Origin of the sequence: Couchioplanes caeruleus (assembly GCF_003751945.1) — a bacterium.
In the GTDB taxonomy this organism is placed as follows: Bacteria; Actinomycetota; Actinomycetes; order Mycobacteriales; family Micromonosporaceae; genus Actinoplanes; species Actinoplanes caeruleus.
The window spans coordinates 7,307,713-7,769,085 of record NZ_RJKL01000001.1 but is presented as its reverse complement, the minus strand read 5'-3'; the positions used below and the strand labels follow the sequence as shown (position 1 = coordinate 7,769,085).

Annotated in this window: 391 protein-coding genes, 10 tRNA genes, 13 pseudogenes and 1 riboswitch (2 of these 415 cut by a window edge); of the genes and pseudogenes, 159 read left to right on the top strand and 255 right to left on the bottom strand. The window is 71.1% G+C overall.

Going from position 1 to position 461,373, the window contains the following annotated elements; translation table 11 throughout:
• The 5 genes from EDD30_RS34995 to EDD30_RS34975 all read right to left on the bottom strand — a co-directional run.
• On the bottom strand, positions 1-914 hold the 5' portion of the coding sequence (locus EDD30_RS34995; protein ID WP_071802703.1) for a beta-ketoacyl-[acyl-carrier-protein] synthase family protein. It extends 340 nt beyond the left edge of the window; the window shows 914 of its 1,254 coding nt (coding positions 1-914); it begins with the start codon at positions 912-914; the stop codon falls past the left edge of the window.
• Positions 911-1,339, bottom strand: coding sequence for a cupin domain-containing protein (locus EDD30_RS34990; RefSeq protein ID WP_071802702.1), 429 nt, complete (start codon positions 1,337-1,339; stop codon positions 911-913). The genes EDD30_RS34995 and EDD30_RS34990 overlap by 4 nt, the downstream gene beginning before the upstream one ends.
• A complete protein-coding gene (locus EDD30_RS34985; protein ID WP_071802701.1) occupies positions 1,336-1,671 on the bottom strand; it encodes a TcmI family type II polyketide cyclase in 336 nt (111 codons plus the stop codon). Before EDD30_RS34985 ends, EDD30_RS34990 begins: the two co-directional genes overlap by 4 nt.
• Positions 1,672-1,699: 28 nt before the next feature.
• The gene (locus EDD30_RS34980; RefSeq protein WP_071802700.1) at positions 1,700-2,437 is read right to left on the bottom strand and encodes an SDR family NAD(P)-dependent oxidoreductase; all 738 of its coding nucleotides are present in this window, start codon (positions 2,435-2,437) and stop codon (positions 1,700-1,702) included.
• A 171-nt stretch (positions 2,438-2,608) separates the two neighbouring features.
• A complete protein-coding gene (locus EDD30_RS34975) occupies positions 2,609-4,498 on the bottom strand; it encodes an AfsR/SARP family transcriptional regulator (protein WP_170047053.1) in 1,890 nt (629 codons plus the stop codon).
• A gap of 764 nt (positions 4,499-5,262) precedes the next feature.
• Here EDD30_RS34975 and asnB point away from each other — a divergent pair.
• The 5 genes from asnB to EDD30_RS34950 all read left to right on the top strand — a co-directional run bounded on the left by asnB (position 5,263) and on the right by EDD30_RS34950 (position 14,191).
• Positions 5,263-7,131, top strand: a complete 1,869-nt coding sequence (gene asnB, locus EDD30_RS34970; protein WP_071802698.1) for an asparagine synthase (glutamine-hydrolyzing) — start codon at positions 5,263-5,265, stop codon at positions 7,129-7,131.
• Positions 7,132-7,179: 48 nt separating this feature from the next.
• Positions 7,180-9,252, top strand: coding sequence for a multicopper oxidase family protein (locus tag EDD30_RS34965; RefSeq protein WP_084556019.1), 2,073 nt, complete (start codon positions 7,180-7,182; stop codon positions 9,250-9,252).
• A 2-nt stretch (positions 9,253-9,254) separates the two neighbouring features.
• The gene (locus tag EDD30_RS34960) at positions 9,255-10,727 is read left to right on the top strand and encodes an MFS transporter (protein ID WP_071802697.1); all 1,473 of its coding nucleotides are present in this window, start codon (positions 9,255-9,257) and stop codon (positions 10,725-10,727) included.
• Between the two features lie 36 nt (positions 10,728-10,763).
• Positions 10,764-12,353 (top strand): multicopper oxidase family protein, encoded by a 1,590-nt coding sequence (locus tag EDD30_RS34955; RefSeq protein WP_071802696.1) that lies wholly within the window; start codon positions 10,764-10,766, stop codon positions 12,351-12,353.
• A gap of 356 nt (positions 12,354-12,709) precedes the next feature.
• The gene (locus tag EDD30_RS34950) at positions 12,710-14,191 is read left to right on the top strand and encodes a multicopper oxidase family protein (protein WP_071802695.1); all 1,482 of its coding nucleotides are present in this window, start codon (positions 12,710-12,712) and stop codon (positions 14,189-14,191) included.
• 90 nt (positions 14,192-14,281) lie between these two features.
• On the opposite strand, the gene EDD30_RS34945 is transcribed toward EDD30_RS34950, so the two are convergent.
• Both EDD30_RS34945 and EDD30_RS34940 read right to left on the bottom strand, forming a co-directional pair.
• On the bottom strand, positions 14,282-14,740 hold the full coding sequence (locus EDD30_RS34945; protein WP_084556016.1) for an anthrone oxygenase family protein: 459 nt from the start codon (positions 14,738-14,740) through the stop codon (positions 14,282-14,284).
• A gap of 3 nt (positions 14,741-14,743) precedes the next feature.
• Positions 14,744-15,124: a SchA/CurD-like domain-containing protein gene (locus tag EDD30_RS34940; protein ID WP_071802694.1), complete on the bottom strand. Its 381-nt coding sequence runs from the start codon at positions 15,122-15,124 to the stop codon at positions 14,744-14,746.
• Between the two features lie 193 nt (positions 15,125-15,317).
• Between EDD30_RS34940 and EDD30_RS34935 the strand changes: the two genes are divergently transcribed.
• From EDD30_RS34935 to EDD30_RS34925, 3 genes are all read left to right on the top strand, one after another.
• The gene (locus tag EDD30_RS34935) at positions 15,318-16,196 is read left to right on the top strand and encodes a DUF6410 domain-containing protein (protein ID WP_143162515.1); all 879 of its coding nucleotides are present in this window, start codon (positions 15,318-15,320) and stop codon (positions 16,194-16,196) included.
• Positions 16,197-16,345: 149 nt separating this feature from the next.
• On the top strand, positions 16,346-16,876 hold the full coding sequence (locus EDD30_RS34930) for a SigE family RNA polymerase sigma factor (RefSeq protein ID WP_071802692.1): 531 nt from the start codon (positions 16,346-16,348) through the stop codon (positions 16,874-16,876).
• The gene (locus EDD30_RS34925) at positions 16,873-17,655 is read left to right on the top strand and encodes a hypothetical protein (RefSeq protein ID WP_123678682.1); all 783 of its coding nucleotides are present in this window, start codon (positions 16,873-16,875) and stop codon (positions 17,653-17,655) included. Before EDD30_RS34930 ends, EDD30_RS34925 begins: the two co-directional genes overlap by 4 nt.
• A gap of 7 nt (positions 17,656-17,662) precedes the next feature.
• Here EDD30_RS34925 and EDD30_RS39605 read toward each other — a convergent pair whose 3' ends face one another.
• Entirely contained in the window at positions 17,663-17,827 is a 165-nt protein-coding gene (locus tag EDD30_RS39605) for a hypothetical protein (protein ID WP_170047327.1), read from the bottom strand.
• A 103-nt stretch (positions 17,828-17,930) separates the two neighbouring features.
• Between EDD30_RS39605 and EDD30_RS34920 the strand changes: the two genes are divergently transcribed.
• The 4 genes from EDD30_RS34920 to ptsP all read left to right on the top strand — a co-directional run bounded on the left by EDD30_RS34920 (position 17,931) and on the right by ptsP (position 22,884).
• Positions 17,931-18,644, top strand: coding sequence for a DedA family protein (locus EDD30_RS34920; protein ID WP_071806187.1), 714 nt, complete (start codon positions 17,931-17,933; stop codon positions 18,642-18,644).
• Between the two features lie 101 nt (positions 18,645-18,745).
• On the top strand, positions 18,746-19,747 hold the full coding sequence (dhaK, locus tag EDD30_RS34915; protein ID WP_071806186.1) for a dihydroxyacetone kinase subunit DhaK: 1,002 nt from the start codon (positions 18,746-18,748) through the stop codon (positions 19,745-19,747).
• The gene (gene dhaL / locus EDD30_RS34910) at positions 19,702-20,397 is read left to right on the top strand and encodes a dihydroxyacetone kinase subunit DhaL (RefSeq protein WP_244945513.1); all 696 of its coding nucleotides are present in this window, start codon (positions 19,702-19,704) and stop codon (positions 20,395-20,397) included. The genes dhaK and dhaL overlap by 46 nt, the downstream gene beginning before the upstream one ends.
• On the top strand, positions 20,398-22,884 hold the full coding sequence (gene ptsP, locus EDD30_RS34905) for a phosphoenolpyruvate--protein phosphotransferase (RefSeq protein ID WP_071806185.1): 2,487 nt from the start codon (positions 20,398-20,400) through the stop codon (positions 22,882-22,884).
• On the opposite strand, the gene EDD30_RS34900 is transcribed toward ptsP, so the two are convergent.
• The 12 genes and pseudogenes from EDD30_RS34900 to EDD30_RS34855 all read right to left on the bottom strand — a co-directional run bounded on the left by EDD30_RS34900 (position 22,858) and on the right by EDD30_RS34855 (position 36,362).
• Entirely contained in the window at positions 22,858-24,135 is a 1,278-nt protein-coding gene (locus tag EDD30_RS34900; protein ID WP_170047325.1) for an MFS transporter, read from the bottom strand. The two genes, ptsP and EDD30_RS34900, sit on opposite strands and share 27 nt — an antisense overlap.
• Positions 24,132-24,956: a formyltransferase family protein gene (locus tag EDD30_RS39600; protein WP_071806184.1), complete on the bottom strand. Its 825-nt coding sequence runs from the start codon at positions 24,954-24,956 to the stop codon at positions 24,132-24,134. Before EDD30_RS39600 ends, EDD30_RS34900 begins: the two co-directional genes overlap by 4 nt.
• Positions 24,953-25,954, bottom strand: coding sequence for an acetyl-CoA carboxylase biotin carboxylase subunit family protein (locus EDD30_RS39595; RefSeq protein ID WP_170208302.1), 1,002 nt, complete (start codon positions 25,952-25,954; stop codon positions 24,953-24,955). The genes EDD30_RS39600 and EDD30_RS39595 overlap by 4 nt, the downstream gene beginning before the upstream one ends.
• A gap of 167 nt (positions 25,955-26,121) precedes the next feature.
• A pseudogene (sbnB, locus tag EDD30_RS34890) lies at positions 26,122-27,117 on the bottom strand (2,3-diaminopropionate biosynthesis protein SbnB); the annotation flags it as partial.
• Between the two features lie 125 nt (positions 27,118-27,242).
• On the bottom strand, positions 27,243-27,794 hold the full coding sequence (locus EDD30_RS34885; RefSeq protein WP_071807575.1) for a GNAT family N-acetyltransferase: 552 nt from the start codon (positions 27,792-27,794) through the stop codon (positions 27,243-27,245).
• A gap of 122 nt (positions 27,795-27,916) precedes the next feature.
• Positions 27,917-29,854, bottom strand: coding sequence for a RiPP maturation radical SAM C-methyltransferase (locus EDD30_RS34880; protein WP_244945512.1), 1,938 nt, complete (start codon positions 29,852-29,854; stop codon positions 27,917-27,919).
• Positions 29,841-30,137, bottom strand: a complete 297-nt coding sequence (locus EDD30_RS39590; RefSeq protein WP_071804718.1) for a hypothetical protein — start codon at positions 30,135-30,137, stop codon at positions 29,841-29,843. Before EDD30_RS39590 ends, EDD30_RS34880 begins: the two co-directional genes overlap by 14 nt.
• A gap of 88 nt (positions 30,138-30,225) precedes the next feature.
• The gene (locus tag EDD30_RS34875; RefSeq protein WP_211277742.1) at positions 30,226-33,150 is read right to left on the bottom strand and encodes an AfsR/SARP family transcriptional regulator; all 2,925 of its coding nucleotides are present in this window, start codon (positions 33,148-33,150) and stop codon (positions 30,226-30,228) included.
• A gap of 228 nt (positions 33,151-33,378) precedes the next feature.
• Positions 33,379-34,572: an MAB_1171c family putative transporter gene (locus EDD30_RS34870; RefSeq protein WP_244945511.1), complete on the bottom strand. Its 1,194-nt coding sequence runs from the start codon at positions 34,570-34,572 to the stop codon at positions 33,379-33,381.
• On the bottom strand, positions 34,565-35,053 hold the full coding sequence (locus tag EDD30_RS34865) for a hypothetical protein (RefSeq protein ID WP_071804720.1): 489 nt from the start codon (positions 35,051-35,053) through the stop codon (positions 34,565-34,567). Before EDD30_RS34865 ends, EDD30_RS34870 begins: the two co-directional genes overlap by 8 nt.
• Before the next feature lie 38 nt (positions 35,054-35,091).
• Positions 35,092-35,502 (bottom strand): hypothetical protein, encoded by a 411-nt coding sequence (locus tag EDD30_RS34860; protein ID WP_071804745.1) that lies wholly within the window; start codon positions 35,500-35,502, stop codon positions 35,092-35,094.
• A 29-nt stretch (positions 35,503-35,531) separates the two neighbouring features.
• Positions 35,532-36,362, bottom strand: a complete 831-nt coding sequence (locus EDD30_RS34855) for a PIG-L deacetylase family protein (protein WP_071804722.1) — start codon at positions 36,360-36,362, stop codon at positions 35,532-35,534.
• A gap of 367 nt (positions 36,363-36,729) precedes the next feature.
• On the opposite strand from EDD30_RS34855, the gene EDD30_RS34850 reads away from it, so the two are divergent.
• Positions 36,730-37,101 carry a histone-like nucleoid-structuring protein Lsr2 gene (locus EDD30_RS34850; protein WP_071804724.1) on the top strand — a complete coding sequence of 124 codons (372 nt, stop codon included), beginning with the start codon at positions 36,730-36,732 and terminating at the stop codon, positions 37,099-37,101.
• Between the two features lie 231 nt (positions 37,102-37,332).
• Here the strand turns inward: EDD30_RS34850 and EDD30_RS34845 are convergent, their stop codons facing one another.
• The gene (locus EDD30_RS34845; RefSeq protein WP_071804726.1) at positions 37,333-37,890 is read right to left on the bottom strand and encodes a hypothetical protein; all 558 of its coding nucleotides are present in this window, start codon (positions 37,888-37,890) and stop codon (positions 37,333-37,335) included.
• Positions 37,891-37,936: 46 nt separating this feature from the next.
• Here EDD30_RS34845 and EDD30_RS34840 point away from each other — a divergent pair, with 46 nt between their 5' ends.
• Positions 37,937-38,611: a response regulator transcription factor gene (locus EDD30_RS34840; RefSeq protein ID WP_071804746.1), complete on the top strand. Its 675-nt coding sequence runs from the start codon at positions 37,937-37,939 to the stop codon at positions 38,609-38,611.
• A 77-nt stretch (positions 38,612-38,688) separates the two neighbouring features.
• Here EDD30_RS34840 and EDD30_RS34835 read toward each other — a convergent pair whose 3' ends face one another.
• Both EDD30_RS34835 and EDD30_RS34830 read right to left on the bottom strand, forming a co-directional pair.
• Complete coding sequence (locus EDD30_RS34835; protein ID WP_071804727.1) at positions 38,689-40,062, bottom strand: sensor histidine kinase; 1,374 nt, start codon at positions 40,060-40,062, stop codon at positions 38,689-38,691.
• Positions 40,063-40,159: 97 nt separating this feature from the next.
• On the bottom strand, positions 40,160-42,949 hold the full coding sequence (locus EDD30_RS34830) for a M28 family peptidase (RefSeq protein ID WP_394328234.1): 2,790 nt from the start codon (positions 42,947-42,949) through the stop codon (positions 40,160-40,162).
• 259 nt (positions 42,950-43,208) lie between these two features.
• Between EDD30_RS34830 and EDD30_RS34825 the strand changes: the two genes are divergently transcribed.
• The gene (locus EDD30_RS34825; protein ID WP_071804728.1) at positions 43,209-44,054 is read left to right on the top strand and encodes an SDR family oxidoreductase; all 846 of its coding nucleotides are present in this window, start codon (positions 43,209-43,211) and stop codon (positions 44,052-44,054) included.
• Positions 44,055-44,078: 24 nt separating this feature from the next.
• Here the strand turns inward: EDD30_RS34825 and EDD30_RS41215 are convergent.
• The 4 genes and pseudogenes from EDD30_RS41215 to EDD30_RS34805 form a co-directional block, all read right to left on the bottom strand.
• Positions 44,079-44,334, bottom strand: a pseudogene (locus EDD30_RS41215) (VOC family protein); the annotation flags it as partial.
• Entirely contained in the window at positions 44,331-45,200 is an 870-nt protein-coding gene (locus EDD30_RS34815; protein WP_071804729.1) for an alpha/beta fold hydrolase, read from the bottom strand. The pseudogene EDD30_RS41215 and the gene EDD30_RS34815, both read right to left, overlap by 4 nt.
• On the bottom strand, positions 45,197-45,484 hold the full coding sequence (locus tag EDD30_RS34810; RefSeq protein ID WP_244945510.1) for a hypothetical protein: 288 nt from the start codon (positions 45,482-45,484) through the stop codon (positions 45,197-45,199). Before EDD30_RS34810 ends, EDD30_RS34815 begins: the two co-directional genes overlap by 4 nt.
• Before the next feature lie 29 nt (positions 45,485-45,513).
• Positions 45,514-45,930, bottom strand: a complete 417-nt coding sequence (locus EDD30_RS34805) for a condensation domain-containing protein (RefSeq protein WP_211353765.1) — start codon at positions 45,928-45,930, stop codon at positions 45,514-45,516.
• 251 nt (positions 45,931-46,181) lie between these two features.
• On the opposite strand from EDD30_RS34805, the gene lepB reads away from it, so the two are divergent.
• The gene (lepB, locus tag EDD30_RS34800) at positions 46,182-46,808 is read left to right on the top strand and encodes a signal peptidase I (protein ID WP_244945509.1); all 627 of its coding nucleotides are present in this window, start codon (positions 46,182-46,184) and stop codon (positions 46,806-46,808) included.
• 243 nt (positions 46,809-47,051) lie between these two features.
• Here the strand turns inward: lepB and fahA are convergent, their stop codons facing one another.
• The 7 genes from fahA to EDD30_RS34765 all read right to left on the bottom strand — a co-directional run bounded on the left by fahA (position 47,052) and on the right by EDD30_RS34765 (position 52,967).
• Positions 47,052-48,281, bottom strand: a complete 1,230-nt coding sequence (gene fahA, locus EDD30_RS34795) for a fumarylacetoacetase (protein WP_244945508.1) — start codon at positions 48,279-48,281, stop codon at positions 47,052-47,054.
• Entirely contained in the window at positions 48,278-49,126 is an 849-nt protein-coding gene (locus EDD30_RS39585; RefSeq protein ID WP_071804730.1) for a hypothetical protein, read from the bottom strand. Before EDD30_RS39585 ends, fahA begins: the two co-directional genes overlap by 4 nt.
• Positions 49,123-50,328 carry a homogentisate 1,2-dioxygenase gene (locus EDD30_RS34785; RefSeq protein WP_071804731.1) on the bottom strand — a complete coding sequence of 402 codons (1,206 nt, stop codon included), beginning with the start codon at positions 50,326-50,328 and terminating at the stop codon, positions 49,123-49,125. The genes EDD30_RS39585 and EDD30_RS34785 overlap by 4 nt, the downstream gene beginning before the upstream one ends.
• Before the next feature lie 69 nt (positions 50,329-50,397).
• The gene (gene hppD / locus EDD30_RS34780) at positions 50,398-51,603 is read right to left on the bottom strand and encodes a 4-hydroxyphenylpyruvate dioxygenase (protein ID WP_071804732.1); all 1,206 of its coding nucleotides are present in this window, start codon (positions 51,601-51,603) and stop codon (positions 50,398-50,400) included.
• Between the two features lie 150 nt (positions 51,604-51,753).
• Positions 51,754-51,903, bottom strand: a complete 150-nt coding sequence (locus EDD30_RS39580; protein WP_170047224.1) for a hypothetical protein — start codon at positions 51,901-51,903, stop codon at positions 51,754-51,756.
• A gap of 370 nt (positions 51,904-52,273) precedes the next feature.
• Positions 52,274-52,645, bottom strand: a complete 372-nt coding sequence (locus EDD30_RS34770) for a PadR family transcriptional regulator (RefSeq protein ID WP_244945507.1) — start codon at positions 52,643-52,645, stop codon at positions 52,274-52,276.
• Positions 52,646-52,778: 133 nt separating this feature from the next.
• Positions 52,779-52,967 (bottom strand): hypothetical protein, encoded by a 189-nt coding sequence (locus tag EDD30_RS34765; protein ID WP_071804734.1) that lies wholly within the window; start codon positions 52,965-52,967, stop codon positions 52,779-52,781.
• Positions 52,968-53,455: 488 nt separating this feature from the next.
• Here EDD30_RS34765 and EDD30_RS34755 point away from each other — a divergent pair, with 488 nt between their 5' ends.
• Positions 53,456-53,668, top strand: coding sequence for a hypothetical protein (locus tag EDD30_RS34755; protein WP_071804736.1), 213 nt, complete (start codon positions 53,456-53,458; stop codon positions 53,666-53,668).
• Positions 53,669-53,687: 19 nt separating this feature from the next.
• Here the strand turns inward: EDD30_RS34755 and EDD30_RS34750 are convergent, their stop codons facing one another.
• The 4 genes from EDD30_RS34750 to EDD30_RS34735 all read right to left on the bottom strand — a co-directional run bounded on the left by EDD30_RS34750 (position 53,688) and on the right by EDD30_RS34735 (position 60,235).
• Positions 53,688-55,610, bottom strand: coding sequence for an ABC transporter ATP-binding protein (locus EDD30_RS34750; protein WP_071804737.1), 1,923 nt, complete (start codon positions 55,608-55,610; stop codon positions 53,688-53,690).
• A gap of 85 nt (positions 55,611-55,695) precedes the next feature.
• Positions 55,696-56,931, bottom strand: a complete 1,236-nt coding sequence (locus EDD30_RS34745; protein ID WP_071804738.1) for an ATP-grasp domain-containing protein — start codon at positions 56,929-56,931, stop codon at positions 55,696-55,698.
• Between the two features lie 14 nt (positions 56,932-56,945).
• Positions 56,946-58,223: an MFS transporter gene (locus tag EDD30_RS34740; RefSeq protein ID WP_071804739.1), complete on the bottom strand. Its 1,278-nt coding sequence runs from the start codon at positions 58,221-58,223 to the stop codon at positions 56,946-56,948.
• Positions 58,224-58,237: 14 nt separating this feature from the next.
• Positions 58,238-60,235 carry a PEP/pyruvate-binding domain-containing protein gene (locus EDD30_RS34735; RefSeq protein WP_211277743.1) on the bottom strand — a complete coding sequence of 666 codons (1,998 nt, stop codon included), beginning with the start codon at positions 60,233-60,235 and terminating at the stop codon, positions 58,238-58,240.
• A gap of 470 nt (positions 60,236-60,705) precedes the next feature.
• Between EDD30_RS34735 and EDD30_RS34730 the strand changes: the two genes are divergently transcribed.
• The 3 genes from EDD30_RS34730 (at position 60,706) to EDD30_RS34720 (ending at position 64,333) form a co-directional block, all read left to right on the top strand.
• Entirely contained in the window at positions 60,706-61,413 is a 708-nt protein-coding gene (locus tag EDD30_RS34730) for a 2-phosphosulfolactate phosphatase (RefSeq protein ID WP_071804740.1), read from the top strand.
• 70 nt (positions 61,414-61,483) lie between these two features.
• Positions 61,484-62,068: a hypothetical protein gene (locus tag EDD30_RS34725; protein ID WP_143162633.1), complete on the top strand. Its 585-nt coding sequence runs from the start codon at positions 61,484-61,486 to the stop codon at positions 62,066-62,068.
• Positions 62,069-62,644: 576 nt separating this feature from the next.
• Entirely contained in the window at positions 62,645-64,333 is a 1,689-nt protein-coding gene (locus EDD30_RS34720; RefSeq protein WP_143162634.1) for a CAP domain-containing protein, read from the top strand.
• Positions 64,334-64,437: 104 nt separating this feature from the next.
• On the opposite strand, the gene EDD30_RS34715 is transcribed toward EDD30_RS34720, so the two are convergent.
• The 4 genes from EDD30_RS34715 to EDD30_RS34700 form a co-directional block, all read right to left on the bottom strand.
• Positions 64,438-65,514, bottom strand: coding sequence for a M15 family metallopeptidase (locus tag EDD30_RS34715; protein ID WP_084556286.1), 1,077 nt, complete (start codon positions 65,512-65,514; stop codon positions 64,438-64,440).
• Between the two features lie 227 nt (positions 65,515-65,741).
• The gene (locus EDD30_RS34710; RefSeq protein WP_084556557.1) at positions 65,742-66,560 is read right to left on the bottom strand and encodes an alpha/beta hydrolase; all 819 of its coding nucleotides are present in this window, start codon (positions 66,558-66,560) and stop codon (positions 65,742-65,744) included.
• Positions 66,561-66,856: 296 nt separating this feature from the next.
• Positions 66,857-68,362 (bottom strand): serine hydrolase domain-containing protein, encoded by a 1,506-nt coding sequence (locus EDD30_RS34705; RefSeq protein ID WP_123678680.1) that lies wholly within the window; start codon positions 68,360-68,362, stop codon positions 66,857-66,859.
• Positions 68,363-68,481: 119 nt separating this feature from the next.
• Positions 68,482-69,912, bottom strand: a complete 1,431-nt coding sequence (locus tag EDD30_RS34700; RefSeq protein ID WP_071806612.1) for an MFS transporter — start codon at positions 69,910-69,912, stop codon at positions 68,482-68,484.
• Positions 69,913-69,992: 80 nt separating this feature from the next.
• On the opposite strand from EDD30_RS34700, the gene EDD30_RS34695 reads away from it, so the two are divergent.
• Positions 69,993-70,400 (top strand): winged helix-turn-helix transcriptional regulator, encoded by a 408-nt coding sequence (locus EDD30_RS34695; RefSeq protein ID WP_071806613.1) that lies wholly within the window; start codon positions 69,993-69,995, stop codon positions 70,398-70,400.
• A gap of 127 nt (positions 70,401-70,527) precedes the next feature.
• Here EDD30_RS34695 and EDD30_RS34690 read toward each other — a convergent pair whose 3' ends face one another.
• Together EDD30_RS34690 and EDD30_RS34685 are read right to left on the bottom strand one after the other, a co-directional pair.
• Positions 70,528-71,250, bottom strand: a complete 723-nt coding sequence (locus EDD30_RS34690) for an inositol monophosphatase family protein (protein WP_425321284.1) — start codon at positions 71,248-71,250, stop codon at positions 70,528-70,530.
• Positions 71,251-71,309: 59 nt separating this feature from the next.
• On the bottom strand, positions 71,310-72,215 hold the full coding sequence (locus EDD30_RS34685) for a DUF5919 domain-containing protein (protein ID WP_071806615.1): 906 nt from the start codon (positions 72,213-72,215) through the stop codon (positions 71,310-71,312).
• Between the two features lie 470 nt (positions 72,216-72,685).
• On the opposite strand from EDD30_RS34685, the gene EDD30_RS39575 reads away from it, so the two are divergent.
• Entirely contained in the window at positions 72,686-72,847 is a 162-nt protein-coding gene (locus EDD30_RS39575) for a hypothetical protein (protein WP_170047389.1), read from the top strand.
• Between the two features lie 479 nt (positions 72,848-73,326).
• Here EDD30_RS39575 and EDD30_RS34675 read toward each other — a convergent pair whose 3' ends face one another.
• The gene (locus EDD30_RS34675; protein WP_071806617.1) at positions 73,327-74,253 is read right to left on the bottom strand and encodes a 2-dehydropantoate 2-reductase; all 927 of its coding nucleotides are present in this window, start codon (positions 74,251-74,253) and stop codon (positions 73,327-73,329) included.
• 102 nt (positions 74,254-74,355) lie between these two features.
• Here EDD30_RS34675 and EDD30_RS34670 point away from each other — a divergent pair, with 102 nt between their 5' ends.
• Complete coding sequence (locus tag EDD30_RS34670) at positions 74,356-74,907, top strand: CGNR zinc finger domain-containing protein (RefSeq protein ID WP_071806618.1); 552 nt, start codon at positions 74,356-74,358, stop codon at positions 74,905-74,907.
• A gap of 19 nt (positions 74,908-74,926) precedes the next feature.
• On the opposite strand, the gene EDD30_RS34665 is transcribed toward EDD30_RS34670, so the two are convergent.
• The 7 genes from EDD30_RS34665 to EDD30_RS34635 form a co-directional block, all read right to left on the bottom strand.
• Entirely contained in the window at positions 74,927-76,126 is a 1,200-nt protein-coding gene (locus EDD30_RS34665; protein WP_071806619.1) for an alpha/beta hydrolase family protein, read from the bottom strand.
• Between the two features lie 58 nt (positions 76,127-76,184).
• Positions 76,185-77,777 (bottom strand): ABC transporter permease, encoded by a 1,593-nt coding sequence (locus EDD30_RS34660; protein ID WP_244945505.1) that lies wholly within the window; start codon positions 77,775-77,777, stop codon positions 76,185-76,187.
• A 339-nt stretch (positions 77,778-78,116) separates the two neighbouring features.
• The gene (locus EDD30_RS34655) at positions 78,117-78,770 is read right to left on the bottom strand and encodes an ABC transporter ATP-binding protein (protein WP_244945504.1); all 654 of its coding nucleotides are present in this window, start codon (positions 78,768-78,770) and stop codon (positions 78,117-78,119) included.
• A 58-nt stretch (positions 78,771-78,828) separates the two neighbouring features.
• Positions 78,829-79,353: a PadR family transcriptional regulator gene (locus EDD30_RS34650; protein WP_071806627.1), complete on the bottom strand. Its 525-nt coding sequence runs from the start codon at positions 79,351-79,353 to the stop codon at positions 78,829-78,831.
• Between the two features lie 94 nt (positions 79,354-79,447).
• On the bottom strand, positions 79,448-80,017 hold the full coding sequence (locus EDD30_RS34645; RefSeq protein ID WP_071806621.1) for a hemerythrin domain-containing protein: 570 nt from the start codon (positions 80,015-80,017) through the stop codon (positions 79,448-79,450).
• A gap of 82 nt (positions 80,018-80,099) precedes the next feature.
• Positions 80,100-81,467: a sensor histidine kinase gene (locus EDD30_RS34640; RefSeq protein WP_071806622.1), complete on the bottom strand. Its 1,368-nt coding sequence runs from the start codon at positions 81,465-81,467 to the stop codon at positions 80,100-80,102.
• A complete protein-coding gene (locus EDD30_RS34635; RefSeq protein WP_071806623.1) occupies positions 81,464-82,135 on the bottom strand; it encodes a response regulator transcription factor in 672 nt (223 codons plus the stop codon). Before EDD30_RS34635 ends, EDD30_RS34640 begins: the two co-directional genes overlap by 4 nt.
• Before the next feature lie 203 nt (positions 82,136-82,338).
• Between EDD30_RS34635 and EDD30_RS34630 the strand changes: the two genes are divergently transcribed.
• Positions 82,339-82,695, top strand: a complete 357-nt coding sequence (locus EDD30_RS34630) for a PepSY domain-containing protein (RefSeq protein ID WP_071806624.1) — start codon at positions 82,339-82,341, stop codon at positions 82,693-82,695.
• Here EDD30_RS34630 and EDD30_RS34625 read toward each other — a convergent pair.
• The 14 genes from EDD30_RS34625 to EDD30_RS34560 form a co-directional block, all read right to left on the bottom strand.
• On the bottom strand, positions 82,678-85,395 hold the full coding sequence (locus EDD30_RS34625) for a fumarate reductase/succinate dehydrogenase flavoprotein subunit (RefSeq protein WP_244945503.1): 2,718 nt from the start codon (positions 85,393-85,395) through the stop codon (positions 82,678-82,680). The two genes, EDD30_RS34630 and EDD30_RS34625, sit on opposite strands and share 18 nt — an antisense overlap.
• Positions 85,392-86,219, bottom strand: coding sequence for an ABC transporter ATP-binding protein (locus EDD30_RS34620; protein ID WP_123678679.1), 828 nt, complete (start codon positions 86,217-86,219; stop codon positions 85,392-85,394). The genes EDD30_RS34625 and EDD30_RS34620 overlap by 4 nt, the downstream gene beginning before the upstream one ends.
• A complete protein-coding gene (locus EDD30_RS34615) occupies positions 86,216-87,079 on the bottom strand; it encodes an ABC transporter permease (RefSeq protein WP_084556192.1) in 864 nt (287 codons plus the stop codon). The genes EDD30_RS34620 and EDD30_RS34615 overlap by 4 nt, the downstream gene beginning before the upstream one ends.
• Positions 87,076-88,482: an ABC transporter substrate-binding protein gene (locus EDD30_RS34610; RefSeq protein WP_071803825.1), complete on the bottom strand. Its 1,407-nt coding sequence runs from the start codon at positions 88,480-88,482 to the stop codon at positions 87,076-87,078. The genes EDD30_RS34615 and EDD30_RS34610 overlap by 4 nt, the downstream gene beginning before the upstream one ends.
• Positions 88,483-88,490: 8 nt before the next feature.
• Complete coding sequence (locus tag EDD30_RS34605) at positions 88,491-88,718, bottom strand: 4Fe-4S dicluster domain-containing protein (protein WP_071803824.1); 228 nt, start codon at positions 88,716-88,718, stop codon at positions 88,491-88,493.
• Positions 88,719-88,788: 70 nt separating this feature from the next.
• Positions 88,789-89,571 (bottom strand): GntR family transcriptional regulator, encoded by a 783-nt coding sequence (locus tag EDD30_RS34600; RefSeq protein WP_211277707.1) that lies wholly within the window; start codon positions 89,569-89,571, stop codon positions 88,789-88,791.
• Positions 89,572-89,839: 268 nt separating this feature from the next.
• Complete coding sequence (locus EDD30_RS34595; RefSeq protein WP_071803822.1) at positions 89,840-91,810, bottom strand: amino acid adenylation domain-containing protein; 1,971 nt, start codon at positions 91,808-91,810, stop codon at positions 89,840-89,842.
• On the bottom strand, positions 91,807-94,719 hold the full coding sequence (locus EDD30_RS34590; RefSeq protein WP_071803821.1) for a type I polyketide synthase: 2,913 nt from the start codon (positions 94,717-94,719) through the stop codon (positions 91,807-91,809). The genes EDD30_RS34595 and EDD30_RS34590 overlap by 4 nt, the downstream gene beginning before the upstream one ends.
• Positions 94,716-98,117, bottom strand: coding sequence for a non-ribosomal peptide synthetase (locus EDD30_RS34585; protein ID WP_071803820.1), 3,402 nt, complete (start codon positions 98,115-98,117; stop codon positions 94,716-94,718). The genes EDD30_RS34590 and EDD30_RS34585 overlap by 4 nt, the downstream gene beginning before the upstream one ends.
• Positions 98,114-98,380, bottom strand: coding sequence for a phosphopantetheine-binding protein (locus EDD30_RS34580; RefSeq protein WP_071803819.1), 267 nt, complete (start codon positions 98,378-98,380; stop codon positions 98,114-98,116). Before EDD30_RS34580 ends, EDD30_RS34585 begins: the two co-directional genes overlap by 4 nt.
• Entirely contained in the window at positions 98,380-100,650 is a 2,271-nt protein-coding gene (locus EDD30_RS34575) for a beta-ketoacyl synthase N-terminal-like domain-containing protein (protein ID WP_071803818.1), read from the bottom strand. The genes EDD30_RS34580 and EDD30_RS34575 overlap by 1 nt, the downstream gene beginning before the upstream one ends.
• A complete protein-coding gene (locus EDD30_RS34570) occupies positions 100,643-103,855 on the bottom strand; it encodes a non-ribosomal peptide synthetase (RefSeq protein ID WP_071803817.1) in 3,213 nt (1,070 codons plus the stop codon). The genes EDD30_RS34575 and EDD30_RS34570 overlap by 8 nt, the downstream gene beginning before the upstream one ends.
• A 163-nt stretch (positions 103,856-104,018) precedes the next feature.
• Positions 104,019-104,858, bottom strand: a complete 840-nt coding sequence (locus EDD30_RS34565) for an aminoglycoside phosphotransferase family protein (protein WP_071803816.1) — start codon at positions 104,856-104,858, stop codon at positions 104,019-104,021.
• Positions 104,855-105,595 carry a response regulator gene (locus EDD30_RS34560; RefSeq protein ID WP_084556191.1) on the bottom strand — a complete coding sequence of 247 codons (741 nt, stop codon included), beginning with the start codon at positions 105,593-105,595 and terminating at the stop codon, positions 104,855-104,857. The genes EDD30_RS34565 and EDD30_RS34560 overlap by 4 nt, the downstream gene beginning before the upstream one ends.
• A gap of 537 nt (positions 105,596-106,132) precedes the next feature.
• Here EDD30_RS34560 and EDD30_RS34555 point away from each other — a divergent pair.
• Positions 106,133-107,311: an MFS transporter gene (locus EDD30_RS34555; RefSeq protein WP_071803814.1), complete on the top strand. Its 1,179-nt coding sequence runs from the start codon at positions 106,133-106,135 to the stop codon at positions 107,309-107,311.
• Here the strand turns inward: EDD30_RS34555 and EDD30_RS34550 are convergent.
• Genes EDD30_RS34550 through EDD30_RS34530 form a run of 5 tightly spaced genes read right to left on the bottom strand, consistent with a single transcriptional unit; the run spans position 107,308 to position 112,706 of the window.
• Complete coding sequence (locus tag EDD30_RS34550; RefSeq protein ID WP_084556189.1) at positions 107,308-108,330, bottom strand: N-acetylglucosamine kinase; 1,023 nt, start codon at positions 108,328-108,330, stop codon at positions 107,308-107,310. The genes EDD30_RS34555 and EDD30_RS34550 overlap by 4 nt on opposite strands.
• Positions 108,327-109,583, bottom strand: coding sequence for a family 4 glycosyl hydrolase (locus tag EDD30_RS34545; protein ID WP_071803812.1), 1,257 nt, complete (start codon positions 109,581-109,583; stop codon positions 108,327-108,329). The genes EDD30_RS34550 and EDD30_RS34545 overlap by 4 nt, the downstream gene beginning before the upstream one ends.
• The gene (locus tag EDD30_RS34540; protein WP_071803811.1) at positions 109,580-110,470 is read right to left on the bottom strand and encodes a carbohydrate ABC transporter permease; all 891 of its coding nucleotides are present in this window, start codon (positions 110,468-110,470) and stop codon (positions 109,580-109,582) included. The genes EDD30_RS34545 and EDD30_RS34540 overlap by 4 nt, the downstream gene beginning before the upstream one ends.
• Positions 110,467-111,384, bottom strand: a complete 918-nt coding sequence (locus EDD30_RS34535; RefSeq protein WP_071803810.1) for a carbohydrate ABC transporter permease — start codon at positions 111,382-111,384, stop codon at positions 110,467-110,469. Before EDD30_RS34535 ends, EDD30_RS34540 begins: the two co-directional genes overlap by 4 nt.
• A gap of 2 nt (positions 111,385-111,386) precedes the next feature.
• Positions 111,387-112,706: an ABC transporter substrate-binding protein gene (locus tag EDD30_RS34530; RefSeq protein WP_071803809.1), complete on the bottom strand. Its 1,320-nt coding sequence runs from the start codon at positions 112,704-112,706 to the stop codon at positions 111,387-111,389.
• A 322-nt stretch (positions 112,707-113,028) separates the two neighbouring features.
• Between EDD30_RS34530 and EDD30_RS34525 the strand changes: the two genes are divergently transcribed.
• Positions 113,029-113,913, top strand: a complete 885-nt coding sequence (locus EDD30_RS34525) for a chitosanase (protein WP_084556188.1) — start codon at positions 113,029-113,031, stop codon at positions 113,911-113,913.
• Here the strand turns inward: EDD30_RS34525 and EDD30_RS34520 are convergent.
• Positions 113,898-114,620 (bottom strand): TioE family transcriptional regulator, encoded by a 723-nt coding sequence (locus EDD30_RS34520; protein ID WP_211277705.1) that lies wholly within the window; start codon positions 114,618-114,620, stop codon positions 113,898-113,900. The two genes, EDD30_RS34525 and EDD30_RS34520, sit on opposite strands and share 16 nt — an antisense overlap.
• 60 nt (positions 114,621-114,680) lie before the next feature.
• On the opposite strand from EDD30_RS34520, the gene EDD30_RS34515 reads away from it, so the two are divergent.
• Positions 114,681-115,880: an erythromycin esterase family protein gene (locus EDD30_RS34515; RefSeq protein ID WP_071803807.1), complete on the top strand. Its 1,200-nt coding sequence runs from the start codon at positions 114,681-114,683 to the stop codon at positions 115,878-115,880.
• A gap of 41 nt (positions 115,881-115,921) precedes the next feature.
• On the top strand, positions 115,922-117,397 hold the full coding sequence (locus EDD30_RS34510; protein WP_170047171.1) for a lactonase family protein: 1,476 nt from the start codon (positions 115,922-115,924) through the stop codon (positions 117,395-117,397).
• Positions 117,398-117,992: 595 nt separating this feature from the next.
• On the opposite strand, the gene EDD30_RS34505 is transcribed toward EDD30_RS34510, so the two are convergent.
• The 3 genes and pseudogenes from EDD30_RS34505 to EDD30_RS42210 form a co-directional block, all read right to left on the bottom strand.
• Positions 117,993-119,522 carry a glycosyltransferase family 39 protein gene (locus EDD30_RS34505; RefSeq protein WP_071803805.1) on the bottom strand — a complete coding sequence of 510 codons (1,530 nt, stop codon included), beginning with the start codon at positions 119,520-119,522 and terminating at the stop codon, positions 117,993-117,995.
• 391 nt (positions 119,523-119,913) lie between these two features.
• Complete coding sequence (locus EDD30_RS34500; protein WP_071803804.1) at positions 119,914-120,483, bottom strand: nitroreductase family protein; 570 nt, start codon at positions 120,481-120,483, stop codon at positions 119,914-119,916.
• Positions 120,484-120,706: 223 nt separating this feature from the next.
• Positions 120,707-120,865: pseudogene (locus tag EDD30_RS42210) on the bottom strand (helix-turn-helix domain-containing protein); the annotation flags it as partial.
• On the opposite strand from EDD30_RS42210, the gene EDD30_RS34490 reads away from it, so the two are divergent.
• Positions 120,835-121,410 carry a M23 family metallopeptidase gene (locus EDD30_RS34490; protein WP_071803803.1) on the top strand — a complete coding sequence of 192 codons (576 nt, stop codon included), beginning with the start codon at positions 120,835-120,837 and terminating at the stop codon, positions 121,408-121,410. The pseudogene EDD30_RS42210 and the gene EDD30_RS34490 sit on opposite strands and share 31 nt — an antisense overlap.
• Before the next feature lie 37 nt (positions 121,411-121,447).
• On the top strand, positions 121,448-121,600 hold the full coding sequence (locus tag EDD30_RS39570; RefSeq protein ID WP_170047169.1) for a hypothetical protein: 153 nt from the start codon (positions 121,448-121,450) through the stop codon (positions 121,598-121,600).
• Between the two features lie 42 nt (positions 121,601-121,642).
• Here EDD30_RS39570 and EDD30_RS34485 read toward each other — a convergent pair whose 3' ends face one another.
• Together EDD30_RS34485 and EDD30_RS34480 are read right to left on the bottom strand one after the other, a co-directional pair.
• Complete coding sequence (locus EDD30_RS34485; protein WP_071803802.1) at positions 121,643-121,984, bottom strand: VOC family protein; 342 nt, start codon at positions 121,982-121,984, stop codon at positions 121,643-121,645.
• A gap of 34 nt (positions 121,985-122,018) precedes the next feature.
• Entirely contained in the window at positions 122,019-122,672 is a 654-nt protein-coding gene (locus EDD30_RS34480; protein WP_211277704.1) for a hypothetical protein, read from the bottom strand.
• 112 nt (positions 122,673-122,784) lie between these two features.
• Between EDD30_RS34480 and EDD30_RS34475 the strand changes: the two genes are divergently transcribed.
• From EDD30_RS34475 to EDD30_RS34460, 4 genes are all read left to right on the top strand, one after another.
• Positions 122,785-123,339: a GNAT family N-acetyltransferase gene (locus EDD30_RS34475; protein WP_071803801.1), complete on the top strand. Its 555-nt coding sequence runs from the start codon at positions 122,785-122,787 to the stop codon at positions 123,337-123,339.
• 65 nt (positions 123,340-123,404) lie between these two features.
• A complete protein-coding gene (locus EDD30_RS34470; RefSeq protein WP_071803800.1) occupies positions 123,405-123,638 on the top strand; it encodes a hypothetical protein in 234 nt (77 codons plus the stop codon).
• Complete coding sequence (locus tag EDD30_RS34465; RefSeq protein ID WP_071803799.1) at positions 123,599-124,372, top strand: helix-turn-helix transcriptional regulator; 774 nt, start codon at positions 123,599-123,601, stop codon at positions 124,370-124,372. The genes EDD30_RS34470 and EDD30_RS34465 overlap by 40 nt, the downstream gene beginning before the upstream one ends.
• Before the next feature lie 85 nt (positions 124,373-124,457).
• The gene (locus EDD30_RS34460; protein ID WP_143162587.1) at positions 124,458-126,083 is read left to right on the top strand and encodes a GGDEF domain-containing protein; all 1,626 of its coding nucleotides are present in this window, start codon (positions 124,458-124,460) and stop codon (positions 126,081-126,083) included.
• Positions 126,084-126,086: 3 nt separating this feature from the next.
• Here the strand turns inward: EDD30_RS34460 and EDD30_RS34455 are convergent, their stop codons facing one another.
• Positions 126,087-128,090 carry a GGDEF domain-containing protein gene (locus EDD30_RS34455; protein WP_123678678.1) on the bottom strand — a complete coding sequence of 668 codons (2,004 nt, stop codon included), beginning with the start codon at positions 128,088-128,090 and terminating at the stop codon, positions 126,087-126,089.
• A gap of 105 nt (positions 128,091-128,195) precedes the next feature.
• A complete protein-coding gene (locus EDD30_RS34450; RefSeq protein ID WP_084556186.1) occupies positions 128,196-129,923 on the bottom strand; it encodes a serine/threonine-protein kinase in 1,728 nt (575 codons plus the stop codon).
• A gap of 378 nt (positions 129,924-130,301) precedes the next feature.
• On the opposite strand from EDD30_RS34450, the gene EDD30_RS34445 reads away from it, so the two are divergent.
• Positions 130,302-131,399, top strand: coding sequence for a helix-turn-helix domain-containing protein (locus EDD30_RS34445; protein WP_211277703.1), 1,098 nt, complete (start codon positions 130,302-130,304; stop codon positions 131,397-131,399).
• Positions 131,400-131,460: 61 nt separating this feature from the next.
• Here the strand turns inward: EDD30_RS34445 and EDD30_RS41210 are convergent, their stop codons facing one another.
• The 5 genes from EDD30_RS41210 to EDD30_RS34415 form a co-directional block, all read right to left on the bottom strand.
• Complete coding sequence (locus tag EDD30_RS41210) at positions 131,461-132,447, bottom strand: peptidoglycan-binding domain-containing protein (RefSeq protein WP_071803795.1); 987 nt, start codon at positions 132,445-132,447, stop codon at positions 131,461-131,463.
• A gap of 99 nt (positions 132,448-132,546) precedes the next feature.
• Positions 132,547-133,554: a peptidoglycan-binding domain-containing protein gene (locus EDD30_RS40130; RefSeq protein ID WP_071803794.1), complete on the bottom strand. Its 1,008-nt coding sequence runs from the start codon at positions 133,552-133,554 to the stop codon at positions 132,547-132,549.
• 35 nt (positions 133,555-133,589) lie between these two features.
• Positions 133,590-134,615: a penicillin-insensitive murein endopeptidase gene (locus tag EDD30_RS34425; protein WP_084556185.1), complete on the bottom strand. Its 1,026-nt coding sequence runs from the start codon at positions 134,613-134,615 to the stop codon at positions 133,590-133,592.
• 55 nt (positions 134,616-134,670) lie between these two features.
• Positions 134,671-135,063 carry a hypothetical protein gene (locus EDD30_RS34420; RefSeq protein ID WP_071803793.1) on the bottom strand — a complete coding sequence of 131 codons (393 nt, stop codon included), beginning with the start codon at positions 135,061-135,063 and terminating at the stop codon, positions 134,671-134,673.
• A 280-nt stretch (positions 135,064-135,343) separates the two neighbouring features.
• Positions 135,344-135,751, bottom strand: a complete 408-nt coding sequence (locus EDD30_RS34415; RefSeq protein WP_071803792.1) for a hypothetical protein — start codon at positions 135,749-135,751, stop codon at positions 135,344-135,346.
• A 209-nt stretch (positions 135,752-135,960) separates the two neighbouring features.
• Between EDD30_RS34415 and EDD30_RS34410 the strand changes: the two genes are divergently transcribed.
• Positions 135,961-136,701: a CPBP family intramembrane glutamic endopeptidase gene (locus EDD30_RS34410; protein WP_244945501.1), complete on the top strand. Its 741-nt coding sequence runs from the start codon at positions 135,961-135,963 to the stop codon at positions 136,699-136,701.
• On the top strand, positions 136,698-138,407 hold the full coding sequence (locus tag EDD30_RS34405) for an alpha/beta hydrolase (protein ID WP_071803791.1): 1,710 nt from the start codon (positions 136,698-136,700) through the stop codon (positions 138,405-138,407). The genes EDD30_RS34410 and EDD30_RS34405 overlap by 4 nt, the downstream gene beginning before the upstream one ends.
• 7 nt (positions 138,408-138,414) lie before the next feature.
• Here the strand turns inward: EDD30_RS34405 and EDD30_RS34400 are convergent, their stop codons facing one another.
• The 3 genes from EDD30_RS34400 to EDD30_RS34390 are packed head-to-tail and all read right to left on the bottom strand — an operon-like array spanning position 138,415 to position 142,047.
• Positions 138,415-140,163 carry an ABC transporter substrate-binding protein gene (locus tag EDD30_RS34400; RefSeq protein ID WP_071803790.1) on the bottom strand — a complete coding sequence of 583 codons (1,749 nt, stop codon included), beginning with the start codon at positions 140,161-140,163 and terminating at the stop codon, positions 138,415-138,417.
• Between the two features lie 16 nt (positions 140,164-140,179).
• Positions 140,180-141,166, bottom strand: coding sequence for an ABC transporter permease (locus EDD30_RS34395; protein ID WP_071803789.1), 987 nt, complete (start codon positions 141,164-141,166; stop codon positions 140,180-140,182).
• Complete coding sequence (locus EDD30_RS34390) at positions 141,166-142,047, bottom strand: ABC transporter permease (RefSeq protein ID WP_244945500.1); 882 nt, start codon at positions 142,045-142,047, stop codon at positions 141,166-141,168. The genes EDD30_RS34395 and EDD30_RS34390 overlap by 1 nt, the downstream gene beginning before the upstream one ends.
• A 228-nt stretch (positions 142,048-142,275) precedes the next feature.
• Here EDD30_RS34390 and EDD30_RS34385 point away from each other — a divergent pair, with 228 nt between their 5' ends.
• From EDD30_RS34385 to EDD30_RS34360, 6 genes are all read left to right on the top strand, one after another.
• Positions 142,276-142,860, top strand: coding sequence for a peptidoglycan-binding domain-containing protein (locus EDD30_RS34385; protein ID WP_170208301.1), 585 nt, complete (start codon positions 142,276-142,278; stop codon positions 142,858-142,860).
• Positions 142,861-142,984: 124 nt separating this feature from the next.
• Positions 142,985-143,974, top strand: a complete 990-nt coding sequence (locus EDD30_RS34380) for an ArsR/SmtB family transcription factor (RefSeq protein WP_071807921.1) — start codon at positions 142,985-142,987, stop codon at positions 143,972-143,974.
• A 101-nt stretch (positions 143,975-144,075) separates the two neighbouring features.
• Positions 144,076-144,525, top strand: coding sequence for a DUF2690 domain-containing protein (locus tag EDD30_RS34375; protein WP_170047510.1), 450 nt, complete (start codon positions 144,076-144,078; stop codon positions 144,523-144,525).
• 76 nt (positions 144,526-144,601) lie between these two features.
• A complete protein-coding gene (locus EDD30_RS34370) occupies positions 144,602-145,606 on the top strand; it encodes an ArsR/SmtB family transcription factor (RefSeq protein WP_244945499.1) in 1,005 nt (334 codons plus the stop codon).
• Between the two features lie 77 nt (positions 145,607-145,683).
• Positions 145,684-147,867 (top strand): glycoside hydrolase domain-containing protein, encoded by a 2,184-nt coding sequence (locus tag EDD30_RS34365; RefSeq protein WP_123678676.1) that lies wholly within the window; start codon positions 145,684-145,686, stop codon positions 147,865-147,867.
• Positions 147,868-147,875: 8 nt separating this feature from the next.
• The gene (locus EDD30_RS34360) at positions 147,876-148,538 is read left to right on the top strand and encodes a hypothetical protein (RefSeq protein WP_071807923.1); all 663 of its coding nucleotides are present in this window, start codon (positions 147,876-147,878) and stop codon (positions 148,536-148,538) included.
• Between the two features lie 452 nt (positions 148,539-148,990).
• Here EDD30_RS34360 and EDD30_RS41205 read toward each other — a convergent pair.
• A pseudogene (locus EDD30_RS41205) lies at positions 148,991-149,241 on the bottom strand (IS630 family transposase); the annotation flags it as partial.
• 88 nt (positions 149,242-149,329) lie between these two features.
• Here EDD30_RS41205 and EDD30_RS34350 point away from each other — a divergent pair.
• A pseudogene (locus tag EDD30_RS34350) lies at positions 149,330-150,106 on the top strand (IS630 family transposase); the annotation flags it as partial.
• A 582-nt stretch (positions 150,107-150,688) separates the two neighbouring features.
• On the opposite strand, the gene EDD30_RS34345 reads toward EDD30_RS34350, so the two are convergent.
• From EDD30_RS34345 to EDD30_RS34335, 3 genes are all read right to left on the bottom strand, one after another.
• Complete coding sequence (locus EDD30_RS34345) at positions 150,689-151,240, bottom strand: hypothetical protein (protein ID WP_123678675.1); 552 nt, start codon at positions 151,238-151,240, stop codon at positions 150,689-150,691.
• A gap of 869 nt (positions 151,241-152,109) precedes the next feature.
• A complete protein-coding gene (locus EDD30_RS34340) occupies positions 152,110-152,403 on the bottom strand; it encodes a hypothetical protein (RefSeq protein WP_071807653.1) in 294 nt (97 codons plus the stop codon).
• Between the two features lie 67 nt (positions 152,404-152,470).
• A complete protein-coding gene (locus EDD30_RS34335; RefSeq protein ID WP_143162857.1) occupies positions 152,471-152,806 on the bottom strand; it encodes a hypothetical protein in 336 nt (111 codons plus the stop codon).
• 182 nt (positions 152,807-152,988) lie between these two features.
• Here EDD30_RS34335 and EDD30_RS34330 point away from each other — a divergent pair, with 182 nt between their 5' ends.
• On the top strand, positions 152,989-155,097 hold the full coding sequence (locus tag EDD30_RS34330) for an ATP-binding protein (RefSeq protein ID WP_170208300.1): 2,109 nt from the start codon (positions 152,989-152,991) through the stop codon (positions 155,095-155,097).
• A 123-nt stretch (positions 155,098-155,220) separates the two neighbouring features.
• Here EDD30_RS34330 and EDD30_RS39565 read toward each other — a convergent pair whose 3' ends face one another.
• Positions 155,221-155,382, bottom strand: a complete 162-nt coding sequence (locus EDD30_RS39565) for a hypothetical protein (RefSeq protein WP_170047618.1) — start codon at positions 155,380-155,382, stop codon at positions 155,221-155,223.
• Between the two features lie 344 nt (positions 155,383-155,726).
• Between EDD30_RS39565 and EDD30_RS34320 the strand changes: the two genes are divergently transcribed.
• Positions 155,727-156,815, top strand: coding sequence for a hypothetical protein (locus EDD30_RS34320; protein ID WP_143162967.1), 1,089 nt, complete (start codon positions 155,727-155,729; stop codon positions 156,813-156,815).
• On the opposite strand, the pseudogene EDD30_RS39560 reads toward EDD30_RS34320, so the two are convergent.
• Positions 156,812-157,018: pseudogene (locus EDD30_RS39560) on the bottom strand (nitronate monooxygenase); the annotation flags it as partial. The gene EDD30_RS34320 and the pseudogene EDD30_RS39560 sit on opposite strands and share 4 nt — an antisense overlap.
• Between EDD30_RS39560 and EDD30_RS40125 the strand changes: the two are divergent.
• A complete protein-coding gene (locus EDD30_RS40125) occupies positions 156,968-157,612 on the top strand; it encodes a hypothetical protein (protein ID WP_211353785.1) in 645 nt (214 codons plus the stop codon). The pseudogene EDD30_RS39560 and the gene EDD30_RS40125 sit on opposite strands and share 51 nt — an antisense overlap.
• On the opposite strand, the pseudogene EDD30_RS40120 reads toward EDD30_RS40125, so the two are convergent.
• A pseudogene (locus EDD30_RS40120) lies at positions 157,582-157,816 on the bottom strand (nitronate monooxygenase); the annotation flags it as partial. The gene EDD30_RS40125 and the pseudogene EDD30_RS40120 overlap by 31 nt on opposite strands.
• A 27-nt stretch (positions 157,817-157,843) precedes the next feature.
• Here EDD30_RS40120 and EDD30_RS38560 point away from each other — a divergent pair.
• Both EDD30_RS38560 and EDD30_RS42205 read left to right on the top strand, forming a co-directional pair.
• Entirely contained in the window at positions 157,844-158,110 is a 267-nt protein-coding gene (locus tag EDD30_RS38560; RefSeq protein WP_143162908.1) for a hypothetical protein, read from the top strand.
• A 284-nt stretch (positions 158,111-158,394) separates the two neighbouring features.
• Positions 158,395-158,439: pseudogene (locus tag EDD30_RS42205) on the top strand (hypothetical protein); the annotation flags it as partial.
• A gap of 163 nt (positions 158,440-158,602) precedes the next feature.
• Here EDD30_RS42205 and EDD30_RS34300 read toward each other — a convergent pair.
• From EDD30_RS34300 to EDD30_RS34290, 3 genes are all read right to left on the bottom strand, one after another.
• Positions 158,603-158,947, bottom strand: a complete 345-nt coding sequence (locus EDD30_RS34300; protein ID WP_071808211.1) for a cupin domain-containing protein — start codon at positions 158,945-158,947, stop codon at positions 158,603-158,605.
• A gap of 247 nt (positions 158,948-159,194) precedes the next feature.
• Positions 159,195-159,950: a response regulator gene (locus EDD30_RS34295; protein ID WP_084557076.1), complete on the bottom strand. Its 756-nt coding sequence runs from the start codon at positions 159,948-159,950 to the stop codon at positions 159,195-159,197.
• Positions 159,947-161,101: a sensor histidine kinase gene (locus tag EDD30_RS34290; protein ID WP_071808209.1), complete on the bottom strand. Its 1,155-nt coding sequence runs from the start codon at positions 161,099-161,101 to the stop codon at positions 159,947-159,949. The genes EDD30_RS34295 and EDD30_RS34290 overlap by 4 nt, the downstream gene beginning before the upstream one ends.
• 110 nt (positions 161,102-161,211) lie before the next feature.
• Here EDD30_RS34290 and EDD30_RS34285 point away from each other — a divergent pair, with 110 nt between their 5' ends.
• Positions 161,212-162,567: an alpha/beta fold hydrolase gene (locus EDD30_RS34285; protein ID WP_071808213.1), complete on the top strand. Its 1,356-nt coding sequence runs from the start codon at positions 161,212-161,214 to the stop codon at positions 162,565-162,567.
• Between the two features lie 39 nt (positions 162,568-162,606).
• On the opposite strand, the pseudogene EDD30_RS34280 reads toward EDD30_RS34285, so the two are convergent.
• A pseudogene (locus EDD30_RS34280) lies at positions 162,607-163,488 on the bottom strand (IS5 family transposase).
• 541 nt (positions 163,489-164,029) lie between these two features.
• Between EDD30_RS34280 and EDD30_RS34275 the strand changes: the two are divergent.
• Positions 164,030-166,294 carry an Orn/Lys/Arg family decarboxylase gene (locus EDD30_RS34275; RefSeq protein WP_211277891.1) on the top strand — a complete coding sequence of 755 codons (2,265 nt, stop codon included), beginning with the start codon at positions 164,030-164,032 and terminating at the stop codon, positions 166,292-166,294.
• Here the strand turns inward: EDD30_RS34275 and EDD30_RS39555 are convergent.
• From EDD30_RS39555 to EDD30_RS34220, 11 genes are all read right to left on the bottom strand, one after another.
• Complete coding sequence (locus EDD30_RS39555; protein WP_170047475.1) at positions 166,261-166,413, bottom strand: hypothetical protein; 153 nt, start codon at positions 166,411-166,413, stop codon at positions 166,261-166,263. The two genes, EDD30_RS34275 and EDD30_RS39555, sit on opposite strands and share 34 nt — an antisense overlap.
• Positions 166,414-166,608: 195 nt before the next feature.
• Positions 166,609-167,430, bottom strand: coding sequence for a hypothetical protein (locus tag EDD30_RS34270; RefSeq protein ID WP_071807463.1), 822 nt, complete (start codon positions 167,428-167,430; stop codon positions 166,609-166,611).
• Between the two features lie 338 nt (positions 167,431-167,768).
• Positions 167,769-168,194 (bottom strand): response regulator transcription factor, encoded by a 426-nt coding sequence (locus EDD30_RS34265; RefSeq protein ID WP_071807462.1) that lies wholly within the window; start codon positions 168,192-168,194, stop codon positions 167,769-167,771.
• 39 nt (positions 168,195-168,233) lie between these two features.
• Entirely contained in the window at positions 168,234-169,157 is a 924-nt protein-coding gene (locus EDD30_RS34260; protein ID WP_071807461.1) for a type II secretion system F family protein, read from the bottom strand.
• 1 nt (position 169,158) lies between these two features.
• The gene (locus tag EDD30_RS34255; protein WP_084556758.1) at positions 169,159-171,099 is read right to left on the bottom strand and encodes a type II secretion system F family protein; all 1,941 of its coding nucleotides are present in this window, start codon (positions 171,097-171,099) and stop codon (positions 169,159-169,161) included.
• Positions 171,096-172,352: a TadA family conjugal transfer-associated ATPase gene (locus EDD30_RS34250; protein ID WP_244945497.1), complete on the bottom strand. Its 1,257-nt coding sequence runs from the start codon at positions 172,350-172,352 to the stop codon at positions 171,096-171,098. Before EDD30_RS34250 ends, EDD30_RS34255 begins: the two co-directional genes overlap by 4 nt.
• 142 nt (positions 172,353-172,494) lie before the next feature.
• Positions 172,495-173,637 carry a CpaE/TadZ family protein gene (locus EDD30_RS34245; protein WP_071807464.1) on the bottom strand — a complete coding sequence of 381 codons (1,143 nt, stop codon included), beginning with the start codon at positions 173,635-173,637 and terminating at the stop codon, positions 172,495-172,497.
• 46 nt (positions 173,638-173,683) lie between these two features.
• Positions 173,684-174,496, bottom strand: coding sequence for a Flp pilus assembly protein CpaB (gene cpaB / locus EDD30_RS34240; protein ID WP_123678672.1), 813 nt, complete (start codon positions 174,494-174,496; stop codon positions 173,684-173,686).
• An 18-nt stretch (positions 174,497-174,514) separates the two neighbouring features.
• Positions 174,515-175,612: a pilus assembly protein TadG-related protein gene (locus tag EDD30_RS39550; protein ID WP_071808136.1), complete on the bottom strand. Its 1,098-nt coding sequence runs from the start codon at positions 175,610-175,612 to the stop codon at positions 174,515-174,517.
• Positions 175,609-175,962 carry a TadE/TadG family type IV pilus assembly protein gene (locus tag EDD30_RS34225; protein WP_211353764.1) on the bottom strand — a complete coding sequence of 118 codons (354 nt, stop codon included), beginning with the start codon at positions 175,960-175,962 and terminating at the stop codon, positions 175,609-175,611. Before EDD30_RS34225 ends, EDD30_RS39550 begins: the two co-directional genes overlap by 4 nt.
• A gap of 71 nt (positions 175,963-176,033) precedes the next feature.
• Complete coding sequence (locus tag EDD30_RS34220; RefSeq protein WP_071810346.1) at positions 176,034-176,225, bottom strand: Flp family type IVb pilin; 192 nt, start codon at positions 176,223-176,225, stop codon at positions 176,034-176,036.
• 168 nt (positions 176,226-176,393) lie between these two features.
• Between EDD30_RS34220 and EDD30_RS34215 the strand changes: the two genes are divergently transcribed.
• Together EDD30_RS34215 and EDD30_RS34210 are read left to right on the top strand one after the other, a co-directional pair.
• Positions 176,394-177,047 carry a response regulator gene (locus tag EDD30_RS34215; protein WP_084558075.1) on the top strand — a complete coding sequence of 218 codons (654 nt, stop codon included), beginning with the start codon at positions 176,394-176,396 and terminating at the stop codon, positions 177,045-177,047.
• Positions 177,047-178,207 (top strand): GAF domain-containing sensor histidine kinase, encoded by a 1,161-nt coding sequence (locus tag EDD30_RS34210; protein WP_123678671.1) that lies wholly within the window; start codon positions 177,047-177,049, stop codon positions 178,205-178,207. Before EDD30_RS34215 ends, EDD30_RS34210 begins: the two co-directional genes overlap by 1 nt.
• Here EDD30_RS34210 and EDD30_RS34205 read toward each other — a convergent pair.
• The 3 genes from EDD30_RS34205 to EDD30_RS34195 form a co-directional block, all read right to left on the bottom strand.
• Positions 178,204-179,076, bottom strand: a complete 873-nt coding sequence (locus EDD30_RS34205) for a phosphoribulokinase (RefSeq protein WP_071809469.1) — start codon at positions 179,074-179,076, stop codon at positions 178,204-178,206. The genes EDD30_RS34210 and EDD30_RS34205 overlap by 4 nt on opposite strands.
• 17 nt (positions 179,077-179,093) lie before the next feature.
• On the bottom strand, positions 179,094-180,119 hold the full coding sequence (locus EDD30_RS34200; protein WP_071809470.1) for a class 1 fructose-bisphosphatase: 1,026 nt from the start codon (positions 180,117-180,119) through the stop codon (positions 179,094-179,096).
• A gap of 98 nt (positions 180,120-180,217) precedes the next feature.
• Entirely contained in the window at positions 180,218-181,105 is an 888-nt protein-coding gene (locus EDD30_RS34195) for a LysR family transcriptional regulator (protein ID WP_071809471.1), read from the bottom strand.
• A gap of 123 nt (positions 181,106-181,228) precedes the next feature.
• Here EDD30_RS34195 and EDD30_RS34190 point away from each other — a divergent pair, with 123 nt between their 5' ends.
• Genes EDD30_RS34190 through EDD30_RS34180 form a run of 3 tightly spaced genes read left to right on the top strand, consistent with a single transcriptional unit; the run spans position 181,229 to position 184,088 of the window.
• Positions 181,229-182,662, top strand: a complete 1,434-nt coding sequence (locus EDD30_RS34190; RefSeq protein WP_071809472.1) for a ribulose-bisphosphate carboxylase large subunit — start codon at positions 181,229-181,231, stop codon at positions 182,660-182,662.
• An 8-nt stretch (positions 182,663-182,670) separates the two neighbouring features.
• A complete protein-coding gene (locus EDD30_RS34185) occupies positions 182,671-183,111 on the top strand; it encodes a ribulose bisphosphate carboxylase small subunit (RefSeq protein ID WP_071809473.1) in 441 nt (146 codons plus the stop codon).
• Positions 183,108-184,088: an AAA family ATPase gene (locus EDD30_RS34180; protein ID WP_211278047.1), complete on the top strand. Its 981-nt coding sequence runs from the start codon at positions 183,108-183,110 to the stop codon at positions 184,086-184,088. Before EDD30_RS34185 ends, EDD30_RS34180 begins: the two co-directional genes overlap by 4 nt.
• A 9-nt stretch (positions 184,089-184,097) precedes the next feature.
• On the opposite strand, the gene EDD30_RS34175 is transcribed toward EDD30_RS34180, so the two are convergent.
• Positions 184,098-184,685: a dihydrofolate reductase family protein gene (locus EDD30_RS34175; RefSeq protein WP_071809474.1), complete on the bottom strand. Its 588-nt coding sequence runs from the start codon at positions 184,683-184,685 to the stop codon at positions 184,098-184,100.
• 78 nt (positions 184,686-184,763) lie between these two features.
• Between EDD30_RS34175 and EDD30_RS34170 the strand changes: the two genes are divergently transcribed.
• On the top strand, positions 184,764-185,330 hold the full coding sequence (locus tag EDD30_RS34170) for a TetR/AcrR family transcriptional regulator (RefSeq protein WP_071809475.1): 567 nt from the start codon (positions 184,764-184,766) through the stop codon (positions 185,328-185,330).
• Between the two features lie 22 nt (positions 185,331-185,352).
• Here EDD30_RS34170 and EDD30_RS34165 read toward each other — a convergent pair whose 3' ends face one another.
• Entirely contained in the window at positions 185,353-186,402 is a 1,050-nt protein-coding gene (locus EDD30_RS34165) for a hypothetical protein (protein ID WP_123678670.1), read from the bottom strand.
• Between the two features lie 219 nt (positions 186,403-186,621).
• Here EDD30_RS34165 and EDD30_RS34160 point away from each other — a divergent pair, with 219 nt between their 5' ends.
• The 3 genes from EDD30_RS34160 to EDD30_RS41675 all read left to right on the top strand — a co-directional run bounded on the left by EDD30_RS34160 (position 186,622) and on the right by EDD30_RS41675 (position 189,839).
• Positions 186,622-187,017, top strand: a complete 396-nt coding sequence (locus tag EDD30_RS34160; RefSeq protein WP_143163038.1) for a hypothetical protein — start codon at positions 186,622-186,624, stop codon at positions 187,015-187,017.
• Positions 187,018-187,090: 73 nt separating this feature from the next.
• Positions 187,091-187,510, top strand: a complete 420-nt coding sequence (locus EDD30_RS34155; RefSeq protein ID WP_143163039.1) for a hypothetical protein — start codon at positions 187,091-187,093, stop codon at positions 187,508-187,510.
• A 274-nt stretch (positions 187,511-187,784) separates the two neighbouring features.
• Entirely contained in the window at positions 187,785-189,839 is a 2,055-nt protein-coding gene (locus EDD30_RS41675; protein ID WP_280526191.1) for a M6 family metalloprotease domain-containing protein, read from the top strand.
• Here EDD30_RS41675 and EDD30_RS34145 read toward each other — a convergent pair.
• Positions 189,784-190,926 (bottom strand): DUF7802 domain-containing protein, encoded by a 1,143-nt coding sequence (locus tag EDD30_RS34145; RefSeq protein WP_071809480.1) that lies wholly within the window; start codon positions 190,924-190,926, stop codon positions 189,784-189,786. The genes EDD30_RS41675 and EDD30_RS34145 overlap by 56 nt on opposite strands.
• A complete protein-coding gene (locus EDD30_RS34140; protein WP_071809481.1) occupies positions 190,923-191,864 on the bottom strand; it encodes a metal-dependent hydrolase in 942 nt (313 codons plus the stop codon). Before EDD30_RS34140 ends, EDD30_RS34145 begins: the two co-directional genes overlap by 4 nt.
• Before the next feature lie 98 nt (positions 191,865-191,962).
• On the opposite strand from EDD30_RS34140, the gene EDD30_RS34135 reads away from it, so the two are divergent.
• Complete coding sequence (locus EDD30_RS34135) at positions 191,963-192,658, top strand: TetR/AcrR family transcriptional regulator (protein WP_084557718.1); 696 nt, start codon at positions 191,963-191,965, stop codon at positions 192,656-192,658.
• 93 nt (positions 192,659-192,751) lie between these two features.
• Positions 192,752-193,117, top strand: coding sequence for a PLD nuclease N-terminal domain-containing protein (locus tag EDD30_RS34130; protein ID WP_071809483.1), 366 nt, complete (start codon positions 192,752-192,754; stop codon positions 193,115-193,117).
• An 89-nt stretch (positions 193,118-193,206) separates the two neighbouring features.
• On the opposite strand, the gene EDD30_RS34125 is transcribed toward EDD30_RS34130, so the two are convergent.
• Positions 193,207-193,650, bottom strand: coding sequence for a hypothetical protein (locus EDD30_RS34125; RefSeq protein ID WP_123678669.1), 444 nt, complete (start codon positions 193,648-193,650; stop codon positions 193,207-193,209).
• A 326-nt stretch (positions 193,651-193,976) separates the two neighbouring features.
• On the opposite strand from EDD30_RS34125, the gene EDD30_RS34120 reads away from it, so the two are divergent.
• Positions 193,977-194,810: a PIG-L family deacetylase gene (locus EDD30_RS34120; protein ID WP_071809485.1), complete on the top strand. Its 834-nt coding sequence runs from the start codon at positions 193,977-193,979 to the stop codon at positions 194,808-194,810.
• 90 nt (positions 194,811-194,900) lie between these two features.
• Positions 194,901-196,475 carry a serine/threonine-protein kinase gene (locus tag EDD30_RS34115; protein WP_170047694.1) on the top strand — a complete coding sequence of 525 codons (1,575 nt, stop codon included), beginning with the start codon at positions 194,901-194,903 and terminating at the stop codon, positions 196,473-196,475.
• Positions 196,476-196,480: 5 nt separating this feature from the next.
• On the opposite strand, the gene EDD30_RS34110 is transcribed toward EDD30_RS34115, so the two are convergent.
• Entirely contained in the window at positions 196,481-197,239 is a 759-nt protein-coding gene (locus tag EDD30_RS34110; protein ID WP_244945496.1) for an alpha/beta fold hydrolase, read from the bottom strand.
• Positions 197,240-197,534: 295 nt separating this feature from the next.
• On the opposite strand from EDD30_RS34110, the gene EDD30_RS34105 reads away from it, so the two are divergent.
• The 6 genes from EDD30_RS34105 to EDD30_RS41670 all read left to right on the top strand — a co-directional run bounded on the left by EDD30_RS34105 (position 197,535) and on the right by EDD30_RS41670 (position 202,735).
• Positions 197,535-198,194 carry an aldehyde dehydrogenase family protein gene (locus tag EDD30_RS34105; protein ID WP_071809487.1) on the top strand — a complete coding sequence of 220 codons (660 nt, stop codon included), beginning with the start codon at positions 197,535-197,537 and terminating at the stop codon, positions 198,192-198,194.
• 51 nt (positions 198,195-198,245) lie between these two features.
• Positions 198,246-198,692, top strand: a complete 447-nt coding sequence (locus EDD30_RS38555; RefSeq protein WP_084557724.1) for a hypothetical protein — start codon at positions 198,246-198,248, stop codon at positions 198,690-198,692.
• A gap of 160 nt (positions 198,693-198,852) precedes the next feature.
• A complete protein-coding gene (locus tag EDD30_RS40110; RefSeq protein WP_211278048.1) occupies positions 198,853-200,382 on the top strand; it encodes a 3-hydroxyacyl-CoA dehydrogenase NAD-binding domain-containing protein in 1,530 nt (509 codons plus the stop codon).
• A 95-nt stretch (positions 200,383-200,477) separates the two neighbouring features.
• Positions 200,478-201,890: an alpha/beta hydrolase family protein gene (locus tag EDD30_RS34085; protein WP_071809492.1), complete on the top strand. Its 1,413-nt coding sequence runs from the start codon at positions 200,478-200,480 to the stop codon at positions 201,888-201,890.
• A gap of 66 nt (positions 201,891-201,956) precedes the next feature.
• Positions 201,957-202,583, top strand: a complete 627-nt coding sequence (locus tag EDD30_RS34080) for a hypothetical protein (RefSeq protein WP_148088180.1) — start codon at positions 201,957-201,959, stop codon at positions 202,581-202,583.
• Between the two features lie 29 nt (positions 202,584-202,612).
• Positions 202,613-202,735 (top strand): hypothetical protein, encoded by a 123-nt coding sequence (locus EDD30_RS41670; RefSeq protein WP_280526190.1) that lies wholly within the window; start codon positions 202,613-202,615, stop codon positions 202,733-202,735.
• A gap of 158 nt (positions 202,736-202,893) precedes the next feature.
• On the opposite strand, the gene EDD30_RS34075 is transcribed toward EDD30_RS41670, so the two are convergent.
• Positions 202,894-205,509: a helix-turn-helix domain-containing protein gene (locus EDD30_RS34075; RefSeq protein WP_071806504.1), complete on the bottom strand. Its 2,616-nt coding sequence runs from the start codon at positions 205,507-205,509 to the stop codon at positions 202,894-202,896.
• Positions 205,510-206,024: 515 nt separating this feature from the next.
• Here EDD30_RS34075 and EDD30_RS34070 point away from each other — a divergent pair.
• Positions 206,025-206,648 (top strand): DUF6518 family protein, encoded by a 624-nt coding sequence (locus EDD30_RS34070; protein WP_071806506.1) that lies wholly within the window; start codon positions 206,025-206,027, stop codon positions 206,646-206,648.
• Between the two features lie 165 nt (positions 206,649-206,813).
• Here the strand turns inward: EDD30_RS34070 and tuf are convergent, their stop codons facing one another.
• A complete protein-coding gene (gene tuf / locus EDD30_RS34065) occupies positions 206,814-208,001 on the bottom strand; it encodes an elongation factor Tu (protein ID WP_071806507.1) in 1,188 nt (395 codons plus the stop codon).
• Positions 208,002-208,304: 303 nt separating this feature from the next.
• Here tuf and EDD30_RS38550 point away from each other — a divergent pair, with 303 nt between their 5' ends.
• Together EDD30_RS38550 and EDD30_RS34060 are read left to right on the top strand one after the other, a co-directional pair.
• A complete protein-coding gene (locus EDD30_RS38550; protein ID WP_143162757.1) occupies positions 208,305-208,784 on the top strand; it encodes a hypothetical protein in 480 nt (159 codons plus the stop codon).
• Complete coding sequence (locus EDD30_RS34060; RefSeq protein ID WP_143162758.1) at positions 208,781-209,005, top strand: hypothetical protein; 225 nt, start codon at positions 208,781-208,783, stop codon at positions 209,003-209,005. Before EDD30_RS38550 ends, EDD30_RS34060 begins: the two co-directional genes overlap by 4 nt.
• Positions 209,006-209,022: 17 nt before the next feature.
• Here EDD30_RS34060 and EDD30_RS34055 read toward each other — a convergent pair whose 3' ends face one another.
• From EDD30_RS34055 to EDD30_RS34030, 6 genes are all read right to left on the bottom strand, one after another.
• Positions 209,023-210,084 (bottom strand): ABC transporter ATP-binding protein, encoded by a 1,062-nt coding sequence (locus EDD30_RS34055; protein WP_071806509.1) that lies wholly within the window; start codon positions 210,082-210,084, stop codon positions 209,023-209,025.
• Complete coding sequence (locus tag EDD30_RS34050; protein ID WP_071806510.1) at positions 210,081-211,589, bottom strand: ABC transporter permease; 1,509 nt, start codon at positions 211,587-211,589, stop codon at positions 210,081-210,083. The genes EDD30_RS34055 and EDD30_RS34050 overlap by 4 nt, the downstream gene beginning before the upstream one ends.
• Positions 211,590-211,681: 92 nt before the next feature.
• Positions 211,682-212,725 carry an iron ABC transporter substrate-binding protein gene (locus EDD30_RS34045; protein ID WP_123678666.1) on the bottom strand — a complete coding sequence of 348 codons (1,044 nt, stop codon included), beginning with the start codon at positions 212,723-212,725 and terminating at the stop codon, positions 211,682-211,684.
• 28 nt (positions 212,726-212,753) lie between these two features.
• Positions 212,754-215,330 (bottom strand): AMP-binding protein, encoded by a 2,577-nt coding sequence (locus EDD30_RS34040; protein ID WP_071807108.1) that lies wholly within the window; start codon positions 215,328-215,330, stop codon positions 212,754-212,756.
• 230 nt (positions 215,331-215,560) lie between these two features.
• Entirely contained in the window at positions 215,561-217,984 is a 2,424-nt protein-coding gene (locus EDD30_RS34035; protein ID WP_084556621.1) for a putative bifunctional diguanylate cyclase/phosphodiesterase, read from the bottom strand.
• Positions 217,985-218,125: 141 nt separating this feature from the next.
• On the bottom strand, positions 218,126-218,383 hold the full coding sequence (locus tag EDD30_RS34030; protein WP_071807109.1) for a response regulator transcription factor: 258 nt from the start codon (positions 218,381-218,383) through the stop codon (positions 218,126-218,128).
• Positions 218,384-218,654: 271 nt separating this feature from the next.
• On the opposite strand from EDD30_RS34030, the gene EDD30_RS34025 reads away from it, so the two are divergent.
• Complete coding sequence (locus EDD30_RS34025) at positions 218,655-223,883, top strand: diguanylate cyclase (RefSeq protein ID WP_071807110.1); 5,229 nt, start codon at positions 218,655-218,657, stop codon at positions 223,881-223,883.
• A gap of 203 nt (positions 223,884-224,086) precedes the next feature.
• Here the strand turns inward: EDD30_RS34025 and EDD30_RS34020 are convergent.
• The 12 genes from EDD30_RS34020 to EDD30_RS33965 all read right to left on the bottom strand — a co-directional run bounded on the left by EDD30_RS34020 (position 224,087) and on the right by EDD30_RS33965 (position 227,372).
• Positions 224,087-224,159: transfer RNA gene (locus EDD30_RS34020), tRNA-Arg, on the bottom strand.
• 1 nt (position 224,160) lies between these two features.
• Positions 224,161-224,237, bottom strand: a tRNA-Ile gene (locus tag EDD30_RS34015).
• Between the two features lie 6 nt (positions 224,238-224,243).
• A tRNA-Ser gene (locus EDD30_RS34010) sits at positions 224,244-224,330 on the bottom strand.
• Positions 224,331-224,335: 5 nt separating this feature from the next.
• Positions 224,336-224,407: transfer RNA gene (locus EDD30_RS34005), tRNA-Asp, on the bottom strand.
• Positions 224,408-224,494: 87 nt separating this feature from the next.
• Entirely contained in the window at positions 224,495-224,950 is a 456-nt protein-coding gene (locus tag EDD30_RS34000) for a GNAT family N-acetyltransferase (RefSeq protein ID WP_071807112.1), read from the bottom strand.
• 34 nt (positions 224,951-224,984) lie between these two features.
• Positions 224,985-225,057 (bottom strand) — tRNA-Ala (locus EDD30_RS33995).
• A gap of 17 nt (positions 225,058-225,074) precedes the next feature.
• Positions 225,075-225,149, bottom strand: a tRNA-Leu gene (locus EDD30_RS33990).
• 16 nt (positions 225,150-225,165) lie between these two features.
• Positions 225,166-225,238 (bottom strand) — tRNA-Leu (locus EDD30_RS33985).
• A gap of 7 nt (positions 225,239-225,245) precedes the next feature.
• Positions 225,246-225,318: transfer RNA gene (locus EDD30_RS33980), tRNA-Gln, on the bottom strand.
• 161 nt (positions 225,319-225,479) lie between these two features.
• Positions 225,480-225,551, bottom strand: a tRNA-Ala gene (locus EDD30_RS33975).
• Positions 225,552-225,771: 220 nt separating this feature from the next.
• Positions 225,772-225,845: transfer RNA gene (locus EDD30_RS33970), tRNA-Trp, on the bottom strand.
• A gap of 423 nt (positions 225,846-226,268) precedes the next feature.
• Positions 226,269-227,372 carry an acyltransferase gene (locus EDD30_RS33965; RefSeq protein WP_071807113.1) on the bottom strand — a complete coding sequence of 368 codons (1,104 nt, stop codon included), beginning with the start codon at positions 227,370-227,372 and terminating at the stop codon, positions 226,269-226,271.
• A gap of 228 nt (positions 227,373-227,600) precedes the next feature.
• Here EDD30_RS33965 and EDD30_RS33960 point away from each other — a divergent pair, with 228 nt between their 5' ends.
• Positions 227,601-230,024: a putative bifunctional diguanylate cyclase/phosphodiesterase gene (locus tag EDD30_RS33960; protein ID WP_143162805.1), complete on the top strand. Its 2,424-nt coding sequence runs from the start codon at positions 227,601-227,603 to the stop codon at positions 230,022-230,024.
• A 127-nt stretch (positions 230,025-230,151) separates the two neighbouring features.
• On the opposite strand, the gene EDD30_RS33955 is transcribed toward EDD30_RS33960, so the two are convergent.
• From EDD30_RS33955 to rfbB, 8 genes are all read right to left on the bottom strand, one after another.
• Complete coding sequence (locus EDD30_RS33955; RefSeq protein WP_071807844.1) at positions 230,152-230,529, bottom strand: hypothetical protein; 378 nt, start codon at positions 230,527-230,529, stop codon at positions 230,152-230,154.
• Positions 230,530-230,614: 85 nt separating this feature from the next.
• Positions 230,615-231,403: a type I methionyl aminopeptidase gene (gene map, locus EDD30_RS33950; RefSeq protein WP_071807843.1), complete on the bottom strand. Its 789-nt coding sequence runs from the start codon at positions 231,401-231,403 to the stop codon at positions 230,615-230,617.
• Positions 231,404-231,445: 42 nt separating this feature from the next.
• Complete coding sequence (locus EDD30_RS33945; protein ID WP_071807842.1) at positions 231,446-231,901, bottom strand: GNAT family N-acetyltransferase; 456 nt, start codon at positions 231,899-231,901, stop codon at positions 231,446-231,448.
• A gap of 203 nt (positions 231,902-232,104) precedes the next feature.
• Positions 232,105-232,719, bottom strand: coding sequence for a hypothetical protein (locus EDD30_RS33940; RefSeq protein ID WP_071807841.1), 615 nt, complete (start codon positions 232,717-232,719; stop codon positions 232,105-232,107).
• An 82-nt stretch (positions 232,720-232,801) separates the two neighbouring features.
• A complete protein-coding gene (locus EDD30_RS33935; protein WP_071807840.1) occupies positions 232,802-233,401 on the bottom strand; it encodes a riboflavin biosynthesis intermediates N-glycosidase in 600 nt (199 codons plus the stop codon).
• Between the two features lie 52 nt (positions 233,402-233,453).
• Positions 233,454-234,641 carry a methionine adenosyltransferase gene (metK, locus tag EDD30_RS33930; protein WP_123678665.1) on the bottom strand — a complete coding sequence of 396 codons (1,188 nt, stop codon included), beginning with the start codon at positions 234,639-234,641 and terminating at the stop codon, positions 233,454-233,456.
• Between the two features lie 38 nt (positions 234,642-234,679).
• Positions 234,680-236,242, bottom strand: a complete 1,563-nt coding sequence (locus tag EDD30_RS33925; RefSeq protein WP_071803262.1) for an MFS transporter — start codon at positions 236,240-236,242, stop codon at positions 234,680-234,682.
• A 29-nt stretch (positions 236,243-236,271) separates the two neighbouring features.
• Positions 236,272-237,216: a dTDP-glucose 4,6-dehydratase gene (rfbB, locus tag EDD30_RS33920; protein ID WP_211277665.1), complete on the bottom strand. Its 945-nt coding sequence runs from the start codon at positions 237,214-237,216 to the stop codon at positions 236,272-236,274.
• A 159-nt stretch (positions 237,217-237,375) separates the two neighbouring features.
• Here rfbB and EDD30_RS33915 point away from each other — a divergent pair, with 159 nt between their 5' ends.
• On the top strand, positions 237,376-238,347 hold the full coding sequence (locus EDD30_RS33915; RefSeq protein ID WP_084556119.1) for a response regulator transcription factor: 972 nt from the start codon (positions 237,376-237,378) through the stop codon (positions 238,345-238,347).
• On the opposite strand, the gene EDD30_RS33910 is transcribed toward EDD30_RS33915, so the two are convergent.
• From EDD30_RS33910 to EDD30_RS33830, 16 genes are all read right to left on the bottom strand, one after another.
• Positions 238,316-238,828 (bottom strand): pyridoxamine 5'-phosphate oxidase family protein, encoded by a 513-nt coding sequence (locus tag EDD30_RS33910; RefSeq protein ID WP_071803253.1) that lies wholly within the window; start codon positions 238,826-238,828, stop codon positions 238,316-238,318. The two genes, EDD30_RS33915 and EDD30_RS33910, sit on opposite strands and share 32 nt — an antisense overlap.
• Positions 238,828-240,261, bottom strand: a complete 1,434-nt coding sequence (locus tag EDD30_RS33905) for an FAD-dependent oxidoreductase (RefSeq protein WP_071803252.1) — start codon at positions 240,259-240,261, stop codon at positions 238,828-238,830. Before EDD30_RS33905 ends, EDD30_RS33910 begins: the two co-directional genes overlap by 1 nt.
• A gap of 21 nt (positions 240,262-240,282) precedes the next feature.
• Positions 240,283-244,791, bottom strand: a complete 4,509-nt coding sequence (locus tag EDD30_RS33900) for a non-ribosomal peptide synthetase (protein WP_084556118.1) — start codon at positions 244,789-244,791, stop codon at positions 240,283-240,285.
• Positions 244,788-246,581 (bottom strand): non-ribosomal peptide synthetase, encoded by a 1,794-nt coding sequence (locus tag EDD30_RS38545; RefSeq protein ID WP_071803251.1) that lies wholly within the window; start codon positions 246,579-246,581, stop codon positions 244,788-244,790. The genes EDD30_RS33900 and EDD30_RS38545 overlap by 4 nt, the downstream gene beginning before the upstream one ends.
• A 77-nt stretch (positions 246,582-246,658) precedes the next feature.
• Entirely contained in the window at positions 246,659-248,971 is a 2,313-nt protein-coding gene (locus EDD30_RS33885) for an ATP-binding cassette domain-containing protein (protein WP_071803250.1), read from the bottom strand.
• Between the two features lie 49 nt (positions 248,972-249,020).
• A complete protein-coding gene (locus tag EDD30_RS33880) occupies positions 249,021-250,073 on the bottom strand; it encodes an FAD-dependent monooxygenase (RefSeq protein ID WP_071803249.1) in 1,053 nt (350 codons plus the stop codon).
• Entirely contained in the window at positions 250,070-251,248 is a 1,179-nt protein-coding gene (locus tag EDD30_RS33875; RefSeq protein WP_071803248.1) for a glycosyltransferase, read from the bottom strand. Before EDD30_RS33875 ends, EDD30_RS33880 begins: the two co-directional genes overlap by 4 nt.
• A 10-nt stretch (positions 251,249-251,258) precedes the next feature.
• The gene (rfbA, locus tag EDD30_RS33870; RefSeq protein WP_123678664.1) at positions 251,259-252,245 is read right to left on the bottom strand and encodes a glucose-1-phosphate thymidylyltransferase RfbA; all 987 of its coding nucleotides are present in this window, start codon (positions 252,243-252,245) and stop codon (positions 251,259-251,261) included.
• A complete protein-coding gene (locus tag EDD30_RS33865) occupies positions 252,242-252,823 on the bottom strand; it encodes a dTDP-4-dehydrorhamnose 3,5-epimerase family protein (protein WP_071803247.1) in 582 nt (193 codons plus the stop codon). Before EDD30_RS33865 ends, rfbA begins: the two co-directional genes overlap by 4 nt.
• Positions 252,820-253,641, bottom strand: coding sequence for an alpha/beta hydrolase (locus tag EDD30_RS33860; protein ID WP_071803260.1), 822 nt, complete (start codon positions 253,639-253,641; stop codon positions 252,820-252,822). The genes EDD30_RS33865 and EDD30_RS33860 overlap by 4 nt, the downstream gene beginning before the upstream one ends.
• Positions 253,638-254,672 (bottom strand): methyltransferase, encoded by a 1,035-nt coding sequence (locus tag EDD30_RS33855; protein ID WP_071803246.1) that lies wholly within the window; start codon positions 254,670-254,672, stop codon positions 253,638-253,640. The genes EDD30_RS33860 and EDD30_RS33855 overlap by 4 nt, the downstream gene beginning before the upstream one ends.
• The gene (locus tag EDD30_RS33850) at positions 254,669-255,919 is read right to left on the bottom strand and encodes a class I SAM-dependent methyltransferase (protein ID WP_244945495.1); all 1,251 of its coding nucleotides are present in this window, start codon (positions 255,917-255,919) and stop codon (positions 254,669-254,671) included. Before EDD30_RS33850 ends, EDD30_RS33855 begins: the two co-directional genes overlap by 4 nt.
• Positions 255,916-257,085, bottom strand: coding sequence for a dTDP-4-amino-4,6-dideoxygalactose transaminase (gene rffA / locus EDD30_RS33845; RefSeq protein WP_071803245.1), 1,170 nt, complete (start codon positions 257,083-257,085; stop codon positions 255,916-255,918). Before rffA ends, EDD30_RS33850 begins: the two co-directional genes overlap by 4 nt.
• Positions 257,082-257,816, bottom strand: a complete 735-nt coding sequence (locus tag EDD30_RS33840; RefSeq protein ID WP_071803244.1) for a methyltransferase — start codon at positions 257,814-257,816, stop codon at positions 257,082-257,084. The genes rffA and EDD30_RS33840 overlap by 4 nt, the downstream gene beginning before the upstream one ends.
• A 27-nt stretch (positions 257,817-257,843) precedes the next feature.
• A complete protein-coding gene (locus EDD30_RS33835) occupies positions 257,844-258,629 on the bottom strand; it encodes a tryptophan 2,3-dioxygenase (RefSeq protein ID WP_211277663.1) in 786 nt (261 codons plus the stop codon).
• Complete coding sequence (locus EDD30_RS33830; RefSeq protein ID WP_084556116.1) at positions 258,626-259,810, bottom strand: aminotransferase class V-fold PLP-dependent enzyme; 1,185 nt, start codon at positions 259,808-259,810, stop codon at positions 258,626-258,628. Before EDD30_RS33830 ends, EDD30_RS33835 begins: the two co-directional genes overlap by 4 nt.
• A gap of 192 nt (positions 259,811-260,002) precedes the next feature.
• Here EDD30_RS33830 and EDD30_RS41190 point away from each other — a divergent pair, with 192 nt between their 5' ends.
• Complete coding sequence (locus EDD30_RS41190) at positions 260,003-260,770, top strand: hypothetical protein (RefSeq protein WP_071803242.1); 768 nt, start codon at positions 260,003-260,005, stop codon at positions 260,768-260,770.
• Here EDD30_RS41190 and EDD30_RS33820 read toward each other — a convergent pair.
• From EDD30_RS33820 to EDD30_RS33805, 4 genes are read right to left on the bottom strand one after another with little or no spacing between them, the layout of a single operon-like run.
• Positions 260,734-261,627, bottom strand: a complete 894-nt coding sequence (locus tag EDD30_RS33820) for a PhzF family phenazine biosynthesis protein (protein ID WP_084556115.1) — start codon at positions 261,625-261,627, stop codon at positions 260,734-260,736. The genes EDD30_RS41190 and EDD30_RS33820 overlap by 37 nt on opposite strands.
• The gene (locus EDD30_RS33815) at positions 261,627-262,511 is read right to left on the bottom strand and encodes an LLM class flavin-dependent oxidoreductase (protein ID WP_071803240.1); all 885 of its coding nucleotides are present in this window, start codon (positions 262,509-262,511) and stop codon (positions 261,627-261,629) included. Before EDD30_RS33815 ends, EDD30_RS33820 begins: the two co-directional genes overlap by 1 nt.
• Positions 262,511-263,461: a hypothetical protein gene (locus tag EDD30_RS33810; RefSeq protein WP_071803239.1), complete on the bottom strand. Its 951-nt coding sequence runs from the start codon at positions 263,459-263,461 to the stop codon at positions 262,511-262,513. The genes EDD30_RS33815 and EDD30_RS33810 overlap by 1 nt, the downstream gene beginning before the upstream one ends.
• The gene (locus tag EDD30_RS33805; RefSeq protein ID WP_071803238.1) at positions 263,458-263,928 is read right to left on the bottom strand and encodes a VOC family protein; all 471 of its coding nucleotides are present in this window, start codon (positions 263,926-263,928) and stop codon (positions 263,458-263,460) included. Before EDD30_RS33805 ends, EDD30_RS33810 begins: the two co-directional genes overlap by 4 nt.
• 256 nt (positions 263,929-264,184) lie before the next feature.
• Here EDD30_RS33805 and EDD30_RS33800 point away from each other — a divergent pair, with 256 nt between their 5' ends.
• The 3 genes from EDD30_RS33800 to EDD30_RS33790 all read left to right on the top strand — a co-directional run bounded on the left by EDD30_RS33800 (position 264,185) and on the right by EDD30_RS33790 (position 267,793).
• Entirely contained in the window at positions 264,185-265,000 is an 816-nt protein-coding gene (locus tag EDD30_RS33800; protein WP_071803237.1) for a Rossmann-fold NAD(P)-binding domain-containing protein, read from the top strand.
• Between the two features lie 123 nt (positions 265,001-265,123).
• Positions 265,124-266,608: an FAD-binding protein gene (locus EDD30_RS33795; protein ID WP_071803236.1), complete on the top strand. Its 1,485-nt coding sequence runs from the start codon at positions 265,124-265,126 to the stop codon at positions 266,606-266,608.
• A 6-nt stretch (positions 266,609-266,614) separates the two neighbouring features.
• Positions 266,615-267,793: a PucR family transcriptional regulator gene (locus EDD30_RS33790; protein ID WP_071803235.1), complete on the top strand. Its 1,179-nt coding sequence runs from the start codon at positions 266,615-266,617 to the stop codon at positions 267,791-267,793.
• A 5-nt stretch (positions 267,794-267,798) separates the two neighbouring features.
• Here EDD30_RS33790 and EDD30_RS33785 read toward each other — a convergent pair whose 3' ends face one another.
• Positions 267,799-269,592 (bottom strand): gamma-glutamyltransferase family protein, encoded by a 1,794-nt coding sequence (locus EDD30_RS33785; RefSeq protein ID WP_071803234.1) that lies wholly within the window; start codon positions 269,590-269,592, stop codon positions 267,799-267,801.
• 209 nt (positions 269,593-269,801) lie between these two features.
• Here EDD30_RS33785 and EDD30_RS33780 point away from each other — a divergent pair, with 209 nt between their 5' ends.
• Positions 269,802-270,863 carry an SAM-dependent methyltransferase gene (locus EDD30_RS33780; protein ID WP_071803233.1) on the top strand — a complete coding sequence of 354 codons (1,062 nt, stop codon included), beginning with the start codon at positions 269,802-269,804 and terminating at the stop codon, positions 270,861-270,863.
• Here EDD30_RS33780 and EDD30_RS33775 read toward each other — a convergent pair.
• Positions 270,830-272,068 (bottom strand): MFS transporter, encoded by a 1,239-nt coding sequence (locus EDD30_RS33775; protein ID WP_211277662.1) that lies wholly within the window; start codon positions 272,066-272,068, stop codon positions 270,830-270,832. The genes EDD30_RS33780 and EDD30_RS33775 overlap by 34 nt on opposite strands.
• 309 nt (positions 272,069-272,377) lie before the next feature.
• Here EDD30_RS33775 and EDD30_RS33770 point away from each other — a divergent pair, with 309 nt between their 5' ends.
• The 5 genes from EDD30_RS33770 to EDD30_RS33750 all read left to right on the top strand — a co-directional run bounded on the left by EDD30_RS33770 (position 272,378) and on the right by EDD30_RS33750 (position 276,741).
• Positions 272,378-273,520: an alkane 1-monooxygenase gene (locus tag EDD30_RS33770; protein WP_084556120.1), complete on the top strand. Its 1,143-nt coding sequence runs from the start codon at positions 272,378-272,380 to the stop codon at positions 273,518-273,520.
• A 12-nt stretch (positions 273,521-273,532) separates the two neighbouring features.
• A complete protein-coding gene (locus EDD30_RS33765) occupies positions 273,533-274,123 on the top strand; it encodes a TetR/AcrR family transcriptional regulator (protein WP_071803231.1) in 591 nt (196 codons plus the stop codon).
• 125 nt (positions 274,124-274,248) lie between these two features.
• Entirely contained in the window at positions 274,249-274,926 is a 678-nt protein-coding gene (locus EDD30_RS33760) for a flavin reductase family protein (protein ID WP_071803230.1), read from the top strand.
• A 195-nt stretch (positions 274,927-275,121) separates the two neighbouring features.
• On the top strand, positions 275,122-275,298 hold the full coding sequence (locus EDD30_RS39545) for a hypothetical protein (protein WP_170047110.1): 177 nt from the start codon (positions 275,122-275,124) through the stop codon (positions 275,296-275,298).
• 432 nt (positions 275,299-275,730) lie between these two features.
• Complete coding sequence (locus EDD30_RS33750; protein WP_071803229.1) at positions 275,731-276,741, top strand: hypothetical protein; 1,011 nt, start codon at positions 275,731-275,733, stop codon at positions 276,739-276,741.
• Positions 276,742-276,746: 5 nt separating this feature from the next.
• Here the strand turns inward: EDD30_RS33750 and EDD30_RS33745 are convergent, their stop codons facing one another.
• The 5 genes from EDD30_RS33745 to EDD30_RS33725 all read right to left on the bottom strand — a co-directional run bounded on the left by EDD30_RS33745 (position 276,747) and on the right by EDD30_RS33725 (position 280,288).
• Positions 276,747-276,998, bottom strand: a complete 252-nt coding sequence (locus EDD30_RS33745) for a hypothetical protein (protein WP_071803228.1) — start codon at positions 276,996-276,998, stop codon at positions 276,747-276,749.
• 11 nt (positions 276,999-277,009) lie between these two features.
• Positions 277,010-277,684: an RNA polymerase sigma factor gene (locus EDD30_RS33740; protein ID WP_071803227.1), complete on the bottom strand. Its 675-nt coding sequence runs from the start codon at positions 277,682-277,684 to the stop codon at positions 277,010-277,012.
• 196 nt (positions 277,685-277,880) lie between these two features.
• Positions 277,881-278,750 (bottom strand): universal stress protein, encoded by an 870-nt coding sequence (locus EDD30_RS33735; RefSeq protein WP_071803226.1) that lies wholly within the window; start codon positions 278,748-278,750, stop codon positions 277,881-277,883.
• A gap of 264 nt (positions 278,751-279,014) precedes the next feature.
• Positions 279,015-279,272 (bottom strand): hypothetical protein, encoded by a 258-nt coding sequence (locus tag EDD30_RS33730; RefSeq protein WP_071803225.1) that lies wholly within the window; start codon positions 279,270-279,272, stop codon positions 279,015-279,017.
• Between the two features lie 236 nt (positions 279,273-279,508).
• Positions 279,509-280,288 carry a lipase family alpha/beta hydrolase gene (locus tag EDD30_RS33725; RefSeq protein WP_211277661.1) on the bottom strand — a complete coding sequence of 260 codons (780 nt, stop codon included), beginning with the start codon at positions 280,286-280,288 and terminating at the stop codon, positions 279,509-279,511.
• A 140-nt stretch (positions 280,289-280,428) separates the two neighbouring features.
• Here EDD30_RS33725 and EDD30_RS33720 point away from each other — a divergent pair, with 140 nt between their 5' ends.
• From EDD30_RS33720 to EDD30_RS33700, 5 genes are all read left to right on the top strand, one after another.
• Complete coding sequence (locus tag EDD30_RS33720) at positions 280,429-281,640, top strand: hypothetical protein (protein WP_148088179.1); 1,212 nt, start codon at positions 280,429-280,431, stop codon at positions 281,638-281,640.
• A 491-nt stretch (positions 281,641-282,131) separates the two neighbouring features.
• Positions 282,132-283,889 (top strand): glycosyltransferase family 2 protein, encoded by a 1,758-nt coding sequence (locus tag EDD30_RS33715; RefSeq protein WP_123678661.1) that lies wholly within the window; start codon positions 282,132-282,134, stop codon positions 283,887-283,889.
• Positions 283,886-285,838 (top strand): radical copper oxidase GlxA, encoded by a 1,953-nt coding sequence (gene glxA / locus EDD30_RS33710; protein ID WP_071803051.1) that lies wholly within the window; start codon positions 283,886-283,888, stop codon positions 285,836-285,838. The genes EDD30_RS33715 and glxA overlap by 4 nt, the downstream gene beginning before the upstream one ends.
• Before the next feature lie 4 nt (positions 285,839-285,842).
• On the top strand, positions 285,843-287,015 hold the full coding sequence (locus EDD30_RS33705; RefSeq protein ID WP_084556086.1) for a glycoside hydrolase family 6 protein: 1,173 nt from the start codon (positions 285,843-285,845) through the stop codon (positions 287,013-287,015).
• A 118-nt stretch (positions 287,016-287,133) separates the two neighbouring features.
• Entirely contained in the window at positions 287,134-287,577 is a 444-nt protein-coding gene (locus tag EDD30_RS33700) for a hypothetical protein (RefSeq protein WP_071803050.1), read from the top strand.
• 36 nt (positions 287,578-287,613) lie between these two features.
• Here EDD30_RS33700 and EDD30_RS33695 read toward each other — a convergent pair whose 3' ends face one another.
• The 4 genes from EDD30_RS33695 to EDD30_RS33680 all read right to left on the bottom strand — a co-directional run bounded on the left by EDD30_RS33695 (position 287,614) and on the right by EDD30_RS33680 (position 291,532).
• Complete coding sequence (locus EDD30_RS33695; RefSeq protein WP_170047091.1) at positions 287,614-288,492, bottom strand: (2Fe-2S)-binding protein; 879 nt, start codon at positions 288,490-288,492, stop codon at positions 287,614-287,616.
• Positions 288,470-289,318, bottom strand: coding sequence for an ABC transporter ATP-binding protein (locus EDD30_RS33690; RefSeq protein ID WP_071803048.1), 849 nt, complete (start codon positions 289,316-289,318; stop codon positions 288,470-288,472). The genes EDD30_RS33695 and EDD30_RS33690 overlap by 23 nt, the downstream gene beginning before the upstream one ends.
• A 61-nt stretch (positions 289,319-289,379) precedes the next feature.
• Positions 289,380-290,375, bottom strand: coding sequence for a FecCD family ABC transporter permease (locus EDD30_RS33685; RefSeq protein WP_084556089.1), 996 nt, complete (start codon positions 290,373-290,375; stop codon positions 289,380-289,382).
• A gap of 95 nt (positions 290,376-290,470) precedes the next feature.
• Positions 290,471-291,532, bottom strand: a complete 1,062-nt coding sequence (locus EDD30_RS33680) for a FecCD family ABC transporter permease (protein ID WP_084556085.1) — start codon at positions 291,530-291,532, stop codon at positions 290,471-290,473.
• A 110-nt stretch (positions 291,533-291,642) separates the two neighbouring features.
• Between EDD30_RS33680 and EDD30_RS33675 the strand changes: the two genes are divergently transcribed.
• Both EDD30_RS33675 and EDD30_RS33670 read left to right on the top strand, forming a co-directional pair.
• A complete protein-coding gene (locus EDD30_RS33675; RefSeq protein ID WP_244945493.1) occupies positions 291,643-293,400 on the top strand; it encodes an ABC transporter ATP-binding protein in 1,758 nt (585 codons plus the stop codon).
• 34 nt (positions 293,401-293,434) lie between these two features.
• On the top strand, positions 293,435-295,219 hold the full coding sequence (locus EDD30_RS33670) for an ABC transporter ATP-binding protein (protein ID WP_071803046.1): 1,785 nt from the start codon (positions 293,435-293,437) through the stop codon (positions 295,217-295,219).
• 99 nt (positions 295,220-295,318) lie between these two features.
• On the opposite strand, the gene EDD30_RS33665 is transcribed toward EDD30_RS33670, so the two are convergent.
• The 4 genes from EDD30_RS33665 to EDD30_RS33650 are packed head-to-tail and all read right to left on the bottom strand — an operon-like array spanning position 295,319 to position 313,418.
• Entirely contained in the window at positions 295,319-295,540 is a 222-nt protein-coding gene (locus EDD30_RS33665) for an MbtH family protein (protein ID WP_071803045.1), read from the bottom strand.
• Positions 295,537-310,911 (bottom strand): non-ribosomal peptide synthetase, encoded by a 15,375-nt coding sequence (locus tag EDD30_RS33660; RefSeq protein ID WP_071803044.1) that lies wholly within the window; start codon positions 310,909-310,911, stop codon positions 295,537-295,539. Before EDD30_RS33660 ends, EDD30_RS33665 begins: the two co-directional genes overlap by 4 nt.
• 55 nt (positions 310,912-310,966) lie before the next feature.
• Positions 310,967-312,004 carry an iron-siderophore ABC transporter substrate-binding protein gene (locus EDD30_RS33655; protein WP_084556084.1) on the bottom strand — a complete coding sequence of 346 codons (1,038 nt, stop codon included), beginning with the start codon at positions 312,002-312,004 and terminating at the stop codon, positions 310,967-310,969.
• A 52-nt stretch (positions 312,005-312,056) separates the two neighbouring features.
• Positions 312,057-313,418, bottom strand: coding sequence for a lysine N(6)-hydroxylase/L-ornithine N(5)-oxygenase family protein (locus EDD30_RS33650; protein ID WP_071803057.1), 1,362 nt, complete (start codon positions 313,416-313,418; stop codon positions 312,057-312,059).
• Positions 313,419-313,697: 279 nt separating this feature from the next.
• Here EDD30_RS33650 and EDD30_RS33645 point away from each other — a divergent pair, with 279 nt between their 5' ends.
• The gene (locus EDD30_RS33645) at positions 313,698-314,645 is read left to right on the top strand and encodes a methionyl-tRNA formyltransferase (protein ID WP_071803043.1); all 948 of its coding nucleotides are present in this window, start codon (positions 313,698-313,700) and stop codon (positions 314,643-314,645) included.
• A 58-nt stretch (positions 314,646-314,703) separates the two neighbouring features.
• Here the strand turns inward: EDD30_RS33645 and EDD30_RS33640 are convergent, their stop codons facing one another.
• The 5 genes from EDD30_RS33640 to EDD30_RS33620 form a co-directional block, all read right to left on the bottom strand.
• Positions 314,704-316,431, bottom strand: a complete 1,728-nt coding sequence (locus tag EDD30_RS33640; protein WP_084556083.1) for a putative bifunctional diguanylate cyclase/phosphodiesterase — start codon at positions 316,429-316,431, stop codon at positions 314,704-314,706.
• On the bottom strand, positions 316,428-318,008 hold the full coding sequence (locus tag EDD30_RS33635; protein WP_280526189.1) for a PAS domain S-box protein: 1,581 nt from the start codon (positions 318,006-318,008) through the stop codon (positions 316,428-316,430). The genes EDD30_RS33640 and EDD30_RS33635 overlap by 4 nt, the downstream gene beginning before the upstream one ends.
• 145 nt (positions 318,009-318,153) lie before the next feature.
• Positions 318,154-319,086, bottom strand: coding sequence for a 1-phosphofructokinase family hexose kinase (locus EDD30_RS33630; protein ID WP_211277653.1), 933 nt, complete (start codon positions 319,084-319,086; stop codon positions 318,154-318,156).
• Between the two features lie 169 nt (positions 319,087-319,255).
• A complete protein-coding gene (locus EDD30_RS33625) occupies positions 319,256-320,704 on the bottom strand; it encodes an alkaline phosphatase PhoX (protein WP_071803054.1) in 1,449 nt (482 codons plus the stop codon).
• Between the two features lie 554 nt (positions 320,705-321,258).
• Complete coding sequence (locus tag EDD30_RS33620) at positions 321,259-322,419, bottom strand: alkaline phosphatase PhoX (protein WP_071803041.1); 1,161 nt, start codon at positions 322,417-322,419, stop codon at positions 321,259-321,261.
• A 262-nt stretch (positions 322,420-322,681) separates the two neighbouring features.
• Here EDD30_RS33620 and EDD30_RS33615 point away from each other — a divergent pair, with 262 nt between their 5' ends.
• Positions 322,682-323,059, top strand: coding sequence for a winged helix-turn-helix transcriptional regulator (locus EDD30_RS33615; protein WP_071803040.1), 378 nt, complete (start codon positions 322,682-322,684; stop codon positions 323,057-323,059).
• Here the strand turns inward: EDD30_RS33615 and EDD30_RS33610 are convergent.
• Both EDD30_RS33610 and EDD30_RS33605 read right to left on the bottom strand, forming a co-directional pair.
• Positions 323,056-323,463, bottom strand: coding sequence for a RidA family protein (locus EDD30_RS33610; protein ID WP_071803039.1), 408 nt, complete (start codon positions 323,461-323,463; stop codon positions 323,056-323,058). The genes EDD30_RS33615 and EDD30_RS33610 overlap by 4 nt on opposite strands.
• A 71-nt stretch (positions 323,464-323,534) precedes the next feature.
• A complete protein-coding gene (locus EDD30_RS33605; RefSeq protein ID WP_071803038.1) occupies positions 323,535-323,759 on the bottom strand; it encodes a hypothetical protein in 225 nt (74 codons plus the stop codon).
• Between the two features lie 848 nt (positions 323,760-324,607).
• On the opposite strand from EDD30_RS33605, the pseudogene EDD30_RS33600 reads away from it, so the two are divergent.
• A pseudogene (locus tag EDD30_RS33600) lies at positions 324,608-325,063 on the top strand (MFS transporter); the annotation flags it as partial.
• A 55-nt stretch (positions 325,064-325,118) separates the two neighbouring features.
• Here EDD30_RS33600 and EDD30_RS33595 read toward each other — a convergent pair.
• Positions 325,119-325,682, bottom strand: coding sequence for a TetR/AcrR family transcriptional regulator (locus EDD30_RS33595; protein WP_071803037.1), 564 nt, complete (start codon positions 325,680-325,682; stop codon positions 325,119-325,121).
• An 80-nt stretch (positions 325,683-325,762) separates the two neighbouring features.
• On the opposite strand from EDD30_RS33595, the gene EDD30_RS33590 reads away from it, so the two are divergent.
• The gene (locus EDD30_RS33590) at positions 325,763-326,149 is read left to right on the top strand and encodes a DUF1304 domain-containing protein (protein ID WP_071803036.1); all 387 of its coding nucleotides are present in this window, start codon (positions 325,763-325,765) and stop codon (positions 326,147-326,149) included.
• A 472-nt stretch (positions 326,150-326,621) separates the two neighbouring features.
• Positions 326,622-327,185, top strand: coding sequence for a superoxide dismutase family protein (locus EDD30_RS33580; protein WP_071803035.1), 564 nt, complete (start codon positions 326,622-326,624; stop codon positions 327,183-327,185).
• A 556-nt stretch (positions 327,186-327,741) separates the two neighbouring features.
• Here EDD30_RS33580 and EDD30_RS41665 read toward each other — a convergent pair.
• Complete coding sequence (locus tag EDD30_RS41665) at positions 327,742-331,899, bottom strand: HAD-IC family P-type ATPase (RefSeq protein ID WP_148088177.1); 4,158 nt, start codon at positions 331,897-331,899, stop codon at positions 327,742-327,744.
• Positions 331,900-332,060: 161 nt separating this feature from the next.
• Entirely contained in the window at positions 332,061-332,507 is a 447-nt protein-coding gene (locus EDD30_RS33570) for a hypothetical protein (RefSeq protein ID WP_143163075.1), read from the bottom strand.
• 376 nt (positions 332,508-332,883) lie between these two features.
• On the opposite strand from EDD30_RS33570, the gene EDD30_RS33565 reads away from it, so the two are divergent.
• A complete protein-coding gene (locus EDD30_RS33565) occupies positions 332,884-333,372 on the top strand; it encodes an SRPBCC family protein (protein WP_071810161.1) in 489 nt (162 codons plus the stop codon).
• Positions 333,373-333,597: 225 nt separating this feature from the next.
• On the opposite strand, the gene EDD30_RS41660 is transcribed toward EDD30_RS33565, so the two are convergent.
• From EDD30_RS41660 to EDD30_RS33550, 3 genes are all read right to left on the bottom strand, one after another.
• On the bottom strand, positions 333,598-333,726 hold the full coding sequence (locus EDD30_RS41660; protein ID WP_280526188.1) for a hypothetical protein: 129 nt from the start codon (positions 333,724-333,726) through the stop codon (positions 333,598-333,600).
• Between the two features lie 18 nt (positions 333,727-333,744).
• Positions 333,745-333,924: a hypothetical protein gene (locus EDD30_RS33555; RefSeq protein ID WP_143163076.1), complete on the bottom strand. Its 180-nt coding sequence runs from the start codon at positions 333,922-333,924 to the stop codon at positions 333,745-333,747.
• Positions 333,925-334,052: 128 nt separating this feature from the next.
• Positions 334,053-335,663, bottom strand: a complete 1,611-nt coding sequence (locus EDD30_RS33550) for a glycosyltransferase family 4 protein (RefSeq protein ID WP_071810163.1) — start codon at positions 335,661-335,663, stop codon at positions 334,053-334,055.
• Positions 335,664-335,780: 117 nt separating this feature from the next.
• On the opposite strand from EDD30_RS33550, the gene EDD30_RS33545 reads away from it, so the two are divergent.
• Positions 335,781-337,019 carry a glycosyltransferase family 4 protein gene (locus EDD30_RS33545; RefSeq protein WP_071810164.1) on the top strand — a complete coding sequence of 413 codons (1,239 nt, stop codon included), beginning with the start codon at positions 335,781-335,783 and terminating at the stop codon, positions 337,017-337,019.
• Positions 337,016-338,566 (top strand): glycosyltransferase family 2 protein, encoded by a 1,551-nt coding sequence (locus EDD30_RS33540; RefSeq protein WP_071810165.1) that lies wholly within the window; start codon positions 337,016-337,018, stop codon positions 338,564-338,566. Before EDD30_RS33545 ends, EDD30_RS33540 begins: the two co-directional genes overlap by 4 nt.
• Here EDD30_RS33540 and EDD30_RS33535 read toward each other — a convergent pair.
• Together EDD30_RS33535 and EDD30_RS33530 are read right to left on the bottom strand one after the other, a co-directional pair.
• On the bottom strand, positions 338,496-339,602 hold the full coding sequence (locus EDD30_RS33535; protein WP_071810166.1) for a glycosyltransferase: 1,107 nt from the start codon (positions 339,600-339,602) through the stop codon (positions 338,496-338,498). The genes EDD30_RS33540 and EDD30_RS33535 overlap by 71 nt on opposite strands.
• Entirely contained in the window at positions 339,592-340,551 is a 960-nt protein-coding gene (locus tag EDD30_RS33530) for a glycosyltransferase family 2 protein (protein WP_071810167.1), read from the bottom strand. The genes EDD30_RS33535 and EDD30_RS33530 overlap by 11 nt, the downstream gene beginning before the upstream one ends.
• A gap of 195 nt (positions 340,552-340,746) precedes the next feature.
• Here EDD30_RS33530 and EDD30_RS33525 point away from each other — a divergent pair, with 195 nt between their 5' ends.
• Complete coding sequence (locus tag EDD30_RS33525; RefSeq protein WP_211278080.1) at positions 340,747-341,271, top strand: GNAT family N-acetyltransferase; 525 nt, start codon at positions 340,747-340,749, stop codon at positions 341,269-341,271.
• Positions 341,272-341,452: 181 nt separating this feature from the next.
• Here EDD30_RS33525 and EDD30_RS33520 read toward each other — a convergent pair whose 3' ends face one another.
• The 7 genes from EDD30_RS33520 to EDD30_RS41175 all read right to left on the bottom strand — a co-directional run bounded on the left by EDD30_RS33520 (position 341,453) and on the right by EDD30_RS41175 (position 353,220).
• Positions 341,453-342,013: an alpha/beta hydrolase gene (locus EDD30_RS33520; RefSeq protein WP_071810169.1), complete on the bottom strand. Its 561-nt coding sequence runs from the start codon at positions 342,011-342,013 to the stop codon at positions 341,453-341,455.
• 66 nt (positions 342,014-342,079) lie between these two features.
• Complete coding sequence (locus EDD30_RS33515; RefSeq protein ID WP_071810170.1) at positions 342,080-342,496, bottom strand: cupin domain-containing protein; 417 nt, start codon at positions 342,494-342,496, stop codon at positions 342,080-342,082.
• A gap of 361 nt (positions 342,497-342,857) precedes the next feature.
• The gene (locus tag EDD30_RS33510) at positions 342,858-348,170 is read right to left on the bottom strand and encodes a diguanylate cyclase (protein WP_170047734.1); all 5,313 of its coding nucleotides are present in this window, start codon (positions 348,168-348,170) and stop codon (positions 342,858-342,860) included.
• A 142-nt stretch (positions 348,171-348,312) separates the two neighbouring features.
• Complete coding sequence (locus EDD30_RS33505) at positions 348,313-348,987, bottom strand: response regulator (RefSeq protein ID WP_071810172.1); 675 nt, start codon at positions 348,985-348,987, stop codon at positions 348,313-348,315.
• Positions 348,984-350,702: a sensor histidine kinase gene (locus EDD30_RS33500; protein ID WP_170047736.1), complete on the bottom strand. Its 1,719-nt coding sequence runs from the start codon at positions 350,700-350,702 to the stop codon at positions 348,984-348,986. The genes EDD30_RS33505 and EDD30_RS33500 overlap by 4 nt, the downstream gene beginning before the upstream one ends.
• A 209-nt stretch (positions 350,703-350,911) precedes the next feature.
• The gene (locus EDD30_RS39540; protein WP_170208240.1) at positions 350,912-352,033 is read right to left on the bottom strand and encodes a hypothetical protein; all 1,122 of its coding nucleotides are present in this window, start codon (positions 352,031-352,033) and stop codon (positions 350,912-350,914) included.
• Positions 352,034-352,473: 440 nt separating this feature from the next.
• Positions 352,474-353,220, bottom strand: a complete 747-nt coding sequence (locus EDD30_RS41175; protein ID WP_244945492.1) for a hypothetical protein — start codon at positions 353,218-353,220, stop codon at positions 352,474-352,476.
• A 257-nt stretch (positions 353,221-353,477) separates the two neighbouring features.
• Between EDD30_RS41175 and EDD30_RS33480 the strand changes: the two genes are divergently transcribed.
• The 3 genes from EDD30_RS33480 to EDD30_RS33470 all read left to right on the top strand — a co-directional run bounded on the left by EDD30_RS33480 (position 353,478) and on the right by EDD30_RS33470 (position 355,070).
• Positions 353,478-353,867 (top strand): serine hydrolase, encoded by a 390-nt coding sequence (locus EDD30_RS33480; protein ID WP_071808441.1) that lies wholly within the window; start codon positions 353,478-353,480, stop codon positions 353,865-353,867.
• Complete coding sequence (locus EDD30_RS39535; RefSeq protein WP_170047584.1) at positions 353,749-354,108, top strand: hypothetical protein; 360 nt, start codon at positions 353,749-353,751, stop codon at positions 354,106-354,108. The genes EDD30_RS33480 and EDD30_RS39535 overlap by 119 nt, the downstream gene beginning before the upstream one ends.
• Positions 354,109-354,641: 533 nt before the next feature.
• Positions 354,642-355,070, top strand: a complete 429-nt coding sequence (locus EDD30_RS33470; RefSeq protein WP_211277967.1) for a peptidoglycan-binding domain-containing protein — start codon at positions 354,642-354,644, stop codon at positions 355,068-355,070.
• A 125-nt stretch (positions 355,071-355,195) separates the two neighbouring features.
• Here EDD30_RS33470 and EDD30_RS33465 read toward each other — a convergent pair whose 3' ends face one another.
• From EDD30_RS33465 to EDD30_RS41170, 6 genes are all read right to left on the bottom strand, one after another.
• Positions 355,196-357,391 carry a 3-hydroxyacyl-CoA dehydrogenase NAD-binding domain-containing protein gene (locus EDD30_RS33465; RefSeq protein WP_071808438.1) on the bottom strand — a complete coding sequence of 732 codons (2,196 nt, stop codon included), beginning with the start codon at positions 357,389-357,391 and terminating at the stop codon, positions 355,196-355,198.
• Positions 357,392-357,424: 33 nt separating this feature from the next.
• On the bottom strand, positions 357,425-358,639 hold the full coding sequence (locus EDD30_RS33460; RefSeq protein WP_071808437.1) for an acetyl-CoA C-acetyltransferase: 1,215 nt from the start codon (positions 358,637-358,639) through the stop codon (positions 357,425-357,427).
• A 38-nt stretch (positions 358,640-358,677) separates the two neighbouring features.
• A complete protein-coding gene (locus EDD30_RS33455; RefSeq protein WP_071808436.1) occupies positions 358,678-359,820 on the bottom strand; it encodes an acyl-CoA dehydrogenase family protein in 1,143 nt (380 codons plus the stop codon).
• A complete protein-coding gene (locus EDD30_RS33450; RefSeq protein ID WP_071808435.1) occupies positions 359,817-360,968 on the bottom strand; it encodes a CaiB/BaiF CoA transferase family protein in 1,152 nt (383 codons plus the stop codon). Before EDD30_RS33450 ends, EDD30_RS33455 begins: the two co-directional genes overlap by 4 nt.
• Positions 360,969-361,044: 76 nt before the next feature.
• Positions 361,045-361,971 carry an AraC family transcriptional regulator gene (locus tag EDD30_RS33445; RefSeq protein WP_211277966.1) on the bottom strand — a complete coding sequence of 309 codons (927 nt, stop codon included), beginning with the start codon at positions 361,969-361,971 and terminating at the stop codon, positions 361,045-361,047.
• A 59-nt stretch (positions 361,972-362,030) separates the two neighbouring features.
• Positions 362,031-362,246 (bottom strand): hypothetical protein, encoded by a 216-nt coding sequence (locus tag EDD30_RS41170; protein ID WP_244945491.1) that lies wholly within the window; start codon positions 362,244-362,246, stop codon positions 362,031-362,033.
• 50 nt (positions 362,247-362,296) lie between these two features.
• Between EDD30_RS41170 and EDD30_RS33435 the strand changes: the two genes are divergently transcribed.
• Complete coding sequence (locus tag EDD30_RS33435) at positions 362,297-363,187, top strand: alpha/beta fold hydrolase (protein ID WP_071808432.1); 891 nt, start codon at positions 362,297-362,299, stop codon at positions 363,185-363,187.
• A gap of 30 nt (positions 363,188-363,217) precedes the next feature.
• Here the strand turns inward: EDD30_RS33435 and EDD30_RS33430 are convergent.
• The 3 genes and pseudogenes from EDD30_RS33430 to EDD30_RS33420 form a co-directional block, all read right to left on the bottom strand.
• Positions 363,218-363,364 (bottom strand): annotated as a pseudogene (locus EDD30_RS33430) (IS701 family transposase); the annotation flags it as partial.
• An 860-nt stretch (positions 363,365-364,224) separates the two neighbouring features.
• Positions 364,225-364,557, bottom strand: coding sequence for an STAS domain-containing protein (locus tag EDD30_RS39530; RefSeq protein WP_071808431.1), 333 nt, complete (start codon positions 364,555-364,557; stop codon positions 364,225-364,227).
• Positions 364,554-365,063: an ATP-binding protein gene (locus EDD30_RS33420; RefSeq protein WP_143162946.1), complete on the bottom strand. Its 510-nt coding sequence runs from the start codon at positions 365,061-365,063 to the stop codon at positions 364,554-364,556. The genes EDD30_RS39530 and EDD30_RS33420 overlap by 4 nt, the downstream gene beginning before the upstream one ends.
• Before the next feature lie 198 nt (positions 365,064-365,261).
• On the opposite strand from EDD30_RS33420, the gene EDD30_RS33415 reads away from it, so the two are divergent.
• Positions 365,262-365,402 carry a hypothetical protein gene (locus EDD30_RS33415; RefSeq protein WP_211277965.1) on the top strand — a complete coding sequence of 47 codons (141 nt, stop codon included), beginning with the start codon at positions 365,262-365,264 and terminating at the stop codon, positions 365,400-365,402.
• Between the two features lie 43 nt (positions 365,403-365,445).
• Positions 365,446-366,090 (top strand): M23 family metallopeptidase, encoded by a 645-nt coding sequence (locus tag EDD30_RS33410; RefSeq protein WP_071808429.1) that lies wholly within the window; start codon positions 365,446-365,448, stop codon positions 366,088-366,090.
• A 45-nt stretch (positions 366,091-366,135) separates the two neighbouring features.
• Here EDD30_RS33410 and EDD30_RS39525 read toward each other — a convergent pair whose 3' ends face one another.
• A complete protein-coding gene (locus tag EDD30_RS39525) occupies positions 366,136-366,927 on the bottom strand; it encodes a hypothetical protein (protein ID WP_071808428.1) in 792 nt (263 codons plus the stop codon).
• 546 nt (positions 366,928-367,473) lie between these two features.
• Between EDD30_RS39525 and EDD30_RS39520 the strand changes: the two genes are divergently transcribed.
• Together EDD30_RS39520 and EDD30_RS33400 are read left to right on the top strand one after the other, a co-directional pair.
• A complete protein-coding gene (locus tag EDD30_RS39520; protein ID WP_170047598.1) occupies positions 367,474-369,570 on the top strand; it encodes a sensor histidine kinase in 2,097 nt (698 codons plus the stop codon).
• The gene (locus tag EDD30_RS33400; protein WP_071808426.1) at positions 369,557-370,216 is read left to right on the top strand and encodes a response regulator; all 660 of its coding nucleotides are present in this window, start codon (positions 369,557-369,559) and stop codon (positions 370,214-370,216) included. The genes EDD30_RS39520 and EDD30_RS33400 overlap by 14 nt, the downstream gene beginning before the upstream one ends.
• A 101-nt stretch (positions 370,217-370,317) precedes the next feature.
• Here EDD30_RS33400 and EDD30_RS33395 read toward each other — a convergent pair whose 3' ends face one another.
• Complete coding sequence (locus EDD30_RS33395) at positions 370,318-372,774, bottom strand: glycosyl hydrolase (protein ID WP_143162945.1); 2,457 nt, start codon at positions 372,772-372,774, stop codon at positions 370,318-370,320.
• A 294-nt stretch (positions 372,775-373,068) separates the two neighbouring features.
• Between EDD30_RS33395 and EDD30_RS33390 the strand changes: the two genes are divergently transcribed.
• Positions 373,069-373,551 carry a hypothetical protein gene (locus tag EDD30_RS33390; RefSeq protein ID WP_071808424.1) on the top strand — a complete coding sequence of 161 codons (483 nt, stop codon included), beginning with the start codon at positions 373,069-373,071 and terminating at the stop codon, positions 373,549-373,551.
• Between the two features lie 40 nt (positions 373,552-373,591).
• Positions 373,592-373,658, top strand: a riboswitch (guanidine-III (ykkC-III) riboswitch).
• An 11-nt stretch (positions 373,659-373,669) separates the two neighbouring features.
• Positions 373,670-374,548 carry an MBL fold metallo-hydrolase gene (locus EDD30_RS33385; protein ID WP_084557204.1) on the top strand — a complete coding sequence of 293 codons (879 nt, stop codon included), beginning with the start codon at positions 373,670-373,672 and terminating at the stop codon, positions 374,546-374,548.
• Positions 374,549-374,767: 219 nt separating this feature from the next.
• Here the strand turns inward: EDD30_RS33385 and EDD30_RS33380 are convergent, their stop codons facing one another.
• Positions 374,768-375,388 (bottom strand): helix-turn-helix domain-containing protein, encoded by a 621-nt coding sequence (locus tag EDD30_RS33380; RefSeq protein WP_071808422.1) that lies wholly within the window; start codon positions 375,386-375,388, stop codon positions 374,768-374,770.
• A 167-nt stretch (positions 375,389-375,555) separates the two neighbouring features.
• Between EDD30_RS33380 and EDD30_RS33375 the strand changes: the two genes are divergently transcribed.
• Both EDD30_RS33375 and EDD30_RS33370 read left to right on the top strand, forming a co-directional pair.
• Complete coding sequence (locus tag EDD30_RS33375; protein WP_211277964.1) at positions 375,556-376,545, top strand: NADH-quinone oxidoreductase subunit B family protein; 990 nt, start codon at positions 375,556-375,558, stop codon at positions 376,543-376,545.
• A gap of 3 nt (positions 376,546-376,548) precedes the next feature.
• Positions 376,549-377,061: a NifU family protein gene (locus EDD30_RS33370; RefSeq protein ID WP_071808421.1), complete on the top strand. Its 513-nt coding sequence runs from the start codon at positions 376,549-376,551 to the stop codon at positions 377,059-377,061.
• 669 nt (positions 377,062-377,730) lie between these two features.
• Here the strand turns inward: EDD30_RS33370 and hypB are convergent.
• Together hypB and EDD30_RS33360 are read right to left on the bottom strand one after the other, a co-directional pair.
• Positions 377,731-378,540, bottom strand: coding sequence for a hydrogenase nickel incorporation protein HypB (gene hypB / locus EDD30_RS33365; protein ID WP_084557185.1), 810 nt, complete (start codon positions 378,538-378,540; stop codon positions 377,731-377,733).
• A gap of 3 nt (positions 378,541-378,543) precedes the next feature.
• Positions 378,544-378,873 carry a hydrogenase maturation nickel metallochaperone HypA/HybF gene (locus EDD30_RS33360; RefSeq protein WP_071808420.1) on the bottom strand — a complete coding sequence of 110 codons (330 nt, stop codon included), beginning with the start codon at positions 378,871-378,873 and terminating at the stop codon, positions 378,544-378,546.
• A gap of 333 nt (positions 378,874-379,206) precedes the next feature.
• On the opposite strand from EDD30_RS33360, the gene EDD30_RS33355 reads away from it, so the two are divergent.
• From EDD30_RS33355 to EDD30_RS33310, 11 genes are all read left to right on the top strand, one after another.
• Positions 379,207-380,973, top strand: a complete 1,767-nt coding sequence (locus EDD30_RS33355) for a nickel-dependent hydrogenase large subunit (protein ID WP_071808419.1) — start codon at positions 379,207-379,209, stop codon at positions 380,971-380,973.
• A 95-nt stretch (positions 380,974-381,068) separates the two neighbouring features.
• Positions 381,069-381,722 carry a DUF5947 family protein gene (locus EDD30_RS33350; RefSeq protein ID WP_071808418.1) on the top strand — a complete coding sequence of 218 codons (654 nt, stop codon included), beginning with the start codon at positions 381,069-381,071 and terminating at the stop codon, positions 381,720-381,722.
• Positions 381,719-382,360, top strand: coding sequence for a DUF6084 family protein (locus EDD30_RS33345; RefSeq protein ID WP_071808417.1), 642 nt, complete (start codon positions 381,719-381,721; stop codon positions 382,358-382,360). Before EDD30_RS33350 ends, EDD30_RS33345 begins: the two co-directional genes overlap by 4 nt.
• 2 nt (positions 382,361-382,362) lie before the next feature.
• Complete coding sequence (locus EDD30_RS33340; protein ID WP_071808416.1) at positions 382,363-383,706, top strand: hypothetical protein; 1,344 nt, start codon at positions 382,363-382,365, stop codon at positions 383,704-383,706.
• Between the two features lie 2 nt (positions 383,707-383,708).
• Positions 383,709-383,828 carry a DUF6893 family small protein gene (locus EDD30_RS42200; protein ID WP_394328306.1) on the top strand — a complete coding sequence of 40 codons (120 nt, stop codon included), beginning with the start codon at positions 383,709-383,711 and terminating at the stop codon, positions 383,826-383,828.
• 14 nt (positions 383,829-383,842) lie between these two features.
• A complete protein-coding gene (locus EDD30_RS33335; RefSeq protein WP_071808451.1) occupies positions 383,843-384,334 on the top strand; it encodes a hydrogenase maturation protease in 492 nt (163 codons plus the stop codon).
• Between the two features lie 2 nt (positions 384,335-384,336).
• Positions 384,337-386,859, top strand: coding sequence for a carbamoyltransferase HypF (hypF, locus tag EDD30_RS33330; RefSeq protein ID WP_071808415.1), 2,523 nt, complete (start codon positions 384,337-384,339; stop codon positions 386,857-386,859).
• A gap of 25 nt (positions 386,860-386,884) precedes the next feature.
• Complete coding sequence (locus tag EDD30_RS33325; protein ID WP_071808414.1) at positions 386,885-387,169, top strand: HypC/HybG/HupF family hydrogenase formation chaperone; 285 nt, start codon at positions 386,885-386,887, stop codon at positions 387,167-387,169.
• Positions 387,166-388,266, top strand: coding sequence for a hydrogenase formation protein HypD (hypD, locus tag EDD30_RS33320; RefSeq protein ID WP_071808413.1), 1,101 nt, complete (start codon positions 387,166-387,168; stop codon positions 388,264-388,266). The genes EDD30_RS33325 and hypD overlap by 4 nt, the downstream gene beginning before the upstream one ends.
• Positions 388,266-389,327, top strand: coding sequence for a hydrogenase expression/formation protein HypE (gene hypE, locus EDD30_RS33315; RefSeq protein WP_084557183.1), 1,062 nt, complete (start codon positions 388,266-388,268; stop codon positions 389,325-389,327). Before hypD ends, hypE begins: the two co-directional genes overlap by 1 nt.
• Before the next feature lies 1 nt (position 389,328).
• Positions 389,329-390,042 carry a DUF6390 family protein gene (locus tag EDD30_RS33310; RefSeq protein WP_071808411.1) on the top strand — a complete coding sequence of 238 codons (714 nt, stop codon included), beginning with the start codon at positions 389,329-389,331 and terminating at the stop codon, positions 390,040-390,042.
• A 53-nt stretch (positions 390,043-390,095) separates the two neighbouring features.
• Here the strand turns inward: EDD30_RS33310 and EDD30_RS33305 are convergent, their stop codons facing one another.
• Positions 390,096-390,482, bottom strand: a complete 387-nt coding sequence (locus tag EDD30_RS33305) for a VOC family protein (protein ID WP_071808410.1) — start codon at positions 390,480-390,482, stop codon at positions 390,096-390,098.
• A gap of 63 nt (positions 390,483-390,545) precedes the next feature.
• On the opposite strand from EDD30_RS33305, the gene EDD30_RS33300 reads away from it, so the two are divergent.
• A complete protein-coding gene (locus EDD30_RS33300; protein WP_071808409.1) occupies positions 390,546-391,511 on the top strand; it encodes a helix-turn-helix transcriptional regulator in 966 nt (321 codons plus the stop codon).
• A 92-nt stretch (positions 391,512-391,603) separates the two neighbouring features.
• On the opposite strand, the gene EDD30_RS33295 is transcribed toward EDD30_RS33300, so the two are convergent.
• The gene (locus EDD30_RS33295; RefSeq protein WP_071808408.1) at positions 391,604-392,062 is read right to left on the bottom strand and encodes a peptidase inhibitor family I36 protein; all 459 of its coding nucleotides are present in this window, start codon (positions 392,060-392,062) and stop codon (positions 391,604-391,606) included.
• A 156-nt stretch (positions 392,063-392,218) separates the two neighbouring features.
• Between EDD30_RS33295 and EDD30_RS33290 the strand changes: the two genes are divergently transcribed.
• The gene (locus EDD30_RS33290) at positions 392,219-395,275 is read left to right on the top strand and encodes an AfsR/SARP family transcriptional regulator (protein ID WP_071808407.1); all 3,057 of its coding nucleotides are present in this window, start codon (positions 392,219-392,221) and stop codon (positions 395,273-395,275) included.
• Positions 395,276-395,343: 68 nt separating this feature from the next.
• Here the strand turns inward: EDD30_RS33290 and EDD30_RS33285 are convergent, their stop codons facing one another.
• Genes EDD30_RS33285 through EDD30_RS33270 form a run of 4 tightly spaced genes read right to left on the bottom strand, consistent with a single transcriptional unit; the run spans position 395,344 to position 397,559 of the window.
• On the bottom strand, positions 395,344-396,141 hold the full coding sequence (locus EDD30_RS33285; RefSeq protein ID WP_071808406.1) for a hypothetical protein: 798 nt from the start codon (positions 396,139-396,141) through the stop codon (positions 395,344-395,346).
• A gap of 13 nt (positions 396,142-396,154) precedes the next feature.
• Positions 396,155-396,472, bottom strand: a complete 318-nt coding sequence (locus tag EDD30_RS41165) for a hypothetical protein (protein WP_244945490.1) — start codon at positions 396,470-396,472, stop codon at positions 396,155-396,157.
• On the bottom strand, positions 396,469-397,191 hold the full coding sequence (locus EDD30_RS33275; protein ID WP_143162944.1) for a hypothetical protein: 723 nt from the start codon (positions 397,189-397,191) through the stop codon (positions 396,469-396,471). The genes EDD30_RS41165 and EDD30_RS33275 overlap by 4 nt, the downstream gene beginning before the upstream one ends.
• A 5-nt stretch (positions 397,192-397,196) precedes the next feature.
• Complete coding sequence (locus tag EDD30_RS33270) at positions 397,197-397,559, bottom strand: hypothetical protein (RefSeq protein WP_143162943.1); 363 nt, start codon at positions 397,557-397,559, stop codon at positions 397,197-397,199.
• 953 nt (positions 397,560-398,512) lie between these two features.
• On the opposite strand from EDD30_RS33270, the gene EDD30_RS38540 reads away from it, so the two are divergent.
• From EDD30_RS38540 to EDD30_RS33250, 4 genes are all read left to right on the top strand, one after another.
• Positions 398,513-398,965: a DUF6232 family protein gene (locus tag EDD30_RS38540; protein ID WP_143162942.1), complete on the top strand. Its 453-nt coding sequence runs from the start codon at positions 398,513-398,515 to the stop codon at positions 398,963-398,965.
• Between the two features lie 101 nt (positions 398,966-399,066).
• Complete coding sequence (locus EDD30_RS42195; protein WP_071808403.1) at positions 399,067-399,381, top strand: STAS domain-containing protein; 315 nt, start codon at positions 399,067-399,069, stop codon at positions 399,379-399,381.
• Positions 399,382-399,699: 318 nt separating this feature from the next.
• The gene (locus EDD30_RS33255; RefSeq protein ID WP_071808402.1) at positions 399,700-400,851 is read left to right on the top strand and encodes a serine hydrolase domain-containing protein; all 1,152 of its coding nucleotides are present in this window, start codon (positions 399,700-399,702) and stop codon (positions 400,849-400,851) included.
• Positions 400,852-401,858: 1,007 nt separating this feature from the next.
• Positions 401,859-402,275: an aromatic ring-opening dioxygenase LigA gene (locus EDD30_RS33250; protein WP_211277962.1), complete on the top strand. Its 417-nt coding sequence runs from the start codon at positions 401,859-401,861 to the stop codon at positions 402,273-402,275.
• 468 nt (positions 402,276-402,743) lie between these two features.
• Here EDD30_RS33250 and EDD30_RS33245 read toward each other — a convergent pair whose 3' ends face one another.
• A complete protein-coding gene (locus EDD30_RS33245; protein ID WP_143162941.1) occupies positions 402,744-403,148 on the bottom strand; it encodes a hypothetical protein in 405 nt (134 codons plus the stop codon).
• A gap of 382 nt (positions 403,149-403,530) precedes the next feature.
• Between EDD30_RS33245 and EDD30_RS33240 the strand changes: the two genes are divergently transcribed.
• On the top strand, positions 403,531-404,151 hold the full coding sequence (locus EDD30_RS33240) for a vitamin K epoxide reductase family protein (RefSeq protein WP_071808398.1): 621 nt from the start codon (positions 403,531-403,533) through the stop codon (positions 404,149-404,151).
• A gap of 216 nt (positions 404,152-404,367) precedes the next feature.
• On the opposite strand, the gene ctaD is transcribed toward EDD30_RS33240, so the two are convergent.
• From ctaD to EDD30_RS39515, 4 genes are all read right to left on the bottom strand, one after another.
• A complete protein-coding gene (ctaD, locus tag EDD30_RS33235; RefSeq protein WP_071808397.1) occupies positions 404,368-406,125 on the bottom strand; it encodes an aa3-type cytochrome oxidase subunit I in 1,758 nt (585 codons plus the stop codon).
• A 230-nt stretch (positions 406,126-406,355) separates the two neighbouring features.
• Positions 406,356-407,048 carry a CBS domain-containing protein gene (locus EDD30_RS33230; protein WP_244945489.1) on the bottom strand — a complete coding sequence of 231 codons (693 nt, stop codon included), beginning with the start codon at positions 407,046-407,048 and terminating at the stop codon, positions 406,356-406,358.
• Positions 407,049-407,675: 627 nt separating this feature from the next.
• On the bottom strand, positions 407,676-408,569 hold the full coding sequence (locus tag EDD30_RS33225) for a PhzF family phenazine biosynthesis protein (protein ID WP_071808396.1): 894 nt from the start codon (positions 408,567-408,569) through the stop codon (positions 407,676-407,678).
• The gene (locus tag EDD30_RS39515; protein ID WP_170047596.1) at positions 408,566-408,706 is read right to left on the bottom strand and encodes a hypothetical protein; all 141 of its coding nucleotides are present in this window, start codon (positions 408,704-408,706) and stop codon (positions 408,566-408,568) included. Before EDD30_RS39515 ends, EDD30_RS33225 begins: the two co-directional genes overlap by 4 nt.
• A gap of 107 nt (positions 408,707-408,813) precedes the next feature.
• On the opposite strand from EDD30_RS39515, the gene EDD30_RS33220 reads away from it, so the two are divergent.
• Entirely contained in the window at positions 408,814-409,119 is a 306-nt protein-coding gene (locus EDD30_RS33220) for a winged helix-turn-helix transcriptional regulator (RefSeq protein WP_244945488.1), read from the top strand.
• A 203-nt stretch (positions 409,120-409,322) separates the two neighbouring features.
• Here the strand turns inward: EDD30_RS33220 and EDD30_RS33215 are convergent, their stop codons facing one another.
• The gene (locus tag EDD30_RS33215) at positions 409,323-409,805 is read right to left on the bottom strand and encodes an SRPBCC family protein (protein ID WP_071808395.1); all 483 of its coding nucleotides are present in this window, start codon (positions 409,803-409,805) and stop codon (positions 409,323-409,325) included.
• Between the two features lie 332 nt (positions 409,806-410,137).
• Here EDD30_RS33215 and EDD30_RS33210 point away from each other — a divergent pair, with 332 nt between their 5' ends.
• The 3 genes from EDD30_RS33210 (at position 410,138) to EDD30_RS33200 (ending at position 413,386) form a co-directional block, all read left to right on the top strand.
• Positions 410,138-411,151 (top strand): nitronate monooxygenase, encoded by a 1,014-nt coding sequence (locus tag EDD30_RS33210; RefSeq protein ID WP_071808394.1) that lies wholly within the window; start codon positions 410,138-410,140, stop codon positions 411,149-411,151.
• A gap of 537 nt (positions 411,152-411,688) precedes the next feature.
• Positions 411,689-412,762, top strand: a complete 1,074-nt coding sequence (locus tag EDD30_RS33205; protein WP_084557177.1) for a methyl-accepting chemotaxis protein — start codon at positions 411,689-411,691, stop codon at positions 412,760-412,762.
• A gap of 363 nt (positions 412,763-413,125) precedes the next feature.
• The gene (locus EDD30_RS33200; RefSeq protein WP_071808392.1) at positions 413,126-413,386 is read left to right on the top strand and encodes a hypothetical protein; all 261 of its coding nucleotides are present in this window, start codon (positions 413,126-413,128) and stop codon (positions 413,384-413,386) included.
• 709 nt (positions 413,387-414,095) lie between these two features.
• Here EDD30_RS33200 and EDD30_RS40105 read toward each other — a convergent pair.
• Positions 414,096-415,115: a type II toxin-antitoxin system Phd/YefM family antitoxin gene (locus EDD30_RS40105; protein ID WP_071808391.1), complete on the bottom strand. Its 1,020-nt coding sequence runs from the start codon at positions 415,113-415,115 to the stop codon at positions 414,096-414,098.
• Between the two features lie 404 nt (positions 415,116-415,519).
• Here EDD30_RS40105 and EDD30_RS33190 point away from each other — a divergent pair, with 404 nt between their 5' ends.
• A complete protein-coding gene (locus EDD30_RS33190) occupies positions 415,520-416,248 on the top strand; it encodes a helix-turn-helix transcriptional regulator (protein WP_071808390.1) in 729 nt (242 codons plus the stop codon).
• Here the strand turns inward: EDD30_RS33190 and EDD30_RS33185 are convergent.
• The 3 genes from EDD30_RS33185 to EDD30_RS33175 form a co-directional block, all read right to left on the bottom strand.
• A complete protein-coding gene (locus tag EDD30_RS33185; RefSeq protein WP_071808389.1) occupies positions 416,229-416,612 on the bottom strand; it encodes a VOC family protein in 384 nt (127 codons plus the stop codon). The genes EDD30_RS33190 and EDD30_RS33185 overlap by 20 nt on opposite strands.
• A 205-nt stretch (positions 416,613-416,817) precedes the next feature.
• Positions 416,818-418,416: a GGDEF domain-containing protein gene (locus EDD30_RS33180; protein ID WP_244945487.1), complete on the bottom strand. Its 1,599-nt coding sequence runs from the start codon at positions 418,414-418,416 to the stop codon at positions 416,818-416,820.
• A 634-nt stretch (positions 418,417-419,050) separates the two neighbouring features.
• Entirely contained in the window at positions 419,051-419,683 is a 633-nt protein-coding gene (locus EDD30_RS33175) for a CG0192-related protein (RefSeq protein WP_071808388.1), read from the bottom strand.
• 543 nt (positions 419,684-420,226) lie between these two features.
• Between EDD30_RS33175 and EDD30_RS33170 the strand changes: the two genes are divergently transcribed.
• The 5 genes from EDD30_RS33170 to EDD30_RS40100 all read left to right on the top strand — a co-directional run bounded on the left by EDD30_RS33170 (position 420,227) and on the right by EDD30_RS40100 (position 423,259).
• Positions 420,227-420,904, top strand: a complete 678-nt coding sequence (locus EDD30_RS33170; RefSeq protein ID WP_071808387.1) for an IS110 family transposase — start codon at positions 420,227-420,229, stop codon at positions 420,902-420,904.
• Between the two features lie 72 nt (positions 420,905-420,976).
• Entirely contained in the window at positions 420,977-421,345 is a 369-nt protein-coding gene (locus tag EDD30_RS33165) for an STAS domain-containing protein (protein WP_071808386.1), read from the top strand.
• A 44-nt stretch (positions 421,346-421,389) separates the two neighbouring features.
• Positions 421,390-422,052, top strand: a complete 663-nt coding sequence (locus EDD30_RS33160; RefSeq protein WP_071808385.1) for an MEDS domain-containing protein — start codon at positions 421,390-421,392, stop codon at positions 422,050-422,052.
• 143 nt (positions 422,053-422,195) lie between these two features.
• Positions 422,196-422,591, top strand: a complete 396-nt coding sequence (locus EDD30_RS33155; protein ID WP_071808384.1) for an FG-GAP repeat domain-containing protein — start codon at positions 422,196-422,198, stop codon at positions 422,589-422,591.
• Positions 422,592-422,716: 125 nt separating this feature from the next.
• Positions 422,717-423,259 (top strand): ANTAR domain-containing protein, encoded by a 543-nt coding sequence (locus tag EDD30_RS40100; protein ID WP_211277961.1) that lies wholly within the window; start codon positions 422,717-422,719, stop codon positions 423,257-423,259.
• Between the two features lie 36 nt (positions 423,260-423,295).
• On the opposite strand, the gene EDD30_RS33145 is transcribed toward EDD30_RS40100, so the two are convergent.
• The 3 genes from EDD30_RS33145 to EDD30_RS33135 form a co-directional block, all read right to left on the bottom strand.
• Positions 423,296-423,484, bottom strand: coding sequence for a hypothetical protein (locus EDD30_RS33145; RefSeq protein WP_143162940.1), 189 nt, complete (start codon positions 423,482-423,484; stop codon positions 423,296-423,298).
• A gap of 888 nt (positions 423,485-424,372) precedes the next feature.
• Positions 424,373-424,585 carry a hypothetical protein gene (locus EDD30_RS33140; protein ID WP_071808381.1) on the bottom strand — a complete coding sequence of 71 codons (213 nt, stop codon included), beginning with the start codon at positions 424,583-424,585 and terminating at the stop codon, positions 424,373-424,375.
• A gap of 369 nt (positions 424,586-424,954) precedes the next feature.
• Positions 424,955-425,941, bottom strand: a complete 987-nt coding sequence (locus tag EDD30_RS33135; RefSeq protein ID WP_071808380.1) for a TIGR03885 family FMN-dependent LLM class oxidoreductase — start codon at positions 425,939-425,941, stop codon at positions 424,955-424,957.
• Positions 425,942-426,655: 714 nt separating this feature from the next.
• On the opposite strand from EDD30_RS33135, the gene EDD30_RS33130 reads away from it, so the two are divergent.
• The 4 genes from EDD30_RS33130 (at position 426,656) to EDD30_RS42190 (ending at position 427,887) form a co-directional block, all read left to right on the top strand.
• Positions 426,656-426,889 carry a phosphatidylethanolamine-binding protein gene (locus tag EDD30_RS33130; protein WP_071808446.1) on the top strand — a complete coding sequence of 78 codons (234 nt, stop codon included), beginning with the start codon at positions 426,656-426,658 and terminating at the stop codon, positions 426,887-426,889.
• Positions 426,890-426,955: 66 nt separating this feature from the next.
• A complete protein-coding gene (locus EDD30_RS33125) occupies positions 426,956-427,234 on the top strand; it encodes a hypothetical protein (RefSeq protein ID WP_123678897.1) in 279 nt (92 codons plus the stop codon).
• Positions 427,235-427,244: 10 nt separating this feature from the next.
• The gene (locus EDD30_RS33120; RefSeq protein WP_123678651.1) at positions 427,245-427,487 is read left to right on the top strand and encodes a hypothetical protein; all 243 of its coding nucleotides are present in this window, start codon (positions 427,245-427,247) and stop codon (positions 427,485-427,487) included.
• Positions 427,474-427,887: a hypothetical protein gene (locus EDD30_RS42190; RefSeq protein ID WP_143162939.1), complete on the top strand. Its 414-nt coding sequence runs from the start codon at positions 427,474-427,476 to the stop codon at positions 427,885-427,887. Before EDD30_RS33120 ends, EDD30_RS42190 begins: the two co-directional genes overlap by 14 nt.
• 560 nt (positions 427,888-428,447) lie before the next feature.
• Here EDD30_RS42190 and EDD30_RS33110 read toward each other — a convergent pair.
• Positions 428,448-428,831, bottom strand: coding sequence for an STAS domain-containing protein (locus tag EDD30_RS33110; RefSeq protein WP_071808378.1), 384 nt, complete (start codon positions 428,829-428,831; stop codon positions 428,448-428,450).
• Between the two features lie 362 nt (positions 428,832-429,193).
• On the opposite strand from EDD30_RS33110, the gene EDD30_RS33100 reads away from it, so the two are divergent.
• Entirely contained in the window at positions 429,194-429,574 is a 381-nt protein-coding gene (locus EDD30_RS33100) for a CPCC family cysteine-rich protein (RefSeq protein ID WP_071808444.1), read from the top strand.
• Between the two features lie 6 nt (positions 429,575-429,580).
• On the opposite strand, the gene EDD30_RS33095 is transcribed toward EDD30_RS33100, so the two are convergent.
• The 3 genes from EDD30_RS33095 to EDD30_RS33085 form a co-directional block, all read right to left on the bottom strand.
• Positions 429,581-430,318, bottom strand: coding sequence for a tyrosine-type recombinase/integrase (locus tag EDD30_RS33095; RefSeq protein WP_280526230.1), 738 nt, complete (start codon positions 430,316-430,318; stop codon positions 429,581-429,583).
• Positions 430,319-430,422: 104 nt separating this feature from the next.
• Complete coding sequence (locus tag EDD30_RS33090; protein WP_071808377.1) at positions 430,423-431,076, bottom strand: class I SAM-dependent methyltransferase; 654 nt, start codon at positions 431,074-431,076, stop codon at positions 430,423-430,425.
• On the bottom strand, positions 431,073-432,044 hold the full coding sequence (locus EDD30_RS33085) for an NAD(P)/FAD-dependent oxidoreductase (RefSeq protein ID WP_071808376.1): 972 nt from the start codon (positions 432,042-432,044) through the stop codon (positions 431,073-431,075). The genes EDD30_RS33090 and EDD30_RS33085 overlap by 4 nt, the downstream gene beginning before the upstream one ends.
• Positions 432,045-432,153: 109 nt before the next feature.
• Between EDD30_RS33085 and EDD30_RS33080 the strand changes: the two genes are divergently transcribed.
• The 3 genes from EDD30_RS33080 to EDD30_RS33070 all read left to right on the top strand — a co-directional run bounded on the left by EDD30_RS33080 (position 432,154) and on the right by EDD30_RS33070 (position 437,227).
• Entirely contained in the window at positions 432,154-432,750 is a 597-nt protein-coding gene (locus tag EDD30_RS33080) for a helix-turn-helix domain-containing protein (RefSeq protein WP_071808375.1), read from the top strand.
• A 525-nt stretch (positions 432,751-433,275) separates the two neighbouring features.
• Positions 433,276-435,354 (top strand): GGDEF domain-containing protein, encoded by a 2,079-nt coding sequence (locus tag EDD30_RS41655; RefSeq protein ID WP_071808374.1) that lies wholly within the window; start codon positions 433,276-433,278, stop codon positions 435,352-435,354.
• 601 nt (positions 435,355-435,955) lie between these two features.
• Positions 435,956-437,227 carry an EAL and HDOD domain-containing protein gene (locus EDD30_RS33070; RefSeq protein ID WP_071808373.1) on the top strand — a complete coding sequence of 424 codons (1,272 nt, stop codon included), beginning with the start codon at positions 435,956-435,958 and terminating at the stop codon, positions 437,225-437,227.
• 44 nt (positions 437,228-437,271) lie between these two features.
• On the opposite strand, the pseudogene EDD30_RS33065 reads toward EDD30_RS33070, so the two are convergent.
• The 3 genes and pseudogenes from EDD30_RS33065 to EDD30_RS33055 form a co-directional block, all read right to left on the bottom strand.
• Positions 437,272-437,537, bottom strand: a pseudogene (locus tag EDD30_RS33065) (transposase); the annotation flags it as partial.
• 30 nt (positions 437,538-437,567) lie between these two features.
• Positions 437,568-439,226, bottom strand: coding sequence for a SulP family inorganic anion transporter (locus tag EDD30_RS33060; RefSeq protein ID WP_084557155.1), 1,659 nt, complete (start codon positions 439,224-439,226; stop codon positions 437,568-437,570).
• Between the two features lie 11 nt (positions 439,227-439,237).
• Complete coding sequence (locus EDD30_RS33055) at positions 439,238-439,834, bottom strand: carbonic anhydrase (RefSeq protein WP_071808372.1); 597 nt, start codon at positions 439,832-439,834, stop codon at positions 439,238-439,240.
• A 377-nt stretch (positions 439,835-440,211) separates the two neighbouring features.
• Here EDD30_RS33055 and EDD30_RS33050 point away from each other — a divergent pair, with 377 nt between their 5' ends.
• The 3 genes from EDD30_RS33050 to EDD30_RS39510 all read left to right on the top strand — a co-directional run bounded on the left by EDD30_RS33050 (position 440,212) and on the right by EDD30_RS39510 (position 443,287).
• Complete coding sequence (locus EDD30_RS33050) at positions 440,212-440,451, top strand: hypothetical protein (RefSeq protein ID WP_071808371.1); 240 nt, start codon at positions 440,212-440,214, stop codon at positions 440,449-440,451.
• Positions 440,451-440,792 carry an SDR family oxidoreductase gene (locus EDD30_RS33045; protein WP_071808370.1) on the top strand — a complete coding sequence of 114 codons (342 nt, stop codon included), beginning with the start codon at positions 440,451-440,453 and terminating at the stop codon, positions 440,790-440,792. Before EDD30_RS33050 ends, EDD30_RS33045 begins: the two co-directional genes overlap by 1 nt.
• A 923-nt stretch (positions 440,793-441,715) precedes the next feature.
• On the top strand, positions 441,716-443,287 hold the full coding sequence (locus EDD30_RS39510) for a serine-rich family protein (protein WP_170208298.1): 1,572 nt from the start codon (positions 441,716-441,718) through the stop codon (positions 443,285-443,287).
• Between the two features lie 543 nt (positions 443,288-443,830).
• On the opposite strand, the gene EDD30_RS33040 is transcribed toward EDD30_RS39510, so the two are convergent.
• Together EDD30_RS33040 and EDD30_RS33030 are read right to left on the bottom strand one after the other, a co-directional pair.
• Positions 443,831-445,330, bottom strand: coding sequence for a hypothetical protein (locus EDD30_RS33040; protein ID WP_148088175.1), 1,500 nt, complete (start codon positions 445,328-445,330; stop codon positions 443,831-443,833).
• A 123-nt stretch (positions 445,331-445,453) separates the two neighbouring features.
• Positions 445,454-446,038 carry a TetR/AcrR family transcriptional regulator gene (locus EDD30_RS33030; protein WP_071808366.1) on the bottom strand — a complete coding sequence of 195 codons (585 nt, stop codon included), beginning with the start codon at positions 446,036-446,038 and terminating at the stop codon, positions 445,454-445,456.
• 65 nt (positions 446,039-446,103) lie between these two features.
• On the opposite strand from EDD30_RS33030, the gene EDD30_RS33025 reads away from it, so the two are divergent.
• Positions 446,104-446,577 carry an LIC_13387 family protein gene (locus EDD30_RS33025; protein WP_071808365.1) on the top strand — a complete coding sequence of 158 codons (474 nt, stop codon included), beginning with the start codon at positions 446,104-446,106 and terminating at the stop codon, positions 446,575-446,577.
• Positions 446,578-446,779: 202 nt separating this feature from the next.
• Here EDD30_RS33025 and EDD30_RS33020 read toward each other — a convergent pair whose 3' ends face one another.
• Together EDD30_RS33020 and EDD30_RS33015 are read right to left on the bottom strand one after the other, a co-directional pair.
• Positions 446,780-448,000 carry an RNA polymerase sigma factor gene (locus tag EDD30_RS33020; protein WP_071808364.1) on the bottom strand — a complete coding sequence of 407 codons (1,221 nt, stop codon included), beginning with the start codon at positions 447,998-448,000 and terminating at the stop codon, positions 446,780-446,782.
• A gap of 26 nt (positions 448,001-448,026) precedes the next feature.
• Complete coding sequence (locus EDD30_RS33015; protein ID WP_071808363.1) at positions 448,027-448,398, bottom strand: YciI family protein; 372 nt, start codon at positions 448,396-448,398, stop codon at positions 448,027-448,029.
• A 340-nt stretch (positions 448,399-448,738) separates the two neighbouring features.
• Between EDD30_RS33015 and EDD30_RS33010 the strand changes: the two genes are divergently transcribed.
• Both EDD30_RS33010 and EDD30_RS33005 read left to right on the top strand, forming a co-directional pair.
• A complete protein-coding gene (locus EDD30_RS33010) occupies positions 448,739-449,083 on the top strand; it encodes a PucC family protein (protein ID WP_071808362.1) in 345 nt (114 codons plus the stop codon).
• Positions 449,084-449,207: 124 nt separating this feature from the next.
• On the top strand, positions 449,208-449,771 hold the full coding sequence (locus tag EDD30_RS33005; protein WP_071808361.1) for a dihydrofolate reductase family protein: 564 nt from the start codon (positions 449,208-449,210) through the stop codon (positions 449,769-449,771).
• Here EDD30_RS33005 and EDD30_RS40095 read toward each other — a convergent pair.
• Both EDD30_RS40095 and EDD30_RS32995 read right to left on the bottom strand, forming a co-directional pair.
• Positions 449,680-450,513: a TetR/AcrR family transcriptional regulator gene (locus EDD30_RS40095; protein WP_071808360.1), complete on the bottom strand. Its 834-nt coding sequence runs from the start codon at positions 450,511-450,513 to the stop codon at positions 449,680-449,682. The two genes, EDD30_RS33005 and EDD30_RS40095, sit on opposite strands and share 92 nt — an antisense overlap.
• Complete coding sequence (locus EDD30_RS32995; RefSeq protein WP_071808359.1) at positions 450,510-451,838, bottom strand: FAD-dependent monooxygenase; 1,329 nt, start codon at positions 451,836-451,838, stop codon at positions 450,510-450,512. Before EDD30_RS32995 ends, EDD30_RS40095 begins: the two co-directional genes overlap by 4 nt.
• A gap of 215 nt (positions 451,839-452,053) precedes the next feature.
• Here EDD30_RS32995 and EDD30_RS32990 point away from each other — a divergent pair, with 215 nt between their 5' ends.
• On the top strand, positions 452,054-452,212 hold the full coding sequence (locus EDD30_RS32990) for a helix-turn-helix domain-containing protein (RefSeq protein ID WP_211277958.1): 159 nt from the start codon (positions 452,054-452,056) through the stop codon (positions 452,210-452,212).
• A gap of 11 nt (positions 452,213-452,223) precedes the next feature.
• On the opposite strand, the gene EDD30_RS32985 is transcribed toward EDD30_RS32990, so the two are convergent.
• Complete coding sequence (locus tag EDD30_RS32985) at positions 452,224-453,336, bottom strand: hypothetical protein (protein ID WP_071808358.1); 1,113 nt, start codon at positions 453,334-453,336, stop codon at positions 452,224-452,226.
• A gap of 60 nt (positions 453,337-453,396) precedes the next feature.
• Between EDD30_RS32985 and EDD30_RS39505 the strand changes: the two genes are divergently transcribed.
• Positions 453,397-453,561, top strand: a complete 165-nt coding sequence (locus EDD30_RS39505; protein ID WP_170047590.1) for a hypothetical protein — start codon at positions 453,397-453,399, stop codon at positions 453,559-453,561.
• A gap of 435 nt (positions 453,562-453,996) precedes the next feature.
• On the opposite strand, the gene EDD30_RS38535 is transcribed toward EDD30_RS39505, so the two are convergent.
• The 5 genes from EDD30_RS38535 to EDD30_RS32965 all read right to left on the bottom strand — a co-directional run bounded on the left by EDD30_RS38535 (position 453,997) and on the right by EDD30_RS32965 (position 460,640).
• Positions 453,997-454,524, bottom strand: a complete 528-nt coding sequence (locus tag EDD30_RS38535) for a hypothetical protein (RefSeq protein ID WP_143162937.1) — start codon at positions 454,522-454,524, stop codon at positions 453,997-453,999.
• A 144-nt stretch (positions 454,525-454,668) separates the two neighbouring features.
• Positions 454,669-454,896: a hypothetical protein gene (locus EDD30_RS32980; protein ID WP_071808357.1), complete on the bottom strand. Its 228-nt coding sequence runs from the start codon at positions 454,894-454,896 to the stop codon at positions 454,669-454,671.
• A gap of 569 nt (positions 454,897-455,465) precedes the next feature.
• Positions 455,466-456,575 carry a catalase family protein gene (locus EDD30_RS32975; protein WP_071808356.1) on the bottom strand — a complete coding sequence of 370 codons (1,110 nt, stop codon included), beginning with the start codon at positions 456,573-456,575 and terminating at the stop codon, positions 455,466-455,468.
• 347 nt (positions 456,576-456,922) lie between these two features.
• Positions 456,923-459,370: a fibronectin type III domain-containing protein gene (locus EDD30_RS32970; protein ID WP_071808355.1), complete on the bottom strand. Its 2,448-nt coding sequence runs from the start codon at positions 459,368-459,370 to the stop codon at positions 456,923-456,925.
• Positions 459,303-460,640, bottom strand: a complete 1,338-nt coding sequence (locus EDD30_RS32965) for a hypothetical protein (protein WP_071808354.1) — start codon at positions 460,638-460,640, stop codon at positions 459,303-459,305. Before EDD30_RS32965 ends, EDD30_RS32970 begins: the two co-directional genes overlap by 68 nt.
• Before the next feature lie 48 nt (positions 460,641-460,688).
• Here EDD30_RS32965 and EDD30_RS39500 point away from each other — a divergent pair.
• Positions 460,689-461,373: pseudogene (locus EDD30_RS39500) on the top strand (MmpA family trehalose lipid delivery protein); its annotated part runs 866 nt beyond the window's last position; the annotation flags it as partial.

The window sequence follows — 461,373 nt, the reverse complement described above, 5'->3', positions numbered from 1 at the left end:
TAGTCCACATCGGACGCGTTGAGCTCGGCGCCGTCGAGGGCGACCCGGATCGCCTCGGCCATCTCCCGGCCGTCGGGCTTGAGGCCGGTCATGTGGAAGGCGTTACTACGGGCGCCGAACCCGGACAGCCGGGCGTAGATGTGCGCCCCGCGCCGCCGTGCCGCCTCCTCGTCCTCGAGGACGAGCACGGCGCAGCCCTCGCCCAGCACGAAGCCGTCGCGCCGGGCGTCGAAGGGCCGGGAGGCGTGCGCGGCGTCGTCGTTGTTGGGCGAGGTCGCGGTGATCGCGTCGAAGCAGGCCGAGGTGATCGGCGACAGCGGCGCGTCGGTGGCGCCGGCCAGCACCACGTCGGCGGAACCCTCCTCGATGAGCTGCATGCCGTGCCCGACCGCGTCGAGCCCGGACGTGCAGCCGGTCGAGATGAGCGCCACCGTGCCCTCGGCGGCCACCTCGTACGCCACCTCCGCGGCCAGCGTGCTCGGCACCATGTAGCCGTAGAGGTGCGGTACGCCGTACGAGTGGTCGACGAGCCACTTGCGCCCGCCGTCCGAGAGCACCTCGTATTCCTGCTCGAGTCCCATCGTGCAGCCGACCGCGCTGCCGATGCTGACGCCGACCCGGCCGGGGTCGACGCCCGCGAGCTCGACGCCGCTGTCGGCGAGCGCCTCGCGGGTGCTCACCACGGCGAACTGGGCGGCGCGGTCCATCCGACGGACGTCCTGAGCGGAGAGTCCGGCCGCGCGCGGGTCGAAGTCCACCTCGGCGGCGATCTGCGACCGGAAGGCCGACGGGTTGAACATGCTGATCCTGCGGGTGGCGGTGCGGCCGGCGCTCAGCAGGTCCCAGAACGCCTCCCGCCCGACGCCGCCCGGCGCTACCGCACCGATCCCCGTGACGACGGCGCGACGCTTCACTGCCCGCCTCCGACCTGCGGATTGGGCTCGTGCGGCGCGGTCGGCTGCTCGGTGTCGACGTGGCCGAGCTCGGGCCGCGGCGCCAACGGGGACAGATGGAAGACGACGTGCGCCTCCTGCTCGCCGACGTTCACCAGGCGGTGCCGGGCATTGATCGGCACAAGCAGCGAGTCGCCGGGCGAGAGCCGGATCGGCCGGTCGTCCACGGTCATCTCCAGCTCGCCGGCGACGACGTGCAGGAACTCCTCCGAGTACGGGTGGTAGTGCTCGGTGACGTGCTCCCCCGCCGCGAGGTGCAGGGTGCCGCCGAAGCCGGAGGTGCACCCCACGGTCTTGGGGCTGAGGGTCACCCGGATGTCCCCGCCGCGGCGGGTGTTCGGGGCGGCCTCGGAGACGTTGACTTTGAGCTGCTGGGTGGTGGTCACTGCACTCGTCCTTCCTCGGCCGTCCACACGTAGAACGGCGAAGCCATGGCGTCCTTGGGTTCTTTCCAGTTCGGGTCGTACGGCCACACGAACTCCGTCAACCGCTGGTTGATGTCGGAGTAGAGGGGGTGGCTGCGCGCCCGGTAGAGGTTCTTGGTGATGTCCTCGTCCGCCTCGACGAGGTGGAAGTACAGGTCGTGGAAGGAGAACAGGGTCCGCCGGGACACCCCGACCATGTGCGGCAGGTCGGTGGCGTCGGACTCGGCGAACGTCTCGGCGATGCCCGAGGTGTCGCCGGACTTGAGTCTCGCGACGATGAGGGTGCGGTGCACGGTGCCTCTCCTTAGGTTGGCGATGTGGTCAGATGCCGCCGTCGACGGGCAGTTCCACGCCGGTCACCAGGCGCGAGGCGTCTCCGGCGAGGAAGAGGATCGCCCCCGCGACGTCCTCCGGCGCGGCGAGCCGGCCGAGGGCGGTGGCGGCGAGCAGGTGCTGCAGCACCGGCGGCGGCAGCTCCTTCTCGGGCGCCACGGCGGTGACTCCGGGCGCCACTGTGTTGACCCGGATGCCGCGCGGACCGAGTTCCTTGGCAAGGCTGCGGCTCAGGCCGAGCAGCGCCGCCTTGGCGGCGGTGTAGTGCGCGCTCATCGGCCGTCCCCGCAGCGCGACGGAGGCGCCGACGTTCACCACCGAGGCCCCGTCCACCAGGACGTCCAGGGACGCCTGGATGACCCGGTACGCGGCGGTCACGTTGTGGTCGAACACCCGGTCCCATTCGGCGTCGTCCAGCTTGGCGAAGGGCATCCGCCCGTCCACCCCGACGTTGTTGACGAGCACGTCGAGGCCGCCGAGGTGGTCGCGGCAGATCCGCACGAGCCGCGCCACGTCCGCGCGGTCCGTCACGTCCGCCGTGACGACGAGATTGCCGCCGCCGAGCGTCTTGAGCTCGTGGGCGAGGCTGTCGGCGTCCTCGCCGACCCGGTGATGGCAGGCGACCACCCGGGCACCGGCCCGGGCGAACGCCAGCGCCGTCGCACGCCCGATCCCCCGGCTCCCGCCGGTGATCAGTACCCGCTTGCCGGCCAGACCCTGGTCCACGTCTTACCTCCTTAGTGACGGCCGGCGGCGTCGCCGCGGCCACACGACGATGGTGGCGACGGCCGATCACGGCCCACTCGAACTGGGGTTGAGTCGCATCCGCCGGGCCCGCGCACGGACCGGGCCGCCCACCATCGGTGGGCGGCCCGGGCGGGTGGTGCTGCCGCCGGCTCAGCCGGTGGCCAGCACCGCCGTGGCCACGGCACCACCGACGGGCGGCTCGACGGTCGTGCGGGGCCCGGGGAAGAACCTGCGGAAAGGCCGCTGCACCCGGTAGTGGAAGTCGCCGCGGTCGCCGGCGGCCACCTCGACCAGGCCGAACTCCACGAGTTCCTCGACCACGGTCTCGGTGCGGTACTCGTCGGCCTCCAGCAGCGTCGCCACGTCGCTGAGCGCCAGCGCCCGTTCGGAGCCCACCAGCGTCTTGAACGCCGCCTGCAGGTCCGTGGTGAGCAGCCGGTACGTGAGCCGCACGCTGCGCGACGTGCCCGGGCCGGAGTCGCCCGGGTGCTGCTCGGCGACGGCCGACTGGACTCGTTCCACCTGCCGCTGCACGGGCCAGTGCGGCTTGAGCTCGAGCTGCGTGACGGCCTCCCGCAGCGCCGCCGGCAGGCCCTCGCACAGGTCGATGAGCTCGTGGACGGCGGCCAGTTGCGGGCGGATCCGCTGCTCGCCGAGGACGGAGGTGAGCATGTGCAACGCCTCACCGCGGTCGAACGGCCGCAGGTTGACGGTCGACGAGACGGACGGGTGGGAGAACCGGCGCCGGGCCGCGATCAGCGTCGCGCACCGCGGTCCGGTGGGCAGCAGGTGCTGGAGTTGCTCGGCCCCGACCACGTCGTCGAGGACGACCAGCACCCGCCGCCCGGCGGACCAGCTACGGAAGAGGCTGGACCGTTCGGCCAGCGACTCCGGCAGCCGGGAACCGGTGTACCCCGCGGCCCGCAGGAACCCGCCGAGCGCCTCGGCCGGATCGACGGGCCGGCCCGTGTCGTCGGTGAGCCGGGCGTAGAGCCGGCCGTCGGGGTAGTCCTCGCGGAGCCGGTGGGCGAGATGCACGCACAGGGTGGATTTGCCCACGCCGGGAGCGCCCACCACCACGACCGCCGGCGGCGCGCTGCGCTCCGGCCGGGAGACCACCTGGGTGATCTGGGCCGTCTCCGCCCGGCGGCCGACGAGCTCGCCGACGTCCGGCGGAAGCAGGTCGGGCTGCTCAGCCGTGGCGGGGCGCGTGCCGCCGCCGATCACCGAGTCCATCCCGTCGCCGAGCACCGGCGGCTCGATGGTGGGATCGGCGAGCAGCACCGCCTGGTGCACCCGCTGCAGCTCCTGCATCGGTTCCAGGCCGAGCTCCTCGGCTAGGGTGGAGCGGGCCTTCTGATAGACCCGCAGTGCGTCGAAGCGCCGGCCGGCCCGGTAGAGCGAGAGCATGAGGCGCGCCTGCAGGCTCTCGTCGGTCGGGCGCTGCGCCACCATCCCGGTCAGCTCGCCGATGATGTCGTGGTGCCGGCACAGCCGCAGGTCGGCGTCGATGCGCTGCAGGGTGAGGCCGCGGCGCTGCTCCTCCAGCCAGACCGTCATGGCGCGCAGCAGGGAGCCGGTGGTCACGTCGACCAGCGCCGGTCCGCGCCAGAGCTGCAGCGCCGCCCGGATGGTGTCGGCCGCGATCTCGACCGAGCCCGCGTCGAGCTGGGTACGGGCCCGCTCGGCCAGGCGCAGGAACTCGGCGGAGTCGACCGCGCCGTCGTCGAGGCTGAGGATGTAGCCGTTCGACGACCGGTGCAGGGTGGGCGGCGCGGCGTCGAAGTGGTCCGCCGGCCCCCGGGTGCCGAGGCCGAGCTGGTACAGCTTGCGAAGGTGGTAGACGTACGTCTGCAGAGTGGTGGTGGCGCTGGACGGCGGCCGCTCCTCCCACAGCTCTTCGATGATCTGGTCGGTGCTCACCACCGTGTTGGCGTTCATCGCCAGCAGGGCGAGGACCTGACGCAGCTTGGGCGCCGACGGCACCAGCGACTGGGTGCCGCGCACGACCTGGAAGGCCCCGAGGACGTTCACCTGCACGACGGCCACCCCCCTCGGCGGTGCGCGGCGGTGCGGGTCGTCTGCGGCTGCGGGACTGCATGCTGAGGAGCTCGGTGCAATTCCACGTGGATTGTTCCCCCATCTCTCCAACCCATGGTGGCTAATGTCAAGCACCATGCCGTGAATTACGGGGAAGACCGTGGATCGTGCCGATCCATTTTCCCTCGAATCACTCTGGAGTGAGGATCGCGGCGCCACAAGGCGGTCGCGCCAATCCGACAGCGGCGCTCGCGCAACCGCTTTACGAGCAGGCAGGACAACGCCGCACGGCCCTGGGGAGCAACGGCCGGGGGCCGTGATACTGCCTATTTCCCGACCCTACGGGATCCCGCAGTAGCTCCCGTCACCGTAGCGGGTTGTCCACTAGGGGTCAAAGGTGCATATGCGCCCATCCGTCGCGGCTTCGCCCCAGGCAGAGCGTCCACGTCGGACATTTGGACCGGCTTGCGCACGCCTATGACGGCGGTCACATACATCGGAAGGTGTATGCGACGGCTCCCCTGCCGCATTCTCCGGACCCAAGATACGTCGGGCGAACGATGTGCCGCCACGGCGACGTATTGCACAATCATGCGCGTCCCTTATTTTGTGCACCGCTGCGGATGGAATTGCCGCCAGCCAAACGACGGCAATCTCGAGGCGCCGCCGAGTGAGATTCGACCGCCGCCCTTGACGATTAGGGCCATCAATTCGGTCGTCCGCAAGCCGGACGTGCCGTATCCGCCACCGAGAGGGTGTAGTCGATGTCAGGTTTGGTTGGCTGGGTGGACTTCTCCCCCCGTGACCTCGAGCGGGAACCGGCGGTGCTGTCCGCGATGGCGGACGCGCTGGCCACCCGCGGGCCGGACGGCCAGCACGTGTGGACCCGGCGCGACGTCGGGCTCGGTTTCCGGGCACTGGCCATCGGCGCCAGGCCCGCGCCGCGGCAGCCCCACGTGCGGTCCACGCCGGACGGCCCGATCACCGTGTGCGTCACCGGCACGCCGGTCGGCCTCGGCGCACTGGCCGCCTGGCTGCGCGGCCGCGGCCGGGGCGTGAGCGACGACGCCGGCGCCGCCGAGCTCGTCGCCGCGGCGTACCAGGAGGACGGCACCGCGGCCGTCGTCCGTCTGACCGGGGCCTTCGCCGTCGCGATCTGGGACGGTCGCCGCGACGAGCTCGTGCTCGTCCGCGACCGGTTCGGCAATCAGCCGCTCTACTACTGGGTCACCGACACCGGCCTGGTCTTCGGCTCCGAGCGCAAGGCGCTGTTCGCGCACCCGGAGACGGAGGCCGCCGTCAACCTCGACGGGATGCGCGAGCTCTTCTCCTACGCCGGCACGGCGGGGCACGGCATCTTCGCCGGCATCCGGCAGGTCGAGGCCGCCGAGATCCTGCGCTTCAGCCGGGCCGGGCTGCGCCGGGAGAAGTACTGGCGGCTCACCACCGCCGAGCACACCGACGATCTCGACACCACCATCGGCACCGTCCGGGAGCTGCTGTCGGCCAGCGTGGCCGACCAGCTCGGCGACGCCGACGGGGTCGGCATCATGCTCTCCGGCGGCGTCGACTCCTCCGCCGTCACCGCGCTCGCCGGCGACGCCCTCAAGCGCCGCGGCGGCGGAAAGCTGCGGACCTTCACCGTCACCTTCGCCGAGCACGCCGACAATTTCACCCCCGACGAGGTGTGGGCGACGCCGGACGCCCCGTTCGTGCGGGACATGGTGGCCCACGTCGGCGCGGAGCACACCGACGTCGTGCTCGACACCGCCGACATCCTCGACCCGGCGGTGCGCGAGGCGACGCTGGTGGCCAAGGACGTGCCGAGCCCGCTCGGCAACATGAACACCTCCCTGCACCTGCTCGACCGGGAGGTCAGCAAGCACGTACAGGCGGCGCTGCTGGGCGAGATCGCGGACGCGGTGTTCGGCGGCTTCTCCTGGGTGCACAACCCGCAGTTGGCGGCCGCGCAGACGATGCCGTGGATCGCGATGGCGCACTACGGCGGCGGCAAGCACGGCATGGGCGGCGACCTGCTGCACCCCGACTTGCTCGACAAGCTTCAGCTCAACGACTACTGCGCCGCGGCGTGGGAGAGCTCCGTCGCCCAGGTCCAGCATCTCGACGGCGAGAGCGACATCGACCGGAAGATGCGGCGGATCAATTACCTGCATCTCACCCGCTGGCTGGAGACGCTGCTGTCGCACGACGAGTCCATCGGCATGTCGACGGGCCTGGAGGTCCGCATGCCGTTCTGCGACGACCGGCTCGTCCAGTACGTCTACAACGTGCCGTGGGCGCAGAAGTCCTTCGACGGCCAGGAGAAGAGCCTGCTCCGCGCCGCGGTCGCCGATCTGCTGCCGGAGTCGGTGCGCTCGCGGCCGAAGAGCCCCTACCCGGTGACGCAGGACCCCGCCTACGGCAAGTGGCTGATGGACCAGCTCGGCACGCTCGTCGCGGATCCGCTCTCGCCGGCCGCGGCGCTCGTGGACAAGAAGGCCATCGCCGCACTCCGCGCCGACCACGCGGTGCTCGACAGCGGGCCGCGGGCGTGGGTCGCCCGGGCCAACGTCGAGATGGTCCTGGGCCTGGACGCCTGGCTGCGCCGCTACGGCGTACGCGTCGAGGTCTGAGGCCAGCCGGCCGCTTTCCATCATCACCAACCGAAAGGACAGTTTCCGATGTTCGAGGCCTGGCTGGGCGCCGACACCTCGGTCGGCGTCGCCCTCATCGTCCTCTGGGCGTGGGCTTCATGGTGGCTCGGGCGCCTGACGCACCGGACCGAGCGGAAGAAGACCGCGTCTCGCGGTATCGGGACGGCGGTGCTCCTGCTCGTCGCGGGCGTCCCGGCGCTGGCAAAGGCCGGGCTCATCGCGCTGTTCCTCTCGTACGGCTGGGAGTTCGGGGCGAACTACGTGGTGTTCGCCCTGCCGATGGTGATCGTCCCGGCCGTCCTCACGTACGTGTGGACGCTGCCCGCTCTGCTGCGCTGGCGCCGCGTGACCCGCCAGGGGAACGAGGCGGAGCTGTCGCGGACGGAGCGGGCCGCGCTGACGGATCTGAAGGTGGCCCTGCCACCGCGGCTGACCGCCATCGGCGGCGCGTTCGCGTTGTGGCTGGGCTTCTTCAAGCAACCGGTACCCGGGCTCGGTGACGACATCGCGCTCTACTACGGCCTGTTCCTGCTCGCGGCGGCGTGGCAGGTGGTCAAGCTGCGCCGCACCGCGGTGCGGATCGCCACCGGCACCCAGCCCGCCCTCGGCATCCGCGCCGCGCGGGCCGGCGCCGTGGTGGCCGCGTTCGCCGCGGTCACCGTGCTCGGGATCGTCTGGTCGGCCACCTCCAGCAAGCTGCCGGGCAGCTACAACATGACCGACCACGGGCACACCACGGCGGCCGGCGCGGGGCAGGGAAGCGGCGGCGTCACCCACGTGGCGCACGACACGCCGACCGGGCGCTCCATCACGGCGCTCACCGGGCCGCGCGACGGCAAGCCCGACAAGAAGTTCACGCTCACCGCGCGCAAGGCGCAGCTCACCCTGCCGGGTGGGGCGAAGATCGACGGCTGGACCTACAACGGCACGGTGCCGGGCCCGCTGCTGCGGGTCACCCAGAACGAGCTCGTCGAGGTCGAGCTCGTCAACCAGGACGTCGAGGCCGGTGTGTCGCTGCACTGGCACGGCGTCGACGTGCCCAACGCCGAGGACGGCGTCCCCGGGCTCACCCAGGACGCCGTCCCGCCCGGCGGCCGGCACGTCTACCGCTTCCGGTCGCCGGACGTCGGCTCATACTGGTACCACTCCCACCAGGTGTCCTCGGAGCAGGTCCGCGCCGGGCTCTACGGGGCCTTCATCGTCGACCCGCCCCAGGGCCCGGAGCCGGGGGTCACCGACATCCCCGTGGTGCTGCACACCTTCAAGGGCCAGGTCCAGACCATCAACGGGGTCGACCGGCTCGAGCGCACGACGATCGCGCCGGGCACCAAGGTGCGGCTACGGCTGATCAACACCGACAGCCTCTCGCGGACGTTCGCGCTGACCGGCACGCCGTTCCGGGTGGTGGGCATCGACGGCACGCCCGTCAACGGGCCCGGCGAGATCACCGGGAAGCTCCTCGAACTGGGCGGTGGCGCGCGCAACGACGTGGAGTTCACCATGCCGGCCACCCCGGTCCGGCTGGCCGCCACGAACTTCCCGGACAAGGGTGTGCTGTTCACTCCGGACGGTTCCGGCGACCTCGAGGCCGTCGTCACGGGCGACAAGCTCGACACCAACAGCTACGGTACGCCCGCGCCGACGCCGTTCGGACGCGACACCAAGCCCTCGCAGACCGTCGAGTGGGTCATGGACAACCACTTCGGCTTCTTCGACGGCGGCTTCCACATGGTGTTCACCGTCAACGGCAAGCTCTTCCCGGACGTCCCGGCGACCGTGGTGCGCGAGGGCGACATCGTGAAGGTGCGGTTCGTCAACCGCAGCTTCCTCGACCACCCCATGCACCTGCACGGCCACCACGTCCTGGTGCTCTCCCGCAACGACAAGCCCGCGTCGGGAAGCCCGCAGTGGCTCGACACGGTCCTCGTCCGTCCCGGGGAGACGGCCGAGGTCATGTTCCGGGCGGACAACCCCGGCCTCTGGATGGACCACTGCCACAACCTGGACCACGCCGCGATCGGCATGGTGATGCATCTCAGCTACGAGGGCTGGACCACGCCCTTCCAGGCCGGCACCGACACCCCGAACCAGCCGGAGTAGCCGTGACCACCGCACCGGCGCGGTCCCGGCACGACGAGGGCGGCGCGGCCGTGGAGCCGGGCGGCGCGGCCCGCCCCTGGCTGGTCCTGTCCGCCGTGCTCGCCGGCAGTTTCCTGCACACCTTCGACATGATGGTGATCAGCGTCGCCGTGCCGTCCATCCAGGAGGGTCTGGGGGCCGGCACCGCGGCGACGCAGTGGATGCTCGCCGGGTACACGCTGCCGTTCGCCCTGTTGCTGATCACCTTCGGCCGGCTCGGCGACGCGGTCGGCCGGCGCCGCATGATCCTGCTCGGCTCTCTCAGCTTCTCGGCCGCCTCGGCGCTGTGCGCCGTGGCGGCCGACCCGGCCGTACTCATCGCCGGCCGGGTCTGGCAGGGCGCCTCGGCGGCGGCGCTGACCCCCCAGGTCCTGCCCGTCATCGTGCTGCTGTTCGGCGGCAAGCGGCGCGGCGCCGCCCTCGGGGCCCAGGCGGGCGTGATCGCCCTCGCCACGGTCTCCGGCCCGCTGCTGGGCGGGCTGCTGCTCGCCGCCGACCTCGGCGGGCTGGGCTGGCGCACGATCTTCCTGCTCAACCTGCCCGTCGGCCTCTTCACCATCGTGGCGGTCCTGCGCTGGTATCCCCGCGCCGACACCGTGACGCCGGGGCGGCCGCGGCTCGACATGGGCAGCGTGGTCATGGCCAGCCTCGGCCTGCTGCTGCTGATCTTCCCGCTCGTGCAGGGCCCCGAGCTGGGCTGGTCCGCCGGGGTCTTCGCGCTGATGGCCCTCGCGGTCCCGGTGCTCCTCGCGACCGTACGGCGCCAGCTCCGCCGCTCCCGCGGCGGCCGCTATCCGCTGATCGCGATGAGCCTGTTCCGCCGGCGCAGCTTCGTCGCGGGCGGCATGGCCAACTTCCTGCTGATCGGCGGCGTGTCGTCGTTCTTCCTGGTCTTCGTCGTCTACCTGCAGAGCGGGCTCGACTATGCCCCCGAGCGGATCGGCATCGTCAGTGCCGCGTGGGCCATCGCCGCCGCCGTCGCGTCCGGTGCGACGGTGCCGCTCGCCCGCCGGGTGGGCCGGCCGATGCTGGTGGCGGGGGCGGCGTTGATGGCGGTGGCGATGGCGGCGCTCGGCCTGACCCTCGGCCTGCGCGGCGAAGAGACCTCCACCTGGATCATCTCCGGCCTCCTCGCCCTGGGCGGCCTGGGCCAGGGAATGCTGAGCCCGCCGCTCTACAACCTGACCGTCACCGACGTCCCGAAGGCGGACGTCGGCTCCGCGTCGGGCGTGTTCGGGATGCTCACGCAGGTCGGCGCCGCGCTCGGGGTGGCGATCGTCGGCGCGGTCTTCTACGGCCTGCTCGGCGGCGCGGACTCCGCGGCGCACTACACCCGGGCGATGGCGTTGACCCTCGTCTGCCACGTGGCCTGCTTCCTGGCCGTGGCGGTGATCCTGCAGCGCTTCCTGCCCCGGCCCGCGCGCCGGTCCACCTGACTTTCCCTACGACAAGTCCATACACGGGAGGATGAGATGTCACCCAGCAGAAGAACGGTGATCGGCGGTGTGATCGGCGGCGCGGCCGCCGCCGCGCTGCCGTTCGTCGCGTTCCGCGACCAACCCGGCAGCACCGAGGCCCGTGCCACGCCGGATCCCGGTTTCACCCGGATAGCGAACCAGGCGGCGCTGCCCGCCCAGTTCTCGCTGCCGTTGAAGTTCCCGCCCGTGCTGCGCCCGACCCGCACGGACGGCACCACCGACTACTACACCGTGACGGCCCGGGAGGCGAACCTCACCATCCTGCCCGGGATGAGCACCCGCGTCTTCAGTTACGAGGGCAGCTTCCCGGGGCCGACGATCGAGGCGCGCAGCGGCCGACGGGTCGTCGTCACCACCACCAACCAGCTCCCCGTCCCGACCGTCACGCACCTGCACGGCGGCCACACCCCGGCCGAGAGCGACGGCTACGCGACCGACCTGATCCTGCCGGTGGGCGGCTGGCCGGTGGCGCCCGCCCATCGCGGGCACTCCGGGCACGGCGCCGTCATGGCCGGGGCCGTGACCCAGGGCACGCGGGACTACGTCTATCCGAACCAGCAGCGCGCGGCCACCCTCTGGTACCACGACCACCGCATGGACTTCACCGGCCCGCAGGTGTGGCGCGGGCTGGCGGGCTTCTACATCGTGCGCGACGGCGTCGACGACGCGCTGCCGCTGCCGGACGGCGACCGCGAGCTCCCGCTGATGATCATGGACCGGTCGTTCGACGCGAACGGGCAGTTCACCTATCCGTCCGCGGACCCGACGCTGCACCAGCCCGGCCTGACCGTCAACCCGAACGGCGTGCAGGGCGACGTCATCCTGGTCAACGGCGTGCCGTGGCCGTTCCACGAGGTCAAGCAGGCGAAGTATCGGCTGCGCCTGCTCAACGCCTCCAACGCGCGCCGCTACCGGGTCTCGCTCAGCCCGGACCCCTCGGGCGGCGGCGAGCCGTTCACGCAGATCGGCAGCGACGGCGGCCTGCTCGCCGCGCCTCAGCCGATGTCGTCGATCTACATGGTCCCGGGCGAGCGCTTCGACGTCATCGTCGACTTCAGCAAGTACGCCGCGGGCACCAAGGTGGTCATGACGAACTCGTTGGGCGACGGCTCCACCAAGCAGGTGATGCAGTTCCGGGTGACGGGCCCCGCGTCGGACAGCTCGCAGATCCCCGCCCAGCTCTCCACCGTGGAACGGCTGGACCCGGCCCGGGCCGTACGGACGCGGACCTTCAACCTGCTCAGCACCCGCCGTGACGGCAAAGAGGTCCACGTCATCAACGACCGGATGTTCTCGACCGACCACATCATGGCGGACCCCCGGCTCGGCACGATCGAGATCTGGGAGTTCCGCTCCTCGACCCACCATCCCGTACACGTCCACCTGAACCCGTTCCAGGTGATCGGGCGCGGTGGCGGCCTGGAGCCGGAGGACGCCGGCTGGAAGGACACCGTACGGCTGACGCCCAACAACACCGTGCGCGTCGTCATGCGCTTCGACGACTATGCCGGCAAGTACATGCTGCACTGCCACAACCTCGAGCACGAGGACATGGCGATGATGGCCAACTTCCAGGTCTCCTGACCTCCTCCCACACAGAAGCGTGCGGTGCCGGGCTACCGGCACCGCACGCTTCTGTTTCCGGGGGTTTCAGTAAAGACTTCCATCATCATGCCCGCCAATATCATCCGGCGCATCGGGCGGCGGATTCACATCCCGGTACATCCGCGGTAGCAACCATTGAGAGAAAAGTACATCCCGAGATGTACGCCCGATTGCCTCAACGGCGCCGAAGCGACTCTGACCTGCGGGTTTGCAATCACCCCACCGCCTGCGGCATACATCGGAGGCATGATTTCGCGCCGCCCGGCGGAAGGTCGGGAAACCTAGGGGAAATCACCGGATGGGCCGTCCCGCACACCCGTGCCACAATCGTCCTCGTGAAGCGTAGAAGTGTCCTTTCCCTGGCCGCCCTCTCCGGCGTGAGCGCCGTTCTGGGCGCCTGTTCGTCGACATCCGAGCAGAACGGCGGCGGTGGTGGCTCCGCCTTCACCAACCGGCTGCGGGTCCCGCCCCTGGCCAAGCCCGAGACCGGTACGGACGGCGTGAAGACGTTCGCCCTGACCCTGCAGGCCGGCGGCCGTTCGGAGTTCCTGGCGGGCAAGACCACCGACACCTGGGGCATCAACGGCGCCTACCTCGGGCCGACGGTGCGCGCGTCGCGAGGCGACAAGGTGCGGATGAAGGTCACCAACCGCCTCGCCGAGACCAGCACGCTGCACTGGCACGGGATGCGCCTGCCCGCCAAGATGGACGGCGGTCCACACCAGATGATCGAGCCGGGCGCCACCTGGACGCCCGAATGGACCATCGACCAGCCGGGCATGACCTCGTGGTTCCACCCCCACCTGCACGAGAAGACCGCCATGCACGTCTACCGCGGGCTGGCCGGCCTCTTCCTCATCGACGACCCCGACGGTCCGGAACTACCCCACGAGTACGGCGTGGACGACGTGCCGCTCATCATCCAGGACAAGAAGTTCTCCGGCGACGGCCAGCTCGACACCTTCCGCGTCGACGGAGGCACCTTCGGCATGCTGGGCGACACCATCCTGGTCAACGGCACCTACGACCCGTTCCTCGACGTGAAGACCGAACTCGTGCGCTTCCGTCTGCTCAACGCGTCCAACGCCCGCGTCTACCGGGTGGGCTTCGCCGACAACCGCCAGTTCCACGTGGTCGGCAACGACGCCGGCCCCCTGGAGAAGCCGGCCGCCGTCGACCGGGTCAAGATCAGCCCGGGTGAGCGGTACGAGATCGTGGTCCGCTTCGCCCCCGGCGAGACCGTCGTCATGGACAGCAAGGGCGAGGACCGGCAGAAGGCCAACGACATCGAGGAGGACGACTTCCGGCTCCTCAAGATCGTCGCGGCGGCGAAGCCGGCCCCCTCCCGCGCGCTGCCGGCGACACTCGGCGGCACTGCCACCGTGGCGCCGCCGGCCGGCGTGCGGGTCCGCACGTTCTCCCTGTCCGGCTCCGAGATCAACGACAAGGACATGGACATGAACCGCATCGACGAGGTCGTTCCCGCCGGTGCCCTGGAGATCTGGGAGCTCGACAACACCACGTACGCGCACAACTTCCACATCCACGAGGTGGCATTCCGCGTCCTCGATGTCAACGGCGCGCCGCCGCCGGCGTACCAGGCCGGCCCGAAGGACACGGTGTTCGTGCCGAAGAAGGCCAAGGTGCGGCTGGCGGTCCAGTTCGGCGGCTTCACCGATCCGGTCTCGCCGTACATGTTCCACTGCCACATCCTGCGCCACGAGGACAAAGGCATGATGGGCCAGTTCGTCGTCGTCGAGCCCGGCACCGAGGCGAAGGTGCCCCTGGTGCTCGCCGGCGGCCACCACCACGGCTGAACGCACGACGGTGGGCCCGGCGCTGCCGGGCCCACCGTCGTATCGCGGTCGGTTCAGATCGCGGTCGGTTCAGGTCGAGGCCGGCTCCGATCAGCCGGCGGCGATCGCCGCGGCATTGGCGACCAGCGCGCCGATCGCGCAGGAGGTCCGCAACAGATGCCACCGGCGCCACAGCGGACGAGGGTCGTCCCAGTCGACCGGCATGTGGTCCGGGTCGAGGGCCCGCATCTGCCTGTTGATGGGGACGTTCGCGAAGTGCGAGACCACCGAGACCGCCACGAGCAGGGCCGCGGCGGTGGCGTACAGCGGGCCCGCGCCCCGCGGTTGCGGCGCCATCACCGCCAGCACGATGTCGACGAGCATCGTGCTGAGCACGAGGATCGGCATCGTCGGGTCCCAGTTGCGCCCGAGCAGCTTCTGGGCGTAGATGTAGCGCCCCGGCGGCATCGCGATCAGCGCGGGCAGCGTGCTCAGTGCGACGGCGAAGAGCACGCCCGCCACGATCCCGCTGCCCACCAGGGCGGCGACCTGCAGTGCCTGCGCCAGCACGGCTCAGCCGGCCGTGCTCAGGCGGGTCTGACCGAGGTGGCTGACGCACCGCATGACGCTGGCGGTGAACGTCCGCACGAAACCCTCCACCGTGGCCGTGTCGCGCGGCTTGGCGAGATAGGGAACGATCTTGCGTTCGAACTCGCGGACCCCCGGCTGCTCGGCCATGAACCGGGCCACGCTCTCGATGTCGCCCTCGAACTCGATGAAGCGCACCATCGTGTCCTCCTTGAGGAACACCGCGGTCCCCACGATGCGCGCCACCTCGGCGCCGCCGTCGTCGCGCACGGACGGGGAGGCCGGACGCCGGTAGTCCGTGAAGATCGCGGCGATCTCGTCCTCGAAGCCCGCCTTGATGTCGTACCTGATCGCGGCAATAGGCATGCCTGCTACTCCTCGGTGATGGTGACGGATCTCCCGGGCACGCTGTCAACCTCGCGTCGACGAGGGCTGGAAATCGGCTCGAGCACCGTGGCGCGATCCGCCGTCGAGCCCGCCTCGACGGCTGTTCCAGCCGGCCGGAGGAGCCTGCGGGCGAGAAGGTAGGCAGCGAATCGCTTGGGGAAGGGTGGAAGCCGTGCGTGAAACCATGTTCACCGCGCAGCCGGAACGCGTCATCGGACGCGACGCGGGACCGGGCGGACGGGCGTTCCGCGTCCTGGCCGGCGCCACCGGGCTCGTGCCGATCATCGTCAAGCTGGACAGCGTCGGAGCCGTCCTCGCCGGGCTCGCCTGGCTGGTGGTGGTCGCGACGATCTTCGTCGGCATCGTCGCCCTGCTGCGGCCGTGGCTCGACGGCAGCCGGGAGCGCGTGCTGAGCCCGTGGACGGGCAGTGCGATCCTGCTGCTGCCGCTGATGGCGTACCCGTTCGGCCTGATCCCGGAGGGTCCGGCGGTCGGCGTCCGGCTGTTCACCGACGGCTCGGTGATGCTGGCCGGCCTGATCGGCTACGGCGGCCTGGAGATGGCGGTGCTGGCCACCCTGGTGCTGCGCGTGCGGCCGCGGCTCTACAGCCAGTACAACGTCGTCGACCTCGTCGAGAACGCGCCGGAGCGCGCCCAGCGCCGGCCGCTCGCGCGGGCCGCCTCGACCCTCGGCATCCTCGCCTTCTCCTGGTACTGGATCGTGCCCAACCTCGTGGTCAAGGGCAGCCCGCTGCACGGTGCGAAGGAGCCGACCGAGCAACTCGACGGCATGGTGGCGCTCGTGCTCGTCGCGGTCGCGCTGCTGCTGCTGGCGGCCCGCGTCAGCACCACCACGGGACGCACGGCCTGGGCGCTCACCGCCCTGCTGGTCCTCTTCGCCGCCGGCGCGGCGGTCGGCGCGATGCCCGACGCGCTGTACGCGGTCATCATCCTGGCCGGCATCGTCGTCGCGGTGGCCGCCGTGGTGCGGCCCGGGACCCCCCGGCCGAGCCGGCCGCAACCCGGCCTCGGCACCCGCGAACGCGTCTGACCCCGCCCCGGGTGATTGCTCCCCTATCCCACCGGATCGGCGACCGGCCCGGTCGTGGCCGGGTTGCCCGGTCCGGCGGGGGCCCTCTACCGTCATCGCGGCCGGCCGGCACATCCGTCGCCCGGCCGCGAGGGCCGGAGGTGGTGGGGATGTCCGACGACGCGTCGGCCTTCCACGCGTTCTTCGAGCGCCACCACGCCGAGCTGGCCCGCCTCGCCTACCTGATGACAGGCGAGGCCTCCGCCGCCGACGACCTGGCCGCCGACGCGCTGACCGAGGTGTGGCGGCACTGGTCGCGGGTGGCGGCGGCCGACGATCCGGCCGCGTACGCCCGCGGGATCGTGGCCAACCTGACCCGCCACTGGGTGCGCCGCCGGGTCCGCGAGCGACACGGGCTGCTCGGGCTCACCCTGCTCGGCGCGACCCGCCGTGACCCGGAGCCGGACGTACCCGCGGTGCTGGACGTGCGCCGCGCGCTGAGCCGGCTCCCCCACCGCCGCCGCGCCTGCGTGGTGCTGCGATATTCGTTCGACCTGTCGGAGAGTGAGGTCGCGAAGACGCTGGGCATTTCGGTCGGCGCGGTGAAGAGCCAGACCTCGCGCGGCGCACGGCAGCTCGCGGAACTGCTCGGCGGCTCGGCCGCGGCGGCACACCACGGCGGTTGGGAGGCGGCACGGTGAACGACCAACTGTCGGAGGACGAGCTGCGTACCCTGCTGGGCCGCGCGGCCCAGCAGCACCGGCCGGACCGGACCGCGATGCTCAACCGGATCGCGCAGCGGCGGGCCGGCCTGCCGGTCGCCGGCCGCCGTCCCCGCCAGGCCGTGCGGATGGCGGGCGCCGCGCTGGCCGTGGCGGCCGTGCTCGGCGTCGGCGGGGTCGCCCGGTGGGCGCTGTCCGGCGACGGCGACCGTGACACCGCACCCGCCGCCACGCCCGCGACCTCGCCCGCCGTCACCCCATCCGCCGCTCCCACCATCGCGTCACCGGCACCCCGGCCGAGCACCGCGGCGCCGAGGCCCTCGTCGGCCGCGACGACGAAGCCCCCGGCCAGCACGCCACCCGGCCACACCCAGGTGGAGCAGGGACCGCTGTGGTCCGACGGGTCCGTCCGGGCCGGCGGCGACAATGCCGCGCGCAGCGAGATCACCCTCAAGCTGGGCGAACCGGTCACCGCTCTCACGATCACCGTACGGGTGAAGCGGACGCGCGGCTTCAGCGACCAGGGCGCGGTCCACGACGTCACCACGGCGAGGATCGACAGCCAGGTGATCCAGGAGCCGGACGTCCTGACCTACCGCTTCACCCTGGCCGCGGGCGCCACCCTGGGCACGGGCACGCACGTCTTCGCCGCCAAGTACGGGCACGGCGGTGGCCGCAGCGCCGGCGACGACACGTACCGGGCGACCGCGACCACCGCCGACGGCGAGAAGCTGACCGTGCACGGCGACTTCCACTGAGCAAACCTCACCTCAGGGTGATCCCGGAGGCGACGCAGGAGACACCGTCGGGCTTCGCGCCGACCCGCTTCGGTTCGCCGCGGATCACGCCCTTGAAGCTGGCGCAGATCACCGTGGGGTCGCCGCCGCGGCTTGCGGACGCGAACCGCGGGTCATTGGTTGTCTCATCCATCTGTTCCTTCCGTGGCCCGAGTCACGTAGGGGGCGCCGTCTCAGGGGCGTATGGGTGGATGGCCCGATGGTGCCGGGACGGCGTGCTGACCAGGCTGAGGGGTGTGATCGCCGACTTGCAGAGCGCCGCGTCCGCCTTCGTCGACTGGCTCAGTACCCTCGACCTCGGGGCGGTTCTGCTCGTCACCGCCTTGTCGAGTGCCGTCGAGACCACCTTTCTGCTCGGACTCTTCGTTCCCGGGGAGTCCGTGGTGACGCTGGCCGGGTCGCTGCCGCGCGGGCCCGGCGGGTTCGTGCTGGCCGTCGCCGCTGGTACGGCCGGGGCGATGGCGGGTCAGATCGCCGGTTACGCGGTCGGCCGGCTTCTCGGGCCCCGGCTGCGCGAGACGCGCCTGGGCCGGCGGATCGGTGCCGAGCGGTGGGATCGGGCGGAGGCCTTCCTGCGGGACCGGGGCGCGGCGGCGCTGGTGGCCGTGCGCTTCGTCGCCGTGATCCACGCGGTCGTGCCGATCGTCGCGGGGACCGCACGGATGCCGTTCGGGCGGTTCGTCGGCTGGTCGGCGCTGGGTACGACCGTCTGGGTGAGCGCCTTCGCGGCGGTGGGGGCGCTCAGTGCCGGGGGTTCCTCGGGCGGTACGAGCGTGGTGCTCACCGCCGTCGGTGCCACCTGCCTGGGCGTCGTGCCGTTCGCCGGCCGGCTGGTGCGGCGGACCGCTGTGGCGCGCCGGACCACGCCGGCGCGGCGCAAGCAGGACCGTACCGGCTTGGCCGAGGCGGGGACGCCCTGGCTCGAGGGAAGCGGGACCGCCCTGGCGTGACGGAAGGGGCCGCGCTTCGCAGATGGCGACGGGGAGCGGGGACCGGCGTAACTTGTGGGAAGCAGGTCGTCCCTCCAGCCTTTGCGGTGAGGAGTCCCACGATGAACAAACTCATCAACGACCCGGCGAATGTCGTCTCCGACGCCCTCCGCGGCATCGCCGCCGCCCATCCGGAACTGCACGTCGATCACGAGAACCAGATCGTCCGCCGTGGCGATGCGCCGGTGCGCGGCAAGGTCGGGCTGGTCTCCGGGGGCGGTTCGGGTCACGAGCCGCTGCATGCCGGCTTCGTCGGTCCCGGCATGCTCGACGCCGCCTGTGCGGGTGAGGTCTTCACCTCGCCCGTACCCGATCAGATCGTGGCCGCCACCACCGCGGTGGATGGCGGCGCGGGTGTGTTGCACGTGGTCAAGAACTACACCGGCGACGTCATGAACTTCGAGATGGCGGCCGAGCTCGCCGAGGCCGAGACCGGCGTCGCGGTGGTCGCGGTGGTCACCGACGACGACGTGGCCGTGCAGGACAGTCTCTACACGGCCGGGCGCCGCGGGGTCGGCGTGACCGTCCTGCTGGAGAAGATCGCCGGTGCCGCCGCCGACCAGGGCAGGCCGCTGGCCGAGGTCGCCGACGTGGCGCGCCGGGTGAACGCGAACGGCCGCAGCATGGGCGTCGCGCTGACCTCCTGCACGGTCCCGGCCGCCGGCAAGCCCACGTTCGACCTGCCCGACGGCCAGATGGAGCTGGGCATCGGCATCCACGGGGAGCCGGGCCGCCGCCGCGTGCCGGCCGCACCGGCCGCGGAGATCGCCGAGATGCTGCTCACCCCGATCCTGGCCGACCTGGACTTCACCGGCGGCTCCGGCGTGATCGCCTTCGTCAACGGCATGGGCGCCACCCCGCAGCTCGAGCTGTACCTGATGTACCACGAGGTGGCGGAGATCCTGGGCAAGGCCGGGATCACCGTCGCGCGCTCGCTCGTCGGCTCGTACATCACCAGCCTGGACATGGCCGGTTGCTCGGTGACGCTGCTCCGGGCCGATGACGACATCCTGCGGCTGTGGGACGCGCCGGTGCGTACGCCGGCGCTGCGGTGGGGGGCCTGACCGCCATGACCGCCACGGTGGACACCGCGGCGCTCACCGCGTGGCTGCAGGAGTTCGCCCGGGAGATCTCGGCCGGCAAGGACCTCCTGACCCGGCTCGACTCGGCGATCGGCGACGCCGACCACGGGGTCAACATGGACCGTGGCATGACCGCGGTGCTCGCGGCGACCCGCGACGAGACGCCCGCCACCCCGGCGGAGCTGCTCAAGCGCACCGGGATGACGCTGGTCAGCCGGGTCGGCGGCGCCAGCGGGCCGCTGTACGGCACGGCGTTCCTGCGCATGGCGACGGCGGCCGGCGACGCCGGGAGCCTGGACGCGCGCGGTTTCGCCAAGGTCTTGCGGGCGGGCCTCGACGGTGTCGTCGCGCGCGGTAAGGCCGAGGCCGGCGACAAGACGATGTATGACGCGCTCGCCCCGGCGGTGGACGCGCTCGACGCGGCGCTGGACGCCGGACAGGGGCTGGACGAGGCCCTGCGCGCCGCGGTCCGGGCCGCCGAGGAGGGCCGCGACGCCACCACGGCGATGATCGCCCGCAAGGGTCGCGCCAGCTATCTCGGCGAGCGCAGCGCCGGTCACCAGGACCCGGGAGCCACCTCGGTGACGATGCTGATGACGGCCGCGGCGACGGCGCTGCCCGGCGAGGCCTGAGTGGTCGGGCTGGTGGTGGTCTGCCACAGCCGCGCCCTGGCCCGGGCCGCCGTGGATCTGGCGGCGGAGATGGTGCGGGACAGCCCGGTGCCGATCGAGATCGCCGCCGGGCTGGACGAGACGACCTTCGGCACCGACGCCGTCGCCGTCACGGAGGCCGTCGCCGCCGCGGACCACGGCGACGGCGTGGTCGTGCTCATGGATCTGGGCAGCGCCGTGCTCTCCGCCGAGCTCGCCCTGGACCTGCTCGACGACGACCGGCGCTCGCGCATCGTGCTCTGCGCCGCCCCGCTCGTCGAGGGTCTCGTCGCCGCGGCGGTCGCCGCGGCCGGCGGGGCCGGCCGCCCGGAGGTCGCCGCCGAAGCCACGAACGCGCTGGCGGGCAAGCTTTCCCACCTCGCCCCGGCGGACGCGCCCGGAGAGGCGTCCCTGGGTGATGGCCCGTCGAGCACCGTCACGGTGACCAACCGCCACGGTCTGCACGCGCGGCCCGCCGCGCGGCTCGTCGCGACGGCACGGGCCTTCGAGGCCCGGGTGGAGGTCCGTAACCGCAGCACCGGATCGCCGTGGGTCCCCGCGACGAGTCTCACCCGGATCGCGACGCTCGCCGTCGGTGAAGGACAGGATCTGGACATCCGCGCGTCGGGCCCGCAGGCCCGCGAGGCCGTCGCTCACGTGGTGGCGCTCGCCGGACGCTCCTTCGACGACACTCCCGGCGACGCCTCGACCGCGCCGCCGCGGACGGACACCGCGCCGCCGCGGACGAAGACCGCGCTGCCGCGGCCGCCCGGCCATGCGGCCGCCGGGGTGACGGCGGGGCGGCCTGCCTCCGCCGGGGTGGGGATCGGGCCCGCGCGGCACGCCGATGACGCCGTACCGGATATGCCCGAGGTCGCTTCCCGGGGGCCGGACGAGGAGTGGCACCGGATCGAGGACGCGATGGCCGCGGTCCGACGCGACCTGCACCGGCTGCGGGCGAGCACGGCCCGCGATGCCGGCGAGCACCACGCGGCGATCTTCGACGCCCACCTCCTGCTGCTCGACGACGCGGATCTGCTGGCCGACGTCCGGTCACGGATCGCGGACGGCTCCCCCGCACCGCAGGCGTGGCACGCCGCCACGGAGCGGGTCGCCACCGGCATCGAGGCAGTGCCCGACCCGTACCTGCGGGCACGTGCCATCGACGTCCGCGCGGTCGGCCGCCAGATGATCCGCATGCTGGTGGGCGTCCCGGGAGCGACGAAAGTGGAGGACGGCGTGCTGATCGCCGCCGATCTCGCACCGGGCGACGCGGCCGAGCTCGACCCCCGGGTCGCCGGTGTGCTGCTCGCCTTCGGCAGTCCCGCGGCGCACGGGGCGATCCTCGCGCGGACCCGTGGCATCCCGATGGTCACCGGTGTGGGCCCGGCCGTGCTCGACGTCGCGCCGGGCACTCAGGTGGCGCTGGACGGTGCGACCGGTGAGGTGGTGGTCGCCCCGGACGACGCGGTGCTGGCCTCGTTCCGGCGGCGGGCCGGTGAACAGGCGAGCCGCCGGGCGCGTGCCGCCGCTTGCGCGACCGCCCCGGCGGTGACCCGGGACGGCACGACCGTCGCCGTGGGTGCGAACGTGGGATCGGTCGCGGACGCCCGCGCCGCTGTAGCGCGCGGGGCCGACCTGGTCGGGCTCATCCGCACCGAGTTCCTGTTCCTCGGTCGCGACACCGCACCGGACACCGGCGAGCAGGAGGCCGCCTACCGGGAGATCGCCGAGGCGTTCGGCGGGCGCCGGATCACCGTACGCACGCTGGACGTCGGCGGGGACAAGCCGCTGCCGTACGTTGCGGCGGCCGGGGAGGACAACCCGTTCCTGGGCGTCCGTGGCATCCGGCACTCGCTGGCGCATCCGGCGCTGCTCGCGGATCAGCTCCTCGCGATCGCCCTGGTCGCCCGCGCCGCGCCGGTGAGCGTCATGTTCCCCATGGTCAGCACGGTCGCCGAGCTGGTCCACGCCCGCCGGATGCTCACCGAGGCGATCGCCCGGGCCGGTGGTGACGAAGGCGGGCTCCGGGTCGGGCTGATGATGGAGGTTCCGGCCGCCGCGCTCAAGGCTGCGGCGTTCGCACCGTACGCCGACTTCTTCAGCGTCGGCACCAACGACCTCACCCAGTACGCACTGGCCGCCGAGCGGGGCAACGCCGCCGTGGCGGCGCTTGCGGACGGCCTGGACCCGGGCGTGCTGCGGCTGATCGACGCGGTGTGCCGCGGTGCCGGCGGCCGCGTCGCCGTGTCGGTGTGCGGGGAACTGGCCGGCGACGAGGCGGCGGTCCCGCTGCTGCTGGGCTACGGCGTCCGGGAGCTGAGCGTGGCGCCGCGGGCGGTTCCCGTGGTCAAAGAGGCCGTCCGCGCCGCGGGCCTGGACCACGCGACCAAGCTCGCCGCCCGGGCGCTGCAGCTCGAGGACGCCGCGGCCGTGCGCGACCTAGCCGCGAACGCTCCGCACCGGTGAGAGCGCCAGCAGCAGCGGCGTGAGCAGCAGGCCCATCCCGGCGATCACCATGGCCTCGCGCAGCCCGACCCACTGGCCGAGCGCGCCGCCGAGGAGCGCGCCGGCCGGCATGGCGATCCAGGCCAGCAGGCGCATCGGGGCGGCGGCCCGGGCGAGCAGATGGTCCGGCGCGAGGGCCCGGCGCAGGCTGATCAGGGCCACGGTGAACGCCGGGCAGCCGAACGCGAAGATCGGATAGGCGAGGCTGAGCCAGGCCAACCGTACCTGCGGCGAGCCGCTCGCCAGCCCCAGCAGCAGGGCACCGCCGCCGGTGACACCGGCGCTGATCACGAGGGCCGGGCCGAGCCCGAAGCGCCGGGCGAGGCCGGGGCCGGACGCCACGCCGAGCAGCGCGCCGATGCCGGCGATGCCGAGCAGGATCCCGATCATCGCCGCGCTCAGGTGCAGCGTACGGACCAGATACAGCAGCACGACGGCCAGCAGCGCATGGGTGAACAGGTGGGATACGGCCGACGCGATCGCGGTCCACCGCAGCAACGGGTGGCGCCGGACGACGGCCAGCCCGGCACCCAGGTGCGGCCACACCCGCGGTCGTCCGGCCGCCGGTGCCGGCTCCGGTTCGCGGATCCGGACGCCGGCCATCAGCGCCGCGGCGACGACGGAGCAGACCGCGTCGGCCAGCAGCGCCAGCGGGGCGGTGACGGCCTGGATCAGGGCGCCGCCCGCCGACGGGCCGGCCATGCCGGTGGCGGTCCGGCTCACCTCGAGCCGGCCGTTCGCCTCGACCAGCCGCGGGCCGGCCAGCACGGGCAGGATCTCCCGCGCCGCGACGGCGGAGAACAGCGCCAGGGTACCGGCCGCGAACGCCACCGCGTACAACTGCTCGACGGTGAGCAGGCCCAGCGCCGCCGCCGCCGGCACCCAGACCAGCACCACGGCGCGGGCCAGGGCGGTGAGGACCAGCACCGGCCGGCGGGAGCAGCGGACCACCCAGCCGTCGGCGAGCGGTCCGAACGCCAGGAAGGGCAGCCGGCCCGCGGCCGCGAGAATCCCGGCCTGCCACGCCTGGACGTCCAGGACCAGGATGCCGGCGAGCGGGATCGCCAGGCAGCTCACCTGGCCGCCCGCCATCGACAGGGTCTGGCCGGTCCAGAACGCCAGGAAGTTCCGGTCATGCCGCAGCCGCCGCGGTGGCCATCCCAACGCCGGCGCCGTGTCCGTCCCGGAGGTTGCCTCGGGGACGGACGTCATCGCATCGCTCCCTCGAGGGACGACGCCCGCCGCTCGCCGATGCAGTCCCGCGACGGTCCCGCGGTGCGCAGGCATCGGCGAAGGAAATAGCGCAGGTCGTGGGCCGGCCCGCGGTCACGGATCCGGTACGTGCGCCCGACCGGCGGCTGGGCGTACGACGGGAGCTCGCCCCCGCGTTCGAGGATCTCGAGCCAGCCGGCGAGGCGGTGGATGGCGAGCAGGTCGGCGCGGCAGTTGAGCTGCTCCGGCAGTTCGTCGCCGCGCACCTGCGGGCGTACCACCTCGATCAGCTCGCCGGTGTCGACGTCCGGGTCGGCCCGGTGGATGGTCGCGCCGATCCGGTCGAAGCGCCGGTCGTACACCGCGAAGAAGAAGCCGTGGTCACCACGGTAATAGGGCAGGAATCCATCATGCACATTGATCACGAGCGGGCCCGCGGCGGCGAGCGTCGCCCTCGACAGCGCGGAACACCCGATGATCACCACGACGTCGACGAAGACCGCCCGCAGCGCGTCGACGACGGCGTCCTCGTTGACCGAGCGCACCCGCAGGCGCCGGGGGCCGGGATCCGCCCACAGCTCGGGAGTGTGCGCGAAGTACTGGCGGCGGTACGCGTCCTTGCCGGTGAGCGCCCGGCGGCAGCGGTGGTAGAGATGATAGAACCAGTCCCGGTAGCGACCGTGCCGGCGCAGCGCGGCGGCCCGGGCGGCCTCCGGCTCGACGACCACCAGCGCGAGGTCGAAGCGGCCGGCGAGCAGCGACTCGAGATACCGGTGGTGGTGGTCGTCGGCGCGGATGAGCGCGAGGCGCAGCGGCGTCACAGCGCACCGCCCGGCACCGCCGAGGGCCTCGAGGGCCAGCCGGCCAGCCGCTCCACGGCCGAGCGCGCCCCCCACGACGCGCTCGCACGGTCGTCCGCGACGGTGACGACCGCACCGTCCATCCCCGGGCGCACCGAGACCAGGCCGGGCAGGTCGACCCAGGCGGCGTCCGCCCGGGCCGGGGCGCCCCGCAGGTCCGCCCGGCGCAGGCAGGCATGCCGGCGTGCGTGGTGGGGAGCAGGGCGGTGCGGCGGCGGGAGCGCGGCCGAGACGGCGGCCCGCACCGCGCCGAGGATCACGTCGTGCCCGGTCGCCAGCTCGATCACCGAGGCGATGCAGCCGTCGATCCGTCCGGGCGCCAGACTCTCGACGGACACCCGGCGGCCGGCGGCGTGCAGGATCACCTCGGCGGGGCCGCGGGTCAGCCCCGCCGCGTCGAGCGCGGCGCGGGCATGGGCCCGGAGCCTGCGGGCGTGCCAGCCCTGCGCGCTGCCGGGACAGTCGTAGTCGCGGCCGCGCCCGTCGGCGGTGACGTCCTCGGCGATGCCGATGACCTGACCGTCCTGCGCCTGGGCCACGTAGCGGGACACCGCCCGGCCGGGCTCCGGCGTGACCGCGGTCCGCCGGCCGGCGACGAAGCCGGCGGACCGGGCCACCGCACCCGGATCGGGATTCCGGGCGCCGAGCAGCGCCGCCACCCGGGCCGTCGTGTCCGACAGGCCGGGGCCGTCGCCCACCAGGAGTGCCGGGGCGATCGCCCGGCTACCCGCGGGGGCGAACGCGGTGGCGATGCTGGCGGGGTCCAGGCCGGACGCGGGCCGCAGCGACCAGCCGTCGGCGGCCAGGCGGGCCAGGCAGCGTTCGTCGGTGCTGACCGCGAGGGTACGCAGGCCCAGCGCCCGGCCGGCCCGCACCGTACGCCGCGCGCAGGAACTCGCGTCCCCGGCGATCGTCCACTCCCCCGCGATGAGGCCGAGCCAGCCGATCGGGGCGCTCATGCCGGCACCGCCCCGGTGAGCCGCTCGCCGACGCCGGCCTCGCCGGGCGCGGCGAAGTCCGCGTCCCGGTCCTCACCGGTCCGGCCGCCGACCCCGTCCACGCCGGCAGGACCGGGAGGAACGTCGGCACGACCGGATAAAAAATCGGCGCGGCCGGGAAGGAACTCGTCACGGGCCGGGAGGAAGTCGTCGATCCGGATGCCCCGGTTCGCCCGCAGCGCGCGGTCCCGGGCGAACCGGGCCACGGCGAGGTCGAGGATGCCCAGCCCGGAGGGTGAGAAGATGGTGGTGCGCCGGGGATCGCGGATGCCCGTCGTCCCCGCCAGCAGCAGGTCGCCCAGGTTCGCCGTGATGAAGGACCGGTTTCCGGACAGCCGTTCGGCCCGCTCCAGCGAGGTGTCCGCCCGGCAGACGTGGTCGGCGTCGTCGACCACGTTCACCGCGGCGAGCACGCCCTCCGGCGTCACGTCCCGCAACGAGGTGTGCAGGACCAGCGCGCCCGGCCGCAGCGTCCGCGAGTCGAGGTACGGCGTCGCCGCGGTGGTGGCGATCGCCACCAGGCTGGCGGCGGCCAGCGCCCGGCCGCGGTCCGGCTCGAACCGGACGCGCATCGACGGCAGCTCCCGTGCGACCCGCGCCGCGAACGCCCCTGCCCGCTCGCGCCGCAGGTCGTGCACGGTGACCTCATGGAGATCCGGATGCACCACATGCAGGAATCGCAGTGTCTCGAAGGTCACGACGCCGCAGCCCACCAGCGTGACTCCGGCCGCGTCCTGCCCCGTGCCCAGCGCCGACGCGGCGAGCGCGGCGCTCGCCGCCGTACGCCGGGCCGAGATGAGCGACCCCTCCAGCAGCGCCTCCGGGCGTCCGGTGGAGGTCGAGTTCAGGATGATCGCGGCCGACGCCCGCTCCCCGCCCCGCTCGATGTTGTCCGGAAAGGACGCGATCCAGGTGACGCCGGCCGTGGGGCCGGCGCCGCCGAGGTAGGCGGGCAGCGCCATCGCGCCGTCCCGGGGCTGGTCCGGCAGACGCAGGAAGGCCGAGTGCGGCACGGCCGTGACGCCCTGCGAATGCAGGATGTACGCCCGTCGGACGGCGTCGAGGATGCTGACCTCGTGGCCGTCGAGGACGGATCTCACGTCCTGGTGGGTCAGTACGAGCACGGTGTCCCCCGTTGCCGCTGCCGGCACGCCCTGCGGCGTGAACTGCGGGATTCATCCTGTGCGACGGGGGTGGAACGAGCGCTGGAACGCCGGCTGGAAGCCCCGCTGACCGGGGCCCTTCCCGCTCAGTCGCCGGCGTCGGTGCGCAGGTCGGGGCGGAGCAATCCGTACATCAGCATGTCCCGCCACTCGCCCTCGCGGAAGCGGGCGCCACGCAGGAGGCCCTCGCGGCGGAAGCCGATCTTCTCCAGCGCCAGTTGCTCGGCGACGTTGTCCGCGTCGGTCTGCGCCTCCAGCCGGAAGGCGAGGGTGCAGTCGAACAGATGGCGCACCATCTCCCGCTGCGCCGCGGTGCCCAGGCCGCGTCCCCGGTATTCCGGCAGCAGCGCGAGGCCGATCTCGTAGCAGCCGCCGGGCGGACCGCCGCGGTCCTTCGCCTCCCAGCTCGCGATGCCCAGGACCGTGTCGGGGCCCAGTTCGGGGTCGTCGCCGACCACGGCGAGCGCCGACGAGTCGGCGCCGACGTACCCGTCCTTCTCCCACCGGCGGCGCCGCGCCCGGGGGTCGCGGAAGCCGGCCCAGACGTAGCGCCCGGTGACGCTCGGATCGGAACCCAGCCGTTCGAGAAAGGGCAGGTCCTGTTCGGAGAAGGGCCGCAGGGCCACGTGATCGTCCATTGCCACCTCGGGGATTCGGTCGCGGGTCACAGCATCATCGGCCATCGCACGGGCGCGGGGGAACCGCAGAACGGTGCGATGCGCCGTCCGTCCCGCCGATCAGGGCCGCGGGGGCGGGTGCGTCACCGGGTCGCCCCCGCCGGGAGCGCCAGGGCGAGGGCGGCCGTGCCGTCGAGGAACATCAGGCCACGCTCGGCGAAGCCGGCGAACGCCTCCCGGACGGCGTCGAGCGGCAGGCGCCCGCCGAGGCGCTCGCGCACGGCGGCGGCCGAGATCGGGCGGTCGACACAAGTGAGGTATATCTCGGCAAGATCTCCCTCGAACGTGTACGTGCCCTCGCTTCCGGGGTGCCGGCCGTCGTAGATCTGCAGGAAGCCGGGCGCCGAGAAGTAGATGAGGGCGGGCGGCTCGGGACGCTCCCACGCCGCCTGCCACTCCTCGACGGCCGCGCGCAAGCCGGCGTACGCCTCCGCGGGCAGCGGGTCGGCGAGCTCGTACTCGAAGAAGTACGCGAGCCGGAGAAGGTCGTAGGCCTGCGGATAGACGTAGCGGTACCCACGCTCGGGCCGGCGCGTCCGCACGCCGGAGCCGGGCTCGGTGAACAGCGGGCTGAACCGTTCCAGCCAGACCCGCCCGGCGCCCACCGGGGGCCGCAGGTGCACCAGATGCGGCACGATCGCGGCCTGCTCCCGATAGTCCTCGGCGGACTCGCCCGGGAAGCCCCACAGGACGTTCCAGGAGATCGTGATGCCGTAGTGCTGGCCCCAGCGCAGCACGTTGACGTTCTGCCCGGCGCGGACGCCCTTGCGCATCAGGGCGAGCACCCGGGTACTGAGCGACTCGATGCCGGGCTGCAGATGGGTCACGCCGCCCTGGCGCAGCAGTTTGAGCTGCTCCCGGCTCAGGTTGGCCTTGACCTCGTAGAAGATGTCGTACGTCGTGCCGGAGGCGGCCAGCTCGGGGAAGAGCCCGGTCAGGTACGAGGTGTCCACGATGTTGTCCACCGCCTCGAAGCGGAAGCTGCGGTAGCGTCGCGCCTGGGCGGCCAGCTCGGCGGACACGCGCGGCGCCGACTTGGCGCGGAAGCTCATGGTCGAGCCGTTGAGCCCGCAGAACGTGCAGTGGTGCTTCGCGCCCCACCAGCACCCGCGTGCCGACTCGAAGGGGATGCGGATGGTGCGGAGCCCGGCGCGCGGCTGCAGCCCCAGCGCCTCCGCCCGGGCGAAGTACTCGTCGTAGTCGGGCAGCGGAGACTCGTCGAGGCGGCCGTACGGCGCTCGCCCGGGGGCCGCCGACACCCCGCCGGCGGTGCGGCGGGCGACGCCGGGGACCGTGCCCGGGTCGGCGCCGGTGGCGAGGGCGGCCAGCAGCTCGGGCAGGGCCACGTCGCCCTCGCCGATCACGGCGTAGTCGATGCACGGGGTGCGGCGCACGTACTCGAGTCCCATCTCGTCCTCGAAGTTGGCGCCGCCGAAGACCGTGACGAGCCGGGGGAACCGCTGCTTCAGCCGCCGGGCCAGCGCGAAGGAGGCCGCGTTCTGCTGGAACGTGCAGGTGAATCCGACGACGCCGGCCTCGTCCCAGTCGAAGCCGCTCACCAGGGCGTCGAGGTAGGCCGGGACGTCGTGGTCGCGGATGTGCAGCAGCAGCTTGCGGGCGTCGTCGGCGCTGAGGCCCGGCAGGCCGACCTCGTCCGCGAAGTCGTCGAGCAGGGCGCCGTCCGGATCCGGTGCCGCGTCGCCGAAGGCCGCGCGGGAGAAGAGCCAGTCGCCGATCATCAGCCCCCGGTCCTCGCACAGCGCGTGGTAGGTGTCGGCACCGATCCGGGCGGCGAAGTCGAGGTTGGCGTGCAGCGTACGGGCGTCGTAGCCGTGGCCGGCCGCGACGGCCTTGAGCAGGCCGAGCTGGATGGAGGGCCGGTCGGCCATCATGAACGGCATCGAGACCAGCACCACAGGCCGGGCGGCGCGCTGCGCCGCGCTCGGACCGTCGGCCGCCGGTCCGAGCGGGCGCAGCGCGATCGGCTCGCGCCTCGCAGGCTTCTGGTTAGTGGGGATCACAGATGATCGGAGCCAGGTCTGTCCGCACCGGTGTCACGGCGCCGGCGGTGAACGACAACTGGAACTGTTCGCGGATCGTGGTCACCGACTCGTCGGCCGCGATCCGTGGCGCCTGACAGGCGCGGACGGTCGTGCCGACCTCGGTGACGATGGCCGGCGGCTCCGCGGCGGTCGCCGCGGAGGCGGCCACCGGAGTGCCCAGCAGGGCACCGACGGCGAGTCCTCCGATGATGGCACCCGACCCCCCGCGGGTCGATCTCGGTGCACCGGTCTTGTCGGACATCTCTTTCCTTTCGCTGGTCGCCTCGTCCCGGTCCCGGACGACGGCACCCGACCCGGACCGTCGGCACCAGCCTAGCCTCCAATTATTTTCATCGATGTCCCTTGTCGGTTCGCGGGCCATGGGTCAGCAGGTCGAGCTTGGACCGCACGGTGGCGGCCTCCGGATGGCCGAAACCGTCGAAGATCCGCATCGCCCGCAGCCAGGCGTCACGCGCCGCGAGCAGGTCACCCGCGGCCCGGTGGGTGTCGCCGAGCCGCAGCAGCGTCATCGCCACCTGGTATCGGTCGCCGAGATCGTGCCAGAGCGCGAGCGCCTGTTCATAACAAGAAATCGCCTCGTCGTGATGGCCGAGATGGTGGTGCGCGTAGCCCAGGCTGTCCCAGGTGTCGGCGCGGCCCGGCCAGTCGCCCGAGCCCTGGTGCACGACCAACGACTGGTGGCAGTACTCCAGCGCCTGCTCGTGGTAGCCGAGCTGGCTGTGATACCACCCCACCCAGTTCAGCGCGTCGGCCTCCCCGGGTGGATCCCCGGCGAGCCGGAAGAGCTCCAGCGCCTTGCGGGCCTGGTCGAGCGCCTGCTGGAAGTGGCACTGTCGCTCCAGCACCCGCCCGAAGTTGAGGTGGATCCGCGCCTGCCCGGGCAGGTCGCCCAGCTCGGCGAAGACCCGCAGCGCCTGCCGGGCATGGTCGCCGGCCTCGTCCAGCCGGCCGAGCTGCAGATAGGCGAGGTTGAGCAGGCGGTGCGCCTGGGCCTGGCCGCCGAGGTCGCCGAGGCGCCGGGCGGCCCGCAGGGCGGCTTCCATCGTCGCGGCCCAGTCGTGCCAGTGGCCCTGGTAGTTGAGGAAGGCGGTCATCGTCCACGCGAGGCCGTAGACATAGGAGTGCTGGCCGGCGGCGGAGGCCAGGGTGATGGCGGCGAGCAGATTCGGGTGCTCCGCGACGAACCAGGCCATGGCCCGCTTCGTGTCCGCAAGCTCCGCCGTGGTCACCCCGTCGGCGGGCTCACCCACCTCGAGCGGCGCCCGGTACGGGTAGAGCAACCGGTCGGCGGCGTACGCGGTGTGCAGATAGTGGTCGAACATCCCCACCAGGGCCTGCTCCCGCTCGGCGGCCGCACCGGGCGCGCGGGCCTGCTCGGCGGCATAGGCTCGCAGCAGGTCGTGGAAGCCGAACCGGCCGGGCGTGACCTCGTCGAGCAGGTGGGCGCCGCAGAGGGCGGCGAGCAGCCGGCGCGCCTCCGATGGCGCGACGCCGGCCAGGCTGGCGGCCGCGGCCACCGAGATATCCGGCCCTGGGTGCAACCCCAGCAGGCGGAACAACCGGGCCGCCGGGGCGCCGAGCAGGTGGTACGACCAGGACAGCACGGCTCGGGCGTCGGTGGCCTCGTTCTCGCCGACGAACGCGTCGAGTCCGCCCCGGGCCTGGCCGAGATCACCGGCGAGCGCGGCGAGGGAGAACCGGGGATGGGCCGCCGCCCGAGCGGCCACGATGGCCAGCGCCAGCGGCAACCGGGCCGAGACCGCGATGATGTCGTCGACGGCGCCGGGCTCCGCCTCGACCCGGGACGGGCCGAGGCGGCCGCGCAGCATCTGCCGCCCCTCGTCGGCGGTCAGCAGATCCACCGGCACCGCGACGGCACCGGCCGCGACCAGGCCGGACAGCCGGTTGCGGCTGGTCACCAGCACGAGGCAGCCGGCCGAGCCGGGCAGCAGTGGCATCACCTGCTCCGTGTCGCGGGCGTTGTCCAGCACCACCATCACCCGCCGGCCGGCGAGCAGGCTGCGGTAGAGCGCCGCCTGCTGTTCCAGCGTGGCGGGCACCCGGCGCGCCGGCACGCCCAGGGCGTCGAGGAACCCGCGCAGCGCCTCGCCGGGCTCCACCGCGGACAGGTTGGGGTCGAAGCCGCGCAGGTCCACGTAGAGCTGTCCGTCCGGGAAGCCGCCGCTGATCCGGTGCGCCCAGTGCACCGCCAGCGAGGTCTTACCGACCCCGGCGGTCCCGGTGATCGCCGCGATCACCATGCCGTCGCCGCCGTCCGGACCGATCAGCTCGTCGAGATGCCGCAGCTCGGCGTCGCGGCCCACGAAATGCGGGATCGCGTACGGAAGCTGCGCCGGGACGGGCAGCACCGGGCCGGGATCCGCCCCGGCGGGCTCGGCGACCGCCCGCACCGGCGGCGCGGTGCCGGCCAGAGCGGGATCGTTGGTGAGGATGCGCTGGTAGAGGTCCTGCAGCTCGGCGGACGGGTCGACGCCGAGCTCCTCCTTGAGATAGCGGGCCACCGCGTGGAACGCGGTCAGCGCCTCTCCCTGGCGCCCGCTGCGGTACAGCGCCGTCATCAGGGAGCCGCGCAGGCGCTCGCGCATCGGATGCTCGGCGACCAGGCGTTGCAGCTCGGCGACGAGGTCCTGGTCGTTGCCCATGGCCAGGTCGATCTCGATGCGTTCCTCCAGCACGCTGATCCGGCGCTGGGCGAGCCGCTCGCGTTCGGCGTCCAGCAGCGGGCTGGTCAGCCCGTCGAAGGCCGGACCGCGCCACAACTGCAGCGCGGCGTGGACGGCCTGCGCGGCCTCGGGCAGCTCGCCCGCGGCCCGGGCCGCCCGGGCCCGGCCGATCTCGCGGTCGAAGACCTCCAGGTCGAGGCAGCCGGGCGGCAGGGACAGCCGGTAGCCGATGTCCGTCCAGGCGAGCAGCCGCGACGGGGAGCCGGCGGAGCGCACCGGATCGAACGCGCGGCGTAGCCCGGAGATGTACTTGTGGACGAGGTTCACCGCGTAGGCGGGTGCGGCCTCGCCCCAGACGGCCTCGATGAGCTGCTCGCGACGCAGCGGCCGGTTGGCGTGCAACGCCAGCACGGACAGCACGACCCGCTGCTGCACCGGACCCAGCGTCAGGCAGGTGTCACCCTGCCAGGCCTGCAACGGGCCGAGCACCTCGAGGCGCAGCGCCGGTCCCGGGGTGTCGTCCCCCGCGGCGGACGACGCACCCGGGTCGGTCCCGCCCGGCGTGTCCAATGCAGCCTCCCGTCGCAGAGACAGAACCCACAGTCTACGAGTGCACGGTCACCCATTCATCGACATCGGCGAATTCTGTCAGAAGCGCATGTATCGGGTCTCCTCCGCCCGCGCTCGCGCTTCGCGGATCTCCGCGCCGCGCAAGGTCGTACCGGATAGGAGGATCCTCGCCACGCCGAGATACGTGGATCACGAAACATCACTCGCCCACGGACGTGGACGGCCCGCTCAGGACACCGGGCTCGCCGGGCTGCTCGCCTGCCGGCCGGCGAAGTCCTGGACCGCCCGCGAGGTGAGATGGCGGTGCAGCCGCACGAGCTGGCTCACCTCCCGGCGCATGGTGGACGCGGTAGCCCGGACGTCCGGGAGCAGCTCCTGCCCGGGCTCCTGAGCGGTTCTCGGCACGCCGGCCAGCGCCTGGCGCCGGGTCGCCTCCACCCAGCACGCGATGGCCACGAGGCGCTGCGGACCCGCTCCGGTCTTCCCGGCGTGGTCCACGGCCGCCCGCAGCAGGGCGGGCGTCGCCCAGCCGTCGTGCAGGAAGGTGATGCTGTCGCGAATCTCGACGACCCGCTGATGCAGCAGCTCCCAGGTGTTGCCGAAGCCGACCAGGTCGGCGGTGCGCGACACCGGCTCGTGCAGGACGAGCTCGGGCGTGGACTCTCTCAGCAGCGACCAGAGGCGGTGCAGCCGCTGCCGGCGCCCCCAGTACACGACGGCCTTGCGCATCGGTTCGAGGGCGGCGATGGAGCAGGCGAGGGCGACCACGACGAACCGGGCGAAGGAGCACCAGAAACCGGCCACCGCCAGCTCCGCCGGAGTGCCCGGGACGAACCACCGGATGGCCCGGATCACCAGGTACGGCAGTTCGGCGCCGACCCCGATCGTCAGCGCGATCATGCTGTAGCGCAGCAGTGGACTGCGCATCGACCGGGCCGTACGCCAGAAGATGGCCGCGGCCGCGACCGCCGTCGTCGCCCCGTACCCGATCCAGGCGATGGCGTAGACGATCCACCAGCCGTGCGCCTGCTTGCCGAACCTGTCGGCTTCCGGGGTGAGGATGAACAGCACGATGGCGGCCGTGGCCATCGCCGCGGCGGCCGACAGCGGCGCCCGGCGGGCCGGGCCCGGCTCCTCGTCGCGGCGTAGGTGCTGGGCGAACCACCACACGGCGGCGAAGTCGGTGAGCGCGACCATGGTCACGACCAGGTCGCTCAGGTGCGTCACCCCGGTGGCGTCGTCGATGCGCCGGGCGACGCCGGCCTGGATCGCCACCGATCCGACCGCCAGGCACAGCAGAACGACCCAGGCCGGACGCTGCCGGCGCCGGCGGACGGCCGGGATGCGCAGGATCAGCACGGCCCACACGACGACGAAGATGACTCCGCGAAGGTTCTCGACCCAGCTCGGCACGTCACGCACGGCTGGCTCCGAACAGTTCCTCCGCTCGCCGCTCCGCCACGCTCAGGTCGCGTGGGGGCCGCTGTCCCGCCGCCCGCAGCACCATCGTGGCGAAGGTCTCGGCGACCTCCTCCTCGATGCTGTCGCAGAGCCGCGCCCGGGTCTGCTCCGCGCGTCCGGCGGGACCGGTCCGCGTCATCTCGGCCACCACCTTCGGCCGGGGAACGCCGTGGCCGGCGAGGATGTGACACAGCTCGTGCAAAATGATGTGGTCCCGGTAGTAGCCGGTCGCCGAGGCGCGGTGGATGATCCGGTCGCTGACGCCGTCGTCGTACCACAGGCCCGAGGGCAGTCCCCGCAGGCTGACCCCGTGCACGGTCAGCGGTCGGCCGCGCAGCCGCGCCACGTCCCGGCAGAGCACCTCGATGTGCCACGGCTCGGGAAGCTCCGGCAGGCGGGCGACGAGCCTGCCGGCGATGGCGCGCGTGTACTTGGACGTCAAGACCCTCTCCGTTCTCCGCCCCGGGGGGCATCGCCGGCTCACCCTCGATCGATGGAGTCGCGCGCATCCCTCACCATGTGGATGGCCTTCTCGATCGCCTCGAGCTCCTCCGGCCGCAGGGAGGAGAAGCGCATCGCGAGGGTCTCGGGGGAGGGCGGGCCGGCCGGTCCGGGCACCGGCTCCGCCGAGGGCATGAGCGCGGTGGGGGGCACCCCGAGGAACCGGGCGAGCACGGCCCGCGTCCGGTCGGTGATGTTGACCGCGCCGCCGCTGAGGATGTTGTGCATGTGACCGTGCGAGATGGTGTCACCCTCGTTGGCGTCGCGGATGTGCCGCGACAGGACCCGCACGGACGGGACGCGGCCCCGGCCGTACCTCTCCTCCAGCAGCCGGAGAACCGTGCCGGCCAGCCAGAAACCGGACGTGTCGCCGGCGGGGGTGCTGCTCATGTCGTCACCTCGTGTCGTGCGGCCGAACGTCACACCCGATCGGTGATACCGGCGAAGAGATCCTGGTCGGGAAGCGGCGACCCGCTGCGGTCCCAGGTGCGGATGTAGCTCTCCCGGCCGAGCACCGCCGGCATCTCCCGCGAGAAGAGCCGCTCGATCCAGGTGCCCCGGATCTGGCTGGCGTGGGCGAGGATGGCGGCCTGCTTGCGCGCCAGCACCGTCGCGACGTCGACGGTCGTGGTGATGCGCCCGTCCACCCACTGCGTCTCGGCGCTGAGCCGGGGCTTGTCGCCGGCCTCGCGCAGGCCCTCCCGGACGGCAGCGTCGTGGATCTCGTTCCAGTACGCCGCGCCGAGGGCCACCGAGTACACCTTGGCGGGGATGCCGGTCTCCCGCGCCGCCCGCAGCGTCGCCAGGGCGGCGTGAGTGTGGTCGGGGTGATAGTGCACCTCGGGGTCGTAGGTCACTACCACCTGCGGGTGATACCGCTCGATGAGGGCGCCGATCCGCTCGGCGACGCTCTCCTCGGGAACGTCGCGGAAGGCCTCCGGCCGGCGCGGACCGCCGTCGGTCATCCCCGAGTCGAGGTAGCCGAGCCGTTCGAGATGGTGCACGCCGAGGTGCCCGCACGCCTCGCGCAGCTCCGCGAGACGGGTCTCGGCCACCGCCGAGGGATCGTGGCCCTGCTGTCCGGGCCCGGCGCCGTCCGGGCCGGCGCCGAGCTCCCCATCGGTGCAGGTCACCAGCACGACACGCACACCCTGCCGGGCATAGTGCGCGAGAATGCCGCCGGTATTGGTGGACTCGGGACCGGGGTGGGCATGCACCGCCATCAGCACCAGTTCTTGCGGGGAAGCCATCGGGTCAGTGTACGGTCCCGGCGATCCAATTCGGAGATCGACCACCGCCTACTCCACAACGGACGGAATGATTGAGCTGGTGGCGCTCGTGAGCAAGGTCGTCCACTGTATTGTCTGATGCACTTGACACCGCCGTGGCGGGCTACCTAGGCTCGATCGGGTCAGGAGAACCGCCGCCGCGGCCACCATTCGGAAATGACATTCCCGCCATATTCCTGTGACAATTCGCGAGCGACACCGGTCACATCTCGACACGGGCGAGCCGTCGCCCTGGGCGCCACGGCGAGTCATCGGGGGCGTCGCGCTCAGGAACCGCACGCACGTGCGCCGGTCGGGCCGCACCGTCCCTGCCTCAGGAGATCTCCCCATGGCCAGACAAGTCATCACGGTGCTGACCGACGACCTCGACGGTGGCAGCGCCGACCGTACGGTCGAGTTCGGCCTCGATGGCAGGACCTACACCATCGATCTGTCCGAGACGAACGCCGGGATACTACGGACGGCGCTGCGGCCGTTCCTGTCCGCCGCGACCCCGGTCGGCCGCGGGGACATCACCGGCCGCGCCGATCGCGGCACCGCCGGTCGCCGCGCCGATTCCCGCAGCCCGGCCCGGCCGCGCCGGTCCGGCCGCGACCTGAACCAGATGATCCGCGACTGGGCCTGCGAGCACGGCTACGCCATGTCCGGGCGCGGCCGGGTGCCCCTGTCCGTGGTCGAGGCCTTCCACCGGGCCCACTAGGACAGGGCGAACCCTCCAGCCACGTCAGTGCCGGTGGTGATGGTGGTGGTGCCGCAGGTGCAGGTGCGACGGCGGAGTCAGCACCATCATCGTGACGACCATGCAGATGATCAGCAGAGTGCCGAGCAGGAAATCGATCACCGCGGGGACCCCCTCCCCAAGTGTGATGAGCCCAAGAATCCAGCGTCGCGCGCCGGAGGCGGCCCGTCAACCGGTTCGGCGAAGCCCGCCCTAGCTGTACTCCTCGACGATCTGCGCCTCCGGCCCCTCGTCCCAGTACGCCGTGATGACCGAGGCGTGCGCCGGGCCGTCGAGCCGCACGACGACCACCGTGTCGCTGCTGCGGGTCGTGCTCGCCACGTACCCCAGCCGGGGCTCGGTGTCGATCACGTCGACCCGGGTCGACGAGTAGGCGACGATCACATCGCCGCCGTCGGCGGGGACCCGGTAGCGCGGACGGCGGTCGGGCTCCGGCTCCGACGGGCTGGGCGACGGTGAGGCCGTCGGCGGGCGCGTCGACGGCGCCCGGGTCGGGGTGGGTGCGACCGTCGGCGTCCGGGTGGGCCGCGCCGACGAGCGGCTGGGCTTGGGCCGGGGCGACGTCGGTGTGACCGTCGGATCGGCCGGCCCGAACCGGACCTCCGTGTACCGTCGGTTGACATCGATGGCCACCGGCGCCTCGGCGGTGATCGCGGGGGCGATGCCGACCCGGACCCCGAGCCAGGACACCGTGACCGCCGCGCTCGCCGCGGTCAGCCACGCGACGACGAATCTCCAGCTCCGGCCCATGATTACATTCTGCCTCAGCGATCGATAGATTGTGAGCATGGCTCAGGTGCTGGTGATCGAGGACGATCGGGACATCCGTGAAGCCATCGAGCGCTTACTCTCGGTGACCGGACACGTCGTACGGCTCTGTGCGGCCGCCCTCGACGGGCTGCGGGAGCTGGCCAGTTGGCGTCCCGACGTCGTGGTGCTCGACCTCAACCTGCCGGATCTCGACGGCGCGACGGTGCTGCGCCGCATCCGCGCCACCTCCGCGGTGCCGGTCGTCGTCGCGACCGCCCGTGGCGCGGAGAGCGAGATGATCAGCCTGTTGCGCGCCGGGGCGGACGACTACGTGGTCAAGCCGTACTCCGCCGAGCAGTTGGAGGCGCGGATCGCGGCGGTGCTGCGCCGCGGGGCCGCGCCCGAGGTGAGCACCCTCACCCTGGGCGGCATCAAGCTCGATCCGGAGGCGCGGACCGCCTCGCTCGACGGCGCGCCGCTGCAACTCTCCCGGCTCGAGTTCGACCTGCTCGCCTATCTCATGCAGCGGGCCGGCAAGGTGGTCACCCGGCGCCAGTTGCTCGACGACGTCTGGTGCTCGGAGAGCCGCTCACTCGAGACGGTCGACGTCCACGTCACCTGGCTGCGGCGCAAGCTGGGCGAGCGGGCCGCCGCGCCGCGCTATCTGCACACCGTCCGCGGAGTGGGCATCCGGCTGTCCGCGCCGGACGACGCGGGCTGAGCCGACCCGTGGCGCCGGACGACGCGGGGCTGAGCCAACCCCGTAGCGCCGGACGACGCGGGCCGAGCCGGATCTAGCTAGCGCCGGGCGTGCGCGCCGCTGCCGCCCGATCGCGCGCCGGTGAGGCGCGACCACAGGCCTCGGCGGGGCGCCGGCGCCGGCACGTCCTCGGCCGCCAGGCCCAGCGTCAGCACGACCCGGGCGCCGCCGAGCTCGCCACGGCCGACGGCGAACCGGCCACCGGTGTCGGCGGCGAGGCGCCGGGCGATGTCCAGGCCCAGCCCCGTGGAGTCGGCGTCGCTGGCGCCCCGTGACACCGCCGCCTCCGGGTCGCGGAAGCCCGGCCCGGCGTCCTCCACCGTGACCGACGCCCCGTCGGGACCGCGCTGCACGGACACCCGGCAGGCCGCCGTCTCCGGCGTGTGGTGGAAGACGTTGCCCAGCAGCACGTCCAGCGCCTCGGCGACGACCGAGAAGGCCGCCGGCACGGTGATGCCCTCGGGCGGCGGGTCGGCCTGCCACGGCCGGCCCTGGTCCTCGGCCAGGGCGCCCCAGAACTCCGTACGGTCGGCCACGACGGCGCCCAGGTCGCACCGCAGCCGCGGCCGCGCCGCCAGCGGACGGGCCGCCTCCACGATCACCGCGTTGATCTCGTTCTCCAGCCGATCGACCACCCGAAGCTGGCGGTCCCGGTCCGCGCCGGCCGGCAGCGCCTCGGTGTTCAGCCGCAGCGCCGTCAGCGGTACCCGCAGCCGGTGCGACAGGTTCGCGGCCAGCGCACGCTCGGTGGCGAGCAGCTCGACGAACCGCTCGGCGAGGACGTTGAGCGCGCCGCCGACCTCCTCGATCTCGCGGGGGCCGCTCGGCTGGACCCGGGCGTGCAGGCTGCCGCCGCCGAGGCTGGCGGCGGTCCGGGCGAGATCGCCGGTCGCGCGCACCACCCGGGCGGCGAGCCGGTCCGCGAGGAACGTCGAGACCCCCACCAGCACGATCGCCTCGGCGATGAGCACCAGCCAGGCCAGGGCGACCCCGGAGCGCAGCGAGGCCGTCGGCACGTACACCTCGATCACCGCGATGAGCCCCTCGGGCAGGGCCACCGGGCGCAGGTACGCCCGGCCGCCGTCCACCTCGACGGTGCCCGCGCTCTGCTGCTGCCGGACCTGAAGGACGATGCCGGCGTCGACGCGGGAAGTGCCGATCGTACCCATCGCCGGCAGATGTGCGGCGAGCCGTCCCTCGTGACCGGCTTGCGTACTCTCGATGGAATTGCGCACGAGATCGCGGTCCTTGGCGACCACCACCACGGCCGACAGGCCGAGGGCCTGCCGTTCCGCCTCGCGCATCGCGCGGTCCTGCGCGGCCGTCTGCACGAGCAGGGCGAGCGGGATGACGAACGCCAGGGCCACCAGCGTCGTCACCGCGAGGGCGACGCGAACGTAACTGCGTCTCATTCCAGGAGCACCGCCGGTCGAAAGATCGAGTGCCGACCATAGCGGTCGGGGGCGGTCCGTGCCCACCACGGAACCGCCCCCGACCAGTGCCCCTGACCTAGAAGGTCAGGCCCCAGGAACGCAATGTGCCGGTGTCACCCGAGTAGAGGTCGCGCACCCGCAGCTTCCAGGTGCCGCTCGCCCGCTCCGCCGAGGCGTCGACGGTGTGGCTGAGCTTGACGTCGTCGGCCCGGTCGAAACGGCTCGCCTTCTTGATCAGGTACGCGGTGCCGTCCGGCGCCAGCAGGTGGATCTCCAGGTCACCGCGGAACGGGTGGGTGATGTCGAGGTCCACCTTCAGCGTGGCCGGCGCCTGGCCCTGCTGCTGCACGGTGATCGGGGACTCGACGGCCGCCCGGTCGCGGATCGGGAACTCCGAGTCGTTCGACACCCGCGTGCCGGCCGGCTCCACCGGCGCCTTCACCCCGGTCAGCTTCCAGGCGGCGTACGCGGCCACATCGGTGTGCGTGTCCAGTGCGGCGGCGCTGATGTTGTCGAGCGTGTCGCAGTCCTTGTGGTAGCAGGGGTCGAACGGCTGCCCGGCCTCGCCGCCCCACCGCTGCGCCTGGGCCTGGCTCATCGTCGCCGCGAGGCTCAGCGTCGCCGTGCCGCCACTGGGGATCCCGGCCGCCATGAACGAGGCGTGGTCCGAGCGGCCGCGCAGGCCGACGCCCTCCGACTCGATGCGCTCGGCGGCGAAGCCCTCCTGGAAGGCCTGGGTGATGAAACCGCCCTTGGCGTCGTCGTTGTAGACGAAGTACCCCGGGTTGGGTGAACCGATCATGTCGAAGTTGAGGTAGGCGGTCACCTTGGCCTTCTCGGCGGCGGACAGCGAGTTCACGTACGCCTTGGAGCCGACCAGGCCGTCCTCCTCCGCACCCCACCAGCCGAAGCGGATGGCCTTGTCGCCCTTGGCGCCGGAGGCGGCGTAGGCCAGGGCGACCTCCAGGACACCGGCGGAGCCGCTGGCGTTGTCGTTGATGCCGGGGCCTTCGTCGACGCTGTCCAGATGCGCACCGAGCATCACGACCTGGTTCGGGTCGCCGCGGCCGGGCAGGTCGGCGATCAGGTTGAAGCCGGTCCTACCGCCGGAGGTGAACTGGTGGATCCGCGTCGTGTATCCCGCGGCGTCCAGCTTCGCCTTGACGTAGTCGAGCGACGCCTTGTACCCGGCGGTGCCGTGGGCCCGGTTGCCGCCGTTGTCCTCGGCGATGCGGGCGAACTCCTCCAGGTGCGCCTCGATCTTGGCCCCGTCGACATCCGGTGCGCCGACGCTCTGGCCGCCGGGAGTCGTGGGCGTGCTGGCCGACGGCTTCGGCGCGGGAGTGGACGCGGACGGCGTGGGCTTCGGCGCGGGGCCGGGCTGCGCCGTACACGTGGGGTCGTTCTGCGCCGGCACACTCACCGCGTCCCAGGCGGCCTTGACCGCGTCGAACTCGGCGCAACCGTTCGGATACAGCTCGCGGGTGGCGTCCAGGGTCGCCTTGCGCACCTGCGAGTAGGTCCAGCCGGACGTCTTGCGCAGCAGGGCGTGGTAGTAGATCTCCCCCGCCTCCCACAGCCCGATGCCGGTGACGGACTTGCCGTTGCACGAGGGGCTGGCCGGCTTGCCCTGGGGCTTCGAACCCTCCGCGGCCAGGTAGAACCAGTGGTTGAGCGGGCCGGCCGCCGAGTGCACCTCGGTGCGCGGGATCGCGGTGGACCAGCAGTTCGGGTCGCCGCTCTTGGACGGGTCGAACATGGTGCGGATCGGACCCTCGCCGACCAGGTCGACCTCCTCGCCGACGAGGTAGTCGGCCGGGTCGTTCGGGTTCGCGGCGAAGTGCTCGGCGAGCGTGCCGAAGATGTCGCCGGTGCCCTCGTTGAGGCCGCCGGTCTCGTTCGACGTGCCCCGGCTGCCGCCCGGGGTGTGGCAGAACAGGCCGTGACCCAGCTCGTGCGCGACCACGTCCACCGAGTTGACCTGCCGGGCGTTGTCCTCGGTGTGCCCGTACTTGGTCTCGTCGCGGCTCGCGTCTCCGGTGCCGGCGCAGCTGTAGAACGCGTTGACGTCGTCCAGGCCGACGAACATGGCGGCGGTGCGCCCCTTGCCGTCGATGCCGTCGCGCTGGAACTTGCTCTTCAGCATGTCCCACATCGTGGCGGCGGCGTACTGGGTGTCGACCGCGCCGGTCACCAGGTCGGTGCCGCGGCCGTTGCCCCACTTGTCGTCGGCGTCGGTGAAGGCCCGGCCGCCGGCGTCGTTCACCGTGCGCATGTTGCCCCGCGCCGGGTCCCGCATCTCGAACTGGCCGCCGCTGCCGGTCGTTCCGATCTGCACCGTGCCGTTGTAGTGGCCGTTGCCCGTGCCCCCGGCGATCTCGTCCCAGGAGCCGACGTAGGTACCGGTGCGCGCGTCGACGTAGGCGTGCGCCCGGCTCGGACCGTGGTCGCCCCGGCCCTCGACGACGACCTCCCACACCAGCCGGCCGTCGTCCTCCGCGATCACGCCGAGCTTCGGCGTACCACTGACGGCACCGGGGTGCTTACGCAGCGCGGTGGCGCTCGCCTGCTTCGCGGTCACCGTGGCCTTGGTCGAGACCTTGAGCGGCCCGGCCCCGGCGGCGCTCCCCCGAACGATGCCGTCGCGGTCGGTCACCACGACGGCGTCACCACCGACGAAAACCGGAAGATCCTTATAAGAACGGGCGTAGCTGACGTAGGTCAGGCCGCGCTGGGTCGAGGTCACCTGCTGGCGGCTGTACTTCTCCTCCGAGCCCTTCGTGAAGCCGGTCGAGGCACCCGTGACGTACTGGTCCGCCGCGGCCGTGCTGAGCGCCAGCCGGTCGGCCGCATCCGGCGGCGTCACCCCGGCGCTGCCCGAGTACCCGGCCGTGACGACCGCCCCGGCACCGAGGACGACCAGCGTAACCCCGCCGAACACCGTCGCACGGAGCGCGGCTCTGCTCTTCCTCGCATGCTTCACGAGTGGTCCTCCCCAGGCCCGAATCGATCATCGTGACGCTGGGAGTGTGAGCGGCGTCGCCTTAAGAGCACCGGAAGGTTCGCTATCGGAGCGGTAACGGGACACCGTCGGCCGTGACCCGCGGGCCGCCTAACCTGTTCACATGGATCTTCTCGTGGTGGGCGGCAGCGGCTTCCTCGGCCGGAAGGTGACCCGGCGGGCCCGCGACGCCGGAGCCCGGGTCGCGGCCACCTTCCACAGCCGACCCTCGCCCGTCACCGGCGTCGACTGGCAGGCGCTCGACATCCGGCGCCGCGATCACGTGACCGCGCTGGTGAGCCGGATCCGACCGGCCGTGGTCGTCAACGCCGCGTACCGGCAGTCGGACTGGGCGACCACGGCGGACGGTGCCACGCACGTCACGGCGGCGGCAGCGGCGGCCGGAGCCCGGCTCGTGCACGTGTCCAGCGACGCGATCTTCTCCGGCCGGGCGGTCCACTACGACGAGACGGCCCTTCCCGATCCCATCACCCCGTACGGCGCCGCCAAGGCCGCGGCCGAGACGGCGGTCAAGGGCCTCGACCCCACCGCCGTCATCGCCCGGACCTCCCTCATCATCGGCGACGGCGACTCGGTGCACGAGACCTTCGTGCACGCGCTCGCCACGGGCGCCGAGACGGGCGCCCTGTTCACCGACGACATCCGGTGCCCGATCCACGTCGGCGACCTCGCCGCGGCGCTGCTGGAGCTGGCCGCCTCCCCGCACGCCGGAATCCACCACCTTGCCGGCCCCGACCCCGTCAGCCGCCACCACCTCGGCACCCTCATCGCCCGCCGCGACGGTCTCGACGAGACAGCCCTGCCCACCGGCCTGCGCGCCACGTCCGGCCCACCCGGGCCCCTCGACGTCCGCCTGGACTGCACCACGACCCAGTCCCGCCTCACCACCCGTCTCCGAGGCGCCCACGAACTCCTGGCACCTCAACGCGGTCGCAAGTCACCCGCGTAGCGAGGCGATGCGGCATGGTCCTCAGCCCGCCGTGCGCAGCCGCGCCGCCCACTCGTCGAGGTCGTCGACCAGCAGGCCGGGGGTGCGCCTTGCGGGCCGGCCGGAAGTCCTGCTCCACGCCGAGGTGCAGTTCGATGCCGTGACCGCGCAACCAGCATCCGCCGCGGGTCGCCAGGACGGGAGGCTTGGGGATCTCCTGCAGTCCCGGGACGCCGCCTTAGAAGGTGCGCAGGGCTTCCTCGCTGCCGGGCGGGCAGGCGAGCTGGACGTGGTGGATCATCGTTGTGCCGCCAGGACCTCGCGGAGCCGGGCCGCGAACTCCTCGGGCTTGCCGGCGTAGCCGAACTCGCCGCCGAGGAAGCCGCCGTGGTGGCTCGGAAAGACCGTCGCCTCCTGGCCGAGCAGCGCCGCCGTGCCGTGGGCCGTACGCGCGGTGTACGTGCCCTCCGACTCCTCGCCGACCGCGATGACGATCCGGGTCGACGCCGCCCGGAGGGCGGCCGGGTCGGGGCGGTAGTCGGTGATCGCCCACGACTTGCGCGACAGCAGCGGGTCGTCGCGGGTGCCGTCGTCGCCGGCCGGCATGCCGAGTGCGGCCGGGTCGCCGGCGGGCTGGGCGAAGTAGGCGTCGGTGAACTCGCCCCGCCAGGAGGTCATCGCGACGAAGGCGGCCATACCCGCTCCGAAGCCTTTCGCCTGGTACGCCTCGTGGAAGCCGGCCCGGGCGCGGGCGGCGGCCTCGGCGTCGGGGAGCACGGCGTTGATCGGCGGCTCGTGGGCGACCAGCGTGGCGACGTCGCCGGGGTGGGTCGCGACCAGCTCGAGCGCGGTCACCGCGCCGCCGCTGCTGGCGAACACGTCCACCGGGCCGCCCAGTTCCTCGATCAGCAGGTGCAGGTCGGCCGCCTGATCCTGGGGCGTGTGGTCGGACCGGCCGTCCTTGCGGACGCTGCGGCCCAGGCCGCGGGGGTCGTAGGTGACCACCGTCCGGTCGGTGAAGTGGGCGGCGAGCGCGGCGAAGCCCTCCGCGGTCATCGGCTGGCCGATCATCAGCAGCGCGCGGCCGCCGGCCGGGGGAAGCGGACCGCGGACGTCGTAGACCAGGTCCACATCGGGCGTGACGAGGGTGTGTGTCTGCTGCGTCATGCCGCAGACCCTACGACAGCCGGGACGGGTTCGCGGCGCCGCACGGCCAGCAGGGCCAGGGCTACGGGGACGAAGCCGGCCGCCTGGATCAGGCACAGTGTCTGCGGCGACAGGACGTCACCCAGGAACCCGAAGGTGAGGGACGCGACCGAGAACGTCGCCGTCAACAGGGCCTGCATCGCGGCGAAGAAACCCGGCTTGTCGCCCGCCGGGACGGTGTGCTGAAACAGGGTCACGAGCTTCACCCGGTCCACCACCTCGACGGGCACCGCCTCGCCGGCCACCGCCAGCACCTCCAGGCCCGCCAGGAGCACTAGTCGGCGTACTGCACGGGCAGGGCCGTCCACGCCGGGGCGGTGCCGCCGTGCCGGGCGGCGTACGCGGCCGACAGGTCCCGCAGCAGCGGGCCGACCGACCAGCCGTCCGCGGCGATGTGGTGCAGCACGAGCAGCAGAAGGTGCCCGTCCGGGCCGGTCTGAAGGTGGGTGCGCAGCGGCAGGTCCCGGGACAGGTCGAACGGGCGGTGCGCCGCCTCCGCCGTCCACGCCGCCGGGTCGCCCGCCGGCCGCTCGATCGCCACCGTGGCCCGGTCGAGGACGACCTGGTGCGGGACGCCGTCGCGCTCGGCGAACACGGTACGCAGGCTCTCGTGGCGCTCCAGCAGGTCGGCCGGCGCGGCCCGCAGCGCCGGCACGTCGAGCGGGCCGGTCAGCCGCAGCGCGTACGGCATGTTGTTAGGTCGCGCTCGGTCCCTGGAGCTGCTTTCCCGGAATTCCGGGGCCGCGCGGTGGCAATATCCAGGTAGGGACCGCAACCGGCGCTCGCCCGTTACGATCCGGAACCCGGAAAGGTGGCCCCACAACAATTCAAGCGAGTGAATAGTCATCCCGCTGCGCTCGACGGACATCACTCATGGTGATCAGAAGGCCTCCCGCGCATCGGACACTGATCATGATGTGCGCGGGAAGGTACGCTGCGTCCGTGCCGACACAGACCGACAGCGACAAGGACCGCAAGCAGCGGTCAGCATGGTCGCGCCTGAGAGAACTGCTCATCCTCGCCGTCGTCGGCGTCCTGGTCGCGGTCGGCGTCCGCGCGTACGTGCTGCAGACGTTCTACATCCCGTCCGGCTCGATGGAGCAGACCCTGCTCATCGACGACAAGGTCCTGGTCGACAAGATCAGTTATCGGATGGGAAGCCCCGAGCGCGGGGAGATCGTGGTGTTCAGGCCGCCGTCCGGGTGGACGGTCGGCGCCAACCAGGAGTTCATCAAGCGCGTCGTCGGCGTGGCGGGCGACCGCGTGGTCTGCTGCGACGGCACCAACCGGATCACCGTCAACGGCCGCGCCCTCGACGAGGACTACCTGTTCCGCGGCGATGGCCCGTCGGACCGGACGTTCGACGTCACCGTGCCGGCCGGATCGGTGTTCCTGCTCGGCGACCACCGCAGCGCGTCCGCCGACTCCCGCGCCCACCTCGACGTGAACGGCGGAACGGTGCCCGTGGACAACATCGTGGGCCGCGCCTTCGCCACCTACTGGCCGCCGTCGAGTGCCCGCATGCTGTCCGTGCCCGAGACCTTCGCCGACGTGCCCGCGCCGCACTGACGGACCGACGACTCCCCGCCCACCAGGAGTAGGACTCCTGCCCCATTCCGGGGTGGGCGCCGAAGCGTCGTCCACACTGGTATCACCTCCGCTTCGGCGGTGAGCCCGTCACACCACTGACCCCGCGTCTGGTCATCCGCTGGCAGGCTTCACCGAGGCCGAATGCCCCGAACGTGACCTGCATCGCGTCACCCGGCACTTCCCGCCATGGCACCGGGAGAACGTCGACTACGAGCGCGGCGGCTATCCCGAGGGGAGGATGCGGCCGCGGACCTCGCCGAGGCCGATGACCGTGCCGCCGGGGCCGGGGGCCGTCGCGGTGATGACGACCTCGTCGCCGTCGGAGAGGAAGGTGCGGGTCGTCCCGTCCGGCAGCGAGAGCGGCTCCGCCCCGCCCCAGGACAGCTCGATGAGCGAGCCCCGTTGGTCGGCACGCTCGCCGCTGATCGTGCCGGAGGCGTAGAGGTCGCCGGTACGCAGCGATGCGCCGTTGGCCGTCATGTGGGCCAGCATCTGCGCGCCGGTCCAGTACATCCCCTCGAACCTCGGGCGGGAGACGACGTGGCCGTTGAGCCGCACCTCGAGCCGTACATCCAACCCCCACGGCGGCGTGGCGGCGTCGTCGAGGTACGGCAGCAGCGGCACGGTCCGCTCCGGCGGCGCCACCCGGGCCGCGTCGAGCGCGGCCAGCGGCAGGATCCACGGCGAGACCGAGGTGGCGAAGGACTTGCCGAGGAACGGACCCAGCGGCACGTACTCCCAGGCCTGGATGTCGCGGGCGGACCAGTCGTTGACCAGGCAGACCCCGAAGACGTGCTCGTCGAAATCGGTCAGGCCGACAGACCGGCCGAGTGGGGAACCGGTACCCACGACGAAGCCCAGCTCGGCCTCGATGTCGAGGCGCTGCGACGGGCCGAAGGTGATCTCACCGTCGGCGCCGCGGCGCTGGCCGCGCGGGCGGACGATGCCGGTGCCCGAGGAGACGACGGTGCCGGCCCGCCCGTGGTAGCCGATCGGCAGGTGCTTCCAGTTCGGCGTCAGCGGATCCTGACCGGGTCGGAACATCCGCCCGAGGTTGGTCGCATGCTGCTCGGAGGCGTAGAAGTCGACGTAGTCGGCGACCGTGAACGGAAGCTGCATGACCGCGTCCCGCGCCGGCACCAGGTGCGCACCGACCTGGTCGCGATGGGTGTCGTCGGTGAGCCAGGCGGTCACCGAGGAACGGACCTGCGACCACACCCGCGGCCCGGCAGCCAGGAGCGCGTCCAGCGACGGCCCGGCGACGGCGGGGGCCAGCGACGGGGCCAGCAGCTCCGCGACGGCCGCCAGGTCCAGGATCATCTCGCCGATCGCGACCCCCAGCCGGGCGCCCGGGTGGGCGGCCGTGCTGAACACCCCGTAGGGCAGGGCGGCGATGCCGAACGGGTGGTCCGCCGGGATGTCGAGCCAGGTGGCGGGAATGGCGGTGGTCAACGCATGTCCTCCGGGAGAAGTCCGTGGTGCCGCAGGCCGTCGATGGGTTCGCTGACGCTGCACGTGCCGAAGCTGATGAAGTGCCGGCGGATCGGGCCCGCCGCGGAGTCGTCGATCGCGGCGACCGCGGCCGCCACCCGTGCGCCGTCCTGGTCGGCCAGGGCCTCGGCGACGGCGTCCGCGCCGGAGCCCTCCACCGCGCGGGCCGTCGCCAGGATCACGTTCAGGAACCCGTGGTGCTCGAAGCCGGTGACGGGATCCCGGTGACGGACCGGGTCGTGCAGCCCCGCGGTGAGCTTGAAGGCGGCGCCGCTCCGCACGGCCGCCAGCAGGGCCCCCGCCAGCTCGCGCTCGCCGGGGTACGCCGCCGCGACGACGCCGCCGGTGCGGATCTTGAGGCGCAGGCCGGCGCCGACGAGGGTGCCGATGTGCGGCGCGGTGACGTCAGCGAGGGGCAGCTCGACGTAGACGGAGACCCCCGGCGGCACGTGCCGGTGGAGCGTGGCGACCAGCCCGGGCAACGTCTCGGCCGACCCCGCCACTTCCAGCGCCACCAGACGCACGGCGGGCTCGGCGCCCACCTCCGCGACCGCGGCGGCGACCTGCTCGGCACCGCCCGGCAGGGTGAGGGACAACGGCAGCGGCGGTGCACCGCTCAGCACCGCCGTCAGCTCTCCCCACCGGGGCAGGGAGCAGATGAACGGGCCGAGCAGTGGTGCTTGCGGCGACTGCCAGCGGCCGACATGCGCCCGTACGGCGTCGGCCATCGGCGCGTCGCCGGGCGGGAAGATGGCCGCGTCGTCCAGCAGGCCGTGGAAGAGCCGGCCCGGCGTGGTCGTGGTCACGAAGCCGGGCCTCGTCCCGCCCAGGTCCAGGCGTACTTTCCGTCGTCGCTGGCCCGTCCGCCCTCGCCGAGGCCGAGCGGCCGGAAGGTGTCGACCATGACCGCGAGCTCGTCGAAGCGCTCCGCGCCGAGGCTGCCCTCGATGGCGCTCGGCTGCGGGCCGTGGGAGTGACCGCCGGGGTGCAGCGAGATGGAGCCGACGTTGATGCCGGAACCCTTGCGGGCCTCGTAGTCGCCGCCCACGTAGAACATGACCTCGTCACTGTCCACGTTCGAGTGGTAGTACGGCACCGGCACGGCCAGCGGGTGATAGTCGACCTTGCGCGGGACGAAGTTGCAGATGACGAAGTTGTGCCCCTCGAAGACCTGGTGCACCGGCGGCGGCTGGTGGACCCGCCCGGTGATCGGCTCGAAGTCGGCGATGTTGAACGCGTACGGGTACAGGCAGCCGTCCCAGCCCACCACGTCGAAGGGGTGGTGGGGCGCCACGTGCACGGTCCCGGCGAGCCCGGCGGGGCCGTCGCCGCGATGCTTGATGTAGATCTCGACGTCCTGCTCGTCCACCACCCGGGGGGCGCCGGGCATCCGCAGGTCGCGTTCGCAGTACGGCGAGTGCTCCAGGAACTGCCCGTAGCGCGACAGATACCGCTTGGGCGGGCCGATGTGGCTGTTCGCCTCGATGACGTACAGGCGCAGCGGCTCGTTGCCCGCCGGCACCCAGCGGTGGGTGGTCGCCCGCGGGAGGATCACGTAGTCGCCGGACCCGACGTCCAGGTCACCGAAGATCGTCTCCACGGTGCCGGCGCCTGCCTCGACGTAGACACACTCGTCGCCGGTGGCGTTGCGGTACAGCGGCGACGCCTCGCCGGCCACGACGTAGGCGATCCGGACGTCGGCGTTGCCGAGGACGAGCCGGCGGTCGCGCACCGCGTCGCGGGACTTCCACTCCTGCTCGCCGAAGAGCCCGTGCAGCTTCAGGTGCCGCGGCAGCAACGGCTGGTTCGGCACGGTCGCCTGGTCGGGAAGATCCCAGGCGCGCGCGTCGACGATCGCCGACGGAACGTGCCGGTGGTAGAGCAGCGACGAGTCCGAGGAGAAGCCCTCCTCGCCCATCAGCTCCTCGTAGTAGAGGGCGCCGTGGGGATCACGGTGCTGCGTATGCCGTTTGGCCGGAATGCTGCCGGCCCGCTGGTAGTGCGCCATGGCCTGACTCCGTTCGCCCGATCCGGAGATAGTCGAGTGCCGGGGCGGCCGAGGCCGCCCCGGCGCCGATCAGAAGTTACCGCGCCGCTCCTGCTCGCGCTCGATCGCCTCGAAGAGCGCCTTGAAGTTGCCCTTGCCGAAGCCGAGCGAGCCGTGCCGCTCGATCAGCTCGAAGAACACCGTCGGGCGGTCGCCGATCGGCTTGGTGAAGATCTGCAGCAGGTAGCCGTCCTCGTCGCGGTCGACCAGGATGCCGCGCTTCTGCAGCTCCTCGATCGGCACCCGGACCTCGCCGATGCGCGCCCGCAGCTCCGGGTCCTCGTAGTACGAGTCCGGCGTGTTGAGGAACTCGACGCCCTCGGCCCGCAGCACGTCCACGCTGCGCAGGATGTCGTTGGTGGCCAGCGCAAGATGCTGGGCGCCCGGCCCGCCGTAGAACTCCAGGTACTCGTCGATCTGCGACTTCTTCTTGCCGATGGCGGGCTCGTTCAGCGGGAACTTCACCCGGTGGTTGCCGGAGGCGACCACCTTGGACATCAGCGCGGAGTAGTCGGTGGCGATGTCGTCGCCGACGAACTCGGCCATGTTGGTGAAGCCCATGACCCGGTTGTAGAACTCGACCCACTCGTCCATGGCGCCCAGCTCGACGTTGCCGACGACGTGGTCGAGGGCCTGGAAGATCCGCTTCGGGGCGCCCTCCCGCTTCTGGAACGACGAGGTGCGGGCGACATAGCCCGGCAGGTAGGGGCCGGAGTAGTTCGCGCGGTTGACCAGGGTGTGCCGGGTGTCGCCGTACGCGGCGATCGCGGCCATCCGGACGGTGCCGTGCTCGTCGGAGACGTCGTGCGGCTCCTCGAGGATCGTGGCGCCCTGGGCCCGGGCGTGCGCGACGCACCGGTCGACGTCGGGCACCTCGAGGGCGATGTCGGTGATGCCGTCGCCGTGCCGGGCGTGGTGGGCGATGATCGGGCTGTCCGGCTGCACGCCGCCCTGGATCACGAACCGGACCGCGCCGCTCTTGAGCACGAACGACATGTGGTCCCGGTTGCCGGTCTCGGGACCGGAGTACGCCACCAGCTCCATGCCGAACGCCGACTGGAAGAAGTGCGCGGTCTGCGTGGCGTTGCCGACCGCCCACACGACCGCGTCCCAGCCCGTGACGGGGAACGGATCGCCGGCGGAGTCGTACTCGACAAGCCCGACGAGCTGCTTGAGGGTGTCGAGGTCGAGCTCCGCGAGCCGCTCCTCGTTGGTGAGCGTGTCGTGCACGGACATGGCGCTGATCTCCTTGAGCTGAGGTCGGCTGACAGCCACCAGCTTGGTGAAAGCGCCCGGGCTGCACAACACGCACAGTTTGCGGCGAGCAGATTGTTCAGACTGGCCGATCTGCCCGGCTCGACGCTGAACAATCTGCTCACCATCGTCTCACTCCCCCGGCGTTCCCGACCGGCGTTCCCGCAGGTACCGCCCGATCAGGCGGGCCACAGTCCAGGCGAAGAGCACGGTCAGCGGGGCGGCCACCCCGAAGGCGGCCCACTCGTGCCCGTCCGAGCGCCACCCGAGAAACGCATCCACGCCGAAGGCGATGCCGATCGCCGGAACGAGCAACTCGGCGGGCCCGGAGCGCCACCACGGCTCACGCCGTCGCGGCTCGTGCTCGGCCAGCCGCCGGGCATAGTCGTCGACCGCACCGAACTCCTGCTCCGGATCGGCCGCCGAGGCAACCAGGTGCGCCCGCGCCTCCCGGACGAGATCGGCGGCGCCTGCTCGGCCGCGGCCACGGCGGCGAAGTCCTCCGGCTCACCGAACGCCTCGGCAGGGCTCTCCCCCGAGTACGCACAGTGCGCCCTCACGTCGGCGATGATCGGGCTCGCCAGATGGTGTCCGACGCCCTGGTCCCCGAGTGCGACCCGGGCACGCAGCTCCCACTGCTCGAACGGCTCTGTCATGGCTGTACCTCCCCGAATCGGGCGTCCGGTGCGTGGACCACATCGAGAAGGCGCGCGAAGGCCGTGGCGAACTCCTGCCACCGGGCGCGTTCGGCGAGCAGCCGGTCGCGCCCGTCCGCCGTGATGGCGTAGACCTTGCGGCCCGGCCCGCCGTCGCCGGGCTGCCAGGTGGCGCGCACGGCCCCGGAGGCCTCGAGCTTGCCGAGCACCGGGTAGAGCGCACCGCCGCGCACCGTGCCCAGCCCCTGCTCCGCCAGGCGATGTGCCAGCGCGTAACCGTGCCGGTCCTCCTCGGCGAGCACCGCGAGCACTGCCAGCTCCAGGGCGCCGCGCAACCATCCGCTCATCGGATCCGCCTGAGCCGCCACCGCACTCTCCTCGATTCGAACTAGTCTCGTTTCAGACTAGCTGGAGCGCGCAAGCCCCGGATCGAGGAGATTCCAGAAACGGCCGAGTCGCCCGAGTCTCGGTGACCCGGGCGACCCGCCGTACTCATCGACCTCAGGAGTGGTCGTCGGCCGTCTTGCCGTCCGGTCCGTACGGCGACGCCTGCCCGGCGGGCGTCGCCCGATTCCCGGTCTTGTCATGGCCGCCGTGCGGCCCGGCGACCGGATGGGCATCCTCGGTGCGCTGCTTGGTGGTCGGCGACTCACCGCTGCGCCTGAGCTCCGGCTGCTGAACATTGGTCATCACGATCCCCCTTCTTCTCGACCGGCGGATACCCCGGCTCGCGCCGGATATGCCCCTATTGGGGGCGTAACCGCGCGCGGAAAGGGAAGGCGAGGCGTCATGGCGAAAGTACGGACCGCGGCCGTGGCGGCATCGGACGAGCACATCGGCGGCGATGGCATCCGCCGGCCGGGCGGCGAGGTGCATGCGTGGACGGCCGGCACCAATCAGACGCTGTGCGGGCTGGCACTGAGCCGCTCGAGGCTTCGACGGTTCCCGCACGTGCCATTCGACTTCCGGGCGACAGACGTGATCACGGCCGAGGACCAGGTGCGTCACATCTGTCCCCGATGCGTCGCGGCGACCACGCGACGCGGGGAACGCTCATGGACACGCACGGCGCCCCGGCCGTGACCACCTGACCCGCCTCCGCCGGCCCGGGTGATTCCTTCGGCGCCGACCGGGTATCCGGCACGGACGAGCCGAACCGACGGTGAGGGGACTCCACCATGACCACCCACGACCGGGCAGACAACGACACGGCCGATGCCGGGAACGATGCCGGAAGCAGCACCGACCAGCACGTGACGGGATATCCGGAGACCGGCACCCCGATCACCGACCAGGCGCCGGCCGCGACCACGCCGTCGCACGGCAGCAGCAACGCCGGCATCAACGACACCGGCGCCAACCGTGCCGGCGGGGACGGCGCGGAGGGCTGAAACCTGCTCACGGCCGCTTCTAGGCGGCCGGTCCGCTCCGGTAACCCTTGGACTGCAGGGTGAACAGCTCGGCATAGCGGCCGTTCGCCCTCATCAACTCGTCGTGGCTGCCGGCTTCGGTCAGCGCGCCGTCGTGCATGACGAGGATCCGGTCGGCGTGGGTGACGTTGGCGAGCCGGTGGGTGATGAGGATGGTGGTCCGGGTGCCCTGCCGGGTGCGGATGGCCTGGAAGAGCTGGTCCTCGGCGCGGGGATCGAGCGCCGAGGACGGCTCGTCCATGATCAACAGGTCGCCGTCGCGCAGGAAACCCCGGGCGGCGGTGACCCGTTGCCACTGCCCGCCCGACAGATCCTGACCGTCTTTGAACGTACGGTCGAGAAGGGTGTCGTAGCCGTGCGGCAGGTCCAGAATCATCTCGTGCGCGGCGGCGAGCGCCGCGGCGCGCTCGATGCGGCCGCGGTCGGCGGGCGCGGCGAGGTCGCCCATGGCGATGTTCGTGGCCGCGCTGAAGGGCCACTTGTGGTGCTCCTGAAGAACCACACCGATCCGGGCGCGCAACGCGTCGGTATCCCACTCCCGCAGCGCGCGGCCGTTCCAGGCGACGACACCGCTGGTCGGCTCCCGCAGGCCGGCGATCATCGCGGCGAGACTGGACTTGCCGGACCCGTTCTCGCCGACGAGCGCGATCGTCTCCCCGGCCCGGATGGTGATCGTGAGATCGTCGACGGCCGGTTGATCACGGTCGGGATAGGTCAGGCTCACCCCGCGTACGGAGATCTCCCGCAGTTCCTCCGGTGTGGACGCTGCGCCGGCCCGGCCCGGCAGATAGGTGACGGCGCGCTCCAGAAAGCCCACGTACTCGTTGAAGAACTGACCGTCGGCGAACACCCGGTCGATCTGGAACGTCGTCTGCGTCAACGCGCGCTGGGCCGCCTGCACGGCGACCACGCAGGTCGCGGCGGCCGCCAGCGGGATCTGGCCGTCGACCAGCAGCACGCCCAGCAGGGTGTAGACGCCGCCGAGAGCCAGTCCGCCGGTGGCCGAGCCGAGCGCGGTGGTCGTGGTGACCCGGCGGGCCAGCGCGAGGTCGACCGCGGTCTGCGCGCCCATCACCCGGTCGTGCTGCTGGAGAAGAAAGTGGCGAAGCCCGTACGAGCGCAGCTCCGGCGCGGACACCCGCTCCGCCATGAGCTGCTGCAACACCCACATCCGGCGCCGCCGGGTGGATCCGGACAGGTAGCTCTTGAACCGCTCGTGCCCGGCACGCAATGCCGCGTACGCGGTCGGGACAGTGGCCACCAGCAGAGCGAGCAGCAACAGCGGATGGATCACCATGACGGCGACGGTGACCGCGAGCAGACTGACCACGCCCGCGAACAGGTTCATCGTGTCCTCGACCAGCTCGATCGCCGCCTCGGAGCCGCGCGTGGCCCGTTCCATCCCCTCGGAGAAGGCATCGTCGTCGAACGCCTCCAGGCGTACGGCCGTGGTGTGCTCGAACAGCCGCCGCTCGACCTCCTGATTGACCCGCGGAGTGAGGCCGTTGAGCGCATACCCGGTGGCGATGCCCATCGCGCCACGGATCGCGGTCGCCGCGCCCAGCAGCAGCAACGCCGGCAGGGCGGCGCGTACCCGATCCGGGGTCGGGCCGCCGGCGAACAACTCCACCAGGACGCGCTGGGTCGCGAGCAGGCCGAAGGTGGCCATCACCCCGGCGGCGACGGTCACGGCGGCGACGGTCGCGGTCCGGATCCGGTCGGTGCGCCAGGCGATCGCGATTGCCTTGACGATCAGGCCGGGCAGCTCGGCGAACACGCCGAGGATGCCGGCCTCGGCGCGGGCCCGGACGCCGGTCTCCCACCAGATCGGCCGCAACTCGGGAAGCACGAAGTCATCCGGAACGTCGGCGTTCTCCGGGGCGCGGTCCCTGGAGGTGCTCACCCGATCCCTCCTTCAGCACAGCGGTGGGCGTCAATGTGAGGCTAGTGGCGCGTCCGTGCTGCGTCGGGTGTCGCGTTTCAGACCATCAGGGCGAGGTCAGCTCGATGCGGACGTCGCGGGCGGCGGCGAGCGCCGCGTTGTACGCCAGACTCGCGCTGCCCGCCCGGGTGCGGATCTGGCAGACCGCGCCCCGGTAGTCCCGCGGCGGGTACACCTCGTCGCCGGGTACGGCCGTCCACACCACGTCGCTGACGAAGGGGCCGCGGGCCGCTGCCTCCCGGTCGGGCAGCGCCGCCACGACGCCCGGTTCGGCCGGGTAGACCGTGGCGGTGCTGGCGTACCGGCCGTTGTGCGCCACGTCGGGCAGCCGTTCGCCGAGCGCACTGCGGCACAGCAGCTCCCAGCACGACACGGTGAGGCAGTCGTTCATCATCAGGGCCAGCAAGCCTCCGCCCAGGCGGGGGTTGACCTCGACCAGCACCGGTCCATCGGCGGTGAGCACGAACTCGGAGTGCAGGAAGCCGTGCGTGAGCCCGAAATGCTTGGCGCAGGCCTCGACCGCGCCGGCCATCTCGTCGGCGGCGGCGGCCGGCAGGGCCGCCGGGAAGGTGTACGACACCTCGCAGAAGTGCGGGCGCGGGCCGAGCTGCCGGTCGGTGATGCCCAGGGTCACGGCCCGGCCGTGGTCGATCACCGTCTCGATGCTGTACAGCGGCCCGGTGACGAACTGCTCGGCCATCAGGTCGCCGCCGAGGTAGCGCCGCCGGTCGGCCAGCGTCGCGTGATGCGCACGTACTTCCGCGGCGGTGCGGCACAGGAGGACGTCGAGGCTGCCGGAGCCCTTCACGTTCTTGAGCACGATCGGGCCGTCGACGGCGTCGTGCAGCGCGAGCGCGTCGCGCACGTCGTCCGCCGCGGACCAGCGCGGCGAGCGGATGTCGAGCGCCGCGTAGTGTTCCCGGGCGACGCGCTTGTCGCGCAGCGCGGCGATCGCGTGCACCGGGTGGAACGGGACGCCGAGCTGCTCGGCCAGCGCCGCCGCGTACGGGAGGTGGCGGTCGCCGATACAGACGACGCCGTGCCGCGTGCCGCTGGCGCGGACCCAGTCGGCCAGGCCGGCGTCCGGGGTCGCCGCATCGGTGTCGGCGCTGCGGAACACCCGGCCCCGCGCGCTGAGGACGGGCAGCAGGCCGCCGTTGGGCACCTGGGCGTACTGCTCGGGCGCGGCGCTGACCAGTCCGGCGTCCAGGCCGTGGTCGACGGCCCAGGCGAGGGCGGACAGGCCCGTGCCGGCGATGCCGGCCTCGACGAAGACGAGCATGGTGGACCTTCCTTCTAGGATGCGGTGCCGGCGGTGGCGCGCTGTCGCCGGGACACGAGCGCGGACAGAGGCGCGACGAGCAGGACGAGCAGGACCGCGGCGCCCGCCGACAGCAGCAGGAACGTCTGCAGACGCCCGGTCGCCAGGAAGCTGCCGAGCAGCAGCGCCACCACGGCGCAGACGGCACGGTCGATCAGGGACTCGATGGACAGCAGCGTGGCGCGGTAGCGGGAGTCGGTGATCGCCTCGTTGAGCAGCTTGCGCTGCACCGGGTAGACCAGGCCGGCCACCAGCGAGAAGGCGCACAGGCAGACCACGGTGAAGACGCCCGGCGCGGGCACCACCAGCGCGAGGCTCGCCGCCATGACGACCGTCAGGACCGATACGGCGGCCAGGTCACCGGTGAACCGGCGTACCCGATGGCTGACCGCCGCCCCGGCCACCTCGAAGACGGTCATGGCGGCGAGGACGGTGCCGTGCCAGACGACCGGCGTGTCCTTGACGGTCAGGATCGGCTGGAACAGGTTGACCTGCAGGATGCGCGACAGGGTGAAGACCGCGATGCCCTGCACCATGATCAGCATGAGCAGCGGGGACCGCCGCAGGAAGCGGGCCGCCCCGCCGATCGTCCGCCAGGTCGACGCGGGCTTCGCCGTTGCGTGCGGGTGCTCGGGATCCGCGCCGAGCAGCGCCGGCAGGCGCAACGCCAGGATCAGGGCGACGGCGGCGTTGAGGGCCGTCAGCCAGTAGACGCTGGCCGGCAGCCACGCCATCAGCGCGCCGGCCGCCGGCCAGCACACGATCTTGCCGACGAGACTGTACGCCCGCGCGTTGCCTTCGGCGCGCTGGTAGAACCAGGCCGCGTCGTGGCGCTGCAGGTACTCGTAGAGGTACGCGCTCGCGGCGCCCGACACCAGCGACCGGGCCAGCGCGATGAGCAGCCAGTGCACCAGGAAGCCGGCGTAGCCGGGCGCGGCCACGGGCACCAGGTTGGCCAGCAGCAGCACCCCAGCGCCGCCGATCATGCTGCGCCGCAGGCCCAGCCGGTCGGCGAGCAGCCCGGTGGGGATCTCGAACAGGCAGAACGCGACGTAGTAGATGCTCTGGATGCCGAAGATCTCCCGGTCGTCGAGGCCGACCACGCGTTGGTACGTGTAGAACACCGGCACCCACACCAGGAGGCCGAAGAAGAACTGGAAGCCGTAGTGGATCCAGACCACCCGGCGTACGGGCGCGGGTGCCCGGCGGGACGTGACCGCCGGGGGCGGGGTGACGGTGCTGGCGGCGGACATGGTGACTCCCGCGCTCAGGCCGAGTACGGACGCAACTGGACGATCGCGATGCGGTCGTCGTCGGCGACCCACTCGATGTCGACCGGCGCCGAGAACGTGTAGTCGGGCGAGAAGTGCGCCTGCAGCAGCCGTCCGGCCACCGCGAGCCGTTGCAGCCGCGCCCGGCCGGCCTCGGGCAGATCCCGCTCGGCGTCGCCCAGCGACACCGTGCGGCCGCCGCCCTCGACCGTGTTGAACAGGTACTGCATCGGCGCGTGCGAGCCGGCCACCACGTCGGTCACCGAGCGCGTGGACACGTTGAGGTAGACGTTGCGGAAGTCGGCGGGCGTCAGCGGGTTCGTCGTCACCATGACGCCGCCCATGGTCGAGGCGACCTCCTCCTGGATCACCACGCCCATGTACGAGTCGTCCAGCGAGATGCCGGCCTGTTGGCGCAGCCGTACGCTGCGCGGCGACAGCAGCGACGCCCACACCGTCTTGAGGCTGTCCATGACGTGGTCGGCGGTGGTGACGTGGTTGACCGACTCGTAGATGCCGGCGGCCGAGAAGCCGGCCAGGTCCTCGGCGTTCGACGAGCTGCGCACCACGAAGCTCGCCACGCCGCCCAGATGGGTTACCAGCGCGTCGTCCACGCGGGAGCGGATCGAGTCGGGGACCCGGGTCCGGCGGACCAGGCGCTGCAGCTCGAGGCAGAGCGACTCCACCTCGCGCGCGTCGAGCTCGAGCGCCATCTTCAGCTTGCCGATGGTCTGCTGGATCGCCGGCGACGACTCGAGGAACTCGCGCTGCAGGGAGAACGGCAGGGCGATGCCGCGCGGGACCCAGACCAACTCGCGCAGCAGCCGGTTCGCCGCCTGCGCCAGGCCCGCCGGCCCGGGCACGTCCAGGAGCTTCTGCAGGTAGCCGAGCAGGTCTCTGCGCGGCGGCCGCGGCGTGCGGTAGAAGCCGAGCAGGCGCTCGGAACCGTGGGAGAGCACGTGGTGCAGCTCGCCGAGGTTGGCCGCCTTGGTGCCGTACCGGTAGCGGTCGCCGGCCCGGATCTCGTCGAGGCCGGCGATCGGGCTCAGGTGGACCTCGGGCTCCTCGACGGTGACCTGCTGCGCCACCCAGGCCGGACGCCGGTCGAGGTCGTCCGGCCGCTCTATCGGCGTCAGCGCGATGGCGTCGGCGCTCGCGACGACCTCGTAGCGCACCCACGTGCCGTCGAGCCCTGCGGAGTCGATGCGGCCGAAGGCGTCGAGCTGGATCGCGTTGGGGATCGCCCATCCGGCGGCCAGCACGTTGGTGTGTGACAGCGGCGTCGTGTGCTGCGCGTTGATGATGCCGGCCAGGCGCGGGATGTCGTCGGGGACGCGGTCCATCGCGATGATGTCGTACCACTGCAGCGGCGGGTCGGCCCGTCGGTACGCGTCCTCGTCGCGGAAGGCCCGCAGCCGGCCCTGCGCGACGCCGGGCTGTAGCGCCACGAACGGCGCCGCGGAGAAGATCTCGTGCGCCGAGATGCGCGGCATCTCGGTGGCCGGAACGTCGCTGAGCTGCAGCTCCTGTCGGTGGGTCGCGGGCTTGAACAGCAGCGGCAGACCGGGGTCGATGCGGTCGGCCACGAACGCGTAGAAGTACCGCAGCATCTCGGTGGACATCGTGTCGACCTCGACGGTCTCCAGGCAGAGGAACCGCCGGGTGCCGGTGTCGTCCTCCCGCGCGTGCATCGACAGCAGGCCCAGATAGAGCCGCCGATCCGGGTCGGCGTAGAAGGCGTGGTTGTACTGGTCGACGTTCGCCTCGAGCTCCTCGCGCGGGATGTGCAGGATGTGCTCGGCGATGTAGTAGGCGTGGAACGCGTACCGGTTGTTGTCGATGAAATGGATGACTCCCGCCGGGCGGTCGACCACGACCTTGACGAACCGGTGTCCCGACAGCGTCCCGGCGAGCTGCTCGAACGCCTCGACGGTCAGCCGCTCTCCGACGAGCGCGGGCGGTGCCTGGTAGTCCTGGGAGGTCAGAGTGTCCACTGTCATCATTCCTTCGCGCATCACTGAGCGTGCGGGCTCGCCGGCCGTAGCCGCACGGGAGTGGAACGGTTCACCGACGCCCATCGGGCGGGCGATGACGCGGGGTGCCTACGGGCACGCCTCGCGATGAGGGCGGATGCGGCGGTGCGGCATCCGCGGACGCGTCACATGCCGCGTGAGGACACGGGCGCGGCTCCGGGGCGCGGCGCGCGGGCGCAGCGGTGGACAGTCGGACGTCCGAGAGTCGGCAGATCGACAGCGGTCACGGCAGTGACCGCTGTGGGCCCGGACAGTGCGATGCGCTTGGTGAAGTGCAACGTCTCTCCTTGAAGCGATGACGGCGGACAGGTCATGTCGCCGATGCGATGACTCTAGAGATCGACATAGTCGCTCTCCGCAAGCTCCCCCCGGACGATCGACGTATCTATCTTTGTTAAGGGTCACCGGCGCGACGGCGCTACGCTGCGCGAATGGTCAGAGACGCCCGGTTCACCGGAATCCCTACCCTCGGCGCCGACCCGGAAACCGTGGTCGTCATCGACGTCATGCGCGCCTTCACGGTGGCGGCGTGGGCCTTCGCCGGGGGAGCCGAGCGCATCCTGCTGGCCTCCGGCGTCGAACACGCCCTGGCCCTCAAGGCGGCCCACCCCACGGCGGTCACGTGCAAGGACGGTCCGCCCGCGGCGGGCTTCGACACGGTGAACTCCCCCGCCCTGGTGTCCAAGCTGGACCTGAGGGGTCGCACGCTGGTGCAGACGACCACCTCGGGCACGCGCGGCGCGCTCGCCGCCCGGCACGCCCGCCGGGTCCTGTGCGCCGGCTTCGCGGTCGCGGCCGCCACGGCCTGTACGCTGCGAGCCGACGGATCGGCGAGCGTGACGTACCTCATCACCGGCGACGACGGCACGGCCGAGGAGGACCGCGCCTGCGCCGAATACATCGCCGCGCTGCTCGAGAATCCGCAGACATCCGCGGGCCCCTTCCTGCAGCGCGCGAGGACGTCGGCCGCGGCGGACACCCTGACCGCGGGCGTACGGCGGGGCTACCGCGGCATCCACCCCGACGACGTGGCACTGTGTCTGCAGGCCGACCGGTTCGCCTTCGCCATGGAGGTCGACTACCGGGACGGTACGGCGGTTCTCCGGCCCGTCGTACCACGGCTCACGCACCCCGAATGATCTTCGTACCGGATATTTACGTTCTTCCCCTTGACTATGCGACGCCGCACGAGTGGAGGGCTGGAACATCGTGGGTCACCGAGATTGGGCGCTCGTCAATCTGAAGCGGGACACGGGGCCGCGCCCGGACGAGCCGGTCGCCGCGCCGCGATCGGTTCCCCTGTTCCTGCTGGCCCTCATGCTCGTCGAGTTCAGCGTGCTCGCCGCGTTCGACCTGTTCTACCGGTCCGACACCACCCGGCCGGCGGGCCAGGTCCTCGGATACGTCCTCATGTTCTTCGGCCCGACGGCGGCGTTCGCCGTCGTCGCCCAGGCGATGGAGACCCGCCGCGGGCGCTTCGGCATCGGCACGGTCCTCACTGTCCTCGGCGCCGTGGTGTCCCTGCCGGCCGCGGCGCTGATCACGTACGCAAGCTCGGTGGACACCTGCGAGGTCCTGCCGCCCGACCTCGCCTGGTACCGCACGCCGGTACTGCTGACCTGCATCGGCCTGGCCCTCGGCCTCGCCGCCGGCCGTGCGACGGCGATGGCCGCTCGACGGGCCGGTCCGCTGCTCCGGGACGCCCTGAGTGTGGGCGCCACCGCGATCGTCGTCTTCGGCGTCCTCGCCCCACTCCTGGCGACCACGGCCACCTGCTCCGGAATGGGTTACTGACCCGATGATCGGCGACACGGGCCTGGGCGAGGCGGGACATACCGAGAATCAGGTAGTACGAAGGAACGGACCGCTCTCATGTGGAGCGCCATTCCTCGGTCGCACCCGCTGCCACCGAGGAGCACGCCTGCTTACAGTGATCTCCTTCAACACCATTCACCCTGGTCAGGGCGCAGGAGGACATCACATGTACCGCAGAATCATGCAGCGCACCCGCCAGCTCCTCAGGTGGTGACAGCATCCCTCGCCACCCTCGATCATGGATGGTGATGAGCGGTCGGCCCCGCACGATGACCGTGACGATGGGTCATCCGGAGATCGGCACCGCCCGGGCCGGCTCCCGCAGTGACGCACGTCTCTGCAAGGCACCCGTCCGCCGCGCTCGTGATCACGTCTTCTGAACGTTGCCTAAGCCGTTTCTTAGATCTTCCTGTGCCCGCATCCGGAGCCCGCCGGGCGACGTAAGAGTACCGGGGTCCGCGTCGGCGGGACATCCGGTGATCCATACCGGAGCGTCACGCACGGTGACGGCCCACCGGCATCCGTCGGTGGTGTGCGGGTGACGGAAGGGTGAAGATGCAGGCGAGGCGAATCGTCGCGACGGTGGCAATGGTGTCCGCGGCGGGGGTGGCGGTCGTGCTGACCGTCCCGGCTCTGGCGGGAACCGAGGCGCGGCCGCAACGGTCGTCCGGGGCCGCGCAGGCGCCGGGAGCGGGTACGGCGCCGGCCGACCCCGGCCCCGCGGACGCGTTGCTGGCCCCCATGGAGCGCGACCTCAAGCTGACGCGGGGCGACGCGGCGCAGCGGCTGGGGGCGGAGGCGGTCACGTCGGAGCTCGAGTCGCGGCTGCGGACGGTCACCGGCGGCGCGTTCGGCGGCGCGTGGATCAGTTCCTCGACCGGGCGGCTGACGGTCGCCGTCACCGACTCGGAGCTGGCCGACGACGTCCGTGCGACGGGGGCGGAACCGAAGCTGGTCGAGCAGAACCGCGGCGAGCTCGAGGCGGCGCAGAGCCGGTTGGACCGCCGCGCCGCCAAGGCCCCGGCGCAGGTGTCCGGCTGGTACGTCGACCCCAGCACCAACAGTGTCACGCTGCTGGCCCACGAAGGCGCGGAGCAGAAGGCCCGCACCTGGGCGCGCAAGGCCGGGCTCGGCGGCGACGCGGTGCGGGTGCAGACCGTCCCGGCCGACTTCACGGCCATGTTCGACCTCCGCGGCGGCGACGCCTTCGTCATCAACCGTTCCTCGCGCTGCTCGGTGGGCTTCCCGGTGACCACCGGTTTCGTCACCGCCGGACACTGTGGTGCGCGCGGCGCCACCACGGTCGCCTCCAACAACGCCCAGGGGACGTTCCGGGTGTCGAAGTTCGGCAACAGCGGCGGCAACGACTACGCCGTCGTCGACGTCAACCGCAACTGGACGCCGAAGCCGGTGGTGGCGACCACCGGCGGCGAGGTGCCGATCGCCGGGTCGAAGGAGGCTCCGGTGGGCGCGTCGGTGTGCCGTACCGGCTCGACCACCGGCACCCGATGCGGCGTCATCACCGCCCGCAACGCCAGCCTGACCGTCAGCGGACGCGCCGTCAAAGGCTTCGTGATCACCAGCGCCTGTGCCCAGCCGGGCGACTCGGGAGGCTCGCTGCTCGCCGGCAACCAGGCGCAGGGCGTACTCTCCGGCGGATCCGGCAACTGCTCCGGGGGCCGGGCGACGTCGGTCTACCAGCCGATCAACCCGGTCCTGCAGACCGAGGGACTGAAGCTGGTCACCACCGGCGGCGCCGTTCCGGCACCGAAGCCCACCCCGACCCAGGGCAGCACCTCTCCCAAGCCCTCCTCCAAGCCGACGGCCGGTGGTTCCGCCGTCCAGAAGGCCGAGGCGGAGGTTGTGCGCCTGGTCAACCAGGAGCGGGCCCGGGCCGGGTGCTCCCCGGTGACCGTCGACAGCCGGCTCGCCTCGGTGGCGCGGTCCCACTCGCAGGACATGGCGGCCAACCGGTTCTTCTCGCACACCAACCGGCAGGGCAAGAGCCCGTCGCAGCGGGTCACCGCGGCCGGCTACAAGTTCCGGCTGACCGGTGAGAACATCGCGTTCGGCCAGGCCACCCCGGCCGCGGTCATGCAGGCGTGGATGAAGAGCGCCGGCCACCGGGCCAACATCCTCAAGTGCGGTTACCGCAACATCGGAGTCGGGCTGGCCTTCCGCAACGACTCCGGGCGCCAGGTGCCGATGTGGACCCAGGAGTTCGGGGCCACCTTCGACCGCTGAACCGCGTGCCTGACCGAACCGCCCGCCCCGCTGTCAGGGACGGGCGGTTCGGCCGTTTCCCGGGCATGCTCGCCGGCCTTCCCGCCGCCTGAACGCCCGAGCGCTCATCCGCCGGTGATCGACCAGTGCCACGGCTCCGACGGCAGATTCACGAACCCGTACTTCTTGGCGTACATGGACATCCAGCGGAAGCCGGCGCTGTTCGCGGTGAGCGACTTCCCACCGGCGGTGACGTCGACGGCGAGGCCGAGCTCGTGCAGCGAGCGGCCGGGAATCGCCGTCGGCACCCGGCACGAGGAAGCCGGCGCGGTCCACACGTCGGGACAACCGTTGATCTTCCGCAGCTCGATCTGCCGCTTCTTGCTCCGGAACCCGCCGCCGGAGAGCACGACCCCGTCGGCCTTCGCGTCGGCGAGCATCCGCCGGAACGCGAACGAGACGCTCTTGTGCACGGTGACACCGTTCACGGAGGCGGTGTCGGCCATCGTGAACCCGGCCCGTACCTCGGTCACGACGTCACGGCTGAGCGCGGCGGCCTGCCCGGCGAACTCGGCGGACTTGTCGAGGCTGATCAGCTTCTGTTGGTTCTTGCGTACCGTCTCCGAGGTGGCCTGCCACGCGGCGGTCGCCCGGTCCAGGCCGGTGGTCGCGGACCGGGCGGTGGCCTGCGCCGTCCGCAGCGCCGCGGCGGCCTCGCCCGCCTGGCCCCGGCGGATGGCCGCCGACTTCGCCGTGGCGGTGACCCTGTTCTGCGCCGCGGTCACCGCGGCGCCGTTGCGCGGCCGCTGCTGCGACACCACGGTCAGCCTGTTCCTGGCGCTGGTCAGTGCCTCCCGCGCGAGCGCATACCGGGTACGGGCACCCGCGTCGGCGGAGATGGCCCCCGCCAGCGCGGTCTGGGCGGCGGCATGCGAGGTCCGGCGCTGGTTGACCAGTTCGCTCCGGGTCCTGAGCGTGGCCCGCTGACCGGCGAGGGTCTTGCGAAGCGCCACGTACTGCGGGCTCGGCGTCAGGCTGTGGTACATCAGCGACGCCCACCGCTGCGCGACCCGCGGCACGGCAGCGGACGCCGGGTCGGCGACGGCGGGAACCGCGGCGACCACCGCGACCACCGCCGTACTGAGAAATCGCCAGGTCCGAAAACGCCAGGTCCGCTGGCCGAGTTCCTGTCGTGTCGTCATCTGTAGCGTACGCTCCTCGGCCTGGGGTCGGGGCGGGACAGAAGGAAGACCACGGCAAGGCCCGAGGCATGGGCCTGGAAAGTGGTGTTCCCTCGAGTCTCACGACCGCCGGGTGCAGTCCCGGCCCGGAAATGGAGCGGAGAGGTTGCACGAACGGCGACCTCCGCCGAGAGCGGTGGCGGCCGGCCGGCTCGGTTCGCGAGCCGGCCGGCCCCTCGGGGCCCGCGTCAGCCGGCCTTGACGTCCTCCAGGAATCCCTCCGCGCCGAGCCAGGCCTCGCATGCCTCCGCCCAGCGGGCCGTGTGCGGGATGTGGTTGTCACCGTGCTCGCCGTAGGCGACGCCGTTCGCCAGGCCGAGCCCGTGCCGTCCGCGTGGATAGATGTGCAGCTCCACCGGAATGCCGGCGTCGAACAGTGCGGTCGCGTACGCGAGGGCGTTCGGGAACCCGGGCGGGTCCTCGGCGGTGGCCCACAGGAACGTCGCGCAGGTGTCGGCGTCGATGTTGCGCACCGGCGACAGTGCCCCGCGCAGGTCCATCCGACCGTCGAGGATCCACTCCACCGGCTCGTCCGGCAACAGGTACAGGTCCGCCGGCGCGTAGGCGAGGACGGCGAAGTCCGGCCGCGGCGGTGGCCCGGCGAGTTGTTCCGTCGGCAGGACCGTACCCGTCGCCAGCAGGCCGGCGAGGTGGCCGCCGGCGCTCGAGCCGATGACGCCGACGTGCGTGCCGACATCCAGCCCGTGCTCGCTCCGGCGGATCCATTCCAGGGCGGCACGGCAGGACTCGAGTGGTGCGGGGAAGCGGTGCTCGGTCATCAGCGGATACCGCAGGACGAACGCGTGCAACCCGATGCCGCTCAACCAGCGGGCGTAGCCCTCGCCCTCGTGCTCGCTGTGGAACCGGTACGCGCCGCCCGGCAGCACCAGCACCGCGGGCCGCGGGCCGCGGAAACGCTCGTGCGCGGGGTAGGCGGTGATGTCGAGTTCGCCGGAGGCGTGGTCGCGCCGGGCGTTGGGCGTTGCGGTGGTCGTGTCAGTGGTCATATGTCCCTCTCGTCGTCGGTGATGACGAAGGAGGCGACACCAGAACGCCGGAGATCGTCCGGGCCACGAGCCGGGGCAGCACGCACCCACCCGGCGCAGACTGCGGCGGCGGGACGAGAAGGAGAATCCGGATAGGCCCGACCGGTGAGCGACGCACATCGCGCGTCACAGCTCAGCGGCGGCTGAAGTCGCTGCCTCCATCGTGTCGGCCCATCCGGGGCACGCCGCAATGCTAGCGGTCGGCACCGGGGCCGTCCACAGTCACCCCTGTGACGAAACCTTCACTGCCGCACCACTCAGTACGGCAGTGTGTTCAGGTGCAAGGGTCTCCGCGATCCGGCCGACGCCGGTCCGTGGCGGAGCAGCCGGCCACCGAAGCGCAGCCAGGCGATCTTGCCGCCGTCGCGCAGGAAGTTGACCCGGGTGTGCGCGGGCGCGCCGGTCGGGTCGAGCACCAGCGCGTAGTCCCTGCGGTAGAACGCCAGCCGCCCGGCCTCGACGCCGTCGAACCGGATGCTGAGCCGGCCCGCATCGGGGACGAGGTCGAGCGCGAGGACGGCGGTGGTGCCGTCCGGGCCGATCTGCTCGCCGGTGTACGTACCCGCATAGGGCGCGAGTGCCGACGCGCTCAGCGGACGCGGCACCGCTCGGAGGTTGTGCACACCGGCGAAGCGGGAGAGCGCCCAGTCATCGGCGAACAATTCGGCCAGAAGGGCCGGGCCGGTCTCCGCGTTGGTCAGCACGGTCAGCGCGAACTCCCGCTCCGGCACCATCAGGAACCCGGAGTGCTGCCCGGTCCAGTCGCCACCGTGCTGCACCACCAGCGGTCCCTCGGCGGTCGGCCGCAGCATCCAGGTGACGCCGAAGCCGTCGACCTCCACGAACAGCGTTCCGCCCGGCCCGGGCCGCGACTGCATCCGGCGCATCGACTCCCGGGTGAGCAGCCGGCCGCCGTCGCCCAGGTGGAAGTTCGCCCAGCGGAGCTGGTCGCGGGCGCTGGAGATCAGGCCGCCGGCCGGGTTCAAACTCCGCCAGATCCGGAAACCCTCCGGGTACGCGACGGGCTCGCCGTTCCCGTCGTACACGTGCGACGTGGCCACCGGCACGCCGGGCAGCTCGTCCAGGGTGAACGCGCTGTGCCGCAGGTGCAGCGGGTCGAGCACGAGAGACCGCACGGCCCGCTCGTACGTCTCCCCGGTGGCGACCTCGATCAGCCGCCCGGCCAGCCCCAGCGCGGCGTTGTTGTACGCCATCGCCCGTCCCGGCGGGGTCAACTGCGGCAGGCGGGACATCCCGGCCACGTACCGGGCGAGCGCGTCCTCGCCCTCGCCGGTGTCCAGGAAGAAGTCGCCCAGCCAGCCGGCGCTGTGGTCGAGCGCCTCGCGCACGGTCACCCGGGCGGACGCGGCCGGGTCGGCGGTGCGGAAGTCCGGCAGATAACTGCGGACCGTACGGTGCAGGTCCAGCCCGCCCCGCTCGACCAGGCGCATGACGGCGGTGCCGACGAAGGTCTTGCTGGTCGAGCCGACCCGGAAGACGGTGTCCGCGTCGACGGGTGCGGGATCGTCGAGGTTGGTCACCCCGAAGCCGCCGACATAGTCGGCGCCGCGGAACCGCAGGCCGTACGCCACGCCCGGAATCCGGTACGCGGCCATGCCGGCCTGGATCTTCTCCTCCAGGTCACGCACGGCCCGCGGCTTGGCGGCGGCGCTCGCCGGGCGGCCCCCGACGAGCGCCGCCGCGCCGCCGGCCGCCGCGGCACCCAGGAGCGTCCGGCGAGACAGCATCAGATCATTCGACATCCCACCACTCTATGCACCGCTGTCTATCCGCTCCGAGGTATCGCGGCTCCCGAATTCGTGCGGCTCGGATGTCGAGAACCTCCGACCACCCCACCCGGGAGGCAGCGCGGGTGAGGCAGCTACCGCGCTCGTGAATGCGGGATGTCGCGCGGGAGCAGCACCACTCCCAGAATCGCCGCGGTGAGGACGATGCCGGTCGCCGCGGCGAAGCCGGCGTCATACCCGCCGTCCAGCGCCGTGAGGCGATCCGCGCCCCGACCGATCAGGTCGGCGCTGCGGGTCGCGGCGATCGTCGCGAGCACCGCCAGGCCGAGCACGCCACCGACCTGCTGCACGGTGTTGTTGACGCCCGAAGCCAGGCCCGAGTCCTCCGGTTCCGCTCCCGACATCGCGATCGTGATGAGTGCGGGAAACGCGAGGCCGCCGCCGATGCCCAGGCAGAGCAGCGCGGGCAGGACATCGGTCAGGTAGTCGCCGCCGACGCCGGCGCGGCCCAGCAGCGTCAGCCCGGCGGCGATGAGCACGAGAGCGGCCACGGCGACCCGCCGCGGTCCGAAGCGGGCGTTGAGCGGTGCGGAAGCGCCCACCGAGAGCAGGCCGATGGCCACCGGGACCGGCAGGTACGACAGTCCGATTCGCACCGGGGTGTAACCGAGCACCAGTTGCAGGTAGAGCGCGCCCAGGAACATCTGCGCGAACATGCCCGCCAGCATCAGGCCGAGCACGAGGTTGCCGCCGGAGAGGCTGCGGGACCGGAACAGGCGCAAGGGCAGCAGCGGCGTCCGCGCGGTCGCCTGCCGGACGAGGAACGCACCGAGAAGCGCGAGCGCCAGGGCTCCGAAGCCCAGCGTGTGCCCGGACCCGAGGCCGTGGTCGGTCGCCTTGACGATCGCGTACGAGCCGATCATGAGTGCCGCCGTCACGAGCAGCGCGCCGGTCGCGTCGGCGCCGTGGCGCAGCCCGGGACCCCGGTCGTCCTCCAGCAGCCGGAGGCCGGCTCCGGCGACGAGGATGCCGAGCGGCACGTTGACGAAGAAGATCCAGTGCCAGCTCAGCGCCTCGGTGAGGACGCCGCCGAGCAGCAGTCCTCCGGACGCCCCGCCGGCGCCGACGAAGCTGTAGACGCCGATCGCCCGGCCGAGCTCGCGGGGGTCGGGAAAGAGCGTGACGATCATGCCCAGGATGACGGCAGAGGTGACCGCACCGCCGGCGCCCTGCACGAAGCGGGCGATGATCAGCATGGTCTGGTCCGTCGCCAGGCCGCACCACAGCGAGGCGAGCACGAACACCGCGATGCCGCTCAGGAAGACGCGCCGGCGCCCGACGAGATCGCCGAGCCGGCCGGCCAGCAGCAGCAGGCCGCCGAAGGCGATCAGGTAGGCGTTGACCACCCAGGTCAGATCCGCCGGCGCGAAGGCGAGGTCCGCCTGGATCGACGGCAGCGCCACGGTGACGATGGTCTGATCCAGAATGATCATGAGGAATCCGGCGCAGAGCACGACGAGCGCCGCCCATCGCGAACGCCGGACCGCGGGTGCGGTGATGGCCATGAAGGAGCCTCCAAAAGGATACGACTTGTTACAGCAGTCATGATGTGTGACCATTGGGCCGCGCGTAAGGAGGCACATTCATGTCACAGCGGAACACCTGTGTGTCCGACCAGGCCATGCATGCCAAGGCCTGCACGGTTCGCGAGGTCCTCGACCGCGTCGGTGGCAAGTGGAGCATCGGCGTGATCATCGAGGCGAGCCGGGCACCGGTGCGCTTCACGGAGCTGGAACGCGCGATCACCGGGATCAGCCGGCGCATGCTGACGCTGACCCTGCGCAACCTCGAACGGGACGGCCTGCTGACCCGCACGGTGTATCCGACCGTTCCCCCCAAGGTCGAATACACCGCCACGGACATGGCGCGCGAGCTCTACGACTCCCTGGTCACGCTGACCGACTGGGCGGACCGGCACCGGGCGGCCATCGCCGCGTCGCGCGAGGCATACGACCACAGGACGGCCGCGGCGGGAACGCCAGGCGACCGCTGAGATCCAGAGGTTCAGGTCCGGGAACGCAGGGCCCCGATGCCGTCGCCGGCCACATCGTCGAAGGCATCCATCGACGTCCGCACGGCCATGAGTGACCACGGGCACGCAGCGCCAAGAGTGACCCGCGTCAAGCGCCGGCGACGAGGCTGAGAACGGCGGGCAGCAGAGCGGGGTGCGCGGCAACGGTCGACTGGACGCACGTGTCATGGGGCAGGCCGTCGCGGTCGACTACCTGAGCTCCAGCTTCCCGGGCGATGATCACTCCGGCTGCGGTGTCCCAGGGTTTGTTGGCCAGCATGGCGATGGCATCTACCCGGCCGGCGGCCAGCCAGGCCAGGTCAATGGCAGCGGATCCGTGCATGCGGATCCGCTGGACCTTCGCAGTGAGCCGTTCAGTCATCGCGAAGCGCTCGCTGTTCTTCTGTGCGGCTCTGTCGCCCACGGCGTAGTCCCCGACGGCCACTACAGCCTCGGAGACCTTCGACACCGAGCTGACAGTGATCCGCCGGCCATCTGCCTCGGCTCCGGCGCCCTCCACGGCGGAGTAACGCTCACCGAGGAAGGGCAGATCGATGACACCAAGTACGGGTCGGCTGCCGACGATCAGGCCCAGCGATATGGCGCACAGTGGCGAGCCATGGACGAAGTTGACCGTGCCGTCCACCGGATCAAGCGCCCACATCAGGTCGTTCGTCGATCCGCTCGTGCCGTTCTCCTCACCGAGGAAACCGACGTCGGGCGTCTTATGGCTGAGGAAGGCCCGGACCTGCTCCTCGATGGCGTAGTCGACCTCGGAGGCCATGTCTCGGTCGCCCTTGGCGGTGAGGACTCCGGGTTGCATCGTGGTCATGATGCCGTGGGCGAGACCGACGGCGTGGTGGGCGATGGGGAGAAGGTCGGCGTAGTGGGTCATCTAGGCTGTCCACCGTCCCATAGCTCGTCGAAGGCGCGCTCGAAGACGGGGTAGAGACCGCCGGTGGACAACCGCTTCTTGATCACCATTGTGGGAGACTCGACGCCTCGGACGTGAGGTAGGTATGGCTGGGCGACGCAGAGTCTCTGGTCGATGATCGTGATGTTGAAGCGGATGGTCTGGTCGTACGTGGCGACCTCGATCCGCTCGCGCAAGTCGACGGGAAGTCGGTCGCGGACCCTCAGTACGCCTTGCAGGTTGAGGGTCGTAAGCGCGCCGAGGTGCCCGGCGATGTGGCCTTCTTCTTCCTCGCGTTGGCGGATTCCCCTGCCCGCGGGGTTTAGGAAGAGCAACCGAAGCCGAGCGCCGTCGCGGACGAGTTGGGTCAGCTGCGTGTCCGCGTACTGCTGACAGATGAGATTGAGGGACAGCCCGGCGGCGCGGATGTCCGTGGCGCAGTCGAAGAGGGCGTGAGGCGGCATCCGGGACGTGAACTCCGACCGGCTCGGGTAGACCGCGTCGACGTCGGAGTACTGCTCAGCCAAGATCTGGTCGGTCTGCTCGCGTGTCTGTGCGGATGCGTGGCTGTTTTCGCGGGAGGCGGTCTGGGTCCGTTCACCCAACAGCAGCGTGACCCGCGCGTCGGTGGGCATGCAGAGGCCGGCGGCGATGCGAGTGAGTACGTCGACGCTGCTGACCTTGCGGCCGCCGCCGATGATCTCGCTGACCTGGGCCTGGCTGAGGCCAGTGGCCACGCCGAGGTGGGTTTGGCTGACTCGGGTCTCGCGTTGGATGAGCCGGAAAAGTTGGGCGACGTCGCGGGCCGCCAGGGCGTCGAGTACGGCGTCGGTTTCCCAGAGCAGGGCGGGGACGCTGAACGCGGTCGCGGTCCGAGGGCTCACGTGGGCTCCCTACCTGCCGGAGCGGTCACCTATCCGCGTGCCGGATAGCAACGCAAGGGATGCGTATCCGGCCGACGGATACAATCTACTCCTCGATGGACTACAGCTCGTGATGGGTTGACGGCGCTCCGCGGACCATCATCAGGACATGCCCATGTCATCGGGAAATACCGGTCCTGCGAGGGCCGCGGCCGGCGGCTTGCGTCGCAACGCCGCACGACGCGCGCTGGTGAGGGCGTCACGGCCAGCATCTAGGCCGCGCCCTTGGGTGGGCCGGTTCCTCGCGGTCCGCGGCTTCCTGGCCTCGTGCGGCTTGCCGGACCTGCTGGCTCGGGAGCAGATGTGACGCGGCATTCGGCGCCCAGTAATAGCTACCCGGCGCACAGTCGGGGTCGATTGACTCCCGACGCCATTCTGGGCGTCCGGTTCCGAGCGGCCGGCGGTCTCCGGCGCGGAGTGATCCAAACGACATGCGGAGCTTCATCACGCGTGTCGCGGATGACATGGCGTCGCTGTACCGCGAACTGGCCGACGTGTACGCCGAGAATCATCGCGTCAAAGCTGCCTTGGCCGCCTGGCAGAGCGAACAGACCCCCGCTCCGGACCACGGCGCGCATCGGCGTTTGCGATGAGCGGTACGCACGGTCCGGAAACCGGCAAGGCTCACGGCATCTCGTGACTCGGCAGACTACCGGTCCCCGGGAGTTGGCCGAACCGCGCGAGCCCAGACCGGGTGATCTGGTGGTCCTGACTGCGCAGGCAAGTGTGCAGTTCGCGGGCGGCCGGTCGGTGCGTTTCCGCATCATCAGTGTCGACCCGAGGGTCACGTACGCCGGCTGGGTCTGGCTGGTCGGCTACGTTGTGGGCGCCGGCGGTGAGGCTGACGAACGGCGTGAGGTGTTCGTCCAGCGGGCCGGTCTGCTGCGTCGATCAGTGGGTGAGCTTCTCGCCCGCCGACGCGTGAGCGTTCCGGTCGGATGGCCGTCAATCCGGCGCGTTTCCCTGGCGGGGCTCATGCTCATGGTGTCGACAACTCGGTGTTCGGCGTTCGAGTAGGCGGAGCGTCAGATGGCCTTCAACGTGCCGCCGCCGAAGCTGTCGATCGGGGCGCTTACGCCGAGGCACTCCCGCTTTCGCGCAGGCTGAGCACTTCGTGGATGACGTCGTGCACCGGCGTCGGGGTGCCGGTGCGGGCACCCAGCCGCACGACGGCGCCGGTCCAGGCGTCGAGCTCGGATCGGCGGCCGGCCTTGATGTCGCGGTGCAGCGACGTCGTCCCCTCGGCCGGCTGCTGGTCGACGAAGGCCATGGTTCTCGCCACGATGTCGGCCGGCAGCGCCACGCCGTGGGCACGGGCGAGTCCCTCGATCTCCGCCATCGCGGCTTGCAGGATCCGGCGCGTGCCCGGCCGTTGCCGAAGGACCCCGAAGGTCGCGTCGGTGACCGCTCCGAGCCCGCCGGAGGGCACCACGAACAGGAACTTCGCCCACAGGTCGGCCCAGATGTCGGCCGGAGGCGTCGTCGTGATGCCGGCGCCGACGAGCGCTTCGCGGATTCGCTCGGCCCGCCCGGTCGGCCGGTTGTCCCATTCGGCGAGGTCGAGCGCGCCCGGGCCGCCGGCGTGGCGCACCGTGCCGGGCCCGGCGAGCATGGCGATCACCTTGGCCACGCCGGGCATGACCGCGTGCCGGCCGACCGCCTGCGCGACCCGGTGCGGAGCCTCGACGCCGTTCTGCACGGTGATGACGGCGGTGTCCGGGCCGGCGAGCGGCGGCAGCGCGGCGAGCGCCTCGTCGAGCTGCCAGGTCTTCACCGCCAGCAGGACGGCGTCGACGGCGCCGATGCCGGTCGGGTCGTCCGTGGCCCGGACGGGCGTGACCGTGGCCGCGCCGTCGACGCCGATCACCGTGAGCCCCGCGGCGCGCAGGGCCGCGAGATGGGAACCCCGGGCGATCAGCGTGACGTCGTGGCCGGCGCCGGCGAGCCGGCCGCCGAGATACCCGCCTAGACCACCCGCTCCGATGACGGCGAACCTCATGACACCTCCAGGGACGAATGAGCGCCGCCCTCACGCTACCGGTTGAACAGGTAACACGAAGCTGTGATCTGTGTTACCCCATAGAGTGGTAACGTAGTCGCCGTGAAATTTCGTTTCCACGGCGGCCGGCCGTCGGTGAACTTCACCGCCACCGTGGACGAGCGCTGGCGGGACGGCGGGTTCGAGCGCCTCGCCGCACCGGCCGCGCTGGGCCGGTGGTTCACCGAGGCCGGGCTCACCGGGAACGACCCGCGCTGCTCCCGGGCCGACCTCCGCCACGCCCGCGAGCTCCGCGAGGCCGTCTACCGGCTGATGCTGGCACGGATGGGCCGGTGCCGGCCGGCGCCGGACGATGTCGCCACCGTGAATGCCTGGGCGGCGAAGCCGCCGCCGGCGGTCGAGCTGTGCGCGGAGGCGAGTGGACTCTGCGCCCGGCCGGCCCGGGTGACCGCGCCGGCCCTGCTCGCTCTGCTGGCCCGCGACGCCGTGGACGTCATCGGCGGGGCCGCCGGGCCACGACTGCGCGAATGCGACAACGCCGAGTGTTCGCTGCTCTTCGTCGACACGTCGCGGGCGGGCACGCGGCGCTGGTGCTCCATGAGCGCCTGCGGTGCCCGCGACAAGATGACCCGATACCGCTCCGGCGGCACGTGATCCGTGGGAGCACGCCGTGTCAGGCGATGAAGACCACCTCGGGGAAGGCCGGGTTCGGGCCGTCGAGCAGGCACCCCCGGCCTCGCAGGTGAAGGTCGAAGAACGCCAGCGGGTACGCCTGCTGAATCCGCACCGCCCTGCCCGGGTCGAGGGCACCGATCCATTCGGTGAGCTTCTCGTCGGGTAGTCCGATGACCTTCGCCAGTTGCGGGAGAAGCCACTGCTGGTCGCAGTACGACGAGTGGATCGCGCCGCCGGCCTGGACGTTGAGTCGCCATCCGCGCAGCTTCGACCAGAACTGGGAGACGCTCGGTTCCGCCGCCCGGGTGTACTCCGCAGTCATCAGCATGAACGGCCGATCCAGCTCGGCACCTATCGGTGGTTGCGACTGCATGGGGCCGTCGAGGCTCACCCCCGCCTTGACCCGCTCGTCCCCCGCCATCACGAGAGCGGTCGCCGTGGCGCCTTTCGACCAGCCGAACATGCCGATGCGGTGCGCGTCGAGGGCGGCGTTCAGGCCGGCCGGCAGCGGCCGGCCCGCCGTGTCGGGATTGCGGCCGGCCGCAAGGTCCTCGATGCGGTCGAGCACGAAGGTGAGGTCCCGGGCGAAGTCCCACGGTGTCAGCGCCGGGTCGTCCAGCGGGACGCCGAGCCGGCCGTCGGGAAACTCGGTGAACGCGTCGTAGGTGTGGTCCACAGTGACCACCACGTACCCGTGGCTGGCGAGTTCCTGCACCACGATCGTGGTATCGGAACGGTGATCGTGGGCGCCGTGCGAGAACACGACCACCGGCAGGCGCCCGCCCGTCCGCCGGACCGGGGCACGCTCGTGTCCGGTCGTGAGTGGCGCCGCCGCGGCATCGGGGTCGAGACCGGCCGACGTGAGCAGTTCGCGCAGCAGAGCGGCGGACATCCACGGCGTCAGCGGATGGCGGCCGACGTCACGGGCGGGATACCAGAGGCTCACCATCAGCTCGCGGTAACGGCCCGGTCCGGCCACGGGGTCCGGACGCGCCGTGTCGACGAGGTGCAGCGGCACCGTACCGACCGGGTAGGGGCCGGTGGGCGGGGGCAGCGTCAATCGTGCCGGACGCGAGGCGGGTGCCGCCCACGCGGTGCGGGCCGCGCCGATCGGCAAGGCGGCCCCGGCTGCCAGCGCGGCGGCGAGCATGCCGCGGCGTGTCATTCCTCGTCCGCCGATGAACGTGGTGTTCGTCATGGAAGCTCCTGGGAGTTGTCGGGAAGCCGCCCGGCAGGCCCGCCCGGCGGCAGTCCGGCTATGCGGTGCGGGCCGTCTCGGGGCCGGTGATGCGCTCCAGCAACGGCATGGTGCCGGCGGTGATGGCGAGGCAGGACGCGATCCCGGCGGCGACGATCGCGTAGAACCCCACGCCAGGGGCGACGAGGGTGTAGTCCATCTGCGCCTCGAGGAAGAGCTGTGCGGCGAGCAGACCCGTCGCTATGGACACGACGGCCACGACGAGCATCGGCGCGGCGCTCTCCAGTGCGACCACCCGGCGCAGCGTCCGCACGGACACGCCGCTGAGCCGCAGCAGGCTGAACGGCCGTTTGCGTTCGGTGAGACCTCCGACGACGCTGACCGCAAGACTGCAACCGGCGAGCACGAGGCTGGCGATGATGATGACGTTGGCCAGTTGCTGCCAGCCCCGCATCTGACTGGCGAACTGGGACTCGAAGTCGCCGGGGACGTTCGGAGCGGCCCAGAATGCCGTCGGGTAGGCCACCTCGAGAGTGGTGCGCGAGCGCTCGATCGCGGCGGCCGAGCCGTCCGTGCCGACGACCATCGACCCCATCGGCAGCTCGGCAAGATCATCGAGTGGCACCGCCGCCTCGGGCCAGATCGTCGTGGACGACGCTGATCCGCGGACGGGGGTGAGGTCCATGGACGTCTCGGCGACGTTCGCGCCGTGGGCGCACCGGCCAAAGCGCTGCGGGATATCCGCACACGCGACCACCGCGACATCGTGGCCCGGCCCGGTCAACGGGTTCGCGCGGAGCACCGTCGTGCTCTGCACGCCGGGGATCGCGCGCAGTTCGTTCAGCACCGGCCCGGCCTCCGACGGCGGGTTCTCGGCAAAGACTGCGGACAGAGTGCCGGCATCGGTCGAGCCGATCGGGGCAGGCCCCCGATGGGCCACGATCGTGGTGACGACACCGACCGCCACGCTCGTCACGAAGAGGGCGAGCATGATTCCACTGATGGCTCGGAAGCCGGCCTTCGGATTGTCGGCGAGGCGCCGCGCGGCGAGGAGCGCGGCGGGCCGGCTGGCGTGGCGCGCCATCGCCCGTGCGACCACCATCGTCAGCCACGGGCCGGCGAGGACCAGGCCGACCATGATCAGGAGGATGCCCGGCAGGAACACGGCAGTCTGGCCGCCGGACGTCGCGGGCCGGTGCGCGATGCCGAAGATCAGCACGCCGACGCCGAGCGCCACGGGGATCAGCCGGTACGGGCGCGGGGCGGTCCGGGCGACCCGCCGGGCGACCCCGAGCGCGGAGATCCGGACCCGACGCAGCGAGATCTGGGCGGCCACCGCGGCACCGGCCGGGACGCCGGCGGCGACGAGCAGGACGTGCGGCACGCTCAGCGACATGTCGCCGGGAAAGAACGGCATACCGGTGAACGGAATCGCCGCAAGTGAGTCTCGTAAGGCGAAGAACAGGACGAACCCCAGGGCGGTGCCGACGGCGGCCGCGACGCTCGCCTCGATCGCGGCGAACAGCGCGATCTGCTTCGGCGTCGCGCCCAGCAGGCGCATCGCGGCGAACCGTTGCTCTCTGCGGGCGGCGCCCAGCCTGGTGGCCGTGCCGATGAAGACCAGTACCGGGAACAGCAGTCCGCCGGCCACGGTTCGCCGGGGAGGCGTAGTACTCCCCCGGTCCGGGCGTCTTCGGCACGCCGGGCGGTATCGGCGCGCCGGGTCCGGTCGCGGCGACATCGACGCGCAGGATCTGCGCACCCTGGAAGTAGTCCTCCCGGGTCGACCACCACAGCGCATCCGCGTCACCGGCGGTCGAACCGGCGGGGAACAGCATCGCGTATCGCGTGAGCTGCGCGTTGACCGCGTTGACCCCGGCGAGCGTGGCCAGCAGTAGCCCGGCGCCCACCGCGACCGCGGCGGCGATGACCACGAGGCGGGTGAGGGCCTCGCGGCCGCCGGCCACGGCCAGGCGCAGGCCGAAGCCGATCACGACGGGATCCTCTGCGGCGCGGTGACTCGCCCGTCGCGCACCATGGCCTCGCGGTCGGCGTACGCGGCGACCCGTGGCTCGTGGGTGACCAGCACGACCGTGGTGCCTTGCTCGCGGGCCGTGGAGACGAGCAGCTCCATGACGTGTTCACCGGTGAGCGAGTCCAGCGCCCCGGTCGGTTCGTCGGCGAACAGGATCTCCGGCTCTGCCACCAGGCCGCGAGCGAGAGCGACGCGCTGCGCCTGGCCGCCGGAGAGTTCTCCGGACCGGCGCGACTGCAGGCCCTCGAGCCCCAGCCGCTCGAACCATCCGTGTGCCGAGCGCAGCGCCTGCGCCCGGCGGACCCCGTTGAGCAGCAACGGCAGGGCGACGTTCTCCACCGCGGTGAGCTCCGGGACGAGCTGGCCGAATTGGAACACGAACCCGAACCGTTCCCGGCGCAGGAGGCTGCGCTGCGTCTCGGACATCGAGTCGATCCGGGCCCCACCGAAGCGGATCTCGCCGGAGCCGGGCACGAGGATGCCGGCCAGGCAGTGCAGCAGCGTCGACTTGCCGGAGCCGCTCGGGCCCATGATGGCGAAGATCTCCCCCGCCTCCACGGCGAGGTTCGCGCCGCGCAGTGCCGGGGTCCGGCCGAACGAGAACTCCACGTACACCCATGCTGAAGTGTCACTGTCGACCAGCAGTCGCGCGCTTCCAGGAGGTCGGTCACGGCCGCACCGCCTTCTTCAGGGCGTCCAGCCGGGCACCGGTCATCTCGATCCACCGCAGGTCCGCTTCCAGGTGGTACAGGCCGTGATCGGCGAGCAGCGCGTCGATGAGTCCACCGGCGCGCTTGACGGTGGTCAGCTCGCGCATGCGCTGGACGTGGGCGCGGCGCTGGGTGTCGAGGTACTCGTCGGCGGGACGGTCCAGCATCAGCGCCAGCACCACCTTGGTGAACAGCACGCTCTGCAGGTGGGGCTCCGGCTCGACCGGCTGGGTCAGCCACTGCTCGACCTCCGTGGCGCCCAGGTCGGTGATGACATAGCGCTTCCGGTCGGGGCCGTCGCCGGGCTCGACGTCGCTGATCACCACCTTTCCGTCGCGGGACAGGCGGCTGAGGGTCGAGTAGACCTGCCCGAAGGGCAATGGCTTGCCGCGTGCGAAGAAGGCGTCGTAGTCGCGCTTGAGGTCGTAGCCATGGCTGGGATGCCGCTCCAGCAGCCCCAGAAAGGTGAGGGGAACGCTCATACCGGCGAGCATACACTGAGGATATACACTCAGTGTATACCGGTGCCGACGAATGACCGGCCACCCCCGGCGCGGGATGGCCGGCCGTGTCCGGTCAGCGGGTGGCGCGTCCGGTGAGCTTGTCACGGAGCCGGTCGACCAGGCCCACGCCCGGTCCCACCAGCTTGTGGAACAGCTCGTTGTTCGGTGCGCCGGGGTGCGGCCGGGTGGGCGCCAGCTTCTTGGCGGTCTCCACCTTCCCGGCCAGTTCGGTGAGCTCCTCCCGGGGGATGCGGCGCCGCATCTCGGGGAACTGGTCGGACTCCTCGTCCTGCACGTGGTCGGTCAGGATCTCTTCGAGCCGGCGCAGCGCCTCCTCGAACTCCACGCCGGAGACGTCGAGATCCTCCAGCTTCTTCATCGCCTCCTCGAGCTCCTTGTGCTCCTCCACGTCGTGCTCGACGGCCTTGTCGCCCTCGGGCAGGTGCTTGCGCATCGCCGGGTAGACGTACATCTCCTCGGCGACGGCGTGCCGCACCAGCTCGCTGATGGCGGTGTCGGTCAGGTCTCGGCGGATCATCGGATCCTGGACCGTCCAGATCTCCGCGATCAGGGCGGTGACGTCGCGGTGGTCGGCGGTGAGGACGTCGATGACGTCCCGCTCGCCGGCGGGGGTGCTGGTCATGAATCCTCCATGGGTCGCAGCCGTACGGAAACAAGAGCGGTCTACCCCGTCCGGCAGCGCCTACACCCTCCCCGCAGGACAGTCAGGAGGAAGCCGGGAAGGTGACCACGGCGTCGATTCCGGTACGGCCGGCCGGGCACAGCACCGCGGTTCCGCCGCCGGCGGTCGCGAGCTTGCGCACCAGTGACAGGCCGAGCCCGGTGCCGTCCTTGGGCGCGTCCGGGGCCCGCCAGAACGGGTCGAGGGCCCGCTCGCGCTGCTCCGGGGGCAGTCCGGGCCCGGCGTCGACCACATGCAGCTCCACCGTGTCGTCCGATCCCGGCCGCCAGGTGATCGCGATGGTGCTGTCCGGCGGCGCCACCCGCAGCGCGTTGGACACCAGGTTGTCGATGATCTGCTCGACCGCGCCGGTGATCGCCTGCACGCGCGCCTCCTGCGGCCCGGCGGACGTGAGCCGGACCTGCCGCTCGGCCGCGAGCGGCGACCACAGGGAGATCCGGTCCGCCACCGCGCCGGCGAGCACGACCGGCTCGCGCGACAACGAGCTCTGCTCCGAGCGGGCCATCGCCAGCAGCGTCTCCACCATGTGCGCGAGCCGGTCGGTCTCGGTGATCGCCGCCTGGAGGTCCCGGGTGCCGCCGTCCGCGATGTCCGGCTCCAGGTTCTCCAGACGCAGCCGCAGCGCCGCCAGCGGCGTCTTGAGCTGGTGCGACGCGTGCCCCACGAAGGACCGCTGCGACTCGAGCAGGTTGTGCATCCGTTCGGCGGTGGCCCGGAAGGTGGCGGCGAGCCGCCGCAGCTCGGGCGGCCCGGTCGTCGCCGGCACGGGCAGCACGCCGTCGGGCAGGCGCCGGGTCGCCCGCTCGAGGGCGCGCACCGGCTTGCTGATCCAGCGCGCCAGCGCCAGCGCGATCAGCGCCACCGCCGCCAGCACGACCACCCCGACGCCGGCCAGCAGCAGCCAGAACTGCTCGATCCGGGAGGTAAGCGGTCCTTTCGGTACGGTGACCCGCACCGCGCCCTGCGCGGCCATCCCGGGATTGACGGCCGCGGCCACGGACATGATGGCGGCTCCCCCCGCCTCGGCGTCGCGGGTGCTGATCCGCCCCTGACCCTCCAGCACCGTACGGATGTCCGGCGCCGAGGCCAGGCTGCCGGGCGGATGCCGGTCCGGATGCGTGCTCGCCAGCAACCACCCGCGGGCGTCGACCACGTCGACGTCGCCGCCGAGGCGCTGGGCGGACTCGTGCGCCAGCAGGTCGATCTGCTCCCGCTGCCCGTTACGCATCGCGGTGTCCACGAACGCGGCGAGCACCTCGGCGTCGTGCTCCAACTGCGCGAACGCGTGCTGGGTCTCGCTGCGGTGGTAGACGTACCCCAGCGGCACCTCCAGGGCAATCAAGATCAAGAGCGCGAAGGTGAGGTACGTGAGCAGCAGCCGCCGCGTCATGGCTGGACGACGAGGCGGAACCCGACACCCCGGCGGGTCTCGATCCAGGCCGGGTCGCCGAGCTTGCGCCGCAGGCTCGCCACGTGGAAGTCGAGGGTCTTGCCGCGGCCGAAGAAGTTCGGCTCCCACACCGCCTCGAGGATGTCCCGGCGGGCCACGACCGCGCCCGGGTCGGCCGCCAGCAGGACGAGCAGGTCGTACTCCTTCGGCGCGAGACCGATCACCGTGTCGCGCAGCCGCACCTCACGAGTGCGCCGGTCGATGACCAGGGCACCCAGCCGGGGCACGTGCCCCTCGGGCCGGGACACGGCCGCGACAGGCCGGGCCCGGCGGCCGACCGCGTGCATGCGCGCCACCAGTTCCCGGAGACTGAAGGGCTTGGCCAGATAGTCGTCGGCACCCAGCTCCAGACCGATGACCCGGTCGGCCTCGTCCCCGCGCGCCGTGAGCATGATCAGCGGGATGTCGTCGGTGCTGCGCAGCCGCCGGCACACCTCGATGCCGTCGATGTCCGGCAACCCGAGGTCGAGCAGGACCATCTCCGGGCGCGGCGCCGCCAGTGCGTCCGCCCCGGTGGCCACCCGCCTGACCGCCATGCCGTACCGGCTCAGCCCGGCGACCAGGGGCTCGGCGATCGAATCGTCGTCCTCGACCAGCAGAACCCGCATCCCACCATCTCCCGCTCCGTGCCGGGCGTCCCGGACGGTGATGGATACGCACCGGCCGCCCCATCGGTTGAAGGCGGCCGCGGCGCCTATGCCAGGAGACGGCCAGGAATCGGCCAGCACGCGGTCAGAACACTCCCAGGCTCCCGTCCGCCGGTGACCGGGAGGCGTACCGCAGGGCACACGGAGCAGCAAAGGAGCAACCCATGCGTAAGGCCGTCATCACCACCGTCGCCGGGATCGCCCTCGTTCTCACGGCCGGGACAGCCGTCGCCAGCGCCAAGGACCGCGACGAGCGGCGCGTCACCGCTCCGGCTCCGGGCCGGCCGCCCTTCGACCTGGAGATCGACCCGGACCTCGACGCCCGGTTCGGGCCCCGCCGCGTCAACGCCACCCAGGCCGCCGCCATCGTCGAGGACGCCTTCCCCGGCGCCCGCGTCACGGAGGCCGAACTCGACGAGGAGGGCGGCGCACCCGTCTGGGAGGTGAAGTTCGAGCGCTCCGGCCGGGAGGGCGAGGTCGACGTCGACGCCACGACCGGAGCGCTACTGACCGACGACTGACCGATCGGCGGCGGTGCCGGCCGCCAGGGCACGGCGGGCATAGGCGCGGACGTCGGCGTCCGGGTCGGTCGACGCGGACCGCAGGACGGTGGCCACCTCGGGGCGGTACGCCCACCCGGCCAGAGATCGGACGGCTGAGCGCCGCACGTCGAGGTTCGGGTCGCGGGCAGCCCCGGTCAGCGCCGGTACGGCGACGTCCGGGTCGGCACCGCCGAGCGCCGTCGCCGCTCCCACCCGCACCTGCCACGACGGGTCCGCCATCGCGTCCAGCGCCACGGCGAGCAGGTCACCGTGGCAACCGATCTGCCTGGCGGCCTGCAGTGCGGCGGCCCGGACCAGCGGATCGGCGTCGGTGCAGAGCCGCCGCAGCACCGGAGCCCCGTGCGGGTCCGCGACCGTGCCGACGCCGTGCGCCACCGCGACGCGTACCTCCCGTGCCGGGTCGGCCGCCGCGGCCGCGAGTCCTGAGACGTCGTCGCGCCGCACCAGGCCGCGGACGGCCTGCAGGCGTACGCCGGCGTCGGCGTCGGCGACCGCGCCGCGGAAGTCGTCGGCGCGGCCGACCCCGGTCGTCCGCTGCAGTTCCACGACCACCTGGCGCACGAGCGGGTCCGCGCTCGCCCCGGCGGCACGCAGGCGCATCGCCAGGGCCACCGACCCGGGCAGGACGTCCGCCAGCTCGCGCAGGCCGGCCGCCGCGGCGGCGCGGACGTCCGCATGCGAGTCATGCAGCCCGTCGACGAGGGCGTCGCCGACGCCCTCGGGTGCCGCCTCGGTCAGGATCGCGACCGCGGTACGGCGCACATCCGGCTCGGGATCGCCGAGGAAGGGCCGGAACGCCGCGAGCGTCGACTCGCGGTCGGCCAGGGCGAGCACCGCCACGATCCGGTCGGCGGCGGGCCCGCTCGCCCGCTCGGCCGGACGGGTCTCGGCGCGGCCGGGCGCCGCCGTGCCGAACCGGTGGACCTCCGCGACGACGCTCTCCCCCGGCGCCTGCGGGGGCCGGAGGTCGTCGACCGGGACGAGGTACTCGGGCACCGGCCGCTTCACGAACTCCATGCCGCCGTCCGCGCGGCGCCGCAGGTCGAGGTGGTAGAACCACTCGCCGTCGTCGCGTCCGGGATGGTCGGTGCGGTCGTGGTACAGACCCCAGCGGCTCTCGGTGCGCACGAGGGACGCCCGTGCCGCCATCTCGGCGCAGTCGCGGATGAACGTCACCTCCGCGCACCGCATCAACTCGTGCGGCGTACGAGCGCCCATGCCGGCGATCTCCGCGGTCATGCGCTGGAACGTCTCGACCGCGATCTCCAGGTTGGCCGCGGACTTCGGTGGGGCCACGTAGTCGTTGACGAACCGGCGCAGCTTGTACTCCACCTGCGGCTGCGGCGGGCCGTCCGGGTTGCCCAGCGGACGGTAGACCAGCTCGTGCGCGTCCGCGATCTGGTCGGCGGGCAGTTCCCCGGTGGCGCGGTGGTGGGTGGCGGCGTGGGTGCCGGCCAGATCGCCGAAGACGAAGGCGCCGATCATGTAGTTGTGTGGCACGCATGCCAGGTCTCCGGCGGCGTAGAGTCCGGGAACCGTCGTGGCGCCGTTCTCGTCCACCCGGACGCCGGACGCGGAGTGTCCGCCGCAGAGGCCGATCTCGGAGATGTGCATCTCCACGTCGTGGGTCCGGTAATCGTGGCCGCGGCCGGCGTGGAAGGTGCCGCGGGTCGGCCGCTCGGTGGTGTGCAGGATTCCTTCGAGCTGCCCGATCGACTCCTCCGGCAGGTGGCTCAGCTTGAGGTAGATCGGGCCGCGGTCGGATTCCAGCTCGCGCGCCACCTCGGCCATCATCTGCCCGGACCAGTAGTCGCAGTCGACGAAGCGTTCACCGCGGTTGTTGACCTGGTAGCCGCCGAAGGGGTTCGCCACGTACGCGCAGGCGGGACCGTTGTAGTCCTTGATCAGCGGGTTGATCTGGAAGCACTCGATGCCGGAGAGCTCGGCTCCGGCGTGGTAGGCCATCGCGTACCCGTCGCCGGCGTTGGTCGGGTTCTCGTACGTGCCGTAGAGGTAGCCGCTGGCCGGCAGCCCCAGCCGGCCGCAGGCGCCGGTCGCCAGGATCACCGCGCCGGCGGCCACGGTGACGAACTCGCCGCTGCGGGTGTCGAAGCCGGCCGCGCCGACGGCCCGTCCGCCGCTGGTCAGCACCCGTACGGGCATCACCCGGTTCTCGATCTGGATCTTCTCGCGGTATTCGCGGGTGCGCAGGATCCGGTAGAGCACCTTCTTCACGTCGCGCCCCTCCGGCATGGGCAGCACGTACCGGCCGGAGCGGTGCACCTGCCGTACGGCGTACCCGCCGTACTCGTCCTTCTCGAACTTCACGCCGTAGCGCTCCAGGCGCTGGACCATGGCGAAGCCGCGCGTGGCGGTCTGCATGACCGTGCGCTGGTCGACGATGCCGTCGTTCGCGCGGGTGATCTCGCGGACGTAGTCCTCGGGGGTGGCCTTGCCGGGGATGACGGCGTTGTTGACGCCGTCCATGCCCATGGCCAGCGCCCCGGAATGCCGCACGTGCGCCTTCTCCAGCAGCAGGACGCGGGCGCCGCGTTCGGCCGCCGACAGCGCGGCCATGGTTCCCGCGGTGCCGCCGCCGATGACGAGGACGTCGCAGGCGAGTTCGCGGCGGTCGGTGGGGGCGGGAGCGTGCATCATCCGGTCCTGTCCTCGGGGATTCTCTCGGGTTCTCCGCCGCGGGGATACTCGGCGCCGAGCGCGGCGAGGATCGTGGAGCGGGCGGTCCGCGTCACCGGCGTGCCGCGGGTGGCGAGGTCGCGCGGTTGCGGAACGTCGACGACGGTCCGTACGCCCTCGGGACCGAGCACGGCGACCCGGTCCCCGATGACCAGCGCCTCATCGACGTCGTGGGTGACGAACACGACGGTGGCCTCGGTGGCGCGCAGGACGTCGACGAGCAGCCGCTGCATCGCGGCGCGGGTCTGCGCGTCGAGCGCGCCGAACGGTTCGTCCATGAGGATCGCCCGAGGCCCGCCCGCGAGCGTACGGGCGAGCTGGACCCGCTGCCGCATGCCGCCGGAGAGCTGGGCCGGCAGCCGGTGTTCCTGCCCGGCGAGGCCGACCCGGGCCAGCCAGTGGCGGGCCTGCTCCCGCCGCTCGGCCCGGGGCACCCTGCGGATGGACAGCGGCAGCTCGACGTTGCGGTGCGCACTGCGCCAGGGCAGCAGCGCATCGTCCTGGAAGACCAGCGCGCGGTCGGGCGACGGCCCCCGGATGGCGGTTCCGTCGGCGGTGAGGCTGCCGCCGGTGACCGGTTGCAGCCCCGCGAACGTGCGCAGCAGAGTGGACTTGCCGCAGCCGGACGCGCCGGCCACCACCAGGATCTCCCCCGGGGCCACGGCGAGCGTGAGGTCCCGCAGGACGGGCTCGGCGCCGTACCCGAGGCTGACGCCCTCGGCCCGCAACCGCAGGCCGGTGCGCCGGGCCGGGCCGGTGAGCGTGGTGTCGCCGGTGAGCGTCATCGTCCGGCCTGCGCCTGGCGGGCGGGCAGCCATCGGGTCACGCGCCGGCCGAGCAGTTCCACCGCCGCGGCGGTGGTCCAGCCGAGCACGCCGATGGTGACCATGCCGACGAGAACGGCCGGATAGTCCACGATGGTGTAGGCATGCCAGGTCCGGTAACCGACGCCGAAGTCTCCGGAGATCATCTCGGCGGAGATCACGCAGATCCAGGACACCCCGATGCCGACCGACAGCCCGCCGAGGACGCCCGGCAGCGCGCCGGGCAGCACGACGCTCGCCAGGACGCGCCAGCGGCCGCCGCCCATCGTCCGGACGGCGTCCTCCCACACCGTCGGAAGGGCGCGCACGGCGTGCCGGGTGCTGACGAGGATGGGGAAGAACGCGGCGGTGAAGGTGATGAACACGATGCCCTGCTCGTTGCGGGGAAAGAGCAGGATCGCGATCGGCACGAGGGCGATCGCGGGTATCGGGCGCACCACCTCGAACAGCGGCTCGAGCACGTCGGACAGCAGCCACGAGCGGGCGACCGCGACGCCGGCGGCCACGCCCGCGACGGCGGCGAGGGCAAACCCGGTCAGGATGCGGACCAGGCTCTGCGCGATGTCCTGGTAGTACACCGGATCGCCGGCGACGTGGGCGAAGTGCTCGCCCACGGCCAACGGCGTGGGCAGCCGGTCGAAGCGGACGCCCACGGTGACGTCGGCCGTGGTGAGCCACTGCCACGCCACCAGTGCGGCGACGAGCGACCCGATCCGGATGGCCCAGCGCAGCGGGGACGGCCGTCGCACGACGCGCCGCGGCGACGGGGTCACGGGTTCGTCCGTACGGGCGGCGGGGGCCGCCGTGGAGAGGGCGGTCACGAGGCCTGCACCGCCTCGGCGTACGGCACCACGGTCGCCCCGGCGTGTGCCGCGACGTACCGCTGGGCCGCGGCCCTGCCGGCGAACGGGCGGAACGCGGCGCCGTCGCGGACCCACGTGCTCTTGTCGGCGAACCACCGGGTGCCCGTGCCGGCGTCCGGCACGTAGGCGGCCCTGACCTGCTGCCCCGCGGCCCGGGCCGCCTTCACGGCGCGCAGCAGGCAGGTCGGATCGGCCGCGGCCCGGGTACGGTCACCCACCCACAGCTCACCGGCCAGCGCCGGGTCGGCGACGGGGCGACGGCGCACCGGGTCGGTGCCGGTGAGGGCAGCCTTGTTGGCGGTGCCCGCGGCGTCGGCGTCGTACCCGGTGCCGTAGACCTCGCGGATGAGGCTGTCGTCGACGAAAGCGCCGAGGTCGATCTGCTGCAGGACCCCGATGGACTTGAGGAACGGCACGTCCTGCTCGAGCGCGGCGCGCAGGGGCGCCTTGATGGTCGGGTCGAAGGTGGCGATGCCGTTGGCGCCGTTGTAGAGGTAGACCACCTCGGGCGGCAGCCCGGTCTGCTGCGCGACGATGCTCGCGGCATCCAGCGGCCGGCTCCAGAGGAACCGGTTGGCGTCGATCTGGGCCCGCAGGAAGGCTTTCACGACGTCGCGGTGGTCGGCGGCGTACTGCTCCCGGACGACGGTGCCGTGCAGCGTCGGCACCCCGAGCTCGCCGCCGTCGTAGAGCACCTCGGCGTTGCCCTGGTGCACGAGGAGTCCGGGCCAGGCGACGAACTGCGACAGCGCGGCGACGTTGCCGGACTGCAGCGCGGACGCGCCGACCGGCGGCTGCTGGTTCTCGACCCTGACGTCTTTCTCCGGGTCCAGCCCGCTCCTGCGCAGCGCCTGGACGAGCAGCCCGTGGCCGGCCGAGCCGGAACTGGCCGAGACGACCTTGCCCTTGAGGTCGGCGAGCGTACGGACCGGCGAGTCCGGCGCCACCACGACCGTGTTCAGCGCGCCCCGCAGGTTGTAGCCGGTGGTGGCGACCAGCTTGGTGCGCGTGCCGGCCGATTGTTGGCCGCGGGCACCGTTGATCAGCAGCGGGTAGTCGCCCATCGAGCCGATGTCGATCTTTCCGGCCATCATCTGCGCCGTGATCGGTGCGCCGGTGTCGTAGTCCTGCCACGTCACGGCGTACTTCTTGCCCGTGTGCCGGCCCAGCTCCTCCAGCCGGGTCTCGAAGTAGCCCTGGGCCCGCAGCAGCGTCCCCGCGGTCACCGTGTTGATGGTCTTCGACTGGTAGCCGACCACGACAGGTTCCGCGTCGCTCTCGTGGGCCTGGCCGGCGACGGTGCAACCGGCCAGTCCGGTGACCAGGGCGATCAGCAGGGAAGCGGAACGTGGTCTCTTCATGGGTGACCTCACCGGATCAGGAACGGCATATTGACCGTCACGGCATTGCTGGGGCAGCGGGCGGCGCAGGGGCCGCAGTACCAGCACTCGTCGACGTGCATGTACGCCTTGCCGCTCTGCGGGTCGATCGCGAGCGAGTCGAGCGGGCACATGTCGACGCACAGGGTGCAGCCGTCGATGCAAAGGCTCTCGTCGATCGTCACGGGGACGTCGACGCGCTGGTTGACCAAGGGCATGGAGGTCTCCTCGTCGGGCAGCGTCGGACGGACGCCGGGAGACCGGCGCCGTGAGGGGAGGCGGGCGACTTCAGCCGGCGATCACGCGGGGCAGCGGCGAGCCGCGCTGCAACTGGCCGTGCATGGTGAGCCGGTCACCGCGGAACCGGATCCACTCCAGGTCGACCGGGCGGCCGTCGGCGAGGCGGGTCAGCCGCTCCACCATGAGCAGCGCCGCGCCCGCCGGGGAGTCCAGCAGCGCCGCGGAGTGCGGGTCGGCGTTGACCGCCTCGAAGGAGACGTCCGCGGTGCCGAGCGGCTGTCGCGCCAGCCGCTCGATCAGGACGAAGATGTCCTGCCCGGCGAGGTCCGCGGCGAGCAGCGGCTCACCGATGTCCCGCGGCAGGTAGGTGAGGTCCAGCGACAGGGGTACGCCGTCGAGCCGGCGCAGCCGTTCCAGATACACCCCGGGCTCGTCGCCGGGAACCGCGAGGCGCTGCGCCACGGGAGCGGGCGGCCGGACGAGCGCGGCGGTCCGGACCTCGTTGGTGATCTGTCCCTGGGCGTGCATCGTCTCGCCAAGGCCCATGAGGCGGTGCAGGCCGTGCGCGTACTTCTCGGTGAGCACCGTCGTGCCGATGCCCGGGCACCGCTCGACCAGACCTTCGGCGGCGAGCAGCGCCAGCGCCTCCCGGACCGTGTTGCGCGACACGTCGAAGTCCCGGCAGAGCTGAGGCTCCCGCGGCAGATGACCTCCGGGAAAGGCGCCGGCCAGCACCTCGTGCCGCAGCACGTCGGCGACCTGACGGGCCCGGTCGGCACGTCGCCGCCGGGCCCGGTCCAGGCTGCCGGCGGCTCCCGGGTCCAGTCTCATCGTCGTCTCCCTTGCCTTCTCAGCGCTGCGGGAAACCATATGAGACTTATGGGAGATGGGGAAGATGACGTCGCCTGCGCCGCCACACCACTCGCAGACAGGCACCGCTAGCTGGGAAAACGCCGGCGTTCACGGACATTGCGCCACCTCGGCGGTCCGCATGCTGGTACGCCGCCGCCTGCGGGTCACCCTTTGCGCACTCATCCGCCGGAACGGGAAGGGAGCCGCTCCGCACACCTAGCTCGGCACGAGGTGGGCGGAGCGGCGATCACCGCGCGACGCGCCGTCGGACTCGGGCCGGTGGGGCCGGCAGGGCGCGCCGGTCGACCTTGCCGTTAGGCGTGGCGGGCAGCGCGGGCAGGGCCACGTACCGCAGCGGCACCATGTAGTCGGGCAACTGCCCGGACACGAAGGCGCGCCACGCGGGTTCGGTCATCGCCTGCGGATCCGCGTCGCGCTCGGCCACGACGTACGCCACCAGGGTCGCCGCGGCGCCCAGATCGTCGCGCAGCAGCACGACGCTGTTGGCGACGTGCGGATGGGTGTTGAGCACCGACTCGATCTCGCCGAGCTCCACCCGCTGCCCGCGGATCTTCACCTGCGTGTCGATGCGCCCGACGTAGTTCAGGTGCCCCTCCGGCGACCACCAGGCCAGGTCGCCGGTGCGGTACACCCGCTGCGGCCGGCCCGCGACGTCCACCTCGACGAACCGCTCCGCGCTCAGGTCGGGGCGCCCGGCGTACCCGCGGGCCAGGCAGTCTCCGCCCAGGACCAGTTCGCCGCGCAGGCCGAGCGGAGCGAGCCCGCCGCGCTCGTCCAGGACGTACGCGGCCACGTTCGTGATCGGCCGGCCGATGGGAACGGTGTCGTCCGGCTCGGGCCGGCGGCAGGGCCAGGCGGTGACGTCGATGGCGGCCTCGGTGGGCCCGTACAGGTTGTGGACCTCGACCTGCGGCAGCGTGGCAGTCAGCTTGTTGACCAGCTTCGGCGGCAGGGCCTCCCCGCTGCAGATCACCCGACGCAGGCCGGTGCACCGCTGCAGGCCGGGCTCCTCGACGAACAGCGCGAGCATCGACGGCACGAAGTGCAGCGTGGTCACCGCCTCGCGTTCGACGACGCCGACCAGTTCCTGCGGGTCGCGGTGCGCCCGGACCTCGGCCGTGACCAGCGTCGCGCCGGTCATGAACGGCCACAGCAGCTCCCACACCGACACGTCGAACGTGTACGGCGTCTTCTGCAGCACCACGTCGCCGGGGCCGATGCGGAACTCGTCCTGCATCCACACCAGCCTGTTGGCCAGCGACAGATGCGTCATCTGCACGCCCTTGGGCGCCCCGGTCGAACCGGAGGTGAAGATGACGTACGACAGCCCCTCCGCCACCTCCTCCGGCGCCCGGTAGCCGCGCCAGTCGACCGGCGAGGCGCGCGGCTCACCGCCCGACAGCGGCCGCACGGGCAGGCTCGATTCGCCGCCGGAGCCCAGCGCCTCATATCCCGCGTCGTCGGCCAGCACGAGCACGGCCTGCGCCGTGCGGAGCATGAGATCCAGCCGGGGACGCGGATGAGACGGGTCGAGCGGCAGGTACGCCGCGCCGGCCAGCAGGATGCCGAGCACCGCGACCACCATCTCGGGGCTGCGCTCGGTGCACAGGCCGACCACCGACCCGGGTCCCACGCCCTCGGCGCGCAGCCGCCCGGCCAGCGCCGCCGCCTCGTCCAGAAACTCGCGGTAGGTGCGATCCCGCCCGCCGCCGCGCAGCGCGACGGCGTCCGGGGTGAGGTGAGCCTGGCGGCAGATCGTCTCGTGTACGGGCGTGCGCGGCACGGGGACCGGCGCGGGGTTGAAGCCGAGCAGCGTCTTGCGCTCCACCGGGCCGACCAGTTCGGCCTCGCGTACCGGCCGGTCCGGATGGGCGGCGAGCCAGGCCTGCAGGGTGTCCAGGCGCTCCTGAAGATGCACGGGATCGCCGTGATGCCGGACGAACCAGAGCGGGACCCCACCCACGGCCGCCGACGTCGCGTCGCCCGCGGGCCCGGCCAGCACCACGTCCGCCCCGGCGGTGCCCGGCGGGAGGTCACGTGCCTGCTCGCGTACCCGGGCAAGGGTGTCGTCCGGGCCGATGCGCAGCAACAGGTCGCCCTGCGGGCCCTGCACCGCGACCGAGGTCGCGTCCGAGAGGCGGTGGCAGAGCACCGCCGCCACCGCCGCCGCCCGCGCCAGATCGTCACGGCCGGTCATGGCGTCACCAGAGCGGCCAGCGTGCGCGGCGTGGGGTCGTTGGCGAGCTCGTCCACCGGGATCTGCACCCCGAACCTGCGCCGCACCTGGGTGATCATGCGGATGAACTGCAGCGACTCGCCGCCGAGCGCGAAGAAGTTCGCCTCCGGCCCGATCTCGGGGGTGCCGAGCATCCTGCTCCACAGGTCGATGATTTCTCTCACCTTCTCGTCCTCGCCGGTGGCCGCGGGTGGCGGCGCGGGGTCCGCCGCGGCTTCCGCGGGCGCAGCGTCGAGCCAGTGCCGGGTCCGGGTGAACGGGTACGTGGGCAGCGCGATCCGCCGCGCCCCGTTCTCGCCGCGCACGGCCGCCCAGTCCACGGCCGCGCCGGCGGTCCACAGCCCGCCGAGCCCGTTGAGCACGTCACCCGCGCCGGAGCGGGCCGACGGCCGGGGCTGCAGGGCGAGTCCCGGCACCGACCGGCCCTCCGGCGCCTGCCGGGCCAGGCCGGTGAGCGAGGCGCCGGGCCCGACCTCGACCAGGACCGGGTCGGGCAGGCCCAGCGCGGTCAGCAGCGCGTCGTGGTAGCGCACCGGGCTGCGCAGTTGCGCGGACCAGTAGCCCTCGGACCGGGTGCTTCCCCGGCCGAGCAACTCGCCGTCGAGGCTGCTGACCACGGGAATGCTCCGGGGCTGCTGCGCGATGCGCTCCGCCTCGGCGGCGAGCAGCCGGGCCGCGTCGGCCATCATGCGCGAATGGAAAGCGCGCTGTGCGGGCAGCGCGCGGCTGCGCACCTCGGCCGCGTCCAGCCGCTCCCGGAAGACGGCGAGCTGTGCCACCGGCCCGGCCACCACGGTGGACTCGGGGGCGTTGTGCGCGGCCAGGTCGAGATCGTCCAGGCCGGTGAGATGCGCCGCGACGGTGGACAGCGGCGCGAGCACGGCCAGCATGCCGCCCTCGGGGGCGTCCTGCATCAGCGCGCCGCGGGTCGCCACCAGGCGCAGCATGTCGTCGGCGGCCATCTCGCCGGCCAGCGCCGCGGCCGCGAACTCGCCGACCGAGTGGCCGATCAGCGCCGCCGGGCGTACACCCCAGGACATCAGCAGCCGGCCGAGCGCGAGCTCGTGCAGCGCCAGCGCGGGCTGGGTGACGTCGGTGCGGTGCACGATCCCCTCGGGGTCCGTACCGACCAGCACGTCGCGCAGGTCCCACCGCAGGACCGGCTCCAGCAGCCGCGCCCCGTGGTCGAGGTCGTCGCGGAAGGACGGATAGCGGTCGTAGAGATCCCGCGACATCGCGGGAACCTCCGCGCCCTGGCCCGGGAACAGGAACACCACGCTCGGCCGGCGTGCCGCCTCGCGGACCGGCGCCCTGCGCAGCCGGGCCAGCACCGTGGGCAGGTCCGTCGCGGCGACCGCGAGCCGGTGCGGGAAGTGCCGCCGGTAGGCCTGCGACGTCAGCGCGACGTCACCGACGGCCAGGTCGGGGCGCTGCCGTAGATGGTCGCTCCACCGCTCGGCGGCCTCGCGGACCACCTCCGGGCTGCGCCCGGACAGCACGATCAGCTCGGCGCGACCGCCGGCCGCGGGCGGGCCGGGCACGGCCACCGCGTCGGCCTCCTCCAGCACCACGTGGGCGTTCGTGCCGCCCAGCCCGAACGAGCTCACGCCGGCCCGCCGTGGCCCGCCGGTGCTGTCCCACCGCCGCGCCACACTGTCCACGGTGAACGGGGTCGATCCGTCGAGCAGCTCGGGGCGGGCCTGCTTGAGGCCGGCCAGCGGCGGGATCTGCCGCAAGTGCAGGGCCAGCGCGGCCTTGATCAGGGCGGTGACGCCGGCGGCGGCGTCGAGATGGCCGACGTTGGCCTTGACCGACCCGATCGAGCAGAGCCCACCGGCGGCGGAGAACTCCTGCAAGTCCGTTACATGAGCGCCGCGGCGGAACACCTCGGTCAGCGCCGAGAGCTCGATCGCGTCGCCGACCTCGGTGGCGGTGCCGTGCGCCTCGAGGTAGCCGACCGTCGCCGGATCGACGCCCGCGGCGGCGTACGCGCGCTCCAGCACGTCGACCTGTCCGGCGATGCCGGGCGCGGTGTAGCCGACCTTCATGCCCCCGTCGTTGTTCACCGCCGACCCCTTGATCAGGGCGTACACGGTGTCCCCGTCCCGGCGGGCGTCCTCGGCCCGCTTGAGCGCCACCATGGCGACACCGTTGCCGGGGACCGTCCCGTTGGCCGAGGCGTCGAAGGGCCGGCAGGCGCCGTCGGGCGACATGATGCCCTTCGTCTCGTAGAGGTATCCCTCCTGCTGTGGCACGGCCACGCAGGCCCCGCCGGCGAGCGCGACATCCGCGTCGCCGGTGCGCAGGCTCTGGCAGGCTAGATGCACCGCCACCAGCGATGTCGAGCAGGCGGTCTGCACGGTGACCGCGGGACCGCCGAGGTTCAGCCGGTACGCGATCTTCGTGGCCAGATGGTCCTTCTCATTGCCCAGCACCACCGACAGCAGCCCCTGGGTGTCCACCAGGTCGGGCCGGGTGAACACGTGGTGCAGCGCGTAGTAGTTGAACCCGGCCCCGGCGAACACGCCGACCCGGCCGAAGGGCCGGTCGGTGGCCAGCCCGGCGGATTCGAGCGCGGCCCACGCCGTCTGCATCAGCAGCCGGTGCTGCGGATCCATGATCTCGGCGTCGCGGGGGGTGATGCCGAAGAAGGCGGCGTCGAACAGCTCCAGGTCGGCCAGCACGCCGCGTGCCGGCACGTACGCCGGGTCGTCGAGCCGGTCCGCGCGCACACCCGCGGCCAGCAGTTCGCCGCGGGTCAGCTCGCTGACGGTGATGCGCCCGGCGACCACGTGGGACCAGAACTCCCCGACGTCGGCGGCGCCGGGGAACCGGCCCGCCATGCCTACGATCGCGATGTCGCCGTTCATGACGCGCCCACTCCTGTGATCTGTGCGTGAAGATGCCCGGCCAGCGTCTGCACGGTCGGGAACCGGTAGAGGTCGGTCAGCGGGATGGTCCGCTCCAGCCGTTTCTGCAGCAGCCGGCGCACGATCGCCAGCCGCAGCGAGTCCCCGCCGACCTCGAAGAACGTCTCGTCGACGTCGAAGTCGTCGGTGCCGAGCGCCTGGATCCAGGCTTCGGTCACGACCGCCTCGAGCCCGGCCGGCGACGCCGCACCCCGAGCGGGAACCGGCGCCGACCGCGTCGCCTGCGGCGCCTCGATCAGCGAGCTCAGGGCCCGCAGGTCCACCTTGCCGTTGCGGTCCAGCGGGAACTCGACCACGGTCACCCAGTGCTGCGGACGCGCGTACGGGCTCAGCTCGGCCTCCACCGCCCGGCGTACCTCGGCCACGGCCACGCCGCCGGGCGCGGGTTTGAGCGCGGCGCACAGGCGCAGGCCCGTCGCCGGGTCCCCGGTGGTGAACACCACCGCGTCCCGCACCCCGGGCTGCGCCCGCAGCCGGCGCTCCACGTCGACCGGCTCCACCCGGTGCCCGGCGATCTTCACCTGGCGGTCGTTGCGGCCGAGGAAGCGCAACTGTCCGTCCGCACCCCAGCGCACCAGGTCCCCGGTACGGTACCGGCGCTCGCCCAGGCCCGGGTGCCGGACGAACGACATGTCCGTGCGCGCGGGATCGTCGAGGTAGCCGTCGGCGAGCCCGGTACCCGACGTCTGCAGCTCACCGATCGCGCCGGGCGGGACGAGACGCCCGGCCGGGTCGACGACGTGCAGGCCGGTGCCGTGCACCGCCGTACCGATCGGCAGCGGGTCCGGGGTCGCCTCGGCGTGGTCGACCGAGTACGTCGTGGTGAAGGTGGTGTTCTCGGTGGGGCCGTAGCCGTTGGTGACCCGCAGACCCGGGCAGGCCCGCAGCACCCGGCGCACGTGCGCCGAAGAGACCACGCCGCCGCCGGTGAAGAGTTGCCGCAGCCCGGCGAACGCATCCGGACGGTGGTCGGCGACCACGTGGAAGACGCCCGAGGTGAGCCAGGCGTGGGTGATCCCGCCGGTGCACAGGAACTCGGCCAGGGCGCTCGGCGCCGGCTCCGCGGGCGGGAACACCGCGACCGAGTCGCCGTTCGCCAGCGGCACCAGCAGCTCCAGCGTGGATGCGTCGAAGGCCAGTGGGGACAGCCGCATCATCCGCAGGCCCGCCCGCTCCGCGAACATCTGCGGGTCGTCGGCCAGCCGGAGTACCGCGCGGTGCGGCACCACCACGCCCTTGGGCACCCCGGTCGAGCCCGAGGTGAAGGAGACGTACGCGGCTCGCGCCGGGTCGGCCTGGGCCGGCTTGACCGAGCCGTCCTCCACCCGCGGCGGCGCGTGCAGGTCGGCCAGGGCGCAGTCGGCCGCGCCCGCGAACTCGGCAGCGGGCGCGCCGGCGCCGAGCCGGGCCCGCGGCGCGACGGCCGCGGCCACCTGCGAGCGCCACTCGCCGGTGGCGTGCTGGTCGACCGCGACGTAGTGCGCGCCCAGCCGCAGCACGCCCAGAACCGCGACGGCCTCGGCGGCCGAGCGCGGCATCTGGAGGATGACCGCGTCGCCGGCGCGGACGCCGTGCTCGTGCAGCAACCGCGACTGCTCGACGGCGTAGTCGTACAGCTCCCGGTAGGTCAGGGTCTGCCCGGCGTGCGCGTCGACCAGCGCGATCCGCTCGCCGGCCGACTCCGCGTGCGCCGCGAACCGGCTCCACAGGTCGTCGGCGGTGTCGTGCTCCCCACCCGCGCCCAGTTCTCGCAGCCGGGCGCGCTGGTTCGCCGAGCACGTGGTGACCCCGCGCAGGGCCGCTTCCGGGCGGGCGGCCAGCTCCAGCACCGCCGCCTGAAACGACTCGGCCAGCTCCCCCGCGTCGCCCGCGGTCAGCGCCGAAGTCGCGTATTCGAGGGCGAACCGGGGCCGCTCCGACCAGGACTGCAGGTACAGCAGCGCGTCGAACACGGCGCCGTGGCAGTGGCCCTCGTGCACCCTCCAGGCCCGGCCACCCGCGACCAACTCGTCGGGCACCAGCTCGTGGTGCGCGGCGAAGCCGAGCTGCGCCAGCGGGTTGCGGGCCGGGTCGGCGGCGACGCCGAGCCCGGAGACGATTCGTTCGAACGGCAGGTCGGCGTCGGCGACCGCCTCGGCCAGCGCCGCGGCGATGCCGCGGACGTAGTCGCGCCCGCTGAGCTCGTCGCCCGCGGCGCAGCGCACCGGCACCACCCGCGTGCACAGACCCACGATGGCGTCCATGCCCGCCTCGAAGCGGCCCGCCGCAGGCACCCCGAGCACCAGGTCGGTCAGGCCGGCGCGGCGGCCGGCGGCCAGCGCCCACGCCGCCATGGCCACCGACGTCACCGTCACCCGGCAGCGCCGGGCCAGCTCGGTGGCGGCCCGTGCCGCCGCCGGGTCCAGGTGGAAGTGCAGACGCGCGCCGCGGCCGTCGGCCTCGACGACCGGGGGCAGGTCGGTGGGCAGCGTCACCGTCCGCGGCGCGCCGTCCAGCCGGGCCGCGACCCGGGCCAGCGCGGCGTCCAGCGCTCCGGATGCCTCGACCGCGGCGAGCCGGGTGCCGCCCCAGTCGGGCGACGGCGCGGCGGCGGTCGCCGGCCCACCGGCATAGCGCGCCGCGAACTCGCGAGCGAGCACGCCGACGCTCCAGCCGTCGCTGAGCGTGTGGTGCACCAGCATGGTGAGCAGATCGCGCGCGCCGCAACGGGTCAGCACGAACACGACCGGCGGCTGCTCGAACGGGCGCAGCAGGTCGGCGGCGGTGCGACCGTACAGCTCGTGCACGGTACGCACCGCGTCGTCGCCGCCCGGCAGGCTCTGGTGCAGCAGCCGCGGCTCGTACGGCGCGGGCAGCACGATCCGAGCCTGCCGCGGCTCGCGGACGAACATGGTGCGCAGCGACTCGTGCCGGGTCGCCAGCTCCCGCAGCACCGACCGGACCCGGGCGGCGTCGAGCGGACCCTCCGCCTCCAGCGTGAACATCAGGTGGTACGGCGCATCCTGGCCGAGCACGTGCGCGGCCAGCATCGAGCGCTGGCCGGGCAGCAGCTCCAGCTCCGCGGGCCGCGGCGCGTCGATCGGCGGTGCCGTGTCGGCATAGTCGACGGCGGTGGCCAGCGCCTGCGCCAGAGGCAGCGCCGACAACAGCCGGGCGCTGTCCACATGGGCGCGCAGCTCGCGCTGGCCCAGCGACACCAGGGTGATGGCCTGCAGCGAGGTGCCGCCCAGCCCGACGAAGGACTCGGTGCCCGCCGCCTGCCTCAACTGTTCGCGCGCGAGACCGAGCACCCGCGCGACCAGCGGTGTCCAGGTGTCGAGGTCGGGGGCGGCGCTCACACGGTCTCCTCGATCGGCTTGTCCGCCGGCAACTGGCTCGCGATCTCGCGCAGGTCGGCGAAGCGGGGGTTCTCCAGCACGTGGCCGAACATCACCGCCAGATTGAGCTCCTGGCGGATCAGGGTGCTCAGCCGCAGGGCGCTGAGCGAGTGCCCGCCGAGGTCGAAGAAGTCGTCCTCGTCGTCGACCTCGTCGACGCCGAGAACCTCCATCCAGAGCTCCTCGAGCTGGGTCACCCAGGTCCGGTCTTGTACGTCGCTCATCAGTGGTGCCTCTCTGTGTCCAGGTGGGCCGCGGGGGCGTCCAGGTAGTGCCGGGTCGCCGCGAAGGGGTAGGTGGGGGCGGGCAGCCGGCGCCGGCCGCTGTCGTGCACGGGGTCCCAGGCGCCGGCGACGCCCCACTGCCACAGCGCGCCGACGGTCGCCAGCAGGCGGGCGTGCCGGTCGGTGGGCAACGTGGGCTGGTCCGCGCCGAGATGCGGGGTGACCTGTGTGCCGATCTCGATCCAGAGCACCTGAAGGCCGGGAGGCGCCGCCGGCGCGGGCGGGTCGGCCGCCTGTGCCTGCCAGAACCCGAGGTCGCCGTACTCGGCGGCGGTCAGCGGCTCCCCGCTGCCGATGTGGACGGGCAGCTCGACAGGGCCGAGGCGGATCCCGTCCACGCCGGCGCCGCAGATCAGGTCCAGTGCGTCCCCGAGGGACATGACTCCGGCCACGACTGCGACGGCCAGCGCGCCGGCGCCGGTGCCGGCCACGGCACGCGGGCTGACGCCCCGGCTGCGCAGCGACTGCGCCAGGCCGGCGCAGGCCAGCAGCCGGGTACAGCGCTCCCGGACGGCCTCGTCGAGGTCACGGCCGCGCAATCGCGCCATGCCCTCGTCGACGATCGTGCGGTAGACCGGGTCGGCGTCGTAGTTCGGCCGGTTGCCGGTCAACTCGCCCGCCCCGCTGAGGTGGAACGCCACACCGCGCGAACGCGCCTTGGCGTCGGCCTGCCGGACCGTCGCGGGCGAGCCGTGCGGTCCGGTCAGGAACGCGGCCCGCCAGGGCAGCTCGGCCCGGCCGGTGCGCAGGGTGTACGCGACGTCGGCCAGCTCGCCGGGAGCCGTCCCGGCCACGAAGGCCGCGGTCCGCTCCAGGCTCTCCTGCGCCGCCGCGGTGGTCTTGGCGGAGACCAGGACCAGCTCGGTGACGTGGCGGCGGGGCCGCGGCCGGGCGGCCGGGGCCTCCTCCAGCACGACGTGGGCGTTGGTCCCGCCGATGCCGAAGGCGCTCACCCCGGCCCGGCGTACGCCGTCGATCGGCGTCCAGGGCCGGGGCCGCGTCGGCAGCTCGAACACCGACCCCTCCCGCCTGACGGCCGGATTGGGCGTGCTCAGGTGGGCGATCGGCGGGATGGTGCGGTGCCGCAGCGCGAGCACCGTCTTGATCAGGCCGACGACCCCGGCGGCGGTGTCGAGATGCCCGACGACCGACTTGACCGCGCCCAGCGCGCACGGCGCCCGGCCGTCCCGGCCGGTGTCGAACACCTGCCGCAGCGCGGCGACCTCGATCGGGTCGCCGAGCGCGGTACCGGTGCCGTGCGTCTCGATCAGGCCGATGGTGTCCGGGTCGACGTCGGCCACACCCAGCGCCGCCGAGATCACCGCCGCCTGGCCGGTCGGGCCGGGTGCGGTGAAGCCGGCCTTGCGGGAGCCGTCGTTGTTGACGGCGGAACCGCGGATCACCGCGTGCACGGTGTCGCCGTCGCGCAGCGCGTCCTCGAGCCGCTTGAGCACCACCATGCCCGCGCCGTCGCCGGGCACGGTGCCGTCGGCGGCCGCGTCGAAGGCCCGGCACCGGCCGTCGGCGGAGAAGATCCCGCCGGGCTCGTGCACGTGCCCGCGCCGCGTCGGCGGGGCCACGGTGGCGGCCCCGGCCAGCGCGACGTCCGCGTCGTAGGTCAGCAGCGCCTGCGTCGCCGCGTGCACCGCCACCAGCGAGGTCGAGCACGCGGTTTGCACGGTCAGAGCCGGACCCTGCAGATTGAGCTTGTACGCGATCCGCGTGCCCGCGAAGTCCTTGTCGCTGCCGATGATCAGTTGCAGGCCTCCCGCCGCCTCGACCACGCGCGTGTTGGGCCACACGTTGTCGAGCAGGTAGACGTTCAGGCCGGTGCCGACGTACACCCCGATGCGGTTGCCGTCGACGGCGACCGGCGGGTAGCCGGCATGTTCCAGCGCGGCCCAGGCGCACTCCAGCAGGATCCGCTGCTGCGGGTCCATCAGCGCGCTGTCCGACGGCGAGTAGCCGAAGAGCCGGTGGTCGAAGCAGCCGGCGTCGCGCAGCACCGCGCGGGCGGGCACGAAGTGCGGATGCTCCACCAGGTCCTTGGGCACACCCCAGCCGCTGAGCTGCTGCGGGGTGAAGAAGCTGACCGCGTCCGTGCCGGTCACGACGTGCTGCCAGAACAGGTCCAGGTCGCGCTCGGCGCCGGGGACGCGGATCGCCATCCCGACCACCGCCACGGCGGCGCTGTCGTCGAGCTCAGCCACGGCCGCCCCCGATCCTGCGGCGCCGGTCGGCGAGCCGGGCGCTACCCCGGCGGCGCTGCGCCGTCCGCGGGTCGGCGACCGCCGGGGCCGTCTGCTGCAGGTACGCGGCACAGCCGGCGACCGTCCCGACGCGGAACAGGTCCGTCACGCTCACCTCCAGGCCCTCCTCGGCCAGCCGCTGCTGGAGCACGATCAGGGCGAAGCTGTGGCCGCCGAGGTCGAAGAAGTTGTCGTGCAGTCCGATGTCGGCGCGCGCGAGCACCTCGCTCCAGCAGGCGCGGATGCGCTCCTCGAGGCCGGTGCCGGAGGTGACCTGCCGGTCGGCCGCGGGCGCGGCGGCGGTCCGCGCGGCGCGGCTGTCGGCCAGCAGCCGGGCGGTGTCCACCTTGCCGTGCGCGGTGAGCGGGATCGTGGCGACGGTCAGGATCTTCGACGGCACCATGTACGCCGGCAACGTCGCCCGCACGTACGCCCGCAGCTCGCGTTCGGCGTCCGGCCCGAGCGCACCGGCGACGAAGGCGGCCAGCTCGTCGTCCTCGGCGGTGACGGCGCAGGAGTGCACCGACGGATGGGCCAGGAACGCGCCCTCGACCTCGGCGCACTCCACGCGATAGCCGCGCAACTGCACCTGGGTGTCGTTGCGGCCGAGGTAGACCAGGTCGCCGTCGGTGCCCCACTTGACCACGTCGCCGGTCTTGTACATGTGGCCCCGCCCGTACGGGTCGGGCAGGAAGCGCGCGCTGGTCAGCTCCGGGTTGCCGACGTAGCCGTGCGCGACGAGCACTCCGCCGCAGTACAACTCGCCCGGTACGTTGAACCCGACCGGCTGCAGGTCCTCGTCGAGGACGTAGCAGCGTCCCGATGGCAGGGGCACGCCGACGTTGCCCTCCTTGACCCGGACGAGGTCCGCGGCGGGTGCCTGGTGGATCGTGACGTGGATGGTGCCCTCGGTGATGCCGTACATGTTGACGAACACCGCGCGCAGGCCCGGCGCGCCGGAAACCAACGCGGCGACCCGCGACCAGCTCAGCGCCTCGCCGCCGAGGACGAAGTAGCGGATGCTGGAGACCTCGTCCGGGTCCAGCAGCCGCAGGTACGGCGGCAGCAGCCGGTAGAGCGCACCCGGCGTCTGGAACACCACCGTGACGGCCTCCCGGTGCACGAGGGCGGCCAGCCGCTGCCGGTCCACCAGGTCGGTCTGGTCGGCGATGACCAGCCGGCCGCCGGTGGTCAGCGCGCCCCACATCTCCCACACCGAGGCGTCGAACGAGAACGAGCTCGCGGCGAGCCACACGTCCTCGTCGGTGAGGTCCAGGCCGGCCGGGGTGGGGGTGTTCAAGGCGTTCAGACCACCGTGCCCGACGATGACTCCCTTGGGCACGCCGGTGGAGCCGGAGGTGTAGATGATGTACGCCTGGTCCCGCGGCCCGGGATACCTCTCGGCGACCACGGACCCGCCGTCGAGGGAGTGCGCGTCGGCGAGGCGGACGTCCCGGCCCTCGGCGAGCCTCCCGGCCAGGTCGGCCGTTCCGCACTCCACCAGCATGATCGGCATACGGGCGCTCGCGGTGATCAGCTCCAGCCGTTGCTGCGGATACTCCGGGTCCAACGGCACGTAGACGCCCCCGAGCTTCCACACGCCCAGGATCGCCGCGACGATCGCGGGCGAGCGGTGCAGCAGCAGCCCGACCCGGTCCCCCGGGCGCACCCCGCGGTCGGCGAGGCCCGCCGCGATGCGCCCGGACCACCGGTCGAGCTCGGCGTAGGTCACGTCCACGTCCCGGTGGCGCACCGCCACCGCGTCCGGGGTACGCGCCACGTGCGCGGCGAACCGGCGCAGCACCGATGGGTGGTCGACCGGTTCCTCCGCGACCGGCGGGTTCACCCCGAAGGTCAGCCGCAGCCGCTCCGCCTCGTCCACCATGGATGGCTCCGCACCGGGCGCGTCCGCCACCGACCGCAGAAAGGTGAGGAAGTGCCGGAGCAAGGTCGCCACGGTGTCGGCGGTGAACAGCTCCGTGCTGTACTCGGCGCGCACGAACGGCACGCCGGTGGATACGTCGAGGGTGAGTCCGAGGTCGAACTTCGTCACGTCGATCTCGACGTCGACCTCGGTCAGCTTCAGCCCGTCGAGCTCCGGGAACTCGAACGGGAAGTTCTGCACCGTGAGCGAGGTCTGGAACAGCGGCGCGTGGCTGAGCTGCCGCTCCCCCACGGTGGCCTGCACGATCTGCTCGAACGGCACGTCCTGGTGGGCGAACGCCGCCATGCTGGTCCGGCGGGCCCGCTCGACCGACTCGGCGAAGCCCGGCCTGCCGGACAGGTCGAGCCGGATCGGCAGGGTGTTGACCAGGCAGCCGACGATGCGTTCCTCCGCCTCGTCCATCCGGTTGGCCACCGGCACGCCGATCACCACCTCGTCCTGGCGCGCGTACCGCGACAACACCGAGGCGTACGCCGCCAGCGTCACCGCGAACAGCGTCGCGCCGCGGGACCTGGCCCAGGCGGTGAGCCGCTCGACCAGCTCGGGGTCGATCGCGTGCCGCAGCACCGCGCCGCGGGCACTCAGCACGCTGGGCCGCGGGAAGTCGGTGGGCAACGCGAGCTGGGGCGCGTCGCGCAGGGTGGCGCGCCAGAACTCCAGCCCGGAGCCGTCCCGCTCCCAGTCCTCGCGCTGCAGCCGGGCGTAGGCCAGATAGGACTCGGCGGTCTCGGCGGATCCGTCCGAGGCGTTGTACTCGGCCGCCAGGTCCCGCAGCAGCAGGCCCACCGACCAGCCGTCGCAGGCGATGTGGTGCACCAGTACGGCCAGCGTGTGCTCGTCCGGACCCCAGGAACGCAGGAAGGCGCGCAGCACCGGGCCGTCATCGAGCGAGAACGGCCGGCGGGCCTGCTCGGCGACCAGGGTGCGCAGGAAGGCCTCCTGGGTGTCCCGGTCTGCCCAGTCGCCCTGCCGGACGTCGATGTCCGCGAGCGGGGTCGGCGAGACGCGCTGGGTGAGGACGCCGTCGACCAGGGTGAACGTGGTGCGCAGCGCGTCGTGCCGGGCGACGACGCGGGTCAGCGCCCGGCTCAGCGCGTCGGGCCGCAGCGCGCCGTGAAGATGCACCGCGAACGCCACCACGTACGCGGGGTTGCCGGGCTGGAGCTGGTTGAGGAAGTAGAAGCGTTCTTGAGCGAACGACGCACGACCGGTACGAACCATGTCTGGATCCTGGCCGCCGCGACGTCCCGCCCGGCAGAGAGCTCGCACCCACTCGACCAGGGAAATCCTCCCGGTCGCGGGGCCGACACCGCGGTATCTGGCCGGACACGACGGTGCCCCGGCCCGACAGATGAACCGTCGGACCGGGGCCGGTCGGGTGTGCCTAGTACTCGCCGCGCCCGAAAGCCGCCAGCTCCGCGGAGTGCCCCGGGTTGCTGACGTAGGTCGCCCCGATCGGGGCGGTCACGCGGCACCACTTGTCGAGCCGCTCGACGTCGATGCCGGCCGCGGCGGCCAGCTCGTCGCGCCGGCGCAGCATCTCCGCACGGTCCAGACCCTCGAGCACGTAGTCGACCGCGTCGAAGCACGGATCGCCGGCGCAGGCCATCGGGTCGATGGCCACCAGGCCCTTGGCGCCGCCGCTGAGCACGTTGCCCAGGTGCAGGTCGCCGTGGAGCAGGACGGTGTCGGTGGGCCCCGCGAACAGCTCGTCGCGCAACCGCGTCGACCCGGTCAGCTCGGCGCCGCGCCGGCCTGCCGAGTGGAACAGCACGTCGATCCAGTCCGACAACTTCCTCGGCGCGGCGGCCGGGTCACCCGCCGCATGCAGGTCGGTGAGGAAGCCGGCGTACTCGGCCGGCGACGGCGGCACGGGCATCTTCTCGACCAGCGTGCCGGGGTGGATCGCCTCCAGCAGCACCGCGCCCTTGACGGCCGCCAGCACCGCCGGCACCCGGGCACTGGGGGCGAACTGCCGCAGCATGTCCACCTCCTCACGCACGGCGTACCTGTCCGGGGAGAGCTTGAGCACCGCGTCGCCCAAGGGGCCGCGGCAGCCGAACACCACCGACGAGTTCCCGGACTTGAGCTGCTCCTTCAGGTCCAGCTCCCATTGTTCGACGAGTTCGTCGAGCCGTTGCGGCAGCGTGGCCACCCACCGGTGCACCGCCTTGCCGAACCGCGGCTCCAGCCGGCTCGCGGTCGCTTCCAGGTCGAGGGTCATCCGACGACCACCCGTTGCCGGGTCACGGAGCCGTGGTACCCGAGTGCCGGGCCGCCCCCGGGCCGCCCCATCCTGGCCCTGCGGACGACCTCGATCGCCTCGAACCGGTCGGACACGTGCAGCTTGCTGAAGATGGTCGAGATGTGGTTGCTGACCGTCTTCGGCGAGAGGTTCAACCGCGTCGCGATCGCGGCATTGCGCAGGCCCGAGGCGATCAGCTCCAGCACCTCCCGCTCCCGTGCCGTCAGCTCCGGATAGAGCTGCTGGTTGCGCGGCTCCCGGCAGAGCTGCCCGATCAACTGGTCGGCGACCGTGGGCCCGAGGATGACCTCGCCGGTGGCGACGCCCCGGATCGTCCGGACGATGCCGTCGCCCGGGCAGCTCTTCAGCACGTAACCCCGCGCCCCGGCCCGCATGGCCGCGAAGACCGTCCCCTCGTCCTCGACCGCGGTGAAGATCAGCACCGCGGTCGACGGTGACATGCGGGCTATCTCCTGGAGGGTCACTCCCATCTGGACCCCCGGCATGTCGACGTCGAGCACGAGCACGTCCGGACGCAGCTCCGCCGCCGCCTTCATCGCCTCGCGCGCGGTCGCCACCTCGGCGACCACGGTGACCTCGGCCGAGGACAGCATGGCGCACAATCCCCTGCGTACCACCGGCTGAGCGTCAGCCAGCACGACCGTCACGGCGCCCGGTTTTGCCCCGTCCGTGACACTCCCCGGGTCCCTCCTCATCGTATGAGCCAGTCCCGAGGCCGGGCTAAAGCTGACCATTAAAGAACCTCACCCCCGTCCTCACGGCCGCGGTCCCCGCTCTGCGGGCGCACCGCGGACCTGCCGATCTCCATCGGCGTGAACTTCGAAATTATGGTCGCCAGAACAGCACACGAACGCCGGCGAACAAACGGCGCGTCAACCTTCCGACGCATTCCAGATGATCAATAGAAGTACGGGCGGAACGCCCTCGCTCGGCAGGTTAGACGAGAAGTCCACAGCGGATCAAGAGCGTGAATGCCCGCTTACATGCAAGTGGACGACGGGCATACGCACTGGTCATTACCACAGGCTTTCCCGGATGTCCACGGTGCCTGGCCCCGGCCGACCGGGAAGTCGTCCTGACCGGGGTTCCGCCGGAAGCCCTGTCCCACCCGGTGCGACCGACGCGAGAATTGACTTCGACCACCCATCACACCAGGACGTGTAAATATGCCCTTGTCGCGATTGATTGAACTTTCGACCCGTTTAGCGCCGGCCGATCCGCTGCGCAGGAAATTGATCGCGATTCGGCTCGCCGAGTCGATCGGCAAGGGGGTCTTCCTCAGCGGCAGCGTCGTCTACTTCACGCTCCGCGTCGGGCTCGACGCCACGCAGGTCGGCCTCGGGCTGTCCGCGGCGGGCCTCTCCGCCTTCATCTCCTCCGTCGTGTTCGGCGTGATCGCCGACCGAGTGGGCCCGCGCCGGCTGCTCATCATGCTGTTCGCGGCGCTGACGGTGGGTTTCGGGCTCTACGCGGTGGTGGGCACCGCGATCCAGTTCTTCGCCCTGGTGGTCGCCGTCGGCTTCCTCGAGTACGGCACCGGCCCGGCCAACGGGGCCCTCGTCGGCAACCTCGTGCCCGCCGAGGAGCGGGTCAAGCTCAAGGCCATGATGCGGTCGGTGTTCAACATCGGCTTCAGCATCGGCATCGGCGTGGCCGCCGTCGCCGCGCTCAGCCAGCGGCTGCTCGTGCTGATCCCGCTCACCACCGCCGCGCTGATGGCCTGCGCCGCACTGCTGGTGACCCGGCTGCCCGACGTACCGTCCCGTCCGGTCCCGGTGGGCTTCAAGCGCTTCGCCGCCGTCCGCGACCCGCGGTTCCTCGCCGTCATCGGGATCTCCTCGGTGCTGGCGTCCCACGTCACCGTCATCCTGGTCACGATGCCGTTGTGGGCGCTCAACCACACCTCGCTGCCGCACTTCCTGATCCCGCTGCTGCTCATCTTCAACACCGCGTTCGTCATCCTGTTCCAGGTGCGGGCCAGCCGCGGCGCGGACACGGTGGAGGGCGCCGGCCGGCTCGCCCGGCGCTCGGGCTACTGGCTGGCCGGCGGCTGCGCCGTGATCGCGGTGACCGCCCTCGGCGACAACGACATGCTGGCCTCCGTCGCGATCGTCGCCGCCGTCCTGATCCTGTCCACGGCGGAGGTGATGCAGGCCGCGTCGGGCTGGGGCCTCGCGTTCGGACTCGCGCCCGAGCACGCGCAGGGAGAATATCTGGGCGCTTTCGACCTGCACGTGATCACCCAGAACGTCGTCGGCCCGGCCCTGCTGTCCGGCCTGGTCATCACGTTCGGCTTCTGGGGCTGGCTCGGCATCGCGGCCGCCGCGCTGGTCGCGTCGGCGCTGATCATCCCGGCCGCGCACCGCAGCCGGGTCACCCTGGCACCCGAGCCCGCCACCGCCACCGGCTAGCCGGCCTTCTCGATCGCCATCGCGGGGACAGCCCTGGTGGGCGACGCGCTCGTCATCTCGGCGCGGAGGCGCTCCTTCGCGGCCGGGGAGGAGCCGAGCGCGTCCAGGGCCAGCAGGCCCGCGCCCAGCGCCGGGGGTGATTCCGGCACGCTGATCTCCACCCGGGGAGCCTGTCGCCGCACGCCCGCCACGACGAGCCGGTGCAGCACCGGATGCCGCGCCCGCAGGACGCCGCCGCCCAGGACCAGGGTGTGCGGGGCTTCCCGCAGACCCAGCCTGGTCGCGGCCACCCGGTGCTGCACCACGACCTCGTGTGCCTGGCGGCGGATCAGCCCCACCGCCACCGCGTCGCCGGCGGTCGCGACCTCGAACAACAGCGGTGTCAGCTCGCGGATCCGGGTCATCGACAACTCCCCCAGGTGCAGCGCGATGCTCACCTCCTCGACCGTGGCGCGGCCGAAGTGCCCGGCGACCGCCGCGGACAGCCCGGTCGGGGTGCCGCGGCCGTCCTCGCCCCGGGCGGCCAGGCGCAGCGTGTGGGCGGCCAGGTCGTGGCCGCCACCCCAGTCCCCCGAGATCGGGCCCAGCGCCACGAACCGGGCCGCGCGGCCGTCCGCGGCGCGGCCCACGCAGTTGCTCCCCGCCCCGCAGACCACGGCGACGGCGTCCGCCCGCGACGTGCCCGCGCGCAGCAACGCGAAGCAGTCGTTGTCCACGATGGTTTCGCGGGTCCACCGCCGGGCCGAGATCGCCTGCTGGAGCCGGGTCACCTCGACGGGTAGGTCGGCCCCCGCCAGGTAGACGGCGGCCAGCTCGATCGAGGCCGCCGGAACCACGCCCGCCTCGGCACGTACGGTACGGACGAGCTCCGCGAGCAGTTCCACCGTGCCGTTCAGGCCGAGGGTGTGCGGCGAGGTGGCGGGGCCGCGGACGAAGCCCAGGACGTCGCCGTGCACGGTCCCGAGGAGCACGTCGGTCTTGGAGTTGCCGCCGTCCACGGCCAGGTAGTACGCCGTCATCGGGCCCAGGCCAGATGCCGGGCGCCCGCCGCGAGCAGCCGGTCGGTGAGCGCCTCGGCCCGCTCGTGCTGGGCGACCAGGGGATGGGCCAGCAGCGCCCGGTACACCCGGGACCGGCCGCCGCGCAGGGCCGCGTCGAGGGCCAGTTCCTCATATCCCGAGACGTGGCCGACCAGGCCGGCCAGCTCCGGCGCCAGCGCGGCGACCGGCAACGGCACGGGCCCGGCGGCCCCGGCCCGGGCCGAGACCTCGATGACCGCATGGTCGGGCAGGAACGGCAGGGTGCCCTCGTTGCGCACGTTGACCGAGTGGACGCCATCCGGGTCGAGGCCCTGCAGTGCCGCGATCAGGCCCACCGCCGCCTCGGAGTAGAACGCGCCGCCGCGCTCGCCCAGCAGGGCGGGCTTCTCCCGCAGCGCCGGATCCCGGTACGCCTCGAGCAGGGTCGCCTCGATCTCGGCGACCCGGTGCCCGCGGGTCTGCGCGCCGCGGGCCTGCCGAACGTGCCGATCATGGGCGTAGAAGTAGCTGAGGTAGTACGACGGTACGTTGCCGAGCGCGGTCAGCACCTCGGCCGGCAGGTCGACCTCGGCGGCCAGCTCGTCGACGTGCGCGGCCAGCAGGCCGGGCAGCCGGTCCACGCCGTCGACGTACGCGGCCCGTTCCCATGTCAGGTGGTTGAGGCCGACGTGGTCGAGGACCACGGCGGCCGGGTCGGCGCCGAGCATCCGGGCGAACCGGCGCTGGAAGCCGATCGCCACGTTGCACAGCCCGACCGCCCGGTGTCCCTCGTCCAGCAGCGCCCGCGTCACGATGCCGACCGGGTTGGTGAAGTCGACGATCCAGGCCCCCGGCCGGGCCCGGGCCCGGATCCGCGCGGCCACGTCGAGCACCACGGGCACCGTACGCAGGGCCTTGGCGAGCCCGCCCGCCCCGGTGGTCTCCTGACCCACGCAGCCGCACTCCCCCGGGAAGGTCTCGTCGCTGATCCGCGCCGCCTGCCCGCCCACCCGCAGTTGGACGACGACCGCGTCGGCGTCGGTCGCGCCGGCCTCCAGGTCGGTGGTCCAGGTGACCTTCCCCGGATGGCCGTGGTTCTCGAAGATCCGTGCGGAGAACCGCCCGACGATCTCCAGCCGGTCGGCCGCCGGGTCGATGAGGACCAGTTCGGACACCGTCGTGCCGAGCCGGGCGAACCCGTCCACCAGCTCCGGCGTGTACGTCGAGCCGCCGCCGACGACAGCGATCTTCACCCCTTGACCCCCGTGAGTGTGACGCCCTGGACGAATGCCTTCTGGGCGAGGAAGAACACGACGACGATCGGCAGCATGGCCAGGACCGTGGCGGCCGTGACCAGGTTCCAGTCGACGTGATGGACACCGTGGAACGAGGCGAGGCCCAGGGACAGCGTCCAGGAGCCCTCGTTCTCGCTCGTGTAGAGCAACGGACCGTAGTAGTCGTTCCAGGCGTAGAAGAACTGGAACAGGCCGGCCGCCGCGATCCCCGGCCGGGCCATCGGGAGCACGACCCGCAGCAGGGTGCGCCACTCGCCGCACCCGTCCACCCGGGCCGCGTCCAGGTACTCGGACGGGATGGTGAGCAGGAACTGCCGCATGAGGAAGATGCAGAACGCGTCGCCGAAGAGCATCGGGATGATCAGCGGCGTGAGCGAGCCGGTGAGGCCGTAGCGGGCCCACATGAGATAGAGCGGGACCGTGACCACCTGCGGCGGCAGCATCATCACGCAGATCACGGTGAGGAACACCGCGTTGCGGCCGCGGAACCGCAGCTTCGCCAGGGCGTACGCCGCCGGCACACTGGACAGCAGCATCAGTGCGGTGGCCGACGCCGCGTAGATCACCGTGTTGAGCAGGTAGCGCGGCAGCGGCGTGATCTCGAAGACCCGGACGTAGTTCTCGAAGTGCCAGGTGTTCGGCCAGTAGTCACTGGTCAATGCCTGGTCGCTGGTCATCACGGAGAGCAGTACCAGATATCCCACCGGGGTCAGGAACATGATCGCCAGCGCGATCGCGATGCTGTGCCGGGCGATCCAGGCGAGCCGGCGCTGCCGCCTGACCCGGCGGTCGGCCACCGTGACCGGCGCCGACGGTGCCACCGGCGGGGCCGCGAGGGCTGTCATTGTTCCTCCCCGGAGAAGGCCCTGGAGCGACGCAGCAGGATCACCGTGACGGCGAACGCCACCAGGAACAGGGCGATGGCCATCGCGTTGGCGTAGCCGAGCGCGTGGTAGCGGAATCCGACGGTGTAGAGCCAGAGCGGATAGGTGAAGGTCGAGCCCTCGGGGAAGCCGAAGGACGAGGAGATGCCGCCGCCCGTGACGGCCTGCCCGCTGGCGATCGACCCGGCGACCGCGGCCTGGTCGAAGTACTGCAACGTGTAGATCACGCCGGTCACGGCGGCGAAGAGGATCACCGGGCGGATGGTCGGCAGCGTCACGTACCGGAACCGGTGCCAGGCGTTCGCGCCGTCCAGCGCGGCCGCCTCGTAGAGGCTGGCCGGGACGCCGAGCACGGCGGCCAGGAAGATGATCATCAGGTCGCCGATGCCCCAGAGGCCGAGCAGCACCAGCGACGGCTTCGACCAGTCCGGCGAGTTGAACCAGAGCGGGCCCTCGATGCCCAGCCGGGCCAGGAACGCGTTGACCGGGCCCGTACCCGGCTTCAGCAGGTAGACGAAGGCGATGGTGGCCGCGACCGGCGGAGCCAACGCCGGCAGGTAGAAGATGGTCCGGAAGAAGCCGGCGCCGCGCCGGAGCCGGCTGAGCAGCATCGACAGGCCGATCGCACTGACGATCCGTACGGGGACGAAGACGACGACCATCCACAGCGTGTTCCGGATGGACTGCCACAGGTACGGGTCCTCGGCCATCCGCCGGTAGTTCGCCAATCCCACCCACTGCGGCGCGGTGAGCAGGTCGAACCTGGTGAAGGAGAACCAGGCGGCGCTGAGCAGGGGGTACAGGAAGAACACCACGATGCCGGCCAGCGCGGGCGCCAGGAAGGACAGGGCGGTGAGGTTCCGCCGGAGCCGCACGGTCAGCCGCCCAGCGTCATCACGCTGTTGATCTGCTTGTCCGCCTCGGCGAGGCCGGCATCCAGGTCGGCGACCTTGCCGGACTGCCAGCTCATGAGGAAGGTGGCGAACGTCTCCTGGTACGCCGGTCCGGATGCCGCGGGCGGCGAGGTGGACGAGTGTGGATGGGCGAAGATGTCCATGAAGGTCTTGAACTCCGGTTCCACCTGCAGCTCCGGGTCGCGGGTCGACCCGACGGTGGTAGGGATGTTCTTCAGCGCGTTGGACAGCTTCACGATGGTCTTGTCGTCGGTGGTCAGGAACTTGATCAGTTCCCAGGCCGCCTCCGGGTTCCTGGCGTTCTTCGAGATCCCGACGATGTTGCCGGTGACGTAGCCGGCGCCGTACCGCGCCGGGTCGGTGGTGGGGATCGGCGCGACGCCGTATTTGAGGCCGGGCGCCTGGTCCTTGACGAACGCGAGCCGGTACTCGGCGTCGATGTTGATCGCCACCTGGCCCTTGTGGAACGCGTTGTCCGCGCTGAACTCGTCGCCCAGGCCGGCCCGGAACTTCTGCAGGTTGTCGTAGCCGTACCAGTCGACCAGGCTCTTCTGCCAGGTGAGCAGCGTCTTCCAGGCCGGGTCGCCGCCGACCGCGGACTTGCCGCCTGTGGTCAGCCACGTGGCGGCGACGGCCGGGGCGAGATGCGAGGCCGCATTCTCGTAGAAGTCGAAGAGCGGAAGGAAGCCGACCCGCTTGAGCGAGCCGTCCGGATTCTTCACCGTCAGCTTCTTGGCGGCATCGGTGAGCTCGTCGAGGGTCTTCGGCGGCCCCGCGATGCCGACCTCGGCGAACAGGTCCTTGTTGTAGAACATCCCGTACGCGTCGGCCAGGAACGGCATCGCGCACCGCTTGCCGGCGAACTCCGTGTACTGGCGGGTGGTGGCGTTGAGCTGGTTCAGATCGACGTTGTCCCGCTTGGCGTACGGCGCCAGGTCGACCCACGCCCCGGACGAGCAGAACTTGCCGACGATGTCGGTGGAGTAGGAGAGCCCGATGTCGGGGCCGTTGCCGGCGCCGATCGCCTGGGTCATCTTCGAGTCGTCCTGGCCCGCCTTCACGGTGACCTTGATCTTCGGGTGGGCGGCCGCGAAGTCCTTGATCACGGCATCGATCGCGGCGGCCTCGCGCTCGGTGAAGAAGTGCCACAGCTCGACGGTCCCGGCCACCTCCCCGCCGGCGTCGGCGATCTTCTGTTCCTTGGCGACCGGGGTGCAGGCGGTGAGCAACAGGGCGGCGGCCGCGGCGACGACCGATCTTTGCGCAGGTATCCGTTTGTGCATGTCGGGCGTCCTCTCACGGTGGCGCCGGGGAGTTCTCGCAGATAATTGTTAGATGATTTTCCTATTGCGCCGACCGTAAGACCTTCATCGATCCGCTGTCAAGACCCTCGTCACGGCACGTGAAGTGCCCTCGGCGCTGGCGCCTCGTCGGCGCGCCCAAACCGCTAGGCATGCCTGCATATCGGACTTATCGAAGGGTATTGATAAATCACTTTAACTGACCTAGCGTGACCACTCATCGCCACGGCGACGGCCGCTCGACAGACCGTTGTCGATGGATACCCCTGTGCGCAGATCCCTCCATCCCCCACCGAGGAGCGCCATGACCGTCCCCACCACCCCCCGAAACCGTCGCCGGAGGACCCTCGCGTACGCCGTCGGCGGCCTGCTGCTGCCGGCCGCGGGCCTCGCGTACGGCCTCCTTCCGGCCGGCGCCGCAACCACCGAGCCGGTCACCGCCGGCGGCATCGCCGCCGCCGCGCCGGCGGTCATCGCGCCGGCCGTCGCCGCGGTGAACCTCGACGACCCGGCGAAGAAGGAGATCGCCATGCAGATCGTGTCCGCCGCCGAGAACTCGTCGCTCGACTGGCGGGCCCAGTTCTCCTACATCGAGGACATCGGCGACGGGCGCGGCTACACGGCCGGGATCATCGGCTTCTGCTCCGGCACCGGCGACATGCTCGAGCTCGTCGAGGCGTACACCGACGCCGTGCCGGGCAACGTGCTGGCGAAATACCTGCCCGCGCTGCGCCGCGTCAACGGCACCGACTCGCACGCCGGCCTCGACCCGCACTACCCCCGGGACTGGCGCAGCGCCGCGGGCGATCCGGCCTTCCGCGACGCCCAGGAGTCCGAACGGGACCGGGTCTACTTCGACCCCTCCGTCCGCGACGGCAAATCGGACAAGGTCCGGGCGCTGGGCCAGTTCGCGTACTACGACGCGGCCGTCATGCACGGTTACGAGGGCATGCGCGCGATCCGCGGCCGGGCACTGCACAAGGCCAGGCCCCCGTCCCAGGGCGGCAACGAGACCACCTGGCTCCACGCCTTCCTGGACGAGCGCGTGATCGAGATGAGGAAGGAGGAGGCCCACTCGGACACGTCCCGGGTCGACACCGCCCAGCGGGTGTTCCTGCGCAACGGGAACCTCGATCTGAACACCCCCCTGGAATTCGCCGTCTACGGCGACCACTACCGCATCGACTGACCCCGCTCCGCCCGGTGCTCACTGCCGAGGTACGCCTCCAGTGCGGCGGCGCCGGCGAGCATGGCGCGGCCGCGGGCCGAAAGGCGCGCATGCCAGTCGCGCAGCATCGATTCCAGGGGCGCGACGCCTCCGGCGGAGCGGACCTGGGCGATCAGCGGGGCGATCTGCTCCAGCAGGTAGCCACCTCGCCTGAGCTGGTGGACAAGCAGAGCGTCGCGGATGTCGGCCGCGCCGTAGACCCGGTAGCCCGTCTGCGGGTCTCGGCGCGGCCGGACCAACCCGGCGCGTTCCCACTTGCGCAGGGTGGCGGGGCGGACGCCCAGCCTTCCCGCCAGTGGGCCGACGAACGTGTCGCCGCGTTCCTGCGGGACGGGACCGAGGTCGCGGAGCGCGGCCTCGACGGCCCGCAGGGTGTGGCGGTCTTCGAGGAGCTGCGCATGGCTCTCGTCGATGAGCCGCAGCGCCTCCTCCGTGGCGTCGCGGTTGACCGCCTGCATGATCGACGCTGCCGTCCGGTGGCCGTGCCCTGGCACGAGGGCGAGGAACGCGCGCAGGGCCTCGGCATGCAGCGGCGTGTAAGTGCGGTAGCCACTCGCGGTGCGTACGGCGTACGGAAGGATGCCGGCCGCCTCGTAGTTCCTGACCGCCTGCGTGGACAGGCCGTGCCGGCGTGCCAGGTCAACCGGCCTTTGAAGGTTTCTCCGCACGTTCCTGCCCAGATCGCGGTATAACTTTGCACCGTCGGTTCAACGATACTGTTCAAGGGCATGACTACCGATGTCCAAGACACCGTTCATGCCGTCGACGCCGCCTCGGTGCTGGGACTGCTCCCGGCCCGCCCGCGGATCCTCGCCCTGGGCGAACCCACCCACGGCGAGGACGTCCTGCTCGACGTGCGCAACGACCTCTTCCGGCAACTCGTCGAGCGGGAGGGCTACCGGACGATCGCGATCGAAAGCGACTGCCTGATGGGCCTGGCCGTGGACGACTACGTCACCTCGGGCACGGGCACCCTCGACGAGGTCATGGCGCGCGGATTCAGCCACGGACTCGGCGCCTCCGTGGCCAACCGCGAGCTGGTGAGCTGGATGCGCGCGTACAACGACGGGCGGCCCGCGTCCGAGCGAGTGCGCTTCGCCGGTGTCGACGGCCCACTGGAGATCACCGCCGCCGCGAGCCCCCGGCAGGCCCTCACCGCACTCCACGCGTACCTCGCCGCCCGGGTCGACGCCGGCCTGCTTCCCTGCACTGCGGAAGCGCTCGACCTCCTGCTGGGCGCCGACGACCGGTGGACCAACCCCGCCGCGATGAGGGACCCGTCGCAGTCCGTGGGGCAGACGCCCGAGGCCGGAGAGCTACGGCTGCTCGCCGACGACCTGGTGGCCCTCCTCGACGCACAGACCCCCCGGCTCATGGCGGCATCCGTGCGGGACGAGTGGGACCGGGCACGCATGGACGGGCGCACCGCCACCGGCCTGCTGCGCTACCACCGGTGGATGGCCGACACGTCGCCGAGCCGCATGGCACAACTGCTCGGGCAGCGGTCTTCGATGATGGCCGCCAACCTGCGGGCCCTGGCCGAACGCGGGCCGACGCTGGTGCACGCCCACAACGGGCACCTCCAGCGGGCCAGCAGCAGTATGCGGATGGACGGCCTTCCGGTGGCATGGTGGAGCGCCGGAGCGATCATCAATGCATGGCTGGGCGAGGAGTACGCCTTCCTGGCCACGGCGCTCGGCACGATCCGCCACCACGGCGTGCTGACACCACCCCCGGACACCATCGAAGGGCTCCTGTACGCGCTTCCCGAAGACCGGTACGTCGTCGACGCCCGCCGGCTGGCCGGCACCCTTGGCGACGTGACGCCCCGGGTGTCACCCTGGTTCGGCTACGCCCCACTGGACCCGGCCCACCTCAGCGGCATCGACGGGCTCGTCTTCGTCAAGGAAGCTCCCGCGAAAGCTTGAATCCGGCGTGCCGCTGCCGACGTACCGAGGGGAGGATGGTGATGGCTGGACGACACGCCCGCGCGACGCGCGGACGCTCCGTGTGGGTCGCTGCCGCCCTGGTCGCCGTCCTCTACCTGGGCGGCTTCGCCCTGATGCCGGTCAGCTCGGCCGCCTTCACGGCAACCACCACGGGCCCGGCCTCCTCCTTCGCCGCCCGCTCCACATTCGGGTTCACCCAGACCGCGCCGTGCTTCAGCAGCTCCGGATCCGGCGGCTGCCCGGCCGCCACCGGCATCGTGGGTGGCGCGAGCGTCGTGGTCAGCCCCGACGGCAAACACGTCTACTCCGGCTCCGTCGCCGGCACCACCTCGAGCGTGGCGGCGTTCTCCCGCAACGCCACCACCGGCGCCCTGACTCAGCTCGCCAGTCCCGACCGGTGTTACAGCAACGCGTACCTGGCGGGTTGCACCACGGTGCAGGATCTCTTGCTGTCGGTCTACGACCTGGCCATCAGCCCGGACGGCAAACACGTGTACGCGGTCAGCTTCGGCAAGTCGACACTCGTCGCCTTCTCCCGCAACGCCACCACCGGTGTTCTGACCAAACTGTCCGGCACGAACGGCTGCCGCTCGGACGAGAGCGTCACTCCCGTTCCCACCGGATGTATCTCAGCCAGGGGCATGACCGCGGCCGACGGCGTCGTCGTCAGCCCCGACGGCGCGTATGTGTACGTCGCCGGCCACAACTCCCACTCGATCGCCGTCTTCGCACGCAACTCGACCACCGGCGTGCTCACCCAACTGAGCGGCACCTCCGGGTGCTACGCCGACTCCAGCACCCAGGCGACCGGCTGCACGGAGACCGCGTCGGGGATGCGGAAGCCGTACTACGTGCGGACCTCCCCGGACGGTAGAAGCGTGTACGTGGCGGGCAACGGCAGCAACGCCGTCGCGATCTTCCAGCGCAACATGACCACGGGCGCGCTGTCCCAGCCGGCCGGCCCGAACAAGTGCGTCCACACCAACGGCAACGGCACGACGGGATGCACCGCCGTGAAGGGCCTCTCGGGCGCATACCACCTGGGTGTCTCGCCCGACGGCGCCCACGTGTACGCCCTCGGCAACACCGGCGGTACCGTCGCCTCCTTCACCCGCAACACCACCACCGGTGTCCTGACCCAGCTCGGCACGAACGGCTGCCTGGCCGCCGCCACCACCAGCGGGTGCACCACCGTCAGGGCGATCGTGGCTCCGACCGGCATCGACTTCAGCCGCGACGGGTTGTTCGCTTTCGTGTCCGCCTCGGGGAGCAACGCCGTCGCGGTATTCCGCCGCGACAGCAGCATCGGTGTCCTGACCCAGCCGACCGACACGAGTGGCTGTATCGCCCTGCCCCCCGCGACCGGCGGGTGCACCACCGGCGACGGCCTGAGTCTCCCCGGCGGCATCGCCACCAGTCCGGACGGCCGGGACGTCTACGTCGCGGGCGGAGACGGCGCCGCCGGCAATGTCACCGTCCTCAACCTGACCCACTGACCCAGCGCCCGCACCGCGCGGCGGGGGCGGTCATCGCCCGGGCGGTGCCGAGCTTCCCGGACCCCGGACCGAATCCAGCACCGCTTTGACCACCTGCCGGTCGGTGTCGTAAGCGGATACGACGAAACCGTCGGCACCCGTCCACCCACCCCACACTGCGGCACCGACCCCTACCGCGCTGCTCCGCAAGACGCCAGGGGGTCGACCGGGTCGAAGAGAGCAGTAAAAGCGGGACCACTGATGGCAAGGCCGCTTCCCGACTCGCACGGAGGTGAGCTCGGTGGCGCCCATCGGTCGTATCGGACCTTGCAGCCGCTCATGTCGGGCCGTACCCCAGCGGCCGGGATGTCGACCCGGACGCCCTGGTGCTCGATGGTCTTCCATCCCGGCCGGGCGAGACTGACCGCGACCGGCTCAGGTCGCGGGTCGCTCTCTGACCGGAACGAGTAGGGAACGACGGCCGCGACGGCCGCGCAGGCGACAGCCAACGGGATGAGCCGGGCACTACGCGAAGTCATTACGGAGATCATGATGCTCAGACGGAGTATGACACCGCTTTCGTTCCGCTCAGGATTCGGAAAGCCCCCACTGCGCTTCATCCGGAACGGCGAACCCGGCCGGCCGGGCCTGGATCACGATTGCGTTCGAGGAGGACCAAGGTGGTCTTCACCGGTTGCCAGACCTTGACCTGCCTGTAGTCCCTGGTCAGAGTCGCCTCGAGCGGCCCGCTGTCGGCCAGGGGTTTCCCGCTCGCCCCCTGGCGCAGATACCAGACGCGCTTCGCGTTGCCGAGGCAGGCGACCTGGTCGGCGCACAGCTTCGCATTCAGCTCGCCGACCTCGGCCGCCTGCTCGGCCTGCTCCACGTCCAGCGGCCTCAACTGGCCACGCAACTGGTAGCTGACGCCCGCACGCAACGACCAGGCGGATTTCATCGAAAAGACGATGACGTCGCCGGGCTGCTGGTTCTGTTGCAGAATCCGCTTGACCGCCCGGAAGTCGGAGCCCATATGCGAGACCGGGCCGCGCACCTGCGCGTGGGCCGGCGCCGAGACGGCGGCCAGCAGCACCAGGGCGAGCGCCATGCGCAAGCGCAGGCCGTGCAGCGCGGCGGCGGCGAGCAGCACGATCGCCGGCAGCACGAAGAGCACATAGCGGGGAACCCACATCGACGAGCTGACGAGGGAGATCCCGATCAGCACCAGCGGCGGGAGCGTGGCCAGCACGACCAGATCCCGGACGAGCTGGCGCTCGGCCCGTACGGTCGCCGCGATGCCGATCAGCAGCAGACCCGCGGCGGCGGAGCCGAAGAGCTGCCCGGGCGCCGCCAAGACCCCGGCCGTGTCCAGCTCCGGGATCCATTCCAACTGCCGGCCCCGCTGCTGCGAGCCCATGTAGAGCAGCGGCGACACGGGCATCAGCCCCACGGCCGTCACGGCGACCCAGCGCAGCAGCCGCTTGTCCCGCGTCGGCCACCAGCGCGCGGCGACCGCGTAGAGGTGGCCGCCGAGCACCAGCAGCGCGAGCAGGTGCGAGACGCCGGTCAGCGCGATCGCGAAGCCGTAGGCGCTCCAGCGGCCCCAGCTCGGCTTCTCGAAGGCCCGGTAGAGCAGGAGCGAGGCGAGAGCGGCGAAGAAGAAGGCCAGACCGTAGGCGCGCGCCTCCTGCGCATAGCGGGAGAACTGCGGGACCAGGACCATCATCAGTCCGGCAAGCAGGCCGGCGCCGGGGCCGAAGAGTCGGCGGCCCAACTCGGCCGAGACCCCGACCCCCGCGGCGACGGCCAGCAGGGAGGGCATCCGCAGGGAGAGCTCGGAGTCGCCGAAGACACCCATCCAGAAGTGCATGAACAGGTAATAGGGCGAGATGACCGCGTCGAGGTTCTGCGCGAGGTCGACGATCTGCCCCACGGTACGCGTGCCGACGAGCCAGGTCGCGTTCTCGTCCCAGCCCAGCGAGGGCTGCAGCAGGCGGAAGCGTCCCACCACCAGCATCGCCAGCGCCGGGATCAGCCCCGGAGCCCAGCGCCGGAACAGCGTCGCCCAACGCCGCTCGCCGGGTGACGTGTGCGGGGTCCGCTCCCGCGCCGGCGCGACCTGCTGCGGCGGCTCGACGGTCTGGGTCACCCTTACCCGCTTTCTCGTGACGCTTCCGAGCCGGAAACCTTAGCCAGCCTCGTGTCGGCTTGTCGCCGCATTGTGTGCGGGCACACGCCCACCCCGAGCAGTCACCCTGCTCAATCGGCGGTACCGGTTCCCTGATCCGCAGGCGTCAATCGTGTCGCGCCGCCGCAAGCCTGCGTTTCATGGGCAATGAGGGCGCATGCCGCGATGCGGAACGGAATAGCACTCGGGTGGCATGGGCGTGCCGCTGCAGCGGTCTTTGAAAATGATGCGATTCCTCCGCATCGGTCCGGGGATAGGGAGGCCCGATGGGTGTGCCGCGGCGGGCGTCTGATCGAGACGCCCGCCGCGGGGGGTGTCCTTGTGCGCCGTCGCCGACGCCCGTGTCACCTCGTCAGGCGCCCGTCCAGAGCAGCTCGTCGACCGAGCGGCGCTCGCGGGACGATGCGGGAATCGGGCCGACGGGCGCCCCGGTGCCGGCCGGCACCCGGCCGATCGCCGACATGGTCGTGACCTCCCAGTGGACTGGCACCCCGAACTCCTGCGCCACGCGGTCCCGGTCGAACGCGCGGAACTGCCGGACGAATAACCCGAGGGCCTGCGCCTGGAGAGTCATGTGCGCCACGGCCTGGCCCAGGTCGTACAGGGCGAACTCCGAGTACTCCCAGTCGGTGTCCTCGACGTACCTGTGGGACAGGTTGGCCATGAGCACGCTGGCCGAGGGCGCCCAGCGCCCGGAGCTGGCGGCGAGGTGGCGCACCAGCCGCCGGTGCGTCCCGTCGCCCCGGCGGCCGACGATGAAGGCCCAGGGCTGCGAGTTCCCGGCGGAGGGTGCCCACCGTGCCGCCTCCACGAGCAGCTCTACCTGGCCCGCGTCGACCTCGTGCACCGGGTCGAACGTCGTCGGACTCCACCGCGCGGCGAGCATCGGATGCAGTCCCGGCGCTATCAGGTCGTCCTGCATCCCGACAGCCTGGCACACGTTCCCTCGCACGGAGGCGGCGGCCGGGGTTCACGGACGTCGTTGCGGGCCGTCCGGGTGGAACCAGCAGAGGCGGTGGGACCGAGGATTCCAGGGCGTCGGGTGAGCCGGCCTGCTCGGCGGTGGCGGTGAGCCACAGCCGGCGCAGTTCGGCGATCTCGGCCGGGGCGGCGCCGCATTCGCGCGCCCACAGTTCGACGATGCTGAATCGCGCGGGTACGACCTCGCCCGAGGTGTAGCGGTGCAATGCGGATCTGCTGACCGCGAGTCGTCGGGCCAAGGCCTCGAAGCTGCGCCCCTTGCGGCTTTTCAGATCGCGAAGCACGGACGCCAATGCCTGCGCCGCACCGGACCGTCCCGTCATCTCCCCCGGAGGATCCGTTCCCCTGCGGGCAACAATGGACGGCGAGCACCCGCAGCGACCACATCCCCAACCCCCACAGCCTCGACCTGCTCAAGGTCGGCGGCGGCAGCAACAACCAGCCGATCCTGGCCGTGGCCGGCGGCCGGGTGGTCAAGTCGGCCTACGACGGCGGGGGCGGCTGGCACGTCCGCATCGACCACGGCAACGGCTGGCAGACGCGGTATCTGCACATGATCTCGGCGCCGGCCGTGTCGGTCGACCAGACGGTCGTCCAGGGCCAGCTCATCGGCCGGGTGGGCAGCACCGGCGACAGCGGTACGCCGCACCTGCACTTCGAGCAGATGCAGGACGGCACCACGGTCCGCTCCGCGTTCGACGGCCAGCTCGTCACCGTGGAGGTCGGACGGTCGCAGGGGGATCAGCAACCTCGGCGTCACCAAGCCCGGCTCGAACGTCTTCCACCTGCGGACGTCGGCCAACAACCAGCCCGAGGCCACCCGGAGCGTCGCCTACGGCAACGCCGGGGCGCTGCCGCTGGCGGGTGACTGGGACGGCGACGGCAGGGACAACATCGGAGTCCGCATGGGCAACGGCTACTTCTTCCGTACGAGCGCGGTGAGCGACAACGCCGAGGTGACCCACCATGTCGCGTACGGCAACGGCGACGGCCGGGAGATCCCGATCGTCGGGGACTGGAACGGCGACAAGCGCGACACCCAGGGCATCGCGTTCTGATCAGGGACGTTCCGGCCGGCTTCCTGAGGGGAAGCCGGCCGTTCACTGCGGAGCGCCGCCGACGCCGAACTCGTTGCCGTCGGGGTCGCGATAGATGATCTTGCGTACGCCGTTGTCGTACGTTTCCCTCGTGACCGGCTGGATCCCCCGCGCGGCGGCCTCCGACACGAAGGCGTCGAGGTCGTCCAGGAAGAGGGTGTGCATCGCGTGACCGGCGTGCTCGGGGCTCACCTCGATGTACACGTACCGGTGCTCGGCGAGCTCCCACACCGCCTCGGTGTCGTTGGGAAGGAACGCCGGCGGGCGGCCGAGCAGCTTCTCGTACCACCCGAGCGCCGCCGGGCGGTCGGTGACCGGGATTCCCGCGAACAGCTCGACGGTCATGCGGCCATGCTAGCCGCCTGCGGCCGTCGCCGGATCACCTCGGCCGCTCGGCGCCGGTCAGCACCTTGGCAACGCCGCCGCTCGGATCGGGGCGGTAGAAGATGTCGATGTCCACTTCCTCGCCGCCGACGTTCGCCGTGTCCCACTCTCCGCTGGCGAGCAGCGTCCGCAGCGTGGTGGCCTGCATCTTCCCGAGATGCTCCCGAAGTGTCGCGTCGTCCGGCAAGCCGGGGATCCGTGACGCCAGCCGGCCCCGGATCGCGCGCAACCGGGCCATGAGTTCCTCGATGTCGGCTTCGTCGGCGGGGGTGTCGGCGGCGCTGTCCGCTATCGCATCCTTGATCGAGCGCGTCACACCCCGCTCGTCGGTGATGACCATGGCCTTCCAGGCGCGGCTCTTGTGGCGGTACTGCAGCATGGACATCGCCGCCTCGTGGCGGATGAAGTCGGCGTCCCGCAGCGCCCTGCCGTTCCAGGAGTTGCCGAGCGAGCGAGCCAGGGAGATGGCCGACGCCAGCCCGCTGTTGAGCCCTCGCCCGGGCCAGAAGTGGATAGCGTTGGCGGCGTCACCGAGCAGGAACGCATAGGTGCCGGGAGTCTCGGCGGTGGCGGAGTAGAGCTGCGCGGTGAACTTCGGCCGCTGCACCATGTCGAGCCGGAACGCGGTGACGGCGCTCAGGTCCTCCACTGCGCCCGTCCTCTCCTGATGCCGTCGCCCACCTGCACACGGCCGATCCGGGCCACCGGTTCATGTTTTCTCGGCCCCGAGTCCGCCGCAGGGGACGCGGTAGGTTTCGAGCGTGGAGCTGCTGCGAACCTCGCGAACCCTGCTGCGTCGCTGGCAGGAGGACGACCTTCAGGCGTACTTCGAGCTCTATTCCCGGTGGGAGATCATGCAGTGGCTCGGGCCCCGGCCCCGACGCGTGGTGGCCGACATGGACGAGGCGCGGGAGCGGTTCGCCCGCCGCCGCGAGCGTGAGGCCGCCCTGCCGCTGCCCTACGGCTTGTGGGCGCTCGTGGTGTCGGACGCGGACGGTCATTGGTCCGCGGATCCGGTGGGAACGGTGCTGTTGCTGCCTCTGCGGGACGCCTCGGGCGACACCTCCGAGGTCGAGATCGGGTGGAACCTGCATCCGGACCATCAGGGCCGGGGCCTGGTCACCGAGGCGGCGCGGGCGCTGCTGGGCGCCGGCGAGCAGGCCGGGTTGACCAGCGTTCTGGCGGTGACCGATCCGGACAACACCGCCTCGCAGGCGGTCGCCCGGCGGCTCGGCATGCGCGACGAAGGACTCACCGACCGCTGGTTCGACACGACGACGCGTCAGTTCCGCTGGACCACGAGCCGGTGGGAATGAATTCCTGCTCCACTTCGGAGGGGCGTGGAGGAGCCTCGCGAGCTGTTCGCCGCCGAGGCGGCATCGTGGTGTTCAGCGGCCGTGGCCACGAGGCGCTGGAGGCCGTGGCCGCGGCGCTCACCTGTCCCTCCCAGGACCCGCTGCTGGCGACGGCCGTCGCACCCCTGCGGCCCTACGTCATGCTCTTCGCCGGAAGGCCGGCCCAGGTCGCCGACAGCTTCGACACCGGCGAACTCGCCGTGCCGGGATCTGGCCGTCGATGCCGGCGGCCGCGCAGGCCTGCCACGTGCAGGCGCTGAGCATGTCGGGCCGGTTGCCGGCGGCGGCCGAGGCCGCCGAGCGCTACTACGCCGACGCGGTGATGCACGGCTCTCCGGCGGGCAGCACCGCCGGCAACTACGTGGCGCTCGGCGAGGCCTGGCTGCTGGCCATGTCGGGACAGGTCCCGGCGGCCGTCGACCTGCTGCGCGCCACGGCGGAGCGGTTCCTCGCCCAAGGCGCGGTCGCGGTCGCCGTGGACGCCCTGCACCTGCGTTCCCGGCTGGAGCCCGGCGCCGAGACCGCCTCCGAGCTCCGCGGCTTCGCGGACCTCACCGACAGTCCCCTGTTCGGGTGGTACGCCGACTACGCTGAGGCGATGGCCGCCAACCACCCCGGCCGGCTGGAGCAGCTCAGCGCCGTCTGGGAGGAGCGCCACTACCTCCCGCTGGCCCTGGAAGCCGCCGTACGCGCGGCACAGCTTTCCGGCCGCGCCGGCCGGACGACGACGCGGCTGTCGCGGCGCATCGAGGAGTCGCGCCGCTCCTGCGACGGCTTCTGGCCCGCCTGGCTCGATCCGCACGAGCAGGGGCCGACGCTGACTCAGCGGGAGCGGCAGGTATGCCGCCTGGCCGTCGACGGGCTGGGCAACCCCGAGATCGCGCACCGGCTCGTGCTGTCCGTCCGGACCGTCGAGAACCACCAGCAACGCGGGTATCAGAAACTGGGTATCAGGGGCCGGCAGGAGCTCGCCTCCGCATTGCCCTCGCCCTGACGATCGGACCGCTCCCCGACTGCACCCGCACCACTATCACCGCCACTCGCATCGGTCCGAAGGTAGGGGCATGGTGTCGCCACCGATGGCTGTCGATCCGGGTGCGGAAGCGACGGCGCCGCGACCGCTCTCGAGCGGTATCCCGCTCCGCCGCCTGCGCGCGGTCGGCATCGTGTGCGCGGTGCTCATCGCCCTGTACCTGTTCATGGTGCTGGCCCGGCCGCTGACGGACCACGGCATGATCGTCTTCGGCGACATCTTCCTGGTGTCGATGCCGATGCTCGGCACGCTGCTGGCGCTGCGCGGCTGGCGCCGCGCCGCGGGCACGCCGCGCACCGGCAGCCTGCTGCTGGCGCTGGCCCTGTTCTCCTACGGCGCCGGCCAGACGGCCTGGTGCTACTACGAGCTCTACGCGGACGAGCCACCATTCCCGTCGCTGGCAGACGTCGGTTACGTCGCGTCGGTGCTGTTCCTGGTCGTCGGCATGGCGGTGCTCGTACCGGGGCGGCTGCGCCGCGTCCTGACCGGCCTGGACGGCGCCCTGATCGCCAGCTCCCTGCTCTATCTGAGCTGGGCGCTGGTGCTCGGCCCCATCGTCCGCGGCGGTGCCGGCAGCCCGCTCGAGTGGAGCCTGCTCCTGCTGTATCCCGTCGCGGACATCGCCACGATCGGCATCGCCCTGATGGTCATGGCCCGCGCCGGAACGGCGGAGCGCGGCCCGCTGCTCACCGTGGCGCTCGGCGCCCTCGGCCTGGCCATCGCGGACAGCGTCTTCGCCTACCTGGTCCACCAGGACCAGTACGAGGCCGGCGGGCTGGCCGACCTCGGCTGGGTGGTCGGCTTCCTGCTGGTCGGCTACGGGATCTGGTGGAGGGGCCCGGCGACCGCCTGCGCCCGACCGGCGGAGGCGGCTGACGAGGTGGCCGGCGCCCGGGTCCGCGTCGACGCCGAGCTGCCGGAGCGCTTCTCGCTGCTGCGGCTGGTCCTGCCGTACACCCCGCTCGCCGTCGGCATGGTCACCACGCTCGTGCTGGTGCTGCGCGACTGGACGCTCGACCCGGTGTTGTACCTGATGGCGATGGGCGTCGTGGTGCTGGTGGTGTGCCGCCAGCTCGCGGCGATCCGGGACAACCTCAAGCTGAACCGCCGCCTCCGCAGTGCCGTCGCGCAGCTCCAGGAACGCGAGCGACAGCTCGAGTTCCTGGCCTTCCACGACCCGCTGACCGGGCTGGCCAACCGGGCGCTCTTCCACCAGCGGGCGGCGCTCGCGCTCGCGCGCCAGGACAGGCTCGGCACCCCGCTGGCGGTCCTGTACATCGACCTGGACGGCTTCAAGGCCGTCAACGACCGGCTCGGACACGCCGCCGGCGACGCCCTGCTGCAGCTCGTCGCCGAGCGGCTGCGCGGCTGTGTCCGCTCCACGGACATCCTGGCCCGGCTCGGCGGCGACGAGTTCGCCGTCATCATGGAGCCGATCCACGACGCGCGGGACGCCTCGGTCCTGGCCGACCGGGTGGTGCAGGTGATCGCGGAACCGTTCCCGCTCGACAACGGCACCGCGCGGGTGACCGCCAGCATCGGCATCGCGACCCGCACCGTCGGTGAGGGCGACGGGGACGCGTTGCTGCGCCGCGCCGACGCCGCCATGTACGCGGCCAAGGCCGGCGGTAAGAGCCGCAGCGTGCTCGCTCGCCCCGGTCTGACCGGCTGAGCCTCAAGCCGCGGCGGTGCGGCGCCGCTTCTGGGTGTACAGCTCCGCGTCGGCGTGGGCGTACAGGGTCTCGAAGTCCTGGCCGTGCACGCCCAGCCTGGCCGTGCCGATGCTCGCGGCCGTCCGAACCGCCAGCGCCTCCTTCAGCCGGTCGGCGGCGGACGCCGCGTCGGCGGACGCGAGCAGGACCACGAACTCGTCACCGCCGAGGCGGCCCACCACGTCGGACGGCTGCGTGGTGGCCCGCAGCGTCTCGGCGACCCATGCCAGCAGCTCGTCACCGGCCGCATGGCCGTGCCGGTCGTTGACCTCCTTGAACCGGTCCAGGTCGATGATGAGCAGCGAGACGGCGGAGTCGGCACCGGCGATCTCGGCGGCGAACCGCTCCTCGAAACCGCGCCGGTTGAGGGTGTTCGTGAGCGCGTCCGTCCGCGACAGCCGGGTCAGCCGCCGGCGCTGGCGGCCGGCCTCGGCGCCCTGCAGGCCGCACGCCACGGCCAGCGCGATGGTGCCGCCGAGATGCATCGCGACGTGCCAGGGACTGGTGGCGCCGACGAGGAAACCCACCGCGACGTAGAAGCCGCAGGTGACACCCACGAGAGGCACCCCGACGCGGGGCGGGGTGCTCAGCGCGATGAGCGGCAGCGGCGCCAGCAGACCGACCGCCAGGGCGGTGGTCGCCCCGCCGCTGAGCGCGACGATGAACGCGGAGCAGAGCAGCTCGACCAGGCCGAAGGCGGCCATCCAAGCGCGCAGCCCGGCCGAGCGGCTCAGCCGATCGGCGGCGGCGACGACGGCGGTCCCCAGCACGCAGCAGGTCGCGAGCAGCACACCCATCCCGACACGGTGCGGATGCCCCCCCGCGAAGAGCAGGACGTAGCCGAGCCCCACCGCGGAGACCGACACGGCCAGCCGGCCGCCGTCCGTCACCGACCGCCGGCGCCGCTCGCTCCCGGAGATCGCCGGCGTGCTGCACGGATGGGCCGGGACCGGTGGTCGTGCCGCCGGCGTACGGGATTCCGTCCCGGTGTGCCGGGCCAGCTTGTCGGCGTAGACGCGCTCGTCGGCGAGCTGCCGCAGCGCCTCGAGCGTGTCCCCGTCGTCCGGATACGAGGCGTAGCCGAGGCTGGCGGGCGAGACCGGGTCGAGGTCGGTGCGCAGCCGGTCCACCACCGACTGGGCGTCGGCGGCGTCGGCGTCGACCAGCACCGCGGCGAACTCGTCCCCGCCGATCCGGCCGACCCCGTCGCCGTCGCGGACCCGGCGGGCCAGCGTGCGGCCGGTCCAGGCCAGCAGGTCGTCGCCGGCGCGGTGACCGTGGCGGTCGTTGACCTCCTTGAACCGGTCCAGGTCGGCCAGGAGCAGCGTCACCCGTTCGCCGCGGCGCGCGGCCGCGGCGAACTCGGCTTCCAGCCGCTCGTCGAAGCCACGGCGGTTGAGGCAGCCGGTCAGCGCGTCGATCTGGGACACCAAGGCCAGCCGCTGGCGCATCGAGGCCAGCGCCGACGTGTGGCGCATGGCGAGCCAGGCCACCCCGCCGTAGGTGCAGACGAAGACCCACGCGAACCCGGCGGGCGCGGCGCTGCCCGCCACCGCCACGGTGGCGTACCCCGCGAGGCAGAGCAGCGCCATCGGGACGAACAGGCGGGCCGGCAGTACCACGGCGAGGAACGTGAGCTGGTACAGCTCCAGCGCGCCGAGCGGGCTGGTCACGCCGCCGTCGAGCAGGGCGAGCCCGGAGGTGCCGATGGTGATCACGACCACGGCGAAGATCTGGACCGGCACCCGCAGGCGCGAGCTGGCCAGCGCCGGGGCGGCCAGCAGGGGGAACAATCCGACGGCGGCCATGGCCAGGATCACCGTCAGCATGAGCCCGCGGTGCTGCCCGTCCGGGGTGCCCAGGACGTAGACCAACGCCGCCGCCGGCACCAGCAGGGTACGCAGGGCGCTCGCCCGGATCCTGCCCTGGCGTGGACAAGCGCTTCCGCTCGACGCCGAGGGCAACATGCTGGCGGGACCTGCTTTCCGGTGGGTTCCCGGTCTATCGGTCGCCGCCAGGCGAACTTGAGGCGAACTTGAGAGGAGTCGGCGGTGGCCGGGCCCGAGGCATGATCACCAGATGAATTCGGGGCCTCGGACCGTTCCGCCCGGCAGCAGGGAACGACCGGTGTACTGCCAGCTCTCCACGACGCGGTAGCGGCGGCCACGCGGCGCGTCGAGGTCGACGGGACCGCAGGTGTGCTTGAGCGCGAAGTCCGTGAACATCAGGCCCTTGCAGACGTACGGTCCGGCGACGACCTCGTCGGTCTTCACGTCCTGGACCGACAGGGAGACGTCCGTCTGCACGCCGGGCGTCGCCTCGATGTATCCCACCGCCCGGATCGCGCTACCGACCGCATGACACGGCTTGGCGAGCACGGGATGGCCGATGTCCCAGGTGTAGGCCTCGCCGCACTGATACGGGCCGAATCGGGCGAGACCGCTCACCTGCCCCGGGCCGATGGAGACGCCCACGTTCGCCGGCCCGGCCGACGCCTGGGCCTGCGCGCCGCCGGTGTCCTGCCGCCGCCCGTCGGCGGTCCCCGATCCGGCGCCCGCCACGACCGTCTGGGCGAGCACCGGTGCGGGCGGCCCGGACGGGTTGGCGGTCGACCGCCCGCCGGGCAGGTAACCGTCCGGCCGGGGCGGCGGCGCCGCGGCGATGGAGGCCCCCGCCGCCTGCAGGAGCCGCGACTGCCACACGCCGTAGCCGGCTGCCGCGGACGACAGCAGCACCGCGCCGACCAGGGCCGCCATCGCGCCCGGACGGCGCCACCGCCGGGTGCCGGGCCGGTTGCGGGGCGACCTCGGCCGGGGATCGCCGGGCGCCGAGGGATGACGGGCCGGGCGCAGCGGAGAGGGGGCGGGCCGGGGAGGACCGTCGTCGCCGGCGTCCGCCTCGGTGGCAGGGCCGGGCAACGCCGGCACACCCGTCAGGTTCCGGGCCAGGCCCGAGAGAATCTCCGCCAGCTCGACGGCCGATGGTCGCCGGTCGCGGTCCTTGTCCATGCACGAGCGGATCACCGACCACAGCTCTTCCGCGATTCCGGCCGGGCGCACCGGCTCGTCGTCGAGGTGGCTCCGCAACACCGTCATCGGGTCACCGGCGTACGGCGGCCGCCCGGCGACGAGTTCGTGAAGCACCACACCCAGGGCGTACACGTCGGCGGGTGGGGTCGGTTCACCTCCGCTGATCGTCTCGGGGGCCATGTAATGAGGCGTCCCGATGATCGCCTGCGGGGTGGTGAGGCCGGGTGTGTCGAGGATCCGGGCGATTCCGAAGTCGGTCAGCCGTACGTCCAGACGGCCGTCGGCCTCCCGCAGCAGGATGTTGTCCGGTTTGACGTCACGATGGACCACGTTGATCCCGTGCGCCTCGGCCAGAGCCGCCGCCACCTGCGCGAGCAGCCGCGCCGCCTCACCGGGCGGCAGGGTGCCTTCCCGGCGCAGATGTTCCCGCAGGCTCCCGCCAGCGACGAAGTCCATGACCAGCCCGAGGGACTCGCCGGCGCTGAGCAGATCGCGGACGCCGACGATGTACTCGTGGCGCAGCATCTTGAGGATGGTGCGCTCCTGCACGAACCGTGTCACCAGCTTCGGCTGGCGCAGCATGCCCTCGTGCAACAGCTTGACCGCCACATGCTCGCCGGAGGTGCGCTCCATGCCGCGCCACACCGTTCCGGTAGCCCCTTGCCCGACCGGGCAGATGAGGATGTACGTGCTCCCGACGCACCGTCCGCTGAGGTCCACGGTGGCCGGCTCGTAGGAGTCCCGGCCGCTGGCGGGCGAATTCTGCTGCACGTGTCGTCCATTCCTGCGCGGGGCGCAGCGGCATGCGGATCCGGCAAAGAGACGATGCTGGAGGGTCGGGCGGACTCGGGCAAGAAGGGGATGCCCGAACTTCCAGAACAGTGCATCTGAGCCGGACGGCCGTCACCCGCCGCCGTGATTCTCGTTGGTCCTGGACCGTTGGACAGCGCCCTGCGAGCCCTGCTCACGAACCCCGAGATCGAAAACCGCCGACCGGACGCGGAGGCCCGCACAGTGATCGGCTACAGTCGCCCGCGGCGTACCGCCTTCGGCGGGTCTGCCGGATACCGGGACGCCGGCTGAAGGAGCGGTGGGCCGCTGTCGCCCCGCTGCCTCCGGTGGCGATGCTGCTCGACAGGGGGGACCTTGGTGTCTGTTGATTCCATTCAGGATCTGGCCGAACTGCTGCAGCGGCTGAAGGCACGGACGGGCCGGAGCTACGACGCGCTGGCCCGCCGGGCGAACCTGAGCCGGTCCAGTGTGCACCGGTACTGCTCCGGGGCCGCCGTGCCGGCCGACTTCGAGAGTCTGAGCCGGCTGGCCCGAGCATGCGGGGCAAACCGGGAGGAACTGCTCGAACTTCACCGGCGCTGGGCGCTGGCGAGCGCCGCGCCACGGGAGACGCCGGCGACGTCCACCACGGACACGCCTACCGCCGCCGGTCCGCCGGCCGCCACCGGGGGTTCGCTCGCCGCCACGGGAACGCTGGTCGCGGCTCCCGCGCCGGCCGAGGAGCCGGCCTCCGGCGACGAGGCCGCCGAGGCGGCGGCACCGTCGGCCCGGCGGATGCCGCGCCGGTACCTGGTGATAGCGCTCACGCTCGCCTTCGTCGGCACGATGACGACGGCCGCCTTCGCGGCCAAGCACTGGTCGCGGGAGGACGGCGCCCGGGGCCCGTCCGCCACGAGATCCGCGGCGGATGGCCGTCTGCTGTTCACGCCGGCCTGCGCCGACGTGGTGAGCATGGGACAGCACGACGAGTGCGTCCGGGAGGTGCAGCGGCTGCTCTCCCAGGCCGGCACCACCATCGGGGTCGACGCGTCGTTCGGCCCGGAGACGCTGCGCCGGGTCACCGCCTTCCAGGTCCTCGCCGACCTGCCGACCAAGGGCGTCGTCGACGACGCGACCAAGGAGGCGCTCTACGCCGGCCGGGTCTCCCTGAAGACGTGGTCGCCCGCTCAGGTGGAGCGGAGGGTCCGCGAGGTGTTCCACGAGGAGCCGGACCTGGCCGTGCGGATCGCCCGCTGCCAGTCGTACCTCGATCCGCACTGGATCACGCCGAACACCAACGGCACCCGGAACTGGGGGGTGTTCCAGCTCGCCGACGTCGTGCTCGACCGGTACCAGGGCACGCCCCGCATGGCGTTCGACCCGGAGTGGAACATTCGGACCGCGCACCGGCTGTGGGCCGACAAGCAGGGCTTCAGCAACTGGCCCGCCTGCCTGAAGGCGGCGCTGCCGACCTGACGCGTACGGCCGGTCGCCGCGGACCGTCGGACCCGTGGCGACCGGCCGCCCCCGATGCGGACTACGCAGTCCGCCCCACCACCAACTGCCAGACGGTCGGCGTGACGACGCCGTCGGCGGGCAACTGGTTCTCCTTCTGGACGCCGCGGACCGCCGCCGCGGTTCGGTCGCCGAAGGCGCCGTCCACTTCCAGGCCGTACCCGAGCGCATTGAGCTGGGCCTGTACGGCCTTGACCGCGTCACCGCGGTCGCCGGGCCGGACCGTGCGCACCAGCTTCGACCAGGACATCATCCCGACGATGCCGTCCGCGGTCGCTCCCTGCGCGGCCTGGAACTTCTTGACCGCCGCCTCGGTGCCGGGGCCGAACTTCCCGTCCGAGTCGACCGGATACCCGGCGGCGGTGAGCAGGTGCTGGACGGTCTGCACGTCCACCCCGGTCGCGCCGCGCTCGACCCTCGGCCACGCGGCGGGCTGGGTCGCCCTGGTCCACCAGGTGGTCTGCTTGCGGGCGCCGGCCCAGCTAAAGCTGAAGTGGACGTGATCGGTGTGCGGACTCGCGCCGCTGTACGGCCGCCAGCCCTCGGCGGCCCGGTACGAGCCCCAGATCCGGCCATTCCAGATGACGTACATCACGCCCGTCCGGCGGGCCATGGCGTGCTTGTTGCCGTGGCTGTCCGTGGCAAGCAGCCAGCCGAGGAACTCGTCGACCCGGGCCCGGTCGGCGCTGTTGCGGGCGTCGACCCGCCAGTCCCAGGCGCGTCCCTCCTCGTGCTCGCTGACCTCGCTGGGCGAGCACTCACGGACGACGCCGGAGTCACCGGTCGTGGGATAGGTACGCAGGACCAGCTCGCGGAAGCCGGCGACGCCGGGCTTGACGCTCGGGTCGCAACTGTCCTGCGGGTCCTCGGCGGCGTACGGGTCGATCGCGGCACCGAAGACGGGGATGGTGGGCACCGCCGCGTGCGCCGGGACGACGGTGGTGAGCAGGGCGGCGGTCACCAGCACGGCCGCGCCGCCCCAGCGGCGGATGGTGGTGGAGAGGTGCACATCGGTCCTTCGAACGGTCGGAGTGGAAGGGGCCCGGCGGCCGCGGGGAGGAGGAAGGGGGACCCGTCCGCGGCCGCCGGTGGTCGATACGGCGTGGAACTACCAGGCGCAGTGGATGTGGGTGCTGTGGCCGGCGTCGCCGGGGCCGAACACCTCGGTGGCGCCGAACTGGCGGCAGGCGGCCATGAAGCCGCGGTGGTCGGCGCCGCTGCCGACGCGCCGGCCGTTGATCGTGTCGATGTCGAAGGCCCGGCCCCGGTAGTGCCGGGAGGTCGAGCTGTGGTCGCCACCGGCGATCGCGGTGACCCGGTAGCTGTAGCCCTTCTCGGTGTCGAGCTTGACCATGCCGCGGAGCATGTTGATGTTGAGCGTCACGTCCTCGACGCCGACGTCGCTCCACGGGCTGGTCTTCGCCGGCCGTCCGGCCGCGGTGTCCACGATGTTGGCCCGCGCCGTCGACGCCGCGTGGTCCCTGCCGCTCACGTGCGAGTTCAGCAGCACGGCGTCCGGGTCGTCGCGCAGGTGCTTGGCGAGGTCGGCCCGGGTGCCGCCGCCACCGCCGCCGCCGTTGTTGCCGTCGCCGGCGTTGTTGACCAGGGCCTGCCAGGTGTTCGGGCCGATGATGCCGTCGGCGTCGAGGCCGGCCTTGCGCTGGAACGCCTTGGTCTCCTTCTCCGTGTCCGGCCCGAACTTGCCGTCCACGTCGACGCCGTAGCCGTTCGCCGTGAGCTGGAACTGCGCGGCCTTGACCGCGTTCCCGGAGCTGCCCTCCTTGACCTGGACGATCAGCTTCGCCCAGGTCTTCGGGCCGACGTCGCCGTCGGAGGCGAGCCCCTTGGCGCTCTGGAACTTCTTCACGTTGGTCTCGCTACCGGGACCGAAGATGCCGTCCGCGTCCGTGGCGTACCCGTGCTGCGACAGCAGGTACTGGATCGCCGTCACGTCCGCGCCCTTGTCGCCGCGGTTGACCGTGGGCCAGCCCTGGGCGGCGGCCGCTTGGACGGCCACGAGCTCGAAGGCCGGGGTGGCGGCGTGGACGGGTGCGGTGGTGAGCAGCGTCGGGGCGAGCGCCGCGAACGCCGCCGCCGCGAGGACTCCGCGTTTCATCGCTTCTCCTGTGTGAGGGGTGGGACCGACCTGGATCAGCAGCGGTACATCGGGTTGGGGTGAGCCCGTTCGCAGTACCGGATGTGCAGGTGGTTGTCGTGGTTGTCGTACTTGGAGGTCAGGCCGGCGCTGATCAGCTCGGGATCGTTGAAGTAGATGAACTTCACGTGGCCCGGGGCGGCGGCCCGGAGCTCGTTGACGAGCTTCCGGGTGGCCGCACGGTCGTACGTGGACGATCGCCAGGTGATCCGGCCGCCGGCGCACTGCGCCGAGTCCGTACGGATCGGCCAGATGTCGATGTCCATGCCGCGCTCGTGGCTGGCGTGGCCGTCGATGTCGCCGCCGTGCTCGAAGCTCGCGTCGCCGACCGGGACCTTGCCGTTGCCGCCGCCAAAGTTGCGGGCGGCGGCCTCGAGCTGGCCGACCGCCGCGGCGGTGCCCCAGTTCGCGGAGGCGTTGCCGTCGGGATTCTGGTCGCACATCGTGCCGGCGAAGTTGACCTTCTCGAAGTGCCAGAGGAGCTGCTTCCAGGTGTTCGGACCGGCGATGCCGTCGGAGCCGATGCCCGCGTGCGTCTGGAAGGCGCGGACGGCGCGGTCGGTGCCGTTGCCGAAGTCACCGTCGACACCCAGCCCGGCGCCGCGCTTCGCGTTCAACAGCGTCTGGAGCGCCTTGACCGCCGGGCCCTTGTCACCCTCGCGGACGGTCTTGACCAACTTCGACCAGGTGTCGTTCCCGACGATGCCGTCGGCCTCCAGACCGGCCGAGCGCTGGAAGGACTTGACGGCGTTCTGGGTGCCGGGGCCGAACACGCCATCGGTGTCCACGGTGGTGCCGTGAGCCGCGAGCAGGTATTGCAGGGCGACGACGTCGGTACCGCGGTTGCCGACGCTCTGCGGATGGAAGTACGCGGCCGGTGCCGCGAGCGCGGCCGGTGCCGCGAGCGCGGCCGGTGCCGCGAGCGCGGCCGTGCCGGCGCCGAGCAGCACCGCCATGACGACGCCGAGGAGCAGCACGAGCCGAGCCGGGCCGCGGCCGCGAGGCACGTGGCGAGGCAGCATGAATCCTCCAGATGGATAAGGGATGTGCACCAGATGTCCGAAGTGGACAGCCGGGTCAGTAAGCGATCGACACCTTCAGCGGCGAGGCCGTGGCGTCGACCAGCCGGACCTTGAAGCGGGTGCCGTTGCGGACGTCTGTCGCGACGGCCACCCAGTCCTTCCCGACGCCCTGGAAGGTGTCGTTGCGGTTGCACTTCTCGGTGTGGTCGACGAACACGACGCAGGCGAAGACCACGTTGTCGCTGGGGACGCGCACGTTGACGTCGTTGCACCGGTTGCTGGCCGTGAACGGCCCGAAGCTCTGCTTCGCCGTGCCGGCCGTGTAGGTCACGCTGGTCTGTCCGCCGTAGCAGGTGGCCGCCGCCGCCGGCGCCGCCGGCGCAAGGGCCACGGCCAGCGAGCTGAGCCCCAGCGTTGCGAGCGCCGCCGCCTTCTTTCGTCCCGTCACGGGAACCTCCTCATTGCGTCGCGGGTGCTGTGTGAGAGCGGTCCGCGGGGCGTCCGCGACGCCGCCCGTATCGACCGCGGCGAAACCGTGCCAAGGGGCGGGCGGGGCCCACAACGCCGCGGTCGAGCCCTGGGACGCTGGGACGGGACAGCGGCCCTGACCTGCGGCGGAACCGCAGAGATGGGAAACCGGCCGGGACGCGCGGGCGCCGTACCCGCCGAAAGAGAAACGCCCCGCGCAGCCGGGGCTGCGCGGGGCGTGGGCGGGATTCGCCGTGCGGTCAGGGGCAGGTGGCCCGGCTCGAGATCTTCAGTTCGACGACGGCGCCCGGGTACTCGGTCGGATTGAGGAAGAGGTACTCGTTCGGGCGGACGCACCAGACGACGTCGTTGCCGGCCAGGTCGAACTTGAGCAGGGCGGTGTCGTCGTCGCGCGAGTTGTACACGGCGTAGGCGCCGCGGCTGCGCGGTCCGAGTTTCTGCCAGTACCCGGCGTCCTTGTAGCCGGCGGTCGGGTTGCGCTTCCTGCTGGCGTCGTCGCTGTTGCCGTAGAAGCAGACCCGCGGATACTCACAGCCGTAGGTGACCGCCGCGGCGGCCGGCTCGGCGGCGAAGGCTCCGGCCGCCATCGCCCCGGCGACGACGCCGGCGGCGGCGAGGAACCGCCGGAGAATCGAACTCTTCTGCATTGTTGCTCTCCTGATGGACAGGTACGGGTGAACAGCCGCGAGCCTGTCGGGACCGCCGGTGAGCGACAACGGCGCCGCCCCCACATGGGACAGCGGGACGGCACACCCCCTTCCAGCAGCCGGAACACGGACACCGCGGGACGCCGGCCGGGATGGCGTCATCCGGCAGGGGTGAGGGCCGCGGACGGCGGGGCGGCGACGCTGAACGGGTGACGACCGGGCCGTCCATCCACGGCACGGCGACCCGCCGCACCCTGTCCGCGACGGTCGCCGTGCTGGTGGCGGTGGCCGCCGCCGGGCGGTTCGGGCCGCCGGGCACCATGCTGCTCGCCGGGCCGCTCGGCGCCGCGGTGCTGCTGGCGCTGGCCCGCGCCGCCGGGCTGGACGCCGGCGACGTGGGCATCGGCCGCCGGTCGTGGCGGCGCGGGGCCGCGTACGCCCTGGTCTGCGTGTCGGCAGTCGCCGCCGTCTACGCGGTGGCGGCCCTGCTGCCCGCCACCCGCCCGGCGTTCCTCGACACGCGGTACCGCAACGGTCTCGGCCCGGCGGTGACCGGCGCGCTGGTCGTCGTCCCGCTCGGCACCGTCCTGTTCGAGGAGATCGCCTTCCGCGGGGTCCTGTGGGCCCTGCTCTGCCGGCGGACCGGTGCCGCCCGGGCGACCCTCGTGTCGTCGGGGCTGTTCGGCCTCTGGCACGTGCTCCCCTCGCTGCGACTGAACCGCGTGAACCCGGCCGTTGCGCAGATCGCCGGATCGGGCCGTATCGGGCAACTCCTCGCCGTGGCGGGCGCGGTGGTGTTCACCACGGCCGCCGGAGCGGTGCTGTGCGAGCTGCGCCGGCGCAGCGGCAGCCTGCTCGCGCCGGCCGGGCTGCACTGGGCGGTCAACGGGCTCGCAATCCTCACCGCGGCCGGCGTGGTGAGCTGGTGGGAAGGGACGGTACCGCGATGACCACGACCACTCGGCCCGGCGCACCCGCGGCTCAGGAGGAACCGGAACCCCCGGCGCGGGGCTGGTGGTGGTGGCTGGGGCACCGCTGGCACTACACCCTCGTCGGCGTGACCGGGGCACTGATCTTCTTCTGCCTGTCGGTGACTCCGTCACTGCTGCCCCGCGGACTCGTCCTGCAGGGACTCGTCAGCGGGATCACCGCGGCCATCGGCTACGGGCTCGGCGTGCTCCTGGTCTGGCTGGCGGGAAAGCTGTCCAACCGTCCGCTGCCGGCGCCGCGACCGGTGTACCGGCGCTGGCTGGCGGTCGTCGCCGTACCCGTCGTGGGCGCCTTCCTCTACCTGGGGTCCGTCTGGCAGCGCGAGGTGCACAGCCTGATGGGGATGGCGTCCCCGTCGCGCCTCGGGTTCCTCGCCGTCCTGCTCATCGCGGCCGTGACCGCGGCCGGGCTTGTCGGCCTGATGCGGATCCTGCGGTCCGCGGCGCGCGGGTCGGGCCGGCTGCTCGGCCGATGGATACCCGCGGCCACGGCCAAGGTGATCGCCGGGCTGGCGGTGGCGCTGCTCGCACTGGGGGTCCTCAACGGCGTGGTGATCGATGGCCTGTTCGCCGTCACGGACACCGCGTTCCGCGACGTCAACGACGAGACCGAACCGGGCCTGGCGCCGCCGGACGACCCGCTGCGCTCCGGCGGCCCGGGTTCCTCGGTGTCGTGGGCGTCACTGGGCAACCAGGGCCGGCAGTTCGTCGCCGGTGGCCCCGGCCCGGAGGAGCTGCTCGGCTTCGGCGGCGCCGGCGCTCAGCGGCCCATCCGGGTCTATGCCGGACTGGACTCCGCACCGACGTCCCGGGACCGAGCCCGGCTTGCGGTGCGGGAGCTGCAGCGGACCGGCGCGTTCCAGCGGGACGTGCTGCTCGTGATCACCACCACCGGCACCGGCTGGGTCGACGAGAACGCCGTGGTGCCGCTGGAGTTCATGTACCACGGCGACACCGCGGCGGTGGCGTTGCAATACTCGTACCTGCCGAGCTGGCTGTCGTTCCTGGTCGACAAGGAGCGCGCCCGCGAGGCCGGGCGCGACCTCTACAACCAGGTGTACGCCGTCTGGTCGAGGATGCCGCCGAGTGGCCGGCCGAAGCTGCTGGTCTTCGGGGAGAGCCTGGGCTCGTTCGGCGCGGAGTCGGCGTTCGGCGGTGCCGACGACATCCGCAACCGCGTCGACGGGATGCTGCTGGTCGGACCGCCCAACCGGAACACCCTGTGGCGGGAGTACGTCGCCGACCGCGACCCGGGCAGCACCGAGATCCTGCCCCGCTACGAGCAGGGCGCCACGATCCGGTTCGCCCGGGACCCGGCCACCGACCTCGACCAGCCCGCGACCGCGTGGGGCACGCCGCGGGCGGTCTACCTGCAACACCCGTCGGACCCGATCGTGTGGTGGGCACCGCGCCTGGCGGTCAGCCGCCCCGACTGGCTGCGCGAGCCGCGCGGCGCCGACGTGTCGCCGGACGTACGCTGGTATCCGTTCGTGACGTTCTGGCAGGTGACCGCGGACATGGCGTTCTCCACCGGGGTGCCCGCGGGCCACGGGCACAGCTACGGTACGGCCCCGGTGACGGCCTGGGCGGACATCGCGGCCCCGGACGGCTGGACGCCCCGGCGCACCGCCGACCTGATCGCCGTGCTGTCCACCCCCGACGAGTGAGCTCCGGTCACGGCACGACGTAGGCGTTCACGAAGGCGGGGCCGCCGAAGATGCTGTCCACGAAGACGCCGCCCACCTTCGAGCCGTGCAGGGTGAACGTCATCTGCAGGTAGAGCGGCACGACCGGCGCGTACTCCCGCATGATCTTCTCGTCGAGTGCCGCCCACTCGGGTCCCTGTTGCCCCGGGGGAAGGGCGAGGATGCGGTCGAACTCCGGGTTCAGGGCCGGTGCGTCGAGGTATGACGTGCCGTTGTTGCTGCCGTTCGCCTTGATCGACCGTCCGTCGTAGAGCACCGGCAGGATGGCGCTCCCGCTGGGCCAGTCCGCGGCCCAGGACCCCGGGTAGAGGTCCCAGGGGTTGTCGCGCTTCTTGGTCTCGTCCAGGAATGAGCCCGCCGGGACCATCTTCATCCGGATCCGGAAGCCGGCCCGCTCGAGGTTCCCCTTGAGGAAGGTGCCCACCGTCTGCCCCTCGGCGTCGTCGGGAAAGGCGAGGACCAGCTCCGGGGACGCGCCACCGAGCAGTTCCCTGGCCTTGCGCGGGTCGCCGTGGCGGCCCGCGGGATAGGCGTCGTAGTCGCGCCGGCCGATCGTCGTCGGCGGCATCAGCGTGGTGACCGGCCGGGCGACCGTCGCCCCGCCGAGCGTCTTGACCAGGCCGTCCCGGTCGATGGCGTGGTTGAGGGCCCGGCGCACGCCGAGGTCCGTGACCCGGCGGGTATTGATCGTCAAGGTGCTCAGGCTCGGCGCCGGGGACTGCAGGATCCGCTCGCGCAGGCCGGCGTCGCCGAGCAGCCGGGCGACGAGGGAGGGTCCCACGCCGTCCCAGGACACCGCGGTCCGGTCGGCGCCGCGGTCGGCGATGATCCGGTTGATCTGCGTGGCCGGGTCGGGTCCGAATTGCAGGACGAACCGGTCCGGGTACTGGTGGCGGACCGGGTCCGTGGCGGGATCCCAGTGCGGGTTGCGCTCCAGGGTGATCGAGGCGCCGGGAACGGTACCGGTGATCCGGTACGGACCCGACGACACGGGCCGCTCGTCGTAGCCGACGCCGGTGTCCTTCGCCGCGGGCACCGGGGCGGTCGCCGGCAGCGACGCCGCGAACGGCAGGTCACAGTGCGGTGCGTCGAACTCCAACCGCAGGGTACGCGGGTCGGGCGTGCTCAGGCCGGGCGGCAGGGCGGACCGGTCGGCCGCGAAGTCGAACACGGTGTCGTACCGGGGCGTGCCCGCCAGCCACTCCTGCAGATAGGTCGGCCCGCCGGTGAGCGACAGGTCGAACGAGCGGGCGATGCCGTACGCGATGTCCCGGGCGGTGACGGTGGTGCCGTCCTCGAATCTGACGTTCCGCTTGATCCGGAACTCCCAGGTCCGGCAGTCCCCGCCGACGTCGGTGCCCGGCGTCTCGGCGAGATCGCCCACCAGCCGCACGCGACCTTGCCCGTCGTCGGCGAAGGTGGTGAGCCGCCTGGCGTAGAGCTGGGATGCGTTGAGGCCGAGGAAGGAGTAGATCCGCTGGGGATCCCGCCGGGCGAGGGCGGTCTGCCGGATGACCGTGACCGTCCCGCCCGCTCGTGCGCCGGGCACCGGCGGCGCCGGACCGGCGGACTCGGCCGGGTCGGTGGCGATCGCGCCGCTGACCTGGCGGTCCGTGCGCGCCGCGGTGCCGTCGGCGGCGCGCTCGTTGACGGTGCACGCGCCGACGGCGGCGCCGAGCATCAGCGCCGCGAGCGCCGCCGCGATGGGGTGCCGCATCTCTGCCTCCAGGTGTTCAGCGCAACCGGACCCGTGGATCGATCACCGCGTAGAGCACGTCCACGGCGAGGTTGGCCGCGACGACGGCCGCGGCCGCGAGCAGGACGGTGCCCATGATCATGGGCAGGTCGCCGTGGTTGACCGCGTCGACGGTCGTCCGGCCCAGCCCGTGCAGACCGAACGTCATCTCCGTGACCAGGGTGCCGCCGAGCGCGGCACCCACGTCGAGCCCCGCGACCGTGACCAACGGGGTGATCGCGGCGCGCAGGACGTGCCGGCCGACCACCGTGCGGCGCGGCAAACCCTTGGCCTCGGCGGTCCGGACGAAGTCCTCGGACATCGTCTCCAGGAGCTGCGCCCGGGTCAGCCGGACGTAGGCCGCCGCGAACAGGCAGGCCAGCGTGCACCACGGCAGGACCAGGGCGGTCGCCCAGGCCGCCGGGTCGTCGGCGATCGAGGTGTACTGCGGGTACGGCAGCAGCCGCAGCGCGTATACGAAGGTCAGCAGCAGGACCGCGCCGAGCAGGTAGAGCGGCACCGAGACCCCCGCGATGCTGAGCCCGGACAGCAGCCGGTCGACCAGGGTGCCCCTGCGGAGCGCGGAGGCCACCCCGAGCCCGACGCCGATTGTCAGCCACAGCACGGCGGCCGGGATCACGATGCTCACGGTCACCGGCAGCGCCCGCGCGACCGTGGCCGTCACCGCCTCCCCGGTGACGTACGAGTAGCCGAGGCACGGCGCCGGACAGTGCCCGCCCTGCACGGCACCTAGATCCCGCCCGGCGACCAGGCCCCGCATGTACCGCAGATACTGCACCGTCCGGGCCTCGTCGAGCCCCCACTCGGCGCGGACCCGCTCGAGCCGGGCGGTGTCGCAGTTCTTCGGGCACATCGCGGCCGCCGGGTCGCGCGGCAGCACGAAGAACATTCCGAAGGTGAGCACGCTGACGCATGCCAGGGTGAGCACGCCGGACAGCAGCCGGCGGAGCAGGAAGACCGCCATCACCGCGGCACCGGCCGGGCCGACCGCGGGTCGAGGGCCTCGCGCACCCCGTCGCAGACCAGGTTGACGGCGAGCACCAGCAGGAACAGCGTCACCCCGGGGAACAGCACGTATGCCGGATCCGTCTGCAGGTAGTCGAGGCCGCGGTACAGCGTCCGGCCGAAGTCGGGGGTCGGCTCGAGCATCCCGACGCCGAGAAACGACAGCGCCGCCTCCCCCGTGATGTACGCGGGGACCAGCAGCGAGAATCCGACCAGGACCGGCGCTCCGAGATGGACCAGCAGCTCGCGGACCAGAATCCGGCGACGGCCCGCCCCACTCGCCCGGGCCGCCAGCACGAACTCGCGCCGGCGCAACGACAGCAACTGGCCGCGTACCAGCCGGGCCGTGCCCGCCCAGCCGAACGAGGCGAACAACCCGATCAGCGACCCGGCGCGGAACCATCCCGGCACCACCTCGCGGGGACCGTAGAAGTGCAGATCCAGGGGGCGGATCAGCGCGATGGCGCAGATCAGGAACGGCAGGGCGAGCGCGACGTCGGTGACCCACCCGAGGACGGCGTCCACCCGGCCCCCCAGGTAACCGGCGAGGCCGCCGACCAGGCACCCGAGCGCGGTGGCGAGCAGGGCGGCCGGCACCGCGATGCCCAGGGAGGTGCGCAGGCCGAAGACGATCTGGATGAACAGATCCCGGCCGAGCGCCGGCTCGATGCCGAACCAGTGCGCCGCGGAGACTCCGCCCGCCACGCCGTAGGGCATGCCGTACGGGTCGAGGTCGTCGGTGAACGTCTCCTGGGGAGCCACCCCGTACGCGGCGGCGACCCACGGCGCGGCCACCGCCAGCACGGCGAAGGCCGCACATCCGAGGCCACCGACCAGCATGGACCGATCGCGCCGGAGCCGGCCGACGACCAGCCTCAGCGGAGACCGAGCAGCCATCATCCCCCGACTTCGCATCGCCTGATGTCGATTCCATGCAGGCTATCAAGGACGGCGCCGCGGGATCACCCGGCGAGTGTTTCGACTCTGCTCGAATGTCCCTGTCGCGGCGGGTTCGCGACACCCAGGCTGGGTGCAGGTATCCGAGCGAATCGAGGGAGGAGAAGACCGTTGCAGCGGATCCTCACCGCGTCGGCGGCCGCCGTGGTCATGGCGCTGGCGGTCGGCGGGCCCGCCACGGCCGGACCGAAGCCCGCGCCGCCGCCCGCGTCCGCCCCGGCGCTTACCACCGGCGCCGACGCGCTCCGCAACCCGTCCCGCGGCTATGTCGACGGCGTCGACGACCAGCGCGATGACTGGGGCGACGAGGCGACCCTGTCCCACCACGGCGCGTACTGGCGCAGCAACTACGCGGCACTCTGGCAGACGATCCTGTGGGCCGACGGCCACATGAACCAGGCCGACATCGATTGCGAGTTCGGCCCGCAGACCGAGGCCAACACGCGTGCCTGGCAGGCCACCTATGGACTGCCCCAGACCGGCAAGGCCGACACCGCCAGCCGAACCTTCGCCGACGACTTCATCGTCCCGGATCCGCTGGGACCGGAGTACTTCCGCTACCTCGGCACCGGCGGACGTTACATCCAGTTCCACCGCTACGGGGGCGGTGTGTCGAACCCCTACCGGTACGACGTGAACTTCTTCGGCGAATGGCGCGGGAGCTGGTACAACAGCGTCTCGTTGTCCCGCTGCTGAACCACGCCTGCGCCGAATGCCGGGCAGCGATCACGGGGGAATCGCTGCCCGGCCGGGCGTGACGATCGAGTGATGTCGATGAGCGGACACCTTCCGGCGATCAGGAGCCGGGACACTGGTGGTCATGGGCACACTGCACATCCACTTCACCGCCGAGGACGTGAGCCGTACCCGGCTGGCCGCCGGACCGGACCCGTTGTGGGAGATCGTCTGCAGCCTGCACCGCCTGCAGACCAGGGGCGGCTATGCCGACTACGCCGACTGGCACCGGCAGGCCCGCATCGACGTGAACCGTGCCGGTCTCACCGAGACGGTCCGCCGGAGGCTGCTGCCGATCGCACCCTTGAGGAGCTACTTTCCGGACTTCCTCACCCCGGGACCGGTCACCGACCCCGGCCACGGCATCGACCTGGTCCTGGCCACCGCACGCCCGCGGCTGCGCGCGGAGATCGGGAGGCTGACCGGGGCTCCCGGCGCCGCCGCCTGGCTCGACGACCTCGCCGCCGGCCGCCCTGCCGCCCTGCACGAGCTCGGCACCGATCTGCGCCGCTACTTCGACACGGCGATCGCTCCGTACTGGCCGGAGGTCAGCGCCGCCGTCTCGGGCGACCGGGCGCTGCGCGGGGCCAAGGTGCTCACCGCCGGCGCCGGGCAGATCCTCGACGATCTCGGGCCGGACACCCGATGGGATCCTCCGGTGCTGTCGATCCACGGCTATCCGAGGGACCGGCACATCGAGCTCGGTGGCCGCGGGATCGTGCTGATCCCCTCGTACTTCTGCTGGCACGCACCCGTCGCGCTGGCCGACCCGGAACTGCCGCCGATACTGGTCTACCCCGCGCGGCGGCACCGCGGCGAGTCACCGCAGGTCCGGCGGCGTGAGCTGGGACCGCTGATCGGCCACACCCGCCTGGCCGTCCTGCGCTCGGCGGTGCCCGGGGCCACGACCAGCGAGCTGGCCCGGCGCGTCGGCATCTCCCTGGGCACCGCCAGCCATCACACCTCGGTCCTGCGCGAATCGGGTCTGATCTCCAGCCAGCGCCACGGAAACCTCATGCTGCACCGGATCACCGAGCTGGGCGACGCCCTGCTGGACGGTACGCCGGGAAGCTGACGCCGGGCGGGCGGCTTTTCGGCGTCGGCTGAAAGGTCTTGTCCGGCGCGGCCGCCGGCGACGATATTGACACCGGCTCTCGACATCCCATGGAGGATCAGATGTTCCGGACCCGAGTGCGACGGTGGTGCGCCTACCTGGCGCTGGCGGCCGTGGCGGCCGTCATGGCGCCCGCGGTGGCCGCACAGCCGGCGCTGGCCCAGTGCTGGGGCTGTGACGGGGTGGACCCGAACACCAACGGCTGCACCCGCCCCACCAGCCCGCGCCACTTCACCACGTCCAAGACGAACTTGTACATCGAGCTGCGCTTCTCCGGCGACTGCGGCGGTGTCTGGACCCGCAGCACCCAGCCGGGCAACGACCGGTACGGCACCGACATCTTCCTGGAGTCCAACGACGGCATGCGGTACAAGCACCGGCTGGGACACAGCTCCCAGGAGTGGACTCCGATGATGCGCTGGACCCGGACGGTGCGCGCCTGTTACGGCTGGGGCTACGAGGGTCCGGATTGGAGCGACTACGACGTCTTCGAATGCACCTCCTGGTGGTGAGGGCGCCCGTCGACAGCGACCGGCCGATATAGTCCCCCACGAATGGGATACGGCCGGGTGTCGACGGGGGGCCGACGTGTTGCGGATCCACTTCACGCCGGAGGACATCGGCCGGGTCCGGATGGCCGACGGCCCGGATCCGATGTGGGAGACGGTGTTCAGCCTGATCCGGCTCCGCCGCCCGGGCCCCGCACCGATCTTCGGACGCGTGCGCCGGCACGCGGCACAGGCCGTCCGGCGCTCGGACCTCGACCTGCTGCTGCCCCTGGTGCCCGGCCCGTACTTCCCGGACTTCCTCACTCCGGCCGAGGGCGCGCTCGGGCTGCCGAGCGCGCTGGAGGCCCTGCTGTCCACTCCGAAGTCCCGGCTCCGCGACGACATGACGGAACTGGCCCGGCTCGGCGGTCCGGCCCCGCCCTGGATGCGCAGCCTCGCCGAGGGTGATCCGCGGACGCTGGAACGCCTGACGGCGGCCATGCGGTCGCAGTACGAGACGGCGGTGGCCCCGTTCTGGGCGGAGGCCCGGGCGCACGTGGCGGCGGAACGGGCCCGGCGCGCCCGGATCCTGCTGGACCGGGGCTGCGAGGGCCTCCTGCAGAGCTACGTCCCGATGATGCGCTGGAAGCCGCCGATCCTCGAGGTGGACGTGCAGGTCGACCGAACGCTGCGACTCGACGGCCGGGGGCTGCTGCTGGTGCCGTCCTACTTTTCCTGGCGGACGCCGGACGTGCTGAGGGACCCGTCGCTACCGCCCGTGCTGGTCTATCCGGTCGAGCACGATCCCACGCTCGGCACGACCCCGTCCGGGGCACCGCGCATGTCCGTGGCGGCGCTGATCGGCCAGACCCGCAGCTCGGTGCTGGAGTCGATCGGCGACGGCAGCACCACCTCGGAGCTGGCCCGCCGGGTCGGCGTGAGTGCGGCCTCCGTCAGCCAGCACACGACCGTCCTGCGCGAGGCCCGCCTCATCCACACCAGCCGGATCGGCAGGGCGGTGCTGCACACCCTCACCCCGCTGGGTGCCGCGCTGCTCGACGGCGCTCCGGGCCGAGCGCCGGACGATCGATTCGGCTACGGCTGAAAAGCCTTACCGTTCCGTCCCGACCGCCCGAATGATCGACCCCGTCCGAGCCCGAGTCGCCGCGAAACGAGGAGCCCATGCCGGTCACCATCCACCGACGCGCGACCTGGGCCGTGCACATCGCCGATCCCACCTGGCGGGCCAGGGCCGCCGCCGCCCCCAGGCCCAGCGCGAATCCGGAGTGGAATCCCGTCGGCGGGGTGTTCATCCACCACCGGGGTCCCGGTCCCGTGATCGGGAACGGCGACTACGACACCGAGGTCGAGTGCCAGATGGACATCGCGGCCGTCTACCTCGACCACGCCCAGGGCACCGAGTTCGAGGGCGACATCGCCTACAACTTCTTCGTCTGCCCGCACGGCAACATCTACGAGGGACGCGGGTACGAGCGCGGCGAGGCGAACTCCCCCGGCTACGTCACGAGAGGCACCGAGAGCATCGGCCGCAACGCCGGGTTCTATTCGATCTGCGCCCTCATGAACAGCAACCACACCGCGCGGGAGCCGCTGCTGCGCGCATACCGGGATCTGATCCGCCACCTGCGGGAGGAGGCTCCCCGGCGGGCCGGAACGATGATCCTGCCGCACAGCCACGAGCACGACACGGAGTGCCCGGGCAATCTCCTGATGTACGCCCGCCAGGGCTCCACCATCGACCCGGCGGCGGCGTGGGCCGGGCCCGGCGACATCTACGTCTTCGCCGCCCAGCGCTGGGTGAACAAGACGTACGCCGGCGTCGCGCCGGGCTACCTGCGCTGCCCCGAGTCCGGGTACACCGGCTGGTCCACGGTGCTGTCGCTGACCCAGGGACTCCAGCACGAACTCGGCATCTCGCCGACCGTGCAGAACTTCGGCTCCGGCACGTTCAACGCCGTCAAGGCCCGCGACAAGCTGCCGTACCAGGAGATTCATCAGCCGAATCTGACCGCCATCTGGAACAGCGCCCTGTGGTGCAAGGGTTACTGGGCCTCACCCAGCCTGACTTCCTGGACCGAGGGGTCCGAGGACTCCTTCAAGGCGCTCTACGCCGACGCGGGCCTGCCGTACGACGACCTGGCGCAGCGGCACCGGGTGTGGCCCCACGTGGCCAGGGCGTTGCTGCGAATGGATCAGTTCCGCCGCGTGCCGGGCGGAGACGCCGAGATCCAGCGCATCCAGCGACGGCTGAACTCCCGCTACGTCGCGGGCATCGGCATTCCCGCGATGATCCTGGTGCCATGCGACGGCGTCTACTCCCGGGACGTCCAGCAGGGATTCATGATGAGCCTGCAATTCGAACTGAAGCTCGACATCAACACCATCAACGGCTACTTCGGACCCGCCACGCAGGCCGCGCTGCGGGAGCGCGCTTCCGGCCCCCTCACCGGCGACCTGCGCTACCTGTTCCGGTCGGCGTGCTACTTCAACTCGCCCACCCGGATGCGCGACGGCCGGGTCCTGGTGCCGCTGAGCTACCTGCCGAGCGACCTCGGCACCGACACCGAGACCGAAACCCATCTGCAGTGGGTCCGCTCCTTCCAGGACTTCACGCAACTCACGATCAACGGCAGCAACGACTACCCCACCTGGGCGCAGCTCCTGGTGTCCTGCGGCGACACGACCCGCCCCGCCACCGGCTGCGACTGCATCACCGAGATCACCGCCGAACGCGGCCGGCAGCTCGTCGCGGCCGGCTACCAGATCGTCGGCCGCTACCTCGACGAGCATCTCGCGCCGGATGACCCGTACTTTCTGAACAAGGCCCTGAAGCCCGGCGAGCCGCAGACCATCCTGGACGCCGGCCTGCGCTTCTTCCCGATCTTCCAGTGGAACGGCACCCAGCTCTTCAACTTCGACTACGGGCGCGGCAACGAACAGGCCCGCAAGGCGCACGAGAAGGCGGTCGGGTTCGGCATCCCGGCGAACACCTGCATCTACTTCGCGGTCGACTACGACGCCATGGACTCCGAGATCGACAGCAACATCAAGCCGTACTTCGAGGGTGTCAAGGCCGGCCTGGCCGCGCTCGGCAACCGCTACACCTTCGGCGTCTACGGCTCCCGCAACGTGTGCATCCGGGTCTCCCGAGAGGTCGGCGCCAGATGGTCGCTGGTCTCCGGCATGTCCTGGGGCTTCTCCGGCAACCTCGGCTTCCCCATGCCGGAGAACTGGTCCTTCAACCAGATCCGCGAGTACGAGTTCCAGCCCGGCTGGGGCCTCGACCACGACGTCTGGCGGTATGCCGCCGATCCCGGCGTGTCCGCCCTCGACACCGGCCAGTGAGGAAACCGATGATCACCCGACGCAGTCTTCTCGGCGCCGCCGCCGGTGCCGGCGTGCTCGCCGTCGTACCCGGCGCCACGGCCCGCGCGCAGGGCCCGGGCCCCGGCCGATGGACCCGGGACACGTCCGCCAACGGCTGGACCGTCGAACCGGGCGCCCTCGCCACGTACCAGATTCAAGGGTCTCGTGCCTCGGTGGTCCTGCGCCAGGGTGCCGCGGCCGCGGTGCTGCTGCACCTCGCCCGCCGCTGGCATTACGAGATCGCCGCCCTCGACACCGGCGAAGGCGGCGGGGTCACCGGCCACACCACCAACCGCACCGTACGGGCCGACTTCGAGTCCAACTATCTGTCCGGCACGGCCCTCGCCCTCCACCCCACCGCCTACCCCCTGGGCGGCAGCGAAGGCCTGTGGCCCCACCAGGAGCAGATCGTGCGCGACATCCTCCTCGACTGCGACGGCACGGTCGCCTGGGGCGCGGATCTGACGCCGGTGAAGGCCTCACACTTCCACCTCGCCGCCCGCCCCGGCGACGAGGCCTTGAAACGCATCGCGGCCCGCCTGGACACCCGCCGGCACGCCGAGTTCCGGACGCAGACCGCCGGCGCCGTCGCCGACCCGGCGACGCCCCACCGCCGCGCCCAAGCCCGGCGCCTGCCCCGCCCCCGCTGACCCGCCCTAGCTGACCCGCCCGCCGGGCCCGAGCCTTCCCCACCCTCGATGACCCACCCGCCGGGCCCGAGCCTGCCCCACCCCTCGCTAGCCCGCCCGAACCGGACGACTGCCCGTTACCTCTTGATCGTCCCCAGCCGGGGACTGCTCCGTCGCCCGGCTCGGTATGACCTGCTGCCCCTGCCGTACGGATGATCCAGGGTGTTGTCGCCGGGCCGGGTGGCGTCGACGGACCGCTGATAGGGACTCGGCCACCCGCTCGGTGGGGGCAGGTCTCTTCGTAAACGTGGCTGCCGGCAGTCGACGCCAGACCGGCGAGCCAGGCTGCTGTCGCGAGGAGGCGATGTGCACGGCGACTATCAGGTGTTCCTGGGGGTCGAGGTCGGCAAGGACGGTCACCAGGCGGTCGCTCTGACCCGTGATGGGCAAGAGGCCGCACGACGCCGCGCTAGTCAACACCGAGCTGCCGGGCGGCCCCAGAGGTGGTGTCGTTCGCTGCGGACGCGTGCGCGTTCGCGGCGTTGAGCGGCGAGGACGTCTGGGTGGCAGGCATTGGTATTGCGCCAGCGTAGGCTGCCCACCTGCGGATTCTCCAGCCCTTGTGGGCGGACAGGTTGTCGACGATGACGTAGATCGGGGCGCCATCTGGCCGCTTCGCGCGGATCGACTTGAGGGCGGCTACATCAGTGTTCGCGGCACCTTCGGCGCACGCCAGGATGATCCTCGATCGCACAGCGAGGGCCTGCGAAGACTTCGCCCGACGCGACCACCGGGTCAACGTCGCGCGTTCCTCATCACCGCGTAACGCCACTCACTGGTCACGCGCGTCGATGGCGGAGAAGTCCGGGCTGTCGAAGTCGACGATCGGCCGGATCTGGCGCGACTTCGGCCTCAAGCCGCACCGGGCTGAGACGTTCAAACTGTCCACCGACCCGCAGTTCATCGAGAAAGTCGTCGACGTCGTCGGCCTCTACCATCATCCGCCCGAACGAGCCGTGGTGCTGTGCGTGGACGAGAAGTCCCAGATCCAGGCCCTCAACCGCTCCCAGCCGGTCCTGCCGATGATGCCCGGCATGCCCGAACGCCGCACCCACGACTACCACCGCAACGGCATCACCAGCCTGTTCGCCGCGTTCGACACCGCCGACGGCACCGTCATCAGCGAACTGCACCGCCAGCACCGCGCGACCGAGTTCAAACAGTTCCTGATCACCATCGACAAGACCGTCCCGGCCGACCTGGACGTGCACCTGATCTGCGACAACTACGGCACCCACAAAACCCCCGCCATCCGGGCCTGGCTGACGAAACATCCCCGCTTCCACATGCACTTCACCCCGACCGGCTCGTCCTGGATCAACCAGGTCGAACGCTGGTTCGGCTTCCTCGCCGACCAGAAGATCCGCCGCGGCACCCACAACAGCGTCCAGGCCCTGGAAGCCGACATCCGGTCCTGGATCGCCGACTGGAACAGCAATCCGCGACCGTTCATCTGGACCAAGACCGCCGAAGAGATCCTCGAATCACTCACCCGATTTTGTAGGCGAATTTCCGGCGCAGCACACTAGCGGCAACAGCGTCTTCAGCTTCAGACCGGCGTGCCGAAGCTCGCGCCCAACCCTCTAACGCCTTCGGTCGTCGTGCACAGAGCGGATTCCTCCGCTCGCGGGCTTGGTTGGCATAAGGTCCATATCGACCTCTCAATGCCACGAGTTGCATTAGATGCGAGAGTGCCTTGCCCGCCGCCTGGTCTGGCCTGCTACGGCCGTCGGGGCGCCGTGAGCCGATCGATGCGGCGGACAGGAACAGCGCGGCCGCGGCCGCACCGACGTCCGCGGAGCGTTCGTGCTCCAGGTAGTCGGCCAGGCCGGTGCGGCCGTCGGCACCGAGGAACACGGTGCGGCTGGTGGCGCCCTTGCCGCGCGGCCGCCGCGCACGCCGCCGAGCTCGGCAAGCACGACCGGTCCGCACCGCCTCACCCGCTCGCGACGGCCTGGCAGGACGTCGTCGCGGCGTTCGAAGCCGCCGCTGTCCAGGCCCCCACCGACCCCAGTCCCCGCAGGCACTGGTCAGCGGTCGATCGATGGCATCGACCGACCGCTTCCGATCAGCGTGGGGTGTACGGTCGGCGCCGTTGAGCGACGACGGGGTCAGGGCTCCCGGTACAGCGCCTGCGACCAGCCGAGATATTCCACACCGGGATAGACGGCACCGCCGGGGTAGTCAACGGTGAGGTACTGGCCGGTCTCGGCGTGCACCAGTCCGTAGTAGGGGCTGCCGCTTTCGCGCCGCCACTCGTAGAGATGGTTGCCGGTAAGGGTGGAGGGTTCCCACTTGAGGACCCCGCCGGGGTGCCGGATGAGGTAGCTGTCCTGTCCGTACTTCGCGCTCACCGCCTCGGACTTGAGGACGAAGAACTGAGGGCTCCAGGATGAGTCCCGGCACACCGTGAACTGCTCGTACCATCCCTTCCCGGTTCGGTTCGCGGTGAGAAAGTCGAACTCAGCCGCCGTCCAGTAGAGGTCGACAGCCGCCGACTTGATGAAGTATTTGGCGCCGCAGGAGAAGGTGCCGGCCTGCGCGGCTGTCGCGGACACCGTCGTGGTGACCACGCCCCCGGTGAGGCCGAGCGTCAGTGCCATCAGCAGCGCACCGAGCCGTCCACGCACACCTCTCGGCGGCAGGTCGCGAAGCTTTGCCATGAGTTGGACTCCTCTTCGAATTCGCTGTGACCTTAAGACTCGCTGGGCGCGGTCCTGGCGTGACGGTGAACATGCGGCGTCCCCGCGGCCGCCGCATGTTCGGGTGTTAGTTATCTTGAGTCGCTCATAGGGTGTCCTGCACGTCTTGCAACTTCACCTCAGCGCCACACCTCGGGGCTCGTTGAACAATTGGAATTGCCCGTATGCAGCTGCACACACACTTGGGTCCAGTAGTAGCGACCTCCGGTCATCTGATACGTGACGGGCCCTTTGTGGCCCAACGAACAGTCCCTTGAGTAATCGACTCTGGCCTGGTTCCAGCTACCGTTCCGCTCCCAGACCTGTAGACGTGTACCGATGCAGTCGCTACGCATAGCGTCGACGTACACATCCGCATAGGCCGTTGTGCCGCCCATGGAGATGCACGGGTGGAGCACAACGCTGGGGTTTTGGTACGCCCAGGCGCGGCAACCGCCACCGGCCGCCATCGCGGCTCGTGGACTGACGAGTAGTGCCGCCACCACGGGCGGCGGCGGACAACGCCGCAACGAGCATGCGATTACGAATCATGAATCTCCCCCGGTTTCGTAGCTGGCTCAGTGGCTGACTCGCAACCTGTTTCCGCAGCCCCCAGGTGGGGCCAGTGGATCCGTCATAGCCATTTGGTGCCCATCTTGTGGTGGGTCGGCCGCTGGTGGGCCTGGCCGGTGACCAGCATGAGCCCCACGTCGTAGTGCGCTGCGCCGCACCGGGTGACCGTCGACCGGCACCGCCAGCGTCGGCAAGCCCACCCCGGCGGTGCCGGACTGCTTCAGTTGTCGATCACCGCCACGCCATGATCCGCGGCCGACCCACTGAGGAAACACGGGCTAGCGTGGATTCAGCACGACCAGGGTGTAGTAGCCGCCCCCCTGCTCGTAGCACTCCCAGTCGTCCCACATGTCGGCCATGACGCCAGCTCCACCCGAGATCGCGCAGGCAAGGAGCGAGTCGTACGTGCCGGCATAGTGCCAGATGTCCGCCAGGGTGCTCGTGCGCTCGGTCGTGGTTCCGGCCACCGCAGCGGGCGCGGCCGGAAGGGCTGCCGCAGCGGGCGCGGCGGCGGCCACGGGTGCGGCGACCAGCGCCACGGTGATCGCTACGGCCGAGAGGATTCTGCGCATTCGGTTCATCAAGTCCGCTCTCCTTGCTCTGTCGTCCGCGGGAACCACGAACGGGGACGGGACCGGGCTAGTTGACGCGCAGCCATCCTGAGCAGCCGTGGCCGGTCTCACAGACCCGAAATTCGGTGATGTCGTCTCCCGCCCACTGATTGCCGCAGCCGCCCGCGGACCCGTTGGGGTCACCCTTGGTCATCGCGCCGCCACGGCTCAACCTGAACTCGCCGTGCACGCCGTTCCCGTCGTCCTCCATGTCGCACACCTCGACCCAGCGCTTGTCGGAGCCGACGGTGGCGTAGTTGGCGCCGTAGCCCTGACGCGTGTCCGCCCACGCTGGCGTGCTGAGCACCATGGCGACGGCCACACCGCCCGCGCCGGCCAGGATCATTCTTGGGGTCTTCAACACGTCGGATTTCCCTCCCTGGTTGCGATCTGCGACGCCGCACCGGCGCCGTCATCGTTCATCCCGGGGGGCCACCCCAGGGCTGTCGACTGCTCCCTGTCTAGCGGCCGACAAGTTGTCTTGCTTCCGACTGCCCTGTTTGGACAATGGAGCAGACAACGGCTAAACAACTCACGGGGGTGGATATGCCGCGGCCCGAGCGCGCGTTAGGTGACACCGGTGACCCGCTCGTCGAGTTCGCGGCCGGTCTGCGAAAGCTGCGGGAGAAGGCGGGGAGTCCGTCGTACCGGTCGCTGGCCGTCCTGGCGAACTTCTCCGCGGCGACGCTCGCGGCGGCCGCGGCCGGGCGTAAGTTGCCGACGCTGCAGGTGACCCGGGCGTATGTCCGGGCGTGCGGTGGTGACGTCGCGGAGTGGGAGGGTCGCTGGCGCGTACTCGCGGGGGCGGACCGTCCCGAGCCGAGTGAGCCCGTCGACGGCTCCCCGCCGTACGTCGGGCTGGCGCCCTTTCAGCAGGGTGACGCCGAGCTCTTCTTCGGGCGGGGGCAGCTCGTCGCTGACCTCGTGCGGCGGGTGTCGCAGCACCGGTTGGTCGTGGTGTTCGGGCCGTCGGGCGTCGGCAAGTCCTCGCTGGTGCGGGCCGGGCTGATGGCGTCCATGTCCCAACCGGCGGTCCTGATGGTCGCGGGCGAGCACCCGCTGACCGATCTCGCGCTGCATCTGGCCGTCCTGGCCCGGGTCCCGGCCGGTGCGCTGCTCGACGACCTGACCAAGGATCCGTCACACGCCGAGCTGGTGGTGCGGCAGGCATTGCTCACGGAGACCGCCGAGTTGCTGCTGGTGGTCGACCAGTTCGAGAACGTGTTCTCGGCCTCCGTACCGGACGGTGAGCGGGCGGCCTTCTTCGCCGCCCTGGTGGCTCTGTGCCGGGCGGACAGCAGGACACGCGTGGTCCTGGCGGTACGCGCCGATCACTACCCGCGGTTCGCGGAGTACCCGGACCTGCTCGCCGCGATGCAGGACGGACAGCTGCTGGTAGGCGGGATGAGCCCGGCCGAGTTGCGCGAGGCCGTCGTGAAACCGGCCGACCGCGTCGGGGCGCGGATCGAGGGCGCCCTGGTATCGACGATCGTGGCCGCGGTAGCGGGCCGGCCCGGAGCGCTTCCGCTGGCCTCGCACGCGTTGCTCGAGGCGTGGCGGCGGCGTCGCGGCACCACGATCACGCTGGACGGTTACCAGGCGGCGGGCGGGGTGGACGGCGCGGTCGCGGCGACCGCCGAGGGCGTCTACCGCGGCCTCGACGACCAGGAGCGCACGGCGGTTCGCCGGCTGCTGCTGCGGATGATCGACCTCGACGACCTGGATGGGGTGCGGGGCCGGCGGGTGCCGCGCTCGCAGATCGACGCGGCGGATCTGGTCGACCGGCTGGTGGATGCGCGGCTACTCACCACCGACCACGGCAGCGTCGAACTGGCGCACGAGTCGCTGATCCGGGCATGGCCGCGGCTGCGACGGTGGGTGGAGCAGGACCGCGCGACGCTGCGCGCGCATCGGCACCTCGCGGACTCCGCGGCCGTTTGGCAGGAACTCGGGTACGACCAGGGCACTCTCTACCGAGGCAACCGGCTGGCGCAGACCCGGCAGTGGACCGCGTCGCCGTCGTGGCGGTCGGCGCTGAGCCCGCTGGAGCGCCGGTTCGTCGACGAGAGCATCCGCCACGACGCGGCCGAGACGTATCGTCAGGGCCGCCACCGGTTGCGCCGGCGCTGGCTGTCGTCGGTTCTAGTCGGCTTGCTGACGCTGGTCACCGTCGCCGGCGGCGCATCGATGATCGACCCTTTGCGCTGCGACCGAGACGCCGTGGGGCTGCTCGACGTGCGGACCGGTCTGCTGGTGGCCGCCGAAGACGGCTACCAGGGGCTGGACGCGGGAGTGTTGCGGGCCAGGACGCGTCCCGACACCTACGGCACCTGGGAGCAGTTCCAGATATGCCGCCTCCCGCGACAGCCGGAGAACTTCCTGCTGAGAGGGTTCGCCGCGAACAAGCGCTTCGTGTCGACGCGGCCGCGATTGCCGGGCGACGCGGCGCTGCGGCTGTCCGCAGCCACCAAGGGTCCGTACGAATGGCTGAAGGCCGTCCCGGCCACCAAGGGCGAGGTCACGCTGTTCTCGATCGGCCGCAACCACTACCTGTCAGCCCGCCGCAACGGCCCGCGCAGATACACCGGCCTACTGGAGGCAACATCCTTGTCAACCGCGGACGCCACGAGCTTCCGCTTCACTCCCCTACCGTGAACGGGGCCTTACTGGCGGCTTCCTGGCGGGAGGATCGACGAGTCCGGCCACGAGGTGGCCAGTACTACTAACGACCTTGTGCACAATTGGGGATGGTCGTGAGCTGCGCCGGTGCGGCCTCGACTACCAGGTCAGGCCGGAGGATCGGTCGGAGACGAGTCCGGCGACGGCGTTGATGGTGTCGGGTAGTAGCTCACGTCGGCCGGTGAAGCGTTGTAGCACGCGCCACCACTTGTGTTCGGCGATGGCGTATTCGACCGGGATACGTGGTGACGACTGTGCCATGCGGGCGATCCGCCACTCGGTCTGACGTTCGGCAAGGGCGTGGGGCCGCGGCTTGAGCGGTGGGGCACGCCGCACAGGCCTCGCCCGGGCGGCCCGCCCGCATCAGCGCGTCGCCCGCCTCCAGAAGCGGATCGGACCGCAGCGGCGGACTGCCCGGGGCATTGACGGCACTCATGGTCGGGATCCTCTCCTGTCTCCAGCGATCATGACCGTACTGGTGCCGTCAAACGCCGCGGTTCCCGAGGTGCGGCCCGGGTTCTGCCGGCGCATCCGGCACCGGTGAACCGGGTGCGTGCCACCCTTGACGCCCCTCCGTACCCTGCCGCAAACCAAGGGGGACAATGATGAACAACGATCAGCAGGTACATACTTCAGGGGCCGGCGGAGCCGGTAGCCGGCGCCGCAGAGCCGTGCTCGTCGCGGCGGTGGCCGCGCTGCTCGCGGCCGGCGCCGCCGCCTGCGGCACACCGGACCGTCCCGCCGCCGTGCCGGCCACCGACCGCCCGTCCACGGCCGCGTCGCCCGTGGCGACGCCGACCGTGCAGCCGCCGCGCCTGGACGTGCGCAAATTCGGTCAGCTGCACACCACTGACGGCCGCACCCTTCCCCTCACCGGGATCGGCGGGTCCGAGCGGGTGACCCGGACACCGGCCGGCTGGCTCTTTGCCGGCACGAAAGGCGACACGCTTCTGCTGCGGCCGGACGGCACCGTCCTCGAGCTCCATCTGCCGGAAGAGGTGGCCGTCTCGGCGGACGGGCAGTCGGTGGCCTGGACGGCTGCCGGCAAGGTCACGGTCGCCCGTCTCACGACGGGCGGGCTGCGGGACCGGGTCAGCACCCCGGTGCCGGCGAAGACCAGGGCGGTGACCTGGATCGGGCACCGCGTCGTACTGGCGCAGGCCTACGCGCCGTGGTGCTGCGGTAGTGACCACCTTCAACACGACGTCTGGGACCCGGCGAAGGGCCCGTTCGTGGCGCGCTGGACCCGCGGCATCGCCCCGGTCTACGGCCCCCTGCCCGATGGTGCCGCCGGAGCCGGCCTGGTGCAGAAGAACAGCAAGGAAGAGTTCGGAGCCGGCTGCCTGGCCCGCCTGGACGGGGTGCGCGATATGTCCGTGACCAAACGGACCTGCCTGCCCGGTCTGACCTGGACCTCGAACTGGGGGTTGTCGTCGCCGACGGGCCGGCACCTCGCCGAGGCCGGCGACGACGAGTCGATCGTCCTGGCGGATCTCGCCGGTCACAAAATGGTGGGCAACTGTCCGGCCAGCCAACCACTGGCGTGGGAGGACGACACCAACCTGCTGGCCGAGACGGCAGAGGGGAAGCTGGTCCGCTGCACCGTGGGCAAATCCGGTGCGGATGCGGTGCCCGATGTGGTGCTGGATGCGGCAAGCGACCAGGCGCTGGTTCCCCGAATCGGCGTGGTCTAGCCGAGTTTGCGGAGGCGGTCGAGCGTCTCGTCCGCCTCGGCGACCAGGTCGGCCAGCACCTCGGCGACCGGCCGGACCCGGTTCATCCGGCCCACGATCTGACCTACCGGCATCGGCACGACGCTCGGGTCCCCGGCCGCCATGAGCCGGGAGTGCGCGCCGGCGACCAGCATGTTCTGCAGCGGCAGCGGCAGCGGCAGCGGCAGCGGCAGCGGCAGCGGCAGCGGCAGCGGCACGGCAGCGGCAGCGGCAGCGGCAGCGGCAGCGGCAGCGGCAGCGGCAGCGGCAGCGGCAGCGGCAGCGGCAGCGGCAGCGGCAGCGGCAGCGGCAGCGGCAGCGGCAGCGGCAGCGGCAGCGGCAGCGGCAGCGGCAGCGGCAGCGGCAGCGGCAGCGGCAGCGGCAGCGGCAGCGGCAGCGGCAGCGGCAGCGGCAGCGGCAGCGGCAGCGGCAGCGGCAGCGGCAGCGGCAGCGGCAGCGGCAGCGGCAGCGGCAGCGGCAGCGGCAGCGGCAGCGGCAGCGGCAGCGGCAGCGGCAGCGGCAGCGGCAGCGGCAGCGGCAGCGGCAGCGGCAGCGGCAGCGGCAGCGGCAGCGGCAGCGGCAGCGGCAGCGGCAGCGGCAGCGGCAGCGGCAGCGGCAGCGGCAGCGGCAGCGGCAGCGGCAGCGGCAGCGGCAGCGGCAGCGGCAGCGGCAGCGGCAGCGGCAGCGGCAGCGGCAGCGGCAGCGGCAGCGGCAGCGGCAGCGGCAGCGGCAGCGGCAGCGGCAGCGGCAGCGGCAGCGGCAGCGGCTCCGGCGCCTGAGGCCCGCGGCCCGGTCCAGGCGTCGGTCCAGCGGTTGCGCAGCAGCCGGGCCGGCTTGCCCGAGTAGACGCGGCTGCGGACCGTGTCGCCGGAGCCGGCCCGCAGCAGCGCCTCGCGCAGGGCGGGCGGGCTGCGATACTCCTCGGTGCCGAGCCAGGCCGAGCCCCCCGCGCCGAGGGCCAGCGCGGCGGCGATCTGCCGGCCGTCCGGGGGCGAGGTATCGGTGTTGCCATGCGCAAAGCGGTGCTCGGGCTCGCGTTTGACCACCTCGACGCTCTCGCCGCGGTCAGCTCAGCGCGTTGCGATAACGGCGCGTCGCTCGAGGTCTCGCGCAGTATTGGCTATACGAATAACGGCGTCAGTCTCAATGACTCAGGTAGCGGCCTTGTCGAACTGCAGCATATGAGACTGCCGGTCCAACAATGGCGCGCCGCAGGCCATGGCAGCGAGGTCGTCGTGGACGGCTTGACCCCATGCCTGCCCTGGTTCGGTCGGTAGTGCATGGTCACGGCAGTCCTTATCGGGCGACCCGCGCGACCAACACGCCGTGTAACAGGCGTCAGAGTTGCTCAGCGATCAGTTCACGGATCGCTGAAAGCGTCTGGAACTGGATATCGGGCACGACGCTGGCCTCGGGTTGAGTCGGGCTACCGGGCACTCGTTGATCAACCCGTGCGGCTTACCACAGCATTCAACCGGATCCTTCGCCTTACCGGGGCCACAGTGCAGTCGGATTCCCGCATTCGCCAACCTCGTACGCCGGATGAGAACACGCCGAAGCCATCGTTGCCGCGGTCGAGCTCGGCCTGTCCAACTCCCGCCTCGAAGGCATCAACGCCAAGATCCGGCTGATCCGGCGCCGCGGCTTCGGCTTCGGCTTCCTCGACGCTCTCAAACGCCACAACGCCACCTTCATCTGCCTCCCCCGCCGCCGCGTCGACGTCCTGTTCGCCATGCTCCGCGACAACGCCCTCTACCAGCCCAGGCCTGTCACTGCTGCCGTGACTGCGGCGTAGCCGCCAGCTCGATCACTACAGCCGTGAGGTCGTCAACCGCTCGGGTGGTGTGCTCCTCGCCAGCCCGCCACACCACCGCCTGACCGGCGCGGACGCTTTCCCCATCGCCATCGTCAGCCTGCACGACGCCATGACCTTGCATGACCACCAGGAGTTGGTCCACTGGTGCCGGATGTCGGCCGACCTCCCCACCGGCGGCCACGCGCAGCACAGTGACTCCGACTGCCTCACTGCGAAACACCGCCTGAGCGGTCACACCGACACTGCCGAAGGCCTCCACCGGCCGCCCCGCCAGACCATCGAAAGACAAGATCTCCACGCCGGAACAGTAGATCGCAGATCATCCCGCGCTCACGCCCCATCGACTTGACGGAACCCATAGGCACACCCCCCACCGGGCCCGAGTCTGCCCCACCCCTCGCCGACCCGCCCGGACCCGACACCTGCCCACCCCGCTCCCAGCCCGCTGGACCACCCGCCGGGCCCGCACCGACGACCGTCCCGTCCCCGCTGACTGGCGTGCTCCGGCGCCGGTCGCGGGTCTCGACACCACCGGCCGCACGTCGTTACAGAAGTTCGGCGTCGTGGACCAGGAGAGCTATCTGGACGCGGTTGTTCAGATCGAGCTTGCTCAGCAGCCGGGAGACGTGGCCCTTCACCGTCGGCACGCCCATGCCCAGATCGGTCCCGATCTCCGCGTTCGAGCAACCCCGCCCGACCAGCACGGCCACCTCCCGCTCGCGGTCGGTGAGCATGGTGAGCCGCTCCCGGGCCAGCGCCCGCCGGGTGCCCGCCTCGGGGTCGGCGACGTGGTCGATCAGGCAGCGGATCACCGAAGGGGACGCCGTCGCCGCGCCGGACGCGACGGCCCGCACGGCCGCCAGGACCTCCCAAGGCGGGGTGTCCTTGAGCAGGAAGCCGCTCGCTCCGCCGCGAAGGGCCTCGAGCACGTACTCGTCCGCATTGAAGGTGGTCAGCACGATCACGTGCGGCGCCCCCGGGCGGCTGCGGATGCGCCGGGTGGCGACCAGGCCGTCCACTCGCGGCATCCGGATGTCCATCAGCATGACGTCCGGCCAGTGGGCACCGGCCACGTGCACCGCCTCGGCACCGTCGCCCGCCTCGGCCACCACCTCGATGTCCGCCGACTCGCCGACCAGGATCCGCAACCCGGCCCGGACCAGCGGGTCGTCGTCGACGATCGCCAGCCGGATCGGCCGGTCGCGGGCGTCATCCGGCGGCGAGCCGGATGAACTCCCGGAAGAAGCGGCGAGGGAACCGTCCGGAAAGCCGGGCGGTGCGCCTGGACGGGATGCGCTCACGCGGGCCACGGTAGCTCCGCCTCCAGCCGGAATTCGCCCCTGTCCCCGCCGTATCGCACCCGTCCGCCTGCGAGCGACACACGTTCGCCGATGCCCACCAGACCCAGCCCGCCGTGCGGGGACGGCGCCTCGGGCGTGCCGGAGAAGGGGTTGACGATGGTGATGCGCAGACCGTGCCCGGCCTCGCCCGCCAGGCACACCGACGCGGCCGGCCCCGATCCGTGTTTGCGCGCGTTGGTGAGGCCCTCCTGGACGATCCGGTACACGGTGCGCCCGAGCGTCGATGGTGGCTCATCCGCTTCCACCGCGTTGACGAAGTCCACCGTCATGCCCGCCTCCCGCGCGATCCTCACCAACTCGACCATGTCGGCGAAGCCGGGCTGCGGCGGCTCCGGCCGCCGGTGCGGCGAGCCCACCACCGAACGCAGCTCCTCCAAGGCCTCACGCGCGCTGGACCGGATAGCGCCGGCGGCGATCGACAGCTCCTGCGGGGACACCCCGGAGCGCACCTCGAGGGCTCCCGCGTGCAGGCTGATCAGCGACATCCGGTGCGCCACCACGTCGTGCATCTCCCGAGCGATGCGCGCCCGCTCGGTGAGCTTCGCCTGCTCCGCGCGCAACTGCTGCTCGGCCTCCAGACGCGCGGCATGCTCCCGGAGCGACGCGGTGAGCCGCCGGTAGGCCTGCATGAACATTCCCCAGCCGATCGCCGCCACGGTGACCATCCCGCGGACCACGAAGTCGACCCAGATTGCGAAGCCCGGGTGGTCGTGCAGCAAGTAGTAGATCCCGGCGGTGCCCACGTTGGCCACGCCGAGCAGCAGCAGCAGCCGTGGTCGGCACCGGATCGCGGCGGTGAACAGGGCCAGGGTGATCGCCCCGGTCGCGGTGACCGACACCGCGCCGAACGGCAGCAACGCCACCGTCAGGCCGAGCGGATACCGGCGGCGCAGCAGCAGCGCTGCCGCGCACGCGAGCCCCAGAGCGACATCCGCCTGCCACGGGAGCAGCGCGCCGGGTCTGGTCGCGTCGCCCAGGACCACCATCACCGACCCGTACGCCACGGCCAGGACGATCGCAATGCCATCGGCGAGCCGATCCCGGGCCGGCGTCTGTCGGCCGGGCCGGGGTACGAGGAGATCGAACAGCATGGGGGCAGCCTAGGAGGTGCGCGCGGTGAGGGGAAACGTACCAAAGTAGGGTCCGTACCGATCCCTGCGAAGGCTGTGGCGGACCGCGGGCGGACCGCATGCTCACCGGCATGAATCTGCTCCGACTCGCAACGGCACTGGCCGCCTCGGCATCGTGGGGCGTCGCGGCCGGGCTCTGGACGCCGCGCGGCCCGCTCACCACCGCACAGGCACTCTGGTCCATCGCGATCAGCCTCGCGGTGGGCTACGCGGCCGGCCGGCTGACCCGCTCACGCTGGGCGCTCATCGGCGGCCCTGTGGCATACGCGGTGGCCGTCGAATTGACCCGGGCGGCCGTGACCGGGCCCTCCGTGGACGCTCCACACCTGAGCGTCTTCGGGCTGATGGCCCTGCTCGCCGGCCGCGGCGTCCACGGCCTGCTGGCACTGCTCCCGCTCGCGCTCGGCGCGGCCTACGGCCGGGGCCCACGGAGTCGGATCCTCGTCGGCGCGACCACCGTCGTCCTCGCCCTGGTCACCGTGGGCGTCGCCATACCGGCCCGGACCCCGGCGATCCCCGGCGGTGTCGCCGAACTCGTCACCGTTGACGCCAACGGCCACCGCCTGGGCGTCATGATCCGCGGCGGAAACCCGGCGCTGCCCGTGCTGCTCTTCGTACCCGGCACCCCGGGCGGCTCGGAGAAGGGTGCGGCACGACGGCATCTCGCCGCGCTGGAAGAGCACTTCGTCGTGGCCACCCTGGACCGGCGGGGCGGCGGCTCCTCCTACGCGACCCTCGACCCCACCTCGACCGTCACGGTCGACGACGCCGTGGCGGACATCGTCGCCGTCACCGACCACCTCCGGGAGCGCTTCGAGCAGCAGAAGATCTACCTGCTCGGCTTCTCCGGCGGCTCGGTGCTCGCCACCCTCGCGGCGCACCGGCATCCCGACCGCTTCCGCGCCTACATCGGCACCGGCCAGGCCGTGGATCTGAAGGCCAGCGACCAGATCTTCTACGCCGACATCATGGCCTGGGCGCGCAGCACCGGACACGACGACGTGGCCGATCAGCTCACCGCGCAGGGCCCGCCACCGTACGCGGACTTCTGGTCCTACGAGCCGATCCTGCTCCACGAGAACGAGGCCTACGCCCAAGGGGAGCCCGCCCTGGAGACCGGCGCCGGCGAGTTCACGCTGCTGGAGAAGGCGCACAGCGTTAACGCGATCATGGACACCTGGCACATCCTCTACCCGCGCATGCAGGACACCGACCTCCGCCGGGAGGTGCCCGCGCTGAGTATCCCCGCCTACTTCGTGCAAGGTTCTCAGGAGATGCGTGGCCTCGCGGTCATCTTCGACCAGTGGTACGCCACGCTCCGGTCGCCGGACAAGGGACGACAGACCATCCCGGGTGGTCACCGGGCACTGTTCGAGCACCCGGAGGAGTTCGCGACCGCCGTGACGACGCTACTCGCGCCCCCGTGAGGCGAAGACCGGTGTAGCCCCTAGAGCGAATCTGACGGATCATTGGCAGGCTCGGTCGGGTTTGGCCCGGAGCCAGATCATGATCGAGGCGATGGTCACGGTGGCGTGGTAACGGTCCTTGAGCTTGTCGTAGCGCGTGGCGACGGCCCGGAACTGCTTGAGCCGGTTTGAAGGCCCGTTCGATCTGGTTGCGGTCCTTGTACCGCTCGGCGTCGAACAGCGGTGGTCTGCCACCACGAGAACCACGGCGGGCGCGACCAGCACGCACGTCATCGCGTTCAGGGATGGTGTGCGGGATGCGTCGGGCTCGTAGCGAACGGCGGTTCGCCTTGGATCCGTACGCCTTGTCGGCGGTCAGATGATCCAGGCGCTTGCGGGGTCGCCCTCGCCTGCCGGACCGGGCGACACCGACCGCGTCGATCAGCGCCACTAACTCTTTGGTGTCAGAGCTCTGCCCGGCTGTGATGCGCGTGACCAGTGACCGGCCGCGTCCCTCGGCGAGCAGATGCAGTTTGGTGCTCAGGCCGCCCCGGGAACGGCCAAGCCCTTGAGCTGCCCGCGATTCGGTGGCGGTCAGCCCCTTTTGCGGGCGCCCGCAGCGTTTTGATGAGCCCGCACGATCGTCGAGTCGACCTGCGCACGCCAATCAAGTTCGCCGGTAGCGTCCGCGTCGACCTGCAACCGCCGTTCGATCCTGGCCCAGGTCCCGTCCTGTTCCCACTGCGAGAACCGGTGATAGCAGGTCTTCCACGGCCCGTAGCGGTCCGGGACCTGATGCCACTTCGCGCCGTTCTCGGTCCGCCACAGGATCCCGTTGATCACCTGCCGGTGATCACGCCACCGGCCACCACGCTGCGGCAACATGCTCGGCAGCAAGACCGCCAAACGATCCCACTCTTGATCAGTCAGATCACCAGCCACGCCACATCAACGATCGATCAACGCGATCCGCGATGATCCGTCAGATGCGCTCTAGTCGTGAGTCGTTGATGCGGGTGCAGCAGCGGGCGATGGATTCGAGGATCTGGTCGGCGGTCTTGGTCCAGACGTAAGGCCGCGGGTTGTCGTTTCCAGGTTCGGATCCAGGTCCGGATGTCTTTGTGGAGAGCGGCGCCCGCGCGGCAAGGGGCTTGCGCCGACGTCGGCCGCCGCGACCACGCCTGTACCTGCTCTCGTTCCTCATCAGTGAGCACGATCGGGACTGCTACCCGAGGAAGGCATGCACCCCGCCATACCCACCGACAGTGGATCAACGACTCAGGACACTAGTCGAGTGTTGATTGCTGGAAGCGCGTGCTCTCGGTATGAAAGTCGCGCGTGCAGGCTTTGCGACACCGTATGGTGGATGTCACCCGGCTCGGGGACCCGCACGGGTTCCCCGCCCGGATCGCTCTCGTCCTGGCTAGGTTCACGGCGATGCACATGCCCCGCTGCGCCAGCTACCGCCGAGAGGGCGTTCACCTTGTCGTTCCCGGTCACGATCGTCACGCCCGCGGGAGGCCCCGCCGGGGCGCAACGGCCACTGGAACTTCTCGAAGCCGCCCTGATCCGGGCTGGTCTGGAGCTCGGGCGGATCGGCGACGAAGGGCGGGGCACCGAGCGGCCGGGAACGCTGGCACACGTCGCCCGGTCAAGCTCGGCTGTTCTCTACACGCTGCAGCTCACGGTCCGCCGGTCCCACGACGGGCCCGAGGAACCCTCCGACGTGGCCGCCGTCCGCGCGGCAGCCGAGTTCGCGCAGGCCGTCCGCGCACACAATGACCGGGTCCCGATCCTGCTGTTCGGCGAGCAGTTGACGGCACGACGAATTCCGCAGTCGGTGCTCTCCCAGATCGACGGCGTCGTCAACGCCTACGAGGACACCCCCGACTTCCTGGCCCGCAAGATCCAGCGGGAGGTCAGCCACTATGTCGGCCAGTTGGCACCGCCGTTCTTCGCGGCGCTGATGCGCTACGCCAACGACGGCGCCTACTCCTGGCACTGCCCCGGCCACTCCGGCGGCACCGCGTTCCTGAAAAGCCCCATCGGCACCCTCTTCCACGAGTTCTTCGGCGAGAACCTGCTGCGTGCCGACGTGTGCAACGCCGTCGAGGAACTGGGGCAGTTGCTCGATCACACCGGCCCTATCGCCGACAGCGAACGCCTCGCCGCCAGGACGTTCCGCGCCGACCACCTCTACTTCGTCACCAACGGCACCTCCACCTCCAACAAGATCGTGTGGAACTCGCTGGTCGGGCCGGGCGACATCGTCGCGGTGGACCGCAACTGCCACAAGTCGGTCCTGCACGCCATCATGCTCACCGGAGCCGTACCGATCTATCTGATGCCGACCCGCAACAAGGCCGGCACCATCGGACCCATCCCACGCAGCGAATTCACCGCCGCCGCACTCCAGGCCAAGATCGAGACCAGTCCCCTGGTCACCGACAAGAGCAGACGGATCCGCCTGCTGGCCCTGACCCAATCCACCTACGACGGCATCATCTACCGCGCCGACGAACTAAAGGAAAACCTCGACGGCGTCGTCGACGCCCTCCACTTCGACGAGGCCTGGCTGCCGCACGCCGGCTTCCACAAGCTGTACGAAGGAATGCACGGTGTCGCCAACGACCGCGACCGCACCAACCGGACCGTGGTCTACTCCACCCAGTCCACCCACAAACTCCTCGCCGGCCTCTCCCAGGCGTCCCAGATCCTCGTCCAGGACACCACCGGCGGCCACTTCGACAGTCGGGTCTTAGCTCAGGCGTACCGCATGCACACCTCGACCAGCCCGCAGTACGCCATCATCGCCAGCTGCGACGTGTCCGCTGAGATGATGGCCGGCAAACGCGGCCGCGCTCTGGTCGAGGAAAGCATCACCGAGGCGATGGAGTTCCGCCGCACCGTCATCCGCGTCGGCGAGGAACGCGACGACTGGTGGTTCGGCGTCTGGGGACCGGACACCCCACCCCGGACCGGACTGCCCGAACGCTCCGAGTGGGAGCTGACCGCTGACGCCACATGGCACGGCTTCGACCAGGTCGACGACGGTTTCACCATGCTCGACCCGATCAAGGTCACCCTCAAGATGCCGGGCCTCACCGTGCACGGCGAGTTCAGCGAACCCGGCTCACCGAGCATCCCGGGCGTGGTGCTGGCGCGCTATCTCGCCGAACACGGAGTCGTGGTGGAGAAGACCGGCCTGTACTCGCTGCTCGTGCTCTTCACCATCGGTATCACCAAAGGCCGCTGGAACTCCCTGGTCGCCGAACTGCACCGCTTCAAGAGCGCCTACGACGGCAACGCCGCGATCGAACGGCTCATGCCGGCCTTCGCCGCCGCGTACCCCGGTTACGCCGGGCTCGGACTACGGGATCTCTGCGATGCCCTGCATACCACCTACCGCGACGCCGACCTCGCCGAACTGACCACGACGATCTACACCGAGCCCGTCGAGCAGGTGACGCTCCCGGCCGACGCGTGGACCGCCATGGCCGCCGGGCACGTCGAACACGTGCCGGTGGAGAAACTGGCCGGCCGTACGACCGCGGTGCTTCTCACCCCGTACCCGCCGGGAATTCCGCTGCTGGTCCCCGGCGAGCGGATCAGCGCGACGATCGTGCGCTTCCTACGGCACGAACAGGTCCTGGCCCAACGCTGGCCCGGCTTCACCGGCATCACCCACGGCGTCGCCGACGAGGGCACCGGCAATCACCGTACGGTCGCCTGCCTGCTTGCCTCGTAGACGGGCCCAGCGTCTTGAGGGTGACCGGGCCGGGGGTCCTCCCGGACCTCGACGGTGTGTCCGGCGAGTTCGACGGCGGTGATCTGCCCGGAGCCGCCGTCGGTCTCGTCGACGATCATGTATTGGACCGTGGCCTCGAACGTGGCGCCGCGGGCGCCGGTGCCGGACCGAAGGCGGTCACGGCGACAAGCGCGAGGGCCCGCGGTCCAGCCGGGCGAGATCGCTCAGGGATCATGTCCACAAACTCGCATAAACCCAAGAAGAGGATTGGAAGGCTGAATTCGGGCTCAACAAACCCTTCGCTCAGCGATGAGTCAGGAGCGTGGGTGGTGGCGCCGCTCGAAGCCCGGCATGTCGATGTGCGGGTCGAGGCCGTCGCCGGAGGACACCTGGGCGGCCAGGCGCTGGGTGAGGCGGCGGGCCCCGGGCCGGCGGCGGCCGTTGGCGTCCGGGGTCTCGGGCCGGCTGAGCAGCTCGGCCATTTCGCCCATCGAGCGGGCAATTTCCTCGAACGGGATGTACAGGGCGCGGTTCGCGGCCGAGCCGAGGTACTCGAAGGGCGTGGAGCCGGCCATCGCGACGAACCGGACGCCCAGCATGTCCAGGTTGCGGAAGGCGGCCGAGTCGAGCATGCAGACGACGTGCCGGACGTCCCAGCGGTGGCCGGCGTTGATGAACGCACGGTAGAGCATGCTGCTGACCGTCAGGCCGTTGCGATCGGTGCGGTAGCGGGGGAGCACCGCGAGCGTGGCGTAGTCCCAGATCCTGCCGCCGTCGTGCATGCCGTGCGCGTCGACGATCTCGGACAACGACACACCGATCAGGCCGGGCGCATCGTCCAGGGTCTTGCCGCCACCCTCGATCGCCCGTGCGGCGCCCGCCGGCAGCCCGGTCTCCCGGTCGAGGACCAGGAAGAAGTAGCTCTGCTCCTCGTACGGGGTGTACTCAGCGACCATCGCGGCCTCGTCCAGCCCGAACGACTCCTCGAACACGATCCGCTCGACGGTCCGCGCGATGTCGGCCAGCGGGTCGTGCGTGGCGAGGGCCAGGGCGACGAAACGGTTCTCCGACGCGTGTTCGCTGAGCGCCTCGGCGCAGAGGTCACCGAGGGTGTCGTCGTCGAGGGCATAGGACATCTGGGGGCTCCTTGGCGGTGCCGGCGAGGGATGAGCTGCGCGCACCAGGCATACCGGGGGGAATCGAACTTATACAGCATTAGCGATGAGTCCGGATATGTCAAAGAAATTCACATCACACCGGCCCGCGGCCCGCAGGGCGGCCACCGCGAGGCCGCACGTCGGCTCCGAGCGGGTGAACCGCCCCGAGATCTGCGCATGCAACCGGCCCAGCGCCGCAGACCATCGATCAGCATCAACCGCCGCCACCGCCAGCTCAGCGAGCCGATCATCAATGCGTTCCGCCTGCTGAGTGCCGGTGCAGTACTAGACGCAGTGGGCAGCGGTCAGGTGCCTGTTCAGGAGTACCCGGAGTAGCCGCGCCCTCGGGCGACCTCGACGGCCGCCCGGACGTCGGCGATCGAGGTGTCGTGGCCCAGCACGCCGTCGATCAGGTACAGCACCTCGTCCGCGGTGAACGGTTTGGCGAGGTAGTAGTTCGCACCGCTCTCCCGACCGCGCGCGGCGCCGTCCGGGGCCGCGGTCAGCAGGAGCACCGGGGCCTCGGACTCCTGCCGGACCCGGATGTGGCGCAACACCTCGTACCCGTCCAGGCGCGGCATCATGAGGTCCAGCACCACGAAGTCCGGGCACAGGTCCGCGAATGCCCGGACGCCGTCCGCGCCGTCGACGGCGACGTGCACCTCGTGACCGTCCAGCTCGAGCACGTCGCTGAGCAACTGCCGGATAGCCGGGTCGTCATCGACCACCAGGACCTTGGCCATGCGCTTCCTGTCCTTTCGTCCTTGGAGAATTACTCACAGTCAGCGGGCGAACGCGTGGATCATCTGCAGCACGCCCGGCCCGAGGATCACCACGAAGAGGGCCGGGAAGAGGCAGAACAGCACGGGAAAGAGGATCTTGATCGGTACCTTCTGGGCTATCTCCTCGGCGCGCTGGCGGCGCCGTACGCGCATCTCCGCGGCGTGCTCGCGCAGCACCCCGGCGATCGGGATGCCGAGTTCGCCGGCCTGGACGACCGCCGTGACGAACGTGCGCAGCTCCGCGACCGTGGTCCGGGCGCCCAGCGCGCGCATCGCGGCCGCCCGCCCGACGCCCAACTGCATCTCCTGCAGGACGCGCAACAGCTCACGCGCCATCGGCGTACGGCCGTGCTGCGCCACCTGCGCCATGGCGGCGTCGAACCCCAGGCCCGCCTCGACGCTGATGACCAGCGTGTCGAGGACGTCCGGCATGGACAGCAGCAGTTCCTGCTGGCGCTTCAGGGCCATGTTGTAGATCAGCAGGTCCGGCCCGAGGAAACCGGCGGCAGCTCCCAGGACGCCGCCGACCACTGCGCCGCCGCCGGCGCCGAGGAGCGCGGTGAAGCCGGCGCCGACGAGCGCGCCCGCCACCAGCGTGACGCCCTTGAGCGGCACCACCCGCTGCAGCGGCAGCCCGGGAGGGTTGCCGGCGTAGTCCAGATGCCGCTGCAGGCGAGCCACGGCGCCCGACGGGGTCAGCAGCGTGCCGAGCCGGCCGAGCCGCCGTGCCAGCGGTGCACCGAGCCGGTCGGCGAGGGGCCGGTCGCGAGGGGCGACGAAGGCCGCCGGGTTCGGCCGGGGCACCGACTCAAGGAGCCGGGCCACCGCCGCGCCGGCCGGGGCGCTCGCGAAGGCCAGCGCCAGCACGAGTACGGCGGCGGTCAGGGCGACCAGCCCGAGACCGAGCAGGACCGAAGGCGGCACGCTACACCTCCACCTTGACGAGCTTGCGCAGCCAGAGCGCGCCGATGAGGATGCCGGTCACCGAGGTGCCGAGCATGAGCAGGCCCAGCGGCTCGGTGTAGAGGGGGCGCAGGTACTCGCGCCGGAACACGAACATCCAGGCACCGAGCACGATCGGCATGCTGAGCAGGATGAGCGCGGACAGCCGCCCCTCCGCCGACAGCGCGCGGACGTGCCGGTGCAGGCGAGCCCGCTCGCGCATGGTGGTGACCGCGGTCTCCAGCACCTCCGACAGGCTTCCGCCGACCTCGCGCTGGATGCGGATGGCCATGACCAGCCAGGTGAGGTCCTGGCTGGCGTTGCGTTCGGCGACCCGTTCCAGCGACTCCTCCAGGTCCCCGCCGAGCCGGGTCTCGGCCAGCGCGCGGCCCAGCTCCTCGGCGATCGGCTCGGCGCCGTCGCGTACCAGTGCGTCCAGCGACTGCGGCAGCGAGAAGCCCGACCGCAGGGAGCCGACCAGCAGTTGCAGGGCGTCGGGAAGCTGGTCGGCGAACGCACGGGTGCGACGCGCCGCCCGCAACCGCAGGTACAGGCCGGATCCGCACCAACCCGCCAGCATCCCGCCCGGGACGGCGGCCCACCAGGACACCAGCGGCAGCAAAGCCACGGCGCCACCCACCGCACAGCCGAGCCGGATGAGCTGCCATTCCGCCGGGCGCAGGGAACTGCCGGCGCGGTCGAGCGCCAGCTCGAGGCGTTGGCGTCGGTCCGGTTCGCGGACGGCGCGCTCGGACACCACCATCACGGCGCGGACGAGCCCGTTTCCGTCGGGGGCCTCCGCGGGTACGCCGCGGCGCGCGGGAGCGAACCGGTCCAGCTCCTGAAGCCGTCGCTGGACGCGGCCGCGGGCGACGAGGGGGCGCAGCGCCAGCACGGTCGAGCCGAAGATCGCGATGGCCACCACCGCGAGCGTGAGGCCTGGCCCGGCGGGGCGGGTGGCGGGTGCCAGGACCGGCAGCGGGCCGGGCCCGGCCGCGGGGTCGGCCCGGAACGTGACGGGTGCCTCGGCGCTCAGGACCAGGGTGCCGAGCCGGGCCTGGACGCGCAGCACGGCGAACCGCCCGGCCAGCTCCCCCGGTACGCCCGCACGCACCACCACCGGAGCCGACAGGTTCTCCGCCATGCCGCGGAAGGACGCACGCAGCGCCTGGGCGTCGGCGGCGGTGAGCACCCGTCCGCCGGTGACACCGGTGAGGTCCGCCAGGCGTTCGCGGTCCGCATCGGCGCCGAACGCCACCGCGTCCATCGTGGCGTCGACCCGGGCCGCGCCGGACAACAGCCGTTCCGCGCTCAGCCGGGAGGACGTGTCGGCGCCGTCGGACAGCACGACGATGCGGCGCTCGAGGAACCCGGCCGCCGCGGGATTGCGCCGCGGGTCGAGCAGGCTTCCGGCGAGACTGATGCCGTCGTACAGCGCGGTCTGGCCGTCGGCCACGAGACGGGCGACCGTCGTGCCGAAGGCCGCGCGGTCGATGGTGGGTTCCAGCGCCACGGCGGCGGTGCCGGAGACGGTGACCAGCCCCAGTCGGACGTCGGCCGGCGCGGCCGCGGCGTAGTCGAGCGCCGCGGCGCGGGCGGCGGCCAGCCGGGCGCCCGCCATGGAGCCGCTCGTGTCGAGGACCAGCACGACCGCGCGGGCCGGGGCACGTCCCGACGTGGCGGCCACCGGCCTGCTCTCGGCGGTGAGGGTGACGCCGTCCGCCGTCGCGGTCAGGCTCGCTCCGGCGAGGGTGGCTCCCGCCGGCAGGCGGTGGCCGGAGACGAAGAACTCGACGGCGCCGGGCGACGGCTGTAGGCCGGTCACCACGATGCCCGGCGCGCCGGCCGGAGCCGCCGCGGCACCGTCCGCGGACAGGACGGTCACGACCAGCGCGAACGCCGCGGCGATCACGTACCGGATCATCGGGGACCGGCCTGGAAGACGTCGAGCGGGACCGTGACGCCGTGCGCGGCAAGGTGTTCCAGCACGCGCGGACGCAGGCCGGTGGGCTGCAGCTTGCCGCGGAAGCGCCCGGCGGCGTCGGTGCCCGCCCGCAGGTCGAACAGGAACAGGTCCTGCAGGGTGATGACGCCGGACTCCATGCCGACGACCTCGGTGATGTGGGTGATCCGGCGGCTGCCGTCCTGCAGGCGGCTGACCTGGATGATGAGGTGCACGGCCGAGGCGACCTGCTCGCGGATGGCCCGGACCGGCAGGTCCATGCCGGCCATCAGCACCATCGTCTCCATCCGGGCGAGCGCGTCGCGCGGGGTGTTGGCGTGCAGGGTGGTCAGCGACCCGTCGTGGCCGGTGTTCATGGCTTGCAGCATGTCCAGCGCGGCCCCGTCGCGGACCTCGCCGACGACGATGCGGTCCGGCCGCATCCGCAGCGCGTTGCGGACGAGATCGCGGGTGGTGACCGCGCCGCGTCCCTCGACGTTCGGCGGCCGGGATTCGAGGCGCACCACGTGTTCCTGGTGCAGTTGCAGCTCCGCGGCGTCCTCGACCGTGACGATGCGTTCCTCGGCGGGTACGAACCCGGAGAGCACGTTGAGCGTCGTGGTCTTACCGGAGCCGGTGCCTCCGCTGACGACGATGTTGAGGTGGCCGCGTACGCAGGCCCGCAGCAGGTCGGCGGTCTGCCGGGTCAGCGTGCCGAAGGCGATGAGGTCGTCGACGGTGAACGGGTCCCGGGAGAACTTGCGGATGGTCAGCGACGAGCCGTCCAGCGCGATCGGCGGCACGACGGCGTTCACCCGGCTGCCGTCGGGCAGGCGGGCGTCGACCATCGGGCTGGCCTCGTCGACGCGGCGGCCGACCCGGGACACGATGCGGTCGATGACCCGGCGCAGGTGGGCCTCGTCGGCGAACTCGACCCCGGCCGGCTCCAGGCGGCCGCCGCGCTCGACGTAGATGTTGTGCGGGCCGTTCACCATCACCTCGTTGACCGAGGGGTCGCGCAGCAGCGGCTCGATCGGCCCGTGGCCGAGGATCTCGTCGGTCACCTCGCCGGTGATCCGCGCCCGGTCCGCGCTGGTCAGCGGGGTCTCCTCGGCGGCGAGCAGCTCGGCGACGGTACGGCGCACCTGCAGCTCGAGCTCGTCGGCCGCGCCCATGTCGTCGTACAGCTTCGGGCCGAGCAGCTCGGCCAGCCTCCGCTGGATGCGCTGCCGCACGTCGCCGAGCGGGTCCGGCGCCGGACGGCCGGCGCCCGCGCGTGACGGGCCGGGCTCGGACCGCGCCGGATTCGCCGGCCGCCGGTCACCGCCTGCCGATGACGACCGGTTCCGCTGCGACAGGTGGTCGCTCAGGCCCATGTCAGCGCCTCCGGCCGAACAGCCGGCCCCGCGCCCGGCGCGCCGGCGCGTCGTCCTGGACGCCGCAGCGCCCGGCGAGCGCACCCATGGCCCGGGCCACCGGATGCGTCGGGCGTTCCGCGGCGAGCGGAACGCCCCGGTTGACCGACAGCGGCACGTCGCGCGAGGACGGCATCAGCACGGCCGCCGGTTGCCCCAGCGCCTTCTCCACGTCCGCGACGGTCAGGCCGACCTCCGAATCGGCCCGGTTCAGCAGGATGAGCCGGCGCTCGGGCGCGTACTCGAGCATCTCGAAGGTGTTGAGGGTCAGCCGGGCGCTCTTGAGGGTGGGCAGGTCCGGCGTCACGACGAGGACGAACCAGTCGGTGCGGTCGAGGGCCGCCAGGACCTGGTCGCTGACGTACGGCGGCGTGTCCACGACGATGTAGTCGTACATCGTCGTGAGCACGCCGAGCAGTTCCGTCACGAGCTCGCGGTCCACCTGGTCGCCCTCGGCAGGCCCGGCCGGGGCCAGCAGCGCGTCGATCCCGGGGCGGTAGGGAGTGATGAGGGAGCGGACCCCGTCCTCGTCCAGCCGGCCTGCCATCGCGACGGCGTCCGCCAGACCCCGCTCCGGCGGCAACTGCAACAGGATGCCGACGTCGCCGAACTGCAGGTCCAGGTCGACCAGGCACACCCGGCGCCGGCCGCCCGCGGCCAGGGTGACGGCCAGGTTGGTGGCGATCGTGCTCTTGCCGACGCCGCCCTTGCCCGCGAAGACGGTGATCACCTGGGCGCCCGCGACCGGTGCCGCCGGGCTGAGCCGGCGCGTCAGATCCAGCGACCGGGCGCAGGCGGCGTCCACGGCGTCGCGGTCACCGGCCGCGACGACCTCCCGGATGCCGGCGCGCATGGCCTCGGCGAGCACGTCCACCTCGACGCGGTCGCGCAGCAGCACGACACCGAGCGAGGGCCGCTCCACGCGCTGCCGGGCGGTGAACGCGACGGCCTCGTCGAGCGGCACGCCGGGGCCCAGCACGACAAGCTGGGCGTCGGGACGCTCGGCCAGGGCCGCCGGCAGCAGCGACGGCTCGGGTACGGCACAGTCGGGCTCGGCCGAACCCGGGTAGCCGGGCAGGGAACCGGGGTCACAGTAGATGGTCATCATCGGCCCTGTCGCGGGAAGGGGACTGGCAAAGGGAGACGGACTGTCACGGGAAGAGGGAGTTGTTGTCGATGCCCTCGTCGGGCTGCACGGTGGCCGTGTCGTCCAGCAGCGCCAGCGACAGCACTCCGGTCAGGGAGACGTGGAGCAGTTTCTCCGCCTCCTCCTGGGTCACCGCGACCGTGACCAGCATCCCGGCGGCGGACTTCGTGCCGGTCGAGCCCGCCTTCGCGGCCGGCTCCGCCGTGGCGGGAGCGTCGCCGGCGGTCACCGCCCCGGCGGCTCCCCGCTCGCCGACGGCGATCACCTCGACGCGGGGCAGCAGCATGCGGGTCGCCTGGTTGTACTCGTGGCCGCTGCTCAGGCCGTCACCCGCCGGTACGCGCCCGCGCCCCTCGCGCATCGTGAACGTGGTGAAGACGGCGACCCGCGAGCCGGGGCGTACATAGCCGGCGACCCGGGCGGCGGCGGTCACCTGCACGCTGACGGCGAGCTTGCCGTCCGGCACGGCCAGGCCACCGGTCACCTGGCTGGGCTCGGCGAACATCCCCCGCAGCAGGAGCTGGCTGGGGAGCAGGTCGGCGGTGAGCACGAGGCCGTCGAGCTTGGCGTCCACCTCGCCGAGCGCGGTGCCGGGAACGGTCCCGGCCGGCATCGCGACCTTCTCGGTGTACCCGCCGCCGCGGATGCCGGCCGCGGTGGTGCCGGCCGGGATGCGCCGCGTGCTGACGAGCACCCAGACCGCCTCACGGCCGGCGAGTGCCCGCTGGTCGGCGCCGCGCACGTACGCGACGACCGCCAGGCAGCCGACGCCCGCCAGGACGGCGGCGACGAGCACCGCGAGAAGCCGCCGTTTCATCTGTACTCCCTGCTCGACTCAGCCGACGAGATTGACGACCGCGGCACCCAGGTCGGGCCCGCCGATCTGCGCGCCCGTCGTCCGGACCAGGCCGCGCACGAAATAGCCGTAGAGGCACCGCTCGGCGCCACCGCACCGCCGCAGGCCGGTCAGCCAGGACGGTGCCGAGAACCCGGAGAGCTGGTATCCGGTCATCACGAACGAGGTGAAGCCGGCCAGGTGGTAGGTCGTCCCCGCCCCCTGCGAGCGGACGGCGTCGTAGACCGGGATCAGGACGACGCTCCGCGCCTCCCAGGCCTCCCACATCGCGTCCCGGCACGGCTGCGACGCGGAGTTGCCGGTGTTGCCGCCGAACGTGCCGTCCGTCTCGACCGTCACCGCACAGGACGCGGACGGGTCGTCAAGCCACCCGAACCCGCCCGGCCGGTCCCAGCCGGACGGGCCGGCCGGGCAGGTGCTCGCGCCGGTGCTGTCCTTGAGCCGGATGATCTGCTCGGCCTGCGGCGGCGGCAGGCCCGCCGACGGGGAAGGCCAGAACGCCGTACCGTCCTGGGTGAGCTCGCGCCACTCACAGATCGAGAACGTGACGGCGAAGCCCTCGGCCACCCGTGGCGGCCCCCAGGCGACGCGGGCGCAGGCGCCCACCGTCGTACCGTCGCGCTGGCCGGTCAGCGCCCGGGCGAACACGGACGGCAGCACGGTCGAGCCGTCCGGCAGCCGGGTCTCCACGCGGACCTCCGCGTACGGGACCGCGGCGGGAACCGTGCCCAGGCAGCTCGTCCTGTTCGCGACCGGGGCCGGGCACGCGGGCAGGCCCGGCCCGCTGCCGCAGATCTCCGTGACCGTCGCGGCCCCGTCGGCGGCGTTGCCGTCGGCGTACCCGCCGGCCGTGGCGTCCTGGTCGGCGCACCCGGCGGGCGTGGTGGCACAGCCCTCGCCGACCGCCCAGGCCGCCGCGTCAGCGCCGCTCTGGAGCTGCTCGCGCTCGGCGTAGAGCCGGCCGACGTCGACGACGACGGCGGCCACGCCGAGCAGGACACCGGTCCCGAGCAGGACGGCGACCAGCGCGGTGACCGCGCCGTCGTCGCCGCGAGCCGGCCGGCGCCGTGCCGTCATCCGACGCATGGCATGACCCCTCGCGCGACGATGGTGAAGGACCCGTCCGAGCCGCCGCCGAAGAATCCCATCAGGGAGCCCACCGGCGTCACCGGGCGGAAGGCGTGCGACATGCTGACCACCGCGTCGGCGCCGAGGTCGCCGTCGCACGCGCTGATGTCCAGGGTGTCGACCCGGACCGGGCCGGCGGCCGAGGTGACGCGGGCACGGCCGTCGAATCCCAGGGCCGCCGCCCTGGCCCCCTCGCGGGCCGCCTCGGTCAGCGTGATCTGGGCGTTCAGCGCGCGGCCGAAGTCGATGATCCCGAACAGCAGGAGCAGGAGCAGGGGAAGGACCAACGCCATCTCCACCGCGGCCGCTCCCTGGTCGCCGCCGGGGGCAGGCGTGGCGGGAGAGGTACGCCCGCCACGCCCCTGCCGGCTCACGGGTTCGGCGCCTGCACCTGATCGGCCACGCCGCTGAACATGCCGCTGAGGTTGTCCCCGAGCAGGATCACCGCGCCGATGATGACGACCGCGATGAGGGCCACCATGAGGCCGTACTCCACTGCCGTGGCGCCTTCGTCGTCGCGGAGTTCGGGGTTGACCAGAGTCTGGACGAGACGAATGAGCATGAGGACTCCTTGGACGCTTCGGTCGTACCCACCCTCATTTACGGGGTGTTGCGCCTTGCAGTCGTCCAGCGACTCTGAGTTATGAGCTCTTTTGTTGAGGATTTCTTGAGGTGCGCTCCGTTCATGGATGAAACTGAATGCATCACCGAAGGCCGCTACGGTGGGACCATGCCGCCGATCCGCGTTCTCCTGGTCGACGACCACGAGATGGTGTTGCACGGCGTGTCCGCGATGTTGTCCCGGTTTCCCGACCGGGTGCAGGTGATCGGGACGGCGAGCGAGCCGGCGGGCGCCGTGCGCGCGGTCACCGACGACCGGCCGGACATCGTGCTGTGCGACGTACGGCTGCGCCGGGCGAGCGGGCTGGACGTCTGCCGGGCGATCCGCGAGGTCGACGCCGGGGCGAAGGTGGTCTTCCTGACGGTCTACGACGACGAGCAGTACCTCTACCAGGCGCTGCGCGCAGGCGCAGCGGGCTACCTGCTCAAGCGGGTGGACGCGCACGAGCTGGTGCGCCACCTGGAGAACGTGAGTCTCGGGGAGGTCGTCATCGATCCCAGCCTCGCCGGCCGGATCGCCACGTCCGCCGCGCACCTGCAGAAGGGCGAGTTCTGGCCGGGCGCCCGGCTCGGCCTCACCCAGCGCGAGAGCGAGGTGCTCGCCCTGCTGGTCGGCGGGTTGTCGAACAAGGCGATAGCGGCCCGGCTGGTCGTCAGCGACGACACCGTCAAGACCCACGTGCGGGGCCTCTACCGCAAGCTGGGCGTCCGGGACCGGGGCGGCGCGGTGGCGACCGCGCTGCGCGAGGGCCTGTTCCACTGATGGAGCCGGCGATTCCCGGCCGGGACGCGCTCATCGCCGCCGCCGGGCGGTGGGTGACCCGTGAGCCGGCGCTGGCCGTGGTCCTGACCCAGGTCGCGCGCCTGCTCACCGAGGCGCTCGGCGCCGACGGCTGCCTGACGTTCCTGGTCGAGAGCGGCGGCGACCTGGTGCTGGCGGCGAGCCATCCGGCGCCGGCCACGGCGGGCGCGCCGCTGCGGCTGCCGGCGGGCTTCGGCATCGCCGGCCGGGTGGCCGCCGAGGGGGTCCCGGTCGGCCTGGTGGACGACCACCCGCGCAACCCCCGGCACCGCGAGTTGCTCGGCCTCTCCCCCGGTCAGCCGGTGTCGCGGCTGTGCGTCCCGGCGCGGGTGGCCGGCGGCGGCAGTTCCGCCGTGCTGGCCCTGCACAGCCGCACCCGGCGCGAGTTCAGCCGGCCCGAGCGGGACGCCGCGCAGCGGGTGGCGGACCTCGTCGGCCTGCGCGTCTACGTGGCGGCCGCGTTGACGACGATGCGCGAACACCAGGACGAGTGGGACGCGGTCGTCGCCAGCGCCGTCGGCGCCCAGGAGGCGGAACGCCGGCGGGTGGCCGCGGACCTGCACGACGGGGTCACCCAGGCGATCGCGAGTCTGTCCTTCCATCTCTCGGCGGCGGACGTGGCGCTCGGCGACGGCGACGTGGGGTACGTGGCCGAGCAGGTGGCGGCGGCCCGGTCGCTGGCCGACCTGGCGCTCGGCGAGACGCGCAGCGCGATCACCGGGCTGCACAGCCCGGTCCTCGACGACCAGGGGCTGGCGGCCGGCCTGGCCAGCATGGCGCGGGGCGTGCCCGGCCTGAGCATCGAGGTGGACGCCACGGAGTTCGCGCTGCCGGGCCATGTGAGCTCCTCGTTGTTCCGCATCGCCCAGGAGTCGGTGCAGAACATCGTCAAGCACGCCGAGGCGAGCAGAGCCGTGATCCGCCTGGCCAGGCACGGCCGCATGGTCATGCTCAGCGTCACCGACGACGGGACGGGGTTCGACGCGTCGGGCAGCCCCGGATCCGGCTACGGGCTGACGGGGATGGCGGAACGCGTGCATCTGCTCGGCGGCCGGCTGCGCATCAAGTCGCAGCCCGGTGGTGGCACCACGGTGGAGGTGACGGTCCCCAACGTGTGTTAGGCACGCCGGCGGCGTTCCATCAGCCGCAGCACCATCGGCGTCAGGATGAGCTGCATCGCCAGCTCCATCTTCCCGCCGGGAACGACGATGATGTTGGGCCGGGACATGAACGAGTCGTGCAGCATCGCGAGCAGGTACGGAAAGTCGATGCCCGCGGGGTCCGCGAACCGGATGACGAGGAAGCTTTCGTCGGCTGTCGGGATGTAGCGGGCGATGAAGGGGTTGGAGGTGTCCACAGTGGGGACGCGCTGGAAGTTGATGTGCGTACGCGAGAACTGCGGGCAGATGTAGTTCAGGTAGTCCGGCATCCGGCGCAGGATCGTGTCCACGACCGCCTCGTCGCTGTAGCCACGAGTGGTCCGGTCGCGGTGCAGCTTCTGGATCCATTCGAGGTTGATGATCGGTACGACGCCCACGATCAGGTCGGTGTGCCGCGCGACGTCGATCTTGTCGGTGACGGCCGCGCCGTGCAGGCCCTCGTAGAAGAGCAGGTCGGTGCCGGCCGGGACGTCCTCCCACGCGGTGAAGGTGCCCGGCTCCTGCCCGTACGGCGCCGCCTCCGTCTCGTCGTGCAGGTATCTGCGGATCCTGCCGGACCCGTTCTCGCCGTAGCCGCGGAACAGTTCCTCCAGTTCCTCGAGGAGGTTGGCCTCCGGGCCGAAGTGGCAGAAGTGGTGGTTGCCCTCGGCTTCCGCCCGGGCCATCTCGGCCTGCATCTGCGTACGGTCGAAGCGGTGGAACGAGTCGCCCTCGACCACCACCGGCGTGATCTCCTCGCGCCGGAAGATCTGCTGCACCGTCCTGGTGACCGACGACGTGCCGGCGCCGGACGAGCCGGTGACGGCGACAACGGGGTGTCTGATGGACAAGGCATGGCCCCTATGCGTCACGTACGGAAAAGGGAGCGGGTGTTGAACAGCGAGAAGTCGTCGTCGTGCAGATCCACGCGGTCGCGGTGGTACCGCTCGATGCGCTCCACCTCGGTGCGGGAGCCGAAGATCAGCGGCACCCGCTCCCGCAGACCGCCGGGGACGCAGGTCATCAGCCGCTGCCGGCCGGTGCTCGCGAGGCCACCGGCCTGCTCGACGACGTACGCGATCGGGTTGGCCGCGTACAGCAGCCGCGGCCGGCGCGGGCGGCCCGCGCCGCTGTCGTCCGGGTCGAGGAAGACGCCGCCGTGGGTGAGGATGCGGAACGTCTCGGCGGCCAGGCAGGCGACCCAGCGCATGGTGAAGTCGCGCTGGCGCGTCCCCGAGCGGCCGGCCAGGCACTCGGCGACGTAACGCTTCACGGGAGGTTCCCAGAAGCGCTCGTTGGAGGCGTTGATGGCGAACTCCTCCGTGCTCTCCGGTATCCGCATGCGCGGATGGGTGAGGATGAAGGCGCCGATGTCGCGGTCCAGCGTGAAGCCGTCCACGCCGTCGCCGGTGGTGAGCACCAGCACCGTCGACGGCCCGTACAGTGCGAATCCGGCGCAGACCTGGGCGACGCCCTGCTGCAGGAAGTCCGCGGCGCTCGCGGGCGCGTTCGGGCGGGGACTGCGCAGGATGGAGAAGATGGTCCCGACGGGAATGCCGACGTCGATGGTGTCCGAGCCGTCGAGCGGGTCGAACGCCAGCAGATACTTGCCCCGCCGGTACGGCTGCGGGACCGGATAGACGTCGCCGGTGCGGTCGGAGGTCATGGCCGCCAGGTGGCCGGTCCACTCCGTCTCGCCGATCATCACCTCGTTGCTGATGCCGTCGAGGTTCTTCGGGGCGCCGACCAGGGCCCCCTTGTTCACCTGGTTCGCGATGATCTTCACTGCCGTGCTGATCGCGTTCAGCAGGCCGGAGAAGTCACCGGTCGAGTCGAGATGCCGGTGCTCCTGCTCGATGGTGTAACGGGTCAGCGTCTTGTGCGCCTCCGGCACGGCGGGCCCCCTCTCGGCGTTGGAGGCGACGGTAGGCCGGATGACGCCGTGCGGGCCTCACCCGCACGGGGGGCCGCCGGGGTGAGTGTGCCGGACGCTCAGTCGCGCGCCGGACCGCGGCGCGGCCGGAACGCCAGCTCACCCACACTGTCCCGGTCGGTGATGTGTTCGAGGAACAGCGTCGCGGTGGCGGTGGGGGCCGCGGTGGTGACGGCGTGCCAGGGGCGGTGCAGCGGCGTTCCCCGCACCGGGACGCGTTGCAGCGTTCCCTGCCGGAGGTGGCCGGTCACGGCATCGGCCGACACCAGCGTGACGCCCAGACCGAGGGCGGCCGAGGCCACGACGGCGCCGTGCGAACCCAGCGCCAGGGTGGGCGGCGCCACCTGCAGGGCGTCGAGCAGCGCGAGGGCCGTGTCGCGGGTGCCCGATCCGGGTTCGCGCAGGAGCCAGGTCACGGCCGACAGCTCCGGCACCGTGCCCGGGGCGGCCACCACGATCAGCGAGTTCGGCCGGGTGGCCCGGGTGCTCGAACCGCGGCTGGGCCGGCCTCCGATCACGATGTCGAGCCGGTGGTCGGCCAGCAGGGCGGACATCCGATCGCGTACGCCGACGTCGAGGGTCACCTCCACCTGCGGATACCGGGCTCGAAAGGAGGCGAGCAGACCCGGGACGAGGTATTCGCCGGCGGTCGTGACGGCGCCGAGGCGGACCCGGCCCCGCTCGGGGTCGCCGCTCTGCCGGGCGGCGGACAGTCCCTCGTCGAGCAGGCCGAGGATGCGCCGCGCGTAGCCGGCGAAGATCCGGCCGGACTCGGTGAGGCGCAGGCCACGACCGTGCCGCTCGAACAGCACGACGCCGGCCTCGCGGTGCAGGGCGGCCAGCGCCGCGGACACGGCCGACTCGGTCACCGACAGCCGTTGCGCCGCGGCGCGTGCCGAACCGTGCTCGACGATCGCCAGGAAGGTCTGCAGCCGGGCCGGTGTCACGGCGCCACCATAGTCAAGTATTTGCTCATGTGTCTATGGCGAACACTCGCTAGACGGCTCAAGGGAGACCGACCATTGTGGTAACCGAGCCCGGCAACCCGGGCCGGATCAGGAGGAGGCCCCGTGACCGAGCCGGACCGATGGGACCCGGGCGTGCACAGCTACGCCAGCATGGGCTACTACGACGCCGACTATCGCCCCAAGGACACCGACGTGCTGGCGGTGTTCCGGGTGACCCCGCAGCCGGGCGTGGAGCCGGTGGAGGCCGCGGCGGCGGTGGCGGGCGAGTCGTCGACGGCGACCTGGACCGTGGTGTGGACCGACCGGCTCACCGCGAACACGCACTACCAGGCCAAGTGCTACCGGGTGGATCCCGTGCCCGGCCGCGACGGAGAACATCTCGCCTACGTCGCCTACGACATCGACCTCTTCGAGGAGGGCTCCATCGCCAACCTCACGTCGTCGATCATCGGCAACGTCTTCGGGTTCAAGCCGCTGAAGGCTCTGCGCCTGGAGGACATGCGCATCCCGGTGGCGTACGTGAAGACCTTCCAGGGTCCCGCCCACGGCATCGTGACGGAGCGCGAGGTCCTCAACAAGTTCGGCCGTCCGTTGCTGGGTGCGACCATCAAGCCGAAGCTGGGACTCTCGGCGCGCAACTACGGCCGGGTGGTGTACGAGGCCTGCCGCGGCGGACTGGACTTCACCAAGGACGACGAGAACATCAACTCCCAGCCCTTCATGCGGTGGCGGGACCGGTTCCTCTACGCGATGGAGGGGGTGAACCGGGCGATGGCGCAGACCGGCGAGATCAAGGGCCACTATCTCAACATCACCGCCGCGACCGTCGAGGACATGTACGAGCGCGCGGAGTTCGCCAAGGAGCTCGGCAGCGTCGTCGTGATGATGGATCTGACGGTCGGCTACTCGGCGATGCAGTCGATGGCCCACTGGGCCCGCCGCAACAGCGTGCTGCTGCACCTGCACCGCGCCGGCCACAGCACCTACACGCGGCAGAAGACGCACGGGGTCAGCTTCCGGGTGATCGCCAAGTGGTCGCGGCTGATCGGCGTCGACCACGTCCACGCCGGCACGATCGTGGGCAAGCTCGAGGGCGATCCCGCCACCACCAAGGGCTTCTACGACACACTGCGCCTGGGGCACGTCCCGGCCAATCACGGCAACGGGATCTTCTTCGACCAGGACTGGGCGAGCATGCCCGGCGTGCTGCCGGTCGCCTCGGGCGGGATCCACGCCGGGCAGATGCACCAGCTTGTCGACCTGCTCGGCGAGGACGTCATCCTGCAGTTCGGCGGCGGCACCATCGGCCACCCGCTCGGTGTCGCGGCCGGGGCCGAGGCCAACCGGGTCGCGCTCGAGGCGATCATCAAGGCCCGCAACGAGGGGCGCAACCTCCTCAAGGAGGGCCCGGACATCCTCCGGAGCGCCGGGCAGCGCAACCGGCCGCTGGAGGTGGCGCTCGCCACCTGGGGCGACGTGACCTTCGACTACGCCGCCACCGATGCCCCCGACGCCGTTGCGACGGCAAGCGTCTAGGAGCCGCCATGTACCTGCGACACGGATCGTTTTCCTACCTGCCGGAGCTGACCGACGACGAGATCGCCGCGCAGGTCCGCTACGCGCTGCTGAACGGCTGGCCGATCTCGGTGGAGTACACCGATGATCCGCACCCCCGCAACGTGTACTGGGAGATGTGGGGTCTGCCGATGTTCGACCTCGCCGAACCCGACGGCGTGCTCCGCGAGATCAACGACTGCCGCGCCACCTTCCCCGGCCACTACGTCCGGGTGCTGGCGTACGACGCGAAGCTCGGCCGCCAGACCATCGCGATGAGCTTCGTGGTGCAACGCCCGGCCGAGGAGCCCGGCTTCCGGCTGGACCGCACGGAGGGCAGCGACCGCGTGCAGCGGTACGGCGTGCATTCCTACGCCACCGAGGCTCCGAGCGGCGCCCGCTACGGCCGCGGCGGTGACGGCGCCCGGTGAGCACCGCCGACTCCGGATTCTCGATGTACCGGCCGGGGGCCGCCCCCGCGAGCGGCGGCGGGGAACCGGCGGCCCCGCCGGCGCCGATCCTCGACGCCCAGGCCAAGGTGGACATGCAGGCGGACGAGGCCGCCGCGCGGGTACGGGCCGTGCTCGGCGCCGTGGACGCGGAGCTGGTCGGGCTGGCCGGCGTGAAGCGGCGCATCCGCGAGATCGCGGCGCTGCTGATGGTGGACCGGGCACGCGCACGGTTCGGCCTCGTCGCCAGCAGGCCATCGCTGCACATGAGCTTCGCCGGCGGACCGGGCACCGGCAAGACCACCGTCGCGCTGCGGATGGCCGAGATCCTGCACGCGCTGGGCTACCTGCGGGCGCCGCGGGTGCACCCGGTCACCCGCGACGACCTGGTCGGCCAGTTCATCGGGCACACCGCACCGAAGACCAAGGAGGCGCTGGCCAGGGCGGCCGGCGGCGTACTGTTCATCGACGAGGCCTACTACCTGTACCGCCCGGACAATGAACGCGACTATGGGCAGGAAGCGATCGAGATCCTGTTGCAGGAGATGGAGTCCGCACGCGACTCGCTGGTGGTCATCTTCGCCGGCTACGAGGACCGGATGGAGACGTTCTTCTCGTCGAACCCCGGACTGAGCTCGCGGGTGTCGCACCACATCCAGTTCGAGGACTACGGCACGGACGAGCTGGCCGAGATCGCCGAACTGATGCTCACCCGGGACGCCTACCGCTTCACCGATGCGGCCCGGGAGGCATTCCAGGAGTACCTCGACCGCCGGCGCACCATGCCGCGCTTCGCGAACGCGCGCAGCGTCCGCAACGCCCTGGAGCGCGCCCGCCTCCGGCAGGCCAACCGCCTCGTCGCGCTCTCCGGCAAGGTCAGCCGCGACGACCTGATGCTGATCACGGAGGAGGACGTCCGCCGCAGCAGGGTGTTCGCCGAATCGCCGGACCGCGGCTGACCGTGGTGCCTACGTACGGTCACGGTCCGAGCGGTAGCGCAGGACCACGATCCCGTTCGCGCCGACCGGGGTCGCGTCGAGAAGCGTCAGCCGCTGCGGGTCGAACGGGCCGCCGACGAGCGGGACGCCTCCCCCGGCGAGTACCGGGTTGAGCTTGACCACGAACTCGTCGATCTCCGACCGGACTGCGGCGGCGAACGCGCCACCACCGCACAGCCAGATGTCCATGCCGGGCTGCTGCTTCAGCTCCCGCAGGTACGGCACCGGGTCGTCGGCGACGACGGTCACCGCCGGGTCGGTCGCCGGGTCCAGCGTCCGGGAGAACACGTACTGGCGCAGATGGGCATAGGGGCTGGTGACACCGACCGCCAACGCGGGCTCGTAGGTGCCGCGTCCCATGACCACGGTGTCGAAGGCCTGGTGGGGCGCGGTGACGCCGAACTGCTCCCGCAGGGCGGTCGGGATGGTCTCCGGGAACCGGTCGTTGACGAACGCCGCGAGGTCGGGGTCCACCGGCCCGAAGAACTCCCAGCTCCCGTCCGGCGCGGCGATGAACCCGTCGAGGGAGGCGGCCACGTAGTACACGAGCTTTCGCATCTTGACTCCTCATCAACCACTATCGTTGTCGTGGTTGAAACTACATCAGGTGTAGTGGTCAGTGCTAGTGTCTTTTCCGTGGCAAGAAATCCGGAGCGCCGCCGACTACTGGCCGACGCCGGGCTGCGCGTCCTCGCCGAATCCGGGGCCCGCGGCCTCACCCACCGCGCGGTCGACGCCGAGGCGGCCGTACCGATCGGCACGGCGTCGAACTACTTCCGCTCCCGCGACGCCCTGCTCGGCGCCCTGGGCGAGCGGATCATGGAACGGTTCACGCCGGACGAGGCGGTGCTCGCCGACCTCGCCGACCGGGAACCGGGCCGCGAGCTGTTCGTCGACTACCTCCGGTACATCCTGCAGCGCACCACGGCGCAGCCCGAGCTGACCCGGGCCCTCATCGAGCTGCGCCTGGAGGCGGCCCGCCGGCCCGGACTCGCCGAGATCCTCGGCGGAACACTGCGCCGCCACTACCGCGACGACGTGGCGTTCCACGAGACCACCGGGCTGCCCGGCGGGGCGGCCGAGATCGCCCTGCTGCACTACGCCATGGACGGCCTCCTGCTCGACCTGCTGACCACCTCGATCGGCGCCGACCTCTCCCCCGACGACGCCGTCACGGCGTTCGTCGACCGGCTCGTACGCTGACGACCGGTTTCGACCGCGGCAGTCACGACAGGATCATGGTGCAGTTCTGCCGGTACGGCTGCTGGCGCCACAGACAGACCTGCACCCGGACCGCCTCCCCGCCGATGGTGGTCGCCACCGCGGGCGTTCGGACGTAGTCACGCTCGTCGACCGCCAGTGTCACCGGACAGTCGTGCCATGGCCCACCGGCCTTCTGCCAGCGGATCCGTGCCCCGCCGGCCTGTGGCACATTGTCGTCCGAGCCCGCCCGGCCCCAGTAGTACGTCCGGCCGCGGTAGCGGTTGTACCGGGCCGAACCGTTCATCTCGTCGAAGTCCAGGAACGGCTCGATCACCTGCGCGGCGCTGTCCGGTCCCACCACCTCGGGCCGTACGAGGTCGTCGCCGGCGGTGTCCTCCGCACACGGCCGGTCCGCGACCGGCTCGGCTTCGGTCGACGTGGCGAACTGCGGTGCCACCTGCAGTGTCACCAGTGCGCCGATCGCGGCGGCAAGCACAGCGACCACCGCCATCGCCGCCGCCCGGGTCGGCCATCCGTCACGCCCCCGCAGCGGCCTGGCGTCGATCACGAACTCCCGCCCGGCATCTTCTTCCGCCGGCTTCGGGCGAAGCACGCGCGCGAGCGCCGAGGGCGGCCGTGGTGCCGGCAGTAGCCGTGGCGCACGGACGTCGGCGGCCTTCGCGGCTTCGATCAGAGCGGTGATGCGTGCCGAGGCCGCCGCGATCTGCGCGGCGTCCGCCACCTCGAAGGGTCGCCCCGCGATCCGACGGCAGGCGTGCATGACGGCGATGACCGGAATCGGATCCACGACGATCCGGTGATCGCCGGCGAGCACCTGGGCGACCGCATCCTTGTCGACCGTGGCGCCCGGAGCCAACCGGTGGGTCCGGATCACCTCGGCGATGTGCCGCAGCGACGCCGGGCTTCGCCGGCGCCGAGGCGCCGGGGCGTTCGGCGGGGCCACATAGGAGCCTTCTCGGGCAGCTTGTCCGGCTGCGGTGTTCACCGTCGAGACCAACAACGCGACCGCGTCGTCGACCTCACGCCACCATGGCGGCTTGGGGTCCGTCACGATGATCCAGTATCGCCATGGATCATCGGTCTGTCACTACCTGTCGCGAAGGTCCGGTTGAGCCGTCCGAGGACGGCGGGCCCGGGCCGGAGGCACCCGACGCTATCTGTCTGAGCAGGACAGATAGCGGAGGCGGCGGATAGATACGTATTGAGGCGAGGAAGCCGCCCGGTCGACGATGACCGCCAGAACACGCACCCGGACAGAAAGGATCCTCTGGTGCGCAAGAATCTTCGGAAGACTGCCGTGGCCGCCGCCGTGGGCGTGCTGGCCTCGCTGGCCGTCGCGTCCCCCGCGCTCGCCGTCTATTCGCCCGAGCCGGTACGGCTCGGCGACTACACCTGGATCGGGCTTTACACCGACCACGATGAGCACTACCTGGGCGCGGTCTGGTTGACGAACTACGGGAACGGCGACTACGGCCTGCGGGTCTGTGACTACTACTCGGACGGCTACTACGTCTCCGCGCGTATCGATCCCGGCAACGGCGACGTCCAGACGTACAACTCACTCGGCGTGGGCGAGAGCAATTGCCTTGAACGGGACATCACCTACGGCGTCCGCAAGTTCCGCCTGGCGTGGAAGAACTTCGCCTCGGCGTGGGCGGCTCCGTGAGCCTCACAGACCCGGCGACGCCGACCGGATCGACACGATCGACGGACTACAGCCTCACGAAGGAATGTGCCTCATGGAAAACGAAGTAGACGGTTCGCGGCGCGACCCTTCCTCCGCGCCGTCGCGCCTCAGGAGATCGGTTTTCCGGTTGGCGGCCGGCGTCCTGGCAGTGTCGGCGACCATGGCCGTCACGCCGGGAGTCGCACACGCGGCAACGCTCCGATACAGCGAGATGCGAAGCTGGGACGATCTCCATCATCGCGCCGAGTACAAAATCAACTTCTACTCCGACGGCCACAAAGAGCTGATCATCGCCGACAAGCGAGTCGACGGTGACATGCCCGCGATCAGGGTGAACAACAGAATCCTCTACTGGGATGACGACGACGACATCAGGTATGGCAGTCATTACCCCATCTACTACGACGTCGACAGCTTCGACTATTGCCTCAATGTCGACCAGGACGGCATCACCTACTGCGTTCCCTGGTGACGAGCGGCGCCGCGTCACGGTGCTGCGGTGGTCACGGCGGCCGGTCGTCACGTCATAGCAGAGTGGGTCGAGGGTTTGTGACGACTCGGCCCGAGTCGTAGACGGGGGAAGGCCTCCGGTGGTGGAGTGGAGCCGTCCAGGAACCAGTTCCACAACCAGGAGGCCTTGTCGCCGGACGCGCGGCGGGAAGCGGACCTGCGTATATTGATGGATGTCGCTGAAGATGTCAGGATGGGCCGGTGACTGGTAGCGCTCAATGAGCATCAAACGGCGTGTGACTGCGGCTCTTCCGGTCGTGCTGCTGGTGCTGACCGGCGCCTTGGCGGCGGCCCCGGCCCACGCCGATCCCGCCAGCGCGGGCTCTGAGACTCCCTGGCGGATGCGGCACTGGCCGCAGACGCAACCATGGCAGCGTGCCCAACCGGCCGCCACGATCCACCCGCCCGGCGCGCCACGCCCGATCGATCCGCAGACCTACGAGCTGCCGGACACGATGACCTGGGACGACTACGCGCCCATACCGGGAACGACGTGGGCGGATCCTTCGGTGCCGGGCTCGGAGCGCAACTTCCGCGGCGCGCTGGTGCTCGTCGACTTCGCGAACCAGCCCTTCGTCGTGACACAGCCCGCCAACTCGAGCATCTACGGCAATCCCTTCGCGGTGCACGACCTCGCGCGCGGCGACGTGCCGGCGTTCTATCGCGACTTCCTCAACCGGCCGGGCCCGCTCAACCGGGGGCACACCATTCACGAGTACTGGATGGAGGACTCCGGTGGGCGCTACGGTATCGAGCTCGGCAGCTTCGGCGTGTACGAGATGCCGCACCGCAGCCATGAGTACGGCATCGAGAACTCCTGGCAGAAGGGCCTCGGCTGTCCCGCGGGCGACACCTGCGGCCGGGACCTGCGCACCGATGCCCGGGCAGCCTGGATCGCCGACGTCGGTGAGGAGACCGCCGCCCGGTACGACTTCGTCTTCTTCCTCGCCGCCGGCCAGGACGAGTCGTCGTCCTGGCAGGAGTTCGGCGAGATGAAGTTCGCCGGCAAGGAGCAGGTCACCGACGCGTTCGGCCCGCCCGACGAGGCGCTCGCGAACTGGAACGCGACCCGGTACGTCGACTGGACCTCGTGGCAGGCGTCGGCGAACATCTGGCCCAATGCCACCAGCGGCAGCTCGGTGCAGGCCGAGAGCTCCGGCATGTCCGTCTATGCGCACGAGTTCAGCCACATCCTCGGCGTGGCCGACAACTACAACAACCCGTACTCGGTGCCCGCCCGCCGCGACTACAGCGGTCCCTGGGAGATGCTCAGCCGGGGTACGTTCAACGGGCCCGGCGGGCCGCACAGCCGGTGGCTCATCCCCGGCACGGCCGGGTCGTCCATGGGCGCCCAGCACATGCTGCGCAACAAGATGAAGCTCGGCATGGTCGACGACGCCGCGGTGCTGCGACTGTCCCGGGCCGCGCTCGCCTCGTCCGGGGTCGTGGTGGCGCGCGTGACGGCGCGTGCGGTGCGGCCCGGCCCGGGCGGGCTCACCGGGATCAACGTGACGCTGGACGGCGGGGACGACAGCCCCGCCTGCGACACCGCCACCGACCCGTACTGTGACGGCGGCGGGTACGACGACTACACCCTCGAGATCGTCGACCGGATGGGTTTCGACTCGTTCACCCCCGACTCGGGAGTGCTGCTCGCCAAGACCAAGGACGCGGACCGGGCGCCGTACATCTGGACGGTCGACGCCAACCCACAGGACATCGACAAGGTCGACTTCGTGTCACCCGACGGTACGCCGCGGAAGATGACCATCGGCGACTACCGGCAGCTCTCCGACGCGCTGTTCCACGCCGGCACGGACTCCGGTAGCCGCTACGAGTACGCCGACACGGCGAACCGGCTGCACTTCTACGCGCTGGAGCGGCACCGGGACCGGGCCGGCGTGCTCTCGTACACGGTCGCGGTCCGGTCCCTCGACGGCGCCGGCCCACAGACCCGCGGCGTGACGCTCGGCCCGGGCGCCGGCGCCGTGGCGCCCTCCGGCTGGGCGCGCTGCCGGCTTCCGGTGCGCAACACCGGCAGCGCCCCCACGGCGGCGGGCGACCCCGGGATCGCCGGCTCCGACGTCTACCGGATCTCCGCCTCGACCGGTGCCGGATGGACGGTCTGGCTGCCGCGTGCGGTCACCGCCGTGGCGGCCGGGCGTACCGCGCCGGTGGAGGTCTACGTCAAGCGCGACGGAAGCACCCGGCGGACGACGAAGGTGGCGGTCACCGTCACCTCGGAGAGCGATCCGTCCGCGACTTCCTCGAACTCGTGCCGCGTGTCGTGACCGTCGCCGCGCGCGAGACCGCCACGAGGACGCCCGTGGCGACGAGTGCGCACGCCGCCGCGTACCCGAGGCTGCCGATCGGTGTGCCGGCGGGGGTGAGCCCCGCCGTGGCGTTCAGGTAGTCCGGCAACGCGACCGCCCACAGGCCGGCGAACACGAGGAGGAAGGCAGCCCCGGCCACGACGGGATAGCGGTCGAGGAACCCGTCGTCCGGCCGGAAGTCGCGGCTCGACCGCACGTCGCGCCCCACGGTCAGCGCGGCTACCAGGACGAGCACCGCGAGGACCGCCCAGAGCGCCACGGCCTGTCCGGCATCGGATCGGCCGAGCCACCGGGACAGGACGCCGTACGGCACCGAGCAGAGCATCATGGCGAACGGGGTGAGCACGCCGACGCCGACGACCCGCAGCACCGCCGCCGGCGGGCGAGGACGCCGGGCCAGCAACAGCCGGGTCAGCAGCACCATCCCGAACGGCGAGGCCGCCGCGAAGACCACCACGCTGCTGACCGGGACGGCCGCCAGCCACGGCGAGTTCGAGGGGGCCCCGGGGTTCCAGGCCCACCAGCGCAGTTGCGGCCCGAGCTGGTCGAAGATCTCGTAGAAGCAGTGGAAGACCACGGCCACGCAGGCGGCGCCGGCGGCAGGCGAATGCCGCTCCAGCAGGCCGGTCCGCTGGACGAGCGCGTACGCCGCATAGGTCAGTGCCGGGTAGACGGCGACGATGTACAGCGGCAACCGGTCGTACAGGAGCTGCACCGAGAACACGTTGTGCACGAAGATCAGGCCGAGCTGGTCCTGGAGGCCGAACCGCTGGGGAAAGTAGAGCGGCGGCTCGAGCACCACCAGATACACCAGGGTGGCGCACCAGAGTCCGAGGTTCGTCGGGTCGCCGCGGCGACGCCACCACAGCACCGCGTGGACGAGCGCGACGCCCGCACCCACCACCATGAACGCCTCGACGACCGGCATCGTGCCGTCCGCCAGCGAGGTGGGAGGGCGGACCGAGACGACAGGTGGCGCGTTCGCGCAGTCGATCTCCCCGAGGGTCCGGGCGGTCTCGGCGAATCCGGGCGGGCAGCCGCTCATGGCGCGCCACCCGTGGGCCGGGTCGCAGAGTAGAACCGGGTCACGTCGTCTCCGGCCGCGTACCGCTCGAACCAGATGTCCGCAAAGCGCGGCAACGGCTCGCGGGCCGGGCGGTGGTGCGGCACCTGTGACAACAGCAGCCGGTAGACCAGGATGAGCATCTCCCGGTTCGAGGCCGGGGCGAAGGTAGCGGGCGGGAACATCCCGAGGCGGGTCCGCCACGACGTCCGCAGCGGCAACCGGGCGAGCAGTTCCTCCCGGCGCACGCCGTCCGGGGAGACGTTGCGGTACTCCGCCCGCCGGTCCGCCTCCGGCACGTGTTCCTCGAAGCCGGCGAGAATGTCGCGGTAGAGCTGCATGACGTGCCGGAACACGGAGCGGGCGACGCGCGTACGGTAGTAGCGGTTGCGCACGACGGCATCGCACACGATCAGCGCCGAGCTGCGGTGCTCGACCTCCTCGACGAAGTGCCAGAGGAACAGCGAGGCGACGCGTTCGTCACCGGGGCGGAACAGGACGTCCTCGTGGTCGAGCATCACCTTGAAGATCGGCGTGAAGGTCGACTCGAGGTCCGCGGTGTACGCCAGCCGGTACGCCAGCGACGTGGTCTCCACCAGCCGGTCGAAGGAAGCGACCGCCGCGTCGACGGTCTTCTGCAGCTCGGGGTACTGCCGGACCAGGGACGCCACGTGCTTACGGTGGTTCTTCGCGTGCTGCGCCTCCTGGCGCAGGAAGGCCTCCGCCTCCTCGGCCGCGGCCGGGTCGTCGATCAGCGGGATCGCGGCCCGCGTGTTGGTGACGATGAACTTCTCGAAGGCGATCGCCATGATGCTGATCGCATTGGCCATCAGCCCGAACTTCGGATGGCTCGGCAGCCACTGGAACGGGGTGGTGTCGTCGAAGCGAAAATCGATCTTCCGGATCTGCAGGTGGGTCATGGCGACTCCGTCATGCAGGAAGTGAGGGACGTCAATTGACGCGTGTCAAATTCGTTTATAGAGTCTCGCCATCGGGTTGTCTAGGGCTCGGGAGGCTCATGGACTCACCACCATCGGCGGAGGGCACCGTGCGGGCCCGCCGCGACGCCTCCCCCGCCTGGGAGTCCGGGACGACACGAGGCGACCAGCGCCGGGAGGCCCTGTTGCGCGCCCTGGACGAGCTGCTGCACGAGTCCGACCTGGAGTCCATCACGATCGCCGACATCACCACCCGGGCCGGGGTCACCCGGTCGGGGTTCTACTTCTATTTCGCCAACAAGGCGGCCTGCATGGCGGCGCTCGGCGCCGACGTGTACGTGGCCAGCGTCGCCGCGGCCGCGCACCTCGCCGACGACTCACTGCCCGCGGTGCGCCGGATCGAGCGGATGGTGTACGACCTCACCGCGTCGGTGCGCCGGCACCACTACCTCTACCGCGCGATGCTCGACGCCCGTCGGCACAGCGGCGCGATCCGCGAAATGTGGGACAGCTACCTCGACTCCTTCGTGGCGCCGATGGCGCAGTACATCGACAGCGAGCGGTCGGCCGGGCACGCCCCCGCCGGACCGCACAGCCGCACCCTCGCCGCGTTACTGCTCGGGCTCAGCGACCGGGTGCTCGAAAGCCTCGGCCCGACCGAGACACCCGACGACCGACGGCGCGTCGACGCCCTGGCGACGATCTGGCTCCGCAGCATCTACGGCACCTCCGAGATCGCGCGCCCGCGCGGCGAGCCTCCGGGCGTCGAGCGTTGATCCTTCCGCGACTCATGCGCCCGGGATGATGCCGCCGCCGGCCTTGGACGTCCAGGATGGCCACGCACCGGTTCGGCGAACGGGAGGCAAGCTGTGGACTGGACGTTCGGTTCGTTGTTCTACCTGATGTTCCTGGCGTGCTTCTGGTTCGGGATCATCTGGACGTTCATCGCCGTCTTCAATGATCTGTTCCGCCGACGGATGCCGGGTGGGGCGAAGGCCGCCTGGGTCGCGCTCATCGTGGTCCTGCCACTGCTCGGAGCGCTTATCTACCTGGTCACGCACGCCGCCATGCCGCGGGACGGCGCGTCGCTTCCGCACGCCCCGGCGACCGGGAGCGTCGGCCCGGCGCACCGCCCCGCCGACGAGATCGCCACCGCGGCCCGACTCCACGACGAGGGGCGGATCTCCGTCGAGGAGTTCGAGTACATCAAGCGCCAGGCCTTGGCGATCCGCTGACCGTGACACGCCGCCGACCCGCGACGGCTCCGCCGCAGGCGCGACGGCCCCGGCCCGCCGGAACCGCGGGCCGGGGCCGGTCTCGGCGATCACCGCCGGAGCTGCACCTCACCCGCCTTCTGGACATTCACGCATGCGTCCGCGGCACAGACGGAACCGACCGCGGTGACGTACGCCTCCCCGGCGTGGAAAGCCAGCGTCTGAGCGGTCGCGGTCAGTTCCACGGTGTGCATCGTGCCGTCACATGGCAGCCTCTCCATGTACCCGTACGCTCGGGCGACCTCGCCACCGTGCGCCCGCTGGATGACCTCGATCGACAGCCAGCTCGTGGCGGCGCCCTCGCTGCAAGCGACCTCGATGGGCATCGTGACCGCGGCACCGCGCGCTCGGAGCTGCCCGTCGGTGGCTACCTGTACGGCCAGGGACGCGGCCGCCGGGACAGCCGCCGCGGCCCCGGCCGGCGCTCCGGTCACGAGCACGATGCCCGCCACCGCGGCGACGAGCGTGGCACCGAAGCGACGCTGTGATGTCATGCGCATGGTCCACCTTCCGTGTGGAATGTCGGCGATCGCCGACGACGGAGACATTTACCGTTTGCTCACTGACCCCGAATTGTCGGTCGATAATCAGAATCAGCCCACGCCGCAGGCGCAAGCCACTCGATGCAGTCATGTATACCGTAAATCCGCGGAGCCGGAGCGTCAACTCCCGAAAATGGCAATTCCTGATGACGAATTGGACGTGACCGGAAATTAATATCGCTATTACCGTCGCATTCACGTCATTGTTTGTCGGATCCCGGCCGCGCATCGGAATGACCTTCGTCAAAGATGGCGGACCGCGGCCGTAGGGTGGCGTCATGACTGAGCGCTCCCTGACCCTGATGGCGGTGCACGCGCATCCCGACGACGAGGCCACCAGCGGCGGCGGCGTCCTCGCCCGCTACGCGGCGGAGGGAATCACGACGGTCCTCGTCACCTGCACCGACGGCCGTTGCGGCGACGGACCGGGCGGGGTCAAGCCCGGCGACCCGGGACACGACCCCCTGGCGGTGGCGGCACTGCGCCGAGCGGAGCTCCAGGCCAGCCGTGCCGCCCTGAAGCTCACCCACCTGGAACTGCTCGAGTACGCCGACTCCGGGATGATGGGCTGGCCCACCAACGACGCGCCCGGCTCCTTCTGGAGCACCCCCGTCGACGAGGGGGCCGAGCGGCTCGCCGAGCTGATCCGGCGCTACGAGCCGGACGTCGTCGTCACCTACGACGAGAACGGTTTCTACGGGCACCCGGACCACATCCAGGCGCACCGCATCACCATGGCGGCGGTCGCCCTGACCGGCATCCCCGCCAAGGTGTACTGGACGACCGCACCGCACTCGGCGATGGCCGAGCTCGGCAAGGTGCTGCGCGAGCTCGGCGTCGACTGGGAGGAGGCCCGGATCGCCGAGGACGACGCTCCCCCGCAGCTCGGCCTGCCCGACGAGGAGATCAGCACCTGGGTGGACACCCGGGCGTACGGCGCTCAGAAGTACGACGCGCTGGCCGCGCACGCCAGCCAGAGCGAGAACCTCATGTTCCTGCGCATGGGCAAGGAGCGGTTCACCGAGCTGATGGGCACCGAGACGTTCCTGCGGGTGCACGACCGGACCGGCGCGTCGCTGCCCGAGGACGACCTGTTCGCCGGGCTACGCTGACTCGGCACAGCCGCCCGGACGCGGTCCGTACCGGCGAACGGCCCCATGACGGTCGGTGTTTGCCCTGGTCGGTCGTTTGGAGAGGTCGGCATGCGGGCATCGACACTCACCATGAGGGCGGGGCGACTGCTGGCGGGGCGCTATCGACTGCGCCGGCAGGTGGGTGCCGGGGGCATGTCGGTGGTGTGGTGCGCTCACGACGAAGTCCTGGGCCGCGACGTGGCGGTCAAGATGCTGGCACCGAACACGGCGGCCGACCCTCAGTTCGTGCATCAGGTGCACCGGGAAGCCCGTGCCGTGGCGGCGCTGCATCACCCCAACATCGTCGACGTCTACGACTACGGGCAGGACGAGGCGGCCGGGCCGGCCCGGCCGTACGTGGTGATGGAGCTGGTCGACGGCCCCTCGCTGGCGCAACTGATCACCGACGGTGGCCTGCCGTGGCCCCGGGCCGTGGCGATCTGCGCCCAGGTCGCCGCGGCGCTGACCGCGGCGCATGCGCGCGGTGTCGTGCACCGCGACGTCAAGCCCGGCAACGTGCTGGTCATCGACGCCGACGTCAAGCTCGTCGACTTCGGCATCTCGGCCTCGGCCGGGGATTCGGACGGCTCCGACGGCCAGGTGCTGGGCACGCCGGCATACCTCGCGCCGGAACGGATCGACGGCACCCCGGTCAGCCCCGCCGCGGATGTGTACGCCCTCGGCCTGCTGCTGTACCGGGCACTGACCGGGCATCTTCCCTGGCCCGCGGCCACCACCGGGGAAATGCTCGCGGCGCACCGCTACGACGAACCGGCACCGCTGCCGCCGATCGCGCAGCTCCCGCCCGAGGTGGTGCAACTCTGCCGGCGCTGCCTGCACAAACGCCCCGGCGACCGGCCTGACGCGGCCGAGGCGGCCCGCATCCTCGCCCGTGCGGCGGGCACTGTCGCTGCGACGCCGGCCTGGCCCGGTTCCGCGGCGGCCTTCCGCGCGGCCCTGGACCGTACGGCCACCGTCGGCCGCCCGACGAAGACTCTGGCATCTCGGCCTCACCGCCGGCGTACGGTGCTGGGATTGTCGACCGCGGCGGCGGTGGTCGTCTCCGCCGCGGCCGGCGTCGCCTGGCTCGGCGACGGGACAGGCACCGCACAGGTCTCTCCGCTGGCGGCTCCCCCAGCGGCGGCAGCCGCTCCCCCACAGCCGAGTCCCCGCTGCGAAGTGCGCTACGCCGTGCGGCAGGCGGTCGACGGTCGATTCTCGGCTGCCGTCACGGTCGCCAATACCGGCACCGCGCCGATCCGGGACTGGCGGCTGACCTTCACCTTCCCCGCCGAGCAGGACCTGATCCACGGTTGGAACGCCGACTGGCGGCAGGTGGGTCGCACGGTGCAGGCACAGGGCGGCGACCTGCCGGCCCGGGCGTCCGCCTCCACCCGCCTCGACGGTACCTACCGGAAGGCCACCGCCCTACCCGCAGAATTCCGGCTCAACGGCACCCCGTGCGAGACAGTCCTGTCGGCGGCCGACCAATCCGTGCGTCCGACCCGGACAGTCGCCCGCGAGAAGGAAGGAAAAGACGACCAGGGCGGCAAGGACGACGGGCAGAAATACGACGAGGACGAGAACGACCGGACGCACAAGGGAGGAAAAGGAAAAGGGAAAGGCAGGAGCGGAACGGGGTAACCCGTCTACCCGGTTGTGCCGGAGGCACACGTGAGAATGGCGAGATGAGCGGCGATCGCGTCCGCGGCCGCGGCGCCGGCGGTGGTGAGCGCGTTGTGCGCGGCCCCCGGCAGGGTCACCGAGGCGCCGCCGGTGAGTGTGGCGACCCGGGTACGCCACTGCAGCGGGGCAACCGGATCCCGGTCGCCGCCGAGCACCAGCGTCGGCGCCTGCACCCGGCGCAGATCCTCCTCGACGCGGTTGCGGACCGAGTGCCCGATGGTCGCCCAGATCCGCCACGGCCGCGCGTCCCACACGTCGCGGGCCAGAATGGCGGCCTGCCGCGGGTCCTCGACGGGCAGATCGGCGAACCACCGGCCGATGAGGGCGCGCCGGCTGCGCGCGGCGGGATCGGTCGTCGGGCTCGCCAGCACGAGCGCGGCCACCGCATCCGGCCGCAGGCACGCGACGGCGGCCGCAACCTCCGCGCCGAACGAGTGCCCGAGGACGGCCACCCGGGTGAGCCGGTGCGCGTCCAGCCAGGCGGCGACGAAGGCGGCGTGGCGCGGCACGTCGTACGCGACCGGCGGCTTCGCGCTGAGCCCGAAGCCGGGCAGGTCCGGGAGCAGCACCGGGTGGCGGTCGGCGAGCGCGTCCGCCGTCGGCATGAGGTACCGGTGGGACACCGCGAGGCCGTGCAGCATCACCACGGGCAGGGCCGGCACGGGAGCGGTCCGCAACCGCGCGTGTGTCCGTACGCCGGCCACGGTCGACCAGCGGCTCACCCATCCACGGCGTGATCGCGGAGCGGACAGGGCGAGAGGCAGCACTGTCCGCTGATACCCACCCTGCGGACTCTCAGACCTCGCCGGTGAGGCGAGCCGGTGGTTCCGCCAGAAATCCCCGCCGCGCTCGGGCTCTCGGCCCCGGTTCAGGCCTGCGGCAGCCGCAGGCAGTCCATGCCGCGCTTGACCAGCGAGCGGTCGTACCCACGGCCGCCGAAGATCTGGACGCAGCGGTCGATGACCCGGCCGGAGGCCTCGCTGGGTCCACCTCGAGCTGGGCGGCAACGCCCCGGTCGTGGTGTGGGACGACACCGACGTCGACCGGGTCGCCGAGACGCTGGCCCCCATCGCGTACTACAACGCGGGCCAGGACTGCACCGCGCCGTCCCGGCTGCTGGTGCACGACCGGGTCCACGACGCGTTCGTCGCGGCATTCGCCTCGGCGGCCGCGGCGCTGCGCCAGGACGTCCACTACGGCCCGCTCAACAACGCCCACCCGCTTGCCGGGGTACGGGCGGCGCTGGCCGCCCTGCCCGCACACGCCTCGGTGGTGTGCGGCGGCGGCACACCGGACGGACCCGGGTTCCACCACCAGCCGACGGTCGTCGCCGGCGTGCGGCAACAGGACGACATCGTGCGGCGCGAGACGTTCGGGCCGGTCGTCACCGTGCAGCGCTTCGGCACCGAGGTGGAGGCCCTGCGGCTGGCCAACGGCACGCCGTACGGCCTCGCCGCCAGCGTGTGGACCCGCGACCACGGCCGGGCCATGCGGGCGATGCGCGACCTCGACGCCGGCATCGTGTGGGTGAACACGCACGGCACGACGGTCTCCGAGATGCCGCACGGCGGCACCGGCGACTCCGGGTACGGCAGCGACCTCGCGTTGCAGGGGTTGCTGGAGTACACCCGCGTCAAACGCAATGTCCGCGCTCGACCGGCGGGCCGGTCCGCGTGATTAAGGCCGAATCTGCCGTTATGCCGGCACTCCGCACTCCAGACTTGAAGGATGAGGCTCGGTTATCTGGCGGTCGGCTTGTGGCTCTTGAGTCCGCTCACGGTGGCGGCATGTGGCGACGATTCCTCTTCTGACAAGGTCGTCGTCTATACGTGCTGCAAGCAGGAGGATCTTGACAAGGAATACAAGCCCGGAGAAACACTGACTCTGCACTGGGTGCCCGAAGAGAAGGAAGGGCAGCCCGGCACGGAGACGATGGAACTGACGGCGCTGATGGTGGGCCCGGTCGGCGCCGACACCGCGAGCGGCGCATCGATGGGCGTGAGGATCCCCGCCCAGCCGGTCAAGGTGTCCGGCTCGCCGGGCGCCCCTCCGGTCAGCAAGATTCTGATTCCGCGAGATGCCGCGCCCGGCAACTACACCGTGAGCCACACCCGTCGAGGGGGTGGCGCGAACGTGACCGGTGACGCGGTCATCAAAGTCGTGGCGGGCGGTTGATCCCGCCGGCGGGCCTCTGTCGTCCTTCTTAGCCGACGGTCTAGATGCGTCGGTTCTCTACCGTGGTGGCGATGTTGATCGAACATCCTCGCCTGTGCCGGCGGCGGCGCCACAAGCGCGCCGACGGCAGGGGTGGGCACGCGGACCAGAGAGGGACGTCATGCAGCTCGCGTACCGCTATCCGGTACGGACCGTAGGAGTGGTCGGCGGAGGGATCATGGGCAGCGGCATCGCCCTGACCTACGCTCTCGCCGGACACGACGTCGTGGTGGTGCAGCGCAGCCCGCAGGGCTGTGCCGCCACCGAGGATCGGTTGGGCGGGCTCGCCCGCCAGTTGGTCCGGGGCGGATCACCGGACGCCGGCCGGATGTCCACAGTGTTGGGCCGGATCCGCACCACCACGGAGCTGACGGAGCTGGCCGCCGCCGACTACGTCGTGGAGGCGGTCGCCGAGGACGTGGCCGTCAAGCAGCAGGTGCATGCCGCCATCGACGACATCGTCGCCCCGGACGTGATCGTGGCGAGTGCCTCCACCGCGATACCGGTGGACGTGCTCGCGCAGGACTGCAAGCACGCCGAGCGAGTGCTCGGCACCCGGTTCTACCTGCCGGCCCCGCTGGTTCCCCTGGTCGACGTGGTGAGCGGCGAGCAGACCGACGAGGCCGCCGTCGAGGTGGCCACCCGCCTGCTCGGTGGCGCGGGCAAGCGGCCGGTGACGTTCGACCGGCACGCGGCGGGCGCCGTCGGCCCCCGGTTGCAGACCGCGCTCATCGGCGAGGCGCTGCGCATCGTCGACGAGGGGCTGGCCACGCCGGAGACCGTCGACCGGGTCCTCACCCAGGGCATCGGCCGGCGCTTCGGCGCCACCGGGGTGTTCGACCGGCTGGACTTCGCCGGGCTGGACACCGTCGCCGCCACGCTGCGCGCCCTGGGACGGCCGGTGCCGGCCCCCATCGAGGAGCGGCTCCAGCAAGGCCGGCTGGGCGTGAAGACCGGCGCCGGCTTCTACCCGTGGACCGGGGAACGAGTCACGGCCGCGGAGGATGCGCTGGCCCGGCTGCTGATCGCCCAGGCGGCGCAGGACCGTGCCTCGACGCCGGCCGCCGCAGGGTCCCGGATGGTCGTGGCGGACCCGGCGGTGCTGCGCCCGTTCCTCGACGCGGCGCTGGAGGCGTACCGGTCCTGCACGCCCGCGGAGCCTCCGGGCTGCTTCGCGTTGCTGGTCGGCCGGTTGGAGCCGGACCGCATGGTGGTGGAACGCGCGGTGCTGGCCCGCAACGTCCGCGGCACCGACCGGGCGGCGATCGGCGAGTACGAGTCGACCATCGTGCCGTGCTTCGGCGAGGCCTACGGCAACGAGCGCCGCGGCTTCTGGTGTCACGCCGTGGATCAGTTGCGGGTCCACCGGGAAGCCGAGGCGGACGGGCTGGAGGTGCTCGGCTCCATCCATCTGCACCCGGACTGGCACCGGATCGGTCCTCCGGCCGAGCGGTCCCTGCGGATCAGCCAGCATCCGACCGCAATGGACGCCTACATGATCCAGCAGACGCAGTGGCCACTGAACATGATCTGCTACGTCGAATCGTCCGATGGCGAAAGTTCCTACACCATCGGTGCGTGGGCGCCGCCCGCCGACGGCGGCAACCGTTGCCAGGAGTTGACGCTGCACTGGAGCGTGCCGGCCCGCTAGCCCCGCGCCGGGTCACGTCGCGGCCACCGCGTGCGTGACCCGGCGATCTCAGCGTCTTCTCAGTGCGCGTGCCGGACGATCTCCGGGTGACGGACATGATCCCCGGCCTCCGGTTGACCGTACGGGAACTCCTCGTCATCCTCGGGTCGTCAGCCCTCGTCCTGGCCCGCTGGCTGCCGCCCGCCGCCCGCCGCCGGACCGCGGTCATCGCCGCAGCTCTCGTGGTGGCCGGCGCCGCCACGGCCCTTGCGGGAATGCGATGGCAGTTGATGCTGGTACTCGCCGGCGACGCGCTCCTCCTCGCCGGCGCCGGCATCGCACGGTTGCTGCGGCGACGCGTACGGTGGTGGCTGGCTGTTCCGGGCACGTTGGTGTGTCTCGGTCTGGTCGCCGCCGGCTCGGTGGCGGCCTGGGCGCTGCCGGTGCCCAGCTTCCCGAAGCCGTCCGGGCCGTCCGGGGTCGGGACCGCCGTGGTGCAGTGGACCGACGCCGGACGCGACGAGCCGGGCACGCCGGACGCCGGGGACCGCCGGACCGTGGTGGTGCAGCTCTGGTACCCGGCGCAGCCTGCGGCCCACGACGTGCCGCGAGCACGCTATCTCGGCCGGACCCGCGCGGAGGCGGAAGCCGTCGCCGCAGGCGCGGCCGACTACCTCGGCGTGCCCGCGCTCCTGCTGTCCGGGCCGCCCCGCGCCCACACCCATGCGGTGCCCGGTGCCACTCCGGCAGACGGCCGGTTCCCGGTCGTCCTGTTCTCCCCCGGGCTCGGCGGTGTCCGTAGCCAGAACACCGCATGGGCCGAGGACCTGGCGAGCCGAGGGTACGTCGTCGCGGGCGTCGACCATCCCTACGACTCCGCTGCGGTGGTGTTCGCCGACGGCCGTACCGTCGAAACCGCCGTCGCCGCCAGCGGCGACCCGGAGGAGGACGACAAGCGCGCCGCCGGGTGGACGGCCGTGCGGGCGGCAGACCTCGGCTTCGTGCTGACCCAGCTCGGCCGCCTCGACCGCGGCGAACTCGGCCACCCGCTCGCCGGACGGCTCGACACCGCCCGGGCCGCGGCGACCGGTCACTCCATCGGCGGAGCCGCCGCTCTCCGGGCCGCCGCACGGGACGACCGCTTCACCGCCGTCATCAACCTGGACGGCGGGATCGGCCCGGACCAGGGCCCGGTGCGCCAACCGGTGCTCGCGCTCACCCACGCGATCGACCGTCCGGAGGACACCCGGTACGTGGCCCGCCTCACGGCGGCACTCGAGCCCGCCACGGCGACCAACTACCGGCTGACCGTGCCCGGTAGCGCGCACCTGACCTTCACGGATGCCCCGCTGTATCTGCCGCCCGTGCCTGCGGTGGCCGGCTCCCTCGGCCGGACCGGGAGCGTGCGGATGACGACGCAAACCTGCGCCGCATTCCTCGACGCCACCCTGCGCGGCCAGGGCATCGACCTCCCCGCGGCCCTGGCACCCCACGGCGACCTGCACGTCTACCGCCCCACCGGTCCATGACGGGTGTCCGGCGCGAACGGTCCGGTGGTAATCCTCAAGTCGCCGTGCCGCCGGACGGTGCCCGGGGTGCGGGTGCTCTCCAACAAGATCACCAACGGGTTCCTCCACAACGACCCGTACGTGGTGCGGCCGCGCTCGCTGGACACCGCCGACGTGTTCGCCGGGATCTTGGTGTACGCCTCTCGGGTCGCCGTCACCGGCAACTCGAGCACCGGCACGGGCAGCGCCTACACCGGCATCGACGTGGACGACGGGCCGCTGTCGGACCTGACGGTCACCGGCAACGTCGTCGTCAACGGCAGGTCCGCTCCGGCTGCCTGCCGCCGTCCACGGTGGCGTCCGCGGCGGAGCTGCGCAATCGCGGCGGCGAAACACCCTGACGCTGACCGGCAGCGGCTTCGGCGCCGACCAGGCCGCCTCCCGGGCGGCCGGGATCACGGTGGCCGTCAACGGCCGCCCGGGAGCGTCACCTGGGTGAACGCGTCGACGCTGCGGGTGCTCACGCCGGCCGGCACACCCGGCACCCGGCCCGTGGTGGCGCTGTCCCGCGGCGGCGTCGCCGCCGCGCCGGTGAAGGCGCCCGGCCGGTACGCCGCCGGCATCACCTGCCTGAAACCGAGCTCGGTGGCACTCTCCGGCGGCCCGGTGACCGTCACGGCCTCGGCCGGCGCGACAGCACCGGCTGGCGGCTGACCGGACCGTCGACCGAGCCGCTACCCCCCGTGGCGGACCGGACCGCGCTGACCGCCGCGCCGGCCGGCGTGGTCGGCAAGGACACGGGCGGCACAAAGTCCGGCAAGGCTGCCACCGATGACGACAGCGTGGCGAGGCGTACGCGCGGATGACGGCATCCCTCCATCATCGAGCCTCCCCGATACCCCGTGCGAGCGCCCGGCACCGTGGAGGTCTCACATCTGGCGCGCACCCAGTCGGAGCCGTTGCGGCTCTGTGGCGATCTCCCAGTGCCTCATCCGACATTGCCGGCTACCGCTCCACCGCCCCGTCAGAGGCCATGCCTCTTCAATTCATCGCCCTCATCTCCTCGCCCGAGCGAGTACAGCAGGTCGATCAGACGTGTGAGGGCATGCCCGTTGCCTTTGTGCGCTGCTTCTCTCAGGGGCGCTTCGGCCTCGGCCGGACGACCTCGTGCGATGAGGAAGTCGGCCAACCTGTGGAAGTCACCGGTGCCGCCGTCCTCGATGCGGTCCCGGAGGAGCTGCTCGGCTTTCCCCTGTTCACCGCGTCGGGCCAGCAGGAGGCAACGGCGCTTCAGCACGCCCCGGGAACCGAACTTGTCCATCGCATCCCAGAGCCGCTCGGCTTCGTCGAGGTCTCCTTCCTCCTCCATGATCTCGCCCAGTTCCTCGAGCGCATGAGTGGCGGTCGAGGAACAGTGGGACTCGATGCGCCAGTCGGGTGGCCGCGGCGGTGATTCCAGGAGTGAGACCATGCATCGGGGGTACGGGTGACCCCAACTCTCGACGCTTCGCCGGAGCCACTCCCTGGCCTCGGGAAAGCGGCGTTCCCGGCGTAGGTCCTGAGCCAGCCAGACCATGGCCTCCAGGTCTCCCGCCGCCGCGCCGCGCCGCAACCAGTAGGCGGCTCCCTCTTTGTCGCCGGCTTCCGCCAGCCCCCACTGGAGGCTACGCATGGCATTCCGGTCACCGGCTTCAGCGGCAGCCAGCAGGTTGTCCTTCAACCGTTGTGCGGCCGACTCGGGATGGCGTTCGTCCAGCAATCGGACGGCATCGCTGCTGCCTTCGCGTGCCGCCGTCCGAAGCATGCTGTCCGCCTCATCGGCACGACCGGTCCGCTCCAGCAGCAAGGCCAGCTCGTACATCGCGCCGGTCCAGACCAGGTCGATGCTCGGCGGGTGAGCCAGCGCCAGGTTGCCGTGGTCGACCAACGCGCGGAGCAACCGCTCGGCCTCGTCGATGCGTCCCTGGTGCCGCAGCACACCGCCAAGCTCCAACGTGGCCGAGCGGTCACCGTCCGCGGCATCCGAGCGCAGCAGATCGAGCCCGTCCTCCAGCCGGCCCGAACGTTCCAGGAGCCCGATCAGGTCCGTCCTTGCGAGCAGGGTGCCGGCTTCATGGGCCGCACGAAGCCACTTCTCGGCGCCGACGAGGTCACCTCTTCTCTCCTGCAGTTTGCCGAGGTCGTACAGGACTCCGCCGTCGCTGGTGGTTTGCGCCTCGGCGAGCAGCAGTTGCTCGGCGAACCGGAAGGAGCCTTGTCTCTCGGCTTTGCGGGCCAGGTCCCAGCGGTCTGCCGGGGCCACGACATGGTCGATCAACGCCTGCGAAACCTCGGCCGGCACGGGGCCGCCGGCGCGTACGGCACGTCCATGCTGGGCGAGGTAGTCGGCGAGTATGTACCCGTCGGCAGGTCCGATGCCGGGAGCAGCGCGGGTCGGAGTCAGCGCGGCGACCCCGTTCACCTCGGCGGTCGCCTGATGGATGCTCTCGACGAACCAGGTCTTCTCGGCTACGCGCTGGCGTGCCGTGAGGTAGGCGGCGGCAGCGACTTCCAGGTACGGGGCAGGAAGCTGCCCGGTGACGTCGAGCCAGTGGGCATCCATCGCGGCGCTGACGATCGCCCGGCAATGGGGGTCCAGAACGCGCTCGTACCGGTCGACCAGAGCGGGGCCACCGGAGAGCGCCTGGATCACCCGGCCGTCTGTCGCCTGCACCGCCATGGCCAGCCGCGTGTCGTGCCGGGCGGCTTCTCTCAGCGCTTTCCACTCGACCGGATCCTGGAAGGTTTCCGGTACGAGGACGATCTCGGCACTGTTGAGGAGTTCGCGGGCGTTCACATCGGCTTCGGATGCCTCCTCGGTGATCGCGAGGAGCCGGTCGTAGTAGCTGGGCCACAGCGTCCCGAGCACCACCGTGCAGCCTGGCATGGTCAGCCGCCGCCGCAGCTCCAGCGCAGCCTCGGCGCCGGCCGTACCCTGCAGAAACCGCTGCATCTCGTTGAGCCACAGCACGACCGGCTGCTCGACCGGCCACTTTCGCAGCGTCGCGAGGAGGCTCGCGGTGTCCACCGGCGCGGCCAGGGGCCGGTCGGGAAGGCCGGTGCGCACCGCCTCCATCGCGCTGCGGGTCTTGCCGGTCGACGACCCCCCGACCAGGATCACCAATGCATGCCGTTGCTGCTGCACGGCGTTGCGCAGCACCTTGCTCATCCGGTGATCATGTTGCCGAGGTACGAACGCGGTGAGTTCACTGCTTCCCTCGACGCCGGCCGACACCGCCTGGTGAACGCCGAGCATGTAGGGGCTCCAGGCGGTTACCGGCCACGCCGGCACCGGAAGATCGGTGTCGAGATGACCCGCGGCAGGACGTGGTTTGGCGCTGGCCTGTTCCCGCAGCCTCACCAGCGCCACAAGCAGGTCGCTCGGGTCCGGCGACAGGACACGGCAGAGGCTGCCCAGGGTCGCGGTGCTCGGGACGCCCTTGTCGTCGTCGAGGGCGGCCCCCACGACGTTGCGGTTCAGCCCGGACCTCTTGGCCAGATCCGCCTTTGACCATCCTCTCAGCTCGGTCGCCTCGCGCAGAAGGCGTTTGAGCTCCAGCTTGGGGTCGATCGACGGTCGTCCGTGGGCAGGCCGGGTCACTTCGCGCCCTTCTTGATCGCAGTTGGTCGGCGTTGTTCGTCCTGAACCACACCGAACTCAGTTCAGGCTTTCCTGGTGCTCACGGGATCGCACCGAAGGAGCACATGGACTCATGCCTACTCGTCGCCGAAAGAATGTTCGACGCCCACGTGACGCCCAGCGGCCCTGCCGCGGTGACCGATACCAGGATCTCCTGGCATTGCTCTCCTTCCTGGCAGTTGGCGTCGCACTCGTCTACTCGAGCCACCTCCCGGCCGGCAGCCTTGCCGTTGCACTGGGCGGATTGGTCGCGCTCTTCGAGGCATGGGTGCGGCGTGGCCGGTAATCGGATGCTACTCAAGCTGGCTGATCTTCCATGGCGGGTGAGATGCATTGTGCGCCGCGCTGTCACGTGATAGTGCGACGCTGATCGAGCACCGAAACGAGCCTCTGTGCCTTTCGGCCGAGTGCAACCGCTCCAGAGTCTGTCTGCGGTCCCATACCCGGGAAGTACGGCGTCCGTACGATCGCAAGCCATGAAGATCGACCGCGGGGTCGCCGTGGCGGCACCCATCGCGGGCTGCCTCTGGGGATTCCTTGACTTCGTCTGGATCAAGTACATGCCGTCCCCGGTAGGCGGGCTCGGCAATTCGATCGCTGTCTGGGCGGTGGCCGCTTTCCTGTTCACGTACCTCCACCGGTGGACCATGCCGCGCAGCATCATCGGTGCGGTCGTGATGCTGGTGGTGGCCGTCCCCGGCTACTACGTGGCGGCGGCGCTGATCCAGGACGACGCTTGGTCGAATGCCTGGAACACGGTCTCGTTCGTGTGGATGGGGCTCGGGGGGGTCGCCGGAATCGTCTTCGGCGCCGCAGGGGTGACGGCACGCAGGCCCGGCCGATGGCGGCTCCCGGCTCTCGCGCTGCCGGCCGCCGTCCTGCTGGCCGAGCTGATCATCGACCTGAGCCGACTCGGCAATCCGAACTACCGGACGGCGGAACTCGTCGAGTACGCGGTCATCCTCGCCGTACTCGCCGTCCTGGTGACCGTGGTGGTCGGGAAAACCTGGCGAGATCGCGCCGGGGCGTTGGCGTACGCGGTCCCGCTGTCGGCGGCCGGCTACCTGCTGATGATCGCCACGGCCTTCGGCGGACGCTGACGGCCCCCGGCCGGCGGCGGAGCTGAATGATGTTCCGCGACACGAGGTCCCGGACGACGGTGACATCAGCGCCGAGGTGGCACCAGCCCCTGGCAGGAGACCGGTCGGATGCACGCCGCCCCGGGGAGGACCGCCCGTGCCGGCCGGTCCTCCCTGGGGTTGGTGCTAGTCGAGCAGCTCGGTCACCGTCCCCGCCGCGACCGTACGGCCGCCCTCGCGGACCGCGAACCCGAGACCGGCGTCCATCGGCACCTCCTTGCCGAGGTGCACGGTCAGTTCCACCGTCTCGCCCGGCAGGACCATCGGCAGGTCACCGAGGTCGATCGCGCCGGACACGTCCGTGGTGCGGAAGAAGAACTGCGGGCGGTAGTTCGCCACGAACGGCGTGTGCCGACCGCCCTCCTCCTTCGTCAGCGCGTACATCCGGGCTCGGAAGCTGCGGTGCGGGGTGACGCTGCCCGGCAACGCCACGACCTGGCCACGTTGCACCTGGTCGCGCTTGATGCCGCGGAGCAGGACGGCCGCGTTGTCGCCCGCCTCCGCGGACGGCAGGGACTTGCCGAACATCTCGAGCCCCGTCGCCACCGTGGTGATGGTGGGGCCGAGGCCGACGACCTCGACCGGCTCACCGACGCGCAGCGTGCCGCGCTCCACCTTGCCGGTCACGACCGTGCCGCGGCCGCTGATGGTGAGTACGTTCTCGATCGGCATCAGGAACGGCTCGCCCAGCTCGCGCGGCGGGATCGGCACGTACGCGTCGACCGCGTCAAGTAGGTCCACGACGGACCGTACCCATCGCGGGTCGTTCTCGAGGGCCTTCAGGGCGCTCACGCGCACGACCGGCACCTCGTCGCCCGGGAAGCCGTACTCCCCCAGCAGCTCGCGAACCTCGAGCTCGACGAGGTCGAGCAGTTCCTCGTCCTCGACCGCGTCGCTCTTGTTGAGCGCCACGACGAGGTACGGCACGCCGACCCGCTGGGCCAGCAGCACGTGCTCGCGGGTCTGCGGCATGGCGCCGTCCTGCGCGGAGACGACGAGGATTGCGCCGTCCACCTGTGCCGCACCCGTGATCATGTTCTTGACGTAGTCGGCGTGCCCGGGCATGTCGACGTGGGCGTAATGGCGAGTGGCGGTCTCATACTCGACGTGGGCGATGTTGATGGTGATGCCGCGGTCGTGCTCCTCCGGGGCCTTGTCGATCCCGTCGAACGCGACGTACCGGTTGGTTGCCGGGTCGCGGTCCGCGAGAACCTTGGTGATGGCGGCGGTCAGGGTGGTCTTGCCGTGGTCGACGTGCCCCATCGTGCCGATGTTCAGGTGGGGCTTCGTACGGACGAACTGGCTCTTGGCCATGGGAATGTCCTCACTGGATGCGAGAAACGGATAGAGACAAGCCAGAACCCGCGCAGGGCCGAGCCACCCTCCCCCTGGGTTCTGATGCTGATGGGGAAGGGTCAGACTCGGGTATCGGCGCCGGGAAGAACGCACGCGGGAGCCACCGGCGGGAGGAATCCCGCGGGCGGCTGCAGACCGGGCGCGAACATGACGACCACCGTAAGGGGCACCGCCGCCCGGCGCGACCGTATTTTCTGGGTGCGTACCCGCCGGTCGGCCGTAAAGTGGCCTGACGGCTTCGCCCACCTGGGGGTGTCAGCGGTGCGCACTTCATCGAACCTGGACGTCCTGCCGAGCCTGCTCGGCGTCGCACCCGGCGACGTCCCGGCGGCACTGAGCGACATCGTCGGCACGCCGGTCGGCGCGGCCGACGTGCGGGTCGCACCCGTGCCCTACTCGTCCGGGTCACCGGCCACCGGCGGGCTGTGGCGGATCCACGGCGACGGCTGGTCGATGTTCGTCAAGCAGCTCCACCATCTCAAGCACTGGCCCGCGCTGAGCATGATGCCGCCGCAGATCGCCGAGACGTTCGCCGCGGAACTACCCGCAGGCCCTGCCGCACGGGGACGCCAGCCCGCAGAACCTGCTCGTGCCCGGGGACGGCAGCGCCGAGTTCATGGTCATCGACCTGTCCCTTCCGCACTCCCCACGCGCTCGGCTTCGACCTCGGGCAGCTGTGGGTCGGGCTCACCCACGCCGGGCAGATACCGGCCACGATGCTGCCCACGATCAGCGCGGTGATCGTACCGGCGTACCTGCGAGGCCTCGCGGCCGAGCACGTGACCGGGGTGGACGCCGAGGTCCGCGACGGCTTCGCGACGTCGGTGATGATCCGCAGCGGATTCGACGGCTTCCTCTACGACCTGCTCGGACAGGACGACGAGCCGTCCCGGCATGCGTTCATCGAGCGGGTGACGATGTCACGCTTCCTCCTGCACCAATTCGACGATTGGCACGCGTGACCCGGCAGTGCAGACGATCAGAGGCTCACCTCGTCGGCGTGCCAGGCCAGGACCGGCCCGTGGATGCTCACCCGCACGGCCGAGCCCAGCCCGACCATCGCTCCGTCGTTGAGCCGGCGCGACTGCAGTTCGGTGCCGTCCTCGAGGCGTACCACGGTCAGCGAGTCGTGCCCGTGGAAGTTGTGCCGCAGCACCCGGGCGGTCGCCTCGCCGGCGGCCGGCGCCTCGACGGGAGTGAGCCGTACCTGTTCCGGTCGGAGCAGGACAGTCACCGGACGGTTCGCCGCATCACCGGTGCCGCCGTGCAGCGCCGCCTCGCCGGCAGCGGTGTGGGCACGCCCGTCGCGGACCACGCCGGGCAGCAGTATGGCGTCGCCGACGAAGCGGGCGACCCAGGGGTCGACCGGCGCCGCGTACACGCCGGTGGGCGGGCCGTCCTGCACGACCTTGCCGTCGCGCATCACCACGACGTGGTCGGCCAGCGACAACGCCTCGGCCTGGTCGTGGGTGACGAGCACCGCGGTGGCGCCGTCCGCGCGGAGCGCCGCCCGGACGTCCTGCCGCAGGCTGGCGCGTAGCCCCGCGTCCAGCGCGCTGAACGGCTCGTCGAGCAGGATGAGCTGGGGACGTGGCGCCAGGGCGCGGGCCAGGGCGACCCGCTGCTGCTGGCCGCCGGAGAGTTCGTGTGGCATCCGGCGCTGGTAGCCGTCGAGTCCGACCAGCGCGAGCACCTCGTCGGCCCGGCCGGACCGGCGCCCGGCGCGATCGAGGCCGTACTCGACGTTCCCGGCCGCCGTCAGATGCGGGAACAGCGCACCTTCCTGGGGCACCAGAGCGACCCGGCGGCGGTGGGCGGGCACGTGCGTCCGCGCCCCGGCGACCAGGGATCCGGCCACCCGGATCTCGCCGGCGTCCAGGCGTTCCAGGCCGGCGATGCAGCGCAGAAGGGTGGTCTTGCCACAGCCGGACGGCCCGAGCACCGCGGCCAGTTCGCCGGCCGGCACGGACAGGTCGACGTCGGCCAGGGCGGGTACGGCGCCGTAGCTCTTGCGCGCGGCCGTGACGGTGAGGGCGGTCATCGGTCTCCTCCGATCGCGCCGCTGCGGGCGGCGAGGAACCAGGCGGGGATCGCGGACAGCAGGACGAGCAACGCGGCGTACGGAGCGGCGGCCGCGTACGCCGCAACCGTGGTGTGCGTCCACAGCTCGGTGGCCAGCGTGTCCATGCCGGTGGGCCGCAGCAGCAGCGTGGCCGGCAACTCCTTCATGCAGGTGAGGAAGACGAGCGCGGTGCCGGCGGCGATGCCGGGCGCGACCAGCGGCGCCGTGACCGAGGTGAAGGCGCGCAACGGCGAGCGGCCCAGGCTGCGGGCGACGTCGTCGAGCACCGGCGGCGCCTGCGCCGCCGCGGCTCCCACGGAGGCGACGGCGAGCGGCAGGAACAGCGCCGCGTACGCCAGCATGAGCAGCCAGCGGGTCTGATACAGCGGGTAGACGACGTGGATGCCGAAGAAGACGAGCGACAGCCCGATCACCACGCCCGGAAGCGCGTGAGTGAGGTAGCCCAGCCGGTCGACGGTGGCCGCCAGCGGCCCGGGCGCGCGGGCGACGAGCAGGCCGATCGGCAGGGCCAACAGCATGGTCAGCACCGCGCCGGCGGCGGACACGGTCAGCGAGTTGCCGGCGGCCCAGGCCATCTCGACCAGTGAGCCGGGCCGGGACACCCCGGCGACGAGGCGCCGCGTCAGGTTCAGGGCGGGTACGCCCAGCGCCAGCGCCGACACCGAGCCGAGCAGCAGCGTGACCGGCCACCGCCACGGGCCCAGCCCGATCCGTACGGGTGGCCGGCGCGCGCCGGAACCCACCGGGGCGTACCGGGCGCTGCGGCGGCGGGTGAGTGACTCGCCGGCCAGCAGCAGCGTGGTGAGGGCCACCAGTACGGTCGAGAGCACCAGCGCGCCGGTGCGGTCGAAGCCGAGTTCCAGGGCGGTGAAGACGGCCCGGGTGAAGGTGTCGGTACGCAACAGCGCCACGGCCCCGAAGTCGGAGAGCACGTACAGCGCCACGAGCAGGGCGCCTCCGGCCACCGCCGGGCGCAACTGGGGCAGCGTGACCGACCGGAACGTCCGCCACGGGTGGTGTCCCAGCGATTGTGCGACGTCCTCCTGCGCCGGATCGGCCCGGTGCAGGGTCGCCGCCACCGGCAGGAACATGTACGGGTAGCAGCAGAGCACCAGCACCAGCGCGGAGGCCCAGAAACCGGCGAAGCCGTCCACCGTCGAGATCCACGTGAAGCCGGCGATGTAGGTCGGCACGGCCAGGGGCAGGGCGGCCAGTACCGAGAACATCCGCGAGGCCGGGAGGTCGGTGCGGGTGACCAGAAACGCCGTGCCGACGCCGAGCACCGTGCACGCCGCCGTCACCACGGCGGCCAGGCCCAGGCTGCGCGCGGCGAGCTCGCCGACGCGGGCGGTGAGCAGTTCCGCCGCGACCCGGTCGGCGCCGGCCTCGCCGACCCGGATGAGCAGGTAGCCCAGCGGCAGCAGCGCGATCAGCACCGCCAGTGCCGCGGCGGTCAGCAGCACGGGGCGCGGCGCCCACCGCCGGGCCGACCGGCGCCACGCGGGCACGGCGGGCGCCTCGTCGCGCACCCGCCGTGCCGGGGAAGTGACGATGGTCAGGGCGTCAACCCCGCCGACTTGATCAGCGCGATGCTGGCCTCGAGGGTCTCGAGGTCGTTCAGGTCGATGTCCGGCACCTTCAGCTCGGCCAGCGGTGGCACGTACGCGGGCGCAGGGGCGCCACTGACGAGCGGGTATTCGTACGTCGTCTGGGCGAACCAGGTTTGCGCCTCGGTGGAGAGCAGGTAGTCGAGCAACGCCCGGACGTCCGGGTCGGTGGCGGAGCGGCGCAGCACGCCGATGCCGGAGACGTTGACCATGGCGCCGCTGTCGCCGGCGGCGAAGAAGTGCAGCTTGGCGTTGAGCTTGTCGGGCGTAGTGCCGCGCTCCTTGGCGACTTCGCCGAGGTAGTAGTGGTTGACCAGGCCGACCGGCACCTTGCCGGCTTCCACCTCCTCCACGATGGCGATGTTGTTCTCGCGGATCTGCGCGTCGTTGGCCTTGAGCGCGGTGAAGAACTCCTTGGCCTTGTCCTCGCCGTGCTGCACCCGGACCGCGGTCACGAAGGCCTGGAAGGAGCCGTTGGTGGGTGCGATCGCCACCTTGCCCTTCCACTTCGGATCGGTGAGGTCGAACACCGAGGGCGGCAGCTCCTCCTTCTCGGCCATGGTGGGGTTGTAGACCAGGACCCGGGACCGCGCGGTGACGCCCACCCAGTTGCCGTCCTTGGCCCGGTAGGTCGCCGGCACCTTCGCGGTGAGCTCGGCGGGAACCGCGGCGAGCAGGCCCTTCTTGTTGACCGCGCCGAGGCCGCCGGCGTCCTGCGACAGGAACGCCTCGGCGGGCGACTTCTCGCCCTCCTCCGCGAGTTGGGCGGCCATTTGGGCGGTCGAGCCGTACCGGGCCTCGATCTTGATACCGGTCTTCTTCGTGAACATCTCGAACAGCGGCTTGACCAGCGCCTCGTTCCGGCCGCTGTAGAGCACGACGGTCTTGTCGCCCGGTTCGCTCGCGGGTTCTCCGCCACACGCGGCCGTGCCCGTCAGCAGGACGGCACACAGCGCCGTCAGCAGGGCGGGTCTTGCACTCCAGGTCCGCACGGGGTTCTCCTTCAAGAAAATCGGTGGTTCATCGGAAAGTCGGTCTCAGTCGGCGAGGGCGTACCTGGTGCGCCCGGAGGCGACGGGGTGCCCGCTGCCGGAACCGCAGCCCGCCCAGCCACTGAGTGGCCCGCCCGGCCACGACGCCGAGCGCGACGCCCGCGACCACGGCTGCCAGCGTGGCCAGCAGCGGAGACAGCCGCTGCAGGGGCGGATAGACCTGCCAGTGGATCAGGTAGATGTAGAGCGAGCTGCCCGCCAGCATCCCGGCGACCCGGTTCAGCCCGGGCAGGCTGGGCAGATGCGGCATCCACGCCAGCAGGACCAGGCCCACGCCGATCACCGCCTCGCGCAGCGGATCGCCGAAGTAGCCGGCCACCGCCACCACGCCGGCCACGGTGACCAACAGACGCTGCCACGGGGCGCCGGCCTTCGCGACCGCCCAGCCGAGCGCGAAGAACCAGAACAGCGTCGCGGGCGTCGTGAAGTTGTCCTCGAAGCTGAGCGGGATCAGGTCGTACCGGACGGCGAGACCGACGGTGAGCAGCCCCACCGGTAACAGGAACGGCCACCGCCGCTCCCATCGGTCGACCCTGCGGATCGCGAGCACCGCCGCCAGCGCCACCAGCATGTACACCAGGGTCTCGACGAACCAGTAGTGCCGCTGCGCTCCGTAGCGCGGGCCGATGGCCTCGTTGAGCAGCAACGCGTTCTGCCAGCTGTACTTGTGGTCGAGCAGTGCCACCAGCGCCAGATACAGCGACGCAGGCACGGCGATGCGGGCCACGGATGCGCCGAGATGCCGGATGCGCCGCCGCCGCGGGGCATCGGTGAGATGGAAGCGGGCGAAGTTGAATCCGGCCAGCGCGAGCAGCAGATGCGCGCCGCCCCGCACGGTGAAGAGATCGGCGTGCGTGCCGACGATGAGGACGATGGCGACGGCCCGCAGCGCGACACCCGTGTCGAGCGTGCGGCGCCGGCGCGGCGACGGCTCGCCGGCTCCGGCGCGCAACTGCCGGATCGGCGTGGTGTGCCAGCCCACCGGAAGCACGCCGAGGACCTGTTCGAGACGGACCGACATCTCGACGTACGACAGCGAATCGCCCCCGAGCCCGACGAAGGTGCTGTCGTCGGTGACGTCGTCGCGGTCGAGGATCTCCGCATACAGCAGGCGCAGGTCCGTGCCGTCCACCGCGGCGGGCGCCGCCGGGACCGGCTCCGCGGCCAGCGCCGCCACCGCCCGCAGGTCGACCTTCCCCGACGCCAGGCGCGGCAGTTCCGGCAGCACCAGCACGCGCACGGAACGAGCCGGCAGCTTGCACCCGGCCGCGACCAGCCGCCGGGCGTCCCCGCGGCGCTCGGCCTGCTCGATCGCCACCACCAGCTCGTCGTCGCCGGCCACGCAGCAGGCCCGGATGCCGTCCGACTCCAGACCCGCCTCCACGTGCTGCAGGTCGATGCGGATGCCGAACAGCTTCGCGAAGCGGCTGCGCCGGCCGATGATCTCGAACAGGCCGTCGACGCCGCGCCGCGCGAGGTCCCCGGTGAACAGCTCGTCCACGGTACGGCCCAGGGCCAGGTCGGCCGGCCGTCCGGCGTACCCGAGCATCACGTTGGGGCCCGAGTAGACCAGCTCCCCGATGCCGTCCGGCGCCTCGTCGACCGGGGCCAGTCGCAATGCCCCGCCCGGCACCGGCACGCCGATCGCGGACGGATGGGTCAGCGCCCGGTCCGGAGGCAGGTACGCCATCCGAGCGGTCGCCTCGGTCTGCCCGTACATGACGAAGAGGTCGAAGCCGCGTCGCCGGCCCAGCTCGGCGTAGCGCCGCACCCGGTCGGGCGGCATCGGGCCGCCCGCCTGCGTCACATAGCGCAGGTGCGGCAGCTCCATGGTGTCGAATCCGACCCGATCCAGCAGCGTGAACGTGTACGGAACGCCGGCGATGCTCGTGCCCCGCGCCGCGCGGAACAGCTCCCAGAAGCACGCGTCGGCGACCGACAGACCGGTCAGGATGATCCCGGCGCCGCGGATCAGATTGCTGTGCAGCACGGACAGGCCGTAGCAGTAGTGCAGGGGCAGCGTGGTCGCCGCCCGGTCGCCGTCCCGGACGCCGAGGTACGCGGCGATCGACTCGGCGTTGGCGCGCAGATTCTCGTACGACAGCCGCACGAGCTTCGGCGAGCCGGTCGAGCCGGACGTGCTGAGCAGCAGCGCCAGGTCCGGGTGCAGCTCGTGGGCCGAGCCCCGCCGCCGCTCGACCTGGCGCCACGCCCCGTCGGCGGTCCGGCACACCACGTCCGGGTCATATGCCCGGGTCAGCGACTCGATCGCCCTGTCCTCGTCCGGGACCAGCAGCACCACATGACCGGCGGCGAGCACACCGAGGTACCCGACCACCGCGTCGACGGTGTTCGCCCCCGCGACCAGCACCAGCCGGCGGGTCGGGCCCAGCGCGCGGCCGGCCTGGTCCACCCGCGCCGCGAGCTCCGCGTAGGAGATCTCCTCGTCCGCGGTGACCAGAGCGGTCCGCTCGCCGAACGCCGCGAGGTCCCGGCCCAGCAGGAGGCGCCGGGCGGGCGCGTCGGGGTCGAGCCGGTCGGACATGGGCCGACCATAAAGCAAGCCTTGCCTAACTGCCTAATCCCCTCATCGAGGGACCGCGACACCACCGATCCGCCGCACATGAACTGCTTTCGCGATGAGGGCCAGGGCTCTGACCTGGGTGGACACGGCGGACGGGGCATTTCCGTCAGCAGGCGCTCGAATACAGAAAGGCACCAAAAATCGTAGAAGAACGCGATTCATCAGCGCTTTCCGGCCGCACATTCGGGCCCTCAGGCGGCCACCGCGACCGACCCGGCAAGAACCCCCGCGAGATCGCGGGCGGGCATCGGGCGGTAGAAGTGGTAACCCTGCACCACCGGGCAGTTCAGCTCACGCAGCATGTCCGCCTGGGCGGCGGTCTCCACACCCTCGGCGACCGTGGTCAGCCGCAGGCTGGCGCCGAGGTCGACGATCGCCCGGGTGAGGGTCAGGTCGTCGGGCCGGAAACCCGCGTCGCCGCGGTCCTGCGGGATGAACGCGCGGTCGATCTTGAGGATGTCGACCGGAAGCTGGCGCAGGTAGGACAGGGAGGAGTATCCGGTGCCGAAGTCGTCGATGGCGACCCGGACCCCCCACTCGCGGATACCGACCAGCCGGGCGATCACCTCGTCGGCCTCGGCCATCGTGGTGGCGACCAGGTCGGTCTCGGTGATCTCGAGGGTGAGCGCCTGCGGGGGCAGGCCGGTGTCGCGCAACACCCGCCGCACGGTGTCGGGGAAACCGGGGTCACGCAACTGCGGGCCGGCCACGTTGACCGACACCGTGGTGCCGTAGCGCTCGTACCACGCCCGCGCCTCGGTGCAGGCCCGGCGCAGCACCCAGTCGCCGATGACGCCGATCAGCCCGCTCTGCTCGGCGACCGGGATGAACGCGCTCGGCGGTACCGGCCCCTGGCCCGGCGGGCTCCAGCGCAGCAGCGCCTCCACCCCGCGCACGCCCCCGGTCGCCAGATCCACCAGCGGCTGGTAGTGCAGCTCGAACTCGTCGTCCTTGAGGGCACGGCGCAGCCCCGCCACGGTCTGGGCGTAGTCCTGACGCTCGCTGCGCAACCACTCGGTGAAGACCGCCACCTGGTTCTTGCCGGCGGACTTCGCCGCGTACAGCGCCAGGTCGACATCGCGAAGTGCTTCCGCAACGGTGGCCGGCGACCGCACTGTGTGCAGGCCGATGCTGGTGGTCAGCGACAGCTCCACCCCGGCGACCGTGAACGGCTGGCGGATCGCCTCCAGCACGGCGGTCGCCACCGTGACCGTGCGCTCCGGATCGGTCTCCTCCAGGAGGATGGCGAACTCGTCGCCGCCCAGCCGGGCCAACGTGTCGCCGTCGGGCACCAGGGCGCCCAGGCGCATCGCGACCGCGATCAGCAACTCGTCGCCGACCGGGTGGCCGAGCGTGTCGTTGACGTCCTTGAAGCCGTCCAGGTCGAGCAGCAGCAAGCCGTGCGCGCCGCCGGCCCGGCGGGACAGGGCGTGCCCCAGCCGTTCCTGCAACAGCAGTCGATTGGCCAGATCGGTGAGCGGGTCGTGCAGGGTCTGGTGGCTCAGCCGCTCCTGCAGAGCACGCTGCTCCTCCAGGGCCCTGGTGAGGGTGGACGCCTGCGCCGCCAGATCCGCGGCGCGCGCCGTCGCGGTCCGGGCGAACTGCTGCTGCCGGACCACGAGCAGCATCGACATCACGGCGGTGGTGACCAGCGGAACCAGGACGTCGGCCGACTCCGCCTCACCGACGGTGAGCTCGTCGAGCAGGGAGACGGCGGTGACCGCCGGCCCCAGCAGGGCAAGCACGATCTGCACCCCGGGCTGCAGTCCGAGGCCGAGCCGCAGCCGTAACGGGCCCGCCTCGGTGGGGCGACTGATCGACGGGTGCGTGGACGCCGCGCCGGCGAAGACCAGCCCGAGCAACCAGCCGGCGGTCGACACCGGGTTGTGCGCGACCTCGCCGACGACACTGCCGGCCGTGTCGGCGAAGTGCACCATGTCGGCCGTGATCAGCGCGGCCACCATGACGGCTGCCAGCAGGTGCGCCATCGGGGGTGTGTTCCCGGTGAACAGCAGCCGCGCAGCGACCGCCACCACCACAAGATCGAAGACGGGGAACGCCATCGCTATCGCCAGCCGGGCGCCGGCCAGCGGGTAGCCGTCCAGGAAGCCGTCGATCACCAGGGTCCACATCAGTACGGCGAGCCCACTGGTCACGATGGCGGAGTCGACCAGCCCGGTACGGCGGGCACCACGCCCGGCCATCGTCCAGAGCGAGGCGACCAGCAGCGGATAGGCGCTGAGATAGATCCAGTCACCGAGGGAGCCGAACGGGATCCGCTGCCCGGTGAGGTGGAATTCCACCGACCAGTACACGTTGCCGAGGGTGGCCATGGAGACCGCGCCGACCAGCAGCCACCACGGGCGGGCCGACGCCGGCCGGTGCAGCCGGATGCCCACGACGGCCGCGGCGACGGAAGCCAGCCCTGCGAGGCCGTACAGCGCCTGCGTGGCAGCCCACGGCAGAAAGGGGCCGACCACGACGGTAGCGGCGCCGAGGCCGCTGACGTATCGCCAGGCGTACCGGCGCAGCCGCCGCAGCCGCCGCAGCCTCGACGACACGGCGATCGCCGGACTCGCCGCCGGCGACGGTCCGGCCGCAATCGTCGACACCATGTCGTCCGCCCCCTTGGTCAGCTCACCTCATGGATACGCACCGACGGTTAGCGGTTCGGTGCGATCCGGCGCTCGAAAGGTAGCGAACTGCACCCGTGCGCCGACAGCTCCGGCATCGGAAAGGCCGGGCCGACCGCCGGCTCAACGGTTGTCGCCGGGCGCGGGCAGCAGCCCGGCGGGCAGGTAGAGGCCCTGGCGCAGGGCTCGCACGGCCGCCATGGCCCGCGTACCGACGCCGAGTTTGACCATGATCTGCTCGAGGTGGTCAAGGGTGGTGCGCACGCTGGTGGTCAGGCAGACGGCGATGGCCGTGATGCCGCGGCCCTCGACGAGCAGGCCGAGGACCTCGAGCTCCCGGCGGGTCAGGCCGTGCAGCGGCGGTGCCGGCGAGATCAGCACCAGCCAGCGCGACCAGGGTACGCAGCGGGTCGACCGCGTCCGCGATCAGCGGAGCCGGCGCGGCGAGCAGGTCCCGTACGTCGTCGCCCCCGCGTCCGGTCCATTATGCCGCCACCGTCATGTACCAGGCCACGCGGAACGGCAAGAACATGGACGCAACCGCTATCCAGGGGCAAAAGCCCCTTGGGGGCATATTTCTGGCTCTAACTCTCACGAGCCGGTCGTATCGGCCGATGGGGCAGTGAGGCTCCGGAGAACGCGAGGTGTCTGCGTGGCAGGGAACGGCAGGCTAAGGCCGAGGGCGGCCCCGGTCGAGCTGACCGACTTGGCGGCGGAGGACCTGCTGGGGCACGGCGCGCACACCGTGGTGAAAGTCGCGCGCCGGGGCGAGCGTCGGTACGCCCTCAAGCAGGAGCGCAACGCCGCGGACGAGGCCGCCGCGCTGCTGGCGTTCCGGCGGGAGGCGGCGCTGCTGGCCTGCGTCGACCATCCCGGTGTGGTGCGCGCTCGCGCCGCCGGCCTGTTCGAGGGCCGCGCCGCGCTCGTCACGGAGCTGATCGACGGCCGCCCGCTGGCCGAGCTGCTGGGCGACGGCCCGCTGTCGGAGGCCCGTACCGCGCAGCTCGGCATGGAGCTGGCGGGTGCGCTGAGCGCGGCGCACCGTACCGGCCTGATTCACCGCGACATCAAGCCGCAGAACATCATCGTGCCTTCCGACGGCCCGGCGGTTCTGATCGACTTCGGATTGGCGGCACGCGACGGCGAGTCGGATGCCGAGCACACCGCGGTCGGTACGTTCAGCTACACGGCACCGGAGCAGGCAGGCATGCTGAAGCGGCCGGTGGACGGCCGCTCCGACCTGTACTCCCTCGGCGTGGTGCTGTTCGAGTGCCTGACCGGGCACCCGCCCTTCGCGGCATCCAGCGTCGGCGAACTGCTCCGCCTGCACACCGTCGCCCCGGCTCCGGACGTACGCACGCTGCGACCGCAGGTCGGTGCGGAGCTCGCCGGGGTCGTCGCCCGGCTGCTCGCCAAGGATCCGGACGATCGGTACCCGGGCGCGAGCGACCTCCTCGCCGCCCTGCGCCCCTGCGCCGGCGATACCGGCCCCGAGACGGTGGCCGATCCCCCACTGATCGGTCGCGACCGCGAGCTGGCCGTGCTCACCGCCCGCCGGCAGGCCGCACGCGCCGGTACCGGCGGGATCGCGGTGGTGCACGGCCCGGCCGGCGCCGGCCGCAGTGCCCTGATGGCGCAGTTGCGCATCCCGAGCGCGGGCGACGAGGGGCCGACCCTGCACGCGCGTTGCTCTCCGGACATCGATGTGCCCATGGCCGCCCTGCGCTCCGCGATCGACGGATACCTGCGGCAACTGGAGCGGCTCGCCGCGGACCTGAGAACCATCGCTCATACCCACCTGCGTCGGGCCGCCGAGACCGCCGGCGCCGCACTGATCCGCACGATCTCCCCGGCCCTGGAGACAGTGCTCGCCGACGTCGCGGTGGGAGCGTCCGACGGGCGCGACGAGCGCCTGACCGCCGCCGTGGCGACATTCCTGGCCGAACTCGCGCGCCAGCACGGCGGTGCGGTCCTGGCCCTCGATGACGCGCACCTCCTCGATCCGGCCAGTCAACGGGTCCTGGCCACGCTCGCCACAGGGCTGGCGCAGACGCCTCTGCTGGTGGTCCTGACCGCGCCCGACGACGCCGACCTCGCGGCCGTGCGGGAGTCCTGCGGCGCCGCCCTGGACACCACCGTCATGCTGCGGCCGCTCGCCAGGACCGACGTCGCCATGCTGCTGGCCTCCCGGCTGCCGGGCGCCACCGTTCCCGCGGACCTGGTCGCTCATGTCGCCGCCCGCAGCGGTGGATTACCGCTGGCCACCGTGGAGTACCTGCGGGAGCTGACCGACCGTGGACTGCTCGTTCCGCACTGGGGTGAGTGGGCATTCGACGCCGACGAGCTGCACAAGGTTGCGGCCGGCGGTGGCCATGAGCTGGTCGTGGCACGACTGGCCGACATCGACCCCGGGCATCGGACGGCCCTTCAGGTCGCCGCCGTGGCGGGTGTGCGGTTCGGGTTCGACGTCGTGGCCGCCGCCAGCGGCTCACCGGCGGAACTGGTCGCCGACGCGATCGGCGCCGCCACCGCCCGGCGACTGGTCGAGCGGGGCACCGGAGGACGGTACGCGTTCGTCCATCCGGCCGTGCCCGAGGCGCTCCTGGCCGATCTCGAACCTGGCGAGGTGCAGCGGCTGCACCGCCACCTCGCCGTGGCGCTCGAGCAGTCGGCCCGCGATCTGGAGGACCCCGCGCACGTGTACGCCGTGGCCCACCACTACGCCCATGCCGGCGCGGCGACCGATCCCGAGGCGCAGTACCACAGCGCGGCTTCCGCCGGCCGGCAGGCGCTGGCCGACCGCGCACCGGCCGACGCGGTCGAGCACTTCGAACGCGCTCGCGACGCCGCCGCGCGGGCCGGCCGGCCGTTGCCGACCGACGTCGCCCACGACCTGGCCCTGGCCTACCTGCGTACGGCCCGCTTCGAAGCGGCCCGGCAGTTGATCCGCGCGACGCTCGACGACGAGGCCGACCCCACCGCCCGGGCCCGGCTGTGGGCCACCCTCGCCGAGGTGGAGAACGACCTGTTCGCGGGTGCCGCCGCGGTGGCGGCGACCACGTCGGCGCTGGCGGAACTGGGCCACCCCGTGCCCCGCCACGCCGCGGCACGGCTGCTGTCGGCGCTGGGCAGCGCCGCCGCCGGTGCCCTGGTCCGCCGCACCGGGCTGGGCGCCGGCACGGCGCGCGGCGAGCGACGCGCCGACCTGGAACGGCGAGCGACGCTGCTGCACGCCGCCGCCTACGGCGCCGCCAGCGTGCAACAGGTCGTCCCGTCGATCCTGTTCCTCCTGCGAGCGCTGTACCTCGTCAACCGGCTGGGACCGGGGGTCGCCTACGCCCGGGTGTACGCGGTGCTCGGGTACGTGCTGGGGCTGGCCAAGCGGCAACGCTCCGCCGGACGTTGCCTGGAGCTCGGCATCCAGGCCGCCGAGCAGGTGGGCGATCCGGCGCTGATCGCCTACGTGAACTGGCTACGGGGCATGAACGGCTACGTCACCGGCGCCGACAGCGGCGCCGAGTGGGAGCGGATGATCCACCGCGACGCCCGCTGGCTGGATCCGCCGCAGTTCCTGTTCAGCTACAGCTTCATCGGCCTGCGCAAACTGCTTGCCGGCCACGTCGAGCAGTCCCGGGCGGCGCACGAGCGCGGTCTCTCCCTGCTGCCGCCGGACAGCACCCGCCTCGGTGCCGACTACTTCTCGCTGCTCGGCGTCATGGGCCCGGCGATGCAGGGACGGCCCGCCGAGGCCGCCCGGGCGCTGGCCGCCATCCGCGCCGCCATGCCGGCCGACGCCACCAGCGGCGAGCGGGGCAACATCGCGGTCGCCCAGCTCTGCGTCGTGGTCGAGCAGGGCGAATTCGGCGAGCCGTTCGAGGCCGCCGTCGCCGAGTTCCAGGCGCTCGGGCTGCGCCGCGCCGACATGTCCGTGATCCACCACTGGTTCTACGTCCTCGCCGCGGTCGGCCGGCTGGCGCAGTGCCGGCTGGCTGCCCCCGGCGACCGGCAGGCCCGGTTGATCGCCGCCCGGCAGGCGATCCGCGAGCTGGGCCGGGTCGCTGTCGCGCCGTTGTCGAGGACGGTCCACGGGCTCGCCGGGGCGGCCCTGTTGGAGCAGTCCGGCAAGCCGGACGAGGCGCTCGCCGCCGTGGCCCGCACCGAACGCCGCGCCTGGGTGCTGGACGCCCCGCTGCTGGAGTTCGACGCGGCCCGCATCCGGGCCCGCGCGCTGCGCCGGCTCGGCCACGACGGCGCCGCCGACCGGCAGGCCCAGCGGGCACACAATCTCGCCCAGGTCCAGGGCTGGGAACACCGCGCCCGTCAGGTACGCGCCGAGTTCGGGGTGAACACGACACAGCAGTCGGAACGCCCCTCGTACGCCCACACCGGCACCGCGGACTCCCACCGCAACCGCCGTCTGGAAGCGCTGCAACAGATCAGCGTGGCCGCGGCCACGGTGCTGGACCCCACCGAACTCGCCCGGGTCGCGCTCGACGAGACGCTGCGCATCCTCGGCGCCGAGCGCGCCCTGTTGTTCATCTGCGACGACGACGGCGAGCTGCGCCGCTTCGCCGGACGCGACGCCGCCGGCACCGATCTGAAATCGGTCACCGACTTCGGCTCGACCCTGCTGGAACGGGTACGCGAGTCCGGCCAGGCGGTGGTGGTGACCGGCACCGAGCATGGCGCCGCGCTGGGTTCGCACAGCGTGGTGGCGCACGGACTGCGCAGCATCATCGTCGCCCCGGTCCTGCTCAACGGCCGACTGACCGGCGTCGTGTACCTCGACAGCCGGCTGGCCCGCGGCATCTTCACCGAGGCCGACGCGGACGTGCTGACGGCCATCGTCAGCCACGTCGCGGTAGCCCTGGAGACCGCCCGCGCCGCCCAACTGGACGCCGACGTGCGCACCGCCCGCCGCCAGCAGGAGGTGGCCGAACTCCTGCGCACCAGCCTCGCCGAACTCGGCGGGCTGCACGAGCCGGGCGCCGTCCTGGACCGGCTGTTCGCCACCCTGCTCCACTGGTCCGGCGCGGCCGGCGGCTGCCTGCTACGGGCCGACGACGCCCTGCTGACGGTCGTCGCCGCGGAGGGCAACGTCGACGAAGGACGGCTTGGCACCCAACTGAACCTGGCGGACGCACCGGAGCTGGCCGCGCGGGTGAACACCGGCGGGCCGACGCTCGGGCCGGCACCGCAGGAGCTGACGGGGCCGCTGACCGCGGACTCGACGGCACTCGCCATTCCCATCACCGCCCGCGAGCGGCTCGTCGCCGTGGCGATCCTGCTCGATGCCGACCCCGACGCCGCCTCCCGCGAGGTCGCGGCCGCCCTGGCCGATCAAGGCGGCAGTGCCTACGACAACGCCCACCTCTTCAGTCGCGTGCAGGAACTCGCCACCACCGACGGCCTGACCGGCGTCGCGAACCGCCGGCACTTCCACGACCTGGCCGAGACGTTGGTCAACGCCGCCCGTCGCGGCAAACGGCAACTCGCCGCGATCATGCTCGACATCGACCACTTCAAGAAGGTCAACGACACGTACGGCCACGGCGCCGGGGACGACGTCATCCGCGAAGTCGCCCGCCGTCTCGGGCTGAGCGTCCGCCAGTGCGACGTACTCGGCCGCTACGGCGGCGAGGAGTTCGCGGTCGTGCTGCCCGACTACCAGGGCGCGGAGGAAGCGGTCGCCGAGCGGATGCGGGCCATGGTGGCCGGCGAGCCGATCACCACCCGGGTCGGACCCGTCCCGGTGACGATCAGCCTCGGTATGGCCCGACTCGACCCCACCGACGACGGCCTGGACACCCTGCTCGCCCGCGCGGACCACGCGCTGTACCGGGCCAAGGAGGCCGGCCGGAACCGGATCGCTCTGGCCTGAACGTCTGGCGGAGCAACCCCCGCCCGCCCGCGCAACTTGGTCGCAGACCTCGGGCTCGAACCGAGCGACCCGCCCGTATGAGAGGCGGCGGGCTCCAGCGCCCGTCTGCGTCATCTCACAGCGGATGGCATGCATCATGGAGGCCTCGCCCGGAGTCGAACCGGAAGGGTCACCCGCTTTGCAGGCGGGGCGCTCCCGATGCGTACCCCTGGCAGGAGTCGAACCTGCGACCTTCCGGTTCGTAGCCGGACGCTCTTTCCACTGAGCTACAGGGGCATGGTCTCGCCGGCAGGGATCGAACCTGCGCCCTCCTCGTTATCAGCGAGGCGCCCCTACCAACCGGGCCACGGCGAGACGATGCGGAGGGTGCAGGGATCGAACCTGCGCAGGACCGGAGCCCTGTCGACGGCGTAGCAAGCCGCAGCCTTCCCACTCGGCCAACCCTCCAGACGCGCCGACGACGGGGATCGAACCCGCGGCCTACCGCTCGACAGGCGGTTGCTCTTCCACTGAGCTACGTCGACTTGCGTGGACCTGATCGGACTCGAACCGACCACCTTCCGAGTGCAAGGCGGATGCTCTCCCAGATAGGGCGATCGGCCGGATCGCCGTCACAGGTCTTTGGCCATGTTGCGGCCGGTCTCGGTGAAGCCGAGCTGCTCGTAGAGGGCCCGGGCGCCGGTGTTGTGGGCGAAGACGTGCAGACCGATCCTGGTCAGCGCGTTGGCGTGGCACCAGCGCTCGGCGGCCAGCATGATCGCGCGGCCGTAGCCTCTGCGGCGGACGTCGGGCTCGACCGCGACGTTGTAGACGAACGCGGTGTCGTGGGTGACCTTGACCCACAGGAAACCGATCCGGCGGTCGCCGTCGTAGGCGTACCAGAAATGGTGGTCGGGGGTGGCGGACCCGTCCGGAAGGAGCCGGCCGTAGGTGTCGGCGGCGTCGCGGGCCGCTTCCTCGGCCGAGCGGCCCGACGCCGCGACACTTTCCGCGTAATGGGCCTCCGCCTCGGCCCGCCACGGTTCGTACTCGTCCCTGGTCATCGGCTCCAGCCGCACGTCCATCATGATCGAGAACTTACCTGAGCTCCATCGACATGCGTGGACCTGATCGGACTCGAACCGACCACCTTCCGTGTGCAAGACGGATGCTCTCCCAGATGAGCTACAGGCCCGGAACCGTGATTCTGCGTGCCCGGGACGCGATTCGAACGCGCACTGTGCTGGTTCTAAGCCAGCCGCCTCCTACCAGTTGGGCTACCCGGGCATGGGGGTGTGTCGCGTGCCCCCGGCGCGACTCGAACGCGCACTGGACGGTCCCTCAGACCGTTGCCTCTGCCGTTGGGCTACGAGGGCGAGTGAGCTGCGAGCGGAGGACTCGAACCTCCAACCTCCCGGTTCAGAGCCGGGCGTGCTGCCAGTTGCACCAGCTCGCATCGAACGATGGTGGCGTCACGGGGCGTGGACCCGGCCGTACGGCCGGATGGCGCCTTCCCCCCGAGTCGAACGGAGACCCCGCGGGCTTCAACCGCGTGCGCTGCCGCTTACGCCAGGAAGGCGAGGTCAAGCCCGCCCGAACCGGGCGGTGCCTGCCACGTGGACCCGGGCGGACTCGAACCGCCGACCCCCGGTCTGCCGAACCGGTGCGCTACCGCTGCGCCACAAGCCCCGAACGCGTCCGAACCCCCCGAGTCGAACGGGGTGTCTCCTACTCGCAAAGAAGCAGGCGGGTTGCCGTCTCCCCCGGTCCGGTCACACCCGGCGTGGACACGGAGCTTTCCGCATCCACGCCGGGTCGTCGGCGGCCCCGTGAGAAAGAGCCGCCGCATATACATGCCATCCACTGTTGAGTTGACAATGAGCAATTCCCTGAACGCATTCAGGGCACGCACGGGCGGCAGGATTCGAACCTGCAACCTTCGGTGTTGGAAACCGGTGCTCTATACCGTTGAGCTACACCCGCAAGACGACTACCGGGAACGAAAAAGCCGCCCGTCCCTCGGCTCTGGAGGTGGGCGGCGTAGGCACAGACGTTGCTGCGCTACCCGCTCCACCGCTCCAGGTCACGACTGGCTTCGAGACCTCGGAGGTGCAGCTTCATCGCCACGACGGGCGTGGCGAATCCATACGCCGCCCATGGCTGGGCGATCGCGCAGTTCGGCTGCCACGACATGGCGGTTCACTTCCCTTCGAGGCTCTCGTACGATGTCGGCATCAAGGATGGCCGACGTCCGGCGTATTCGTCAACGCTTTTGTGAGCTGCATTTGAAACCCCGCCGGCGTTGAGGCATAGTCTGCCCACCGCGTATGACAGACGCCAGCGAATTAATCGCCATTGGTTCACCGATCACACCGTGGTGGGTGGCAGCCGTGCGGGAGGGTCTCGTCAGAAGAGGGTGCGGAGGTACGGAACGCGAGCCGCGCCGATGGACACCAGAAAGGCGGAGCCGAGCACGAGCGCGTACGCGCCGAGCATCACCGACAGCGAATCCGCCTCCCGGACGGCGGGGGACAACGCGCGGAGCAGCGCGAAGAGCACCAGATGTACCAGGAAGACCCCGAAGGACGCGTCGGAGAGCCGCCGCAGCACACGCTGGACCGCGGCAGGCGGGCTCCACCGGGCGCCGATTGCCACCGCCAGAAGGAACACACCGATCGCCGCCACCGCGGTGACCGCGCCCAGGCGGTGGACCGGGAACAGCCCGTCCAGAACCTTGTGACCGGGGTGGCCGGCCTGCCAGATCAGCTCGGCGAGCAGCACCGCCACGACGACGGCCACGGCCCACAGCGCCCTGCCGCGCAGCACCACGCGGTGCAGCGCCCAGCCCGCCACGAAATAGCCGACGTACGGGACCCACTGGTCCCAGGCCCCCAGATCGTTGATCCGGCGCGTTCCCAACAGGGTGGACACGCTCGGGACGATCCAGACGACCACACCCCAGCCGAGCGCCACCGCCGCCGTCGCGAGCGCCCGCCGCTGCCCGCCGGCGTGCAGGAACGCGGCCAGCACCGGCGCGATGAGGTAGAGCCCGGCGATGAGCCAGAGGAAGTACAGCCCGGTGTAGACGCGGGCGTCGAGCAGCATCTGCAGCGTGTACCGCAGCGAGAGATCCTGATCGAGCAGCAAGCTGCGGATCAGCAGCAGGTAGACGACGTGCCACACCACGAAGGCCGGCAGGATCCGGACGAATCGCTTCCGGTAGAACGCACCGGGGCCGGCCGCGTGCGCGCGCGGCGCGAGCACCAGCGCCCCGCTGAGCATCACGAACACGGGCACGACCCAGGTCGAGCCGGCGTGCGCGGCGACCGCCACCCACCACCGCAGGGTGCCGCGGATCTCCGGGTTGCTCACCATCATGCCGATGACGTGAATGGCCACCACCCCCGCGATGGCAGCCACCCGGAGCGCGTCGAACTCCCACTGGCGCGTGGGCCGGGGCGTCGCCTCGATCCCCGTCGGCCGGGTGGACAGCGTTCCGGCATCAGGCATGGCACGCAGGGTAACGGCAGACCGGGGCAGGCCGCATCACAGGTCAGGCGTGATCGAGGGACCCCTCGGGGCGATCCACAAGGCCCAGCACTGCCACATCTCAGCGGGATACCGCCCGGCGGATACCGGGTTGCACCCGAAATGGTCCTGAGCTGCACCGTGACGAGCGTTACATGGCCGAACGGCCCTGGGCTCCCCGGCCCGGCAACGCGTCGAAGGCGGTTCTGCATGGAATGGTCTGTGGCGCGGCCGTCCGTGGGTGGAGCCTGGCGGCCGGGTGGTACCGCCGCGTGGGCGGCGTACTTTCTCCTCGGCATGGTCGCCGTGGTGGCGTTCGTGTGCTGTCCGCGCCTCGTCGGCGTCGTCGTCTTCGCCCTCATCATGGGATCCGGTGTGGTGGCGGCGATCGCCGGGGTGCGGCGGCATCGTCCCGCGCGCACCGCCGGATGGTGGCTGATGATCGCCGCGTTGGCCGTGTCGATGCTGGCCAACACCATGTTCGCGGTCGGCTACGAGGTCTACGGCCAGGCCGTCTTCGGCTCGGTCGTGGACGCCGTCTACTTCGTGATGTACGGGCTGCTGATCGCGGGGCTGGCGGTGGTCGTACCCCGGCGTTCCTGGGCCTGGACCGCGGCCGAGCTGGTCGACGCCGGAGTGGTCACCGCCGGCGTGGCAGCGATCTGGTGGACCGTGGTGGTGCAGCCGTACCTCCATCAACCCGGCGCGAGCTCGGGCATGGTGGGCATCTGGATGGCATACGCGGTGTGCGATCTGCTGATCCTCACCGGCCTGGCCCGGCTGATCTTCACGACCGGCTCCCGGCGCCCGGCCAGCGCGCTGCTGACCGCTTCGATCTTCGCGCTGCTGACCGGCGACGTCGTGTACTTTGCGCGCGTCGGGCTGGACGGCTACATCTCGGTGAGCAACCTCGACAACGTCCTGTGGCTCACCTGGGCCGTGGTCTTCGGCACCGCCTCGCTGCACCCCTCGGTCGCCGGCCTGGGCCGGGTCCGCCGGGCCACCCGCGGCGTCCGCCCCGGCCGGCTGTTGGCCTTCGCCGGCATCGCTTTCCTGTGCCCGCTCGCCGTCGTCACCGGCGTACGTTTCGTCCACCGCTATGCCGCCAGCACCGCCTGGTACGACACACTCGTACCGACCCTGCTGGGCGCGATCATCTCCACCCTGCTCGTCGTACGGCTCGGAATGCTGGCCCGGGTCGCTCAGCGCCGGGCGGCCCTGCTGGACCGGCAGGCCATCGAGCTGACAAAGGCACTGCGCGACCAGGAGACGTTGCAGCGGCAGCTCACCCACCGCGCGCTGCACGACCCGCTCACGGGTCTGCCCAACCGCGCGCTGCTGCTGGAGCGGCTGGAGCGGGCGCTGGCCCGCCGCCGGGAAACCGGATCTCCGGCGTTGCTGCTGGTGGGCCTGGACGGTTTCGCCGATCTCAACGACACACTCGGCCACGAGGCCGGCGACCGGGTGCTCATCGAACTGTCGACCCGGCTACTGGGCCTGCTCACCGAGTCCGACAGCCTGGCCCGGGTCGGCGCGGACGAGTTCGCGCTGGTGCTGGAGGACCCGGCGGGCACCGATCCCGCGCTGCGCGCCGCGCAGATCATGGCGGCCGGGCGTGTCCCGTACCTGCAGAACGACCGCGAGGTCGTCGTCACCGCCAGCATCGGGTACCGGGTGATGGACGCGCCGCTGACCGCCGCCGAGGCACTGCGCGATGCGGGGGCGGCCCTGCGTACCGCCAAGGCCGACGGCCGCAACCGCATCGCGGCCTTCGACGTCGAGCTGCGCAGCAGCCGTCTCGACACCGCCCGGCTCGTGGACGACCTGCGCCGCGCTCTGACCGATGCCGAGTTCCGCGTGCACTACCAGCCGGTGGTCGACTCGCGCACCGGCGAGGTGCGTTCCCTGGAGGCTCTGCTGCGCTGGACCAGGCCGGACGGCACCAGCGTCCCGCCCGACGAGTTCATCCCGGCCGCCGAGGACAGCGGGCTGATCATTCCGATCGGCGCGTGGGTGTTGCGCCACGCCACCGAACAGGCCACCGAGTGGCATCAGCGTTTCGGCCTGAGCCTGTCGGTCAACGTCTCCGGCCACCAACTGTCCGACCCGCAGTTCGCAGAGACGATATTCGAGGCGCTGTCGGCCAGCGGCCTGCCGCCGACCGCCCTGATCCTGGAGATCACCGAGACCGCCCTGGTCGCGGTGACCGGCTCCACCGCGACCGACGTACACAGCTGCCTGCAACGGCTCCGCGATCACGGCATCCGCATCGCCATCGACGACTTCGGCACCGGCTACGCCTCGCTGTCGTACCTGCGGCACCTGCCGGTCGACATCCTGAAGATCGACCGCTCCTTCGTACGCTCCGACGGCGGCAACGCCCCGGGCCCGCAGGACCACGCGTTCATCCGGGCCATCCTGCACCTCAGCGAGACCCTGCGGCTGAGCACCATCGCCGAAGGCGTCGAAACCCCGCAGCAGGCGGCCCTGCTTCAGCACATGAACTGCCACCTTGCGCAGGGTTTCCTGTTCCACCGCCCGATGACCCAGGAAGCCGTCGAACACCTTCTCGCCGCCACGACCTCCGGTCCGGAAGGCAGCGCGCCGCACGGCACCCATCTCACGGCCGCGTGACTCAGTCCTCGCGACCCATGACGTAGCCGAACTGCTTCATCGACCCGGCCCGGTCGATCTCGTCCAGGGCGGCCGGGTCGAGGCTCGGTAGCGGCGGCCGCGAGGCGCGCTCGCGCCTCTGACCTCGTCACCCGCCACGGCGCTCGTCGTCCTCCTCGCGAGGGGCGGGGAAGCGCTCGTCGTACGAGTGGATCACGGCGCGACCGGTGTCGGAGTCGGCGCCGACGGTGTCCCGGACCTGGTCGGCGACCTTGGCGGAGAGGTCGGCCTGGGCCCGGGCGATCACGCTCATGATGTCGCGGCCGAGCGCGGGATGTTCGGTGAGGTCGAGGCGGACGACCTGGCCGGCCGGGCCGACGGCGACCGTGATCGTGCCGTCGGGGTTGCGGGCCTCGCCGGTCAGGGCTGCCACGCGGCGCGACAGGTCGACCGCCCGCGCGGCGTTCGCGTCGACGCTTGCTGCCCACGAGTCCAGCCATTCCTCAGCCGCATCGATGTCTCTCATGCCGCCTCCCGGTTGCCGAGAACGCCACTGTAGCTGCGGATCGGCGCCTCACCACTGGTGCGCAGCGTCTCGGGAACATCCCCCGTCAGGGCCTGGACAGCGGGTCCGGAGGGCGGCGGGTCAGGACCTGGGGGCCGGAAGCCGTGATGGCGACGGTGTGTTCGGAGTGGGCGGTACGGGAGCCGTCGGCGGAGCGGATCGTCCAGCCGTCGTCGTCGACCTTGACTCTGTCGGTGGAGCGGCAGAACCAGGGCTCGATGGCGATGGTGACGCCGGGTTCGAGCTTCATGCCGCGGCGGGCCCGGCCGTGGTTGGGGATGTGCGGGGCCTCGTGCATGGTGCGGCCGATGCCGTGGCCGCCGAATTCGGTGTTGACGCCGTACCCGTAGGAGTGGGCGACCTCGCCGATCGCGGCGGAGATGTCGCCGAGACGGCCGCCGGGCTGGGCGGCGGTGATGCCGGCCTCCAGTGCGACCTCGGTGGCCTCGATCAGTTTCAGGTCGGCCGGGTCGGGGGTGCCGATGATGACGGAGATCGCGGAGTCGGCCACCCAGCCGTCGATGCCGGCTGCCATGTCGATGCTGAGCAGGTCACCTTCCCGCAGTACATAGTCGCGCGGCAGGCCGTGCAGCACGGCGTCGTTGACCGAGAGGCACAGAACATTGCGGAACGGGCCGCGGCCGAAGGAGGGGGCGTAGTCCCAGTAGCAGGATTCGGCGCCGCGTTCCTTGATCCGGCGGCGGGCGTGGTGTTCCAGGTCCATCAGGTTGACGCCGACTGCGGCGACACCGCTCAACTCGGCGAGCAGCTCGCCGACGAACTGGCCGGCCACCGCCATCCGGCCGATCTCCTCGGCGGACTTAAGCTCGATCATGACGGCCTCCCTGCCCGCGAGCGGTATCGGCGCGGGCTCCCATCAGGCGCGCCCCAGCACGGCAGCTCGCGTCGGGCGACGGTCGATCTCCATGTAACGGTCAGCGCCGTCGAGGACCTCGAAGCCGGAACGTCGGTACACCCCATGGGCGTCTCTGGTGGCCAGCAGGAACCGGGGAATTCCTTGGGCGGAGAGATCCTCGAGGATGCTGTCGACCAACCACTGGCCCAGTCCTCGCCCTCGGTGGTCGACGTCGACGAACACGTCACAGAGCCACGCGAAGGTCGCTCCGTCCGTCACGGCCCGGGCAATTGCCACCTGCTCGCCGCCGGCGAAGATCGAGTACGGCAATGAGCCCTCCATGGAGCGCACCACGGCCTCGTAAGAACGCCCGGTGGCCCAGTAGGACTGCTCACCCAGCCACTTGTGAACTCGATCCACATCGACCCGTGCCGCGTCGTTGGTCAGCACGTAGCCGTCACGCTGACGATCCCCCATGGAGCCTCCTCGACATGCCCGCCCCAGGATGGCAGAAGCGGCGGTAGGCACCGGGCAGCCCGGCCTGCAAGATCCATCACACTTTCCCAGCCGGCATGGTGTGGGAGATGTCCGGCGACACGCCGGCGGCACGCTGATGAGCGCGCTGCAGGGGTTCTTCGGCCGGTCCCGACGACGGCGCCGGGCTCCGGCCGAGAATCCGCTCAGGGTGCGACGTACGGCTTGATGATCGGCCGGATCGTCTTGCTGTCGATCGACGGGTAGTACTTGCTCTTGTCCTCGGTCGCACGGCGGAACGTCACGACCGGGCACTCCTTCTCGCTCCTGGTGCCCTTCTTCTCGAACACGCTCTTGCCGCTCTGCGCGTCCAGCACCCGGATCCGGTAGTCGACGTCGTACATGGTCATCTTGTACTTCCCACCGGACTCGCGGTCCTCCATGTCACAGATCCGCGATGTCGGCTTGGCACCGGTCTGTTCCACGCACACGACCAGCTCGGTCCTGTCCGTCCCGGCGATGGTGTCCACCATCCAGGTCGCCGGGAAGTCGCTTCCCGACGGGGAGTCGACGTACCACGAATCATCGGTCTTCTTGACGACCGCCATCGGGTGCACCCGACCGGCCTTCTTCTCGTACGCGGTCAGACCCGGGAAGCCCAGCCCGTCGGCGCAGGTCCGCTCGAAGTCGCTGCCGGTCCGCGGCTTCTCCGGCTTCGCCGCGGCGTACTGCTTCTCGGCCTCGGTCGGTCCGCTCCCGGCCGAACACCCGGCGCCGGCCAGGGTCAACACGGCGACGGCGACGGCGACGGTACGTCTCATGAGAATTGCGGTCCTCTCCCGCTCAGGCCCAGATCGTTGAAGATCACTGGACCGAAGTATCGACCGACCGCCGGATGCAATGTCAACTCGGTGACGAATACCCGTCTCGCAACAGGGACGCATCGGTCTGCCTGAGAGACTCCCGTACCTCCATGAGGGCGAATCCCAACAAATTGAGCCCTCGCCAACGACGGGGGTCGGCCGCGGCCGGATCGTCGTGGGCGAGACCGATACCCCAGATCCGGTCGACCGGACTGGCCTCGACGAGGACCCGCTCCCCCGTGCCCAACAGGAAGGCGCGCAACGGTGAGTGCCGGCCGAATTTCGCCAGGTTCCCGGCGACCACGATGGGAAAGCGGTGCTCGTCCCAGGTCCGCTGATCGAAGCCTGCGACGCGGCCGCCCAAGGCCTTGGCCGCCTTCGGATGCGGCGCGGCGAGGATGCGTTCGGCCATGCCGTGATCGTCGAACAGTGTCGCCTTGCGCCACATCATGTAGTGCTCCGCGGTCGCGAACTCCACGCCGTCGACGGTGAACGGCGCCGCCCACCACTGGCTCAGACAGCCGGCGCCGATGCCACCGTCCCGTTCGGGCTGATGCCCCCAGAAGAAGAGGAACTTGATTCGATCTTGCGTCGCCTCCGCGGCGATCAGACCAGGGACGCTGCGCACCGATCTCACCATGATCAGGAGTGTGCCGTGCCGGGATCGGGCCGCGCCAGTATTTTCTCCCGGGTCACGCGGACTTGAGGTCCTGGGCGCGGCCCGTGTTCTCCCAGAGCAGTTCCGGAAGCTCACGGCCGAAGTGACCGTACGCCGCGGTCTGCTGGTAGATCGGACGCAGCAGATCCAGATCGCGGATGATCGCGGCCGGGCGCAGGTCGAACACCTCGTGAATGGCCTTCTCGATCCGCTCCACCGGCACGTTCTCCGTGCCGAACGTCTCCACGAACAGGCTCACCGGGTGCGCCTTACCGATCGCGTACGCGACCTGCGTCTCACACCGCTCGGCAAGGCCCGCCGCCACCACGTTCTTGGCCACCCACCGCATCGCGTACGCGGCCGACCGGTCCACCTTGGACGGATCCTTGCCGGAGAACGCGCCACCACCATGACGGGCGTAGCCACCGTACGTATCCACGATGATCTTGCGACCGGTCAGGCCGGCGTCGCCCATCGGCCCGCCGATCTCGAACCGGCCGGTCGGGTTGACCAGCAGCCGGTAGCCCTCGGTGTCCAGGCCCAGGCCCTCGAGCTCGGGGGCGATGACGTGCTCGCGGACGTCGGGGGTCAGCAGCGACTCGAGCGAGATGTCCGCGGCGTGCTGCGACGACACGACGACCGTGTCGAGGCGGACCGGGCGCAGGCCGTCGTACTCGATGGTGACCTGGGTCTTACCGTCCGGCCGCAGGTAGGGGATCGTGCCGTCCTTGCGGGCGGCCGACAGGCGCCGCGCCAGGCGGTGGGCGAGCGCGATCGGCAACGGCATCAGCTCCGGCGTCTCCGAGCAGGCGAAGCCGAACATCATGCCCTGATCGCCCGCACCCTGCGCGTCCAGGACGTGCTCGGAGTTGCCCTCGCGCAGCTCGACCGCGCTGTCCACGCCCTGGGCGATGTCCGGCGACTGCGAGCCGATGGAGACGCTGACGCCGCAGGACGCGCCGTCGAAACCCTTCTTCGACGAGTCGTAGCCGATGCCGAGGATGGTTTCGCGCACGATGCTGGGAATGTCCGCGTACGCCTGGGTCGTCACCTCGCCGGCGACGTGCACCTGACCGGTCGTGATCAGGGTCTCCACCGCAACGCGGCTGCGCGGGTCCTGCGAGAGCAGGGCGTCGAGAATACCGTCGCTGATCTGATCAGCGATCTTGTCCGGGTGGCCTTCCGTGACCGACTCGGAAGTGAACAGGCGGGAAGCGGGCATGGCATTCCTCTCCGCAACGGATTCGATGGGGTCGGGGATCAGCGGCGGGAGTACTGGTCCTCCGAATCGGGGGACGCCTCGGGCTCGTCCTGGGACTGAAGGTCACGCAGCTTGACCGCCACCACGGCCGCGGAGACCGCAATCAGCACGGCGCCGATGCCGGAGATCACCGCCAACCCGTTGCTGAACGCGTCACGGGCCACGTCGGCGAGGCGGGCCCCCTCGGCAGCCGGGAGTCGCCGGACCACCTCCAGGGCTCCGGCCAGCGTCTCGGTGGCGCTATCGGCCCACTCGGCCGGGATGCCGGCCGGGAGCTCATCCCGGACCTGACCGCTGTAGACGGCGGTGCCGACGCTGCCCAGCACGGCGAGGCCCAGGGCGCCGCCGAACTCGTTGCCCGTCTCCGACACCGCGGAGGCCGCGCTGGCGCGTTCCTCCGGGACGGAGCTGACGACCAGGTCCGTGCCGAGGTTCAGGGCGGCCGCGATGCCGCTGGAGATCACGGCGAGACCGGTCACCAGCAACGCGAAGTCGGCGGGACCGACCTGGGTCACCAGTGCCAGGCCCGCGGCGGCCAGACCCAGGGCGGAGGCCATCACGTACGCCTTGCGTACGACGCGCAGCAGGCTGGTCGCGATCACCGTGCCGAGCACGCCGCCGATGCTGCCCGGCAGCGTCCACAGCCCCGCCTCGAGCGGTGACAACCCGTGGACGAGTTGCAGGGACTGGACGATGAACAGGTTGATGCCGAACATCATGAACGACAGGGCGGCGAGCGTCCCGAGCGAGACGGAGAAGCGCGCCTCGCGGAACAGGCTCAGATCGATGAGCGGGTCCGCGAGGCGGCGCTGACGGTGCAGGAACAGCCAGCCGGCGAGCAGGCCCGCGGCGATGGTCAGCAGCGCGGTGAGGCTCACGCCGGCGCGGGCGATCTCCTTGATGCCGTACACGGCGGGCAGGACGGCGGCCAGCGACAGCGCGGAGCTGATCAGGTCCAGGCGCCCGGCATCGTCGGCGCGGTACTCCGGGAGCAGGGCGGGGCCGGCGATGACGAGCAGCACCATCACCGGGACCGCCATCAGGAACACCGATCCCCACCAGAAGTTCTCCAGCATCAGGCCGCCGACGAGCGGGCCGATGGAGGCGCCGATGGTGAAGCTGAGGGTCCAGACCGAGATGGCGATCGTGCGCTGGCGTTCGTCGAGGAACATGACGCGCAGCAGCGAGAGCGTCGAGGGCATCAGCGTGGCACCGGCGAGGCCCAGCAGCGCGCGGGCGGCGATCAGCATCTCGGCGCTGTCGGCGTACGCCGCGAGCACCGACGCCGCCGCGAACGCCGCGGCGCCGATCAGCAGCAGGCGGCGGCGCCCTGTACGGTCGCCGAGCGTTCCCATCGTGATGAGGAAGCCCGCGACGAAGAACCCGTAGATGTCAGTGATCCACAGCAACTGCGAGCTCGTGGGGGCCAGGTCGGCGCTGAGCCTCGGCACGGCGAGATGCAGCACCGTCATGTCCATCACGATCAGCATGGCCGGCAGGGCGAGGACGGCCAGGCCGGTCCACTCCCTCAAGCCGGCCCGGGGGGCCTGCGTGTGGCTCATCGTCACTCCCTCTCCAGGGGCGTGCCTTCTCAGGCGGCCCACTCATCGTTCTTGCGGTACCAGTCGACCGTGTCGGCCAGCGCGGTGCGCAGGTCGCGGCGCGGTGTCCAGCCCAGCTCGGTCCGGATCTTCGTGCTGTCCAGGCAATAGCGGCGGTCGTGGCCGGGCCGGTCGGCGACGAACTCCACCCGGTCCCAGTCCGCGTCGCAGAGCTCGAGCAGCGCGGCGACGAGCTCGCGGTTGGTGAGTTCGACGCCGCTGCCGATGTTGTAGATCTCCCCCGGCCGGCCCCGGGTGCGTACCCGTTCCAGCGCCTCCACGTGGTCGTCGACGTGCATCCACTCGCGGACGTTCTCGCCGGTGCCGTAGAGCGGCACGGTGCACCCGGCGAGCAACCGGGTGACGAACAGCGGGATGATCTTCTCCGGGTACTGCCGCGGCCCGAGGTTGTTACAGCAGCGCGTGACCACGACATCCAGTCCGTAGGTGGTGTGGTAGCTCAGGGCGAGCAGGTCGCTGGCCGCCTTGGACGCCGAATACGGCGAGCTGGGCCGCAGCGGATGCTCCTCGGGCCAGGAACCGGTGGCGATGGAGCCGTACACCTCGTCGGTCGAGACGTGCACGAATCGCCGGCCGCCGTGGCGGCGGGCCGCCTCCAGAAGGGTGCCGGTACCGAGGACGTTGGTGCGGACGAACTCCGCGCCGTCGGCGATGGACCGGTCCACATGGGTCTCCGCGGCGAAATGCACGATTTCGTCCGCTTCACCGACGAGCTCGTCCACCAGGTCGGCGTCGCAGATGCTGCCCCGGACGAAGCGAAACCCCGGGAGTTCACGAATTTCGTCCAAGTTTTTCGCATTACCGGCATAAGTGAGTTTGTCCAGAACGGTGACCGACAGGGCGTTCCGGTGTCCGTCCAAAAGCGACTGGGCATAGTGGGAGCCGATGAAGCCGGCACCACCTGTGATCAGGATTTTCTTGGGCACGATTGCTCCTCTGGGTCGACGGTGCGCCTCCGACCAGAACTCGGCGGATGGAACGCGGCGACGCGCTCGGGACAATGAGAGCCGTTGGACGGATTGCCCTCAACGTGATCAGGTTGGTATCCATCGACGACACGGGGGAGTTACTCGATGCACTTCGAAGCGAGGCGCCCGCACCATTCGTTGGCCCGCAACGCGGAACACCTCGCTTCGCCGGGCGCGACCGCACCGGGGGCACGCATCCTCATCGCCTCGGACTGCCCGGCGGTGGAGACCGTCCGGCAGGACGTGATGCGGCAGAACTACTCCGCGTCCGTCGCGACGAGCGGGCGTGCCGTACTGGAGACCTTCGCCTCCTACGACCTCATCCTGCTCGACACCGACCTGCCCGATCTCGACGGCGTGTCGGTCTCGCGCGCCATCCGCCAGATCAGCACGATCCCGATCATCGCGTTCGCCTCGGCCGACGAGACCGATCAGGTCCTGCTGCTGGAGACCGGGTGCGACGACTGCATCGAACGCCCGTACCGGGCGCGGGACCTGATCGCCCGCATCAAGGCCGTGCTGCGCCGCGCCGCGCCGGAACGCTTCCCCGCGCTGGACTATCCCGCGGCGGACCTGGCCGGACCGCCACGCCCCCGGGCCGTGCCGCAGCCCGTCGAGGCACGGCACGACGCCGTGCCGTACGAGGACCAGGGCAACGTCGTCAGCGTGGGCAACCGGCTGGTCATCAACCCCGCCCTACGGGAGGCTCGCCTCGACGGCCGGGTGCTGAACCTGACCCGCAAGGAGTACGACCTGCTGGAGCTCCTCGCCTCCGCGCCCGGCCGCATCTTCAACCGCACCGAGCTGATGACGAAGATCTGGGAGTACCCGGCCGGCAAGCGGATCAACGCCCAGGCGAGCCGCACGATCGACACGCACGTCAGCAGCCTGCGCGGCAAGCTCAGCCACCGCGACTGGATCGCGAACGTGCGCGGGGTGGGTTTCCGGCTGGACGTGCCGGGGCCGCGGCGAGCCGACCGGGAGCGCGGTGTCCACCCCCGGCTGTCGCCCACGGACCTCGACGAGTGGCCGCGGCGCCGCCTGGTCAGGCCGCTAGACGCCACCGAGTCTGCGTGACCCCGTCCTTGCGGAAGGCGAAGACGGTCCGCGGCGCGATGCGCATGCCCCAGGCCCGACCGATGGCACCCTGATACAGGTCGCCGTCGACCTTGTAGTCCCAGGCAGGGCCGTACTTGGTGCGAAAGGTCTGCGCGGCCGCCTCCAGCTCGGCGCCGTCCACGACCCGGACCGCCTCGCCGGTGACGGTGACGTCCACGCCCTCGCCCAGGACGTTCGTGCCGGTCAGCATCGTGCATCGCGGGTTGGTGCGCAGGTTGCGCATCTTCTGCTCGGTCGGCAGCGCGCAGAACCACAGGGCGTCGTCGTGCCACGCCCCGGCGACCGGGGTCACGTGCGGCGTCCCGGACGCCAGCACGGTCGACAGCCAGTAGAGCTGCGCCGTGGCGAGCAGATCCAGCGTCGCGGTCCAGTCCTCGGGTTCCGCGCCCGGCCGGCTGTAACGCGGATCGACGGTGACCTCGTACGGTGTGCCGGCCATCAGTGTTCTCCTCTCGCAAGCGCGGTGGCGGCCAGGGCCAGCGCCGGCTGGCGCCGATCCTGCCCGCTCAGTCCACGGCGGACCTCGGGATACGAGCCGATGATCATGTCTGCCTCGGTGTCGGGGTCGTACACGTCGCAGAGCGCGTCGAGGGCCAGCTTGTCGATCCGGCTACGCCGCACGATCTCGTCGTACGGCGTCCGGGTGAAGGCCACGAGCTGATACAACTGGGTGAACTCCGCGGGGTGACGCTCGTGCAGCCGCCGCTCCAGGCGCTTGCGGCGGTGGAACTCCTTGTCGCCGATGTGCTCGCTCAGCTCGTGCAGGTTGTCCATCGACAACTGCGAGATCGCCTGGCCCGCGGCCACCCGGCGCTCGCTGAACTCGGCACCCGCCGCCCGGATCGCCTCGTGCCGGTCCACGCCCGAACCCAGATACTTGTCGAGCAGTTCACACAGGACGTCGGCGTCCTCGAAGCTGCAGTTGATGCCCTGGCCGAAGAACGGGACGATGGTGTGCGCGGAGTCGCCCACCAGCACCGCCCGGCCGTAGTTGTACGGCGCGCAGTCCACGACCTTGAGAAGCGCCGGACGGGTCCGGACCACCTCCTCCGCCGCGAACGGCAGCGACCCCGCGATGTCCGGGTATTCCCGCGCGAAGTGCTCACGTACCGCCCGGCCGTTCGTCAGGGAACGGAAGCGCAGGTGGTCCCGGTCGTTCTCCACCGGCATGAACAGCGTCGTCGTGGCACTGCCGTCCCGGTTCGGCTGGGCCTGCAGGAAGTGGTCGGTACGCGGCCACAAATGCATCCCGTCCGTGGCCAGCTCCGCGGAACCCTCCGCGGTGAGGGTCAGCTCGAGATGACCGTGCGAAATGTAGTGCTGGTGGACCTGCATGCGGGCGCCGCTCTTCGACAACTCGTAGCGCAGGGCGCTGTTCGCGCCGTCGCACCCGATCAGGATGTCGCCGGTGGCTCGGCGCACCGTACCGTTCGAATCGACGAACATCGCCTCGCCGCGGTGTGCGTCCGCCCCGACGCAGGCGTGACCGAAGAAGACCTCGGCGCCGGAGGCCCGCGCCTCGGCCAACAGGTTGCGCTGAAGCTCGCGGCGGGGCACCGACAGCAGGTGGTGATCGTCGCTGACCCCGTACGGCTGGTGGGTCAGCGTGCCGTCGCGGTGGTGCACGATCCGCTGCTGCAGAATCGTGCCCGTCTCGTAGATGCGGTCACGCAACCTCGGGTGCAGCACGCTGAAGCCGCGGTGCGTGAGGGTCAGGTTGAAGGAGCGGCCGGCGCCTTGCCGGAGTACGACGTCCGCGGTGCACTTCTCGTACACCTCGACCTTGAAGTCGCGACGTAGGAGCTCCACCGCTAGGAGGCAGCCCACCGGGCCGGCCCCGACGATGACTGCCCTGGGCCTGGTTGCTGACATGTGGGGACGTCCTTCCTCAGGTCAGGGCGCCGCCGAGGGGGCGAGCTGACCGGTCTCGGTGAAGTACGCGATCATCGAGGTGATCCACCCCGGCTCGGCCGGGGGAATCTCGAGGCCCAGCCGGGCCAGGTCGCGCACGGTGCGCTCGTTGACGAACCGGTGCTCCCCCAACTCCATGACGCCCTCGCGGAACAGCGGGACCAGGCTCGCCAGCGAGCTGCCGTCCGTGCCGGCCGGCGCGGCTTCCAGGGCCGCCAGCCACTCCCGTGCGGGCACCCTCCGGGGAGGGCGGCCGGCCGAGGCCAGCGCGGCGAGGACGGTCTGCCAGTCCATGCCGGTGGGGTGGAAGATGTGCACCGTGCGGTTCTGGGCCCGCTCGGAGCGCGAGAGGCGCACGACCGCGTCGGCCACCACGTCCACCGGCAGCAGGTCCACCGGTGGGCCCAGGTCGTCCGGCGCCACCCCGAGCTGCAGGAAACTCTTGATCTGCAGCCAGAAGAAGTCGTCCGTACGGCAGGCGCCGGTGGCCGAGTCGGGGCCGATCCGGCCGATGCGGTGGACGGTGACCGGCACGCCACGCGCCCGCGCCACCAGGGCGAGCCGTTCGGCGACCCACTTGCTCTGCGCATAGCTGATGCCGAGGCCGTCGGCGGTGTCCGCAACGCAGTCCTCGTCGACGTCCCGGGCCGGGTCGGCCGGCGAGAAGACCGCCAGGGTCGACATGTGGTGCAGGGGCTTGAGCACCGTGTCGGCGCAGAACTCCGCCACACGGACGAAGCCGTCGACGTTGGACGAGCGCACCGAGACGTACGGCGCCGAGAAGTTGATGTGGGCCGCGGCGTGGTACACCGCCTCGATCCGGCCGGCGAGGTCCCGGTAGTCCGCCTCGGACAGACCGAACCGTTCGCGGGCGAGGTCGCCGGCGACCACCCGGATCCGGGAAAGGTCCGCACCCACCCGGTACCGGTGGCAGGTCTCGGCGATCCGAGCCCGGGCCTGCTCCTCGTCGCCGGCGCGGACGAGGCAGTAGACCTCGCACCCCGCCGCCTGCAGCGCCTTGAGCAGGTAGCCGCCGAGGAACCCGGTGACGCCGGTGAGCAGCACGGTGCGGGCCACGAGCGGGTCGGCGACGCGAACCGGCGAGGGCTGCAGCCCGTCCAGCAGCCGCGTGTCCGCCCAGAGGTCCGGACCGTCGTCCTCGTCCCGTCCGGCCCGGATGCCGTCCACCCGGGTCGCCATGCCGGCCAGGGTCGGCGCCGCGAGCAGGGCGCTGAGCGGCAGGTCGACGCCGAACTCCTCCTCCAGCGCCTGCCGCATCCGTACGGCCAGCAGGGAGTGGCCCCCCACCGAGAAGAAGTCGGTGTCCGGGCCGATGCGGGCACCGGGCAGCAGCCCGGCCCATACCGCGGCGACGCGCCGCTCGGTCTCTCCGAGCGGCCTTGCGGCGTCGGCGTCCTCCGGCTGCGTCGGCAGTTCCGCCGCCCGGGCGGCGAGGGCCTTGCGGTCCGTCTTGCCGCTCGGGGCGACCGGCAGGCGGTCCAGGGTGATGAACCGCGACGGCACCATGTACGCCGGCAGCGCCCGGCCCAGCCCGGTCCGCAGCTCGTCCGGCACCACCGGCGCCCCGCCGGTGCACACGAAGGCGACCAGGCGCCGGTCGCCGGGGCCGTACTCCGCGGCCACCACCGCGGAGGCCGTGATGCCCGGTAACTCGTTCAGCACCGCCTCCACCTCGCCCGGCTCGATCCGGTAACCCCGGATCTTGATCTGCTCGTCGACGCGGCCCAGATGGACGAGCCCGTCCGAGGCGCTGAAGGTGACCAGGTCGCCGGTGCGGTAGAACCGCGCGCCGGGCTCGCCGGCGTACGGGTCGCTCAGGAACCGCTCGCGCGTCTGCTCGGGCAGGTTCACATAGCCGCGGCCCACCACCGGGCCACCGACGTACAGCTCGCCACGCACGCCGAACGGCACCGGGCGCCGGTCCTCGTCGAGGACGTACGCGCGCACGTTGCCGGTCACCTGGCCGATCGCGGGACGCTCGGGCCACGAGGACGGGTCCCGGGGCAGCCGCTGCGCGCTGACCAGATGCGCCTCGGACGGCCCGTAGGCGTTGATCAGAACGGCCGGGGTGCACCGACGGAACATGTCGCGGATCTGGGCGGTGACGACCAGCGCCTCCCCGGTCGTGCAGACCTCGGCGAGGTCCGGCAGGACGATGTCCGCCCGGGTGACCGCGGTGGCCAGCTCCTGGAGCGCGACGTATGGCAGGAAGACCCGGTTCACCCGCCGTTCCCGCAGATGGACCGCGAGCCGGGGAAGGTCGGTGCGCAACTCCTCGGCCGGGACGATCACCGTGCCGCCCGCGCACAGCGTGCAGAAGATCTCCATGAAGGACACGTCGAAGGAAATCGACATGTACTGCAGGGTGCGGGCCGCCTCGCCCAGCCCGGACAGGTCGGCCTGGCGGTGGACGAGGTTGGTGATGGTGACGTCGTTGATGATCACCCCCTTGGGACGGCCGGTCGAGCCCGACGTGTAGATGACGTACATCTCGTCGCCGGGTCCGCGTCGCTCCCCCGGGTCGCCGTCGGCGGTCGGCAGGTCCGCGCGGTCCAGGTCGACGACCGTGGTGCCGGCGGGCACCCCGGCCGGCGCTCGGCCGCGGACGAGCAGAATCCCCGGGCCCGCGTCGCGCAGCATCAGCGCGAGGCGGTCCGGCGGGTACGCGGGGTCCAGCGGCACGAACGACGCGCCGGTCTTGAGGACGGCGAGCAGCCCGGTGACGGCGTCGGGGCCCCGGTCCAGCGCGATGGCCACCCGGGTGCCCCGCCGCGCACCATACCGGCGCAGGGACCGGGCCAGGCGGTTCGCCGCGGCGTCGAGGCGGTCGTACGTCAGGTCACCCGCCGGGGACTCCAGCGCGATCCGGTCGGGGTGGTCGCGTACCCGCGCTTCGAACAGCTCCGGGACCGACTGCCGCGCCGGGCGCCCGTCCGTCGGTCCGGGCCAGGTCGCGGCCAGCTCGCGCAGCTCGGCGTCCGGGATCCAGCGCACGCCGCGGACGTCGCGGCCCGGGTCGTTCAGCAGGTCCGCCAGCACGGTCCGGAACCGCGCCGCCATCCGCTCCACGGTGTCGTGGTCCAGCACCGCCGGGTCGTACTCGAAGGTCAGCGCGACGTGGTCGGCCGCCTCCTCGACCACCAGCGCGAGATCGTACTTCGGCGCACCGCTGACGTGCCGCCAGCCGTCGGCGCCCAGGCCGAGATGGCGCAGATCGCGCCGCTCCGCGGGCATGATCGTCACCATCGTCTGGAACAGCGGCGACCGGCCGTCGGCCCGGTGCGGCGCCGATTCGACGACCCGCTCGAACGGCACGTTCTTGTGGCGCAGTGCGGCCCTGACCTCGTCGCGGGTCGCGGCCAGCAGCTCGGTGCCCGTCATTCCCGGGGCCACCCGGTGCCGCAGCACCACCGTGTTGACGAGGTGGCCGATGACCTGCTGGTCCGCCGAGCGGTCCCGCAGCGAGACCGGCAGGCCGACCGTGAGGTCCTGCTGACCGGTGTGGCGGTGCATCAGCAGCGCGTACGCGGCGAGCAGGGCCACGGCCGGGGTGATCCCGAGCGTGGTCGCCCGTTCCCGCAGCCGGGCGGCCTCCGGCGCGGTGAGCTCCGTGCGCACGGATCCGGCCGGGCCGCGGCCGCGCCGCCCGGCGGGGCGGTCCAACAGCAGATCGAGCAGCGGAGGGACGCCGGCGAGGTGCTCCGTCCAGTACGCCAGGTCCGCCTCGCGCGGCGGGCGGAGTGCCGCGACCGCCTCCCGGAACTGGGTGGGGGCCGTCGAGCGCGGCAACTCCTCGCCGGCCGCCAGCCGCCCGTACGCGGTGAGCCACTCGTCGAGCAGCACCGACCAGGAGAAGCCGTCGAACACGGCGTGATGCACGCTGACCAGCAGCACCGTGCCGTCCGGGCCGGCGTCCACGCACAGCGCGCGCACCAGTGGCCCGTCCGCCAGGTCGAGGTGTTCGGCCGCGAGCTCCGCGACCAGCTTGCCGGTCTCGGCCGCGGACGAGACGGCGGCGGTGCGGAAGCCGTATCGCGGCTCGGCCGCCACCCGCTGCATCAGCGTGCCGTCGCGCATCTCGAAGGTGGTGCGCAGACTCTCGTGGCGGCCCACGACGTACTCCAGCGCCGCCCGCAGCGGTCCCGGATCGAGCGCACCGGGGAAACGCAGCGAGACCGGCGAGTTGTAGGCCGTCCTGGCACCGCCGAACTCGCTGAGATACCAGATGCCGGCCTGCCCCGGCGTGGCCGGCCACATCGGTCCGTCGGCGGGCACGGGCGGCGGCCCGTCCGGCGCCGCCCGGCCGCCGGACAGCCACGCGACAAGCTCCTCGGGGCTGCCGGACGCGGCGACGTCGCCGGGGTCGACGTCGCGCCCGAGGATGTCGGTCAGCTCGGCGGCGAGGACGCCGGGGCGCCCCGCGCAGCTCTGCCAGCGGTCGCGCACGACGGTCAGCAGGGCGCCGGTCATGCGGGCACCTCCGGGCGGCCCCGGCGCAGCGTACGGATGTGCTCGGCCAGGCTGGCGGCGTTGTCGTGCTGGAAGATGTCCTCGGGCCGGACGTCGACCCCCATGACGTCGTGCAGGCTCGCCGCGAGCTGGATCACCTGCAACGAGTTCGCGCCGGAGGCGAGGAACGAGTCGCGCACGCCGATCGGCTGCCGGCCGGTCACGGTCGCCAGCAGGCTCGTCACGGTGGCGGCGACGACATCCTCCGCGGCGGGACGTGGCGCCGCCGCGCCGCTGATCTCGGCCAGCACCGCACGCGGCTCCTGCAGGGCCATCCGGTCCAGCTTGCCGTTGACGTTCACCGGCAGCTCGGTCAGATGGTGCACCCGGGCCGGCAGCATGTAGTCGGGCAGCCGGCCCTTCAGGTCCGTCAGGAGCGCCTCGGTGCTCGGTGGTTCGCCCGTGGCGGTGGTGCAGAACAGGACCAGCTCCTTCTGGCCGCCGGCGGCGTCCAGGGCCCGCACGACCGCCCGCTGCACCAGGCCGCTGCGCTCGGCGGCGAGCTCGACCTCGCGGAGCTCGACGCGGAAGCCCCGGATCTTGACCATCTGGTCGGTACGACCCACCAGCACCAGCTCGCCGGCCGGGGTCGTCCGCGCCCAGTCCCCGGTGCGCAGCAGTCGTACGCCGCCGACGGTGGGGAACTTCGCCGCGGTCTCCTCCGCCGACGCGAGGTATCCCTGCGCCAGGCCGGCGCCGCTGATGCACATCTCCCCCACCTCGCCGGGCTCGCAGGGGGTCAGGTCCTCGCGGAGCACGTGCAGTCCCACGCCCGGCAGCGGCCGGCCGATCGGCACGACACCGACCCGCAGGTCGTCCTCGGACATCGGGTGCACCGCGGTCAGCGCCGAGTTCTCGGTGCAGCCGAAGGCGTTGTAGACGGTGCCGGACACCGCCTTCATGACCCGCTCGAGATGGGCCGCCGAGGGGAAGTCACCGCTGACGATCAGCGTACGGACCCCGGCGAAGGCCTCCGGATGGGCGTCGACCAGCAGGTTCACCAGGCCGCCGGGCAGGTTGAGGAAGGTGACGCCGCACTCGGTGATGGTGCTCGCCAGCCTCGGCAGCGACGGCAACTGGGACGGCAGGATGACGACCCGGGCACCGTGCAGCAGACTCAGCCAGATGTCCGTCGTGGACGCGGCGAACGAGTACGGCGCGAGCTGCAGGAAGCAGTCGTCCGGACGGACCTCCACGTCGCCGTGGTACTTCGCGAGCCGGGCGATGCCGCGGTGGGCGATGCGGACCCCGCGGGGACGGCCGGTGGAGCCCGAAGTGAACAGGATGAAGGCAGTGCTCTCCGGGTCGGTACAGACACCGGGGCTGGTGTCGTCCAGCCCCGTGCTCGCGGCCAGCAGCTCGTGGACGTCGCGCTCGACGGTGACCGAGCCCAGCCCCGCCGGCACGTCGCGCAGGGTCAGCGGCAGGTCCGCCTCGCCGGCGACCGACCGTCGCACGGAGACCGGATGCGCGGGGTTCAGCGGCACCACGACGGCGCCGGCCTTGAGCAGCCCGATGATGGTGACGTAGAGCTCCAGGCACCGGGACATGTGGACCCCGACCCGGGTGCCCGGTGTCACGCCCTCGTCCCGGAGCCCGCGCGCGAGGCGGTTGGCGGCGGCGTCGAGCTCGCGGTACGTGAGCGACGAGGAGCCGTACTGCAGCGCGACCCGGTCGCCGGCCGTGCGGGCGGCGGCCTCGAACGCGACGGGGATGGTGGGAACGTCTCGCAGGTGCGGGGTGGTGTGCACACTTCCTCCAGCGCAGCATCGGATGGCCGCCGCGGTGGGGGCCGCGGCGGCCGGGAGTCGATGAACAGGCGGTTCACTCAGGCGGGCAGGGCGGCCCGCAGGTATTCGGCCGTGGTCGTGCGGCCCTTCGCGGCCATCTCGGCCGGGGTGCCGGCGAACACGACCTGACCGCCGTGCTCGCCGGCGCCGGGACCGATGTCGATGACCCAGTCGCTGTGCTTCACGACATCGAGGTCGTGCTCGATCGCGATGACCGTGTTGTCGGCGTCGACCAGGCGGTCCAGCAACGCGAGCAGGTTCTGCACGTCCGTCATGTGCAGGCCCGTGGTGGGCTCGTCGAAGACGTACACGCTGCCGCTCTCGTGCAGGCGGTCGGCCAGCTTGAGCCGCTGGCGCTCGCCGCCGGACAGCATGGACAGCGGACGACCGAGCGTGAGGTAGCCGAGGCCGACCTCGCGCAGGGGGTTCAGTCGCTTGATGATGGCCTGATCGTCGAACCAGTCTCGGCTCTCCTCCACGGTCAGGTCCAGCACCTCGGCGATGTTGCGTCCACCGATGCGGTACTCCAGGACGTCCTGGCGGTAGCGGGTGCCGCCGCAGACCTCGCAGACGACGGTGACGGGGTCCATGAAGGCCAGGTCGGTGGTGATGGTGCCGCGGCCCTTGCACTCCGGGCAGGCACCCTTGGCGTTGAAGCTGAAAAGGCTCACGTCCGCGCGGTGCGCCGCGGCGAACTGCTTGCGGACGATGTCCCAGACCCCGGTGTAGGTGGCCGGCGTGGACCGCGGGTTGATACCGACCGCGGACTGGTCCAGCACGATGGCCTGCGGATACTCGGCGGCGAAGACCTTGGAGACCAGCGTCGACTTGCCCGAGCCGGCCACTCCGGTCACCGACGTCAGCACGCGCGTGGGAAAGTCCACGTCCACACCGCGCAGGTTGTGCAGCTTCGCCTTGCGAATCGGCAGCTTCCCGGCCGGCTCGCGCGTCTGCGGCTTCAGCCCGGGCAGGGCCTTGAACGCCCGGCCGGTCATGGTGTCGCTGGCGGCGAGCTTCTTGACGCTTCCGGTGAAGACGATCTCGCCACCGGCCGAGCCGGGCCCGGGTCCCACGTCGACGACGTGGTCGGCGATCTCGATGACGTCCCGGTTGTGCTCGACGATGAGCACCGTGTTGCCCTTGTCGCGCAGCGCTGTCAACAGGCTGTTGAGCCGGTCCACGTCGTGGGCGTGCAGGCCCACGCTGGGCTCGTCGAAGATGTACGTCATCCCGGTCAACGAGGACCCCAGATGCCGGACGGTCTTGAGGCGCTGCCCCTCGCCGCCGGACAGCGTCCGAGTGGGACGGTTCAGGGTCAGGTAGCCGAGCCCGACGTCGACGATCCGGCGCAGCGACGCCAGCGCGGCGGGCACCACCGGGCCCGGCCAGCGCTTCTCGACGCGCTCCAGCTCGGTCACCAGGTCGCCGATCTCCATAGCGCAGTAGTCGGCGATGTTGTGCCCGTCGATCCGCGACTTCAGGGCGGCCGGCGCGAGCCGTGCACCCTTGCACTTCGGGCAGACCTGTTCGGTGACCACCTTCTCGGTGGCCTTGCGCTCCTTGTCCTTCAGCGCGTCGAGGCCGGGCTTGACGAACCGCCGGGTGAACCGCAGGACCAGACCCTCGTAGTCGTTCACCGCCACGTTGTTGAACTCGTCCGGCCGGGTCGTCTGGAAACCCTCGCCGTGGAGCAGGAGGTCCATCTCCTTCCTGGTGTAGCGGGCGAGCGGTTTGTTGGCGTCGAAGAGCGGTTCGAGATCCGCGCCGCGGGCCTTGCCCTCCTCGTAGCGGCTGACCTGGGCGTAACGCTTCCAGTAGTTCGTGCCGACCGCGAAGTTGGGATGCTGGATCGCGCCCTCGTTGAGCGACAGGTTCATGTCGAGCAGCTTGTCCACGTCGAGCTGCAGGGTGGCGCCGAGGCCCTCGCACTCGGGGCACATGCCCTGCGGGTCGTTGAACGAGTAGAAGTTCGACGGCCCGGCGCTGGGCTCGCCGTAGCGGGAGAACATCACCCGCAGGATGGGGCTCACCTCGGTCATGGTGCCCACCGTGGAGCGGTTTCCGCCGCCCACGGCCTTCTGGTCCACCACGATGGCCGGGCTCAGATTCTCGATCAGCTCGAACTCGGGCCGCTCGTAACGGGGCAGGCGGTTGCGGATGAAGGGCGGGAAGACCTCGTTGAGCTGCCGCTGCGACTCGACCGCGATGGTGCCGAAGACCAGGGAGGACTTCCCCGACCCGGACACGCCGGTCACCACCGTCAACGCGCCTAGCGGTATGCGCAGGTCGACGCCCTTCAGGTTGTTGGTCCGTGCTCCGGTCACCACGATGTGCTGCCTGTCTGACGACATAGCGTCCCGGTTCCTCCGTACGTATTCGTCCGTCACCGACATGTCTTTTCTACCCGCCTATCGGCACCGCTCTCCTACCCTCGGTGAGGTCGCGCCACGAGAGCCGTCCGCCACGGGTGGCCAGGTCGCTCATCAGCCGGTCCACCGGGGCGTCCGGCAGGTCGGCGAACCACTCGGCGCTGAGCCGGCCGACGCGCTGGGTGTGCTCCACCACGGGGCGGCGCTCGGCCTCGTACGCGGCCAGGGCGTCCGCCAGCCGCGGCTGCGCGCACAGCGCCGCGGCGAGCGCCTGCGCGTCGTCCAGCGCGAGCCGGGTCCCCGAGCCGATGGAGTAGTGCGAGGTGTGCGCCGCATCGCCCACGAGCACCACGTTGCCGCTGGACCAGGTGCTGTTGCGTACCTCCTTGAACCGGCTCCACCGGGAGCGGTTCTCGAGCAGCCGCGCCCCGCCCAGCGGGCCGGCGAACCAGTCGGCGAGCTCGTCCGGTGCCGGGTGGCCCTGCGCCTCGACCAGGAAGGTGCTGCGGTCGGGCCCGTACGGGTAGACGTGCGCCACCGCCGGGCCGGCGGGCGTCTCGGCGATCAGGAACGTCAGGTTGTCGAACGCACGCCCGGCGCCGAGCCAGATGTAGTCCACCCCGACCTGTCGCGTGGTGGTGCCGAAGGCCTGCGCCCGCTGCCCGCGGGTCACCGACCGTGCCCCGTCCGCCGCCACCACCAGGTCGTACCCGTCGCCGGCCGGGGAAACCGCACCCCGCACGAGCCCCACGCCGAGCTCGGCACAGCGCCGGCGCAGCACCCGCAGCAGGGTGCGCCGGTCCATCGCGCCGAGGCGGGGCGCCCCGATCGACGCCGAGCGCCCGTGCCGGTGGACGGTCAGCCGGTCCCAGTCCGCCACGTGCCCGCTCAGCTCGTCGGCGAGGGCCGGGTCCGCGTCGCGGAACACCTCCACCACCGCCGGCGGCAGCACCACGCCGAAGCCGTACGTGTCCTCGGCGCCGGTCCGGTCCCAGACGGTGATCTCGTCGTCCCGGCCGGATCGGGCGGCGAAGACGGCGAACGCCAGCCCGGCGGGCCCTCCGCCGTTGACCGAGATCCTCATCGGACGTCCCGGATCAGCTCACCGACGCGGTGCACCACGGAGGCGGCCGGTGGCATGGCGGCCATCTCGGCGGCCACCTCGCGGGCCGCACGGCGCGGCTCCGGGTCGTGCAGGACGGTCTCCAGCGCCGCGGTGACCGTGTCCGGGGTGACCGAGTCGAGGTCGAGTGTGGGGCCGGCGCCGCGGGCGGTCACCGAACGGGCGTTGCTCACGTTGACGGTGCCCGGCATCGGCAGCGACACCTGCGGGACGCCCGCGGCGAACGAGCTGAGCACGGTGCCGGAGCCGCCGTGGTGCACGACCGCATCGGCGGTGTCCACCAGCGCCCGCAGCGGCAGCCAGCGTTCGGGCCGGACGTGCGGGGGCAGCTCGGCGGGCAACTCGGGCAGGTCCGCGTCCGCGGTGAGCAGGACCAGTTCGGCGCCCAGCCGCTCGGTCGCGACGACGATGTCGCGGTAGAGACGCCCGTCGAGGGTCATCGCGGCGGCCGAACCGCAGGTCGCGACGACGCGCGGCACGTCACCGCGCCGCAGGGCCCAGTGCGGCAGCGTCCCGCCGTTGTTGAAGCAGCCGTAGCGCATCGCGAGGACATGCTGCGGCTTGCCGATGGCGGTCGGTACGTCGGTGAAGTTGGCCATCGAGGCGGGCAGGACGTCGATCTCGAACTCGGCCTCGGTGATCGCGTCCACGCCCAGCCGCTCGGCGTGCGGGGCGAGATGCTCCAGGGCCGGCCCGAACGTGGGCAGGGGAGTGCCGTAGCCGTGCAGCACCGCCGCGGTGCCGGCCGCCCGCGCCGCCACCAGCGCGGCGGCGTGGATTCCCGGGTAGACCACCGCATCGGCGCGCCAGTCGCGGGCGATCGCGACGATGTCGTCGAGCTGCCGGGCGCCGACCTCGCCGAAATAGCGGCCGTGCACGGCCAGCGCCTCCGGGCCGTCCGGGGGCCCGCCCACCTCTCCGCGGGCCAGCAGATCCAGCAGTTCGTCGTAGGGCTGCCGGGCCTGGTGGCCACCGCCGGCGTCGGCGGTGACCAGACCGGCCTCGACCGCAACACGCGTGGCCGGCCCCGACGTCGCCACGAGCACGTCGTCCCCCGCGGCGAGCGCGGCGTGGGCCAGCGGCACCAGCGGCATGAGGTGCGACGCGACGGGCATCGAGGTGAACAGGTAACGCATGATCAACTCCTCAGCGGCCGGCGGGGGCGTGGATCAGCGGACCGGGCACGGCGGCCGGCGACGGAAGCCCACTGGGGTCGGCCACCGCGGCCGGAGAGGGCAGGCCCTCCGGTACCCGCCAGGTGGCCGGCGGCCGGTCGGCGATCTCGGTCAGGTAAGCGCCGTAATCGGTGTCGTCCTGCTCGCGGCCGAGGTGCTGCAGTTCCGCCCTGCCGATGAAGCCCATCCGGTAGGCGATCTCCTCGACGCAGGCGATACGGACACTCTGCCGCTGCTCCAGGATGTGGACGTACTGCCCCGCTTCCAGCAGCGCCTCGTGGGTGCCGGTGTCCAGCCACACGAACCCGCGGCCGAGCTGGACCAGGCGGGCCTTGCCACGCTCCAGGTAGTTCCGGTTGATGTCGGTGACCTCCAGCTCGCCACGGGCGGAGGGACGCAGCCCGCGGGCGATGTCGACCACGTCGTTGTCGTACATGTAGAGCCCGGTGACGGCGAGTTCGGAGCGAGGCCGGGCGGGCTTCTCCTCGATCTCGCGCAGCCTGCCGTCGGCGTCGACGACGGCCACGCCGTAGCGGTGCGGGTCGCGCACCGGGTATCCGAACAGCGTGCATCCGTCCACGGCCTGCGCCTGCTCTCGCAGCAGCGCGGAGAAGCCGGGGCCGTGGAAGATGTTGTCGCCGAGCACGAGCGAGACGGAGTCGTCGCCGATGTGGTCGGCGCCCAGCAGGAACGCCTCGGCGATGCCGGCCGGCTTCTCCTGCTCGGCGTACGTGAACCGCATGCCGAGCCGGGAGCCGTCGCCCAGCATCGCGCGGAACAACGGCAGGTGCTCCGGCGACGAGATGATCAGCACGTCGGTGACGCCCGCCAGCATCAGCACCGACAGCGGGTAGTAGATCATCGGCTTGTTGTAGACGGGCAGCAGTTGCTTGGAGATCACCCCGGTGAGGGGCTTGAGCCGGGTGCCGGAGCCGCCGGCCATGATGATGCCCTTCACGTCTCGTCCTCCTTGGTCGATGCGGTCCGGTAGCGCGGCAGCAGGCCCCGGTCGAGCGCGTCCGCCAGCGTGGGCGCGGCCCGGTCGGCCGCGGACATGACCAGCTCCCGCGCCTGCGGCAGGGGCAGGCCGAGGGCCGGGTCGAGCAGGGCCACCGCGCGTTCGTCCTCGGGGCGGTACGTGGTGGTGAGCAGGTAGCTGAGCACGGTGCCGCCGGTGAGCGCGACAAAGGCGTGACCGAGTCCCGCGGGCAGGTACACGGCCCGAGGGCGGTCGGAGTCCAGCAGCACGCTGTCCCAGCGGCCGAAGGCCGGCGAACCCACCCGGACGTCCACCACGATGTCCAGGACGCGCCCGGCGACGCAGTGCACGATCTTCGCCGGCCCGTCACCGCCCGGCGAGTAGTGGATGCCCCGGGCGGCTCCGGCCCGGTTGACGCTCAGCGCGCTGCGCCGTACCCGGAACGGCACGTCCAGCACGCCGTCCTCGTACACCGGGCAGAACAAGCCCCGCTCGTCGGGGAACACCGGCGGGACGAGCTCCCACGCGCCGCCCACCGCCAGCTCGCGCGCCTTCATCCCCGCCTCCACCGCGCCGCTGCCCGGACCACGGCCGCACCCAGGTCGGTCTCCGGGTCGTCCAGGTCGAACGGCAGGTCGAAGTGGTCACGACCGGCCACCACCAGTTCGGTCGCCGGTGTGCCGGCGCGGCGCAGCGCGGCGGCGTACCGGCGCTGCTGGCGGTGGTACTCGGCGGTCTCGTGCTCGCCGACGGCGAGCAGCACGGGGGCGGCCGGGGGCGGGCGCAGCAGGGGGCTCTGCTCCCGCGCCCCGGCCGGGGTGAGGCTCAGCGCGTCGTTGACGTAACTGTCCACCACCGGTGCGAGGTCGTAGAGGCCGCTCAGGAGGAACATCCCGGCGAGCGGCACGTCGGCCGCCAGGGCGACCAGATGGGCGCCGGCGGAACTGCCCGCGGCGAAGACCGCGTCCGCCCGCCCGCCGAGGGCCTGCGCGTGGTCGCGCACCCAGGCGAGCCCGCGCCGCACCGAGGCGCTCATCTCCGGAAGCCGCCGCGCGGGTGCGAGGCCATAGCCCAGCGCCAGGTAGCCGAACCCGGCAGCGAGCAGGCCGGCCGCCGGGAAGCAGGCGTCCTCCTTGCTCGACTCCTGCCAATGGCCACCGTGGACGAAGACCATCAACGGCGCGCCCGGTGCGCGCGGCGGGAAATGGTGCAGCACCTCGCCCGGATGCGGCCCGTACCGCACGTCGGCGCGGTGGGCCAGGTTCTCCCGCGCCGCCTGGCTGCGCAGCCGGTACTGCGCCAGGGTGGCCTGCGCGTCGCGCGCCGCGGAACTGGGTGACAGCTCCCGGTCCAGGTCCGCGCGGGCGGCAGTCATGCCGGACGGCACCCGGACACCACGCCGTGCGGAGTCCACCCCGGTGAGGGCGTACGCCCGACGCCGGTGAACCCGGCCGCGCGCAGCCACTCCTCGCAGTCCATCCACCGGTAGATCGTCGAGTGCCGGAACGGCAGGGTGGTGAAGTAGACGTTGTCCAGGGCGGCGTACAGCGGACCGGTGCGGTCGTCGTCGGCGAAGGCGTTGAACACCAGGACGCGGCCCCCCGGCTCGATCGCGTCATGGGCCTTGCGGAGCAGGGTGAGGTTCTGCTCCGGCGACCAGATCACCAACTGGTGGGCGAAGAGGACGCAGTCGTGCCCGGACGGGTACGGGTCGGCGAAGATGTCCGCCGCGTACGTCTCCACCCGGCCCTCCAGGCCCGCATCGGCGATGGTCTTCTCCGCCACCTCGAGGGCGCCGGGCCGGTCCAGGACGGTGACGCGCAGCGAGGGGTACGCCCGGGCCAGCGCGACGGCATTGACCGCGTCGCCGCCGCCGACGTCGAGGACCCGCCGTGCCTGGGCGAAGTCGCCCTGCGCGACCAGCACCGGGTTGGACAACTGCGACCAGGCGTGCATCCCGCGGTAGAACAGCTCCTCCAGGCCCGGCACCGCCGCCAGCCGTGAGTAGAGGTCGCGGGTGGTGCCGGGGAAGTGCCGGATGCCGGCGTTCTGCCCGGTGCGCAGCGACTCCACGTAGTCCGCTGCCGGCAGGTATGCGATCTTGTCCTGGTACTGCACGATGTCGCGCAGCACGGGCCACAGCCCGTCGTGGAACGCGGCGGCGATCGGCGCGCCGTTGCGGTACTCGCCGCCGGTCACCGTGGTCAGACCCAGCGCGGTGGTGCCCAGCAGAAGAACGTCCGCCGAGCGTCGGCTGAGCCCGAGCCTCTCGGCCACCTCGCCGGCCGGTAGCGGCCCGTCGGCGTGCAGCAACTCGAACAGCCCCAGCTCAGCCCCGGCGTTGAGCTGCTGGAACGCCGCGTGCCCGAACATCACGGGGACGAGGGCGGACAGCTCGGAGCTCATCGCCCGACCCCCTGCCGGGTGTGCACGACCGGCTCGGGCACCGGGATGATGAATCCGCCGCCGGCGTCCAGGTAGGCGGCCTCCCGGCGCAGGATCTCCTCCGCGTAGTTCCAGGCGAGCATCAGGCGCAGGTCGGGCTGTTCCTCGACGTCCTCGGGCGCCACGATCGGGATGTGCGTCCCCGGGGTGAACCGGCCCTGCTTCTGGGGCGTCGTGTCGGTGCAGAACTCCACCTCCGCGCGGGTCAGGCCACAGATGTTCAGCAGGGTCGTGCCCTTGGCCGAGGCGCCGTACCCCGCGACGCGCTTGCCGTCGGCGACCTCCTTGCGCACCAGCTCGGTGAGCTCGGTGCAGGTGGTCCGCACGCGCGCGGCGAACTGCTCGTACCGGTCGTCGGTGAGGAAACCCTGGTCCTTCTCGGCCGCGATCAGCTCGCCGACCCGCTCGGAGGCCTCCCAGCGGCTGTCCGAGCGGGCGGCGGTGACCAGCACCGAACCGCCGTGCACGGCCAGGCGTCGCACGTCGACGGTCCGCAGCCCGTGCCGGGTGAACAGCCGGTCCAGGGTGCTGATCAGGAAGTACGACAGATGCTCGTGATAGATCGTGTCGAACGCGACCGTGTTCACCATGTCGACGGCGTACGGCACCTCGATCGCGAAGAGGCCGTCGTCGGTGAGCAGCGCCTGCACCCCGGCCAGGACGTCGGTCAGGTCGTCGATGTGGGCGAACACGTGCCGGCCGAGGATCAGCGACGCCCGGCCGTGCACCGCGGCGATCGCGCCGGCGATGTCCGAGCCGAAGTACTCCGCCAGCGTCGGCACCCCCCGCTCGGCGGCGATCGCGGCCAGGTTGCGCGCCGGGTCGACGCCGAGGACCGGGTGCCCCGCCGCCTGGAAGAGCTGCAACTGGTTGCCCGTGTTACTGCCCACCTCCACCACCAGGCGGCCGGAGTCGACCCGCTCGGCGCAGAGCCGGACGACCTCCTGCATGTGGCGGGTCATCGTCTCGGACTCCGACGTGACGTAGGAGTAGGTGCGGTAGAGGACCCGCGGGTCGACCACGGCGGTCAGGCTCAGCAGGCGGCACTCGCGGCAGGAGATCAGCTCCAGCGGGTACGCGCCCTCGGGCCCGGGCTGGTCGAGAAACGCGTTGGCCAGCGGCACGTCGCCGAACGAGATGACGTTCTGCCAGGATGAGGCGCCGCAGACCCGGCACGTGGTGACCATCTTCGCAATGTCCGCGGTCACGGCAGACTCCCTCGGGACTCGGAGGTACGGAACTCCAGGACGGCGTCCAGGACCTGCTCCACCCGCGCGGGCGTGAGCTCGGTGTGCAGCGGCAGCCGGACCAGCCGGTCGGCCACGTGCTCGGTGACCGGGCACCCGCCGGGCGCCGTACGGCCGTACCGCATGCCCGCGGGCGAGGTGTGCAGGGGGACGAAGTGGAACGTGGCGTTGACGCCGCGCGTCCTCAGGTGGTCGAGGAACGCGGAGCGGTCGGCCGGATCGGGCAGCACCAGGTGGTAGAGATGAGCCGAGTGCCTGCGGTCCGCGGGCACGACGGGCAGAAGCACCCGCTGCTCGGCGGCCCACCCGGCGAGACCCTCGTGGTAGCGGTACCAGACGGCATCGCGCCGTTTCTGCACCATGTCGTGCTCCTCGAGCTGCGCCGCGAGCAGCGCGGCGAGCAACTCCGGCAGGATGTACGACGAGCCCAGATCGACCCAGCGGTACTTGTCCACCTGGCCGAGGAAGTACTGGTGCCGGTTGGTGCCCCGGTCCCGGATGATGGTCGCCCGGTCCACCAGGCTCTCGTCGTTCACCAGCAACGCGCCACCCTTCGCGCTGTGCACGTTCTTGGTGGCGTGGAAGCTCTGGGCGGCCAGCGCGCCGAAGCTGCCCAGTGGCCGGTCCCGGTACGAGGCACCCAGCCCGTGCGCGTTGTCCTCCACCACCGGGATGCCGTGGGCGTCCGCGATGCGCTGGATCTCGCCCATCTCGCAGGCGACCCCGGCGTAGTGGACGGCGACGATCGCCCGGGTCCGCCCGGTGATCGCCTCCTGCAGCGCCTTCTCGTCGAGGTTCAGGGTGTCCGGGTGACAGTCCACGAAGACCGGGACCGCGCCGCGCAGAACGAACGCGCTCGCGGTCGGCGCGAAGGTGAACGACGGCATCACCACCTCGTCGCCGGGGGCGAGGTCGAGCAGCAGCGCGGCGATCTCCAGGGCGGCGGTGCAGGACGGCGTGAGAAGCACGTGCCCCGCACCGGTGAGCCGCTGGATCAGCTCGGCGGCACGGGCGCTGTAGGAGCCGTTGCCGTCCAGGTCACCGGACTCCAGGGCCCCGCGCAGATACTCGAGCTGGCGCTCGGCGGTGTGCGGCACATGGAACGGGACGGTCCCCGCCGCGGTCAACGGGTCAACTCCAGCAGCGTGAAGTCGATATGCACCCGCGCGTCGTCGCCGGCGTGGTCGGCGTACACCGGTGAGGTGCCGAGCTCCTCGGGCGATACCCCGAACGACTCCTGTACGTGCACGCGCACCCCGAACCCGGCCGCCGTCACCACCTCGCGGAGCCGGTCGGAGCTGCCCATCGCGAAACTGAAGCCGAGGAACAGCCGGCCGGACGGGCTGAGCCGCCGCCGCGCCCCGCGGAAGAACCGCTCGTGCATCGCGTAGCCGGGATCGAAGAAGTGGTAGGCGAGGTCGGAGTCGAGGAGCTGGTCCGGCGGCACCTGGATGAACGGCGAGTTCCAGAAGATCAGGTCGTAGGCGTCGTCGTCGACCGCCGCGAACAGGTCGCTGACCCGTGCCGTCACCCGGTCGGCGACGCCGTGGCGCTCGGCGTTGAGCTGAGTGGTACGCACCGCCGCGGGGTTGATGTCCAGGGCGGTCACCCGCGGCACGCCCTCGAGCGCACCGATGACCGAGGCCACGCCGCAGCCGCAGCCCATCTCCAGCATCGAGCGCACACCGTCGTACGGCAGGGCCGAGGCGAACAGGCCTGTGGCGTAGTTGTACTCCCCGCCCAGCACCCCGCTGAGCTGGATCCACTTTCGGTCCAGTAGTTCGAACTCCTGGGCGTCGTTGCTGCGCAGGGCGTGCTCGTACGCTGCCTGGCCCATGGTGAGGCCGAGTTCGTTCATGTCGGTTCCTCTCGGTCGGCCTGCCGGTCACAGGGCGGAGCGCATGGTCCACAGCTCCGCGAAGAACCGGTGCTCGTTGATCTTCCGCAGCCAGGCGGCACCGTCCGTGCCGCCGCTGCCACGCTTGCCGCCGAGCATGCGCTCCACCACCAGCAGGTGGGTCGCACGCCAGCGGGAGAACTGGTACGCCACCTCGAGCAGGTGCTCGGCCAACTCGTAGGCGGACCGGTACTTGTCCGGGCTGCGGTACGCCGTCGCCCACACGTCCTCGACGGCCCGGTCCGGCTCGTACGGGACCGTGACGTCGCGGCTGAGCACGTGCTCGGGAACGGGCAGCCCGATCCGGTAGAGGTGGCGCAGCACCTCGTCGTACAGGCTCGGCCGTTCCAGCTCCGCCCGTAGTCGCGGGAAGCGGATGAAGTCGCTGCGCCGCACCATCGCGGCGCCACGGTTGCCGAGGGTGAACTCGAGCAGCCGGTACACGGGGGACTGGGTGCCCGAGGCCTCGCCGAGCTCGTCGCGGAAGCCGAGGAACTCGTCCACCGGCATCGCATTCATGCTCTCCCAGCAGCCGACCAGCGTGCGCTGGTGCCGCGCCGCGCGGGACAGCGCCCGGCAGGCCGCCTCCGGCCGGTCCTCGCGCACCCGGGCGCGGGCCTGGTCGACCTCGAGCTGCACCATCCGGAACAGCAGTTCCTTGACCTGGCTCAGGAGGATGAACTGCAGCTCGAAGGGGGACTCCGTGGCGGGTTCCTGCAGGTCGTGCAGGTCGTCCATGCGGGCGTAGTCGACGTACGGGTTCGGATGGGTCACCGCAGCACCTCCCACAGGTGCGCCACGGCGTCGTACACGTCGGTCCACGAGACGTAGAGGCCGTTGAGGCAGATCCGCAGCAGGTCCGGCGGCCGTTCGTCGACGACCACCCCCCGGCGCAGCAGCGCCTCGGCCACCGCGACGGCGTCCGGCAGGCGCAGCGTCACGTGGTTGCCACGGCGATCCGGGGCGCGGGGCGTGACGACCTCGACCCCGTCCAGGTCCGCGAGCAGCGCGAACAGGTATTCCGCAAGCCGGACGCTCTTGTCGCGCACGGCTGCCACCCCGGCCTCCTCCAGCGGCTCGAGGGCCGCCTCGAGGGCCAGCAGGGACAGCAGGTGCGGCGTACCGGTCCGGGCCCGGGCGATGCCGGCGGCGGGGACGAAGGCGTCCGTCATCGCGAACGGGTCCGCGTGCCCGTGCCAGCCGGTGACCGCGAGGTCGAGGTCGCCGTGGTGCCGGCGGGCCGCATACAGGAAGGCCGGTGCTCCCGGCCCGCCGGACAGGTATTTGTATCCACAGCCGACGGCCAGGTCCACGGCGTCGTGGTCCACCCGCAGCGGGATCGCGCCCGCCGCGTGGCTGAGGTCCCACACGGCGACGCCCCCGGCGCGACGGATCGCGGCGGTGAGTCCGGCGACGTCCCAGAGCTCCCCGGTGCGGAAGTCGACGGCGCCGCACAGCACCGCGCCGACTTCGCCGGCGTACCGGTCGAGGACCGCGGGGAGGGCGTCCATCGGGGTCTCGACCAGCCGCAGGCCCAGTAGCCGAGCCACCGACGCGGCCAGGTACCGGTCCGTGGGGAAATTCCCCGCGTCGGCGACCAGCACGCGGCGGCGCGGTACGAGCCGGGCGGCGGCGGTGAGGCCGTTGAACAGTTGCACCGAGGTCGACTCTCCCACGACCACCTGGCCGGGTTCCGCGCCGATCAGCCGGCCGATGCGGTCGCCGACCCGCTCCGGCGCGTCCCACCAGCCGTCGTCCCACCATCCGCGGATGAGATGCTCGCCCCATTGCCGCCGGACCGCGTCGTCGAGCGCGACCGGCACGCCGACGGCCGGCGGGCCGAGCGAGTTCCCGTTGAGCGCGAGCGTCCCGGCCGGGATGAGGAAATCCTTTGCGAAGGCGGCGAGCGGATCTGCGGCGGCTTCCTGCTCGGCCCATTCACGGGTCAATTCCACGAGGCACCTCCCCCTTTATGAGCACCCGGCCGCGGGACGGGCACAGCGGATCCGTACCGTACTCAGGTATATCTTCGCCCCAGCTCAGGGCACAATGCAGAGCACTGTGAAGACATTCAGAGAAGCTAAAACTGCTTCATGAAGAATGCAGAGAACACCGTCGCACCGCCGGGCGGCACCCAGAATGAAACAATGACCGTCACCGAATTGCTGAAGCGCTGCGCCGGGCCGGGATGCCCGGCCGGCACCGCCGCCGGTTCTCCGCTCTGCCGCACGTGCGCCACCCGGCTCGGTCAGGCGCTGCGCAGACTGCCCACGCTGTACCAGCAGTGCGGAGAACGCCATCTGCGCAGCCCGGCGCCGGCGTGGGAGCGGCCGCCGCGCGCCGGGCGGCCGGGACCGAGCGGGCCGCTGCACGCCGGGGCGGCGGACGCACGGCACGCCATCGAGACCGTGCTCGCGTCGTGGGCGGGGTTGACCGCCCAGGCGACCGGCGCGCCCGCACCGCGACGGGTCGTGGCGGATCTCAGCCGGTTCCTGCTCGGCCGGTTCGGCTTCCTGGTGCGGCACCCGGCGGCCGGTGACCTGGCAGCGGAGGTCTCCGGCCTGGTGTCCGAGGCGGAGCGGGTGCTGCGCCCCGAGAGCGGGCGACACCTCGGGGCCTGCGTCGTCCCCGGCTGCGAGGGACATCTCGCCGGCGGTCGGGGAACCGAGCGGCTGCGGGTCATCTGTGACGCGGACGCCGCCCACGAGTGGAACGGGCCCGAGGTGCTGTCGCTGGTCGCCGAGAGCCCGGCACCCCGGGAACCGGCCTGGATCAGCGCGGCCGGCATCACCGCGCTGTGGGGCGTCACCCGGGGCACGGTGTACCGCTTGGCGAGCGAGGACAAGTGGAGGCGTCAGCGGCGTGCGGGACGCACCTATTACGCCACCGAGGACGTCCGGAACACGCTGGCGTGACCGGCTCCGACGAGGGAACCGGCCGTGAGCTGGCCGGCCAGTTCCCTCGGCGCCTGCCCGCCGATCGTGACGACGGTTGACCGACCGCCGGCGGCGACGGTTCCTTCGAGCAGCGCCGGGCGCCCCAGCTCCGCGCCCTGCCTGATGCGGAAGGACCGTTCCGCGGCGGGAACCGGGCATGCGGCGAGCCACGCCCCGAACGCCAGACCCACGGAGGCACAGGCGGGATCTTCCGGGAGAGCCCAGCCGGGGGCGAACAGCCGGGCGACAGCGGTGTCCTCCGCCTCGTCCCAACTGAACAGGAACACCTCCGGCAAGGCGTGGCGGCCCATGGCGGCGAAGTCGGGACGAGCCCGGGCGAGCGCCGCCGGACGGACGGGCACCAGCCGGAACAACGGCCCGAACCCCGCCTGTACGGGCTCGCCGGCCAGATCGGCCCGGGTGAGCCCGACGGCGTCGAGCACCGGATCCGCCGGCAGCGGCTCGAGGGGCTGCGGACCCACCGCGCTGAGCGCGGCCCGGTCGGCGTCGGCGCGCACAGTCAGCAGCCTGCCTGCGCATTCCTGCACCACCGTGCCGGCGGGGAGAACACCGCACCGGACCACGGACACCGCGGTTCCCACGGCCGAGTGCCCGCCGAACGGCGACTCCCCCGCCGCGGTGAAGACCCGGACCCGGTAGGTGGCGCCGGGCATCGTCGGTCGCAGCACGAACACGGTCTCGTCGGCGCACAGCCGGCCGGCGATCCACTGCATCTCCGCGGTGTCCAGCCCGTCCGCGTCGTGCACGACCGCCAGCGGGCTACCGCCGCCGGCTTCCGTACCGAAGACTCCCACGATCTCGAAGGAGACGGTCATCACTCCCCCTGCAGGTAGGCGGTGGCGAAGTCCACGAGCACCCGCTCGTCGCCCTCGAATGGCGAGTCGGGGCGGGGCCAGTGCACGACGAGGTCGGTGAAGCCCAGGTCCGCGAAGAGCCCGGCCGCGTCCCGGTAGCTGCCGACGGAGTCCAGCACCCCGCCGACGGCACCGTCGGTCAGCAACAGCCGGCGCAGGCCGGCCGGGTCCCGCCCCTGGGCCGCGCAGGCCTCGTCCAGGGTCGCCAACTGCTCCTTGAGCAGCGGAGCCACCTGGTCGAAGCGGTTCTGTACGAAGACGTTGGGCGGGCCGCTGGTGACCCAGATGTCGGCATGCCGGGCGGCCAGCGCCATGCCGCGCGGGCCGGCGGCGGCGACGGCCAGCGGCAGCCGGGGCGCCACCCGCGACTTCGGCAGGACGACGGCGTCGCGGGCCGAATACCACCGGCCGGTGTACGTGGTCCGCGGCTCGCGCAGCAGCCGGTCGAGCAGTCCCACGAACTCGTCGAACCGATCCATCCGGGCGCGCGGCGCCAACGCCGGTCCGCCCTGGATCGACTCGTCGAATCCGGGGGCTCCGGCGCCGACGCCGCAGACCATCCGGCCCTGCGCGATGTCGTCCAGCGAGACGAGTTCCTTGGCGAAGCTGACCGGGTGCCGGAAGTGGGGGCTGGCCACGAGCGTGCCGAGCCCGATCCGATCGGTCACCGCGGCGGCGGCGGCGAGCGTGGGCACCGCCGAGAACCACGGCTTCTCGCTGAACCACCGCCACATGAGATGGTCGTAGGTCCAGGCGTGGGCGTACCCGAGTTGTTCGGCGAGCGTCCACCGCTCCCGGGCCCTCGGCCAGCGGTGCTCCGGCAGGATCAGCACCCCGTGCCGCATCAGCTCGACCGCCAGGCGACATCCGCGGTGTGGGAGCCGACCGCGGTCACCACCGTCCCCAGCCGGCGCTCGCCGTGGGCGACCATGGCGCCCTCCGGCTGGGTCTCGTCCACGGCCTCGTCGCGGCCCAGCGGGTACAACCCGTTGGCGGCGAGGTCCAGGGCGACCGCGCGCAGCCGCCGCAGCAGTTGACCGGCGACGGCCGCGTCGGTGACCGGTGCCCGCAACGTCATGAAGAAGTTGTCGTAGAGCACCGAGGTGCGCTCGGACGGGGAGACCGGCGCCTCGGCGACGCTGTCCTGCAGCAGCGATCGGCCGTTGGGCACCAGCCGGGCGGCCACGTCCTCGTGGATCGCCCGGTGGGCCTCGACCGCGGCCCGCACCCCTGCCGCGTCGTCCTCCTGGAGCCAGCCGCGCGACCGGCCGCGCAACAGTGAACGCACCTGGCGGAAGTCCGGCGCCCAGGTGCCGCTGAAGCCCCGGTGCTGCAGGAACATCGCCGGGCGGATCAGCGTGGTGTAGAGGTCACGCGGGCACGAGCCGCTGTAGAGCAGCATCGCGCCGTACCCGTGGACGTAGGTCTCCAGGCGGTCCAGCACGGCCCCACCGGGCGCGGGCCCGTCGGCCGGGTACTCGGCCAGCAGGGCACCCATCAGCCGCCAGAGGGCGAACGTCACCTGATGGCCGCTGATCCAGCGGAACCAGAACAACTGCTCGTACGTGGACGCGGGCGGAAGGTCGAAGCGGCCGGCGCCGTGCCGGCCGCCGTCGAGCAGGCGCAGTTCGGCACACACCCGGTCCACGTCGCAGTCCGGCACGTCGGGTGCGGCGGCGTGGCGGACTGCGCGGGCGTCGCCGGTCGGGGGCATGGTCAGCGGCTCCAGGCCGTACGGGAAGTCACCGAAGTCCCACGCCTGCACCCGCGGGTCGGTCAACGTGGCCGCGGTCATCGCGGTCCCGCCGGCACGTGGGTGAACTCGAACTCCAGGCCGTTGGGGTCGAAGACGTAGAGGCTGCTCACCCCGTCGCCGTCGACGACGATGTCGGTGGGGCCGTCGGGCCGGGCGAAGGAGAACCGGCCCGACTCGTACAGTTCGATCCACCGCTCCCGAACCGCTACCAGTTCCTCCGGACGGTCCAACTGCAGACAGACGTGCTGGAACTGGTACGCCTCCGCGGGCGGCAGCTCCCGGGTGTGCGTGGCCCGGTCGAACAGATGCACCCGCAGGTCGTCCGTGGCGACCTCGACCAGTCTGCGGATGCCGGGGAGACGGCTGAGCGTCAGGTCCGAGAACCGGTCGAGCTCCCAGTTGAGCCGGGCACCGAAGAACTCGCGGTACCAGCGCACGCTGTTGTCGAGATCCGATGTCTGTACGCCCACGTGGTGGACGCGAGGTTGCAATACGGCTGTCGGCACGGTCCTGCCTCCTTGCTGTTGCGACACGAGAAATCGTCCGAGAACGAAACAGCCGCCGTCGAGGAAGTGGCACAGCCGTTCCGCTGATCACGCGCAAACACGGTAATGGCGAGACTGCCAGAACATATCTTCGGACTTCGGCGAGGGTCAATGCAGATGTTTCCCAGGCGCATCAGAGATCTTACAAACCGACTACAGAACCGGCTGAGAGGTTGCTGAGCACAACTCGGCGCCGCCCTCTATCGTTTTTTCCGATATGGATACTCCTACTACCACTCTCGTCCTCGGCGCCACCGGATCCGTCGGCGGCCGGGTCGCCGCTCGCCTGCGAGCCCTCGGCGAGCCGGTGCGGGCCGCCTCCCGGCACGCGGACACGCGGTTCGACTGGGCGGACGAAACCACCTGGGAACCGGCCCTGGACGGCGTCGGCAGGCTCTTCCTCATGGCGCCCGACGGCGTGGACGTCGATCCGGGGTTCCTCCGGCTGGCCGCGGACACGATCGGCCGCGTCGTGCTGCTCTCCAGCCGCAGCATCGAGGTCATGCGGGACGAGCGGCTGCTGAACGCGGAGCGTCTGGTCCGCGAGTCCGGCATGGACTGGACCATCGTCCGCTCGGACTGGTTCGACCAGAACTTCGACGAGGGGCCGTTCCACGCCGCCGTCCTGGCCGGCGAGCTCAGCGTCCCGCTGGAGGACTGCCGGCAGACCTTCGTGGACCTCGAGGACGTGAAGGAGGTGGCGGTGCGGGCTCTGCTCGAGGCCGGCCACTCGCAGCGCACGTACGAGGTGACCGGCCCGCAGGCGCTCTCCTTCGCCGAGGCCTGCGCGGTGATCGGGGCTGCCGCCGGCCGCACCGTGACGTTTCACGGCAGCCCGCAGGAATACCGCCGCAGCCAGGCGGCGCTCGGGCGCCCCGAGGAGGAGCTCGATGCCGAGATCGAGGCCTTCGCCGCGCTCCGGGTACTCGACGACTCGCAGCCGCTGGACACCGTGGAGCGGGTGACCGGCCGTCCGGCCCGCACGTTCGAGCAATATGCCGCGGACGCCGCCGCGGCGGGCCACTGGCGCTGACTTCCGCACGACGGAATTGCATGTTCTCTCACGATGAATTGATGATTCCCTGAGGTCTCGCGCTTCTCTGATCGGTTAGGTTCGACGCATTGTGGACGGACAACCGTTTATCAGGGAGGGCAAATGATCAGCCGCCGCGGACTACTCGGTGCGGCCGCGTCCGCCGTCGCGGTCGTGGGCTTCGACCCGTTCGGACACCGTTGGGTCACCGGGGCCGAGGCCGCGACGCGGCCGTCGTTCGCCGGCGTTCCCCCGCTCGACGGCGAACTCGCCGTGGACGCGGCCGCCCGGCAGGCGGTCGCCACCGACCTCGGCAACATCGTCCATCAGCAGCCGCAAGCGGTGCTGCGCCCGGCCTCGACCGGCGACGTCGCCACGATGATCCGGTTCTGCTCGGCGCACGGCATCCCGGTCTCCACCCGCGGCCAGGCACACACCACCTACGGCCAGGGTCTGTCCGCCGGCCTGGTGATCGAGATGCGCCACCTTCGCCGCATCCACTCGCTCGGCGCCCGGTACGCGGAGGTCGACGCCGGGATCCTCTGGAAAGACCTGGCCATCGCGGCGAACGGGCACTCCCCTCGGCTGACGCCCCCGGTGCTCACCGGCTACACGGGACTGACCGTGGGCGGCACGCTCTCGGTCGGTGGCATCGGCGGCATCGTCGGCGGGCTGCGAACCGGTCTGCAGGTCGACCACGTCCGCGAGCTCGAGGTGGTCACCGGCACCGGCAGCATCGAGCGCTGCTCCCGGCAGCACAAGCCCGACCTGTTCGACGCGGTGCTCGGCGGCCTCGGCCAGTGCGCGGTGATCACGAGGGCGGTGATCGAGCTCGTCCCCGCCCCGGAACGCGCCCGCAACTTCGTGCTGCAGTACTCCGTGAACGCCCCGTTCTTCCGGGATCTGCGCCTGCTCATCGACCGAGCCGGCGTCGACCACGTGTACGCGGAGTTCACCGCGCCCGACCCGGCGCCGGTCTACAAGATCCACGCGACGGCGTTCTACGACGCTCCCGCGGCGCCGGACGATGCGGCGATCCTCGCCGGCCTGACCGCCGAGGCCGTGGTCGAGGACACCCCGTACCTCGACTACGTGCTCACCATCGACCGGTTGATCGACATGCTGCGGGAGACCGAGAACTGGGACCGTCTGGTCAAGCCCTGGTACGACGTGTGGCTGCCCGACTCCACGATCGAGCAGTACCTCGCCGAGCTGCTGCCCACCCTGACCGCACGCGACATCGGACCGTACGGCGCGGGGCTGATCTACCCGCAGCGCCGCGACCTCGCCACCCGGCCCGCTCCCCGGCGCCCCGGCCCGGACGGCTCGCCGTTCGTGTACGTGGTCGACATCAACACCGTTTCCAGCGCCCCCGGCGCGGATCCCCAGTTCGCCGCCGAGATGCTGGAGCGCAACAAGCGGCTGTACGCCCGCGCCCGGGAGAAGTACGGCGCGGTGCTCTACCCGATCGGGTCGGTGCCGTTCACGGCGCAGAACTGGCGCGACCACTACGGCAGCAGTTGGTCGGCCTTCCACGCCGCCAAGCGCCGCTACGACCCCACGGGCGTGCTCACGCCCGGTCCCGGGATCTTCAGCCCCCGAGGGTGATGCCCGTTGTCAGGCGACGACCGACACCTGGAACCCCTGCACGCCGTTCTCGACCGCGTCAGTTGCGCCGTCCCGCGGCTCGCGACGGCCACCGTCGGCGTCGTGGGCGGGCGCCCCGGCGCTGCCCCGATGACGCCGGCCGCCACCGAGGCGCTGCGAACCATCGTCAGCCGTGCCGCACGCTGGGTGCTGGGCAGCGTCGACGACCGCGCCGAGCAGGCGGGCATCAGCGAGGCCGGCCTGCTCGACCCCGGAGACCACGGCCTCACCGGCCCGCTGCTGAGCCAGGCCTGCACCGACATCTGCCAACGCACCTGGAAGGCCCTGGTGGCGCAGGCCACGCCCGAGGAGGGCGCGCTGCTGCTGGAACGCACGGCGCGCTACCTCGCGGCCGGCTCCCTCCTCGTCGAGCACGTGCTCACTTGCTCGCGATCCGCCGAAGAGGGCGAGGCACATCCCGAGGCGGGCCGGCAACAGTTGCTGGCGCGGCTGCTGAACGGCGATCGACGGCCCGCCCCGGGTATTCCGGTCGCTGCCACGTACGCGGTTCTCGTCGTCCCGGCTCGCCACCCGGCCGCCACGGCCTCCGTCGCCGCACGGCACGACTGGCTCGCCGCCGAACAGCCCGGTTGCGTCATCGTGCTGGTGCCGGTCGACGGACCAGATCGCCGCGCCGAGGGGCGGGTCCGGGCCCGGCACGCCTACCGGATCCTGAGCCCGGAGCAACCGGCCGGGCTCGCCCTGCCGGCCACCGTCGAGGACATCCCCGCGGCGGTGACCGAGGCCCGGGAGGCCGTCGCGACCCTGCGGCGGCTCGGTCGCCACGAACCGGGGCTCCTGCAGCTCGACGACGTCCTGCTGGAGGCCGTGCTCTGTCGCGCACCGGAGCTGGCGGCGCGGCTGGCCGGCAGGCTGCGGCCGGTGACGATGCGCGACCCGTACCTGCTCGACACGCTGACAGCCTTCCTGGACAGCGACTGCGAGCGAAGGGAACTCGCCCGGCAACTGTTCATCCACCCGAACACGCTGAACCACCGCCTCCGGCGCGTCTCCGAGCTCACCGGGCTGTCATTGACCAACGCCGGGGACCTCTGCCTGCTGAAGGCCTCGCTCACCGCCTGGCGGGTGACGAGCGGGGCGGACAGCGTTTCCGCCGGCCGCCAACCTGTCTCCCGGGCGTCCTGACCGGCTCAGCGGACGATGCCGTACGCCTGCTCCCCTCGCGCGCTCGCGGCCGCGAACACCTGCCCGTCCCCGGCGTGGCCGGTCGCACACACCTTGCCCAGTGACTGGGCGGCCACCTGCTGCAGCCGGTGTCCCCGCCGGCGTAGGCCGTCGACGGTCTCCTCCGAGAGTCCCTCCTCGACCACGACGACCGGCGGAGGTTGCTGCCGTGGTGTGAACGACGAGGGCACGTGTCCGGTGTGGAACGTCAGGGCCTCGACGGCCGCCTGCGGCGTCATGCCGAAGTCCAGGTGGTTGATCAGGAAGTTGAGGGTCCACTGGTCCTGCTGGTCGCCGCCGGGCGTACCGAAGGCCATCAGCGGTTCCCCCGACCCGGCCTGCACGATGGTCGGGCTCAGCGTCGTGCGCGGCCGCTTACCCGGTGCCAGGGAGTTCGGATGTCCCTGCGCCAGCCAGGCCATCTGCCCGCGGGTGCTCAACGCGAAGCCGAGGCCGGGGACGATCGGGGAACTGCTGAACCACCCGCCGCTCTGCGTCGCCACCACCATGTTGCCGTCCCGGTCCGTGGCGCTGACGCAGGTGGTGTCGCGGTTCTGCGACGTGCGCCGCACCACCGCGGGGATACCGTGGGCGAGCTGGTCCCGCCAAGCCGGTTCGAGCGGCGGCGGCGCCTCGGGCAACGGCGGGAGCCACGGCGAGCGCCCACCCGGGGAACCCGGGCGCAGGGCGGCCGCGGCATGCTCGCCGATCAGGGCCCGGCGCTCGAGGGTGTAGTCCGCGGACAGCAGTTCCTTCAGGGGGACGTCGACGTGGTCCGGGTCCCCGTACCAGGCCTCCCGGTCGCCGAAGGCCAGCTTGGCCGCCTCGACGACGAGGTGGAGGTGATCGGGGCCGAGGTGCGGCATCGCGGCCAGATCGAAGCCCTCCAGCAGGGCGAGCTGTTGCAGGAACACCGGTCCCTGCGTCCACGGGCCGGGCTTGTGGACGACGTGCCCTCGGTAGCCGGCGGTGACCGGCGGCTCCACGGTGGGCCGCCACGCCGCCAGATCATCGCCGCGCAGCAGACCCCCGTGCCGCTTGCCGGTCGCATCGAGGGCCTCGGCGGAGCCCATGAACGCGTCGATCGCCTCGGCGACGAAGCCCTCGTAGAACACGTCGACGGCGGCCTGGATCTCGAGCTCACGATCCCGGCCGGCCGCGCCGGCCTCCCGGACGATGCGCCGGAAGGTCGCGGCCAGGTCCGGATTGCGCAGAAGCGCGCCGGCGCGGGGCGCGACGCCGCGGTCGAGGTAGATCTTGCCGGTCTCGGTCCACTCCTCGCGGAACAGCGGCGCAAGCACGTCGATGATCCCGGCGGCCTTGGGCAGCAACGGGAATCCCCGTTCCGCGTACCCGATGGCCGGCTCCAGCACCTCGGCGAGCCGCAGCCGCCCGTGGTGCTGCAGCACCTTCATCCACGCGCCGAAGGCACCGGGAACGCAGGCCGCCAGCAGTCCCGACCCGGGGATGTGGTTCAGGCCGAGACGCCGGAACGTGTCGACGGAGGCTCGGCGGGGCATGGGCCCCTGACCGGCGACGACGGTCACCTCGCCGGTCGAGGCGTCGTGGATCATGACCGGCGCCTCGGCGGCCGGCCCGTTGACGTGCGGTTCCACCACCTGGATCACGAAGGCGGCGGCCACCGCCGCGTCGAAGGCGTTGCCGCCGCGGTCGAACATCGCCATGCCGGCCGCGGAGGCCAGCCAATGGGTGGTCGACACCGCTCCGTACGTGCCGTGCAGCTCGGGACGCGACAGCATGATCCTCCCTCCGCAAGGCGCCGGGTGCTCGAAGCCCCGACGCTCACCGCTCGCCGCCGAGCCTGGCACGACCGCGCGGCACTGTGCACGTACGCGGTGCATGGGCACAAGGTTGTTGGTGCCGGCCACAGCAATCCGTCCGATCGCGGATGCGTACGGCCCCATGGGTGAGGATCACGGTAGGCCAGGAGCCAGAGGGAGGGATTGTCGTGCGAACCGATACGGGCGACCAGCTCGTCGAACTCAAGACCCAGCCGCAGTTGCGGGATTGGCAGGATTTCCAGCTCTCGGGAATGCCGCACCTCATCAGCGCGATGCATCTGTGCCAGGCGGTCCACGCCCTCGCCGAGACCGGTCTGCTCGCCGAGCTCCGGGCCGGGCTCCGCCGTGAGGATGTCGACGCACTGTCCGGCTTCGACATCGAGCTGGTCCGCGGGCTGCTGCGGTACCTGGTGGTCCGCGGCGTCGTGGACGACCTGCCGGACGGCTACCGGCTGAGCCGCCGGGGCGAGCTGCTGACGACCGAAGTGTCCCTGGCCCGGCTCGGCGTGTACGCGGGGGCGTACGGGACCGTGACCGCACGGATGGGAGATCTGTTGACCGGCAAGGCGCGGTACGACGTGGACGTCCACCGCGACGGCGGTGCGCTGGGCCGGCACTGCGCCACCCTCTTCTCGGTCTTCCACAGCGACACGATCAGGACCGCGACCCGGGAGCGCGGCATCCGGACGCTCCTCGACGCCGGGTGTGGCGGTGGCCAGCTCCTCATCGACGCCTGCCGGCGAGACGGGCAACTGACCGGCATCGGCCTCGACAACTCGGCGGAGGCCATCGCGGTCGCCGAGAAGCTGGCCCGCGAACACGGCGTCGCCGACCGGATCCAGTTCTTCGTGGCGGACGCGTTCGCCCCCGAGACCTGGCCGGAGGTCTGCCGCACTGCCGACGCCATGTGCATCGTCAGCGCGCTGCACGAGCACTTCCGCCACGGCGAGGCCGCCGTGGCGGAGCTCCTCCGCAGCTACGCCCGCAGCCTTCCCGACCTGACGATGCTGTTGGTCGGCGAGCCGGAACTGCTGTACGAGGACCGGGAGAACCACGACGACTTCCTGCTGATCCACGTGCTGACCGGTCAGGGGCTGCCCCGCGACCGCAACGCCTGGCTGCCGGTCTTCGCGCAGGCCGGGCTGCCCTGCCGGCACATCTACCTGCGTCCGGGCGCCGGACCACGGCTGTGCTTCTACGACCTGGACCCCACATCGCCGCGAGAATGACGCCGCGCCGGGTGGCCGGCCTGGGCGGCGGTCGCGGCCCGCTCGGCCGCTACCGGCACGACCATCGCGGCGACAAGGGGGAATGCGGCTACCACGGCGAAGCTCGGCGCGAAGCCCGTAGCCCCGATCGCCAGGGCCAGGACCGGCGGAGTGGCGGCCGTCAGGACGTTCTGGCCCGTGGTCTGGATGCCGAGGGCTCGGCCGGCCCACGCGGAGCCCGCGTACTCGGCGACCGCGGTAAAGGACAACCCGTTGCTGCTCACCGCCACTACCGCCAGGGACAGCAGGAGGGGCACCGCCAGACTCGATCCGGCCGCGGCGGCGACGGCCAGCGCCAGCATTCCCACGCCGGTAGCGATCGCGATGGCTCGCATGGGCCTCAGGCGGCTGTCGGTGCGGTCGGACCAGTAGCCCGCCCCGAGGCGGCCGAGGGCGCCGCAAGCCTGGGCACCGGCCAGCAGGTACCCGGCGTCGAGGACCGTCCAGCCACGGACGTCGGTGAGGAACACGAGCGCGAACGTGGTGACCGCGAACTGGGGAATGACCAGAAGCGTGCTGGCGGCGTGGATGCGCCACAGATGGGGAGCGCGGTAGGGCGACGTCGAGGTCGGCTTCGGACCGGCTGCCTCCGGGCCGGCGGCGGACGGCTGTGGGGCGGGATCGCGGACAAGCAGTAAGGCTGCCGTCGCCGCGGCCAGGAACAACCCAGCGAGGAACAACAGTGGTACGTCGGTGCCACCGGTCGCGAGGGCCGGCAGCGTGGAAGCGGCCAGCGCGAGGCCCATCGGCTGCGCACTCTGCCTGATGCCCATCGCCAAGGCACGCTCGTGCCGCGCGAACCAGCCGAGGATGAGCCGGCCGCTCGCCAGCACCGAGCCGCCGGCCGCGCCGGCCAGCGCCAGGTACACGGCCAGGCTCGCCGTGCCCTGCGCCCCACGGGCGGCGAGCAGGACAAGGCCGGCCGACCCGAGGCCTGTGGACAGCACGACACGCTCGCCCCACCGGTCCGCCGCGGCGCCCCAGGCAATGAGGGTGAGCATCACGCCGGCGGTGGGGCAGGCGACCAGGACGCCGGCCTGTTCCAGGGAGAGGCCCTCGTCCCGGAATGCGGGGATCAGGTAGGCCATCCCGAACTGGAACGTGCTGCCGGCGGTCATCGCCAGCATGCCGACGACCAGGACCAGCCAGCGCCGGCGCTCACCCACGGGGGGCATGGAATTGACCGAGGACGAACAGGGCGAGGAGCACGACGATCCACAATAGTGCGCGGATGCTCGGTCGTGGTCCGTCGCGCAGCACGGCGACGCCGAGGGGTATGAACGCGATGCCATCCGACGTCGCGCCAGGCGACGTAGTAGTGGACCTCGGTGCCGACCGGAGGCCCGCGTTCGGTCCCAGCTCGTCATCGCCGCCTACGACACCGGCCTGGTCGGCGGGCCGCCAGGCTGACCGTTCATGCCAGCCCATCAGGCGCGTACTTGACACGATGGCCCTCTGTGTAAACCATGGGCCGCATGGACGTCGCTGAATCCCTGTGGCGCGACACGAAGCGCCCGCTCTGGCCGCTCGCCCTCGTGGTCCCCGCCCTACCGTTCGCCGCACTGCTCCTGGCCGCCACGACCGGCTGGCCATGGGCCTGGTGGCTGACCCCGGTCTTCGTCCTCGGCCTCATACCGGTCGTCGACGTGCTCATCGGCGACGACCGCGCGAACCCCCCGGAGGACGCGGTGCCTGCCCTGCAGGCCTCGCCGTACTACCGGTGGATCACCTATCTCTTCCTGCCCGCCCAATTCGCCGCGCTGGTCATGGCGTGTGCGGTGTGGATCCGGGGCCCCGGCCCGGCAGGCGCCGTCGGCCTGGTGCTGACCGCCGGACTGGTCAACGGCATCGCCATCAACACCGCCCACGAGCTCGGCCACAAGCGCGAGAATGTCGAACGCTGGCTGTCGAAGATCGCCTTGGCGCCGACCGGCTACGGCCACTTCTTCGTCGAGCACAACCGCGGTCACCACGTCAGGGTGGCCACCCCTGAGGACCCCGCGAGCTCACGACTCGGCGAGAGTTTCTACCGGTTCTGGCCCCGCACGGTGCTGGGCAGCCTGCGCTCGGCCTGGCGGCTCGAGACCTCCCGGCACCGGCTCCGCGGCCGCACGCCATGGACCGTACGCAACGAGATCCTGCACGCCTGGGCCATGACCGTGGCGATGTTCGCCCTCCTGACCGCGGCCTTCGGCCCGCGGGTGCTGCCCTTTCTCGTCCTGCAGGCCGTCGTCGGATTCTCGGTCCTCGAGGCGGTCAACTACCTGGAGCACTACGGGCTGCTGCGCCAGCGCAACGCCGCCGGCCGGTACGAGAAGGTGGACCCCCGCCATAGCTGGAACAGCGACCGCCTGACCACCAACGTCTTCCTCTTCCAGCTCCAGCGCCACAGCGATCACCACGCCAACCCGCTGCGCCGCTACCAGACCTTGCGCAGCTTCGACGCCTCACCGCAGTTGCCGGCCGGCTACGCCACGATGCTGCTCCTCGCCCTCGTCCCACCACTGTGGCGGCGGGTGATGGACCACCGGGTCGTCGCCCACTACGGCGGGAACGTCTCGCTGGCCAACACCGCGCCCGGCTACCGGCCCGCGCACCCGGCTGGACGACACATCTAGGCTCAAGTCGCTATGACATCCGCACCCTCGTACCGCGCGGCGAATCGGACGCGGCTTCGCGAGTCGCTGATCGCGGCCGCCCGCGAGCTGACGATCGCGCATGGCTGGGAGAACGTGCGCATGGTGGACGTCGCCAAGTGTGTCGGCGTCAGCCGGCAGACCGTCTACAACGAGTTCGAAGGACGTTCCGGCCTGGCGCAGGCTCTCGCCCTCACCGAGGTCGAGCACTTCGTCGCCGCGGTCCGCAAGGAACTCTTCGCTCAGGGTGCAGATGTGCGCGGCGCGGCGTACGCCGCCATTCTGCACTCGCTTCAGGAGGCTGCCGACAATCCGCTGGTACGAGCCATTCTCACCAGTGCACGCGGAGGCGCGGACGAGCTACTGCCGTACCTGACCACCCGCGCGGAGGCCGTCCTGCAGGCCGCCGGTGCGGCGGTTCAGGAATGGGCCGCCGCTCACCTTCCCGACGCCGACCCGGCAACCCTCTCGCTGGCCGGCGAGTCGATCATCCGTCTCACGGTCAGCCACATCGTGTTGCCACTCGCTCCCCCGGCCACCGCAGCGGCAGACCTGGCTGAGGTATTCGTTCGGCTCCTGCGGTAGGACGTGCGGCGGAACGCGTCGTCCGAAAGCCGCCAGCAGCAACGGACCACCGGCGGGCATGGTTGCGGCGCGGCATGCCGAACCCGGTTGCCGCTCTTTCCCGTCGAACCGGCGAGAGGCACCAGATGCACGTCGTACCCGACCTCAAGGTGTTGTACTTCGGCACCCCTGTCGTAGTGATCAGCAGCCGCAACGACGACGGCACCACCAACCTGGCGCCGATGTCGTCAGCCTGGTGGCTCGGCCGGTCCTGCCTGCTCGGCCTCGGCAACCACAGCCAGACCGCCGCGAACCTCGAGCGCGACGGCGAGGCGGTGCTCAACCTGCCCCACGCCGCCCTCGTCGACGCCGTCGACCGGTTGGCGCTGACCACCGGACGCCGCGACGTGCCCGACTACAAGCGCCGGCAGGGCTACCGGTACGTGTCGGACAAGTTCACGGTCGCCGGTCTCAGCGCCCAGCCGTCGGACGTCGTCGGACCCGACCGCGTCATGCAGTGCCCCATCCAGTTGGAGTGCCGGGTGATGTCCACCCGCGCGTTCGGCGCGCCGGCCGTCGACGCCACCGCCTTCGAGGTCGAGGTCCTGCGCACCCACGTGGAAGAGCGCCTGCTGATACCGGGCACCTCCCACGTCGACCCCGTGCGCTGGGACCCGCTGATCATGAAGTTCACCGAGTTCTTCGGCGAAGGACGCAACGTGTACCCGTCCCGCCTGGCAGCGGGCTGGAACATGCCACACCGGATGCCCGCCACAGCAGCGCAACGGCGGCAGCCGGCCCGAGCGGTTGAACCCCTCCACTGACCCGGCACGCGCGTCAGGCCGACGCAGCGGCAGCGGGTCTGGCGAAGCGGTTGCCGGCCGTGATGAGACGTTCTGCGGTGGCCAGAGCTGGGTAAACCCGGATTGTCGCTTAATGCACAGTGCGAGTCGTTGCCGTGGGGGGCGGCTTCGTCGGCGGGGCGGACTCGTTGCCCTGATGTGCAGTCCCCCTATCTGTTGGATCGCCACGACCCGGTCCAGGGCGACGGCATCGACGTCAGCTTGGACGTGGAGACATCGGTGATCACGCTTGCTGTGCACGGTACGTGGGGCCACCGCCTGCAGAACGCCGCTCACGCCGCGATACACAAGAGTCTGACCGGGCATCCGGCCGCCCTGATCCTCGACCTGTAAGCGGTGACGGACCCGCGTGCCGCCAGCGCGGTGACGTGGACTCGGTCATCGGTCCGGGCGATGTGGCCGTCACGCTTCCCGCCGGCGCGAGACCGGTCGCGGCGGTGGCGACGCGTGCCCGCGCTGGAAGCGCCGTCGCCTTCGAATACAGCAGTCGCACCGGCGACCTGCAGAAGCCAATCGCGGTAGGAAGGAGCGTGCCGGCTCACCGCAGGAAAAATGCGCGCCACCGCTGGGAATCATGCACGGATCCAGAAGACGATCTTCATCCGGCGCACTGCCAGGGATGGGCAATCGAACCCGGCGCCACTCGCCACAGTGCCGGCGACCGTCGACTCGGATTGCCCAAAACCGACCGGATGTGGAGCGAACCAAGACCCCCGGTGAGGTGACTAACCCGGTAAGAGTTCCACACGACGAAGGAGATAGGTCATGCGTACGCCTCGTTCGAGTATCCCCACCTCCTGGTTCCTGGTCGCCGCCGTGGCCGGCGCGAGCGCGCTGGGCATCGCCGCATGCGGCCGACCGGCTGAAGCCGGCGCGGCCGAGGGCCTGCCCCCGGCCGCCGTATCGAGCCTGCCCGGCGCCGCCGACGTGGTCACCGCCTCGCAGGCAGCACGCTCCCTGCCTGCGGCGAACATGTCGTTGCCGCGCGGCTGGAAGCGCTGCGTGAATGTCACCGAGAACTACTCCATCGGATACCCGGGAACCTGGCACACCACTCAGATCCGGCCGGAAGAGGTTTGCGCGCAGTTCCACCCGGACCCGTTCACCATTCCGGCCGAGAGCGAATACCCGCTGACCGCCCTGAACGCCAAGCGGGTGCCGGCACCGCCGAGCCGGACCGACACAGAATTCGAGCACACGCTCCTGTGGGAGCAGACCACCGTGGGCGCACGGCGCGCCGTCCGGTTCGAGACCTCCAGCACCGGTGCGGGCCTGTACCTGGCGGGAACCAGACAGTACGGGTACGTCCTCCGCCTCGGGCAGAGCCTGATCTCGGTTCACACCACCGCCGAGCCGGGCGAGACCCGCTACACCGCCTGGCAGACCGTCGTCGACAAAGCGGTGCATACGCTGACCGTCGCGCCGCGCTCCCCCGCACACCGCGGATGTGTTCCGATCCGGCCGGACAGCGGATTCTACGAAGCCGGCCGGGTCGCCACCGAAGAACTGACGACGCCGACCTCGCGCTGCACGACGATCAGCGTCTCCCACGTCGTAGACCCGGCGAACCCATCGGACCGATGCCAGACCTTCCGGCTCGCGTTCTGGCCACTGGTCGACGGCTCCCTCACCTACACCGAACCGGTGACCGCGTGCGGCGCACGACGCACCGTGCTGGCGCGCAACGTTCCCGACAACGCCCGCTACCTGGTGTTGTATGACGTCGACTACATCGATCCGGAGATCCAGACAGTCAAGTTCAGAGTGTGGCACTAGCGAGCTCAGCGCATCAGGGGAAGATCAAGGACCTGCTCCCTGTCGAACATCTGTCCTGTGGGCCGGAACCCGTACTTCAGGTAGAAACCAAGGGGCGACCCGTCGCCCGCATGCCGTTTGACAGCCGCTTCAGCCAGCGAGCGGCTGACGCCGTCCACGAAGTCTCCCTGTTCGGGCAGTACCCGAAGATCTTCCACGGCCTGTCGGTTGCCTGACGTGATCGACCGCAGAGTCACCTGTCCCGAGCTCTCCGACATACCAGCGTCTCCTACCGTCCAGGCGCCGCGCCGCGGCGGCCGGTTCGACCGGCCGCCGCCACGCCTGGCCGATCCGCTCCCGGGACTGCGGCGCCCTCCTCAGTGGGCGCCTCGCCCGATGATCCACGGTCGGCGACCGCGACAGGATCTGCATCGTCGTTCCCCAGCCGCCTGCGCAATTGCAGTCTCGCCTTGTGTATTCGCGACTTCACGGTGCCCTCCGGCACGTGCTGGAGCACCGCGATCTCGCCGTAGCTGAGACCGATCAGATCGCGGAGGGCGACCGCCTCTGCCAGCTCTGCCTTCAGTTCGCTCATGGCGTCGAGCAGATCCCGTCGCGTCATCGCAACGACACTCGTCCGGCGGGCATCCGCGATGCCGTAGAGCACATCGAGGCCGGCGGTGGGCCGGCGGGAGCCCGAACGCCGGTAGGTGGAACGGGCCCGGTTGGCGGCGAGCCGATACAGCCATGTACGGAACGCGGAACGCCCCTGGAAACCGGGAAGTCCCCGGGCCATCGCCAACAGCGTGTCCTGGCACGCCTCCTCCGCGTCCTCCCGGTTGGACAACATGCGGGTACACAGCCGGAGAACCTCGGGCCGGACCATCACAAGAAGCACGTTCAGGGCGGCCAGATCACCGCCGGAGGCGATACGGGCCAGGCTTTCGAGATTCGGTTCTTGCATGTCGTGATGCCGTCCTCTCCCCCTGACTATGCACCAGCGACGCCACGCCACGGCCCGTTGATCAATGCCACGTTGTGCCCGCAGGCGGATGCCGTAGAGCTGGGCATCCACATCACCAGCGGCAGACCTTCGGCTTGCCGCCCTCCTGATCAGCCGGTTCAAGCGACCCGGACTCCGGCCCGCACCTCGCAGGCCGCTACGCCGCAGAATCCTCCCCTCTGCGGTGCACGATCAGGACCGGCCGATGGGCCTGGTGCAGGGTCGCCATCGCCACCGATCCCAGCAGGATCTCCTCGACCGCCGAGCGACCCCGCGAGCCGACGGCCAGCACGGCGGCATTTCGCTTACGGGCGTACGCGCTCAGCGCGCCCGCGATCGCACGACCGGATCGGGGCAGCATGCCGTCATGGTGCAGGACCGTCACCGCACCGTCGACGGGTTCGGGTTGCGGCCCGCCGCGGTCCTCCACGGCGACCGGCTCGATCTCCCGGCCACCGAACAAAGTACGGGCCGCATTGCGGGTGGCCTCCGCGTCCGGGGACCCGTCCCAGCCGGTCACGATCGATCCGTCGGCGAGGGCGGCACGATCCGCGGCCAGCAACGGGTGCGGAACCACGAGTACCGGCCGCCGGGCATAGTGCACCACCATGTCCGACACGCTGCCGAGCACAGCCCGGGTGCCGCCGAGCCCCCGGGAGCCGACCACGACCACGTCGGCGTCGAGCCTCTCGGCCAGCTGCGCGAACTGGACTCCGTCACCGCCGTAGCCACGCTCCACCAACGCCTCGGCCCGCCAGCCGGCCGCTGCGGCCAGGGTGACCCCGACACCGGCGACGCGCTCGGCCTCCCGCGCGCCTTCGAGCTCGATCGCTTCGGCGTACTCGTCGACATTCGCCGTCCCGCTCCAGAGTCGCCGACGCAACGTCTCGCTGGCGAACGGCGGCGTCCACAGGTGAACGATCCACGCTCGTGCGCCGGGAAACAGTTTCGCGCCGACGTCGACCGCGGCGCTCGCCGCCGGCGAGCCGTCGAAGCCGATGATCACTCGTGCAGCAGATGCGGTCATGCCCCCAGGCTCGCTCACGCCGGCGCCGCGGTCCAGGGCCGGTCGGCACGACCGGTCGACCGGAGGCCCGAGTCGTCTTCCATCTGCCCACCAGCGGAAGCGCCCACCTGCGGAAGCGCCCACCTGCGGAAGCGCCCACCTGCGGAAGCGCCCGCGGCCACGCCTCTTCACCATCACGGACCCTTACCGAGCCCGGTGCAGGTGACCGGAGTCACTGACCAATGAACTCGTTCCGAGCCAAGGGGATCCCTGCGCCCGCCAGGCTCACAGCCGGGCCAGGAAGCGCGTCCGGCGTCGCCGGGTGAGCAGCAGGACACCAGCGCCTGCCGCGAGCAACGTCAGAGCACCGCCCACCACCGCGGCGACGGGCGCACCGGTCACCGGCAGCCCACTCCTCCCGCCACCACTTCCGTTGACGACGATCCGTGCCTTGTCGTCGGACTTGTCGCGCTCACACGACCCACACGCCGCGGTGACCTGCACCTGCCCGGTCGCGCCGGCGATCACCTCGGTGATGCGCAACTGGAGCGGAACCTCTCGGCCGCGCCGGATCGATGCGCTCGCCGACCTCGCACAGATACTCCCAGGCATCGGGCGTGGGAGGGCCGTCGACGATCTGGCCACAGCCCGCCGGGGCCGTGGCGACCTGGGTGCCCTTCGGTAGGAACACCCGCGCCTTCGCCGTCATGGTCTTCTGCTGTACCGTGCCCAGCCCGCGACCGGTTCCGTCGCCACTGAATCGGTCGGCTCCTGCGGGGTCAGCCGGTGGTCGGTGCGGGGCAGTCGGACGGTGCCGCCAGCGCGGCCGTGCCCAGGGCCTGCAGTACCAGCGAGATCACCATCGGATCGCTCGGCAGCGCTCCATGCGCGACCCGGGCGTCGGGACAAAGCCGCTGCAGCGCCACGTTGACCGCGCCGTCCAGGCGGGCGGAGTCCGGCGGCTGGACGGTCTCGTCGTTCTCCGTCCATACCGACAGCCAGGGCAACCGCTCCGGCAGCGGAGCGTCGGCCAGCTCGTCCAGCAGATCGCTGCCGGGGGCGAGTTGCCGGCAGGCGGTCGGACAGGACTTACGGGCGAAGGCCGCGCCGGCGCCGGCGAGCCGGGTGCCGTGCAGGGGCGAGCCGAGGCTCACCACCCGGCGCGCGACGACTTCCCCTTCGTACCGGTCGATCCAGATCCGGGCGACGACGCCGCCGGCCGAGTAGCCGACCACGTCGACCGAGGGCGCGCCATCGCCCAGCTCCCGGCGCACGGCCTCGTCGAGGACCGCGGCCTGCCGTCGCAGGTCGCCGGTGCCGCCCTCGGGCAGAGCGAGCACGGTGGCGCGGCGGCCGGCAGAGGTCAGCCGGTCGGCCAGCGGAGCCAGCGACGCCTGGCTGCCTCCGTACCCGGGAATGAGAAGGACCGGCCCCGGGCTGGCCTGGTCCGGGCGGGCCGAGGGACGGTCGTCGGCGACCAGCCGGATGCCGAGAACCACCAGCAGAACCAGGGCCATGGCGGACGACGCACCGATCAGGAGGCTACGGCGGCGCGGCATCCCCCCATCCTCGCGCACCGACCTGGGCCGGAATGCCCGCTGGGCAAAGATGCGTGCCGGGAAACTTCGGCGCCGACCCGACCATCGGGTGGTTCCCGTGCGTACCGGTGGGTGGCACCGACAGGCAGGGAGGCCACCCCATGCAGGAGAATCCAGAGACCGGAGACCACGCCGCCGAGTCCCCCGACCAGCCGGCGCCCGCCGCGGCACCACCGAGCGCCGCACCGCCGCAGGAGGCCGGCGGGCGGCTCGCTTCCTGGATGATGGCGACCGGCGAGCATGTGAGCCCGCGGATCCTCGGCGACGTTCCCTCCGACCTGCCCGCGGCCTGTCCCGACGCGCCACTGCCGGGCGACGAGCCCACGGTCGAATGGCCCGTTATCACCGACTTTGCCCTCGCGAGCGACGAACCGCCGGAGAACGACGACCCGCCCGAGGAGGCCGTGCACGAAGCCACGGCGCTCGAAGCCACGCTCGCGGATACCCTGCCCCACGAGGCCCTACCTGCAACCGGTTCCCGCGGCCGAGTGCAGGGGCGGCGCCGGCTGTACGGGGCCGGCCTCGCCGCCGCCCTGCTGCTCATCGGCGGCAGCGCCACCCTGCTCGGGCGCGGCACCGACGACTCCGGCGGCGACACCGGCCGCCGCGGCCCGGCCGCCGCCGCCCCGGCCGGCTCCGGCGCCCCGGCCCCCACCGAACCCGCCGCACCCCCCGTCGCGGACCGCCCCGCGCCGGGCCATACCGCGATGGCGCCGCTGGGCGACCGCACGGCGGCGGGCTTCGACGTGGTCGACGGCGCGACGGCCGTCATGCTGCGCACCGCCGACCTCGGCGACCGCCTCTACGCGGTCAGCACGCCGCAGGACAGCGCCATCGTGCCGCGCGCCGCCGAGCAGGACGGCCGGGTCCGGCTGTTCCTCGACCGGACCGACGGCAGCCACCCGGGGACGGTCGACATCACGCTGACCTCACGGGTGCGCTGGGACCTGCGGGTGGCGGGCGGCGCCAGCCTCAGCACCATCGACCTGAGCGGCGGCGGAGTCAGCGGGGTGGACCTGACCGGCGGCGCGAGCCGGATCAACCTGACGCTGCCGCGCCCCGACGGGACGCTCAACGTGCGGATGACGGGCGGCGTCAGCCTCTTCGACGTCCGCACGGCCGGCCGGGTCCCGGTGCGGGTCCGCGTCGGCGGCGGAGCCGATCAGGTCGTGCTGAACGGGCGCAGCCACTCGCGGGTTCCCGCCGGCTCGCTGTTCACCCCGGCGAACTGGGCCAGGGCCGCGGACCGCATCGACGTGGAGGCGACCGCCGGGATGTCGGAGCTCACCGTCGCCGCCGCGGAGCGGACCTGACGGGCGCGGGCCGACCGAGCCACGGTCGACGGGCACCGGCAGACCTCGACGCGTCGGCGCCGACCTCGGGCGCCGGCCACAGACCTGCCCATGACGCGCCGCAGTGTCGGCGAGCCGTCAGATAAAGCGGGAAATTGTCACGAACCCACATATACGGAGAGTGATGAAGAACTCGATTTCGATCATGTTTACCGAACCGCAATCTGGAGGTGCCACCTTGGGTGGCCGTGCGCAACGGCATCGACGCAGCTCAGAAGCGTGAGACGCATCGATAGTCACTTATAGTGGCGCTACGTAGCGTGTTTAAGAAAGCACGCTACGGAGCGTCGTGCACTCCGCCGGACCGGGTCCCACCAGCCCGACGTGAAAGGTTGTCGATGAGCGTTGTTCAGACCCCCTCCTCGGGTCCAGAACACCACCAACATAAACAGCGGTCTGTGGACGACACCCGGGTCATCCCCATTCCACGGTCTCGGTTGGACCAGGAGAGGATGAGCGTCGGCAACGACCAAACGCTCATCCTTCCGTATAAATACGGCTATAGCGCCTATAGCGTGCTCGCCGGCCCCGCGGAGCGGCCGGACAAGACCTCGACGAGCGGCGAGCCCTACCGGGTGAAGATGCGCCGGCTCGCCCGACGGCGGCCGATCGCGACCGTGTTCATCACGCTGTTCGCCTTCGCCTTCGAGAGCACGTTCTTCGGCTGGCTGCTCGCCAGCATCGAACTGCCCGACCCGGACCTGAAGCCGTTGCTGTTCGGCGCCACCATCTTCATGATCGTCGCGACCACGCTGATCGAGCTGTTCCGGCTCATCAACGTCGTCACCTTGTGCCTGGCGACGATCTGGGCCCGCGACCCCCAGCCGGTCGTCCCGGACCCGACGCTGCGGGTGGCCTTCCTGACGACCATCGTGCCCGGCAAGGAGCCGCTGGAGATGGTCGAGCGCACGCTGAGCGCCGCCATGGACATCCGGTACGCCGGCCCGTACGACGTCTGGCTGCTCGACGAGGGTGACAGCCCCGAGGTCCGCCGGATGTGCCACCGCATCGGCGTGCGGCACTACAGCCGCAAGGGCCTGCCCCAGTACAACACCGAGGCGGGCGCCTTCAAGGCGAAGACCAAGCACGGCAACTACAACTCGTGGATCGACCGGCACGGCGACTCGTACGACGTGTTCGTCTCGGTCGACCCGGACCACGTGCCGCAGCCGAACTTCTGCGAGCGCCTGCTCGGCTACTTCCGCGATCCGGACGTCGGGTTCGTCGTCGGCCCGCAGGTCTACGGCAACTACGACAGCGTGGTGACCCGCTGGGCCGAGTCGCAGCAGTACCTGTTCCACTCGTTGCTGCAGCGTGCCGGGAACAAGCGCGGTATCGCCATGCTGGTGGGCACGAACAACGCGGTGCGCATCTCCGCGCTGCGCAGTATCGGCGGCCTGCAGGACTCGATCACCGAGGACATGGCCACCAGCCTGGTCATGCACAGCACCAACAACCCGGAGACCGGCAAGCGCTGGCGCTCGGTCTACACCCCCGACGTGCTTGCCGTGGGCGAGGGTCCGTCCTCCTGGACCGACTACTTCAGCCAGCAGCACCGCTGGTCCCGGGGCACCGACGAGGTGGTGGTGCGGCAGTTCGGCAAGATGTTCTGGAAGCTCAGCTTCGGACGCGCGTTCCACTACGCCCTGCTCATGTCGTACTACCCGCTGACCGCGCTCGCCTGGGTGCTCGGCGCCAGCGTGGCGGCCTGCTACCTGCTGCTCGGCGCCAAGGGCGTACAGGTACCGCAGGAGGTGTGGCTGATGCTGTACGTCGACGCCGCGCTGTTCCAGATCGGTCTGTACCTGTTCAACCGGCGGCACAACGTGAGCCCGCACGAGGAGGAGGGCACCTCCGGCCTGCCCGGAATGTTGGTCTCCACCCTGTCCACCCCGATCTACGTGTCGTCGTTCTTCGGCGCGTTGTTGCGCCGGGAGGCCGGCTTCGTGGTGACGCCCAAGGGCGACTCGACCAGCCCGGACCGCCCGCTCACCTTCAAGCACAGCCTGTCCTGGGCGGCGTTCTACGCCGCGCTGCTGGCGGTCTCGCCGTTCCTCGGGCACGTGGACGGCGCGATGTGGTTGTGGCCGAGCCTCAACCTGGTGATCTGCCTGCTACCGATCACCGTGTGGAAGATCCAGACCCTGCAGCGCCCGAAGGGCAAGAGGCGGGCCCTCGATCCGAAGACGATGGAGAAGACGTACGTATGAAGCCCCGTAATCGCCCCGCACTTGCCAGGCGCCTCGGGAGTGGCCTGGTCGCACTTCTCGTTCTGGGCATTGTCGTCGTGGTGAACCGGCCGATGGTCGCCGCCGCCACCGATGCGCTGCACGAGTTCAACATCAACCGGCAGTCCTACAAGGAGAAGTACGGCCACTGGGCCGGCCTGTCGGTGCCGCGGGACTTCCGGATCAACGCGATCCACGCGGCCCTGCTCAATACCGGCAAGGTGCTCATCATCGCGGGTAGCGGCAACAACCGGGACGCGTTCGAGGCGGGCACCTTCCGGACGGTCATCTACGACCCCGCGTCGGAGAAGTTCACCGAGGTGCCGACGCCCACCGACGTCTTCTGCGCCGGGCACACCTTCCTGCCCAACGGCAACCTGCTGGTCGCCGGCGGCACCAAGGACTACGAGGTCCTCCCGGAGGACATCGAGCACGCGTACGGCGTGATGAAGCTGAAGAATGAGTCGGTCGCCGGTGGCCCGCGCGAGTTCCCCAAGGGCACCAAGGTCGTGGCGCCGGACGGCGACGTGTACGAGACCCGCGAGGACGTGACCCTGCCCGCGGCCACCACGATGCAGCACGGCGACGAGGTGATGACCCACGCCGGCGAGGTCGAGGTCTGGGTGGATGCCGTCAAGAAGGGTGACGGCTCCGTCGTCGAGAGGCCTCAGCAGTACGCCGTCGAGGGCCTCACCGGAGCGGACAAGCAGAACATCTACGGCGTGTCGGACAAGATCACCCGGGAGAAGCAGGAGTACGGCGGCGACAAGACGTCGTACGAGTTCGACCCGAAGACCGAGCGGTACGTCCGGGTCGGCGACATGGTCAAGCACCGTTGGTATCCGACGCTCGCCGAGCTGCCGAACGGCGACGTGCTGGCGGTGTCGGGCCTGGACCAGTTCGGTCGGATCATCCCGGGTGACAACGAGAAGTACATCGCCTCGCAGAAGAAGTGGGTCGACGCCCCGGAACTCAAGCGGACCTTCCCGACCTATCCGGCCTTCCACATGATGAAGGACGGCAACTTCTTCTACTCCGGTTCCAACGCCGGCTACGGCTCCGACACCGTGGGCCGCACCCCGGGCATCTGGAACGTGCGGAACAACAAGTTCACGGAGGTTCCCGGCCTGCGTGACCCGAAGCTGACCGAGACGAGCTCCTCGGTCCTGCTGGCCCCCGCGCAGAACCAGAAGGTGATGATCTTCGGCGGTGGCGGCGTGGGCGAGTCCGAGGTCTCCACCAAGCGCACCGACATCATCGACCTGAACCAGAAGAAGCCACGGTACGAGCCCGGCCCGGACCTGCCCGCGCCGGCCCGCTACCTCAGCGCGGTGTTGCTGCCGGACGACACGGTCTTCACCACGGGCGGCTCCTCCGGGTACCGCGGCGGCAAGTACGGCGATAAGACCCGCAGCGACCTGTTCAACGCGCAGATCTACCGTCCGGCCGAGAACGCGTTCGCCACCGCGGCCGAGTCGACGGTCGGCCGCAACTACCACTCCGAGGCGATCCTGCTGCCAGACGGCCGGGTTGTGACGATGGGCGGCGACCCGCTGTACGACGAGTCGGGGAAGGGGCCCGGCACCTTCGAGAAGCGCATCGAGGTGTACTCGCCGCCGTACCTCTTCCAGGGCGCTCGGCCGACCATCACCGACGGCCCCGCCACGGTGCAGCGCGGCACCACCGTAAAGTTCACCTCCCCGGAGGCGGCGCAGATCAAGGCCGCACGACTGGTACGGCCCAGCGCGGTCACTCACGTGCTGGACGTCGATCAGCGCTCCGTCGCGGTGGACATCACCCCCACCGGTGACGACACCCTGGACCTGTCCATCCCCAAGACGAAAGGCCTGGTGCCGTCCGGCTGGTACATGCTCTTCCTGCTGGACAACAAGGGCGTGCCATCGGTAGCCCGCTGGGTACAGGTGCTCTGATTCCATGGTCAGCCACGCCAAGCCGCCGAGCCGTGGCCTCCGGCTGGTGCTCGCAGCGTCCGCGGTACTCGCGGTCGCCGCGGGCATCGGCCTGACGGTGGCCACGCGCGGAGACGATCAATCCACCGAGCGGGACACCGCGGGCGGCAGCACGCCCAGCGCCGCCGTCAGCAGCGCCGCACCGGTGCCCTCGACGATTCTGGGCAGCGCCACGTCGATACCCTCCCCGTCCGCGAGCCAGCCGCCGGCGAAGCCCAAGAGCGCAGCGGCGAAGCCGGCCGGCGGCGCGCTGGCCGGCAAGACGTTCTACGTCGACCGGTCCGGTCCGGCCACCAAACAGGTCCAGGACTTCCAGAGCGCCGGCCGCGACGGGGACGCCCAGTTGATCCGCGAGATCGCGGACCGGCCCAACGCGACCTGGTTCGCCGACTCCTCGACCGGGTACACCAGCCGGGCCCGCAAACTGGTCACCAGTGCGGCCGGCGCCGGCAAGCTGCCGGTGCTGACGATGTACAACATCCCCCATCGCGACTGCTCCGGGCACTCCGCGGGCGGGGCGTCCGGCGCGGACGCCTACCGGTCCTACGTCGCGTCGATGGCCAATGCCCTGAGGGGGCACAAGGCCGTCGTGATCCTGGAGCCGGACGCGGTCGCCCAGGCGGTCCAGGGCTGCCTGGACGAGGGGCGCAAGGCCGAGAGGTTCGCGCTGCTGCGCGAGGCCATCGGCACGTTGCGCAAGAACTCCGGGGTGAGCGTCTATCTGGACGCGGGCAACCCGACGTGGATCACCGACACCGGCAAGCTCGCCGCCGCGCTCAGGCAGGCCGGGGTGGATCGCAGCAACGGCTTCTCCCTCAACGTGGCGAACTTCGAGACCACCGCGAGGAACATCTCGTACGGTACGGAGCTGTCCGGAAAGCTCGACGGCACGCACTTCGTGGTGGACACGAGCCGCAACGGAAACGGGCCTGTGGGGGCCGGGACCAGTGGCGACGCCCGCTGGTGCAACCCGGTGGGCCGCAAGCTCGGCGAGCCGCCGACCACACGTACCGGGAACACTCTCGTCGACGCGTACCTGTGGATCAAACGACCGGGCGAGTCCGACGGCGCCTGCGGCAACGGCGCTCCCCCCGCCGGCCAGTGGTGGGCCGACTACGCCCTCGCTCTCGCGCGCTGAGCGCGGCGCGCGGATCTCGCCGACGGCGAAGTCGGCCAGGAGGTGACGACCTCCAGGACCAAGCGGCAGATGGCGAGCGTTCCACCGGCGACGGAGGAAAATTGCGGCAGATCGAGTGATGGGTGAGCGCCGGGAACGGCTGTACGGTGACGAAATGCAGGCGCCCGCGCTGGACGTCGATCAGTGCTCAGAAGCCGCCCGTGTCGCTACGGTGATCGAGCAGTTCGACATCGACAGCAAGACAGAGTCCATCCACGCGGAGCTCTCAGCGCTCCGGGCCACGGCCTTGTCCGCGCTGCGAGCGACGAGTATCGATCCGGCGGTGCTCGGTGACGTCCTCGGCGACTACCTGTACCGGATGGTCGTCGGGCCGTCGCGTGACGCCGTCCAGTATTGGCCGATACTGGAGTTGCTCCGAGCCGCCGGTGCCGATGAGAAGCGGGCCGTCGCCAAGGCGGCGTGGCGGTGCGGCCAGACGGCCGATCAGCGATCGAAGGGCCCGCACAGGGTCAATCGACTCGTCAACCACCGTCAGCATGACGGCAACGCAGGCAGGACCTGAGCAGCACTGGCGCCGGCCCGCCGGTATGCCGACGGCTCACACCGGAACGACGCTGGAGGAGAGCCAGTCGTGCAGGCGCCGGTGACGGGATTGGTCGTCGCGCAGCGGGCAGGTGTCGCAGTAGCGGTCGGCGGGGGGCCCGGCAGCGGTAGTGCTGCGGTAGGAGAGACAACAGGTTCCCCGTACTTGGCACAGCACCTCTCCCCCGGGCACGGCGACCGGGAAAGGCCGAGCGCGGGTCAGCGCTACCGGAGCGTGGACAGACAGCGCGGCAAGCAGCCGCTGGGCGTACCGCCAGGCAGGGTACGGATCCCGACCGGCAAGCTGCGCGATTTCGATGGCGGTGCCGGTGACCTCGTCCGACACAGCGCCCCACAGACGCCGGATGCCGAACGGGGCCCGCGCGCGGACCGCCGTCAGGATCGGGGCGAGCGTGGCCGCGGCGCGTCGTGCCCACCACTGGTGGAGGTCGTCCTCGTCGGCCCGGACGATGCTGTCCCGGCCGGTCGCCGCCGGGTCCGTCGGCAGGAGCGCGACGGTCGGCCGCCGGACCGCGCAACCGTCCAGTCCGGTCACCGCGTCGACCCTGACGACCAGGTTGTCGATCGCGGGGTCGGGGCAGCGCCGATCGAGGACCAGGGCGGCCACCGTCGGCGCGATGACCGCCCGGGCGAGTTGAAGGCCGAGCAGGCTGCCGGCGAGGGGCCGCCGGCCGTGCAGGGACACCAGGGCAGCCAGCCACGCGTCGAGATGGCCTGAGTCGGTCGCGGCGGCCAGGGCGACCCAGTCGCCGCCGGGCTCGAGGCCCACGTCGAAGCCGGCGGCGGCATCGAGCCCGCTCAGCCGCGCGGCGGTGGCAGCGAGCGCAGGGGCACCCGTGTGCGCTTCGCCGTCACCCATGCACGGGGGCGGCATCGCGCACCTCGCTACTGCCGCCGTGGCTCTGCGACGGGAATCCTCGCCGGCGCCGCGGCACGACCATCGGGGTGCCGGTCTCCGGGTCGGGGATGACGCGGCACGGCAGTCCGAACACATCCTCGACCAGCGACGCGGTGACAACCTGACCCGGGTCGCCCTGCGCGGCGATCGTGCCGCCGGGCCGCATGACGATCACGTGGCTGGCGTAACGACACGCCTGATTGAGGTCGTGCAGGACGGCGACGATGGTATGCCCGCTCGCCTCGTGCAGATCGGCGCAGAGGTCGAGGACCTCGACCTGGTGGGCGATGTCGAGAAAGGTGGTCGGCTCGTCGAGCAGCAGGATGGGAGTCTGCTGGGCGAGCACCATGGCGAGCCAGACCCGCTGCCGTTGACCGCCGGAGAGCTCGTCGAGCAGCCGGTCCGCGAGGGCGTGCACGCCGGTGCGCCGCATGGCCTCGGCGACCACGGATTCATCGTCGCGGGACCACTGCCGCAACAGGCGTTGGTGCGGGTAGCGGCCGCGGGCCACGAGGTCGCCCACGGTGATACCGCTGGGAGCGATGGACGTCTGAGGGAGCAGTCCCAGCCGCTGTGCGACTTCCTTGGTCCGGTAGGAAGAGATCAGCCGCCCGTCGAGGTGCACCGAACCGGTCGTCGGCTTGAGCATCCGGGCGAGCGCCTTGAGCAGGGTGGACTTGCCGCAGGCGTTCGGACCGACGATGACGGTGAACGAGCCGTCCGGGATGCTGACTCCGAGATCGGTCGCCACGGTGCGCTTCTCGTACGCGAGCGTCACGTTCTCCGCGCGCAGCCGGGTCATGACGTCACCCCCGCCGTGTGGTTCATGTGGTGGTCCCTTCTGGCCAGCGGAATCGTCGAGGTCATCGGGGGCCGCGCCGCCACTGGTGGGCGAGCAGCCAGGCGAGGTAGGACCCGCCGATACCGGCCGTGGCAATGCCGACGGGAAGCTGCGTCGGGCCGAACAGACGCTGGACGGCGAGGTCGCTCGTGGTGAGCAGCAGGGCGCCCATCAGCCCCGCGGCGAGCAGGCCGGGCCCGGCCGATCGGGTCAGCCGTTGCGCCAACTGCGGTGCCACGAGGGCAAGGAAGGCAATGGGGCCGGCCGCCGCGGTAGCGACCCCCGCCAGCAGCACGCTCGCCGCGATGAGCAGCAGCCGGCTCCGCTCGACGGGTACGCCGAGAGCGGTGGCCGCGGCGTCGCCCATCTCCAGCAGCGACAACCGACGGGCCTGGTACAAGGCAACCGGTAGCAACAGAGCCGTGGCCGCAAGTACCGGCTCGGCGTGTTCCCAGCCCCGGCCGTTGAGCCCGCCGACCAGCCATGCCTGTGCGGCGATCGCGTCCTGCCAGGACGCGCGGGCGATGAGGTAGGAGTTGACCGACAGGATCATCGCGCTGACGCCGATGCCCACCAGGATCAGTCGGAAACCCTGCACGCCGTTCTTGAAGGCCAGCAGGTACACCAGGGCGGAGGTGACGGCAGCACCGGCAACGGCGCCCAGGGCGGTATCGATCATGCTGCCGTGCAGGACCACCACGACGAGGATCGCGCCGGTCGCCGCCCCGCTGGTAAGACCGATGATGTCGGGGCTGGCGAGCGGGTTGCGCGACAGGCTCTGCGTGATGGCACCGCTGACACCCAGGGCGACGCCGACGACGATACCGGTGACCAGCCGGGGCAGCCGGAGCGTCGTCACGATGAACTCGGACGCCGGATCACCCGCCCCCACCAGGGTTCTGACCGCGTCGAGCGCCGAGATCGGATAGTCGCCCGTGGTGATGGTCGCCACCGCCACGCCGGCCAGCGCGGCGATCATGCAGGCCGCGACGAGCACGGGACGCAGAGATACCCGCATCGAGATCCGGTCGCGCCGGTCGCGCAGCACGTAGCCGCTCACGACGCGAGCCGACCGGGCGTCGTCGACTACGGGCGCGGTCACACCGGGCGGGTTCACAGGTCGGCCAGCTTCCGGCGACGGCACAGGGCGATGAAGACGGGAGCGCCGACGAAGGCGGTGACGATGCCGACCTGTAGCTCCGAAGGGGCTATCAGGACCCGGCCGACGACGTCGGAGCCGAGGAGCAGGATCGGCGCCAGCACCGCGGAGTACGACAGCACCCAGCGCTGATCGGGGCCGACCATCAGCCGGGCGAGATGTGGTACGGCGAGGCCGACGAAGGCGATGGGACCGGCCGCGGCGGTGGCGGCACCGCACAGCAGCGCCACCGCCAACGCGCCGAGCACTCTCGTCCGGCCCACGTGGGCACCGAGAGCGCGGCCGGCCTGTTCGCCGAGGGCCAGCACGTTCAGCGGCCTGGCGAGGGCCAGCGCGAGGGCGATCCCCACCGCGATGAACGGCGCGATCTGCGCCACCACATCGAGCTTGCGTCCGGCCAGTGATCCGATGTTCCAGAACCGGAACTCGTTGAAGGCGCGCGGGTCCAGCAGCAGCACGGCCGAGGTGAAGGCGACCAGGACGGCGCTGACCGCCGCTCCTGCCAGCACGAGCCGATCCGGCGTGGCCGCGGCTCGGCCGGCGGAGCCGAGCAGATACACCACGACGCTCGCCACCGCGGCCCCGCCGAAGGCGAACCAGACGTAGCCGGTGATCGCCGAGACGCCCAGGTAGGAGATGGCCACCACCACCGCGGCGGAGGCGCCCATGTTCACACCGAGCAGGCCCGGGTCGGCCAGTGGGTTTCGGGCGAGCGCCTGCATCAGCGCGCCCGCCAGCCCGAGGGCGGCTCCGACCAGGAGCCCGAGCAGCGCGCGGGGCAGCCGGAACTCACGGATGATGAGTGCCTCGGCGGAGTGGTCGTCGTGCCACAACGCCGCCCAGGTGGAGGCGGCGGTGACGTCCCTCGCCCCGATGCCCAGGCTGGCGACGACGACGACGGCGAGCACCCCCAACGCGATCACCAGCCCGCCGGTCCGGCGGAGCGAGTGGCCACCGCCGCGCCGGACGACCCCGGCCGTCGCCAGATCGGCATCCACCAGGCGTACGTCGAGCATCCAGTCTCCCTCCGTTGCGGGGGCCGCCAGGGCGTGGTCCGCTCCGCCGCCTGAGCGTACCTTAGGCTAGCCTTACCTTCTGCCTCCGGGACGTCGCGGTGCGACTCACGGTGGCCGATCTTTCAGACCCGGCGCCGTCGCCGGATGACACCACGATGGACCGGAGGTGGTCGGTGCACGCCGCGACACGATCGAGGCGAGGTCTCCTGACCCGCACGATCGCCGGCCACTGGCGGCTGGTCGCCGGTGGCGCCGTGCTCGCCGCCGGCCATCAGGCGGGCGAAGCGGCCGTGCCGGTCATCATCGGCATCGTCATCGACGAAGCGATCTCTACCGGACGTCCGGCCGAGCTGGTCTGGTGGCTGACCCTGCTCGCCGCGGTCATCGCCGCCCTCTCCCTGTGCTTCCGGTACAGCCTGCGGATGGAGGAACGCGCCGCCTTCGAAGGGGCGCACGGGCTGCGGGTCGCGCTCGCCGCCCGGGTTCTGGACCCGGCCGGCGGTGCCGAGCATGGCCGGCTGGCCGGCGCGCTGACGAGCACCGCCACCGGTGACGCCCAGCGCGCCGGCGACGTGAATCTCGCCCTGCCCCGTGCCGCGGCGGCCGTCTTCGGCCTGCTCGTCGCCGCGGTGGCCCTGCTGCGCATCTCGGTCCCGCTCGGGCTGTTGGTCCTCCTCGGCTCTCCGGTTCTCCTGCTCCTGGCACATCTGCTGTGCCGGCCACTCGAGCGGCGCAGCCACGTCGAACAGGAGCGAGCCGCCGAAGCCTCGGGGATCGCCGCAGACTTGATCGCGGGCGTGCGCTCGCTCAAGGGAATCGGGGCCGAGGCCACGGCGGCCGACCGGTACCGGCGCACGAGCCGGGAGTCGATGGCGGCGGCGGTGCGGGCGGCCGGCGCACAGGCCCGCCTGGACGGCGCCATGCTCGCGGTCAACGGCGTGTTCCTCGCCGCGATCGCCCTCGTCGGCGGCCGGCTCGCCGCGCACGGCGAGATCAGCGTCGGCGAGTTGGTCACCGCCGTCGGCCTCGCTCAATTCCTGGTCTGGCCGCTGTCGCTCTTCTCCTGGGTGAACGGGCAGCTCGCACAGGCGCGCGCCTCGGCCGCCCGGATAGCGGCCGTGCTGACCGCTCCCCCGGCGGTACCCCTGGGCGGCGCCACCCTGCCCCGACCGGTGCGCGGCCGGCTCCGGCTGCGCGGCGTCACGCACGCCGGCCTGAGCGCCATCGACCTGGACGTGGCCCCCGGCGAGCTGCTCGGCGTCGTGACGACCGAGCCCGCCGAGGCGACCGCCCTGTTGCAGTGCCTGACGCGCGACGCAGACCCGGCCGCCGGCAGCGTCCAGCTCGACGGCAACCCACTGTCCGGACTGGACCCCGACGACGTCCGCGCCACGCTGCTGGTCGCCGCGCACGACGCGGAACTCTTCGCCGACAGCCTGCTCGACAACGTCGCCGCCGCGGCCTCCACCCCGCAGACCCTGGAGCGGGCCTTGGCCGCGACCGGGATGCACGAGCTGGCCGACGCGCTGCCGGACGGCCTCGACACCGCGGTGAGCGAACGCGGTCGGTCGCTCTCGGGCGGCCAACGTCAGCGCGCGACCCTGGCCAGGGCGCTCGCGGCCGACCCGCCCGTACTGGTGCTGCACGACCCGACCACGGCGGTCGACGCGGTCACCGAGGCCGCCCTCGCCACCGGGATCCGGCAGACCCGCCAGGGCCGTACCACCCTCCTGGTGACCACGAGCCCGGCGCTGCTGTCGGCGACCGACCGGGTGGTCTTCGTCCACGGCGGCACGGTCGCCGCCGCCGGCAGCCACGGTGATCTGCTCCGCGCCCACCCGCGCTACCGCGCCGCCGTGCTCACCTGAGCCGGCCGAGCGCCCCGTCGATCAGGAGATGCCGATGACCGTTCCGCACGACGCCACGCCGGGGGCCGGCCGGCGGCTACTGCCCACCGCGACCGGCGCACACATCCGCGCCGCGGTGTACCGGCTGCTGCGACCGCATCGGACCCTGGCCGCGACCGGTCTGGCCGTGCTGGTCGTCGGGACGACGATCGGACTGCTCACGGCGCCGCTGCTCGGCCACGTCGTGGACCTCGTCGCCGCCGGACACCCGGCCGCCGCACTCACCCCGCCGGTCGTCGCGCTGGCCCTGGTGGCGGTCGGGCAGGGAGTGTGCACCGCGCTCGGGGTGTCCCTCGTCGCCCGCCTCGGCGAGGCGATGCTCGCCCGGCTGCGGGAACGCTTCGTCGACCGGGCCCTGCACCTGCCTCTGGAGCGGCTGGAGGAGGCCGGCGCGGGCGATCTCACCGCGCGGGTCACCCGCGACGTCACCGCCATCACGGAGGCGGTCCGCCACGCCCTGCCGGTCCTGGCCCGGTCGGGCCTGACCGTGGCCCTCACCCTGGCCGGACTTGCCGTGCTCGACTGGCGGTTCCTGCTGGCCGCGCTGCTCGCCGCGCCGATACAGCTCCACACCGTCCGTTGGTACAGCGGCCACGCCCGGAAGATCTACGCCGCGCACCGGATCGCCGACGGTGCCCAGCAGCAGCAACTCCTCGACAGCATCGGGGGTGCCGCGACCGTCCGGGCGTTCCGGCTCGGCGACCGGCACGTCGGCCAGGTGGCGCAGCGGTCGCGCGCCGTCGTGGAGCTGGCCATGCGCGGCATCCGGCTGCTCACCGGCTTCTACGGTCGGCTCAACGCCGCCGAGTTCGTGGCGTTGGCGGGTGTGCTGGTCACCGGTTTCGTCCTGGTGCGCGCCGGCTCGGTGACCATCGGCACGGCGACCGCCGCGGCGCTGTACGTGCACAGCCTGTTCAACCCCATCAATGCGGCGCTGGCGCTGGCCGACAACGCCCAGGCGGCCACCGCGAGCCTCGCGCGGCTGGTCGGCGTCGCCGACCAGCCGGCTCCGGCGCCGCGCCCGGCCACGGCATCCGTCGACACGTCCGTCAAGGCGGTCGACGTCGAGTACGCCTACCGCAGCGGCCACGAGGTGCTGCACGGCGTAGACCTGGAGCTGGCCCCGGGAGAGCGGGTAGCGCTGGTGGGCGCGAGCGGGGCCGGAAAGACCACCCTCGCCAAGCTCATCGCCGGGGTGCACCGGCCGACCGGCGGCTCGATCAGGCTAGGTGGCGTGGAGCTGACCGAGCTCGACCCCGCCCTCATCCGGCGCAGCATCGCCCTGGTCACGCAGGAGGTCCACGTCTTCGCCGGCCCCTTGGCCGAGGATCTGCGGCTGGCGCGCCCGGACGCGGGCGACGAGGAACTGCGGGCGGCGCTCACCCGGGTAGGGGCGCTCGGCTGGGTCGACGCGCTGCCCGACGGGGTCGACACCGTTGTCGGCGAGGGCGGGCACCGGCTCACCGCGGCCCAGGCGCAGCAGATCGCCCTGGCGCGGCTGGTCCTGGCCGACCCGCCGGTCGCGATCCTGGACGAGGCCACGGCGGACGCCGGCAGCGCCAGCGCCCGGGAGTTGGAGAACGCGGCCGCCCGGGCGCTCGACGGCCGGAGCGCGCTCGTCGTGGCGCACCGGCTCACCCAGGCCGCGGCCGCGGACCGGGTGGTGTTGCTGGCGGACGGCCGGGTGGTGGAGAGTGGCCGCCATGCGGACCTGGTCGCGGCCGGCGGGCGGTACGCCGAGCTGTGGCAGGCCTGGTCGGGCAGCCGCGAGCCCGCGTAGCCGGGCATGAGCGACGGGCCGGCGTAGCCACGCCGGCCCGCAGACGATCTCGGGAGGGCACCCCGTCCGAGGGTGCCCTCCCGAATCGCTGTGCAACGGCTATCGCGCCGTGGCGTCCGCCATCTGCTCGCGCAGGCTGCGCGGCCGCAGGTCTGTCCAGTTCGCCTCGACGTAGGCGAGGCAGGCGTCCCGCGAGTCCTCTCCGAACACCACGGTCCAGCCGGCGGGCACCTCGACGAACGACGGCCACAGGGAGTGCTGCTGCTCGTCGTTGACGAGGACCAGGTAGCGGCCCTCGGCGTTCTCGAACGGGTTGGTCATGACTCGCTCCTTGAGATGGAAAGGGTGGACAACGCCCGGTCGGGGTCGGCTGCTGCCGCCGCGAGCAGGCCGAGCAGGTCGTCGGCGAGCCGCTGGACCGTCGGGCGGTCGAACAGGTCGGTGGCGTACTCCAGGTAGCACTGGACCGCCCCGTCGCCCCGCGGCTCATAGAAGCTGAGCGTCAGCTCGGCCGCGGTGGCCCGGATCGGTACCGCCTGCATCGTCCCGTGGCCACCGTCGAGGCCGGCCAGGTCGGCCTGCTCGTGATGCACGATCATCACCTGCGGGGCCCGGACGCCGCCGAGCTCGGGCAGCACGTCGGCGAAGGGGACGTCCTGCCGGTCGAGCGCGCTCAGATTGGTCCGGCGAACCCGGGTCAGCAGCTCAGCGAAGGTCGGGTCGCCGGTGGTGTCGGTGCGCAGCACGACGGTGTTGAAGAAGCAGCCGACCAGGTCGACCAGGCTCTCCTCGGTACGGCCGGCGACCAGGGTACCGATCGGCAGGTCGGTTCCGGCGCCGCGACCGGTGAGCAGCGCGGCCAGTGCCGCCTGCAGCACCATGAACATGCTCGTCCCGGTCGCCCGGGCGAGCCGGTCGACGGCGCGGTGCAGGTCGGCGTCGAGCGGCGCCTCGACGTAGTCACCACTGTGGCCTGGCCCGCCCGTACGACGCCGATCGGTCGGCAGGGCAAGCTCTGCGGGGACCCCCCGCAGCGCCTGACGCCAGTAGTTCAACTGCCGCGCGTGCCGGCTGCCCGGATCGTCGGGGTCGCCGAGCAGGTCGTGCTGCCAGCGGGTGTAGTCGGCGTAGCTGACCGGCAGCAGGGCCCAGTCCGGGGCGTTCCCCGCCAGCCGGGCGGCGTACGCGGTGCTGAGGTCGCGGAAGAGCGGCACCACGGACCACTCGTCCACTCCGGTGTAGCCCATGGTGAACAGCAGCGCCTGCGCGCCCGCCTCGTCGGCGAGCAACCGGGCGCGCAGCGGCGGCGCCGTGGCCAGGTCGACCGGCTCGTGGGCCAGCTCGGCGAGACGCCGGTCCAGGCCCTCGCCGGCGACTCGTTCGGTCTCCAGGGACGGCGCGTCCACGAGCTGCTGGTACACCGCACCGTCGCGCTCGACGAGGAGCGAGCGCAGCGGCTCGTGCCGCGTCACCACGTCGCGGACCGCCGCGGCGAGCGCTGCGGCGTCCAGGCCCCCGGTCGACCGCAGCGCGAGGGCGTGGTCGTACCCGGGGCGGTCCCGGTGCAGGTCCCACCGCCAGCGCTGCACCGGGGCGATCGGCAGCTCCGCCGGCCGCTCGGTCGCCGCCAGCGGCGGCCGGGCCGACGTCGCGCCGGCGAGCTGTCCGGCCAGGCCGGCAACGGTCGGGGTGTCGAAGACCTCACGGATGGTCAGGTCCGCGCCGAACGCCGACCGGATCCGGCCGATCAGTCGCATCGCCGCCATGGAGTGGCCGCCGAGGGCGAAGAAGTTGTCGTGGATGCCGACCGCGGGCAGCCCGAGGATCTCCGCGAACAGTTCGGCGAGGGTGTGCTGCTCGGCGGTGACCGGGCGTTCGTCGCCGGTCATCGTCGACCAGTCGGGCCGGGGCAGCGCCCGACGGTCGAGCTTGCCGTTCGGGGTCAGTGGCAGCGGATCGGCCAGGACCACCACGGCCGCCGGCACCATGTAGTCCGGCAGCGACTCGGCCAGGTAGGCGCGAAGATCCGCCGGCGGGACGGGGTCGTCGCCGGTCACGGCGTAGCCGATCAACCGGGTGTGCTCGCCGTCGCGGTCGGCGACGACCGCGGCCTGCCGCACCCGCGGGTGGCCGGAGAGCGCACCTGAGATCTCGCCCAGCTCGATCCGGAAGCCCCGGATCTTCACCTGCTCGTCGACTCGACCGAGGAAGTCCAAGTTGCCGTCGGTACGCCACCGGGCCCGGTCCCCGGTCCGGTACATCCGGGTGCCGGGTGGACCGAACGGGCAAGCGACGAAGCGCTCCGCGGTGAGCCCGGGCTTGCCGAGGTAACCGCGCGCCAGGCCGCGGCCGGAGACGTACAGCTCCCCCACCACGCCGGGCGGGACCGGACGCAGTCGCGCGTCGAGGACGTACACGGTCGTGTTGGGGTCCGGCACGCCGATCGGCACCGAGGCGTTCCAGTCCGGCTTCGCCGGCCACAGCGTGGAGTTCACGGTCGCCTCGGTCAGCCCGTACGCCGCGAGCAGGTTCAGCCGGCCGGCCCAGCGGCCGATCAGATCCGGCGGCACGGTCTCGGTGCCGACCAGGATGGTGGAGCCGGCCGGCAGCTCGCAGTCGGCCGGCAGCGCGGCCACCAGTGACGGGGGCAGGATCATGTGGGTGATCCGCCGCTCGTGCAGGAACTCGGTGAGCGCCGGCCCGGCGACCCGGACCTCGTCCGGGGTGAGGACGAGCTGCCCGCCGACGCAGAGCGCCATGGTGAGCTCGAAGACCGCCACGTCGAAGCCGACCGAGGCGAACTGCAGGACCCGGCTGTCGGGGGTGAGGCTCATCCGGTCCACCGCGGTGGCGGCCAGGCTGGCGATGCCGTCGTGCGGGACGGCGACGCCCTTCGGCCGGCCGGTGGAGCCCGAGGTGTAGATGACGTACGCGGCCTGGTCGAGGCCGACCGGCCCGGTGGGCAGCGGCGACGGGTCCAGGGCGGCCAGCTCGCCGGCGACCGGGGGGCTGTCGAGCAGCAGCCGGCGCACTCCGTCGACCTCGGGCACCCGCGGCGCCTCCGACGCCGTGGCGACCACGACGCCGGCGGCGGAGTCGCCGAGCATGTACGCGATGCGCTCGGCAGGGTGCGACAGGTCGAGCGGCAGATAGGCGGCGCCGAGCTTCAGCACGCCGAGCACGGTGGCGACCATCTCCACCGACCGGGGTACCGCGATGCCGACGACGCTCTCGCGTCCGACGCCGCGGGCGGCCAGCAGCCGCGCGATCCGGTTGGCCTGCGCGTCGAGCTGCGCGTACGACGCCGACCGGGACCGGTCCACCACCGCGACGGCGTCGGGCCGCGCGGCGACGCACCGGGCGAACAACTGCGGCAGCGTCTCCTCCGGCACCGCGCGCAGGGTGTCGTTGTACCGCTCGACCACCTGGCGTCGCTCGTCGGCGGCAAGCAGGTCGATGCTGCTCAGCGGCGCCTGCGGGTCGGCGGTGACGCCGGCGAGGAGCCGGTGCAACCGGTCGCCGAGCCGCGCCGCGGTGCCGGGATCGAACAGGTCCGTGGCGTACTCGAGCCGGCAGCCGATGCGGCCGGATTCGACGTGCTCGGAGAAGCTGAAGACCAGGTCGAACTTTGCCGTGGGCAGCTCCACCGGCACCCACTCCACCTCGAGGCCCGGCAACTGCAGGGCGTCGTCGCTGCGGTTGTGGTAGCCGACCATCACCTGGAACAGCGGGTTGCGGGCCAGCGACCGAGCCGGGTTCACGCGCTCCACGACCGCCTCGAACGGCACGTCGGCGTGCGAGAACGCCGCCAGGTCCGTTTCGCGGGCCCGGGCGACCAGTTCGGCGAAGCTGGGGTCGCCGGACAGGTTGGTGCGCAGGACCAGCGTGTTGACGAAGAATCCGACCAGCTCGTCAAGGCCGGCATCGGTGCGGCCGGCGATCGGGGCGCCGAGCGGGATGTCGTCCCCGGCACCCAGCCGGTGCAGCAGCGCCGCGGTAGCCGCGTGCAGCACCATGAACATGCTCGCCCCGGTCCGCTGGGTCAACCGCCGCAGCCGCTCGCAGACCTCCGGCTTCAGCTCCAGCTCCAGCTCACCGCCGCGGAACGTCGGCCGCGCCGGACGCGGCCGGTCGAACGGCAGCTCCAGCTCCTCCGGCAGGGCGTCGAGCGCCCGCTGCCAGTGGTCGAGCTGTCGGGCGGCAAGGCCGGCCGGGTCCTCGCGCTCGCCGAGCAGCCGCTGCTGCCACAGCGCGTAGTCGGCGTACTGCACGGGCAGCGGCGGGAACGTCGGCGCCGTGTCGCCGAGGCGAGCGGCGTAGGCGGCCGCGAGATCGCGGAGGAACGGCCGGTCGGACCACTCGTCGGTGGTGATGTGGTGCAGCAGGATCACCACGACGTGCTCGACCTCGCTGACCTGCACCAGGGTGGCGCGCAGCGGCAGCTCGGCCGCCAGGTCGAACGGGCGGTCGACCGCGGCACGGACGGCCGCCGTCACCTCGTCTTGGGCAGCGGTGATGAGCTCCACCGGCGGCCGTGCCGCGGCGGCGGGCAGGACCCGCTGGAACGGGACTCCCTCCCGTTCGCCGAAGAGGGTCCGCAGCGCCTCGTGCCGGGCGACCACGTCGCCGAGCGCCGCGGCGAACGCGTCCGCGTCGAGAGCGCCTCGCAGCCGCATCACCAGCGGGAAGTTGTACGCCGCCGACGCGCCCTCGAGCTGTTGGATGACCCACAGCCGCTGCTGGGCGAAGGAGAGCGGCAGCTCGTCGGGGCGCTCACCGGCCACCAGCGCCGGCCTGACCGCGCCGCGGGCGGCGGCGGCCCGCAGGACGAGCTCCGCGACGGTGGGTGCCTCGAACAGGTCCCTGATCGCCAGCTCGGTGCCGAGCGCGGCGCGGGCCCTGCTGACCAGCCGGGTGGCCAGCAGGGAATGGCCACCGAGGTCGAAAAAGCTGTCCTCGACCCCCACCTGCGGTACGCCGAGGACCTCGGCGAACAGCGCGCAGAGCAGCTCCTCCTCCGCCGAGGCGGGCGGGCGGCTGTCACCGCCGCGCATCTCCGGGGCGGGCAGCGCGCGCACGTCCAGCTTGCCGTTGACCGTCAGTGGCAGCCGCTCCACCGCGGTCAGCGCCGCCGGCACCATGTAGTCCGGCAGGCGGCCCTTGAGGTACTCGCGCAGCTCGGGCGGGAGTGCGTCGGTCGCTTCGCCGGCGGCGACGACGTAGCCGAGCAGACGCCTGGCCCCGCCGGGACCGGCGCCGTCCGCCACCACGGCCGCCTGGGAGACCTCGGGATGCGACTCCAACACCGTGGCGATCTCGCCCAGTTCCACCCGGTACCCGCGGATCTTGACCTGGTCATCGGTGCGGCCGAGGAAGTCCAGGATGCCGTCCGGCCGCGACCGCGCCAGGTCGCCGGTGCGGTACATCCGATCGCCGGGCCGGCCGTACGGGTCGGCGACGAACCGCTCGGCGGTCAGCCCGGGGCGCCGGTGGTAGCCGCGGGCCAGGCCGATCCCGGCGATGTACAGCTCACCGGGTGTACCCGGCGGGACGGGCCGCAGGTGCGCGTCGAGGATGTAGGCCCGGGTGTTCCAGATGGCGCGCCCGACCGTGGGGGTGGCGCTGTCCTCGGTGGAGGCGCCGAGGGTGTTGATGGTGTACTCGGTCGGCCCGTACAGGTTGTAGCCGTACGTCCCCTCGGTGTCGCGCAGCCGCGTCCACACGGCGTCGGAGACCGCCTCACCGCCCAGCAGCACCAACGGGGGGACGTGGCCGGAGAGCAGCCCTTCCTCGATCAGCAGGTGTGCGTAGGTCGGCGTCACGTTGACCACGTCGATGCGGTGCGTCTCGCAGTAGGCCACCAGGGCCGTGGCGTCGCGGCGCAGCTCCTCGTCGCAGACGTGCACCTCATGGCCCTCGACGAGCCAGAGCAGCTCCTCCCAGGACATGTCGAAGGCGAAGGAGACCGTGTGTGCGATGCGCAGCCGTCGTCCGCCGGCGGCCGCGATCGCCGGCCCGAAGATGGCTTCCTGATGGTTGAGCTGCATGTTCGTCAGGCCCCGGTAGGGGGTGACGACGCCCTTGGGACGGCCGGTGGAGCCCGAGGTGTAGATGACGTACGCCGGGTGCTCCAACCGGTCGGGGCGGCTGCGCGCGAACCCGGGCCGCTCCTCGTCGTCGACGTCGGCGGCCGACAGCGCGGCCAGCTCGGCCAGGACGGCCGGGTCGTCGACGCAGACGGCCGGGGTGGTGAGCGAGCGGGCCACCGCGCCGGTGGACAGCACGCACATCGGGCCGGTGTCCTCGATCATCATTTCCAGCCGGTCCACCGGGTGGTCGAGGTCCAGCGGCAGGTACGCCGCACCGGTCCGCAGCACCGCGAACAGCGCCACGACCATCTCGACGGAGCGCGGCAGGGCCAGCGCCACCACGCGCTCCGGCGCCGCGCCGCGGGCCAGCAGCAGCCGGGCGAGACGGTTGATCCGACCGTCCAGTTCGGCGTAGCTGAGCCGCTGGTCGCCGCAGACGAGCGCGAGGGCGTCCGGGGTCCGCGCCGCCTGGGCGGCCAACAGGTCGGCGACGGTGTCGGACACCATCGGGCGGCGGGTGGCGTCCCACTCGGCGGCGAGCTGGGTCCGCTCGGACGCGGTGAGCAGGTCGAGGGTGCCGACCGGAGCCGACAGGTCCGCGATCATCCGCGACAGCAGCAGGGTGAACCGCTCCAGCAAGGATTCCGCCGACGCCGGTTCGACGACGTCCGGCCGGTAGTTCAGGGCCACCCGCACGTCTCGGGCGGGGGTGACGACCAGGGTCATCGGGTAGTGGGTGGCGTCGGCGCTGCCGATGTCGGTGATGCCATGCCGCTCCCGCAGGGCGGTGAGGCTGTCGACGTCGCCGAAGTTCTGCAGGACGTAGAGCGTGTCGAACAACTGCTGGTGGCCGCTGGCCCGCTGGATCTCGCCGAGTCCCACGTATTCGTGGTTCATGAGCGCGGTGCGTTCGGACTGCAGACGGCGCAGCAGTTGCAGCACCGACTCGTGCGGGTCCATCGCGATCCGCACCGGAACGGTGTTGAGGAACATGCCGATGGCGCTCTCCGCGCGCGGCACGTCGGCGGGACGTCCGGCGACGGTGCTACCGAAGACCACGTCGTACCGGCCGACCAGGCTCGCCAGGCACAGTCCCCAGGCGGCGTTGAGCAGCGTGTTGAGCGTCAGGCCGTGGCGGCGGCTCTCGCTGCGCAGCCGGTCGCTCAGCTCGGCGGGGAGTTCGGTACGGCAGCGGCGGGGAATCACCGGCTCACGGCTGCGGTCGGCGGGGCTGACCAGGGTCGGCTCGGCGAGCCCGGCGAGGGCGGCCCGCCACACGTCGACCGTGCGATCGGCGTCCTGCCCGGCCAGCCAGGCCAGGTAGTCCCGGTAGGTGCCGGGAGTGGCCAGGGCGGTGTCGTCGCCGCCGGTGGCGTACAGCTCCAGCAGCTCCTCCAGGAACAGCCCCTGCGACCAGCCGTCCCAGGCGACGAGGTGGTGGCTGAGCACCAGCCGGTCGCGGTCGCCGGCGAGCCGGACGACGGTCAGGCGGCACAGCGGCGGCCGAGCGAGGTCGAACCGGCGGCCGCGGTCGGCGGCGAGCAGCTCCGCCATCTGGCGGTCCTGCTCCTCGGCGGGCAGGCCGGACAGGTCCACCTCGTCCAGTGGCACTTCGACGGCAGCGGCGATGAACTGCACCGGTTGGTGCAGGCCGTCGCTGGTGAGTCCGGCGCGCAGGCTGGGGTGGCGGGTCAGCAGCGTGGCGCAGGCCGCGCGCAGCCGGTCGAGCTCCAGCCGGTGACCGAAGTCGTAGGTGTCCTGGGCGGTGTAGACGTCGAGGGCGCCCTGGTCGTAGCTGGAGTGGAAGAAGATTCCCTCCTGCAGCGGCGACAGCGGCCAGATGTCGGCGACCGGGGACGGGCTGAGCTGCTCCACCCGGTCGATGTCGGCCTGACTGAGCTGGATCGTGGTGAGGTCCGACGGCGTCAGCCCGGCGGTGCGCTGCGCCCCGTCCACCGCGGCCGCGAGCTCGCGCAGCGCGGCCAGCCACTCCTCGCTCAGCTCGTCGACGTCCGTCTCGGACAGGCCGACGTCGCGCCAGGTCCACACGGCGCTCAGCTCGGGGCCGGCCGGCGTGTCGGCGCAGACCGCGTCGATCTGCAGCAGGTACGGCATGCCGAGCCCGGGGTCGGGCGCCAGGGTCAACGCGTCGGACTCCGGCGCCGGCGTCCAGTCGGTGCCGTGATCGGCGGCGAAGCGACCGAAGTAGTGGAACAGCACCTGCGCCGACGCCGCCTGGGCGAGCACCGGGGCGACCTGGGCGTTGAGGTGGCGCAGCATGCCGAAGCCGAGGCCGCCGTCCGGGGCGGCGCGCAGCCGCTCCTTGACGCCCTTGAGCGCGTCGACCGGCCTCGGGCCCGCCGCCAGCCGCACGGGCTGGACGCTGGTGAACCAGCCGACCGTACGCGACAGGTCCAGTCCCTCGGCGATCTCCTCGCGCCCGTGCCGCTCCACGTCCACGAGCAGCTCCGCCGCGCCGTCCTCGCCGCGCCGGTCCCGCCAGCGACTCACCGCCACCCGCAGCGCGGTCAGCAGCACGTCGGTGACGTCACCGTTGACGGCCGCCGGCACGGAGGTCAGCAGTGGCAGGGTGTCGGCGATCGGCAGCCGTACCTGCCGGGCACGGGACTCGCCGACGGTGCCCGGACCGGGCGCCCCGGCCACCAGGTCCGCGCCGGGGGCGAGGGTGGTCAGCCAGTGCGGCAACTCGGCGAGGCGCTGCGGGGCCTGGGCCTGCTCGCCGACCAGCCGCGCGAACCGGCGAAGGGAGGTCGGGACCGGTTCCAGTACCGGCGTCCGTCCGGCGTGCACCGCCTCCCAGGCCGCGGCGAGATCGCCGAGGAGGATGCGCCAGGAGACCCCGTCGACCACCAGATGGTGGGTGGCGAGCAGCAGCCGGCCGGGCCGGCCGGAGCCGGCGTCGAACCAGACTGCCTGCAGCATGACTCCGGAGTCGGGGTCGAGCCGGTCGGCGGCGGCGTCGGACTCGGCCGCGAGGACCGCGCGCAGTTCGGCGGCGTCCAGGTCGGCCACGTCGACGCGGCGCAGCAGCTCGGCGGCGGTCACCACGCCGGCGGGCAGCGCCTCCAGCGACCACAGCACGCCGGCGACCCGGGTCAGGCGCTGCCGCAGTCCGTCGTGGTGGTCGAGGACGGCCTGCAGCACCGCCGACAGCAGCGCCGCGTCGGCGTCGTGCGGGGTCTGCACCAGCACCGAGAGGTTGAACCGGCCGACCGGTCCACCGTCGCAGCGCAGTTGGTGGGCGATCGGCAACAGCGGCACGTCGCCGACGCCGTCGGCGACGGGCGCGGCGGCCTCGGCGCGCGGCCGGTCGGCCGCGGCGACCGCCAGGGCCGCCGGCGTGCGGTGCAGGAACACCTCGCGCGGGCTGAGGTTGAGGCCGCCCGCACGGGCCCGGCTGGAGACCGAGATGGACAGGATGCTGTCCCCGCCGAGGACGAAGAAGTCCTCGTCGGCGCCGACCTCGGCCAACCCGAGCACCGCCGCGAAGATGTCACACAGCAGCCGCTCGCGCTCGTCGGCGGGGCGCTGTGCCACGGCGCGGACGACCGTCGGCGCGGGCAGGGCCGCCCGGTCGACCTTGCCGCCCGGGGTGAGCGGGAGGGAGTCGAGGACGACGAACGCGGCGGGAACCATCGGCTCCGGCAGCGCGCCGGCCAGCGCGGCCCGCAGTGCCTCGCCGTCGGGGCGGGCGCCCGCGGACGGCACGACGTACCCGACGAGCTGGGCGCCGCCGCGGTCGTCGGTGCGCACGGCCACGACCGCCGTCGCGACCTGCGGCAGCGCGGCGAGCCGGTTCTCGATCTCGCCGAGCTCCACCCGGTTGCCGCGGATCTTGACCTGGTGGTCCGAACGGCCCAGGTACTCCACCGCGCCGTCGGTCCGCCACCGGACCAGGTCGCCGGTGCGGTACATCCGCTCACCCGGCGCGCCGAACGGGTCGGCGACGAACCGCTCGGCGGTCAGCCCGGAACGGCCGTGATAGCCGCGGGCAAGCTGCGAGCCGGCGATGTACAGCTCGCCGGAGGCGCCGGCCGGTACCGGACGGAGATAGGGATCGAGGACGTACAGCCTGGTGTTCCACGCCGGCAGCCCGATGGGTACGCCGGCGTCGACGGCGCCGTCGTACTCCCAGGAGGTGACCTGGACGGTGGCCTCGGTCGGGCCGTACACGTTGATCATCGGTACGCCGGTCCGATCGCGCCACCGGCGGGCCAGCCCGCCCCCGAGCGCCTCTCCGCCGCTGAACGCCCGGCGCAGGCCGGCGGCCCAGCCGTCCGCGCCGCTGCCCTCCGTCGCCTGCAGCAGCGCCGCGTACATCGACGGGACCAGATCCACGGTGGTCACGCGTTCCCGGCGGATCAACTCGGCGAGGTAGGCGGGGTCGCGGTGGCCGTCCGGCTTGGCGATCACCACCGCCGCACCCGCCAGCAGTGGCGCGAAGATCTCCAGCACGGAGGGGTCGAAGGTGGCGGAGTACTGGTGCAGCACCCGGTCGTCGGCGCGGTAGCCGAATTGCTCGCATGCCCAGGTGAGCTGGCTGACGACGGCGCGGTGGGGCACGAGAACGCCCTTGGGCCGCCCGGTCGAGCCGGAGGTGTAGAGCAGATAGGCCGGGTGTTCCGGGCCGGCCGGGTCCGCGTCGAAGGCGGCCGTGGTCACCCCGCCGGCCGGCTCCGCCCCGTCGAGAATCAGCGGCTCCACTCCGTCCAGGCGCGGCAGCAGCGCGGAAGCCTCCGGGGTCGTCACCACGGTGCGCGCGCCGGAGTCGGCGAGCATGAACGCGATCCGTTCGGCGGGATGGTCGAGGTCGAGCGGCAGATAGGCGGCGCCGGTCTTCATCACGCCGAGGAGGGCGACGGGCAGCCGTGCCGACCGCGGCACCGCGACCGCGACGATCCGCTCGGGGGCGGCGCCGCGCTCGCGCAGCCGCCGGGCCACGGCGTCCGCCGCAGCGTCGAGGTCGGCGTAGGACAGCCGCTCGTCCGCGGAGATGACCGCGGTGGCGTCGGGATTCCGGCGCGCCCGGGCCGTGACGGCGGCCGCAAGGGTGATCGCCGGCACCTCGTGGTGGGCACCGGCCAGCTCGCTCGCCATCGCGTCGCGGTCGGCGTCGGAGGCCAGGTCGAGGCGGCCCACCGGCCGGTCCGGGTCGTCGATGACCGTCTCCAGGAGTCGTACCAGCGCGGCGGCGAGGCGGTCGGCCGCCGCGGCGTCGATGCGATCGGGGTCGTGGTCGAGGCGCAGCTCCATCCGCTCCCCCGGCAGCACCGTGAGGGCGACCGGGTAGTGGGTGGCGTCGCGCACCTCGACGCCGGCGAGCTCGACGCCCGTCTCGTCGCGCAGGTCGCCCGCGCTGGGGAGGTTCTCGACGACGACCAACGTGTCGAACAGCTCGCCCCAGCCGACCAGGCGCTGGATGTCCGCCAGGCCGAGGTGCTGGTGCTCCATCAGGGCGGACTGCTCGTCCTGGAACCGGGCCAGCACGTCCGCCAGGGGCTCCTCCGCCCGCCACCGCAGCCGTACCGGCAGGGTGTTGATGAGGAGTCCGACCAGGGACTGCACGCCGTCGACGTCGGCGTGGCGGCCGGAGACGGTGCTGCCGAAGACGACGTCCTCGCGGCCGACGAGGCGACCCAGCAGGAGCCCCCATGCGCCGTGGATGACGGTACTGGCGGTCAGTCCGCGTTCGCGGGCACGGGCGGTGAGGCCGGCGGTCGTCGTCGCGGGTAGCTCGACGCGGAGCTGCTCCGGCTTGGGCGCGGCGCCGCCGACCTCGGCCGGCAGCAGCCGGGTCGGCCCGTCCAGCTCGGCGAGCGCGGTACGCCAGGCCGCCCGGGCGGCGTCGAGGTCCCGGCTGCCGAGCCAGCCGAAGTAGTCGCGGTGCAGGGCGTCGCGGCCGGCGGGCAGCTCGCCCCGGACTCCGTCGAGCAGTTCCCGCATCATGATCGATACCGACCAGCCGTCGACCACGATGTGGTGCACGGTGAGCACGAGACGGTGCCGGTCGGCGTCGAGGCGGACGAGCGCTGCCCGCAGCAGCGGCGGCCGAGCCAGGTCGAAGCGGTTCGCGCGCTCTTGCGCGGCGACGTGTGCCGCCTTTGCCGGCCGCTCGGCCGGGGCGGTGCCGGTCAGGTCGACGGCGCGCCACGGCACGTCGACGCGGCCGGCGATGAGCTGGACGAGCTGACCACCCGAGCGCTGGCGGAAGCCGGCGCGCAGCAGCGGGTGCCGGTCGAGCAGCCCCTGCACCGAACGGCGCACCGCGTCGGCGTCGACGTCCCCGAGCAGGTCGATGGTCTGCTGGACGGCGTAGACGTCGCCCGCCGCGTCGTCGTAGGAGGCGTGGAAGTAGAAGCCCTCCTGCAGCGGGGTGGCGGGGAGCACGTCATCCAGATCGGGCACCAGGGCCGCGAACTCGGTGCGCTCGGCCGGGTCGAGGGCGACCAGGGAGAACGCGGCAGGGCTGTCCGCGACCACCGGGCCCGTTTGCGCCGGGCCGGCGGCCGCCGCCAGCGCGGCGACGGTGCGGTGCCGGAACACGTCCCGCGGGGTGATCGCCAGGCCGGCCGTGCGAGCGAGGTTGACCAGCGCGATCGCGACGATGCTGTCGCCGCCGAGCGAGAAGAAGCTGTCGTGGACGCCGACTGCGGGCAGGCGGAGCACCTCGGCGAAGAGGGCGGCGAGGGTGTGCTCGGCGGGGGTGCTCGGCGCGGCGTCGCCGGCGAGCGCCGTCCAGTCCGGGGCGGGCAGTGCGGCCGTGTCGAGCTTGCCGTTGGGGGTCAGCGGCAGCGGCCCGTCCACGCCGACGATCACCGACGGCACCATGTACTCCGGCAGGACGGCGGCGGCGTGCGCCCGCAGCGTCGCGGGGTCGACGTCGCCGTCGACCGGCGTGACGTAGGCGACGAGGCGCTTGACCCCGCGGTGGTCCTCGGCCGCCACGACCGCCGCCTGGGCGACCGACGCGTGTCGCATGAGGACGCTGGCGACCTCACCCGGCTCGATCCGATATCCGCGGATCTTGATCTGGTGGTCGGCCCGGCCGAGGAAGTCGAGGTTGCCGTCGGCGCGCCAGCGGGCCCGGTCGCCGGTACGGTACATCCGGCTGCCCGGAGCACCGTAGGGATCGGCGACGAAGCGCTCCGCGGTCAGGCCCGGTCGTCCGCGATAGCCACGGGCCAGGCCGCGCCCGCCCACGTACAGCTCGCCCTCCACGCCGACGCCGACCGGGCGCAGCGCCGAGTCGAGGACGTAGCAACGGGTGTTGGGATCGGGCACGCCGATCGGCACGGGCCCGCGCCAATCGGGCTTCGCGGCCCACAGTGTCGAGTTGACCGTCGCCTCGGTGAGCCCGTATGCCGCCACCACCCGCAGCCGCTGCGCCCAGCGGGCGATCAGCTCGGTGGGCACGGTCTCGGTGCCCACGACGAGCACCGCCCCGTCGGGGAGGGCACAGCCCGGGGGCAGCGCCGCCACCAGCGACGGCGGCAGGATCATGTGGGTGGCGCCGTGCTCGGTGACGTAATCGGTGAGCGGCGCTCCGGCGACCCGGCGCTCGGTGGGGACGACGATGACCCGGCCGCCGACGCACAGCGACATGCACAGGTCCCACACGGCCACGTCGAAGCCGACGGAGGCGAACTGCACCACCCGGCTGTCGGCGTCGACGCCGAGGCGGTCCACGGCGGTCGCGATGAGGCTGCCGATGCCCTCGTGGGAGATGACGACGCCCTTGGGCGCTCCGGTGGAGCCGGAGGTGTAGATGACGTAGGCCGCCTGGTGCAGTCCGATCGCAAGTTCCAGGTTGCGGTCGTCGGCCGCGGCCAGCTCGGCGCCGGCCTCGTCCAGGAGCAGGCAGTCCCCCGGCAGGTCGGCAAACGGGGCCGCCAGCTCCGCGGTCGAGACGACGAGCCGGGCGCCGGCGTCGGCGAGCATGTAGCCGATCCGGTCGGCCGGGTGGTCGGCGTCGAGCGGCAGGTACGCCGCCCCCGCCTTCATCACGGCGAGCAGCGCCACCACCAGCTCGGTCGAGCGGGGCAGCGCAATGGCCACCACGTCCTCGGGGCGCACGCCGCGGTCGCGCAGCACCCGGGCCAGGCGGTTCGCGGCCGCGTTGAGTCCGGCGTAGGAGAGCTGCTCGGACTCGCACACCACCGCGACGGCATGCGGGGAGCGGGCCGCCTGCGCCTCGACGGCGGCCGGCCACGTCACCTCGGGCACCTCGCGCTCGGCCGTGCCGAACCGTTCGAGTACGAGCCGCTCCTCGCCGCGGAGGAGGTCGATCGTGCCTACCGGTCGATCGGGGTGGGTCACGATCGCGTCGAGGACGGCCAGGAACCGACGCTCGTGCTCGGCGAGCTCCGCCGGGCTGCACACCGCGGCGTCGGCCTCGAGGTCGACCCGCAGGCACCGCCCGTCGCTCTGCGGTTCGACCAGGATGGACAGGTCGGTGACCGGCCCCTGCCACAGAGTGTTCCCACTGACCTCGAGGTCACCGAGTCGCATGCCGTGCTCGTACGCGAAGATGTTGACGCTGGGGCCGGCGAGCTCGGCGATGCCATCGGGCAGGCCCAGGTCGCGGGCCAGCTCCTCACCCCGGTAGCGGGAGTGCGCGGTGAGCCCCGCCACCTCGGTCGCCACCGAGGCCAGCAGCTCGGCCGGGGTCGTCTCGGGGCGGACCGTCAACCGCAGCGGTAGCACGTTGGACACCATGCCGGGCACGTTCCGCAGCGCGGCGTCCACCCGGGCCGTGACGGGCAGCGCAAGGACGATGTCCTGCGCTCCGGTGGCGCGGTGCAGGTAGACGGCGACGGCTGCGATGGCCACCCGGGACACCCGGGTGCCGGCGTCGGCCGCCGTCTTGTGCAGCCGGCCCGCCTGGTCCGGACCGAGCCGCACGCTGCGACGCTCGAGTCGACCGACGGGCTCTGTCGCGCGGGTGAGCAGCCGGGCCGGCTCCGGCCGGTCCGCGAAGCGGCGGTGCCAGTAGTCCCGGTCGGTCTGGTACCGCTCCGAGACCCGGTACGCGGCGTCGCTGTCCACCAGGCGGTCCACCGACCACGCCTCGCGCGTCGAGTCGACGACGCCGGTGGTGTAGAGCTCGCCGACCCGTCGGGCGATCAGCGCTCCGCCGTAGCCGTCCATGACGAGATGGTGGTAGCGGGCGTACCAGAGCACCCGGTCCGCCGCCAGCCGGAGCAGCGCATGGGCGAACAGCGGGCCGCGGGCGAGATGGACGACCTGCTCGCGGTCCGCCCGCATCCACGCCGCGGCGGCCGCGTCGGGGTCCGGCTCGGCGGAGAGGTCGACGACGGGCAGCGACCATTCCACCGGCTCCCCGCCGATCTGGCGGGGCTCGCCGTCCAACCCGACGACGAACCGCACATGCAGGCATTGCGCCTTGTCGACCACCTGGCGCACGGCGGCGGCCAGGCGGTCGACGTCGACGTCGACGTCGCCACGGAACTCCAGGTATCGGGCGATGTTGTAGACAGCGTTCTCCGGGTCGATCTGCTGCGCCAGCCAGATACCCGTCTGCGCCCTGGTCAGGGGCGCGCCGGCCCCGGTACCACCGAACATCGTCGAGATGCCTTTCCTTGCCACTGTCACTGGAGCCCGGTCGTAGATGCTGGTGCTACTTCTTGGCGGTCAGCATCGGCACCACCTGGTCGATGGCGTACGGGATGCTCAGCACGGTGTTGAATGCCATGGCGGCGCCGACCGGCGGGGTCTCGTAGGGCAGGTAGACGTCCCGGCCCTCCTGGGCGACCTTCAGCTTGCTGTACAGCTTGTCCTCTTTGATCTGCTTCGCGGCCGCGTCGTCGGCGACCAACCAGAAGAGCCGGTCGGCCTCGACGATGTCCAGTCGTTCGAAGCTGAAATCGGCCACGTTCTTCGTGCCCACCGCCTCACGGAACTTCGGCGTGACGGTGAAGCCCAGCTCGGCGAGGAACAGCATCTTCGGGTCGTTCGGGGAGAAGACCGAGTAGGTGCCGGCCTGGTAGACCTCGGCCACGGCGGTGGTCTTCCCGGCGAACTCGGGGTGCGCCTTGCGCGCCTCGGCGAAGCGCTTGCCGACCGCGTCGATCAGCTCGTTCGCCTTGGCCTCCTTGCCGAGCGCCTTGCCGATCGCCCTGGTCATGTCCTGCCAGGGGGCCTGGTAGTCCTCGAACTTCTTCGGCTGGCCGACGACCGGGGCGAGCTGCGACAGCTTGTCGTACTGCTCCTTCTTCATGCCGGAGTACTGCGCGATGATCAGGTCCGGCTTCAGCGAGGCGATCTTCTCGAGGTTGTACTCGTCCCGCTCGCCGACGATCTCCGGCTTGGTGTCGCCCCACAGCGGCTGCGCCCAGGGCCACTTCCCGTACGGCTTCTCCTTGAACCAGTCCACCACCCCGACCGGCTTCACGCCCAGCGCCAGGACCGCATCCTGATCGCTGAGGCCGAGCGTGACGACGCGCTGGGGCTCCGCCTTGATCTCCGCGGTGCCGTGCTTGTGCTCGATGCTCACCGGGAACGCACCGCTCGCGCCGGTCGCGCCGCCGCTCTTGGACTCGGCGTTCGCACCGCCACAGGCGGTGAGCGCCAGAGCGGAGACGAGGGCGACGGTCGTCAGAGGCAGAGCGGCCCTCAGGCGTCTGGCCCGACGGAAGGAACCGAACAATGTGGACATAGAGGGACCTTTCACGGAGTTTGACGGGGAAAGACTGGAATGACGCCTGTCACTAACGGGCGGCGCCGACCTCTTCGACGGCGCCCGCGGCATGCACCGGCACGGCGGGACGACCCCGCTCGATGACCGACTGCAGGATCTCGCCGACCCGAAGGGCGGTGTTCGACAGCAGCGAGGAGGTGATGCCGTGCGTGTGCTCGGTGGCGCCCTGCAGGTAGATACCGCAGCGGAGCTCGGGTGAGGTGGTGACGCGATAGTCGCGGCCGACCCGGGTCCGCCCGTGCGTGTCGCGGTGGCAGTAGGGCTCCACCGCGGGCAGCAACCGCAGCGGGTCGGCGGGGCGGTAGCCGGTCGCGAAGACCACGGCATCCGCGTCGAGCTCCGTCTGCTCGCCGCTGACCAGGGACTCCACGATGGTTCGCACGCCGGTGGAGGTTTCGGAGAGCTGGCCGAGGCGGGCGGCGTTGAAGATCCGCAGTCGCTCGACCCCGAGCACCTTCTCCCGGTAGAGCCGGGCATAGAGGTCCTCGATGAGGTCCATGTCGACGACGGCGTAGTTGGTGTTGCCGTGGTACGCCATCAGCCGCTGCTTGACCTCGCTGGGCGCGGCGAAGTAGTCGTCGACCGCCGCCGGGTCGAAGATCCGGTTGGCGAACGGGCTGTCGTCGGCGGGGCTGTAGCCGTACCGGGAGAAGACCGCGCAGACCTCGGCCCGCGGAAAGCGCTCATGCAGGTGGGCGACGGTCTCGGCGGCGCTCTGCCCGGCACCCACGACGACGAACCTCGACGGGGCGTCGACGGGAAGCTCGGCTGCGCGGAACAGCAGGTCGCGGTTGTGCCAGATCCGCGGGGACGCGCTGACCCCCTCGGGCAGGTTCGGCAGCAGGCCCGTGGCGACCAGCACGTTGCGGGCCCGGTACACCACGACCTCGCCCGAGCCGCCGACCTGGCGAGCGGTGACGTCGAGGTAGACGACGGCCCCGTCGCGGACGACGGGCTGCACCTCGACGACCTCGTGCCCGTAGGTGACCAGGTCGTCGACCTTCGCGGCCGCCCACTCGAAGTAGTCGTGGAACTCGACCCGCAGCGGGAAGAGGCTCTTGTGGTTGATGAAGTCGACGAGCCGGTCCTTGCTCTGCAGGTAACAGAGGAAGCTGAACTCGCTGGCCGGGTTTCGCAGCGTCACCAGGTCCTTCAGGAAGGAGACCTGCATCGTCGCGTCCTCGATGAGCATGCCGCGGTGCCAGCCGAATCGCGGCTGCCGCTCCAGGAAGTGCGCCGTCACTGCCCGCTCGATGCCGGCAGTGGCGTTGTACTCGGTGAGCGCGATCGCCATCGCGAGGTTCGAGGGGCCGAACCCGATGCCGACGAGGTCGAATACCGGAAGATCATCGCCTGCAAGATCGTGTGACATGTCCATCCCATCGCGCGGGGCTGGCCGCTGGTGAAGCCGGTCGGGGAACCCGCCGTCTCGGCGGGGCAACGCAGGTCAGTCGGGTAGCCGGGGGACGCCGGCAGGCCACTATGGAGGCCCCTGGGAGCCGCCTTAGGCTAACCTAACCTAACTTCGATGTCATCGTGAGGTGGGGGTCGACACACGGGTCGACCTGCGACACAGGGGCCGCGTTGCGTTGCTTAGGTAAGCCTTGCTTTACTACAGCGCAATAAGTGCCGCGCCACAAGGAGGAACGTCATGCGGGTCGTCATGTTCGGCTACCAGACCTGGGGGCACCGCACGTTGCAGGCGCTCCTCGACTCCGAGCACGAGGTCCCGCTCGTCGTCACCCACCCGAAGAGCGATCATGCCTACGAGAAGATCTGGGACGACTCCGTCGCCGACCTGGCGGAGCAGCACGGGGTGCCGGTGCTGATCCGCAACCGCCCCGACGACGAGGACCTGATGAGCGCCCTCAAGGAGGCGGCACCGGACGTCATCGTGGCGACCAACTGGCGGACCTGGATCCCCCCGCAGATCTTCAACCTGCCGCCCCGGGGCACCCTCAACATCCACGACTCCCTGCTCCCCGCCTACGCCGGCTTCTCGCCCTTGATCTGGGCGCTCATCAACGGGGAGAAGGAGGTCGGCGTCACCGCCCACATGATGAACGACGAGCTCGATGCCGGCGACATCGTCCTGCAGCGCGCGGTACCCGTCGGCCCGACCGACACCACGACGGACTTGTTCCACAAGACCCTCGAGCTGTTCGGTCCCATCACGGTGGACGGCCTGGCACTGATCGCCTCCGGGCGCACCGACTGGGTCAAGCAGGACCGGTCCAAGGCCAGCTTCTTCCACAAGCGCTCCACCGAAGACATTCGCATCGACTGGAACTGGCCGGCGGAGGATCTGGAGCGACTCGTGCGCGCCCAGTGCGCCCCGTACCCGAGCGCCTTCACCTACCACCGCGGCCAGCAACTCGACATTCTCGCCGCCGCGGTGTCGCAGGGACGCTACGGCGGAACCCCGGGGCGCATCTTCTACCAGGAGGGCGACGCGGTCGTCATCGTCGCCGGCGCCGACGCACGCACCGGCCGCAACCACGGGCTGGCCATCAAGCGGGTACGCACCCACGACGGTCGGGAACTGCCCGCGGCGGAGTACTTCACCACGATGGGCGGCTACCTCACCAACCAGCCGTAACCGGCGAGCGACGAACGACGGCACGGGGCCGGCGGCACGTCGCCGCCCCGGTCGTCGGTCAACACCGTTGGCGGGACAGTCCTGGAAGCTGCAGCAGTTCGGGGCTCTGCGGGCGGGCGAAGTGGTAACCCTGCAGCAGGTCGACGCCGAGCGCGCGGAGGGCGTCCGCGGTCGGTTCGTCTTCGATGCCTTCGGCGACGACGGTCACTCCGAGGGATTTCGCCAGGTCGGTCACGGTACGCACGATGGCGGCGTGCGGGGCGGAGTCGACCATCCGGGAGACGAAGCTGCGGTCGATCTTCAGTTCGTCGATGGGCAGCTCGGGCAGGAGCGCGAGCGAGGTGTAGCCGGTGCCGAAGTCGTCGACCGACACCCGTGCGCCGAGCTTGCGCAGGGCACCCAGGCGGGTCGCGGCCCGCTCGGGGTGGGTCATCATGGTGCTCTCGGTGATCTCGACGGTGAGCAGGTCGGCCGGCACTTGCTGCACGGCGAGCAACGCGGCGATGGTCGCCACGGCCCGCTCCTGGGCGAGGTAGGCGGCGGAGATGTTGACCGACACCGGCATCGGCGTCCCGGCGCTCCGCCAGGTGGCGGCCTGGCCGATGGCTTCGGCGAGGACCCAGTCGGTGAGGTCGATGATGATGTCGGAGCGTTCGGCGTCGGGCAGGAACACTCCGGGCGGCAGCAGGCCACGATCGGGGTGCTGCCAGCGGACGAGAGCCTCGACGCCGTGCGGGCGGCCGTCAGCGGCGGCGATGAGGGGTTGATAGTGCAGGCGCAGTTGCCCGCGGGTGGTGGCGGCGCGTAGTTCTGCCATCAGTCGCAGGTCGGTGCCGCGGGCCGCGGCGGCGTGCGGATCCCACGCCTCGACGCCGGTGCGGGCCCGCTTGGCGACCTGCATGGCCATGGTGGCCCGGCGCAGCAGGGTGTCGACGTCGTTGCCTGCCTGGGCAGTGTGGGCGACGCCGATGCTCATCTCGACGCTGACCGGGATGCCGGTGACGGTGAACGGGCCGCGGGCCCGCTGGGCGAGCTGGTGGGCGATCCGCTCCGTCCATCCGTCGGGGCCGGCTTCGGTGCCGGCCTCCGGGCGGTCGGTGAGCAGGACCGCGAACTGGTCGCCGTCGAGGCGGGCCACGATGTCGTCGTCTCCGGCCGCCTCGGTGAGGGCGGCGGAGACCTGGCGCAGGATCTGGTCGGCGCCCTGGTAGCCGAGGGCTTCGTTGATCTCTGCGAACCGGTCGAGGTCGATGACGAGCAGCGCACCATCCGTGTGTTCGCGCAGCCATTCCTCGCCGCGGGTGGTGAGGGCGTGGCGGTTGGCGAGTCCGGTGAGGGCGTCGGTGCGGGTGAGTCGCACGTAGCGGCGGGCCATGGCGGCGATGAGGTCCAGCATCGGCGCGATGCCGTACCGGTTGTGCGGCCAGGTGATGAGGATGGCGTCGTCACGGGTCGCGGACGGTCGGGCCAGCGCCGCTTCCGCGGCGACGTCGACCGCCGTGCTGGCCCGCAGTTTCAGGGTCTCGGCCGGCGGCAGGTCGCCCATGGTGGGCACGCGGTCGAGCCCCGGTACGGCGGCGTGCTCGACGTGGACGCGGCTCAGCAACCGGAGCTGACCATCGACGGCGCGGACGACGACGCCCGGCAGCAGCGGATCCTCGCGCAGGATCGCCTGAACGTCGGCGAGCGGGGTGCTCGCGGCGACGGGCTTCACCGGTACGGCGAGCTCCCCGACCTGGCGAGGCATGCGGTCCTGGTAGCCGGTGGGCGCCACGGTGCCGGTCATGACGTCGCCGGGCTGCCGGGCAGCGGGGTCAGATCGCAGCAGACGCCGTCGAGCGTCGTGGGGTCCTCCGGCCGCGGGCGTAGCCGGATGAAGACCCACCGCTGGACACCGTCGTAACCGATGATCCGGCAGGTCAGGTCGCCCGGCTGCCCGGCCCGTGTGCTGGCCCAGAAGGCCGCGTACTTCGGCTGGTCCTCGGGGTGCACCAGCGCCGCGATGGCCGCGGCGAGGGAGTCGCCGTGGCTGGTCATCGGCCCGCCGAAGATCTCCGAGCCGTCGGCACTACTGTAGACGCCGCGAACGCTGCCATCGGGCTGCGCCTTGACCGTGAAGGCATAGCCGCGTAGCGACGAGATCAACTGATGGAGATCGCGGCGAGCGCGGGCGGAGTCGCGCTCGGCCCTCTTCTCCCGGGTACGGTCGAGCAGGAGGCCGTCCCAGACCAGGGTGCCGTCCGGGAGGCGTTCCGGGCGGCAGGTGCCCTGCAGGTAGCGGCGCTCCCCGGTGGGCAGGGTCGCATGCCCCTCCCAGCGCCAGTGTTCGAGGCTGATCGCCGACGCCCGCATGCTGTCGACGATCGACTTGGTCTCCTCGGGGCCGAACAGGCTGGTGATGACGGTGGCGTCGGCGAGGACCGCCTCGGGTTCGACACCGAAGACCTCGCGGCAGCCGTCGGAGACGTAGCTGAACGCCATGGCCCCGTTCGGGGCGAACTCGAACCGGCTGACCATGCCGGGCATGTTGCTCACGATCCGCTCGAAGCGTTCCTCGCTGCGGCGCAGCGCCTCCGCGCTGCGCCGGCGCGCGGTGTCGTCGATCGAGATCGAGCACACCCCGCGCGGTACCCCGCTCGGGTCGAGCAGGGGAAACCGAGTGACGATGTACTGCTGCAACTCGTCGCCGGCGGGAAGCTCCTCCAGGTTGGTCGAGGCGGTGGCGCTGCGCAGCACCTGCTCGTCGCGCTCCTGGGAGACCGCCGCCAGCGCGGCGGGAAGCACGTCGGCCTGGGTCCGACCGACCAACTCCCCGGCCGCGACCTGGAAGCGTCGTTCGAACTCGCGGTTGACGAACAGGTACTTTCCATCGGGGTCCTTGGCGGAGATCACCGCGGTGGTGTGGTCGAGGATGGCCTGCACCAGGGAGTTGCTCTCCCACAGCGCTTGTTCGGCCTCGCGTCGGCCGGTGCTGTCGTGGGCGAACGCGCAGAACCCGTCCGCGCCGTTGTTGACCAGGTCGATGGTGATCTCGATGAGCAGCTCGTGGCCGTCGCGGTGGCGGGCCGGCAACTCCAGCCGCCGACCCAACGAGCTGGTGTCACCGGTCACCAGGTGACGGGTGAACGTGACCAGAAACGCGGCACGCATCTGCGGCGGCACGATCGTGTCGGCCACCGGCTGTCCGACGATCTCCGCGCGGGTCCAGCCGAACATCCGCTCCGCGGCCGGGTTCCAGTCCGTGATCAGACCCATCCGGTCGACACTGAGGTAAGCCAGCGAGGTAGCACTCAGCGCACCACCCGTGGCGGCCGGGCAAGTTGCCGTCTGAACGGCAGCGCCGCCATTGCTCTGAGCCCACACAGTGCGCTTAATCGGTAGACGCCACCGAAAGCTGAGCCGGGATCCGCAGAGGGATATCACCCCCCTTCCCACCGGGCCTCCTCCAACTCAGCGGCATCAGGCGCCACATCGAGCCGCTGCTGGTGGCCGTACCGCTGTGCGGCGATCAGCCGGCGTTCAGCGGGGTGAGGGCGACCCGGTCGGCGAGGGCGGCGATCGCGTCGCGGTGGCCGGTGCCCAGGCCGTGGCGGGTGACGTTGAGCGCTCCGGCGGCGGCGCCGGTGCGGACGGCTTCGGGAAGGTCGCCGCCGCGGGCGAGCACAGTGGCGACTCCGGCGGTCATCGAGTCGCCGGCGCCGCGGTGGTCCACGGTCTGCAAGGCCGGCAGGCCGACCAGGAGCGGGTCGTCGCCGAGCAGGGCGATGCCGGGCCGGTCCGCCCGACTGATCAGCACCGCCTCGGCGCCCTCGGCCCGCAACTGGTGCGCGGCGTCGAGCAGGGCGCCGTCGTCGTCGCCGGGAGCGCGGCCCGAGTCGATGAGTTCCTCGTGGCTCACCTTGAGGAAGGCCACCCGTCCCTGCAGCACGGCGCTGAGATGGTCACCGGTGAGGTCGGCCACCACACGGACGTCATGGGAGTTGAGGTCGGCGGCGAGCCGCCGGTACACGTCGGGGTGGACGACCTGGGGGCCCGCGGCGCCGCTGAGTATCGCGATCCGGGCACGCAGGCCCTCGGCGAGCGCGGCAGTGTAGAGCGCGTCGAGGTCGTGGCGGCCCAGCGGCACACCGGGATGCTCCGCGACCTCGGACCGCGAACCGTCACGGCGATCATGGACGTACCATCCGCTGCCGGTGTCGCGCGCGACGATGCGTACCCGGACATCCTCGCGTTCCAACAGTCGGGCGATGACATCGCCGATCTCGCCGCCGACGGCGGCGCAGAGCGTGACCGGCGCGCCCAGTGCGGCGCACATCCGGGCCTGCCAGATGCCCTGCCCGCCGGGGTGAACGTGCAGCTCCGGCGTCTCGCCCTGCTGCTCGATGGTGATGGTGAGCTGCGGAACCGGTGCGAAGACCAGGATCGTGCCGTCGTCGGCCATGCTCCGCGGGATACCCCGGCCCGGTCGGCTCAACATGAATCCCCGGTGAACAGCGGCTCGGACGCCGCTGTTCGCGGCGTTAGTCGCCGCCATGGCATGTGCAGACCGCCGATGCCGGCGGCGCCCTCGACATGTGTCGGGGGTGCCGCCGGCGCCCGGCTCGATCGGTTCAGCCGAGGTACTTCTGCCACGGGCCGGTGATGGCCAGGGTGAGGCCGGGGTCCTGCATGTTGACGAAGAGCACCTCGCCGTCGTCGGTGAAGGTCGGTCCGCAGAACTCGGAGTCGTTGAGCTGGTTGCGGGCGATCGCGTACGTCGGGCCGCCCGGGAAGGCACTGAGCACGTGGGACGCGCCGGCGCCGTCCTCGGCGAGCACGAGGCTTCCCCACGGTGTCACGGTCACGTTGTCGGGGCCGTCGAAGGCCAGGTCGGTGTACTTGGCCGGCGCGCCTTCCTCCGACGTGCTCTGGTGCGGGAAGTAGGTGACCAACTGGATGGTCTTGGCGCGGTAGTTGTAGAACCAGACCATGCCGTCGTGCGGGACCGCGTCCGCAGGGAGATCGCCATCCTCCCAGGCGAAGGAATTGACGACGTACACGCCCTCGTCGGTGCCCCACACGCCCTCGAACTTGCGTCCGCGTGTGACCTGGCCGTCGGCGAACTGCTCCCGCACCGGTGTGGTCTTCGCGTCGCGCTCGGGCACCTCGATCCACCGTACGGGGAAAGGACGGCCGAGTTGGGCGGAGGTCAGGTAGGCGACGTCCGGCAGCACCGAGCCGTCGTCCATGATGATCTGCATCGCGGCGAGGACGCCGGCGTCCGGGGCGAGGCGGGTGAGCACGCCCGGACCGACCCGGACGCCACGCGGGGCGGTCCAGCGGTAGAAGAGGCCGTTGGGTCCGTCGGCGTCCTCGGACAGATAGATGTGGGTGCGATCCTTGTCGATGGCCAGGGCCTCGTGGGCGTAGCGCCCCAGGCACCTGATCGGCCGCGGGTTCGCGGTGCCGTCCGCCCAGACCTCGAAGACGTAGCCGTGGTCCTTCTGGAAGACGCCGGCCCGGCCGCCCTCCGTCCACTTGTCTCCGGCCCGGTCCTCGGTCTCCTCGCAGGTCAGCCACGTTCCCCACGGGGTGGGGCCGCCGGCACAGTTGGCGACAGTGCCGGAGATGGCGACGAACTCGCCGAGATTGCGGCCGGCCCGGTCGGTCGTGATCACCGTGCAGCCGCCCGCGTCGACCGCGCCCGGATCGTAGACTGTGCCCTTGACGTGCGGTACGCCGAACTCCTCGCCCGGGTCGATCTCATGGTTCTGGATCAGCGTGTAGCGGCCGCGGCCGGCGTGGTAGACGGCCATGCCGTCGGGGCTGGACGGGGTCAGGCCCTGGCCGCGGTCGAGCCGGGTCACGCCGGTCCGGGTGACGATGGCGTAGCTGAACCCTTCAGGGAGCGCCAGGATGCCGTCGGGGTCGTCGACGAGCGGCGGGAACGGCACATGGCCGCCGTCCCGGCGCGGCCGGCCCGGGGTGGCCTGGGCCAGAGACGGGACGGCGCCGGCGACGGCGAGACCGACGCCTGCGGCGGTACCGCCGGCCAGGAAGGTACGACGAGAGGTAGGCACGTGCGTGAGCTCCTTCTCAGTGAGTGGGACGCGCGCCAGCCAACCCCTACCGACCAACACCTGCGCGCCGTTCAGGTGAGGGTTTCGCGACATCACGGTGAAGAGTGAGAGCCACTCACACAACATACCGATGACATCGATGGGTTTCTTTGTCTGCCGGACATGGGCTGTTGACACGGCGTTCGCATGAGTACGGTGTCGGTGGCCACTCGGCAGCTCCGAGCATCGACGTATGCCCCTCTATTTCGATGCATCGCCCCCGCCGCCAAGGCCGCCGGATCAGCCACCGACCGTGGGTCGCCGCCGGTTCATGGCCGCTGCCGGGGGCGCCGTCGCCGGCCTGATCGCCGGTCCCGCCCTCGTTGACACTGCGGGCGTCGCCCGAGCGGTGCCGCGTCCTGGCGCCGCGACGCCACTGCCCAACCTGCTGGTCGGCCACGGTGTCCCGCCCGCCGTGGAACCGGCCGCCCTGCGCCGTCGACGACGACCAGTTTCGAACCTCGCTGCCATGACGCCCGCCTTGCTGCCGAAGGGCGCAAGGCGGGCAGCCGTGCCTACCGGCGGAAAGGACCGGTGACGCAATAGGTGATGCCGCCGGAGGAGGAGCCTGACGTGCCGCGTTGCGAGGAGAAGTACAGCCGGTCGCCGGCGGGCGTGAAGGCCGGTCCGGTGATCTCGGAGCCGCTATGGCCGGTGATCCGCAGGAACGACGACACCTTGTCATCAGGGGTGATGATGCAGATCTCCATGCTGCCGCCGTCCTCGGCGATGTACAGGTCCCCTGCGGTGGAGCCGGTGATGTTGTCGACGCCGGTCAGCGGGGCGGCACCAGGGTTGACCAGGTTGTCGTCGTACGCGAGCTCGTACGTGTTGCTGACGAGGTTGATCTGCCAGACCCGGTTGTCGCCCTTGGTGGTGAACCAGACGGTGTCGTCGGCGTAGTGGCAGCCCTCTCCCCCGTTGAACGTCTTCGCCCCGGACACCTGCCGCCGGGTCACGGTCGGCGAACCGTCCGGGTCGGGAACGGTAGCCCAGGTGAACGACCCGGAGGTCGCGCTGCCCGCGCGGAGCACCTGCAGCGTGCCCGAGGAGAGGTCGCCCCAGGTCGTGGGCAGGAACCGGTAGAACTTGCCGTCCGTCTCGTCCTCGGTCAGGTAGATCACCTGTCGTACCGGATCAGCGGCGGCGGCCTCGTGCTTGAACCGGCCCATCGCCGGACGCGCCACCGCCGTCCCGCCCAGGGGGTACGTCTCGAAGACCCGGCCCAACGAGACCTCCTCACACGACAGCCAGGTATTCCACGGCGTCTTACCGCCGGCGCAGTTGCTGTTGGTACCGGACAGGATCCGGGACGCCCCGACGACAGCTCCGGTGGAGGAGAAGAGAATCCGGGAGGCGCCTCCGCCGGCGGCCGCGCTCACCTCGGAGTTCGACACGTAGATCCAACCGGCGCCGTTCGGGATCACCGCACCGCCGTCGGGGGCGTCATGCCACACGTACGACGTACCGGGCACCACCTGCCGGGAACGGGCGACGATCGAACTGGTGAAACCGGCGGGCAACTGAATGCCGTGGGCGTCCGCCGGCTGCAGCGGACCGTACGGTCCTGGCGCGTTCTGCGCCGGCGCCCCGTACGCCGCAGACCAGGCCGTGAACGGCAAGGCCACCGTTCCCGCGCCGACGACAGCGGCCCGCAACATCGTTCGCCGATCCATGGAACCTCCTTGATGGGTTCCTCGGATCTGACCTCGCGCGGCTTGACGGCGCCGGTGCGGAAGATGAACGCCGATGGGCGATTCCACGGGCATCCGGTATCGAAGACCACCAACGGCGTCCAGGCCGACCGGTTCACCAGGGATCCGCCTCCCGGACACGGCGGCCGCGCAGCAGTGCTGGGCCGCACTGGGTACGCGGACGCGCGACGTGACACCCTGGGCCGCACCCGATGTGACCGAGGAACTGGGAAAGAGTGACCCGATGGGTACGAGGAACGAGATCGCGGCGCTGCCGCCCGAAGCCGACCTGGCCCGGGCCGACTCCTTGGCGAGGGAGATCTTCTCCGACATCGCGAACAAGTGGGCGTTCCTCATCGTGGAGTTTCTCGGTCAGCGCACGATGCGCTTCGGTGAGCTGCGCGACCACATCGGTGGAATCAGCCACAAGATGCTCACCCAGAACCTCCGCATGCTCGAGCACAACGGTCTGATCGAGCGGACCGTGCACCCCACGATCCCGCCGCGCGTCGAGTACGCCCTCACCGAAGCGGGCGTCGCCCTGCGTGCTGTCGTCGACGGAATGTGCGGCTGGACCCAGAAGTATCTGGGCCACATCGAGGCCGCCCGCCGACGCGGTTAGTCGAGCACGGCGGTCGCCTCGATCTCCACCAGGTGCTCTGGCACGTCCAGCGCCACGATGCCGAACAGTGACGCCGGCGGGGCCGCAGTGATGCCCAGCCGCGCCTTCGCCCGCTCGATGCCCTCGACCAACTGCGGCATCTTCGCGGGCTGCCAGTCGACCGCGTGCACGACCAGCTTCACCACGTCGTCGAATGTCGCGCCGATGCCCGACAGGGCTGTGTGGACGTTGACGTAGCACTGCTCGACCTGCGCGGCGAGATCCCCTTCGCCGACCAGCTTGCCCCCGGCATCCCAGGCGACTTGCCCCGCGACGTGGACCAGCTTCGAGCCCGTCGCCACCGAGACGTGCTTATAGACACCCGCATCCGGCAGTCCTACCGGGTTCACCAAGGTCACAGCCATGTCGCAGCCCCTCTCTTTCGGTTACCTAGTCACCGTAGGAGAGCGATCCCGGGATGAGAAGAAGGCACTTTTCAGTTACCCGGGCACCTTTCGGTAACCGCAGCCGGGCCGGCCTCGAGCACGAAGAACAGTGCGAGGTACATGTCGAGCGCCGCATCGAGCGACGGCTGCACCAACTGGTGCGCTCCGCAGACCACCCGGTAGCCGTCACCGCCGCGGCCCTCGCCTACCGGGGCCGCGCGCGAGCCGCCGGCGCCTTCGCCGCCCGGATCACCCGGCGACGACGCTGGGACCACAGCAGACGGCTCGGTTCGCCCAGGCACTGCTCAACCCGGCTGCGCAAAGGGCCGGACACGACGCCACTGCCTGAAGCCGCGAGCACCGACGACGGCGGGTCGGCGTGCCGGCGACGGCGGGAGCGGCCGGAGGCCGCTCGGGTTCGCGCGTCGGCGGGTCAGAGCCAGGCGAAGACGCGGCGGATGGCGGCGGTGGCCAAGGCGATCAGGACGGCGCTGAGGACCTGGATGAGCACCTGCACGAGGACGTATTCCATGATGGCCTCCGGCTCGGACCGCCGTTACTGGTGGTCCGACGCTATGCCGGGCAGGCGACTCGCAGGCGTGCGGACGATGACGCCGAAGTAAATCGAAGATGTTAATTGGATGTTAAGCGCGGGGGCCGCCCTCGCCGGGATCGCACCGCGACTTCCGACAGCGGCATGACCACCGGCACCGGCCAGGACCACTCGGCCGAGGGAGGTCAGTGCCTGTTTTGAAGCTGACGCTGCTGGTCAGTGCCATGAGGCGAGGTGGTGCCGCCCGGCCGGCGTTCGGTTTGGCGTCACGGTGACGGCATAGCGAACGGCTCTCGCAGGGGTGCCGTGCCGAGCTGACCGACTGCTACCACCCGAAGCGGGGTCGCCGGGGTAACCGTTCGAGCCTCGGCCATGTGCGGGGCTATCATCCCTGAAGCATTGATCCACAGTTAGGAGCTGGTATGCGCCTCGGCCTGGTGACGGTCCCCGTTTCGCTGCGAGAGCACACCGCGCGCTGACCGGTTTCACCGCCGGGCGTCCCGGCGGTGTGCTCCTCGCCGCGGAGCGGTCCTGAGACGACCGTTTCCTTTCTTGGCTCGAGGAGCTCTTTTGCGTGCCCTTGTATCCGCGCGTCTCGGCGCGGATTTCACCCGACTGTGGACCGCTTCGGCGGTGTCGAACCTCGGTGATGGTGTCACCATGGCCGCCGGCCCGCTGCTGGTCGCGTCGGTCACCGACGATCCGGCTGCGATCGCCGGTGCCGTCTTCGTCCAGCAGCTGCCGTGGTTGCTGTTCGCCCTGATCAGTGGCGCCTACGTCGACCGGCTCGACCGACGCCTGCTCGTCGTCGCGGTCAACCTGGTCCGCGCCGTCGCCCTGGCCGCGCTGGCGGTGACCATCGCGACGGAGACCGTCACGGTCGCCGCCATCTATGCGGTGCTGTTCCTTCTGGGGACCGGCGAAACCCTCGCAGACACCGCGATGGGGGCGTTGCTGCCGTCCGTGGTCGCGCCCGAGCAGTTGCCCGGCGCCAATGCCCGGCTCTACGCCACGTTCAGGCTCGCGGCGCATTGCTGGTGAGAGGCGGCGGTCCCGCCCTCGCCTTCGAAGCCGACAGGGTTCACCGCCAGCTGCGTGCCTCCATCGCGGCGGCACGGGCCAGGGTGGCGGCCGCCGCGGGAGCAAGGCGGGCGGTGACCAGGACCGCGATCACCGCGCCGGTCAACAACTCGGCCCGGTGCGCGGCGGTTTCCGGCGGAAGGGCGCCCGCGAAAGCGCGCAGCAGCCTGTCGCGGTAGGCGACGCCCACCGCGTGTGCCTCCGGATCGTGCCCCGCGCGCTCGGTGATGGTGTTCACGACGAGGCAACCGCGCCCGGCGAGGGAGCCGGGGGCGTCCGCCATGACGGCGGCCAGCGATTCGAGGTACTCGACCACCTGCGCGATACCGGCGCCGGGCGCCTCCAGGGCTGCCAGGCGCGGCGCCGCCACCTCGGCGAGGTAGCTCTCCACGGCCAGGGAGAAGAGCTGATGCTTGCTGCCGAACGCCTGGTAGATGCTGGATCGGTTGAGTCCGGTGACCCGTTCGAGGTCGGCCAGGGAGGTGGCCTCGTACCCGTGCTCCCAGAACTGGTCGCGGGCAGCGCGCACCGCGTTCGCCGTCGTGAACGACCTGGTGCGCGCCATGGCTTCCCCTTGACGAATCTGTACCGATCGGTACAGCATACTTTCTGAACCGATCGGTTCAAAACTGGGAAGGAATCTCCGTGCTCCTCGTCGCCCTCGTGGCCGCCACCCTGGCCGCCCTCGTCCACGTCCAGTTCTTCGTGCTGGAGAGCCTGCGCTTCACCCGCCCGGCGGTTTGGCGGCGCTTTCTCGTCACGTCACAGCACGACGCCGACGCCATCCGGCCGATGGCGTTCAACCAGGGCTGGTACAACCTGTTCCTGGCCCTGGGCGTGCTCGCCGGCGTCGCCGCGACCGCGTCGGGCCGCACCGTCGCGGGCGCTTCCCTGATCGGCTTCGCCGGCGCCTGCATGGCCGGCGCGGGCGCCGTGCTGCTGGCCACCGACCGCCGCTTCGCCCGGGCCGCCGCGGTCCAGGCCGCGCCACCGCTGGTGGCACTCGTCGCCCTTGCCGCCGCAACTCTTTGACCAGGAGCAAGGCAACCGGGCCGCACCGGGTACGGCGCCACATGTCGTACTACGCGAGCGAATCCCGTGCTGGTGGTGACCACGTCGTCGTTGCGGCGGGTCGCCACGACATGCGCCCGGTCCTGTTCTTCCCGCCAGACCCGCAACGACGTCGACTGCTCGTGAGCCTCCTCCATCTCACCGTCGCCCAACCGACGGGCATCCCCTGCATCCGACTGGCGGCGATCGTCTGCCGGGCGTCGACGTGTGCTGAGTCGCAGTGCCAGGCTTGACGAACGTCGAGGCAGCGGTGGGCCCTGAGAATCGGTCGGCGCGACGCTGATCTAGCGGCCGGAGCGGTGAACCGAGAGCCGCTCTCATTCGTTGAGTGTGGTGTAGGCGCCCGACAGATCTGCTCACCGGCGAGTCCTCACCCGTGGTCCCGCCCCGATCTGGCCGTCCAGATGGCGCCCGGTGCAGGGAGACAACATTCATGAGCTTCATGTTGCGGTCCGTGCTGGCCGGCTCGGCGGCTACCGTGGCGGTCCTGGCCCTGTCGCCCGCCCCAGCCACGGCGGCGCCCCGGCTGGTCGTACTGCATGCAGTCGGCGCTCCCAATGCTGACGGGGCCGGCGGCGCTTACAGCTACGACGCCGAACGCGTGCCGGCCGGCGCCCGCGTAGCCGTGTGGTCCGTCTCCGGACCCAAGCGGACCCGTACGTTCCTGCTCGTCCACGGTCTCAAGCCAGGGCAGGCGTACGGCGCTCACCTGCACGCCAATGCCTGCGGAGCCGCTCCGGCGGCGGCGGGCCCGCACTATCAGCAGGTGCCGGACCCGGTTCAGCCGTCGACTGATCCCGCATTCGCCAACCCGGAGAACGAGGTCTGGTTGGACGTGCACACCAACGCTGCAGGCAGCGGTGCGTCGGCCTCGTTCAACAAGTGGGTGTTCCGCACGCCACCGCGCTCGCTGGTCCTGCACGCCGAGCACACCCACACCGAGCCGGGCAAGGCCGGCACCGCCGGCGCCCGCCTTGCCTGTCTCAATCTAAGCTGAGCTGTCGCCGGGCTCGTCCGGACACGCGGAGAACGGTGCCTCATGAGCCGGTCGCTCCGGCGCATGGTCCAGCGGGGACAGCGCACCACCCCCGTCTATTCGGCGGACTGCACTCGTCGGCGCTGCCCAGCGGCGCCGGCCTCAGCTCTTCCCGCTCAGCCCTGCTGAGGTCCGTGCCGTCGTGGTCCCGATGAGCGTTTCGCAGGGGGCGACGTCCGACCGGCCAGGTATCCCTCGTCGAGGTTGCCCGCTCGTTCCGCCACCGCGGGACCGGCCGCCCGGAATGCCGGGCGGCCGGTCGTGGTCGGCACGTGATCAGGAGGCGATCAGGACCGGCTCCAGGCCGAGCCGCGGCGTCCGGTCCGTCGTCATCGGGAGACGTGACACCGCCCAGCGTGGTCGCCTGCCGCGGGCTCCACTCCTGCGGCAGCCGTACGGTGGTGGGCACCCCGGTCGTCCAGAGCACCGGGTACCGCTGCCCGGCCCGCTCCAGCCGGTAGACGTGCACGTCACCGGTGACCGCGTACGCGTCGGACGCCGAGGTTGAACGACAAACTCAGGTGGAGCGGGCGTGGAAGGCCAGCCGTCCTCCCGTCCGGCCGACGACGGCACCGGCGCCGGAGGCGGCCGCGACGATCCCCCACGCCACCGGACCTAGCGGCCGGCAACCGAAGAACACACTGGTCAGAGGCGTCTGGACGAGAGCGGCGAGGGCGAGGGCGGAGCCGCCGGCGGCCGCGAGCACGAGGGGGTCGCCGCGGGACGCCATGGCGGTCTGGGCGAGCTGGGCGCCGACGAGGCTGGCCAGCGCCACGGTGCCGGCCCGTCCGGCGGTGCCGGTGACCCGGGCGGCGAGCCAGCCGCCGGTGGCGGCGAGAGCGGTGGCGGCGGCGCGCACGGCGATGTCGCGGTGCAGTGATGCGCCCAGTGAGTCGTCGGGTCCGGCCCGCAGGAGCTCCTCGGTGCTGATGTTGCGGGGTGGGCGGGCGGCCAGGGCCAGGGCGGGCAGCAGGTCGGTGACGAGGTTGACCAGCAGCAGTTGCCGGGCGTTGAGGGGCGGCCGCGCGGCCAGCAGTGAGCTGGCGACGGTGAAGGCGATCTCGCCGAGGTTGCCGCCGAGGAGCAGCGCGACGCTGTCGCGGACGGCGGCCCAGAGGGCACGACCCTCGATGACGGTGTCGACGATGGTCTCGATTCGGTCGTCGGTGATGACGATGTCGGCGGCTTCGCGCGCGGCGGTGGTCCCCCGGTCGCCGAGGGCGATGCCGACGTCGGCCAGGCGGATGGCCGGGGCGTCGTTGGCGCCGTCGCCGGTGACCGCGACGATGCGACCGGCGCGGCGCATCGCACGGACGATGGTGACTTTGTGCGCCGGGCTCACGCGGGCGAAGACCGTCGCATCGGCGGCGAGTTTGGCGAGTTCGTCGTCGGTGCAGGCGTCGATGTCGGGGCCGATGACCGGTGGGTGGCCGTTGAGGATGCCGAGCTCGGCGGCGATGGCGGCGGCCGTGCTGGGATGGTCGCCGGTGAGCATGGCGATGTCGACCCCGGCGGCGCGCAGCCGCCGCACGGCGGCCGCGGCGGTCGGCCGGACCGGGTCGGCGAGGCCGAGCAGGCCCAGGAAGGTCAGCCGTTCGACACGGTCGTCGTCGAGGCGGCCGCTGTCCGAGGCGGCGCGTTCGGCGACGGCGAGGACCCGGTAGCCCTGCCGGGCCAGGCGCTCGACGTCGGCACCGAGGTCGTTGCGGTCGGCGTCGCTGAGCTTGCGTTCTCCGTGTTCGTCGCGGCGGGTGATGCAGCGCGGCAGAACGGTCTCGGGCGCGCCCTTGACGCTGATCCGCCGGCCGGCGGCATCCTGCCCCAGCACCGCATGGAAGCCACGGCCGGGTTCGAACGGCAGCTCCCGTACCGCCTGCCAGCCGGGCGCCTCCTCGGTGACCGCGACCCCACAGCGCCGCCCGGCACCCTCGACCGCCCGGTCGGTGGGGTGCGGCAGCACCTCGCCGTCCTCGGCGACGGGGGTGGCGCGCAACCCGGCGGCCAGCACGGTACGACGGTGCCCGGTGAGCGCATCGCAGGTTTCGTCGCGGTGCCCGTCGCTGACGCAGCCCAGCCGGATGCGCCCCTCGGTGAGGGTCCCGGTCTTGTCGAAGCAGACCACGTCGACACGGCCGAGGGCCTCCATGGTCCGCGGGTTGCGGACCAGCACGTTGCGGTGGGACAACCGGCGGGCGGCGGCGAGCTGCGCGACGGTCGCCACGAACGGCAGCCCCTCCGGCACGGCCGCCACGGCGAGGGCGACGGCCTCGCCCACACTGGCGGCGAGCCGGCCGCGCAGCAGTCCCGACCCGAGCAGCGCCCCGGCGGCGCCGGCCGCGACCGGCAGGGACGCGGCGGTGAGCTGCTGCAGACGGGCCTCGACGCCGCCCGACGGCGTCCGGTCGGCGGCGGCGTGCACGCCGCGTCCGGCCTCGGTGGCGTGCCCGGTCGCCACCACCACCGCTGTGGCGGTGCCGGCGGCCACGGTGGTGCCGGCGTAGAGCATGCTGGTGCGTTCGGCGACCGCGCTCGCGGTGCTCGGAGCGCTGTCCTTGGCCACCGGCAGGGACTCCCCCGTCAACGCCGACTCGTCCATCTCCAGCGCGTCCGCCTCCACCAGCCGGCAGTCGGCGGGCACCGCGTCGCCGGCCTGCACCACGATGACGTCGCCCACCACGAGCCCATCGGCGGTGGTGACGGTCTCGGTGCCGGCGCGACGCAGCCGCACCCGCGGGGCGGTACGGTGCAACAGCTTGCGGAGCGCCCGGTTCGCGGTCACCCGTTGGGCTCCGCCCAGCAGCGCGTTGGCGACGAGCACCCCACCGACGAGGACCGCGTCGCCGGCCGCTCCGGTGACCGCGGACATTCCGGCGCCGGCCGCCAGCGGCGCGGTCAACGGGGTGTCGAGCTCGTCGATCGAGGCGCGGAGCAGGCCCGCTTCATCGCCGGCCGTTGCGGTCGGCTCGTCCAGGCAGCGCGCGGCAGCCTGCTCGGCATTCAGCCCGGCCGGCGACGTGTGGAGGTGTTCCCACAATTGCCCCACCGCCAGGGCATGCCACGCGGTGGTGTCCGCCGCCGCCGGTGTCGCCCGGCGCGCCAAGCCGGACACCGACCACGTCGAGGCGGCGATCGCGGCCAGCGCGGTCACGTTCACCGGCAGGCCTGCCCGCCGGGCCGCGCCGGCCGGGGGGCCCGTGAAGGCGAGCAGGGCGCCCGCCGCGCTGCCGAGCATCGCCAGGCGCGCACCGCGGTCACCGGCCTGACGCGCCAGCACCGCGGCCTGCAATGTCAGCCACACGTCCGTAAGCTCGCCGCCGCACAGCAGATGCGCGCCCCATGGTGGCCGCCGTCCGGGCACGGTGACGCCGATTCCGCAATCCGCCGCCGTCAGGGCAGTGTCGTGACGACCGGCGATCAGGATGACGGCTCCGCCGGCGACCTGCAATGCGCGCACCGACGCGGCCGTCCGGGAGCCGCCCGCAACGGCGTCGGCGCCCAACCGGGCCGCCACCCCGGAGGCCTTGCCCGCCACCACCAGGCGTCCCACGGCGCGGGCGGCCTCGGCCACCGCGGCGGCGAGCGGATGCAGCTCCGGTTCCACAGTGGCCACCGCGACCATCTGGCCCCCGGTTGCCAGGCCCAGCAGCCGGGCGCCGCCACGATCGGTCATCGCGGGCTCGGGCACCGCGACGTCGAGGGCGGACAGCGGTCCCAGCCGCCATCCGTCACGGTGCACGACGTCGTCGGGCCGAACGGCGTCGAGCATGCCGGCCACCCGCTCTCGCGCGCCGTGCTCATCGGCACCCTCACTCACCACGAGGTCGGTGACCGTCCACCGTCCGGTGACCAACACGGCGGCGTCGACGACGATCGTGTCGATGCGATCCAGGCGGCGCAGCGCCGCCGGATCCCGTACGACGACGTCACGCTCGGCCAGCAACCGGCCCAGCCGCGCGGCGAAGGCCTCCTGCCCCATGGTCGCGGCCCGCGGTGCCCCCACGGCGACCATCTGCGCCGCCCGGCGCCATCCGCCGGTCGCCGCCGCGGCGGCGACCGGCGGGACCAGCCACGTCATCCGGCTCACGTGCCGCTCGACCGGGCCATCCGGCAGCGGCACCGGGCGCGGGGGCACGTCGACAGGCCTGGCCGCCGCGGCGTCCGCGTCGGCGCACAACTGCGGCTCCCGGCGCTGCCACGCACGCTGCCGTGCCCACGCCTCCGGCAGTTGTACCGCCCGTAACGCCGCCTCGGCCAGCGGCGCGACCGGGGCTTGCGTCGCCGCCGACAACACCGCGGTAGCCGCCGTGAGGCCTAAGCCGACCGGACGCGTACCCAGGAGATCCTGCGCCCGACGCCGCACGCCCGGCAGCACGTCGACCGCGGCGAGCACCGCCATTGCCTCGGCCGGCATCGCCGGCACCCGCAAGGCGCGACCCACCGCGCCCGCCACCCCGCCGATCAACAACCCGATCATGGACGCCTGCGCATCCACCGCGGTCCCCGTCTCACCCGGATACGGCGGCGGCGCCTCACCGGGGCCGTCGACGACCCGCTTGGCCCGCTCCACCGCGGACACCGCCGCGACCACCTGCGACACGCTCGTGCGCGACGGGTCGAAGTCGACGATCACCCGGCCCAGGACCACGTTGACCGCCGCCCACCGGACCCCGTCCACCGCCCGCGCAGCCGCGATGAGGGCCGCCGAACAGTCCGCCGGGACGCCGGCCCCCCACCCGGCGATCCCTACGTGGACGCGACCGTCACGCGCCCACAGGAAACGAGCATCGGAAGCGAATCTCGAAAGCAGCGACGCGGCCTGCACCATCCGGGCCGGCCTCACGATGACGGTGACTCGTCGGCCGCCTTGCCGGCCTTCGCCCGGTCAGCGGCGGCTTTCGGCGACTTGCCGTCGTCGGCCTGCCGCGGCCGGTTGTCGGGCCGCTGCTCCTCAGGCTCCGATCCGCTCTGCCTGCCGAAGCGCGATCGGGTCCACCGGGCAACCCATACACCGGCCTCCGCGGCCGCGACGGCCGCGCGGCGAGCTCCCGCCGCGGTCCATCGCGCCGACGCCATCACCGCCCGAGGCAGCCGGTCCACCGGCACAGCGACCCGACGAGTCGAGAAACGCACGTGCACCACCGGCAACCGCAATGGCACTACCCGGCCGCCCTCGCCGCCTGCGGACACCGGCGGAGTCACCGAATCCGCGGGCCGCGGCGAATCTTCACCGACGTCTGTCGCCTGCTCACCCTGCTGCTCGTCGTCCGGACCCGGCTTCGTCACGTCCTCGTCCTTCGACCGCGACTTACCACGCCGCGATCGGCCTTCCGCACCAACGGTGGCCATCGCCTACCGCCTCCTTGAGCCATCACGTACGCCGCACCGACCAGGCGGCGACGGACACGCCGTCATCGACCCTTCATGCGGTCTTCACCGAACGTGCGTGCGCCGTTACGAAAAACGTAGTCCGTCAATGTGGCATCCGTGTATAGAACGTGATAAATGAGCAGGCGACCGACTCTCCCCTGCCGTACCGGGCGAAGCCGACGGGCGATGACGGACAGCGAGACATAGAAGAGAACCTGTCTATTGACCAATCGGTCAAGCAGATGCAAGTTTGGGTGCCGACCCGAACCGACATCTCCCCGCGAGGAACCCGATGACGTTGAACGCCACCCCGGTGATCGAGGAAGATGCGCTGATCGACGCCGACGCCGGCCAGGTCTGGAGGCTTGTCGCCGACCCGCAGGCCATGAGCCGATGGAGTCCACAGGTCTTGCGGACACGGGTGACGACCAAGGGGCCGGTCGGTGTCGGAACCCGCATGCGCAACCTCAACCGCGACGGCCTTCTTCTGTGGCCCACGCACGCTCAGGTGGTGCGCTTCGACCCCGGTGTCGAGTTCGCCATCAAGATCCGGGAGAACAAGGCCGTCTGGGCGTACCGCGTCGAGCCGGTCTCCTCGGGCACCTCACGCCTGAGGATCCGGCGCGAGGCCCCCGACGGCGTCAGCCGGGTATCCCTCCGCCTGGTGCGACTGTTCTGGCGATCCGTCCCCCGCTTCGAGTCAGACCTCCGCGAGGGCATGAAGACGACCCTCGCCCGGATCAAACGCGAATGCGAGCGTACGGCTCACCCACGCGCCTAGCTCTCCATTGCCGCGACGCGCCGGCAGCGCTTCCGGCGCAGGCCCGGCGCCGGGCCTGCGCCGGGCGGCGGCTCACATCAGGGACAGGTAGTTGTCGGGTGCGCGCCCCGGTCAGCGCGGCCGCCACGAGCGGCCACGACCACCACCGGCTGCGCGATGCCGCCGCAGCCATCCGACGGACAGGCACCCCGCGCCGGTGACGGTCAGCGCGCACGCCACCAGCCACTAGGGCCGCCCGGCGGTGAGCTCCGGCAGGAACCAGGCGAGCAGGTAGACATTCACCGCCAGCGGCGGCACGAGGACGATCGACGCGACCACGACGGCCGCGGTCCGCAGCGCGGGGTTGAATCCCACCCGGGCGCAACGGTCAATTCACTGGCTCATCCAGCTTCGGACCACCTGCACCACCACGACCGACAGACAGGCAGCGGCGGCGACGAGCAGCGCGACGCCGATGCGTTCGACGCGGACCTTGTCGCACACTCGGGGATGCTCGAGGGCAGCAAGATACATTCCGGCACACACGGCCAGGACCGCTCCGACGAGACCCATCACGACCACCGCTCCACGCTACGGATCGACGTTCTTCACCTTTGCCGGTGCAGGCGTGTCACATCTCAACCCTTCCTGTCCGGCACATGAACGGCATCGGTCACCGTCCTTTCCAGACTTGCGGGAGATCAACGCGACCGGATCCGGCGGAGAACCTTGCGAGCGGCTCGGCGGGTGGTCCGGATCGCGGCCTCCGGCAACGGCGACCCGGACCGCACCCGGTGACGGGGCAGGGTCAGGGACGGGCCACCATCCGACGTACCTGCGTAGGCGGCGAGCAACTGTCCCGCCACCGCCTCACGGCCGTACCGGGCGTGCAGCGCGGCGCGGGCGGCGGGCAGGTCCAGGTCGGCGAAGCGGTCCCGGAGTCGCCGGTACGCCGCGACGATCACGGCCGGGTCGGTGGTCGGCGCGAACACCACGCCGACGATCTCCTCCAGCCCGGCCAGCGTCTCGGCCGGCCCTTCGCTGCGGGCCACCAGAAGGGGTAGCCCGGCGGCGACCGCCTCCACCACCGTCACCCCGAAGGTCTCCCGCAGGCTGGCGTGCGCGAGCAGGTCGTGCTCGTGCAACAGGGCGGTCACCGCGCCCGGGTCGACCGGCGGCCGGCGCACGATCCGGCCGGTCAGCCCGGTCGCGGCGATCCGCGCGTCCACGGCTGCGGTGAGCGGGCCGGAGCCGACCAGGGTGAGGGTGAGCGTCGGGTCCTCCGCGGCGACCGCGGCGAACGCGTCGATCAGGGTGAGGACGCCCTTGTGCTCCATCAGCCGGCCGAGGTAGAGCCAGCGGCGGGGCGCGTTCGGAGGTCTGCGCGGCGCGAAAAGGTCGAAGTCGACGACGTTGGGCACCACGTGCAGCTTGCCGGCGTACGACGGGAAGTAGCCGGCGAGTTGGTCACGCAACGACCGGCTGACGCAGAGCAGGGCGTCGGCGCGGTCGAGCATCCGGGCGTACCGCTCGTGTGCGCCCGGCTGCGCGAAGATCCTCGTGAGGAAGGTGGCGTGTTCGGTCACCACGAGGCGGGCGTCCGGGCGGGCCAGCCGGGCGGCCACCACCCCGCCCATGATGCCGGTGTGCGCGTGCACCACGGGCGCCTCGATCCGGCCGGTGGGCAGCGCGGCCCGCAGCGCCACGGTCTGCGCGTCGCCGTACGCGAGATAGTCGCCGCCGGCCGGGGTCGGCGCCGCCACCCGGGCCACCTCGCCGGGGAAGCCGGGCGAGGCGTCGCCGACCACCACGTTGCCGCACCGGACCGCCTGCCGTTCCGCGGCGACGCCGAGAAGCTGCCCGCGCAGGCGGCCGGGCGGGTAGTACCAGCTCTGCGTGTGCAACACCGAAATCCGGCCGCAGCGCACCGCCGCGGCCGCCGCGCGCACGAACGCGCCGGCGAACGGGTCGTCGGGCGACGGATACCAGGGCGTGACGACGGCCAGATCGGCCGGGGCCGGGCGCCGGCGCGGGTCCGCCGCCGGCTCTGTCCGGGTGTCCGTTCCGTACGCGGCCGCCAACGCCTCCGGGTCACCGGTGTAGGCGAGGTCCGCGGCGGCGATCAACCGGCGGGCCTGCGCGCGGGAGCGTACGGGATGCAACCGGACGCCCGGCGCAAGCCGGACGCCGTCCCAGCCCGGGCCGGCCGGCACGGCGAGGGTGACCCGGTGGCCGTCGGCCGCGAGGCGGGCGGTGTGCCAGGCTGCGGCCCGGACGCGGCGCGGGCCGAGCGCGAGATAGGTGATGTCCATGTCCGACGGGACGATATTCACTCGGGATGGCGGCCAGATGAATGCGTCATGGCGAGTAATTGCACGTCTCGTCGGACGGCGTGCGGCGACGGAATTCGGCTCTACACTCGCGCCATCATGAAGGTGGTCATGCTCGTCGACAACGGCGTGCACGGAGATTCGCGGGTCCAGAAGACCGCACAGTCGGTGGCCGAGGTCGCCGGCCGGGAGGTCGTCCTGCTGGGGTGTTCCCCGGACGACGAAGAGCACACCTGGAAGATCGGCGCGGCGCAGGTGCGCCTGCTGCCGATCGGCGCAGCGGCCGGTGGCGGGCTGCGCCGGCGACTGGTCGAGCGCGGCGGCCTGCCGCTCGCCCTGGCCCGACTGGCGCGCCGGCCGGTGGAGTACGCGCAGGTCCGGTTCTGGCGGGCGGTGCTCGGCGACCGGGCGTGGCGCCGGCTGGAGCCCGGCTTGTGGACGTACGAGCGCGTCTTCGGCCCGGTGATCGACGAGTTGCAGCCCGATCTGATCCACGCGCACGACTTCCGGATGCTCGGCGTGGGTGCCCGGGCGAAGCTGCGCGCGGACCGCGTCGTCCGTCTGGTCTGGGACGCCCACGAGTTCCTTCCCGGCGCCCGGCCGCGCCGCGACAACATCCGCTGGCTGCCGGCCCACGTCGGCTACGAGCGCGAGTTCGTGCCGTACGCCGACGCGGTCCTCACCGTCTCCGACCTGCTCGCCGAGATGCTGCAGCGGACACACGGACTGGACCGGCGCCCCACGGTGCTGCTCAACGCGCCCGGCCGCCCGTCCGACGATCCCGTCCCCGATCTGCGGCGCCTCTGCGGCATCAGCGTGGAGACGCCGCTGCTGGTCTACAGTGGCTCGATCAGCGCTCAGCGCGGCCTGGACACCGTCGTCCGCGCGCTCGACGAGCTGCCCGGCGTGCACCTCGCGCTGGTGGTGCAGAATCCGTCCGAAATCCGGACCGGCGAGCGGGTGCACGCGGTGCCGTACGTCGCACACGATCAGGTCTCCCGGTTCCTCGCCGCCGCGGACGTCGGGGTGATCCCGATCCACCACTGGCCGAACCACGAGATCGCACTGATCACCAAGTTCTTCGAGTACTCGCACGCCCGCCTGCCGATCGTGGTCAGCGACGTGCGCACGATGGCCGAGACGGTCCGCGCCACCGGCCAGGGTGAGGTGTTCCGGGCCCGCGACGCCGCCGACCTGGCCCGTGCGGTCCGGGCCGTCCTCGCCGACCCGCGGCGCTACCGAGCCGTCTATGCGGGGCCGGACAGCCCCCTGCCCGGCTGGACCTGGGAAGCGCAGGCCGACCGCCTCGACGCCGTCTACCGGGAGCTGGCCGGATGAGCAGTCCCGATGTCACCGTCGTGGTGGCGGTCTACAACACCATGCCGTACCTGACCGAGTGCCTGACCTCGCTGGCCGAGCAGAGCATCGGCCCGGACCGGATGCGGATCGTCGCCGTCGACGACGGCTCGACCGACGGCAGCGGCGCGGAGCTGGACCGGTTCGCGCGCCGCCACCCCGGCCTCTGCACGGTCATCCACCAGGCCAACTCGGGTGGCCCGGCGGCCCCCTTCAACCGCGGTATCGAGGCCGCGACCGGCCGTTACGTCTTCTTCGTCGGCGCGGATGACCGGCTCGGCCGCCAGGCGTTGGAACGGCTGGTCGACGCGGCCGACCGCTACCACGCGGACGTCGTGCTGGGCCGGGTGGTGGGCGTCAACAGCCGGCACATCTATCAGGACATCTACGCGCGTACCGAACCGGACCTGGACCTGTTCGACTCGCCCCTGCCGCGCTCGCTGGCCAACACCAAGCTGTTCCGGCGGGAGCTGCTGGAGCGGCACGCCATCCGCTACCCGCAGGACATGCGGATCGGCAGCGACCTGCCGTTCACCCTGGCGGCCTGCTTCCACGCCCGGCGGATCTCGGTGCTGGCCGATTACGACTACTACTTCGCGGTGCGCCGGTTCAGCGCCACCAACATCACCTATCTCAGCCGGCACGTGCTGCGTGTGCAGACCGTCGAGAAGGTACTGGCCTTCGTGGCGGACCTGATCGAGCCGGGCGAGCGGCGCGATGCGATCCTGGTGCACCGCTTCGATCACGAGGTGGCCCGCCTGCTCGAGGACGATCTCCTGCGCCAGGACCGGGAGACCCAGCATCGGGTACGCGAAGGCGTCGCCGCCATGGTCGCCGCACATCTCACCGACCGGATCGCCGAACGCCTCAACGCCGAGACCCGGATCCGGCTGGCGGTGGCCCGGCACGGCGGCCTCGACGACCTGCTCGCCGTCATCCGGCAGGACGCCTCGGAGGGCGTCCCGCCGACGGTGACCCGCAACGGGCGGCGCTGTGCGGCCTATCCGGGATTCGGCCGGCTGCCGGACGAGTGTTTCGACGTCACGGGCTCGGCCGACTGGGACGCCAAGCTGAACGCCACGGCGTTCGCCTGGTCCGGCGACCATCTCGTGATCACCGCGACCGGCGGTCACGGGCCGGTGAGCGTGAGCGCCGAGGAGATCCCCGCCGAGGTAACCCGGGCCGGCGACCTGCTCCGGATCACCATCGACACGGCCGAGCTGCTGGCCCGCAGCGGGACCTGCGGTCACCGCCGGATCGTCTCGGCACAGCCCGGGCCCTTCGACCCGGCCCGGGCGCTCGGCGCCCGGATGGCGACAGGGGCCGCGGGCGCCGCCGCGGTGCGCGCCGCACGGGCCGGGATGCCGAAGCCGATCGTCCGCCGCCGCGGCGGCCGTCTGTTCGCGATCACGCCGGTCGTGGACGAGTCGGGCCGCCTGATGCTCTCGGTCGTGCCGCTCACCGCCCGGCGGATACTCGCCCGGCTACGTCGTCGTAGTGCGCCTCCAGCCGTCGCGACTGCCGGCTGAGGTCGAAGCCCTCGGTCACGTGGGCCCGGCCGTTCGCGCCGAGCCGGGCCCGCAACGCGTCGTCGGTGAGCAGCCGCCCGATGTGCGCGGCCAGCGCGGCCGAGTCGCCTTCCGCGCAGAGCAGCCCGGTCTCGAGGTGCCGGACCGCCTCCGGGATGCCACTGTGCCGGGTCGCGACCACCGGAACCCCGAGCGCGGACGCCTCCAGGATCGTCGTCGGCAGGCCCTCCGAGTCGCCGTCCGGCGCGGTCCGGGACGGCGCCGCGAAAATCCTGCTGGCGCGTACGTGCGAGAGCGCCTCCGCGTGGGGCAGCGCGCCGAGGAAGGTGGCGTCCACGCCCAGCTCCGCCGCCTGCCGCCGCAACGGCCCCTCGAGCGGCCCGGTGCCGATGATCACCGCTCGGGCCGGGGTCGCGGAGAGGGCGGTGAGCAGGTCCGCCACGCCCTTCTTGGCGACCAGGCGGCCGACGAAGGCGACGTCCCACCGCTTCGGCACGGCCGGTTCGTCGCTCGGGAGCGGGATGCCGGTGTGGTGCACGCGTACCTTCGCCGGGTCGGCGCCGCAGGCGTGCGCCCGCGTCCGGATGTGCTCGGAGACGGCCAGAATCAGCGCCGCTCGCCGGAAGGCGGTGCGCAGGTTGCGCCGGTAGCGCAGGCCGCGCAGGCCGGCCGCGGCCGGCTGGCGGGTGACGTCGTGGCCGTGCACCGTGATCACCAAAGGCACGCCGAGCCCCGCGGCCGCGCCGCTGACCAGCCAGGCGTCCCCACCGAAGTGCGCGTGCACCAGGTCGGGGCGCAGCTCGCGCAGGGCATGGTCGAGGCGCGGTGACCGCCCGGTCAGCCGCAGCCGCAGAAACGAGCGGGCGTCCGGGAAGGCGATCCGGTCGGTGTCCGCGGCGAGCGGCGAGTCGACCCGCACGGCACCGAGGTAGGCGGGGCTCCACCGGTGCAGCGCGGCGCCGTGGTCCCGGACGAAGGTCTCCGACCCGGGCAACATCGCGCTGCGCCAGATCACCACCCGCGGGTCAGCGGACATCGACGGGGTCCGCCGACCGTCGGCGGCCGAGCACGACGTCGCGGACCCTGTGGCGCAACCCCGGCGGGAGCAGCCAGATCTGCAGGAAGGTCAGGTAGTCGATGGCCCTGGGGCGGCCGTGGCCGCGAGCCTCCGCGAGAATCTCGCGGAACACCGTGCGGCTGCGGGTGGTCGCCGCCATCGAGCCGAGCACGCTCATCGTGAAGGCAGCGTACGCACGCGGCGTGAACAGTGCCCGGCTGCGGCGCAGCCACTCCAGTTGCTCCTCCCACGGCATGTGCAGGCTGATCCGGTCACGATTCTCGTCCTGGTGCCAGAGCACCAGCGGCTCGGCGGCGAAGTACAGCTCGGTTCCCGGCTGCTGCAGCGCCCGCAGGGTCCAGTCCAACTCCTGCTGCCGGCGCAGGCCGACGGTGAACGGCACCCGCCGGAACAGCTCGGTCGGCGCCATGATCGTGGAGGTCTGGATGAAGCCGTCGCCGTAGAAGAGCCCGCGCCGCACGGTGAGGTACTCGCTCAGCGGCTCACCCGGCACGGGCAGCCGGCGTGGCATGACGGAATCCGCGCGCGGTGTCCGGTTGATCAGCCGGCTGGCCACAATCGGTGTGCGCACCGAGGCGGTAGCCGCCAGAGCCAACTGGGTCGCCACCTTCTCCGGCAGCCACTCGTCGTCATCGTCCAGGTACGCCGTCCAGCTTCCGGTGGCCGCACGCGCACCGACGTTCCGGGCGTTCGGGGCGCCGCCCTTCTCGGCCAGCACCATGACCCGCAACCGGGCGTCCGAGACGGCCGCGAGCGCGTCGCGGGTGTCGTCGTCGGGGCCGTCCACGACGACGATGACTTCCAGGGCCGGATGGGTCTGCGCGAGCGCACTCCGTACGGCCCGGATGACGAGATCGGGACGAAAACGCGTGGGAATGACGACGGTTACGTCCGGCACGGCTGGCATTCGCGCAAGCTACGAGCCTCAGGCTGCCGCGAGGTTAATCAGGCATGGTGCTCCGGCAATCGCTGGGCGTCGATGCGGGGTGCTGGAAGCCGCTAGACCTTCCGGGTTCCTCGACCGTCGAGCGCAGGGCCGCCGCGCGCCTCCCGGCATGACAGTGCGTGCGCCCGTGAGAGAGTTGCTGTCATGACAGCAGCAGTGACGCCGGGCCGCGAGGTTGTGCTCGAGACGGATCGCCTGCTGCTCAGACCTTGGCGGGTAGCCGAGGCTGTGATCCAGCGCGAGCTGTGGACCGAACGTGATCCCCGAGTGCCGCCGCACCGCCGAATCGACGCAGATGGACACCCCACGGTCGCGGAGCTCGAGGATTCGATCCGCACCGACCACCCATCGTCGATCGGGCTGCTCGCGGTCGAGCGGAAGGCCGCTCGTGACGTCATCGGCTACTGCGGGCTGATCGACGGCGGACGAGAATCGCCACGGGAACCGGAGCTGGCGTTCGAGCTGCTACGCCGATCCTGGCGTCAGGGATACGCGACCGAGGCCTCGTGGGCGGTTCTGGACTGGGCGAGATTGTCCGGGTATGAACGTTTGTGGGCCACGGTCTGGGATTGGAACACCGCTTCTCGTCGTGTGCTGACCAAGGTCCGGTTCACCGAGACCGAGCGGAAGGAAGTGGATCCGACACATGGGACCACCCTGCTCCTCACGAGACGGCTCTGACACGACCGATGTTCGGCCTTGAGGCGGCGCCGAGCCGCCGTCCCCGGAATCGACCGCTCAGCTCCGGCAGATCCTCGACAGACGACAACCAGACGAATCCGTAGTGGACCGGCACTCGTCGTCAAAGAGGACGCTCACCACGACATCATGCCTCGAGCCGGCCGCACGGTGGCGGCACACATTATCCAGTGGGGTCCGTATTCGCCGTGACGGCGGCGAAGAAGTCCTCCATGGCGGTGCCGACCGTCGCCAGGACCTCAGCGTATCGGCGCACCGGCCCCGGCACCCGCAGACTGTGATCGGCATCGGCTATCTGCAGCACCTGCTTGCCGGTCGCCTCGGCGGCCTGCGGCATCCAGAACCGGTCGTCTGTACCCCCGATGAGCAGTTGCGGTGCCCGGTTCGCGGTGATCGCCTCCACCACGCTGTCGTCGGTGAGTATCGGCGTCAGCCAGATTGCTGGCAGCTCCTCGTCCGCGGCTAAGGCGGCGGCATGGCTCCCCAGCGATTTGGCGATCAGTACCGGACGACCGTGGGGTGCCGCCGTCCGAGCGCGGTGCAACGCAGCAGCGACGTGGACCCGCACGAACGGCTCCGGACCCACCTCCAACAGTCCGTCGGGCACGCTCCACTCGACCGGCTCGACCGCGTCCCGACGTGCCGTCAGGACAGCGTCTGCAAGGTCGAACAGCGGACCTTGGGTGGTGTAGCCCCCACCGGGCACGAGAACCGCCGTGATCATCGCGCTAGGGTAACCGCCAGCTAGTCCCCCGATACATCAGTGATCGGCCGGTCGGCCCGATGCGGATCACGCCAACCGGAAGTCGGCGAAGTCGAAGCCCGGCGACACCACGCAGCTCACCAGCACCGGCTCGTCTCCGGCAGGATGGGCGCTCTGCCACACCCCCGCGGGAACGAGGGCTTGCGGGCTCGCCGCGTCCACCCGGACGACCTCGCCGGGCTCGGTCGGAACCGCTCCGGAGCCACCGAGACGCAACTCGAGCGCGCCGGAGTGGAGAAGCCACAGCTCGTCGGAGCGTACGACGTGCCAGGCCGACGACTCGCCCGGCTGGAGCAGGAAGTAGATCGCGGTAGCGGCGGCACGGGGACCGGGATACCCGGCGGGCTGGAACTCCACCGAGGAGCGGAAGGTTTCGCGGTACCACCCACCCTCGGGATGAGCATGGAGGTCCATGGCCTCGGCAAGCGGCGGACGAGTCGACATAAGTCCCATCCTCGACCAGCGAGGCAACCCGTCAAGGACGCCAGCCCGTCTCTCGGCCTCACTCAGCGGGCAGGCCGGACTGCCATCTTGCCCATGAAGCCGAAACCGCGGGAAGCCAGCTACGGCAGCTTCCTGCGGTCCGCGTTGACAAGTCTGTCACTCCCGGCAGCCACGCGGGCGCCTGGGAAAGACCACCTGGAACCCGGCGACTTCGAGAGGCTGACGCCACGCTTCGGCGAACTGTTGAGCCGTCCGTCATAGCCGAACCGCCTGAGTTCTCCGCCGCCGATGCAGGCGATACGCACGGTGAATTCGTCCCCGCGCCCTCGAAGAGAGGCGTCTCGGCCCCGCCCGTACCGCTCTAATCGCCCGTGGATTCGACCTCGACGCGGTTGCGGCCGGCGCTCTTCGCCCGGTAGAGCGCAGCGTCGGCGCGGGACAGGACGGCGTTGATGTCGGGGTCGTCGGCGTGCAGACGGGCGGTGCCGACGCTGATGGTCACGGACAGCGGTCCGATGCGCGTGTCGACGGGCGCGTCGGCGATCGCCGCGCGCAGCCGTTCGGCGAGTGCGGTGGAAGCCGGGTGCGCGTCGGGCATGATGAGGGCGAACTCCTCGCCGCCGTAACGGCCGAGAATGTCAGTGTCTCGGATGGTGCGGCCCAGGCGGTGCGCGACGCCTCGGATGACGTCGTCGCCGACTAGGTGGCCGTGGGTGTCGTTGACCCTCTTGAAGTGATCAATATCGATCATCACGGCGGTGAGCGGCCGACCGTGCCGGCGGGCGGCGGCGAGATCGCGCTTGGCGAGGTCGAAGAAGTGACGGCGGTTCGGGACCGCGGTGAGCTCGTCGTGGATCGCCAGCTCCCTGACCTGGGTGAAGAGGCGGGCCTTCTCGTAGGCGATGACGCCCTGACCGACCAGGGCGACGGCCATCTCCAGGTCGGCCTCCTGGTAGACGGCGGTTCCGGTCGCCGCGAGCACCAGGGTCCCGAGGCGCTCGGTGCCCGCGACGACGGGGAGCACGGCCCACGACGCGGCGCCGTCGAGCAGACCCTCCAGGGCGGCCGGTCGCGTCGCGGCGGTTCCGGCCATCGGCCGATCGGCGGCGAGCAGAGCGGTCGGCAGAGCAGCCTGAGGCGTGATCGGCGCCGAACCCGGCGCGGCCAGGACGGTACGGTCCGGGCCATCGCCGGTCACCAGCCACGCCCGCTCCCCCGGCAGGACCCGGACGGCGGCTTCGAGCAGGCGTTCCAGGACCTCCCGCGGGTCGAGGGTGCCGCCCATCAGCGTCAGGGCTCCGTGCAGCGCTTCGGCGACATCGCGTTGCTGCCGGGCGGTCTGCGCGGCGACCTCCAACTGGACCATGCGGGTCGTCTCCAGGGAGACCGCGATGTGGTTGGTGATGGCCACGAGGACACCGACATCGTCCATCGTGAAGACGCCCTTGGCGACCCGGCTGTCCAGGTAGACCACGCCGAGCAGGCGGCCCTCCAGCCGCAGCGGAGCGGCCATGATGCTGCGCAGTCCGTGCACGACGACGCTCTCGGACCCCAGGGCGACGCCCTCCTCGGTCCCGGTCATCACCATTGCCTCACCGGTGTGCCGAACCCGCTCGACCAGGGTGGAGCTGTAGCCGGTCAGCTCGTCGATGTCGTGGCCTGCCGCGTCGCGGCCGAGATGCGCGACGAGCCCGTCGCCGGTGCCGCCGTGGTCGTCGGAGTCCGGGCCTGCGGCGCCGTGCAGGAAGTCGGCACCCTCGGGGAGGAACAGGATCGCGCGATCCGCGGCGAGGATCCGGATGGTCTCGTCCAGCGCGATCCGCGCCAGGCGGCCCGGGTCCAGGACCCGGGAGGCCGCCATGCTCACCTGTTCGATGGCGTGCAGGCGCTGACGGTGGCCGTCCGAGGCCGTGACGTCGACGCTGGACCGGTAGCCCCGGGTGCCGGCCGCCCGGTGAGCCGGCATCGCGAACTCCGCCTCGATCCAGCGCGCCCGGTGCGGCCACTGCTGCTCCTCCGTCAGCGTCAACGCGTTCGCGGCCTGCAACCGGGCCTGCTCGGCGTATCCGAGGTCGCGCAACGCCCGGGTGCGCACCCGGGCTGCCTCGTATGTCACGAGAGGCGCGTCCACCTTGCGCAGCAACGGGTCCAGCCCGGCCAGATGGTCCAGGGCTCCGGCACTGTCACCCTCGAGCTGCCGGAGATCGGCTTCCGCGATCGCGAGATGCGCCTTCAGCAGCGGCCGGTTGGCCACCGACCGCAGGCGGATGACGGCGTCGCGTGCCGCGGTCAGCCGCTCCGGGCGCTCGGACGCGCCCGCCCGCCGGCACTGGGACAGCCGACCGTACGCCTGGTAGATGTAGAACGCACGTTGCGGCGGCAGAAGTGCCGCCGACTTCACGCCGAGGGTGGCGAACTCGGCCAGAACGGTGTCGAACGGAGCCCCGAGGTCGTCCAGTTCCAGGGCGGCATGGGCGGCAGCGGTGAGGAAACCGACCCGCATCCCGACGCTCGCGTGCGCGGCCGACGCCTCGTTCACGGCACGGAGGCCGGTCGCGGCCGCACCGGCGCGGCCCAGCATGGCCGGGATCGCGGTTTCGGCCATGGCCAGCGACGTATTGCCGGCCTGCCCTCTGGCCTCCAGGTGCGCCCGGGCACGCTGTTGCCAGTGCAGGGCCTCGCGGGTGTCGCCTTCGATGACCGCGCCCCAGCAGATGGCGGCGACGGCGTCGCAGTAGGTACCGATCTCCAGCCAGCGCCCGTGCTCCTCGATGACGGGGATCCAGACGGCGCCGGCGCCACTGCCGCTGAAGTATTCGGCGGCGCTGATCTCCCAGGCGATCTGCGCCACCAGCCCCGGATCCGCCAGCCGATCGGCGGTACGGGCGGCGCGGGCGTAACCCCTCGCGGCACGCCTGCGGAGCCCGAGCATGCGGTCGATGAAGGCCAGCGACGCGTGCTGCCTCGCGTACTCCGCGGAGAAGCCGACGCGGTTGGCGTGGTACAGCGCCCGCATGTTGTGCACCACGGCCTCGTAGGGTCGCTGGCCGATGACCGCCGAGTGCGCCGCCACACGATGCAGTTCCGTGCGGAGGCGGTACCAGTCGCGACGCTCGGCGGATGCGGTGCCGAAACCGATCCTGGTGACGCCGATCAGCACTGCGCCGGCGTACAGCGCAAGCGTGGAGAGGAACAGCAGCACCCGGTTGCGCGGGAGCGGCCGGCCGAGTTCGGCCGTCGCCTGCTCGACCGCGGCGATCGACGCATTCGTGTTCCAGGTACTGCGGTGGACTAGCGCGAGCTGCCAGAGGATCGTCGCTCGTACCAGTGGCACCCGGGCGGCCCGCAACGCCTGCTCCAGCGAGTCGCAGGCGTCGGCGAAGCGACCGGTCTGGTGCTGCGCGATGCCGAGTGTGTGGAGGAACTCCGCGTCCGGGTCGGCGGCCGCCTCGGCCGCCTGGTGCAGCAGCGCGAGTGCCGCGGCGGGGGTGTGGCCTGCCAACGCCAGCCGGCCGGCCGCGTAGCAGGTCTCGAAGACCCGCTTTGGTGTCCGCTCCTTCTCCCCGTGCGCGTAGTGGTGCGCCAGGGCGTACACGTGGCGCTCGCCGCCGGGATCCGATGCGTCGAGGGTCTCGGCGATGCGCTGGTGCAGGCCGCGTAGCCGGTCCCCGTCCACGTCCTTGAGCAGCGCCTCCCGGATGCGGTCGTGCAGGAAGACGTACTCGTCACCGTCGTGCTCGACCAAGTGCCGGCCGGCCGCGTCCACGAGGATCGCCTCGGCCGCCCGGTGGTCGACGCCGGACACCTCGGCCACGAGATCCGTCCGGAAGCGGCTGCCGGACACGGCCGCGGCGGTCAGCAGCGCCCGGCTGCGCACGCCGAGCCCTTCGATCCGGGTGAGAACCAGCTCCAGCGCTCCGCGGGGCAGCGCCAGGCCGTCCAGGCCCGCTGTGTCCAAGAGCCAGGTGCCCCAGTACGGACGCAGCAGACCGGCGTCGATCACGGCCCGGACGTACTCGACCAGCGTGAAAGGGTTGCCTTCGCTGCGCTCGCTGAGCCGGCTGACCAGCTCCGCGTCGAGCTCGCCGCCGGGCAGGTGGGCCGCGACGAGTGCCGCCATGCCGGCGGTGTCGAGTGGGCCCAGCGGCAAGTGCAGGTCGATGGATGCGCCGAGCGCGGCCCGGCAGCTCTCCACACCGGGCCGGCTTGCGGCGTCGTCGCGCGCGGTACCCACCACCATGAGCGGCGTATCGGCGAGGTCGGCGGTGAGCTGGCGCAGCACCCGCAGGGTCGCGCCGTCGAGCCATTGCACGTCGTCGAGCTGCAGCAGGAGTCCGCCGCCGGCCCGGGCCAAGCCGACGAGGAAGCCGGCGACGGCGGTGGCGAACTGGTCACCGCGGTCCTCCTCGGCCAGGTCGGGAGCCTCGAGTACGGCCGCGACCGCGGGCGACAACGCCCGCAGCAGCGGCGCGGCGGAACCGGCCGCCGACCGCAGCCCGCGTACCGCGGCGCCACGCGCCGGTTCCGGGAGCCGCTGCAGGTCACGAACGTACTGGTCGACGGCGGCGCGGAGCGCGGCCATCGGCACCGGGTTGTCCGTCGAGCCCTTTCCGAACAGCACCGGATGACCGCCGGCGCGGACCGAGGCGGCCAGCTCCCGTACGAGGCGGCTCTTTCCGACACCGGGTGCGCCCTGGACCACCGCGACGCCACCGCGGCCTTCGACCGCGCGGCGCCATCGCGCCGTCAGCTCGGCCAGCTCACGCGCACGGCCGCTGAGACTGGTGTCGCCTCGGTCGTCGGATGAGTCCTCCGCGCCCGGCGTGAACACCGCCGGGTCGGGGTCGCTCCGCAACCGGTGCAGATCCGCGAGTAGTCCCTGCGCCGTCTGATACCGATCGTCCGGATCCTTCGCCAGCAGCTTCTCCACGACCGCCACCAACGCCCTCGACACACCCGGGCACAGCCGCCGCAGATCAGGTGGCGGGCTCACCGCGTGCATGCGTAGCAGGTCGCCGACGTCCGGCGAGGCGAACGGCAACACGCCGGCCAGGCACTGGAACACCACGACGCCCAGCGAGTACAGGTCCGAACGCCCGTCGACAGGCCGCTTGAGCATGCCCGTTTGTTCCGGCGAGCTGTAGGCGAGCGTGCCCGCTGTGACCCCGTCATGGTCGCTCGCGACCCAGGCCGCCAGCCCGAAGTCGATGACCTTCGCCTCGCCGTCCGGCAGCACCATGATGTTCTGCGGCTTCACGTCACGGTGCACGAGCCCGACCCGGTGGGCCGCGGCGAGCGCACCCGCGACGTCGATGCCGAGCTCGACCACGCGTCGGTCCGGCAGCGGGCCTTCGCGCGTCAGTGCGGTCAGCTCGGTTCCCTCGACGAGATCCATGAGCAGGTACGGCCGGCCATACGTCTGACCGACCTCGTGGATGCGGGTCAGACCGGGGTGGTCGATGGACGCGAGGATCGCCGCCTCCCGCCGGAACGCCACCAGGGTGGCATCGTCGACGACGACCCCGGGTTGGAGCTGCTTCAGCGCGTACTCGATCCCCGCGCGGCGGACCCGATGGACCACCGTCTGAGCCCCGCGGCTGAGCTCCTTGATCACCTCGACGTCGGCAAGATCGCGACCCGCCTCGGCCGTGCCGGAGGCGCTACGCGACAACACGCGAACCGGTTCGCGCCGCGGAGTCGAGGAACCCACAACTGACCCATCGGCCGGTTACGCGCCGATTGAAGGATCGGACGCCAGCGGGCACGCCGGACTCTGACAGCGGTGGTGGGTGCCTGACGACGTGTCCGACCCGGGCTCAGTCCCCCGGCAGCAGCCCCGCGTCCCGGGCGACGAGCGCGGCCTGCACCCGGTTGGCGCAGCCGAGCTTGATGAGGATGTGCCGTACGTGCGTCTTGACCGTGCCCTCGCCGAGGTAGAGCCGCTCGGCGGCTTCGGCATTGGACAGTCCGAGGCCGATCATCTCCAGCACGTCCCGCTCACGGGTAGTGAGCAGTCCCACCACCCGCCGGGCCTCCGCCGCCCGGCCCGCACCGGCCGTCACATACCGGTCGACCAGCCCCCGGACGACCCGGGGCGAGAGGATCGCATGCCCGTTCGCGGCGGCCCGGACGGCGTGGATGAGATCCTGCGGCCCGGTGTCCTTGAGCACGAAACCGGCGGCGCCCGTGGCCAGCGCCCGCGCCACGTACTCGTCCTCTCCGAAGGTCGTCAGCATCACGACCCGGATCGCCGGCGCACGGACCGCCAACTGCTCCGCCGCGGTCAGGCCATCCATTCCCGGCATGCGCACATCCATCAGGACCACGTCGGCCGCCAACCCGACCGCGAGCTCGAGCGCCTCGGCGCCGTCCCCGGCCTCCCCGACGACTTCGACGTCGCCGGCATGCGACAACACCATGCGCAGGCCGGCCCGCACCAGCGCCTCGTCGTCGGCGACCAATACCCGTACCGGGCCGGTGGCATCGGTCACTTCGGTTCCTGATTCCCGGTGCGGACCGGGAACTCGTCCATGGCAACGAGCCGGTCGACGCGGAAGCAGTACCGGACGATCACCTCGTTCTCCCCACCGTCCCAATCCAGGGAGTAGAGGCAGGTGGAATCGGCTGGTAAGCGTGTCTCCACCGCCTTGGCGGCCAGGCGGGTGAGCGGATCATCTTCACCCACGATGGTCGTGACGTCCGCCTGGGTCATGCCGATCCGGATGGACCCGGCCGGCGGATCTTCGTAGGGATCGGTCCCCGGCACGATGAACGACGCGCCGTTGAGCACGGCGGACACCAGGGCCGGGATGCCGACCAGGCTCACGGTGAGAACGACGGCGATTCCGCGACGGTCGTCCACCCCACGCCGGTGCGCGCCGCTTCCCCGCCTGGTCGCCACGGGCGTCGGGCCGGCCGCCACGGGCCGCTCCGGCAAGCCTTCCGGGGTGGTCGGGTCGGCCAGCGGTAGCTCGGCCGACACCCGGAAGCCGCCGCCCGCGGTGGCGCCGGCGGAGAAGACCCCGCCGAGGAGCCGCACTCGTTCCTGCACACCGACCAGGCCCAGCCCGGTACCCGCGGAGCACGGCGCTGTCCCCCGTAGCACGGGCGGGCCGCTGGAGACCTCGATCCGGACCCGGCCCGGGCGCCGCTCGACGACCACCGCCGCCTCCGCGCCGGGAGCGTGGCGGTGCATGTTGGTGAGGCACTCCCGCACGAGCCGGTGCGCGGCGCTGCGGGCCGGCAACGGAGCATCGGCGAGGTCATCCCCGTGCCAGGCCAACGCCACGGGTACGCCCGCCGAGCGGGACTCCGCCACCAGCAGGGCCAGGTCCGTCTTCGTGCCGGTCTGCGCCAACGGCTGCATCAGCGGCTCGCCAGGGTCGGCCGAGCGCAGCATGCCGAGCGTCGAGCGGAGCTCCTGCATCGCGGCGTGTACGGTGCCACGAATCAACCGGGCCTCGTCGAGCCCCGCCGGCGTCCTCGCCGTATGCTCGCGCCCCGCCTTCTCGGGCTTGCCTTCGTGGCCCCCGTAGGTCTCGCTCCCGGCGGTCTCGGTGCCTGTCGTGGCGAGTTCCAGCGCGCCGGCGTACAGCGAGATGAGGCTGAGCCGGTGGCCGAGCTGATCGTGCATCTCCTGGGCGATGCGGGACCGTTCCTGCAGCCGGGCGGCCGAATGCGCGAGCCGGTAGTTGTCCTCCAGATAATGCGCCCGCTCGCGGAGTGCCGCGACGAGCCGGTCCGCCTTGCCGAGCAGCACCTGCACCCCGAACGGCAGACCGACGCAGATGAGTAGCGCCACGGCATGACCGGCGAGCACGATGGTCCAGCCGTATTGGGCGCAGGCAACGGCGACGGCGAGGTCGACCAGGACGGCCAGTGCGACCGAGATCCGCAGCCGGCGTTCCGGTCGGACATGCCCGGCGGCGCGGAAGGCCGTCAACGCCAGCAGCGCGCCGGCCGCGGGCCAGAGAGCGAAGAAGGCGGCAGCGCCGACAAGGGCCGTGGCCGGAAACCTCAGCCGGACAAGCGCGAGGACAACCGTGCCGCCGATCAGCGCCAGGACCCAGGTCGAGCCGGACTCACAGTCGAAGTAGGCCCACGTCGGGTCGAACGACAACCGGTCGACACCCCAACTGACCACGGCGACGAGCACGGCCAGGCCGAGCTGCCGCATCACCCGCCTGCCGCGTCGCGCTGTGGTCACCCGAGCTTGTGTCACGCCCGAGAGTACGAGGCGGGCGGAACCACGGTTCACCGCGAGCGAGCCGATCAGCGACGATCCGGGCCGGCACGGCGCACCCTGCCGTGGGCGACGGAAGGCGCCCGATCCCGCCGGTCCTTGCTGGCCGGCGGGATCGGGCGCCCTGTCGGAACGCTGCATGGTATGGCCGCGGGTCCGGCGGCGAACGCGGATCAGTTGCGCATTTCAGCGTTGTCCGCTGCGTTCTCCATCTCGCTCATCTGGCGGACCGCCGCACCGGTACCCGACCCGTTACCGCCTTGATCGGCGCCTTGGCGTCCGTTCTGCTCGCCCTGCTGGTTGTCGTTGTTCTGGTTCCGGTTGCCGTACCGGTTCTGCTGGCCGTTCTGACCCTGGCCGTTCTGACCCTGGCCGTTCTGACCCTGGCCGTTCTGACCACCCTGGTTGTTGTCCTGGCCCTGGTTGTTGTTCTGCCCCCTGCACCGGTTCTGGCCTTGCTGGTTCTGGCCTTGCTGGTTCTGGCCTTGCTGGTTCTGGCCTTGCTGGTTCTGACCCTGCTGGTTCTGACCCTGCTGGTTCTGACCCTGCTGGTTCTGACCCTGCTGGTTCTGACCCTGCTGGTTCTGACCCTGCTGGTTCTGACCCTGCTGGTTCTGACCCTGCTGGTTCTGACCCTGCTGGTTCTGACCGGCGCGCTGTTGCGCCGCGCGTAGCTGCGCGAGCGCCTGGCGCGCATTGTTGAGCGCCTGGATAGCGCTACCCCTCGCGGCGCGCACCTGCTGGACCGCGGCGCGCGCATTGGCAGCCTTGTTCTGTGCGTCCTGCTGCGCCGCGTTGTTGCCCCTATTGGCTGCGGCGTTCCGCTGCGCCGCTTGCGCCGCCTGGACCGCTCGCTGGGCCTTCGCTCGCGCCACCCGGAACTGCTGCAACTGCGTGAAGAAGGTCCGCCGCGCGGCATCGAACTGGTTTCGAGCCTGCTGCACGCCACCCTGCTGGTTCTGGCCCTGACCTTGGCCCTGGTTCTCGTTCTGGTTTCGCTGGCCTTGGCCTTGGCCTTGGCCCTGGTTCTGGCCCTGGCCCTGGCCCTGACCCTGATTCTGATTCTGGCCCTGATTCTGGCCCTGACCCCGGTTCTGGTTGTTCTGGTTCTGGCCGGCTCCGGCGGCGTTCGCGTCACCTCCGGAAAGGGCCCGCACGTTGCAGTTGGTCCGGACGGTGCGGTTGCCCTCCAGCGCCGAACTGATGCCCGGAATCGTCGCCATCGTGCCGGCCGCCGCCACCGCGGCCACCACAACGGCGATCTTGACTCCCTTCCTTCCTTTCCCGCCTTGCATGGCTACCTCCTCGAAATCGGCTGCACTTCGGATGACAGTTGACCGTCTCTACGTGGCCGATAACGCATTCGGTTCAATGCGGATAAAGAATTTCCTGAGTGCCATCAAAAGGCAAAGGGAGGTATGCCCCGCGCCATTTTCAGACGGGGGCATACCTCGTTACTTAATTGTCGCGCACGGCAGAGGAAATGAACGCAGATTGCCAGCTACCGTCCGATCCCCGGGGATGAGGTTGGCCCGAACCGGCGAGCCATCGACATCCGGGATCGACATCAAGAATCGCAGGAGACCCCGCGCCGCTCTTCTACCGAGCGACCCGACCTTCTCTACCGATCGGAAGAGCCGCCCTTCGCCGTTCGGCTTCGGCCCGAGGGGACATGGCGAGGCAGCCCGACGGCCGCGTCACGCCGTGACGTGCGGAAACGTGGTCTTTCGACACCTCAAGGAATCGCGACGGGCAGGGGCACTCGAGGTCCGGCTCCCCAGACCTCACCGGCCTGGTCATCGGTGATCGTGGCGAAGGCGCCGGGTGGCACCCGAGGGAGGGTGGCCAGCCGGGACGCCACCGCCAACAGGGTCTGCACGTCGGGGCCGGTGATGAAGAAGACGTAGTGCTCGCCCCACTCCTCGCCGTCGTCGAATTCCTCGGCGCCGTCGGCCGCCTCGTCGAGCTCCGTCACGATGTCCTGGACGTCATCGATCCACGGGTACGGGTACTCGTCCGGACCGACTCCGGGAGCCGGTTCGAGCGGCACATGAATCTCGACGACCGGCCGGGCCCGGTGCGCGTCCTGCGGTGCGGACCGGACCGCGACCCGGTCCCCCGCATCACCCGACCCCGAGGTGGCGAGTTCCGCACCGGTGGCGGCCGGCATCCCGATCTTCCACCGCCGTCCGGCATCCTGGACGCACGCGCGGAACAGTCCCAGCAGGAACTCCACCGCCTCGGCCTCCGCATCCGCATCCGCGAAGCGCTGCACTGCCACTTCCACCGGGATGGTGACCTCGTAGACGAGTTCGCCCCGTGGCTTGTACAGGATGCCCACTTCCTCGTATTCCCCGATGCTGACGACGGTGTCGAGTGAGCGACCGTCCTTGAACGACGACCGCTGGGGCGCCTTCGCCAACCAGGAGTGACCGTCATGACCGGCGCAGAGGATCTCCTCCGCCTTCGCGACACACAGCACGAACCTGGTGTGCTGCCCGGGCGAGAATCGACGCCGATCGACATCCGTTCCCGTGACGGTCAAGAACCACGGAATTCCCACGAGCCCTCCGTTCGGAATCGACCTCCTTCGAGGACGCGGATATCCTAGTAGAAGGACGCGATACCGCCCACGCCGAACATACGAGCAGATATCTGCCGGCGATTGCCGCCGGCCGCGAGGACCCCACATATTCACGCTTTCTGATCGACAGGAAGGGGGACTGTTAGGATGCGCGCATGTCCGACGCGAACCACCTCGTCCAATCTTCATCGCCATTGCTCGATGCTTCACATTGGCAGCAGCGGTTGGATGTTCTTGCCGAGAAGCACGGCGTGGCCGGTGCAGTGCTGGGCATACTGCATGGCGACGACATGGTGCAGGCCGCATCGGGCGTGACGAACCTACGAACGGGCGATCCTGTCCACACCGACACGGTGTTCCAGATCGGCTCGATCACCAAGGTTTACACGGCCACGGCCGCGGCCGCGCTGCGTCTGGTCCCGCGCGTTGTACAGCGAGATCTTCGCCGAGCTCGCCGGGGTCACCATGCCCCCGCCCCTGCAGCCGCCCCAGGAGCCGCCGAACTTCGACACCGGGCGACACGCAGGCACGTACCTGGGACATGAACACGAGCACGAGGTCCTGGATCACGACGGCGTGCCAGGTCTGCGGTGGGCCGTCACCGGCTCCCCCGCCGAAGTCATGCCGACCGCCGAGGGCGAATACGAGACGATAGCGGCCGGCAAAGACCTGCTGCTCTATCGCGAACCCGGCCAGCACCGCTGGCGACCAGCCACGTTCGTGCAACTTCCCGATGGGCGCCCCGGCCTCTACATCGGTCTCCGGGCTGACACGCGGGCGATCTGACACCACGACACGGCACTCGGCGGCCTTGATGCCGATCGCGCCGGCAGCCATCACCCTCGCACTCGCCGAGCTGATCGACAGACGCCATGCCGTCCTCGACCTCGACGGCGGGCCCGGACCGCTTCGCGTCAAGGATGCGGCTCCGGCATAAGCCGGCAAATTCGACGCCATGAATGCGTCTGAACGCGTACGTATTGGCATGCATGGTGTCCAGTGTTTCGACCACCGTCAAAAGTCACTTACCTTCGCAAGGCCCCTCCCGGACGCTGAAAGCACGGACCGACGAGGCGCGGGTTGCGTTGCTTTTTGGATCGCTCGATCCGCGTCGGCCGGTTTTCGCGCCGAGTTGCAAGGCGAGGAGGTGGACTTCGTGGCCAGGCAGGCCGGCTCCGAACCGAGCGTCCGAAGTCCTCCGAGCTCGACCTTCGCCGGGAATCGACGCCAACAACGCAATGGCAAGGCCAGGAACGCCGGTCAAGGTCGACGTCGACGTGCCGGCCGGAAAGAATCGGAGGAAAGCTATGACCGCCAAAGTGACAACCGCACGGATCGGCCTCGTCGCCGCCGCGCTCGTGGTCGCCGGGGTGGGCGTGCAGAGCTCGGCGCAGGCCGCCGAGCCAACGCCGCCGCCGGGTCAGGAGACCACCGCGAAGCCCCGCGCGTCGTCCGGCGTGGCCGCCATCCGCGACTGCATCGACGTCGCCAACCGCGACGTCGGCCGGGGAGACACCGGCAACTACGTCCGCGAGGTGCAGTGCCTGCTGAACTGGGCCATCAATCCTTCGACGTTCGCGCTGATCGCCGTGGACGGTAGTTTCGGCCCGCAGACGGAGGCCAAGGTCAAGAAGTTCCAGACCTGCGCCAACGCCCTCGGTGCAGGACTGAGCGTGGACGGCCGCGTCGGCCCGAGGACCGCTCCCCACCTGGAGTGGTGGGCGGCCCATTCGGCCTACATCTGCTGACGACCCGAGCCGACGTGATCAGGGCACGTCCCGCACCGGGACGTGCCCTCGTCGTCGGCCGCCCGACGCGTGGCGAGCAGTCGGGGAGGCGAAGTGGTCCTCGCCGCCGGCGGCAAGAACTACCGCTACTCGACCACGCCACGGAGGCCGTCGGTCAGCGACTCGCCGCGCTCGGCCGTCTCCACCAGCATCGCCGGTGGGAGGAACCGCTTGCCGTAGCGGTCGGCCAGTTGCCGCGCCCGGGCCACGAAGGCGGGTAGGCCGCCGTCGTATCCGTTGATGTATTGCACCGTGCCGCCGGTCCAGGCGGGGAAGCCGATGCCCATGAGCGAGCCGATGTTGGCATCGGCGACGGAGGTGAGAACGCCCTCTTCCAGGCAGCGGACCGTGTCCAGTGCCTCGGCGAAGAGCATCCGTTCCTTCATGTCCTCGAAGGGGATACCCGCGTCGGGCTCGGCGGCCTTGAAGTGCTCACGCAGGCCCGGCCACAGGCCGGTGCGTTTGCCGTCAACATAGTCGTAGAAGCCGGCGCCGCCGCTGCGGCCGGGGCGGCCGAATTCGCCGACCATGCGGTCGATCACCGTGTCGGCCGGGTGCGGGTCCCAGGTGCCGCCGGCCTCCTCGACCGCCCGCCTCGTCTCGGTGCGGATCTTTCGCGGCAGGGTGAGGGTCAGTTCATCCATCAGGGCGAGGACTTTGGCGGGGTAGCCGGCCTGGGCGGCGGCCTGTTCGACCGAGGCGGGGTCGGCACCCTCGCCGACCATCGCCACGCCTTCGTTGATGAAGGTGCCGATGACCCTCGAGGTGTAGAAGCCGCGGGAGTCGTTGACGACGATCGGGGTCTTGCGGAGCTGCCGAACCAGGTCGAAGGCGCGGGCCAGTGCTTCGTCGCTGGTGCGTCCGCCTTTGATGATCTCGACGAGTGGCATCCTGTCGACGGGCGAGAAGAAGTGCAGGCCGATGAAGTCCTCGGGTCGTGCGACGCCTTCGGCGAGAACGGTGATGGGCAGGGTGGAGGTGTTGGAGCAGAGCAGCGCGTCAGGGGCGACGATGCGCTCGATTTCCTGGAAGACCTTGTGCTTGAGCGCGGTGTCCTCGAAGACGGCCTCGACGACCGCGTCGCAGCCGGCGAGCGCCTGCGGGTCGGCGGTGGGGGTGATCCGGGCCAGCAGCATGTCCCTGTCGGTTTCCGTGATGCGACCCCGCCCGAGGGCCTTGGTGAGCAGGGCCTCGGTGTAGGCCTTGCCGTTGTCGGCCGACTCCTGGCTGATGTCTTTGAGGACGACGTGTATGCCGGCGCGGGCGCAGGCGTAGGCGATGCCGGCGCCCATCATGCCGGCGCCGAGCACGGCGACCCTGTTCACTCGGCGCGGCTCGATGCCTGGCGGGCGGTTGGCGCCGGATTCGACCGCCTGGAGATCGAAGAAGAACCCCTGGATCATGTTCTTGGCGGTCTGTCCGATGACCAGCTCGGTGAAGTAGCGGGACTCGATGACCTGTGCGGTCTCGAAGTCGACCTGGGAGCCCTCGACCGCCGCGGCGAGGATGTTACGCGGCGCGGGATAGGGGGCGCCGTTCAACTGCTTCTTGAGGTTGGCGGGCAACGCCGGGAGGTGGGCGGCGAATCCGGGGTTCGACGGGGTGCCGCCGGGAATCTTGTACCCGGAGACGTCCCACGGCTGGTGCGACTCGGGGTGAGCGTCGATGAACGCGCGGGCTCTGGCGAGCATCTTCTCCCGCGTGGCGGCGACCTCGTGGACCAGGCCGGCCTCGAGCGCGCGCTGGGGTGTATACCGCGTGCCTCGGAGCAGCACCGTCAGCAGAGCGTCGGTGACACCGAGAAGCCGTACGGTGCGGGCGACGCCGCCGGCGGCCGGGAGCAGGCCGAGCGTCACCTCGGGAAGGCCGACCGTGGCGCCGGGCGCGTCGAGTGCGATGCGGTGGTGGCACGCGAGCGCGATCTCGTATCCGCCGCCGAGGGCGGCGCCGTTGATGGCGGCGACGACGGGCTTCCCGAGGGTCTCGATGCGGCGCAGGGATCGCTTGATCGCCAGGGTGGTGTCGAAGGCGGCCCGGGCGTCCTCCGGGCGGAGCCGCACCATGTCTCTGAGGTCGCCGCCTGCGAAGAATGTCTTCTTGGCGGAGGTGACGATGATGCCGCGGATGCCGGCCTGGTCGGCGGCGGCACGGTCGGCGACCGCCGAGATCGAGTCCTTGAAGGCCTGGTTCATGGTGTTGGCGGACTGATCGGGGTCGTCGAGGACGAGGGTGACGACGCCGGTCTCGTCCTGTTCCCAGCGGATGGTGCCGGACTCGCTCATGAGGGGTTCTCCGTTACGCCGGATGCGGATGGGTCAGAGACGCTCGACGATCGTGGCGATGCCCATGCCTGCGCCGACGCAGAGCGTGGCGAGGCCGTACCGCTTGTCCTGACGCTCGAGTTCGTCGATCAGCGTGCCGAGGATCATGGCGCCGGTGGCGCCGAGCGGGTGGCCGAAGGCGATCGCCCCGCCGTTGACGTTGATCTTGTCGAGGGGCAGGTCCAGGTCGCGCGCGAAGTGCAGGACGACGGCCGCGAACGCCTCGTTGATCTCGATGAGGTCGATGTCGTCGATGGACAGTTCGGCCTTGGCGAGCGCCTTGCGGGTGGCGGGGGCGGGACCGGTGAGCATGATGGTCGGCTCGGAGCCGGAGACGGCGGCGGAGACGATCCGAGCGCGGGGCGTCATCCCGTACCGCTCGCCGACCGCCTTGGTGCCGATGGCCACGAGGGAGGCGCCGTCGACGATGCCGGAGGAGTTTCCGGCGTGGTGGACGTGGTCGATCTTCTCGATCCAGTGGTACTGCTGCAGGGCGACGGCGTCGAACCCGCCGAGTTCGCCGATGTCGGCGAAGGACGGCCTGAGCGTGGCGAGCGAGTCGGCGGTGCTGCCCGGCCGCATGTGCTCGTCGTGGTCGAGGACGGTCAGTCCGGCGCGGTCCAGGAGCGGGACCACGGACCGGTCGAAGCGGTGGTCCTTCCACGCGGCGGCGGCCCGCTCCTGGGAGAGCGCGGCGTACTCGTCGACGTCGCGGCGGGTGAAGCCGTCGATGGTGGCGATGAGGTCGGCGCCGACGCCCTGGGGGACGAAGCCGGTCTCGAAGTTGGTCATCGGGTCGGCGAACCAGGCGCCGCCGTCGGACCCCAGGGGGACACGCGACATCGATTCGACGCCGCCGGCGAGCACCAGGTCCTCCCAGCCGGAGCGGATCTTGGCGGCGGCCAGGTTGACGGCTTCGAGGCCTGAGGCGCAGAAGCGGTTCTCCTGGACTCCGGCGACGGTGTGGGGCAGTCCGGCGGTGATGGCGGCGATGCGGGCGATGTCGGAGCCCTGGTCGCCGATGGGGCTGACGACGCCGAGCACGATGTCATCGACGGCAGCGGGGTCCAGTCCTGGGAAACGGCGGCGAAGTTCGTGGATGAGACCCACGACGAGGTCGATCGGCTTGGTGCCGTGCAGGGCGCCGTTGGCCTTGCCGCGTCCGCGGGGAGTGCGGATCGCGTCGTACACATATGCTTCGGTACTCATGTCGGCAGCCTTTCGAGATTCTGGGCGAGCGGGCGGCGTCAGGCGAGCAGGGACCGGCCGATGAGTTCCTTCATGATCTCGGTCGTACCGCCATAGATGGTTTGTACGCGGCTGTCGGTGAATGCCTTCGCGACCGGGTACTCGGTCATGTACCCATATCCGCCGTGCAACTGGAGACAACGGTCGGCGACGCGCTTGTGGAGTTCGGTCGCCCACCACTTGGCCATCGAGGCGTGGACGGCGTCGAGGTCGCCGTTGACGTGGTCGGCGACGCAACGGTCGAGGAAGGTGCGGGTAACGGCGCACTCGGTGGCCATCTCGGCGATCTGGAAGCGCACGTGTTGGAGACGAGCGAGCTCGCGTCCGAACGCCTCGCGCTCCTTGACATACGCCATGGTGAGTTCCAGGAGGTGTTCGGCGCCGGCGATGGCAGCGACGGCGATGACGAGCCGCTCCTGGGCGAGGTGGGTCATCAAGTGGAGGAAAGCGCCGTTGAGCGTGCCCAGCAGATTCTCCTTGGGCACGCGCACGTCGCGGAAGAAGAGCTCGGCGGTGTCCTGGGCCCTCTGACCGATCTTGTCGAGGTTGCGGCCCCGCTCGAAGCCCGCCATGGCGCGCTCGACCACGAGCAGAGACAAGCCGCGGGCACCGCCCTCGGGGGTGGTCCTCGCCACGACGATCACGAGGTCGGCGAGAACGCCGTTGGAAATGAAGGTCTTGGAGCCGTTGAGCAACCAATGGTCGCCGTGGTCCTCGGCGCCGGTGCGGATCCCCTGCAGGTCCGAGCCGGCGCCGGGCTCGGTCATGGCGATGGCGGTGACGATCTCGCCGCTGCAGAAGCCGGGCAGCCAGCGCTGCTTCTGCTCCTCGGTGGCAAGGGAGGTGAGGTACGGACCGACCATGTCGTTGTGCAGCACCAGGGCGAGGCCGGGCGTGCCGGCGCGAGCGAACTCCTCGGCGAGTACGGCGCTGTAGCGAAAGTCGGGATTGCCGCCGCCACCGTACTGCTCCTCGACGGCGAGGCCGAGCAGTCCCTGCCGTCCGGCGGCCCGCCACACCTCACGGGAGACGATGCCGTCCTCCTCCCACCGCGCGTAGTGCGGCAGGACCTCCTTGGCGAGGAAGGTACGGACGGTTTCCCGGAAGGCGTCGTGGTCGGCGGTGTAGAGCTGGCGCTTCATGCACAAGGCTCCCGGTTCTCGGAGTTCAGGGACGGTACGACCCAGTCGCGGGCGACCTCGTCGGCGTCGGCGCCGGGCCGGGCCGGACCGGTGCGGACCGCGCCGGGGGTGGCGGAGAAGCGGGGCGCCGGGGCGGGCTGGACCATTCCGGCATGCTCGACGAACGTGCCGCGGGCAGCGAGGTGCGGATGGGTGAAAGCCTCGCGCAGCGACAGGACGGGGGCCACGCAGGCATCGGTGCCCTCGAAGACCGCCGTCCACTCCGCTCGCGTGCGGGCACGGAACCGCTCGGCGACCGCGGACCGGAGCTCGGGCCAGCGGTCGACGTCATGCCGCGCCGAGGCGATGTCCCCGAGGCCGAGCAGTCGGGCGAATTCGTCGTAGAACCGCTGTTCCAGGGCGCCCACGGCCAGGTACTCACCATCGGAGGTCCGGTATGTCCCATAGAAAGGGCAGCCGCCGTCGAGCAGGTTGACACCGCGGCGGTCCTGCCAGCCACCGGCGGCGAGCATGCCGTGGATCATGGTGGTGAGGTGGGCGGCGCCGTCGACGATGGCGGCGTCGACGACCTGGCCCTCGCCGTGCTCGCGCGCATGCCGCAGAGCGGCCAGGATTCCGATGACGAGGTAGAGGGAGCCGCCCGCGTAGTCCCCGACCAGATTGGCGGGGATCGTGGGTGGCCCGTCCGGATCTGGGCCGAGCATGCCGAGCGTGCCGGTGATGGCGAGGTAACCGATGTCGTGACCGGCGGCGCGGGCGAGCGGCCCGGTCTGGCCCCAGCCGGTGATCCGGCCGTAGATCAGCCGGGGATTACGGGCGAGGCAGTCCTCGGGCCCGACGCCGAGGCGCTCGGCGACGCCCGGCCGGTAGCCCTCGAGCAGCACATCGGCCCGGTCGACCATGTCGAGAATCCTCCGTCGGCCGTCCTCGGTCTTGAGGTCGATCAGTACGGAACGCTTGTTGCGGTTGGTCAGGTCGCACGCCGGGTCGACGGCCAATCCGACGCCACCGGGCCGGTCGACGCGCACGACGTCGGCGCCCAGGTCGGCAAGGAGCATGGCCGCGAACGGGCCGGGACCGATACCCGCGAGCTCCACCACCCGCACGCCGTCAAGTGGACCGGTGGGTGTGGCTGCCGCGTCGGTCATGCCCGCACGCTACGGCGGGACGCGGCCGGCCCCCATGACCTCACCGCTCATAGTGATTGACCGCAGCGGCCGGTCCTCAGCCCGGTTGGTACGAGCGCGGCGTCGATCCCGTCCACCGCTTGAACGCCCGATGGAAGGCGCTCGGCTCGGAGAAGCCGAGCTGCGCGGAGAGCTGTTCGATGGGGAACCGCCCTCCCGTCAGAGCGGCAACGGCCACGTCGCGGCGGAGCTGGTCGCGTACCTGCTGGAAGGAGGTTTCCTCGGCGGCGAGTTGCCGACGCAGGGTTTGCGCGCTGACCGACAGCCGGGCGGCCACCTCGTCTTGTCCGGGCAGCCGGTCCGGAAGCGACTGACTCAGCACCCGTCGTACCCGGGCGGCCACCGTGCTGCCGTAGTCGATCCGGGCGAGCACGTCGGCCGGGGCACGGCGCAGGAAGGCGCGCAACCCCGCCTCGTCCTGCAGCACCGGCTCGTCGAGCAGAGCGACGTCGAAGACCGCCGCGGTGCGCCCGGCCTCGAAGACGCAGGGAGCGCCGAAGAGCAGCTCGTACTCCAGAGCATGCGGCGGGGACGGATAGGCGAACTCGACGCGACGCAGGCTGATCCGGCGCCGGATCAACCAGCCGGCGAAGCGGTGCCACACCACCAACGCCGTCTCGGCCAGGAAGTGGTCCGGATCGTCGACCCCGGCGACGAAGCTCATCGACGCTTCGTCGCCGGACTCGGCCAGGTCCGGCTGGGGGCCGTCCGGGAAGAGGCGGTAGAAATCCCCGGTGCGGCGCAGCGCCGACCGCAGGTCCGGGCAGTGCACGACCGCGTGGCACATCATCGCGAACGTGCCGACCTTGTGGGGCGCGGCGGCCAGGCCCAGAAGTTCGTCGTCGAGGGTGTCCCACAACAGTCGGATCAGCCGGGCGAACTGCTCGGTCGAGACCCGGGCGCGGTCGAGCTCCAGCAGCCCGGGCGGAATGCCGGCCGCCTGCAGCATCGCTGTGGTGTCCACGCCTCGCCGTCGGGCTCCGCGCAGAGCCATCCGCACGTGATGGATGGCCACCGACCGGATCACCATGTCCGCGACTGCCCGATCCGGTCGAGAAGGGTGAGCGGTGGGGTCATGACCCATGATCGTACGTCCAGCCCAGGGTCACGGTGCGCGGCCGCGACGGTCTCCATGGTGACCACGACCCGGATGCAGCCGGGACCCTGGTGCGAGAATCCGTTGTGGTCGTTGCGCCATGCCGCCGAGGTGAGCAGCGCGTTGAGGCTGGGCACCGTCACCACGACGTCCGGCTCGTGCGCCGGGGCGGTGATTGCGGCAGGCTCGAGGCATGAGCGAGGGTTTCGCCCGGCACGGTGACGTGCGGATCGCGTACGAGGTCGAGGGCCCGACCGGCGGCGAGCCGCTGCTGCTGATCATGGGCTTGGGCCTGCAGATGCTGTTCTGGCCGGAAGACTTCCGGGCCCTGCTGACGAAGCACGGCTTCCGGGTCGCCCGGTTCGACAACCGAGACGTCGGGCTGTCGAGTCACCTCGATTCGCTGCGGCCGCCGTCGCCTGCGGATCTCTTGCTGCGACGCAAGAGCGGGTACGCGCTGGCGGACATGGCCGGAGACGCCCTGGCGGTGATGGACGCCCTGGGATGGGAAAGTGCCCACGTGGCCGGAGTGTCGCTGGGCGGGATGATCGCGCAGACTGTGGCGACGAACCATCCGGGCCGGGTCCGGTCACTGACCTCGATCTCCTCGACCCCGTCGCCCCGGGTCGGGCGCCCCCGGCCGTCCGCGATGGCGGCGCTGCTGCGGCGCCCGGCCACCGGACGCGAGGCCGCCGCCCGGCACATCGTCGAGATCTTCAGGGTGATCGGGTCACCCGCCTACCCCCGCGACGAGAAATGGCTGCGGGAGACGGCCCGGCGCAGTTACGACCGCGCTCACGACCCTGCCGGGGTCCGGCGTCAGCTAGCGGCGGTCGTGTCCGCGAAGGACCGGCGCCCCGCCCTGCGCCGGCTCCGGCTACCGGCGCTCGTCCTCCACGGTGCCGCCGACCCGCTGATCCGTCTTCCCGGCGGGGTGGCGACCGCGCGCGCGATCGCCGGCGCCAAGCTGGTCACGCATCCCGGCATGGGTCACGATCTGCCGAACGCCCTGCAGGGGAACATCGCCGCCGAGATCGCCGCGCTGGCGCGCGGGTCCTCCAGCGGCGAGCCGCACCCGGACTAGTACGGCAGCCGCCGTTCGTGATCATGGCTGAAGGATGACCAGGGCGGCCAGGGCCAGGGTGGTGAACCGGTGCCAGGACTGCCAGCGGCGGACCTGGTGCTGGTCGAGCCCGACCTGCCCCTTCGCGGCCTGGAACGATTCTTCGACCGTCCAGCGGATCCCGGCGACCCGGGCGACGACAACCCGCACGGCCGATCAGATCCTGCATCGCGTCCGGGGCCGGGAAGCATCGCTTCCCGGCCCCGGACGCGTTCCTGGGGGGCTTGCTGATGACCTGGTCGGCCGTGCGCGTGTTCAGCGTCGGCGGGCACGGGAGCGTTCGGCCGGGTGCGAACCGGGCGAGCATCTCCGGCCTTCGCGGGGCTCCCCAGCGTTGTGGGTCCGGATGCCTCGTGTTGTCCGGGGGTGGGGCTGAGCGATCATCTAGGGACAGGTCACAGGTGTGGCGAAGCTGCCGGGGCCCCACGCGCCGGTGTTGGTGTCCCAGACTCGGAAGACGTATCCGATGGAGTCGCCCTCATGGCACCCCACCCAGCCGGGCCAGCCGGCGACCTTCCTGGCGCCAAGAGGGAGCGCGACAATCAGTGAGGCTGCGAGCCCCATGAGGCTCTGACGCGTCTGTCGTGCATAGGCAACCATTCGGACTCTCCGTTAGGTTGGGTGGACAGCGACAGGTGCCCGGGGTAGCCCGGTTGGAGAGGGCTTACTCGGCCGGTCTCTTCCGCAACGGCCGACCGTGGGGAGGTTACCGGCGGTGGCAGGCCCGGGAAGGGACAATGTGTTCCTGATCGCGAAACATCAGGTGAATCCGCAGGCGGGATGGTTGGGCGGATCTAGTACGGCAGTCGCCGTTCGGGACCTTGGCCCGGGCCGGTAAGCACAGCGCGGCCACCGCGTGATCGTCTGTATGTTGTGGACAAACTTCCGAATCGTGCGGTGGCCGCTGTCGCAGCGTAGACGCTGCCGAATTGCAGCGCAGCGATGATCACGAACGGCGCTGCCGTACTAGGGACTTCCCATTTTCACCTCGGGCGCGTTCAGGGACGCCTGGGGTGCGGAATGGTCAGGTTGTCCAGGACGCCGGTCATGTGCAGGACCCGGCGTACGTGCGTAGCGGGGTTGATCACCGTGAACCGGCGGCCGATGCGGTGCGCGGCGTTACGGGCGGCGACCAGAGCGCTGATCACGGTGGAGTCGATGAACCCGACGCCGGCGATATCGACCGTGACGAGCTCGGCGCTTCGAACGGCGTCCTGCAACAGTTCCTGCAGGCGCTCGACGCCGATCATGTCGATCTCCCCGGACAGGGTCACGATGCGATGACCGGCGTCGGTACGGATCTGGTACTGCCAGGTCAGGTTCGTGTTCACCGATCCTCGTTCCTTTGCATGGTGTCCTTGGCGCGCAGGGTGCCCGCTGACCGGATCACCGGTGCCGGGGTGAGGCAGGCGGTGACGGAGGCCGTGACGCCGTCGGGACGCTGGGTCAGCAGCAGCGTGCCCGTGAGCTGGTGTGCTAGCCACAACCCCCGGCCGCCGGTCTGCTCGGGTGCTGCCAACCGCACCGGCAGGCCATCGGCCTGGCCGCCGTTGTCCACGATCTCGCAGGTCAGCTCGTCGGCGCGGAGCCGCAGCTCAAGGTGCCCGACGCCGCCGCCGTGGCGCACCGCGTTGGTGACCAGCTCGTGCGCCGCCAGCACGAAACCCTCGGCGAGCTCGCCGAACAGCCCCGACTCGGCGACCGCCGTGCTCACCCTCGACCGCAGCGAGCTCACCTGCATCTCGGTGAAATGTTGGGATAACAGCACGATCGGCTCGACGGCCGCCGGCTGCGGACTGACCAGCTCGCCCTCGACCGGTCGAGCACCACCTGTCACGTACACCCACGCTAGTGACAACGGGCTCACGTCGCCACACTTGCACCAGGGCAAACAGGGCCCCGCAGCCGGCTACACCACCAACCTCACCAGGGAAAAGTCGCCGTAGCTCAGGCAGATTCCGCGCGTGGAGTTCAGCCGTCCGGGGGCTACGCCGTATCTGTGGTCGCTCCGCGAGCTGCCGGCAGACTCGGCCCTATGATCGAACGGGGCGGGCTCCGCCTCGATGTCGTCGCCCGCAACCGCGGGCTCGGCACCGCCACCAACCTGCGGGCGCTGCTGCGCCGCCACACCGGCCTGTCGCCGTCGCATTACCGCAGCCGCTTGGCCGCGCGGTAGCGGCTGACGCGTTTCGGCATTGTCGGGATGTGCCATCGTGGGGATGGTGACAGCTCGTCCGCGCACCTGGGTACGCCGCCGCAGCGCCGTCTTCGCGGTCCTGGGACTCGGCCTGATCGCTGCCGCCGCGATCCTCGTGCCGATGCTGCGGCCACCCGGGCCTCGCCCCGCCTTCCAGCTTCCTGTGCCGTGCGGCGAGGCCTGGACGCTCGGAACCTACCCCGGACACGACGATTACGACGTGGACCTGTTTCCCACCAAGGGCGAAGCATGGGGTCAGCCGGTACTCGCGTCCGCCTCGGGCACTGTCACCGAGGCCGGGATCAACGGGACCGTGGGCGGGCGCACTCCGGACAATCCGGACGGCCCTCGCGGCCGGGGCGGCGGCTACTGGGTGAAGATCGATCACGGCCGTCGGTGGACGACGCTGTATCTCCACCTGCTCGAACCGCCGCTGGTTCACGAAGGGCAGCGCGTGCAGCCAGGCGACCAGCTCGGCCGCGTCGGCAGCACGGGTGATTCCGGCGCACCGCATCTGCACTACGAACAGCACAGAGGCTTCGAAAAGGTCGAAACCTACTTCAACGGCGCGCCGTCGGGGATCACTCGCGACGACCGCGAGTATTCGGTCTCCCTTCGGAGCAACAACTGCCGCGCCGGCGCCAGCGAGACCGATCAGCGGAAATGATGCCAGTCACGCATCAAACCGACGCTCCCCCGCCCACCGGCTGCCTCACGGCTCGGTGTCCTGCCTGACGTACGACAAGCCGTTGAGCTGGAGGTTGGAGAAGGTGTACCCGAATCCGCCGTCGATGGAGCTGACTTTCCACCGGAAGGTCTCGGGCTGCCGGCCGGGGAAGTACAAGGTCAAGGTCGTCGTCGCGACGACGACGGTTCCTGCCCGATGGACGCCGATCCTTCCATTGCTCTGCTCGACCTCACCGTTGTCGGCGAAGGTATAGGTCCAGTTGGCCGTGGCACCGTCGGTGCCACCGGACCACGTGCCGACCAGGCGATCCGGAACCTCACTCCGTGGCAGCGGCGGTGGAGAGGGCGAGGATGCAGAGGCAGTGGGGGTGGGCGAGCTGTCATCACTCGGGACGGTGAGGCCAGGGCTCGGCGGCAGGGGCAGGCCCTTGCCGCCGTCTGCCTCGTTTCCGAGGATCAGCACCCCTGCCACGACCATGGCGATCACCACGAGGACGATGGTGGCGCCGACGGCCACGGTGTGTCCCGGCGTGAGCCCGATGTCTCGACCGGCGGCATAGGAGGTGCCGCCGTTGACCGTCCGGGAGCTGACGTGGCCCGCGGCCGGGCCAGACGGCTGGTCCGGCTTGGCGCCGCCTTCGCTCTCGCTCATCCTCAATCCGATCTTGATGGCGATCAACGCCGCGGTGAGTGCGACCAGCGCCGCGATGGCTCCGATGCGAGGCGCGTCGGTGACAACCTCCGTGGCGATACCCACGCCGACGCCCACGAGGACCGCAGCACCCGCGCCGACGACCTGCCGCCGTTGTCCCGACATGGCCGGTCCTTTCGCTACAGTCGGCCGAGGGTAGTGACGGCAGGAGATCGACGTCAATCCCCCGGTGTGCCGGTTACCCCCGAACCGCTGAGCGCGGTCGGCGAGCTGGAGGCCGAGGGCTGTTCCTGTCTAGCAGCCTGGCGTGTACGGCCCACATGGTGGACGTGGGGTGAACCGGTCACGGTTCGGCAGTGGGATGTCGGCGGTGTCCGGTGGAGCAGGCGGGGCATCGTGCCATGGGGCATGCCAGCCACCGCTCGGCGGCGTGTATTCGGAGTCGTCGGGTCCACACGCTGTCAGACAGAGGGTGACCACGCTGGCGGCCACCACCGAGGCCGCCCGACGGCGGCCGATCTGAATCTTCATCTTGAGCTCCCTGGGTGCGATAGTGCTGCGCGGACGTACCGCCGGTCGTGCCCATGGTGTCGGTGCTCCGTCCCGGGCCGCCAGGGACCGCCGGTCCCGACAGCGCTTCCGCGGGTGTCCCGGAGGAATCGGGACTTCCGGTCCCGGGACATCGTGCGGCGGATCGGCCACAGTGGTGGGGTGACCCCTCCATCCGAGATGACGCGAAGGTGGCACGGCACGGCCGCGGCGCTCCTCGTGTTCGGGGCCATGGCGCTGTTCACGATCGGAATGGACGTCGCGAATGCTCGCGCCGGAACTCCGACCGGTGATCTGGGGCCCCGCTGGCCGTCATTGCTGGCGGGTCTTCCCCAGGCTGTCATCGGCGTTCTGCTCTTGCGCACCCATCCGCGGCATGCCGTCGCCTGGCTGCTCGTGGCCTCCGGCGTAGCGTGGCTGCTCGATGCCGTCTGTGCGACATGGCTGCGGTACGCCACGCAGGTTCACCCGGTGCTGCCCGGTGCCGCGGTATCGGCGTGGATCGTGGACCGGTTCGGCTCGCTGCTCCTCCCCCTGACGGCGGCCATGGTGATCGTGTTTCCCGACGGGCGGCTGCCCGGAAGCCGGCCCTGGCGGTGGCTGGCCGTCACCGGGCTCGCCCTGAGCCTCTTGTGGCCGCTCATCGCCTTGACGGCGCCCTTTGCGGTGCTCAGCCGGTTGACCGGCACTCCCCTGCCCCCAGGGGAGATGATCTCGCCGGACGTGCCGGCTCTACCGCTGCCGTTCGTCGTGTGGCAGGTGCTGGGGGCGATCGGTCGCCCCGCCATGTACGCGTGCATGCTGGTCCCGTTCGCCGTCACACTCCATCGGTACCGCCATGCCGATCCGGTGCGCCGGGCCCAGATCCGCTGGCTGCTGTGGGCGGTGCTCGTCGCCCTGGCACTGCCGCTCGCGACGCTCTCCGTTGCCGGCACCATCGGAGAGATCACGCTGACCGCCCCGTTCGGACTGGTGGCGATCGCGATCGCGGTGGCCATCACCCGGCACCGGTTGTACGACATCGACCGGCTCCTGCCGGCAACTCTCGTCTACAGCGCCCTGGGTGGATCGTTCCTCCTGCTCGACGCGGTCGTCGTCACGATCGCCGGAAGCTGGATCGGTGAACGCGACGCCGCCCTCGCCGCGATGGCGTTCATCGCGGCGGCGTACGCACTCGTCCGCGATCTGCTGTGGCGGTGGGCGCGGCGACTGCTGTTCGGCCGCCGCGCCGATGCCGGCACCGTCGCCACCCTGGCCCGCCGCCTGGAGACCGCCGCGGATGTGCAGGAACAGCTCGAGGAGCTGACCCGCACCCTGGCTGCGGCGTTCCGCCTCGGCTTCGTGTCGGTGCAGGTGAATCGGCTTGACGGCACCCGATTGACCGTCACGAGTGGCGAGGGCGATGGCGGACTGCTCACGCTGCCGATCGCCTACCGTGGCGAGCCGATCGGACAGCTCATCGTGCGGCGACGCGACCAGGTGCGGATCGGCGAGGGTGACCAGCGACTGCTCGGCGACCTCGTCCGGCAGGCCGCCGCCGCGGCCCGGGCCACGGACATCAACGCCTCCCTTCGCCGAGCCCGCACGAGCCTCGTGCTCGGCCGCGAGGAGGAACGCCGTAGGCTGCGCCGCGACCTGCACGATGGGCTGGGCCCGTCGCTGGGCGCCATCGCGCTTCGCATCGAGACGGCCCGCAATCTGGCGGAGCGTTCACCGCAGGCAGTCGACGTCATGTTGCGCGACGCCGCCGGCGACATCGGAGCGGTCCTCGACGAGATCCGCCGTGTCGTGTACGACCTGCGTCCGCCTGCGCTGGACGAGCTGGGGCTGGTCCGCGCCATACGCCAACAGGCCGACCGGATGCGCGGGCCGGGTCTCGACGTGGAGGTGGAAGCCACATCGCTCACCGCCCTGCCCGCCGCGGTCGAGGTGGCCGCCTATCGCATCGTTTCGGAAGCGTTGATCAATGTGGTTCGGCACGCCGCCGCGACCTCCTGCACGGTGACGCTTGTGCAGAGCACCGATGACGCCGCGCTCACAGTCGAGATCCGCGATGACGGGCGCGGCATCGCTCCTGAGATCGCGGCCGGGGTCGGCCTCATCTCGCTGCGCGAACGCGCCGCCGAGCTCGGCGGTCACTGCAGTGTCGAGGGTCCTCCGGATGGAGGAACGGTAGTACGGTGCCATCTCCCCCTGACGGAGCTCACCGCGATAGTGCCGTCGACCGACGAGCTCAGGACCGCCCATGCCGCCACCTGACGAACCCGTGCGGGTTCTCCTTGTCGACGATCATCCCGTCTACCGTGATGGCCTCGCCATGCTGCTCGACTCGGTACCGGCCATCGACGTCATCGGCACCGCCGAGGATGGCGCGGCCGCGGTCGCTCTCGCCGCCGACCTGCAACCGGACGTCATCGTCATGGACATTCTCATGCCCATCCTCGATGGAGTGGAAGCAACGCGCCAGATCACGGCCCAGAGCCCCCACATCGCCGTCATCGCACTGACGATGGCCGACGGCGACGCCACCCTGTTTGCCGCGATGCGCGCCGGGGCGATCGGATATCTGCTCAAGGGCGCCAGGCAGGATCAGATCATCCGGGCAATCGTCGCCGCCGCCCATGGAGAGGCGATCTTCGGACCGACGATCGCTCGCCGTGTCACCGAGTTCTTCGCCGCAGCACCCGCCGCGATCACCAGTCTGGCCTTCCCACACCTGACGCCCCGGGAGAACGAGGTGCTGCGGCTCATCGCGGACGGCCTGAACAACAATCAGATCGCCGACCGACTACAACTGTCACCCAAGACGGTTCGCAACACCGTGTCCAACATCTTCGCCAAGCTGCATGTCGTCGACCGGGCCGAGGCCATTCTGCGAGCCCGCGAGGGAGGCCTGGGCCGCTGAGGCGGACTCGTGGGGACCCACGCTGCCAGTTCGGGGACCGCGGCGCCGCGCCGCCGGCCTTCGCCGGCGGCGCGGTCGCCTCAGGTCGGCCTCGCTCTCGGTCAGGAGGCGATCTTCACCGGTTCGAGTCCGAGGTCGAGTTCCCGGTCGGCCGAGATGTCGACCCGCGTGCCGGCCAGCGTGGTGGCTTGCCCGGCGTTCCACTGTTGCGGAAGCCGGACGCGCACGCCTTCGCCGGTGGTCCACAGGACGGAGTGCTGCTGTGCGCCCTGCTGGATGCGCAGCACGTAAATATCGTCCCTGATGATGTACGACTGAAGCACCTTCCCGCCGCGAAGCCAATCGGCGGCGGCGCTGTATCCCCTGCCCTCCTCGCTGGGCGTGGTGTAGTCCGATGTCGCCGCCGACTCGAGCAGCTTGGCGTCGTGGCTTCCTTCCAAGGTGTAGAAGTTGAAGTTCTCCACGCCGCGACCGGCCATGAGCAACAGTGCCCGGGCGACGGCGGAGCGCCGTTCGACGGCGTTGACTTCCCGGCAGTTGCCGGGTTCCGCCGCGCAGAATGCGGCGTCGCAGGCGCCGTCCTTGAGGCAGACCGCGACCTTGTCGTTGAGGCAGGGTCCGACCCCGCCGACGCAGTTGGACGAGCTGCCCTCGGTGTTCCACAGCTTCTTGTGCTCGATGCCGTGCCGCCTCATCACGTCACGGATGTTGTCGATGTAGCCCACATTCTCCGGGTTTGTACCGAAGTACCAGTGGAATCCGACGCCGTGGACGGCCTCCGCGCCGCCGGCGGCAAGGAACCGGTCGAGCCAGCTCACGCCGCCGGTGGTGATGCCGGGGCTGACCAGGATCGCTTCCTCGTCCTCCCGGTCCAGCACGTCGCGCGCCAGCCGGGCGAGTTGGGCCATGCGCTCGGGGGTGCCGCTGTAGAACGACCTACCATCCGCACGAGGGCCGGCGTCGGGCTCGTTCCAGAGCTCGTACACGTCGATCTCGCCCTTGTACCGGCGGGCGACGGTACGCACGTAGTCCTTCCAGTCCTCGTCGTTCTTCGGAGGCGCCGCGGCGAAGTTCGGAGTGTCGGGCTTGGAGCTGGCCCAGTTCGGGGTCTCCCCCATGGTGTAGACGATCTTCAGCTTGGGATCGAGCGTGTTCCTGGTCTGGATCAGTTTCTTCATGAACGTCTGGTCGAGCCGCTTGCCGTACTGGCCGTCGTCCCAGGGCCAGACGTCCTGGTCCTTCTCCAGGAAGCGCCACGCGGTATTGGTGTCCCAGAGCCGGACCACGTGTTGTCCCAGCGCGGGCCACCGCCAGTTCGGGTTGTGCATCAACGGGCTGTGAATGCCGAACAGATTGTCCGAGACCACGCCGGTGCCCACCGGGTGGGCGGGATTGTCGTGCACCTCGGAGACGGTCAGGTCGTCGATGTAGATGTTCTTGTCGACCTGCCCGACGGTCAGCCGCAGTTGGATGCCCGTTCCGGCGCGCTGCACGCAGACGACGTCCATCTCCACCGGCTGCCAAGATCCGCCGAGCTTGAGGTTACGTACGGTGAGGAAGGTGTAAGGCTCCGGGGCCCGGCGCACCCCGAACTGCGCCGGCACCTCGGTCTGCCCTTGATCGGCCCGCAGATGTGCGGTGACGCGGTACTTCTTCTTCGGCTGGCAGGTGAACGAGTAGTAGAGCTCGGCCCTGCTCTCCAGCACCTTGTTGTCGGCGACGTAGGTCTCGCGCTTGAACCGCTGCGAGGTCGTGCCGTCGACGAAGTAGCCGGCGCGGGTCTCGGGGCCGGCCTCGAACGCGTCCGCCCTGTTGGAGGGGTCGTTCGGCTGCCAGCCGCGCGCGTACCGGCCGTGGGTGTACTCCCCCTCGAAGTCGACGTCGTGAACGAGCGTGGTCTGCTCCGTCGCGTCCATGCCGGCGGGAATGTCGATGGGCGCGATCCGGTCGGAGCCGGTGACGCGGAAGACGGCGTACCGGTCGATGAACACGTCGACGCCGGTCTCCTGGAGCCCGATGCGGAACGATCCTGCGACAGCCGCGGTGTAGGTGCCCTGGAAGGTGAACGACTTCCACTCCCGGGTCACCTCGATCGTCTTGCTGGCGTCCGGCGTGAAGGGCCGGACGTCCCGGCGCAGGAACAGATCGACCTTGGTGGTCCGTTCCGCTCGCGCCATGAACTGGACCCGGTACGCCTGACCCCGCACGAACGAGTGGGGATTCACCAGGTGGACGTCGGCGCCTTCGGGCCGGTTCTCCACCCGGAAACGCTGGGCGCCGCCGGCCACTCCGGCGCTGTCGCGGACGCCCTCACCTTTCGACAAGACCCAGCGGGCTTGCTGGCCGCTGCTGTTCGGCCAATGGTTCGGAGTGAATCCCTGTGCCGTTCGCTGGAAGTCCTCCTCGAACTCCTGGGTGAACAGCCGCTTCAGCCACGCCGGATCGGCTGACGCCGCGGTCGCCGGAATCGCCGCGGTCGTCGCGGCCACCACGGCGGCGACGACGAATGCCAGTATCGGTCGACGATGCGCGACCTTCGGTTCTCTTCCTGCAGCCACCGCTTCCCTACCACCTCTCTTGATGCGATCGCGGTTCTCGAGGGCGGTCCGCCCCGCGCGGGAAGCCTACGGAAGTGACTTGAACGCGTTCAATGACGCATGTCTCATGTGGAGCGTCTGGCCGTATCCGCGCCATTGTGTGCATGATGGGGAGATTCTGCGAAGCCGGTCGTCGCGCCGCGCGACCCGTGACATCGGATCACCTGAGCCATGTGAGGCTTTCGTAAAGGTTGCCGCTCGGCGGATCGAGAGGCGGCTGTCCGTCGGTAGTCTCCGGTGCAGTGGAGGTGGCGCGTGTTCCTGTCGAACGGTGCCCGTCGCGCGCGGACGCTGGCCTGGCTGGCCGTCGGCGTGGTCTGGGCCAGCTTGTTGATCCTGCCGTGGTGGCCGACCGACTACCTTGACCCGTACTTCCTGGAATACCGCACGGAGGCGATCAAGCGGTACCAGGAGGGCGGCGACGACTGGTGGGACGCGGTCCCGTACGGGTACTACCTGGTGGGCTTCCTGATCCACCTCGCCGCCGCGACGGCGACGCCCGTCCTGGCCGCCCGGCGTGGTTGGCACTGGGCGGCCGGCGTCACCCTGGTTCTCGCCACCGTCTGGGAGTTCACCGCGGTGGTGCCGTACGGCCTGCTCGGCGTGACGGTGGTGCCGTTCCTGCCCATGCTCGCCGGCGTGTTCATCGTGGTGGCCTGGGCGATGGTGCGGCGCGACGCCAAGGACTGGCAGGCCGGGACTCCCGAGCAGACCGAGGCCGGCACGCTGGCGCCGTGACCGCCTGTTGCGAGGGGAGGGACGGCTTGCTACTTTTCCCGTCGGAGACGGATGATCGTCTTCCCCGGACGAGATGCGCCGTACCCGGTCCGCAAAGACGACGCTCGTGGGAGGCGTCATGACCGGAGGCACGCACCCGATCGACTTCACCGCGGCACCCTCGCAGGGGCGCAGCCTCGACGTGCGGTGGATCCACGGCTCGGAGTCGGCCAAGCACAACACCGACCCCGACATCCAGGTGCACGCGTACGACGCCCACACCCTCATCCTGCGACAGAACATGGCGGTCCACTGCGAGGCGCCCTTCCTGTTCCTGCTGTTCGGCAACGACCGTGCCGTCCTGCTCGACACCGGGGCCACCGCCGCCGCGGAGTTCTTCCCGTTGCGCCGTACCGTCGACGACCTGGTGGGGCGGTGGCTGGCCGCACACCCCCGCGACCGGTATGAGCTGCTGGTCCTGCACACGCACGCCCACGGCGACCACGTCGCCGGCGACGGGCAGTTCGCCGGCCGGCCGGACACCGTCGTCGTGGGGGCCGACCGCGCCACGGCGTGGGCGTACCTCGGACTGGGCGCCGATCTGGACCGGGTGACCACACTTGACCTGGGCGGACGGGTGTTGGAATGCCTGGCCAGCCCCGGCCACCACGAGGCGGCGGTGACCTTCTACGACGCTTTCACCGGCTTCCTGTTCACCGGTGACACCGTCTATCCCGGACGCCTGTACGTGCAGGACTGGGCGGCCTTCCGCGACACGATCGACCGGCTCGTGCGGTTCACCGAGACGCGCGCGGTCAGCCACGTCCTCGGCTGCCACATCGAGATGACCACCACGCCCGGCGTCGACTACCCGATCCGCACCACCTACCAGCCCGACGAGCCGCCGCTGCAGATGAGCCCTCGGCGGCTGCGTGACGTCCGCGCAGCCATCGACGAGGTGGACGGGCGGACCGGCCGACACCCCTACGCCGACTTCGTCATCTGCTGGGAACCGTGAGGGTCGGCAACCCCGGCGGCCTCCCGTTGCCGGCCGCCGCCACGATGGTGAGCGGGTCACCATCCCCAGCGCCGCAGACCGGAAGCGGCAGCCGGACCTGAGTCCGGCTGCCGCGCCGCGAGGGTCGGCGAAGAGCGACGCCCCTCGGCTATATCGGGGGTTTTGTCGTCCGCGGCGTAGTCGGAATGCAGCGACGCCGGCCACGACGCGTGCCAGGGCTCAGTGGAGCGGGGGTTCGCCGAAGACGTGGCGGATCCGGTAGAGGTCGCGGAGGCGGGGTTCGGTGGTGCCGCTGACCCAGCGGCTGATCGTCTTCGTCGACACCTGCAGTGCGCGAGCCGCCATTTCCATGGACATGCCCTCGGCTCGCAGCCTGGCGGAGAGCCAGGTGGCGAAGGACCCTTCGGCCCTCTTCGGGGCCGGCATGGCGAGCGGTGGCTTGGACTCGGGCCGCGATTGCGCGATCGGGGCTCCGCGGTCGGGCACCGGATCGGTGCCGACCCCGGTCGGATCGCCGGGGCGCAGCGCCGGAGTGGTCCCACGGCCGGGCACCGGCTCGCGGTCCAGGGCCATGAGCACGTCCACCTCCGCCGACGTGGGAAAGATCCGCAATGAGATCTGAATGGCGCCATTCGTGCCGGCAACCTCCAGGAGGACGTCGGCGACCCGGTCGCACAGCGTGCGGACGTCCTCGTCGGACACCGGACTAGCGGTGAGCTGTCGGCGGAAGAGGTCACGAATGTCGGGCAGCGCGGAGGGGCGCGCCCGGAACGTCTGGGAGACCACCACGACCGGCAAGACCTCGATGTCTTCCTCGCCCAACCCCGGAGACGGCGACATCTTGCCTCCTTACCCAGGATCCGATGTGGCCATCGGAAAGAGCTTACGGATGTATCTCGTACCCGATCGGGTGACGTCCACCGCCGGATCCGCGAAATAGGCTGGCCTCGACCGAATACTGAACCGCCTGAGTCCCCAGTCGCACCTGGATCGGACGGTGACGGCTCGTGAACGTCTCACCCCTCGACGGCGATGAGCAGGTATTACACGTCCTCTGGATGAACGGCGGTCTGAGCTGCGACGGCGAGTCGGTGGCGTTGACTGCGGCGACCCAGCCCAGCATCGAGGATCTCGTGCTGGGTGCCCTACCGGGCCTTCCGCGGATCGCGCTGCACTGGCCGTTCTTCGGGTTCGAGAACGGCCCGGACGGTAGCGCCGACAGCTTCATCGAATGGTTCCATCGCGCCGACCGCGGCGAGCTGGAGCCGTTCATCCTGATCGTCGAGGGGTCCGTGCCGGACGAGAACAACAAGGAGCAGGGTTACTGGAGCGGGTTCGGCACCGATCCGCGGACCGAGCAGCCCATCACCACCACCGAGTGGCTGGACCGGCTGGCGCCGAAGGCGACGGCGGTGATGGCGGTCGGCACCTGCGCGGCGTACGGCGGCATCCATGCGATGGCCGGCAACCCCACCGGCGCGATGGGCGTCCCGGACCACCTCGGCTGGGAGTGGAAGTCCAAGACCGGGTTGCCGCTGGTCTGCGTGCCGGGTTGCCCGACCCACCCGGACAACCTGTCCGAGACCATCCTCCACCTGCTCTACCAGATCAGCGGGCAGGCTCGGACGATCCCGCTCGACGAGGCGTTGCGGCCGCGCTGGTTGTTCGAGGCGACCGTGCACTCCGGGTGCGACCGGGCCTCCGCCTACGACCAGAGCGACTTCGCGACCGGGTACGGGTCGTCGAACTGCCTCGTCAAGGTGGGGTGCTGGGGTCAGGTGGTGCGGTGCAACGTCGCGAAACGAGGGTGGATCAACGGGGTCGGCGGCTGTCCGAACGTGGGCGGGATCTGCATCGGATGCACCATGCCCGGGTTTCCCGACAAGTTCATGCCCTTCATGGAAGTGCCGGCGGCCGGTGCTGTGCCGTCCGGTGAGACTTACGCGCCGGTCGTGCGGACGCTTCGCGGCTTCACCGTACGGATGCCGGCGACCTGAGCCGTGGAGATCACGAGGACGGCACCCGAGGCGGCCGCGGAGCGTATCGACCAGCTCCTGGCGGAGTTGCGCGGGCGGCCCGATCGGCGCGCGGCCGACCTCGCCGAGGAGCTGATCCGCTGCCTGGTGCAGCTCTACGGCGCCGGGCTGACCCGGATCGCGGCAGGGCTCGGCGCGGACCAGCTCGAGGATCTCTGCGCCGATCCGCTGGTGGAGAGCCTGCTGCTGGTGCACGACCTCCATCCGATGGACACCGGCACCCGGATCCGGCGCGCCCTGGAGCGGCTGCGGGATCCCGGGCTGGAATACCTGGGCGTCGACGAGGCCGGAGTGGTACGCGTACGCCTGCCCGCCGGCGGCGGCTGTCCGTCGTCCCGGCAGGCGGTGGTGCACCGGATCGAATCGATCGTCATGCAGGCGGCCCCCGAGGTGACCGACGTCGTCGTGGAGGCGCCGACCCCCGCGCTGCCGCTGCTGCAGGTGTCGGTACGGCCCGGCGGGCCGATCACCCGATAGGCGTACCGGGGTCACGGGCGGCGGCCGGACACAAGTGTCCGACTCCCACTGTGACCAGGCGTTTTGCGTTCGACCGCGGCGGGCTGCGGTGCCACATATGTACGGACACGCTTGGGTCTGGTGGCGTCTCGGACGCCTCGGGCAGGCTGGTCACCGCGTCCACAAGGGCCGGAGGCAGCGACTCATAAGGTGGCATCGTGATGTGGCAACGAACTTCTCTGCGCAGGTCGCCCGTCCGGCGGATCCGGGAATGGTGGCACGAGTCCCGGTCGCTGGTGGAGCCGCCGGCACCGGCGCAGGTCGTGCGTGAGCCCGAGACCGCGTGGTGGCGGACGCAGGAGGAGCTCGATGCGGCACACCCCGGCCCGACCACGACCGTGGCGGTGCTTCGCGACGCCGACGCCGACGCCGACGCCGTGGTGGCCCGCCTGGCCGAGCTCGCCGTCGCCGACGAGCTGCTGGTGGTCTACGGATCTCAGTCGGGCGCGCACCCCGAGCACAACCCCGTCATCACCGGACTCCGCGGCCGGCTGCCCCGCCACGACGTGGTCGCGGTGCGGGTCGGGCACCACAGAGCGGACACCCACCGGCACGCCGCCGTGCTCGAGGAGTTCATGGACGCCGGCAGCCTGCCCGTGGTGGTCACCGCGTCGGCCGCCCTGCAGGATGTCACCGCACAGATCTCGAGCTATGTCCGGGCCGACCGGGTGCTGCGGGTGTTCCGTACGACGTCCGGTGCGGGCCTGTATCAGGTCTGGCGCCGCCGGCCCAAGCCGAGCCTCGCCTGTCGGTCGGGCCGGCGAGCCATGCGTACCACGAGGCGAGGTTGTCGCCCCGCGTGGCGGAGAGGGTGAGTACCCGGGCGCCGGGATTGACCGCGGCGATGTGCCGGCGACATGCGTCGAGGTCGAAGTCGACGTACGGCAGCAGATCGATCTTGTTGATCAGGACCAGATCCGCCGCCCGGAACATGTACGGGTACTTGAGCGGTTTGTCGGTTCCCTCGGTCACCGAGATGATCACCACCTTGTCGCCCTCGCCGAGGTCGAACAGCGCGGGGCAGATCAGGTTGCCGACGTTCTCCACGAACAGGAGCGAGCCAGTGGCCGGGTCCAGCGCGTCCAGCGCGTCGTTCATCATCGCGGCGTCGAGGTGGCAGCCGGCGCCGGTGTTCACCTGCACCACGGCACAGCCGGTCCGCCTGATCCGGTCCGCGTCCAGCGGCGTCTCCTGGTCCCCCTCGACGACGGCGATCGGTCGGCGTCCGTCCAGCTCGCGGATGGTTCGTTCGAGCAGGGTGGTCTTGCCCGAGCCGGGCGAGCTCATCAGGTTCACCGCGATGATGCCGCGCTCCGCCAACCGGTTGCGTACCCGCTCGGCGAGCGCGTCGTTCTTGGCCAGCACCTTCTCCTCGAGGGTGACCGTCTCGGTGGCGGGGTGCTGGTGATGATGGTCGCCGCATCCACAGGTCGCACACATGGCTCAGCCCACTTCCATCGAGACGATCTGCAGCTCCCGGCCGGCTATGACCGCCACGTCGGCGCTGCCGCACGGGCACAGCAGGATCGGGTCGTCGATCCGGGCGTCGGTCCCGCACCGTCGGCAGCGCAGGGTGCCGGGGCGGTGCTCGACGGCGAGCCGGGCGCCGTCGGCGACGGTGCCCTCGACGGCGAGGGCGAAACAGAACCGCAGGGCGTCCGGCACCACCGCGGTCAATGCTCCGACCCGGACCGTGACGGTGTGGACCGGCCGGTCACCGGCCCGCTCGCACACCGTCTCGACGATGCTCCGAGCGATCGACAGTTCATGCATCGAGTCCCGTTCCGGCCGGCCTGGACGCCGCGACAACACAATGGAGTCGGGTGGAGCGCGCGTGGTTGACAGTGTCCCACGGAGAAGAGCAACCTGTTACCGGCGTCACACGCTAGGTCGAACCGTCCTCCAGCTCCGCAGGGGGTCGGCAGACCCCGGGAAGCGGGTCAGCATGCCCTCAGCGGAAGCGGTGAAAGCAGCCGACACCCTCCTCCTCGTCCTGTGGATCAATTCCGGCATCACCACGCACACGCTGGACCGGGAACCCAGGTGGCGCAAGCCTCGCCGCAAACCGGCCGCCGGCGCGACCCGGTGACGGCGGAAAGGGCGGACATGACCCAGAACCGGGAGACCGAACTCGTCGACATGGCGTGGGACCCGATCACCCGCATCGTCGGAAGCCTCGGCATCTACACCAAAATCGACTTCAAGCAGCGGATCGTCGCGCAGTGTCGGAGCACCAGCTCGATCTTCCGTGGCTACTCGATCTTCATGAAGGGCAAGGACCCGCGCGACGCCCACTTCATCACGAGCCGGATCTGCGGGATCTGCGGTGACAACCACGCCACCTGCTCCTGCTACGCGCAGAACATGGCATACCGGGTGAAGCCGCCGCACCTCGGCGAGTGGATAGTCAACCTCGGCGAGGCCGCTGAGTACATGTTCGACCACAACATCTTCCAGGAGAACCTGGTCGGGGTGGACTACTGCGAGAAGATGGTCGCCGAGACGAACCCGGGCGTGCTGGCGGCGGCCGACCGCACCGAGTCACCCCACGCCGGCGACCACGGGCACCGCACCATCGGCGACATCATGCGCTCGCTGAACCCGTTCACCGGCGCGTTCTACCGCGAGGCCCTGCAGGTCAGCCGGCTGACCCGGGAGATGTTCTGCCTGATGGAGGGCCGCCACGTGCACCCGTCCACCCTGTACCCCGGCGGTGTCGGCACGGTCGCGACCATCCAGTTGATGACCGACTATCTGAGCCGGCTCATGCGCTACGTGGAGTTCATGAAGAAGGTCGTGCCGATGCACGACGACCTGTTCGACTTCTTCTACCAGGCGCTGCCCGGCTACGAGCAGGTCGGTAACCGGCGCATCCTGCTGGGCTGCTGGGGCTCGTTCCAAGATCCTGAACACTGCAACTTCGAGTACGCCGACATGACCGACTGGGGTCGCAAGATGTACGTCACCCCCGGCATCGTCGTGGACGGCAAACTCGTCACCACGGACCTGGTGAAGATCAACCTGGGTATCCGGATCCTGCTCGGCTCGTCGTACTACGACGACTGGGCGGAGCAGGAGATGTTCGTGACGCACGACCCGCTGGGCAACCCGGTTGACCGCCGCCACCCCTGGAACCAACACACCAATCCCAGGCCGCAGAAACGCGATCTGGAGGACAAGTACAGCTGGGTGATGTCGCCCCGCTGGTACGACGGCAGGGACTACCTCGCGCTGGACACCGGCGGCGGCCCGCTGGCCAGGCTGTGGTCCACCGCGCTTGCCGGCCTGGTGGACATCGGCTATGTGCGTTCGACGGGTTCCAGCGTCCAGATCAACCTGCCGAAGACCGCGCTCAAGGGGCCGGTGGAGCTGGAGTGGAAGATCCCGCGGTGGAGCAACACCATCGAACGCAACCGCGCCCGCACCTACTTCCAGGCATACGCGGCAGCCTGCGCGCTGCACTTCGCCGAGAAGGCCCTCGTCGAGATCCGCGCCGGGCGCACCCGGACATGGGAGTCGTTCGAGGTGCCCGACGAGGGCATCGGCTGCGGATTCACCGAAGCGGTCCGCGGCGCGCTCTCGCACCACATGGTGATCCGCGACGGGAAGATCGCGAACTATCATCCGTACCCTCCGACGCCGTGGAACGCCAGCCCGCGAGACATCTTCGGCACTCCCGGGCCCTACGAGGACGCGGTGCAGGGACAGCCGATCTTCGAGGAGAACGACCGCGAGCACTTCAAGGGCATCGACATCATGCGTACGGTGCGCAGCTTCGACCCGTGTCTGCCCTGCGGCGTACACATGTATCTCGGCGGCGGCCGGAAGCTGGAGCTGCTGCACTCGCCGACGCAGTCCCCAGGGGGCGAGTGAGACGTGGCGCAGCAGGATCGGCAGGCGGCGGGGCCGCGCATCGACACGCTCATCGCCGCGAGCGCGTCCGACGGCCCGATCGCGCAGGTGGCGTGATGGTCACCCCGGACCCGGCCGTCACGCCGCTGACCGCGCTGCGCCGGATCGCCCGCAGCAGCCCTTCTCCGGCCGAGAGCGAGCGCTGCGACTTCTGCGCCGCAGGCATCGAGTCGGCCCACCCGCACGTGGTCGACCTGCAGAGCCGGGCATTGCTGTGCGCCTGCCGGCCTTGTCACCTGCTGTTCACCGACGAACGCGCGAATCTGCGCTACCGGGCCGTACCGCAGCGCCACCTGTCGCTGCCGGGCTCCGCTGTCGGCGACGATGTCTGGGACGCGCTGCAGATCCCGGTCGGCCTCGTGTTCCTGTTCCGCAGCTCGGTCCAGAACCGGATGGTCGCGTGCTATCCGGGACCGGCCGGTGCGACCGAGTCCGAGTTGCCGCTGCCGGCCTGGGACCGGATGGTGGCGCACACCCCGCGGCTGGGCCTGCTCAGGCCCGACGTCGAGGCGCTGCTCGTCCGGCGGGTCCGCGGTGCGGACACCACCTGCCACCTGGTGCCCATCGACGCCTGCTATGAACTGGTCGGACGGCTCCGCACGGGGTGGCGCGGCTTCGACGGCGGACGCGAGGCGCACGACGCGATGGACCGGTTCTTCGCCCGGCTGCAGGCGCTCAGCCGCCCCGCCCCACCGGTCGGTGCGCCATGAACGACTACCGGTTCACCGTGCTCGACGTGGCCGCCGAGCCGGACGCAGTGGCACCGCAGTTGACCGCGCGCCTGCGCATCGAGGAGACCACCGGCCAGCAGATCCACGCCATCGTGCTGCAATGCCAGGTACGCATCGAACCGCAGCGCCGCCGCTACGACCCTGCGGAGCAGGACGCCTTGCGCGGGCTGTTCGGCGAACGGGAACGCTGGGCCGACACGGTGAAACCCTTCCAGTGGATGCAGTGCAACACCACGGTGCGGGGTTTCACCGGTCGCACGGAGACCGACCTCCCGCTGCCGTGCACCTACGACCTCGAGGTGATCGGCACCCGCTACCTGCACGCACTCGACGCCGGCGACATACCGTTGACCTTCCTCTTCTCCGGCACGGTCTTCACCCGGGGCGGCACCGTCTTCGACGTGCAGCAGATCCCGTGGGCGTGCGAGGCCCGGCACGCCCTGCCCGTCGCGGTCTGGCGGCGAATGATCGCCTCCTACTTCCCGAACGCCGGCTGGCTGCGCCTCGGCTCCGACATGTTGGCGGAACTCGCCGGCTACCGCTCCCGGCACGGACTGGTGAGCTGGGACGAGACGATCCAGAGACTGTTGACCGCGGCGGACGGGACGACCCCGTGAGTATGGACGCGGTGCGGGCCGTCGCCGACGCGGTGCTCTACGAGGGGTACCTGCTCTATCCGTACCGGGCGAGCGCCGCGAAGAACCGGTCGCGGTGGCAGTTCGGCGTGCTCGGCCCCCCGGCGGCAGCCGCGCAGGCGTTCGGCGAGGCGCCCGACCTGGAGGTGCAGTGCCTGCTCAGGCCGGGCACCGGGCTCGGCGCCGTCGTGATCCACCTCCGCTTCCTGCAGGTCCAGGCCCGCGAGGTGCAGCGCCGCGAACCGGACGGCACCTACCTGGCGGTCGGCGCGCTGACCGTCGCCGGAGCCGACATGCTGAGCTGGGACGAGGCGGTGGAGCATGAGATCACGCTGCCTGAGCTGCGGCTGACCGGGACCGGGGACTTTCCCGTCGCCGTGCCCGGTGGCGAGGACGTCGAGCCGGTGGTGGATCCCGGCGGAGACCCGATCGGCCGGATCGTGCGCCGCCGCCGGCCGCTGACCGCACGGGTGCGTACCCGGGTCGATCCGGACGGTGGCCTGGTGCGGCTGACCGTATCCGTGACCAACGAGCATGCCGCTCCCGTCACCGACAAGGACTCGGCGGTCCGTAGTTCGCTGATCGGGTCTCATCTGTTGATCGAGGCGCGCGACGCGGCGTTCGTCTCGTTGCTCGACCCGCCGCCCGCTGCCGCCGCGGCCGCCGCCCGCTGCCGGCAGCACCGCTGCTGGCCGGTGCTCGCCGGTCCGGCCGGGTCGCTCGACGTCGTGCTGGGCGCACCGATCATCCTGTACGACCACCCGCAGATCGCGGAGCAGAGCTCCGGCGCGCTGTACGACTGCACCGAGATCGACGAGATCCTCACCCTGCGGGTGATGACCATGACCGACGTCGAGAAGGCCGAGGCGCGCGCCACGGACCCGCGGGCGCAGGCCATCGTCGAGAGATGCGACGCGATGTCGGCCGCGGACCTGCAGCGGTTACACGGCATCGGGCATGCCGCCCGCGGCGCCGAACCCCGCACCGTCGTCACCGACCGGCCCTGGTGGGATCCGGCGGCGGACTCCGAGGTGAACCCCGAGACCGACGTGGTGGTCGTCGACGGCGTCCCGATCGCCAGGGGCAGCCTGGTGCGGGTGCACCCGGTCCGGCGCGCCGACGCCCAGGACCTGTTCTACGCCGATCAGGTCGCCCGGGTGGCCGCCGTGGTGGCCGACGTCGACGGCGAGGTCCACGTCGCGGTGGTGCTCGTCGACGACCCGGCCGCGGACCTGCACGACTGGTACGGCCGCTATCTCTACTTCGCGCCCGACGAGCTGGCGCCGCTGCCCCCGGCGGCCCGGCCGACATCCCCGGAGGAGAACTGATCGTGGAAGTCCTCGGCAACATCGCCGCCGCCCTGACCTCGGCAGTCGCGATGTTCGCAACCGTCGTGCCGGTCCGGTCCATGCCGGACACCCGCCGGCACCTCGAGATCCGCTCGATGTGAGCACCGGGCAGGACATGGTGCGTGTACTCGTGGCCGGTATCGGCAACCTCTTCTTCGGCGACGACGGCTTCGGCCCCGAGGTGGTCCGGCGGCTGGCCGGCCGGAGCGCGCTGCCTCCCGGCGTCCGGCTGGTCGACTACGGCATCCGCGGCATGTACCTCGCGTACGACCTGCTCGACCCCTGTGATGCGCTGGTGCTGGTGGACGCGCTACCGGGCGACGGCGTCCCCGGCGAGGTGGTGGTGCTCGAGATCACCGCGGACGACCTGGGCGGCGGCGGGTTCGACGCACACGCGATGAACCCGGTCGCGATGCTGGCCACTGTCGAGCGTCTCGGCGGCGCACTGCCGGCCACGTACCTCGTCGGTTGCCGGGTCGGCGCGGTGAGCGAGGGGATCGGGCTGAGCGCGCCGGTGACCGCCGCCGTCCCGACGGCGGTGGCCGCCGTTCGCCGCCTCGTGCACCGCCTCACCGCAACCGTTCCGGCCGGCTCCCGGGGGAAGTAGCCATGTGCCTGGGCATCCCCGGACGCGTGGTGGAGATCGTGTCGGGCTACGCCGGCCAGTTGGCGCTGGTCGATGTGGTCGGCGCGCGGCGCCGGGTGAACATCGGCATGCTCGACGCGCCGCCCGCCGCCGACGAATGGGTGCTGATCCATCTGGGTTTCGCGGTGGAGATCATCGACGCCGCCCAGGCCGAGCAGGCGATGCGCGGCCTGGAGCTGATGGGCCAGGCGCGCACCGACCGGATCCGGCGACGGTTCACCGTCTCCGGTCTCGTCCAGGGCGTCGGATTCCGCCCGTTCGCGTACGCGACGGCCGTCGCGCTCGCGCTGGCCGGATCGGTGGGCAACACCGCCGACGGCGTGGTGATCGAGGTGGAGGGCGACCCGGATGCGGTCCGCGAGTACGGCCGCCGACTCCGCGAGTGCCCACCCCCGCTCGCCATGGTCACCGACGTCCGCGAGACCGAACTCGTCACCGAGGGCGGCACCGGGTTCACCATCGCGGCGTCCCGCGGTGCCGGCCGGCCCCGGACGCTCGCGTCGCCCGATGTGGCGACCTGCGCCGACTGCCTGCGAGAGCTGCGCGACCCGGCCGACCGTCGCCACCGCCATCCGTTCATCACCTGCACGAACTGTGGACCGCGGTTCACCATCATCACCCGCCTGCCGTACGACCGGGCGACGACCACGATGGCGGGTTTCGCGATGTGTGCCGCCTGCCGCGCCGAGTACGATGACCCGGCCGACCGCCGGTTCCACGCCCAGCCGATCGCCTGTCCTCGCTGCGGCCCGCGGCTCGAGCTGGTCACCGGCGGCACCGGGATGCTGTCCGGCGAGGATGCGCTGCGTGGTGCCCGGAAGCTGCTGAGCGCCGGGAAGATCGTGGCCGTCAAGGGCCTCGGCGGATACCATCTGGCCTGCGACGCGCGCAATGCCGGGGCGGTCGCGGAGCTTCGCCGGCGCAAGCGGCGGGGCGGCAAGCCGTTCGCGGTGATGGTGGCCGGCCTCGACGCCGCGCAGCGGCTGGTCACCATGACCAGCCACGAGCGGGAGCTGCTCACCGGGATCCGCCGGCCGATCGTCCTGCTGCCCCGGCGAGCCGGCGCAGGGCTGGCCGACGCGGTCGCCCCGGACACTCCCGACCTCGGGCTCATGCTGCCTTACACCCCGCTGCACGTGCTGCTCTTCGGGCTGCCCGGTGACCCGCCCGGGCCGGATGCACTGGTGATGACCTCCGGGAATCTCGCCGGCGAGCCCATCGTCACCGATGATGCCGAGGCCGTGACGCGCCTCGCCCCGCTGGTCGACGCGTGGTTGCGTCACGACCGTGGCATCGAGGTGCCCTGTGACGATTCGGTGAGCCGTTACGTCGCCGGGGCCGAGCTGCCGATCCGCCGTTCGCGGGGGTATGCGCCGCTGCCGCTGGCGTTGCCGTTCGATGTCCCGCCGGTGCTCGCCGCCGGCGCGGATCTGAAGAACACCTGCGCGCTCGGCAGCGGCCGGTATGCCTGGGTCAGCCAGCACATCGGCGACATGGACGACGTCAGCACCATCGAAGCGCTGACGAAGACTGCACGGCACCTGGAGGAGCTCACCGGCGTGCGACCCGAGATGCTGGTGGCGGACCAGCACCCGGGGTACCGGTCCGGCGACTGGGTGCGCGCCCATGCGGACGGCCGACCGGTACGCCTGGTCCAGCACCACCACGCCCACATCGCCGCCGTGCTGGCCGAACACGGGATCGGTACGGGCCAGCAGGTGATCGGCGTGGCCTTCGACGGCACCGGCTTCGGCGACGACGGGGCGGTGTGGGGCGGCGAGGTGCTGATCGCCGACTACAAGTCCTACCGACGGGCGGCCCACCTCGGGTATGTGCCGCTGGCCGGCGGTGACGTGAGCGTGCTGCGGCCGTACCGGATGGCCCTGTCCCACCTGCGTGCCGCCGGCGTGCGCTGGCAGCCGGAGCTGCCCGCCGTCGCGGCCTGTCCACCGGCCGAACGTGCCATGCTCGCCCACCAACTGGAGACCGGATTCGGCTGCGTGCCCACGTCCAGCATGGGCCGGCTGTTCGACGCCGTCTCGTCGCTGGCAGGGGTCCGTCAGCACGCCGAGTACGAGGCCGAGGCGGCCATCGTCCTGGAAGGACTGGCTCGCGGGACGGAAGCCGGCTTCGGGTACGCGTACGGCGTGCGTGAACCGGCCGGCGGCCCGATCATCGCCGACCCCGGCCCGGTGATCCGGGCGGTCGCCGATGATGTGCGATCCGGCGTGGCCGCCGCGGTCATCGCCGCGCGCTTCCATGCCGCGACGATCGCGCTGATCACCACGCTGGCGCAGCGCTGCCGGGAACGCACCGGGCTGAACGTGGTCGCACTCGGCGGTGGGGTGTTCCAGAACTGCCTGCTGATCGACGGGGCCGGGCGAGCCCTGCACGAGCGCGGTTTCACCGTGCTGCGCCCCCGCCTGCTTCCGCCCAACGACGGTGGCATCGCCCTCGGCCAGCTCGTCGTCGGCGCGCTCGGCTGAGCCCTTTCGAGAACAGGAGACGCCTATGTGCCTGGCCGTTCCCGGACGCGTACTGAGCATCACCGAAGTCGACGGCACGACGATGGCGGAGGTCGACTTCGGCGGCGTACGCAAGGACGTGTGCCTGCAGTACGTCCCCGACGTTGCGACCGGTGAGTACGTCATCGTGCACGTCGGCTTCGCTATCCAGCGCCTCGACGAGGCCTCGGCTCAGCAGACGCTGGCCACCTTCGAACGGCTCGGCATCCTGCAGGAGGAGTTCGGTGACGGCTTCACCCGGGCGGCCGAGCAGACGGGAGCAGACCGGTGAAGTACCTCGACGAGTTCAGCGATCCCGACCTCGCCCGCAGGCTTGTCGACCAGATCCATGCGGTCACGAGCCGCCCCTGGGCCATGATGGAGGTCTGTGGCGGCCAGACCCACTCGATCATCCGGCACGGCATAGACCAGCTCCTGCCCGAGGGCGTCGAGATGATCCACGGGCCGGGCTGTCCGGTCTGCGTCACCCCGCTGGAGACCATCGACAAGGCGCTGGCCATCGCCGCGCAGCCCGGCGTCATCTTCTGCTCGTTCGGCGACATGCTGCGGGTGCCGGGCAGCGGCCAGGACCTTTTCGGGATCAAGAGCGCCGGGGGCGATGTCCGGGTGGTGTACTCGCCGCTCGACGCGCTCACCATCGCCCGGCAGCACCCGGACCGGCAGGTGGTCTTCTTCGGCATCGGCTTCGAGACCACCGCCCCGGCCAATGCGATGACCGTCTACCAGGCCCGCCGGCTCGGCGTACGGAACTTCTCGCTGCTGGTGTCGCATGTGCTGGTACCGCCCGCGATCGCCGCCATCATGGAGTCGCCGCGCTGCCGGGTGCAGGCGTTCCTCGCCGCCGGGCACGTGTGCAGCGTGATGGGCACCGCCGAATACCCGCCACTGGCGCAGCGGTACGAGGTGCCGATCGTGGTCACCGGCTTCGAGCCGCTGGACATTCTGGAGGGCATCCGGCAGGCCGTCATCCAGCTCGAGTCCGGACGGCATGAGGTACAGAACGCGTACCCCCGAGCGGTCCGCGACGACGGCAACCCCGCCGCCATGGCCATGTTGCGCGACGTGTTCGAGGTGACCGACCGGACGTGGCGCGGCATCGGGATGATTCCCGGGAGCGGCTGGCGGCTGTCCGAGAGGTACCGCGACTTCGACGCCGAGCTGCGGTTCGACGTCACCGGCCTGCACACGAGTGAGTCCTCGCTGTGCCGCTCCGGTGAGGTGCTGCAGGGCCTGCTGAAGCCGAACGAATGTGCGGCGTTCGGCAGGCAGTGCACGCCACGCAATCCGCTCGGCGCGACCATGGTGTCGTCCGAGGGGGCATGCGCCGCCTACTACGCGTACCGGCGGCTCGATCTGGTGCAGATCTGATGACGGCCGAGCTGGAGTTCGAGAACTGGACCTGTCCGCTGCCGCTGCGCGACACACCCACCGTCGTCATGGGTCACGGCGGTGGTGGCGCCATGTCGGGTGAGCTGGTGGAGCACCTGTTCCTGCCCGGTTACGGTACGGCCGGCGCGGTGAGTGAACTCGCCGACTGCGCGGTCGTCGGCGTCGGCAGCGCCCGGATCGCCTTCTCCACCGATTCCTTCGTGGTGAAGCCGATGTTCTTCCCGGGCGGCTCGATCGGCGACCTGGCGGTGAACGGCACCGTCAACGACCTGGCGATGGCGGGCGCCACACCGCTGTACCTGTCGGCCGCGTTCATCCTGCAGGAGGGCACCGCGCTGGCCGACATCGCCCGGATCGCCGAGGCGATGGGCGCCGCCGCGCGCGCCGCCGGGGTCCGGCTGGTCACCGGCGACACCAAGGTGGTCGACAACGGCAGCGGAGACGGCGCCTACATCAATACCTCCGGCATCGGCCTCGTCGCGGACGGCGTCGACATCGGACCCCGCCGGGCCACCGCGGGCGATGCGGTACTCATCAGCGGCGACATCGGCGTGCATGGCGTGGCCGTCCTGAGTTGTCGTGAGGGCCTGCAGTTCGGCACCACCGTGGCCAGCGACACCGCGCCGCTGCACGGGCTGGTCGCTGCGATGCTCGCCACCGGCGTCGATTGCCACGTGCTGCGCGATCCCACCCGCGGCGGGGTGGCCGCCGCGCTGAACGAGATCGCCAGGACCGCCCGGGTCGGCATCGAGTTGGTGGAGCGGGATCTCCCCATTCCACCCGAGGTCTCCGATGCGTGCAACCTGCTCGGACTGGACCCGCTGCAGGTGGCCAACGAGGGCAAGCTGCTGGCGTTCGTACCCGCGGAGCGGACCGAGGAGGTCCTGGCGGCGATGCACGCCCACCCGCACGGCGCCGGTGCGCGCCGGATCGGCACCTGCGTAGGCGAGCACCCCGGGATGGTGGTGGCCAGAACGGCGCTGGGTGGCACCCGGGTGGTGAGCCTGCCCATCGGTGAGCAGTTGCCCCGGATCTGCTGAGGTGAGCCTGCCGGGTGCGCTGTCGTTCGCGCGGTACGCCTACCCGCCGAACCAGCTCGGCTACTGCGGCCCGGACGGCGCCGCTGCGCTGCTGCGCGCCGACGGCGAGCAGGAGATCGCCCGGCGGGCCCGGCTGTTCGAGGGCGCCTGGAGCTACCTCGAATTCATCGCCCGCGCTGCCGGCCACGCCGATCCACTGGACGAGGCCGTCGTCCAGGCGTACTGGGTCGGCAACGATCTGCTCGACCGGGTGGTGCCCGCAGAGCTGGTGGACTTCCTGCGGACCCGGTTCGCCGGTCAGGCAGGCGGAACCTGGAACGATGCGGGCAGCCGGGCGATCGCCCACCACAGCTTCCACGTGTTCGAGGTGTATCCGTGGGCCGCGATGCTGCGGCGTACCGGCAACCCGGCCGCCGTGTCGGTGCTCGAGAAGTGCCGGATCCGGACCGGGGTCGTGTGCGACGTCCACGGCGAGACCGCCAGGGTGTCCTCGCGCCCGCTCATCCTCGACGGCGGCGTGCTCACCCCCGGACCGGTACGCCATGAGTCGGTCACCTGGTCGGCTGGGGGTCACACGCTGCTGTCCGGCCTGACGCCCGGCGATCGGGTGACGTTGCACTGGGACTGGATCTGCGACGTCGTCACCGAGGAACAGTGCGCCCGCCTGGAAGCCTGCGAGCAACGCCAGCTCGGCTTCGTCGCCGGCCGGAGATGACAGGCCGGCGGTCCGGTCTGCCGACCGCCGGCCAGGTGCGACGCGGGCCGCGGTCAGGCCAGCGTGGAGATGCAGAACGGGTGGCCTGCGGGATCCAGCAAGACCCTCCGCTGATCGGGGTGGGGTTGAACCGGGGGCTCCACGGCGCCCAGGGCCAGCATCTCGGCATGGGCGGCCTCCAGATCGTCGACGCCCAGTTCGAGGTGGGCCTGCTTGCCCTGGGAAGGGTCCGGCCAGGTCGGACGCCGGTAGTCGGCTACCCGGATGAAGCCCAGGCCGGGTGAACCCTCCCGGCCGAGCAGGATGAAGTCGTCGCTGGAGTAGAGGATGGGCAGGCCGAGCGCGTCGCCGTAGAAGCGGGCCAGCTCGGCGGGGTCAGGGCAGTCGAAGTCGACGGACAGGAGCCGGATCGCGGGTCCGGATGTGGTGTCGGCACTCATGGGGACGACGCTATGGCGGGACCAGGACAGCATCGGTCCTGGTCATCGGAGACACTTCAGGATGTGATCAGCGCCTCCGCCCGCCTCCTGCGACTGGTCTCGTTGCTGTCCACTCGATCGACGTGGACCTGCCGCGAGCTGGCTGAGCGGATGACGGTCACCGATCGCACGGTCCGGCGGGACATCGCCCGGCTGCGGGAACTCGGCTACGGCATCGAGTCCGACCCCGGGCCGTGGGGCGGCTACCGCCTCGTCGGCGGCACCCGGGTGCCGCCGCTGATCCTCGACGACGAGGAGGCGCTCGCCGTGGCCGTCGCACTGCGAGAGGCCGCGCTCAGCGGCGTCCTGGGCAGCGACCAGGCCGCGCTGTCGGCGCTGTTGAAACTCCGGCAGGTCCTACCGCCCCGGATCGCGGAGCGGCTGGGCGAGATGGATGCGACCTTCGTACACACTCCCAGGCCCGAGAGACGTCAGGTCTCGCCCGGCGTGCTGCGGGAACTGGCCGCCGTCTGCCGCCGTGGCGAGCGCACCCGCCTGTCGTACCAGGACCACGCGGGGAAGGCCACTGTCCGGGACATCGACCCCTACCGCCTGGTACATACAGGCCGCCGGTGGTACATCGTCGCCAGGGATGTGGCTCGGGACCAGTGGCGGACGTTCCGGGCCGACCGGGTCGTACAAGTACAGCCGACCGGACATACGGTCGAGCTCGTCGACCCGCCCGACCCGGCCCTGTTCGTCTCCCGAGGCATCGCGGGCGTCGTATACCCGCTCTATGTGACAGTCCGGCTACCGCAACCCATGGATCAGGCGCTACGGCTGGTCCCGCCGACGATCGGTACCCATCACCCGGACGGCCCCGACGCCACCATCGTCGAAATCGGCGGCAACGACGCCGACCAACTCGCCGACTACCTCCTCGGCCTGGGCACCACGCTACGGATCCTGGCACCGGAGCGCGTACGGGAGGCGCTGCTGCGCCGTACCCGAGACCTGTTCGAGGACAACGGGGGCGGTCAGCCTCCGTAGGGACGTGTGCGCCGGGCGGCGCCCGGTCCGCGGCGGCGACGGTGGAACCGGGCGGGGCGGCGCCGGTGCCGGCGCCGCCCCGCCCGCCCCCGTCACGGGCAGGCGTCGTGTGCGGTGGCCTTGTCGTCGCCCAGCAGCGTGTCGCCGAAGTTCCGCCACGAGCCCGCCGCGATCACCGCGACGTTGCCGTTGTAGTCGCTGAACTGGTAGACGCGGACCTCGCACCCGGTCCGGTTCCACACCGACGAGGCGGTGTTGTCCAGCTCACCGCCGACGATAGGCCACGTCTTGCCCCGGTAGTACGTGTCGTCGACGGCGGTTCCGTAGTCCTTGACCGGCCCGGAGCGGTTCCGGTCGCGGTAGAGGCAGAACTCCCCCGATTCGCACACCCCGTTGCTCAGGGCGGCGGCGAGCGGCTGCGGCGCCCCGGCTGCCTGGCTCGGCGCGGCCACCGCAGCGCCGGCGGCCGGCACGGTCAGCAGTACGCCGATCGCGGCCGGCACGACCATCCGCAGCATCGATGGGACCTTGAGCCGAGAGCTGAGATTCACTGTCTGTCTCCTTGACGGCGGCCGGTGACACGGAACGCACCGGCTGTGACATTGAGCATGGATCTGTGGTGTTCAGCGCGGGCATATCCGGCGTATATCGTCAGCCGGTAACGCAGTGCACCCGCTGGCCCACGGGCCGGGCAGTAAGGGCGAGGCATGCAGTTCAACCTGCTCGGACCGTTCGAGGTGGTCGGCGACGGCGGCGTCCGACAGCTTCCCGCCACGAAGGCCCAGGCCGTGCTCGCCGTGCTGGCCAGCCGCTCCGGTGCGGCCATCACCGTCGACGAGCTCGTCGACACACTGTGGACCGCGCCTCCGCGCAGCGCACCGCAGAACGTCCGGCAGTACGTGCACCAGCTCCGTCGGGTGGTGGGCCCGCAGCGCATCCTGCGCCGCTCCTCCGGCTACCTGCTGGTAGTCCATCCCGGGGAGCGCGACTGCGACCGCTTCGCCACCCTGGCCGAGCAGGGCCGGTCCGCGCTCGCCGCCGGCGACACCGCGGCGGGTTCCGGTCTGCTGCGGCAGGCGCTGACGCTGTGGCGAGGGCCCGCATTCGCCGGCCTGGACGACGTGGAGCCGCTACGGCGCGAAGGCGTGCGGTGGCAGGAACGCCGGCGGGCGGCTGTACGGGCGCGGATCGACGCCGATCTCGCCCTGGGTCGTCACGGCGAAGTCGTCGCCGAGCTGTCCGAGCTGGTGGCCGAGGACCCGCTGCACGAAGGCTGGCGGGCGCAACTCATGCTCGCCCTCTACCGCTGCGGCCGCCAGGGCGAGGCGCTGCAGGTCTACCGCGACACCCGCGAGATTCTGGCCGCCGAGCTCGGCCTCGAGCCGGGCAAGGAGCTGCGCCGCCTGGAACAGGCGGTGCTCACCGCCGATCCGGCCCTCGACTCTCCGCGCCCTGCGGCCACGGTCGCCGGCGCTCCGGTGCCGGTGGCTCCCGCCCCGAGCGGTCTCCCGGCACAGTTGCCGTCGGACGTGGCCGGCTTCACCGGCCGTCATGAGCTGCTACACCACCTGGACGACCTAGCCGCGCCCGGCCGTACCGGTACCGGTACCGGAGTCAGCGTGGTCGTCGTCGCCGGCACCGCGGGAGTGGGCAAGACGGCGCTGGCCGTGCACTGGGCACACATGCGGCGGGATCGATTCCCCGACGGCCAGTTGTTCGTCAACCTGCGGGGGTACGCACCGGGACCGCCGGTACGCCCGCTCGAGGTCCTCGCCCGGTTCCTGCGCGCCCTGGGCATGCCCGGCGCTCAGGTGCCGGACGACACCGACGAGGCGGCCGCCGCCTACCGCAGCCTGCTCAGCGGCAAGCGCTTCCTCGTGGTGCTCGACGACGCGCGGACCAGCGAGCAGGTCCGCCCGCTGCTGCCCGCCGAGCCCGGGTGCATGGTGCTGGTCACCAGCCGGCACCGCCTCAATGGACTGGTTGCCCGCGACGGCGCCCGCCGGCTCGCCGTGCGGATGCTGGGACCGGCGGAGACGCGTGCGCTGCTGACGTACCTGCTGGGCGCGCGGCGGGTCCAGGCCGAAGCGGACGCCGCCGCCGAGCTGGGCCGGCTCTGCGGTCACCTGCCGCTGGCCGTACGGATCGCCGCCGCCAACCTGGCCGACTCCCCGGACCGCAGTATCGGATACCTGGTGCGGGAACTCCGCGACGGCGACCGGCTGAGCGCCCTCGGCGTCATCGGAGACGACCAGACCGCCGTGCGGGCCGCATTCGACGTGTCCTACCTGGAACTCGACGGGTCGGCGCGCCGGCTGTTCCGGCTGCTCTGCCTCGTACCCGGCAGCGACGTGACGGCGCCGACGGCCGCCCGGCTGGCCGGTGTCTCCGAGGGCACCGCGGCGCGGCTGCTCGACGTGCTCGCCACCGCGCACCTGGTGGAACAGCGCAGGCCCGGCCGATACGGCCTGCACGACCTGCTGCGCGTGTACGCCGCCGAGTGCGTGCGGCGCGAGGAGACCGAGACCGAGCGCACGGCGGCCACCGAGCAGTTGTACGCACAGTACCTGCGCAATGCCGACGCGGCCGCCCGTCGGCTGTACCCGCAGCGGCTGCGCATACCGATGCCGGTCCGGGAGGACGTGCTGTCGTTCGCGGACGACACCGCGGCGCTGGAGTGGCTCGACAGCGAGCGGACGAACCTGGTGGCCGCCGTCGAGCACGCCGCCACGCACGGACCACGACCGTATTCCTGGTTGCTCGCCGATGCACTGCGCGGCTACTTCTGGCTGCGCATGTATCCGACCGAGTGGCTGACCGTGGCGCACGCCGGCCTCGCCGCCGCCGCGGCCGAGGACAGCCTGCTCGGGCAGGCCGCCGCCCAATTGAGCCTGGGCACCGCGCACTACAGATGGGGGCGGCAACGGGCGGCGCTCGAGCCGTACATGCAGGCTCTGGAGTTGAGCCGCCGGGCCGGCTGGCACGACGGGCAGGCCGCCGCACTGGGCAATCTCGGCCTGGTCCACGAGGAGGCGGGCCGGCTGCGGCTGGCCGCCGACCGGTACGCCGAGGCGCTGGCGCTAGCCGACGAGATGGGGGTGCCGCCCGGGCGCCGGGCCATCCTGCTGGGCAACCTCGGCGCCCTGCAGCACCAGATGGGCCGGCTTGAGCGGGCGGCCGAGTACCACCGTCAGGCGTTGGTGCTCTACCGTGCGGCGGACGCCCCCACCGGCGAAGCCGATGCGCTGACCGATCTCGGGCACGTCTGTCACGCACTGGGCCGCACCGACGAGAGCCTGCGCCACCTCGACGAGGCGCTGCGGCTCAACCGGCAGACCGGCGACCGCGAGAGCGAACCACGCACGCTGTGCCGCATCGCCGAGGTGCACCACGACGCCGGACGTCACCTCCTCGCACGCGACCTCGCCGAGCAGGCCCTCACGCTGGCCCGCAGCACCGCCAACCACCGCTACGAGGCGGACGCCCTGACCACCCTGGGCACCGCCCATCTCGGTCTCGGGGGCCTGCAGGCCGCCCGCGACCACCACGAGGGCGCACTTCTTCGGGCCCGGGAGACCCAGGCCCGCGGGCTGGAGCTGACCGCTGTCATCGGGCTGGCGACCGCGCTGCGACGGCTGGGCGATCTGCGGCAGGCGCGGCTGTTGGGTGAGCAGGCCGAGACCTGCGCCCGGGAAGACGGATACGCCCTGCTGCAACGCAGCGCCCGCCGGCTCCTCGCCGGTATCGAGGACGTGCAGCCGTGACGGCACCGGTGCTCCCGGCGCGACGGGCTGCCGTCGTAGGCGGAACAACCACCCGGCCGCGCGGAGCGTCAGTCCTTCTTCATCAGCGACCAGTCGGCGTCGCCGTCCTTGACGGTGGCGTCGCTGTACTGGCTGCTGTTGGCCATGGGCCAGACGCCGTTCGGGAAGCTGGCCGGGTCGACGGCGTCGCCGTGCAGCATGATCATGGCGGTGGTTTGGGCGCCGAGGAACGTCGTGAGGGTACCTAGCGCCGTCATGATGACCGCGGTGTTGACGCCGGCTTCCTCCAGCATCAGCGCGGCCCCCGCCCAGGAGAAAGCCGCCGAGGCGTAGGCGGCGATGATGGTGACCGTGGCGGCGATCAGCTTGACCAGGACGCCGGCGAGGACAACGTAGAAGGCGGCGCCGGCGACCGCACAGGCGAGCAGGTTGATGGAGGTGCTCGTCGCGATGGCGCCGACTCGTGCCGCTGCTGCGGACTGCGCGCCGACCGCGGTGCCGTACGCGTCGCGGGCTTTGCCGGACCAGTCCGATTCGTCGATCGAGAGGTTCTGGTGGGTCAGGTTCGCGCTGATCTCGTTGACCTCGCCGCGGATGTTCATCCACTGCCAGGAGTCCATGGCCATGTAGATCGGTGCGACGGCGCCCTTGAGCAGGTCGATGAACCAGTTGAGGATGTCCTGGCCGATCTCCACGGTCCTGGTCGCCAGCCACGTGATCGCCTCGGCGGCGGCATCGGTGATGAACCACTGGTCGGTGGCCTTCTGCGCCGCTGCCGGAATCTTGCCGAGGTTGGCGGAGAAGGTGGCCATGCCCGACTCGATGTCGCGCAGGGTCGCCTCGAATTGGGCCGGGCTGAAACTCACGATCGGGTCCCCGTTAGTAGACGTCGCGGATGCGGTGTTCGTTCGCCTTGTCTTCGGCGTCGTAGGTGTCCGCCACCGAGATCAGTGTCTGCCCGATCGAGGTCATCGCCGCGGCGCCCTCCCGGGCCCGGGCTGTTACGGCTCGGATGACGTCGTTGTACGGGCCGACCATGAGCTGGAACAGGCCGGCCTCCAGGCGGCCGAACTCCATCGCCTCGACCTTGGTGCTCAGCGCGGACAGTCGCCCGCCCTGGTCGTCCCACACCCCGGACTCTTTACGGAGGACAGCCGTGGCGACGGTGACCTCGGCAGCACTGGGCGGATCACTCACGGGTTCTCTCCTGTCGCGGGCCGGGGACGGGTGACTGCCTGCAAGGTCGCCAGGGCGTCACCGAGCAGCCCGTCCAGGTCAGCACCCGGGGCGTGCCGCGCCGGCATGGCGTCTCTGGCGGCACGCAATGCCGTGTTGACGGCCGAGGAGATGGATTCCCCGTCGCGAGTCGCGGCCCAGTCAGCGTCGATGGCACAGCTCAGCGGACCCGCCGCGCCGAGCGTCACCGTTACCTGGGAGCCGGGGTCGGTCCCCTCGACCGCATGTGGGACTGCTGGTGCAGGTTGTTGCACCTTGTGCAGCGCCTCGAGGACGCCTTCGGTGAGCTCGCTGGATTCCCGGGCAACGCCAGCCGGCGGTAGGCCTGAGTCGCTGGGGTCGACCCGCGGCCGGTCCTCGTCAAGGGTCTTCTGCTGCTGCCACCGGCGGGTGTCGTCGAGGTGATTCGTCCATTCCGTCATGCCTCGACGAACGGCATCGCCGTTGGCCTGCATGATGGCCGCGCCGAGGTCCGCAGCCTGGAGGCGCTGGTGCCAGCCGTTGCGGACCGTGACGCTGTCGGGTAGCCCATCGCTGCCGAGCACGACCAGCACAGATCCGGTGGCGTCAGAACCCTCGGTTTGCTTCGGGATGGCCGAGGCAAGCTGCGCGGCGAGCTCACCGAACTGGGTGACCTTGGCCTGTAACTCGACCAGTCGGGCCATCATGTCGTCGCCCATCACGATCACCGTCCTTCGCTGGCGGAGGAGCGCAGCACCGCACGGCCGACGAAGGCGATCGACAGGGCCGAGTGCAACATCAAGATCGTGAAGACGGCGAGGATGCCTCCCGTGATGAAGGCGAGCCCGAGCGCGGCGGTCAGCCCCGCTGCAACAAACAGAGCAGCGGCAACTACCCAGCGAGCAGTGCCGGTTACCCCGCGCCAGGCGAGTAGTGCACCTCCGACCGTGACCACTAGAACAGCGAGCACCATGACCTGAGTGACTGGACTGCTGAATCCCACGTCCTCTACAACGTCCGGCATGCCCGCGTAGATCAACAAGACGCCGGCCAACTCGAACAGCGGGCCAGCAAGCCAGATCAGCAACGCCAATCCGCCCCTCTGCCTGGCGCCTGTCGACGATGCGGCCATATCCACCCCCGCTACTCGAGCAGCCACCCTTTCAAGATCGAGCCGAACTCAGCAACCCGGTGAGCTGGAACGGTGGCGGTGGGGTGCCTCGTCGCCATCGGTAGGGCGGAGGTCGGCCCGTGTACGCAGGTATCGCACGGCGTGGCGGAAACGTGCCTGTTCGTATGCATGGTTGACGAAGATCCCGGCCACGAGAAGTCATCGGATTTGTACGCATTGCGAGGCTGCGCGCTGGTAGAGCTGAGCGAGCCGGGCGGGGGCAGCGGGGCGGTCAGGGGATCGCCGCTAGCCGCGGTCAGCAGCCGGGCCGTTTTCTGGCGTCGACTGAGCCTGAGCAGCGTGATCTGAGCTGCCAGCACCGTCAGATATCGCAACTGTCGCAATAGCCGAGTCCGCGTTGCCGGCCTCCCCCGATCTCCCGACCGCGAGCGCCGACCCGGCGACCCGCCGACCCGGCGACCCGGCGACCGACGGAACGTGTCGTAGCCACCCGCCGCCGCCACGGTGGAGATCGCCGCCTGGACGGGGCAACGGTCGCAGAGAAGCCGACCTGCCAAACGTCCCCTCTCCCGATCGGTAGAGGTGATCAGGTCGCTCGGTAGAAGAACGGCGCGGAGTTTCCTGCGATTCTGGTGTCGATCCCGGAGTCGATGGCTCGCCGGTTCGGTTGCCGACGTCTCCTCGGAGGATCGGACGGTGGCCGGCAATGTGCGTTCCTTCCCTTCTGCCGTGCGCAACAATTTGGGTAAACGAGGTGTACCCGCGTCCGACATGGCGCGGGACATACACTCCTTTACCCTTCTAACGATGCAGCGCCTTGTTCTCCTGTCGAAGTGAGACAAGGCCTCCTTTCGATAACCGAGCGCACGAGGGAACGCTACGACGGGTCGCACGAGAATGGAGGCGGCATGAGAACGATCTTCTATTTCTACGGCCGAGAAACGATCATCACCGATCAGGCGTTCATCAAGCTTGGAACCGGCGTTGCGCGCTATCCCATCAAGCATATTGGAAAGATCGGTATGGTTCGACGCCTGAGGCCTGGCCGGGCGTCACCCGGTACGATTTACGCGATCGTGGCGTTGATGACGTTCGGCGTTTCGGCCGGCTCGGTGCTACAAAATCCGTTTCTCTCCGCCGGAGCGACGATACTCGCCGCAATTCTCGCTTTCCGCCGGCTGTACGTGCCGAGAATGGAGCTGTGGGCAGAATATCGCGGAAGCGTTGCGGTACTGTTTTCCACCACTGATCCTCGAGTCTTCGGTCAGGTTTCCCGAGCATTGATGCGAGCCATCGAATCCTGCAGGTTACGCAGGGAAAGTGCGTCGATTGCTTCCGGCGAGTTTCGATCCGAAAACTGAGGCCGCCGCGGCAGCCGCAGAAACCACGGCACCTGTGCACGCGGTACATCCGCTTCAGTATCCGGCTGCCGACTATTGTTTCACATGGACGGGATCCACCAATGGGGAGTGACGCACGTTCAGTCGTCCGCATCGCGCTCATCGGCAACCTCGACGAGGCACGCGCCGGCGACGCCCGGGACATTATCATCAAGATGATATCCACCTCCACACCGGCGCGTATAGATCTGGACCTGAGTGGGATCGACAGCATAGATTCCTCGGCGTTGCGATCCCTTGTTGCGTGCCATCAGTTGGCGAACATCGCGGGGATTCGAGTAACAATAGTCGATGCTTCGCCTGCCGTACGCAAATCCATATGGGCCTGTGGACTGTCGGGGCTTCTTCTTGGTGAGCGCTTGAAAGGTATGTTGTAGACGGTGCGGCACCGTGACATGGGTGGTCGGGGTAGGGCGGCCCGGCGCCATCCGCTCACCGTGGCCATCCATCCGACCGGAGCGATGCCGCCGACTCGAGCATCCCGGCATCGCGGCTTCCTTCCCACACTTCACCGCGGTGCTGTTTGACGGTTGGCGGTCCGGCATGGGGGCTGACCCCCAAGTCGGGTTCCGGGTTTTCCGGCTGGTGCGGACATCGAGATTCTTCGTACGGTCGGGGACAGATATGTTCCCGAAAGGAGCCTCGATGTGAGCGCACATTCCGCAGTCCGAAGGGCCGAGAGGTGGCGGAGAGTCGTGGCGGCCGCGACGGTTGGCGCGGTGCTGGCCACGGCGGTCGGCGCAGGGGCCGGGTCGGCCTCGCCGCCCCCGGATCGCCGGTCCACGACAGCGGTGCTACGGCACGGGCTCGACGATCTGCACCACCTCGGCGCATCCGGCACGCAGGGCCTGGTCCACGACGGGGGGCGGGTGACCGCAGCCCGCAGCGGTGTGGCCGACCTGGACACCGGCGCGCCGATGCCGGTCGACGGCTACTTCCGGATCGGCAGCACCACGAAGACGTTCGTGTCGGTGGTGCTGCTCCAGCTCGTCGGTGAGGGCCGGATCCGGCTGGACGACCCGATCGAACGCTGGCTGCCCGGTGTCCTCAACGCCAACGGCAACGACGGCCGGCACGTCACCGTACGCCAGGTCCTGCAGCACACCAGCGGCCTCTACGACCCCACCAACGACCTCGACGCGCTCAAGTCGGCCGACGAGTTCCTGGTGCACCGCTTCGACCATTACACCGAGGCGCATCTGGTGGCGATCGCGATGCGGCACCCGCCGCTGTTCGCCGCCGGCACGCGCTGGAGCTACTCGAACACCAACTACCTCGTGGCCGGCATGCTCATCGAACGAGTCACCGGACATTCGTGGCACACCGAGGTGCGCTCCCGGATCCTCGTCCCGCTGCACCTGACCCGTACGTTCTACCCCGGCGACCGGCCGACCTTGCCCCGGCCGCACGCCAAGGGATACCGGCAGTTCGCTGCGGGCGGGCCGCTGGTCGACACGACCGTCTTCAATCCGACCGTGACGGCCTCGGCCGGCGGCCTGGTCAGCACCACCACCGACCTGGCCCGCTTCTGGCAGGCGGTGGCGCGCGGCCGGCTATTGCGGCCCGGACAGATGGCCGAGCTGCACCAGACTGTACTGGCCGATGGATTCCAGGGAATTCGGCCGGGCATCCGCTACGGACTGGGGATCATGTGGATACCCAACCGGTGCGGCGGCTCCTGGGCGCACGTCGGCTCCATGCCCGGAATGAGCACCCTCGCCGCGGTCACCGCGGACGGGCGCCGCTCGACGGTCTTGTACCTGGCCACCGAGCTGGCCGACCCGGACCGGGCAGAAGCGGTCATACAGCGGGAGCTGACACTGCTCGACGACCTGATCTGCGGCTGAGGACCATCAAGGAATGAACGGGAGGTTGACGTACACCGGCCGGAGCCTCCTGACAGCCACGACGTCAAGCTAGAGTCCCGACGGATACGGCACACTGCCTGTCGATGAGCTGTACCACCGACGACAACGCACGGACCGAGGAACCCGATCCACACCGCAGAGTCGACGACTACATCGACGAACGACTGGACTGTGCCGGACTTGAATGACCAGACCCCCCGCGCGCATCGCAACTCGGCCTCTTCGAGCGCTTCGCGAGGCTAGGCGACCGCTGATGGTGCTTTGCGGCTCACCTGGTCCGGTCGGTTGCTGCACTCGGCTGCCGCACCCACTCCCCGGCCCTGTCGGTCGAGATCCAACTGTTCCTCACACGATCTCTGGCCGGTCCAGTTGATCAGTCGTCGCTGACACGAGGTGGCCGTTCGCTTCAGTGGCACGCTGGCGTGCCTAGGGTCACCGTCAGGCCGACACTTCTGCCCGGCCGACGCAGGCGGGTGCCCTCCCGCGTGGAGGCCGACCTACCAGCCGCGATGCGGTCACCGGGCATCGTCCATGCCGCCACTTTCATGGCGCGCCGAAGCATCACCGACTTGGGCGGGTCCGGGCGGGAGATACCGAGCAGGGGGCTGGATCGCCGGAATCGTCAGCGCGGGCTCGGGATGGCGACATTCGTCAGCGCGCAGTAAGCCATCGCATGGACTTGTGACCGTACTGGCGGGCTTGCGCTGACGGCCGGATCTCCGGCTGCGCGGCGCTACGCCCACCGCCGCAGTGATCATCGCCTGGTTACCCGTCCAAGGGCCGTCAGCGGATACCCCACACGAGGCTTCCTGCGGACCGACAGCGCAAAAACGTCCGATGGTACAAAGCATGATTCTTCCGGCAAGGGGTAGACGCGATCCAACCGTGGGCAGCCCGCAGTCGGTGGGCAGGGACTGGAAGGATCGATCGTGTCGTTAACCGCTACCAGCAGGAAGTCTCCCGCCGGGCTGATCCGCAGCTTCGGAATGCTGATCATCGCCGCGGGAATTCTCATGGTGATCGCCGGAGCCGCTACCTGGTTCACCGTGTCGAGCCAGCTCGCCGATGAGAAGATCACCGTCTCTGCGGACGCCGACAGCTTCGCCGGTAATAAGATCGATGGCCCGTTGACCGCGTATGCCGAGGCAAAGGTCATCGAGAAGCACGCGCTCGCCGCCAGTGGTGGTAAGACCTACGCCGAGCTGGCGAAGGAGGACCCCAAGAGGGAAGTCGTGATGACCGGATCGTTCCTGCGGTCGTCGCTGTTCACCTCGGTCGTGTCGTTCGGCGTCGCCGCGATGGCCACGGGTCTCGGTGTGCTGGTGGCGCTGATCGGTTACGCGCTCCTGCTCGTCGGCAAGCACCTGACGCCGGCATCCGGGGCCGCACCCGGCGCAGCCTGACGACAGGACATCACCACCACGCCATGGACCGCAACGTTCGACCGGCTACCCCTCCGCGAACACGCGTGGCCCACCGCGCGCGGAGCCCGGCTCCGGCGCCGGGTCCATGGTCAGCGCTGACAGGTGAGGCGCCCCACCCGTACTCTGCCCGGCTGAGGGGGCCGGGCCTCGCCGGACTCATCGATGCGATCCTGCGGCGCACGGGTTCCTTTTCCCGCCCCAGAAATGACAGCGACATTGAGGGATCCTGAAAGGCCCTGATCGGTGGAGCCGGCGATCTTGGGTGTTGCAGCGCGGTTCCTGCCAGCCATAGATCTCCATGTGCCTGGTAGCAGACGTTGCCGATGGTCGGCGGACCGAGCCGGAGAAGGTCGAAACGCGCGGCCAAGCGCCCCGAACGCCCCGCCGGACGCGGAATCTTCGGGGCGAGAAGAGCCTCCGCCGAACGCCCGTACCTGTTCGACGTTGTCAGCGTCTGCGCCAGAGGGTGCGGGCGAACAGCAGGAGGTGCTGGTCGATCCACGGGTTGGCGAGGATCGCCAGTGGTCGCGGCGGGCCGTCGACCCCCTCGTCGAGCAGGATCTCCACGTCGTAGTCGCCGATCTTGGCCCGTCGCGGCCCGTCCTGGCCGGCGCCGTCGCTGTCCCGCAGGTCGTCGACTAGGCGGATCTCCTGGACGATCTCCTGCGGGGTGGCCAGGACCGCCAGCGGCCTGACCCTGCCCTGTGGGGTCACCGCGACCACCGCGGCGACCTCGACGTCACCGCCAAGCGCGCCACGCATCAGGGCCATCATGTGCCCGGGTTCGCGTAACCGCTCCCGCAGTTGCGGCCACAGGCGGCGCTCATGCTCCTCGAGACCGATCGCCGACACCGACCCGCACATCGCCCACCTCCGGCCTGTCTCCGCTGTCCACGCCATCCGAGGCTGAAACCCAGCGTAGGCCCGACCTAACTCCGTCTCAGGGAATCGACAGGACCAGCGCGCGGGTGATTCCTCGGCGACAGCGGCGTCCTCGGAGCGGCGGCGGAGTAGGCGGTCGACGAAGGTTGCGCCGCCTGGCTGACATCGCCCCATTCGACCCTTGCCGTATGGCGGGCCCGTACAGGACCAACGACCCTGTCTGTCTGAAATAAGAGAGGACATGCTGAGAGCACCAACCGGTGAAGATCAACGGCACAGTGTTCGAGGGCAACGTGTACCAGGTAGGCCCGTTGACCCAGGCCATCGACGCCGCGGCCAAGAGCGGCGCATAGTGGCCGCGCTCCTCACCACGCTGCACCGCATCCGGCACGCCAACGCCTGGATCTTCGGCACCATGCTGTTCTCCTCGGTGCTGAGCCTGATCGCCTCTTTCGTGCTGGCAGTCGACGCGGTCAAACTCGCCGCCGACCCGACGGCGGAGCTGTCCTGCAACATCAACCAGGTGATCATCTGCGGCACGGTCGCCGCCGCCTGGCAGTCGCAGCTACTCGGCTTCCCCAACGCGTTCCTCGGCCTGATCGCCGAACCGGTCGTGATCACCATCGCGGTGGCCTGCCTGGGCGGCGTTCGGTTCCCCCGCTGGTTCATGTTCGCCGCGCAGGTCGTCTACGCCATCGGGTTCGGCTTCGCGTACTGGCTGTTCTACCAGTCGATGTTCCACATCGGCGCACTGTGCCCGTGGTGCCTGCTCGTCACCGTATCCACGACCCTGGTGTTCGCCACCCTGACCCACGTCAACATCCGTGACGACAACCTGTTTCTGCCGACCCGGCTACAAAACGCTCTCGTCCGAGGAGTGCAAGCCAACCTCGACCTGCTCATCGTGGTCATCTGGCTGCTGATCCTGACACTGGCGATCGTGGTCAAGTACGGCGACCTGCTTCTCGGCTAGACCGCTCACAGTTTCGCCCTCCGTCGCCGCGGGTTGCACCTGCGACTCGAAGCGAGCCAGTGGCGATGTTCGTCCATCAGAAACCCTGCGACGCAGCGCCAGGTTGCTGATGGACGGCCGGAGCATAGCCGGACAGCCGGACTTGACCTTGCGCGGCAGAAGCCCTTGACGGCATCGCGCGGCGAAGCCAATCCGGCCGGACACGCGACTGCCGCGTCAACGGTCGCGGTCCGTGCTCACGTCCTCCGAGTAGGTGGCGCCGCCATCCGACTCGGTCGTCAAGGGGCGCGCGCCACCCTCCGGCGGGCCGGCCAAGGACTGCCCGCCCGCGGCGAGTTCGGGGTACTTGGCGTCGAACGCCGGGCGCTCCGAGCGGATCCGCGGCATGCGGTCGAAGTTGCGCAACGGCGGCGGCGACGAGGTCGCCCACTCCAGCGAGTTGCCGTGGCCCCACGGGTCGTCCACCGTGACGAGCTGGCCGGCCTTGTACGACTTCCAGACGTTGTAGAGGAACGGCAGCGTGGCCACGCCCAGGACGAAGGATCCGATGGTGGAGATGGTGTTCAGCGTGGTGAAGCCGTCGTCGGGCTGGTAGTCGGCGTAGCGGCGCGGCATGCCCTCGGTACCGAGCCAGTGCTGCACCAGGAACGTGGTGTGGAAGCCCAGGAACGTCAGCCAGAAGTGGATCTTTCCGAGCCGGTCGTCGAGCATCCGGCCGAACATCTTCGGGAACCAGAAGTAGATGCCGGAGAACACCGCGAACACGATCGTGCCGAAGAGCACGTAGTGGAAGTGCGCGATGACGAAGTACGAGTCCGACACGTGGAAGTCGATCGGCGGGGAGGCGAGGAGTACGCCGGAGAGGCCACCGAACAGGAAGGTGACCATGAAGCCGACCGCGAACAGCATCGGCGACTCGAAGCTGATCTGGCCGCGCCACATCGTGCCGATCCAGACGAAGAACTTCATGCCGGTCGGTACGGCGATCATGAAGCTCAGCAGGCTGAAGAACGGCAGCAGCACCTGGCCGGTGGCGAACATGTGGTGCGCCCACACGCTCATCGACAGGGCTGCGATCAGCAGGGTCGCGCCGACCAGGCCCTTGTAGCCGAAGACCGGCTTGCGGCTGAAGACCGGGATGACCTCGGTGATGATGCCGAAGAACGGCAGCGCGATCACGTACACCTCGGGGTGGCCGAAGAACCAGAAGAGGTGCTGCCACAACATCGGGCCGCCGGTGTCGATGTCGAAGACGTGGGCGCCCAAAACGCGGTCCGCGGCGAGCGCGAAGAGGGCGGCGGCCAGGAACGGGAAGATCATGATCACCAGCAGGCTGGTGACCAGGATGTTCCACGTGAAGATCGGCATCCGGAACATGGTCATGCCCGGCGCCCGCAGCGTGATGATCGTCGTGATCATGTTGACGGCGCCCAGGATGGTGCCCAGACCGCCGACGGCCAGGCCGACCACCCACATGTTGCCGCCGACGCCCGGCGAGTGCAGGTCGTCGCTGAGCGGCGTGTACGCGAACCAGCCGAAGTCGGCGGCGCCACCGGGGGTGAGAAATCCGCTCATGGCCATCAGGCTGCCGAACAGGTAGAGCCAGTAGGCGAAGGCGTTGAGCCGCGGGAACGCCACGTCGGGGGCACCGATCTGGATCGGGATCACGTAGTTCGCGAAGGCGAACACGATCGGCGTCGCGAAGAACAGCAGCATGATCGTGCCGTGCATCGTGAACATCTGGTTGAACTGCTCGGGCGACAGGACCTGCATGCCCGGCCGGGCCAGCTCCGCCCGCATCAGCAACGCCAGGAAACCACCGATCACATAGAACACGATCGACGTGACCATGTACATGATCCCGATCTGTTTCGCGTCCGTCGTGCGCAGGATCCGCGCGAGCGCCGAACCTTTCACCTGCCGGCGCACCGGATGCGGCCGAGTGCGTACAGGACGCGGTGAGACGGTGGTCATGGTGGCTCCTCGGCTGCCGCATCTCAGAAACAGGCGTCTACCCCTTGTTATAGGCTTCTAACGGAGCGAATCGCTGGATTTCCGGCCATTCAGACATCCTGTCGGGCGGCGCCGTACTCCGTGCGCGTGTGCACACGCATGCGGCCGGCAGTGGTGCGACCGTCGACGGTGTTGCGGACACGCCGGCGGTCGGGCGGCCGAACCGGTCTGCGACTTGCGGCAATGGCAGCTCAGCCGACCCCGTGGGTAACTCCGGTGCCGAGGATCTCGCGGTCGTCGTAGTCGTAGGTCAGCTCGTCGACGACATCGACGACGCCGGCGATCTGGTGGGTGAGCCGGCCGGCGATGTCCGCCGTCGACCACCGATCGACGCGGCCGTGCAGCGTCACGATGCCCTCGCGCACGTCGGCCTGCACCTGTTCAGGCGCGTCGGTCATGTGCACGCGCACGACATTGTGCAGGACGTCACGGTGGATGTCGTCGTCGGGACGCAGATGCACCTTGAGCAGGTCGCTGCGGGAGACGATGCCGACCAGACGGCCGAGATCGTCGGTCACGGGAAGCCGCTTGACCCGTTCCCTGTCCATGAGCCGTGCAGCGGCGGGGATCGACGTGCCCGTCAACACGGTCACCGCCGGACTGCTCATCAGGTCGGCGGCGGTAAGGGCGTTGGCCTTCAGCCGCTCACCACGGCGGCGCCGCCCCTCGAACATCCGCGGCTGCTCCTGACCGGCGTACTCGATCTTGCGCAGCAGGTCGGCCTCGGAGACCACACCGGTCACGCGCTGGAAGTCGTCGACCACCGGTACGGCGCTCAGCCGGTTCCTGATGAGCAGGTCCACGACGGTCCGGTACGGCACCGTCTCCGCGACCGTGACCACCGCAGTCGTCATCACGTCGTCCACATGCCAGTTCTTCACCACGCGACCTCCTTCTCACCTCGGACGTTAGGCGGCGTCAGGGCCGGTGGTCAGGGCCGAAAGGCCCACCCGGCAGGACCTGAGTGCCCGGGGCCGGCCTGAGTCCTCCGGACAGATCCCGGCCGTTGTCATTGCGGGACGGCCGGGCCACGTCATTGCGGGACGGCCGGGCCACCCGCATTCCGCAGGATCCATCACACGACAGAGCAATGGACGGACCGCTCATTCACCGATCCGCGCAGGATTCCCGGCGAACGGCCACAGCACCGCAACGCCTCCGTGACCAGCAGCGGCGCACGATCAGCCGCCTCAGCAGACCGGCACTGGTATACCGGGCGGCCGCGCTGGTGCCCGCCGTGGGGCCCGAGCGAGCTGTCCGCACCGACCACGATATCCCGCCGCACATCGAACGCCGCGCTTTCGCGGACTTTGGCCGACGGCTTGCCGCCGGACTTGGCACGGGTCGCGCCTCGACCCCGCAGTACAGGGTGCTGACGGCACGCGAACTGCTGTCCCGTCGGCCCCGCTTCCCCACTGGCCGTCAGCTTCCCCTTGCGGCGGGAGGGAATCGTCCGGCCGGCGATCGTCACCACCGCCGGCCTAAGGTGCGCAAGGGGCTACAGCCCTAGATCACCGGGTACCGGTGAAGGTTGCGGCGCCGCCGACCAGAATCTTCAGGCCGGTCGGACACCGGCGGGTGGAGGCGGTGATGGTGGCGGGACTGCCGAGGGCGTCGCCCATGTCGACGCGGAGGTCGGTGACGCCGCGGTCGGCCAGGTGAGCGGCGAGGCAGGCGGTGCTGTTGGCGTTGGCGATGTCTTCGGGGACTCCGATCGAGGGGGCGAACATGCGTGCCGTGACGCGGCCGGCGCTCGTCGGTGCCGAATAGACATAGCAGCCGAGTAGTCCGAACCGGTCGCAGGCCGCGCGCAGCCGGTCGAACTCGGGGACGAGGGCTGCGACGACCGCGGGCGTGGCGACCGGGATCAGCATCCGAGCCCGGCCCAGTGAGGCGACGCAGGCGCCGGGGGCCAGCAGGTCCGGGCCCACGCCCAGGGCGGCGACAACGGGATCGATCTCGGCTGAGGCGGGTTCGCGCAGGGCGACCGAACCCGGGTCGAAGGCGGCATGGATGGTGTCGCCGTCGAGAACGGCGCGGCCGGCGAAGGTCCGAGCCGAGACGCACAGCCTGAACTCGTGCTCGGTGCTCCCGCGCTGCCGGGCGAGGAAGGCCATGGCGGCGATCGTGCCGTGGCCGCATGCGGGCAGCTCTCCCCCGGCGGTGAAGAAGCGCAGATCCACGGTGGATGGTGCGGTCGCGGCGCGGCTTTCGTGAGGCGTCGACACGCCTGGAGCGCTCTGCGGATGCCGCCGGGTTACGAAGACGGCATGCGAGGTGCCGCAACGGACCGGCACCCGGCTGCGCTCGGCATCGGTCAGTGTGGCCGGGGCGGCATCGTCGACGACGGCTGTCGGGCTGCCGCCCCGGCCTTCGCGAAGGCAGACGTTGACGATGGCGATCATGGCCTGAGGACCGAGGCGAAGGTCGGGGCGCCGGGCTCGAGGCGGATGCGGGCGGCTCGCGCCACGTAGCCGATCGCCTGGAGCTGGTGCTCGATCTCCGCCTGGTACGGCGGTTGAAGTGGGGCCATGCGGGACATGCGCCCTCCCTGTTCTGTTTCAGAAACCGCCGGCACGTACGGTAGCGTTACGGATTCAGAAACGGCAACGGGTGGCGGTGCGAGGCGTTCCACAGCCAGGTCGTCCGGTGCGCGGCTCGACGACCGGGCGGCCGTTGATGGCCGCGTTGGATCTGCTCGGCCGCCGCTGGGCGCTGCGGATCCTGTGGGAACTGGGCGAAGGGCCGGTCGGCGCGCGGAACCTGCGCGAACGCTGCGACGGTATGTCGAGCAGCGTGCTGTACCAGCGGCTCAGGGAACTGCTCGCGGCTGGTCTCGTGCACCACCGCGGTGACGACGACCGCTACGAGCTGACCCCGGTGGGACGGTCACTGGGCGCGGCCATCGCTCCGCTCGAGCAGTGGGCCGGGACCTGGGCCGCGTCGGGACACTGATTCCTGGCATCCGACCGACAGCGCCGGTGGCGTCGACGACACGGACGACCAAGCTGGATGCTCCACGACCGTCGGCACGCTCCTGCCGGGCCTGTGGCGTGCGAGGGTGACGACGGCGGTCACATCACCTGGAGGCTGCCGTCGACGAGGTGGCCGGGTACCCGACACAGCACCGCACCCCGGGTGAGGGGCAGTCGACCGAGCTAATAGGAGCGCTCGACCAGGGCCGCCAACCGGTCCAAGGTCGCCGTCATCGACCGCTGGTTGCGCTCCGCCCAGCTCATGGCATGGATCAACCACTTCGCGCGACAGGTGCTCCAGTCGAACGTCTCCCGTACCATCGTGGCCGAATCCGTGGCCGGTTCGAGCTCGTAGCGCCATACGTGATGACCCAGCTCTTGCCGCCATGCGATGCGCCGGTTCTCCTCGAACTCCACGACCGAGTTCCACATCCGGTACGGCACCCGGACGCGCATGTCCATGGTGAACGTCGCCCCGGGAAAGAGCCGACGCGGATTCCGCGCGTGGCTGCCCAGCACCGTGCCCGACCCGTCGAGCCGGGCATGAAGCGCGGGATCAGCGAGCAGGTCGAAGATTCGCGCGGCCGGCGACGCGATCACGCGCTCCACGGACACGCTATGGCGTGCGGAGCCGTGGTCGCCTACCGTGACAGAACTGCGGGACATCCTCACTCCTGTTCGTCGAGCGGATGATGGCTTCCCACGATCAACGTAGACGTTCTGTCGATTCCCGCGCCGCCACATGTGACGACGTGCATCTATGGGATACCTCACCGGCCGTGAGCCATCGTTTCGACCAGGAAGACAGACCGGGAGACGGCGGTCGCGGCGGGCGATCCCAGCACACAAGTCCCGCCCACGCGCCGGGGTGGACGGAGGAGCGCCGCTGGTCGTCGTAGAACCGGATCGGCGCCTCGGCGCCGGCCAGCCGGGGAAAGGCCGGGCCAAGTGCTAGGCGTCTGCGTGCAGCCCGCGTGCTGGTGGAGCAGGATGGGCGCATGGTGTGGGAGTTTCGACGTCCGGTGGTGGTGGCGCCGATGGCCGGGGGTCCGTCGATGCCGGGCTTGGTGACGGCGGCCGCGGCCGCCGGTGCGCTGGGTTTTCTGGCGGCCGGGTACAAGTCGGCCGATCAGGTGGCCCGGGAGGTCGCCGAGGTGCGCGCCAGCGGGGTGCCGTTCGGATTGAACATCTTCGTGCCGTCACCGCCGCCGGTCGACGTGGCAACCCTGCGGGAATATCGCGAGGCCCTGCGGCCAGAGGCCGAGCGGTACGAGGTCGAGCTGCCGCAGCTAAGGCTGGCTGACGACGACGGTTTCGCCGCCAAGGTGCAGGTCGCGGTGGGTGCGTCGGTGCCCTGGGTCAGCTTCACCTTCGGGGTTCCCGAGGAGTCGGTCGTCAAGGAGCTGCGGCGAGCCGGTTGCACCGTGTTGGTGACGGTGACCGACGCCGACGAGGCACGACGCGCGGCGGCTGCGGGACCGGACGCGCTGATCGCGCAGGCGGGGTCGGCCGGTGGCCATTCGGCGACGATGTCGCCTGCTGACTACGACGGCTCGTCCACGGCGCCAGAGGTGGTCCGCGACGTCCGCGCAGCCGTGAACCTGCCCATCATCGCCGCGGGCGGCACCGGAACTGCCCAGGACGTACGGCACCTGCTCGCAGCCGGCGCGATGGCGGTACAGGCAGGCACGGTCTTCCTGCTGGCCGACGAGGCCGGGACGCGGGCGGTGCAGCGCGACGCGATGCTGTCGCGACGATTCACAGAGACGACGGTGACCCGAGCGTTCACCGGCCAACCGGCGCGGGCGCTGAAAAATCGGTTCACCGACACCTACTCACCGAGCGCACCGCTCGGTTATCCCACCGTCCACCACCTGACCGCACCGATCCGGGCAGCGGCGACCCGCCACGGGGACCCCGACACCATCAACCTATGGGCGGGTACGGCGCACGCCGAGGCCCGCCCCGGCCCGACCGCAGAGATCATGCGCAGGCTGACCGGCGAGGACTAGGGAATCACGGTAGGCGCACGCACATGAACACGGATGCCCTTGTGGTGTCCGTAGCACCCGCGGGGGTCTGACGGAGGCCACGACCCGCCCGGTGGCCATGTCCCATATCCGCACCCGGCCGTCGCTGCCGACAGTGGCCAGGCGGTCGCTGGCGGGGCCGAGCGAGTCGCCGCCCACCCAGGTCGTCGCGCCACCGCCCGGCTGGGACCAGAGCGGAGTGCCGTCATGCAGCCGGACCACGTGCACGGCCTGGATCGAGGTGCCGTCCTCACTCCGGTCGAGGAACAGAACGCGTCCACCACCGGCGGCGGAGGGCGACCCGGTCGCTTCCCACGCCGGTCAGCGCCTCCGCAGCACGTTGGCAGAGCTGATCACGGTGCAGATCTTACGCCCATTTGAAGATTTGAGCTGAGTCTTGCAGCGCCGGAAGGACCGTCGACGTCTCTTGCTGATTCTTGAAGACCCATCGCGGGCGGGGGCCCTTTCCATACCCTCGGGGGGTGGGTGTCCCACTGTTCGCTCGGAGGAGGAGAACCGATGGTCAGGAAGGGATCCGCGGGAACGGGTGAGGGCGTACCGCCGATGTTGCGCTCGGCGGAGACACTGCTGGCCGCGCTGCACGCCGCGCCGTCCGTGTTGATCATCGCCAACGCCGCCGGTGAGATCGTCTACCGGAACAAGGCCGCCGACGAACTCACCCGGCGCGCCGTCGGGCAACACGGCGAGCAGGCGATGCTCGACCTGCGGAACGGGATGAAGCGCATCATGGAGACCGCGACCGATTTCCCGCTCACCACGCACATCCCGACCGAGGTCAACGGCAGGAAACTGTACGGGGGCGTCACCATCGACCGCTTCCCCGGCGGCTTCATCTTCACGTGGTCCGACGAGACCGAGAAGGTGGAGGCCAACGAGCTCGTCAACTCGCTGGTCACCGAGCTGACCCGGGCCAGTTCCGAGCTGGCCGAGGCCGGGCGCCAGCTGGCCGACGCCGCCGGTCAGAGCGCCGAGCGGGCCGACGCGATCTCGCGCAACTCCAGCGAGATGGCCGAGAGCATCCGCGAGATCGCCGGACGGGTGACGAGCGCGACGACGAGCACCGACACGGCGGTCGCCTCCGCGCGGTCGACCGCGAACAGCATGAACCAGCTCCAGGGCTCCAGCCAGGAGATCGGCAACGTCACCAAGCTCATCATCGCCGTAGCCGAGCAGACCAAGCTGCTCGCGCTCAACGCGCAGATCGAGTCCGCGCGGGCGGGCGCGGCCGGCAAGGGCTTCGCGGTCGTGGCTGCGGAGGTCAAGGAGCTGGCCGGGCGCAGCGCCGAGGCCACCCAGCAGATCATCGGTATGATCAAGGCGATTCAGAGTGAGAGCCTGCAGGCGGTGGACGGCATCTCCGGCATCGTCGGGCTCATCGAGAACATCGCGGAACAGCAGACCATGATCGCGGCGGCGGTCGAGGAACAGACTGCCACCAGCGCCGAGATGTCCGGCGGCATGCACGCCGTCGCCGAGTCGGCGACGGCCGCCGCCCGGGGCGCCGAGACAGTGCTCGCCGCGGCGGCGAACCTGCGCGAGCAGGCGGACCGGCTGCGGCAGCTCACCACCTGAGCCGGTCAGGCACTATCTGCTTCTCTGCGGCGCAGTGGATCGTGCTGTGGCGACGCAGTTGCGGTCCGCTCTGTTCGTCATCGCGTTCCATGAGTAGCAGCGACCAGGATCCAGGTTCAGTGCCTTCTCGGATGCCGATGACGTAGACGCCGTCATCACGGCGACGACCGCGACCGATTCCTCGCCGACGCCCACATCACCCTGGAATGAATCGGCGATCGACGTCCGCGCCGAAGGCGACATGGGACACGCCGCTCATGCTCCCGGGCTCGGCGCCGGTGATCCCGCTCGCGGCTAGGATCGGGGCATGCAAAGCATTCTCGGATGTGGCGACGCGTGCCTGTGCGCCGACGGGAGCATCCCATGACCAGCGGCCCGCAGACGATGCTCGTCGTCGAATATCCCTGTGACCGGTTCTGCCGCATCGAGGTCGACCTGACCGGTGAACAGAGCCGGGTCACGTTGCAGCAGCTACGGGAGAAGGCCGATGTGCTACACCAGCACGAACACGAACCACAGCCGGCCGAGGCTGACGCGCCGGTCGTCGATCAGGAGCCGGCGCGACGTCCTGCGGCCACCGTCTTCCTTGCCGCACCTGGACACGGCAAGGACCGCCGACGCTGAACCACCGAGATGCACTTCTGTCGCGGGTCAGGCGCGCGCCTGACGCGCCGTCCTCACTGCAGGGCGACACCCTGTGGCGGCGAGCCTCCTGGGCGCGATACCGGCCCTGCCGACCTCCGTGGCCGCAGACCGTGATCGCGTCCCCAGCGCGACCTGTCCTCGTCCGGAAGCCCGATCAGTACCGCCCCACCGTGTCGTCGGCCATTCGAAGAAGATTGGGCGCCCCGGCGACGCTCACGGACGATCAGAGGGATGAGGGCGAATCGGCACAGGCCCGCTATGCGAACATCACCTGACCGAACTGTGACTGTCGATACTCGACGCAGTGAGCCCGACGTCATCGGTCGTGATTCTCGATCGCCTGCTGGGAGCGTGTGACTTTCTTGATGGAAACAAGATCGTCTCCAGGGTTTCCCGAGCGCTTCTCCCACCGCGAACGGGCCTCATCCGTCGCCGAGTGTCAAGGAGGATGGCGACGGCATCACGGGCCATAGCCTCGGCGTCGGACAGGTCTCGACCCCTCGGTGTACAGGCAATCACGTTGGGCGGCAGGCCGTGAATCTCCACGGCCCACCAGCGGCCGTCGCGGGTGGCGGTAGCCCGGTAGTAGTGCTCGCTCGTGCTTTCCAGCCTTCCGGATGGTCGGGCAGGCGGTGAACTGAGCTGAGGGACCGTCGATATGGCGCGATGAAGGTGTTGCCGCCGATCGCTACTCTCCTCGCTCGGGCTGCCATCTCGTGGTGGTGAGCTGAGGATTCCTGCGAATTACTTCAGCCTCGAGAATGATCTGGTCCTGCCCCTTGGCGGTAAGGCAGGGGTCGCACAGGTACGCCACGAGGTGCCTGTCGCCGGGTGGGTCGTAGACCGTCGACCCGTAGTTGCCCGGGATCGTGACCATCACGCCGTCGCTGGGCCGTGGCGGCTCGTCCGACGTGCCGTTGTCCTGCAGCGTTTCGCCACACACGAGGCACTGCAGGACCGGGACCGAGTCGTGTTCTCCCCGCTGCTGCTCTGCCGCCTGGATCATGTCTTCGACGCTGTCGAACGTGATCCCTCGGCCGGCGTTCAGATCCTCGATGCTGCGGCGCAGCCTTTCGGCGTTGGCCGGACTGCTGAGCAGATAGTCGGTCTCGTCCATCTCGCCACCCCCACGGCGACGTTGGCGTAGCCACTGGGCGTGGGTGGTCAAGAGCTCGGGGGTAATTCGGCGCGGAGGATCGGGATAGTGCTCCAGCCACATCTCCAAGTCGGCACCCCATCCGACCGAAAGCCCGACCTCCTTCGTCGCCGCGCTCAGGCGCTGATGGTAGGCGTGGCGACCGAGGACCGACCTGTTCGCCACCCGCCGCAACGCCTCCACGATGAACGCGTTCGGATCGGGCAGCGTGTCCAGGAACGCGACCAGGTCGTCGTCGATTTCCACCTCCAGTTCGACCATCTCGCGGCCGTCAGCGCCGCGGTAGCGCCGGATCTCCCTGACGGAGGTATCCGGAGGCAACGCACGGACCGCGGTCGAGTGGGCGGCGGCCAGAGCGTTCAGCAGGCCCCGGGCACGGTCGGCGCCGGCTTCAGATTCCCTCAGCATGTCCGCGGCGGCAGCCGCGGCAGCCGTCAGTTGCTCGATGATCTCTCGTGACATGCCGCGGACCGTACGGGTGGGGTACGACAGGAAACCGCCGTTGAGCTGGGCGTATCGCAGTACCTCGTCCGCATGGTCGACGCAGGTCAACCCTCATCGGCAGGTGCGGCTCGAACCAACGGCTACCTGACGGTGACGGGCCTCGGCGGAGAGTCGTTGCGCCGGTGACGGCGGACGCCACGGCAGGATCATCCCGGCGCTCTACCGCCAGGCCGGCGTCCCGGCCGATCCGTCGGTCGTTGTGGTCCATCTCCCGGCGCACGAGTCCACGGGGCCTCTAGCCGGTCGACGATGCCGGTGACCGCGCGTTCTCGACATCCCATCGCGGAATCTCCTGGCGGCCTCAAAGACTCGGCGTTCCTCGTCGCGCGCGCCGAGCGCGGCGCCCAGCCGGTCTGTCCGCTCGTCAACCGCTCTGCGGGAGGTGATCAGGAACGTCTGCCATCGCCTCCGCGGTCGCGGAAGTTGTCATAGCGGCTGGCTATGGTGCGCCTGTGAACCGGATCGATCGCCTCTACGCACTGGTCGAGGAACTTCGGGCCGTGGCTCCCCGGAAGCGCACAGCGACTTGGCTGGCGGCGCGGTTCGAGGTCAGCGTACGCACGGTCGAGCGCGACCTCAGCGCCTTGGCGCAGGCCGGTGTGCCCATCTATGCCGACCGCGGTCGCGGCGGTGGTTACACACTCGACCGCAGCCGGACCCTCCCGCCGATCAACATCACACCCGCCGAAGCCACCGCTGCGGCGATGGCGTTACAGCGGCTGGCCGGCACACCGTTCCACGCCGCGGCCCATTCGCTGTTGGACAAGCTCCTCGCCGTGATGCCCTCCACCGAGGTGGCACATGCCGAGACGCTGGCCCGGCGAGTACAGATCATGGGTGAGCCGGGTAGAACGCCGGTTCCGCGAGCGATCAGCGAGGCGCTGAACTCGGGTCGAGTGCTGCGCCTGAGCTACATCGACCGGCACGGCCGCACAAGCTCGCGCCTGGTGGAACCGGTCGGGTACATCGATCTCGGCGGCGTCTGGTACCTGCGGGCGCACTGCCGCCTGCGTGGCGCTCGACGATTCTTCCGGCTCGACCGAATCGGCGCGGCGACGTCGACCGGCGAGGCGGCCCCACCGGTCGACGTCCATCAGTCACTGCTCGATATCCCGGGCGTCCCAGCCGTGCGGGTCACGCTGGGCGAAGCTGCCCGGTCCGTTACCGGCCGGGCGGCGTGAACACGGCGAAACGGTTGCCCTGCGGGTCTGACAGGTACGCGCACACCACACCCGTCTCCGTCATCACCGGACCCAGGTCGACCCGCCCGCCGAGTCGCCGCGTCTCGTCGCATGTCACTGCCACGTCATCGACCAGCACGACGAAGACGGCGTAGCCCGGAGCGCGACCCTCGGTGTTCAACAAGCCGCCGCGCACTGGGTGTTCGGGCCCGGTGCTGATGTCGCGATAGTCAAAGCCGGCGGACCGACCTCCGGTGAACTGCCAGCCGAAGAGCCCGCCGTAGAACTCCTCAGCGACGTCGGGCTCCGCGCTGCCGATCTCGAACCATCCGATGGCGCCGTGCGGTGGGACAGCTACGGTCATGACTCGTCACTCCTTGGAGAGAGATCGTGGACGAGCCGATCCTCGACCGGTTCACCGACAACCCTATGTCGGTTTATTCCGCAGATTGATATCGGCGGTCCTCGAGCTGTGCCTTCGCCCGGCTCATGAATGACGGGCGTCGGCAGGTACTGCGCCAGTCTCGGTCTGCCGATGAGCGCCCAGGGGTGTACTGCGCTGGTCGCACTCAGGCGGGATCGGCTACGACCCGGTTGCGGCCGCTACGCTTCGCCGCGTACAAGTTCCGGTCCGCCGCGGCGAGCAGGGCCGACGGTGTGCTGCCGCCGTCCGCCACGGTCGTGACGCCGATGCTGGCGGTGACCGGTAGGTCGCCGGTGATCGGGCGCCACGCGTGCTGAGCGATCGAGCGGCGCAGCCGCTCGCAGCGCCGCACCGCCTCGTCGGTGTCGATGCCGGGCAGGACCAGGACGAACTCCTCGCCGCCGAGCCGGGCGACGACGTCGTCCTCCGCCGCCGCGGCGGTGAGAAGCCGGGCGACCTCCTGGAGCACCGCGTCACCGGCCGCGTGCGCAAGCGTGTCGTTGATGCGCTTGAAGTGGTCCAGGTCGACCAGGGCCGCCGACACCGGCAGCCGGTCGGCCGCCGCGCGCACCAGGACTTCCCCGAGCCGATCATCCACGAAACGGCGGTTGTGCAGCCCGGTGAGGGCGTCACGCAGGGCGAGCTCCCGGAAGCGCACACTCTCCCGGCGGGCCTCCTCGATCTCGAAGACCACCTGGAGCGCCCGGGCGCGGGCCTCCCGCTCGGCGGATTGCAGCGCCTGGGTCTCGGAGTGGAACCGCTGGTATTCCTCGTACGCCTCGCGGTACCGGTCGGTGGCCGCGTACAGGCGGGCCTGCTCCTCGCGTACCCGGGCCCGGGCCGCCGCCAGTTGACGTTCGTCGCAGAAACGGGCCGCCCGGTCGAGGGTGGCCTGCGCTGCCGCTACGGCACCGCGCAGTCGCTGGGCCTCCGCGGCGGTCAGCAGACACTCCGCCAGTGCCTTTCCCTCGTCCAGCAGGTCATCCCGGGCACCCTCCAGGACCGGGCGCAGCGTCGCCTCCGCCTCGGCGTACCGCCCCCGGCTGAGCTCGACGCGGGCGATCGTGTCCAGCTCGGTGGCGGCCAGCCTGATCCCGTACGCCCGCATCCGCTCGACTAGCTCCTGCGCCCGGCCGAGATGGCCGTAGCTGTACTCGGTGTAGGCGAGGTTGTTGAGGATCTGGAGGGATAGTTGCGGGTCGTCAAGGGTGCCGGCGACGTCAAGCGCCTCGGTGAAGCGCCGACGAGCCTCGGCCTGCGAGCCGTTGACGTCAAGCATCACGGCCAGCATCGACAGGTGCCTGGCGCGGACCTGCGGTGGCGCGTCCTCACCGGTGTGCGCCACGCACTGCACCGCGTTCCCAAGCGCTTCGCCGGCGTCACCCACGTGGTAGAAGAAGAGCGCGAGCTGGCGGTGGCTGCGCGCGACCAGGTAGGCACCGCCGTGCTCGGTGCTCCACGCGAGCGCCTCGTGTGCGATCCGGCCCGCCGCCGCCATGTCGCCGTCGACGGCAAGGGCGTCGGCCTGGGCCAGCCGGGCGCGGATCACCAGGTCCGGCCGGTCCAGCTCGGCGGCGAGCCGCTCGGCCCGCACCGCCGGCTCGGCGATCTCCCGATACCGGGCGGGAGCGATCGTCTCCATCGTCCGCAGCGCCGCGTCGAGCCGCGCGGCGGCCTGCGGGGCCGTCACGGACAGATCGACCAGGGTGTCGACCGACGGTTCCTCCGCCACGTGAGCCCGCACTGTCGCCTCCTCCGCGTCCACCGATCATCCAACAGCAGAGAAGTCCGCGCACGCGGATGCCCGCATCCCGCACACCCGCCACCGAGAGTTGAACGACCATCGATCTGCATGGCGCGATTCGCTACAGACCTGCTTCGGACGCCGGCCCACCGCGAACGGGCGCTCAAGAGCAGAGGGAACCCCACGAACCTGCGGAACGCCGTCGCAGCTCTGACAATGCCGGCCGTCGGGGCAGCCTCGCCGCGCCAGGCGCGGGCGGTGGGCGACCCGCGCGGCGGATCCACGCGGCGACGGCCCGGTCGCCGGCACCGTGGCGGACGGCCATCGCTCGTTTCGGCATCCCGTACGCAGTCCCGTCGATCCGCTGCGCTGGTGTGCCCACAGCCCCAAGCCTGGTCCGCGGTACGCGACGCGACCTGATCGGGCAACACGTGTCCGCAGCGGGTCAACGCCGCCGGTGCCGGCGGCGGTGCTCGCCGTTCTCGGCCTGCACGTGCTCTCAGACGGGGAGCATAACGGCTGGTAGAGGCGATTTCTCGCCTATGACTGAGCACGTCAGTTGGCGGCAGTGAGCGCGTTAGTTGGCGCTGGGAGGTCGGATTCGCTGAGCTGGGTGTTGCGCACCAGCTAAATGTCAACGCGGGTCCGCGTAGGCCAGCGGCTGGGGGACGGGCTCCTTGTCCCAGGTGCCGGTCAGCGTGGCGCCGGGGCGGGCATTGACGCCGCCGATGCGGCGCACGACAACCAGTTCCACCGTGTCGGTCACGATGATCGTCGGGTCGTCCGGCTCGACCCGGACGATCGCGTTCACCGCCGGCACCTCCCGGTCCGGTACCCCGCTGCCGGTGATGGTCATGCTGGGCTCGCGGCGCCGCAGCTCGCCGTCGGTCTCCAGCATCTCGTCGGCCTGGCCGGTGTCGGCCAGCACGGCGGCGGCCAGCGCCGCGGCGTAGACCGGATCGCCGCATGCGTCGTATACCCAGCGCCGGCCCAGCACGGAGTGCTCGGTGGTGCCGATGAGGAACGCGTCGGCGCCGTCCAGCGGCGCTGCGCGGTAGGTCATCGGCACCTGATAGACCGGCCCGTCACCGACCCCGACCAGCACCGTCTCGATGCCCACCTGACCGGCCGGATCGTCGAACCGGAACGCCGCCACGCGCGCCAGCCCGGCGGCCGACTCCTCCGGGTACCACGGCCTGCCGGGTAACCAGCCGGTCAGCAGCTCGATCTTGGTCGGGGTGAGGTCCGCACGATGCAGGAGAGCCATGCGCTCGATCGTAGGCGCCCGCTCGGCCGAGGTGCTGCCACACCCAAGGCGAGCGACCCTCCTCCTCCACGGAGCCACCGAACTCGTCCGCCGCACCGTCGAGACCGCCGGGTAGCAGAGCGCCGAACGAGCATGAGGTCCCTCTTCGTGTCGGGTGGCGCGGTGCAGGATCGGTGTACCGACACCTCGGCACCCCCGCAACATTCACCGGGCGCAAGCCGTGACATTCAGCTCGCCCGCAATGCGCCAACTACCGCGCCCAACTGCCACCGTCACCGTTGTGACTACAACCGTTAGTTGGCCTTACGTTCTTGGGGCGGGATGGCCGAGCCCTCGTATGGTTGGGCCGCCCAGGGCGTCGGGTGTGGCTTTTAGTTGGCTGCCATCCGTGGCTGCAGTGGCTTGGCCGCCCGGTGCCCCTTGACGACCCGGCCGCCGGATTGGGAAGTGCGACGAGGATCGCTGAGTAAGGCCATGTCGGCGTATATGGCAGGACCTGTACGCGCGATCACCTGGAGCACGATGACCGGGATCTGAGCCGGAATGGACAGCGGCAAGACTCACCACCACTGCGTCGCCATTGACCAGGCCGGGGCGAAACTGCTGTCTCGTCGAGTGCCGAACGGAGAGCCTGAGTTACTCCAGTTCATCCAGGACGTTCTAGCGATGGGCGACCATGTCACCTGGGCCGTCGACATGGCCGGCGGCGAGCCTGGACTCCTCCTCGCTCTGCTGACCAGTCACGATCAAGAGCTGCTCTACATGCCCGGCCGGGTCGTCAACCGGGCCAGCGATGGATACCGCGGCGAGGGCAAGACCGACGCCCGCGACGCCCTGGTGATCGCGGATCAGGCCCGCATCCGCCGCGACTTCAAGCCGATGCGGCCCACCGATGAGGCGACCATCGAGCTGAAGGTCCTCACCGGCCGCCGCACCGACCTCGTCCGCGACCGGACCAGGGCCATCAACCGCTTACGCGGCGCACTGACCGGCATGTTCCCCGCCCTGGATCGGGCACTCGTATTCACCAACGCCGGCCCGCTCCTCCTGCTCGAGGGCTACCAGACCCCGGCCGGTATCCGCCGGATGGGCACCGCCCGGCTGACCCGCTGGCTGCGTGGCAGGGGCGTGCGCAGTCCGCAAGAGCCCGCGGCGACGGCAGTCGGTGCCGCCGAGCAGCAGCACACCACGGTGCCGGGGACCCTTCAGGGTTGCGGATAGCTGAGGGTGTGGCGGAGGCTGGACCGAGCGAGGACACAAAGGACGACTCGTCGACTCGCCGGGTGGATGTCTGTGGAGCGTCGGTTCGAGGTAGTGGCGGGCTGCAAGGTGGTGTGGTCGGCCGGCGAGATCGCCCTGTCCGGTGACATCGATGCGGGCAACGCGGCGGTGATCGGCGAGCTGATCTGTGTGCTGGTGGGCGCGGCGGTCGTGACGGTGGACTGCACCGCGCTGACGTTCCTCGATGCCGCCGGGATGCGCATGCTCCTCCGGGTGGGTGCGGCGGCGGCCGCCAGGGACACGATCCTGCCCCTGCGCTGCTCACCTGCGGTGCTGGAAGTCTTCTACATCTTTCATGCGTGGGACGCTCCCGGCCTGGTGATCGAACCCGGCACGGCAATGAATCAAGACGACTCTGACTGGCCGGGGAGCCCGGAATGAGCGGCATAGTTGATCATCGCAGGCGGGGAAGGTTCCGTCACGGCGTGCTCGTCGTCGACGCCGAGGACACGATCGAGCGGCTGCTCGTGCCCCATCTGCGCCGAGAGATCACCGCCGGGCAGGCGGTGCTGATGGTGGTCGGCTCCGGGACCGCGCAGATCGTGCGGGACCGGCTCGGCCGGGACGCTGACGCCCTGCAATGGACACCCATGGACGGCTTCTACCAGCGACTCGGGTTCACCTACAGCGGCTTCGACCGCTACCTCCACGAGCAACATGCCCGGCGGCAGACGGTCCACGTCGTCGCTGAACCCGATGTGGTCAGCGACCCGCGGGCGCCGGTCGACCGCACCGCCGCCTATCTGAAGTACGAGGCGATGACCAACGAGGTGTACGCCGGCTACGGCTGCCCCATCACCTGCATCTGGCACCGCCAGCACCACCCCGCATCGATCATCGACGACGTCCGCGCAGTGCACGGCCAGGAACGCACCGTCCACGGCGACCGGGACAACCCCACCTACGTGCCACCGGTCGCATACCTGAACGCCCGCGCGCAGGCCTCGATCCCACCGACCCCGCCAGTTACCGACCTTGACCTCACCCTGTGGGATCTCAGCGAGCTAGGCGCCTGCCGCGCCGCCATCACCCGATGGGCGGCCCAGTCCCCCCGCCGCCGTCCGGCACGTCGTCGCCGCGACCAGTGAAGACCTCGATGACTCCCCCTGACGGCGGCAGCCAAAGGCCACCACACGCAGTAGAAACCCTGCCCGAGCGCAGGCACCAACGGCTCGATCACCCCACCGGGCCGTCGTCACCAATCCAAGCCTTGCTCATGGGGAACGAAGCGATGCCGATCTTCACCGCGTGGCCGATCAGCATCGATTCAACAGGCCACGTTCTGGCCGCCGCGGAGAAGGCGCTGGCCGACAACACCTTCGTCGCCCTGCAGACCTTCCTCCTCGAGGGTCACCAGGACACGCGGCTGCAGGACAACGCGCTCAGGGCCCAGCGCACGTGGGACTTCACCGGTGACAAGAAGCCGGACATCCTCGCTGCGGAAGCGGCCACCGGCACCCTCTGTCTCTACCAGGGCAACGGCGACGGCACGTTCCGCGAGGGACGGACCAACATCGGCAGCGGCTGGAACAAGCACACCGCCACTCTCTCGCCCGGTGACCTCACCGGCGACAACTTCGCCGACGTGATGGTGCGCAACGCGGCCGGCGAACTGCGACACATCTAGTCGCGTGCTGATGTGAGCGGGACGCTTCCCCTTCCACCACCCCGGCGCGAAAACTGGGGTGCTCCTGGTCGTTAGCTTGCCAGCCCACCGTCTCGGCTGATGGTCATGAACGTCAACGCATCACCGTGCGGGGGCGATTCACTGGCGGCGGTCCGCCGTGGGCAGTGCGAGCAGCGCAAGAGGTCGATGCACAGTTCGTCGGTCGCGTCGACGACGATTGCTTCGAGGATCATGAGTCGGAGTCGTTCGACGGCGGTACCGTACAGCTCACCGGCCAGTTCGAGGCGGATGGCCGCGTGGCGGTCGTGGTGGGTGGTGGCGGAGAAAGCATGGTGTACCGCCTACCGGTAGCGGTGACGGAGCGGCGGCTTAGGAGTCACAGGTGCCTGACGGGGCATACGGTGATGGGCTGGGAAACGGTTCGCGACAGTGGCCCGGTCAAGGCCCCGGGCGGTGTGAGCCATCCGTCCGGGGACGCCCCCGCCGCGATAGGCGTACGGGACCTCATCGGTCAGGCCAAGGGCATCCTCATGGAACGCCACAAACTCACCGGCGAGCAGGCGTTCGCCGTGCTCGTGCGGGCGAGCCAGAACACCAACACCAAGCTCACCGACGTCGCGACCTACCTGATGGAAAGCGGCGAACTGATCGAACGCACCCGCCGGTAGCGACTGCCGGACGCACAGCGCGAGGGCCACGGCCGACTACCGGCCAGTCGGCATCGAGCGGGTACGGGCAGCCCACATCACGCGCATCCGCGCCCGGCGCTCGTCGTTGTCGCGTCGCATCGCCTGCGCCCGCTCCCGGGCCTGCCGCGCGGCGTGGCGCAGCGCGACGGTGTCCCGCCGGCACGCTCGAAGCGCCGCCCGGTCCGTGTCGATGCGGTCGTGCATGGTACCCATCTCGGCCCGGACCCTGGCCGGCGCTGGTCCAGTGGATGGTGCCGCAGGCGCGGACGAGGACGGCGCCGTTGGTGCGCGACCGCCGCCGTGGCGGTCAAGCTTCGCGGTGTATTCAGCCATGGCTCTGGCCACCCGAGACCGCCAGCGCTTCCGGGAGACCGGTGAGTTGGCCAGCATGGTACATGACCGGCTGAATCACGATGAACCGCCAGCCTCGTCGCGCCAGGTGTGTGCGACACCGCACCGAACGTTGATGCCACTGCGGGGCCATGACCCAGGTATCGACCCGACCGCCCTCAAGCTGGCCACGGCCAGATGACCTCAGTAAGCCCCACTCGGCTCGAGCCCGCGCATCCTCAACGGATACGTTGATCGTGTGGAGGGGTCTGATCCAGATCCGTAGGGAACGGTCCGGCACCGTCGCGTCCGTAAGGGCGGCTAGCCCGGACGGGAACGGGGTCTGTGGATTGCGATGCGCGCACACGAGGTGGCTCCGTCAAGCAACGCCGGTCGCGACCCCTCGCAGCAGAAGGCAAGGACCGAACGCCTCGAGCCTAGCCGCCATGACCGCGCCGTGGCCAGCGACCAGTGCGGACGGACCACATCGGGTGCCACACAGGCACCAACTTGCGCCACGCCATAGACCTGAATACCGGATTGTTGACGATCTGCGGTTCGAACGTGCCCGCGCAGTCGCGTGGCACCTCGATCTCGGCGTGGCCGGTGGAATCGGCAGCGCAGGTTGACCGGTTCTCTGGCGGACGGGTCAGGGCTGGTCGTTGAAGGCGGGCAGCACGCCGGTCAGGTCTAATCGCGGCGCGCGATGCCATGCTCTGCCTGCTCTCCGTTCGACCCGGCTGATAAGTATCCCGTGCGGTGCTATACGCCGTCTGCCTTGGGGTCGTACGGCGCGGGCGCGTCGGTGGCCGGCGGGACGTCCTGCGACGCGTACGGCTGCAGTCCCGCCTCGACGCGTTCCCGTTCGGTCCTGAGCTCCAGTTCGTCGTCATTCGGGTGTAGCGATGCGCCACCGTGTTCGCCTCGGTCGCGCGGCTGTCCTGGTACGTCTGTGTCGATGGGGTCGGTTGTCATGATTCCTCCGTTCCGTCGTCTCCGGAGCCAACTTCGGCCTGATCAGTCCGAGGCATACCCGCCGGGCCTGCAATAACCGCCGCGTGGGACTGGGCTCGGGCCCGGCATGCGCGCCGAGCGGCCGACATCGTCGGACCCGGCCGCCGCCGCTGACCGACATGGCACGGTGACCCGGGCGGCGCCGCCAAGTCGACGTCATGTCTCCTCGCTGCAGGTGTATGCGTGTCCGGGGCACTACCCGGTGCGAGCCGCCGCTCGGTGCTCAGCCGCGTGAGGTGGCGACGCCGAACAGGTCGGTGATTCCGCTCGGTAGCTGCGCTAGCAGGTCGCCGATACCGTCGCACCACAGGTCCACCGTTGCGGCGTCGCTCATCGCAGCGCCCGAGGCCCGGCCTCTACCAGTTGGGGCAGGACCTTGGTGCCGAACACCTCGATGAACTCGGGTTGGTTGGGCCCGACGTTGTGCAGCAGGATCTGGTCGAAGCCTAGACAGAGGCATTCGGCCAGGCGCTCGGCGTGCCAGCCCGGTTCGGCGCCGATCGCCACGGCGCCGGTCAGGTCGTCGGCTTGGATCGCGGTGGTGGCGGCGTCGAAGTACTCGGGCAGCTCCAGTTCCCACGCCAGCGGGTAGTCGACGCCGGCGTGGCGCCACTGTTCCTGGACATGCCCGGCGGCTTGGTCGTCGGTCGGCGCCCACGCCAGGTGGTACTGCAGCCGGACCGGCTTGCCGTCACCGCCGCCTTCACGGAACGCGTCGACGACCCGACGCATCTGCTCGGTCGGCGCGTTGATGGTGATCAGGCCGTCGGCCCAGCCGCCGGCCCAGCGGGCCGTGTCTTCGGAAACGGCGGCGGCCAGCAGCGGCGGCGGATGGTCGGCGGTCGAGTACACCCGGGCGTTGCGCAGCCGTACGTGGCCGTCGTGGTTGACCGTCTCGCCCCGCCACAGTGCCCGGATCACGTCGACACACTCCCGCAGCCGGGCCCGGCGGGTGGCCTTGTCCGGCCACGGATCGCCGGTGACATGTTCGTTGACCCACTCGCCGCTACCGAGGGCGAGCCAGAACCGGCCGGGGTACATCTCGGCAAGTGTGATCGCGGCCTGGGCCAGCACCGTGGGGTGGTAGCGCTGACCGGGTGCACTGACCACCCCGTAGGGCAGCGCGGTCGCCTGCAGCGCGGCGCCTAACCAGGCATAGGAGAAGCCGACGCCGCGCCGGTGCGCGGCGACCCATGGGAACAGATGATCCGAGGACATCGCCGCGGTGAATCCCGCCTGCTCGGCCAAGCCTACCCATCTGAGCAGGTCGCTGGGGGCGAACTGCTCGTGGCTGGCGTGGTAGCCGATCTCGGCCATGTCGACGCTAGTACCCGTCGCTACGCCGGTTATACCGCAGTGAGAAGAACCGCTTACTTACCGGCCACCACGCTGGTGAACTCCGACCGCAGTCCCGGCCGGCGGTGACGTCGGTGCGTCACCGACCGGAAGCGAGCAGCCATGAACCCCACCGCCGGGCGCCCGCGATTTCCGCATCATGTGCCCCGATGAGGTGACCTCGGCGCCCTGAAGCTGTACTCGCCCAGGCAGATGGGGTCGACGACGAATCGGAGAATGTGGGCCTGATCGCTGGCCTCGCACGCCGCGGTCGACAGGTCGCCATGGCCGGCGCGCAGAAGGAACACGGTCTGTCGTTGGCCCTTCGATGCGCGACGTGATCGGCCAAGCCAAGCGCCATTCCGGTGGAACGTCATGAGACCACCGACGATCAGGCGTTGCACCTTGCTGGTCCGGACGAGTCAGCGCGCCAACATCAAGCTCGCCGAGATCGCGGGCTATCTCGGCGGGACCGGCGACCTGCGCATGCCCGCGCGGATGTGGGTGTCGACCGTTTCAGCAGCCGCGTTATCCCCGTCGCCGTCCAGGGCAACGCCGAGAGGTCACTCACCGGCCTTTCCGCCCACGGTTACCCACACACAGGAGGGGCGTTTACCCCGCCCACCTGGGATAAACGATTGAACCTCGGTTGCAGGGGTACGCCGAGAGTTTCACACCTGAATGAAGGAGAAGACGATGTCCGGCAAGCGACCCGGCAGCAAGGGGTACGACATCCAGCGCGCCCGGCTGCGCAAGGACCTGGAGAACTCCGGCCAGGCCAACGACTCCGGCGCCGACGAACGCGCCAACGAGATCCTGCAAGACGAGCGCGGCCGGAAAGGAGTGCTCCGCAGCCGTCGTGGACTCGGGCCGAAGGGTGAGCGTGAGACTTCCGCCTCCGCCTCCGCCTCCGCCTCGCCGAGGCGCTAGTCACCGCGGATAGTCCGTACCCGCCTGGCAAAGGTAGGTCGACCTGCCGAATCAGGAGTAAAGGTGATGACTACCGACTGGAACGCGCCTGGGAACCCCCTTGACCAGCCGCCGGAGGCCGACGCGATGGAACAGCAGCGATCCGTCGTCGAGGACGTGCAGCAGGACCACATGCCCGACAGTCCCCCGCTGGATGCCAACGTCGCGGACCTTGCCGAGCAGCACGCCGCCGTGCCCGGCGATCAGGAGCGGCCGCCTGCCTCCTTGCCCACGAACGCCAACGCCGCCGACGCTCTTGAGCAGCGTCAGCTCGTTCCCGTCGACGACGAGGATCACCGTCGGTGACGGACCGCCCGTGACCCATCGACATCGGCCGCAGCATCAGTCGGCGTTCTGCTGCTTCCGTCGCTGCTTGCCGTGGGACTGCCCGGACTGCAGCGCGCTCGGCGGCGACCGTGCCGGCCAGGTCCTCCTCGGTCAGGCCGAGGTAGTGCAGCAGGGTCTCCTCGAAGACCGGCGGGCCGTCCTCGGCAATCGCGCCGACGCCGAGTTCCGGCCGGCCGGGGGCGCCGATCTTGCGCGCGATGACCATGTCTAGCTCGGCGACGAGTCGTTCGGCGACCGGGACGGCCACCGACACGCCGCCGCTCGGCAGGCCAGCAACAGGGGCCGATCCGTCGTCTCGGCGGCGGGAATCTGCGAGGCGACCTGGTCGGCGAGCGATCGGTCTGCACCTCGACCACGACGCCATCACCGAACGACTGCACTCATGCCTGCTCACCGACGCCGAACTCGCCGACGGCTTCGACGCCTGGCGCCGCCTGCCCGACCCGTTCGCCGGCTGCTTCCCGCTGACCGACGACATTGCCACCCCCGAGGAGGACACACCTTCGAAACCCGGCATCCACCCTGACTACCGGCCCGTCGTCTACCGCGACCGCAGTGCCGACCATGACAATGGTGAGCGGCCCCCTTTTCCGCTGCTCACGGCGCCCTGATCGAGCGAGCCGGGCCGGGTTGGCGGGTTTCAGCGCCGGGTGATTCCCGTTGCTGTTCGGGTGCATCTTCCTCATGTCAGTGCCCACGGTGCCGATAGCGAGGTAATGCACAGTCGGCTGGTGGGGGTATTCGGCTGGGCCGGTCCGGGACGAGCCGGCGGCCTGGCCGTCACGGTATGCATGGCAGCGGTCACGGCCGTCGCCGCCACAGGAGCACCACCGGCACCGTGGGGCGTCCCATTGACTGCGTCGCACCACAAAATGGGGTGGGCGCAGGACATTTCTTCCGCAGCCGCGCGGCGCCACGCCTGGACCAAACGAGTTATCGCATCAGCCGGGCCGGGCGGCCTTTGGTCGCGTTTGACGGCAGCTCCCGCAAACACTGGTGACTTGGCGGCAGTTCTTACCACCGCGTCCACCGATACGAGGCTTGGTCGAGCTGCTTCTGCACGACAGCGAACATATCGTCCTTGATGGGTGGTCTGGGCAGATAGTCGCCGCACTCCGCGGGCTGCCCGCTTGGACCAACGGCGGACGCCGTGGCGCCCGAGGCGGATGCCTTACCCCAGCCATGGTGGCGGACATCGGTGGATGCCATGGCCACGATCCAGATCACCGCCCGGTAAGCCGCTGGCTTGAACCTGGTCGGCCCGGGGATCGGTCATGATGTCGAGGACGCCGGTGATCTGCAAGATCCGGCGTACCCGCGCAGCGGGGTTGATCAGGATGAACCGGCAGCCTATGTGGTTGGCGGTGTTGCGGGCGGCAACCAGCGCACTGATCACGGTGGAGTCGATGAAGCGGACGCGGCCAACGTCGACGGTAACGATCTCTGCGGTTCGTACCGCGTCGTTCAGCAGCTCTTGCATCATCAACAGGACAGTGAGCAGGATGTTGGCTACCCGGGCGGTCGCGGTGTGCGCGGTCGGCGCGAACCTCGTCACGGCAAACCCAGCCGCGGCGGCGCCCCTGTGCATTGAGCTGCTTGAACGAGTCGACCTCGGGAAGCGGGACCAGGTGGTTGCAGCGGAACCAACCGATTTGCCCTCGACCCCGCCCTTCTCGCGGGCACCCTGCAAACCGGGCTGGCAGTAGAACGGATCGACCGAGAAGTGCGATCGAAACGCCGTCCACCGGATCGTTTCGACCCGCTGCCGGGAAGAAGCCGAGGACCTGCGCGACCGCGGCCCGCAGATTGTCGAAGCGGATCTTGCCGGTCGGGACACCTCTGATATGCGGGTCTGGATGTCAAGCCCAAGGAATCCGCTGCGGCGTCGCGTGGGCATGGTGCAGGATGGCCGCCGTGATGCTGACCTTCCCGTGCGTCTGCTGCGGGCATCTGACCATGGTCGAGCCGCCCGGCTCGTATGACATCTGCCCGGTGTGTTTCTGGGAGGACGATCAGGTGCAACTGCGCTGGCCCGACTGGGCCGGCGGCGCGAACCGGCCGTCATTGATCGAGGCCCAGGCCAACTTCAAGGCATTCGGAGCATGTGAGGAGCGGTCTGTCGCCCAGGTTCGGCCGCCTCGTGATGACGAGCCGCTGGATCCGAACTGGCGCCCCATCGACCTCGAGCGGGACCACTTCGAGCGCCGAGGCAACCAAGAAGCACCGTGGCCTGACGACCGCACTGTCCTGTATTGGTGGCGATACCGCGACGCCGGATTCTGGCGTCGCGGCGGTTGAGGCTCGTCAGCTGGCTTGTTCGTCGAGTCGGGTCAGGAGTCCGTCGAAGATCTGCTCGCGGGCGACCTGTCCCTTCGCTGCCGCGTCATTTCGCTGTCGTTCGAGGGTGGGCCGGAACTCGATGGTCGTGACGAAGAAGGTGCAGGACTCGCAGATCGACTCGAAGTGGCAGTCCATCTCGACGGGGCGAGCGCAGTAGCCGTTACCGAGCATCCGGCGGTGCATCTCGCGGCGGAGTTTGCCCATCTCGGAGCCCTCGGCTTCGGCGGGCAGCCGGCGCGGGGCGTCGTAGAGCGCCTCTACCTTCTCCGAGACCGCGAAGTACTCGTCCGCGACAGTCCGGTCGGCGATCCGCGCGTAAACACGGGTCACGGACAACGATCGGTGGCCAAGCAGCGCGGCGATGGCTTCCAACGACATCCCCCGGTTGATCGCCTGGGTGGCCAGGGTATGCCGGAGCTGGTGGGGAGTGACTCGGCCGAGTCCGGCCTGTTCGGCGGCCTTGCGGACCGCAGCTTCGATGCGGGAGGCGTTGACCGGGCGGCCGTGGTCGGTGAACAACAGGTTCGACCGCAGACCCTCTGGCCGGCGCAATTGCCAATCGTCGAGCAGGGTCTTCAGCTGTGGGTGCAGGGGAACGTAGCGGTCGGTGTGCATCTTGCCAACTGGAACCCGCAGCCAGTAGGCGGAGCCGATCTGGACCACCGCGTCGATGGTCAGGCCGAGCATTTCGCTGCGGCGCATCTCGGCGTGACCGGCCACGGGCGGGTTGATGCTCATGGGATTCCTTTGTGAGGGCAGGGGGAAGCACGCCGGGAGCCGACCGGCTCCGGCGTTGTCCGGGGGGGTTAGCGGCGGCTGGCTTCGACGACGACGTCGTGGATGGAAACCGGGTGGCCGTCAGGGCCGATCAGGTTTCGGTGCGATTCCTCGGCGGTCACGACGTCCCACACGCTCGGATCGAGGCGGGTCGTGATGTCGGCTGCTGTCACCGTTGCCGCGGCGGGCGGCTCGGTCCCGCCGTGCCCGTGTCCGTGTCCGTGCCCGGAGGTGGCATTTTGATCGTGGTGGTGGAGATGGCCGACGATGAGGAGCGTGCCCTTGGAGGCGACCCAGGACGCGATGCGCTCGTAGAAGTCCAGCTTGGGCATCGCGGGATGCGCATAGTGTGTGGTGACCAGGTCGTACCGGGCGTTCGGCTCCCACCGGGACAGGTCTGCCTCGACCCAGGCCACCTTCGCGTCGACGCCGGCAGCGGTGGCGCGCTCGGCCGCGTGGGTGAGCGCTGCGGCGGCGATATCGGCGGCGGTGACCTGCCAGCCTCGGGTGGCGAGCCAGATCGCCTCGGCTCCGGCACCGCAGCCCGCTTCCAGGGCCGTCCCGGGTGCCAGGTCGCCTACCTCGCGCACCAGATGCGGGTTGGGCTGTCCGGCAGCCATGGCCGCGACCCGGTCGCTCTGCCAGATCTGGTCCCAGTACGGCTTGTCGAACGCGTGCGTCATCGAACGTCTCCCTCATCGCCGGCCGCGGTGGCACGTGCTGCCACGGCACGGTCCAGGTCTTCCCTGCTCAAGTCGGCGTTGATGTGCTGGCCGGCACGGGCACCCTCGGCGATCGCACCACTGACCTGCGCGGAGATGTCGGAGGCGTTACCGGCGGCCCAGACGCCCGGGATCGCGGTCTTGCCGAACGCGTCGGACTCGATGAACGCCCCGGCCGGGTGCAGGACCGGCTCGATGCCGATCCCGGCGAAGGGTGCCGTGCGGGCGACCATCCGCGTGGCCACGACGACCGCGTCGACCGCGACGATCTGCCCGTCCTCCAGCCGCACACCGCTGACCCGGTCGCCGGCGATCTCCAGGCGTGAGATGCCGCCGTCGACCACCGCGACGCCGAGCGCCTCCAGCTCGGCGAGCTGTTGCGGCTCGAGTCGATGGCCCCCGGCGAACAGCACCACGTCGGCGCTCCACTGACGGAACATCAACGCCTTGTGCACAGCCATCGGCTCGGTGACCAGCACTCCGATCCGGCGGTCACGAACCTCCCAGCCATGGCAGTACGGACAATGCAGGACGCCATGTCCCCACTGCTCGCGAACTCCGGGAATGTCCGGCAGCTCGTCGACGAGACCGGTGGCGATCAGCAGCCGGCGACCCTGCAGGACCGCGCCGTCACGCAGCACGACCAGGAGTCCGTACGAGGTGCACGAGACGTCGACCACCTCGCCCGCGACGATCTCACCGCCATACCCGAGGACTTCCTCGCGCCCCCGGGCCAGTAACTCCGAAGGCTTCACCCCCTCCAAGGCCAGAAGCCCGTGCACGCCGTCGGCCGGGGCGTTCCTCGGCTCGCCCGCGTCGACCACGGTCACCGTGCGACGTGCCCGAGTCAACGTCACGGCGGCACTGAGCCCGGCCGGGCCGCCTCCCACGATCACCACATCGCGGATCTCACTCGCCTGACCTGCCACTGGCCAACCTCTCGTCAAAAGCACAGTTACCTTCGGCACCTGGCTGAGCGAGCATGCGGAACTAGCCAGACATGTGGCAAAGACTTTTGCCGAATGGAAAAATGGCGGCATGGAACACCCGACCAAACACACCCTCGACGCCGTAGGACCACGACTCAAGCATCTGCGCCAACGACGCGACATCACCCTCAGCGACCTCGCGGACCAGACCGGCATCTCGATCAGCACGCTGTCACGGCTCGAAGCCGGCCTCCGGCGGCCCACCCTCGAACAGCTGCTACCGCTGGCCCGCGCGCACGGTGTCACCCTCGACGAACTCGTCGACGCACCGCAGACCGGCGACCCCCGCATCAACATGCGCCCCATACCGACCACCGACGGCAGGACCATCGTGCCCCTGACCCGCCGGCCCGGCGGCATCCAGGCCTACAAGTTCATCCTGCCCGCCGGACACGACGACGACGAACCTCGCCTACGCACCCACGAAGGCTACGACTGGGCCTTCGTCCTCAGCGGCAAACTCCGCCTCGTCCTCGGACGGCACGACCTCATCCTCGGCCCCGGCGAGGCCGCCGAGTTCGATACCCGGACCCCGCACTGGTTCGGAGCCACCAGCGCAGGACCCGTCGAGTTCCTCAGCCTCGTCGGCAAACAGGGCGAACGCGCACACGTCCGCACAGCCGCAACCGCAGCACCACGCCAATGAGATACCGCCCGACACTCACGACGACGAATAGACGTGGTCACGGTCGCCGCGCTCGGCGATCAACAGTCCGGCGAAGTCCGCGCCAGGTCGTCCGGCCACGAGGGCGCCGTCGGCGAGCGTCCTGAGCTCCCCTGAGGCGTGAGTACGCGCTACGGCGGGCCGACCGCGACGTACACCGCAGAAGCGGGCACGCCTTCCGTTGCGGTCACTCAACCTTCTCCTCACCTGACCGAGGTGGGACCCGAAGTCGCGCCTACTAAAATCGCGCCAACGCGGGTGGTCTCCGAACTCGTGGCGCAGTGGGACCCCAAGTCGCGCCCAAAGCCACTCTGCCGACGCCGGTGTCGACGTGAGCGACGACCTCGGCGTCGATCTCGTGCGGTTGCTGTAGGGATGCTGTTGAGGGCACACTCGGTAGCCGCGGCCGCACCCAGATGCCGGTGACTCCTGCGTGCTCAGCTCCGGAGATGTCCGGCCGATGTGCGGATGTACGGCAGCTCCCTACGCCGCGGAAGGACTATCAACGTGCTGGTCCCGGTCCCGGTGGTCGCGCCCTCCGCCGGGGTGCGGTCCCTTCGCGCCAGCGCGCTGTGCGGCCTGCTGGTCCCCGCCGTGTCGGGCGTCTACCTCGCCGGGACGACGGGGGGTCCGCACCGCGCCGCGATGGTCGCGACGGTCGCCGCGATGGCCGTCACCGGGCTGCTCACCTACGTTGGTGCCGGCGCGGTGGAGCGGTCCGACCGGCGGGTCCCGGTCGAGCTGGTCGGCGCCGCAGCAACCATCGTCGGCGCCGCGTTCCTCGGCGTGCTCGACGGCGGCGTCGCCAGCCCGCTCGGTGCGCTGCTGCCGTTCTGCCTGGTCTTCTTCGCCGTCGCCACCCCACCGCGGAAGTTCGCCCCGATCGCCGCCGGCACGGCCCTGGCCTACTGGTTCGTCGCGCTGACAGGCGGGGAGGCGCCGCCCGGCTACGCGTGGGTCCGCAGCCTCGGCTACGGCCTCATCGCCTACCTGTGCCTGCGGCATCACGCGGCGCTCACCTCGCTGCGTCGGCGGCTCGCCCAGGTCTCCCGCGTCGACTCACTGACTGGCTGCCTCAACCGGCGTGGCTTCGACGAGCGCCTCGCCACCGAGCTCGCCCGGGCCGAGGCCACCGGCAGCCCCGTCACTCTGGTGCTCGCCGACCTCGACCGCTTCAAAGACGTCAACGACACCTACGGCCATCAGGCCGGCGACGACCTCCTCGCCTGGGCCGGCCGCACCCTCACCGACGGTGTACGCACCCACGACGCCGTCGGCCGCATCGGCGGAGACGAGTTCGCCGCGCTCCTGACCGACACCGGAACCGGTGACGCGCAGGCCGTGGTCAAGCGGCTCCGCGCCACGCTCGGCCCCGTCGCCCCCGCCAGCATCGGGTGCGCCTCCTATCCCGACGAGGCCGCCACCGCGGCCGAGCTGAAGATCCTGGCTGACCAGCGGGTCTACCAGGACAAGACGGCGCGGGTACGGCAGGTGCCGTCGTCCGGCGCCGTTGCCGCCGCCCGCGCCGCGCTCGAGCGCGGCGTCGAGGCCAAGGTGTCCCGCCGGGAGCGACGCCGTCATTCCACCGCCGACATGGGTCGGCTCGGCATCGCGGTCGGCTGGTCCGGTCTCGCGCAGGCACTGGTCTTCAGCACCGCCAACCCACGTCAGGCCGCGATGGCGGTGATCCTGGCCCTGGCCGGCGTGCTCGGCGCCCTGGTGATGCTCACCGCCGACCGTCTCAGCCGCTCCACCCGGCTGCGCCACTGGATGAACGCCTACGGGTTCACCATGTACGCGATGGCCACGACCGTGGTCGCGCTCGACGGCGGCGCGAGCTCGGCGATGGCCGCCGGCCTGCTCGCCGGGATGCCCCTGGTAGCGCTCAGCACCCCGCGCCGCATCGCGGTGCCGCTGCTCGCGGCCGCATCGCTGTCCTACCTCGGGCTCGCGACCTTCGTCGGGGCATCCAGCGCCTGGCACGTCGCCATGCAACTGGGCGGCACGCTCGCCGTCGCGACGGTCTGTGGCCGGCAGGGCGCCGTCGCCGGCCAGCAACGCAGGCTCCTCACCGCCCTGTCCCGCGTCGACGTCCTCACCGACACCCTCAACCGGCGCGGCTTCGAGGAACGCTTCACCGCGGCATGCGCCCTCGCCGCAACCACGGGCGCCCCGATCGCCTTGCTCATCTTCGACCTGAACGGCTTCAAACAGGTCAACGACCAACATGGGCACGCCGCCGGCGACGAACTCCTGCGTTGGGTCGCCCACACACTGCAGACCAATGTCGGTCCCGGCGACGTCGTCGGCCGGCTCGGCGGCGACGAGTTCGTCGTCCTGCTCACCCGGCCCAACCACGACAGCCCCGGCGCGCACACCGACCGGCGGGCTCCCCGGGCTGTCGCCGACTCGCTCCGCACGGCGCTGGCGCACCGCACCGCCGCGAGCGTCGGCACCGCGGTCTTCGGCCAGCACGGCACCGACTTCGACACCCTCTACGCTCACGCCGACCACGAGCTCTACGCGCAGAAGACACAGCGCCTACCCGCCGGAGCCCCTCCCACGACGCACGCACCGACGTACTGACTCGCCAGGTCTCAACCGTCGCGCCCTCCTGCGAAGGCCGCGACCTGCCGCCCCACGGCCTGCAAACCAGATCGATTCGCGCCCGGCCATCGCCCACCGCCGCACCGCCCACGGCGGGACAACTCCTAGGCCAGCTACACCGAAGACACGCTGACCCGGCCGACCAACAACACCGTGGTCGTGGCCGGGCTGCGACCGGGTGAACTCTCCTCGATGGACCTCGACGGCGACCAGTGCGGACCGTTACGTTGACTGCTCGGAGAAGCCAACGCGAACTGGACGCAAGCGGCGGCGACCGCAATCCTGGCGGTGATCGGTCTATGGCTCGCGAACAACTACCTCCGACAGGGTTGGGCTGAAGCTCGCCGAGCGTCGGATAGACGCGTACATGAGGCTTTGGGCGGTCGTGGCCGTCGCGTCACACCAGGTGGCTGAGCAAGCCCGCCCAAGGATTCGCGGGTGACCTCACTCCAAGATCGTTCTCGCGAATCCGGTGCGGCGGGTGCCGACCCGTGGTGGGTGTCCTGCATCAACGTCCCACAGAAGCCTGGAGATTCCGATAGCTGGGCCGGAATGGAGGTCTTGGACTTACCGTCAGTGTATGACTAGCTCGGCTGCCGCAGACGGTGACGAGGTCCGGTTCGTCCATGTGGGCCGTCAACCGATCTACGATCGCAGCGGTGACGTGATCGCCTACGAGTTGCTGTTTCGCGACACCTCGGACGCCGAGAACGCCTCACAAAGGTCCGCGCAGGCGACGAGCCGGGTGATCGTCGCCGCGTTCACCGAGTTCGGCCTGGCCGAGCTGGCAGGCTCCAAAGCCTGTTTTGTCAATGTGACCCGGGAGTTTCTCGTCGGCGACCTGCCCGTACCCTTCGACGCCAACCAGGCCGTCCTCGAGATCATCGAAACCGTTTCCGTGGACGACACGGTCGTCGCCGGTGTCCAGTCGCTGGTCGAACGAGGTTTTACCCTCGCACTGGACGACTTCGTGCGGGGCACCGGCAGTGAGCGACTGCTCGATCTGGTCACCTACGTCAAGATCGACATGTTGGACACCGAGGCGGACGAGACGGCCGAGACGGTGCGGCACTGCCGTAAGTTTCCCCATCTGCAGTTGATCGCTGAGCGGCTCGAGACAGAGGAGCAATTGCAGCGCGCGATGCATCTGGGTTTCGAATACTTCCAGGGCCATGTCCTCGGACGCCCGCACATATTGTCGAAGGCCTCACTGTCGCCGGCACGGCTCGGCCGCCTGCAGTTGATCGCCGCTCTGAGCGCCACCGAGCCGGATATCGACGAGATCATGAACCTGATCAGCCGTGATCCTGCGATCACCTTCCGGCTGTTGCAGGCGACGAACGCGGCCGCGTCCGGGCTGAGCGCCCGGGTGTCGTCCGTGCGTGACGCGGCCGTGCTGCTCGGGATGGCGACCGTGCGGCAATGGGTGACGCTGATGCTGTTCAGCGATCTCACCGAAGCCACCGAGGAACATCTGATGGAGACCTTGATCAGGGCACGGCTGTGTCAGCTCGTCGCAGACGAGGCAGGATTTGACGGCGGCGCCGCTTTCACCGTCGGGCTGTTGTCCGGAATTGCCGACCTGCTGGCCGAGCCGGCGGAGGATCTCATCTCGCAGCTGCCGTTGGCCGGTCCGGTCGCCGAAGCTCTGACCGACGGCATCGGCGATCTGGGGCAAGTTCTTTCCGTGGTGCGCGCCTACGAGCAGGGCGAGCCGGCTGCCGCCCTTGACATGGTCGGCATCGAAACCATGGTCGGCACCTACCTCTCCGCCGTCGGCTGGTCCAGGCGAACTCTGGACGGCGCTCTGGGCACAGCGGCGGCAGAACCGGATAGTGCAACCACGCCGTAGCGCACGACTCGGTCGCTTCGGCACAGAGCGCTGCCGTCTGCCGGCTTGCGAACGATCTGCGGCTCGAACGTGCCGGTGACATCGCGGGGCACCCGCACCTCGACTGAGCCGACATCGGTCAGCACCGTCTTGGCGCGGTGCCCGTTGCGGGAGTTGCCGCTGCCCTGGCCCCCGGGATCGTGCTTGTCGTAGCCGACGTGATCGGTGATCTCATCCTCGAGCGCAACTCCAGGACCCGCTTGGTCAGCCTCGGCAACAGCCCGCCCTCACCGGTCAGCTTCAGCCCGTCACCACCGGCCCGGTCGACCAGCAACATCGGCCCGAATATCGCCGCGCCCACTCAGTGCGCGTCGAGCGGCGCGAAGTCCGGGTCCGCCCCGTGCGGGAGGGTGACGCGTACCGCGGTGCCCTCGGTACGGCATCGGCCGGCCCACGTCTCGATGGCGCTGCGGGCGGCGATGTCGAGGTGAAACACCCGACTCAGGTCGACGTGCACGTGGCTGCCGCTGAGTGACTCCAGCTTCTCCAGCAGGTTCGGCAGTCGAAGGAACGTGGCGCTGCCGGTGAGGCGGAGCACCGTCCACTCCTCCTGCCGGTCCACACTCATCGACATGTGCGACATACTCCATGCCAGCTTGACCATGGTGGCGACCATGCCGATGACGACACCTTCGAGCAGGTCAGTGGCGATGATCGCGGCCGTGGTGAGATACGCGATCACTGCCTCGCCGACGTTCTGCCGCCGCATCGCGCGGAACTGCATCGGGTTCAGCAGCTTCCACCCGCTGTGCACCAGGATGGCGGCCAACACTGTGATCGGGATCAGCGAAAGAAGCCCGGGCGCGGCCAGGACGAAGAGAAGCATCCAGACCCCGTGCAGAATCCGGGAGAGCTTGGTCCGGGCGCCGGCGTGGACGTTGGCGGCGCTGCGCACGATGACCGCGGTCATCGGTAGCGCGCCGAGCAGACCGGAGGCCGCGTTGCCGGCGCCCTGGGCGACCAGCTCCACGTTGTAGTTCGTACGCGGGCCGGTGTGCATCCGGTCCACCGCTGAGGCGCTGAACAGACTCTCCGCCGAGGCGATCAGCGCGAAGGCGAAGATCATACCGACCAGGCCGGGGTCGGCCAGGTCGGTGAATATTCCCGCGGTCGGCAGCGAGACAGCGTCCAGCAGCGAGCCGACGGTGAGCTTGTTGACCGGCAGGTCGAACACGGCAACGAGCGAGGCGACCACGACGACCGCGGCGAGCGGCCCCGGCACCTTCCGGAGGAACTTCGGCGTGTACTTCCAGCAGACGATGATCAGTAGTCCGGCGATGCCGAGCACTGCCGCGGTGGCATAGCGCCGGTCGCCGGCGACGGTGCTGACCAGTTCCGGGATGCCGGCGAGGTTGGCCAGCGCTTGGCCCGGCGCCTTACGGTCGGCGAGCGGATACAGCTGGCCTACCAGGATGAGCAGTCCGATGCCCGCGAGCATGCCCTGCACTACGGAGAGGGTGATCGCCTGGAACCACCGGCCGATGCGGCAGATCCCCATGACTATCTGGACGATCCCGGCGCCGAGCACGATGGCGCCGAGCGCCCCCACCCCGTATTCCTGCACGGCGCCGAACACCAGCACCGTCAGTCCCGCTGCGGGTCCGGACACCTGAAGGCTGCTACCGGGCAGCATCCCGGCGACGATCCCGCCGACGATGCCGGTGATGACGCCCACCTCGGGACTCACACCCGAGGCCACGGCGACTCCGATGCAAAGCGGCAGGGCGACGAGAAACACGACGATCGAGGCGAGGAAGTCCTGCACGACCGTCCCCACGGTCACGGGGGTACGGCGGTCGCGCGGCCGGTGCCGTCCCGGGAAGCGGGCGGTCGAACGATCCGGGGCGGCGTACCCGCGATGGTCGGAGTGACTGGGGTCGCCGCCCCGACCCACGCCGAGGCCAATGCCCGGTGTACGGTCCACGACGGCCTGCCGGAACTGCGGGTTGTCCTGAGTCATGCCTATCCCGCCTACAGGGTCTGGAACCGGTCGCCAGCCCAGGCCTGAACCCGGCCGGTGGCGAGGTCGTAGAACCAGGCGGTCAGCGTGAGGCTGCCGTCCCGGACCCGGTCGCGAACCTCGGGATAGCGCCGGAGCCGTTCCATCTGGGTGACGGCGTGGTGCTGCCCGACGACCACGAGGCCCGGCTCGCCGGTCAGCGACGACCCGACCGAGGCGACGACGTCCCGGTGTTGCGCCAGCCAGCGGTGCAACGAGGGAAGGTGGACGAGGTCGTCGCCGTCCACGAGGGCCGCCACCGCACCGCAGTGGGAATGGCCGCAGACGACGATCTGCGACACCTCCAGCACGCTCACCGCGTACTCGATGGTCGCTGCCTCGCCGGACCGCTGTCTGCCGTCGTAGACCGGGACGATGTTGCCAGCGGTGCGCAGCTCGAAAAGGTCGCCCGGGGTCGCCTGGGTGATGTGCGCCGGCATCACCCGGGAGTCCGAGCACGAAATGAACAGCACCTCCGGACGCTGACCCGCGACGAGGGTCTGGAGGTCCCAGCCCTGCTGTTCGGCGCGCTGCCGAAAGCTGCGTGCGCTGTCGTTCAGGTTCCTCATCTTGTCCTCCGTACTCGATGCGGCGGGAAACGCCGCTCGGAATTGGCACCGACAGATGTGTAGGCAATACGTCCTGGACGCATCGACGCAAAACTAGGCAGATGAAGTTACCGGACGGTAGGAATCGTGCTTCAGATCACCGAAAGGTGATTCCTTTACTGTTTCTTATCTTTTCCTCAGATGTCTTGCATCACGTCCGGGTTTGCCATACGTCGCGCAGACCCCTGCTGACCAGGGGTTTCCCAAGAGATGGCCATGCTTTCGGCATGCCTGAGGCCAACCACTGATTTCATCAGAGGACATTTAACCTGGCAGCGACGACTCCGTTTCCCAAAATTTACGAAAAGGTTCCGGCCAATCTCGAGCACATCACAGGAGTGCGGTCCCTGCCGATCCGCATGCTCGCGTTCGACCGGTTCCTGCAGGTCCGTAAGGCTGCGGAAGCCGAGGCGGGATTCGGTGTCCGCCTGCTGATGTCCTTCGGGCTCGGCTGCGTCACCGGCCTGGCGATGGGCACCGCGACCGCCGGTGTCGAGCCGGCCGACGCGGGTGCCGCCGGGGCGGCGGTCAACGCCATGCAGCAGGTCGGTGGGTCGCTCGGCACCGCGCTGCTCTGATGGCACTGCCATTCCTCGGCCCCGACGCCGTCACCGACTCCGGTGCCGCGTACGCGCTGCCCAAGCGGGCCAACCACCTGCGCGTGCAGGCCGCCGCCGTCGCCTGGGGCGAACGCGGCGCCCGGGTCAACTCGATCAGCCCCGGGATCATCCTCACCCCCTTGGCCAAGGAGGAGATGTCCGGTCCCGGCGCCGCCGGCTACCAAGCAATGATCAAGAACTCGGCATCCGGTCGGGTCGGCACCACCGACGAGGTCGCCACCGCCGCCGCCTACTCCTGGAAGCCGGCTTCGTCACCGGCAGCGACCTGCTCATCGACGGCGGCGTCATCGACGCCATGAACGCCGGCCGGCTCGGGCTCAGCCAATGAGCCCCACCAGCGCCGACGGCCCGCCACCACCGAACTCGACCGCGCCGACGCCCACGATGCCCACACCAGGACGCAGCCGCCGAGCCGGCATCTCCATCGCCGCACTCACCATCGTGGCCGCTCTCCGGCGACTTCACCTACCACGACATCCAGGAGAAGAACGTCGCCATCAACGTGGACGGCAACACCGCAACCCTCGTCGGCAGAGCCGCCGTCACCGTCACGATCGGCGGCTCCAAAGGCACCTGGAACCCATGACCCCCAGCCCGGTGATGTTGGCGTTTCTGTACGTCAAGCGCTGTATTTGAAGCTCACTCAAATATCAAGTGTTCAGGCCTCGCGCGCTGTCGTGCTTAGCGTGTGGTCCCATATGGTCCCCAGCTCGGCTCTCGCCAGCCCGACCGACAGGCTGATTATCTGGCGGTTTCCAAGACCGTGCTCGACAAGGGCGTGGCCAGGAAACGCCCGCACAGGCTTGCTCGTTGGGATTGGTCCGTTGATCATTCGTCGTCAGGGATCAGAGCACAGGCGAAGCCGGCAAAGCCGTTGTGGATGTAACGCTTCCATTGGCCCGGCGGGAAGAGTGACGATTGCGGGTGCACCTGGACAGCAAGGAACGCCTGCACCGCTGTCGTCATAAATCGTCAAGCAACAAGGAACCATCGCCATGAACCACAGAAACATGGCCCTATGGCCGTTGAGTTGCAAGGTTCGACCTAACGGACGAGGAGAGCATGCCCGAGCTGCACTGACGTGTTGAAAGCGCCATCACAGTGACAGGTGATGCTGGATGTGACAGATGTGATCCTTAGGCTTCGCAGCCTTCTGAGAGGAGACTCAGCCATGGCCTTTTCCGGCAATCGCTGAGTGTTGGGCAGCGGCGACACAGGTGTTATGGTCTCGCCCGGCCAAAAGGCCTCGCACCATTCATTGCAGTGTCGCGGTAACGTCCGGCATATCGGAAAGCGTTTTACGTCCTCGTATGCTGTTCGACGCCCGACCGTTCGTACCCTATCGGAGAGGGAAGACATGATTTTCGGCCGCTACGGTCGGCGAAAGGCGGCAGCGGCCGTCGTTGCCGCGATATCCGTTGTCTCGATGCTCGAGGTGGCGCTGCCGAATCCCGCGCACGCAGCGAGCTACTGCCACACGCAGAAGTCCGGGTTCGGGCCCGACCGCCCGATCAACTACGCGATCCTGCACGGCACGCCAGTGACCCTGATGAGCGACTCAGCCAACGCCTCGGCGTACGTCAATGCCGAGCTGAAGCCAGGCGACGTGCTGTCCATCGACCGCTCCAACTTCGAGGTGCGCGGTCCCAGATCCGACCACAATTGGCCGAGCAACGACGACGTGGCCAGAATCGGCGGCACATGGGACTACTGCGAGACGTTCGCAGGTAGCGCTTATGGCTGGATGTCCACGCCCCGCATCGACGGCGCGCACCGGGCGGTACGTGGCTGCTTGCGACGCAACGGGGAGGTGCGCTGCCAGGACATCTGGTACGCCGACAACGACGACGACAGGACCGATTGGTTCCCGTCGCCTGGCGCGCCAAGCGACCCCGACTACCTGGCCGTGCCGCGGGCCAGCTATCCCGCCAGTACGTCCGTGACGTATTCCAGCCCGGCGCCGGTGGCATTCCAGGCCAACACCAGCTTCCTGTACCACCGTGACTCGGCCGGCCGCAGCGTCAACACCCAGTACGGAATGATGACAGGCACCAGCCCCGCGACCTCCGACGGTCAGGTCGCGTTCCAAGCGAACACGAGTTTCCTCTACACCCGCAGCGCCAGTGGCGTCATGACCAACACCGGCTACGGGATGATGGCCGGCACCAGCCCGGCGATCTCCGGCGGTCAGGTCGCCTTCCAGGCCAACACCGGGTTCCTGTGGACCCGTAACACCGCCACCGGCGCGACCTTCGACACCCGACTGGGCATGATGCGCGGCACCAGCCCATCGATCGCCGGCAACACCAGCAGCTGGCGCATCGCCATGCAGGCCAACACCACCTTCTTCTACACCCGCGACTCCAACGGCGCGATCGTGAACACCGGCTACGGCATGATGCCCGGCACCAGCCCGTCCATCACCAAGCTGTCCAACGGCGGCTACGCCATCGCGTTCCAAGCCAATACCGGCTTCCTCTGGGTGATCGACAGCAGTGGCAGGGCAACCGACACCCGCTACGGCATGATGGCCGGCACCAGCCCGGCGATCAGCGCCTCGGGCACCGGCTTCACGGTGGCGTTCCAGGCCAACACCGGCATGCTCTGGACCCGTAGCAGCACCGGGGCGGCCCAGGACACCGGCTACGGGATGATGGCCGGCACCAGCCCCGCCATCCGCGGCTCCCGGATCGTGTTTCAGGCAAACACCAGCTTCCTATACGTACGCGACGGCTCCGCACAGGCCGTGAACACCGGCTACGGCATGATGCGCGGCGCGAGCCCCGCCGTCTAACCTCGAGACCCGAAGCCGCCCCGGCCACCCTCGGCCGGGGCGGCTTCACGCTGTCCGGCGACATCCAGCACCTCAGCGTGGCGGCTCTCTGTCGGTCGGTACGCATGCTCGATGGCGGATGCGGATGCCCAACGCGCATAGTGCAGGGCACTCTCACGTCGAGCACTACAGCTAGTCCCGCGAGCGCCGCGGCGTCAGCGACGCCGCACCCTTGACCAGCGGTCAAGGTGCGCCACCGGTCCCCAGGAACACGAAGAAGGCTGGCCCAAGCTCCGTACCAGCCTTCTGAACTGCGGAACACACTGTCGGGCTGACAGGACTTGAACCTGCGGCCCCTTGACCCCCAGCACGTTGGGGTGAACGTTTCCGCACGTCACGCACGATGTTAGGCGTTCGGCACCTCTCCCCTGGTGCACGTCAAAGCATGGGCGTGCGCAGCGTGCGGTCCCCAGCCACCCGCGTGTGGACCGGCTCAGTACGCGAAAACGCCGTGAGCGGGGGTGGGGCCCCCGCCCACGGCGTGGTGTTTCGCGACGGTGGTCGTCAGCGAGCCGACGTCTCGTCTCCGGGCGTCACCAGGACGATCCGGCGACGGCGTGCGCTGAGCAGCAGAAGCCCGCCCACGGCGACCACGGCGATGCCCGCGCCGCCCAGCAGAGCGGTCTGCATGCCGGTGACGGCAAGCTCGCCGGTGTTGTCGGCACCGCCGGTTCCGCCTGTCACGTTGCCGCCGGCACTGCCGCCCGCCCCGTTGTCACCACCGCCGCCGCTGGTCTTACCGACGAAGACCACGAACTGGTCAGCGTTGTCGCTCTTGTCGACCTCCGGCAGCGCGGTACCGGTCTTGACGGGGCGAGCCTGCTCGATCGGAGCCTCTGCGGCCTTCTCGCCGACGATGCCCTCGGGTAGCTCCGTCACGGCCTCGGGTGCGACGGGTCCGGCCGCGGCGCCAGCGTCGCCGATGATCGCCTTCACCTTCACCGTGCCGGTGAGGTCCTTCGGCGACGGCGCGTCAGCCGCGACCTTGATGTCGGTTGCACCGGCGATGGCCGAGAAGATCTGGTCGTCGTCGGCCACGTCCTGGTCCACCGGCACCAGCGGAAGCTCGTCGTACCTGCACGTGGCCACGGTCTTCGCAGCGTCGTAGGCACAGCCGTCGAGTTCCTCGGCGAAACTGACGTACTCCGGCAGATGGATGTCGAAGTGGAAACCCTCGACGGCCACATCGCCCTGATTGCCGACCTCGAACGTCAGTTCGGCGACGCTACCGGGCGCCACCAGCTTCTTGCCGCCGTTGTTGTCCGATGCCACATCCGCGGCGACGGCGTACAGGTCCGGCCCGCTGACACCGACCTCGACATCGACGCCACGAGCGGTGACGTTGTTGCCTTCCTTGTTGTCAATGCCCTCGTGCGCCACCGCGGCGAACAGCTTGCCGGCCGCGCCGGTGCCGCCCTTGCGGGTCAGCTTGATCGGCAGATCGAGCGACTCGCCGGAGGCGATGTCGCCGATGATGCACACGAAGCTCTTGCCCTCGTTCTCGCAGGACTCGGCGTCCGGCACCTCGAGCTGGACTTTGCTGCTGTCCAGATCGTCGTTGGCGAAGTAGATGGCCGTACCGACGGCGGTGTTCGGCCCGTGGTTCTTGATCGTCGCCTTGACGAACTTGCCCGAACTCGTTGCCGCGACCTTCGTGCCGGTGATCGTCAGCTGCAGATCCGCGACGTTGTCAGCCGCACGGGCCGGGGCGCCGAACGCGGCGAATGCACCGGCGGCCAGCGTCGACGCAGCCGCGGCGCGAACCAAGAGGTTGAAGCGAGAGTTCATGTGTCCCCCGTGTCGGGTGGCATTGACCGCCGCACGATAATCAGCAACGCGGTCCACCGCTACACCCGCGAAGCAAGTCTGGTCCGCTATGTCAGCTTCGGGTGGATAAGGTTCCTCAATCTTGAGGTTTGCGATCGTCACGGGTCGTGCACCGTCAGCATCTGATGACGGCCCGCCGGACCGTACCGTCGGCCCATGGACGTCCTTCGCTGACATGTTCCTCATGGGGTAGCTTCCAGCGAACGACAACGCCAAGGATCGGCTCGACCAGCAGCTCCGGGTTGAGGTTGGCGAGCGCGTCGGCGAGGCACCACTGCCGGGGCGGCCAGGCCTGCGCCTTCATCTGCCGTCGGGGTCGGCGAGCGCTGCGCGGACGAGGGTTATCGCGAAGGCGCGCAGGTCGGATCGGGACATCCGGCGTTGGCCTGGTCCGGTCAGCTGGTCCAGCACCACACCGTCGATGCAGCTCACGAACCAGGCGGCGGTCGATGCGGGCTGGGCGCAGTTCTGGGTCTCGAGCATGGCAGCCATGGCCACCCTCAGCCTGTCTCCCGCGTCGAGCAGTTCCGCCGCCAGCTCCGGGCGCCGGCGCGAGTGCAGGAGCAGTTCGTAGCGGGCCAGGTGGCGGTGCGCGTCAACGGTGATCCAGTGCCACATCAGGTCGGCGCCCATGTCCGCGAGTTGGTCGGCGGTCATCGCACGATCGGCGATGCCGGTAGCCGCAATCTCGAGCAGGTCGATCTCGACCAGGCGTCGCACGCACGCGGTCACGAGGTCATCGCGCTTGCGGAAGTAGTAGCTGGTCGATCCGGCCGGCAGTCCGACCTCGGCGTCGACCGCTCGGTGCGTCAGGCCGCGGAGTCCTTCCCGCGCGATCAACCGCAGTCCGGCGTCCGCGATCGCTGACAGTCGCTCAGTTGACATGCCGTCACTCTACAGAGGTAGAGTCGACTCTACAGAGGTAGAGTTCTTAGGCGGAGGGCGATTTGATGATCGTTCAAGACAGGTTGCGTCGTCGCGAGAGGACGGCAGCGCGCGTCGGTGGGTGGGCCTTCGTGCTGACCGGAGTCGGTCACGTCACCCTGGCGAGCCTCCTGACGTCCACAGGTGACGTGCTCGCTGTCGAGCGCCAGATGCAGCAGGCGCGCTTCCCCATGACCCCGAGTCACAGCGTCGCCGACCTCATGCAGGGCTTCAGCGTCGCCATGTCCATTCTGCTGGTGGCCGTGGGTGCATCGATACTGCTCATGACGCGCCGCGGCCGGGCCGCAGAGCAGGCGCAACTCGCCCTCATGCTCGCGCTGTCCCTCGCGCTGCTGATCACGGCGCTGCTGCTGCTACCTGCTCCCCCGATCGTCCTCATGACCATCTCATCCGTAGCGTTCGCGGTAGCGCTGGATGCGTCGCGTCGTGCGCACACCTCGAGCTCTCGCGGTGCCAGTCCGACAACGGCAGAACGGTAGCCGGTCAACCTGCCCCGCCCATCAGCACAAGCACGGGCAGCAGCGGGCTGCGGCAGACGAGGACCAGAATGACGGCGGTCATCCGACGCCCTCCCGTCGATACCGGCACGCCGGCATTCCTGACAACGTGTCGTGGGGGTATCGAAGCCACCGGGCGAGTTTCGACATCGCCGATATCGCGAGATTGCTCTCCGCGCCGAGTTCACCGCACCGTGGCAGCCCCGCGGGCCAGGCGGGCGGCCCGCTCCCGCAGGTATCGCTGCTCCGGGATGCTGAGCGTCTGCCGCGCGGCGATCTCGTACTGGGCGCGGGCCGCCTCCCGGTCGCCGGTCTCCTCGAGCAGGTACCCACGTACGGCGTGGGTGCGGTAGTGCCCGACGAGAGCCGGGACCTGCTCGGCGCGGGCCAGCTCGCCGAGTCCCCGATCCGGCCCGTACGTCATGGCGACCGCGACGACCCGGTTGAGGGTGACCATCGGGCCGGGCGCGAGCCGCTGGAGGATGTTGTAGAGGCCGAGGATCTGCGCCCAGTCGGTGTCGGCGGCGTCGGCCGCCTCGTCGTGTATGGCGGCGATCGCCGCCTGCACCTGGTAGGGACCCAGCGGCGCGTGTTCCAGGGTGCGGGTGATCAGCCGGACGCCCTCCTCGATGAGGGCCCGGTCCCACCGGTGGCGATCCTGTTCCGCGAGCGGCACCGTGCTGCCGTCGGGCGCGGTACGCGCCGGTCGGCGGGCGTCGGTGAGCAGCATCAGCGCCAGCAGTCCGGCCACCTCCCCGTCACCGGGCAGCAGATGGTGCATCTGGCGGGTCAGCCGGATCGCCTCGGTGGTGAGGTCGGCGCGGCTCAGTGCCGGTCCGGAGCTGGCCGTGTATCCCTCGTTGAAGATCAGGTAGAGGACCTGCAGAACGGTGGCGACCCGGGCAGCCCGTTCCGAGGGCGCCGGCATGGAGAAGGTCACGCCGTCGGCCTTGATCCGCTGTTTGGCCCGGCTGATCCGCTGCGCCACCGTGGGTTCGGGCACCAGCAGCGCCCGGGCCACCTCGGCGGTGGTGAGCCCGCCGACGGCGCGAAGGGTGAGCGCGATCTGCGAGGCCCGCGACAGCGACGGGTGGCAGCAGAGGAGAAACAGCGTCAGGGTGTCGTCGACCTCGCCGCCCGTCCCGGTGTCCACAGGGGCGAGAGCGGCGGCGGTCTCCTCCCGCCGTCTGCGGGCGACGTCGTTGCGCCACAGCTCGATCCAGCGGCGCGACGCGACAGTCGTCAGCCACCCCTCGGGGTTGGCCGGGATGCCCTCCACCGGCCACTGCATCGCGGCGGCCAGCAACGCCTCCTGCACGGCATCCTCGCACATGCCGAAGTTGCCGTGTCGTCGGATCAGCGTGGCGAGTACGACCGGTGCGCACTCGCGGAGCACGTTCTCCATACCGTGAGATGCCCGTCCGGTCGCTGTCACATCTCCGTCGCGCCGCGCGCCAGCACCGGCCGCACCTCGACCAGGCCCATGGCGGCTTCCGGGATTCGTGCGGCGTGCTCGACCGCCCGGTCGATGTTCTCGCACTCGACCAGGTAGAAGCCGACGAGGTATTCCTTCACCTCGGCGAACGGGCCGTCGCTGCTCACCGGGCGGCCGTCACGCACGCTGACCGTCTTGGACTTCGCCGGGTCGGCGAGCGCCTCCATGACGATGAACTCCCCGGATTCGGACAGATCTTCGACGAGCGACATGTGGGCCTGCATGCCCTCCGCCCGCTCAGCACCGGACAAGCCCTCCCAGATCTGCCTGGTCTGCTCGTTGTTGTAGATCAGGATCAAGTACTTCACGAACCCTCCGGGCAAGTTCCAAGAAGTTTCTGCGAGGTGATGTCGAGAACCGCTGCCCCGGCTTCGACACGGATACGAGACACGGCCCGCAGGGCCTTCGTAGCTGAGGAGTTCACCGTGGACCCAGCCACTGTATCGACACCACAGGAGACCCTGCCCCGCGCCACCGAGCCGGATCCCCGGCGGTGGAAGGCATCGCCCTGCTGTTCCAGGACAGCACCGAGCGAATCAAGGCGCTCAGCATCTGGGGCGGCATCAGCGGCCTCGCCGGCGTACTCGGCGTCGTGATCTCCGGGCGGCGGGCTCGCGTACCTGCCCGGACAGCTCGTACGCCGGTGGCGTGCTGCCCGGCATGCTCGTGTTCGGCCTGTTCGCCGGCATGGTCGGCCCGGCCATCGCCAACGCGGCCCTGCACGAGGTCACCGGCCAGGACGCCGGCCTCGCCTCGGGCGTGCAGCAGGCGGTGCAGCAGGTCGGTAGCGGCCTGGGTCTCGCGGTGCTAATGATGCTGGCACTGCGGCACTCGGGCGGCGACGCCGCCTCGCTGGACAACGCCGCTCTGACGGACGGGTACGTGCTGGCCTTCCGGGTGGCCGCCGGCGTACTGATCGTCGCCGCCGTGCTGGTGCTCACCCTGATGGAGCGGGTCTCCTCGCAACCGCGCATGGCACACGCCGAGGTCTGATGGCCCGTGCCCCGAGTGCGCCGCACCGGCGTGATCCCCTCAGCCCCGGACCACCCGGGCATCCCGCGACCTGATCTCACCCCTCGAACACCCATGTTGGTTCCATCGCAGAGAGAAGAGAACGATGCGCAAGATCTTCATGTTCAACCGGATGTCCATCGACGGCGCGTACGCGGCCGCCGACGGGAACATGAACTGGTTCGTCCAGGACCCCGAGGTCGACATGGCGATCCACGCCATGATGCAGCCCGACACGGTGCTGTTCGGACGTAGCACGTACCAGCTGTTCGAAGCGGTCTGGCCGGCCATGGCCGACAACCCGCACGCCCCCGAGGGCGCGCGCATGATGGCCCGGGAACTCAACGAGATGACCAAGGTGGTGTTCAGCTCCACCCTGGACAAGCTCGAGTGGGTGAACTCGCGGCTCGCCGAGCAGGACCTGCTCTCCGAGGTCAAGAGCCTGCGGGAGAGCGACGGCGGTGACGTGGTGATCTTCGGCAGCGGCACGATCGTGCAGCAGCTGTCGCAGGCGCGACTGATCGACGACTACCTCATCGCGCTCACCCCGGTCACCCTGGGCAACGGCAAGCCGCTCTTCAAGGACGTCGAAGGCGTTCGTCTCGAGCTCGTCGAGGCCCGCACCTTCGCCAGCGGCAACGTACTGCTGCACCACCGCGCCGCTCAGTAGCTGCCCGGCGCTCGCAGCAGGGGCCCGGCCTGACCCGGCTTCCCCCGGGCCGGTCCGGCCGGGCCCATCCCGCGCGGCACAAGTCCGCAGCATGGAAGATGCCGCCACACCTTCCGCTCAGTACCGTCATCAACAGGTCTGAACTGCACAAACCCGCCATCGGAAGGACGGGCATGGAACTGCAGAGCGAGCCGGTCCGCTTCACATCCAGTCCGCCGATCAGCTCGGTCATCCACGGCTCGCGCGCCACCGAGTCCGGTCCGATGATCCGCATCGCGCTCAGGGTGGTGACGAGCATGGCCATCGCGAGAATGCGGCAGGCCTCATCCTCATCAGCGCCGGTCAGCTCGCGGACCGTGCGGTAGATCCGGGCGAGACAGCCGCGCACCGTCGGCCGGATGGCCGGGTCGGCGCCGGCCACGAAACCGTGCAGCAGAACCGCGACAGATACCCGCTCGGCCAGCAGATCGTCGTAGGCGGCACCGAGTCGCTCCGCATCGGCACGCTCGGCGGCGGAGTCGCGCAAGCACTGCTCCACCCGGTCGGTGGCGCGGGTGAGGGCGGCCAGGAACAGCGCCTGCTTCGAGCCGGCGAGCCGGATCACGTACGGCTGCGAGACGCCGGCCAACCGGACCACCCGATCTGCGGTGGTACCGGCACAGCCGCCCCGGGCGAAGGCAGCGACCGCGGCAGTCAGCAGCCGCTCGTGGCGCTCTCCGGCGGTCAGGCGGGTTCTGGTCAATCGTCGCTCCTGCGCAGCCGCGCCCGGAACACCCGGCGCACGATCGCGGGGCGCAGCAGCCGGGTCGGCGGGTCCACGAGGTTGAGCACGCGCAGGAAGGCGGCTCCGAGCACGGCGTCGGTGCGGGCGGCCGCGTGAAGCCGGTGCACGTACGCATTGATCAGCCGTACCCGCGGCGAGCGCGGCCCTGGCACCTCCGGGAAGCGCAAGTCCGTGCCGACCGCAATGGACCACGGGCCGTCGATCAGCTTCCCCGCGCCGCGGAAGAAGCGCCGTGCCAGCCGATCCGGGCCGCCTTGCAGGAGCGAGCGCAGCAGCAGTCCCTCGGTGGCGGCGACCGTCATGCCCTGGCCGTACAAAGGGTTGAAACTGCAGATGGCGTCGCCGACCACCAGATAGCCGAGCGGGAAGCGGCGCAGTCGCTCATAGCGCCGGCGCACGCTCGCCGGAAAGCGCATCCGTGCCGGACTGCCCACGGGGGCAGCGTCGCGCACCAACCGGCTGATCACCGGCATGCCCAGGGACTCGGCGAACCGCGTGAAGCCCTCGTCGTCCAGCGGAGGCTGCTCACCGAGCATCCCGCTGAGCGCCACCGCGAAGCGGCCGTCCTCCTGCGCAGCGACGATGCCGGTGCGTGGGCGGCCGGGCACGGCATTGGTCAGCGCGCCGAGCAGACCGCCGAGATGCCGGGCGTCGCGCTCGTAGGTACGGGTGACGTAGGTGACGTCGACAGGGACCCGCTGCTCCGCTGGGGCCGGGTAACCGAGTTCGGCCAGCCACACCGGGCTGCGCGACGCCCGGCCGCAGGCGTCGACCACCAGGTCGGCGTGGAGGCGATACTCGGTGCCGGTGCGCAGCGTCGCAAGCACACCGGTGATCCGGCTGCGGTCGTCGGTGTGCAACAGCGCGGTCGCCTCGGCGGGCGGGAAGAAACGGACGTTCGCCAGTTTCCGTACCCGGGCGCGCACCGTGGCTTCCAGCAGCGGGCGGCTGATCCCCACACCGATCAGGTCCGAAGCGGCTCGGCGCATCGGGTAGCCGTCATTGCACCAGTGCACCTGATTGTGCAGGTCGACCTGCGGCGCGCCGGCGGCGCTCAATTCGTCGCTGAGGCCGTCAAAGAGCTCAACGAGCGCTCGCCGGCCTTGCGCCAGCAGCACGTGCAGTTGGCGGGACTGCGGGACCCCCCTCCGCGCCGCTGCCGTCTCGGGCAACGTGTCCCGGTCGATGATCGTGACCGTGTCGTACGCATCGCTCAGCACCCGAGCGGCAATCAGCCCGGCCATGCTGGCGCCGAGCACCACGGCGTTGCCTGCGGAGACCATGGCCGAGACTCTAGGCGTGCGGAGCGTGCCTGTCGTCTTGCGGCATGCGCACCCTGGCAGCCTCCGGCACGAATTCGCCGGCGTGACACCGGCCCGGACAGGCGACCGTGCTCACGGCATCGATACGTCAAGCGGAGCGCGGGTCGTTTCTTCACGGACGACCTGCCCCGCCAGGCCGTCCAGAATGAGCGTGAGGCCACATCGGACGCTGCGTCGTGATCGATCCTCGGCACGTCGGCTGCAGGGCCGGCGGCCGGACCAACCGCGAGATCGCCGACCGGCTCGTCGTCTCGGTCGGCACCGCAGAGAGCCACCTGGGCCGGGTGTACCACAAACTCGGCGTCCGTCCGCCGTTCGCCGACACCTGGATCTGACAATCCCTGGCTCACCAATCGCGGGTGGGGGCGCGTCTCTTCGGCAGCCGATTCCACACCGCCACGAACCCCGGCGGGAACTCCTGCACCGGCAGCGAATGCGCCCACCGTTTGCCCTCCCAGCCCCACCAGCCGTCTGTCAGCGCGCCGGCGCGGCACATGCCGGCGAGGAGCCCGGCCCGATAGCGGATCAAGTGCATAGCCAGTTGGGCGGCTCCCTCGGTCACCGTCCACCCGGACTGCCAGCCGTGGAGACCGCAGGCCGGGGTGGGGGCGGCGTCGACAACGAGCCGGTCCAGCCACGCCAGCCAGGCCTGCGCCGCCGACGTGGTGTGCGGCCGCGAGGCCAGGTGCAGGTACCAGGCGGCTGGCAGCCACCACGGGCCATCGGACGTCCTCGACCATCGAAACAATGCGCCGTAGTGGTACTCGGTCGGCGGGGCGAACCAGTACGGCTGGGCAAGCGCGCCGATCAGCACCTCCACTCCGTACTGCGGCACCGGCCCGGTCACGGTCAGCAGCTCGCGCAGCCGTGCCCACACCGCCGCCCGCGCCGGGAAGCCGTACTGCTCCGGACCAGGCAGCAGGGCGCGGTGCGCGTCGGTCAGAGTGAAGTCTTCGGTCACCACCGGCAACGGGACCGAGGCCTGGAACCCGGCCAGGTCCAGGACGCCCACGTTGGCCTTGTACGGCCGGTATGCCACCACGTCGCCGTGCACCAGCAGATCGTCGTCGATCTCGCGTAACTCCATCCGATCGCCGACCAACCGCAGCGCGATGGTGTCGTGCTTCTCGGTGTAGATCACCAGCAGGGCGTCGCCGTGCAAGCGCATCAGGTGCACATCGCACTCGAAGTACGGGTTGTAGGTCGGCACGTCGACAGTGACCAGATCACCGTCCTCACCCTTGACGTGCAGGAAGAGGTCGACCGGAAGACGGCCGTCCGAGTCCGGCCGGCCCGCCCTGTACTCGACCCAGGCGACGCGCTCGCCATAGACGACGCCGGCGAGAACCCGGACGCGGGTGCCGGTTTGGTGGCCGGAGTCGCTCGGCTGCGACTCCTGGAAGGGGCCATCGTTGCCCAGAGCGACGCCGATGGCGCCCGCGGACGCGACCGCCTGCACGACAACGACGTCGACGACTCCGACGAGGAGTACCTGCTGCTCAGCTGGCCCGCTCCACCGATGCCACACCTGATCGTCAGAGCTACCGACCGGACCGGCTACGGCCTACGCATGTCCGCCCTCACCGCACCCATCCAGACGCAACCCAACCCACCTACGCCCGAAGACGAACGCCAAGCCGCCATCGAGGCCGTTCTCCGCAAGGCCCTCGAAGACAACATCTGAGAGCGAAGAGGGCAGCCGCCGACACGGCGCCGCGTCGAGCGTCTCGCGGTGTACGTCGCGCATCCACCGGCGCAATACCGGCAGCGCTGGTCGTCACGGATACCAGATGAAGCAAGCCGCCGGACACTCCGAAGTATCCCGTGCGCCGCGCTGTTCCGGCCGCGCTGTTCCGGCCGCGCTGTTCCGGCCGCGTTGGTTGTAGCCAACAGATGTGCGGCAGCCGATGCGGACGAAGCACCATACGGCGGCTACTGCTTCCAACACGGTCTCTTTGATTGGTGGTGATCATCGTGACGTGCGAAGGTCGGTCTCGTTCGACGGGCATGAGCGCATCCGTTGAGATTTCTGTAGGGGTCTTCTCTCGGGCTGCCAGGTAGGGCGAGCGTTCAACGGAATATGGGTCGGCGACGGACGCGATACTGGCGAGGCCAAAGGTCAACAGCCAGACAGCACAGGCTTACCATCAGTCGCCTCGACGGTATATGTCATGGGTGCTACTGGAGACGGCGATGCGCTTGGTGGCGGGTCGAATGAGATGGTGAACACCGCCTCTGCGCCATCGACGTCTTTGACCAGGCATGACACGCCGCGCTGGAAAGCGAGCGACGGTGCTATCTCCGGGGGTATGGCGGGCGAGGCGTTGCGCCAGCCGTCTTTCATCAGCTCGTCCCAGTAGAAGGAGCGGATGTCGGGTTCCGCTAACGTGCTGCGGTAGCGCTGAGCGGCGTAGGGAGCGATCGCATCCCCGGAGTCGTCTTCTCCGCAGCCCGAGTAGGCGTCGGCGGCTTCGGTGGATGAAGGACGCGCCTGCAGGATCGGAAGCCGGGCCAGGACTTCTACTCGCTGTTCTTCGCGGTCCGAACAGCGCACGTGTCCCGGTTCGCCGCAGCCGGCGAGCACGCAAGCGGCGAGCGTGGCGACCATCGAGCATGCGGCGGCGTTGACGCGGGACCGGGGGATCATGACGGCAGTATGAATCATGGCACGGCGCCAAGGGTCCCTAACTGCCCTCAGCACCGTCCGTACCCGGTCCAGTTGATCAGTCGGCGCCAGCAGATCGGGACGCAGGCGGTTTGATCTTCTTGTCGATGACGACGAGCTCGTGGATCAGTTCGAGGCGAGCCAGCGGCGGGTCGTGCCGACCACGGAGCGGAGACGGACGGTGTTGAATAGAGCGCGGGCCTGCTGAGCTGAGAAGTCCTTCTTCGCGTCGCCGGGCACCAGTTCGAGCCGCAGGTGATGCAAGTGGGAGACCACTTCGGTGCGGGCGCGGCCGAGCTGGTCGACGGCGGTCGACGAGCAGGCGTAACGCGCCCATGGTGTCGTCGGTGACAACGCGTCGTAGGCCTTCGGCGCGAAGGGCGACTACGGCGACGCTGTGAGACTGGAATTCGGGCCGCCCGACTGAGGCCAGTGGTGACCGCCGGCATCGGGCCCGGCTTGGTCGCAGCGAAGGGCAACTTCCCGAGCAGGGTGAGGCTGTCACCGTCGAAGCGGAAGCCTCCGGTCGGCCCGAGTGGGTCACAGCGAAGCCCCGGCGGCGACCGTCCTGGGAAGTCGGCAGGTTCCGCCGGGGCTCCTGGTGGTTTACGCAGGGATTCAGCGCCCGTGCGCGTCGGTGCGCGGGTTGGTGTCGCTGCTGCGGCTCCCCGCGCGATGACCTGAGCTACCGCCGCCGGGCGGCTCGTGGTCGGGCTCGCCAGGCTCGAGGAGTCCCGATTGCCGAACCTACTCGCACCATCTGCCGACGCGGTCGGGGGACGCGAGCCGCACGAACGTCACGCTGATGCGCGACGTGCCCGGCGTTCACGTCACCGGTGCATACGCCTGATGTCCTGTCGAACCGGTGCGGACGACCCGATCCCAGGTGCATCAAGGTGAGGGCGCGGCAGGTGGTCGGCCGCTCAGCCCAGCAACTGATGGCCGCTGGTCGGCTCGCGGCGCGGCTGGTTGTTGAGCGCGTGCCGGATGATGGACGACTGTCGGTAGACCTCCTCGCGCACCCGGTTGATCTCGCCGAGGGGACGGTGTTCCTCGCGCACCCGCCAGGGGGTGATGGAGGTGGTGTCCGCGATGGCGAGGTTGTCGTCCGAGGAGATGTCCTGGCGCGGAATGTCGATGCGCGCCACGGTCACGAACGGCGAGAGCCGTTCGGGCCACTCGCGCGAGGTGTTCTCCACCGGCATGAGGTCGAGATCGGTGCAGAGCTGGGCTTGCAGCTCGAAGCTGTGGGCGCGCTCGCCCAACTCCGCAACGAGCGTGTTGCGGTAGGCCTCGGGATCGGCGGCCACGTCCACGGTCGGGTGGGTCACGCCGGCCGCGGAGGTCTGGGTGGGGATCGCCCGGATCTTGGCAATGTAGTCGCCGTGCCGGAACGCACCCATGCTCCAGTACGTGTACAGCATCAGGTTCTTGCGCGGAATCGAGGTGAACGACAGCATCGACAGCAGCTCGTCCCAGAGCCATGTGTCCGGTGAGAGAACCCCGGCGCGGGTCACGAAGTCGTGCAGCCACGCTCGGCGGGTCTCCGGGGACACCAGGGCGTCGGGGAGTTGCGCGAACAGTGGTTCGATGACCAGATAGTCCTTCACCGTGTTGCAGAAGAAGGTGGTGTTGTTGATCAGGTTGTAGTCGAATGTGGTGTCGTCCGCTTCGTCGGCCAGCAGCGACCGTCCGGGCACGCCGAACATCTTGATTCCCATGCCGCACGCGGGGCCGAGGAACGGGTCCGCGCGCAAGTGGCCCAGCCCGTTGGAGTAGCGCACGACGGCCTCGAAGGTGCCCGGCGTGGCATAGATGCCCTGGGCGTACTCGGGCTCCACCTCGGGGATCGTGACGACCGCCCGGGCCAGGCCGTACGTCTTGCCGTGGGCGGTGCGCACCGCCCGACCGGCCTTCTGCCTCTCGACCGAGTCCCGCGTGCGTTGCGCCACCATGCCGACCAGATGGGCCAGTTCCTCGGCGAAGTCGGCCGGAACGTGCTGGGGGTACTCGTCGTACTTGACGAACCTCATGCTGCCTCTCCTGTCCTGATGCCGGAGTCCCGTCCGAGGTCGGAAACGTGCGGATGCGAGAGCCACCCGACTCCTCGGACGAAGCGGATCACCGCCCACCAGAAAGATAGTGCGGCATTAAATTGTGCACGATCCTTTTGTGCGCGATGAGTCCAACGCCACTCCCCGGCCGAGCCTCAGGCGATCCGCTCTGCCAGTTCGCGCAGCCGACGGCGCAGGCGGTTGACCTCCTGCACGGTCATCCCCATCGTGCTCACGATCGAAGCCGGCACACGCGCCGCCCTGCCCTCGAGGTCGAGTCCCCGGCGGGTCACGCCGACGTGTGGATGTTCATGAGGATGCGCTCGTCACTTCACCGTGGTGGCGGCGATCGGCGAGAACGACTCGTCCGGCAGCACGAGCCGGAACTCGTACCGGTGCCCGCTGGTCAGCATGGCCGTCTCGAAGCGGTTGCCGGACACCGGGAACGGGTCGAAACGCCAGTCCTCGCCGGCGCTCGCATCCCGCAGCTGGATCCGGTACAGCAGCCCGGCGCGGTTCTCCTGCCAGGTGACGGTGGCGACCCCGGCCCTGTCACTACGGGCCACGATCCGGGTCGGCATGGACGCGGGGAGGCGCACCTCGACCGCCGTGGACCGGGGCCCGACGCCGCCGTCGCTGAACGCGGCCACCTGGAACTCGTACACATGGCCGTCGATCAGGTTGTGCACGGTCGCCTCGGTGCCCTCGACCGGTACCTCCTCGCGGACGAACTCCCGCTCGCCGGCGGTCACGTCCCGCCGGAACAGCCAGTACCAGGCCGAGCCGGTGGACTGCCAGGTCAGCTCGACGAGGCCGGGGCCGGCCTCGGCCTTGAGCCGCGATGGCACCTCGTCCGGGGCGGCGACATTCGCCGTGGCGGTCACCGTCGGCGACCACGCGCTCTCCCCGCCGTCGTTGACCGCCGCGACCGCGAACTCGTACTCGTGGGCGTGGGTCAGCGGGCCGGTCTCGAAGGTGGTGCCCATCGCCAGGCCCGGCGGCCCCCACCGGGTCTCGCCCCGGGTCAGGTCGCGTCGGTAGATCCGGTAGCCGATCTCCGGCGCGGCCTGCTGCCAGGCCAGATGGATCGAGCCGTCGGCTTGCGCCTCGGCGGTGGGCCGGCCGGGTGCCGGCGGCTTGGCCACGGTGGCCGTGACGCGTACGGGCGGGGACGGCTTGCTGTCGCCGCCGCCGCCGACGGCCACGACCGTGATGTCGTACCGGTGGCCGTGCCGCAGCGGTCCGATCGTGGCGCTCAGGCCGGGGTACGCGCCGGCCGGCGACGCCGTCTCCTGTCCGGCAGTGAGGTCCCGTCCGAACACTTTGAACAGCTGGACGAAGGGGATCGGCTCCCAGTGCACGGTGACCCGACCGTCCGGTCGGGACTCGGCGCGCACCCCGGTCGGGGCGCCCGGGGGTGGCACGGTGGCCCGCATCGTCGCGGTGGCCGACAGCGGGCTCTCCCGGTGACCGGCCACGGCGGTCACCGCGAACTCGTAGTCGTGCCCGTTGACCAGGAAGTCCGAATGGAAACTCGTCGCCGGGCCGGGCCCTTCGCCGGGCAGGCGTACGAAATGGGTCTGCCCGTCCGTGACGTCGCGCCGGTAGATCCGGTAGGTGATGCCGTCGCCGCGCACCGGCTGCCAGGCCAGGGCGGCGGTGCCGGCGCCGTCGGCGGAGGCGGTGAGTCCCTGCGGCGCCGCCGGGCGTCGGGCCGAGGAGCCGGCCGGTGGCCACTCGACCTCGACGAACCGAGGCCGGTAGATGCTTGCGTCGGCGTAGGTGACCGCCTCGTCCAGGTTGTTGACGTTGTAAGAGATCAGCAGCCGGCCCTTGCGGGCCAGGTGGAGGTGCAGGTCGGCGTCGTAGACGATGTGCCCGGCCCGGACTTCGGGCGCGCTGAACAGGTAGTGCGGCCCGCCGAACGGCCCAGCGGGCGACTTCGCGGTGTACGCCACGAAGTCTGCGCTGAAGGTCAGATTGTTCTCGTGGGTGACCAGGACGTAGTGGCTGCCGACCCGGCGTACGCCGTAGTTCGTCCCGACGCCGCTGAGCAGCCGCGCCGACTCGGCCTCCGCGGTGGACCACCTCGTGCCGGTCCAGAACTCCCAGGAGCGCGTGAGGTCCGTGCCGTGCACCCGGGCCAGGTGCGCGAACTTCATGGCACCGGCCGCCTCGGTGCCGTAGACGTACGTCCACTCTCCGTCCGGCATCACCTCGGAACCCCACGAGACGCGGGTGCCCAGCGGCAACTCCCGGACCGTGCCGGGTGACGGGCCGGGCAGCTCGAAGGTGGTCAGCCCGGTGCCGGTCAGCTTGTGGTCCAGCGGCCCGGCCCCGGTACGCCGATACCGGTTCACCAGCACCTGCACGGTGCCCGCGGTGACCGCGGCGTCGCCGACCCAGTGGAATTCGTCGTCCGACTCGGTGGGCACCAGCGAATCCGGCCTTGCGGGCGTACCGCCGGCGCGCAGCGGGCCGAGTTCCGTGCCGGTCTGGATGATCGCCGAGTTGTGGATCAGCGCGGAGGTGCGGGGCCGGGAGCCGTCCGCGCCCGGGCTCCCGAGGAACGTGTCGGAGAAGAGCCAGAGGGTCCGGCTGTCCGGCAGCGGCACCGAGGCCGTCCGGTCGGCGCCGAGCCAGGTGCCCGAGGTGTCGCCGTACCGGTGGAACATCGCGGTCAGCTTGTCGGCGGCGATCCCGCCGTCATCGGCCGGTGACTCCGGTGCGGCTGCCGCCGCCATGGCCACCACCGTCAGCGAGACCGCCAGCACACACCCCAGCGTTCGCCGCGCCACCCTGTGCACTTCTCCGGCCCCCGTCCGCTTCTCGGTGCACAGAAAGGCTTTCATCTTCGGATCGCACTTCGGTAACGGACGTCCGAACTCGGAGCGCCACCAACCCGCCCATCACGATGAGGGCGGCCGCGGCGGCGCCCAGCGCGCCCAGCGCGATGCCCTCGACGGTGTGCGGCAGCACCAGCCAGGCGACGAGCACGAACACCGCGGTGACCGCGCCCAGCGGCGCCGACGACCACTTCGCCTCGGCCGCCACCTGCGCGTTGACCAGCATGAACACCACCCCGTAGCAGGCGCCGGTGGCCGCGAAGATCCAGGCGTGCCGGCCCAGGTTCACGTAGTCCGGGCCGCCGGCGAGCCGGAACGCCAGGCCGCCGGCGAGGGCCGCGGCCGACACCAGCACGGCGCCGCACGCACCGACCAGCAGCAGGCTGAGCCCCAGCGTGCGCCGACTGCCCTGGGCCAGCCGAGGCAGGGCCAGGATGGTCACCACCTGCGGCGCCCAGAGCGCGCCCTTGGTGAGGACCGTGCCGACCGCGTAGGCCCCGGAGGCGTCCGGCGGCAGGAAGCGGCGGGCCAGCAGCAGATCGGCGTACGAGACGACGAGCATGGCCAGGGTCGCGCCGCCGGCGGTCAGCACGGCACGCAGCGGGAGCGGTTCTCCCTCCTTGTGTACGCCCTTGCGGCGGGCCAGCAGGTGCAGCACCGGCAGGGCCAGGATCGCGGTGGCCGCGCCGATGAGCAGCGACGTGGTCAGCCCGAAGCCTGCGGCCAGGCCCAGGACGACGCCGCCGTACCGTCCGCCGGCCACCACCGCGATGCCCATCGCGAGCGGCAGGAACCGCTGGTCGCCCTGCATCTCGCCGAGCCACCGACCGGCGGCGACCACGCCCACCGTGGAAACCGCGGCCAGCGCGGTCGCGGCGGCCGGCAGGTGCAGCACGGCGACCGCGATCGGCATGGCCAGCAGCAGCGCGCAGGCCGCGCCGAGCACCGTGTAGAGCGCCGAGCGGGCGGTGGGCACCGGACCCGAGCGGGCCCGGTGCACGGCGACCGCGATCTGCAGCCCGGTGCTGGCCACCCCGGCGATCGCGGTCATCGCGAGCAGCGTGGCCAGCGCGCTGAGGTCGGCGGCGGTGAGCGTACGCGCGCCGAGCACGGGTACGACGTACGCCAGCGCGTTGGCCAGCACGCCGGCGGCGGTGACCGCGAGTCCCGCCGTGCCGATCCCGTTACCTTTCGCCATTCCTGCCCGTCCCGGTTCCCGTCGTCGTTGCGTGGATCAAACTGAGTCGTGTCTTTGCGACGGCTCGCGCTCCCGGCGACGGCGCTCGTGGTCACCGTCCTGGTGCTCGCGCCGCTGGCCGCACCGGGCTACGTCCTCTCCTATGACATGGTCTTCGTGCCACGTCAGCCGCTGCGCTGGGAACTCGTCGCGCCGTCGGCCACGCTGCCCCGGGCGGTCCCGCTGGACGCGCTGGTCTCGCTGGCCACCCAGGTGGTGCCCGGCTGGCTGGTGCAGCGGGTGGTGCTGGCCGCGGTGCTGCTCCTCGCGGCGCTCGGCGCGGGCCGTCTGGTCCCGGCGGGGCGGCTCGGCACCCGGCTGACCGCCGCGGTGGCGTACGCGTGGACCCCGTACCTCGCCGAGCGGCTGCTGCTCGGGCAGTGGGGACTGCTGCTGGCCTACGCCGCCCTTCCCTGGATAGTGTCCGCCGTCCTGCGCGTTCGCGAGGGTGACCGCCGCGCCCTGCCCGCGCTGCTCGGATTCGGTGCCCTGGCCGCGGTGACGCCGACCGGCGGGGTGCTCGCCCTGGCCGCCGTCGCGGTGCTGGCCGCCCGCCGCACCGTCCTGAGCGTCGTGGCGGTGGCCGGGACAGCGCTGCTCAACGCGCCCTGGCTGATCGCCGCCGTCCTGACCGACGCCGACGCCCGCAGCGACCCGGCCGGCGTCGCCGCCTTCGCCGTCCGCGGCGAGGGCT

Excerpts from the sequence above, each read along its gene's own strand:
- asnB (WP_071802698.1), top strand. The coding sequence starts at position 5,263 with ATGTCAGGTTTGGTTGGCTGGGTGGACTTCTCCCCCCGTGACCTCGAG.
- EDD30_RS34965 (WP_084556019.1), top strand. The coding sequence starts at position 7,180 with ATGTTCGAGGCCTGGCTGGGCGCCGACACCTCGGTCGGCGTCGCCCTC.
- EDD30_RS34955 (WP_071802696.1), top strand. The coding sequence starts at position 10,764 with ATGTCACCCAGCAGAAGAACGGTGATCGGCGGTGTGATCGGCGGCGCG.
- EDD30_RS34940 (WP_071802694.1), bottom strand. The coding sequence starts at position 15,124 with ATGCCTATTGCCGCGATCAGGTACGACATCAAGGCGGGCTTCGAGGAC.
- EDD30_RS34930 (WP_071802692.1), top strand. The coding sequence starts at position 16,346 with ATGTCCGACGACGCGTCGGCCTTCCACGCGTTCTTCGAGCGCCACCAC.
- EDD30_RS39605 (WP_170047327.1), bottom strand. The coding sequence starts at position 17,827 with ATGGATGAGACAACCAATGACCCGCGGTTCGCGTCCGCAAGCCGCGGC.
- dhaK (WP_071806186.1), top strand. The coding sequence starts at position 18,746 with ATGAACAAACTCATCAACGACCCGGCGAATGTCGTCTCCGACGCCCTC.
- EDD30_RS34900 (WP_170047325.1), bottom strand. The coding sequence starts at position 24,135 with ATGACGTCCGTCCCCGAGGCAACCTCCGGGACGGACACGGCGCCGGCG.
- EDD30_RS39595 (WP_170208302.1), bottom strand. The coding sequence starts at position 25,954 with ATGAGCGCCCCGATCGGCTGGCTCGGCCTCATCGCGGGGGAGTGGACG.
- EDD30_RS34885 (WP_071807575.1), bottom strand. The coding sequence starts at position 27,794 with ATGGACGATCACGTGGCCCTGCGGCCCTTCTCCGAACAGGACCTGCCC.
- EDD30_RS39590 (WP_071804718.1), bottom strand. The coding sequence starts at position 30,137 with ATGTCCGACAAGACCGGTGCACCGAGATCGACCCGCGGGGGGTCGGGT.
- EDD30_RS34860 (WP_071804745.1), bottom strand. The coding sequence starts at position 35,502 with ATGAGCAGCACCCCCGCCGGCGACACGTCCGGTTTCTGGCTGGCCGGC.
- EDD30_RS34855 (WP_071804722.1), bottom strand. The coding sequence starts at position 36,362 with ATGGCTTCCCCGCAAGAACTGGTGCTGATGGCGGTGCATGCCCACCCC.
- EDD30_RS34850 (WP_071804724.1), top strand. The coding sequence starts at position 36,730 with ATGGCCAGACAAGTCATCACGGTGCTGACCGACGACCTCGACGGTGGC.
- EDD30_RS34845 (WP_071804726.1), bottom strand. The coding sequence starts at position 37,890 with ATGGGCCGGAGCTGGAGATTCGTCGTCGCGTGGCTGACCGCGGCGAGC.
- EDD30_RS34835 (WP_071804727.1), bottom strand. The coding sequence starts at position 40,062 with ATGAGACGCAGTTACGTTCGCGTCGCCCTCGCGGTGACGACGCTGGTG.
- EDD30_RS34825 (WP_071804728.1), top strand. The coding sequence starts at position 43,209 with ATGGATCTTCTCGTGGTGGGCGGCAGCGGCTTCCTCGGCCGGAAGGTG.
- EDD30_RS34815 (WP_071804729.1), bottom strand. The coding sequence starts at position 45,200 with ATGACGCAGCAGACACACACCCTCGTCACGCCCGATGTGGACCTGGTC.
- EDD30_RS34805 (WP_211353765.1), bottom strand. The coding sequence starts at position 45,930 with ATGCCGTACGCGCTGCGGCTGACCGGCCCGCTCGACGTGCCGGCGCTG.
- EDD30_RS34785 (WP_071804731.1), bottom strand. The coding sequence starts at position 50,328 with ATGGCGCACTACCAGCGGGCCGGCAGCATTCCGGCCAAACGGCATACG.
- hppD (WP_071804732.1), bottom strand. The coding sequence starts at position 51,603 with ATGTCCGTGCACGACACGCTCACCAACGAGGAGCGGCTCGCGGAGCTC.
- EDD30_RS34765 (WP_071804734.1), bottom strand. The coding sequence starts at position 52,967 with ATGACCAATGTTCAGCAGCCGGAGCTCAGGCGCAGCGGTGAGTCGCCG.
- EDD30_RS34755 (WP_071804736.1), top strand. The coding sequence starts at position 53,456 with ATGACCACCCACGACCGGGCAGACAACGACACGGCCGATGCCGGGAAC.
- EDD30_RS34745 (WP_071804738.1), bottom strand. The coding sequence starts at position 56,931 with ATGCTCGTCTTCGTCGAGGCCGGCATCGCCGGCACGGGCCTGTCCGCC.
- EDD30_RS34740 (WP_071804739.1), bottom strand. The coding sequence starts at position 58,223 with ATGTCCGCCGCCAGCACCGTCACCCCGCCCCCGGCGGTCACGTCCCGC.
- EDD30_RS34730 (WP_071804740.1), top strand. The coding sequence starts at position 60,706 with ATGGTCAGAGACGCCCGGTTCACCGGAATCCCTACCCTCGGCGCCGAC.
- EDD30_RS34720 (WP_143162634.1), top strand. The coding sequence starts at position 62,645 with ATGCAGGCGAGGCGAATCGTCGCGACGGTGGCAATGGTGTCCGCGGCG.
- EDD30_RS34715 (WP_084556286.1), bottom strand. The coding sequence starts at position 65,514 with ATGACGACACGACAGGAACTCGGCCAGCGGACCTGGCGTTTTCGGACC.
- EDD30_RS34710 (WP_084556557.1), bottom strand. The coding sequence starts at position 66,560 with ATGACCACTGACACGACCACCGCAACGCCCAACGCCCGGCGCGACCAC.
- EDD30_RS34705 (WP_123678680.1), bottom strand. The coding sequence starts at position 68,362 with ATGTCGAATGATCTGATGCTGTCTCGCCGGACGCTCCTGGGTGCCGCG.
- EDD30_RS34700 (WP_071806612.1), bottom strand. The coding sequence starts at position 69,912 with ATGGCCATCACCGCACCCGCGGTCCGGCGTTCGCGATGGGCGGCGCTC.
- EDD30_RS34695 (WP_071806613.1), top strand. The coding sequence starts at position 69,993 with ATGTCACAGCGGAACACCTGTGTGTCCGACCAGGCCATGCATGCCAAG.
- EDD30_RS34690 (WP_425321284.1), bottom strand. The coding sequence starts at position 71,250 with ATGACCACGATGCAACCCGGAGTCCTCACCGCCAAGGGCGACCGAGAC.
- EDD30_RS39575 (WP_170047389.1), top strand. The coding sequence starts at position 72,686 with ATGCGGAGCTTCATCACGCGTGTCGCGGATGACATGGCGTCGCTGTAC.
- EDD30_RS34675 (WP_071806617.1), bottom strand. The coding sequence starts at position 74,253 with ATGAGGTTCGCCGTCATCGGAGCGGGTGGTCTAGGCGGGTATCTCGGC.
- EDD30_RS34665 (WP_071806619.1), bottom strand. The coding sequence starts at position 76,126 with ATGACGAACACCACGTTCATCGGCGGACGAGGAATGACACGCCGCGGC.
- EDD30_RS34650 (WP_071806627.1), bottom strand. The coding sequence starts at position 79,353 with ATGAGCGTTCCCCTCACCTTTCTGGGGCTGCTGGAGCGGCATCCCAGC.
- EDD30_RS34645 (WP_071806621.1), bottom strand. The coding sequence starts at position 80,017 with ATGACCAGCACCCCCGCCGGCGAGCGGGACGTCATCGACGTCCTCACC.
- EDD30_RS34640 (WP_071806622.1), bottom strand. The coding sequence starts at position 81,467 with ATGACGCGGCGGCTGCTGCTCACGTACCTCACCTTCGCGCTCTTGATC.
- EDD30_RS34635 (WP_071806623.1), bottom strand. The coding sequence starts at position 82,135 with ATGCGGGTTCTGCTGGTCGAGGACGACGATTCGATCGCCGAGCCCCTG.
- EDD30_RS34630 (WP_071806624.1), top strand. The coding sequence starts at position 82,339 with ATGCGTAAGGCCGTCATCACCACCGTCGCCGGGATCGCCCTCGTTCTC.
- EDD30_RS34625 (WP_244945503.1), bottom strand. The coding sequence starts at position 85,395 with ATGATGCACGCTCCCGCCCCCACCGACCGCCGCGAACTCGCCTGCGAC.
- EDD30_RS34620 (WP_123678679.1), bottom strand. The coding sequence starts at position 86,219 with ATGACGCTCACCGGCGACACCACGCTCACCGGCCCGGCCCGGCGCACC.
- EDD30_RS34610 (WP_071803825.1), bottom strand. The coding sequence starts at position 88,482 with ATGAAGAGACCACGTTCCGCTTCCCTGCTGATCGCCCTGGTCACCGGA.
- EDD30_RS34605 (WP_071803824.1), bottom strand. The coding sequence starts at position 88,718 with ATGCCCTTGGTCAACCAGCGCGTCGACGTCCCCGTGACGATCGACGAG.
- EDD30_RS34600 (WP_211277707.1), bottom strand. The coding sequence starts at position 89,571 with ATGAGACTGGACCCGGGAGCCGCCGGCAGCCTGGACCGGGCCCGGCGG.
- EDD30_RS34595 (WP_071803822.1), bottom strand. The coding sequence starts at position 91,810 with ATGACCGGCCGTGACGATCTGGCGCGGGCGGCGGCGGTGGCGGCGGTG.
- EDD30_RS34590 (WP_071803821.1), bottom strand. The coding sequence starts at position 94,719 with ATGAACGGCGACATCGCGATCGTAGGCATGGCGGGCCGGTTCCCCGGC.
- EDD30_RS34580 (WP_071803819.1), bottom strand. The coding sequence starts at position 98,380 with ATGAGCGACGTACAAGACCGGACCTGGGTGACCCAGCTCGAGGAGCTC.
- EDD30_RS34570 (WP_071803817.1), bottom strand. The coding sequence starts at position 103,855 with ATGGTTCGTACCGGTCGTGCGTCGTTCGCTCAAGAACGCTTCTACTTC.
- EDD30_RS34565 (WP_071803816.1), bottom strand. The coding sequence starts at position 104,858 with ATGACCCTCGACCTGGAAGCGACCGCGAGCCGGCTGGAGCCGCGGTTC.
- EDD30_RS34560 (WP_084556191.1), bottom strand. The coding sequence starts at position 105,595 with ATGAGGAGGGACCCGGGGAGTGTCACGGACGGGGCAAAACCGGGCGCC.
- EDD30_RS34550 (WP_084556189.1), bottom strand. The coding sequence starts at position 108,330 with ATGACGGCGTACTACCTGGCCGTGGACGGCGGCAACTCCAAGACCGAC.
- EDD30_RS34540 (WP_071803811.1), bottom strand. The coding sequence starts at position 110,470 with ATGACAGCCCTCGCGGCCCCGCCGGTGGCACCGTCGGCGCCGGTCACG.
- EDD30_RS34530 (WP_071803809.1), bottom strand. The coding sequence starts at position 112,706 with ATGCACAAACGGATACCTGCGCAAAGATCGGTCGTCGCCGCGGCCGCC.
- EDD30_RS34525 (WP_084556188.1), top strand. The coding sequence starts at position 113,029 with ATGACCGTCCCCACCACCCCCCGAAACCGTCGCCGGAGGACCCTCGCG.
- EDD30_RS34515 (WP_071803807.1), top strand. The coding sequence starts at position 114,681 with ATGACTACCGATGTCCAAGACACCGTTCATGCCGTCGACGCCGCCTCG.
- EDD30_RS34510 (WP_170047171.1), top strand. The coding sequence starts at position 115,922 with ATGGCTGGACGACACGCCCGCGCGACGCGCGGACGCTCCGTGTGGGTC.
- EDD30_RS34500 (WP_071803804.1), bottom strand. The coding sequence starts at position 120,483 with ATGCAGGACGACCTGATAGCGCCGGGACTGCATCCGATGCTCGCCGCG.
- EDD30_RS34490 (WP_071803803.1), top strand. The coding sequence starts at position 120,835 with ATGCCTGCGCCGCACCGGACCGTCCCGTCATCTCCCCCGGAGGATCCG.
- EDD30_RS39570 (WP_170047169.1), top strand. The coding sequence starts at position 121,448 with ATGGGCAACGGCTACTTCTTCCGTACGAGCGCGGTGAGCGACAACGCC.
- EDD30_RS34485 (WP_071803802.1), bottom strand. The coding sequence starts at position 121,984 with ATGACCGTCGAGCTGTTCGCGGGAATCCCGGTCACCGACCGCCCGGCG.
- EDD30_RS34465 (WP_071803799.1), top strand. The coding sequence starts at position 123,599 with ATGCCGGCGGCCGCGCAGGCCTGCCACGTGCAGGCGCTGAGCATGTCG.
- EDD30_RS34460 (WP_143162587.1), top strand. The coding sequence starts at position 124,458 with ATGGCTGTCGATCCGGGTGCGGAAGCGACGGCGCCGCGACCGCTCTCG.
- EDD30_RS34455 (WP_123678678.1), bottom strand. The coding sequence starts at position 128,090 with ATGTTGCCCTCGGCGTCGAGCGGAAGCGCTTGTCCACGCCAGGGCAGG.
- EDD30_RS40130 (WP_071803794.1), bottom strand. The coding sequence starts at position 133,554 with ATGAAACGCGGAGTCCTCGCGGCGGCGGCGTTCGCGGCGCTCGCCCCG.
- EDD30_RS34425 (WP_084556185.1), bottom strand. The coding sequence starts at position 134,615 with ATGCTGCCTCGCCACGTGCCTCGCGGCCGCGGCCCGGCTCGGCTCGTG.
- EDD30_RS34415 (WP_071803792.1), bottom strand. The coding sequence starts at position 135,751 with ATGCAGAAGAGTTCGATTCTCCGGCGGTTCCTCGCCGCCGCCGGCGTC.
- EDD30_RS34405 (WP_071803791.1), top strand. The coding sequence starts at position 136,698 with ATGACCACGACCACTCGGCCCGGCGCACCCGCGGCTCAGGAGGAACCG.
- EDD30_RS34400 (WP_071803790.1), bottom strand. The coding sequence starts at position 140,163 with ATGCGGCACCCCATCGCGGCGGCGCTCGCGGCGCTGATGCTCGGCGCC.
- EDD30_RS34395 (WP_071803789.1), bottom strand. The coding sequence starts at position 141,166 with ATGGCGGTCTTCCTGCTCCGCCGGCTGCTGTCCGGCGTGCTCACCCTG.
- EDD30_RS34390 (WP_244945500.1), bottom strand. The coding sequence starts at position 142,047 with ATGCTGGTCGGTGGCCTCGGATGTGCGGCCTTCGCCGTGCTGGCGGTG.
- EDD30_RS34380 (WP_071807921.1), top strand. The coding sequence starts at position 142,985 with ATGGGCACACTGCACATCCACTTCACCGCCGAGGACGTGAGCCGTACC.
- EDD30_RS34375 (WP_170047510.1), top strand. The coding sequence starts at position 144,076 with ATGTTCCGGACCCGAGTGCGACGGTGGTGCGCCTACCTGGCGCTGGCG.
- EDD30_RS34365 (WP_123678676.1), top strand. The coding sequence starts at position 145,684 with ATGCCGGTCACCATCCACCGACGCGCGACCTGGGCCGTGCACATCGCC.
- EDD30_RS34360 (WP_071807923.1), top strand. The coding sequence starts at position 147,876 with ATGATCACCCGACGCAGTCTTCTCGGCGCCGCCGCCGGTGCCGGCGTG.
- EDD30_RS34345 (WP_123678675.1), bottom strand. The coding sequence starts at position 151,240 with ATGGCAAAGCTTCGCGACCTGCCGCCGAGAGGTGTGCGTGGACGGCTC.
- EDD30_RS34340 (WP_071807653.1), bottom strand. The coding sequence starts at position 152,403 with ATGCGCAGAATCCTCTCGGCCGTAGCGATCACCGTGGCGCTGGTCGCC.
- EDD30_RS34330 (WP_170208300.1), top strand. The coding sequence starts at position 152,989 with ATGCCGCGGCCCGAGCGCGCGTTAGGTGACACCGGTGACCCGCTCGTC.
- EDD30_RS39565 (WP_170047618.1), bottom strand. The coding sequence starts at position 155,382 with ATGGCACAGTCGTCACCACGTATCCCGGTCGAATACGCCATCGCCGAA.
- EDD30_RS34320 (WP_143162967.1), top strand. The coding sequence starts at position 155,727 with ATGAACAACGATCAGCAGGTACATACTTCAGGGGCCGGCGGAGCCGGT.
- EDD30_RS38560 (WP_143162908.1), top strand. The coding sequence starts at position 157,844 with ATGCGCAAAGCGGTGCTCGGGCTCGCGTTTGACCACCTCGACGCTCTC.
- EDD30_RS34290 (WP_071808209.1), bottom strand. The coding sequence starts at position 161,101 with ATGCTGTTCGATCTCCTCGTACCCCGGCCCGGCCGACAGACGCCGGCC.
- EDD30_RS34285 (WP_071808213.1), top strand. The coding sequence starts at position 161,212 with ATGAATCTGCTCCGACTCGCAACGGCACTGGCCGCCTCGGCATCGTGG.
- EDD30_RS39555 (WP_170047475.1), bottom strand. The coding sequence starts at position 166,413 with ATGATCGTCGACGAGACCGACGGCGGCTCCGGGCAGATCACCGCCGTC.
- EDD30_RS34270 (WP_071807463.1), bottom strand. The coding sequence starts at position 167,430 with ATGTCCTATGCCCTCGACGACGACACCCTCGGTGACCTCTGCGCCGAG.
- EDD30_RS34265 (WP_071807462.1), bottom strand. The coding sequence starts at position 168,194 with ATGGCCAAGGTCCTGGTGGTCGATGACGACCCGGCTATCCGGCAGTTG.
- EDD30_RS34255 (WP_084556758.1), bottom strand. The coding sequence starts at position 171,099 with ATGATCCGGTACGTGATCGCCGCGGCGTTCGCGCTGGTCGTGACCGTC.
- EDD30_RS34245 (WP_071807464.1), bottom strand. The coding sequence starts at position 173,637 with ATGACCATCTACTGTGACCCCGGTTCCCTGCCCGGCTACCCGGGTTCG.
- cpaB (WP_123678672.1), bottom strand. The coding sequence starts at position 174,496 with ATGAAACGGCGGCTTCTCGCGGTGCTCGTCGCCGCCGTCCTGGCGGGC.
- EDD30_RS39550 (WP_071808136.1), bottom strand. The coding sequence starts at position 175,612 with ATGACGGCACGGCGCCGGCCGGCTCGCGGCGACGACGGCGCGGTCACC.
- EDD30_RS34220 (WP_071810346.1), bottom strand. The coding sequence starts at position 176,225 with ATGCTCATTCGTCTCGTCCAGACTCTGGTCAACCCCGAACTCCGCGAC.
- EDD30_RS34215 (WP_084558075.1), top strand. The coding sequence starts at position 176,394 with ATGCCGCCGATCCGCGTTCTCCTGGTCGACGACCACGAGATGGTGTTG.
- EDD30_RS34210 (WP_123678671.1), top strand. The coding sequence starts at position 177,047 with ATGGAGCCGGCGATTCCCGGCCGGGACGCGCTCATCGCCGCCGCCGGG.
- EDD30_RS34185 (WP_071809473.1), top strand. The coding sequence starts at position 182,671 with ATGTACCTGCGACACGGATCGTTTTCCTACCTGCCGGAGCTGACCGAC.
- EDD30_RS34175 (WP_071809474.1), bottom strand. The coding sequence starts at position 184,685 with ATGCGAAAGCTCGTGTACTACGTGGCCGCCTCCCTCGACGGGTTCATC.
- EDD30_RS34155 (WP_143163039.1), top strand. The coding sequence starts at position 187,091 with ATGGAAAACGAAGTAGACGGTTCGCGGCGCGACCCTTCCTCCGCGCCG.
- EDD30_RS34145 (WP_071809480.1), bottom strand. The coding sequence starts at position 190,926 with ATGAGCGGCTGCCCGCCCGGATTCGCCGAGACCGCCCGGACCCTCGGG.
- EDD30_RS34140 (WP_071809481.1), bottom strand. The coding sequence starts at position 191,864 with ATGACCCACCTGCAGATCCGGAAGATCGATTTTCGCTTCGACGACACC.
- EDD30_RS34135 (WP_084557718.1), top strand. The coding sequence starts at position 191,963 with ATGGACTCACCACCATCGGCGGAGGGCACCGTGCGGGCCCGCCGCGAC.
- EDD30_RS34125 (WP_123678669.1), bottom strand. The coding sequence starts at position 193,650 with ATGACATCACAGCGTCGCTTCGGTGCCACGCTCGTCGCCGCGGTGGCG.
- EDD30_RS34120 (WP_071809485.1), top strand. The coding sequence starts at position 193,977 with ATGACTGAGCGCTCCCTGACCCTGATGGCGGTGCACGCGCATCCCGAC.
- EDD30_RS34115 (WP_170047694.1), top strand. The coding sequence starts at position 194,901 with ATGCGGGCATCGACACTCACCATGAGGGCGGGGCGACTGCTGGCGGGG.
- EDD30_RS38555 (WP_084557724.1), top strand. The coding sequence starts at position 198,246 with ATGAGGCTCGGTTATCTGGCGGTCGGCTTGTGGCTCTTGAGTCCGCTC.
- EDD30_RS40110 (WP_211278048.1), top strand. The coding sequence starts at position 198,853 with ATGCAGCTCGCGTACCGCTATCCGGTACGGACCGTAGGAGTGGTCGGC.
- EDD30_RS34085 (WP_071809492.1), top strand. The coding sequence starts at position 200,478 with ATGATCCCCGGCCTCCGGTTGACCGTACGGGAACTCCTCGTCATCCTC.
- EDD30_RS34070 (WP_071806506.1), top strand. The coding sequence starts at position 206,025 with ATGAAGATCGACCGCGGGGTCGCCGTGGCGGCACCCATCGCGGGCTGC.
- tuf (WP_071806507.1), bottom strand. The coding sequence starts at position 208,001 with ATGGCCAAGAGCCAGTTCGTCCGTACGAAGCCCCACCTGAACATCGGC.
- EDD30_RS34055 (WP_071806509.1), bottom strand. The coding sequence starts at position 210,084 with ATGACCGCCCTCACCGTCACGGCCGCGCGCAAGAGCTACGGCGCCGTA.
- EDD30_RS34040 (WP_071807108.1), bottom strand. The coding sequence starts at position 215,330 with ATGTCCGACCGGCTCGACCCCGACGCGCCCGCCCGGCGCCTCCTGCTG.
- EDD30_RS34035 (WP_084556621.1), bottom strand. The coding sequence starts at position 217,984 with ATGGTGTCGACGATTGCGGCCGGACCGTCGCCGGCGGCGAGTCCGGCG.
- EDD30_RS34000 (WP_071807112.1), bottom strand. The coding sequence starts at position 224,950 with ATGATGGACGTGCGGCTGGAGCCGATGACCAGGGACGAGTACGAACCG.
- EDD30_RS33965 (WP_071807113.1), bottom strand. The coding sequence starts at position 227,372 with ATGCCTGATGCCGGAACGCTGTCCACCCGGCCGACGGGGATCGAGGCG.
- EDD30_RS33960 (WP_143162805.1), top strand. The coding sequence starts at position 227,601 with ATGGAATGGTCTGTGGCGCGGCCGTCCGTGGGTGGAGCCTGGCGGCCG.
- EDD30_RS33955 (WP_071807844.1), bottom strand. The coding sequence starts at position 230,529 with ATGAGAGACATCGATGCGGCTGAGGAATGGCTGGACTCGTGGGCAGCA.
- map (WP_071807843.1), bottom strand. The coding sequence starts at position 231,403 with ATGATCGAGCTTAAGTCCGCCGAGGAGATCGGCCGGATGGCGGTGGCC.
- EDD30_RS33945 (WP_071807842.1), bottom strand. The coding sequence starts at position 231,901 with ATGGGGGATCGTCAGCGTGACGGCTACGTGCTGACCAACGACGCGGCA.
- EDD30_RS33940 (WP_071807841.1), bottom strand. The coding sequence starts at position 232,719 with ATGAGACGTACCGTCGCCGTCGCCGTCGCCGTGTTGACCCTGGCCGGC.
- EDD30_RS33935 (WP_071807840.1), bottom strand. The coding sequence starts at position 233,401 with ATGGTGAGATCGGTGCGCAGCGTCCCTGGTCTGATCGCCGCGGAGGCG.
- metK (WP_123678665.1), bottom strand. The coding sequence starts at position 234,641 with ATGCCCGCTTCCCGCCTGTTCACTTCCGAGTCGGTCACGGAAGGCCAC.
- EDD30_RS33925 (WP_071803262.1), bottom strand. The coding sequence starts at position 236,242 with ATGAGCCACACGCAGGCCCCCCGGGCCGGCTTGAGGGAGTGGACCGGC.
- EDD30_RS33915 (WP_084556119.1), top strand. The coding sequence starts at position 237,376 with ATGCACTTCGAAGCGAGGCGCCCGCACCATTCGTTGGCCCGCAACGCG.
- EDD30_RS33910 (WP_071803253.1), bottom strand. The coding sequence starts at position 238,828 with ATGGCCGGCACACCGTACGAGGTCACCGTCGATCCGCGTTACAGCCGG.
- EDD30_RS33905 (WP_071803252.1), bottom strand. The coding sequence starts at position 240,261 with ATGTCAGCAACCAGGCCCAGGGCAGTCATCGTCGGGGCCGGCCCGGTG.
- EDD30_RS33900 (WP_084556118.1), bottom strand. The coding sequence starts at position 244,791 with ATGACCGGCGCCCTGCTGACCGTCGTGCGCGACCGCTGGCAGAGCTGC.
- EDD30_RS33885 (WP_071803250.1), bottom strand. The coding sequence starts at position 248,971 with ATGTCGTCAGACAGGCAGCACATCGTGGTGACCGGAGCACGGACCAAC.
- EDD30_RS33880 (WP_071803249.1), bottom strand. The coding sequence starts at position 250,073 with ATGAGGATCTCGGTCAACGGCGGAGGGCCCGCCGGGCTGGCGTTCGCC.
- EDD30_RS33875 (WP_071803248.1), bottom strand. The coding sequence starts at position 251,248 with ATGCGTTACCTGTTCACCTCGATGCCCGTCGCGTCGCACCTCATGCCG.
- EDD30_RS33865 (WP_071803247.1), bottom strand. The coding sequence starts at position 252,823 with ATGAAGGCGCGCGAGCTGGCGGTGGGCGGCGCGTGGGAGCTCGTCCCG.
- EDD30_RS33860 (WP_071803260.1), bottom strand. The coding sequence starts at position 253,641 with ATGACTGCCGCCCGCGCGGACCTGGACCGGGAGCTGTCACCCAGTTCC.
- EDD30_RS33855 (WP_071803246.1), bottom strand. The coding sequence starts at position 254,672 with ATGAGCTCCGAGCTGTCCGCCCTCGTCCCCGTGATGTTCGGGCACGCG.
- EDD30_RS33840 (WP_071803244.1), bottom strand. The coding sequence starts at position 257,816 with ATGAACGAACTCGGCCTCACCATGGGCCAGGCAGCGTACGAGCACGCC.
- EDD30_RS41190 (WP_071803242.1), top strand. The coding sequence starts at position 260,003 with ATGACCGTCACCGAATTGCTGAAGCGCTGCGCCGGGCCGGGATGCCCG.
- EDD30_RS33820 (WP_084556115.1), bottom strand. The coding sequence starts at position 261,627 with ATGACCGTCTCCTTCGAGATCGTGGGAGTCTTCGGTACGGAAGCCGGC.
- EDD30_RS33815 (WP_071803240.1), bottom strand. The coding sequence starts at position 262,511 with ATGCGGCACGGGGTGCTGATCCTGCCGGAGCACCGCTGGCCGAGGGCC.
- EDD30_RS33810 (WP_071803239.1), bottom strand. The coding sequence starts at position 263,461 with ATGACCGCGGCCACGTTGACCGACCCGCGGGTGCAGGCGTGGGACTTC.
- EDD30_RS33800 (WP_071803237.1), top strand. The coding sequence starts at position 264,185 with ATGGATACTCCTACTACCACTCTCGTCCTCGGCGCCACCGGATCCGTC.
- EDD30_RS33795 (WP_071803236.1), top strand. The coding sequence starts at position 265,124 with ATGATCAGCCGCCGCGGACTACTCGGTGCGGCCGCGTCCGCCGTCGCG.
- EDD30_RS33785 (WP_071803234.1), bottom strand. The coding sequence starts at position 269,592 with ATGCTGTCGCGTCCCGAGCTGCACGGCACGTACGGAGCGGTGTCGACC.
- EDD30_RS33770 (WP_084556120.1), top strand. The coding sequence starts at position 272,378 with ATGGACGTCGCTGAATCCCTGTGGCGCGACACGAAGCGCCCGCTCTGG.
- EDD30_RS33765 (WP_071803231.1), top strand. The coding sequence starts at position 273,533 with ATGACATCCGCACCCTCGTACCGCGCGGCGAATCGGACGCGGCTTCGC.
- EDD30_RS33760 (WP_071803230.1), top strand. The coding sequence starts at position 274,249 with ATGCACGTCGTACCCGACCTCAAGGTGTTGTACTTCGGCACCCCTGTC.
- EDD30_RS33750 (WP_071803229.1), top strand. The coding sequence starts at position 275,731 with ATGCGTACGCCTCGTTCGAGTATCCCCACCTCCTGGTTCCTGGTCGCC.
- EDD30_RS33745 (WP_071803228.1), bottom strand. The coding sequence starts at position 276,998 with ATGTCGGAGAGCTCGGGACAGGTGACTCTGCGGTCGATCACGTCAGGC.
- EDD30_RS33740 (WP_071803227.1), bottom strand. The coding sequence starts at position 277,684 with ATGCAAGAACCGAATCTCGAAAGCCTGGCCCGTATCGCCTCCGGCGGT.
- EDD30_RS33735 (WP_071803226.1), bottom strand. The coding sequence starts at position 278,750 with ATGACCGCATCTGCTGCACGAGTGATCATCGGCTTCGACGGCTCGCCG.
- EDD30_RS33725 (WP_211277661.1), bottom strand. The coding sequence starts at position 280,288 with ATGCCGCGCCGCCGTAGCCTCCTGATCGGTGCGTCGTCCGCCATGGCC.
- EDD30_RS33720 (WP_148088179.1), top strand. The coding sequence starts at position 280,429 with ATGCAGGAGAATCCAGAGACCGGAGACCACGCCGCCGAGTCCCCCGAC.
- EDD30_RS33715 (WP_123678661.1), top strand. The coding sequence starts at position 282,132 with ATGAGCGTCGGCAACGACCAAACGCTCATCCTTCCGTATAAATACGGC.
- glxA (WP_071803051.1), top strand. The coding sequence starts at position 283,886 with ATGAAGCCCCGTAATCGCCCCGCACTTGCCAGGCGCCTCGGGAGTGGC.
- EDD30_RS33705 (WP_084556086.1), top strand. The coding sequence starts at position 285,843 with ATGGTCAGCCACGCCAAGCCGCCGAGCCGTGGCCTCCGGCTGGTGCTC.
- EDD30_RS33700 (WP_071803050.1), top strand. The coding sequence starts at position 287,134 with ATGGGTGAGCGCCGGGAACGGCTGTACGGTGACGAAATGCAGGCGCCC.
- EDD30_RS33695 (WP_170047091.1), bottom strand. The coding sequence starts at position 288,492 with ATGCCGCCCCCGTGCATGGGTGACGGCGAAGCGCACACGGGTGCCCCT.
- EDD30_RS33690 (WP_071803048.1), bottom strand. The coding sequence starts at position 289,318 with ATGACCCGGCTGCGCGCGGAGAACGTGACGCTCGCGTACGAGAAGCGC.
- EDD30_RS33685 (WP_084556089.1), bottom strand. The coding sequence starts at position 290,375 with ATGCGGGTATCTCTGCGTCCCGTGCTCGTCGCGGCCTGCATGATCGCC.
- EDD30_RS33680 (WP_084556085.1), bottom strand. The coding sequence starts at position 291,532 with ATGCTCGACGTACGCCTGGTGGATGCCGATCTGGCGACGGCCGGGGTC.
- EDD30_RS33670 (WP_071803046.1), top strand. The coding sequence starts at position 293,435 with ATGACCGTTCCGCACGACGCCACGCCGGGGGCCGGCCGGCGGCTACTG.
- EDD30_RS33665 (WP_071803045.1), bottom strand. The coding sequence starts at position 295,540 with ATGACCAACCCGTTCGAGAACGCCGAGGGCCGCTACCTGGTCCTCGTC.
- EDD30_RS33660 (WP_071803044.1), bottom strand. The coding sequence starts at position 310,911 with ATGTTCGGTGGTACCGGGGCCGGCGCGCCCCTGACCAGGGCGCAGACG.
- EDD30_RS33655 (WP_084556084.1), bottom strand. The coding sequence starts at position 312,004 with ATGTCCACATTGTTCGGTTCCTTCCGTCGGGCCAGACGCCTGAGGGCC.
- EDD30_RS33650 (WP_071803057.1), bottom strand. The coding sequence starts at position 313,418 with ATGTCACACGATCTTGCAGGCGATGATCTTCCGGTATTCGACCTCGTC.
- EDD30_RS33645 (WP_071803043.1), top strand. The coding sequence starts at position 313,698 with ATGCGGGTCGTCATGTTCGGCTACCAGACCTGGGGGCACCGCACGTTG.
- EDD30_RS33640 (WP_084556083.1), bottom strand. The coding sequence starts at position 316,431 with ATGACCGGCACCGTGGCGCCCACCGGCTACCAGGACCGCATGCCTCGC.
- EDD30_RS33630 (WP_211277653.1), bottom strand. The coding sequence starts at position 319,086 with ATGGCCGACGACGGCACGATCCTGGTCTTCGCACCGGTTCCGCAGCTC.
- EDD30_RS33620 (WP_071803041.1), bottom strand. The coding sequence starts at position 322,419 with ATGGATCGGCGAACGATGTTGCGGGCCGCTGTCGTCGGCGCGGGAACG.
- EDD30_RS33615 (WP_071803040.1), top strand. The coding sequence starts at position 322,682 with ATGGGTACGAGGAACGAGATCGCGGCGCTGCCGCCCGAAGCCGACCTG.
- EDD30_RS33610 (WP_071803039.1), bottom strand. The coding sequence starts at position 323,463 with ATGGCTGTGACCTTGGTGAACCCGGTAGGACTGCCGGATGCGGGTGTC.
- EDD30_RS33595 (WP_071803037.1), bottom strand. The coding sequence starts at position 325,682 with ATGGCGCGCACCAGGTCGTTCACGACGGCGAACGCGGTGCGCGCTGCC.
- EDD30_RS33580 (WP_071803035.1), top strand. The coding sequence starts at position 326,622 with ATGAGCTTCATGTTGCGGTCCGTGCTGGCCGGCTCGGCGGCTACCGTG.
- EDD30_RS33565 (WP_071810161.1), top strand. The coding sequence starts at position 332,884 with ATGACGTTGAACGCCACCCCGGTGATCGAGGAAGATGCGCTGATCGAC.
- EDD30_RS33555 (WP_143163076.1), bottom strand. The coding sequence starts at position 333,924 with ATGGGTCTCGTCGGAGCGGTCCTGGCCGTGTGTGCCGGAATGTATCTT.
- EDD30_RS33550 (WP_071810163.1), bottom strand. The coding sequence starts at position 335,663 with ATGGACATCACCTATCTCGCGCTCGGCCCGCGCCGCGTCCGGGCCGCA.
- EDD30_RS33545 (WP_071810164.1), top strand. The coding sequence starts at position 335,781 with ATGAAGGTGGTCATGCTCGTCGACAACGGCGTGCACGGAGATTCGCGG.
- EDD30_RS33540 (WP_071810165.1), top strand. The coding sequence starts at position 337,016 with ATGAGCAGTCCCGATGTCACCGTCGTGGTGGCGGTCTACAACACCATG.
- EDD30_RS33535 (WP_071810166.1), bottom strand. The coding sequence starts at position 339,602 with ATGTCCGCTGACCCGCGGGTGGTGATCTGGCGCAGCGCGATGTTGCCC.
- EDD30_RS33530 (WP_071810167.1), bottom strand. The coding sequence starts at position 340,551 with ATGCCAGCCGTGCCGGACGTAACCGTCGTCATTCCCACGCGTTTTCGT.
- EDD30_RS33520 (WP_071810169.1), bottom strand. The coding sequence starts at position 342,013 with ATGATCACGGCGGTTCTCGTGCCCGGTGGGGGCTACACCACCCAAGGT.
- EDD30_RS33515 (WP_071810170.1), bottom strand. The coding sequence starts at position 342,496 with ATGTCGACTCGTCCGCCGCTTGCCGAGGCCATGGACCTCCATGCTCAT.
- EDD30_RS39540 (WP_170208240.1), bottom strand. The coding sequence starts at position 352,033 with ATGCAAGGCGGGAAAGGAAGGAAGGGAGTCAAGATCGCCGTTGTGGTG.
- EDD30_RS33480 (WP_071808441.1), top strand. The coding sequence starts at position 353,478 with ATGTCCGACGCGAACCACCTCGTCCAATCTTCATCGCCATTGCTCGAT.
- EDD30_RS33465 (WP_071808438.1), bottom strand. The coding sequence starts at position 357,391 with ATGAGCGAGTCCGGCACCATCCGCTGGGAACAGGACGAGACCGGCGTC.
- EDD30_RS33460 (WP_071808437.1), bottom strand. The coding sequence starts at position 358,639 with ATGAGTACCGAAGCATATGTGTACGACGCGATCCGCACTCCCCGCGGA.
- EDD30_RS33455 (WP_071808436.1), bottom strand. The coding sequence starts at position 359,820 with ATGAAGCGCCAGCTCTACACCGCCGACCACGACGCCTTCCGGGAAACC.
- EDD30_RS33450 (WP_071808435.1), bottom strand. The coding sequence starts at position 360,968 with ATGACCGACGCGGCAGCCACACCCACCGGTCCACTTGACGGCGTGCGG.
- EDD30_RS33435 (WP_071808432.1), top strand. The coding sequence starts at position 362,297 with ATGAGCGAGGGTTTCGCCCGGCACGGTGACGTGCGGATCGCGTACGAG.
- EDD30_RS33415 (WP_211277965.1), top strand. The coding sequence starts at position 365,262 with ATGATCGAACGGGGCGGGCTCCGCCTCGATGTCGTCGCCCGCAACCGC.
- EDD30_RS33410 (WP_071808429.1), top strand. The coding sequence starts at position 365,446 with ATGGTGACAGCTCGTCCGCGCACCTGGGTACGCCGCCGCAGCGCCGTC.
- EDD30_RS39525 (WP_071808428.1), bottom strand. The coding sequence starts at position 366,927 with ATGTCGGGACAACGGCGGCAGGTCGTCGGCGCGGGTGCTGCGGTCCTC.
- EDD30_RS33400 (WP_071808426.1), top strand. The coding sequence starts at position 369,557 with ATGCCGCCACCTGACGAACCCGTGCGGGTTCTCCTTGTCGACGATCAT.
- EDD30_RS33385 (WP_084557204.1), top strand. The coding sequence starts at position 373,670 with ATGACCGGAGGCACGCACCCGATCGACTTCACCGCGGCACCCTCGCAG.
- EDD30_RS33380 (WP_071808422.1), bottom strand. The coding sequence starts at position 375,388 with ATGTCGCCGTCTCCGGGGTTGGGCGAGGAAGACATCGAGGTCTTGCCG.
- hypB (WP_084557185.1), bottom strand. The coding sequence starts at position 378,540 with ATGTGTGCGACCTGTGGATGCGGCGACCATCATCACCAGCACCCCGCC.
- EDD30_RS33360 (WP_071808420.1), bottom strand. The coding sequence starts at position 378,873 with ATGCATGAACTGTCGATCGCTCGGAGCATCGTCGAGACGGTGTGCGAG.
- EDD30_RS33355 (WP_071808419.1), top strand. The coding sequence starts at position 379,207 with ATGACCCAGAACCGGGAGACCGAACTCGTCGACATGGCGTGGGACCCG.
- EDD30_RS33350 (WP_071808418.1), top strand. The coding sequence starts at position 381,069 with ATGGTCACCCCGGACCCGGCCGTCACGCCGCTGACCGCGCTGCGCCGG.
- EDD30_RS33345 (WP_071808417.1), top strand. The coding sequence starts at position 381,719 with ATGAACGACTACCGGTTCACCGTGCTCGACGTGGCCGCCGAGCCGGAC.
- EDD30_RS33340 (WP_071808416.1), top strand. The coding sequence starts at position 382,363 with ATGGACGCGGTGCGGGCCGTCGCCGACGCGGTGCTCTACGAGGGGTAC.
- EDD30_RS33335 (WP_071808451.1), top strand. The coding sequence starts at position 383,843 with ATGGTGCGTGTACTCGTGGCCGGTATCGGCAACCTCTTCTTCGGCGAC.
- hypF (WP_071808415.1), top strand. The coding sequence starts at position 384,337 with ATGTGCCTGGGCATCCCCGGACGCGTGGTGGAGATCGTGTCGGGCTAC.
- EDD30_RS33325 (WP_071808414.1), top strand. The coding sequence starts at position 386,885 with ATGTGCCTGGCCGTTCCCGGACGCGTACTGAGCATCACCGAAGTCGAC.
- hypE (WP_084557183.1), top strand. The coding sequence starts at position 388,266 with ATGACGGCCGAGCTGGAGTTCGAGAACTGGACCTGTCCGCTGCCGCTG.
- EDD30_RS33305 (WP_071808410.1), bottom strand. The coding sequence starts at position 390,482 with ATGAGTGCCGACACCACATCCGGACCCGCGATCCGGCTCCTGTCCGTC.
- EDD30_RS33290 (WP_071808407.1), top strand. The coding sequence starts at position 392,219 with ATGCAGTTCAACCTGCTCGGACCGTTCGAGGTGGTCGGCGACGGCGGC.
- EDD30_RS33275 (WP_143162944.1), bottom strand. The coding sequence starts at position 397,191 with ATGGGCGACGACATGATGGCCCGACTGGTCGAGTTACAGGCCAAGGTC.
- EDD30_RS38540 (WP_143162942.1), top strand. The coding sequence starts at position 398,513 with ATGAGAACGATCTTCTATTTCTACGGCCGAGAAACGATCATCACCGAT.
- EDD30_RS42195 (WP_071808403.1), top strand. The coding sequence starts at position 399,067 with ATGGGGAGTGACGCACGTTCAGTCGTCCGCATCGCGCTCATCGGCAAC.
- EDD30_RS33250 (WP_211277962.1), top strand. The coding sequence starts at position 401,859 with ATGCTGATCATCGCCGCGGGAATTCTCATGGTGATCGCCGGAGCCGCT.
- ctaD (WP_071808397.1), bottom strand. The coding sequence starts at position 406,125 with ATGACCACCGTCTCACCGCGTCCTGTACGCACTCGGCCGCATCCGGTG.
- EDD30_RS33225 (WP_071808396.1), bottom strand. The coding sequence starts at position 408,569 with ATGATCGCCATCGTCAACGTCTGCCTTCGCGAAGGCCGGGGCGGCAGC.
- EDD30_RS39515 (WP_170047596.1), bottom strand. The coding sequence starts at position 408,706 with ATGTCCCGCATGGCCCCACTTCAACCGCCGTACCAGGCGGAGATCGAG.
- EDD30_RS33215 (WP_071808395.1), bottom strand. The coding sequence starts at position 409,805 with ATGTCCCGCAGTTCTGTCACGGTAGGCGACCACGGCTCCGCACGCCAT.
- EDD30_RS33210 (WP_071808394.1), top strand. The coding sequence starts at position 410,138 with ATGGTGTGGGAGTTTCGACGTCCGGTGGTGGTGGCGCCGATGGCCGGG.
- EDD30_RS33205 (WP_084557177.1), top strand. The coding sequence starts at position 411,689 with ATGGTCAGGAAGGGATCCGCGGGAACGGGTGAGGGCGTACCGCCGATG.
- EDD30_RS33200 (WP_071808392.1), top strand. The coding sequence starts at position 413,126 with ATGACCAGCGGCCCGCAGACGATGCTCGTCGTCGAATATCCCTGTGAC.
- EDD30_RS33185 (WP_071808389.1), bottom strand. The coding sequence starts at position 416,612 with ATGACCGTAGCTGTCCCACCGCACGGCGCCATCGGATGGTTCGAGATC.
- EDD30_RS33175 (WP_071808388.1), bottom strand. The coding sequence starts at position 419,683 with ATGGCTCTCCTGCATCGTGCGGACCTCACCCCGACCAAGATCGAGCTG.
- EDD30_RS33170 (WP_071808387.1), top strand. The coding sequence starts at position 420,227 with ATGGACAGCGGCAAGACTCACCACCACTGCGTCGCCATTGACCAGGCC.
- EDD30_RS33155 (WP_071808384.1), top strand. The coding sequence starts at position 422,196 with ATGCCGATCTTCACCGCGTGGCCGATCAGCATCGATTCAACAGGCCAC.
- EDD30_RS33145 (WP_143162940.1), bottom strand. The coding sequence starts at position 423,484 with ATGCACGACCGCATCGACACGGACCGGGCGGCGCTTCGAGCGTGCCGG.
- EDD30_RS33140 (WP_071808381.1), bottom strand. The coding sequence starts at position 424,585 with ATGACAACCGACCCCATCGACACAGACGTACCAGGACAGCCGCGCGAC.
- EDD30_RS33135 (WP_071808380.1), bottom strand. The coding sequence starts at position 425,941 with ATGGCCGAGATCGGCTACCACGCCAGCCACGAGCAGTTCGCCCCCAGC.
- EDD30_RS33130 (WP_071808446.1), top strand. The coding sequence starts at position 426,656 with ATGTCCGGCAAGCGACCCGGCAGCAAGGGGTACGACATCCAGCGCGCC.
- EDD30_RS33125 (WP_123678897.1), top strand. The coding sequence starts at position 426,956 with ATGACTACCGACTGGAACGCGCCTGGGAACCCCCTTGACCAGCCGCCG.
- EDD30_RS42190 (WP_143162939.1), top strand. The coding sequence starts at position 427,474 with ATGACCATGTCTAGCTCGGCGACGAGTCGTTCGGCGACCGGGACGGCC.
- EDD30_RS33100 (WP_071808444.1), top strand. The coding sequence starts at position 429,194 with ATGCTGACCTTCCCGTGCGTCTGCTGCGGGCATCTGACCATGGTCGAG.
- EDD30_RS33095 (WP_280526230.1), bottom strand. The coding sequence starts at position 430,318 with ATGCGCCGCAGCGAAATGCTCGGCCTGACCATCGACGCGGTGGTCCAG.
- EDD30_RS33090 (WP_071808377.1), bottom strand. The coding sequence starts at position 431,076 with ATGACGCACGCGTTCGACAAGCCGTACTGGGACCAGATCTGGCAGAGC.
- EDD30_RS33080 (WP_071808375.1), top strand. The coding sequence starts at position 432,154 with ATGGAACACCCGACCAAACACACCCTCGACGCCGTAGGACCACGACTC.
- EDD30_RS33070 (WP_071808373.1), top strand. The coding sequence starts at position 435,956 with ATGACTAGCTCGGCTGCCGCAGACGGTGACGAGGTCCGGTTCGTCCAT.
- EDD30_RS33060 (WP_084557155.1), bottom strand. The coding sequence starts at position 439,226 with ATGACTCAGGACAACCCGCAGTTCCGGCAGGCCGTCGTGGACCGTACA.
- EDD30_RS33055 (WP_071808372.1), bottom strand. The coding sequence starts at position 439,834 with ATGAGGAACCTGAACGACAGCGCACGCAGCTTTCGGCAGCGCGCCGAA.
- EDD30_RS33045 (WP_071808370.1), top strand. The coding sequence starts at position 440,451 with ATGGCACTGCCATTCCTCGGCCCCGACGCCGTCACCGACTCCGGTGCC.
- EDD30_RS39510 (WP_170208298.1), top strand. The coding sequence starts at position 441,716 with ATGGTCTCGCCCGGCCAAAAGGCCTCGCACCATTCATTGCAGTGTCGC.
- EDD30_RS33040 (WP_148088175.1), bottom strand. The coding sequence starts at position 445,330 with ATGTCAGCGAAGGACGTCCATGGGCCGACGGTACGGTCCGGCGGGCCG.
- EDD30_RS33030 (WP_071808366.1), bottom strand. The coding sequence starts at position 446,038 with ATGTCAACTGAGCGACTGTCAGCGATCGCGGACGCCGGACTGCGGTTG.
- EDD30_RS33025 (WP_071808365.1), top strand. The coding sequence starts at position 446,104 with ATGATCGTTCAAGACAGGTTGCGTCGTCGCGAGAGGACGGCAGCGCGC.
- EDD30_RS33020 (WP_071808364.1), bottom strand. The coding sequence starts at position 448,000 with ATGGAGAACGTGCTCCGCGAGTGCGCACCGGTCGTACTCGCCACGCTG.
- EDD30_RS33005 (WP_071808361.1), top strand. The coding sequence starts at position 449,208 with ATGCGCAAGATCTTCATGTTCAACCGGATGTCCATCGACGGCGCGTAC.
- EDD30_RS32995 (WP_071808359.1), bottom strand. The coding sequence starts at position 451,838 with ATGGTCTCCGCAGGCAACGCCGTGGTGCTCGGCGCCAGCATGGCCGGG.
- EDD30_RS39505 (WP_170047590.1), top strand. The coding sequence starts at position 453,397 with ATGCCACACCTGATCGTCAGAGCTACCGACCGGACCGGCTACGGCCTA.
- EDD30_RS38535 (WP_143162937.1), bottom strand. The coding sequence starts at position 454,524 with ATGATCCCCCGGTCCCGCGTCAACGCCGCCGCATGCTCGATGGTCGCC.
- EDD30_RS32975 (WP_071808356.1), bottom strand. The coding sequence starts at position 456,575 with ATGAGGTTCGTCAAGTACGACGAGTACCCCCAGCACGTTCCGGCCGAC.
- EDD30_RS32965 (WP_071808354.1), bottom strand. The coding sequence starts at position 460,640 with ATGGCGAAAGGTAACGGGATCGGCACGGCGGGACTCGCGGTCACCGCC.